312 protein-coding genes, 6 tRNA genes, 3 pseudogenes and 2 riboswitches are annotated in these 362982 nt (G+C 71.8%); of the genes and pseudogenes, 114 read left to right on the forward strand and 207 right to left on the reverse strand.

All coding sequences use genetic code 11. The features are described 5' to 3' along the window. Nucleotides 1-223 precede the first annotated feature (223 nt). From rplS to proS, 7 genes are all read right to left on the reverse strand, one after another. The gene (gene rplS / locus ACZ6I1_RS03510; protein ID WP_073911044.1) at nt 224-574 is read right to left on the reverse strand and encodes a 50S ribosomal protein L19; all 351 of its coding nucleotides are present in this window, start codon (nt 572-574) and stop codon (nt 224-226) included. A 133-nt stretch (nt 575-707) separates the two neighbouring features. Continuing rightward, complete coding sequence (gene trmD, locus ACZ6I1_RS03515) at nt 708-1529, reverse strand: tRNA (guanosine(37)-N1)-methyltransferase TrmD (RefSeq protein WP_469282632.1); 822 nt, start codon at nt 1527-1529, stop codon at nt 708-710. Then, nucleotides 1529-2134 carry a ribosome maturation factor RimM gene (rimM, locus tag ACZ6I1_RS03520; protein ID WP_469282634.1) on the reverse strand — a complete coding sequence of 202 codons (606 nt, stop codon included), beginning with the start codon at nt 2132-2134 and terminating at the stop codon, nt 1529-1531. The genes trmD and rimM overlap by 1 nt, the downstream gene beginning before the upstream one ends. A gap of 78 nt (nt 2135-2212) precedes the next feature. Then, entirely contained in the window at nt 2213-2452 is a 240-nt protein-coding gene (locus tag ACZ6I1_RS03525; protein ID WP_007266827.1) for an RNA-binding protein, read from the reverse strand. Nucleotides 2453-2454: 2 nt separating this feature from the next. After that, complete coding sequence (gene rpsP / locus ACZ6I1_RS03530; RefSeq protein ID WP_351318398.1) at nt 2455-2892, reverse strand: 30S ribosomal protein S16; 438 nt, start codon at nt 2890-2892, stop codon at nt 2455-2457. A gap of 281 nt (nt 2893-3173) precedes the next feature. Next, nucleotides 3174-3770, reverse strand: a complete 597-nt coding sequence (locus ACZ6I1_RS03535) for a hypothetical protein (protein ID WP_469282638.1) — start codon at nt 3768-3770, stop codon at nt 3174-3176. A gap of 200 nt (nt 3771-3970) precedes the next feature. Continuing rightward, nucleotides 3971-5383, reverse strand: a complete 1413-nt coding sequence (gene proS, locus ACZ6I1_RS03540) for a proline--tRNA ligase (protein ID WP_469282640.1) — start codon at nt 5381-5383, stop codon at nt 3971-3973. A 131-nt stretch (nt 5384-5514) separates the two neighbouring features. Between proS and ACZ6I1_RS03545 the strand changes: the two genes are divergently transcribed. Then, nucleotides 5515-6264 (forward strand): methyltransferase type 11, encoded by a 750-nt coding sequence (locus tag ACZ6I1_RS03545; protein ID WP_469282642.1) that lies wholly within the window; start codon nt 5515-5517, stop codon nt 6262-6264. Nucleotides 6265-6279: 15 nt separating this feature from the next. Here ACZ6I1_RS03545 and ftsH read toward each other — a convergent pair whose 3' ends face one another. The 6 genes from ftsH to nsdA all read right to left on the reverse strand — a co-directional run bounded on the left by ftsH (nt 6280) and on the right by nsdA (nt 16095). After that, nucleotides 6280-8220, reverse strand: a complete 1941-nt coding sequence (ftsH, locus tag ACZ6I1_RS03550; RefSeq protein ID WP_469282645.1) for an ATP-dependent zinc metalloprotease FtsH — start codon at nt 8218-8220, stop codon at nt 6280-6282. Nucleotides 8221-8347: 127 nt separating this feature from the next. Then, nucleotides 8348-9922, reverse strand: coding sequence for a signal recognition particle protein (gene ffh, locus ACZ6I1_RS03555; RefSeq protein ID WP_469282647.1), 1575 nt, complete (start codon nt 9920-9922; stop codon nt 8348-8350). A gap of 196 nt (nt 9923-10118) precedes the next feature. Continuing rightward, nucleotides 10119-12548: a [protein-PII] uridylyltransferase gene (locus ACZ6I1_RS03560; RefSeq protein WP_469282649.1), complete on the reverse strand. Its 2430-nt coding sequence runs from the start codon at nt 12546-12548 to the stop codon at nt 10119-10121. Nucleotides 12549-12591: 43 nt separating this feature from the next. Beyond that, nucleotides 12592-12930, reverse strand: coding sequence for a P-II family nitrogen regulator (locus ACZ6I1_RS03565; RefSeq protein ID WP_446593985.1), 339 nt, complete (start codon nt 12928-12930; stop codon nt 12592-12594). Then, nucleotides 12927-14276, reverse strand: a complete 1350-nt coding sequence (locus tag ACZ6I1_RS03570) for an ammonium transporter (protein ID WP_469282652.1) — start codon at nt 14274-14276, stop codon at nt 12927-12929. Before ACZ6I1_RS03570 ends, ACZ6I1_RS03565 begins: the two co-directional genes overlap by 4 nt. Before the next feature lie 292 nt (nt 14277-14568). After that, entirely contained in the window at nt 14569-16095 is a 1527-nt protein-coding gene (gene nsdA / locus ACZ6I1_RS03575) for a transcriptional repressor NsdA (RefSeq protein ID WP_469282654.1), read from the reverse strand. Nucleotides 16096-16460: 365 nt separating this feature from the next. Between nsdA and ACZ6I1_RS03580 the strand changes: the two genes are divergently transcribed. Continuing rightward, the gene (locus tag ACZ6I1_RS03580) at nt 16461-17129 is read left to right on the forward strand and encodes a bifunctional DNA primase/polymerase (RefSeq protein WP_469283210.1); all 669 of its coding nucleotides are present in this window, start codon (nt 16461-16463) and stop codon (nt 17127-17129) included. A 102-nt stretch (nt 17130-17231) separates the two neighbouring features. Here the strand turns inward: ACZ6I1_RS03580 and ftsY are convergent, their stop codons facing one another. Then, nucleotides 17232-18443 (reverse strand): signal recognition particle-docking protein FtsY, encoded by a 1212-nt coding sequence (gene ftsY / locus ACZ6I1_RS03585; RefSeq protein ID WP_469282656.1) that lies wholly within the window; start codon nt 18441-18443, stop codon nt 17232-17234. A 155-nt stretch (nt 18444-18598) separates the two neighbouring features. Here ftsY and ACZ6I1_RS03590 point away from each other — a divergent pair, with 155 nt between their 5' ends. Then, on the forward strand, nt 18599-20038 hold the full coding sequence (locus tag ACZ6I1_RS03590) for a cytosine permease (RefSeq protein WP_469282659.1): 1440 nt from the start codon (nt 18599-18601) through the stop codon (nt 20036-20038). A 63-nt stretch (nt 20039-20101) separates the two neighbouring features. Further along, nucleotides 20102-21088: an LLM class flavin-dependent oxidoreductase gene (locus ACZ6I1_RS03595; RefSeq protein WP_469282661.1), complete on the forward strand. Its 987-nt coding sequence runs from the start codon at nt 20102-20104 to the stop codon at nt 21086-21088. 41 nt (nt 21089-21129) lie between these two features. Here the strand turns inward: ACZ6I1_RS03595 and ACZ6I1_RS03600 are convergent, their stop codons facing one another. The 4 genes from ACZ6I1_RS03600 to ACZ6I1_RS03615 all read right to left on the reverse strand — a co-directional run bounded on the left by ACZ6I1_RS03600 (nt 21130) and on the right by ACZ6I1_RS03615 (nt 27908). Continuing rightward, nucleotides 21130-22560 carry a sugar porter family MFS transporter gene (locus tag ACZ6I1_RS03600; protein WP_469282663.1) on the reverse strand — a complete coding sequence of 477 codons (1431 nt, stop codon included), beginning with the start codon at nt 22558-22560 and terminating at the stop codon, nt 21130-21132. Nucleotides 22561-22790: 230 nt separating this feature from the next. Further along, nucleotides 22791-26840 (reverse strand): AAA family ATPase, encoded by a 4050-nt coding sequence (locus tag ACZ6I1_RS03605; RefSeq protein WP_469282665.1) that lies wholly within the window; start codon nt 26838-26840, stop codon nt 22791-22793. A gap of 218 nt (nt 26841-27058) precedes the next feature. Beyond that, complete coding sequence (locus ACZ6I1_RS03610) at nt 27059-27277, reverse strand: hypothetical protein (RefSeq protein WP_469282668.1); 219 nt, start codon at nt 27275-27277, stop codon at nt 27059-27061. Between the two features lie 349 nt (nt 27278-27626). Next, nucleotides 27627-27908, reverse strand: coding sequence for an acylphosphatase (locus tag ACZ6I1_RS03615; protein WP_469282670.1), 282 nt, complete (start codon nt 27906-27908; stop codon nt 27627-27629). Between the two features lie 137 nt (nt 27909-28045). Between ACZ6I1_RS03615 and ACZ6I1_RS03620 the strand changes: the two genes are divergently transcribed. Further along, on the forward strand, nt 28046-28945 hold the full coding sequence (locus tag ACZ6I1_RS03620) for a CAP domain-containing protein (protein ID WP_469282672.1): 900 nt from the start codon (nt 28046-28048) through the stop codon (nt 28943-28945). Between the two features lie 28 nt (nt 28946-28973). Here ACZ6I1_RS03620 and ACZ6I1_RS03625 read toward each other — a convergent pair whose 3' ends face one another. Further along, entirely contained in the window at nt 28974-29579 is a 606-nt protein-coding gene (locus ACZ6I1_RS03625; protein WP_469282675.1) for a flavodoxin family protein, read from the reverse strand. A gap of 134 nt (nt 29580-29713) precedes the next feature. On the opposite strand from ACZ6I1_RS03625, the gene ACZ6I1_RS03630 reads away from it, so the two are divergent. Beyond that, nucleotides 29714-30121, forward strand: coding sequence for a winged helix-turn-helix transcriptional regulator (locus tag ACZ6I1_RS03630; RefSeq protein WP_469282678.1), 408 nt, complete (start codon nt 29714-29716; stop codon nt 30119-30121). Here the strand turns inward: ACZ6I1_RS03630 and mutM are convergent. The 9 genes from mutM to ACZ6I1_RS03675 all read right to left on the reverse strand — a co-directional run bounded on the left by mutM (nt 30094) and on the right by ACZ6I1_RS03675 (nt 40052). After that, complete coding sequence (mutM, locus tag ACZ6I1_RS03635) at nt 30094-30987, reverse strand: bifunctional DNA-formamidopyrimidine glycosylase/DNA-(apurinic or apyrimidinic site) lyase (RefSeq protein ID WP_469282681.1); 894 nt, start codon at nt 30985-30987, stop codon at nt 30094-30096. The genes ACZ6I1_RS03630 and mutM overlap by 28 nt on opposite strands. A gap of 128 nt (nt 30988-31115) precedes the next feature. Further along, nucleotides 31116-31964 (reverse strand): ribonuclease III, encoded by an 849-nt coding sequence (rnc, locus tag ACZ6I1_RS03640; protein WP_469282682.1) that lies wholly within the window; start codon nt 31962-31964, stop codon nt 31116-31118. A 19-nt stretch (nt 31965-31983) separates the two neighbouring features. Beyond that, the gene (gene rpmF, locus ACZ6I1_RS03645) at nt 31984-32157 is read right to left on the reverse strand and encodes a 50S ribosomal protein L32 (protein ID WP_003965982.1); all 174 of its coding nucleotides are present in this window, start codon (nt 32155-32157) and stop codon (nt 31984-31986) included. Nucleotides 32158-32159: 2 nt separating this feature from the next. Then, the gene (locus ACZ6I1_RS03650) at nt 32160-32870 is read right to left on the reverse strand and encodes a YceD family protein (RefSeq protein WP_469282684.1); all 711 of its coding nucleotides are present in this window, start codon (nt 32868-32870) and stop codon (nt 32160-32162) included. Nucleotides 32871-32939: 69 nt separating this feature from the next. Further along, the gene (locus tag ACZ6I1_RS03655) at nt 32940-34013 is read right to left on the reverse strand and encodes an ATP synthase subunit B family protein (RefSeq protein WP_469282686.1); all 1074 of its coding nucleotides are present in this window, start codon (nt 34011-34013) and stop codon (nt 32940-32942) included. Nucleotides 34014-34116: 103 nt separating this feature from the next. After that, nucleotides 34117-34596, reverse strand: coding sequence for a pantetheine-phosphate adenylyltransferase (gene coaD / locus ACZ6I1_RS03660; RefSeq protein WP_469283212.1), 480 nt, complete (start codon nt 34594-34596; stop codon nt 34117-34119). 14 nt (nt 34597-34610) lie between these two features. After that, nucleotides 34611-35189: a 16S rRNA (guanine(966)-N(2))-methyltransferase RsmD gene (rsmD, locus tag ACZ6I1_RS03665; RefSeq protein WP_469282688.1), complete on the reverse strand. Its 579-nt coding sequence runs from the start codon at nt 35187-35189 to the stop codon at nt 34611-34613. 43 nt (nt 35190-35232) lie between these two features. Beyond that, entirely contained in the window at nt 35233-38373 is a 3141-nt protein-coding gene (locus ACZ6I1_RS03670; protein WP_469282690.1) for a helicase-related protein, read from the reverse strand. A gap of 26 nt (nt 38374-38399) precedes the next feature. Continuing rightward, nucleotides 38400-40052, reverse strand: coding sequence for a DAK2 domain-containing protein (locus tag ACZ6I1_RS03675; protein ID WP_469282692.1), 1653 nt, complete (start codon nt 40050-40052; stop codon nt 38400-38402). 239 nt (nt 40053-40291) lie between these two features. On the opposite strand from ACZ6I1_RS03675, the gene rpmB reads away from it, so the two are divergent. Next, nucleotides 40292-40477, forward strand: a complete 186-nt coding sequence (rpmB, locus tag ACZ6I1_RS03680) for a 50S ribosomal protein L28 (protein WP_007266795.1) — start codon at nt 40292-40294, stop codon at nt 40475-40477. 115 nt (nt 40478-40592) lie between these two features. Here the strand turns inward: rpmB and thiD are convergent, their stop codons facing one another. After that, entirely contained in the window at nt 40593-41393 is an 801-nt protein-coding gene (gene thiD / locus ACZ6I1_RS03685; protein ID WP_469282694.1) for a bifunctional hydroxymethylpyrimidine kinase/phosphomethylpyrimidine kinase, read from the reverse strand. After that, a complete protein-coding gene (locus ACZ6I1_RS03690; RefSeq protein ID WP_469282695.1) occupies nt 41390-42373 on the reverse strand; it encodes a thiamine-phosphate kinase in 984 nt (327 codons plus the stop codon). The genes thiD and ACZ6I1_RS03690 overlap by 4 nt, the downstream gene beginning before the upstream one ends. A 245-nt stretch (nt 42374-42618) precedes the next feature. Between ACZ6I1_RS03690 and ACZ6I1_RS03695 the strand changes: the two genes are divergently transcribed. Together ACZ6I1_RS03695 and ACZ6I1_RS03700 are read left to right on the forward strand one after the other, a co-directional pair. Continuing rightward, the gene (locus ACZ6I1_RS03695) at nt 42619-42852 is read left to right on the forward strand and encodes an Lrp/AsnC family transcriptional regulator (protein ID WP_030028650.1); all 234 of its coding nucleotides are present in this window, start codon (nt 42619-42621) and stop codon (nt 42850-42852) included. A 23-nt stretch (nt 42853-42875) separates the two neighbouring features. After that, entirely contained in the window at nt 42876-43385 is a 510-nt protein-coding gene (locus tag ACZ6I1_RS03700; protein ID WP_469282698.1) for a DUF3515 family protein, read from the forward strand. Between the two features lie 101 nt (nt 43386-43486). Here the strand turns inward: ACZ6I1_RS03700 and ACZ6I1_RS03705 are convergent, their stop codons facing one another. The 3 genes from ACZ6I1_RS03705 to ACZ6I1_RS03715 are packed head-to-tail and all read right to left on the reverse strand — an operon-like array spanning nt 43487 to nt 46443. Then, nucleotides 43487-44644 carry a D-alanine--D-alanine ligase family protein gene (locus ACZ6I1_RS03705; RefSeq protein WP_469282699.1) on the reverse strand — a complete coding sequence of 386 codons (1158 nt, stop codon included), beginning with the start codon at nt 44642-44644 and terminating at the stop codon, nt 43487-43489. Nucleotides 44645-44683: 39 nt separating this feature from the next. Continuing rightward, entirely contained in the window at nt 44684-45694 is a 1011-nt protein-coding gene (locus ACZ6I1_RS03710) for an NAD(P)H-dependent glycerol-3-phosphate dehydrogenase (protein WP_469282701.1), read from the reverse strand. Continuing rightward, a complete protein-coding gene (locus ACZ6I1_RS03715; RefSeq protein WP_469282702.1) occupies nt 45691-46443 on the reverse strand; it encodes a lysophospholipid acyltransferase family protein in 753 nt (250 codons plus the stop codon). Before ACZ6I1_RS03715 ends, ACZ6I1_RS03710 begins: the two co-directional genes overlap by 4 nt. A gap of 240 nt (nt 46444-46683) precedes the next feature. On the opposite strand from ACZ6I1_RS03715, the pseudogene cofC reads away from it, so the two are divergent. Next, nucleotides 46684-47286, forward strand: a pseudogene (cofC, locus tag ACZ6I1_RS03720) (2-phospho-L-lactate guanylyltransferase); the annotation flags it as partial. Nucleotides 47287-47620: 334 nt separating this feature from the next. Here cofC and ACZ6I1_RS03725 read toward each other — a convergent pair. The 4 genes from ACZ6I1_RS03725 to leuC form a co-directional block, all read right to left on the reverse strand. Beyond that, nucleotides 47621-48298 (reverse strand): HU family DNA-binding protein, encoded by a 678-nt coding sequence (locus ACZ6I1_RS03725; protein WP_469282703.1) that lies wholly within the window; start codon nt 48296-48298, stop codon nt 47621-47623. A gap of 145 nt (nt 48299-48443) precedes the next feature. Beyond that, nucleotides 48444-48671: an SCO5555 family protein gene (locus tag ACZ6I1_RS03730; RefSeq protein ID WP_030009267.1), complete on the reverse strand. Its 228-nt coding sequence runs from the start codon at nt 48669-48671 to the stop codon at nt 48444-48446. 137 nt (nt 48672-48808) lie between these two features. Continuing rightward, nucleotides 48809-49402 carry a 3-isopropylmalate dehydratase small subunit gene (gene leuD, locus ACZ6I1_RS03735; protein WP_469282705.1) on the reverse strand — a complete coding sequence of 198 codons (594 nt, stop codon included), beginning with the start codon at nt 49400-49402 and terminating at the stop codon, nt 48809-48811. 5 nt (nt 49403-49407) lie between these two features. Next, nucleotides 49408-50832: a 3-isopropylmalate dehydratase large subunit gene (gene leuC / locus ACZ6I1_RS03740; RefSeq protein ID WP_469282707.1), complete on the reverse strand. Its 1425-nt coding sequence runs from the start codon at nt 50830-50832 to the stop codon at nt 49408-49410. 119 nt (nt 50833-50951) lie between these two features. Between leuC and ndgR the strand changes: the two genes are divergently transcribed. Then, a complete protein-coding gene (gene ndgR / locus ACZ6I1_RS03745) occupies nt 50952-51668 on the forward strand; it encodes an IclR family transcriptional regulator NdgR (RefSeq protein WP_030304142.1) in 717 nt (238 codons plus the stop codon). Between the two features lie 159 nt (nt 51669-51827). Here the strand turns inward: ndgR and ACZ6I1_RS03750 are convergent. The 9 genes from ACZ6I1_RS03750 to ACZ6I1_RS03790 all read right to left on the reverse strand — a co-directional run bounded on the left by ACZ6I1_RS03750 (nt 51828) and on the right by ACZ6I1_RS03790 (nt 55831). Continuing rightward, a tRNA-Glu gene (locus tag ACZ6I1_RS03750) sits at nt 51828-51900 on the reverse strand. 27 nt (nt 51901-51927) lie between these two features. Next, nucleotides 51928-51999, reverse strand: a tRNA-Gln gene (locus ACZ6I1_RS03755). 24 nt (nt 52000-52023) lie between these two features. Beyond that, a tRNA-Glu gene (locus tag ACZ6I1_RS03760) sits at nt 52024-52096 on the reverse strand. Between the two features lie 61 nt (nt 52097-52157). Then, nucleotides 52158-52230 (reverse strand) — tRNA-Glu (locus ACZ6I1_RS03765). 27 nt (nt 52231-52257) lie between these two features. Next, nucleotides 52258-52329: transfer RNA gene (locus tag ACZ6I1_RS03770), tRNA-Gln, on the reverse strand. Nucleotides 52330-52415: 86 nt separating this feature from the next. Beyond that, entirely contained in the window at nt 52416-53144 is a 729-nt protein-coding gene (locus tag ACZ6I1_RS03775; RefSeq protein ID WP_469282709.1) for an HAD family hydrolase, read from the reverse strand. 142 nt (nt 53145-53286) lie between these two features. Beyond that, nucleotides 53287-54762 carry a glutamate--tRNA ligase gene (gene gltX, locus ACZ6I1_RS03780; RefSeq protein WP_469282710.1) on the reverse strand — a complete coding sequence of 492 codons (1476 nt, stop codon included), beginning with the start codon at nt 54760-54762 and terminating at the stop codon, nt 53287-53289. Further along, complete coding sequence (locus ACZ6I1_RS03785; protein WP_469282713.1) at nt 54755-55543, reverse strand: fumarylacetoacetate hydrolase family protein; 789 nt, start codon at nt 55541-55543, stop codon at nt 54755-54757. Before ACZ6I1_RS03785 ends, gltX begins: the two co-directional genes overlap by 8 nt. 96 nt (nt 55544-55639) lie before the next feature. Continuing rightward, nucleotides 55640-55831 carry a hypothetical protein gene (locus tag ACZ6I1_RS03790; RefSeq protein ID WP_469282714.1) on the reverse strand — a complete coding sequence of 64 codons (192 nt, stop codon included), beginning with the start codon at nt 55829-55831 and terminating at the stop codon, nt 55640-55642. 579 nt (nt 55832-56410) lie between these two features. Between ACZ6I1_RS03790 and ACZ6I1_RS03795 the strand changes: the two genes are divergently transcribed. The 8 genes from ACZ6I1_RS03795 to ACZ6I1_RS03830 all read left to right on the forward strand — a co-directional run bounded on the left by ACZ6I1_RS03795 (nt 56411) and on the right by ACZ6I1_RS03830 (nt 66790). Next, nucleotides 56411-60103, forward strand: a complete 3693-nt coding sequence (locus tag ACZ6I1_RS03795) for a sensor histidine kinase (RefSeq protein WP_469282716.1) — start codon at nt 56411-56413, stop codon at nt 60101-60103. 9 nt (nt 60104-60112) lie between these two features. Next, nucleotides 60113-60526 (forward strand): roadblock/LC7 domain-containing protein, encoded by a 414-nt coding sequence (locus ACZ6I1_RS03800; protein WP_008739864.1) that lies wholly within the window; start codon nt 60113-60115, stop codon nt 60524-60526. A 151-nt stretch (nt 60527-60677) separates the two neighbouring features. Further along, nucleotides 60678-61070, forward strand: a complete 393-nt coding sequence (locus ACZ6I1_RS03805) for a DUF742 domain-containing protein (protein WP_007266775.1) — start codon at nt 60678-60680, stop codon at nt 61068-61070. Next, complete coding sequence (locus ACZ6I1_RS03810; protein WP_073776607.1) at nt 61051-61635, forward strand: GTP-binding protein; 585 nt, start codon at nt 61051-61053, stop codon at nt 61633-61635. Before ACZ6I1_RS03805 ends, ACZ6I1_RS03810 begins: the two co-directional genes overlap by 20 nt. Nucleotides 61636-61970: 335 nt before the next feature. Continuing rightward, on the forward strand, nt 61971-65168 hold the full coding sequence (locus ACZ6I1_RS03815; protein ID WP_469282719.1) for a sensor histidine kinase: 3198 nt from the start codon (nt 61971-61973) through the stop codon (nt 65166-65168). A gap of 10 nt (nt 65169-65178) precedes the next feature. Then, nucleotides 65179-65592 (forward strand): roadblock/LC7 domain-containing protein, encoded by a 414-nt coding sequence (locus ACZ6I1_RS03820; protein ID WP_030037347.1) that lies wholly within the window; start codon nt 65179-65181, stop codon nt 65590-65592. A 93-nt stretch (nt 65593-65685) separates the two neighbouring features. Further along, nucleotides 65686-66228, forward strand: a complete 543-nt coding sequence (locus ACZ6I1_RS03825; RefSeq protein WP_469282721.1) for a DUF742 domain-containing protein — start codon at nt 65686-65688, stop codon at nt 66226-66228. After that, a complete protein-coding gene (locus tag ACZ6I1_RS03830) occupies nt 66209-66790 on the forward strand; it encodes a GTP-binding protein (protein ID WP_037792108.1) in 582 nt (193 codons plus the stop codon). Before ACZ6I1_RS03825 ends, ACZ6I1_RS03830 begins: the two co-directional genes overlap by 20 nt. Before the next feature lie 173 nt (nt 66791-66963). Here the strand turns inward: ACZ6I1_RS03830 and ACZ6I1_RS03835 are convergent, their stop codons facing one another. Together ACZ6I1_RS03835 and ACZ6I1_RS03840 are read right to left on the reverse strand one after the other, a co-directional pair. Next, nucleotides 66964-67155, reverse strand: a complete 192-nt coding sequence (locus ACZ6I1_RS03835) for an acyl-CoA carboxylase subunit epsilon (protein ID WP_469282724.1) — start codon at nt 67153-67155, stop codon at nt 66964-66966. Between the two features lie 17 nt (nt 67156-67172). Then, entirely contained in the window at nt 67173-68756 is a 1584-nt protein-coding gene (locus ACZ6I1_RS03840; RefSeq protein ID WP_469282728.1) for an acyl-CoA carboxylase subunit beta, read from the reverse strand. Between the two features lie 261 nt (nt 68757-69017). On the opposite strand from ACZ6I1_RS03840, the gene ACZ6I1_RS03845 reads away from it, so the two are divergent. After that, nucleotides 69018-69626, forward strand: a complete 609-nt coding sequence (locus ACZ6I1_RS03845) for a YceI family protein (protein WP_469282730.1) — start codon at nt 69018-69020, stop codon at nt 69624-69626. A gap of 36 nt (nt 69627-69662) precedes the next feature. Here ACZ6I1_RS03845 and ACZ6I1_RS03850 read toward each other — a convergent pair whose 3' ends face one another. The 6 genes from ACZ6I1_RS03850 to ureA form a co-directional block, all read right to left on the reverse strand. After that, nucleotides 69663-71006 carry a hypothetical protein gene (locus tag ACZ6I1_RS03850; protein WP_469282732.1) on the reverse strand — a complete coding sequence of 448 codons (1344 nt, stop codon included), beginning with the start codon at nt 71004-71006 and terminating at the stop codon, nt 69663-69665. Nucleotides 71007-71080: 74 nt separating this feature from the next. Continuing rightward, complete coding sequence (gene cimA, locus ACZ6I1_RS03855) at nt 71081-72700, reverse strand: citramalate synthase (RefSeq protein ID WP_469282735.1); 1620 nt, start codon at nt 72698-72700, stop codon at nt 71081-71083. Between the two features lie 377 nt (nt 72701-73077). Beyond that, the gene (locus ACZ6I1_RS03860; RefSeq protein WP_469282739.1) at nt 73078-73698 is read right to left on the reverse strand and encodes a TetR/AcrR family transcriptional regulator; all 621 of its coding nucleotides are present in this window, start codon (nt 73696-73698) and stop codon (nt 73078-73080) included. Nucleotides 73699-73735: 37 nt separating this feature from the next. Continuing rightward, a complete protein-coding gene (locus ACZ6I1_RS03865) occupies nt 73736-74770 on the reverse strand; it encodes an agmatine deiminase family protein (protein ID WP_469282741.1) in 1035 nt (344 codons plus the stop codon). 12 nt (nt 74771-74782) lie between these two features. Further along, on the reverse strand, nt 74783-76465 hold the full coding sequence (locus ACZ6I1_RS03870; RefSeq protein ID WP_469283213.1) for an urease subunit alpha: 1683 nt from the start codon (nt 76463-76465) through the stop codon (nt 74783-74785). 47 nt (nt 76466-76512) lie between these two features. Beyond that, nucleotides 76513-77226, reverse strand: a complete 714-nt coding sequence (gene ureA, locus ACZ6I1_RS03875; protein WP_469282743.1) for an urease subunit gamma — start codon at nt 77224-77226, stop codon at nt 76513-76515. A gap of 158 nt (nt 77227-77384) precedes the next feature. Here ureA and ACZ6I1_RS03880 point away from each other — a divergent pair, with 158 nt between their 5' ends. Continuing rightward, nucleotides 77385-78800 carry a cytosine permease gene (locus ACZ6I1_RS03880; RefSeq protein ID WP_469282746.1) on the forward strand — a complete coding sequence of 472 codons (1416 nt, stop codon included), beginning with the start codon at nt 77385-77387 and terminating at the stop codon, nt 78798-78800. A 56-nt stretch (nt 78801-78856) separates the two neighbouring features. Here the strand turns inward: ACZ6I1_RS03880 and ACZ6I1_RS03885 are convergent, their stop codons facing one another. The 5 genes from ACZ6I1_RS03885 to ACZ6I1_RS03905 form a co-directional block, all read right to left on the reverse strand. After that, a complete protein-coding gene (locus ACZ6I1_RS03885; protein ID WP_469282747.1) occupies nt 78857-79171 on the reverse strand; it encodes an antibiotic biosynthesis monooxygenase family protein in 315 nt (104 codons plus the stop codon). Between the two features lie 68 nt (nt 79172-79239). Then, nucleotides 79240-80325, reverse strand: a complete 1086-nt coding sequence (locus ACZ6I1_RS03890; RefSeq protein ID WP_362583993.1) for a branched-chain amino acid aminotransferase — start codon at nt 80323-80325, stop codon at nt 79240-79242. Nucleotides 80326-80551: 226 nt separating this feature from the next. Continuing rightward, entirely contained in the window at nt 80552-81592 is a 1041-nt protein-coding gene (locus ACZ6I1_RS03895; RefSeq protein WP_469282750.1) for a 3-isopropylmalate dehydrogenase, read from the reverse strand. Between the two features lie 115 nt (nt 81593-81707). Continuing rightward, a complete protein-coding gene (locus ACZ6I1_RS03900; protein ID WP_469282752.1) occupies nt 81708-81839 on the reverse strand; it encodes a hypothetical protein in 132 nt (43 codons plus the stop codon). Nucleotides 81840-82098: 259 nt separating this feature from the next. Then, the gene (locus ACZ6I1_RS03905; protein ID WP_469282754.1) at nt 82099-82986 is read right to left on the reverse strand and encodes a LysR family transcriptional regulator; all 888 of its coding nucleotides are present in this window, start codon (nt 82984-82986) and stop codon (nt 82099-82101) included. A gap of 99 nt (nt 82987-83085) precedes the next feature. Between ACZ6I1_RS03905 and ACZ6I1_RS03910 the strand changes: the two genes are divergently transcribed. Both ACZ6I1_RS03910 and ACZ6I1_RS03915 read left to right on the forward strand, forming a co-directional pair. Further along, the gene (locus ACZ6I1_RS03910) at nt 83086-84099 is read left to right on the forward strand and encodes an NADP-dependent oxidoreductase (protein WP_469282757.1); all 1014 of its coding nucleotides are present in this window, start codon (nt 83086-83088) and stop codon (nt 84097-84099) included. 119 nt (nt 84100-84218) lie between these two features. Beyond that, nucleotides 84219-86246, forward strand: a complete 2028-nt coding sequence (locus ACZ6I1_RS03915; RefSeq protein ID WP_469282759.1) for a phosphocholine-specific phospholipase C — start codon at nt 84219-84221, stop codon at nt 86244-86246. Between the two features lie 10 nt (nt 86247-86256). Here ACZ6I1_RS03915 and ACZ6I1_RS03920 read toward each other — a convergent pair whose 3' ends face one another. Beyond that, nucleotides 86257-86793, reverse strand: a complete 537-nt coding sequence (locus ACZ6I1_RS03920; RefSeq protein ID WP_469282762.1) for a GNAT family N-acetyltransferase — start codon at nt 86791-86793, stop codon at nt 86257-86259. Then, nucleotides 86790-87311 (reverse strand): SMI1/KNR4 family protein, encoded by a 522-nt coding sequence (locus tag ACZ6I1_RS03925; protein ID WP_469282763.1) that lies wholly within the window; start codon nt 87309-87311, stop codon nt 86790-86792. The genes ACZ6I1_RS03920 and ACZ6I1_RS03925 overlap by 4 nt, the downstream gene beginning before the upstream one ends. A 109-nt stretch (nt 87312-87420) precedes the next feature. Between ACZ6I1_RS03925 and ACZ6I1_RS03930 the strand changes: the two genes are divergently transcribed. Then, a complete protein-coding gene (locus tag ACZ6I1_RS03930; RefSeq protein WP_469282766.1) occupies nt 87421-88122 on the forward strand; it encodes a nitroreductase family protein in 702 nt (233 codons plus the stop codon). A gap of 85 nt (nt 88123-88207) precedes the next feature. Here ACZ6I1_RS03930 and pruA read toward each other — a convergent pair whose 3' ends face one another. Beyond that, complete coding sequence (gene pruA, locus ACZ6I1_RS03935; RefSeq protein ID WP_469282769.1) at nt 88208-89839, reverse strand: L-glutamate gamma-semialdehyde dehydrogenase; 1632 nt, start codon at nt 89837-89839, stop codon at nt 88208-88210. Between the two features lie 31 nt (nt 89840-89870). Next, a complete protein-coding gene (locus ACZ6I1_RS03940) occupies nt 89871-90797 on the reverse strand; it encodes a proline dehydrogenase family protein (RefSeq protein WP_469282772.1) in 927 nt (308 codons plus the stop codon). A gap of 160 nt (nt 90798-90957) precedes the next feature. On the opposite strand from ACZ6I1_RS03940, the gene ACZ6I1_RS03945 reads away from it, so the two are divergent. Continuing rightward, entirely contained in the window at nt 90958-92166 is a 1209-nt protein-coding gene (locus ACZ6I1_RS03945; protein WP_469282774.1) for a PucR family transcriptional regulator, read from the forward strand. A 90-nt stretch (nt 92167-92256) separates the two neighbouring features. On the opposite strand, the gene ACZ6I1_RS03950 is transcribed toward ACZ6I1_RS03945, so the two are convergent. Further along, nucleotides 92257-92883, reverse strand: a complete 627-nt coding sequence (locus tag ACZ6I1_RS03950) for a TetR/AcrR family transcriptional regulator (RefSeq protein ID WP_469282776.1) — start codon at nt 92881-92883, stop codon at nt 92257-92259. 76 nt (nt 92884-92959) lie between these two features. Between ACZ6I1_RS03950 and ACZ6I1_RS03955 the strand changes: the two genes are divergently transcribed. Next, nucleotides 92960-94516, forward strand: coding sequence for an MFS transporter (locus ACZ6I1_RS03955; protein WP_469282780.1), 1557 nt, complete (start codon nt 92960-92962; stop codon nt 94514-94516). 87 nt (nt 94517-94603) lie between these two features. On the opposite strand, the gene serA is transcribed toward ACZ6I1_RS03955, so the two are convergent. The 6 genes from serA to ACZ6I1_RS03985 form a co-directional block, all read right to left on the reverse strand. Further along, on the reverse strand, nt 94604-96193 hold the full coding sequence (gene serA / locus ACZ6I1_RS03960; RefSeq protein WP_469282783.1) for a phosphoglycerate dehydrogenase: 1590 nt from the start codon (nt 96191-96193) through the stop codon (nt 94604-94606). A gap of 264 nt (nt 96194-96457) precedes the next feature. Then, nucleotides 96458-97459: a ketol-acid reductoisomerase gene (gene ilvC, locus ACZ6I1_RS03965; RefSeq protein ID WP_469282785.1), complete on the reverse strand. Its 1002-nt coding sequence runs from the start codon at nt 97457-97459 to the stop codon at nt 96458-96460. A 156-nt stretch (nt 97460-97615) separates the two neighbouring features. Next, nucleotides 97616-98140, reverse strand: coding sequence for an acetolactate synthase small subunit (gene ilvN, locus ACZ6I1_RS03970; protein ID WP_030010002.1), 525 nt, complete (start codon nt 98138-98140; stop codon nt 97616-97618). Nucleotides 98141-98171: 31 nt separating this feature from the next. Beyond that, entirely contained in the window at nt 98172-100058 is a 1887-nt protein-coding gene (locus tag ACZ6I1_RS03975; RefSeq protein WP_469282787.1) for an acetolactate synthase large subunit, read from the reverse strand. A 204-nt stretch (nt 100059-100262) separates the two neighbouring features. Continuing rightward, nucleotides 100263-103169: a putative bifunctional diguanylate cyclase/phosphodiesterase gene (locus ACZ6I1_RS03980; RefSeq protein ID WP_469282790.1), complete on the reverse strand. Its 2907-nt coding sequence runs from the start codon at nt 103167-103169 to the stop codon at nt 100263-100265. A 282-nt stretch (nt 103170-103451) separates the two neighbouring features. Next, nucleotides 103452-104399 carry a 2-hydroxyacid dehydrogenase gene (locus ACZ6I1_RS03985; protein WP_469282793.1) on the reverse strand — a complete coding sequence of 316 codons (948 nt, stop codon included), beginning with the start codon at nt 104397-104399 and terminating at the stop codon, nt 103452-103454. Nucleotides 104400-104475: 76 nt separating this feature from the next. On the opposite strand from ACZ6I1_RS03985, the gene ACZ6I1_RS03990 reads away from it, so the two are divergent. The 3 genes from ACZ6I1_RS03990 (at nt 104476) to ACZ6I1_RS04000 (ending at nt 107069) form a co-directional block, all read left to right on the forward strand. Continuing rightward, on the forward strand, nt 104476-105483 hold the full coding sequence (locus ACZ6I1_RS03990) for an aldo/keto reductase (protein WP_469282795.1): 1008 nt from the start codon (nt 104476-104478) through the stop codon (nt 105481-105483). Nucleotides 105484-105599: 116 nt separating this feature from the next. Then, nucleotides 105600-106847: a PQQ-dependent sugar dehydrogenase gene (locus tag ACZ6I1_RS03995; RefSeq protein WP_469282797.1), complete on the forward strand. Its 1248-nt coding sequence runs from the start codon at nt 105600-105602 to the stop codon at nt 106845-106847. A gap of 33 nt (nt 106848-106880) precedes the next feature. After that, nucleotides 106881-107069: a DUF6191 domain-containing protein gene (locus ACZ6I1_RS04000; protein WP_469282800.1), complete on the forward strand. Its 189-nt coding sequence runs from the start codon at nt 106881-106883 to the stop codon at nt 107067-107069. Here the strand turns inward: ACZ6I1_RS04000 and ACZ6I1_RS04005 are convergent. The 6 genes from ACZ6I1_RS04005 to ACZ6I1_RS04030 form a co-directional block, all read right to left on the reverse strand. Continuing rightward, entirely contained in the window at nt 107032-110097 is a 3066-nt protein-coding gene (locus tag ACZ6I1_RS04005) for a helix-turn-helix transcriptional regulator (protein ID WP_469283215.1), read from the reverse strand. The two genes, ACZ6I1_RS04000 and ACZ6I1_RS04005, sit on opposite strands and share 38 nt — an antisense overlap. An 80-nt stretch (nt 110098-110177) precedes the next feature. Beyond that, the gene (locus ACZ6I1_RS04010) at nt 110178-110375 is read right to left on the reverse strand and encodes a hypothetical protein (protein ID WP_469282802.1); all 198 of its coding nucleotides are present in this window, start codon (nt 110373-110375) and stop codon (nt 110178-110180) included. A 149-nt stretch (nt 110376-110524) separates the two neighbouring features. After that, nucleotides 110525-111109, reverse strand: coding sequence for a hypothetical protein (locus tag ACZ6I1_RS04015; protein ID WP_469282804.1), 585 nt, complete (start codon nt 111107-111109; stop codon nt 110525-110527). 94 nt (nt 111110-111203) lie between these two features. Then, nucleotides 111204-111755, reverse strand: a complete 552-nt coding sequence (locus ACZ6I1_RS04020) for a GNAT family N-acetyltransferase (RefSeq protein WP_469282806.1) — start codon at nt 111753-111755, stop codon at nt 111204-111206. Nucleotides 111756-111776: 21 nt separating this feature from the next. Next, complete coding sequence (locus ACZ6I1_RS04025) at nt 111777-114017, reverse strand: MMPL family transporter (RefSeq protein WP_469282809.1); 2241 nt, start codon at nt 114015-114017, stop codon at nt 111777-111779. A 208-nt stretch (nt 114018-114225) separates the two neighbouring features. Then, a complete protein-coding gene (locus ACZ6I1_RS04030; RefSeq protein ID WP_469282812.1) occupies nt 114226-114690 on the reverse strand; it encodes a cupin domain-containing protein in 465 nt (154 codons plus the stop codon). Between the two features lie 55 nt (nt 114691-114745). On the opposite strand from ACZ6I1_RS04030, the gene ACZ6I1_RS04035 reads away from it, so the two are divergent. The 6 genes and pseudogenes from ACZ6I1_RS04035 (at nt 114746) to ACZ6I1_RS04060 (ending at nt 119410) form a co-directional block, all read left to right on the forward strand. Continuing rightward, nucleotides 114746-115546, forward strand: a complete 801-nt coding sequence (locus tag ACZ6I1_RS04035) for a GNAT family N-acetyltransferase (RefSeq protein WP_469282814.1) — start codon at nt 114746-114748, stop codon at nt 115544-115546. Nucleotides 115547-115636: 90 nt separating this feature from the next. Beyond that, the gene (locus ACZ6I1_RS04040) at nt 115637-116164 is read left to right on the forward strand and encodes a DinB family protein (protein ID WP_469282817.1); all 528 of its coding nucleotides are present in this window, start codon (nt 115637-115639) and stop codon (nt 116162-116164) included. Nucleotides 116165-116262: 98 nt separating this feature from the next. After that, complete coding sequence (locus ACZ6I1_RS04045) at nt 116263-118374, forward strand: penicillin acylase family protein (RefSeq protein ID WP_469282819.1); 2112 nt, start codon at nt 116263-116265, stop codon at nt 118372-118374. Further along, nucleotides 118371-118973: a GNAT family N-acetyltransferase gene (locus tag ACZ6I1_RS04050; RefSeq protein ID WP_469282821.1), complete on the forward strand. Its 603-nt coding sequence runs from the start codon at nt 118371-118373 to the stop codon at nt 118971-118973. The genes ACZ6I1_RS04045 and ACZ6I1_RS04050 overlap by 4 nt, the downstream gene beginning before the upstream one ends. 58 nt (nt 118974-119031) lie before the next feature. Beyond that, a pseudogene (locus ACZ6I1_RS04055) lies at nt 119032-119139 on the forward strand (hypothetical protein); the annotation flags it as partial. Between the two features lie 58 nt (nt 119140-119197). Next, entirely contained in the window at nt 119198-119410 is a 213-nt protein-coding gene (locus tag ACZ6I1_RS04060) for a hypothetical protein (RefSeq protein WP_469283248.1), read from the forward strand. A 101-nt stretch (nt 119411-119511) separates the two neighbouring features. Here ACZ6I1_RS04060 and gatB read toward each other — a convergent pair whose 3' ends face one another. The 10 genes from gatB to ACZ6I1_RS04110 all read right to left on the reverse strand — a co-directional run bounded on the left by gatB (nt 119512) and on the right by ACZ6I1_RS04110 (nt 134312). Then, nucleotides 119512-121002 (reverse strand): Asp-tRNA(Asn)/Glu-tRNA(Gln) amidotransferase subunit GatB, encoded by a 1491-nt coding sequence (gene gatB, locus ACZ6I1_RS04065; RefSeq protein WP_469283216.1) that lies wholly within the window; start codon nt 121000-121002, stop codon nt 119512-119514. A gap of 38 nt (nt 121003-121040) precedes the next feature. Continuing rightward, a complete protein-coding gene (locus tag ACZ6I1_RS04070) occupies nt 121041-121286 on the reverse strand; it encodes a hypothetical protein (RefSeq protein WP_469282823.1) in 246 nt (81 codons plus the stop codon). Then, nucleotides 121283-122791: an Asp-tRNA(Asn)/Glu-tRNA(Gln) amidotransferase subunit GatA gene (gene gatA / locus ACZ6I1_RS04075; protein ID WP_469282825.1), complete on the reverse strand. Its 1509-nt coding sequence runs from the start codon at nt 122789-122791 to the stop codon at nt 121283-121285. Before gatA ends, ACZ6I1_RS04070 begins: the two co-directional genes overlap by 4 nt. A gap of 5 nt (nt 122792-122796) precedes the next feature. Continuing rightward, complete coding sequence (gene gatC / locus ACZ6I1_RS04080) at nt 122797-123093, reverse strand: Asp-tRNA(Asn)/Glu-tRNA(Gln) amidotransferase subunit GatC (RefSeq protein WP_030010586.1); 297 nt, start codon at nt 123091-123093, stop codon at nt 122797-122799. Nucleotides 123094-123256: 163 nt separating this feature from the next. Beyond that, on the reverse strand, nt 123257-125437 hold the full coding sequence (locus tag ACZ6I1_RS04085; protein ID WP_469282827.1) for a putative bifunctional diguanylate cyclase/phosphodiesterase: 2181 nt from the start codon (nt 125435-125437) through the stop codon (nt 123257-123259). Between the two features lie 433 nt (nt 125438-125870). Beyond that, nucleotides 125871-128072 (reverse strand): NAD-dependent DNA ligase LigA, encoded by a 2202-nt coding sequence (gene ligA / locus ACZ6I1_RS04090; RefSeq protein ID WP_469282829.1) that lies wholly within the window; start codon nt 128070-128072, stop codon nt 125871-125873. Between the two features lie 30 nt (nt 128073-128102). After that, nucleotides 128103-129086, reverse strand: coding sequence for a methionine synthase (locus ACZ6I1_RS04095; RefSeq protein WP_469282831.1), 984 nt, complete (start codon nt 129084-129086; stop codon nt 128103-128105). After that, the gene (locus tag ACZ6I1_RS04100) at nt 129083-129772 is read right to left on the reverse strand and encodes an SDR family oxidoreductase (RefSeq protein ID WP_469282833.1); all 690 of its coding nucleotides are present in this window, start codon (nt 129770-129772) and stop codon (nt 129083-129085) included. Before ACZ6I1_RS04100 ends, ACZ6I1_RS04095 begins: the two co-directional genes overlap by 4 nt. A gap of 90 nt (nt 129773-129862) precedes the next feature. After that, nucleotides 129863-133240, reverse strand: coding sequence for a S8 family peptidase (locus ACZ6I1_RS04105; protein ID WP_469282836.1), 3378 nt, complete (start codon nt 133238-133240; stop codon nt 129863-129865). 88 nt (nt 133241-133328) lie between these two features. Further along, nucleotides 133329-134312 (reverse strand): GlxA family transcriptional regulator, encoded by a 984-nt coding sequence (locus ACZ6I1_RS04110; RefSeq protein ID WP_469282838.1) that lies wholly within the window; start codon nt 134310-134312, stop codon nt 133329-133331. 122 nt (nt 134313-134434) lie between these two features. Between ACZ6I1_RS04110 and ACZ6I1_RS04115 the strand changes: the two genes are divergently transcribed. Then, on the forward strand, nt 134435-135358 hold the full coding sequence (locus tag ACZ6I1_RS04115; protein WP_469282840.1) for an NADP-dependent oxidoreductase: 924 nt from the start codon (nt 134435-134437) through the stop codon (nt 135356-135358). On the opposite strand, the gene mnmA is transcribed toward ACZ6I1_RS04115, so the two are convergent. After that, complete coding sequence (mnmA, locus tag ACZ6I1_RS04120; RefSeq protein WP_469282844.1) at nt 135355-136491, reverse strand: tRNA 2-thiouridine(34) synthase MnmA; 1137 nt, start codon at nt 136489-136491, stop codon at nt 135355-135357. The two genes, ACZ6I1_RS04115 and mnmA, sit on opposite strands and share 4 nt — an antisense overlap. 68 nt (nt 136492-136559) lie before the next feature. Here mnmA and ACZ6I1_RS04125 point away from each other — a divergent pair, with 68 nt between their 5' ends. After that, nucleotides 136560-137222: an N-acetylmuramoyl-L-alanine amidase gene (locus tag ACZ6I1_RS04125; RefSeq protein WP_469282846.1), complete on the forward strand. Its 663-nt coding sequence runs from the start codon at nt 136560-136562 to the stop codon at nt 137220-137222. On the opposite strand, the gene ACZ6I1_RS04130 is transcribed toward ACZ6I1_RS04125, so the two are convergent. From ACZ6I1_RS04130 to ACZ6I1_RS04180, 11 genes are all read right to left on the reverse strand, one after another. After that, on the reverse strand, nt 137215-138378 hold the full coding sequence (locus ACZ6I1_RS04130) for a cysteine desulfurase family protein (protein WP_469282847.1): 1164 nt from the start codon (nt 138376-138378) through the stop codon (nt 137215-137217). The two genes, ACZ6I1_RS04125 and ACZ6I1_RS04130, sit on opposite strands and share 8 nt — an antisense overlap. Before the next feature lie 45 nt (nt 138379-138423). After that, nucleotides 138424-139278, reverse strand: a complete 855-nt coding sequence (locus tag ACZ6I1_RS04135) for a thioesterase family protein (protein WP_469282849.1) — start codon at nt 139276-139278, stop codon at nt 138424-138426. 47 nt (nt 139279-139325) lie between these two features. Continuing rightward, complete coding sequence (locus tag ACZ6I1_RS04140) at nt 139326-139982, reverse strand: trimeric intracellular cation channel family protein (RefSeq protein ID WP_469282853.1); 657 nt, start codon at nt 139980-139982, stop codon at nt 139326-139328. Between the two features lie 148 nt (nt 139983-140130). Continuing rightward, nucleotides 140131-141243 carry an ABC transporter ATP-binding protein gene (locus tag ACZ6I1_RS04145; protein WP_469282855.1) on the reverse strand — a complete coding sequence of 371 codons (1113 nt, stop codon included), beginning with the start codon at nt 141241-141243 and terminating at the stop codon, nt 140131-140133. Continuing rightward, complete coding sequence (locus ACZ6I1_RS04150) at nt 141240-142337, reverse strand: ABC transporter ATP-binding protein (RefSeq protein ID WP_469282857.1); 1098 nt, start codon at nt 142335-142337, stop codon at nt 141240-141242. The genes ACZ6I1_RS04145 and ACZ6I1_RS04150 overlap by 4 nt, the downstream gene beginning before the upstream one ends. After that, nucleotides 142334-143332: an ABC transporter permease gene (locus ACZ6I1_RS04155; protein WP_469282861.1), complete on the reverse strand. Its 999-nt coding sequence runs from the start codon at nt 143330-143332 to the stop codon at nt 142334-142336. The genes ACZ6I1_RS04150 and ACZ6I1_RS04155 overlap by 4 nt, the downstream gene beginning before the upstream one ends. A 152-nt stretch (nt 143333-143484) precedes the next feature. Continuing rightward, nucleotides 143485-145260, reverse strand: coding sequence for an ABC transporter substrate-binding protein (locus ACZ6I1_RS04160; protein ID WP_469282864.1), 1776 nt, complete (start codon nt 145258-145260; stop codon nt 143485-143487). A 74-nt stretch (nt 145261-145334) separates the two neighbouring features. Then, nucleotides 145335-146330, reverse strand: coding sequence for an ABC transporter permease (locus ACZ6I1_RS04165; protein WP_469282866.1), 996 nt, complete (start codon nt 146328-146330; stop codon nt 145335-145337). 451 nt (nt 146331-146781) lie between these two features. Beyond that, entirely contained in the window at nt 146782-147522 is a 741-nt protein-coding gene (locus ACZ6I1_RS04170) for an enhanced serine sensitivity protein SseB C-terminal domain-containing protein (protein WP_469282868.1), read from the reverse strand. Nucleotides 147523-147575: 53 nt separating this feature from the next. Next, a complete protein-coding gene (locus ACZ6I1_RS04175) occupies nt 147576-148310 on the reverse strand; it encodes an enhanced serine sensitivity protein SseB (RefSeq protein WP_469282872.1) in 735 nt (244 codons plus the stop codon). Between the two features lie 264 nt (nt 148311-148574). Beyond that, the gene (locus ACZ6I1_RS04180; protein ID WP_469283219.1) at nt 148575-149207 is read right to left on the reverse strand and encodes an AAA family ATPase; all 633 of its coding nucleotides are present in this window, start codon (nt 149205-149207) and stop codon (nt 148575-148577) included. Nucleotides 149208-149470: 263 nt separating this feature from the next. Then, nucleotides 149471-149574, forward strand: a riboswitch (glycine riboswitch). 161 nt (nt 149575-149735) lie between these two features. Here ACZ6I1_RS04180 and gcvT point away from each other — a divergent pair. The 4 genes from gcvT to ACZ6I1_RS04200 all read left to right on the forward strand — a co-directional run bounded on the left by gcvT (nt 149736) and on the right by ACZ6I1_RS04200 (nt 154251). Beyond that, nucleotides 149736-150851, forward strand: a complete 1116-nt coding sequence (gene gcvT / locus ACZ6I1_RS04185; RefSeq protein WP_469282874.1) for a glycine cleavage system aminomethyltransferase GcvT — start codon at nt 149736-149738, stop codon at nt 150849-150851. 89 nt (nt 150852-150940) lie between these two features. After that, a complete protein-coding gene (gene gcvH / locus ACZ6I1_RS04190) occupies nt 150941-151321 on the forward strand; it encodes a glycine cleavage system protein GcvH (RefSeq protein WP_469282878.1) in 381 nt (126 codons plus the stop codon). Between the two features lie 14 nt (nt 151322-151335). Beyond that, nucleotides 151336-152592: a serine hydroxymethyltransferase gene (gene glyA, locus ACZ6I1_RS04195; protein WP_469282880.1), complete on the forward strand. Its 1257-nt coding sequence runs from the start codon at nt 151336-151338 to the stop codon at nt 152590-152592. Nucleotides 152593-152868: 276 nt separating this feature from the next. Then, the gene (locus ACZ6I1_RS04200; RefSeq protein WP_469282883.1) at nt 152869-154251 is read left to right on the forward strand and encodes an L-serine ammonia-lyase; all 1383 of its coding nucleotides are present in this window, start codon (nt 152869-152871) and stop codon (nt 154249-154251) included. A gap of 25 nt (nt 154252-154276) precedes the next feature. Here the strand turns inward: ACZ6I1_RS04200 and ACZ6I1_RS04205 are convergent, their stop codons facing one another. Next, complete coding sequence (locus tag ACZ6I1_RS04205; RefSeq protein ID WP_469282885.1) at nt 154277-154894, reverse strand: hypothetical protein; 618 nt, start codon at nt 154892-154894, stop codon at nt 154277-154279. 169 nt (nt 154895-155063) lie between these two features. Between ACZ6I1_RS04205 and ACZ6I1_RS04210 the strand changes: the two genes are divergently transcribed. Then, nucleotides 155064-155582 carry an AMIN-like domain-containing (lipo)protein gene (locus ACZ6I1_RS04210; protein ID WP_469283221.1) on the forward strand — a complete coding sequence of 173 codons (519 nt, stop codon included), beginning with the start codon at nt 155064-155066 and terminating at the stop codon, nt 155580-155582. 13 nt (nt 155583-155595) lie between these two features. On the opposite strand, the gene ACZ6I1_RS04215 is transcribed toward ACZ6I1_RS04210, so the two are convergent. Beyond that, nucleotides 155596-156309, reverse strand: a complete 714-nt coding sequence (locus ACZ6I1_RS04215; protein ID WP_469282887.1) for a flavodoxin family protein — start codon at nt 156307-156309, stop codon at nt 155596-155598. A 257-nt stretch (nt 156310-156566) separates the two neighbouring features. Continuing rightward, nucleotides 156567-156760, forward strand: a riboswitch (cobalamin riboswitch). 29 nt (nt 156761-156789) lie between these two features. Between ACZ6I1_RS04215 and ACZ6I1_RS04220 the strand changes: the two genes are divergently transcribed. The 5 genes from ACZ6I1_RS04220 to ACZ6I1_RS04240 are packed head-to-tail and all read left to right on the forward strand — an operon-like array spanning nt 156790 to nt 160101. Continuing rightward, complete coding sequence (locus tag ACZ6I1_RS04220) at nt 156790-157485, forward strand: energy-coupling factor ABC transporter permease (protein WP_469282889.1); 696 nt, start codon at nt 156790-156792, stop codon at nt 157483-157485. Continuing rightward, a complete protein-coding gene (locus ACZ6I1_RS04225) occupies nt 157485-157877 on the forward strand; it encodes an energy-coupling factor ABC transporter substrate-binding protein (protein ID WP_469282891.1) in 393 nt (130 codons plus the stop codon). Before ACZ6I1_RS04220 ends, ACZ6I1_RS04225 begins: the two co-directional genes overlap by 1 nt. A 3-nt stretch (nt 157878-157880) precedes the next feature. Then, nucleotides 157881-158630: a cobalt ECF transporter T component CbiQ gene (cbiQ, locus tag ACZ6I1_RS04230; protein ID WP_469282893.1), complete on the forward strand. Its 750-nt coding sequence runs from the start codon at nt 157881-157883 to the stop codon at nt 158628-158630. Next, nucleotides 158627-159448, forward strand: coding sequence for an ATP-binding cassette domain-containing protein (locus ACZ6I1_RS04235; RefSeq protein WP_469282896.1), 822 nt, complete (start codon nt 158627-158629; stop codon nt 159446-159448). Before cbiQ ends, ACZ6I1_RS04235 begins: the two co-directional genes overlap by 4 nt. 56 nt (nt 159449-159504) lie before the next feature. Then, nucleotides 159505-160101: a PadR family transcriptional regulator gene (locus ACZ6I1_RS04240; RefSeq protein ID WP_469282898.1), complete on the forward strand. Its 597-nt coding sequence runs from the start codon at nt 159505-159507 to the stop codon at nt 160099-160101. Nucleotides 160102-160147: 46 nt separating this feature from the next. Here ACZ6I1_RS04240 and ACZ6I1_RS04245 read toward each other — a convergent pair whose 3' ends face one another. From ACZ6I1_RS04245 to ACZ6I1_RS04275, 7 genes are all read right to left on the reverse strand, one after another. Beyond that, the gene (locus tag ACZ6I1_RS04245; RefSeq protein ID WP_469282900.1) at nt 160148-160360 is read right to left on the reverse strand and encodes an EF-hand domain-containing protein; all 213 of its coding nucleotides are present in this window, start codon (nt 160358-160360) and stop codon (nt 160148-160150) included. Nucleotides 160361-160468: 108 nt separating this feature from the next. Then, nucleotides 160469-161656 carry a YVTN family beta-propeller repeat protein gene (locus tag ACZ6I1_RS04250; protein WP_469282902.1) on the reverse strand — a complete coding sequence of 396 codons (1188 nt, stop codon included), beginning with the start codon at nt 161654-161656 and terminating at the stop codon, nt 160469-160471. Further along, entirely contained in the window at nt 161653-162462 is an 810-nt protein-coding gene (locus ACZ6I1_RS04255; RefSeq protein WP_469282903.1) for a polysaccharide deacetylase family protein, read from the reverse strand. Before ACZ6I1_RS04255 ends, ACZ6I1_RS04250 begins: the two co-directional genes overlap by 4 nt. A gap of 365 nt (nt 162463-162827) precedes the next feature. Further along, entirely contained in the window at nt 162828-163340 is a 513-nt protein-coding gene (locus tag ACZ6I1_RS04260) for an ATP-binding protein (protein ID WP_469282905.1), read from the reverse strand. A 239-nt stretch (nt 163341-163579) separates the two neighbouring features. Next, nucleotides 163580-164347 (reverse strand): enoyl-CoA hydratase/isomerase family protein, encoded by a 768-nt coding sequence (locus ACZ6I1_RS04265; RefSeq protein ID WP_469282907.1) that lies wholly within the window; start codon nt 164345-164347, stop codon nt 163580-163582. Nucleotides 164348-164464: 117 nt separating this feature from the next. Further along, on the reverse strand, nt 164465-165709 hold the full coding sequence (locus ACZ6I1_RS04270) for a L,D-transpeptidase (protein ID WP_469282909.1): 1245 nt from the start codon (nt 165707-165709) through the stop codon (nt 164465-164467). 102 nt (nt 165710-165811) lie between these two features. Then, a complete protein-coding gene (locus ACZ6I1_RS04275; RefSeq protein WP_469283223.1) occupies nt 165812-167032 on the reverse strand; it encodes a L,D-transpeptidase in 1221 nt (406 codons plus the stop codon). Between the two features lie 180 nt (nt 167033-167212). Between ACZ6I1_RS04275 and glgX the strand changes: the two genes are divergently transcribed. The 3 genes from glgX (at nt 167213) to ACZ6I1_RS04290 (ending at nt 171540) form a co-directional block, all read left to right on the forward strand. Further along, nucleotides 167213-169510: a glycogen debranching protein GlgX gene (gene glgX / locus ACZ6I1_RS04280; RefSeq protein WP_469282911.1), complete on the forward strand. Its 2298-nt coding sequence runs from the start codon at nt 167213-167215 to the stop codon at nt 169508-169510. 74 nt (nt 169511-169584) lie between these two features. Further along, complete coding sequence (locus ACZ6I1_RS04285) at nt 169585-170784, forward strand: MFS transporter (RefSeq protein ID WP_469282914.1); 1200 nt, start codon at nt 169585-169587, stop codon at nt 170782-170784. Nucleotides 170785-170817: 33 nt separating this feature from the next. After that, the gene (locus ACZ6I1_RS04290; RefSeq protein ID WP_469282917.1) at nt 170818-171540 is read left to right on the forward strand and encodes a CDP-alcohol phosphatidyltransferase family protein; all 723 of its coding nucleotides are present in this window, start codon (nt 170818-170820) and stop codon (nt 171538-171540) included. Here ACZ6I1_RS04290 and ACZ6I1_RS04295 read toward each other — a convergent pair. Further along, nucleotides 171521-172009, reverse strand: coding sequence for an FAD synthase family protein (locus tag ACZ6I1_RS04295; protein WP_469282919.1), 489 nt, complete (start codon nt 172007-172009; stop codon nt 171521-171523). The two genes, ACZ6I1_RS04290 and ACZ6I1_RS04295, sit on opposite strands and share 20 nt — an antisense overlap. Before the next feature lie 172 nt (nt 172010-172181). Here ACZ6I1_RS04295 and ACZ6I1_RS04300 point away from each other — a divergent pair, with 172 nt between their 5' ends. Genes ACZ6I1_RS04300 through ACZ6I1_RS04310 form a run of 3 tightly spaced genes read left to right on the forward strand, consistent with a single transcriptional unit; the run spans nt 172182 to nt 176346 of the window. Beyond that, complete coding sequence (locus ACZ6I1_RS04300) at nt 172182-173390, forward strand: glycosyltransferase family 4 protein (protein WP_469283225.1); 1209 nt, start codon at nt 172182-172184, stop codon at nt 173388-173390. Further along, nucleotides 173387-175132, forward strand: a complete 1746-nt coding sequence (locus ACZ6I1_RS04305; protein WP_469282923.1) for a tyrosine-protein kinase domain-containing protein — start codon at nt 173387-173389, stop codon at nt 175130-175132. The genes ACZ6I1_RS04300 and ACZ6I1_RS04305 overlap by 4 nt, the downstream gene beginning before the upstream one ends. Then, nucleotides 175129-176346 carry an MATE family efflux transporter gene (locus tag ACZ6I1_RS04310; RefSeq protein ID WP_469282924.1) on the forward strand — a complete coding sequence of 406 codons (1218 nt, stop codon included), beginning with the start codon at nt 175129-175131 and terminating at the stop codon, nt 176344-176346. The genes ACZ6I1_RS04305 and ACZ6I1_RS04310 overlap by 4 nt, the downstream gene beginning before the upstream one ends. Before the next feature lie 260 nt (nt 176347-176606). Here ACZ6I1_RS04310 and ACZ6I1_RS04315 read toward each other — a convergent pair whose 3' ends face one another. Then, the gene (locus ACZ6I1_RS04315) at nt 176607-178118 is read right to left on the reverse strand and encodes a hypothetical protein (RefSeq protein WP_469282927.1); all 1512 of its coding nucleotides are present in this window, start codon (nt 178116-178118) and stop codon (nt 176607-176609) included. A gap of 97 nt (nt 178119-178215) precedes the next feature. On the opposite strand from ACZ6I1_RS04315, the gene ACZ6I1_RS04320 reads away from it, so the two are divergent. Then, a complete protein-coding gene (locus ACZ6I1_RS04320; protein ID WP_469282930.1) occupies nt 178216-178755 on the forward strand; it encodes a WcaF family extracellular polysaccharide biosynthesis acetyltransferase in 540 nt (179 codons plus the stop codon). Further along, the gene (locus ACZ6I1_RS04325; RefSeq protein ID WP_469282932.1) at nt 178752-179873 is read left to right on the forward strand and encodes a glycosyltransferase; all 1122 of its coding nucleotides are present in this window, start codon (nt 178752-178754) and stop codon (nt 179871-179873) included. The genes ACZ6I1_RS04320 and ACZ6I1_RS04325 overlap by 4 nt, the downstream gene beginning before the upstream one ends. An 18-nt stretch (nt 179874-179891) precedes the next feature. On the opposite strand, the gene ACZ6I1_RS04330 is transcribed toward ACZ6I1_RS04325, so the two are convergent. The 4 genes from ACZ6I1_RS04330 to gmd form a co-directional block, all read right to left on the reverse strand. Continuing rightward, nucleotides 179892-180104: a hypothetical protein gene (locus ACZ6I1_RS04330; protein WP_469282935.1), complete on the reverse strand. Its 213-nt coding sequence runs from the start codon at nt 180102-180104 to the stop codon at nt 179892-179894. Between the two features lie 165 nt (nt 180105-180269). Further along, nucleotides 180270-180950 (reverse strand): hypothetical protein, encoded by a 681-nt coding sequence (locus tag ACZ6I1_RS04335; RefSeq protein ID WP_469282937.1) that lies wholly within the window; start codon nt 180948-180950, stop codon nt 180270-180272. Between the two features lie 86 nt (nt 180951-181036). Beyond that, nucleotides 181037-183811 carry a CBM96 family carbohydrate-binding protein gene (locus tag ACZ6I1_RS04340; protein WP_469282939.1) on the reverse strand — a complete coding sequence of 925 codons (2775 nt, stop codon included), beginning with the start codon at nt 183809-183811 and terminating at the stop codon, nt 181037-181039. A gap of 245 nt (nt 183812-184056) precedes the next feature. Continuing rightward, nucleotides 184057-185070: a GDP-mannose 4,6-dehydratase gene (gene gmd / locus ACZ6I1_RS04345; RefSeq protein WP_446591736.1), complete on the reverse strand. Its 1014-nt coding sequence runs from the start codon at nt 185068-185070 to the stop codon at nt 184057-184059. Nucleotides 185071-185281: 211 nt separating this feature from the next. Here gmd and ACZ6I1_RS04350 point away from each other — a divergent pair, with 211 nt between their 5' ends. Beyond that, nucleotides 185282-186235 carry a GDP-L-fucose synthase family protein gene (locus tag ACZ6I1_RS04350; RefSeq protein ID WP_469282943.1) on the forward strand — a complete coding sequence of 318 codons (954 nt, stop codon included), beginning with the start codon at nt 185282-185284 and terminating at the stop codon, nt 186233-186235. Nucleotides 186236-186251: 16 nt separating this feature from the next. Here the strand turns inward: ACZ6I1_RS04350 and ACZ6I1_RS04355 are convergent, their stop codons facing one another. Further along, entirely contained in the window at nt 186252-187727 is a 1476-nt protein-coding gene (locus ACZ6I1_RS04355; RefSeq protein ID WP_469282945.1) for a sugar transferase, read from the reverse strand. A 441-nt stretch (nt 187728-188168) separates the two neighbouring features. Here ACZ6I1_RS04355 and ACZ6I1_RS04360 point away from each other — a divergent pair, with 441 nt between their 5' ends. Then, nucleotides 188169-190376: a M4 family metallopeptidase gene (locus ACZ6I1_RS04360; protein WP_469283227.1), complete on the forward strand. Its 2208-nt coding sequence runs from the start codon at nt 188169-188171 to the stop codon at nt 190374-190376. 136 nt (nt 190377-190512) lie between these two features. Here the strand turns inward: ACZ6I1_RS04360 and ACZ6I1_RS04365 are convergent, their stop codons facing one another. Both ACZ6I1_RS04365 and glgP read right to left on the reverse strand, forming a co-directional pair. Next, nucleotides 190513-191097 carry a hypothetical protein gene (locus tag ACZ6I1_RS04365; protein WP_469282947.1) on the reverse strand — a complete coding sequence of 195 codons (585 nt, stop codon included), beginning with the start codon at nt 191095-191097 and terminating at the stop codon, nt 190513-190515. Between the two features lie 209 nt (nt 191098-191306). Then, on the reverse strand, nt 191307-193943 hold the full coding sequence (gene glgP, locus ACZ6I1_RS04370; protein WP_469282949.1) for an alpha-glucan family phosphorylase: 2637 nt from the start codon (nt 193941-193943) through the stop codon (nt 191307-191309). A gap of 220 nt (nt 193944-194163) precedes the next feature. Here glgP and ACZ6I1_RS04375 point away from each other — a divergent pair, with 220 nt between their 5' ends. From ACZ6I1_RS04375 to ACZ6I1_RS04400, 6 genes are all read left to right on the forward strand, one after another. Beyond that, nucleotides 194164-194655, forward strand: coding sequence for a zinc ribbon domain-containing protein (locus ACZ6I1_RS04375; RefSeq protein ID WP_469282951.1), 492 nt, complete (start codon nt 194164-194166; stop codon nt 194653-194655). Between the two features lie 859 nt (nt 194656-195514). Next, nucleotides 195515-197509: an alpha-1,4-glucan--maltose-1-phosphate maltosyltransferase gene (locus ACZ6I1_RS04380; protein ID WP_469282953.1), complete on the forward strand. Its 1995-nt coding sequence runs from the start codon at nt 195515-195517 to the stop codon at nt 197507-197509. Further along, nucleotides 197506-199224 (forward strand): maltose alpha-D-glucosyltransferase, encoded by a 1719-nt coding sequence (gene treS, locus ACZ6I1_RS04385; protein ID WP_469282955.1) that lies wholly within the window; start codon nt 197506-197508, stop codon nt 199222-199224. Before ACZ6I1_RS04380 ends, treS begins: the two co-directional genes overlap by 4 nt. A gap of 169 nt (nt 199225-199393) precedes the next feature. Beyond that, nucleotides 199394-200854 (forward strand): maltokinase N-terminal cap-like domain-containing protein, encoded by a 1461-nt coding sequence (locus ACZ6I1_RS04390; RefSeq protein WP_469282957.1) that lies wholly within the window; start codon nt 199394-199396, stop codon nt 200852-200854. Continuing rightward, complete coding sequence (gene glgB, locus ACZ6I1_RS04395) at nt 200851-203151, forward strand: 1,4-alpha-glucan branching enzyme (protein WP_469282959.1); 2301 nt, start codon at nt 200851-200853, stop codon at nt 203149-203151. The genes ACZ6I1_RS04390 and glgB overlap by 4 nt, the downstream gene beginning before the upstream one ends. Nucleotides 203152-203531: 380 nt before the next feature. Then, nucleotides 203532-204152, forward strand: coding sequence for an XRE family transcriptional regulator (locus ACZ6I1_RS04400; RefSeq protein WP_469282961.1), 621 nt, complete (start codon nt 203532-203534; stop codon nt 204150-204152). A gap of 137 nt (nt 204153-204289) precedes the next feature. Here the strand turns inward: ACZ6I1_RS04400 and ACZ6I1_RS04405 are convergent, their stop codons facing one another. Then, nucleotides 204290-205315, reverse strand: a complete 1026-nt coding sequence (locus tag ACZ6I1_RS04405; protein ID WP_469282963.1) for an ATP-dependent 6-phosphofructokinase — start codon at nt 205313-205315, stop codon at nt 204290-204292. Nucleotides 205316-205539: 224 nt separating this feature from the next. On the opposite strand from ACZ6I1_RS04405, the gene pta reads away from it, so the two are divergent. The 3 genes from pta (at nt 205540) to pyk (ending at nt 210391) form a co-directional block, all read left to right on the forward strand. Further along, nucleotides 205540-207648 (forward strand): phosphate acetyltransferase, encoded by a 2109-nt coding sequence (gene pta, locus ACZ6I1_RS04410; RefSeq protein ID WP_469282965.1) that lies wholly within the window; start codon nt 205540-205542, stop codon nt 207646-207648. A 35-nt stretch (nt 207649-207683) separates the two neighbouring features. Beyond that, nucleotides 207684-208898, forward strand: coding sequence for an acetate kinase (locus tag ACZ6I1_RS04415; RefSeq protein WP_469282967.1), 1215 nt, complete (start codon nt 207684-207686; stop codon nt 208896-208898). A gap of 62 nt (nt 208899-208960) precedes the next feature. Beyond that, the gene (gene pyk / locus ACZ6I1_RS04420; RefSeq protein WP_469282969.1) at nt 208961-210391 is read left to right on the forward strand and encodes a pyruvate kinase; all 1431 of its coding nucleotides are present in this window, start codon (nt 208961-208963) and stop codon (nt 210389-210391) included. 101 nt (nt 210392-210492) lie between these two features. Here the strand turns inward: pyk and ACZ6I1_RS04425 are convergent, their stop codons facing one another. From ACZ6I1_RS04425 to ACZ6I1_RS04455, 7 genes are all read right to left on the reverse strand, one after another. Next, complete coding sequence (locus ACZ6I1_RS04425) at nt 210493-211149, reverse strand: hypothetical protein (RefSeq protein WP_469282971.1); 657 nt, start codon at nt 211147-211149, stop codon at nt 210493-210495. 11 nt (nt 211150-211160) lie between these two features. Next, nucleotides 211161-212123 carry a polymorphic toxin-type HINT domain-containing protein gene (locus ACZ6I1_RS04430; RefSeq protein ID WP_469283229.1) on the reverse strand — a complete coding sequence of 321 codons (963 nt, stop codon included), beginning with the start codon at nt 212121-212123 and terminating at the stop codon, nt 211161-211163. A gap of 3539 nt (nt 212124-215662) precedes the next feature. Next, nucleotides 215663-216559: an FG-GAP repeat domain-containing protein gene (locus tag ACZ6I1_RS04435; protein ID WP_469282972.1), complete on the reverse strand. Its 897-nt coding sequence runs from the start codon at nt 216557-216559 to the stop codon at nt 215663-215665. Between the two features lie 233 nt (nt 216560-216792). Continuing rightward, nucleotides 216793-218043, reverse strand: coding sequence for a hypothetical protein (locus tag ACZ6I1_RS04440; RefSeq protein WP_469282973.1), 1251 nt, complete (start codon nt 218041-218043; stop codon nt 216793-216795). Beyond that, a complete protein-coding gene (locus ACZ6I1_RS04445; RefSeq protein WP_469282974.1) occupies nt 218033-218584 on the reverse strand; it encodes a DUF6114 domain-containing protein in 552 nt (183 codons plus the stop codon). Before ACZ6I1_RS04445 ends, ACZ6I1_RS04440 begins: the two co-directional genes overlap by 11 nt. A 106-nt stretch (nt 218585-218690) precedes the next feature. Continuing rightward, nucleotides 218691-219338 (reverse strand): DUF6230 family protein, encoded by a 648-nt coding sequence (locus tag ACZ6I1_RS04450; protein WP_469282976.1) that lies wholly within the window; start codon nt 219336-219338, stop codon nt 218691-218693. 575 nt (nt 219339-219913) lie between these two features. Then, nucleotides 219914-220912: a tetratricopeptide repeat protein gene (locus tag ACZ6I1_RS04455; RefSeq protein WP_469282978.1), complete on the reverse strand. Its 999-nt coding sequence runs from the start codon at nt 220910-220912 to the stop codon at nt 219914-219916. 228 nt (nt 220913-221140) lie between these two features. On the opposite strand from ACZ6I1_RS04455, the gene ACZ6I1_RS04460 reads away from it, so the two are divergent. Beyond that, nucleotides 221141-221761 carry a TetR/AcrR family transcriptional regulator gene (locus tag ACZ6I1_RS04460; protein WP_469282980.1) on the forward strand — a complete coding sequence of 207 codons (621 nt, stop codon included), beginning with the start codon at nt 221141-221143 and terminating at the stop codon, nt 221759-221761. Between the two features lie 114 nt (nt 221762-221875). On the opposite strand, the gene ACZ6I1_RS04465 is transcribed toward ACZ6I1_RS04460, so the two are convergent. From ACZ6I1_RS04465 to ACZ6I1_RS04480, 4 genes are all read right to left on the reverse strand, one after another. Further along, the gene (locus tag ACZ6I1_RS04465; protein ID WP_469282982.1) at nt 221876-223576 is read right to left on the reverse strand and encodes an acyl-CoA mutase large subunit family protein; all 1701 of its coding nucleotides are present in this window, start codon (nt 223574-223576) and stop codon (nt 221876-221878) included. Nucleotides 223577-223673: 97 nt separating this feature from the next. Next, nucleotides 223674-224003 carry a DUF3817 domain-containing protein gene (locus ACZ6I1_RS04470; protein WP_469282984.1) on the reverse strand — a complete coding sequence of 110 codons (330 nt, stop codon included), beginning with the start codon at nt 224001-224003 and terminating at the stop codon, nt 223674-223676. Nucleotides 224004-224082: 79 nt separating this feature from the next. Beyond that, nucleotides 224083-224592, reverse strand: coding sequence for a MarR family winged helix-turn-helix transcriptional regulator (locus ACZ6I1_RS04475; RefSeq protein WP_469282986.1), 510 nt, complete (start codon nt 224590-224592; stop codon nt 224083-224085). Between the two features lie 21 nt (nt 224593-224613). After that, nucleotides 224614-225849, reverse strand: a complete 1236-nt coding sequence (locus ACZ6I1_RS04480) for an MFS transporter (protein ID WP_469282989.1) — start codon at nt 225847-225849, stop codon at nt 224614-224616. Nucleotides 225850-225943: 94 nt separating this feature from the next. Between ACZ6I1_RS04480 and ACZ6I1_RS04485 the strand changes: the two genes are divergently transcribed. Then, complete coding sequence (locus ACZ6I1_RS04485) at nt 225944-226957, forward strand: ArsR/SmtB family transcription factor (protein WP_469282991.1); 1014 nt, start codon at nt 225944-225946, stop codon at nt 226955-226957. A gap of 56 nt (nt 226958-227013) precedes the next feature. Here the strand turns inward: ACZ6I1_RS04485 and ACZ6I1_RS04490 are convergent, their stop codons facing one another. The 3 genes from ACZ6I1_RS04490 to ACZ6I1_RS04500 form a co-directional block, all read right to left on the reverse strand. After that, nucleotides 227014-227376 (reverse strand): hypothetical protein, encoded by a 363-nt coding sequence (locus ACZ6I1_RS04490; protein WP_469282993.1) that lies wholly within the window; start codon nt 227374-227376, stop codon nt 227014-227016. Nucleotides 227377-227601: 225 nt separating this feature from the next. Next, nucleotides 227602-227898 carry an MTH1187 family thiamine-binding protein gene (locus ACZ6I1_RS04495; RefSeq protein WP_257554101.1) on the reverse strand — a complete coding sequence of 99 codons (297 nt, stop codon included), beginning with the start codon at nt 227896-227898 and terminating at the stop codon, nt 227602-227604. Further along, nucleotides 227895-228239: a DUF3817 domain-containing protein gene (locus ACZ6I1_RS04500; protein ID WP_469282996.1), complete on the reverse strand. Its 345-nt coding sequence runs from the start codon at nt 228237-228239 to the stop codon at nt 227895-227897. The genes ACZ6I1_RS04495 and ACZ6I1_RS04500 overlap by 4 nt, the downstream gene beginning before the upstream one ends. A 179-nt stretch (nt 228240-228418) precedes the next feature. Here ACZ6I1_RS04500 and ACZ6I1_RS04505 point away from each other — a divergent pair, with 179 nt between their 5' ends. The 5 genes from ACZ6I1_RS04505 (at nt 228419) to ACZ6I1_RS04525 (ending at nt 231742) form a co-directional block, all read left to right on the forward strand. Continuing rightward, a complete protein-coding gene (locus ACZ6I1_RS04505; RefSeq protein WP_469282998.1) occupies nt 228419-229057 on the forward strand; it encodes an AIM24 family protein in 639 nt (212 codons plus the stop codon). After that, a complete protein-coding gene (locus tag ACZ6I1_RS04510; RefSeq protein WP_469283000.1) occupies nt 229057-229707 on the forward strand; it encodes an AIM24 family protein in 651 nt (216 codons plus the stop codon). Before ACZ6I1_RS04505 ends, ACZ6I1_RS04510 begins: the two co-directional genes overlap by 1 nt. After that, on the forward strand, nt 229704-230513 hold the full coding sequence (locus ACZ6I1_RS04515) for an AIM24 family protein (RefSeq protein ID WP_469283002.1): 810 nt from the start codon (nt 229704-229706) through the stop codon (nt 230511-230513). The genes ACZ6I1_RS04510 and ACZ6I1_RS04515 overlap by 4 nt, the downstream gene beginning before the upstream one ends. A 70-nt stretch (nt 230514-230583) precedes the next feature. Then, a complete protein-coding gene (locus ACZ6I1_RS04520) occupies nt 230584-231060 on the forward strand; it encodes a MarR family winged helix-turn-helix transcriptional regulator (RefSeq protein WP_469283231.1) in 477 nt (158 codons plus the stop codon). A 115-nt stretch (nt 231061-231175) separates the two neighbouring features. Beyond that, nucleotides 231176-231742 carry a PepSY domain-containing protein gene (locus ACZ6I1_RS04525; protein WP_469283004.1) on the forward strand — a complete coding sequence of 189 codons (567 nt, stop codon included), beginning with the start codon at nt 231176-231178 and terminating at the stop codon, nt 231740-231742. 81 nt (nt 231743-231823) lie between these two features. On the opposite strand, the gene ACZ6I1_RS04530 is transcribed toward ACZ6I1_RS04525, so the two are convergent. The 3 genes from ACZ6I1_RS04530 to ACZ6I1_RS04540 all read right to left on the reverse strand — a co-directional run bounded on the left by ACZ6I1_RS04530 (nt 231824) and on the right by ACZ6I1_RS04540 (nt 234182). Continuing rightward, a complete protein-coding gene (locus ACZ6I1_RS04530; RefSeq protein WP_099895366.1) occupies nt 231824-231898 on the reverse strand; it encodes a 50S ribosomal protein bL37 in 75 nt (24 codons plus the stop codon). Nucleotides 231899-231964: 66 nt separating this feature from the next. Beyond that, nucleotides 231965-232927 carry a methylmalonyl Co-A mutase-associated GTPase MeaB gene (meaB, locus tag ACZ6I1_RS04535; protein WP_469283006.1) on the reverse strand — a complete coding sequence of 321 codons (963 nt, stop codon included), beginning with the start codon at nt 232925-232927 and terminating at the stop codon, nt 231965-231967. A 52-nt stretch (nt 232928-232979) separates the two neighbouring features. Continuing rightward, nucleotides 232980-234182 carry an acetyl-CoA C-acetyltransferase gene (locus ACZ6I1_RS04540; RefSeq protein WP_469283008.1) on the reverse strand — a complete coding sequence of 401 codons (1203 nt, stop codon included), beginning with the start codon at nt 234180-234182 and terminating at the stop codon, nt 232980-232982. Nucleotides 234183-234319: 137 nt separating this feature from the next. Here ACZ6I1_RS04540 and mce point away from each other — a divergent pair, with 137 nt between their 5' ends. From mce to ACZ6I1_RS04575, 7 genes are all read left to right on the forward strand, one after another. After that, nucleotides 234320-234763 carry a methylmalonyl-CoA epimerase gene (mce, locus tag ACZ6I1_RS04545; RefSeq protein WP_469283010.1) on the forward strand — a complete coding sequence of 148 codons (444 nt, stop codon included), beginning with the start codon at nt 234320-234322 and terminating at the stop codon, nt 234761-234763. A gap of 357 nt (nt 234764-235120) precedes the next feature. Beyond that, on the forward strand, nt 235121-239503 hold the full coding sequence (gene scy / locus ACZ6I1_RS04550; RefSeq protein WP_469283012.1) for a polarized growth protein Scy: 4383 nt from the start codon (nt 235121-235123) through the stop codon (nt 239501-239503). Between the two features lie 194 nt (nt 239504-239697). After that, on the forward strand, nt 239698-240636 hold the full coding sequence (locus ACZ6I1_RS04555; protein WP_033218870.1) for a coiled-coil domain-containing protein: 939 nt from the start codon (nt 239698-239700) through the stop codon (nt 240634-240636). Between the two features lie 100 nt (nt 240637-240736). Then, the gene (locus tag ACZ6I1_RS04560) at nt 240737-241801 is read left to right on the forward strand and encodes an ABC transporter ATP-binding protein (protein ID WP_469283015.1); all 1065 of its coding nucleotides are present in this window, start codon (nt 240737-240739) and stop codon (nt 241799-241801) included. 2 nt (nt 241802-241803) lie between these two features. Next, nucleotides 241804-242583 (forward strand): ABC transporter permease, encoded by a 780-nt coding sequence (locus ACZ6I1_RS04565; RefSeq protein ID WP_469283233.1) that lies wholly within the window; start codon nt 241804-241806, stop codon nt 242581-242583. Nucleotides 242584-242728: 145 nt separating this feature from the next. Then, on the forward strand, nt 242729-243856 hold the full coding sequence (locus tag ACZ6I1_RS04570) for an ABC transporter ATP-binding protein (protein ID WP_469283017.1): 1128 nt from the start codon (nt 242729-242731) through the stop codon (nt 243854-243856). Then, entirely contained in the window at nt 243853-244722 is an 870-nt protein-coding gene (locus ACZ6I1_RS04575; protein ID WP_469283019.1) for an ABC transporter permease, read from the forward strand. Before ACZ6I1_RS04570 ends, ACZ6I1_RS04575 begins: the two co-directional genes overlap by 4 nt. Nucleotides 244723-244735: 13 nt before the next feature. Here ACZ6I1_RS04575 and ACZ6I1_RS04580 read toward each other — a convergent pair whose 3' ends face one another. Next, nucleotides 244736-245062: an ATP/GTP-binding protein gene (locus tag ACZ6I1_RS04580; protein WP_446591671.1), complete on the reverse strand. Its 327-nt coding sequence runs from the start codon at nt 245060-245062 to the stop codon at nt 244736-244738. 228 nt (nt 245063-245290) lie between these two features. Here ACZ6I1_RS04580 and ACZ6I1_RS04585 point away from each other — a divergent pair, with 228 nt between their 5' ends. Then, entirely contained in the window at nt 245291-246322 is a 1032-nt protein-coding gene (locus ACZ6I1_RS04585) for an LLM class flavin-dependent oxidoreductase (protein WP_469283023.1), read from the forward strand. A gap of 61 nt (nt 246323-246383) precedes the next feature. Here ACZ6I1_RS04585 and ACZ6I1_RS04590 read toward each other — a convergent pair whose 3' ends face one another. After that, nucleotides 246384-246776 carry an SCO5389 family protein gene (locus ACZ6I1_RS04590; RefSeq protein WP_069921977.1) on the reverse strand — a complete coding sequence of 131 codons (393 nt, stop codon included), beginning with the start codon at nt 246774-246776 and terminating at the stop codon, nt 246384-246386. A gap of 220 nt (nt 246777-246996) precedes the next feature. Between ACZ6I1_RS04590 and nucS the strand changes: the two genes are divergently transcribed. Beyond that, complete coding sequence (gene nucS, locus ACZ6I1_RS04595) at nt 246997-247668, forward strand: endonuclease NucS (RefSeq protein WP_469283026.1); 672 nt, start codon at nt 246997-246999, stop codon at nt 247666-247668. Between the two features lie 55 nt (nt 247669-247723). Here the strand turns inward: nucS and ACZ6I1_RS04600 are convergent, their stop codons facing one another. The 3 genes from ACZ6I1_RS04600 to ACZ6I1_RS04610 form a co-directional block, all read right to left on the reverse strand. Further along, entirely contained in the window at nt 247724-250387 is a 2664-nt protein-coding gene (locus ACZ6I1_RS04600; RefSeq protein WP_469283028.1) for a P-loop NTPase family protein, read from the reverse strand. A 182-nt stretch (nt 250388-250569) separates the two neighbouring features. Further along, a complete protein-coding gene (locus ACZ6I1_RS04605) occupies nt 250570-250893 on the reverse strand; it encodes an STAS domain-containing protein (RefSeq protein ID WP_215148886.1) in 324 nt (107 codons plus the stop codon). A 193-nt stretch (nt 250894-251086) separates the two neighbouring features. Then, entirely contained in the window at nt 251087-251935 is an 849-nt protein-coding gene (locus ACZ6I1_RS04610) for a 3-hydroxyacyl-CoA dehydrogenase family protein (RefSeq protein ID WP_469283031.1), read from the reverse strand. Nucleotides 251936-252129: 194 nt separating this feature from the next. Here ACZ6I1_RS04610 and ACZ6I1_RS04615 point away from each other — a divergent pair, with 194 nt between their 5' ends. Further along, entirely contained in the window at nt 252130-252702 is a 573-nt protein-coding gene (locus tag ACZ6I1_RS04615) for a cob(I)yrinic acid a,c-diamide adenosyltransferase (RefSeq protein ID WP_469283032.1), read from the forward strand. A 16-nt stretch (nt 252703-252718) separates the two neighbouring features. Here the strand turns inward: ACZ6I1_RS04615 and ACZ6I1_RS04620 are convergent, their stop codons facing one another. Then, on the reverse strand, nt 252719-253264 hold the full coding sequence (locus ACZ6I1_RS04620; RefSeq protein ID WP_469283034.1) for a hypothetical protein: 546 nt from the start codon (nt 253262-253264) through the stop codon (nt 252719-252721). Between the two features lie 165 nt (nt 253265-253429). Here ACZ6I1_RS04620 and ACZ6I1_RS04625 point away from each other — a divergent pair, with 165 nt between their 5' ends. The 3 genes from ACZ6I1_RS04625 (at nt 253430) to ACZ6I1_RS04635 (ending at nt 257420) form a co-directional block, all read left to right on the forward strand. After that, complete coding sequence (locus tag ACZ6I1_RS04625; RefSeq protein ID WP_469283036.1) at nt 253430-254620, forward strand: sensor histidine kinase; 1191 nt, start codon at nt 253430-253432, stop codon at nt 254618-254620. Between the two features lie 96 nt (nt 254621-254716). Beyond that, nucleotides 254717-255370 carry a response regulator gene (locus ACZ6I1_RS04630; protein WP_469283037.1) on the forward strand — a complete coding sequence of 218 codons (654 nt, stop codon included), beginning with the start codon at nt 254717-254719 and terminating at the stop codon, nt 255368-255370. 151 nt (nt 255371-255521) lie between these two features. Then, entirely contained in the window at nt 255522-257420 is a 1899-nt protein-coding gene (locus tag ACZ6I1_RS04635) for a glycosyl hydrolase family 18 protein (RefSeq protein ID WP_469283039.1), read from the forward strand. 139 nt (nt 257421-257559) lie between these two features. On the opposite strand, the gene ACZ6I1_RS04640 is transcribed toward ACZ6I1_RS04635, so the two are convergent. From ACZ6I1_RS04640 to ACZ6I1_RS04760, 25 genes are all read right to left on the reverse strand, one after another. Next, nucleotides 257560-258006 carry a DUF2550 domain-containing protein gene (locus tag ACZ6I1_RS04640; RefSeq protein WP_257554150.1) on the reverse strand — a complete coding sequence of 149 codons (447 nt, stop codon included), beginning with the start codon at nt 258004-258006 and terminating at the stop codon, nt 257560-257562. A gap of 164 nt (nt 258007-258170) precedes the next feature. Further along, on the reverse strand, nt 258171-258542 hold the full coding sequence (locus tag ACZ6I1_RS04645; protein ID WP_030008701.1) for a F0F1 ATP synthase subunit epsilon: 372 nt from the start codon (nt 258540-258542) through the stop codon (nt 258171-258173). A gap of 165 nt (nt 258543-258707) precedes the next feature. After that, on the reverse strand, nt 258708-260150 hold the full coding sequence (gene atpD / locus ACZ6I1_RS04650; protein ID WP_136224964.1) for a F0F1 ATP synthase subunit beta: 1443 nt from the start codon (nt 260148-260150) through the stop codon (nt 258708-258710). After that, nucleotides 260150-261067 carry a F0F1 ATP synthase subunit gamma gene (locus tag ACZ6I1_RS04655; protein WP_469283041.1) on the reverse strand — a complete coding sequence of 306 codons (918 nt, stop codon included), beginning with the start codon at nt 261065-261067 and terminating at the stop codon, nt 260150-260152. The genes atpD and ACZ6I1_RS04655 overlap by 1 nt, the downstream gene beginning before the upstream one ends. A gap of 20 nt (nt 261068-261087) precedes the next feature. Next, a complete protein-coding gene (gene atpA, locus ACZ6I1_RS04660) occupies nt 261088-262683 on the reverse strand; it encodes a F0F1 ATP synthase subunit alpha (protein WP_362584326.1) in 1596 nt (531 codons plus the stop codon). Nucleotides 262684-262812: 129 nt separating this feature from the next. Continuing rightward, complete coding sequence (locus ACZ6I1_RS04665; protein ID WP_469283044.1) at nt 262813-263628, reverse strand: F0F1 ATP synthase subunit delta; 816 nt, start codon at nt 263626-263628, stop codon at nt 262813-262815. Continuing rightward, nucleotides 263625-264167 (reverse strand): F0F1 ATP synthase subunit B, encoded by a 543-nt coding sequence (locus ACZ6I1_RS04670; protein WP_362584332.1) that lies wholly within the window; start codon nt 264165-264167, stop codon nt 263625-263627. Before ACZ6I1_RS04670 ends, ACZ6I1_RS04665 begins: the two co-directional genes overlap by 4 nt. Before the next feature lie 42 nt (nt 264168-264209). Then, a complete protein-coding gene (gene atpE / locus ACZ6I1_RS04675) occupies nt 264210-264434 on the reverse strand; it encodes an ATP synthase F0 subunit C (protein ID WP_030545783.1) in 225 nt (74 codons plus the stop codon). A 77-nt stretch (nt 264435-264511) separates the two neighbouring features. Next, a complete protein-coding gene (gene atpB, locus ACZ6I1_RS04680) occupies nt 264512-265321 on the reverse strand; it encodes a F0F1 ATP synthase subunit A (protein ID WP_446591894.1) in 810 nt (269 codons plus the stop codon). A 241-nt stretch (nt 265322-265562) separates the two neighbouring features. Next, entirely contained in the window at nt 265563-266000 is a 438-nt protein-coding gene (locus tag ACZ6I1_RS04685; RefSeq protein WP_469283047.1) for a hypothetical protein, read from the reverse strand. 274 nt (nt 266001-266274) lie between these two features. After that, the gene (locus ACZ6I1_RS04690) at nt 266275-267621 is read right to left on the reverse strand and encodes an MraY family glycosyltransferase (protein WP_469283235.1); all 1347 of its coding nucleotides are present in this window, start codon (nt 267619-267621) and stop codon (nt 266275-266277) included. Between the two features lie 104 nt (nt 267622-267725). After that, nucleotides 267726-268955, reverse strand: coding sequence for a serine hydroxymethyltransferase (locus tag ACZ6I1_RS04695; protein ID WP_469283049.1), 1230 nt, complete (start codon nt 268953-268955; stop codon nt 267726-267728). Nucleotides 268956-269069: 114 nt separating this feature from the next. Continuing rightward, on the reverse strand, nt 269070-269726 hold the full coding sequence (locus ACZ6I1_RS04700) for an arsenate reductase/protein-tyrosine-phosphatase family protein (protein ID WP_469283051.1): 657 nt from the start codon (nt 269724-269726) through the stop codon (nt 269070-269072). Then, nucleotides 269723-270370 (reverse strand): L-threonylcarbamoyladenylate synthase, encoded by a 648-nt coding sequence (locus ACZ6I1_RS04705; RefSeq protein WP_469283053.1) that lies wholly within the window; start codon nt 270368-270370, stop codon nt 269723-269725. Before ACZ6I1_RS04705 ends, ACZ6I1_RS04700 begins: the two co-directional genes overlap by 4 nt. Before the next feature lie 58 nt (nt 270371-270428). After that, complete coding sequence (gene prmC / locus ACZ6I1_RS04710) at nt 270429-271274, reverse strand: peptide chain release factor N(5)-glutamine methyltransferase (protein WP_446591645.1); 846 nt, start codon at nt 271272-271274, stop codon at nt 270429-270431. A gap of 52 nt (nt 271275-271326) precedes the next feature. Next, nucleotides 271327-272406 carry a peptide chain release factor 1 gene (gene prfA, locus ACZ6I1_RS04715; RefSeq protein WP_469283056.1) on the reverse strand — a complete coding sequence of 360 codons (1080 nt, stop codon included), beginning with the start codon at nt 272404-272406 and terminating at the stop codon, nt 271327-271329. Between the two features lie 126 nt (nt 272407-272532). Further along, nucleotides 272533-272751, reverse strand: coding sequence for a 50S ribosomal protein L31 (gene rpmE, locus ACZ6I1_RS04720; RefSeq protein WP_469283058.1), 219 nt, complete (start codon nt 272749-272751; stop codon nt 272533-272535). Between the two features lie 171 nt (nt 272752-272922). Beyond that, nucleotides 272923-274023, reverse strand: a complete 1101-nt coding sequence (locus ACZ6I1_RS04725) for an LCP family protein (protein WP_469283060.1) — start codon at nt 274021-274023, stop codon at nt 272923-272925. A gap of 285 nt (nt 274024-274308) precedes the next feature. After that, complete coding sequence (rho, locus tag ACZ6I1_RS04730) at nt 274309-276453, reverse strand: transcription termination factor Rho (RefSeq protein WP_469283062.1); 2145 nt, start codon at nt 276451-276453, stop codon at nt 274309-274311. A gap of 425 nt (nt 276454-276878) precedes the next feature. Next, complete coding sequence (thrB, locus tag ACZ6I1_RS04735; RefSeq protein ID WP_469283065.1) at nt 276879-277805, reverse strand: homoserine kinase; 927 nt, start codon at nt 277803-277805, stop codon at nt 276879-276881. A 281-nt stretch (nt 277806-278086) separates the two neighbouring features. Further along, the gene (gene thrC, locus ACZ6I1_RS04740) at nt 278087-279157 is read right to left on the reverse strand and encodes a threonine synthase (protein ID WP_469283067.1); all 1071 of its coding nucleotides are present in this window, start codon (nt 279155-279157) and stop codon (nt 278087-278089) included. A 6-nt stretch (nt 279158-279163) separates the two neighbouring features. Continuing rightward, complete coding sequence (locus tag ACZ6I1_RS04745) at nt 279164-280453, reverse strand: homoserine dehydrogenase (protein WP_469283237.1); 1290 nt, start codon at nt 280451-280453, stop codon at nt 279164-279166. A 160-nt stretch (nt 280454-280613) separates the two neighbouring features. Beyond that, a complete protein-coding gene (lysA, locus tag ACZ6I1_RS04750) occupies nt 280614-282005 on the reverse strand; it encodes a diaminopimelate decarboxylase (RefSeq protein ID WP_469283069.1) in 1392 nt (463 codons plus the stop codon). A gap of 19 nt (nt 282006-282024) precedes the next feature. Next, on the reverse strand, nt 282025-282996 hold the full coding sequence (gene nrtL / locus ACZ6I1_RS04755; protein ID WP_469283071.1) for an ArgS-related anticodon-binding protein NrtL: 972 nt from the start codon (nt 282994-282996) through the stop codon (nt 282025-282027). Nucleotides 282997-283077: 81 nt separating this feature from the next. Further along, on the reverse strand, nt 283078-283551 hold the full coding sequence (locus tag ACZ6I1_RS04760) for a response regulator (RefSeq protein ID WP_469283241.1): 474 nt from the start codon (nt 283549-283551) through the stop codon (nt 283078-283080). A gap of 107 nt (nt 283552-283658) precedes the next feature. Here ACZ6I1_RS04760 and ACZ6I1_RS04765 point away from each other — a divergent pair. From ACZ6I1_RS04765 to ACZ6I1_RS04775, 3 genes are all read left to right on the forward strand, one after another. After that, a tRNA-Arg gene (locus ACZ6I1_RS04765) sits at nt 283659-283730 on the forward strand. 93 nt (nt 283731-283823) lie between these two features. Then, on the forward strand, nt 283824-283976 hold the full coding sequence (locus tag ACZ6I1_RS04770; protein WP_469283073.1) for a hypothetical protein: 153 nt from the start codon (nt 283824-283826) through the stop codon (nt 283974-283976). A gap of 63 nt (nt 283977-284039) precedes the next feature. Further along, nucleotides 284040-284504, forward strand: coding sequence for a 5-methylcytosine restriction system specificity protein McrC (locus ACZ6I1_RS04775; protein WP_469283074.1), 465 nt, complete (start codon nt 284040-284042; stop codon nt 284502-284504). 102 nt (nt 284505-284606) lie between these two features. On the opposite strand, the gene ACZ6I1_RS04780 is transcribed toward ACZ6I1_RS04775, so the two are convergent. From ACZ6I1_RS04780 to ACZ6I1_RS04800, 5 genes are all read right to left on the reverse strand, one after another. Continuing rightward, entirely contained in the window at nt 284607-284846 is a 240-nt protein-coding gene (locus ACZ6I1_RS04780) for a hypothetical protein (RefSeq protein ID WP_469283076.1), read from the reverse strand. A gap of 145 nt (nt 284847-284991) precedes the next feature. Continuing rightward, entirely contained in the window at nt 284992-285558 is a 567-nt protein-coding gene (locus tag ACZ6I1_RS04785) for a hypothetical protein (RefSeq protein WP_469283078.1), read from the reverse strand. Further along, nucleotides 285551-286780, reverse strand: a complete 1230-nt coding sequence (locus ACZ6I1_RS04790; RefSeq protein ID WP_469283082.1) for a hypothetical protein — start codon at nt 286778-286780, stop codon at nt 285551-285553. Before ACZ6I1_RS04790 ends, ACZ6I1_RS04785 begins: the two co-directional genes overlap by 8 nt. A gap of 70 nt (nt 286781-286850) precedes the next feature. Next, complete coding sequence (locus ACZ6I1_RS04795) at nt 286851-287645, reverse strand: ABC transporter ATP-binding protein (RefSeq protein ID WP_469283084.1); 795 nt, start codon at nt 287643-287645, stop codon at nt 286851-286853. A 118-nt stretch (nt 287646-287763) separates the two neighbouring features. After that, a complete protein-coding gene (locus ACZ6I1_RS04800) occupies nt 287764-288201 on the reverse strand; it encodes a hypothetical protein (protein WP_469283086.1) in 438 nt (145 codons plus the stop codon). A 343-nt stretch (nt 288202-288544) separates the two neighbouring features. Here ACZ6I1_RS04800 and ACZ6I1_RS04805 point away from each other — a divergent pair, with 343 nt between their 5' ends. Then, the gene (locus ACZ6I1_RS04805; protein ID WP_469283088.1) at nt 288545-289531 is read left to right on the forward strand and encodes an XdhC family protein; all 987 of its coding nucleotides are present in this window, start codon (nt 288545-288547) and stop codon (nt 289529-289531) included. A 21-nt stretch (nt 289532-289552) separates the two neighbouring features. Here ACZ6I1_RS04805 and ACZ6I1_RS04810 read toward each other — a convergent pair whose 3' ends face one another. Continuing rightward, nucleotides 289553-289879 carry a plasmid stabilization protein gene (locus tag ACZ6I1_RS04810; RefSeq protein WP_469283090.1) on the reverse strand — a complete coding sequence of 109 codons (327 nt, stop codon included), beginning with the start codon at nt 289877-289879 and terminating at the stop codon, nt 289553-289555. Between the two features lie 142 nt (nt 289880-290021). Here ACZ6I1_RS04810 and ACZ6I1_RS04815 point away from each other — a divergent pair, with 142 nt between their 5' ends. Next, on the forward strand, nt 290022-290417 hold the full coding sequence (locus ACZ6I1_RS04815; RefSeq protein WP_469283093.1) for a DUF6479 family protein: 396 nt from the start codon (nt 290022-290024) through the stop codon (nt 290415-290417). A 123-nt stretch (nt 290418-290540) separates the two neighbouring features. Here ACZ6I1_RS04815 and ACZ6I1_RS04820 read toward each other — a convergent pair whose 3' ends face one another. Continuing rightward, entirely contained in the window at nt 290541-291449 is a 909-nt protein-coding gene (locus tag ACZ6I1_RS04820; protein ID WP_469283243.1) for an ATP-dependent DNA ligase, read from the reverse strand. Then, a complete protein-coding gene (gene ligD / locus ACZ6I1_RS04825; RefSeq protein ID WP_469283095.1) occupies nt 291449-292354 on the reverse strand; it encodes a non-homologous end-joining DNA ligase in 906 nt (301 codons plus the stop codon). Before ligD ends, ACZ6I1_RS04820 begins: the two co-directional genes overlap by 1 nt. 31 nt (nt 292355-292385) lie before the next feature. On the opposite strand from ligD, the gene ku reads away from it, so the two are divergent. Beyond that, nucleotides 292386-293534: a non-homologous end joining protein Ku gene (gene ku / locus ACZ6I1_RS04830; RefSeq protein ID WP_469283098.1), complete on the forward strand. Its 1149-nt coding sequence runs from the start codon at nt 292386-292388 to the stop codon at nt 293532-293534. Nucleotides 293535-293764: 230 nt separating this feature from the next. On the opposite strand, the gene ACZ6I1_RS04835 is transcribed toward ku, so the two are convergent. Further along, on the reverse strand, nt 293765-294586 hold the full coding sequence (locus ACZ6I1_RS04835) for a nuclease-related domain-containing protein (RefSeq protein WP_469283100.1): 822 nt from the start codon (nt 294584-294586) through the stop codon (nt 293765-293767). A 195-nt stretch (nt 294587-294781) separates the two neighbouring features. Here ACZ6I1_RS04835 and ACZ6I1_RS04840 point away from each other — a divergent pair, with 195 nt between their 5' ends. From ACZ6I1_RS04840 to ACZ6I1_RS04850, 3 genes are all read left to right on the forward strand, one after another. Then, complete coding sequence (locus ACZ6I1_RS04840; RefSeq protein WP_469283102.1) at nt 294782-295438, forward strand: hypothetical protein; 657 nt, start codon at nt 294782-294784, stop codon at nt 295436-295438. Between the two features lie 238 nt (nt 295439-295676). Further along, nucleotides 295677-296534, forward strand: coding sequence for a hypothetical protein (locus ACZ6I1_RS04845; protein ID WP_469283104.1), 858 nt, complete (start codon nt 295677-295679; stop codon nt 296532-296534). Nucleotides 296535-296566: 32 nt separating this feature from the next. Further along, the gene (locus ACZ6I1_RS04850; protein WP_469283244.1) at nt 296567-297823 is read left to right on the forward strand and encodes a histidine kinase dimerization/phospho-acceptor domain-containing protein; all 1257 of its coding nucleotides are present in this window, start codon (nt 296567-296569) and stop codon (nt 297821-297823) included. 270 nt (nt 297824-298093) lie between these two features. On the opposite strand, the gene ACZ6I1_RS04855 is transcribed toward ACZ6I1_RS04850, so the two are convergent. Genes ACZ6I1_RS04855 through ACZ6I1_RS04865 form a run of 3 tightly spaced genes read right to left on the reverse strand, consistent with a single transcriptional unit; the run spans nt 298094 to nt 300073 of the window. Further along, nucleotides 298094-298363, reverse strand: a complete 270-nt coding sequence (locus ACZ6I1_RS04855) for a hypothetical protein (protein ID WP_469283106.1) — start codon at nt 298361-298363, stop codon at nt 298094-298096. Nucleotides 298364-298373: 10 nt separating this feature from the next. Continuing rightward, nucleotides 298374-299087: a TetR/AcrR family transcriptional regulator gene (locus ACZ6I1_RS04860; protein ID WP_469283108.1), complete on the reverse strand. Its 714-nt coding sequence runs from the start codon at nt 299085-299087 to the stop codon at nt 298374-298376. Between the two features lie 56 nt (nt 299088-299143). After that, the gene (locus tag ACZ6I1_RS04865) at nt 299144-300073 is read right to left on the reverse strand and encodes an AurF N-oxygenase family protein (protein WP_469283111.1); all 930 of its coding nucleotides are present in this window, start codon (nt 300071-300073) and stop codon (nt 299144-299146) included. Nucleotides 300074-300251: 178 nt separating this feature from the next. Here ACZ6I1_RS04865 and ACZ6I1_RS04870 point away from each other — a divergent pair, with 178 nt between their 5' ends. After that, nucleotides 300252-301361: a ferritin-like domain-containing protein gene (locus tag ACZ6I1_RS04870; RefSeq protein WP_469283113.1), complete on the forward strand. Its 1110-nt coding sequence runs from the start codon at nt 300252-300254 to the stop codon at nt 301359-301361. Between the two features lie 22 nt (nt 301362-301383). Here ACZ6I1_RS04870 and nadE read toward each other — a convergent pair whose 3' ends face one another. The 3 genes from nadE to ACZ6I1_RS04885 all read right to left on the reverse strand — a co-directional run bounded on the left by nadE (nt 301384) and on the right by ACZ6I1_RS04885 (nt 305207). After that, nucleotides 301384-302214: an ammonia-dependent NAD(+) synthetase gene (gene nadE, locus ACZ6I1_RS04875; RefSeq protein WP_469283115.1), complete on the reverse strand. Its 831-nt coding sequence runs from the start codon at nt 302212-302214 to the stop codon at nt 301384-301386. A 168-nt stretch (nt 302215-302382) separates the two neighbouring features. Beyond that, nucleotides 302383-303843 carry a penicillin-binding transpeptidase domain-containing protein gene (locus tag ACZ6I1_RS04880; RefSeq protein WP_469283117.1) on the reverse strand — a complete coding sequence of 487 codons (1461 nt, stop codon included), beginning with the start codon at nt 303841-303843 and terminating at the stop codon, nt 302383-302385. Beyond that, nucleotides 303840-305207, reverse strand: a complete 1368-nt coding sequence (locus ACZ6I1_RS04885; protein ID WP_469283119.1) for an FtsW/RodA/SpoVE family cell cycle protein — start codon at nt 305205-305207, stop codon at nt 303840-303842. Before ACZ6I1_RS04885 ends, ACZ6I1_RS04880 begins: the two co-directional genes overlap by 4 nt. A 95-nt stretch (nt 305208-305302) precedes the next feature. Here ACZ6I1_RS04885 and ACZ6I1_RS04890 point away from each other — a divergent pair, with 95 nt between their 5' ends. Together ACZ6I1_RS04890 and ACZ6I1_RS04895 are read left to right on the forward strand one after the other, a co-directional pair. Continuing rightward, nucleotides 305303-305710, forward strand: a complete 408-nt coding sequence (locus ACZ6I1_RS04890) for a DUF6325 family protein (protein WP_469283121.1) — start codon at nt 305303-305305, stop codon at nt 305708-305710. Continuing rightward, on the forward strand, nt 305710-306141 hold the full coding sequence (locus ACZ6I1_RS04895; RefSeq protein ID WP_469283126.1) for a hypothetical protein: 432 nt from the start codon (nt 305710-305712) through the stop codon (nt 306139-306141). Before ACZ6I1_RS04890 ends, ACZ6I1_RS04895 begins: the two co-directional genes overlap by 1 nt. A 14-nt stretch (nt 306142-306155) precedes the next feature. Here the strand turns inward: ACZ6I1_RS04895 and ACZ6I1_RS04900 are convergent, their stop codons facing one another. The 4 genes from ACZ6I1_RS04900 to ACZ6I1_RS04915 all read right to left on the reverse strand — a co-directional run bounded on the left by ACZ6I1_RS04900 (nt 306156) and on the right by ACZ6I1_RS04915 (nt 314391). Beyond that, complete coding sequence (locus ACZ6I1_RS04900) at nt 306156-306488, reverse strand: hypothetical protein (RefSeq protein WP_469283128.1); 333 nt, start codon at nt 306486-306488, stop codon at nt 306156-306158. 110 nt (nt 306489-306598) lie between these two features. Then, complete coding sequence (locus ACZ6I1_RS04905; protein WP_469283130.1) at nt 306599-312775, reverse strand: DNRLRE domain-containing protein; 6177 nt, start codon at nt 312773-312775, stop codon at nt 306599-306601. Between the two features lie 302 nt (nt 312776-313077). After that, nucleotides 313078-313299, reverse strand: a complete 222-nt coding sequence (locus ACZ6I1_RS04910; protein WP_469283133.1) for a hypothetical protein — start codon at nt 313297-313299, stop codon at nt 313078-313080. Nucleotides 313300-313611: 312 nt separating this feature from the next. Further along, the gene (locus ACZ6I1_RS04915) at nt 313612-314391 is read right to left on the reverse strand and encodes a GntR family transcriptional regulator (RefSeq protein ID WP_469283136.1); all 780 of its coding nucleotides are present in this window, start codon (nt 314389-314391) and stop codon (nt 313612-313614) included. An 18-nt stretch (nt 314392-314409) separates the two neighbouring features. Here ACZ6I1_RS04915 and ACZ6I1_RS04920 point away from each other — a divergent pair, with 18 nt between their 5' ends. Both ACZ6I1_RS04920 and ACZ6I1_RS04925 read left to right on the forward strand, forming a co-directional pair. Next, entirely contained in the window at nt 314410-314877 is a 468-nt protein-coding gene (locus ACZ6I1_RS04920) for an NUDIX hydrolase (protein ID WP_469283138.1), read from the forward strand. A gap of 540 nt (nt 314878-315417) precedes the next feature. Further along, nucleotides 315418-316623, forward strand: a pseudogene (locus ACZ6I1_RS04925) (C40 family peptidase); the annotation flags it as partial. Here ACZ6I1_RS04925 and ACZ6I1_RS04930 read toward each other — a convergent pair. From ACZ6I1_RS04930 to ACZ6I1_RS04950, 5 genes are read right to left on the reverse strand one after another with little or no spacing between them, the layout of a single operon-like run. After that, nucleotides 316599-317930 carry a styrene monooxygenase/indole monooxygenase family protein gene (locus ACZ6I1_RS04930; protein WP_469283140.1) on the reverse strand — a complete coding sequence of 444 codons (1332 nt, stop codon included), beginning with the start codon at nt 317928-317930 and terminating at the stop codon, nt 316599-316601. The pseudogene ACZ6I1_RS04925 and the gene ACZ6I1_RS04930 sit on opposite strands and share 25 nt — an antisense overlap. Nucleotides 317931-317963: 33 nt before the next feature. Next, nucleotides 317964-318599, reverse strand: coding sequence for a GTP-binding protein (locus ACZ6I1_RS04935; protein ID WP_469283144.1), 636 nt, complete (start codon nt 318597-318599; stop codon nt 317964-317966). Further along, complete coding sequence (locus ACZ6I1_RS04940) at nt 318580-318963, reverse strand: DUF742 domain-containing protein (RefSeq protein WP_469283146.1); 384 nt, start codon at nt 318961-318963, stop codon at nt 318580-318582. The genes ACZ6I1_RS04935 and ACZ6I1_RS04940 overlap by 20 nt, the downstream gene beginning before the upstream one ends. Beyond that, nucleotides 318960-319442, reverse strand: coding sequence for a roadblock/LC7 domain-containing protein (locus ACZ6I1_RS04945; protein WP_469283148.1), 483 nt, complete (start codon nt 319440-319442; stop codon nt 318960-318962). Before ACZ6I1_RS04945 ends, ACZ6I1_RS04940 begins: the two co-directional genes overlap by 4 nt. Further along, nucleotides 319439-322303, reverse strand: a complete 2865-nt coding sequence (locus tag ACZ6I1_RS04950; protein WP_469283150.1) for a sensor histidine kinase — start codon at nt 322301-322303, stop codon at nt 319439-319441. Before ACZ6I1_RS04950 ends, ACZ6I1_RS04945 begins: the two co-directional genes overlap by 4 nt. 389 nt (nt 322304-322692) lie before the next feature. Here ACZ6I1_RS04950 and ACZ6I1_RS04955 point away from each other — a divergent pair, with 389 nt between their 5' ends. Continuing rightward, nucleotides 322693-323469 (forward strand): protein phosphatase 2C domain-containing protein, encoded by a 777-nt coding sequence (locus tag ACZ6I1_RS04955; protein WP_469283152.1) that lies wholly within the window; start codon nt 322693-322695, stop codon nt 323467-323469. A gap of 131 nt (nt 323470-323600) precedes the next feature. Further along, entirely contained in the window at nt 323601-324047 is a 447-nt protein-coding gene (locus ACZ6I1_RS04960; RefSeq protein ID WP_469283153.1) for a MarR family winged helix-turn-helix transcriptional regulator, read from the forward strand. Nucleotides 324048-324050: 3 nt separating this feature from the next. On the opposite strand, the gene lon is transcribed toward ACZ6I1_RS04960, so the two are convergent. The 3 genes from lon to ACZ6I1_RS04975 all read right to left on the reverse strand — a co-directional run bounded on the left by lon (nt 324051) and on the right by ACZ6I1_RS04975 (nt 328926). After that, nucleotides 324051-326480 carry an endopeptidase La gene (gene lon, locus ACZ6I1_RS04965; RefSeq protein ID WP_469283155.1) on the reverse strand — a complete coding sequence of 810 codons (2430 nt, stop codon included), beginning with the start codon at nt 326478-326480 and terminating at the stop codon, nt 324051-324053. Nucleotides 326481-326606: 126 nt separating this feature from the next. Beyond that, nucleotides 326607-327467, reverse strand: coding sequence for a sulfurtransferase (locus tag ACZ6I1_RS04970; protein WP_469283158.1), 861 nt, complete (start codon nt 327465-327467; stop codon nt 326607-326609). 58 nt (nt 327468-327525) lie between these two features. Beyond that, the gene (locus ACZ6I1_RS04975; RefSeq protein WP_469283159.1) at nt 327526-328926 is read right to left on the reverse strand and encodes a glycosyltransferase family 39 protein; all 1401 of its coding nucleotides are present in this window, start codon (nt 328924-328926) and stop codon (nt 327526-327528) included. 36 nt (nt 328927-328962) lie between these two features. Here ACZ6I1_RS04975 and ACZ6I1_RS04980 point away from each other — a divergent pair, with 36 nt between their 5' ends. Then, nucleotides 328963-329550 carry a hypothetical protein gene (locus tag ACZ6I1_RS04980; RefSeq protein WP_469283162.1) on the forward strand — a complete coding sequence of 196 codons (588 nt, stop codon included), beginning with the start codon at nt 328963-328965 and terminating at the stop codon, nt 329548-329550. Here ACZ6I1_RS04980 and ACZ6I1_RS04985 read toward each other — a convergent pair. Beyond that, entirely contained in the window at nt 329547-330284 is a 738-nt protein-coding gene (locus ACZ6I1_RS04985) for a TetR/AcrR family transcriptional regulator (protein ID WP_469283164.1), read from the reverse strand. The genes ACZ6I1_RS04980 and ACZ6I1_RS04985 overlap by 4 nt on opposite strands. Before the next feature lie 137 nt (nt 330285-330421). Here ACZ6I1_RS04985 and ACZ6I1_RS04990 point away from each other — a divergent pair, with 137 nt between their 5' ends. The 4 genes from ACZ6I1_RS04990 to ACZ6I1_RS05005 all read left to right on the forward strand — a co-directional run bounded on the left by ACZ6I1_RS04990 (nt 330422) and on the right by ACZ6I1_RS05005 (nt 338261). Continuing rightward, a complete protein-coding gene (locus ACZ6I1_RS04990; RefSeq protein ID WP_469283166.1) occupies nt 330422-332191 on the forward strand; it encodes a glycoside hydrolase family 3 protein in 1770 nt (589 codons plus the stop codon). A gap of 127 nt (nt 332192-332318) precedes the next feature. After that, a complete protein-coding gene (locus ACZ6I1_RS04995; RefSeq protein ID WP_446591569.1) occupies nt 332319-333056 on the forward strand; it encodes a response regulator transcription factor in 738 nt (245 codons plus the stop codon). Beyond that, nucleotides 333053-334132, forward strand: coding sequence for a HAMP domain-containing sensor histidine kinase (locus ACZ6I1_RS05000; RefSeq protein ID WP_469283168.1), 1080 nt, complete (start codon nt 333053-333055; stop codon nt 334130-334132). Before ACZ6I1_RS04995 ends, ACZ6I1_RS05000 begins: the two co-directional genes overlap by 4 nt. Nucleotides 334133-334391: 259 nt before the next feature. After that, nucleotides 334392-338261 carry a multifunctional oxoglutarate decarboxylase/oxoglutarate dehydrogenase thiamine pyrophosphate-binding subunit/dihydrolipoyllysine-residue succinyltransferase subunit gene (locus ACZ6I1_RS05005; RefSeq protein ID WP_469283170.1) on the forward strand — a complete coding sequence of 1290 codons (3870 nt, stop codon included), beginning with the start codon at nt 334392-334394 and terminating at the stop codon, nt 338259-338261. 450 nt (nt 338262-338711) lie between these two features. On the opposite strand, the gene fxsT is transcribed toward ACZ6I1_RS05005, so the two are convergent. From fxsT to ACZ6I1_RS05040, 7 genes are all read right to left on the reverse strand, one after another. Continuing rightward, nucleotides 338712-341723 (reverse strand): FxSxx-COOH system tetratricopeptide repeat protein, encoded by a 3012-nt coding sequence (gene fxsT / locus ACZ6I1_RS05010; RefSeq protein ID WP_469283172.1) that lies wholly within the window; start codon nt 341721-341723, stop codon nt 338712-338714. Between the two features lie 73 nt (nt 341724-341796). Beyond that, nucleotides 341797-343053: an aKG-HExxH-type peptide beta-hydroxylase gene (locus ACZ6I1_RS05015; RefSeq protein ID WP_469283175.1), complete on the reverse strand. Its 1257-nt coding sequence runs from the start codon at nt 343051-343053 to the stop codon at nt 341797-341799. Then, nucleotides 343050-344432: an FxsB family cyclophane-forming radical SAM/SPASM peptide maturase gene (locus ACZ6I1_RS05020; protein ID WP_469283177.1), complete on the reverse strand. Its 1383-nt coding sequence runs from the start codon at nt 344430-344432 to the stop codon at nt 343050-343052. Before ACZ6I1_RS05020 ends, ACZ6I1_RS05015 begins: the two co-directional genes overlap by 4 nt. Before the next feature lie 160 nt (nt 344433-344592). Then, nucleotides 344593-344787 (reverse strand): FxSxx-COOH cyclophane-containing RiPP peptide, encoded by a 195-nt coding sequence (fxsA, locus tag ACZ6I1_RS05025; RefSeq protein ID WP_469283179.1) that lies wholly within the window; start codon nt 344785-344787, stop codon nt 344593-344595. Between the two features lie 99 nt (nt 344788-344886). Next, a complete protein-coding gene (locus tag ACZ6I1_RS05030) occupies nt 344887-348243 on the reverse strand; it encodes an SAV_2336 N-terminal domain-related protein (RefSeq protein WP_469283181.1) in 3357 nt (1118 codons plus the stop codon). Between the two features lie 6 nt (nt 348244-348249). Then, nucleotides 348250-349260: an AAA family ATPase gene (locus ACZ6I1_RS05035; RefSeq protein WP_469283183.1), complete on the reverse strand. Its 1011-nt coding sequence runs from the start codon at nt 349258-349260 to the stop codon at nt 348250-348252. Between the two features lie 22 nt (nt 349261-349282). After that, a complete protein-coding gene (locus ACZ6I1_RS05040) occupies nt 349283-351355 on the reverse strand; it encodes a VMAP-C domain-containing protein (protein ID WP_469283184.1) in 2073 nt (690 codons plus the stop codon). A gap of 130 nt (nt 351356-351485) precedes the next feature. Here ACZ6I1_RS05040 and ACZ6I1_RS05045 point away from each other — a divergent pair, with 130 nt between their 5' ends. Beyond that, nucleotides 351486-351674 (forward strand): DUF6104 family protein, encoded by a 189-nt coding sequence (locus ACZ6I1_RS05045; RefSeq protein WP_030709801.1) that lies wholly within the window; start codon nt 351486-351488, stop codon nt 351672-351674. 129 nt (nt 351675-351803) lie between these two features. Here ACZ6I1_RS05045 and sodN read toward each other — a convergent pair whose 3' ends face one another. Next, complete coding sequence (gene sodN, locus ACZ6I1_RS05050) at nt 351804-352199, reverse strand: superoxide dismutase, Ni (protein ID WP_469283187.1); 396 nt, start codon at nt 352197-352199, stop codon at nt 351804-351806. A 172-nt stretch (nt 352200-352371) separates the two neighbouring features. On the opposite strand from sodN, the gene sodX reads away from it, so the two are divergent. Next, nucleotides 352372-352794 (forward strand): nickel-type superoxide dismutase maturation protease, encoded by a 423-nt coding sequence (sodX, locus tag ACZ6I1_RS05055; RefSeq protein ID WP_469283189.1) that lies wholly within the window; start codon nt 352372-352374, stop codon nt 352792-352794. Here the strand turns inward: sodX and ACZ6I1_RS05060 are convergent. Next, entirely contained in the window at nt 352698-353327 is a 630-nt protein-coding gene (locus tag ACZ6I1_RS05060) for a CGNR zinc finger domain-containing protein (protein ID WP_469283191.1), read from the reverse strand. The genes sodX and ACZ6I1_RS05060 overlap by 97 nt on opposite strands. 84 nt (nt 353328-353411) lie before the next feature. On the opposite strand from ACZ6I1_RS05060, the gene ACZ6I1_RS05065 reads away from it, so the two are divergent. After that, entirely contained in the window at nt 353412-354182 is a 771-nt protein-coding gene (locus ACZ6I1_RS05065) for a class I SAM-dependent methyltransferase (RefSeq protein WP_469283194.1), read from the forward strand. 65 nt (nt 354183-354247) lie between these two features. Here ACZ6I1_RS05065 and ACZ6I1_RS05070 read toward each other — a convergent pair whose 3' ends face one another. From ACZ6I1_RS05070 to ACZ6I1_RS05080, 3 genes are read right to left on the reverse strand one after another with little or no spacing between them, the layout of a single operon-like run. Beyond that, nucleotides 354248-355000 (reverse strand): amino acid ABC transporter ATP-binding protein, encoded by a 753-nt coding sequence (locus ACZ6I1_RS05070; RefSeq protein WP_469283245.1) that lies wholly within the window; start codon nt 354998-355000, stop codon nt 354248-354250. 11 nt (nt 355001-355011) lie between these two features. Continuing rightward, nucleotides 355012-355962 carry an amino acid ABC transporter permease gene (locus ACZ6I1_RS05075; protein ID WP_469283196.1) on the reverse strand — a complete coding sequence of 317 codons (951 nt, stop codon included), beginning with the start codon at nt 355960-355962 and terminating at the stop codon, nt 355012-355014. A 29-nt stretch (nt 355963-355991) separates the two neighbouring features. Then, nucleotides 355992-356936 carry an ABC transporter substrate-binding protein gene (locus ACZ6I1_RS05080; protein WP_469283198.1) on the reverse strand — a complete coding sequence of 315 codons (945 nt, stop codon included), beginning with the start codon at nt 356934-356936 and terminating at the stop codon, nt 355992-355994. A 524-nt stretch (nt 356937-357460) separates the two neighbouring features. Between ACZ6I1_RS05080 and ACZ6I1_RS05085 the strand changes: the two genes are divergently transcribed. The 4 genes from ACZ6I1_RS05085 to ACZ6I1_RS05100 all read left to right on the forward strand — a co-directional run bounded on the left by ACZ6I1_RS05085 (nt 357461) and on the right by ACZ6I1_RS05100 (nt 360665). Further along, the gene (locus tag ACZ6I1_RS05085; RefSeq protein ID WP_469283200.1) at nt 357461-358663 is read left to right on the forward strand and encodes an NAD(P)-dependent malic enzyme; all 1203 of its coding nucleotides are present in this window, start codon (nt 357461-357463) and stop codon (nt 358661-358663) included. A gap of 239 nt (nt 358664-358902) precedes the next feature. Then, nucleotides 358903-359865 carry a zinc-binding dehydrogenase gene (locus ACZ6I1_RS05090; RefSeq protein WP_469283202.1) on the forward strand — a complete coding sequence of 321 codons (963 nt, stop codon included), beginning with the start codon at nt 358903-358905 and terminating at the stop codon, nt 359863-359865. A gap of 66 nt (nt 359866-359931) precedes the next feature. Then, nucleotides 359932-360141 carry a hypothetical protein gene (locus tag ACZ6I1_RS05095; protein WP_053676451.1) on the forward strand — a complete coding sequence of 70 codons (210 nt, stop codon included), beginning with the start codon at nt 359932-359934 and terminating at the stop codon, nt 360139-360141. After that, nucleotides 360141-360665, forward strand: coding sequence for a Clp protease N-terminal domain-containing protein (locus ACZ6I1_RS05100; RefSeq protein ID WP_469283204.1), 525 nt, complete (start codon nt 360141-360143; stop codon nt 360663-360665). Before ACZ6I1_RS05095 ends, ACZ6I1_RS05100 begins: the two co-directional genes overlap by 1 nt. 58 nt (nt 360666-360723) lie before the next feature. On the opposite strand, the gene ACZ6I1_RS05105 is transcribed toward ACZ6I1_RS05100, so the two are convergent. Then, nucleotides 360724-361659, reverse strand: coding sequence for a PadR family transcriptional regulator (locus ACZ6I1_RS05105; protein WP_469283206.1), 936 nt, complete (start codon nt 361657-361659; stop codon nt 360724-360726). 1 nt (nt 361660) lies between these two features. Then, nucleotides 361661-362593 (reverse strand): DUF4097 family beta strand repeat-containing protein, encoded by a 933-nt coding sequence (locus ACZ6I1_RS05110; RefSeq protein ID WP_469283207.1) that lies wholly within the window; start codon nt 362591-362593, stop codon nt 361661-361663. Nucleotides 362594-362982: the final 389 nt, after the last annotated feature.

The raw sequence follows: 362982 nt of genomic DNA on the forward strand, positions 1-362982 counted from the left end.
TTTTTTTTTTTTTTTGGGGTTTTTCCCTCCGTTTTTTTTGTTGGGGGGGGGGGGGGGGGGGGAGGGGGGAAAAAAAAAAAAAAAAAAAAAAAAAAAAAAAAAACCCCCCCCCCCCCCCCCCCCCCCCCGGGGGGGGGGGCCCCCCCCCCCCGCTGCGTGTGAGGTGCTTCGGTGTCCATCGGGGGCGAGCCTATCCGGCCACCCCGGGACGCCGGAGGGGACCTCAGTTGTCGCGCTTCTCCTTGATCTTCGCGGCCTTGCCGCGGAGCTCACGGAGGTAGTACAGCTTGGCGCGGCGCACGTCACCGCGGGTGACGAGCTCGATCTTCTCGAAGATCGGGGAGTGGACCGGGAAGGTACGCTCCACGCCGACGCTGAAGGAGACCTTGCGAACGGTGAAGGTCTCGGAGACACCGGCGCCCTGGCGGCGGATGACGACACCCTTGAACTGCTGGATACGGGAGCGGTTGCCCTCGATCACGCGGACGTGCACGTTGATCGTGTCACCCGGGCGGAAGGCCGGGACGTCCGAGCGGAGCGCGGCGGCGTTGACGCCATCGAGCAGGTGAGACATGTTCTTCGTCTGCTTTCTTCGCACGACGCCACAGGTCGCCGGTGCGGGTTTCCGTAGAGAATTCGGGAGCCGTGGGACCCGGCGGACGACGGTCCCCCTGTGGCAGGGGCGTCCGCGAGCACACAGCAGCCGCCTATTCTTCCACGGCCTCGGGCCTGCGCCAAAATCGGCCGTCGGCGGACGGCTGCCAGCCCAGGATGGACAGGATCTCCCGGTCCTTCTTGTCGAAGGCGGAGGCCTCGCAGCGCTCGATCAGGTCAGGGCGGTTGCGGGCGGTCCGACGGAAGGCCTCGTCCCGGCGCCAGCGGGCGATCTTCCCGTGGTGGCCGCTGAGCAGTACGTCCGGGATGCCGCGGCCACGCCACTCGGGGGGCTTGGTGTAGACGGGCCCTTCCAGCAGGTTGGCCATCTCGCCGGGGGCGAAGGAGTCGTCCCGGTGCGATTCCGCGTTGCCGAGCACCCCGGGGAGCAGCCGGGCCACGGCCTCGGTGACCACCAGGACGGCGGCCTCGCCGCCCGCCAGGACGTAATCGCCGATGGAGACCTCGTACACCGGCATGCGCGTGGCGTACTCGTCCATGACGCGGCGGTCGATGCCCTCGTAGCGGGCCGGCGTGAAGATCAGCCAGGGCCGCTCGGAGAGTTCGACGGCCAGTTCCTGGGTGAAGGGGCGGCCGCTGGGGGTGGGTACGACCATGACGGGACCGTGCGCGCCCGCCTCGTAGCCGTCGGCCAGCGCCTCGTCCAGGGCCTCGCCCCACGGCTCGGTCTTCATGACCATGCCGGGGCCGCCGCCGTAGGGGGTGTCGTCGACCGTGTTGTGCCGGTCGTACGTCCAGTCCCGCAGGTCGTGGACATGCACGTCCAGCTGGCCGCGGGCACGCGCCTTGCCGACGAGGGAGACGTTCAGCGGTTCCAGGTACTCGGGGAAGATCGTGACGACGTCGAGACGCATCAGGCGTCGTCCCCGGAGTCCTGGGAGTCCTGGGAGTCCTTGGAGCCCTTGGAGTCCGGGGAGTCCTCGTCGCGGCTCGAGTCGATGACCGCTTCGCGCTCGTCGATCAGCCCCGGCGGCGGGGTGATGACGCAGCGCTGCTCCTCCAGGTCGATCTCGGCGACGATCTCCTCGACGAAGGGGATCATCACCTCGGAGCCGTCCGGCCGCTCGACGATGAAGAGGTCCTGCGAGGGCAGGTGGGAGATTTCGGTGATCCGGCCGATCTCGGTGCCGTCCTCCAGGACGACGTCGAGGTCCATCAGCTGGTGGTCGTAGTACTCGTCGGGCTCCTCCGGCAGCTCCGCCGGATCCACGTCCGCGATCAGCAGGACGTTGCGCAGTGCCTCGGCGCCGGTGCGGTCCTTGACTCCCGCGAAGCGGAGCAGGAGCCGACTGCTGTGCACCCGGCCGGTCTCGATGGTCAGCGGTCCCGCCGACGCCGGTTCGGTCCGGAGCACGGCGCCCGGACTGAGCCGCAGTTCCGGCTCGTCGGTACGCACCTCGACGGTGACCTCACCCTTGATGCCGTGGGCGCGGCCGATCCGCGCGACTACCAGCTCCACTGTTCTCTCCTGTTCAGACGACGACGGGCCGGGGCGGGCACGAATGCCCTCCCCGGCCCGTGCCGGTGATTCAACTGCTCAGCGGACCTGGTCCACGTCGACGAGGTCGACGCGGATCCCCCGGCCGCCGATGGCGCCCACGACCGTACGCAGAGCACGTGCGGTGCGGCCGTTGCGGCCGATCACCTTGCCGAGGTCGTCGGGGTGAACCCGGACCTCGAGCACCTGCCCGCGGCGCAGGTTGCGCGAGGCGACCTGCACGTCGTCGGGGTTGTCCACAATGCCCTTCACGAGGTGCTCAAGAGCCTCCTCGAGCATGCTCAGGCCTCGGTCGACTCGGCGGCGGCCTCGGCCTCGTCCGCCTTCTTGTCGGCCTTCTTCGCCTTCTGCGTGATGGCCTCGCCCTTGGCGTCGCCACCCTCGAGGGCCTTGGCGAACTCGTCGAAGGAGCGACGCTTGTCTTCCTTCGTCGCCGGCTGGAGCAGCGGCGCGGGGGCGGGGAGGCCCTTGTGGGCCTGCCAGTCACCGGTCAGCTTCAGGATGGCGAGCACAGCCTCGGTGGGCTGGGCGCCGACGGACAGCCAGTACTGCGCACGCTCGGCGTTGACCTCGATGCGCGACGGGTTGTAGGTCGGGTGGTAGATACCGATCTCTTCGATCGCGCGACCGTCCCGACGGGTACGGGCGTCGGCGACGACGATGCGGTAGTGCGGCTGGCGAATCTTGCCGAGGCGCTTGAGCTTGATCTTGACTGCCACTGGAGTGGTGTCTCCTGAACTTGACGTGGTGGGGCACATGAGATGCCACGTGGGGTTGCGGTACTCGGGTGCCCGATGGACGCGTCAGCCGGAGGAGAGAGGGGTCCTATGCGACTGTCGAGTACAGCTAGCCATTGTGCCATACGCCTGCGGCGCTGCCGAGCGGGGTGATCCGGCCCGCCCGCGGGCGGGCCCGCCCCTTCGCCCCGGCGGGCGCGGCCGCCTCGTGCCCGCGGGACGCCCGGCCGTCCGGACGTCCCGCCCGGTCCGTCCCGCGCGGCTCAGGAGGCCGCCGCGATGGCCACCTCGGGGATGCGGAAGGGCTTCATGCAGCCCCCGCACACGATCGGCGCCTGGGCGAGCACGGAGGGGACCACCCGCACGTTGCGCCCGCAGTCGCAGACCGCCTTGACGCGCACGCCCCCGCCGGAGGAGCCGTGCCGGGCGGCCGGTCCGCGGAAGCTGCGCTTGGTGTCGGCGGCGGTGGCGGCCGTGTGCGCCTTCAGGGCGCGCTGCAGCCGCTCGATGGTGGGCCGGTAGCGCCGCTTCGCCTCGGGGTTGAGCGCGACCAGCGAGAAGCCGCTGCTCGCGTGCGGCTCCTCGGAGTGGTCCAGGCCCATCTCCTCGGCGATCGCGAGGAATCTGCGGTTGTGGTAGCGGCCGGCGCGCGAGGTGTCGCGGACACCGCGGGCGGCGGCAATGCCGTGGACTGCCTCGTGCAGCAGTCGCTCGAAGGAGAGCTCGGCGCCGCAGGCGGACGAGGACTCTCCGATCAGGGACTCGGGCGCGGCAAGGTCAGGCAGCTCGGGGTGGTACCGCTGAATGTCGGCCCACGCCTGCGCCAGCTCTGCGGCGAGAACAGGTGGTGTCGTGCTCACGTCGTGACAACGAGCCGGGGTGCCCCGGTGTTCCGATTCCGGGCCATTCCAAATTTTTTGCACGTACCAGTCAGTTCTGTCTCATGCGTCCCGACGAGGACGGGTGCGCCGATGTCAGGAGGAGTCGGTACGTAACGAAGACCAACGACGTAGTCGCCCCGGCGTGCGGCATGGGCCGCGCGCCGGGGCGTGGGAGCGGATCAGTACGAGCGCGCGACGATCGCGACGGTCCCGGGGGCGTCGTCCGCCTCCGGAACGGACCCGTCCTCGGCGATCAGGCAGCGCACGGAGACGGCCTGCTCGGCGAGCTTCGCCTCGCCCTCCGGACCGAGGTCCGCCCACGGGATGCGCGCCCAGCCACCGGCGATGGCGGCCTCGGCGGCCTCCTCGAGGGTCGAGACGTCCGAGGTACGGGCCATGCGGCGCTCGCGGGACTCGCGCAGCAGCTGCGCCTGATCCTCGTCCAGCACCTTCGGCAGCAGGTCGGCGAGCGCGTCGATCTGCACCGGGGTCTTTCCGCCCGGGATCCGGCGGGCCAGCATCGCGGTGCCGGCCTCCAGGTCGCGGGGGCCGATCTCGATGCGGACCGGTACGCCCTTGAGCTCCCAGTCCACGGCGCGGCGGCCGAAGGGGGTGTCCACGCGGTCGTCGACCTGCACGCGGATGCCGGCGGCCTTGAGCTGGGCGCCCAGCTCGCGGACCTTCGCCACGGCCTCGTCGCCCTTGATCGCCATGACGACGACCTGGACGTGGGCGAGGCGCGGCGGGACGCGCAGGCCGTTGTCGTCGCCGTGGGACATGATCAGGCCGCCGACCATGCGGGTCGAGACGCCCCACGAGGTCTGCCAGACCAGTTCCTGCTTTCCTTCCTTCGACAGGTACTGCGTGTTGAAGGCCTTGGCGAAGTTGGTGCCGAGCTCGTGGCTCGTGCCCAGCTGCAGGGCCTTGCCGTCGCCCATCATGCCCTCGAGGGTGAGGGTGTTGATGGCGCCGGCGAAGCGCTCCTTGGCGGTCTTGCGGCCGAGCACGACGTCGATGCCGAGCACGTTCGTCATGAAGTCGCCGTAGACGTCCGTGTGGATCCGGGCGGCGTAGTCGCGGGCGTCCTCGTAGGTGGCGTGGGCGGTGTGGCCCTCCTGCCAGAGGAACTCGCTCGTACGGAGGAACACGCGCGGGCGCATCTCCCAGCGGACCACGTTGGCCCACTGGTTGATCAGCAGGGGCAGGTCCCGGTAGCTCTGGACCCACTTGGAGAAGTAGTCGTTGATGATCGTCTCGGAGGTGGGCCGGACGACGACCGGCTCTTCCAGCTCCTTGCCGCCGCCGTGCGTGACGACGGCGAGCTCGGGGGCGAAGCCCTCGACGTGCTCGGCTTCCTTCGTCAGGTACGACTGCGGGATGAACAGCGGGAAGTACGCGTTCTGGGCGCCCGCGTCCTTGATCCGCGCGTCCATCTCCTGCTGCATCCGCTCCCACAGGCCGTAGCCGTACGGTCGGATGACCATGGTGCCGCGGACCGGACCGTTGTCGGCCAGCTCGGCCTTGTTGATCAGATCCTGGTACCAGCGGGGGAAATCCTCCGCCTGCGGGGTGAGAACGGGTGCCTTTGCCATGGCGCGAATGGTACGGCGCCCGGCGCGCCGAGCGTGAATCGGGTGGCTCGTTCCTCTGGACGCGGGGGCCGATGGGGAGTTCTCTGTCAACGGGGGCAAGGGGGCGACACGGAATCAGGAGCGCTCTTTCTATGACACCGACGCCGACCGCGACGCTCGTCGCCCGGGACTGGGCCGAGATCCAGGAACGGATGCTGGTACCGCTGTACGAGGCGGTCTACGACCGGCTGGAGGTCGGGCCGGGAGACCGGCTGCTGGGCCTCGGCTGCGGGGCCGGGCTGCCCCTGCTGCTGGCGGCCGGGCGGGGAGCCTCGGCCACCGGCGTGGAGGAGGATCCGGCGCGGCGGGCGCTGGCCCGTGAGCGGCTCCTGGAGGTGCTGGCGGCTCCGCCGTCCGTACCGGCGGAGCCGGCGCGATCCCCGGCGGACCGCCCGTACGACGCCCTGCTGGCCTTCTCGCCCGACCCGGTGGCGCTGGAGCGGGCCCTGCCCGCGGTCCGGCGCGGCGGGGCGGTGGTGCTGGCCGACTGGGGTCCGGCGGAGAGATGCACCGTGCCCTCCGTCCTGGGCGGCGGACCGGCGCCGCGGGACCTGGACGCGCTCGTGGAGCGGGCCGGACTGCGCCCGGACGGCTCGGGCCGGGTGTTCTGCCCGTTCGGCTACGCGGACGTGGACAGCGCGGTGCGCGGGCTGCTGTCGACGGGGCTGTATCCGGTCGCGGGCACCGGCTCCGCCGGGGCGGCGGACCACGCGCCCTTCGGGATGGCCGATCCCGCGCTGGCGGAGAAGGAGCTGGCCGTCGCCCTTCACCCGTACGAGCGGCCGGACGGGGCCGTTTGGCTGCCGAACATCTTCCGGTATGTGATCGCCCGAAGGGCGTAGCCGGGCCGGCCGGCGTCAGCCGGTGTCGTGGCCCTTGGTGAGGCGGGTGATGCCCGCGGCGGCGTACGCGGCCGCTTCGTCCAGGGTCTCGTTGGCGAGCAGGGCTTCGGCCAGCGCGTCGAGTTTCGGGCGGTGCTCGCGCAGCAGGCGGCAGGCGTCCTCGTAGCACTCGTCGACGATCCGCCGCATCTCGTGGTCCACCGCGTCGAGGGTGGCGGGGGCCGCGGACAGGCCGTACGGGCTGCCCGCGTCGGAGGGGATGGCGGTGAGCTTGCCGACGCGCTCGCTCATGCCCCAGCGGCCGACCATGCCGCGGACGATGTTGGTGACCTGTTCGAGGTCGTTCTCCGCGCCCGTGGTGATGACGTCGTACACGACGTGCTCGGCGGCCATGCCGCCGAGCGCCCCGATGACGCGGCCGCGCAGGTACTCCTCGGTGTAGGCGTAGCGGTCGGCGTCCGGGGTGGAGAGGGTGACGCCGAGAGCGCGGCCGCGGGGCACGATGGTGATCTTGCGGACCGGGTCGGCGCCCGGCTGGAGCATGCCCAGGAGGGCGTGGCCGCTCTCGTGGTACGCCGTGCGGCGGCGCTCCTCCAGCGGCATGACCAGGGACCGCTCCGCCCCCAGCTGGACCTTCTCCAGGGCGTCGGACAAGTCGGACTGGGTGACCTGGTCCTGTCGGCGTTTGACGGCCAGCAGCGCGGCCTCGTTGGCCAGGTTGGCCAGTTCGGCGCCGGTCATTCCGGGGGTGGTACGGGCCACCTGCGCGAGGTCGACGCCGGGGGCGAGCGGGATCTCCCGGGTGTGGATGCGCAGGATGGCCTCGCGGCCGCCCCGGTCGGGCGGGGAGACGACCACCGTCCGGTCGAAGCGGCCGGGCCGGGTCAGGGCGGGGTCCAGGACGTCCGCCCGGTTGGTGGCGGCCAGTACGACCACCCCTTCGGAGCCGGAGAAGCCGTCCATCTCGGTGAGGATCTGGTTGAGGGTCTGTTCGCGTTCGTCGTGGCCGCCCATGGCCCCGCCGCCGCCCCGCACCCGCCCGATGGTGTCGATCTCGTCGATGAAGATGATCGCGGGGGCCACCTTGCGGGCCTCGGTGAAGAGTTCGCGCACCCGGGAGGCGCCGACCCCGACGATCATCTCGATGAACTCGGAGGCGGAGGCGGAGAAGAACGGCACCCCGGCCTCGCCGGCCACCGCCCGGGCGAGCAGCGTCTTTCCGGTGCCGGGCGGGCCGGACAGGAGGACTCCGCCGGGCATCCGGGCGCCGAGCTTCCGGTACGCCTGGGGGTTCTTGAGGAAGTCGACGACGTCGTTGAGCTCGCCCTCGACCTCGTCGATGCCCGCCACGTCCTCGAAGGTGGTGCGCTTGGCGCCCTCCTCCAGCTCCACCGGTTTGGGCGGCGCCTTGCGGCCCAGCCCGCCGATGCCGCCGCCCAGCCCCGTGCTCATCCGGCGGGCGATGACCACCCACAACAGGACCAGGAGCAGCATCGGGGCCAGGGAGATCAGCAGGTTGGCCAGGAAGCTGCGCTGTACGACGACCGGCGAGGCGGTCACGTTCACGTTCTGCTTGGTGAGATCGGCCCACAGGTCGTCGTCGGCGAAGGCGGGCCGCTGGGTGACGAACTTCGTGTAGTCGCCCTTGTCCCCTTCGGGCAGCGGCTGCTTGGCCTTCAGCTCGCCCTGGATCGCGTCGCCCTTGGAGTAGATCTTGGAGACGTTACCGTCGGCGACCTGCTTGCTGAACTCCGTGTACGAGATCGTCGGCTCGTCCCCGTCGTTGAAGAAGGACAGCACCAGGTTGGTGATCAGGTACACGATCAGGGCGGTGAGGATCAGCCCGCGCCAGCCGCCCGGCATCCGCTTCTTCGGCGGCGGCGTGGGCGGCGCGCCCTCGGAGCGCCAGGGCGTATCGGCCCGGTCGCGGGGCGGTACGGGGGTGGGGCTGGGCACGGGCGCCTCCTTCTGCCGTCCTCCCGGCCGACCATAAGCGACAAATCCACCCCCTGCCCCTGCAGAAAACGGAGGGCCCCGACCGTGACATCACGGTCGGGGCCCTCCGCTGCACGACTGCGCGGTACTACTTCATGAACTTCTTGAACTCGTCCGGAAGGTCGAAGTCCTGGCCGGGCTGACCGCCGCCCGCCGGAAGGCCGAAGGGGTTGGCGCCGGCCGCGGGCTCGATCGCCTGCGGACCCTGCTCGCGCCGGGCCGCTGCTGCGGCCTCCTCTTCCTTGCGCTTCATCGGGTTGCCGCTCTTGCGCTTGCCCTTGGCCTGCTTGACCTGCTTCTTCTGCCGGCCGGGGCCGCCGCCCATCCCGGGGATGCCGGGCATTCCCGGCATGCCGCCGCCCTGGGCCATGCGGGACATCATCTTGCGGGCGTCGAAGAACCGCTCCACGAGCGCCTTGACCGCGCTGACCTCGGTGCCGGAACCCTTGGCGATACGGGCCCGGCGCGAGCCGTTGATGATCGTCGGGTCCTGGCGCTCGGCCGGGGTCATCGACTTGATGATCGCGGCGGTGCGGTCCACGTCGCGCTCGTCGATGTTGTTGATCTGGTCCTTGATCTGCCCCATGCCGGGAAGCATGCCGAGCAGCTTGGAGATGGAGCCCATCTTGCGGACCTGCTCCATCTGGGCCAGGAAGTCGTCGAGCGTGAACTCCTTGGGGCCCTTGGCGAGCTTGGCCGCCATCTTCTCGGCCTCGGCCTGCGAGAAGGTCTTCTCGGCCTGCTCGATCAGGGTGAGCATGTCACCCATGTCGAGGATCCGGCCCGCCATGCGGTCCGGGTGGAAGGCGTCGAACTCGTCGAGCTTCTCACCGTTCGAGGCGAACATGATCTGCTTGCCGGTGACGTGCGCGATGGAGAGCGCGGCACCGCCGCGGGCGTCGCCGTCGAGCTTGGAGAGCACGACGCCGTCGAAGCCCACGCCGTCGCGGAAGGCCTCGGCGGTGTTGACCGCGTCCTGGCCGATCATGGCGTCGACGACGAACAGGATCTCGTCGGGCGAGACCGCGTCGCGGATGTCGGCGGCCTGCTGCATCAGCTCGGAGTCGATGCCGAGGCGGCCGGCGGTGTCGACGATGACGATGTCGTACTGCTTGGTGCGCGCGTACTCGACGGAGTCCTTCGCGACCTGGACCGGGTCGCCGACGCCGTTGCCCGGCTGGGGGCCGTAGAAGGCCACGCCCGCGCGGTCGGCCACGACGGAGAGCTGGTTGACGGCGTTGGGGCGCTGGAGGTCGCACGCGACGAGGAGCGGGGTGTGGCCCTGCCCCTTCAGCCACAGGCCGAGCTTTCCGGCCAGGGTGGTCTTACCGGCACCCTGGAGACCCGCGAGCATGATCACAGTGGGGGCGGTCTTGGCGAAGCGCAGGCGCCGGGTCTCGCCGCCGAGGATCGTGACGAGCTCGTCGTTGACGATCTTCAGGACCTGCTGGCCCGGGTTCAGCGCCTTGCTGACCTCTTCGCCGCGGGCGCGTTCCTTGACGTTCGCGATGAAGGAGCGGACGACGGGGAGGGCGACGTCGGCCTCGAGGAGGGCGATACGGATTTCCCGGGCCGCGGAGTCGATGTCAGCCTCGGACAGCCGGCCTTTGCCGCGCAGGCCCTTGAAGGTATTCGCCAAGCGGTCGGAGAGCGTATCGAACACGGTGGTCGCGATTCCTCGGGTCGGGGGCGTTGTGGTCGTCCCCCAGGGTATCCGGCCCGGCCGCCCATCCGGCCCTGCGGGCCGCTTTCCCTGAGGCTCCGCCCCGGCGAACGGTGGGAGCGCGGGTGGGGGACGGCCCCGCGCGGCGGCTGTACCCGCTGCGCCGGGCGCATCTCCCCGGCGCGGGGTCCGCAGGCTACGACAGGGCCCCCTGCACCGTGGCGGCGAGGGCGGCGGCCTCGCCGGGGAGCAGGGGTTTGCCGTCGCCGTCGACCACGTACAGCGTGTCCACCGCGTTGGCGCCCAGCGTCGAGACGTGCGCGCTCCGCACGCGGACCCCCGCCGACTCCAGGGCCCGGCCGATGCGGTGGAGCAGGCCCACCGCGTCGGGTGCCCGCACCTCCAGGACCGTCGCCAGGGAGGAGACGTCCGCGACCACCGTGACCCGGGGCGGCGGCGGGACGACCCCCCGCCTGCGCGGGTACGCCGCTTCGCGGTCCGCCAGCCTCGCCGGCACGTCCAGCGAGCCGTCCAGGGCCCGGACCAGGTCGGAGCGCAGCCGGGTGGCCTCGGGCAGGGCCCCGTACTCGGCCGCCACCCGCCACCGCAGCACCAGGACCTCGCCGAGCCGGTCCGGGAGCTCCATGGAGCGCAGGTCGGCCGCCCGGACGGTCAGCCGGTGCAGGGCGAGCACCCCGGCCACGGCCGGGAGGACCCCCGGCTGGTCGGGGACGGCCACGACCAGCTCCACGCCGACCGCGTCCTCCTCCTGGCGGGCGTGCACGGCGAGCACCGGCTCCCCCGTGCGCAGGGCCTCCACCGCCAGCCGTTCCTGTTCCGTGGTCGGGATCTCCGGTTCCCGCACCTGCTGCGGCGTCCCCCGCAGCACGGCGGCGACCCGCGCGACGAGGTCCGCGACCAGCGATCCCCGCCACGCGCTCCACGCCGCCGGCCCGGTGGCCAGGGCGTCCGCCTCGGTCAGGGCGTGCAGTATCTCCAGCGTCCCCACCGACCCCACGGCCTCGGCGACCGAGCGGACGGTCGCCGGGTCGTCCAGGTCGCGCCGGGTCGCGGTGTCGATCAGCAGCAGGTGGTGGCGTACGAGCGCACCCAGGACGGCGACGTCCTGCGGATCGAAGCCGACCCGGGCGGCGACGTCGCGGGCGATCGTCTCGCCCGCCACCGAGTGGTCCCCCGGCCAGCCCTTGCCGATGTCGTGCAGCAGGGCGGCCATCAGCAGCAGGTCGGGGCGGCCCACCCGGCGGGTGAGGGCAGAGGCGCGCACCGCCGTCTCGATCAGGTGCCGGTCCACGGTCCAGGTGTGGACGGGGTTGCGCTGGGGGCGGCACCGCACCCGCTCCCAGTCGGGCAGCAGGCGCGTGATCAGGCCCTCCGCCTCCAGGGCCTCCCACACGGCCACCGTCGGCTCGCCCGCGCCCAGCAGCGTCAGCAGCTGCTCGCGGGCCTCCGCCGGCCACGGCACCGGCAGCGGCTTGCCCTGGGAGGCGAGCCTGCGCAGGGCGTGCAGCGATACGGGCAGCCCCGCCTGCGCGGCGGCCGCGGCGAGCCGCAGCGCCAGGCCCGGATCGCGGTCGGGGCGCGCGGCCAGGGCCAGTACGGCCTCGCCGTCGGATTCCACGACGCCCTCGGCGAGCGGTGCCCGCGGGGAGGCCGCGGGGCCCCGGGTGCCCAGCAGGCCGCGCAGCCGCGGCCGGGCCGAGCGCGCCCGCAGGACCCGCCCGACCTCGCGCCAGGTCACGTCACCGGCGTAGGAGACGACCCGAGCGGCCTCGTACACCTCGCGGAGCAGCGCGTCCGCGTCGAGCAGTCCGAGCTGCTCGGCGACCCCGTCCTGTTCCTGGAGGGCGAGCCGGTCGGTGGCCCGGCCCGTCACCAGGTGCAGGGCGTCCCGGGCGTCCAGGAGCCTTCGCCGGGCCTCGGCGAGGCCCTCGCGGGGGGCGTCGGCCAGCCAGGACGCCGCCACCGCCCGCAGTGCGGTGACGTCGCGGAGCCCGCCGCGGGCCTCCTTGAGGTCGGGTTCGAGCAGGAAGCGGAGCTCCCCCGCGCGCTCGGCCCGCTCCCGGCACAGGGAGTGCAGCTGCGGGAGGCGTTTGGCGGCGAGGTTCCGCCAGTCGGCCAGGACGGAGGTGCGCAGGCCCGCGAGGAGCCCGGCGTCTCCGGCGACCGGCCGGGCGTCCAGCAGTCCGAGGTGCACCTTGAGGTCCTCGGCGGCCGTCTTGCGGGCCTCGCCGGGTGTCCGTACGGAGTGGTCCAGGGCGAGGCCGAGGTCCCACACGGGGTACCAGAGGCGGTCGGCGAGCGCGCCGAGCTGCCGGGGCTCGGCCTTGCCGTCGTGCAGCAGCAGCAGGTCGAGGTCGCTGCGCGGGGAGAGTTCGCCGCGCCCGTAGCCGCCGACGGCCACCAGGGAGGCGCCGCGCACGCCGGTCTCCCGGACGGCGGTCGTGAACAGGGCGTTCAGCCATTGGTCGGTCAGCCCGGCCAGCGCGGAACGCCGCGAGGGCCCGGACCGCGGCTCCTCCTGGAGGAGTCGCAGCCGGGCCGCGGCGTATCCGCTGGGTCCCGAGCCGGCCGTGTGGTCCGTGCTGGAGTCTTCGACGCTCGTCACCCAGGAGCTCCCCTCGCTTAGGGCCTGTACAGCCGGTCAGGACCTAGAGCGCGTCAGCGCCGCGCTCGCCGGTGCGGACCCGGACCACCGAGTCCACGGGGACGCTCCACACCTTGCCGTCGCCGATCTTCCCGGTGGCGGCGGCGCTCACGATGACCCGGATCACCTCGTCGGCGTCGGCGTCCTCCGTGAGCACCTCGATGCGGATCTTCGGTACGAGGTCCACGGTGTACTCGGCGCCGCGGTAGACCTCGGTGTGGCCGCGCTGGCGGCCGTAGCCGCTGGCCTCGGTGACCGTGAGTCCCTGGACTCCGAAGGTCTGGAGGGCTTCCTTGATCTCGTCCAGCTTGTGCGGCTTGACGATCGCGGTGATCAGCTTCATGCGTCAACCTTCTTGCTCGCGGCGGCGGGGGCGGGTGCGGGTGCGGCGGTGCTCCGGGAGGAGGCTCCGCCGCCCGCTCCGCTGAAGTCGTAGGCGGTCTCGGCGTGCTCGACCTGGTCGATGCCGGAGACCTCGTCGTCCTCGGTGACCCGCATCCCGATCGTCTTGTCGAGCAGGAAGGCGAGCAGCGCGGACGCCACGAGAGAGTAGGCGAGGACGGAGAAGACTCCGATGGCCTGCTTGCCGAGCTGCTCCAGGCCGCCGCCGTAGAAGAGGCCCGCGACGTCGGACTGGACGCCGCCGGTGGCGAAGAGGCCCACGAGCAGGGAGCCGGCGACACCGCCGACGAGGTGGACGCCGACGACGTCGAGCGAGTCGTCGTAGCCGAACTTGTACTTCAGGCCCACCGCCATGGCGCACAGCAGACCGGCGATGGCGCCGACGGCGATCGCGCCGAGCGGGCTGACGGCACCGCCCGCGGGGGTGATGGCGACGAGGCCCGCGACCGCGCCGGAGGCGGCGCCGAGGGTGGTGAAGGAGCCGTGGCGCAGCTTCTCGTAGGCGAGCCAGGCGAGCATGGCGGCGGCCGTGGCGACCTGGGTGTTGACGAACATGACCGCGCCGACGCCGTCGTCGTTGCCGAGCCAGGATCCGGCGTTGAACCCGAACCAGCCGAACCAGAGGAGGCCGGCGCCGAGCATCACGAGGGGGAGGCTGTGCGGGCGCATCGGGTCCTTCTTGAAGCCGACGCGCTTGCCGATGACCAGGATCACGCCGAGGGCGGCGGCGCCGGCGTTGATGTGGACGGCGGTGCCGCCCGCGAAGTCGATGACGCCCATCTCGAAGAGCCAGCCGCCCGCGCCCCAGACCCAGTGGGCGACGGGGAAGTAGACGACGGTGACCCACAGGGCGGTGAACAGGGCCCAGGCGCTGAACTTCACGCGGTCGGCGAGGGCGCCGCTGATCAGTGCCGGGGTGATGACCGCGAACATCAGCTGGAAGACGGCGAAGACGTAGACCGGGATGGTGTAGCCGTCCCACAGCTCGGTGATCCCGATGCCGCTGAGGCCCACGTAGTCGGAGTTCCAGCCGATGAGCGAGCCGGAGTCGGTGCCGAAGGCGAGGCTGAAGCCGTAGAGCACCCACAGGATCGTGACGATCCCGAGGCTGACGAAACTCATCATCAGCATGTTGAGGCTGCTCTTGACGCGGACCATGCCTCCGTAGAAGAAGGCGAGTCCCGGGGTCATCAGCATGACCAGGGCGGAGCAGATGAGCATGAACCCGGTGTTCGCGGCAGACAGCGTGGGGGCGTCTGCCGCGAGGGTCGTGATGGCTGATGCCATCGGCGTCTCCTCGTCGTCGGTACGTTCGCGTGCGGGCGATCGTGAAAACCTGAGCGGCGGCGTTGGGAACTGGCCGGTTATTGGCCCTGAGATTCGCGCAGGCCGGTTTCCGGCGGCGCCGCCAGGTGTTTCGTGCCCGTGACGAAGAGGTCGGGCGTGTTACGCGTCCATGAACGGACTCTTGATCGAATCCGGCCGCGGCAGTACCCGGACGTCCTGGCTGGGGGAGCCTGATCGGGCTTCACGGGGTGACTGCCGCGGCCGGGGCCTCGGGGGGCGGCCGGGAGGGCCGTCAGACGGCCTCCGCGGCTTCGGGGAGCCGGGCGGCGAGGATGTCGGTGAGCCGGACCACGTCGGCGACGTCGCCGTACTCACGCGCGGCGGAGTCGACGGTCTTGCGGAGCCGGGTGTTCACCCGCTCGGACCGAACCTTTTGCGCCACGTCCAGGGCCCGGCCGACGAGGACGGTGGCCTGTTCGGGCTCGCGCTGGAGCAGGTGGACGGTGGCCATGCCGATGAGGTTGAGGGCGTAGGAGCGCTGGTGCTCCTCGTCCTTCTCGAAGAGTTCGACGGCCCGCTCCATCACGGGTTCGGCGAGGGAGGCGTACGTGGGGCTGCGCCCGGCGACGTAGGCCAGGTCCCGGTAGGAGTGGGAGTTCTCGCCGTTGAGTTCGGCCTCGGAGAAGAAGCGGATCCAGTCGGGTTCGGGCTCGCCCCCGAAGCCGACGTCTCCGAAGGTGTCCTCGGCCATCCGCACGGCCCGCTTGCAGCGGCTGGGCTGCCCCATGTTGGCGTAGGCGCGGGCCTCCATCGCATACAGCATGGCCTGGGTGCGCGGGCCGGCGCAGTCGCGGCTTCCGTACTGCGCGAGGTGGATGAGTTCCAGGGCGTCCTCGGGGCGGCCCAGGTGGATCATCTGGCGGCTCATGCCGGAGAGGATGTACGAGCCGAGCGGCTTGTCCCCGGCCTCCTTCGCGGCGTGCAGCGCGAGCACGAAGTACTTCTGCGCGGTGGGGTGCAGGCCGATGTCGTAGCTCATCCAGCCGGCCAGTTCGGCCAGTTCCGCGGCGACCTTGAAGAGCCGCTTCATGACGGGGGCCGGGTGGTTCTCCTGGAGCAGGTCGGTGACCTCGTGGAGCTGGCCCACCACCGCCTTGCGGCGCAGGCCGCCCCCGCACTGGGCGTCCCACTGGCGGAACATGACGGTGGTGGCGTCGAGGAGGTCGAGCTCGGGTTCGGAGAGCCGCGGCGGGCGGCCGCCGCCGAGGGCTCCCGCCGGCCCTGCCCCGCGCTCCGCCGGGGAGACCCCCGCCGCACGGACTCCGGGGTCGGCGGCCGGGGCCGGGACGAGCCAGCGCTGCATGGGCTCGATCAGGGCGGGACCGGCGGAGAGGGCGAGCGAGGTCCCGAGGAAGCCGCGGCGGGCCAGCATCAGGTCGCTGCGGGAGAACTCGCCGAGCAGTTCGACGGTCTGCGGCCCGGCCCAGGGCAGGTCGACCCCGGAGACGGAGGGGGTCTGGTGGGCGGTGCGCAGGCCGAGCTGCTCGATCGCGACGACGGAGCCGAAGCGCTCCGAGAACAGCTCGGAGAGGATCCGCGGGACGGGCTCGCGGGGCTGTTCCCCGTCGAGCCAGCGGCGGACGCGGGAGGTGTCCGTGCTGATGTGGTGGGCGCCCATCTGGCGGGCCCGGCGGTTGACCTGGCGGGCGAGTTCGCCCTTCGACCAGCCGCTGCGGACGAACCACGACGTGAGCTGGACGTTCCGGTCAGCGGACTCCACCGGTTCGCCGCCCGTTCCGCTTGCGCCGTTGCCGCTCACTGGAACGCCCCCATCCGCATCGTCTCTTCCACACGAAACCCTGACGGGAGGGGCAAGCGCCGCCACGGACCTTCACGAGTCCTTCACGTATTGCCTCCGGCATACCCACGGACGGGCCTGCCTTCGGGGTTCGTGCACCGAAAGTAATCCTACGATCACCCGTCCGGCGAGGTCGATTCCAGAAACGCCACCATTCGCCACCCCTTTGAATGAACTCGCCACCGGGCAGGCGCGATTCACTTGACACAACGTGAAAACGGATCGGATGGACTGGAGTGCACCCGGGGCGCACACCGTGCCGAGTGCGCCGGTCCCACCGATGTCGTAACCACCGGAGCGTCCGACCCGTTGGAGGGGGCATGGGCATGGGCTTCACGATCGGCGGCAGCCGTGGCACCAGGGAGTTCCGCTCCGGCGCCCGGCGCCGCGGCCGGACCTCGGAGTGCACGGCGGTGGCGGAGTACACCGGCTTGTGGGGCTGGGAGGTGGTGCCCGGCGCCCGCGCCGCGGCGCCCGGACGCGACTGCTCCTGCGGGGACGCGCGGTGCACCGCCCCCGGGGCGCATCCCCTCGCCTTCGCCCCGACGGTCAAGGCCGGGGCCACCCTGGACGAGGTCACCGAGACCTGGGGCGAGTACCCGGGCGCGGCGGTGCTGCTGCCCGCCGGCCGCTCCTTCGACGTCATCGAGGTCTCCGCGGAGGCGGGGCGGCGGGCGCTGGTCCGCCTGGAGCGGATGGGCCTGCCGCTCGGGCCGGTCATCGTGACCCCGGACGAGCGGGCGCAGTTCTTCGTGGCTCCGGGGGCCGCTGCCGAACTGCCGGAGCTGCTGTACCGGATGGGCTGGGACGACGCCGACCTGGACCTGCGGGCGCTGGGCCACGGCAGCTACGTGACGGCCCCGCCCTCCGACCGGGCCGGGCGCGGCCAGGTCTCCTGGCTGCGGCCGCCCGCGCTCGACTCGGCCGGGGGCCCGCCGCAGGCCCGGCTGCTGCTCGGCACCCTCGCGTACATCTGCCACCGCTTCCGCCGGTAGCCCGTACCCCTCCCCCTCCCCCACGCACGGACGGGTGCCCCCGGGTTCGGCCGGAACCCGGGGGCACCCGTCTGCGGGGATGCGGGATGCGAAGTCGCGGCCTTAGTCGCCGATCAGGGCGTCCACGAACGCCTCCGGCTCGAAGGGCGCCAGGTCGTCCGCGCCCTCGCCGAGGCCGACGAGCTTGACCGGGACGCCGAGCTCGCGCTGGACGGCGACGACGATGCCGCCCTTGGCGGTGCCGTCGAGCTTGGTCAGCACGATGCCGGTGATGTCCACGACCTCGGCGAAGACGCGGGCCTGGGCCAGGCCGTTCTGGCCGGTGGTGGCGTCCAGGACCAGCAGGATCTCGTCGAGCGGGCCGTGCTTCTCCACGACGCGCTTGACCTTGCCGAGCTCGTCCATCAGACCGGTCTTGGTGTGCAGGCGGCCCGCGGTGTCGATGAGCACCACGTCGGCGCCCTCGGCGATGCCCTCCTTGACGGCGTCGTAGGCGATCGACGCCGGGTCGCCGCCCTCGGGGCCGCGCACCGTACGGGCTCCCACGCGCTCGCCCCAGGTCTGGAGCTGGTCGGCGGCGGCGGCGCGGAAGGTGTCGGCCGCGCCGAGCACCACGCTGCGGCCGTCGGCGACGAGCACGCGCGCCAGCTTGCCGGTGGTGGTGGTCTTGCCGGTGCCGTTGACGCCGACGACCATGATCACGCCGGGGGTGTCCTCGCCGCTCTCCGTCTTCACGGCGCGGTCGAAGTCGGTGCCGACCAGGGTCAGCAGCTCCTCCTTGAGCAGGGCGCGCAGGTCCGCCGGGGTGCGGGTGCCGAGCACCTTGACCCGCTCGCGGAGCCGGTCGACCAGCTCCTGGGTCGGGACGACACCGACGTCGGCGACGAGGAGGGTCTCCTCGATCTCCTCCCAGGTGTCCTCGTCGAGGTGCTCCCGGGAGAGCAGCGTGAGCAGCCCCTTCCCGAGGGAGTTCTGCGACCGGGCGAGGCGGGCGCGCAGCCGGACCAGGCGGCCGGCGGTGGGCTCGGGCACCTCGATCTCGGGGACGGGCGGAGCCTCGGGCTCGGCCACCTCCACGCCGGCGGGAGCCTCCGCCTCGGGGAGGGTGACCTCCTCGATGGTGCGGCGGGGCTCTTCGACCGTCGGTGCGGCGTCCTCCCCCACCTGGGGTTCGGCGGGCGGGGCAGTGATGGTCGGCGTGCTCGACGGCGCCGTGGGCGGCAGCTGCTTCTTCTTGCGGCTGCTGACCACGAGCCCGCTGATCGCGCCGACCGCGACCAGGGCGATGACTACGGCAAGGATGAGGATGTCCATAACCCCCCCAGTATCGGCCACGGCCGCCCCGGAACCCGGATCTTGACGGTCCCCTTCAGGCCGTAAGTCGCTATTTGTGGTTTTAACCTCACATCTACGATGATGGGCGACTTCCCCCCACGCCCTCCCTCCCCGCCCTCCCCACGGAGTACTGCATGTCTGCCGAAGAGACCGCGATAGAGACCCGCGGCCTGGAGCCGGTCCCGGACGGCGAGCGCAGCGGCCGGGTCCGCGAGCTCGTCCCCACCTGGGTCGCCGCCAACATCAGCGTGCTGCTGCTGACCATGGGCGCGGGTCTGGTCATCTTCAACAAGCTCAACATCTGGCAGGTGCTGGTCGTCGCGGTCGCCGCGCCGGTCGTCTCGTACGGGATCGTGGGCCTGATCTCGATCGCCGGGAAGCGGGGCGGCGCCCCGGGCATGGCGCTCTCGCGGGCCGTGTTCGGCCAGCGTGGCAACCTCTTCCCCGGCGCCCTGATCTGGGTGGCCCGGTGGGGCTGGGAGACCATCAACGCGGTCAGCGGCGCCTACGCCGTGCTGACCGTGCTCGACCTGCTCTTCGGCGTGAGGAGCAACACCCCGCTGATCGTCGTCACCCTGCTGTTCTTCGTGGGCTGCACCTTCGTGGTGTCGGGGCTGGGCATCAACGCGCTGCGCGTCTGCTCGACGTGGTCGACGTACCTCTTCGGCGCCTTCAGTGTGCTGGTCCTCGGGTACCTGGTCGCCACCACCGACTGGTCGGCCGTCTTCGGCAAGCCGGCCGGTTCCACCGCGATGATGGTCGCGGGCATCGGCACCATCGCGGCCGGCGGGATCAGCTGGGTGCCCTCCGGCCCCGACTTCACCCGCTACCTGCCCCGTACCGCCTCGTCCAAGGGCCTGGTCGGCGCGACGATCGGCGGCGCGGGCGTGGTGGTGCTGCCGATGGTGCTGATGGGCGCGGTCATGGCCGTCGGCACCCCGGACCTGGCCACCGCGCAGGACCCGGTCTCCTTCATCGGCGAGCTGCTGCCGACCTGGATCGCGGTCCCGTACCTGCTCATCGCGCTCGTGGGCATGCTGCTCATCAACTCGATGTCCATGTACTCGGCCGGCTTCACCGCGCAGACCCTCGGCATCAGCGTCCCGCGTGCCTGGGCGGTCAGCGTCAACGCCGTCATCAGCCTGGTGTTCGGCTTCCTGCTGATGGTGGTCGCGACCAGCTTCTTCGGCTCGTTCATCTCCTTCCTGACCCTGCTGGCCGTGGCCTTCTCCGCGTGGATCGGCGTCTTCGGCGTGGACATGCTGCGCCGCACGACCTACGACGGCCCCGCCCTCGTGGACACCACGCGGACCAGCGCCTACTGGTACCGGGGCGGCTACGCCTGGCAGGCGATGACCGCGTGGGCCCTCGCCCTGGTCGTGGGCCTGCTGTTCACGAAGGTGGACTGGTTCAGCGGACCGCTCGCCGCCACCTGGATCGGGGAGAACGGCCTGGGCTGGGCGGCCGGCATCCTGACCTCGGGCGCGCTGTACGCCGTGCTCCCGCGCACGGCGGCGCCGGACGCGCCGGCTCCGGCCGAGGAGCGCGAGCTCGCCGGATCCCTGTCCAACTGACGCTGCGTCAGCTAACGTCCCCCTTCGCCCGCCCACCCGCATCCGGCGAAGGGGGACTTCTCCATGCCCATCACCGTGGCCCGGTTCAATCTCGTCGACCCGAACGGCACCCCCGAGTCCCTCTCCGCCCGCTACCGGGCGGCGCTGGAGATGGCGAGGTACGCGGACGACCGCGGCATCGACACCGTCCAGACCGAGGAGCACCACGGCACCGGCAACAACTGGCTGCCCTCGCCCTTCGCCTTCGCGGGCGCCGTGTTCGGCGCCACCCGCCGGATCGCGGTCACCGTCTCGGCGATCATCGGCCCGCTGTACGACCCGCTCAAGGTGGCCGAGGACATCGCCGTCCTGGACCTGCTGAGCGGCGGGCGCCTGGTCACCGTGGCGGGCATCGGGTACCGGCCTGAGGAGTACGAGCAGCACGGCGTGGAGTGGGGGCGGCGCGGCCGGCTCCAGGACGAGCTGCTGGAGACCCTGCTGAAGGCGTGGACCGGCGAGCCCTTCGCGTTCCGGGGCCGCACCGTACGGGTCACCCCGCGGCCGTTCACCCGGCCGCACCCGATGCTGCTGGTCGGCGGGAGTTCACAGGCGGCGGCCCGGCGCGCGGCCCGGCTGGGGCTGCCGTTCTTCCCGAGCGCCCACCTGCCGGAGCTGGAGGCGTACTACCGGGAGCGGCTCGCGGAGTACGGCACGGAGGGCTTCTGCATGATGCCCGCCGCCGAGACCCCGCTGCTGCACATCGCGGAGGACCCCGACCGGGTCTGGGCCGAGCACGGCGCGTGCTTCCTGCACGAGGCGGGCACGTACGCGTCCTGGCAGTCCAAGGACATCCGCAGCGCCGTACGGTCGGCGGCGCGCTCGGTGGCCGAGCTGCGCGCGGAGGGCGTGTACCGCGTCCTCACCCCGGACGAGGCCGTCGCGTACGCCCGGGGCGCGGGCGAGGCGGGGAACCTGGTGCTGCACCCGCTGTGCGGCGGGATGCCCCTGGACGAGGGCTGGCGCAGCCTGCACCTGCTGTGCGAACAGGTACTGCCCCGGCTCAAGGACTGAGCCGGGGCAGTATCGAGGAGAAGGGGTGTTGGCGGGGGTGGTTACCCCATCTCCTCCAGCGCCTTGCCCTTGGTCTCCGGCACCCACGTGAGGATGAAGGGGATCGAGAGCACGGCGAAGGCCGTGTAGATCACGTACGCGCCGGACAGGTTCCAGTCCGAGAGGCTCGGGAACGAGACGGTGATGATCCAGTTGGCGACCCACTGGGCCGCGGCGGCGACACCGAGGGCCGCGGCCCGGATCCGGTTCGGGAACATCTCGCCGAGCAGCACCCAGACCACCACGCCCCAGGACAGGGCGAAGAAGAGCACGAAGGAGTGCGCGGCGATCAGCGCGACCGTGCCCTGGGTGTCGGGCATGTGGATGGCGTCGCCCGTGCCCTCCTTGTACGAGAACGCCCACGCGGCGAGGCCGAGGGAGACGGCCATGCCCGCCGAGCCGATGAGGGCGAGCGGCTTGCGGCCGATCCGGTCGACGAAGATCATCGCGATCACCGTGCCGACGATGTTGATGATCGACGTGGTGAAGGAGTACAGGAACGAGCTGGTCGGGTCGATGCCGACGGACTGCCACAGCGAGGAGCTGTAGTAGAAGATCACGTTGATGCCGACGAGCTGCTGGAAGACGGAGAGGCCGATGCCGATCCAGACGATGGGCAGCAGGCCGAAGCGGCCGCCGAGCAGGTCCCGGAAGGTGGACTTGTGCTCGGAGCGCATGGCCAGGTCGATCTCGGCGACGCGCGCCTCCAGGTCGACGGCCGAACCCTCGACCTCGCGCAGCACCTGCTTGGCCTGCTCGGTGCGGCCCACGGAGATCAGGAAGCGCGGGGACTCCGGGATCACGAAGGACATCAGCCCGTAGAGGACGGCCGGCACGACCATGACGCCGAGCATCCACTGCCAGGCCTCCAGGCCGGCGAGCTCGCCGCGCTGGTCCCCGTCGGCGAGGTTCAGGATGCCCCAGTTGACGAGCTGGGAGATGGCGATGCCGATGACGATGGCGGCCTGCTGGAAGGAGGCCAGGCGGCCGCGGTAGGCGGCCGGGGACACCTCGGCGATGTAGGCGGGGCCGATGACGGAGGCCATGCCGATGCCGAAGCCGCCGATCACGCGCCACATGGCCAGGTCCCACAGGGCGAAGGGCAGGGCCGAGCCGATGGCGCTCACCGTGAAGAGCGCGGCGGCGATCTGCATGCAGCGGATCCGGCCGATCCGGTCGGCGATGCGGCCCGCGGTGGCGGCGCCGATCGCACAGCCGATCAGCGCGGCGGCGATCACCTGGGCGAGGGCCTCGGAGCCCACCTCGAACCGGTCGCGGATCGCGACGACGGCGCCGTTGATGACCGAGCTGTCGTAGCCGAAGAGGAAGCCGCCCATGGCCGCGGCGGCGGTGATGAAGATGACGTGCCCGAGATGGTCGGGCTGCGCCGCCCGGCCACTGCCTGACGCGGGTGCGTTCGCTGTGCTGGTCAAGGTGCGCTCCTGGGCCCGGCGCCGACGGCGGGCGGTGTGGGGGTGTGCGTCTGTGCACGTGTTCCTCCAGTGGCGCACAGCACAGTGCTCACCACCACCTGAACGTCGGACACGGCACAGAGAGCTTATGACTTCACTTCCTGAAGTCAATACCTCGGCAAAGATGCGTCAAGGTGGCATGGACGTCGGCTCGCGGTCAGTCCAGTGTTCACTTTATGAAGTGAAGCGGGTCAGCGGAGTCGCTGACTGATCACCTTCGAGACGCCGTCGCCCTGCATCGAGACGCCGTAGAGGGCGTCGGCCACCTCCATCGTCCGCTTCTGGTGCGTGATGACGATCAGCTGGGAGCTCTCCTGGAGCTCCTCCATGATGCGGATCAGCCGCTGCAGGTTGGTGTCGTCGAGCGCGGCCTCGACCTCGTCCATCACGTAGAACGGGCTGGGCCGCGCCTTGAAGATGGACACCAGGAGGGCCACGGCGGTCAGCGAGCGCTCGCCGCCCGACAGCAGCGACAGCCGCTTGACCTTCTTGCCCGGCGGGCGGGCCTCGACGTCGACGCCGGTGGTCAGCATGTTGTCGGGGTCGGTGAGGATCAGCCGGCCCTCGCCGCCGGGGAACAGCCGCGAGAAGACCCCCTCGAACTCGCGGGCCGTGTCCCGGTACGCCTCGGTGAAGACCTGCTCGACGCGCTCGTCGACCTCCTTCACCACCTGGAGGAGGTCGGCGCGGGTCTTGCGCAGGTCCTCCAGCTGCTCGCTGAGGAACTGGTGGCGCTCCTCCAGCGCCGCGAACTCCTCCAGCGCGAGCGGGTTGACCTTGCCGAGCTGCTGGTAGGCGCGCTCGGCCGCCTTGAGCCGCTTCTCCTGCTGGGCGCGGACGAAGGCACCGGGACGGTTGCGGGGGTGTTCCGGATCCTCGGGCAGCTCCTCGCCCTCGGCGGGCGGGGACGGCGGAACGAGCTGGTCGGGCCCGTACTCGGCGACGAGGCCGGCCGCCTCCATGCCGAACTCCTCCAGCGCCTTGGCCTCCACCGCTTCGATGCGCAGCCGCTTCTCGGCGCCGAGCACCTCCCCGCGGTGCACCGAGTCGGTGAGCTTGTCGAGTTCGCCCTTCAGGTCCCGGCCGCTGTTCCTGGCCTCGGCCAGTTCCCGCTCGCGCAGGCCCTTGGCGTGCTCGGCTCCGGCGCGCTCCTCGCCGGCCCGGGCCAGCGAGACCTCCACGTGGGCGAGCAGCTGGCGGGCGCCGTCGGCGACCGCCCGGGCGACCTGCGCCTCGTGGCGCAGCCGGGCCCGGCGGCGCTCGGCGCGGGTACGGGCCTCCCGCTCGGCGCGGGCCGCCCGGTCGAGCGAATCCGCCCGTCCGGCCAGCCCCTTGACCCGCTCCTCGTGGGTCCGCAGCTGCAGCCGGGCCTCCATCTCGGTCTGCCGGGCGTTGGCGCCGTCGGCGGCGAGCCGGTCCCGCCGGGAGGTGTCCGGCTCCTCCTCCGCGGGCATCTCCTCGGCCGTCGCCAGCTGCTCGGCGCACTCCTCCACGTCCAGCAGGGCCTGTTCCAGGGCGTCCTGGGCCTTGGCGGCGGCGGTGGCGCTGCGCTCGGCCTCGCCGGCCGCGCCCTTCGCCTGCCCGGCGAGGCGGCCGAGCTGCTGCGCGACCCCGGCCCGGGCCCGCTCCCCGGCCCGGCGGCGCTCGGAGAGCTCCTCGACCAGGGCCGCCGCGTCCTGCCGCCGTGCCCGGGCGGACGCCTGGGCCGCGGTGAGCTCCCGGCACCGGTCGTCCAGGCGGGCCAGCTCCTGCGCCGCCTCGTCGACGGCCGCCTGCACCTCGATCAGGCTGGGCGCCGCGGCGGAGCCGCCGTGGGCGAGGTGCGCGCCGAGGACGTCGCCCTCGACGGTGACCGCCACCGCGTCGGGCCGCTGGGCGACGAGGGCCTCGGCCTCGTCGAGCGTCCCGACGACGAAGTGGTCCCGGAGCACCCAGGCCACGGCCCGCCACGCCGCCGCATCGCCCTGGACCAGCCCGGCAGCGGGAGCGGCGGCTTCGGTGCCGGGGCTCCGCCCCAGACCCCGCGCCTCACACGCCGGCGGGGCTGGATCGTGCCCGGCGGAACCGAACCTGCCGGGCGGGCCATCCTGCCGCGCCGACCGGACGGCATCCGCCACATCCAGACCCGCCGGCGTGTGAGGCGCGGGTCCGGGCAGAGCCCGGTTGGGGGAAGGGGCGGGGTGGGGGGAATCGCCCCCGTCCAAGGCCGGGCCGACAAGCCCGGAGCCCGCTGGCGCGGCCATGCCGGGCCCCCGCACCTGACCCGGCAGCCCGTCGGCCGCCGGACCGGCCGAAGCCGGGGCCCGGCCCGAGACAGCCGGTGCAGCCGGCGCCTGGGCCGGGAGGGCGGGCGTTGTCGAGGCCTGGCCCGGGAGGGCGGGCGTTGCCGGGGCCTGGCCCGGGAGGGCGGGCGCTGTCGAGGCCTGGCCCGGGAGGGCGGGCGTTGCCGGGGCCTGGCCCGGGAGAGGCGGCGGTGTCGGGGCCTGCGCCAGGAGGGGCGGCGGTGTCGGGGCCTGGTTCAGGGAGTCGGGCGGGGCGATCAGGAGCGTGGCCCGGCCGGCATCCGCCTCGCGGAGGTGGCGGATCGCCATGGCCGCGGAGGCCGCGGAGGACACCGCCAGGGCGTCCGCCGCCGAGCCGAGCGCGGCGGCCACGGCGACCTCGTACCCCGGGGTCACCGACAGCCGCTCCGCCGCCGGGCCCAGCAGCCCGGCCAGTTGCTCCCGCGCCGCGAGCAGCGCCCCGGTGCCGTCCTTGCGCCGCAGGCCGAGCGCCAGAGCGTCGCGCCGGGCGGACACCGCGGCGCGCGAGCGCTCCGCCTCCGTCACCGCCTCGCGGGCCGCCGACAGCTCGGCCTCCGCCTCGGTGAGCCCGGCCCGCGCGGCCTCGTACTCCTCCTCCACCGAAGCGTCGTCGAGGCCGCCGACCTCCTGCGCCAGCGCCTCGTACTCCTCCTGCGCGGCCACCGCCCGCGCCTCGGCCTCGTCGCGCGCCGCGACGAGCCGGTCGATCTCGGCCTGCGCGGCCCCGGCCCGCGAGCGGGCGGCGCCGAGCCGGCCCGTCAGCCGGGCCAGGGCCTCGCGCCGGTCGGCGATGGCCCGCGCCGCGTCCCGCAGCCGCCGCTCCTCCTCGGCCAGTTCCCGCTCCAGCTCCGCCCGGTGCGCCGCCGTGTCCTCCAGCGCGTGGGAGGCCGCCTCCAGGGCCGCCGTCAGCTCCGCCTCCTGCTCGCGGATCCGCGCGGCCTCCTTCTCCATGTCCTCGGGGTCGCGCCCGCGCCGCTCCTCCTCCACCGGGGCCGTGGCGCTCTTGACCCGCGCGTCCGCGAGCGAGGCCGTACCCCGGACCCGCTCGGCGAGCTGCGAGAGCTCGTACCAGGTCTGCTGCGCCCGCTGGAGCCGCGGCGCGAGCTCCCGTACGGCCTCCTCCAGCTCCGCCTCGCGCCGCAGCGCCTGCGCGAGACGGGCCTCGGCGGCTTCCTTGCGCTCCTTCAGCGCCGCCTCGTCCGCGATCTCCGCGTCGAGCGCGCGCCGCAGGGTGACCAGGTCGTCGGCGAGCAGCCGCAGCCGCGCGTCGCGCAGGTCCGCCTGGATGACGGCCGCCCGCCGGGCCACCGCCGCCTGCCGGCCGAGGGGTTTGAGCTGGCGCCGCAGCTCGTCGTTGAGGTCCTGCACCCGCGCGAGGTTGGCCTGCATCGCGTCCAGCTTGCGCAGCGCCTTCTCCTTGCGCTTGCGGTGCTTCAGTACGCCGGCCGCCTCCTCGATGAAGGCGCGGCGGCCCATGGGATCGGCGTGCAGGACGGAGTCCAGCTGGCCCTGGCCGACGATGACGTGCATCTCGCGGCCGATGCCCGAGTCGGAGAGGAGCTCCTGGATGTCGAGCAGGCGGCAGGTGTCCCCGTTGATCTGGTACTCGCTGCTGCCGCCGCGGAACATGATCCGGGTGATGGTGACTTCGGCGTAGTCGATGGGCAGCGCGCCGTCGGAGTTGTCGATCGTCAGCGAGACCTCGGCGCGGCCGAGCGGCGGACGTCCGGTGGTCCCGGCGAAGATGACGTCTTCCATCTTCCCGCCGCGCAGGGATTTGGCCCCTTGTTCGCCCATGACCCAGGACAGCGCGTCCACGACGTTGGACTTGCCGGAGCCGTTCGGACCCACGACACAGGTGATGCCGGGTTCGAAGCGCAGAGTGGTCGCGGAAGCAAAGGATTTGAAGCCGCGCAGGGTCAGGGACTTGAGGTGCACGCCGCCGGACTCTACCTTTCGCGTTCGGTTTCACCCATGAAGGTGCAGGGCGCGACCGGCGTCAAAAGGGTTTCGGCCCCCCCACCTGGTCCACGCCGCGGAGGGTTCGGCGCCCGAGGACACCCAAAGAAAGAAGGGACGCCGGAGCGTCCCTTGCAGATCATGCGGGGCCCTTGCAGATCATGCGGGCTGGTGTCGAGCGACGATGTGAGCGCGGATCAGGTGAGCGCAGGCTCCGCCTTGGGTACGTCGATCTCAATGCTGTCGAGCAGCGAATCTCCGTCGTGCTGAGCGGCGGCCGCGTTCAGTGCGTCGTTTTCGGACTGAATCCGTACGAGCTCGGACTCGAGGTCCTGGACGCGCTGCTGAAGCCGTCGCATCTCGGCGAGGAGTCGCGGGTCGGAACCGCCGACGTAACCGAGAAGCGCCTTTGCCATGATGGATGGTCCTCCACACTGAGTGACCGACCGAAGCGGTGTGGGTCGTGAGGGAATCGCACCCGCGGATGTCCGACAGCGACTGTCAGTCACTGCGCTTACTACTGCCAACACTGCCAAACAGCTCAGGTGCGCGGGGCTTCCAGCGTCTCACCAAAAAGTTTGACGGTCAACACGATCACGCCCCGTATCGGCGGGCGGCCCGGGCCCCGCAAGGGGCGTGGAGATCATCCTCGTCTCCGAGCCTTCCACGGATTGAGCGCGACGGCAACGCGTCGACGGAGAATGCGCAGATCCGACCGTGTGCGGACGAACTCAGCGTGTGATCAGTACATGATCAGCCGAACGGTCAGCGCATCGCGAACCCGTCGTAGCCACCGCGCGGTGTGCCCCAGATCTCTGTCACCCCGTCCACCCGGCCGGGCGTGTCGGCCGAGCGGAGCCAGTCGAGCAGCCGGTGGCAATTCTCACGTTGACCTTCTGCCACCACCTGCACTCGCCCGTCGTCGAGATTGAGCGCGAAGCCGACGATCCCGCCGATCGCCAGGGCGTTCTCCCTGGTGAACCAGCGGAAGCCCACTCCCTGCACACGGCCGCGCACCCAGGCGATCAAGCGGACATCTTCATTCATGCGTGAACGCTAACCGGGCAAAGACTTTCGGGGCACATCGCCCCCTGTACGCCATGGCGTACAGTCGCGCACCAATGAACTCACCCGTTTGGGTGAGAAAAGGACGATCTTGATCTGGTAAGGAAGGCACGACGCCGATGGGACGCCACGGACTCCACGCCGCACCGCGCCGCGGCGGCAAGCGCGGCGCCGCCCTGCGCACCGGCCTGCTGGGCGTTTCGGTGGCCGTGGCGCTCGGTACCGCCGCCGTGACCACCGGCATGGTCCCGGTCGGGGACTCCTTCCCCTATGTCGGGACCGCCGATTCGGATTCCGCCGACCGTGCGGCAACCGGCTCGAAGGTCTCGCCGCGCCCCGTCGGCAGCGCCGTGGAGCAGCAGGGCGGCCTCGCGAACCTGTCCGGACGCACCGCCACCGGCTCCCCCTCCGCCAGCGCCCCGGCATCCCCTTCCCCATCCGCCTCGCCGAGCCCGTCCGCATCGGCCTCCGCGTCGCCCTCGCCGACGGCCTCGGCACCGGCCTCGGCACCGGCCTCGGCACCGGCCTCTCCGAGCGCCGCGCCGTCCGCCGCGCCGTCCGCGAAGGCCCCGGCGAAGCCGGCTCCCCTGCCCCCGAAGCCCTCCACCCAGGCGCCGACGACCCGGCCGCCGCTCGACGGCCACTCCGCCGAGGAGGCCGCCGTGGTCACCCTCGTGAACCAGGAGCGCGCCCAGGCCGGGTGCGGCCCGGTCCGGGCGAACCCGCCGCTCGCGACGCTCGCGGGCGCGTTCAGCAAGGACATGGCCACCCGCGGCTTCTTCGGCCACACCGACCCCGACGGCGACAGCCCGTGGGACCGCGCCACCCAGGCCGGGATCGCGGGCCTGGGCGGCGAGAACATAGCCCGCGGCCAGGGCGACGCCCAGGCCGTGATGAAGGCCTGGATGGACAGCCCGGGCCACAAGGCGAACATCCTCAACTGCGAGTTCCGCACCCTGGGCGTCGGCGCCCACTTCGCCGCCGGCGGCCCCTGGTGGACCCAGGACTTCGGCTTCTAGTGCGGTAGCCGCACGAGCCCCGCGGCCGTCAGAGCGCGGCCAGGGCCGCCCGGCCCGCGAGGACGACCCGGGTGTGCTCGGCGACGCGCCGGCCCAGGTGCTCGGCGGTCGCGACGTCGGCCTTGTGCACCGCGTCCGGACCCTCGTCGGAGTTGGTCTGGGCGGCGGCGCCGGCGAAGAAGCCGAGGCGGTTGAGGTCGTTCTCCGAGGCGGTGCTGGAGTTCCAGCCCGGCTTCAGCCCCAGGTTGACCCAGCTCATTCCGTGCTGCGCGGCCAGGACCTGGAAGAACTGCAGGGTGTGCAGCTTGTCGCCGCTCTTGGAGGCCGAGTTCGTGAAACCGGCCGCGACCTTGTCCTGCCACGCGTCGCCGAACCAGCGCTTGGAGGTGGCCTCCGCGAAGACGTGGAAGGCGCCGGACGCGGTGCCCATGTAGGTCGGCGAGCCGAAGACGATCGCGTCGGAGGCGTCGAGCAGCGCCCACTGCGCGTCGTCGATCTCGTCGACCTTGATCAGGTGGACGGTCGCGCCCGCCTCGGCGGCGCCGTTGCGGACGGCGTCCGCGACGACGGCGGTGTGGCCGTAGCCGGAGTGGTAGGCGATCGAGACGACGGGGGTGTGCGGGGTACCGGACAAGGGATCTCTCCTCGGGAATCCCGTCGCCGCACGGGGGCGGCGCGACGGGGAAGACTGCGACGAGGGAAAGAAAACCACTAACTTTTGGAAAGCGCAACCCATCAGTTAGCGCTGCCTGGAGGTACGCTCTTCTCATGGACACAGCAGCCGCCCGGACCGAAGCAGCCGATTCCGAACTCCCGTTCGATGCCTTCGCGCGCGCGTGCCCGTCGCGGGAAACCCTGGAGCACGTGACCGGCCGCTGGGGCAGCCTCACCGTGGGCGCACTGCGCGAGGGCCCGTGCCGCTTCAACGAGCTGCGCCGCCGCGTGGACGGCGTCAGCGAGAAGATGCTCTCGCAGACCCTGCACGCGCTGGAGCGCGACGGCATCGTCAACCGCGAGGCGCAGCCGACCAACCCGCCCCGCGTCGACTACGAGCTGACCCCGCTCGGCGTCGAGGTGGCGGACCGCCTGCTCTCCCTCATCCACTTCCTGGAAGCGAGCATGCCGGAGGTCCTCACGGCCCGGCAGGCCTACGACGGAACGCGCGGAGCCCGCTGACAGCGCGGGCAGAAGTAGCTCGACCTGTTCATCCACGGCCGCCGCCGCATCGGAGTGCCGCAGCGCCGGCAGGGCTCGTCCTCGCGCCCGTAGGCGTCGAGCGACCGGTCGAAGTAGCCGGATTCGCCGTTCACGTTGACGTAGAGGCTGTCGAAGCTGGTGCCGCCGACCGCGAGGGCCGCGTTCATGACGTCCCGGACGTGCCCCAGCAGTTCCGTGCTCCGGGGGCGCGTGAGGGTGGCCGTCGGGCGCTCGTAGTGCAGTCTGGCGCGCCACAGCGCCTCGTCCGCATAGATGTTGCCGACCCCGCTGATCAGCGACTGGTCCAGCAGCGCCCGTTTGACGGTGGTCCGCCGGCCGCGCAGGGCCAGGTGGTAGGCGCCCTCGTCGAACAGCGGGTCCAGGGGGTCGCGCGCGATGTGCGCGATGACGTCCGGCAGCCCGTCGGCGCTGTCGGCGGCGACCTCGTGCAGGGAGAGCCCGCCGAAGGTCCGCTGGTCCACGAAGCGCAGCTCGGTTCGCGCGGCGCCCGCGGCGGAGCCGCCCTCGGAATCGGTGAACCGCACCCGGATCCGCAGGTGCTTCTCGTCGGGGGCGTCCTCGGGCTGCACGAGCAGCTGCCCGCTCATGCCCAGGTGCCCCAGGACGGACAGGTCCCGCCCCGCCAGGGGCAGCCACAGGTACTTCCCGCGCCGCTGCGGCACCCCGATGGTCTGCCCGCGCAGGCGCGCCGCGAAGTCCGCCGCGCCGCCGGTATGGCGCCGTACGGCCCGCGGGTGCAGGACCTCTACGGCCTCGACGGTCCGCCCGGCCACCCAGCGCTCGAGGCCCCGCCGCACGACTTCGACCTCGGGCAGCTCGGGCACGGTGTTCCTCCGGAGGATCGGATCGGGCGCTCTCCACGAGCGTACCGAGCTGCCTGGCAGGGCCGGAAAACGGGTCCGCCCCGCCGCCTGCTGCGCAGGTGACGGGGCGGGGAAGCCCGAAGGAAGAGTCAGGCGTCAGGCGTCGCGTCGGCGGGCTTCGGCGCCCCGCCGTCCGCGGCTCCGGCCGGAGCCGGGACCTCCGCCGGGGCGGCCGCGGCGGCAGCGGCTTCCGCCGCGATCCGCTCGTCCGCCGCGGTACGGATACCGCGCCAGGCGGACTCCGCCGCCTGCTGTTCCGCTTCCTTCTTGCTGCGGCCGGTGCCGGTGCCGTACGAGACACCACCGACGCGGGCAGCAGCAGTGAAGGTCTTCTCGTGGTCCGGTCCGGTCTCGGTGACCAGGTATTCCGGTACGCCAAGACCTTCGGCCGCCGTGAGCTCCTGGAGACTGGTCTTCCAGTCCAGGCCGGCTCCGAGGTTCGAGGACTTCTCGATGAGCGGGTCGAAGAGCCGGTGAACCAGCTCCGAGGCCGCGTCGAGGCCCTGGTCCAGGTAGACCGCGCCGATCACCGCTTCAAGGGTGTCGGCGAGGATGGAGGCCTTGTCCCGGCCGCCCGTGCCCTCTTCGCCCCGGCCGAGCCGGATGAAGGAGCCGAGTTCGAGGCCACGCCCGACCTCCGCCAGTGCACGCGAGTTGACCACCGCGGCCCGAAGCTTGGCCAGCTGGCCTTCGGGGAGGTCCGGGTGGGTCGTGTACAGCGTGTCCGTGACCACCAGGCCGAGCACGGAGTCCCCGAGGAACTCCAGCCGCTCGTTGGTGGGCAGACCGCCGTTCTCGTACGCGTACGAGCGGTGGGTCAGTGCACGCACCAGAAGGGCGGACTCGAGTCGATACCCGAGCCGCCCTTCCAGAAGCGTGTGGGACGAGGCCGCGTTGCTACTGTCTGCCTGCTTCTCAGCGTTGGACAGCTCAGACATTGCGCCTCTCACCAGCCGCTCAGACCTCGAGGACCTGGCGCTTGTTGTAGGTGCCGCAGCTCGGGCACGCAATGTGCTGGAGCTTCGGCTCCTGGCAACGCTCGCACGAAACCAGGGTGGGGACCGCAGCCTTCCACTGCGACCGGCGGTGGCGCGTGTTGCTGCGCGACATCTTCCGCTTCGGAACAGCCACGGCTACTTCTCCTGCTTCTCGGCGGCGCCCTGAACTCCGTCAGAGGCAGTGCCGCTCATGTTGTCCTTCTCGCCGTCCTGATCGGTCACGACGAGTCCTTGCAATGCCGCCCAACGGATGTCGACGGCGTCATGGTGGTGGTCCGGGTCGTCGTTCAGGCTGAGCCCGCAATCGGGGCACAGTCCGAGACAGTCCTCCCGGCACACCGGCTGCATGGGCAGTGCGAGCACCACCACATCACGCAGCACGGGTTCGAGGTCGAACAAGCCGTCCTCGAGGAAGAGCATGTCCTCGTCGTCCTCGGCGTCGTCGGCCGGCTCCGCCTTGGAGCGGCTCCGGTCGTCGGCGTCAGGGTACGAGAACATCTCCTGGAAGTCCGCCTTGAGCTCGCGCTCGACGGACTCCAGACACCTTACGCACTCCCCGGTCGCCGATGCACGGACGGTGCCTGTGACGAGCACCCCTTCCATGACCGACTCCAGGCGGAGGCTGAGCTTCAGCGGGGCGCCCTCCGGCACTCCGATGACCCCGGCGAGACCGAGGTCCGCCGGTGCCGCGATCTCACGGGACAGCCGCTGCATGGCACCAGGACGCCGACCCAGCTCGTGCGTGTCGAACACGAGCGGGTTGCGGTGGTCGAGGCGGGTATTCAGGGCCGTTCCTGCTTTCACAGATCGCTGAAGATCAATTTTCCGCCCGCAGATGGGCAGCATGGATCGCGGTGCATACGCGCGACCGAACAGCCAGGATACCCGGCACCGCGCCCTGCGCCCAATCCTGAGCTAGCGGCCCTGTTCGTACTGGCGCAGCTGATCCAGGTTGATCATGCTCGTGTCGAAGAAACTGGTCTCGTCGAGCGAGGGCTGCTGCTGCGCCTGGGGCTCCTGGTACGCCGCGTAGGGGTCCGGCTGCGCGTCGTAGTGCGCGGCGTAAGCCGCTCCGGCGGAGCCGCCGCTCGCCGCGGAGTAGGGGTCAGGCTGCTGCTGGTAGCCCGCGTACGGGTCCTGATGGCCCTGGTAGGCGTAGCCGTCCTGCTGCTGGTGCCGGGGCTGCTGGTGCTGGTCCTGATAGGCGTACGTGTCGTACACGGGCTCGGGCTGGGCCGGGATCGGCGCGTGCGCCGGCTGGGGCTCGGCCAGGCCCGCGAGGAAATCGGCGTCGCTCGCCGACCGGGACTGCTGCACGCCCGCCGCGTCCTGGGCCGCCACGTGCGCGCCGAGGTCGTCCGTGGGCACCCGGCCCAGGAGCTTCTGCCGGCCGCGCCCGACGGCCTCCAGGGTCTTGGAGAGCACCGCCTCGAAGGTCGCCAGCTTGGTGTCCACGTAGGCGTCCGCCTGCCGGCGCTGCGTCTCGGGATCGTGGCTGCGCTCGGGCGCCTCCGCGTCCGGATATCCGTTCTCGTCCAGACCCGCGCCGCGGCCCAGCAGCTTCTCCCGGCCCCGGTCCACCGACCCGATGGTCTTGGTGAGCACGACCTCGAAGTTGGCGAGCTTGCTGTCGACGTAGTCGTCGGCCTCGGCCCGGATCTCCTCCGCCTCGCGGCGGGCCTCCTCCAGGATCCGGTCCGCCTCGGCCTGGGAGCGCCGCGCGATCTCGGTGTCGGAGATCAGCGATCCGCGCTGGCTGTGGGCGGAGTCGATGATCCGCTCCGCCTCCCGGCGGGCCTCCTCGACCATCTGCTCCCGGCCGCCGATCAGCTCCTGCGCCTGCGCCAGCGAGCCGGGGAGCGCCTGGCGGACCTCTTCGAGCTGGGCGAGCAGCTCGGCCCGGTTGATCACGCAGGAGGCCGACATGGGCATGGACCGGGCGCCGCCGACGGCCGCGACGATCTCGTCGAGCTTCTTCTGCACGTCCATGGGGGCTCGCACTCTCTCGGCCTCGGGCGGTTCCCGAGTCGGACGCCACGACTGTAAGGCCAGCGGGCGGCGCGCCGACACCGACTGACGGCCCGTCAGGTGTTCAGCGGTCGCGCAGGCGCTCCATCAGCGCGGAGTGCACGTGCGCCGGCAGCAGGTGGGCGACGTCGCCGCCCCACGCCGCGACCTCCTTGACCAGGGAGGAGGACAGGAAGCTGTAGGTGGGGATGGTCGGGACGAACAGCGTCTCGACGCCCGACAGGCCCATGTTCATCTGGGCCATCTGGAGCTCGTAGTCGAAGTCGCTGACCGCGCGCAGGCCCTTGACGATGGCGGGGATGTCCCGCTGCTTGCAGAAGTCGACGAGCAGCCCGTGGAAGGACTCGACCTGGATGTTCCCGTAGTCGGCCGTCGCCTCGCGGATCAGCTCGATCCGCTCCTCGACGGTGAACAGGCTCTGCTTCGACTTGTTGATCATCACCGCGACATGCACGACGTCGTACAGCCGGGAGGCGCGTCCGATGATGTCGAGGTGTCCGTTGTGGATGGGATCGAAGGATCCCGGGCAGACGGCGCGGCGCAACTGAACTCCCTCGTTCATGAGTCTTCGCTGGTGAAGGCGGCGCGACCGTACCAAAGAGTGCCCTCGCCGTACTTCCGGGACCGGAGCGGCCGGAAGCCCTCGGGCCACGGGAAGGTACCGCTCCTGGTGCTGCGTTCCACGGTGACGAGCGCATCGTCCGTGAGCCAGCCATTGGACCGGAGTGTGAGCAGGATCTCCCGAAGATCGTCGTGGCCGACGGCGTACGGGGGGTCCAGGAAGACGACGTCGTACGGTTCCCCGCCCGGCCGCGCCGCGATGACCTGCTCGGCCTTGCCCGACCGGAATTCGGCGCCGGGCAGGCCCACCGCCTTGATGTTGTCCCGGATGGACTTGGCGGCCTTGGGGTCGTTCTCGACCAGCAGGGCGTGGTCCGCGCCGCGGGAGAGGGCCTCCAGGCCGACGGCTCCGGATCCGGCGTAGAGGTCGAGCACCCGGGCCGCCACGATGCCGTGCAGCGACTCCCACGTGGAGAACAGGCCTTCGCGCATCCGGTCGGAGGTCGGCCGGGTGCCGGTGCCCGGGGGCACGGCCAGCCGTCGCCCGCCGGCGCTGCCGGCGATCACGCGGGTCATCGATAGGTCCTTCGGTCTTCGGGAACAGCGAGTCCCCCTATTGTCAGCCCTTCTCCAGGTACTGCTCCCGCTCGGTGTCCAGCAAGGCGGCCAGCGCCGTCCGCAGCCCCGGCAGGTGCTCCAGCCCCGGGTCCTGCGCGACCACGCGGGTGGCCTCCTCCCGCGCCTGCGCGATGACCTCCTCGTCCTCGATGACGGCGAGCATCCGCAGCGAGGAGCGCACTCCCGACTGGGCCTGTCCGAGCACATCGCCCTCGCGGCGCTGCTCCAGGTCGATGCGGGACAGCTCGAAGCCGTCGAGGGTGGCGGCGACGGCGGCCAGCCGGGCCCGGGCGGGGCTCGCCTCGTGCATCTCGCTGACCAGCAGGCACAGGCCGGGGGCCGAGCCGCGGCCGACGCGCCCGCGCAGCTGGTGGAGCTGGGAGACGCCGAACCGGTCCGCGTCCATGATCACCATGACGGTGGAGTTCGGCACGTTCACCCCGACCTCGATGACGGTGGTGGCGACCAGCACCTTGACCTCGCCCGCGGCGAAGCGGCGCATCACGTCGTCCTTGTCGGCCGGGTCCATCCGCCCGTGGAGCACCTCGACGCTCAGTCCGGCCAGCGGGCCGCGGGCGAGCTGCTCGGCGACGTCCAGGACGGCGAGCGGCGGCCGCTTCTCGGCCTCGTCCTCCGGGGAGGCCTTGGCGGCCTTCTTCTTCGGCTCCTCCTCGTCGCCGATGCGGGGGCAGACCACGTACGCCTGGTGGCCCTTCTCCACCTCCTCGCGGACCCGCTCCCAGGCCCGCGTGAGGAAGTGCGGCTTGTCCTTGGCGGGCACCACGTGGGTGGCGATCGGCGAGCGCCCGGCGGGCAGCTGGTCGAGGACGGAGGTCTCCAGGTCGCCGAAGACGGTCATGGCGACGGTGCGCGGGATGGGGGTCGCCGTCATCACCAGCAGGTGCGGGGGCTGCTTCCCCTTCGACCGGAGCGCGTCGCGCTGCTCCACGCCGAAGCGGTGCTGTTCGTCGACGACGACCAGGCCGAGGTCGTGGAACTGCACCTTGTCCTCGATGAGCGCGTGCGTGCCGATCACGATCCCGGCCTCGCCGGTGACCAGGTCGAGCAGGGCCTGGCGGCGGGCGGGCATCCCCATGGACCCGGTGAGCAGCACCACTTTGGTGCCCTGGTCGGATCCGCCGAGCATGCCCCCCTCGGCGAGCTCGCCCATCATCTCGGTGATGGACCGGTGGTGCTGCTGGGCGAGGACTTCGGTGGGCGCGAGCATCGCGGCCTGCCCGCCGCAGTCCACGACCGCGAGCATGGCGCGCAGCGCCACCATCGTGTTGTGCGTGACGGTGAAGTTGTCGGTCACATAGGCGTGGCTCGGATGTTCGACGCTGATGCACTGGACCGGCTTGACGCCGACGTACTCCACAGCCCGGATGGCACGCCGGAAGGTGTTGTACTCCGGCCTCGGCCGCATGCGTGCCGCCTTGCGCAACAGCCGGAACGGCTCGAACTCCTCAGGCAAGGCAACAGAAACGTTGAAGGCCGCCTTCTCGGGCAGCACACGAGCGCGTCCGCCGAGGGAACGCACAAGCCAGGCCACGTCCTGCGCCAACCGGAGGGAGGCGGAGCAGAATGACATGCTCATTCCGTCCGCGTGAAGCGTTCCGTCTGTGTCCATGAGCCCCTGAAGGACCGCCAAGCGGTCCTTGACCGGCGCGTTCTTGTAGACGTCCGGGACGAACTTGTCCTGTGAGGTCGCACCCCACAGGCCCAGGTCGCGAACCGCCTGAATGACGGGACAGTCCGGGGCCACCTCAGCCTCGACCGCGGCCAGGATCTCCTCGTCCGCGGTGGACAGCGCCAGGTGGTGCCGGAACGAGCCGTCACCGAGGAGAACGCCCATCAGGTACGGATCAAGTGGCGGGTGGTCACCGTTCCCGAGGTCCACGGGGACGGCTACCGGCAGGTACCACTTGGAAGATCCATTGGCCTTGTGCAGGTCCGCCCGGATCTCCCTCGTGGTCATGACCTCGGGCTCCTGGCCCCGGTGCCACCCACCGCTGGTGCCGACGATCCACAGGTGTTCGTCGTCGCATTCGACCGCGCTCCCGTCCGAGAGCACCACCCGCCACACCTCGCGTTCTCCCTGAGGGAAAACGCCCCCCACGATGGCGATCTCACCCGTCGGCACCACCACCTCGTCCCCCACCTCGATATCGCCCATGGCCCGGAAGCCCGCCGGTGTCAGCACCAGCGAGTCGAGAGGCTGGGCCTTGCCCGATCCGACCTCTCCCTGGAGGAGCCGGTGCATGGGGTGTTCGGTGGCGAGGTCGTCGAAGATCTCCTTGGAGACCGTCTGCTGGCCCTGGGTGAGGGTGAAGGGCAGCTTGGCGTCGAAGGCGTCGAGCAGTCCGCCGGCGGCGGGGCGGCGGGGCACGGCCGGGAGCTGGGAGTCGGCGTGGCGGCGGCGGGCCAGGGCGACCTGCAGGACGAAGGCCTCGTCCCACTTCAGGCGCTGGCGGGCGTCCTCGATGTCGGCCTTGGCGGCGGGCCGGTGGATCTTCAGCAGGGCGTCGGTGAGCGGGATCAGCCCGCGGCCCTCGCGCAGCGCGGGCGGCAGCGGGTCCACAGCCTCCCGGGCGCCGGGCAGTACGGCGTCCACGCACTTGGCGATCTTCCAGGACTCCAGCTTCGCGCAGGCCGGGTAGATCGGGATGAGCTGGTTGGCGAAGGCGGTGGCCGCGTCCCGGTCGGAGGCGTCCGCGCCGAGGGGCTCGTAGGCGGGGTGCGCCAGCTGCAGCTTGTGGTTGAACATCGAGACCTTGCCCGCGAACATCGCGCGGGTGCCGGGCAGCAGGTCCTTGTGCGGCTTGTGGACGCCCGCGCCGAAGAAGACCAGCTGGAGCCGGCCGTTCCCGTCGGTGATGGTCACCTCGAGGCGTTTGCCGCGGCCCCCGTTGAAGGTCAGGATCCGGGCGTCGGCGACCTGCGCGACGACGGTCACGTGCTCGTCGATCTGGTCGGCGAGCTCGGCCAGCGAGGTCAGCTCGCCGCGCTCGGCGTACCGCCGCGGGTAGTGGTGGAGCAGGTCCAGGGCCGTGTGCAGGCCGAGCTGCTCGGCCAGCACCTTGGCGGTGGCGGGGCCGAGCGTCTTCTTGAGGTCTTCGTCGAGCGCGGGCACGTGTTCCATTGCACACCATGCCGCTGACAACCCGGCTATTCCACCCCGATGAGCAGCGGCGCCGAGTACCGCCCGCCGCGGTAGGTGACCGTGTCCACGGCCAGGTGCCCGTGCTGGACGTACGCCTCCAGGTGCTCGGCGAGGGTGTCCGGCACCTCCGGTCCCAGCACGAGGGTGACGAGTTCGCCGCCGGAGCCCAGCATCCGCTCCAGGACGGCCTCGGCGGTCTCGGGCAGGCTCGTGCCGATGACGGCGACGTCTCCGTCGATGAGGCCGAGCACGTCGCCGGCCTGGCAGATGCCGGCCGAGGTGAAGGACTGCCGTTCGGCGACGGCGAGTTCCCCGTACCGGGTGGCGCCGGCCGCCGAGGTCATGGCGACCACGTCCTCGTCGAAGCTGCCCTCCGGGTCGTGCACGGCGAGGGCGGCCAGGCCCTGGACCGCCGACCGGGTAGGGATCACCGCCACCCGCACGCCGTCGGCGCGGGCCCGTTCGGCCGCCGCGGCCGCGGTCGCGCGCAGCTCGGCGCCGCCCGGCAGCAGGACCACCTCGCGGGCGTGCGCCCGGCGGATGGCGTCGACCAGGTCGGCGACGGCCGGGACCTCCCCGGGGGGCACGAGCACGGTGGTGGCGCCGGCCTCCCCGCACAGCCCCGCCAGCCCCTCGCCGGGGACGACGGCGACCACGGCCCGCTGGGCGCGCTCGCCCCGGGCCCGGCGCTGCTCGTCGCCGAAGTGCGTGATGCGTATCCGGTACGGCCGGCCGGCGACGACCCCGGCCTCCACGGCCGCGCCCGGGTCGTCGACGTGGACGTGGACGTTCCACAGCCCCTCGCCGCCGACCACGACCAGGGAGTCGCCGAGCCCGTCGAGCCGTGCGCGCAGCTCCCCGACGGCCTCTTCGGTGGCCTCGAGCAGATAGACCACCTCGTACGCGGGACCGTCGTCCTCCTGCGCGCAGGGCTCGGGGGTCCGCGGTACGGCCACGGCCCGGCCGCGCACCGGCTCGGAGGCCGGTTCCCGGCCGGAGAGCGCCTGCCACAGGGCGCCCAGTACGGCGACCAGCCCGCAGCCCCCGGCGTCGACCACTCCGGCCCGGCCCAGCACGGCCAGCTGCTCCGGGGTCTCGGCCAGGGCGGCGCGGGCCCCGTCGTAGGCGGCGCGGGCCACGTCGGCGGGGGTCGCGGCCGCGCTCCCGGCGGCCTCTGCGGCGCGGGCGGCCGCCGCGGCGACGGTGAGCATGGTTCCCTCGACGGGGTGCGCGACGGCCCCGTACGCCTCCTCGGCGGCCCGGGTGAGCGCCCGGGCCAGCAGCCGGCCGGGCTCCCGCCCGCCGGGCTCCTCGCCCAGTACGTCGGCCACTCCGCGCAGCAGCTGGGCGAGGATGGTCCCGGAGTTCCCCCGGGCCCCGACGAGCGCCCCGTACGCGTAGGCCCGTACGGCCCGGGCCAGGGAGGTGTCCGCCGTGCCCCCGGTCATCTGCCCGAAGGCCTCGGTCAGCGCCAGGTCGGCCGACTCCGCGGTGAGGTAGAGGTTGGTGCCGGTGTCCGCGTCGGCCACCGGATAGACGTTGATCGCGTCGATGTCCTCACGGGCCCGGCCCAGTGCGGCCAGGGCCAGCGAGCTCCAGGTGCGCACCGCTCCGGCGTCGAGCTCGTCGGCGGGCTGCTGCTGCGGCTCGTGCGGCACCGGGCGTTCCTCCTTGTGCGGGCCAGGGTTCACCGCAGGGTAACCAAGGACCGCGCGGGCGTCCGGACCACGGGGCGGGGGCAGCGGCGGCCATGGTAGTTTTCTTGGACGGGCGCAGTCGTTGTATGCTGCTCCGGTTGCCCGGCGAGAGTCGGGCCATTCCCCGGCAAACCACTTCAGACCTCTGAATCCGGTGCGCCGGTTTCACTGTAATTGCATCTGAAGTCTTGGAGTGACCTGTGGCTGCCAACTGCGACGTTTGCGCCAAGGGGCCGAGCTTCGGCAACAACATCTCCCACTCGCACCGCCGCACCTCGCGTCGCTGGAACCCGAACATCCAGCGCGTCCGTGCCGTGGTCAATGGGACGCCGAAGCGCCTCAACGCCTGCACCTCGTGCATCAAGGCCGGCAAGGTCTCGCGCTGACGCCTCCCGTCGTAGCGCAGCCCTTTCCGGTTGCTCTAAAGGCCGGTTCACCTCTGGTGAACCGGCCTTTTGCCTTCTCTGCCTTCTCTGCCGTCTCTGACTGCTCCGGCGGGGGTCAGCGCCACTGCCAGGCGTGATCCACCGGGCCGATGCCGCCACCGAGCGGGAAACCGGCGGCGATGGCGCCCGTGACGTACTCCTTGGCGGCCGTGACCGCCTCCGGGACGGCCAGGCCCTTGGCCAGGCCCGCCGCGATGGCGCTGGCGAGGGTGCAGCCCGTGCCGTGGGTGTGCCGGTTGTCGTGCCGGGGGGCCCGCAGCCACCGCTCCTCGGTCCCGTCGCTGAGCAGGTCCACGGCCCGGTCCCCGTGCGCCGCCAGGTGCCCGCCCTTGATCAGCGCCCACCGCGGCCCGTACCCGAGGATCGCGTCGGCGGCCCGGCGCATGTCGTCCTCGCTCTCCACCAGTACGCCCGTGAGCTGTGCCACCTCGTCCAGGTTGGGCGTGGCCACGGTGGCCCGCGGGAGCAGCTCCGTGCGCACGGCGTCCAGCGCCGAGGCGGCGAGGAGCGCGTCCCCGTGCTTGGAGACCCCCACGGGGTCCACGACGGCCGGCGCGGGGGTGTCGGCCAGCAGGGCGGCCACCGTCTCCACGAGGACGGCGGAGGAGAGCATCCCGGTCTTCACGGCCTGTACGCCGATGTCGTCCACGACGGCCCGGTACTGGGCCGTGACGGCCTCGGCGGGCAGTTCCCAGGCTCCCCGCACCCCGAGGGAGTTCTGCGCGGTCACCGCGGTCACCACGCTCATGCCGTGGACGCCGAGCGCCAGCATGGTCTTGAGGTCGGCCTGGATGCCCGCGCCGCCGCCGGAGTCGGATCCGGCGACGGTCAGGCACAGCGGCGGGGCGGTGCTCACAGTCCGCCGTCCTCGGCGGCCGGGCCGGCCCCGAAGTGGTCCCAGCCGCCGGTGCTGGTCCACGGTGCGCCGTCCACGGTGACCTGGGGCAGCGCGGAGCGGTTCAGCACCTCGCCGATGACCTTCCAGCGGGCCGGGAGCTTCACGTCGGGCGGGAAGGTGGCCACGATGGCGTGGTCCTCTCCCCCGGTGAGGACCCACTGCAGCGGGTCCACGCCGACGGCCTGGCCGATGTCGTGCATCTGGGTCGGGATGTCGACGGCCCCCGAGCGCAGGTCGATCCGTACCTTGCTGGCCTCGGCGATGTGCCCGAGGTCGGCGATCAGGCCGTCGCTGACGTCGGTCATGGCGGTGGCGCCGAGCCCGGCGGCCGCGGGGCCCGCGTGGTACGGCGGCTCGGGGCGCCGGTGCGCCTCGACGAAGGCCCGCGGGGAGCGGAAGCCGCGCGAGAGGACCGCGAACCCGGCGGCGGACCAGCCGAGCCAGCCGGTGACGGCCACGACGTCGCCGGGCTGGGCGCCCGAGCGCAGCACGGGCTCGTGGTTGCGCAGGTCGCCGAGGGCGGTGATGGCCACGGTGATGGTGTCGCCGCGTACGACGTCCCCGCCGACCACGGCCGCGCCCGCGACCTGGCACTCGTCGCGGATGCCGTCCATCAGCTCGGTGGGCCAGGTGACCGGGAGTTCGGCCGGGACGACGAGGCCGAGGAGCAGCGCGGTCGGCACCGCGCCCATCGCGGCGATGTCGGCGAGGTTCTGCGCGGCGGCCTTGCGGCCGACGTCGTAGGCGGTGGACCAGTCGCGCCGGAAGTGCCTGCCCTCCAGCAGGATGTCGGTGCTCGCCACGACCCGCCGATCGGGTGCCGACACCACCGCGGCGTCGTCGCCCGGTCCGAGGCGGACCGCCGGGGTGGTGGTGAGCCGTGAGGTGAGCTCACGAATGAGCCCGAACTCCCCCAGTTCGCCCACAGTGCCCTTCATCGCTGTGCCCCTTCTTGCCCAGTCCGCTTGCGGTCGCGAGCCGTCACAGCTCTGGGTACCGTCAACAGATACGTCAACTTCAGCTCTCCGTGCGCCCCGCTGTGCGTGGCGCCGGGCTCGCGGGTCTCCCCGCGGCGCACGGCGACGCGGTACCGTGGCGTCCCTTCTTCCCCCGGCCCTTTCGATCGTGTGGGGCCCACCCGAAGGTTAGGGGAAATGATCCTCGTGGCCGCCCTGGAGGTTCCGTGGTACAGGCGTACATCCTTATCCAGACCGAGGTGGGCAAGGCGTCGTTCGTCGCCGAGTCCATCGGCCAGATCCCGGGGGTGATCCAGGCCGAGGACGTGACGGGTCCGTACGACGTGATCGTGCGCGCCCAGGCCGACACCGTGGACGAGCTCGGCCGCATGGTCGTGGCCAAGGTCCAGCAGGTGGAGGGGATCACCCGCACCCTGACCTGCCCGGTGGTCCATCTGTAGCCCCCGTCTACTCTTGGCCGGTGATGTCCCTCCACCGCCGGCCCCTCCGTGTCCGTGCCGTGTCCGCCCTGTCCGCCGTGCCCGCCGCGCTGGCCCTCACGGGCCTCGCGGCGTGCTCCCCCGGCTCCTCCGAGGCCCGGGTGGACCCGCCGCCCACGCCGCCGGCCAAGGTCGCGGGGCTCTGTGCAGCGCTGCACGAGGAGCTCCCGGAGACGGTGGCCGGCCTGGCGCGGACCAGGACCGAGCCGCAGTCCGCGCTGACCGCCGCGTGGGGCGGCTCGGCGATCGTACTGCGGTGCGGTATCCCCAAACCCCGCGCGATGGCCGATCCGAAGCAGGAGGGCGTCCACGTGAACGGGGTGGCCTGGCTGCTGGAGAAGCTCGACAACGGGGATTTCCGGTTCACCACCGGACTGCGGGAGGCTTACACGGAGGTGGTGGTCGACAGGGAGCATGCCACGGACGCGGGGATGCTCGTCGGACTGTCCACGGCCGTGGCCGGCACCGTGCCCGAGGGCATCTCGTCGTACTGAGGCCCGGGGCCCGGCCTGGCCCGCCCCTCACACCGACCGCCCGCCGGCCGGCCCCGAAAGGGCTGGCCGGCGGGCGGTCGGCGGTACGGAGCGCGGTGCGGCTAGCGCAGCCCGGTGGAGCGGCGCAGGGCGGCCTGGATCAGCAGGTCGACGAGCTCCTGGTACTCGATGCCCGACTCCTGCCACATCCGCGGGTACATGGAGATCGGCGTGAAGCCCGGCATCGTGTTGATCTCGTTGATGACGAACTCGCCGTCCTCGGTGAGGAAGAAGTCGGCGCGCACCAGCCCCTCGCAGGACGCGGCCTCGAAGGCCTCGATCGCGAGCCGCTGCACCTCGGCGGTCTGCTCCGGGGTGAGCGGGGCGGGCACGATCCCGGAGGCGGAGTCGATGTACTTCGCGTCGAAGTCGTAGAAGTCGTGGCTGGAGACGGGCGGGATCTCGGCGGGCGCGCTCGCGCGCGGGCCGTCCTCGAACTCCAGCACGCCGCACTCGATCTCGCGGCCGCGCAGCAGCGCCTCCACGATGATCTTCGGGTCGTGGCGCTGGGCCTCGCGGACCGCGGCGTCCAGGCCGGAGGCGTCGTCGACCTTGGTGATGCCGATCGAGGAGCCGGCCCGTGCGGGCTTGATGAACAGCGGCCAGCCGTGCTCGGCGGCGAAGTCCAGGATGCGGCCGCGGGCGGCGTCGTGGTCGGCGGCCCACTCGCGGGGGCGGATGGTCAGGTACGGGCCGACGCGCAGCCCGAAGGAGGTGAACACCCGCTTCATGTAGTCCTTGTCCTGGCCGACGGCCGAGGCGAGGACGCCCGAGCCGACGTACGGGACCCCGGACAGCTCCAGGAGGCCCTGGAGGGTGCCGTCCTCGCCGTACGGGCCGTGCAGGACGGGGAAGACGACGTCGACCTCGCCCAGGGCCTTGGGGACGGCGCCGGGCTCCGTGTAGACGACCTCGCGGCTGGCGGGGTCGACCGAGAGGACGACGGCGCCGTCCTCGGAGTCGGCGAGGTCCGCGACGCTCGGGAGCCGGCGGTCGGCGATGGCCATCCGCGACGGCTCGTCGGCGGTCAGGGCCCACCGGCCGTCCGTGGTGATGCCGATCGGCAGCACCTCGTACTTGGAGCGGTCGATGGAGCGCAGCACCGCGCCCGCCGTGACGACCGAGATGGCGTGTTCCGAGCTGCGGCCGCCGAACACGACGGCCACGCGGGGCTTGCGGCCCTGCTGCTCAGGGGTCTGGGGGAGGTTCTCGCTGCTCATATCGCCACGAGGGTACCCGCTCGGACGTCCGGAAAGGAGTCAGCGACGTTCCGGTTTGGCGCTGCGCCCCATCAGTTCCTTGAGCGCGACCAGGGTCGGCTTGCCGTGGTGGACGATGTCGACGACCGTCTCGGTGATCGGCATGTCGACGCCGTGGCGGTGGGCCAGATCGGCCACGGACTGGCAGGACTTGACGCCCTCGGCGGTCTGCTTGGTGACCGCGATGGTCTCCTCCAGGGTCATCCCGCGGCCGAGGTTGGTGCCGAAGGTGTGGTTCCGGGAGAGCGGCGATGAGCAGGTGGCGACGAGGTCTCCGAGGCCGGCGAGTCCGGAGAAGGTGAGCGGGTCGGCGCCCATCGCCAGGCCCAGGCGGGTCGTTTCGGCGAGGCCGCGGGTGATGAGCGAGCCCTTGGTGTTGTCGCCCAGGCCCATGCCGTCCGCGATGCCCACGGCGAGGCCGATGACGTTCTTGACGGCGCCGCCGAGCTCGCAGCCGACGACGTCGGTGTTGGTGTAGGGCCGGAAGTACGGGGTGTGGCAGGCGGCCTGGAGGCGCTGGGCCACCGCCTCGTCCACGCAGGCCACGACGGAGGCGGCGGGCTGGCGGGCGGCGATCTCGCGGGCCAGGTTGGGGCCGGTGACCACGGCGACGCGCTCGGCCGGGACCTTGCCCACCTCTTCGATGACCTCGCTCATCCGCTTGGCGGTGCCGAGTTCGATGCCCTTCATCAGGGAGACGAGCACGGTGTCGGGGGCGAGCAGCGGGGCCCATGCGGCGAGGTTGCCGCGCAGCGTCTGGGAGGGGACCGCCAGGACGGTGAAGTCGGCGCCGCGGGCGGCCTCGGCCGGGTCGGTGGTGGCGCGGAGGTTCCCGGGCAGTTCGATGCCCGGCAGGTAGTCCGGGTTGGTCCGGCCGGTGTTGATGGCGTCGGCGAGCTCGCGGCGGCGGCCCCAGAGGGTCACCTCGCAGCCGGCGTCGGCGAGCACCATGCCGAAGGCCGTGCCCCAGGAGCCGGTTCCGTAGACGGCTGCCTTCACGGGACGTGTCACTTCTTGCCCTCCCCCGCGGCCTTGCGCCGCTGTTCCGCCCTGGCCTTGCGATGGTCGTACGGCTGCTCGGGCGCGCGTTCGCCGCGCACTTCCTCCAGCAGCGCGGTGATGGCCGCCATGATGACCTCGGTGGCCTCCTTGAGCACTTCCGGGGTGGGTTCCCGGTCGTAGAAGGCGGAGAGGTCGACGGGCGGTCCCGCGAGCACCTGGAGGGTCTTGCGCGGGAAGAGCCGGACCTTGTTCTCCCGGGCGTAGGGCGGCATCGCGAGATTCGCGCCCCACTGGGCCACCGGAATGACGGGGGCCTTGGTGATCAGTGCGACCCGGGCGGCGCCGGTCTTGCCGGCCATCGGCCACATGTCGGGATCGCGGGTCAGGGTGCCTTCCGGGTAAAAGGCCACGCATTCTCCGCGCTCGATCGCGTCCACCGCGGCGCGGAATGCGTCCAGGGCGTTGGTGCTCTCCCGGTAGACCGGGATCTGTCCTGATCCGCGCAGGATCGCGCCGACAATCGGCACCTTGAAGAGGGCCGCCTTGGCGAGCAATCGGGGTACCCGGCCGGTGTTGTACTGGAAGTGCGCGTAGGAGAGCGGGTCCAGATACGAGTTGTGATTGACGGCGGTGATAAAGCCGCCCTCGGCCGGAATGTGCTCCATTCCCCGCCAGTCCCGCTTGAAGAGCACTACCAGCGGCGGTTTTGCGATGACCGCCGCCAGGCGGTACCAGAAGCCGATTCTGCGGCGGGACACTCGGACACCTTCCTCTAGGACCGGTGCGCGGCTTGGGCGCCTCGTAGGCGGACAAGTGTCGCCCCAGGCCCGGTCTCTGTCGAGAACACCGTACGCCCCGCCCACGCGGCCGCAGTCCCGGGCTGCCCGGGCGGGGGCGACAATGGGCCGACGCAGGACCGGGCCATGACCTGACCATGGGCCGGCCGGGTACCGCAGAGCACCGGAGGGGAGGGGGCGGTCACGAACGCCGTCTGGAGCCTGGTGCTCCCGTTGAAGCCCCTGGCGACGGCCAAGAGCCGGCTCGCGGCGGCGGTGGGCGCGTCCCGTCCGGGGCTCGCGCTCGCCTTCGCCCAGGACACCGTGGCGGGGGCGCTGGCCTGCGCGGCGGTCGCGGATGTGGTGGTCGTCACGGACGACTCCGTGGCCTCCGGGGAACTGGCCCGGCTGGGGGCGCGGATCGTCGCGGACAGTCCGGGCGCCGGGCTCAACGCGGCGCTGGCCCACGGGGTGAGGGCGGTGCGGGCGGGCCGGCCGGGGGCGGCGGTGGCCGCGATGAACGCCGATCTGCCGGCCCTGCGGCCGCCCGAATTGCTACGCGTGCTCGAAACGGCCTCGGCATTTCCCAGGGCATTTCTGGCGGATGCGGCCGGAATCGGGACGACCTTGCTTTCCGCTGCTCCGGACGTGGAATTGGCACCCGCGTTCGGCGGGCGGTCGCGGGCCCGGCATTCGGCTTCGGGGGCGGTGGAAATCGCCCTGTCGGGTGTGGACAGCGTGCGCCGGGACGTGGACACGGCACAGGACCTGCGGACGGCGCTCGCCCTCGGTGTGGGGCCCCACACGGCCCGATACAGTGCCGGTATGCAGGCGACCGCGTACACGTACGACTCCCAGACCCGCAGCGGCAGTGTGCTGCTGGACGACGGCACCCCGGTGCCCTTCGAGGCCGCGGCCTTCGACGCGGGCGGCCTGCGGCTGCTGCGGCCCGGGCAGCGGGTCCGGATCGAGACGGCCGGCGAGGGCGCGGCCCTGCGGATCACCCTGGTCACGCTGCAGACCTTCTGACGGCCTTCCGACAGCCTTCCGAGGGCCTTCCGGCGGCCTTCCGGCGGCGACGCACCGGACCGACGGCGACGCACCGCGGGCCGGTTTCCCCAGGGAGGGGAAACCGGCCCGGCGTGTGTGACTCGCGCCCCTACTTCTTGCGGGCGGTGGTCTTCTTCGCGGTGGCCTTGCGCGTCGCCGTCTTCTTGGCGGGCGCCTTCGTCGCCGCGGTGGCCTTCTTGGCCGCCGGGGCGGTCTTCTTCGCGGTGGCGGTGGTCTTCTTCGCCGCCGGCGCGGCCTTCTTGGCGGCCGTGGTCTTCTTGGCCGCGGCCGTCGCCTTCTTGGTGGTGGCGGTGCTCTTGACGGCCGTCTTCTTGGCGGTGCCGGTGGTCTTCTTGGCCGTGGTCTTCTTTGCGACCGTGGTCTTCGCCGCCGCCTTCTTGGCGGTGGTGGCCTTCTTCGCGGCGGCCTTCTTGACCGTCGCGGAGGCGCCGCCGGTGAGGCTGCCCTTGGGCGCCTTCTTCACCGAGACCTCGCCGCCCTTGGGCAGCTTCTTGGTGCCGCTGACCAGGTCCTTGAACCCCTGGCCCGCACGGAAGCGGGGCACCGAGGTCTTCTTGACCCGGACGCGCTCTCCGGTCTGCGGGTTGCGGGCGTAACGGGCGGGGCGGTCGACCTTCTCGAACGAGCCGAAGCCCGTGACCGAGACCCGGTCGCCCGCGACGGTAGCGCGGACGATCGCGTCCAGTACCGCGTCGACAGCGTCCGCGGCCTGCTGACGGCCGCCCAGCTTGTCGGCAATCGCTTCTACGAGCTGCGCCTTGTTCAACGTCTTCCCCTTCGGAGACTTCGCCAGAACGAATGTGTTCAAGCTTATTTCGCACGTTAGGCGGATATATACCGCAAATCAAACACGAAACGGGCTAATCACCCTAGTGCCGCAACGCTGGAGGCCGTTACGGAGTTCCTTCGCATCAGTCGCCTTCAGGGAATCGACCCTCGTCAAGGTCCTTCATCAACCTGTCCAGGCGCCTTGCCGCATCGGCGAGATCGTGCTTCGCCGCGGCCGTGACGACCAACAGCTTCCGGGACAGCGCCATCCTTACGCCCTCCGGGACTTGCAGTGAGCGCACCCGTGTGTGTGCTTCTTTCAGCCGGTCCGCGACGAGTTCGTAGAGCTCAAGTTGACTGTCGCGTTCCATGCACAGATTGTGCCATCTGGGGCGAGTTGTCGCCTCACGGGGCCTCAACACACAGCTGTGCCCCCCACCGGACGGTGGGGGGCACAGTGTCCTGCCAGTGATCACCCGAAGGCGAATAAGCGCTGATCAGGCCGGAATCAGGCCTGAATCGTACGCGGCTTGAAGGCCGGGCGGGCGCTTTCGTACGTGGCGATGTCCGCTTCGTTCTGAAGGGTGAGGGAGATGTCGTCCAGACCCTCCAGCAGCCTCCAGCGGGCGTTGTCGTCGAGCTCGAACTCCGCCTCGATGCCCTCCGCTCGCACCTGGCGGTCGACCAGGTCGACGGTGACCTCGGCGGTGGGGTCGGCCTCGGTCAGCTGCCACAGCTTCTCGACGGTCTCCTGGGGCAGAACGACGGTCAGCAGGCCGTTCTTCAGCGAGTTCCCGCGGAAGATGTCGGCGAAGCGGGAGGAGATGACCGTCTTGAAGCCGAAGTTCTGCAGGGCCCATACGGCGTGTTCGCGCGAGGAGCCGGTGCCGAAGTCGGGGCCGGCGACGAGCACGGTCGCCCCGGCGCGCTCCGGGCGGTTGGTGACGAACTCGGGGTCCTTGCGCCAGGCCTCGAAGAGCCCGTCCTCGAACCCGTCGCGGGTGATCTTCTTCAGCCAGTGGGCGGGGATGATCTGGTCGGTGTCGACGTTGCTGCGGCGCAGCGGGACGGCCCGGCCGGTGTGGGTGGTGAAGGCTTCCATGGTTCTCAGACTCCGGCGGTCGCGGGGGCGTCGGACAGGTCGGCGGGAGAGGCCAAGTGGCCCAGTACCGCGGTGGCGGCGGCCACCTGCGGGGAGACCAGGTGGGTGCGTCCGCCCTTGCCCTGCCGGCCCTCGAAGTTGCGGTTGGAGGTGGACGCGGAACGCTCACCGGGAGCCAGTTGGTCGGGGTTCATGCCCAGACACATCGAACAGCCCGCGTGCCGCCATTCGGCGCCGGCCTCCTTGAAGACCTTGTCCAGGCCCTCTTCCACGGCCTGCAGCGCCACCCGGACCGAGCCGGGCACGACCAGCATCCGTACGCCGTCGGCGACTTTGCGGCCCTCGACGATCCCGGCGACGGCGCGCAGGTCCTCGATGCGGCCGTTGGTGCAGGAACCTACGAAGACGGTGTCGACCTTGATCTCGCGCAGCGGCTGTCCGGCGGTCAACCCCATGTATTCCAGGGCCTTTTCGGCGGCCAGGCGCTCCGAAGCGTCCTCGTACGAAGCCGGGTCGGGGACGTTGGCCGACAGCGGCGCGCCCTGGCCCGGGTTGGTGCCCCAGGTGACGAACGGGGACAGCGTGGCGCCGTCGATGACGACCTCGGCGTCGAAGACCGCGTCGTCGTCCGTGCGCAGGGTCTTCCAGTAGGCGACCGCCGCGTCCCAGTCCTCGCCCACGGGGGCGTGGTCGCGGCCCTGCAGGTAGTCGAAGGTGGTCTGGTCGGGGGCGATCATGCCCGCGCGGGCGCCGGCCTCGATCGACATGTTGCAGATGGTCATGCGGGCTTCCATCGACAGCTTCTCGATGGCCTCGCCGCGGTATTCCAGGATGTACCCCTGGCCGCCGCCGGTACCGATCTTGGCGATGATGGCCAGGATCAGGTCCTTGGCGGTGACACCCTCGGCCAGCTCGCCGGTGACCGTGATCGCCATGGTCTTGGGGCGGGCCAGCGGCAGCGTCTGGGTGGCCAGCACGTGCTCGACCTGGCTGGTGCCGATGCCGAAGGCCAGCGCGCCGAAGGCGCCGTGCGTGGAGGTGTGGGAGTCGCCGCAGACCACGGTGGTGCCGGGCTGGGTCAGGCCCAGCTGCGGTCCCACGACGTGGACGACGCCCTGCTCGACGTCGCCCAGCGAGTGCAGCCGGACACCGAACTCGGAGCAGTTCTTGCGCAGCGTCTCCAGCTGGGCCCGGGAGACCGGGTCGGCGATCGGCTTGTCGATGTCGAGGGTGGGGGTGTTGTGGTCCTCGGTCGCGATGGTGAGGTCGAGGCGTCGGACCTTGCGGCCGGCCTGGCGCAGGCCCTCGAAGGCCTGGGGGCTGGTCACCTCGTGCAGCAGGTGAAGATCGATGAAGAGGAGGTCGGGCTCGCCCTCGGCGCGCCGGACGACATGGTCGTCCCAGACCTTCTCCGCGAGTGTCCTACCCATCGCTTTCCCTCCGGCTCACCGTCCCGGACCCAGTGGTTCGTGGACCCGTACATACAGACTCGCTGGTTCTTGGAAAAATTGAACTTGCGTTTCACAGTGTGAGACGTGAATATCGTTTCATGGACAACTCTAGCGGCGTCGGCGTTCTCGACAAGGCAGCTCTGGTACTGAGCGCACTGGAGTCCGGTCCGGCCACCCTCGCCGGGCTGGTCGCGGCGACAGGGCTCGCACGACCCACGGCACATCGCCTTGCCGTGGCACTGGAACACCACCGGATGGTGGCGAGGGACATGCAGGGCCGGTTCATCCTCGGTCCGCGGCTGGCGGAGCTCGCCGCCGCGGCCGGCGAGGACCGCCTGCTGGCCACGGCGGGACCGGTACTGACCCACCTCCGCGACGTGACGGGCGAGAGCGCGCAGCTCTACCGCCGTCAGGGGGACATGCGCATCTGCGTCGCGGCCGCGGAGCGGCTGTCCGGTCTGCGGGACACCGTCCCGGTGGGCTCGACGCTCCCGATGAAGGCGGGCTCGGCCGCGCAGATCCTGATGGCCTGGGAGGAGCCCGAGCGGCTCCACCGCGGCCTGCAGGGCGCGCGCTTCACGGCGACGGCGCTGTCGGGCGTACGCCGCCGCGGCTGGGCGCAGTCGATCGGCGAGCGGGAGCCCGGCGTGGCCTCCGTCTCGGCGCCCGTGCGCGGGCCGTCGAACCGGGTGGTGGCCGCGGTGTCGGTGTCCGGGCCGATCGAGCGCCTGACCCGCCACCCGGGCCGGATGCACGCCCAGGCGGTCATCGACGCGGCCGCCCGCCTCACGGAGGCCCTGCGCCGCTCCGGCTGACCCACCGCTCCCGCTTCACCCACCCCCGGGCCCGGGGGCGCGTACGACGCCGCACACGTCCGAACTCGCGCCTCCGGGCCCGTCCTTGTACCGGAGGACGGCCCGGCGGGAACGACGAAGAGGCCCTCCGCGATGAACGCGGAGGGCCTCTTCAGTGCGTACCCCCGACCGGATTCGAACCGGCGCTACCGCCTTGAGAGGGCGGCGTGCTAGGCCGCTACACAACGGGGGCAAGCCTTGCAGCTGTCGCTGCACTGCGCTGGGCTACCAGGACTCGAACCTAGAACAAAGGAACCAGAAACCTTCGTGTTGCCAATTACACCATAGCCCAAAGTGGTCTATACCAGACCAACAGTACCCCCGACCGGATTCGAACCGGCGCTACCGCCTTGAGAGGGCGGCGTGCTAGGCCGCTACACAACGGGGGCCCTAGCGATCCTGCATCAAGACGTACGGGAGCTACCCAGGACACCTCACGGGAAGGATCTGTACCCCCGACCGGATTCGAACCGGCGCTACCGCCTTGAGAGGGCGGCGTGCTAGGCCGCTACACAACGGGGGCAAAGCACTGCGTTACTGCTGCACTGCGCTGGGGTACCAGGACTCGAACCTAGAATAAGGGAACCAGAAACCCTCGTGTTGCCAATTACACTATACCCCACCAAAAGTCAACCCCCTGCGGGGTCTTTCTTTTGAGTGGCGCCTCCGTCCGGCCTTTCGGCCCGCTCCGGCGGCGCAGAAAGAACATTACCGGATGCCTGACCGTGCTCCAAAACGGGTATCGCCCGCCAGCAGCTCCGGCAGCAGGTCAAGGCCCTCGATGCGGTGTACGCCATCGGGTCCGGCCCCGCGGCGGCCGTCGCGGTCGAGCCAGACGGCGAGCAGGCCGGCGTCGCGCGCGCCCCGCGCGTCGATCTCCGGCTGGTCCCCCACGTACGCCACCTCCCCCGGCGGCAGCCCCAGCGCCTCGCACGCGGCGAGGAAGGCGCCCGCCTCGGGCTTGCTGATGCCGAGCTCCACGGCACAGACGAGCACCTCGAAGCGGTCGCGCAGTCCGAGGTCGCGCAGCTTGGGGTCCTGGTTGGCGGTGGAGGAGTTGGAGAGCACCCCGTGCCGGTACGCGGCGGCCAGCGCGTCGAGTGCGGGCACCACGTCGGGGAAGACCGCCCAGGCGGCCTTGTAGTGCGCGACGTACCGGTCGAACCAGGCGTCGACCTCGCCGTCGGTCATCGCGGGCCGCTCCAGGAACTCCCGCACCCGGTCCCGCCGCTGCCCCTGGAAGGTGCCCTCGCCCGCGGCGAAGCGCGCCCAGTGCCGGTCGGTGATCTCCCGCCACAGGGCGAGCGCCTGCGCGGGCGTCCCGTAGCGCTCCGCGATCCCCGCTTCCTCCAGCTGTCGGGCCAGCCCGGCGGCGTCGGCTCCCGTGTAGTCGAAGAGGGTGTCGTCGATGTCCCAGAGGACCGCGCGGATGGCCATGCCCCCAGTATGCGAAGCCCCTGGTGGCCGTGTCTCGCAGTCGCGAGAACGTGCCGTGTGCCACGGCACGGCACAGCACTCAGGCCCGGACCCCGGTGGCTCACGCCGTCGGGGTCCGGGCCTGGTCTTCGTACGGGTGCCGCTAGCCGGCGAGCTTGGCCAGGGCGGCGTCGATGCGGGCCAGGGAGCGCTCCTTGCCCAGGATCTCCAGGGACTCGAAGAGCGGCAGGCCGACCGTGCGGCCGGTGACGGCCACGCGGACCGGCGCCTGGGCCTTGCCGAGCTTGAGGCCGTGGGCCTCGCCCGCGGTCAGCACGGCCTGCTTGAGGGACTCCGGGTCCGACCAGTCAGCGGCGGAGAGGTTCTCGCGCGCCGTGGTCAGGAGGGCCGCGGGCTCGCCCTTCATGGCCTTGTCCCACGAGGCCTGGTCCTCGACCGGCTCCTTGCGGAACAGGAAGTCGACGTTGGCGGTGATGTCCGACAGGACGGTCACCCGGGTCTGGGCGTACGGCGCGATGCGCTCCCAGGCCTCGGCGTCGAAGTCCTCGGGCTCCCAGTTGGCGTGCGGGGCCCGCAGCCACGGGGCGCAGGCGTCGGCGAAGGCCTTCGGGTCCAGCATGCGGATGTGGTCGGCGTTGATCGCCTCGGCCTTCTTGAGGTCGAAGCGGGCCGGGTTCGCGTTGACTCCGTCGATGTCGAACTTCGACACCATCTCCTCGATCGAGAAGACGTCCTGGTCCTTGGAGAAGGACCAGCCGAGGAGCGAGAGGTAGTTCAGCAGGCCCTCGGGGAGGAAGCCGCGCTCGCGGTACAGGTTGAGCGAGGACTCCGGGTCGCGCTTGGAGAGCTTCTTGTTGCCCTCGCCCATGACGTACGGCAGGTGGCCGAACTGCGGGACGCCGGTGGCGACGCCGATCTCCATGAGCGCCTTGTAGAGCGCGATCTGGCGGGGGGTGGAGGAGAGCAGGTCCTCGCCGCGCAGCACGTGCGTGATCTGCATGAGGGCGTCGTCGACCGGGTTGACCAGCGTGTAGAGCGGCGCGCCGTTGGCCCGCAGGATGCCGAAGTCCGGCACGTTCTCCGGGGTGAAGGTCAGCTCGCCGCGGACCAGGTCGGTGAAGGTGATCGGCTCGTCGGGCATCCGGAAGCGGACGATCGAGGGGCGGTGCTCGCCCTGGTACGCCTCGAGCTGCACCTGCGTCAGCTCGCGGCAGTGGCCGTCGTAGCCGGAGGGCTTGCCGGCCGCGCGGGCGGCGGCGCGGCGGGCGTCCAGCTCCTCGGTCGTGCAGTAGCAGTCGTACGCGTAACCGCCGTCGCGCAGCCGCTGGGCGACGTCCGCGTAGATGTCCATGCGCTCGGACTGGCGGTACGGGGCGTGCGGGCCGCCGATCTCGGGGCCCTCGTCCCAGGTGAAGCCGAGCCAGCGCAGCGAGTCGAGGAGCTGCTCGTAGGACTCCTCGGAGTCCCGGGCCGCGTCGGTGTCCTCGATCCGGAAGACGAACGTGCCGCCGTGGTGGCGGGCGAACGCCCAGTTGAAGAGGGCGGTGCGGACCAGGCCCACGTGGGGGTTGCCGGTCGGGGAGGGACAGAAACGTACGCGGACGTTCGCGTTAGCCACGCTTGATCACCTTGTTGGTGAGAGTGCCGATGCCTTCGATGGTGACGGCGACCTCGTCGCCGACGTTCAGGGGGCCGACTCCGGCCGGGGTCCCCGTGAGGATGACGTCGCCGGGGAGCAGCGTCATGGCCTCGGTGATGTGGACGATCAGGTCTTCGATGGAGCGGACCATGTCGCTGGTGCGGCCGAGCTGGCGCTGTTCGCCGTTGACCGTGCACTGGATGGCGAGGTCGCGGGGGTCCAGGTCGGTCTCGATCCAGGGGCCGAGCGGGCAGGCGCTGTCGAAGCCCTTGGCGCGGGCCCACTGCTTCTCGCGCTGCTGCACGTCGCGCGCGGTGACGTCGTTGGCGCAGGTGTAGCCGAGGATGACGTCCTTGACCCGTTCCCTGGGGACCTCTCGGCACATGCGGCCGATGACCACGGCGAGCTCCGCCTCGTGGTGGAGGTCCTGGGAGAAGGAGGGGTACGTGATGGGGTCGCCCGGGCCGACCACCGAGGTGGAGGGCTTGAAGAAGGTGAGGGGGGCGTCCGGGACCTCGTTGCCGAGCTCCGCCGCGTGCTCCGCGTAGTTGCGGCCGATGGCCACGACCTTGTTCGGGAGCACGGGCGGCAGCAGGCGCACCTTGCTCAGCGGGACCTTCGTGCCGGAGAGCTCGAAGTCCGCGAACGGGATGCCCTTGATGATGTCGAGGACGAGCTCGCCTTCGGCGCCGGGGGCGGCATCGCCCTCGACCGCGCCGAAGGCGACGTTGCCGTCGATCGAGAACCTGGCGATGCGCACGTGTTGCGTCTGCCCCTCTGTATGTCCGCTGGCTGGAGTCTGCGGCTCCAGGCTAACGCGGCCGGCAGGGGCGCTTCGCCCTCATTTGCCTTGGGGCTACTGCGCGGCGGCGGCCACGGGCGCGTCCATCAGGATCGTGCGCCGGGGGTTGGCGGTCTGCGTCGGCAGTTCGACGGCGTGCTCCGCGGTGGCCGGGGCCGCCTGCAGCTCCTCGGCGTCCTTGAGGTGCGCGAGGGTGGTGCGGCGGGGGTTGGCTATGTTCCGGAACATCGGCTGCGTCGTCTTCATCGGGATCTCGGGGTCCTCGGGTCGATCGTGGATGTCGGTTGTGGCACGCGCCGACGGCGGCGCCAACCCTTTAAGGGGTAAGGCTAAACATCCGAATCCCTCACGGAACCGGGAAGTAATGGCCACGGCCGTGTGAGTTTGCTCACCAGCGACCAGGCATTACCGGCATAATGGACAGTCAACTCCATGCCGCGAAACGGACATTGCGCCACTGAATGCGTCATTCCGCTGCTGATCATCTCGACTGGGACACCTTGCCAGTCACCGTGTTTGCGTGGTGTAAGTCCGGTTTCTACCGAAAGCGGGCCCACATCCTGTAGCCCCCCTGTCACAAGCCGTCACCGACTCTCCGGACGGATGCTCGCACCTTGTTGGAGATCCTCCACTGTGCTGGAATTCGCGGGACCGCCGCGGGAATCAGCCGGCGCGCAGGTGGCGCGACACAGCGCCGAGCGCGGTGGCAAGGAGAGGGAGACGCGCCGGTCACCGACGACCACCATGGGGCCGTTAGTGCCCCACGACTCGACACCGTCCCACCGGTCGCCCGGCGGGACGCCTGGTCCAGAGGTTGCGACGCTAGTGCAGGGACGATTCAAGAGGGATGGCAAGGGGTCTCCCCAGGCCCGTCAGGGACGAGGGGAAGCCGCGGCGGACCAGGAGCCCCGCGGCGGGACCGACCGTGGCTCCTCGCCCCAGCACGCCCAGAACCGCGGGCCGGCTGTCGACGGCGCACGCCCCGACGTCTCCGGCTCGGTGAAGGCGAAGACGAAGGGCCGCGGCAAGTCTGGCAAGTCCGCCCAGTCCGCCAAGGACTACGCCGGATCGGTCGAGCAGGACGTGGCGATACCGAAGGGCCCCAGCGGGCCCGGTTCCCGTCTCGCCATGCAGAACTGGCGCATCAGCACGCGACTCGTGTCGCTGCTGACCCTGCCCGTCGTCGCCGCCACCACGCTGGGTGGCGTCCGTATCAACGACTCGCTCAATGACATCGCGCAGCTGGAGCACATGCAGCTGCTGACGACGATGACCCGGCAGGCCACCAACCTGGCCGCCGCGCTCCAGGAGGAGCGGGACAAGTCCGCCGGTCCCCTCTCGGTCGACAAGTCCGGCAAGCCCAACAGCATCGTCGCGGGCGTCCGCGAGCAGACCGACACCGCCGCCAAGTCCTTCACCTCCGCGACCGACAAGGTCGACAACACGGAGGACAAGGACGAGACGCTCAAGTCGATCCGCAACAACATCCTGCAGATCGGCCGCCAGCTCGCCAACATCGAGGAAATCCGCACCAAGGCGTACGCGAACGGCGCCCAGCAGACCGTCACCGAGTACAACAGCCTCATCGTCTCGCTGCTCTCGCTCTCCCAGGACATGGCGCAGGCCACCTCCAACCCGGAGATGATCAAGCGGACGCGCGCCCTGGCGGCCTTCTCCGCCTCCAAGGAGTACGCCTCCGTCCAGCGCGCGATCATCGCCGCCGCCCTGCCCGACGGGACCGGACAGGCGGGCAAGCTGCCGGAGAACGACCGGCTCTACGCCCTGTCCGCCCTCAAGGGCGAGCAGCAGGCGAAGAAGACCTTCGAGCTCGTGTACCAGGGCAAGCCCGAGGAGCTCCTCGCGGCGCTCGGCGACGGCAACCCGGAGATCGGCCGCGCCGACCACTTCGCGCGCCGCGTGCTGTCCACCGACGGGCAGTTCGCCAAGGAGACGCAGTACCGGTCCTGGCTGGACTGGTACGACGCCGACGACGTCAAGCTCTCCGAGATGAAGAAGATCGAGCTGACCCTGCTCCAGGACATGGAGCAGAAGGCCCGCGAGCTCAAGAACGAGTCGCAGCAGGACGCCATCATCAACGGTGCCCTGATCCTCCTCGTGCTCGGTGTCTCCCTCGTCGGCGCCTTCGTCATGGCCCGCTCGATGATCCGCTCGCTGCGCCGCCTCCAGGACACCGCCACCCGCGTCGCCCAGGACCGCCTCCCCGAGCTCGTCAAGCAGCTGTCCGAGTCCGACCCGCAGGACGTGGACACGTCCGTGGAGTCGGTCGGCCTGCACACCCGCGACGAGATCGGCCAGGTGGCCGCGGCCTTCGACGACGTGCACCGCGAGGCCGTCCGCCTCGCCGCCGAGCAGGCCCTCCTGCGGGGCAACGTCAACGCGATGTTCACCAACCTCTCGCGCCGCTCCCAGGGCCTCATCCAGCGTCAGCTCTCGCTCATCTCCGAGCTGGAGTCGCGCGAGGCCGACCCGGACCAGCTGTCCTCCCTCTTCAAGCTCGACCACCTCGCGACCCGCATGCGCCGTAACGGCGAGAACCTCCTCGTCCTCGCGGGCGAGGAGCCGGGCCGCCGGTGGACCCGCCCCGTCCCGCTCGTCGACGTGCTCCGCGCCGCCGCGTCCGAGGTGGAGCAGTACGAGCGCATCGAACTGGCGGCGGTGCCCGGCACCGATGTCGCCGGCCGCGTCGTCAACGACCTCGTGCACCTGCTCGCCGAGCTGCTGGAGAACGCCACCTCGTTCTCCTCCCCGCAGACCAAGGTCAAGGTCACCGGTCACGCGCTGCCCGACGGCCGGGTGCTGGTCGAGATCCACGACACCGGTATCGGCCTCTCCCCCGAGGACCTCGCCGCGATCAACGAGCGGCTCGCGTCGCCGCCGACCGTGGACGTCTCCGTCTCCCGCCGCATGGGCCTGTTCGTGGTCGGCCGCCTGTCCCTGCGACACGGCATCCGCATCCAGCTGCGCCCCTCCGACTCGGGCGGTACGACGGCCCTCGTCATGCTGCCGGTGGACGTCGCCCAGGGCGGCAAGAAGCCCGGCGGCCCCGGTCCCCAGGGCGGCCCCGGTGGCGGTCAGGGCGGCCCCGGCGGGCAGTCCTCCGTGCCCGGTGCGGGCTCCCGTCCCCCGGTGGGCGCGGCGCCGCAGCGCGGCCAGGTCGCCCCGGGCGGTCAGCGTGCCGCCCTGCCCGGCCGTGACGGCGCCCCGGGCCAGCAGCGTCCGCAGGGCGCGCAGAACCAGCAGGGTCCGCAGGGCGGCTGGTCCCCGCTGCAGGGCGGTCCGGGTGCTCCCGGCGGCCGTCCGCAGCAGGGTCAGACCACCAGCGGGCAGGGCCAGGCCGGCTTCGGCTCCGGTGCGCCGCTGGCGGGTCGTGGTCCGCAGGCCCGTCCGGCCGCCGCGCCCGCCGCGCCCACCGCGTCCGGTCAGCCCGGTTTCCCGCAGGGCAACGGCTTCGAGCGTCCGCAGCAGCCGCAGCAGCCCCAGGCCCAGCCTCCGCAGCAGCAGCCGGCCGCCCCCGCGGCGCCGGCCTCGCGCGGCCCCCGGCCGCAGCTGCCGCCGCGCGGTGGCGCCCCCCGGCCCGAGCTCCCCGGCCCGCAGACCGCCAGCTGGGGCGCCGACCAGGCGCGTGGCCACGACGAGCTCTCGGGCCCCGGCTCGACGGCCGAGTTCGCCCGTCCGGACTTCGACGCCCCGATGCCCCAGGCGAACGCCGGCGGCAACAGCACGACCGGGCAGTTCGAGCGTCCGGACGTGCGCGGCCCCGTGAACCCGTCCGGCACCGGACAGTTCGAGCGTCCGGGTGCCTACCCGTCGACCGGGCAGCAGCAGCGCCCGGGCGGCCCCGGGGTCGGCGGCTTCGCCCGTCAGCCCCAGGCCCCGCAGCAGCCTCAGCAGCCTCAGCAGCAGTACCAGCAGCCGCAGGCCCCGCAGCGCCAGGAGGCCCCCGGCCTGCCGCAGGCCCACCGGCCCGAGGCGCTGCCCCCGGCGCAGAGCTCCGCGGAGGCCCGCAGCCCGATCTTCGACACCCTGGAGTCGAACTGGTTCCGCGAGGAGGGGCAGCAGCCCGCCGCGCAGGCACCCTCGGTCCCGCAGCAGCCGCAGCAGTCCGCTCCGGCGGCCCCTGCTCCGCAGCTGCCGCAGCGCGGCCAGGCACCGGCCGAGTCCGCCACCGCGGCCACCGGCGCCACGCCGACGGTCAGCTGGCGGTCCTCGCCGAACGACGAGCTGATGCGGCAGGCCGAGCGCGTGCGCCAGCCGGCCGCCGGCGGCATCACCACCTCGGGGCTGCCCCGCCGGGTCCCGCGGGCGAACCTCGTGGCCGGCACGGCGCAGCAGCAGGCCGACGCGCAGGCCGGTCCTCAGGTCTCGCGGGCGCCGGACGACGTCCGCGGCCGTCTGACCAACCTCAGGCGCGGTATCCAGCAGGGCCGTCAGGCCGGCAACAGTGGTCCGGCAACCGGCAGTTACCACATCGACCCCACTTACCAGCAGGAGCGATAGTTGAGTTCGATGAGCCAGGCGGCACAGAACCTGAACTGGTTGATCACCAACTTCGTGGACAACACCCCCGGGGTGTCCCACACCGTGGTGGTCTCCGCCGACGGACTCCTTCTGGCGATGTCCGAAGGATTCCCCCGCGACCGCGCCGATCAGCTGGCGGCGGTGGCCTCCGGACTGACCTCGCTGACCGCCGGGGCCTCCCGCATCTTCGAGGGCGGCGCCGTCAACCAGACCGTCGTCGAGATGGACCGGGGATTCCTCTTCCTCATGTCCGTCTCGGACGGTTCGTCCCTGGCCGTACTGGCGCACCCGGAGTGCGACATCGGCCTCGTCGGCTACGAGATGGCCCTCCTCGTGGACCGCGCCGGCAGTGTCCTCACCCCGGACCTGCGCGCGGAACTGCAGGGAAGCCTGCTCATCTGACTCCCCCTCCCCCGGCCGGACGGTACTAACGGCCGGGGGACCGGAGCTTGTGCCCCGGAACCCAGTACCACCGCCAGGCCGTCATACCTTCCCCCCACCGGCCGCCCCGTCAGACGGCACGCTGACCACTGCTGTCCAGCCCGGAGGATCAATGACCCCGCCCCCCGCCTATCCCGATGCGTACGGAGATTCGTACTCGGAAGGCGACCAGCCGCTGGTGCGTCCGTACGCGATGACCGGCGGCCGGACCCGGCCCCGCTACCAGCTCGCGATCGAAGCCCTGGTCAGCACCACGGCCGATCCGATGCACCTGTCCGGCCTGCTCCCGGAGCACCAGCGCATCTGCACGCTGTGCCGCGAGGTCAAGTCGGTCGCGGAGGTCTCCGCACTGCTGTCGATGCCGCTCGGTGTCGCCCGGATCCTCGTCGCCGACCTGGCGGAGGCCGGAATGGTGGCCATCCACCAGCCGGGCAATGGAGAGGCCGGCGGCACGCCGGACGTCACGCTGCTCGAAAGGGTGCTCAGTGGACTTCGCAAGCTCTAACGGCGGAGCGGCTCCTCGCTCCACCACCTCCGCGAAGATCGTGGTGGCGGGCGGTTTCGGCGTGGGCAAGACCACGTTCGTCGGAGCCGTTTCCGAGATCAACCCGCTGCGCACCGAAGCCGTCATGACCTCCGCCTCGGCCGGCATCGACGACCTCACGCACACCGGTGACAAGACGACGACGACCGTCGCCATGGACTTCGGCCGCATCACCCTGGACCAGGACCTGATCCTGTACCTCTTCGGTACGCCGGGCCAGGACCGCTTCTGGTTCATGTGGGACGACCTCGTCCGCGGCGCGATCGGGGCGATCGTCCTGGTCGACACGCGCCGCCTCGCCGACTGCTTCCCCGCCGTCGACTACTTCGAGAACAGCGGCCTGCCGTTCGTCGTCGCACTCAACGGCTTCGAGGGGTACCAGCCCTATACCCCGGAGGAAGTCCGCGAGGCGCTGCAGATCGGTCCGGACGCCCCCATCATCACCACCGACGCCCGCCACCGCGCGGACGCCAAGAGCGCGCTCATCACTCTCGTCGAGCACGCCCTCATGGCCCGACTCAAGTAACACGATTCCGGTCTCACGGCTCAAGTGGCACCACGCAAGCAACACGGGTTCTTCACAACGAGGAGAAGGGCGGGCTGTGTCATACGACACGGCCCGCCCTTCTCGTTCATAACGTTTCGACAGACAATTGCCGCCAGTTGGCCACGGGGTGCGTTCGGCTGGTGTCACTACGCGCACAACTGCCCCTATTTTTGCCGCAGGAAGCTCTTTATGTCCGATTTATGCGGGGCGTAAGGTTCTGGGAATGGCCGGTTTCAACTGTTTGGAACACGGCCGTTAACCGTGCTGGAATTCAACGAACTAGCTAGTAGCACCGCCGAGAGGTTGTTGGTCGAGTGAGGCGAAGCAACACGAGCCCCGCGGTTGAACCCGCGCGGGGCAACTTCACCCCGCCGCCGCGAGCGGCCGCGTCGCCCGTCGACGTGCCCGTGGAACCACCGGTGAGCGGTGGGAGCACCAGCAGGTTCTCCCCCCGCAACTGGCGCGTGCCGACCCGTCTGAACGCGATCCTGCTCGTACCGGCCCTCGTCGGCCTGGTCATGGGCGGCTTCCAGGTGAAGGGCTCCGTCGACACCTGGAACGAGGCCAAGGACGCCGAGAAGATAGCCAGGGTCGTCCAGGCCTCCTCGGAATACAGCCAGGCGCTGCTCAACGAGCGCGACCTCACGGCAGAGCCGCTGCTGAGCGGCAACCCGAACAGCGAGATCGTCACCAAGGCGCGCGCCGCGACCGACGCGGCCAAGGGCGCGTTCGACAAGGCCGTCCAGGACATGCCGAAGAACCAGGGCATGGAGCGACGGCTGGACCTCTTCCGCGGGGCGGAGCCCGAGCTCAAGAAGGTCCGCGAGACGGCGTACGCCGTCGGGGCCGAGACCGCGAAGAAGAACCTCCCCAGCGCGGCGGGCCCGATCCCGACCGAAGAGGGCTATGTGCTGGTCCAGCACTACCTCATGCAGTTCGCCAACGAGCTCGGCCTCGGCACCGGCAACGTGACCTCGTACGGCCGCATGGTCTACGCGATCCAGCTGGCCAAGGCGGCGAACTCGCTGCAGCGCTCCGTCGGCACCCACCTGCTGGTCCGTCCGAGCACGAACGAGGACATCCGCAAGAGCCAGCTCGTCGCCTTCTCCTCGTACGCCTACCTCGAAGAAATCGCCATCGGCGAGTACGTCGCGGCGGGCACCGAGGAGGACGTGAACAACCTCAAGCAGGTCATGCAGAGGAAGTCCGACGAGGGAGCCGCCAAGCTCGCCGAGGCCAAGGGCAAGGCCGAGCAGGCGGGCATCCGCTTCGTGCCCCCGCCCGTGGCCGGCCCCAACAAGTCGCCGCTCACCGGTATGACCGAGGCGATAGCCAGCGGCGAGAACAAGACCAAGCTGGCGGCCGGCGGCACCACGCCGATGGCCTGGCAGGCCGCCGCCACCGCGAAGTTCGACGGCTACGACGAGATCGAGAAGGGCCTCCTCGAAAAGGCCGTCAACGACGCCGTCGCGGTCTCCGACGACGCCCGCACCGACGCCATCGTCAACGGCGCCATCGTGGTCGTGGCCCTGCTCGCCGCGTTCATCATGGCCGGCCTCATGGCCCGCCAGATGGGCCGCGCGATGCGCCGCCTGCGCTCGGCCGCCTTCGACATCGCCGAGCAGCGCCTGCCGATGCTCGTCGACCAGCTCTCGCGCACCGACCCGGGCAAGGTGGACACCCGTGTCCAGCCGATCCCGATCGACTCCCAGGACGAGATCGGCGAGGTCGCCCGCGCCTTCGACCAGGTCCACCGGGAAGCGGTCCGGCTCGCCGCCGAGCAGGCGCTCCTGCGAGGGAACGTCAACGCCATCTTCACCAACCTCTCCATGCGCAACCAGTCGCTGATCGAGGGCCAGCTGACCCTCATCACCGACCTGGAGAACAACGAGGCGGACCCGGACCAGCTGGAGAACCTCTTCCGCCTGGACCACCTGGCCACCCGTATGCGCCGCAACGGCGAGAACCTCCTCATCCTCGCGGGTGAGAACCCGGGCCGCCGCTGGGACCAGCCGGTCCCCCTCGTCGACGTGCTGCGCGCCGCCTCCTCCGAGGTGGAGCAGTACGAGCGCATCGAGCTCTCCGGCGTCTCCGACGCCGAGATCCACGGCCAGGCCGTGACCGACCTCGTGCACCTGCTCGCCGAGCTGCTGGAGAACGCCACCACGTTCTCCTCCCCGCAGACCAAGGTCCGCGTCAACGCCACGCGTCTGCCCGACGGCCGCGTGATGGTCGAGATCCACGACAAGGGCATCGGCCTGACCGCCGAGGACTTCGCGGACATCAACCACAAGCTGGCCAACCCGCCGACCGTGGACGCCGCGATCTCGCAGCGCATGGGTCTGTTCGTGGTCGGCCGGCTGGCGGACCGCCACAGCATCCGCGTCCAGCTGCGCCCCTCGGGCGAAGCGGCCGGCACGACTTCGCTGATCATGCTCCCCGACGCCATCACCCACGGTGGCGGTGGCGAGGGCATCCCGGACGACGACTTCACGGTCTCCCAGATGATCCCGCAGCAGCAGGCCCAGCAGGCCGCCCCGCTGCGCACGGCCGCCGAGCTCGGGTTCGACGACTCGCGTTACGACCAGCAGGGCGCGGACGTCCGCGACCTCGACCCGGTCGGACGGTCCCTCGTGCGCGAGGAGCGGCGTGCCGCGCTGGAGGCCCAGGTCGGCTATCCGCAGGGCCAGGAGCAGCAGTACGACCAGCCGTCGCAGGACTATCCGGAACCTCAGCCTGAACACGGCTACCAGCCGTACCCGGGCTACGAGCAGCAGTCCGAGCAGGGCTACGACGGCTCGTACGAGGCACCGCAGGCGCAGCAGGCCCAGCAGGGTTACGAGGACTACCCGCAGCAGGGCTACGACTATCCGGAAGCCGGCTACGAGGACCAGCAGCCGGTCACCCCGGACTACGACGGCGGCTACGACTCCCGGTCGCAGCAGGCCGGGTGGCCCGAGCAGAACACCTATCCGGCTGCCTACCAGCAGGATTACGGGACCGAATCGGAATCCCCCGCCGTCCCCGAACGGGCCCCGGACCGCGTAGGCTTCGACCGTCCGGGCGCCGCTGCCGACGCCGGTCACCAGATGACCGGAGCGGGCCTGCCGCGACGCGGCAGCCAGCAGCAGTGGCAGCCGGCACAGCAGGAAGCGGAGTCCACCGGATCCCTCTTCGAGCAGCGGCCGCAGCGTCAGCAGCAGCCCGCCGCCCCGGAGCAGGAGAAGGAAGGCAGCACCGCCTGGCGCTCGGGCAACGACGAGCGCTGGCAGCAGGCCGCCAAACTCCGTGAGCCGAAGGCGGGCGGGGTCACCCCGTCCGGTCTCCCTCGGCGGGTGCCCAAGGCCAACCTGGTCGAGGGCGCGGCGGAGACGACCCCGCAGGGCGGCCCCCAGGTCTCCCGTGCTCCGGAGGACGTCCGCGGCAGGTTGAGCAACCTGCGGCGCGGTGTCCAGCAGGGACGCAGCGCGGGTTCTGAGCAGTCAAGTAACAGCTATGACCAGGAGCGTTAGTGTGAGCCCGATGAGCCAGGCGGCACAGAACCTGAACTGGTTGATCACCAACTTCGTGGACAACACCCCCGGGGTGTCCCACACCGTGGTGGTCTCCGCCGACGGACTCCTTCTGGCGATGTCCGACGGGTTTCCGCGCGACCGCGCCGATCAGCTGGCGGCCGTGGCCTCCGGACTGACCTCGCTGACCGCCGGAGCCTCCCGCATCTTCGAGGGCGGCGCCGTCAACCAGACCGTGGTCGAGATGGACCGGGGATTCCTCTTCCTCATGTCCGTCTCCGACGGGTCCTCGCTCGCGGTGCTCGCGCACCCCGAGTGCGACATCGGCCTCGTCGGCTACGAGATGGCTCTTCTGGTGGATCGCGCGGGCAGTGTCCTCACCCCGGACCTGCGCGCCGAGCTGCAGGGAAGTCTTCTCAACTAGCAGACAGGCAGTGCGTTTCGCGCCATCGCACCATAGGGTGCGGTGGCGCGGTTCCACAGGGAGTACTGCGTTCTTGGAGTCGGAGGAGGAAACGTGACAACACCCGGAGGTCATCCTTATGGCGGCGCTCAGCAGCCGCAGGGTGGGCAGCACGACCAGAACCGCTTCAACTTTCCCTCTGCTCCCAGCCGGCCCGTGCCGGAGCACAACCCCTACCAGCAGCAGCCGTACGGCCAGCCCCAGATGCCCCAGCAGCAGCCTCCGCGCGCCGCGCGGCAGGCGGCTCCGAAGGCCCACAACCCGCTGGTGCGCCCGTACGCGATGACCGGCGGCCGTACGCGGCCGCGCTACCAGCTCGCCATCGAGGCGCTGGTCAGTACCACGGCCGATCCCGCGCGGCTGCAAGGGCAGTTGCCCGAGCACCAGCGCATCTGCCGTCTGTGCCAGGAGATCAAATCCGTCGCGGAGATCTCGGCACTTCTCTCCATTCCTCTTGGTGTCGCCCGCATCCTCGTCGCCGACCTGGCGGAGGCGGGCCTTGTCGCCATTCACCAGCCCGGCGGCGACGAGTCTGCCGGCGGCCAGCCAGATGTGACACTGCTCGAAAGGGTGCTCAGTGGACTTCGCAAGCTCTAACGGCGGAGCGGCTCGCTCCACCACCTCCGCGAAGATCGTGGTGGCGGGCGGCTTCGGCGTGGGCAAGACCACGTTCGTCGGCGCGGTCTCCGAGATCAACCCGCTGCGCACCGAAGCCGTCATGACCTCCGCCTCGGCCGGCATCGACGACCTCACCCACACCGGTGACAAGACGACGACCACGGTCGCCATGGACTTCGGCCGCATCACCCTGGACCAGGACCTGATCCTGTACCTCTTCGGTACGCCGGGCCAGGATCGCTTCTGGTTCATGTGGGACGACCTCGTCCGGGGCGCCATCGGCGCCGTCGTGCTCGTGGACACGCGCCGCCTCGCCGACTGCTTCCCCGCCGTCGACTACTTCGAGAACAGCGGCCTGCCGTTCGTCATCGCCCTCAACGGCTTCGACGGACACCAGCCGTACACCCCGGAGGAAGTCCGCGAGGCGCTGCAGATCGGCCCGGACGCCCCCATCATCACCACCGACGCCCGCCACCGCGCGGACGCCAAGAGCGCGCTCATCACGCTCGTCGAGCACGCCCTCATGGCCCGCCTGCGGTAGCGTCCCGCCCGCCCGGTACTCCGAAGGCCCCCGTGTCCCTGAACGCGGGGGCCTTCGCCATGGGCCCGTGGGCCCGTGCGTCCGTGCGTCCGTGCGTCCCCTGCGTCCTTGCGCGGGTACGCGGAAGGCCCCGCACCCTCCTGGAGGGTGCGGGGCCTTCTCGGCTTCGGGACTCAGCCCTGCCAGCTGTGCGGGGCGCGGAAGCCCGGGGTGCGCTCCAGGCGGCGCCAGCCGGCCTGGGAGCGGGGGCTGGGGACCGTCTCGGGGGCGGTGGCGGCGCGGGCGAGCAGGATCGCGGTGATCGCGGCCAGCTCCTCGGGCTCGGCGTTGCCCTTTTCGACGCGCAGCAGGGTGTCGGTGCTCATCGGTGGCTTGTCTCCTCTTACTGCGGCGGGTTGCCGTGCTTGCGGGACGGCAGGTCGGCGTGCTTGTTGCGGAGCATCGCGAGGGCGGCCACGAGGGTCTCGCGGGTCTCGGCGGGGTCGATGACGTCGTCGACGAGGCCGCGCTCGGCCGCGTAGTACGGGTGCATCAGCTCGGCCTTGTACTCCTTGACCATGCGGACGCGCATGGCCTCGGGGTCCTCGGCGTCCGCGATCTGCTTGCGGAAGATGACGTTGGCGGCACCTTCGGCGCCCATCACGGCGATCTCGTTGGTGGGCCAGGCGTAGGTGATGTCGGCGCCGATGGACTGGGAGTCCATGACGATGTACGCGCCGCCGTAGGCCTTGCGCAGGATCAGCGAGATCCGCGGGACGGTGGCGTTGCAGTACGCGTACAGGAGCTTCGCGCCGTGGCGGATGATGCCGCCGTGCTCCTGGTCGACGCCCGGCAGGAAGCCGGGGACGTCGAGCAGCGTGATGATCGGGATGTTGAAGGCGTCGCACATCTGGACGAAGCGCGCGGCCTTCTCGGAGGCCTCGATGTCGAGGACGCCGGCGAGGTGGCCGGGCTGGTTGGCGACGATGCCGACGACCTGTCCGTCCATCCGGGCCAGGGCGCAGATGATGTTGCGGGCCCAGCGCTCGTGGATCTCCAGGACGTCGCCCTCGTCGACGAGCTCCTCGATGACCTTGAGCATGTCGTACGGGCGGTTGCCGTCGGCGGGCACCAGGTCGAGGAGGACCTCGGAGCGGCGGTCCGCCGGGTCGCTCGTCTCGTGGACGGGCGGGTTCTCGCGGTTGTTGGAGGGCAGCATCGAGATCAGGTAGCGGACCTCGGAGATGCAGGTCTCCTCGTCGTCGTACGCGAAGTGCGCGACGCCCGAGGTCTCGGCGTGCACGTCGGCGCCGCCGAGGCCGTTCTGGGTGATCTCCTCGCCGGTCACCGCGCGGACCACGTCCGGGCCGGTGATGAACATCTGCGAGGTCTCCCGGACCATGAACACGAAGTCCGTGAGGGCCGGGGAGTAGGCGGCGCCACCGGCGCAGGGGCCCAGCATGACCGAGATCTGCGGGATGACGCCCGAGGCCCTGGTGTTGCGCTGGAAGATGCCGCCGTAGCCCGCGAGGGCCGAGACGCCCTCCTGGATGCGGGCGCCGGCGCCGTCGTTGAGGGAGACCAGGGGCGCTCCGGCCGCGATGGCCATGTCCATGATCTTGTGGATCTTCGTGGCGTGGGCCTCGCCCAGGGCGCCGCCGAAGATGCGGAAGTCGTGGGCGTAGACGAAGACCGTGCGGCCCTCGACCGTGCCCCAGCCGGTGATGACACCGTCGGTGTAGGGCTTCTTGGCCTCCAGGCCGAAGCCGGTCGCGCGGTGGCGGCGCAGCTGCTCGACCTCCTTGAAGGAACCTTCGTCGAGGAGCAGCGCGATGCGCTCGCGGGCGGTCAGCTTGCCCTTGGCGTGCTGGGTCTCGGTCGCGCGGTCACTGGGGCCGCGCCGCGCCTGCTCGCGCAGGGAGTGCAGCTCGGCCACGCGCCCGCGGGCGTCCGTCGGCTCGCTCGGGGTCTGGTCCACAACGGTCATGTACCGACCTTACGAAGATCGCCATGAAAAACCTCCGTTCATTCCGCACAGTCTCGGGAGTCTTCCGCTGTCCGGCCCGCACAGTGCAGCCAGAGGAACCAAGGACTCCACCAGAGGAGACCTTCGTCCTTTGTGGTCCTTCGACAAAAACTGCTGACACCCCGACCAGATGTTGAAATTTGAACGAAATAGGTCTAGCGTCGTTCTCGTTGAAATCGTTGAACATTCAACCGAATCTCTGATATCACCGAGGAGCACGTCATGGGTCTGTTCACCCGCCGCAGCCAGGGCACCACCACCGTCACCGCCGGTCCCGCAGTGGACCCGGCCCTCGCCGCCCTCACCGGCGACTACGCCATCGACCCGGCCCACAGCAGCATCGGCTTCACCGTCCGCCACGCCATGGTCACCAACGTCCGCGGCAGCTTCGACACCTTCGAGGGCAGCCTGCAGCTCGACGGCAGCGACCCGGCCCGGTCCACCGCGTCCATCGACGTGACGATCGGCTCGGTCAACACCGGCATCGCCGACCGCGACGCCCACCTGCTGGGCAGCGACTTCTTCGACGCCGAGCTCTTCCCGCTGATGACCTTCCGCTCCACCGGGGCGGCGCAGCTCGGCGGCGACGCCTACCGCATCACCGGCGATCTGACCATCAAGGACGTCACGCGCCCGCTCTCCATCGACCTGGAGTTCACCGGATCCGCCAAGGACGTCTACGGCAACGAGCGCGTCGGCTTCGAGGGCTCCGCCGAGATCCTGCGCTCCGACTGGGGCCTGACCTGGAACGCCGCGCTGGAGGCCGGCGGTGTGATGGTCAGCGACAAGGTGAAGCTGGTCTTCGACATCTCGGCCATCAAGCAGGCCTGACCTGCGACCGGCGCACCGCGGACGCTCCGGGGGCGGCTACCAGCCGCCCCCGCCGTCGAATCCGCCACCGCCTCCGAAGTCGCCGCCGCCGAAATCGGACGGGTTGAAGTCGGCCCCCGAGACGTCCCCGCCCTCGTAACCGCCGCCCATGCCGCCGCCGAAGTCGGAGGCGTAGGCAGGGCTGGACATCATCGAGCCGAGCATCGTGCCCATCAGCAGGCCGGGCAGCATGCCGCCGCCGAAGTAGCCGCCGGCCCACGGGCCGTAGGCCGGACCCGCGTCGTAGTAGGGGCGCGGCCCGCGCTCCGTGTCGACCGTGCGCACCGCCGGGTCCAGGCCGTCGCGCAGCCGCACGGCGTCCGCCGCGCAGACCGGCACGGTACGCAGCGCCCCGCCGGGCGGGGCCCAGGAGGCGTCCTCGGTGCTGGGACCGTGCCGCGGGTCGAAGAAGCAGGGCGAGCGGCGCTCGGGCAGCGGCTTGCCCTGACGGCGCGCGTCGAGGGTGGCCAGTGCGAAGCGGCCGTCCTCCAGGGCCTGGGTGACCCCCGTGACCTCTTCCGGGTACCGCACGGAGGCCATGATCCCCTTGGCCTTCTCGTACGAGTCGAGGCCCTGCTCGTAGTCCCTGCGCATGGCATCGTCCGCCCCGGGCTCGGCGGGGTGGAAGTCGAGGCGCTCGAGTTCCTCGCCGAAGGCCGTGATGTCCTCGTCGACGACCACGCTCAGGCGCTCGATGGCCTCGCGCCGGGCCTCTTCCTTCTTCTTGCGGTTGCGGCGGACCAGCGCGTACGCGCCGCCGCCGCCGACCGCGGCCACCGCGCCGAGGGTGATCAGGCCGGCGACCGGGGCCCCGCCGTCCTCGCCGACGCTGCCCCAGGAGGCCGGGGCGCCGCCCTTGACCTGGGTCAGGGCCTGGTCCACGAAGTTGTTGAGCTGGGTGCTCGCGTCCACCGGAGTGCCGGTCTTCACGGCCTCGGTGAGGTTGCGCACGGCATGGCCCGGCATGACCGCGCGGTCCGCGCCCGCGTTGAAACCGTCGCCGAGCCGGACCGCGTAGAGCCCGGTGATCCCGGTCTCGGCGCGGACGGCGGCGAGCACCTTGTCCTGCGGGAACTCGGCGGTGGCCGGCAGCACGGCGACGAACACCGGCTTCCCGGCGTCCTTGATCTTCTGCGCGAGCGCGTCGGCCTCCGCCCCGGACAGCTGCGCCTCGGCCCGGGGATCGACGTAGACGGGCCCCTTCTTGAGGGCCTCCGCCACGGCGGCCACCCCCGTCGCGGCCGAAGCCTGCGGCGCGGCCGCGAGCGCGGCCCCGGACAGGGCCAGCAGCAGACCGGCGAACAGCGATCCCACGCGTACGGATATCAGCCTGGTCCTCATATCCACGACGCTACCCGAACCGGTCATTTCCTGTGTGAACAGGACATAAGCCTGTCCATTGACCGGCGGCGGGGCTACTCCGCCGGCTCCACGCCCGCGTGGAGGAGGCCGTACGTGAAGGCGTCCTCCAGGGCCTGCCAGGAGGCCGCGATCACGTTCGGGGCCACGCCGACCGTGGACCACTCGCGGACGCCGTCCGTCGTGGCGACCAGCACGCGGGTCGTGGACTCGGTGCCGTGCGTGCCCTCCAGGATGCGGACCTTGTAATCGACCAGCTCGAACTTGGCCAGCTGGGGGTAGAAGCGCTCGAGGGCCACGCGCAGGGCCCGGTCCAGGGCGTTGACGGGGCCGTTGCCCTCGGCCGTCGCGACGATCCGCTCGCCCTTGGCCCACAGCTTGACCGTGGCCTCGTTGGCGTGGGTGCCGTCCGGGCGGTCCTCGATGATGGCCCGCCAGGATTCGATCCGGAAGTACTTGCGGGCCCGGCCCTCGGCCTCGGCGCGCAGCAGCAGCTCGAAGGAGGCGTCGGCGGCCTCGTACGTGTAGCCCTTGAGCTCGCGCTCCTTGACCCGCTCCACGACCCGGGAGATCAGCGCCCGGTCCCCGCCGAGGTCGACGCCGAGCTCCTTGCCCTTGAGCTCGATCGAGGCGCGGCCGGCCATGTCGGAGACCAGCATCCGCATGGTGTTGCCGACGCGCTCGGGGTCGATGTGCTGGTAGAGGTCCGGGTCGACCTTGATGGCCGAGGCGTGCAGGCCCGCCTTGTGCGCGAAGGCGGAGACGCCCACGTACGGCTGATGCGTGGACGGCGTGAGGTTGACGACCTCGGCGATGGCGTGCGAGATCCGGGTCATCTCGGCGAGGGCGCCCTCGGGGAGGACCGTGCGGCCGTACTTGATCTCCAGGGCGGCCACGACGGGGAAGAGGTTCGCGTTGCCGACGCGTTCGCCGTAGCCGTTGGCCGTGCACTGCACGTGGGTGGCGCCGGCGTCCACGGCGGCGAGCGTGTTGGCGACGGCGCAGCCGGTGTCGTCCTGGGCGTGGATGCCCAGGCGGGCGCCGGTGTCGGCGAGGACGGTCGAGACGGTCGCGGTGATCTGCGCGGGCAGCATGCCGCCGTTGGTGTCGCAGAGGATGACGACATCGGCGCCGGCCTCGTGGGCGGTGCGCACGACGGACTTCGCGTACTCGGGGTTGGCGCGGTAGCCGTCGAAGAAGTGCTCGCAGTCGACGAAGACGCGGCGGCCCTTGGCCACCAGGTAGGAGACCGTGTCCCTGACCATCTCGAGGTTCTCGTCCAAGGTGGTGCGCAGGGCGAGTTCGACGTGGCGGTCGTGGGACTTGGCGACGAGGGTGATCACCGGCGCGCCGGACTCCAGCAGGGCCCGCACCTGCGGGTCCGTGGCAGCCGCGCCGCCCGCCCGCCGGGTCGCGCCGAAGGCGACGAGCTGCGCGTGCTTGAAGTCGATCTCCGCGCGGGCGCGGGCGAAGAACTCGGTGTCGCGGGGGTTGGCGCCGGGCCAGCCGCCCTCGATGAAGCCCACTCCGAAGTCGTCCAGGTGCCGGGCGATCGTGAGCTTGTCGGCGACGGTGAGGTTGATGCCTTCGCGCTGGGCGCCGTCGCGCAGCGTGGTGTCGAAGACGTGGAAGCCGTCGTCGAGGACCGCTGCTGCCGCCTCTGGTGTCGTCGTCATGCTGATCTGACTCCTGTCGGATGAGTGGTTCCGGATGCCCGCCAGAGGGGCAGGCCGCCGTCACTGCCCCCATCATCGCGCGCGGTCGGGCCCCGGCAGGGTGGGCCGGGAAACGAAAAAACCCCTCGCGGGTAGCGAGAGGTCTGCGCGCGGGTCCGAGGCACGGTGGCCGCTTCCCGCGAAGTTCTTCCGCGGTTCAGCGGCCACTGGGGACCGGCGCGCTGCTGGCGATAATCACGAGCTGAGCAGGCACGCTCGCAGTGTGCCACACCGCTCGCCGCGGATGGACAGGGATCTCAGCATGCGGTCATGCGTGCCCGCCCGCCGGTGCGGCGCTGTTGCCGGCGCCCGGGGCTGGACGTGCCGGCGCCGGCCGGCTACCGCTCGGGGGTGAGGGCTTCGGTGAGGAACTCGCGGACGTGGTCCAGGATCTCCTCGCGGTCCACCGTCGGCAGGCCGACCGCCAGCTGGATGCTGAATCCGTCCAGCAGGGCCCGGATGCGGGCCGCCACCCGGTCGGGGTCCACCGGGCGGAACTCGCCGCGCGAGATGCCCTCCGCGAGCAGCGCCACCAGGTCGCGGTGCCAGGCCCCCTCGATGGCGGCCTGGCGGTCGCGTTCCTGGGGGCCGGCGTTCTGGGAGCGGTTCCAGACCTCCAGCCACAGCGTCCAGTGCGGGTCGCGGGCCTGGGTGGGCACGTAGAGGTCGACGTACGCCTGCAGGCGCTCGGCCACCGGGCCGCGCCGGGAGAGCAGCGCCCGCCGCGCGGTGCCCAGTTCCGCCTCGCTCCATTCCAGGGTCTGCAGCAGGAGCTCGTCCTTGCTGCGGAAGTAGTAGAGGAGGTGGCCGCTGCTCATGCCGACCTCGCGGCCCAGGCCGGCCATGGTCAGGCCTTCCAGTCCGCGTTCGGCGATCGTGGCCATGGCGGCGACGAGTACGTCCTCGCGCGGGGGCGCGTTCTTGCGCGTCGCCCGTACCGGTACTCCACCCGCCGCCATGGCCCACTCCTTGTCGATCCGATGCCGGTCCCGGTCGTCAGACCTTCGGCTGCTGCTGGGTGATGCAGTGGATTCCGCCACCCCCGGCGAAAATCGTACGTGCGTCAACGAGGGTCACGGTCCGCTCGGGAAACAGTCCGCGGAAGATCTCGGCGGCCTCCTCGTCGCGCGGGTCGTCGAAGGAACACAGCACGACACCGCCGTTGCACAGGTAGTGGTTGATGTAGGAGTAGTCCACCCACTCCCCGTCCTCCTCCAGCACCGTCGGCGCCGGGATCTCCACCACCCGGAGCTGCCGGCCCTGCGCGTCGGTGGACGCCCGCAGGATGGCGGCGATGGTCTTGCAGCGCTCGTGGTCCGGGTGGGCCGGATCGGGCTGGGTGTGCACCATGACCACGCCGGGGCGGGCGAAGGCGGCGACGATGTCCACGTGGCCCTGGGTGCCGTAGGTGCCGTAGTCGCCGGCCAGTCCGTACGGGAGCCAGATCGCCTTGGTGGTGCCGAGGTGGGCGTGGATCTCGGCCTCGACCTGCTGGCGGGACCAGCCGGGGTTGCGGCCCTCGCCGAGCTGCACGGTGTCGGTGAGGAGCACGGTGCCCTCGCCGTCGACGTGGATGGCGCCGCCCTCGTTGACGAGCGGGGTGCTGTACGTACGGGTGCCGACCAGGTCCGAGACGTGCCGGGCGATCTTCGCGTCGTGCTCCCAGCGGGCCCATTCCTGGGCACCCCAGCCGTTGAAGGTCCAGTCGACGGCCGCCAGCTCGCCGGCGTCGTTGGTGACGAAGGTCGGGCCGATGTCGCGCATCCAGGCGTCGTCGAGCTCGCGCTCCACCAGGTCGACGTCCTCGCCCACGAGGGCGCGGGCGCTCTCGGCGTCGCCGGGCGAGACGACGAGCGTCACGGGCTCGTACGCCCGAACGGCGCGGGCCACGGCGCCCCAGGCCTCGCGGGCCTCGGCGAGCTCCTGCTCGTTGGTGAAGGTGGGGTTGGGGCTGGGCCAGGCCATCCAGGTGCGCTCGTGGGGGGTCCACTCGGCGGGCATCCGGAATCCGTCGGCAGCAGGCTTGCTCATCACAGGGGTCCTTTAGAGGAAGTACAGGCGGTTGAGGGAGACCGATTCGGCGGCTTCCGAGCGCAGCGGTTCCCCGTCGAGGGAGACGAGGCCGCTGTGCGCGTCGACGTCGACCGCGCCCACCCGGGAGTTGAGGAGCAGGTCCTTGGGGCCGATGCCGCGGGTGCCGCGAACGGCGACCCGGCGCCGGCGGGTCGGCATCCCGTCGCTGCCCAGGGCGGCCGCGGCCGCCGAGACGAACGCGACGGAGATATCGGCGGCGGTGGCCCCGTACGAGCCGAACTGCGGGCCGAGGACCAGCGGTTCGCAGGTGTCGGTGGCCGCGTTGGGGTCGCCGGTGACCCCGTACGCCGGGAAGCCGGACTTGAGGACCAGCTGCGGCTTGGCGCCGAAGAACTGCGGGCGCCACAGCACGATGTCGGCGAGCTTGCCGACCTCGATGGAGCCGATCTCGTGGGCCAGGCCGTGGGCGATGGCGGGGTTGATGGTGAGCTTGGCCATGTAGCGCAGCACGCGGGCGTTGTCGTCGCCCTCGCCGTCGCCGGCCAGGGGGCCCAGCTCGCCCTTCATCTTGGCGGCCATGGCGAAGGTGCGGCGGATGGTCTCGCCCGCGCGGCCCATGCCCTGGGCGTCGGAGGAGGTGATGCCGATCGCGCCCAGGTCGTGCAGGACGTCCTCGGCGCCCATGGTCCCGGCGCGGATCCGGTCGCGGGCCATGGCGGCGTCGCCCGGGAGGTCGGGCTTGAGGTCGTGGACGGAGACGATCATCCCGTAGTGCTCGGCGACCGCGTCCCGGCCGAAGGGCAGGGTGGGGTTGGTGGAGGAGCCGATGACGTTGGGGACGCCCGCCATCTTGAGCACGTTGGGGACGTGTCCGCCACCGCAGCCCTCGATGTGGAAGGCGTGGATGGTCCGGCCGTCCAGCACGCGCAGGGTGTCCTCGACGGAGAGGCACTCGTTGAGGCCGTCGCTGTGCAGGGCGACCTGTACGTCGTGCTCCTCGGCCACGCGCAGCGCGGTGTCCAGGGCGCGGGTGTGGGCGCCCATGTCCTCGTGGACCTTGAAGCCGGAGGCGCCGCCCTCGGCGAGCGCCTCGACGAGGGGGGCCGGGTCGGAGGAGGAACCGCGGGCGAGGAAGCCGATGTTGACGGGCCAGGCGTCGAAGGCGTTGAAGGCGTGCTTCAGCGCCCAGGGGGAGTTGACGCCGACGCCCCAGACCGGGCCGAACTCCTGACCGATGATCGTGGTGACCCCCGCGGCGAGCGAGGCTTCCATGATCCGCGGGGAGAGCAGGTGGACGTGGGTGTCGACGGCTCCGGCGGTGGCGATCAGTCCCTCGCCGGAGACGATGGACGTACCCGTGCCGACGACCACGTCGACCCCGTCGAGGGTGTCGGGGTTGCCGGCCCGGCCGATGGCGTGGATGCGGCCCTCGCGGATGCCGATGGACACCTTGCGGATACCGAGGACGGCGTCGATCACCAGGACGTTGCTGATGACGACGTCGCAGGTCTCGCGGACGGCGGCGGCCTTCAGGTGCAGGCCGTCGCGGGCGGTCTTGCCGAAGCCGGCCAGGAACTCGTCGCCGGGCTTCTGGGCGTCGGACTCGACCCGGACGGTGAGCCCGGAGTCGCCGAGCCGCACCCGGTCCCCGGCGCGGGGGCCGAAGACGGAGGCGTACTCGTGCGGGTCGATGTGCCGGCTGCCGGGCGCGCAGTGATCGCTGTGGGGGGTCTTCTTGCTCACGCCTGGTCTCCGTCCGCGTGCTCGGTGGTGCCGGTACCCAGGTAGCCGCAGGCCGCCGCGCGGCGCAGGGCCTCGTCCTTGGCCCCGGGGGCGTCGAGGGGGCCGTCGACCAGGCCCGCGAAGCCGATCGCGATGCGGTCGCCGCCGATCGGGACGAGCCCGACCTCGCCCTCGCCGTGCGGGTCGAACCGTACGGACGAGCCCGCGGGCACGCACAGCCGCATCCCGTAGGCCGCGGCGCGGTCGAAGTCGAGGCGGGGGTTGGCCTCGAAGAAGTGGAAGTGCGAGGTGACGCTCACGGGCACGGCGGCGGTGTTGCGCACGCGCAGGTGCAGCACCGGCTCGGGCTGGGGGACGCCGGGGCCGGGGACGACCGCCCCGGGGGCGTCGTCGCCGAGCGGCGCCGCGCCCTGGATGGGGGACGAGACCACCGCGAGCCGGGATCCGTCGTCGAAGACGGCCTCCACGTGCACCTCGGTGACCACGTCGGCCACGCCCGGCAGGACGTCGTCGGGGCCCAGCACGCCGCGGGCCTCCTCGATGGCCTCCGCGAGCCGCTTGCCGTCGCGCGCCGCCTCGCAGACCGTGTCCGCGATCAGCGCGGTGGCCTCGGGGACATTGAGTTTCAGGCCACGTGCCCGTCGGGCCCTGGCCAGTTCCGCAGCGCTGCGCAGCAGCAGGCGGTCGCGCTCCGTAGGGGTCAGCCGCACGCCGATCCACCACCTCTTGAGTCGATGGGTTAGAGCATCACTCTAACTCTTCATTTCCCATCCACGAAGCATTGACCTGAGACCAGGGCTTAGGTCACATTGAGTGTCGCTCAAAGAAAAGCGGAACCATCCGCCCCGCCCTGCCAAGGGAGTCCTTCATGCCCATCGAACAGCGCGGAGTCGACACCATTCCGGAGGAGGAGCGGACGAGCGGTCCCCGTGACCTGATCTCGATCCTGCTCGGCTCCAACCTCTGCCTCGGCGTGATCGTGTTCGGCTGGCTTCCCCCCTCCTTCGGGCTGGGGCTGTGGCCCTCCGTCACCGCCATCGTGGCCGGAACCCTGGTCGGCATCGCCTTCACCGCGCCGCTGGCGCTGGTCTCCCTGCGGACCGCCACCAACCTCTCCACCTCCAGCGGAGCCCAGTTCGGCGTCCGCGGCCGCCTGGTCGGCTCGGTCGTCGGCCTGCTGCTGTCACTGGGCTACACCGCGCTCACCTTGTGGATCGGCGGCGACGTGATGGTGGGCGTGCTGTCCCGGCTCACCGGGCTCCCCGACACCGGGCTCTCGCGGGCGGTGATGTACGGGGCACTGGCCGCCTGTACCGTCGTCGCGGCCGTATACGGGTACAAGCTGCTGTTGCGCATGAGCAAGATCCTGTCCGTCGGCATGGTCATCCTGCTGGCCGTCGGCCTCTTCGCCTACGCCCCGGACTTCACCACCGCGGCCCCGCCGGACACCGCGTACCTGCTCGGTTCCTTCTGGCCGACCTGGCTGCTCGCCGCCGTCGCGGCCGGGCTCAGCGGCCCCGTCGCCTTCATCACCCTGCTCGGCGACTACACCCGCTACATCTCCCCCCACAAGCACACCCCCCGCAAGGTCCTGTGGGGCACGGGCGCCGGTCTGCTCGTCGGCCTGCTGGTCCCGCAGCTCTTCGGCACGTACACCGCGCTCGCCGCCCGGGCCGGCGCGGACTACGCCGGGCCGCTGGTCGAGGCCGCGCCGTTCTGGTACCTGGCCCCGCTGCTCGTCGCCGCCGCGGCCGGTTCGGTGGGCAACGCCGGGCTGATGCTCTACTCCATGGGCCTGGACCTCGACGCGATCGTCCCGAAGGCCACCCGCACCCTCGCCACCGTGATCGCCGCCGCCGTCGCCACCGCGTTCGTCTTCTTCGGCTCGTTCTCATGGGACGTGCAGTCGGCGATGACCTCCTTCGTGCTGCTGCTGACCGCGATCGGCACCCCGTGGGCCGTCATCACCCTCATCGGCCACGTGCGCTGCAAGGGCCGGTACGACGCCGACGCCCTCCAGGTCTTCAACCGCCGCTCCGTGGGCGGGGTCTACTGGTACCGCGGCGGCTGGAACGTGGCCGCCACCGCCTCCTGGGCCATCGGCGCCGGCGTCGGGCTGCTCGCCGTGACCACCCCGTTCTACGAGGGCCCGCTGCTCGCCCTGACCGGCGGCGTGGACTGCTCCTTCGTCCTCTCCGGCCTGGCCGGCGGGCTGGTCTACGCGGCCCTGACCGCGCGCACCTCCCCGGCGGCCCTTCCGGTCGAGGAGCCGGCGACCGCCTGAACCGCCCGGCCCGTACGTACGAAGGCCCGCGCCCCCGATACGGGGAGCGCGGGCCCCTAGCCGTCCACCGCCCGCGCCAGCGCGAAACCGCCGCCCGACATGTCGTCGCACAGCTCGCGGCAGTCGCCGAAGTGCTCGGCGAACTCGGGCTTCTCCTGCCAGCCCTTCATGGCCTCCGCGTCACGCCAGGAGGCGAAGGACACGTAGTGGCCGGGGCTGCTCAGGTCGCGGATCAGGCGGGCGAAGAGGAACCCTTCGTTGGCCTCCCTGGTCCACGTCAGGAAGACCTCCCACCGGGCCTCGAACTCGTCTTCCCTGCCTTCGGAGACCTGCCAGGCACCGGAGGCCCAGAACGTGCTCGCCTCGGACATCACACACCGCCTCGGTACGGGCCGCCCCGTTCCAGGTGAGGCCCGTACCGATCAGTCGCCCCTGCCGCTCAGCCGAGCGGGTGCATCCAGCCGTGGGTGTCGGCGGCGTGCCCGGTCTGGAGTTCCAGGAGGGCCTTGCGCAGGCGCATGGTGACCGGGCCGGGCTGCCCGTCGCCCTGGGTCCAGTCGGCGCGCTCGGACTTGACCGAGCCGACCGGGGTGATGACGGCGGCGGTGCCGCAGGCGAACACCTCGGTGAGGGTGCCGTTCGCGTTGTCGCGCTGCCAGTCCTCGGTGGTGATCCGGCCCTCCTCGGCGGTGTAGCCGAGGTCGCGGGCGATGGTGAGGAGGGAGTCGCGGGTGATGCCGGGAAGCAGGGACCCGGTGAGCTCGGGCGTGACGATGCGGTCGCCGTACACGAAGTACAGGTTCATCCCGCCCATCTCCTCGATCCAGCGGTGCTCGACGGCGTCGAGCCAGACCACCTGGTCGCAGCCGTGCGAGGCGGCCTGGGCCTGGGCGACCAGCGAAGCCGCGTAGTTGCCGCCGGTCTTGGCCGCGCCGGTGCCGCCCTTGACGGCGCGCACGTACTCCTCGGAGAGCCAGACGGAGACGGGCTTGACGCCACCGGGGAAGTACGCGCCGGCGGGCGAGGCGATGACGATGAACAGGAACTCGTTCGCCGGACGGACGCCCAGGCCGACCTCGGAGGCGAACATGAACGGCCGCAGGTACAAGGAGGCCTCGCCGGAGTCCGGAACCCAGGCGCGGTCCTGCTGGATGAGGGCGTCGCAGGCCTCGATGAACAGCTCCGTCGGCAGCTCCGGCATGGCCATGCGGCGGGCGGAGGACTGGAAGCGCTCGGCGTTGGCCTGCGGGCGGAAGGTGGCGACGGTGCCGTCGGGCTGGCGGTAGGCCTTGAGGCCCTCGAAGATCGTCTGCGCGTAGTGCAGCGTCATGTTCGCCGGGTCGATCGACAGGGGCGCGTAGGGGACCAGCTCGGCGTCGTGCCAGCCGCGGCCCTCGGTCCACTTGATCGTCACCATGTGGTCGGTGAAGTGGCGGCCGAAGCCGGGGCTGGCCAGGATCGCCTCGCGCTCCGCGTCGGACAGCGGGTTCGAGGAGGGCTTGAGCTCGATCGTGGGCGTCGTCATGAGTGCTTGTCCTTCACCGGTTGTGTATGGCGGACCGCGCTCACGGCGTACTAGGACGTCCGAGCTTCCCCGCATTCCGCGGCCTCGCGTTCGATTATCGCGCGGACGGGGGCTTCGGAGAAGCGGGGGTAGCGGCCCAGGGGAGATGGTGGCACCCGGGGCCGCACAGGAAAAGCCGCCGGGTCCCCTATATGACCCGACGGCTCCCTGAAGTGGTGCTGCCGGGTCAGCCGGCTACGCGCGCGGCCAGGGCGTCGCCGATCGCGTCGGTGGAGCGGAAGGTGCCGTCGCGCTCCGCGAGGTCGGCGGAGACCGCGTCCTCGATCCGGACCGCCTGGGCCTCGTATCCCAGATGGCGCAGCAGGAGGGCGACCGAGAGGATCGTCGCGGTCGGGTCGGCCTTGCCGGTGCCGGCGATGTCCGGGGCCGAGCCGTGTACGGGCTCGAACATGGACGGGTAGGCGCCGGTCGGGTTGATGTTCCCGGAGGCGGCCAGGCCGATTCCGCCGGTCACGGCGGCGGCCAGGTCGGTGAGGATGTCACCGAAGAGGTTGTCCGTGACGATGACGTCGAAGCGCTCGGGCTGGGTGACGAAGAAGATCGTCGCGGCGTCGACGTGCAGGTAGTCGGTGGTGACCTCGGGGTACTCCTGGCCGACCTTGTCGAAGATGTTCTTCCACATGTGGCCCGCGTACACGAGGACGTTGTTCTTGTGCACCAGCGTCAGCTTCTTGCGGGGGCGGGCGTTGGCCCGCTCGTACGCGTCGCGGACGACGCGCTCCACGCCGTACGCGGTGTTGATGCTGACCTCGGTGGCCACCTCGGCGGGGGTGCCGGTGCGCAGGCTGCCGCCGTTGCCGGTGTACGGGCCTTCGGTGCCCTCGCGGACCACGACGAAGTCGATCTCCGGACGTCCGGCCAGCGGGGTGGCCGTGTTCGGGAACAGCTTCGACGGGCGCAGGTTGATGAAGTGGTCGAAGGCGAAGCGGAGCTTGAGCAGCAGCCCGCGCTCCAGTACGCCGGACGGGACCGACGGGTCGCCGATGGCGCCCAGCAGGATCGCGTCGTGGTGCTTGAGGGCCTCGAGCTCCGCGTCCGGGAGGGTCTCACCGGTGCGGTGCCAGCGCTGGGCCCCGAGGTCGTACTGCTTGGTCTCCAGCTTCACATCCTGGGGCAGGACCGCGGTAAGGACCTTGAGGCCCTGAGCCACGACTTCCTGGCCGATGCCATCACCGGGGATCACTGCGAGATTGATGCTGGTCGACATGGCGGAACCGTACTCCGTGTATCAGCCCTCAGACACATTACGTCCAGCATATGGACCAATGGGCGCAACGTGTCCGGGGGCCCGTGCGGCCGGACGGGTGTCCGGCCGGCCGTGCTCAGTGGCCGGTCGAGCCGCCGTTGTCACGGCGGTCGAGGGCCCGCTGGAGCGCTGCGGCGGCGTTGCGGCGGTCGGCGTCGGCCGTGGAGGAGCGGCGGACGCGGCGGACTGCGGTGGTGGTGTGGGTCATGTGGATCGACTCCTTGAGATCACGGCGTGGCAGGGCCACGGATGAGGGGTTCCTTCAAGGCGCCGGAAGAGGCGGGGAGCAGTGCGCCGCAGGGGTTGCCTGCCGGGGGCGCGCGCTCTCGACCACCATTCGCCTGATCGGCGAGACGTTCGGCTTCTACAAAGCTAGGGCAGGTCCCGCTGTATGTCTCCGCAATTACTCGGACTTCCTACTATCTGAGACGCCGAACCCTCGGAAAGCTCCCTTCGGAGACTCCGGTTCAGGCCTTCCCAGAGCGGAGTTCCCTGATCAGAGCCCGCACGGTGAGGGTGGCGGCGGATTCCGGTGTGGTGACGTATCCCACCTGCCTCACCGGCCTCCCGGGCCCCAGGTCGGTGATCTGCACCGTCTCTCCGGCCTCGCGCAGCGACAGCTCGGGCAGGATCGCCATGCCGAGCCCGCGGCCGACCATGGTCAGCACCATGCCGTCGTCCTCCGCTTTGACGGTGGCCCGCGGGATCCAGTCCTGCTCCCGCCACCAGGCCCGGGTGTAGGAGCCGCAGTTCTCGTCCCAGTCCAGCAGGGGCAGCGCCTTCGGGTCCGGGTGTCCGACCGGGTGGACCAGCGCGTACGCCTCTTCCGTGAGCACCCCCGCCAGCAGGCCCGGCGGGATCCCGTCCGGCCCGCCCAGGGTGGCGATGCCCAGGTCGGCGCGGCCGGCGGCCACCTCCCCGGCCGTACCCGCGCCGAGTTCGCGCACCACCCGGACCTCGGGGCGGATCCCCGGGTGCCGGGCCGTCAGCCGCTCCAGTGCGGGTGGCAGCAGGTGCAGGGCCGCGCTGCGGAACGCGGCGATCCGGAGCACGCCCGCGAGGGCGCCGCCGTCCGGCCCGGCGCCGCGGCCCGCGCCGCGCACCTCCGCGCCCATGACCTCGTACAACCGCAGGATCCGGCGTGCGTGGCCCACGGCCCGCTCCCCCGCCGGGGTGGGCGAGGCGCCGGTCCGCCCGCGCTCGAAGAGCACCGCACCGATCTTGGCCTCGCTGCCGCGCACGGAGTGCGATACGGCCGACTGGGTGAGTCCGAGCGCGGCGGCCGCGGCGGAGAACCCGCCGGACTCGGCGACCGCGACCAGGACCCGCAGTTCCTGCGGGAGGAGTTCGGACACCGGCCCCCACCTCGTTCCATGAGCGTCATTCATGCATGTGCTGCTTCCATGAGCGCAACCCCCTGCCCGGCCGGGGGATTCCTTCCTAGCGTCAGCGCCATGACCACGAACACCGCTTACGCCGTCCACCAGATCGCCCGCCCCACCGGCTTCCCCACCGCCGCCGCGTTCACGTACGCCGCCTTCCCCGTCCCGGAACCGGGCCCGGGGACCGCCCTGGTGGAGAACCTCCTGCTGTCGGTGGACCCGTACCACCGCGGGCTGATGGACGGCGGCGAGGACGGCTTCGAGCTGAACGCCCCGCTGGAGGGCCGCTCGGTCGGCCGTGTGATCGCCTCCCGCGACCCGGGGCTGGCCGAGGGCGACCTGGTCTTCCACCGCGAGGGCTGGCGCACGCACGCCCTCGTCACCCTCGGAGCGGGCGGAACCCGCAAGCTGCGGGGCCACGAGGGGATCCCGCTGGAGGCCTACCTGTCCCTCCTCGGCGGCACCGGCCTCACCGCGTACGCCGCCCTGACCCGGACCGCGGCGCTGCGCGCGGGCGAGGACCTCTTCGTGTCCGCCGCGGCGGGCGGGGTCGGCACCGCCACCGGGCGCATCGCCCGGCTGCTCGGCGCCCGCCGGATCATCGGCAGCGCGGGATCGGCGGCCAAGGTCCGCCACCTCACGGACGGTCTCGGCTTCGACGCGGCCTTCGACTACCACGACGGCCCGGTCGGGGAGCAGCTCGCACAGGCGGCGCCCGAAGGCATCGACGTCTACGTGGACAACGTCGGCGGCGACCACCTGGAGGGCGCCATCGACGTGCTGCGCGAGCACGGGCGGATCGCCTGGGTCGGCGCCATCTCGACGTACAACGGCGACCGCTCCCCCGCCGCGCCCCGCAACCTCTTCGAGGTCGTCCACAAGTCGCTGCGCATGGAGGGGGTATTGGTTCGCCATCACACCAATCTGCAGGAGGAGTTGGAGGACTTCCTCGTCCCGCATCTGCGCAGTGGCCGGATCGGCACCGATACCACCGTTGTGCAGGGGTTTGACCACACCGTGGAGGCTTTTCTGGGCATGCTCCGCGGGGACAACGTGGGCAAGATGCTCGTCCGCCTCGACAGTTGACTCCAGCCACCCCGATGTTCACTGATTTATTACTGCACGGATGTAGACCTTTGGCGCGGTGGCCGTCACTCTTGCCGTCAATGTGCCGGCGGGGCACTGGAGTTGGAGGCGAGCAGGAAGTGACACCGATCAGCCGCAGAGGGTTCGTGGGAATCGGCGCCGGGCTGATGGCCGGTGCCGCCCTGCCCGCGATCACGTCGGCGTCGGGGGCCGCGGCCGCCGCGACCGGCACGATCACCGACGTGAAGCACGTGGTGATCCTCATGCAGGAGAACCGCAGTTTCGACCACTACTTCGGGAAGCTGAAGGGTGTCCGCGGCTTCGGCGACCGCGCCGCCGGAAACATCCCGGGCGGCTGGGGCACCTTCAACCAGCCCCACTGGGGCGGCCGCCAGTACCCGTGGAAGCTCTCCGCCACCCCGGCGGCCGGCGGCGCGGACGGCGAGACCCTGGCCCAGTGCACCGGCGACCTCCCGCACAGCTGGACCTCGCAGCACGCGGCCTGGAACAAGGGCCGGATGGACAACTGGGTCGCCGGCGTCGGCAAGACCCACACGCTCGGCTACCTGGACCGCGGCTCCATCCCCTTCCACTACGGCCTCGCCGACCACTACACCGTCTGCGACGCCTACTTCTGCTCCGCGCTCAGCGCGACCGGCCCGAACCGCACCTTCCTGTGGAGCGGCAGGATCGACGCCTCCAGCAAGGACGGCGGCGACGAGTCCGGGCTGACCTGGGAGACGTACGCGGAAGCCCTCCAGCGCGCCGGCATGAGCTGGAAGGTCTACCAGAACGCCCAGGACAACTACGGCGACAACGGGCTCGCCTACTTCAAGAAGTTCACCGACGCCCGGCCCGGCGACCCGCTGTGGGACCGCGGCATGGGCTCGGTCCCCAAGGTCACCGGCTCCACCCCGGACGACATCGCGGCCGCCCTCCGCGCCGACGCCGTCGCCGGCACGCTCCCCCAGGTCTCCTGGGTCGTGGCGAACGAGGCCTTCTCCGAGCACCCGTACGCCCCGCCCGGCGACGGCGCGCACTTCGTCGACCTGGTCTACCGGGCGCTCGCGGCGAACCCCGAGGTCTTCGACTCCACCGTCCTCTTCCTCAACTACGACGAGAACGACGGCTTCTTCGACCACGTCCCGCCGCCGGTCGCCCCGCCCGGCACCCCCGGCGAGTACCTGGACGGACTCCCGATCGGCCTGGGCTTCCGCGTCCCCATGATCGTGATGTCCCCGTGGACCCGGGGCGGCTGGGTCAGCTCGGAGGTCTTCGACCACACCTCGGTGCTGCGCTTCATGGAGAAGTGGACGGCCGCCCTCGGAACGCCCGCCGCCTGTCCGAACATCAGCGCCTGGCGCCGCAAGGTGACCGGTGACCTGACCGGCGTCTTCGACTTCGCGCACCCGGTCTACGGGGTCCCGGCGGGCCTGCCGTCCACCGCCAAGGTGATCGGCCAGTCGACCTGCGGCCCGCTCCCCAACCCGGTGCCGCAGGACAACGCCCTGCCGGCGCAGGAGCCCGGAACCCGCCCGGCGCGGGCCCTCCCGTACCAGGTCAACGGCAACATGGACCGGCTCGAGTTCGGGGCGGCCGGCAAGATCCTGGCCTGGTTCTCGATGACCAACCAGGGCGCGGAGGCGAAGCGGGCGGCGCACTTCTCGATCCACCCGCACCAGTACCGGGACACGGCCGCCTGGCAGTACACGGTGGACGCGGGCGCCTCGGCCTCCGACTACTTCAACATCGGCCTCGGGCACGGATCGGGCAAGTACGACCTGTCGATGTACGGCCCGAACCGCTTCCTGCGGCGCTTCATCGGCGACGCCACGAAGCCGGGCAAGGACCTGGAGGTGGCCGCCCGCTTCGCGGTCGAGCCGGGCACGGGCAAGACCGCGGTCTACTTCAAGCTGACCAACGCCTCGGCCGCCGCGGTCACCTTCACGATCCGCTCCAACGCCTACCGCACGGACGGCCCGTGGACGTACACGGTCCCGGCGAACTCCTCGCGCGAGGACTACTTCAACGCGGTGGCGTACAGCAACGGCTGGTACGACTTCACGATCCTGGCCGCCTCCGACGGCACCTGGTCGCGCCGCTTCACGGGCCACATCGAGTCGGGCGCCCCGAGCGTCTCCGGCTAACCCCCGTCCGCTACAGCACGTCCCCCTCGCGCCAGTCGAAGTCGAGCCGCCCGGTGGGGTCCAGCCGGACCCCACCGGGCGGCACCCACACGTAGGTCGACCCCTCCTCCTCGGGGAGCCGCACGGGCCCCTCGGGCGACAGCACCCCGATCCGCCCGCCCCACACCCGCCACCCCCGGGCGCGGTACAGCCCGGCCCCGTCCTCGGACGCCGACAGCGCCCCGAGCACGTACGCCCCCGCGATGATCCGCTCCAGCCCGTCCATGACCCGCCCGCCGAGCCCGCGCCGCCGGTGGCCGGCCCGTACGGCCACCGCCTCGACGTATCCGGCCCGCAGGGCTCGTCCCCCGTGCACGACCCGCCGCTGTACGACGCTCCCGTGCGCGACGAGCAGGCCGCCCTCGCGCAGGAGCACGTGCATCCCGCCGAGCGCGTGCTCGAAGTCCTCTTCGGGGAAATCCCCGTCGAAGGCCTCGTGGAGCAGTTCCCGGATCTCCCCGAGCTCGTGCGCGGCCAGCTCCGAGGTGTGGGCGACCCGCGTGCTCATCGCTGCTCCAGCCAGTCGGTGTACCAGGTGCGGAAGTCCGGGCTCTCGGGCACGCAGCTGCCGAAGTCCTGGTCCACGTGCCAGACCTGCCCGGCCCGCGCTCCGGTGACGACGAGCCGGGAGTACGTTCCGCAGCCGCGGTCGGCGAGGACGAGCGTGCCCAGGGTCAGCCCCTCGCTCTCGTCGTACCTCCGGTTCGCGTCGAAGTACCGGGGCTCCGCGATCGGGCAGGGCGTGGCGAGCCGCCCCGGCCGCCGGTCCTCCTGCCACTCGTCCTCCGCCGCACCGTCCTCCTCGGCGTCCCAGCGCGGGGTGATCAGGGGCATCAGCCCGTGCCCGGGGCCGGCGGGGCCGTCCCCGACCGCCACCACGAACGCCCGGTACTCCTCCGGCAGGCGGATCGCGTGCTCCTCCTCGAAGGCGCGCACCGCCCGCTCACCGAGCGCGGGCGCCAGCTCGTACCGCGCCGGCCTGCTGCGCAAGCGCGCCCGTACCGCATCCGCGTCCCAGTCCGTCATGGCGCGACCGTAGCAAGGACCGCATTGCGGACGCCGGAGGGCGTGCACCGGCCGGAATCGGCCGAGCCCGGTCTGGACCTGCCCGCCGGGCCGTCGGCAGACTCGTGCCATGTCGCCCGATTCCCAGCAATGGACCCCCACCCACGGCCTCCCCTACCGCCCCGCCGCCTACCGGCCCGTGCGGATGCCGAGTCAGGAATCCCTCGCCCGTTCCGCCGAGTTGCGCGCGCGCATGGACGAGCGGCGGACCGTGCGCCACTTCTCCGCCGACCCGGTGCCCGAGCAGGTCGTCCGGGACGCCATCGCGTGCGCCGCGACCGCTCCCTCCGGGGCCCACCAGCAGCCGTGGACCTTCGTCCTCGTCAAGGACCCGGCGGTGCGGCGGCAGATCCGTGCCGCCGCCGAGCAGGAGGAGGCCCTCTCGTACGACGGCCGGCTCGGCGACGAGTGGCTCGCCGCCCTGCGCCCCCTCGGCACGGACGCCGTCAAGACCCACCTGACGGACGCCCCGGCCCTGATCGTGGTCTTCCAGCAGCGCTACTGGCTCGGCCCGGACGGCACGAAGCGCAAGCACTACTACGTGGACGAGTCCGTCGGCATCGCGGTCGGCATGCTGCTGTCCGCGCTCCACCTGTCGGGCCTGGCGGCCCTGGTGCACACGCCGAGCCCGATGCGCTTCCTCTCCCACGTCCTGGACCGCCCGGAGAACGAGAAGGCCTTCGCGGTCATCCCGGTCGGCTACCCGGCGGACGACTGCGAGGTCCCGGACCTGGTCCGCAAGTCCCTCGACCAGGTGATCGTCGAGGTCTGACCGCGGCGGGTCCGCGAACTGGAACCGCCCCCGCTCCGGACTTGGGGGTACCGGAGCGGGGGCGGGGTTCGGCTGGGCGGGGAGGTCAGCCCATGTGGGGGTAGCCGTACTCGGTCGGCGCGACCAGGGTCTCCTTGATGGAGCGGGTCGAGGTCCAGCGCTGCAGGTTGGTCGCCGCGCCCGCCTTGTCGTTGGTGCCCGAGGCGCGGCCGCCGCCGAAGGGCTGCTGGCCGACGACGGCGCCGGTCGACTTGTCGTTGATGTAGAAGTTGCCCGCCGCGAAGCGGAGCTTCTCCATCGCGTCCGCCGCCGCGTACCGGTCCGCCGCGATGACCGAGCCGGTCAGCGCGTACGCCGAGACGGACTCCATCTGGGCCAGCATCGCGTCGAACTCGGCGTCCTCGTAGACGTGCACGGCGAGGATCGGGCCGAAGTACTCGGTCGTGAAGACCTCGTTCTCCGGGTCGGTGCACGCGATGACGGTCGGGCGGACGAAGTAGCCCTCCGAGTCGTCGTACGTGCCGCCCGCGACGATCTCGCAGGTCGGGTCGGCCTTCGCCCGGTCGATGGCGGCCTTGTTCTTCGCGAAGGACCGCTCGTCGATGACGGCGCCGATGAAGTTGGTCAGGTCGCGGACGTCACCCATGGCGATGCCGTCGACCTCGGCCGCGAAGGCCTCCTTGAAGCCGTCGTTCCAGATGGAGGCCGGGATGTAGGCGCGCGAGGACGCCGAGCACTTCTGGCCCTGGAACTCGAAGGAGCCGCGGGTCAGGGCGGTCTTCAGGATCGCGCGGTCCGCGGACGGGTGCGCGACGACGAAGTCCTTGCCGCCGGTCTCGCCGACCAGGCGCGGGTAGGACTTGTACTTCTCGATGTTGTTGCCGACCGTCTTCCACAGGTACTGGAAGGTCTTGGTCGAGCCGGTGAAGTGGATGCCGGCCAGCTCGGGGTGGTTCAGGGCCACCTCGGAGACGGCGATGCCGTCGCCCGTCACCAGGTTGATGACGCCCTTGGGCAGGCCGGCCTCCTCCAGGAGCTCCATCAGGAGGACCGCGGAGTGGGTCTGCGTCGGGGACGGCTTCCACAGGACCACGTTGCCCATCAGGGCGGGGGCGGTCGGGAGGTTGCCGGCGATGGCCGTGAAGTTGAACGGGGTGATCGCGTAGACGAAGCCCTCGAGCGGGCGGTGGTCGCTGCGGTTCCACACGCCGGCGGAGTTGGCGACCGGCTGCTCGGCCAGGATCTGGCGGGCGAAGTGGACGTTGAAGCGCCAGAAGTCGACGAGCTCGCACGGGGTGTCGATCTCGGCCTGCTGGGCGGTCTTCGACTGGCCCAGCATGGTGGAGGCGGCGAGCTTCTCGCGCCACGGGCCGGACAGCAGCTCGGCGGCGCGCAGGATGATCGCGGCGCGGTCGTCGAAGGACATCGAGCGCCAGGCCGGGGCGGCGGCCAGGGCGGCGTCGATGGCTTCCTGCGCGTCGGCCTGGGTGGCGTTGGCGTAGGTGCCGAGCACCGACTTGTGGTCGTGCGGCTGGACCACGTCGAAACGCTCGCCGCCGCCCATCCGCTTGACGCCGTTGATCGTCATGGGGAGGTCGATCGGGTTCTCGGACAGCTGCTTGAGCTGCGTTTCGAGCCGCGCGCGCTCCGGGGTGCCGGGGGCGTACGAGTGGACCGGCTCGTTGACCGGAGCGGGGACCTGGGTCACAGCATCCATGGGGCTGGTAACTCCTTGACCTAGTTCTTGGCTAGTTCTTGGTGATCATCGAGCGGAGGAAGAACAGCAGGTTGGCCGGCTTCTCCGCGAGGCGGCGCATGAAGTAGCCGTACCAGTCCGTCCCGTACGCGGTGTAGACCCGCATCCGGTGGCCCTCGGCGGCGAGCCGCAGGTGCTCTTCGCTGCGGATGCCGTACAGCATCTGGAATTCGTACTCATCCAGTTTGCGCCCGGCCTGCCGGGCGAGCTCCTGGCCGATGGCGATCAGCCGCGGGTCGTGGGACCCGATCATCGGGTAGCCCTCGCCGTTCATCAGGATCTTCATGATCCGGACGTACGCCCTGTCGATCTCGGTCTTGTCCTGGTAGGCGACCTCGGCGGGCTCCTTGTAGGCGCCCTTCACGATCCGGACGCGGCTGCCGGACTCGGCCAGCCGGCGGGCGTCGGCCTCCGTGCGGAAGAGGTAGGCCTGGATGACGCAGCCGGTCTGCGGGAAGTCCCGGCGCAGCTCCTCGTGGATGGCGAACATCGAGTCGAGGGTGGTGTGGTCCTCGGCGTCGAGGGTCACGGTGGTGCCGATGGCGGCGGCGGCCTCGACGACCGGGCGGACGTTGGCGAGCGCGAGCTCGTGGCCGCCCTCCAGCGCCTGTCCGAACATCGACAGCTTCACGGACATCTCGACGGTCTCGCCGAGGCCGAGCTCCGCGAGGCGCCCGATGAGCTCGAGGTAGGCGTCGCGGGCGGCGTGCGACTGCGCCACCTCGGTGATGTCCTCGCCGACGACGTCGAGGGTGACCTCGAGGCCGTCGCGCGTGAGGCGCTCGACGATCGGGATCACCTGGTCGACCGTCTCACCGGGGATGAACCGGTTCACCACGGGCTTGGTCACCGGGGCGGCCGAGACGATACGACGCATTGTGGCGCTGCGCGAAGCGGCGAGGATCACGGGACCCAGCACGGGTGCACCTCCAGCGGGTGGCAGAAGAAAAGCGCAAGTAAAACCACCGTGAAACCTAAGGATCGGTTTGATCCTCTGCCATCGACAGCTGTCACGCATCCGTGTCCCGGATCTCATACATCTGTCTGAAGGGGCTGCTCGGAGGTGGGAGAATGTCCGGGTGAAGGGCGATTACCAGGACCTGGTGGACGAGATCTCGGCGCTGCTGGGCGCACCGGCGACGCTGGAGAACCGGGACTTCCGGCTGATCGCATTCGGCGCGCACGACAGCGACGACGACCAGGCCATGGACCCGGTGCGCACCCGCTCGATCCTGACCCGGCAGTCGACGGCGGCCGTCCGGTCCTGGTTCGAGGGTTTCGGCATCGCCCGCGCCACCGGCCCCGTGCACATCCCCGCGGCCCCCGAGGCCGGGGTGTTCCGGGGGCGGATCTGCCTGCCGGTGCGGTGCCGGGGCATCGTGCAGGGCTACGTGTGGCTCCTCGACCAGGATCCGGGGCCGGGGCCGGCGGAACTGGCCGCGGCGATGGAGGTGGCGCAGCGCATCGGGGTGCTGCTCGACCAGGAGGCGAAGGCGGGGGCAGACCTGTCGCGGGAGTTCCTGGCGGTGCTCACGGCAGGCCGGGGCTGGCAGCAGGAGATGGCGGTGGCCGCGCTGCGGGTCGCCCTGGGCCCGGCCGCGGAGGGACTGCACGCGGCGGTGTGCGTGGCGCCGTGGACCGGGGAGGTGCCGGCCTCGGTGCCGGGCGCCGCAGCGGTGTGCGCGGTCCCGGGCGGGGCCGGGCCGGGCGGACCGGACGGCTCCGGGGGCGCGAGCGGCGGCGGTACGCCGTCCGGCCGCGCCCCGGCCCTGGCGGTGCTGCTGAGGCTGCGCTCGAGCGACGCCGTCGCCGCGGCCGTGACGGCGATGGAACGGCTCCTGCCGCGGGCCGGCGCGGGGGACGCGCGGTCGCGGCCGGTGACGGCCGGAGTGGCCGAACCGGTCCGGGCGCTCGCGGAACTGCCCGCAGCCTGGGAGCAGGCGGTGGCCGCGGCCCGGGCGGCCGCCGCGCAGCCCCGGCTCGGCCCGGTCGCCCGCTGGTCGGCGATCGGCCCGTACCGGCTGCTGGCGGCCGTGGCCGCCGACCCGGTGGACGACCCCGCGACGCGCGCCCTGCTGACCCCGGCCCACCGCGAACTCGCCCGTAGCGCGGAGGTGTTCCTGGACTGCGCGGGCCAGGCGGGCCGGGCGGCGGCGGCCCTGGGCATCCACCGGCAGACGCTGTACTACCGGCTCGCCAAGGTGGAGCAGCTGACCGGCCTCGACCTGGACGAGGGCGAGGACCGGCTGCTGCTCCACATGGCCCTCAAGGCAGCCCGCCTGGCCTGAGCCCCCGAACTCCTCGGCTCCCCAAGGGTTTCGTGGCACGGACGCTCCCGCTCGGTGCGCCGCCGCGGCCATCGGCCGCCCGGGCTGCGCCTATTGCGGGTCCGCGGCCTGCTCCGGCGCAGGCTGCGGCTCCGGCTCCGAGCGCGGGCGTCCCAGCGCCGCCGCCGAGGCCGCCCGCATGCCCTCGGTGAGTTCCTCGGCGCTGGCCGCCGATTTCGGGTCGAACAGCCACTGGATCATCAGGCCGTTCAGCAGCGCCTGGTAGAAGGCGCCCAGCGTCCGCTCCTCCCGTTCGGTGATCTCCTCCTCCGGGGTCCCGGTGAGCATCGCGATCAGACCCCGGCGCCCCTCGGCCTGCGAGGCCGCGAGCAGCGCCCGCAGATCAGGCATCCGGTCGCGGGCCAGTGCGACCTCCAGGCTGGCCGCCCAGACCGGACCGGCCTCGTCCCGCTGGGCGAGGAAGCCGTCCCAGACCGCGCGGAACCGTTCCAGCGAGCCGCCCTCGCCTTCCACACGGTCCTGAAAGACCGCGCCCAGCTGCTGCATCAAGTCGATGAAGGCCTCGGCGAGCAGGGCGTCCTTCGAACCGTAGTGGTAGCCGATGGAGGCCAGGTTCGCGCCCGAGGCCTTCACGACGTCTCGCGCCGTGGTGCGCACGAAACCCTTCTCGACCAGGCACTTCTTGGCGCCTTCGAGCAGATCTTCACGATGTCCCATGCCGTCACCGTAGCAAGACGGCCGTCCCATACAACCGTCATAGACAAACGTTTATGACGTCTGTACATTGCTTCTCATGACGAACCCCGCTGCCACAGCGCGCCTCGCCGGCCGCCGCGAATGGACCGCCTTCACCGTCCTCGTGCTGCCGCTGCTCCTGGTCTCGATGGACGTCTCCGTCCTCTACTTCGCCATCCCCGCCATCACCCGCGAGCTGGACCCCAGCGCCACCCAGCAGCTCTGGATCTTCGACAGCTACGCCTTCGCCCTCTCCGGCCTGCTGATGACGATGGGCTCGCTGGGAGACCGGATCGGCCGGCGCCGGCTGCTCCTGATCGGCGCGAGCGCCTTCGGCCTCGCCTCGGTGGCCGCCGCCTACGCCACCAGCGCGGAGATGCTGATCGCGGCCCGGGTCCTGCTCGGCATCGGCGGGGCGACCCTGATGCCGTCCACGCTGGCGCTCGTGCGCAACCTCTTCCAGGACGCCAGGCAGCGCGGCCAGGCCATCGCGATCTGGTCCGGCGTCATGACCGGCGGCATCGCCCTCGGTTCGGTCCTGAGCGGACTGATGCTGAACCACTTCTGGTGGGGTTCGGTCTTCCTGATCAACGTCCCCGCGATGGTGCTCCTGCTGGTCCTGGTCCCGGTCCTGGTCCCGGAGTTCAAGGACCCGGCCCCCGGCCGCTTCGACCTGCTGAGCGTGCCGCTGTCCATGGCCGCCGTCCTGCCCGTGGTCTACGGCCTGAAGGAGATCGCCGCCGAGGGCTTCGAGCCCCTCTACCTGGGCAGCGTGGCCGTGGGCCTGGCCTTCGGGTACGTCTTCGTCCGCCGCCAGCGCACCCGTGACGACGCGATGGTCAGCCGGGCGCTCTTCCGGGGCCGCGGCTTCGGGGCGGGCGTCGGCCTCAACACCGTCGCCGCCTTCGCGATGATGGGCTCGGCCTACTTCACCACCCAGTACCTCCAGTCGGTGCTGGGCATGGGCACCCTCGAGGCCGCCCTGTGGAGCCTCGCCCCGTCCGTCGTCATCGGCGCCGCCGCCCCGGCCTCCGCGGCCCTGGCCCAGAAGGTGGAGCCGGCCTACGTCATCGCCGGCGGGTTCGTCCTCGCCGCGGCCGGATTCGCCCTGATCGGCCTGGTCGGCCAGGACTCGCTGTGGCTGCTGCTGACGGGCGCCGGCGTGCTCGCCTCCGGTCTGGTCACCGTGATGTCGCTGGTCTCGGCCATGGCGCTGGGCTCCGCCCCCGCCGAGAAGGCCGGCTCGGCCGCCTCCCTGCTGGAGACGGGCCAGGAGTTCGGCGGCGCCCTCGGCATGGCCCTGCTGGGCAGCCTCGCCACCGCCGTCTACCGCAGCGACCTCGCCGGCTCCGAGCCCGCGGTCCGCGAGACCCTGGGCGGCGCGGTGGCCACCGCCCAGCAGCTCGGCGGGGAAGCCGGCGAGCAGGTGCTGGCCCTGGCCCGCGAGGCCTTCGTCCACGGCATGCAGTACGCGGCCTGGGGCGGTACGGCGCTGCTGCTCGCGGCGGCCGTGCTCGCCGCGGCTCTGATGCGCGGGATCGAAGCCCCGGCCCCGGCCGCGGCGGAGCGGGCCCCGGTTCCCGGAGACGGCGTGCAGGAGCCGACGTACCACTGATCGGGGAACCGGTCACGGCGCGGGAGCCGTACGACGCGGAAGGGCCCGGGGGGAACTCCCCCGGGCCCTTCCCTGTCGGTCCTGCGATCAGCCGAGGCTGACCGTGCGCGCCGAGACGGCGCCGATCTCGGCGGCGATGTCCGCGAGGACGTTCGCCGGGACCTCGGCGTCGACGGTGAGGACCGCGAGCGCCTCGCCGTGCTCCTCGGCGCGGGCGACCTGCATGCCCGCGATGTTCAGGCCGGCCTCGCCGAGCAGCTGGCCGACCTTGCCGACCACGCCCGGGCGGTCGGTGTAGCGCAGCACGACCATGAAGTCGGCGAGCGCCAGGTCCACGTCGTACTCGCCGACGCCGACGATCTTCTGCAGGTGCTTCGGGCCGGCGAGCGTGCCGGAGACCGAGACCTCCTGGCCGTCGGAGAGGGTGCCGCGGACGGTCACCACGTTGCGGTGGTCCGGGGACTCCGAGCTGGTGGTCAGGCGCACCTCGACACCGCGCTCCTGCGCGAACAGCGGGGCGTTGACGTAGGAGACCGTCTCGTCGACGACGTCCTCGAAGACACCCTTCAGCGCGGAGAGTTCGAGCACCTTCACGTCGTGCTGGGTGATCTCGCCGCAGACCTCGACGTCGAGGCGGACCGCGACCTCGCCCGCGAGGGCGGTGAAGATGCGGCCGAGCTTCTCGGCGAGCGGCAGGCCCGGACGGACGTCCTCGGCGATGACACCGCCCTGGACGTTGACCGCGTCCGGCACGAGCTCACCGGCGAGCGCGAGGCGCACCGACTTGGCGACCGAGACACCGGCCTTCTCCTGGGCCTCGTCCGTGGACGCGCCGAGGTGCGGGGTGCAGACCACCTGGTCGAGCTCGAACAGCGGGGAGTCCGTGCAGGGCTCCTTCGCGTACACGTCGAGGCCGGCGCCGGCGACGCGGCCCTCCTTGATGGCCGAGTACAGCGCGGCCTCGTCCACGATCCCGCCGCGCGCGGCGTTGACGATGCGGACGGACGGCTTCACCTTGTGCAGCGCCTCGTTCCCGATGAGACCGAGGGTCTCGGGGGTCTTGGGCAGGTGCACGGTGATGAAGTCGGCGACCTCGAGGAGCTCGTCCAGCGTCAGCATCTTGACGCCCATCTGGGCGGCGCGCGCGGGCTGCACGTAGGGGTCGTACGCGACGATCTTCATGCCGAAGGCCGACATGCGCTGCGCGACCAGCACGCCGATGCGGCCGAGGCCGACGACGCCGAGGGTCTTCTCGCTGAGCTCGACACCCGTGTACTTGTTCCGCTTCCACTCGCCGTTCTTGAGGGCGGTGTTGGCCTGCGGGATGTTGCGGGCGGTGGCGACGAGCAGGCCGCAGGCGAGCTCGGCGGCGGTCACGATGTTGGAGGTCGGCGCGTTGACGACCATCACGCCGGCCTTGGTGGCGGCGGAGACGTCGACGTTGTCCAGACCCACGCCGGCGCGGGCGACGACCCGCAGCTTCCTGGCGGCGGCGATGGCCTCGGCGTCGACCTTGGTGGCGGAGCGGACGAGGATCGCGTCGACGTCGGCGATCGCGGGCAGCAGCTCGGCGCGGTCGGCGCCGTTGCAGTGCCGGATCTCGAAGTCCGGGCCGAGCGCCTCCACGGTGGCGGGCGACAGCTCTTCGGCGATGAGTACGACAGGTTTCGAGCTCACGTGGGTCCTCACAGGTCCAGTGCGGACGGCCGTCCCGACGGCCGCAGGCGGTGGAGGGGGTAGCCGCGTGGAAGACGCACGACACTGTGGGCCTGACGCGTTGTGTTGAGCAGTGTAGTGGCGGTGGCGGGCCGGATTTCCGCCTGTACGGAAGGATCACCCGTCCGTGGTTGGCCGCCTTGGACAAGCCGGGGTGTCCCGCGGCCCGTCCGGCCGTGTGCGGCGGGGCCGGGACGCACCGTCCCGGCCCCGCCGTTCACCCGATCAGCCCTCGCTGCTGTCGACCCAGCTCATCAGCTTGCGCAGCTTCTTGCCGGTGGTCTCGAGCAGGTGCGCCTCGTCGGCCTTCTTGTACTCGTTGTACTTCGGCAGACCGGCCTTGTACTCGGCCATCCAGGTGTTGGCGAACTCGCCGCTCTGGATCTCCGCGAGGACCTTCTTCATCTCGGCCTTGGTGGCGTCGGTGATGATCCGCGGGCCGGTGATGTAGTCGCCCCACTCGGCGGTCTCGGAGACCGACCAGCGCATCTTCTCCAGGCCGCCCTCGTACATGAGGTCCACGATGAGCTTCAGCTCGTGCAGGCACTCGAAGTACGCGATCTCCGGCTGGTAGCCGGCCTCGGTCAGGGTCTCGAAACCGGCCTTGACCAGCGCGGAGGCGCCACCACAGAGGACGGCCTGCTCACCGAACAGGTCGGTCTCGGTCTCCTCGGTGAAGGTGGTCTTGATGACGCCGGCGCGGGTGCCGCCGATGCCGGCCGCGTACGAGAGCGCGAGGGCGAAGGCGTTGCCCGAGTGGTCCTGCTCGACGGCCGCGATGCACGGAACGCCGCGGCCCTCCTCGTACTGGCGGCGGACCAGGTGGCCCGGACCCTTCGGCGCGACCAGGGCGACGTCCACGTGGGCCGGGGGCTTGATGAAGCCGTAGCGGACGTTGAAGCCGTGGCCGAAGAAGAGCGCGTCGCCCTCCTTGAGGTGGTCCTTGATGGACTCCTCGTAGATCTCGGCCTGGAGCGGGTCCGGCGTCAGGATCATGATGACGTTCGCCCACTCGGCGGCCTCGGCCACCGGGAGGACCTTCAGGCCCTGCTCCTCGGCCTTGGCCTTGGACTTCGAGCCCTCCTTCAGGCCGACGACGACGTCGACGCCGGAGTCACGGAGCGACAGCGCGTGGGCGTGGCCCTGGCTGCCGTAACCGATGACCGCGACCTTGCGGCCCTGGATGATGGACAGGTCGGCGTCGTTCTCGTAGAACAGCTCGGCCACTGGGATATCTCCTTGGTGCGCTGGTGTTGCTCCCACCGTACGGCGGGGAACGGAATCTGAGTTTCTCGGTCTCGCTATGCGAACGTGAGCGTGTCCGACGTGTCTTGCGCGTCCGTTGTACCGGCCGCTCCGCCCACGCCGGGCACGACGGGCACGTCAGGCGCTGCGGTCGAGCGCGCGCAGGCTGCGGTCCGTGATGGACCGTCCGCCACGCCCTATGGCGATCGTGCCGGACTGCACGAGCTCCTTGATGCCGAAGGGCTCCAGCATCTTGAGCATCGCGCCGAGCTTGTCGGAGCCGCCGGTGGCCTCGATGGTGACGGCCTCCGGGGAGACGTCGACCGTCTTGGCCCGGAACAGCTGGACGATCTCGACGATCTGCGAGCGGGTCTCGTTGTCGGCGCGGACCTTGACCAGGACGAGTTCGCGCTCGATCGCGTTGTGCGACTCCAGCTCCACGATCTTGAGCACGTTGACCAGCTTGTTGAGCTGCTTGGTCACCTGCTCCAGCGGAAGGTCCTCGACGTTCACGACGATGGTGATGCGGGAGATGTCGGGGTGCTCGGTGACACCGACCGCGAGGGAGTCGATGTTGAACCCGCGGCGGGAGAACAGCGCGGCGATCCGGGCGAGGATGCCGGGCGTGTTCTCGACCAGGACGGAGAGCGTGTGCTTGGACATGTGAGGCGTTCTCTCTCTCGGCTCTCTCGGCTCAGTCGTCTTCGTTGTCGCCGAAGTCGGGACGGACGCCCCGGGCTGCCATGACCTCGTCGTTGGAGGTGCCGGCGGCGACCATCGGCCACACCATGGCGTCCTCGTGGACGATGAAGTCGATGACGACCGTACGGTCGTTGATCGCGTTGGCCTCGGCGATGACCTTGTCGAGGTCGGCCGGGTCCTCGCAGCGCAGCGCGACGCAGCCCATGGCCTCGGACAGCTTGACGAAGTCCGGGACGCGGGTGCCCTTGCGGGGGGCGGTCGACTCGCCCATCTGCGAGCCCACCGCGTCGAAGCCGGTCTCATCCGCGTGCAGCACGGTGCTGGAGTAGCGCTGGTTGTAGAAGAGGGTCTGCCACTGGCGGACCATGCCCAGCGCACCGTTGTTGATGATCGCGACCTTGATCGGGATGTTGTTCAGCGCGCAGGTGACCAGTTCCTGATTGGTCATCTGGAAGCAGCCGTCGCCGTCGATCGCCCAGACCGTGCGCTCGGGCACGCCGACCTTGGCGCCCATGGCGGCCGGGACCGCGTAGCCCATGGTTCCGGCGCCGCCGGAGTTCAGCCAGGTGCGGGGCTCCTCGTACTTGACGAAGTGCGAGGCCCACATCTGGTGCTGGCCGACACCGGCCGCGAAGACGGTGCCCTTCGGCGCGAGCGCGCCGATCCGCTCGATGACCTGCTGCGGCGAGAGGCTGCCGTCCTCGGGCAGCTCGTAGCCCAGCGGGTACGTCTCGCGCCAGCGGCTGAGGTCCTTCCACCAGGCGCTGTAGTCACCGGCGTTGCCCTCGGTGTGCTCGGCCTGGACGGCCTGGATCAGGTCGGCGATGACCTCGCGGGCGTCGCCGACGATCGGGACGTCGACCGCGCGGTTCTTGCCGATCTCGGCCGGGTCGATGTCCGCGTGGATGATCTTTGCGAACGGGGCGAAGCTGTCCAGCTTGCCGGTGACGCGGTCGTCGAAGCGGGTGCCGAGCGCGATCAGCAGGTCCGACTTCTGGAGCGCGGTGACGGCGGTGACCGCGCCGTGCATGCCGGGCATGCCGACGTGCAGCGGGTGGCTGTCGGGGAAGGAGCCCAGCGCCATCAGCGTGGTGCTGACCGGGATCCCGGTCAGTTCGGCGAGGACCTTCAGCTCGGCGGTCGCGCCGGACTTCATGACGCCGCCGCCGACGTACAGCACCGGGCGCTTGGCCTGGCAGATGAGCTTGGCGGCCTCGCGGATCTGCTTGGCGTGCGGCTTGGTGACCGGCCGGTAACCGGGGAGGTCCTGGGCGGGCGGCCACGAAAAGGTGGTCCTCGCCTGCAGTGCGTCCTTGGCGATGTCGACCAGGACCGGGCCGGGGCGGCCGGTGGAGGCGATGTGGAAGGCCTCGGCGATCGTCCGCGGGATGTCCTCGGCCTTGGTGACCAGGAAGTTGTGCTTGGTGATCGGCATGGTGATGCCGACGATGTCCGCCTCCTGGAAGGCGTCGGTGCCGATCGCCTTGGAGGAGACCTGGCCGGTGATCGCGACGAGCGGGACGGAGTCCATGTGCGCGTCGGCGATCGGGGTGACCAGGTTCGTGGCACCCGGGCCGGAGGTGGCCATGCAGACGCCGACCTTGCCGGTGGCCTGCGCGTAGCCGGTGGCGGCGTGGCCGGCCCCCTGCTCGTGGCGGACCAGGATGTGACGGACCTTCTTCGAGTCCATCATCGGGTCGTACGCGGGGAGGATGGCGCCGCCCGGAATGCCGAAGACGGTGTCGCACCCCACCTCTTCGAGAGAGCGGATGAGGGACTGCGCACCCGTGACGTGCTCAACTGCGGCGGACTGCTGTCCGCCGGAACGGGGCCGCGGCTGCGGATGGTGGGCCCCGGTGGCCTGCTCGGTCATCGGCATTCTCTTCTCGAAGCTGAGGGTTTTACGAGGATTCGACTCTGTGCCAGTGCAACAAAAAACCCCTCGTGCCGGGAGGCAAGCGAGGGGAGCGCGTCGGGTGCGTTGAGCGGGGACATGCTGGTCCCAGCTTCAGCCGACGCGCTTTCCAAGTACGAGAATTCGGGTGCGCATGGCACTGACCCTCCCTCCGGCGGGAGGGTGATGTCAAGTAGGTGGGACGGGCGTCTCATTATGTGAGCCTCTGCGGATGGCCATCGATCCCCCGGGGGAACCTCCGGCCAAAGCCGGCTGGGCCGTTCCGCCCGGTACTGGGAACGTACCGCGCACCAGCGCGCGCCGCAGCCTGTATTCGTCGAGTGGCCCGGAGAAGGCCATTCCCTGGCCGTGCGTGCACCCCATGGCGCGCAGGGCCGTGACCTGCTCGGGCAGATCCACCCCGTCGGCCACCGACTGCATGCCCAGGTCGTTTGCGATCCGCAACAATCCCGCGGTGATCTTGTGGAGGCGGGCGGATTCCACGACGCCCTCGACCAGGCCCCGGTCCAGCTTCAGCATGTCCACCGGCAGGCGGCGCAGGGCGCTGATGGCGGCATAGCCGCTGCCGAAGCCGTCCAGGGCGATGCCCACACCGAGCCGGTGCAGTGCGGTGAGGCGGCGCTCCAGATCGTCGAAGGGCACTCTGGGGTCGGAAACGGCGAGCTCCAGGACCAGGGCCCCGGAGGGCAGCCCGTGCCGGGTCAGCAGCGCCTCCACGGAGCCGAGGGGCACGGCCCGGTCGAGCAGGCGCTGGGCGGTCATACGGACGGCCACGGGTACGTCGTGCCCGGCCCGGTGGCGGTCGGCGGCCTGCTCCACGGCCTGCTCCAGCAGCCAGCGCCCCAGCTCGGCGCTGCGGGTGCTGGTGCCCGCGGCGAAGCCGGGAGGGGTGTCCTGCCCCGCGGCGGCGCCCTCGCTGTACTCGGCCACCCGGAGGAACTCCGCCGGGGTGAACAAGATCCCCTGGGCCGAGCGCCAGCGGGCCTGCGCGGCCACGGCGGAGACCTCGCCGGTGGCCAGCGAGACCACGGGCTGGTGCAGCAGGGCGAACTCCCCCTCGTGGAGCGCGGTCCGCAGCCGCCCGGCCAGCTCGGCCTTCCGGACGACCTCGGCCTGCATCTGGGGGGCGTACAGCTCGACGCGGTCCTTGCCGCCCGCCTTGGCCCGGTACATCGCGAGATCCGCGTTGCGCATCAGGTCCGAAGGGGTGATGCCCGGGTCGGCGAAGGCCACGCCGATGCTCGCGGCGACCCGGACCTCGCTGCCGGCGATCCGGTAGGGCTGGGAGAGCGTGGTGCGCAGCCGGTCGGCGATCTCGTGCACCTGGTACTCGCGGGCGCTGCGGTCGCGGCTGCCGTCTCCGAGGATCAGCGCGGCGAACTCGTCGCCGCCGAGGCGGGCCGCGGTGTCCCCGGCGCGGACCGAGTCCTGGAGTCTGCGGGCGGCCTCGATGAGCAGCTCGTCGCCGGCCTGGTGGCCGATGGTGTCGTTGACCGCCTTGAAGCCGTCGAGGTCGATGAAGAGCACGGCGGAGCTGTGGTCGCCCGCGCGCCGGCCGGTCAGGGCCTGCCGGACGCGGCGGGTGAACAGGGCCCGGTTGGGCAGGTCCGTCAGCGGGTCGTGTTCGGCGCTGTGCTGGAGCTGTGCCTGGAGGCGGACCCGTTCGGTGACGTCCCGGCTGTTGAGGATGAGTCCGCCCTGGTGGCGGTTGACGGTGGACTCCACGTTGAGCCACTCGCCGCCGCCCGATTTGAAGCGGCATTCGATGCGGGTGGTGGGCTCCTCGGCCGGCGGCGCGGCGAGGAAGCGGCGTACCTCGTGGACCACTCTGCCGAGGTCGTCGGGGTGGATCAGGGTGGCGAGCTCGGTGCCGACCAGCTCCTCCGCCTCGCGGCCGTAGACCCCGGCGGCGGCGGGGCTCACGTACCGCAGGGTCCCAGTGGGCGCGGCGATCATGATGACGTCGCTGGAGCCCTGGACCAGGGAGCGGAAGTGGTTCTCCTTCTGGGCCAGTTCCTGCGTCAGCGCGATGTTGTCGAGGAGCATGATGCCCTGGCGGATGACGAGGGCGAGCACGACGGTGCAGCCGGTGAAGACGACGACCCGGTCGACCTTCCGGCCGTCCACGACGTTGTAGAGGATGCCCAGGGTGCACACGGCGGCCGCGAGGTACGGGGTGAGGGCGGGCAGCGACCCGGTGATGGGGCGGCTGTGCGGCCTCTCGACGCGCCGGGGACCGATGGCTTCCGGCCCGGGATGGTGGCGCCGGGCGCCCCAGGGGGCGTACGCGAGCAGCAGCGAGCCCGCGAACCAGCCGGCGTCGAGCAGCTGGCCGGACTGGTACCCCCCTCTCAGCAGCGGTGAGGTGAACAGGGCGTCGCTGAGCACGGTCAGGGCGAGCGCGGCGATGGCGGTGTTGACGGCGGACCGGTTGGTGTCGGACCGCCGGAAGTGCAGCACCAGGACCATCGAGACCAGCGCGATGTCCAGGAGCGGATAGGCCAGGGAGAGGGCGGCGCGCGGGACGCTGCCGGGGGAGCTGGTCTGCGCGGTCTGTGCCGCGTGGGCCAGCGCCAGGCTCCAGGAGAGGGTCAGCAGGGAGCCGCCGATGAGCCAGGAGTCGAGCCCGAGGCAGACCCACCCGGCGCGGGTGACCGGGCGTTTGGCGAGGACGAGCAAGCCCACGATGGCCGGCGGGGCGAAGCACAGGAAGGCGAAGTCGGCCGGCGAGGGCTCCGGCATGGCTTGGTCGAGGACCACCTCGTACCAGCCCCAGACAGCGTTGCCGGAGGCGCCCATGAGGGAGGAGAAGGCGAAGAGCAGCCAGGCGGGACGCTCGCGGCTGTCGATCGCCCGCGCGTAGGAGTAGCAGGACACCGCGGCGAGTAATCCGGCCGCGCTCAGCCCGAAGTCGCCCATGATCTCGGCGACTTCATCCGATCCCCAGTTGAGGGCGGCGCCGACGGCGTATCCCCCGCAGACCAGCGCGAGGAGCAGCTGCATGGCCAGACCCCTGCCTCCGCCTCCGCCGGAGAGGGACGGGCGGTTCAGGAGCGCGGCCCCCTGGGCGCTCACCGGTCCCCCTCGCCGGCTGGTTCCGGCGCAGCCCAGTCCCTGCAACGTCGCCTCCGGCGGCTCTGCCGCGTCGGGTCCTTCGTCCATTGGCCGTACATCGCCCGTCGCCCCCCAAAGTGTCCGATCACTCCCCAGCGCCAGACGTTCGCGGCGCAGCCCCTTCTTCCGGACGATACACCACTTTCGTCACTCAGGGACATAGTTTATCTACGCTCCGTTACCACGCGGGGAGTTGGGCCCACTGAGCGCATTCGGGTGACTGCGGAGTGTGTGCACGGCGTGTCAGGTGGTGATCAGTACCGTGTGCTCCACGGGCTCTCCGGCGGCGAACCGGGTGAGCTGGCGCGCCAGCATGCGCTTGGCCCGCGGCTCGAAAGCGGTGCTGCTGCCGCCGACATGAGGCGTGATCAGGACGTTCGGAGCATGCCAGAGCGGGTGGCCGGCGGGCAGCGGTTCCGGGTCCGTCACGTCGAGCGCCGCGCGCAGCCGGCCCGACTCCACCTCGGCCAGCAGGGACTTGGTGTCGACGACGGGACCGCGGGCGACGTTGACCAGCAGGGCGCCGTCCTTCATGCGGCCCAGGAACTCGGCCCCGGCCAGCCCGCGGGTGGTGTCGTCCAGCGGGGTCGTGAGGATCACCACGTCGGCGCCCGGCAGGAGTTCGGGCAGATCGGCCAGGGCGTGGACGGGTCCGCGCGGTGCGGTGCGCGCCGAGCGGGCGACGCGGGTGATCCGCTCGCACTCGAAGGGCACGAGCCGGTCCTCGACGGCCGAGCCGATCGACCCGTAACCGATGATCAGTACGGACTTGTCGGCGAGGGCGTCGTAGACGCCGAACCGCCATTCCTCGCGGTCCTGGCCGCGGACCATGCCGGGGATGCCGCGCAGGGAGGCGAGGGTCAGGGCGAGGGCGAGTTCGGCGGTGCTCGCCGTGTGCACGCCGGCCGCGTTGCACAGGCGCACGCCGGCGGGCAGCCGGCCGAGGCCGCCGAGGATGTGGTCCGTGCCGGCGGTGAGGGTCTGGACGACCCGGAGGGCGGGCATGGCGGCCAGCGGACGCACCGTGACGGCCGGGGACTTCATGTACGGGGTGACGTAGAAGACGCAGTCGGCCGGATCGGCCGGGAACTCCTCCTCCCCGTCCCAGTGGCGGTACGTGAAGGAGCCGGGCAGTCCGTCGATCTCGTCGGCGGGGAACGGGAGCCAGACGTCGGGGTTCTTTACAGTCATGATCACGAGGCTATGCCAGGTGTTCGGATCAGGCCGTTGGTTAGGTTGTGTGCCGGACCGGGAGGGGGACGCACGGGTGGAGCGCAGGTCGATCGGGGCGGGGGCGCTGACGGTGGGCGCCGTCGGGCTCGGCTGTATGCCGATGAGCTGGGCGTACGCGCCTTCGCGGCGGCGGGGGCAGGAGTCGCTGGCAGCGGTGCACACGGCGCTGGACCTGGGGTCGAACCTGCTGGACACGGCCGATCTGTACGGGCCGTTCACCAATGAGCTGCTGCTGGGGCGGGTGCTGGCGGAGCGGCGGTCGGAGGCGTTCGTCTCGGCCAAGGTGGGGCTGCGGGCCGGCGACCAGCACGTGGTGGCCGACGGGCGGCCCGGCTATCTGCGGCGGGCCTGCGACGCCACGCTGCGGCGGCTGCGGACCGACGTCATAGACCTCTACCAGCTGCACCGGGTGGATCCGGACGTGCCCGTGGAGGAGACCTGGGGCGCGATGGCGGAGCTGGTGGGCGCGGGCAAGGTGCGGGCGCTCGGGTACTGCGCGCTGGGGGCCGGGGCCGGGCCGGGGGCCGGGCGGCGCGGGGACCGGGCGTACGGGACGACCGTGCGGCACCTGGAGCGGGCGCAGCAGGTGTTCCCGGTGAGCGCCGTGCAGGCGGAGCTGTCGGTGTGGTCGCCGGAGGCGGCGTGGCAGCTCCTGCCGTGGTGTGCGGCGCGCGGCGTGGGCTTCCTGGCGGCGATGCCGCTGGGCAGCGGGTTCCTGACCGGGACGCTCACTCCGGGTGAGGGTTTCGAGTCGGAGGACGTGCGGGCCCGCCATCCCCGGTTCACCGCGCACGCGATGGCGTCGAACCAGGCGCTGGTGGCGGGGCTGCGGCGGGTGGCCGGGCGGCACGGGTCCGGGGTGACGGCCGCGCAGGTGGCGCTGGCATGGGTGCTGGCGCAGGGACCGCAGGTGGTTCCGGTGCCGGGGGCCGACCGGGCGCGGTGGGCGGCGGAGAACGCGCGGGCGGCGGAGGTCCGGCTGACGGCCGGGGATCTGGCCGAGATCGCGGCCCTGCCGGTCGCGGTGGGAGCCTGGGACTGAGCGGGCCCGGACCCACAACCACTCGATCGGGTGTACGAGTGGTGGAACTTCGGGAACCGTCGCGGCTGTTGGGTCTGGTGAAGGGGCAGGATCGGACGACCGGAAGGGAGAGGGCGATGCGATACGGAAGTGCTCGCGGGCGGCAGGCGGGGTACGGGGCCTTGGGCGGGCGTCGCCGGGGCGTGCTGGCGGCGGTGGCGATGGCCGGGTGCGGCGCCCTGCTGGCGGCGGGATGTTCGCCGTCGGGAGGCCCCGCCGCGGGGCCGAGAGCGGAGCCGGGAACTTCTCCACCGGGCACGGCGGCGGGCACGGCGTCAGCCGGCCCGTCGGGTGGTGCGTCCGCCTCGCCGGAGGCGTCCGGCCCGCCGGCGAAGGGCGCGGTGACGGTGATCGGCGAGGTCGCCAAGGGCCTGGAGTCCCCCTGGGGCGTGTCCCCGCTGCCCGGCGGGGACCTGCTGGTGGCCTCGCGGGACAAGGGGACGATCAGCAGGGTCGCGGTGGGCTCGGGCGCGGTGACGCAGATCGGCGAGGTGCCGGGAGTGGCCCCGGGCGGGGAGGGCGGACTGATGGGTCTGGCGCTGTCGCCTTCCTTCGCCTCGGACCGGCTGGTGTACGTGTACTTCACGACGGAGTCCGACAACCGCATCGCCCGGATGCGCTATGACGAGCAGCGGCCCGCCGGGCAGCAGCTGGGTGCGCCGGACACGGTGCTGCGGGGCATTCCCAAGGGTCTGATCCACAACGGCGGCCGGATCGCCTTCGGCCCGGACAAGATGCTCTACGCGGGGACGGGCGAAACCGGTGAGACCGGGCTCGCGCAGGACAAGAAGTCGCTGGGTGGCAAGATCCTGCGGATGACCCCGGACGGGGATCCGGTGCACGGCAATCCGGAGCCGGATTCGGTCGTCTACTCCTACGGGCACCGCAATGTGCAGGGGCTCGCCTGGGACAAGGACAAACGGCTGTGGGCGGCCGAGTTCGGCCAGAAGGCCTGGGACGAGCTGAACCTGATCGAGCCCGGCGTGAACTACGGCTGGCCGGAGGCCGAGGGGAAGGCCGGCAGGCCGGGCCTGCGGGATCCGGTGGCCGTGTGGAAGACCGACGAGGCCTCGCCGAGCGGGATCGCGTGGGCCGAGGGCTCGCTGTGGATGGCCGGGCTCAAGGGGAACCGCCTGTGGCGGATCCCGCTGGCCGGGGCGGAGCCGGTGGCCGAGCCGGAGGCGTTCCTGGAGGGCAGGTACGGGCGGCTGCGCTCGGTGGTGTCCCTGGGCGGGGACCGCTTGCTGCTGGTGACGAGCGAGACGGACGGGCGCGGGTCGCCGGAAGCGGGCGACGACAGGATCCTGACACTGACAGTGCGGTGACCGGCTCGGCCCCATGGGGATCCGAAAGGTGTGGTGGACGCGGTGTTCAACATGATCGAGGAGCTCTTCAGTCCCGGACGCAAGCACACGGACGAGGAGAGGAAACGGCTGGAGCTGTCCCGGGTCGACGTCGATGACGGGGACCCGGGACGGGGGCCGATAGACCTGGACTCCGGTCAGGTGCTCATACGCCTCGCCGGGCGGCCTGCGGCCGGGGGCTGACCGGCCCGGGCGGGGTGAAGAGCCGCAGCCGGTGGGCGAGGGCGGCTGCCTCGCCGCGGCCGGCGACGCCGAGCTTGGCCAGGATGTTCGACACGTGGACGCTCGCCGTCTTCGGGGAGATGAACAGCTCCTCGGCGATCTTGCGATTGGTGCTGCCGGCCGCCACGAGGCGCAGGACGTCCCGCTCGCGGCTGGTCAGGCCGAGTGCCTCCGCCGGGTCGGCCTCCGGTTCGGACACGGCCGGGGCCGTGTCCGCGGCGGTCAGCGGCAGCCGGGCGCGCTGGGCGAGCAGGGCCAGGTCCTCACGCAGCCGGCGTGAGCCGAGCCGGTCGGCGGTGGCGTGGGCGTCGCGGAGCAGGGCGGCCGCGGAGGCCCGGTCGCCGCCGGCGGCCAGCAGGGCCTCGGCGAGCCGGTGGCGGGCCCGGGCCAGCAGGTACGGGCGCTCCAGCGGGCGGACGGCCGCCTCGACGGCGGTCCAGTCGGCGACGGTGTCCCGCTCCTGTGCCCGCAGCAGTTCGACGCGCAGGTACTCGGCGTGCGCGGTCCACACCGGGGCCGGGGTGGGCAGGGTGCGGGCCGCGGTGCGCAGTACGTCCAGGGCGGCGTCGCGGCCGGCGTCGGCGGCGGGCAGGCCCCGGGAGTCCGCCTCGGCCGTGGCGGCCGCGAGCAGCAGCGGCCAGGCGTACCGGTGCTGCCCGAGCGGGAAACCGTACGCGATGGCCGCGGCGACCTCGGAGCGGACGTCGGCGATCCGGCCCTCGCCCGCGGCGATCCCGATCGCGAGGCGGTAGAGCGGTATCCGGTGCTGGGGCTGGGTGTCGTGGGTGCCGAAGTGGGTGTGGGCGGCGGCGAGCTGGTGGGCGGCCTCGGCCAGTTCGCCCCGGCCGAGGGCGAGGTAGGCCAGCCGTGCGGAGGCGGAGCCGCGCGGGGCGGCGCTCTGGCCGACGAGCAGGGTCCGCCGGGCCGCGGCGGTGGCCTCGTCCCAGCGTCCGAGGCTGTAGAGGCTCTCCGCCATGTTGCCGCGCACCCATGCCTCGGTGTCCAGCAGCCGTGATCTGCCGACGAGTTCCGCTCCCTCTTCGGCCAGCTCCACCGCTTCCCGTGAGCGTCCCATGCTTTCCAGCTGAGAGGTGAGGTTGATATGTGCACGTCCCGCGAGCATCGTGAGGCCGAGTTCGGTGGCCCGGTCCTTGACCGCGTGCAGCTCGGCGAGGCCGGTCTCGCCGGTGCCGGCGTCGGTGAGGAGACAGCCGACCGTGATCCGGGCGTTGAGTTCCACTTCCTCCGCGCCGACCATCCGCGCGTAGGCGACGGCGCGTTGGGCGGCGTCGAGGTTGCCGGGGCCCGGGTTGTGGAGCATGCCCCAGCCCGCGGCCCGGACGAGGACCTCGGCGTGCACCTGGGACGGGGGCAGCCCCTGGACGAGCTCCTGCGCCTTGGCGATCTCCTCCCAGCCGTCGCTGCGGCCGAGGCCGGCCACCAGGCGGGAGCGCTCGGTCCAGAACCAGGCGGCCCGCAGCGGGTCGTGGCCGTCCTCCAGCGTCCGCAGGGCCGTCTTGGTGATCTTCAGGGCTCGTTCGCGCTCGCCTCCGTAGCGGGCCGCGACGGTCGCCTCCGCCAGCAGGTCGAGCCGCTGCAGCGGGGTGGTGGCCGGGTCGCAGCCGCACGGCGGGTACACGTCGGTGTCGTCCGCCGGGCGCAGCGCCTCGCGGACCTCCTCCGGGGTGCTGTCCCACAGGTCCATGGCCCGTTCCAGCAGGCGCAGCTGCTCGGAGTAGGCGTGCCGGCGGCGGGCGGCCACCGAGGCGGCGAGCACGGCGGGCAGCGCCTTGGCGGGGTCGTTCGCCTGGTACCAGTAGTTCGCCAGCCGGATGGCCCGCTCCTCGGCGCGGATCAGCGACTCGTCGGCCTCCAGGGCTTCGGCGTAGTGGCGGTTGAGGCGGGAGCGCTCACCGGGCAGCAGGTCGTCGCTGACGGCCTCGCGGACCAGCGAGTGGCGGAAGCGGTAGCCGTCGCCGTCGGTGGTGGCGAGCAGGATGTTGGCGCCCACGGCGGCCCGCAGGGCCTCGATGAGCTCGTCCTCGGTGAGCCCGGCGACGGCGCGCAGGAGCGGGTATTCGACGGTGGAGCCGCCCTCGGCGACGATGCGCACCACGCGCTGGGCCTCGTCCGGGAGGACCTCGACGCGGACGAGGAGCAGGTCACGCAGGGATTCGGTGAGTCCGGCGCGGCAGCCGCTCGCCTTGGAGGCGACGAGTTCCTCGACGAAGAAGGCGTTGCCGTCGGAGCGTTCGAAGACGGAGTCCACGAAGTCCTCGTCGGGCTGCGAGGCGAGGATCCCGGCGAGCTGCCGGCGTACTTCGGCGCGGTTGAAGCGGGGCAGCTCGATGCGCTGGACGGTGCGGAGCCGGTCCAGTTCGGCGAGGAGCGGGCGCAGCGGGTGGCGGCGGTGGACGTCGTCCGCGCGGTAGGTGGCGACCACGACGAGCCGGCCGCTGCCGAGGGTGCGGAAGAGGTAGGAGAGCAGGTGCCGGGTGGAGGTGTCCGCCCAGTGCAGGTCCTCCAGGACGAGGACGACGAGGCGTTCGGCGGCGAGCCGTTCCAGCATCCGGGCCGTCAGTTCGAAGAGCCGGGCGGTGCTCTCCTCGTCGTGCGGGCCGCGGGGGGTGTCGCCGAGTTCGGGGAGGATCCGGGCGAGTTCGCCCTCCTGGCCGGCGGCAGCTGCGGCGAGCTCCTCGGGGAGCTGCCGGTGCAGGGTCCGCAGGGCCGTCGAAAACGGGGCGAAGGGAAGTCCCTCCGCCCCGATCTCCACGCATCCCCCGACGGCGACCACGGCGCCGCGGCGGGCCGCTTCTCCGAGGAACTCCTCGGTGAGGCGGGTCTTGCCGACCCCGGCCTCTCCCCCGATGAGCATGGCCTGGGGTTCCCGGCCGGCGGCGCGGGTGAGTGCGTCGGTGAGCAGGGCCAGTTCGTCGGCTCGGCCGACGAACACCGGGCTGACAGATCTGGTCTCCACGTCGCCGAGCATCGCACAGAGGTCCTGCCCGGCGGCACTCGTTATCGGTGCGCTTCTCATCACGCGTCAGTCCACGCGGGTCGCGGCGCGGGTTACGCGGCGCGGGCGAAGCGGCCGCGGTGTCCTCTCACCGCCGCTTCGGGTTCCTGGCTCCGCGCCGCGGCGCGGCGCGCCTTCTTGGCCTCCCGCACCAGGCGGTACGCGTCGGCCTCGCGGATGAGGTCTGCGGTGCGGGCGGTTGCGATCTCGTACTCGAACATCTCGTACTCCTGGTTGCGTTGCTCGGGCACCTCGTTCGGTGTGATCCGAGCTTCGCGTCCCAGGGGGTACCGGCACATCGGGCGCATGCCGCATCTGCCGGGGGCAGGGGGCCTTAGACCGGGGCCGGCGGTCCCCCGTTCGGGCTCAGGAGGCCTAAGGCAGTGCCTAGGGGGGTGTCCTAGCCGGCTGCGCCAGCTGCCTTCGGGATGGCGAGGAGGAGGTCGAAGTACATGAGGACGAAGAGCAGGATGCCCAGGGCGCCCAGGGCGATGCCCGCCCAGGAGACGGACCGCACCCAGGCGGGGAGGGTGCGCTGCGGGGTGCCGAAGGCGGGCAGGGCCAGCACGAAGACGGCGATGATCAGGGCGAGGGTGGAGAAGATGCCGTTCACCAGGGCGGTGGTGTGCCACGGGCCGACGAACTGGGCGGCGATCTGCGCGTTGGCGTCGGCGGCCTGGGAGAGCTCGAGACGGCCGGTGATGCTCGTGCGCTCGGACACGATGCCCGAGACCCAGCTGCCGCTGAGGGCGACGACGGAGAGACCCGCGGCGACGATCGCGGAGGCGGCTGCTCCGACGTGGCTCGGCTGCTCGTCCTCGGCCTGGTCCTCGTCGAAGGCGTCGTCGTCCAGGTCCCCGTCGGTGAGCACGGCGCCGGCCTCGGTCTCGGCCTCGGCGGGCTGGGGGGTCTCGGCCTTCTTCAGGTCGGCCGGGGTGGTGTCCGCCTCGGAGGCGTTCGGGGCGGGGGTCTTCGTGGTGTCCATGCGGGGCACCGTAGGCGGCCTGTCTGAGAGTCTGATGAGAAATGCGGCGGGCCCCGCCGCAGCGGGGCCCGGGCAGGGATCGGGCGGGCCGGGCTCAGGCGGTCCGGGCGGACCACTCGTGGGCGAGGACGGCCCAGATCTCGGTGCTCTGGCGCACGCCCCGGTGCAGGTGGTTCTCCCGCATCACGCCCTCACGGGTCAGCCCGAGGCGCTCGGCGACCGCGATGCTCTTCTTGTTCCCGGTGGCGACGTGCCACTCCACGCGGTGCATGCCGCGCCCGTTGAACGCCCAGTCGATGAGCACCCGGCAGGCGGCGGTGACCAGCCCGCGTCCGGCGGCGGCGGGCTCCAGCCAGCAGCCGACCTCGCAGTTGCCGGAGGCGGCGTCGAAGGCCGGGTAGAGCACGCCGCCGACGAGCGTGCCGTCGACCCAGATGCCGAAGAAGCGGGTGCCGTCGTGCGCGGCCTTCTCGGCGTTCGAACGGAGCAGTTCGCGCGCCGAGTCCAGGTCGGTGGCCCGGTCGGGGAAACCGACGAACTGGCCGATGAACTCGCGGCCCCGGTCGATGTGGGCGAGGAACTCCTCGGCGTGCCACACCTCCAGCGGGCGCAGCTGGGCGTCTTCGGCCAGGTCTATCGTGAACATGCGCGGAGTCCTTACGGCTGGTCAGCGGGACACGGGTACGGAGTCAGCCGGCTCCGCGCTGTGTTCGCTCGGCCGCTGTGCCGGAAGTTTCGCATGCGGGCCGCGGTCCGGGGGCTCGATGCTGATCCGGGGCAGCCACCGGTCGAGCCAGGCGGGCAGCCACCAGTTGGCGCCGCCGAGCAGGTGCATCAGGGCCGGGACGAGCAGGGTGCGCAGCACGAACGCGTCGAGGGCGACGGCCGCGGCGAGGGCGATGCCGAACATCGCGATGATCCGGTCGCCGCTGAGGACGAAGGCCAGGAAGACGGAGATCATGATGACGGCGGCCGAGTTGATGACCCGGCTCGTTTCGGTGAGGCCCACGCGGACGGCCCGCCGGTTGTCGCCGGTCTCCAGCCACTCCTCGTACATCCGGCTGACGAGGAAGACCTGGTAGTCCATCGACAGTCCGAACAGGACGGACACCATGATCACGGGCAGGAAGGGTTCGATGGGCCCCGCGCTGCCCAGGCCGAGGAGTTCGCTGCCCCAGCCCCATTGGAAGATCGCCACGACCACGCCGAAGGAGGAGGCGACGGCGGCGACGTTCATGACCGCCGCCTTGACCGGGATGCCGATGGACCGGAAGGCCAGCAGCAGGAGCACGCAGCCCAGGGCGATGACCACGGCGACGAAGAGCGGGAGTTTGCCGATGATGACCTCGGCGAAGTCGTCGTAGCCGGCCGTGACCCCGCCGACGTGGACCTCCATGGAGTTGCCGTGTCCGGCGCGCGGGATGACCTCCTCGCGGAGCGTGTCGACGAGGTCGCTCGTGGCCCGGGACTGGGGGGCGGAGTCGGGTACGACGGTGACCACGGCCGTGTCGCCGCTCCGGTTGAGGACCGCCGGGCCGGCGGAGGCGACGCCTGCGGTCGTGCGCAGCGCCTCGGCCAGCTGGTCCACGGCGAGCCGGTCGCCCGCGCCGTCCAGGCGGGCGACGACGGTGAGCGGGCCGTTCGTCCCGGGCCCGAACCCTTCCGCCAGCAGGTCGTAGGCCTGGCGGGTGGTGGAGCCGGCCGGGTTGTTGCCCTGGTCGGAGGTGCCGAGGTGGAGGGAGAGCGTGGGCAGGGCCAGCACCAGCATGACGGCGGTGGCGGCGACGCCGAGCAGCTTGGGGTGGCGCTCCACGAAGGCGGACCAGCGGGCGGCGAAGCCGGTGGTGTGTTCGGGCCGCGGGCCCTCGGCGGCGAGTCTGCGGCGTTCGCGCCGCGACAGGGCGCGCATGCCGATGCAGGAGAGGAGGGCGGGCAGCAGCGTGACCGAGGCGGCGACCGTGAGGATCACCGTCACGGAGGCGGCTATCGCGACGCCGTTGAGGAAGTTGAGGCGCAGCACCAGCATCCCGAGCAGCGCGATGCAGACGGTGGCCCCGGCGAAGACGACGGCCCGGCCGGTGGTGGCGACGGCGTTCTCGGCGGCCTCCTCGACCGGCAGTCCGCGGGCGAGGCCCTTGCGGTGCCGGGTGACGATGAACAGCGCGTAGTCGATGCCGACGCCGAGCCCGACGAGGGTGCCGAGCATCGGGGCGAAGTCGGCGACCGGCATCGCGTGGCCGAGCAGGGTGATGCCGAAATAGGCGGTGCCCACGCTGACCAGGGCGGTCGCGAGGGGCAGCAGGCTCGCGGCGAGCGAGCCGAAGGCCAGGAAGAGGACGAGGGCCGCGACGGCGACGCCGATGACCTCGGCGACGTGGGCGGTGGGGGCTTCGGTCAGGGCGATGGCGCGGCCGCCGAGTTCGACCTGGAGGCCGTCGGTCTCGGTGGCCGGGTTCTTCGCCGCGTGGACGACGGCCTTGGCCTGGGCCTTGGGTACGGAGTCGGCCGGCCGGTCGAAGGTCACCACGGCGTAGGCGGTGCGGCCGTCGGGGCTGATCCGGGCGGCGGCCTCGGGGCCCGGGCCGTAGGGGCCGGCGACCGATCCGACGCCCGGAAGCGCGGCGACGGCGTCGAGTGCGCGGGTCATGCGCTGCTCGACGCCGGGGGTGCGGACGCTCTGCTGCTCGGGGGCCCGCCACACGATGGTGTCGGTGTCTCCGCCTTGGCCGTGGAAGCCTTCGCGGAGCAGGTCGTGCGCCGTGCCGGACTCGGTGCCGGGGACCTCGTAGTCGTTGGAGAACGCCGTGCCGGCGGTTGCCGCGGCCGCCGCGGTCCCCCCGAGGGCGAGCAGCCAGATCAGTACGGCGAGGAGTCGGTGGCGCATGCACCACCGTGCGATCGCTGCCAACGGACGTGCTCCCTGATGGTTCGGTCTTTACCGGGAGACAGCCCGTCGCAAAGAACGCGTGAACTCGTGAAGGCCTGGCCGGAGGTCCGGAGGATCGCCCCGGAGTCCTGGCCATGATGGTCTACACCTCAACGATCTCAGCGATTCGTGATCGTTGGCCCCATTCGTGTGCATCGTCACAGGCGGGCCGGGAGGTGCGGGACCTTGGTCACCGTGAGGTCTGGCCGGAAGGCTCGCGGTGGTGGAGAAAGTCGTCCCGGTCGCGGTCCTGGCCGCGGTCCTGGTCGCGGTCCCGGTCGTCGGGCTCGTCGACCCGGTAGCCCGGGATCGAGGGCCACCGGACGGTGAGGACGACGGCGTCCTCCTCGGCGTACCAGGAGTGGTCGACGCCTCGACCCCAGAGCACGTAGTCGCCCTGCTCGGAGAGGACGACGGTCCGCCCCGGGAACTCCAGCCGGAAGCGGCCGCTGATCAGCACCAGCAGCGCGGTGCGCTTCTCCGCGGTGGCCCAGCGCTCCCGTGCGTCGCCCTTCGGGTGGACGCCCCACTTGATCTCCACGTCCTCGCTGTGACGGGGATCGGAGGGGTCCTTGAAGTGGCCGAGGAGCCAGCCGCGGTCGGCTGCCGCGTCGGGGGTGGCCTTACCGGTGTAGATGGTGGAGTCGTCGTTCACGGGGGTGAGGTTAATGCAGTTGTGCGGCCCGGCCGGACACTGGTCAGCTGGGCCGATGACCACGGATCACGAGGAACTGCTGAAGGTGCGGGCCGCCTACGACGCCCGGATGCGGCGCGACGCCCACCCGGACGCGGCGCACGCTCGCGTGGAGCGCGCGGGCGCGGTCGTCCGCCAGACCGTGCCGGGCCTCGGCTGGAACGGCGTGCTCTGGTCGGACCTCGACGAGGAGACCGCGGACGCGGAGATCGCGGCGCAGGTCGCGCACTTCGCGGGGCTGGGGACCGCGGAGTTCGAGTGGAAGCTCTACGACCACGACCGGCCCGGGGACCTCGGGGCACGGCTCCGGGCGGCGGGTTTCGTACCGGAGCCGCCCGAGACGCTGATGGTGGGCAAGGCGGCGGAGCTCGCCGCGCTGCCGGTGGAGCCGCCGGAGGGCATCACCCTGCGGGTGGTGACCGACGAGGCGGGGGTGGACCTGATGATGGCGGTCCACGCGCGGGCCTTCGGCACCGAGCGACCGCGGATCCGGGAGCAGATGCTGAGCCTGCTGCGGGAGGCGCCGGACACCATCGCGGCCGTCGTGGCGATGGCGGGCGACACCCCGGTCAGCGCGGCCCGGATGGAGATGCGGCCGGGCACCCCGTTCGCCGGGCTCTGGGGCGGCGGTACGGACCCCCGGTGGCGCGGGCGCGGCATCTACCGCCTGCTGGTGGCCCACCGGGCCCGCCGGGCGGCGGAGCTCGGCATCCCGTACCTCCAGGTGGACGCGTCGGCGGACAGCCGCCCGATCCTGGAGCGGCTCGGCTTCGGGGTGCTGGGGGTGACGACGCCCTACGTGTGGACGGCGGACTGATCCGGCGGCTTCCCCCGCCCGGGAGCGCGGTGCAGGATCGCCCTCATGGAGCGAACGGAAAGCACGGAGAACATGGAGAGCACGGGACACATGGAACACAGGAAACGCGCCGAGCCCGTCGAGCGCACGGGACCGCCCCTGACCGGCAACGAGCGCGACACGCTGCGCGCCTACCTCGACTACCACCGGGCCACGCTCGCCTGGAAGTGCGAGGGCCTCACCGACGAGGAACTGCGCCGCCCTTCGATGCCGCCGTCCACCCTCACCCTCCTCGGCCTGGTCCGGCACATGGCCGAGGTCGAGCGCCACTGGTTCCGCCGCACCCTCAACGGCGAGCGGCTGCCCCACCTCTGGTCCGACACGCACGACTTCCAGGCCGCCTACGACTCCACCGGCGCCACCCGCGAGGAGGCGTTCGCGGCCTGGGAGTCCGAGGTCGCGCACGCCCGCCGGATCGAGTCCGCCGCCGAGTCGCTGGACGTGACGGCCTTCGTGCCCAGGTGGAAGGAGGAGGCCTCGCTGCGCCTGATCATGCTCCACCTGATCCACGAGTACGCCCGGCACAACGGCCATGCCGACTTCCTCCGCGAGGCCATTGACGGCGCCACCGGGGCTTGACCTGGGGCCTGCCCGGGGCTTGACCCGGGGCCTGACGAGGTTCGGTCACCCGCCCCCCTATAGTTAGGGCAGCCTAACCTAACGACTGGGGGACGAGTGTGAGCCTTGTGACCGACGCGGACGCCTTTGAGCTCTACCGGGACGGCTGGGGCATCCCCCATCTCCGCGCCGCCGACGCCCTCGGCCTCGCCTACGCCCAGGGCCGCGTCACCGCCCTGGACCGCGCCTGGCAGCTGGAGGTCGAACGGCACCGCGCCCAAGGCTCCAGCGCCTCCTTCCTCGGCGCGGACTGCGTGGCCTGGGACCGGTTCGCGCGCCAGAGCCGCATCGCCGACACGGCCCGCCGCTGCTCCGCAGCCCTGGACGGCGAGGATCCCGAGACCGCCGCCTGGGTCCGCGCGTACGTCGACGGCGTCAACGACGGGCTCGCCGCCGGAGCCGCCCGCGACGAGCGCTTCGCGCGCACCGGACTCACGCCCACCCCCTGGGAACCCTGGGTTCCGATGGCGATCTGGACCGCCACGCACATCCTGTTCGCCGGCTTCGCCACCAAGCTGTGGCGCGAGCGCGTGGCCCGAGCCCTCGGCGACGACGCCGTCACCCTCTTCGCCACGGACGGCCCCGGCACCGCCGGCAGCAACGGCTGGCTGGTACCGGGCGACCGCACCACCAGCGGCGCGGCGATCATCGCGGGCGACCCGCACCGGTTCATCGAGGACCCGGGCGTCTACCAGCAGATACGCCTGTCCTGCCCGGAGTACGACGTCCTCGGCCTGGCCGTCCCCGGCGTCCCCGGGCTCGCCCACTTCGGGCACACCGGCACCGCCGCCTGGGCCATCACCAACGCGATGGCCGACTACCAGGACCTGTACACCGAGCAGTTGCGCGGGTCGGGCTCCGCCGTGGAGGCGCTGGGACCGGACGGCCGGTGGGAGCCGGTGCACCGCCACACCGAGACCATCGCCGTGGCCGGCGGCGACGAGGTCGAGGTGGAGGTCCTGGAGACCGCCCGCGGTCCGGTGATCGTCCGCAGGGACACCGATACCGGGACCACCCCCGACGCCGGGGCGACCCACGACTCCGAGGCGCTCTCCCTGCGCTACCCGCCGCGCGTCCGCGAGGACCTGGGCTTCTCCGCCCTCCCCGCCCTGCTGCGCGCCCGCACCGTCGCCGACATCGACCGCGCCCTCGACGGCTGGGCGGAGCCCGTCAACGTCGTCCACGCCGCCGACTCCTCGGGCGGACTGCTGCACCGCGTCGCCGGCGCCGTCCCGCTGCGCGACGGCGCCAACCGGCTGCGCCCCGTACCCGCGTGGGACCGGCGCCACGCATGGCAGGGCTGGGCCGCGACCCCCGCCGAGCCCGTGCAGGGCTTCGCCGTCATGGCGAACGCCCGCGGCATCGCCGCCCCGCTCGGCGTGGAGTTCGCGCCCCCGCACCGCGCCAACCGCATCCGCGAGCTGCTCAGCGGCTCCGCCGACTGGTCGCCGAAGGCGATGGCCGACGTACACGGGGACACCCACCTGGCCTCCGCGGGGCCGCTGCTCGCGCTGCTGCCCGCGCTCGACGGGCTGTCCCCCGCCGCGGCGGCGCTGCGCGCCCGGCTGCTGGCCTGGGACCGGCACATGGCCGCCGACAGCACCGACGCCACCGTCTTCTCGGCCTTCCGGACGGCGACCGTACGCCGCCTCGCCGCCGATCCCGTCTTCGCGGAGCTGGCGGGGGCCCCCACCGGCCCGGAGGTGTTCCATCCCTGGCTGTACCTGGTCCCCCGGGTCGGCTACGCCCTCGAAGGCCTGCTCACCACCTCCCTCCTCCCCGCCCTCGACCGCGCCGCGCACGTGAAGGCAGCCCTCGAGGAGACGGCCGCGGCCGGCGCCCCTGAGAGGCCGTGGGCGGAGGTCCACCGCCTCGCCCCCTGGTCGGCGCTGCCGGACCCGGAAGCCGAGTGGCCCGGCCTCGGCGGCGACCACGACTGCGTGAACGCCACCTCCTCCGTCCCCGGTTTCACCGACCTCACCGCCCGCGCATCGGCCGCCCGTTACGTCTGGGACCTCGCCCGCCGCGAGGACAGCCTCTGGGCGGTGCCGCTCGGCGCGGACGGCGTCGCCGGCACGCCGCACCACCGCGATCAGCTCCCCCTCTGGGCGCGCTGCGAACTCGTCCCCGTCGTCACCGACTGGGCCCGCCTCACCAAGGAATCCGCATGATCTCCACCAGACAGCCCGTGTACAGCCAGCTCGTGGAGGGCTTCGGCACGGTCACGATCACCCCCGTCGACCCCGCCGCCGACTCGGCGCTGATCCACAGCTGGGTCACCGAGGAGCGGGCGCGCTTCTGGGGCATGGGCGAGGCCAGCCGCGAACTGGTCCAGGAGATCTACGAGGACGTCGACCGCCGCACCACCCACCACGCGTTCATGGTGGCCCGCGACGGGGAGCGGGTCGCGCTCTTCCAGACGTACGACTGCGCCGAGGACCGGGTCGGCGAGTGCTACGAGGTGGAGCCGGGGGACGTCGGCGTACACCTGATGATCGGCCCGAGCCAGGGCGCGACCCAGCGCGGTTTCACCGGCGCCCTGGTGGGCACCTTCATCGCCTACCTGTTCTCCGACCCCGCCACCCGCCGGGCCGTCGCCGAGCCGGACGCGCGCAACGCCAAGGCGATCGCCCTCCTGGAGCGGTCAGGCTTCGTGCTCGGCCCGGAGGTCGAACTCCCGGAGATCGACCTGCCCGAGGTCTACCTCCCCGCGAAGCCGGCCCGCCTCGCCTTCCTCAGCGCCCCGGCGCCGCTGCCGGACAACCGCTGATACGGCCGGCCTCCTCCCGCGCGGACGGCTCCGCATCCGAACGGGTCCGCCCTTCCCCTTGACCCCGTCCGCCCGACGTCTTCGACCGCATCAGCCAGAAGTGGACGAGCAGGCGGAACTGCTGCGCTTCGTCCACCGGCCCGGGGCCCCGTCCGGGCGGCAGGTGATCCACGGAGACCTGTCGCCCGGCAACGTGGTGGTCGACGCACGGCCAGGCCACGCTGGTGGGCTTCGGCCTGAGCAAGCTGACCGCCGACCACCAGACGGCGGAGGTCTGGTTCACCCCCGGCTACGCGGCGCCCGAGGTCTTCGACGGCAAGCGGCCGCCGGGCACGGGCAAGGACCGGGGACCAGAGCAGGCGTCGGGGGCGGACGGGCCGGCGGCCGCCGCGTCCAGCCGGCCCGCGTCCAGGTGGTCATCGCCGCCCCCCAGCTGACGCGCTGAGCCCCGGTACGACGCGAAAAGGGCGGCCCCGCACCGGAATTCCGGTGCGGGGCCGCCGATGTACTGCCTGCGCAGTACTGACCTGCGCAGCTGCTACTCGGACACGCCCAGGCGCTCCAGGATGAGCTCCTTGACGCGCGCCGCGTCGGCCTGGCCGCGGGTGGTCTTCATGACCGCGCCGACCAGGGCGCCGACGGCCGCGATCTTGCCGCCGCGGATCTTGTCGGCGATGGCCGCGTTGCCCGCGATGGCCTCGTCCACGGCCGCGCCGAGCGCGCCCTCGTCCGAGACGACCTTCAGGCCGCGCTTCTCGACGACCTCGTCCGGGGTGCCCTCGCCGGCGAGGACGCCTTCGAGGACCTGGCGGGCCAGCTTGTCGTTCAGCTCGCCCGCGGCGACCAGCGCCGCGACCCGGGCGACCTGCGCCGGGGTGATCGGCAGCTCGTCGACGACGACGCCCTGCTCGTTGGCGTTGCGGGCGAGCTCGCCCATCCACCACTTGCGCGCGGCGGCCGGGTCGGCACCCGCCTCGATCGTGGCGACGATGGAGTCCACCGCGCCCGCGTTGAGGATCGACTGCATGTCGTGCTCGCTGACGCCCCACTCCTCGCGGAGCCGGTTGCGGCGCACGCGCGGCATCTCGGGCAGGCCGGCGCGCAGCTCCTCGACCCACTCACGGGCCGGGGCCACGGGAACCAGGTCGGGCTCCGGGAAGTAGCGGTAGTCCTCGGCGTTGTCCTTGATGCGGCCGGCCGTGGTGGAGCCGTCCTCCTCGTGGAAGTGCCGGGTCTCCTGCACGATCGAGCCGCCGCGGCTCAGCACGGCCGCGTGGCGCTGGATCTCGAAGCGGGCCGCGCGCTCGACGGAGCGCAGCGAGTTGACGTTCTTCGTCTCGCTGCGGGTGCCGAACTCGGACTCGGGGGTCGGGCGCAGCGACAGGTTCACGTCACAGCGCATCTGGCCCTTGTCCATGCGGGCCTCGGAGACGCCGAGCGCCTTGATGACCTCGCGCAGCTCCGCGACGTACGCCTTGGCGACCTCGGGGGCCCGTACGCCGGCGCCCTCGATCGGCTTGGTGACGATCTCGATGAGCGGGATGCCGGCGCGGTTGTAGTCCAGCAGGGAGTGGGACGCGCCGTGGATACGGCCGGTGGCGCCGCCGACGTGCAGCGACTTTCCGGTGTCCTCCTCCATGTGGGCGCGCTCGATCTCCACGCGGAAGATCTCGCCGTCCTCCAGCTGGACGTCCAGGTAGCCGTTGAAGGCGATGGGCTCGTCGTACTGGGAGGTCTGGAAGTTCTTCGGCATGTCCGGATAGAAGTAGTTCTTCCGGGCGAAGCGGCACCACTCGGCGATCTCGCAGTTCAGCGCGAGGCCGATCTTGATGGCGGACTCGACGCCGATCGCGTTGACGACCGGCAGGGAGCCGGGCAGACCGAGGCAGGTGGGGCAGGTCTGCGCGTTGGGCTCGGCGCCCAGCTCGGTGGAACAGCCGCAGAACATCTTGGTCTTGGTGCCGAGCTCGACATGGACCTCAAGGCCCATGACGGGGTCGAACGAGGCGAGAGCGTCCTCGTACGACATCAGTTCGGTGTAGGTGCTCACGGTGAAACTTTTCCCTCTCAGCCCAGCAGGACGTCGTCGTCGCCCAGGCGCTTCAGCTCGCGGTACAGGATCGCGAGGCCGGTGACGATGGCGGCGGCGGACACGACGGCGTCGACCAGCTTCAGCGTGTCGTTCTCGCTGTGGGCCTTCTTGGCCTGCTTGACCACGCCGAGGGCGCCGAAGGCGGTGGTGCCGATCGACAGGTAGGTGCCGGCCTTGGACTTCTTGAAGCCCTTGGCCTTGGACAGTGCACTGGTGCTCACAGCGACGGTGCCTCCTCAAGCAGCGGGTGACCCCAGCGTGCGACGAAGGCGGCCTCGACGGCCGCGCCGACCTTGTACAGCCGGTCGTCCTTCATCGCCGGGGCGATGATCTGGAGCCCGACCGGGAGGCCGTCCTCGGGCGCCAGGCCGCAGGGCAGCGACATGGCGGCGTTGCCTGCCAGGTTGGTCGGGATGGTGCACAGGTCCGCCAGGTACATGGCGAGGGGGTCGTCGGTGCGCTCGCCGATGGGGAAGGCGGTGGTCGGGGTGGTCGGGGAGACGATCACGTCGACCTGCTCGAAGGACTTCTCGAAGTCCTTCGTGATGAGCGTGCGGACCTTCTGGGCGGAGCCGTAGTACGCGTCGTAGTAGCCGGAGCTGAGCGCGTACGTACCGAGGATGATGCGGCGCTTGACCTCGTCGCCGAAGCCCGCCTCGCGGGTGAGGGCGGTGACGTCCTCGGCGGACTTGGTGCCGTCGTCGCCGACGCGCAGGCCGTAGCGCATGGCGTCGAAGCGGGCCAGGTTCGAGGAGCACTCGGACGGCGCGATCAGGTAGTACGCGGCCATCGCGAGGTCGAAGGAGGGGCAGTCCAGCTCGACGATCTCGGCGCCGAGCTCCTTGAGGAGCTCCACCGACTCGTTGAAGCGCTGGACGACGCCGGCCTGGTAGCCCTCACCGGTGAACTGCTTGACCACACCGACGCGCATGCCGGCGACGGAGCCGTTGCGGGCGGCCTCGACGACCGGCGGGACCGGGGCGTCGATGGAGGTGGAGTCGAGCGGGTCGTGGCCGGCGATGACCTCGTGCAGCAGCGCCGCGTCCAGGACCGTACGGGCGCAGGGACCGCCCTGGTCGAGGGAGGAGGAGAAGGCCACCATGCCGTAGCGGGAGACGCCGCCGTAGGTCGGCTTCACGCCGACGGTGCCGGTGACGGCGGCGGGCTGGCGGATGGAGCCGCCGGTGTCCGTGCCGATGGCGAGGGGCGCCTGGTAGGCGGCGAGCGCGGCGGCGGAGCCGCCGCCGGAGCCGCCGGGGATCCGGGTGAGGTCCCACGGGTTGCCGGTCGGGCCGTACGCGCTGTTCTCCGTCGAGGACCCCATGGCGAACTCGTCCATGTTGGTCTTGCCGAGGATCACGACGTCGGCTTCCTTCAGCTTGCGCGTCAGGGTGGCGTCGTAGGGCGGGATCCAGCCTTCGAGGATCTTCGAACCGACGGTGGTCGGCATCCCGACGGTGGTGAAGATGTCCTTGAGGGCGAGCGGTACGCCGGCCAGCGGGCCGAGCTTCTCGCCGGCCGCGCGCTTGGCGTCGACGGCGCGGGCCTGGGCGAGGGCGCCTTCGCGGTCGACGTACAGGAAGGCGTGGACCTTCTCGTCGGTCGCGTCGATGCGGGCCAGGTGGGCCTCGGTGACCTCGACGGCCGTGAGCTCGCCGGAGGCGATCTTCTCGGCGGTCTGGGCTGCCGTGAGCTTGATGATGTGTTCGGTCTTTTCGGCAGTCATGGCTGTTAGTCCTCCCCCAGGATCTGCGGCACCTTGAATCGCTGCTGCTCCTGGGCGGGAGCGCCGGAGAGCGCCTGCTCGGGGGTGAGCGAGGGACGGACCTCGTCCGCGCGCATGACGTTCGTCAGGGGCAGCGGGTGGGAGGTCGGCGGGACGTCTTGGTCGGCGACCTCGGACACGCGGGCGACCGCGCCGATGATGTCGCCGAGCTGTCCGGCGAAGTGATCCAGCTCGTTGCTGGACAGCTCAAGGCGCGCCAGCCGAGCGAGGTGGACGACCTCCTCGCGCGTAATGCCAGGCATGCAGCGATCCTCTGGGGGTGGGTGGATGTGTAGGTTCGGGCTCAATCCTATGGGGCCCACCCCCGGACCCACGAAACGGTTTGCCCTCGCGCCGCCGCGGGGCCGGGCCGGAGCCGCTGCCGGGGGCCTCGGGCGGAGCCCCGGCAGCGGTCCGCGGGGCCGGTCAGACCGCGTCGGCCTCGGCTGCGGCGAGCTCGGCCGAGATGTCGGCCGGCCGGCGCCAGCCGCGTTCGCCCCGGGCGAGGAGCCAGGCGGTGGCCTCCTGCGGGGGCATGGCGGCGGCGACCAGCCACCCCTGCACCGCGTCGCAGCCCAGGTCACGCAGCCGCTCCCAGGTCTCGTCGTCCTCCACGCCCTCGGCGACCACGAGCAGCCCCAGCGAGTGGGCGAGGTCGACGGTGCAGCGGACGATCTCCGCGTCCTGCGCGTCGACGGCGAGCCGGCCCACGAACGAGCGGTCGATCTTCAGCTCGCTGACCGGCAGCCGCCGCAGGTGGACCAGCGAGGAGTAGCCGGTGCCGAAGTCGTCGAGGGACATCTTCACGCCGTGGCCGGTGAGCCCCGCCATGGTGTCCGCCGCCCGCTGCGGGTCCTCGAGCAGCACGTGCTCCGTTATCTCCAGCTGGAGGCCGCTCGCCGGCACCCCGTGCCGGGCCAGCCGGGCGGCCACCGCTCCCGCGAACCCGGGGGTGTGGACGTCGCGCGGCGAGACGTTGACGGCCACCGGCACCTTCAGGCCCTGCGCCCGCCACCGCGCGACTTGCGCGAGGGCCGTCTCCAGGACGTACTCCGTCAGGTGCGGCATGAGCCCGGAGGTCTCGGCGATCGCGATGAACTCGTCCGGGGACACCCGCCCTCGTTCCGGATGAACCCACCGCACCAGGGCCTCGAGCCCGGCGACCTGCCCGTCGAAGCGGACCTTCGGCTGGTAGTGGAGTTCCACTTCACCGGCGTCGAGGGCCCGGCGGAGATCGCCGAGGAGGCCGAGGCGGTCGGGGGTGTTGCTGTCCCGCTTGGATTCGTACACCTCGACGCCGGTGCGGTCGCGCTTGGCCTGGTACATCGCCACGTCGGCGCGGCGCAGCAGCCCCTCGGCGTCCAGGGCGTGGTCGGGGAAGACGGCGAGGCCGGCGCTGGCCTCGAGGACGAGCGTGAGGCCGTCCAGGTCCAGCGGGGAGCTGAGCTCGGCGACGAGGTGGCGGGCGATCCGCTGGGCGCTGGTGGTGGAGTCGGCGACGGGCAGCAGGACGGCGAACTCGTCCCCGCCGAGCCGGGCGGCCTCGGCGTCCTCGGGCAGTGCCTGGCGCAGCCGGTCGGCGATCTGCAGGAGCAGCCGGTCGCCCGCGAGGTGGCCGAGGGTGTCGTTGACCGCGCGGAAGCGGTCCAGGTCGATCAGCACAAGAGCTGCCCGGGTGCCCAAACGTTCAGCCTCGTCCAGCGCGGTCCAGGCCCGCTCCAGCAGCCACTGCCGGTTCGGCAGCCCGGTCAGCGGGTCCCGGAGCTGTTCCTCGGCGCGCGCCCGGGCGATCCACAGGGTGGAGTCCAGGGCGATCAGCGGTACGGCGAACAGCGGCAGCAGGACCGGCTGCGTGACCGCGACGACGCAGATCAGCGGGGCGATCCCGAGCAGGGCGACCGCCACTAAGGCCTGTCGGAGCAGGGCCGTGCGGGCCACGGTGGGCAGGCCGCCGCCGCGCGGGGCCAGGGCGATCCACAGCAGGAACCGGGTGGCGAGCAGGTACGCGACCGCCACGAGGACGATCTCGGGTACGGCGTCGATCTCCCAGGTGGTGGGCCGCCACGGGTTTTCCACGGACGGCGCCTCGCCGAAGGCGGCCATGACGAGGGCTCCCGCGCCGATGCCGAGGATGTCGGCGGAGCCGTGGAGCAGGCCCTGCCGCCAGCGGTGCCGGCGCGCGGCGCCGACCAGGGAGACCACGGCGAGCGAGACCAGTCCGGCGGGCACCCATCCGTAGAGGATGAGCACGCCGAGGGTGAGTGCCGCGCCCGAGCCGGTGCCGCCCCACCAGCGGTCGCGGCCGAGGGCGACGAGGTGGCCGACGATGATGCCGGTGAGCAGGGCGAGCGCCCAGCCCACCGCGCCTCCGGGGAACAGGGCATGACGGCCGCTCAGGGCGGAGGCCACCCCCGCTCCGAGCACGACGACGGCCAGGCCCACGACGGCGGAGGACAGCACGCCGCGGCGCCCCGGTGCGTCCTCACCGGTGCCGAGCGCCCGGGTCTCCGGTGTCCTGGCTCCCAGGACACCCAGCCGGCCCGCCCGCATGGACGGGATGTCCCCGCCGAATTCAGGTGACGGGTCGGCGCTTTCGGTGGGTTTCATGCCCGTCCCTCTCACAGCCGGCGATGCCGATGTCACGCGATGGCCCCGGTGTCATGCCATCACGGCTGGAACCGCATCCGGCAGCCGTGCACGACAGGCGCACCCCTCAACAGTAGGACGCGAGAGGGTCCCAGGGGCAGCGGTCGGCGGTGGTTGCCCGAATGCGACCCAGCCATCCTCATCAGTACGGTATCCGCCGAACGGGTGAGTTTGGACCAGGACCCCCCGGTCACCCGTCCGATGATCCGACAGCTCACCGGCCTGCGACCAGCCTTGTACCAGCCGTTTAGCACCGTCCGGTGCGCCTGGCGTGCGCCCGCCCGTACGGCCGCACGCCGCGCATCGGTTCACCGTCGCCTTTGCCCCGGAGATCTGTCCGGGTGACGGCCCTGCGGCCGTTGCTCCGCCCGCCCGGGTGCTCCGCTTATTCCACTTACTCCGTTCCGCCGCCGCCGTCCACCGGGAGCGCCGCCTCGCGTGCCGCGTCCGGGCCCTGTTCGAGCAGGACTTCGAATCCGGCGTCGTCGAGGATGGGCAGCTTCAACTGCACGGCCTTGTCGTACTTCGAGCCCGGGTTGTCGCCGACCACGACGAAGGAGGTCTTCTTCGACACCGATCCGGTGACCTTGGCGCCGCGGCTCTGCAGGGCCTCCTTCGCGCCGTCCCGGGTGTGGCTCTGCAGCGTGCCGGTGACGACGACGGTCAGCCCCTCGAGGGGGCGCGGCCCCTCCTCATCGGTGGAACCTTCCTCCTCCATCCGGACCCCGGCCTCCCGCCACTTGCGCAGGATCTCCTGGTGCCAGTCGACGGCGAACCATTCCTTGAGGGAGGCCGCGATGATCGCGCCGACCCCGTCGGTGGCCGTCAGCTCCTCCTCCGTGGCTTGTTCGATGCGCTCGATCGACCGGAACTCGCGGGCGAGGGCCTCCGCGGCGACGGGGCCGACGTGACGGATCGACAGGCCGTTGATGATGCGGGCGAGCGGGCGCTCCTTGGCGGCCGCGATGTTCTCCAGCATCGCCAGGGCGTTCTTCTTCGGCTCGCCCTTCTGGTTGGCGAAGACGGTGACGATCTTCTCCTCGCCCGTCTTCGGGTCCCGCTTGGGCAGTCCGCTGTCCGGGTCCAGGACGTACGCCTTGATGGGCAGCAGGTCCTCGATGGTCAGGTCGAAGAGGTCGCCCTCGTCCAGCAGCGGCGGCTCGGCCGGCTCCAGCGGGCCGGTCAGGGCGGCCGCCGCCACCATGCCGAAGTTCTCGATGTCGAGGGACTGCCGGCCGGCCAGGTAGAAGAGCCGCTCGCGCAATTGCGCGGGACAGGTCTGCGCGTTGGGGCACCGTACGTCGATGTCCCCCTCCTTCATCGGCCGCAGCTCCGTCCCGCACGCGGGGCACTCGGCCGGCATCACGAACTCCCGCTCGGTGCCGTCGCGCAGGTCCACCACCGGCCCGAGGATCTCGGGGATGACGTCGCCCGCCTTGCGCAGCACGACGGTGTCCCCGATGAGCACGCCTTTGGCCTTGACGACCTCCTGGTTGTGCAGGGTCGCGAACTCGACCTCGGAGCCCGCCACCGTCACCGGTTCCACCTGCGCGTACGGGGTCACGCGGCCGGTGCGGCCGACGCCGACCTTGATGTCGACGAGCTTGGTGTTGACCTCTTCGGGGGCGTACTTCCAGGCGATCGCCCAGCGCGGGGCGCGCGCCGTGGACCCGAGCCGGCCCTGGAGCGCGGTCTCGTCGAGCTTGACGACCACTCCGTCGATCTCGTGCTCCACGGAGTGCCGGTTCTCGCCGAAGTAGGCGATGAACGCGCGGACCTCCTCGAGCGAGGAGACCACCTTGTTGTGCCGGGCGGTCGGCAGGCCCCACTCGCGCAGCAGCTCGTACGCCTGCGACTGGCGCTCGATCTCGAAGCCCTCGCGGGCGCCGATGCCGTGCACGACCATGTGCAGCGGGCGGCTCGCGGTGACCTTCGGGTCCTTCTGGCGCAGGGAACCGGCCGCCGCGTTGCGCGGATTGGCGAAGGGCTTGCCCTCGGCCGCGACGAGCCGGGCGTTGAGCTCCTCGAACTTCTCCATCGGGAAGTAGACCTCGCCGCGGATCTCGACGAGGGCCGGGATCCGGTCGCCCTTCAGCCGGTCCGGGATCTCGGCGATGGTGCGGACGTTGGGCGTGATGTCCTCACCGGTGCGGCCGTCGCCGCGGGTGGCGGCGCGGGTCAGCCGGCCGTTCTCGTAGGTGAGGTTGACGGCGAGGCCGTCCACCTTCAGCTCGCACAGGTAGTGGTAGTCCGAGGTGTTCACGTCCCGGGCCACCCGCTCGGCCCAGGCGGCCAGTTCCTCCTCCTCGAAGGCGTTGTCGAGGGAGAGCATCCGCTCGCGGTGCTGCACGGAGGCGAAGTCCGTCTCGTACGCCCCGGCCACCTTCTGGGTGGGCGAGTCGGGCGTACGGAGCTCCGGGTACTGCTCCTCCAGGGCCTCGAGCGAGCGCAGCAGCTTGTCGAACTCGGCGTCGCTGACCACCGGCTGGTCGTTCACGTAGTACCGGAAGCGGTGCTCCTCGATCTGCTCGGCCAGCAGCGCGTGCTGCTCACGCACCGCCGCCGGTACTGCCGTGTCCTGCTGTTCGGCTGCCATGCCGTGTCCTCCCGTGGCCCGTCTCGACCGTCACTCAGGGTTGTCGGCGAGCGACCTCGCCGCCCTGACGCAATGCGCCTGCACCGCACGGGCGTAGGCGGGCGAAGCGCCCGCCAGACCGCACGACGGGGTGACCACGACGGACTCGGCCAGAGTCCCCGGGGCCAGCCCCAGCCTGCGCCAAAGCTTCCTGACACCCATGACGCTACCGGCAGGGTCCGACAACGGGCCGTCGGTGCCCGGCACCACTCCGGCGAAGAGTTTCGTCCCGCCTTCGACGGCCTCGCCGATGACGTCGTCCTCGCGCTCGGTGAGCAAAGAGAAATCGAACGACACGCCCGTGGCGCCGGCCCGCCGCAGCAGCCCGAAGGGCACCTCGGGCGCGCAGGAGTGCACGATCACGTCCCCGTCGTGCACGGCGAACAGCTGCCGCAGGGTGCCCTCGACGACCTGCCGGTCGACGGCGCGGTACGTCCGGTACCCGCTCGCGGACCGGACCCGCCCGAGCAGTACGGCGGTCAGCGACGGCTCGTCGAACTGCAGCACCACCTCGGCGCCGGGGACCCGCCTGCGCACGTCGGCCAGGTGCTCGCGCAGTCCCTCGGCCAGCGATCCGGCCAGGTCGCGGCAGGCGCCCGCGTCCTGGAGAATGGCCTCGCCCCCGTGCAGCTCCAGGGCGGCGGCCAGCGTCCACGGCCCGACGGCCTGGACCTTGAGCTTGCCGGTGTACCCCTGGGTGAACTCCTCGAGGGCGTCGAGGTCCTCGCCGAGCCAGGACCGGGAGCGCTTGCTGTCGCGGCCCGGGCGGTCACTGATCCGCCAGCCGCTGGGCTCGACGTGCGCGTACATGTCGACCAGCAGCCCGAGGGAGCGGCCGATCATGTCGGCGCCGGGGCCGCGGGCGGGCAGCTCGGGGAGGTACGGGAACTCCTCGAAGGAGCCCGTCACGGTCTTGGCCGCTTCGCGGGCGTCCCCGCCGGGCAGCGAACCGACTCCGGTGGCGCCCGCGCTCATCGGCCGGGCCTGACGGTCAGGTCGTTGACCTCGGCGTCGCGCGGCAGGTCGAGGGCCATGACGACGGTGGTCGCCACGGACTCGGGGTCGATCCAGGCGGCGGGGTCGTACTCCTTGCCCTCCTGGGAGTGCACCTTGGCCTGCATGGGGCTGGCGGTGCGCCCCGGGTACACGGAGGTCACCCGGATCCCGTTCGCCTTCTCCTCTTCCCGCAGCGAGTCGGCGAGGGCCTTGAGCCCGTGCTTGGAAGCGGCGTAGGCGCTCCAGTCGGCGTGGGCGTGGAGCCCGGCGCCGGAGTTCACGAAGACGACGGTGGTCTTGGAGGCGCGCAGGGTGGGCAGCAGCAGCCGGGTGACCTCGGCGGGCGCGATCAGGTTCACGTTGAGCTGCTGGTGCCAGGTCTTGGGCCGCAGCTCGCCGACGGGTCCGAGGTCCACGATCCCGGCGATGTGCAGGAGGGAGTCGATCCGCTCGGGGATCGCCTGCTTGGAGAAGGCCCACGACAGCCGGTCCGGATCGGCGAGGTCGCCGACGAGCGCCCGTGCGCCGGGGTAGCGCTCGACGAGCTGCTTGGCCCGGGCTGCGTCCCGGGCGAGGAGGACGAGGTCGTCGCCCCGTGCGTGCAGCCGGGCGGCGACGGCGGCGCCGATGCCGGATCCGGCACCGGTGATCAGGTGAGTAGCCATGGTGCCCATGCTCGCACTCCGCCGTACGGTGACGCGGCCCCCGGGGGTCGCCCGGGGGCCGCGCGTTCCGCGTGCCCGTGTGCGGGGCCGTCAGGCCGTGAGGTAGGCCCGGATGATCGTGATCTCGGCCTTGGCGCCCGCGCTGCCGGTGATCGTGCCGCGCAGGGAGACGTGGCCGCCCTTCGCGGGGTTCCGGACGGTCACGGCGCCTGCCGTGACCGGAAGGGCGCGCCAGGTGTAGCCGTCGTCGTAGGAGACCTGCACGGTGAGCGACGTCGCGGGCGCCCCCTGCACGGTGACCGGGACCCGGACCGCACGGCCCGCGGGGGAGGTGCCGGTCGCGGACACGTCCGGGGTGAAGCGGACGGCGGACAGCGGGATCGGGGTCTCGGTGTCCTCGGGTGTGGTCTTCGAGCGGAACCACCAGGTCGCGGTCACCTTGGAGGAGGTGGCGGACACCGTGCCCGTGCGGGTGGCCGAGGTGACCAGCTTGTACGGGGCCTCGGCGGCCGGGAGGCCGAAGGTCCCGGCGTCACGGACCTCGCGGTCCCGGGTGTCGACCGGCACGCCGTTGCGGTAGAGAACCGTCCGGCCCGTGGAGAGGTAGTCCGAGCCCGCGTGCCCGGCGCCGTCCGCGAGCAGCGGCAGCGTCCCCCACAGTGCGTCGCCCTGCCGGTAGAGGCCGAGGGCGGCCGCGCCGTCGACCCGCGGGCCGAAGACCGCGCCGTTGAAGCGCTCCCGGTAGGTCCGGCCGCCCTGGTAGGAGCGCGGGCCGTCCGTGCCGTACCCGGTCTCGGCGATCGGGAAGCCGTTCTCGTCGCGCCCGCCGGACTGCACGGCGTGCAGCGCCCACTGGGCCCCGTCCACCGCCGACAGGTACAGCGTCACCGTGCCCGGCAGGCCCCTGGTGTGGCTCGACGCGCTGGAGCCGCTCGCGCCCGGCAGCAGGCCGGTGGCGGCGACCTCGCCCTCCTTGCCGGGCACCGAGGCCGCCTGCTCCGCCACGATCCTGGCGAGCTCGGCGGGCTTGATCTGCCGCACGTATCCGGTGGCCAGGCGGGTGACCGGACCGCCGAGGACGGCGTGGTACTCGTCCGCGGGGCCGTCCGTCCAGTGCGCGTCCCACTCCTGGAACAGGGTGGTCCCGGACGGCACGTCCGGGCCCTGGCCGCGGGTGCGCAGGCCGGTGTAGGAGTCGAGCCACCAGCCGAAGGCGTGCTCCGAGCCACCATCCGTCCGCACCTCGTAGCTCGGTACGGCGAAGTCCATGGCGGCCGTCCGCGAGGGCACGGTGATGTCCACCGGCTCGGCGGTGCGGGCGTCGAGGGTCAGGGTGGTGTCCCCGGTGATGTCCAGGCGGGGCTGGGCGATCCAGTCGATGCCGCGGGCGAAGTCGTCCGGATCGACGACGATGTTCGTGTTGAGCAGGTATCCGCCCGCCGGGACGCGCACGGTCTGCGGTCCGGAGTCCGGCGTCCACGAGAGCCGCATGCCGGTGCCGGGGCCCGTCAGGCCGCGGACGTCGGAGCGGTAGGCCGTGGCGGCCTTGCCGTCCCGCCCGAGGTGCCGGAGGGTCAGGTCGTACGACTCGGGCTCGCGCTGGACGGCCACGGCGGTGGTGACGCGCTGTCCGGCGGGGCCGGTGGCCGACACGTGCGCCGTGTAGGTGCCGTCCGCCGAGCCGCCGATCCGGGTGTCGACGATGACGCCGACGGAGGCGGCGCCGCCCGCGGGAACCGTCACCCGGGGCGCGTCGAAGGTGACGAAGCCCTCCTGGACGGGCTTGCCGTCGGCGTCGCGGACGGCCGCGGCCAGGTCGAGGGTGACCGGGGCGGTGCCCAGGTTGCGGTAGGTGAGCCGCTTCTGCTGCGGGGTGTCGTCGTCGTGGGGCCACGGCTGGCCGGCGAAGGTCAGCGAGACCGGTTCGGCGACGAGGTCCAGGCGCAGCGCGTTGTCGACGGCGATCCGGCCGGTGCCCTGCTGGAAGGCCCCGGTCCGGTTGGGTTTCGCGGACCCCGCGAGGACGCCCTTCAGCTCGGTGCCGGTCCACTGCGGGTGCTGCTGCTTGAGCAGCGCGGCGGCGCCGGCGGCGTGCGGGGCGGCCATCGAGGTGCCGGATTTGGTGGTGTAGCCCTGCGGGTCCGGCCCGCCGCCGGTGCCGGTGGCGGCGGCCGCGGTGATGTCGACGCCCGGTGCGGTGACGTCCGGCTTGACCGCGCCGTCGCCGAGGCGCGGTCCGGTGCTGGAGAAATCGGCGATGCCGTCGTCGTCGTTGACCGCGCCGACGGTGAGCGCGGCGTCCGCGCTGCCCGGGGAGTTGATGGTGCCGGTGCGCGACTCGCCGCTGTTGCCCGCCGCGATGGCGAACAGCACGCCCCGGTCGGCGCTCAGCTGGTTCACGGCCGCTTCGAGCGGGTCGATGCCGGGGGTGTCGGCGCCGCCGAGGCTGAGGTTGACGACGTGCGCGCCCTGGGCGACGGCCCATTCGATGCCGGCGAGGATGCCGGAGTCCTCGCCGGAGCCGCGGTCGTCGAGGACCTTGCCGCTGAGCACCTTGGCGCCGGGGGCGACGCCCTTGAACGCGCCGCCCGAGCCGGCGCCCGTTCCGGCGGCGATGGAGGCGACGTGGGTGCCGTGCCCGTGCCGGTCCTTCGCGTCGGCGGAGGCGGAGAAGTTCTGTTCGGCGAGGACCTGCCCGGCGAGGTCGGGGTGGGCGGCGTCGACGCCGGTGTCGAGGACGGCGATGGTGACGCCGGTGCCGTCGTAGCCGGCGTTCCAGGCCTGGTCGGCGCCGATCTGCCGGGTGCTCTTGTCGAGGGTGGCGTCGCGCAGGCCGTCCAGCCAGACAGTGGCGATGCCCGGTGCGAGGCCGGGGGCCGTGCCGGGGGCGGCGCCGCGGGCCTGGGCGCCGGTGAGGGCGGTCCAGACGGCCGCCGCCGCGCCGGGGGCCGCGCTGACGGCCTCGGCGCCGAGGAAGGCGTACGTACGGTCCACCCGGAGCCCGCCGCCGGCGCGCAGGGCGGACGGGGCCGCGGGGGCCGCGCCGGCCTCGTAGCGGACGATCAGCTTGAGCCGGTCGCCGCGGGTCTCCCGGTAGGCGGGCCTGCTGAGTTCCGTGATGTCGAACAGGCGGGGGTCGAGGCGGCCGGTGTCGATCAGGCGCCGGGCGTCCGCGGGGACGAGGCTGGTCCGCCCGCCGGCGCGCTCCACCGAGACGGGTATGCGTTCGCGCCCCGGGGCGGCCCGGAAGCCGATGGGGCGGCCCCCGGCGTCGACGGTGACCCGGTCGCCGGTGATGAGGGTGAGGTGGGTCGGGCCCTGCCGGGCCGACGGGTGGCGCTGCCGGTCTCCGGACGGGCCGGGTGTGGGCGCGGCCGCGGCGGGTACGGTCAGGCCCGCCGCGAGCGCGAGGGCGGCGACGGCGGCCGTCGCGGCCGCCCCCGTCCGCCGATTGCGAGGTATCCGCACGTCAATTCCCCCTGGGTGAACGGCGATCTCTCGCTGGGCGGGTCCAGCCCAGCGGATCCCGAAGTATCACCCTAGGGGTGACGAACACTCAACTATGCGTCAGAACAAGATTGTTGGGGCGATTGAAGGTGCGCCGGTAGGCGATCGGGGAGACGCCGAGGGCGGTCCGCATGTGCTGGCGCAGGGAGTTGGCCGAGCCGAAGCCGGCCCGGTGGGCGACCAGGTCGACGGGCAGGTCGCTGGACTCCAGCAAGTGGCGGGCGATCTCGAGGCGTTGGGTGGTGAGCCACTGCACCGGGGTCATGCCGACCTCGTCGCGGAACCGCCGGGTGAAGGTGCGCAGGCTCATCCGGGCGTGGGCGGCGAGCTCGGCGAGGGTCAGCGGTTCGGCGAGGCGTTCCAGGGCCCAGGCGCGGGTGGCCGTGGTCGTGGCGATGGTGGGCTCGGGGACGGGCCGGTCGATGTACTGGGCCTGTCCGCCGTCGCGCCAGGGCGGTACGACGCACAGCCGTGCGGCGCGGTTGGCGACGGAACTGCCGTGGTCCTGGCGGATCATGTAGAGGCAGAGGTCCACGCCTGCGGCCACGCCCGCCGAGGTGAGGATGTCGCCGTCGTCGACGAAGAGGACCTCCTCGTCGAGGCGCACGCGCGGGAAGCCGCGCTGGAACTCGGGGGCGTGCACCCAGTGCGTGGTGGCGGTCCGGCCGTCGAGCAGCCCGGCCGCCGCGAGGACGTACGAGCCGGTGCACAGGGAGACCAGCCGGGTACCGGGCCTGATCGCGGCGAGCGCGTCGGCCACCTCGGGCGGCAGGGGCGCGCCCTGCACGAGCTCGTCCATGGCGTGCGTCGGCGGGACGATCACGGTGTCGGCCTCGGCGAGGGCTTCGGGGCCTGCCGTGCCACTGATGGTGAAGCCCGCGTCGCTGGTCACGGGCCGCCCGCCGGGGGTGCAGACGGTCAGCTCGTAGAGCCGGTTCCCGGCCTCGTCGTAGGCGTTGCCGAAGACGCGGGAGGGAATGCCGAGCTCGAACGGGGCGACCCCTTCGAGGGCGAGGACGGCGATACGGTGCATGGCCAGATCCTGTCACATGGTGGCCGTCCGGCCAACACCACGAGCGCCGCCCGGAGCCGAAGCTGGTGCCACAGCAGCACAGCAGCGCTGCAACCAGCGAAAACGCACCTGAGGAGACACATATGCGCGCCGTCGTCGTCAGCCAGTGGGGCGGACCCGAGGTACTGACCGAGACCGAGCTGGACCGGCCGGAGCCGGGCATGGGCGAGATCCTCGTGCGGGTCCGCGCGGCCGGGGTGAACCCCGTCGACTGGAAGACCCGGGCCTCCGGCGCCCTGATCCCCTGGGGACCGGTCCCGCAGGTCGGCTGGGACGTGTCCGGCACGGTCGAGGCGGTCGGACCGGGCGTGACCCTCTACCGGGCGGGCGACGAGGTGTACGGGATGCCCCGCTTCCCGCAGCAGGCCGGCGCCTACGCCGAGTACGTGACCGGTCCCGCCCGGCACTTCGCCCGCAAGCCCGCCTCGCTGGACCACGTGCAGGCGGCCGCGCTGCCGCTGGCGGCGCTGACGGCCTGGCAGGCGCTGGTGGACACGGCGGGCGTCTCGGCCGGGCAGCGCGTGCTGGTGCACGCGGCGGCCGGCGGGGTCGGGCACCTGGCGGTGCAGATCGCCAAGGCGCGGGGCGCGTACGTGATCGGCACCGCGAGCGCGGGCAAGCACGAGCTGCTGCGCGGCCTCGGCGCCGACGAGGTGATCGACTACCGCACCACGGACTTCGAGGGCGCCGTCACGGACGTGGACGTCGTGATCGACGCCATCGGCGGGGACTACGGGCAGCGCTCGCTGAGCGTGCTCAAGCCGGGCGGCCACCTGGTGACCCTGCCCGGCCCCGACGGCGTCCCGGCCGACACGCGGGGCGTGCGGGCGGCGTGGGTGCTGGTGGAGCCGGACCTCAAGGGTCTTCAGGAGATCGCGGCCCTGGCCGACCAGGGGCTGCTGAAGCCGCTGGTCGACACGGTGCTGCCGCTGGAGCAGGCCGCGAAGGCCCACGAGATCGGCGAGCGGGGCCGGACGACGGGCAAGATCGTCCTGACGGTCGCCTAGGCGGAGGCGGCGGCCGTGGCCCGGGTGGTCGTGGCGATGGTGGCGGAGCCGACCACGCGGGTGCCGTCGTAGAGCACGATCGCCTGGCCGGGGGCCACGCCGCGGACCGGCTCGGTGAAGGAGACGCGCAGCTCGCCGTCCACGACCTCGGCGAAGACCTCGGTCTCGCCGCCGTGGGCGCGCAGCTGGGCGGTGTACGTGCCCGCGGTGGCGGCCTGTGAACCGCACCAGCGGGGGCGGATCGCGGTGAGCGCGGTGACGTCCAGGGCCTCGGCGGGGCCGACGGTGACGGTGTTGTTCACCGGGGAGATGTCGAGGACGTAGCGGGGCTTGCCGTCGGCGGCGGGGTGGCCGATGCGCAGGCCCTTGCGCTGGCCGATGGTGAAGCCGAAGGCGCCGTCGTGGGTGCCGATCTTCTCGCCGGACTCGTCGACGATGTCGCCCTCGGTCTTGCCGAGGCGGTTCGCGAGGAAGCCCTGGGTGTCGCCGTCGGCGATGAAGCAGATGTCGTGGCTGTCGGGCTTCTTGGCCACGGCCAGGCCGCGCTGCTCGGCCTCGGCGCGGATCTCTTCCTTGGTGGTGAGGGTGTCGCCGAGCGGGAAGAGCGCGTGGGCGAGCTGCTTCTCGTCGAGGACGCCGAGGACGTACGACTGGTCCTTGGCCATGTCGGAGGCGCGGTGCAGCTCGCGGGAGCCGTCCGCGTTCTCGACGACGGTGGCGTAGTGGCCGGTGCAGACGGCGTCGAAGCCGAGGGCGAGGGCCTTGTCGAGCAGCGCCGCGAACTTGATCTTCTCGTTGCAGCGCAGGCAGGGGTTCGGGGTGCGCCCGGCCTCGTACTCGGAGATGAAGTCCTCGACGACGTCCTCGCGGAAGCGCTCGGCGAGGTCCCAGACGTAGAAGGGGATGCCGATGACGTCCGCGGCGCGGCGGGCGTCGCGGGAGTCCTCGATGGTGCAGCAGCCGCGGGCGCCGGTCCGGAAGGACTGCGGGTTCGCGGAGAGCGCGAGGTGGACGCCGGTCACGTCGTGCCCGGCTTCGACCGCGCGGGCGGCGGCGACGGCGGAGTCCACGCCGCCGGACATGGCGGCCAGGACGCGGAGGGGGCGGGCGGTGCGCGGCAGGTTCTCAGTCATAGCCCATCCAGAGTACGGGGGAACCGAGCGGGGTCACAGCGCGTTATCGGCTACGGGGGGTGGATCACATGGCCGAGCAGGGGAACAAGGCATCGAAGCCGGGCAGGACCCGCAGGGCGGTGCTCTTCGGCGGGCTCGGGCTCTTCACGGTCGCGGCGATCGCCGGGCGCGAGGAGATCGGGCGGGCGTGGTGGCTGGTGCCGGGGGTGAGCAAGCCGCGCAAGGAGGGCGAGCTGGACCACGTCGGCGCGAGCTGGACGGCGGCGTCGCCGGCGAACTGGCGGATGGCGGACCGGCCCGACGACTACCGGGTGGACCGGATCGTCGTCCATGTCACACAGGGTGGCTTCGCCTCCTCCGTGGACGCCTTCAAGAACCCCTGGCACAAGGCGTCCGCCCACTACATCGTGCGCGGCGACGGCCACATAGAGCAGATGGTGCGCGAGCTGGATGTGGCGTTCCACGCGGGCAACCGCTCGATGAACGAGCGCAGCATCGGCATCGAGCACGTGGGTTACGTGGACCGGCCGAAGGACTTCACGGACGCGATGTACGCGGCCTCGGCCCGCCTGGCGGCCGATGTCTGCCGCAGGTACGGCATACCGGCGGACCGCAAGCACATCGTCGGCCACTCCGAGGTCCCGGGCGCCGACCACACGGACCCGGGCCGCCACTGGGACTGGGACCGCTACATACGCATGGTCGGCGAGGCGCTCCGCGTCCCTAGCTGAGGCCCGCCGTGCGGGCGCGTTCCACGGCCGGGCCGATGGCCGCGGCCAGGGCGGCGACGTCTTCCTTGGTGGAGGTGTGGCCCAGCGAGAAGCGCAGGGTGCCGCGGGCCAGCTGGGGGTCGGTGCCGGCGGCCAGCAGGACGTGGCTGGGCTGTGCCACGCCGGCGGTGCAGGCCGAGCCCGTGGAGCACTCGATGCCCTGGGCGTCGAGCAGCAGCAGGAGGGAGTCGCCCTCGCAGCCGGGGAAGCTGAAGTGGGCGTTGGCCGGGAGCCGGTCCTCGGGGTCTCCGCCGAGGACGGCGTCGGGAACGGCCGCGCGGACGGCGGCGACCAGCTCGTCGCGCAGGCCGCCGATCTCGGCGGCGAAGCGTTCGCGCCGCTCGGCGGCGAGGACGGCGGCCACCGCGAAGGAGGCGATGGCCGGCACGTCGAGGGTGCCGGAGCGGACGTGCCGCTCCTGGCCGCCGCCGTGCAGTACGGGGACGGGGGTCTGGTCGCGGCCCAGCAGCAGGGCCCCGATGCCGTACGGGCCGCCGACCTTGTGACCGCTGATGGTCATGGCGGCGAGGCCGCTGCCGGCGAAGTGGACGTCGAGCTGTCCGAAGGCCTGGACGGCGTCGGAGTGCAGCGGGATGCCGTGTTCCCCGGCGACGGCGGCCAGTTCGCGGATCGGCATGACCGTGCCGATCTCGTTGTTCGCCCACATGACGGTGGCCAGGGCCACGTCGTCGGGGTTGCGCTCGACCGCCTCCCGGAAGGCGTCCGCGTGGACCCGCCCGTAGTGGTCCACGGGCAGGTACTCGACCCGGGCACCCTCGTGTTCGGCGAGCCAGTGCACCGCGTCGAGCACCGCGTGGTGCTCGACGGGGCTGGCCAGGATCCGCGTTCTGCCCGGGTCGGCGTCCCGGCGGGCCCAGTAGAGGCCCTTGACGGCGAGGTTGTCGGCCTCCGTGCCGCCGGCGGTGAAGACCACCTCGCTGGGGCGGGCGCCGATCGCGTCGGCGAGGGCCTCGCGGGCCTCCTCGACGGTTCGGCGCGCCCGGCGGCCGGCGGCGTGCAGGGAGGACGCGTTCCCCGTGGCGGCGAACTGCGCGGTCATCGCAGCGGCGGCCTCCGGCAGCATCGGGGTGGTGGCGGCGTGGTCGAGGTAGGCCATGATCCCTCGATTCTACGAGCCCGCCGGGCCGCCCTCGCCCGCCCGTCAGGTACGCGGGGCGCGGGCCAGCTGCCGGGACTGGGCGACCAGGTGGCCGGCCGAGTCCCAGACCTCCGCGTCCTCCTCGAGGAAGCCGCCGGCCAGGTTGCGGGTGGTGATGGCGATCCGCAGCGGGCCGGGGGCCGGGCGGCGCCGGATGTGGGTGGTGAGCTCCACGGTCGGGGTCCAGCCCATCAGGCCGAGGTCGAAGGCGGTCGGCGGCAGCGCGTCCACCGCCAGGAGCATGGACAGCGGGTCGGCGTCGCGGCCGTCGGCCAGCTCGAACCAGGCCCGCATCTCGCCCTTGCCCGAGGGCGCGCCCAGCGCCCAGCCCGCGGTCGCGGGGTCCAGCCGCAGCCGGAGCCGGTCGACGATCGCGGAGCTCCCGGGGATCGGCGCCGGGCCGGCCTCGGGGCCGATGCAGTCCTCGTAGGAGGGCATGACGGGCGGCAGCGCCGTGGTCCGCACGTCGTCGGACAGGGCGGAGAGGTCGCCGTAGGAGGCGAGGACGCGGATGCGCTCGACCTCGGCGCCGCTCTCGTCGTACTGGAACAGGGAGGCCTGCCCGGTGGACAGGGTGCGGCCGACGCGGACGACCTGCGTGCGGATCACGGCGGGGCCGGGCACGGAGGAGGTCAGGTAGTGCGCGGAGACGGTGAAGGGGTCCGGGTGCGGCAGGGCCGCCGACAGGGCCCGGCCGACCAGGGCCAGCAGGTATCCGCCGTTGACGGCGCTGATGATCGTCCAGCCGGAGGAGAGCTCCGCGTCGTACACACCGGGCTCGTCCGCGCGCGCGGTGATGGTGGTGTCGCGGTCGAACTCACTGTCGCCGATGGTTGCCTGGGCAGCTGCGTGTGACATGAAACCGACGGTACACCCCTTACCTACTAAGCGGTAGCTTTCTTTTGTTACGGCTCTTCGGCCACCGAGGAGCGGCGGTTCCAGGCCAGGGGCGCGCGCCAGTGGTAGCGCATGGCGAGCAGGCGCAGCACGAAGGTGGTGACGATGGCGAGACCGGTGGTCACGGCGTTGAGGACGTCGAAGCCGATGAAGACGGCGACCATCGAGGCGCCCACGACGGCGGGCACGGCGTACATCTCGCGGTCCCGCAGCAGCGAGGGCACCTCGTTGACGAGTACGTCGCGCAGGACGCCGCCTCCGACGGCCGTGGCCAGCCCGAGGGCGGCGGACGCGGTGAGACCGAGGCCGTATTCGTAGGCCTTGGTCGTGCCCGTCACGCAGAACAGCCCGAGGCCGGCCGCGTCGAAGACGTTGATGGCGCGGTTGATCCGCTGGACCTCGGGGTGCAGGAAGAAGACGATCGCGGCGGCGATCAGCGGGGTGAGGAAGAAGCTGAGCTCGCCGAAGGCGGCCGGGGGGACCGCGCCGATGACGAGGTCGCGGAAGAGGCCGCCGCCGAGCGCGGTGACCAGGGCGAGAACGGCGATGCCGAAGACGTCGAAGTTCTTGCGGACGGCGAGCAGGGCGCCGGCGGTGGCGAAGACGAAGATGCCGGCGAGGTCCAGGGCATGCTGAATCCCCGGCGGGAAGAGATCGTGGAGCACCGGGCCATTGTCGCCTGTGGCGGGCCGGTCCCCCGCCGGGCAGCCGGGAGGTGCCCTGAGCCGGGCCACCGGGGAAGCTCGGAGGCGGGCCGGGGGGAGGGGTGCCGGCGGGGCTGGAGGGATCCGGCCCCGCCGGCGGATTCGGCCGCTACTCCGAAACCGTGGCCACCGCGTCCGCCGCGCCCGGCAGGGGCTCGTCGCCCGGTGCCTGGTCGGGGGCGTTCTCCGGGTGGTGGCAGGCCACCTGGTGGCCGGTCTTCAACGCCAGGAGCGGCGGCTCCTGCGTCGTGCAGATCTGCGTCGCCTTCCAGCACCGCGTGTGGAAGCGGCAGCCGCTCGGCGGCGAGATCGGCGACGGCACGTCGCCCTTGAGCAGGATGCGGCCGCTCCGCGCGCCGCGCCGCCGCGGGTCCGGCACCGGCACGGCCGACATCAGCGCCGTGGTGTACGGGTGCATCGGCGCCTCGTACAGCGACTTGTTGTCCGCCAGCTCGACGATCTTGCCGAGGTACATCACCGCGATGCGGTCCGAGACGTGCCGGATCACCGACAGGTCGTGCGCGATGATCACGTACGTGAGGCCGAGCTCCTGCTGGAGGTCGTCCAGCAGGTTGACCACCTGGGCCTGGATGGAGACGTCGAGCGCCGAGACGGGCTCGTCGGCCACGACCAGCTTCGGCTTCAGCGCCAGGGCCCGCGCGATGCCGATGCGCTGGCGCTGGCCGCCCGAGAACTCGTGCGGGTAGCGGTTGTAGTGCTCGGGGTTGAGGCCCACGAGGGACAGCAGCCGCTGGACCTCCGCCTTGAGCCCGCCCTCGGGCTCCACGCCCTGCAGCTTGAAGGGCGCGCTGACGATGGTGCCCACCGTGTGCCGGGGGTTCAGCGAGCCGTACGGGTCCTGGAAGATCATCTGGATGTCGCGGCGCATCGGCCGCATCCCGGCGACGCCGAGGTGCGTGATGTCCTTGCCCTCGAACTCGACGGTGCCGCCGGTCGGCTCGAGCAGCCGGGTGATCAGCCGGCCCATGGTCGACTTGCCGCAGCCGGACTCGCCGACGACGCCGAGGGTCTCACCGCGCCGGACGTCGAAGTCGATGCCGTCGACGGCCTTGACCGCCCCCGCCTGCCGCCGCAGCAGCCCCTTCGTGATGGGGAAGTGCTTGGTCAGGCCGGTGACCTTGAGCAACAGCTCAGGAGCGTCGGGAGAGTCCGTGGCCTGCTCGGGAATGACGGCCGGATCCGTCTTCTGGGTGTCGGTCACAGCTTCGGCGCAATCTCTTCGGTCCAGATCCGGGTCCGCTCCTCCTGCGACATGTGGCAGGCGGACCAGTGGCGGGTGCCGTCTTCCTCGACCAGCTCCGGGCGCACCGTGCGGGTCACGTTGCCCTTGGGTACGTCGGCGTACGGGCAGCGCGGGTTGAAGGCACAGCCGCTCGGGATGTTGATGAGGCTGGGCGGCGAGCCCTTGACCGGGATCAGGCGCTCGGTCTGCTCCCGGTCGATGCGCGGCATCGAGCCGAGCAGACCCCAGGTGTACGGGTGCCGGGGCTCGTAGAAGACCTTCTCCGCGGTGCCCCGCTCGACGCACCGGCCGCCGTACATCACGAGGAGTTCGTCGGCCATCTCGGCGACGACGCCGAGGTCGTGCGTGATCATGATGACCGCCGAGCCGAACTCCTGCTGGAGGTCCCGGATGAGGTCGAGGATCTGCGCCTGGACGGTGACGTCGAGGGCGGTCGTCGGCTCGTCCGCGATGAGCAGCTCGGGGTTGTTGACCAGCGCCATCGCGATCATGGCGCGCTGGCGCATGCCGCCGGAGAACTCGTGCGGGTAGCTGTCGACCCGCTTGTGCGGCTCGGGGATGCCCACGCGGTCCAGCAGCTCGACGGCGCGCGTGCGCGCGGCCTTCTTGTCGACCTTGTTGTGGACCCGGTAGGCCTCGGCGATCTGCTTGCCGATGGTGAAGTACGGGTGCATCGCGGACAGCGGGTCCTGGAAGATCATCGCGATCTCCCGGCCGCGCAGCCTGCGCACCTCGTCCTCGTCGGCGGAGAGCAGTTCCTTGCCGTTCAGCCAGATCTCGCCGGAGATCTGCGCCCGCTGGCGGCCGTACTGGCCGACGCGGTGCAGGCCCATGATGCCGAGCGAGGTGACCGACTTGCCGGAGCCGGACTCGCCGACGATGCCGAGGGTCTTGCCCTTCTCCAGCGAGAAGGAGAGTCCGTCGACCGACTTGACCAGTCCGTCCTCGGTCGGGAAGTGCACCTTGAGGTCGCGTACCTCGAGGAAGGCGGTGGAGGGCCGCGTGCCGTCGACGGGCTCGTTCAGAGCGCCGGTCTTGGTGAGATCGGTCATGACAGCCTCACTCGGGGGTCGATCACCGCGTACATGAGGTCGACGATGAGGTTCGCGGCGACGACGAAGAACGCGGAGATCAGGGTGATGCCCAGGATGACCGGCAGGTCGTGGTCGCTGATGGCGCGGACCGCGTTGTAGCCGAGGCCGTGCAGCGAGAAGGTGGACTCGGTCAGCACCGCGCCGCCCATCAGGGCGCCGAGGTCCAGGCCGAGGACGGTCAGGATCGGCGTCATCGTGGAGCGCATGGCGTGCTTGCCGATGACGACGGGTTCCGTCAGGCCCTTGGCGCGGGCCGTGCGGATGTAGTCCTCGTTGAGGACTTCGAGCATGGTCGCGCGGGTGAGCCGCGCGTACATCGCCGCGTAGAGGAAGGCGAGCGAGACCCACGGCAGGATCATGCCGTTGAACCACTTGCCCGGATCGGCGGCGAACGTCGCCTCGGGACGTCCGAACCAGCCGAGCTGGTCGGAGAAGAAGGCGATGAAGAGCATGCCCGTGAAGTAGATCGGGAGGGAGACGCCGGCGAGGGCGACGCCCATGGCCGAGCGGTCCAGGACCGTGCCGCGCTTGAGGGCGGAGACGACGCCGGTGGCGACACCGCCGATGACCCAGAGCACGACGGCACCGGCCGCGAGCGAGAGGGTGACCGGCAGCCAGTCCAGCAGCAGCGGCCACACCTCCTGCTCGGTCTTGAAGGAGTAGCCGAAGCAGGGCGCGGCGCATTGCGTGACGTCGGAGCCGTTGGCGTACGTACGACCCGCCACCAGCCCGACGACGAACTTGCCGAACTGGACGAGGATCGGGTCGTCGAGACCCATCTTCTGCCGGATGCCCTCGATGGCGGCGGGGTCGGACTGCTTCCCGACGAAGTACAGCGCCGGATCCGTCCCGATCAGCTTCGGGAAGAGGAAGAAGATTCCGAAGGTCACCAGCGAGATGACCAACAGCATGACGATGACGGCGAAGATCCGTCGGATGAGATATGCAAGCACTGCGCTCGGCCTGGCTGCGGCCCGGGGGCGCCCCCTTCTGGAGAGCGCCCCCAAGCCGTAACCGCGGCCATCACCTGCCCTTCGTGCCTAGCGGGTGTGGCACTGGAACACTGGAACTGGACTGCCTGGCTGACTGCCTGACGGACGAACCGTTACTTCATGACGCCCAGCGACGCGTAGTCGTACCGGCCGTTGTAGGCGTCGGAGGTGTAGGCGTTCGTCAGACGGCTCGAACGCCAGGTGATCGTCTTGTCGTAGACGAAGGGCAGGTAGACCGCGGCCTCGGAGACCTTCTGGTTCATCTGCTTGTAGATCTCGCCGGCCTTGTTCGGGTCGGTCTCCGCGATGGCGTCGTCGAACAGCTTGTTGATCGCCGGGTCGTTCAGCTCGGAGAAGTTGTTGTTGCCGCTCTGCAGGATGAAGCGGCCGTCGACCAGCGGCTGGGAGAAGCCCTGCCCGGTCGGGAAGTCGGCGCCCCAGCCCATGATGATGATGCCGTAGCCCTTCTCCTTGACGACCTTCGGCGAACCGATGATGCCGGAGGTCTGGGCGCCGTCGAACTGGTCGACGTCGGCCTCGATGCCGACCTGCTTCAGGGCGTTCTGCAGGGAGACGGCCGTGGCGACCTCGACCGGCTTGTTGTTGCGGACCGCGATGGTGGTCTTGAAGCCTTCCGGCTTGCCGCAGGCCTTGAGGGCCTCCTTGGCCTTCTCGACGTTCGGCTTGCCGTCGTTCTTCAGGACCTCGTACGGGTCGTACTTGCCGTCGGAGCCCTTGATGCCCAGCGGGAGCATGTTCGGGGCGATGTCGCCACCGGCCTGCGGGCCGCCGCGGGCGGTCTGCAGGGACTTCTTGTCGGCCGCGTAGATGACGGCCTTGCGGCACTCGATGTTGTCGAACGGCGCGACGGTCTGCGGGAACACGGCGTACCGGATGAAGCCGGTCTGGCCGTTGTCCAGGTTGTCCTTGTGGTCCTTCAGCGCGGTGGCGCGGGCCGCCTGGCCGATGCCGGTCGCGTTGAGGTCGAGGTCGAACTCGCCGTTCATCAGACGCTTGTCCATGTCGTCCGCGTTCGACATGAACGTGACCGAGATGGAGTCCGGGAGCGCCTTGCGGATGGTGTCCGACTCGGGCTTCCAGTGCTCGTTGCGCGAGAGCTTCATGCTCTTGTTGGGCTCGTACGAGTCGATCTTGTACGGGCCGTTCGAGAAGGGCTTCAGGCCGTACTTGGCCGCCGTGTCCTTCTCCTGCTTGACCGGGCTCGCCGCCGGCATGGCCAGCATCTGCTCGAAGTCACCGTTGGGCGCCGGGAGCTTGAAGATGATGGTCTTCGCGTCCGGGGTCTCGATCGCCTTGAGGCCGAGCTTGTCCGGGGCGGTGTCCTTGTACGGGCCCGGGTACTCGGTCTTCGGGTCGAGGACCTGCATCAGGTAGACGGGGCCGCCGGAGATGACGTCCTGGGCCCAGGTGCGCTCGATGCCGTACTTGATGTCCTGGGCGGTGACGGGGGTGCCGTCCTCCCAGGTCACGTTGTCCTTGAGGGTGTACTTGTACGTCTTGCCGCCGTCGCTGATCTCGGCCTTGGCCGTGGCGAGGTCGGGGACGAGCTCGGTGCTCTGCTCACCCGGGGCCGGCTTGTAGCTGACCAGCTGGCGGGTGTAGTAGCGGGAGAAGTCCCACATGAAGCCGTAGTAGCCGCGCTGCGGGTCCCACGAGTCGGCTTCCTGGGTACCGACGAACTTGAGCTCGCCGCCCTTCTTGTCCGAAGCGTTGGCGATCTTGCCGATGCCGGCGTTGAAGCCTCCGGCGGACGCCGGCTTGTCTTCCTTCTTCTCGTCTCCGCCACAGGCGGTCGCGGTCAGCATGACCGCGAGCACGACGGCTGTGCCAGCGGCAAGCCTGCGCTTCGACGTGCGATGGGTAGTCACGATGCTCGCAACCCTCCGTTGTAGTTACGGTGTACGTACGGCTCGGAGCCGGTTCCTGGTGTGCCCTGCGATGGCTAGCGGGAGCCCTTCGGGTCGAGGGCGTCACGGACGCCGTCGCCGAAGAGGTTGAAGGCCAGCACGGTGATGAAGATCGCTACGCCCGGGAAGATCATGAAGAGCGGATCGTCCTCGTAGGTCCGCACGGCCGTGGAGAGGGTTTCCCCCCAGGACGGCGTGGGCGGCTTGACGCCGACTCCGAGGAAGCTCAGGGCGGCCTCGGTCAGCACGTTGGTGGGGATCATCAGCGTCGAGTAGACGGTGATGGGCGCCACCAGGTTCGGGAGCAGTTCGCGGAAGAGGATGTACATGCGGCCCGCGCCGAGGCTGCGCGCGGCTTCGACGTACTCGCGCTCGCGCAGGGACAGGGTCTGCCCGCGCACGATGCGGCCGATGTAGGGCCAGCCGAAGAAGCCGATGACCAGCACCAGCACGGCGATCCGCAGGCCCGATCCCTCGAAGCCCCAGAGCTTGCTGGGGATGACGGAGATCAGCGCGATGATGAAGAGCAGTTGCGGGAAGGCGAGCAGCAGGTCCATCACGCGGCTGATCGCCGCGTCGATCCAGCCGCCGAAGTAGCCCGCGATGATGCCGAAGAAGGTGCCCAGCGTGACCGCCACGAAGGCGGACAGGAAGGCGACCAGGAGCGAGATCCGGGCTCCGTAGACGATCCGGCTGAAGACGTCGCGGCCGTTGACCGGCTCGACGCCCAGCAGGAAGTCGCTGCTCATGCCGCCCCAATCGCCGGCCGGCAGGCCGAGCAGCGGGTCCAGCAGGTCCTCGTGCAGCTCCTCCGGCGGGTGGCCGAAGGCCTTGACGATCAGCGGCGCGAAGATCGCGACGAGGATCAGCAGGAGGACGATGACACCGCCCGCCAGGGCGACCTTGTCACGCTTGAGGCGCAGCCAGGCGATCCGCCACGGCGAACGCCCCTCGATCGCCTTCTGGGGAACTCCGGGGGCGGCCACGGCTGCGGGCTCGGCCGCGCTGGTGTCGTGCAGTGGTGCCGTCATCGTGGTGGGGACCCCTCTCGGCCGACGGTGGCCGGCCCATGCCCGCCGCTGTGGCGGCTTGTTTCTTTCGGCGTCGCTTGATGGTGCGATGGGCGCGAAATGCGCCTGAAGTGCACGTGAAGGGCTGGTGATTGTCTGATTGACCGGCCTTCGGTGGGGGGAGTCTTCAACGCCCTCTCAATCGGCCGCCAGACCTGCCGGGGATGTGATGCGCAACCGTGATCTGCACCGACACCTTCCGTTATCCGAACCGCGCGCTCTGTTGAGCGGTGAAACACCGCCCGTTCGGCGCGGAACGGACATCCGGCCCAACTGCCGTTTCGGGCATGGATCTTGGGCGCATTCGGTGGATATGCGGAAGGCCGCACCGGTGGGTCCGGTGCGGCCTTCGAGGCGAATGTCTCGCTCTGCGGATGTCTGGAATGCGGGCGGCGGGGGCCCGGCGCTCGGGTCAGTACGCCGGCGCCTGGCCCTCGCGGTCGTAGAACGGGCGGGTCTGCGCGCGCAGCCACATCGCGACGGGGTCGTGCTCGTCCGCCAGCGCCACCGTGCACACGGGGACGCCCTCGGGGACCACGCCGACCGACTGGCGCATCATCTCCCGTACGGACTCCAGCGCGGGCGCGGAGGCGTCGTACAGGTCGAGCCCGACCGCGAGGTACGCGGACCCGAGCGCGGGCTGCACCCAGGCGCGGCGCAGCGACCGGACGGCCGGGGTGCGGTGCGCGTGCTGGGTCAGCAGCCCGTAGAACTGCGGGAGCTCGAGGGAGGGCTCGGACAGCCGCAGCGGCCCGGCCGGCATCCGGTCCAGGCCGGTCGCGATGCGGCGCAGGTCGGCCCACGGGACGCCGAGGCCGCCGCCCTGGGCGTGCGGGTTGAGCCACAGGCCCCAGCGGTCCGGGTAGAGCGCGCGGGCGATGTCCCGGCCGGTGACGACCTCGTAGCCCCGGTTCCAGCCGCTGGCGGCCAGCTCCTGCGGGGAGGTCACGCAGGGCGCGTAGCCGAGGCTCTCGACCTCCATGCCGCCGTACTGGGCGTCGGGGGAACCCGGCTGCCCCTGCCAGAGCAGCATCCACAGCCGGCCCTCGGAGAGGGCATGCAGGAGTGACTCGTAGCTCTCATAGCGCCCGGGAGTCACCTGGCGCAGCATGTGCTCGACCTGCCCGGCCGCGGCCGTGCCTGACGCACTCACCCGGTACCCCTCTTCGTCCGCCCGTCGTCCACGCGTACCCAGCTTAAGCGGCGCTACGGCAGGTAGAAGGGGCGTACGCGCTCACGAATCCAGTCTGTGACCGGGTCCTGCACGGCGTCGAGGAGGATCAACTGCACGGGCCAGGGCGCCGGAACGCGGGCCAGGGCCCGGCCGAGGGCCTCCATCGGCGCGTTTCGCATCTCAGGCTCCCATCCCACCAGGCGGACACCGATGAACAGTTCCGGGTCCCCGCCCTCGACGCTGGCGAGGCAGCGGTGGGCGGCGGCGACCACGCCGGTGGTCCGGAACTCCTCCGCGGCGGCGGTCAGGAAGTCCACGGGGTCCTCCTGCCAGTCGGGCTCGTAGAGCCGGACCCGGCCGCCGGTGGACGGCCCGTCGAGCGGGCTGCGCCCGGTGCGGCACAGTTCCGCGACGGCGGGCGGGGGCAGAGGGACGCCGACGGCGCCCTCGGGGTTGAGCGCGATGCCGAGCTGCGGGGGCAGGCCGCGGGCGAACGCGACGGCGGGGGCCACGGCGAAGTCCATGCCGGGGCCGACGCACTGGCGGAACTGGGCCTCGGAGCTGTAGACCGGGACGTACGCGGCCCCGCCGATGTCCATGGTCGGCAGGTCGAGAGCGGCGGCGTCGGGGGCGCCGCCGGCGGGCAGCGGCACCCAGACCTCGCTGCGCCCGAGCACCTCCAGGATCCGGCCCCCGGCATCCGGCTGCCCGAGCGCCGCCCCGAGCACCTGCTCCAGCTCATTCCCCGGCCAGCCGCCGCCTTGCATGTGCCCCTGCTTCCGTCACCCGCGGGTTGTCGCCCCGCAGGCTACCCGCCCGCCCCCCGGCTGCGCCCAACCCCCCGGGGCTCCGCCCCGCACCCCGCGCCTCAAACGCCGGCGGGGCTGGATTCGGGCCATGCCGTCCGCCCGGCGCGACTCAAGGTGCTCCTCAAACGCCGGAGGGGCTCGATTCGGCTGATGCCGGCACAACCCAGCCCCTCCGGCGTTTGAGGAGCGGGGTCTGGGGCGGAGCCCCAGCACCAGCGGCGGTCAGCCGTGGAAGGCGATCCGCGTCACCTCGGCGGCCGAGCGGCGGTCCAGGAGGGTGACCGAGGCGCAGCCCGGCGGCGGATGGCCCGCCTCCGCGAAGCCGAGGAGGCGTGCCACCGCGGTCCGGTGGCGGGCGAAGGCGTACGCCGTGACCCGCCGGCCCCGCGCCGCCTGACCGGACAGCGCCTCCTCCGGGCTGCTGTCCAGGAGCAGCAGGTGCAGCGCCCGGCCCCGGCGGCGCGCGGCCGCCGCGAGCAGGCCGCGCACCCAGGCCTGGGTGCCGCAGTCGTGGACGATCACCGAGGCTCCGGAGCGCAGGGTCCGCCACAGCCCCCAGTAGTGCGCGGCGCGCACCAGCGGCCGGTACACCCCGTACGGCAGGCCCGCCGGCATCCGCCGCTCCCAGCGCTCTCGCGTGTCCTGGGAGTCGATGGCGGCGCCCTCGCCCGCCGCCCTCTTGATCAGCGTGCTCTTGCCCCCGCCGGGCAGGCCGGACACCACGACGATGTCACCCTGGGCGAAGCCGAGCCGGCGCGCCCCCCGCGCCCCCGGCCCGCGCAGGTCCCGTACCCGGCCGCCGCCGGTACCGGCGCACGCCGTGCCGGCGCCGTCGGCGGCGCCGACGCCGCCCACGCCGCCGACGGCCCCGCGCGGCACCGGGACCGCGTCCACGGTCCCCGCAGCCGCCGCGCTTACGAATCTCCGCACAGTGTTCGCCTCCCCCGAATCGGGTCACCCGGACCCTTGCCCACTGAGTGTAAAGAGACGGTAATCCGGCAGCACCGGTTTCCGTCCGGCCCTGCCGGCCCCCGCACGGACTTTCGGGGCCCCACGCCCGATCACCGCGGTGGCGTGCAATGATGTGCGCCATCTGGACCAACTGCATACCGGCCGCTTGAATCCGCGCGGGAGAGTCCCGGCACGCCGCGAGGCCGTGCACGGGCGCCGAAGGAGCAAGAACCTCCCTTGAATCTCTCAGGCCCCGTACCGCGTGGATGAGGCAGATCTGAAAAGCGAGCCGTCCGACCGACGGCTCCACCCAAGGTGCAAGCCGAGGGTCTCCGGCGACGGGGGCACTCTCGGCGAACCTCTCAGGTTCCGATGACAGATGGGGAGGACCTTCCTCGTCATGTCATGCCCTGGGACTCGGGAGCCACACCCATGAGCACTTCCCCCCGTCTGACCGCCCTCGATGCGCTGCACCGCTCGCTCGGTGCGACCATGACCGACTTCGCGGGCTGGGACATGCCCCTGCGGTACGGCAGCGAGCGCGACGAGCACAACGCCGTGCGCACCAAGGCCGGACTCTTCGACCTCTCCCACATGGGCGAGATCACCCTCACCGGCCCGGAGGCCGTCAAGGTCCTGGACTACGCGCTGGTGGGCAACATCTCCACCGTCGGCGTCGGCCGCGCCCGCTACACGCACATCTGCCAGGAGGACGGCGGGATCCTCGACGACCTGATCGTCTACCGCCTCGGCGAGACCGAGTTCATGGTCGTCGCCAACGCCTCCAACGCCCAGGTCGTGCTGGACGCCCTGACCGAGCGCGCCGCCGGCTTCGACGCCGAGGTCCGCGACGACCGCGACGCGTACGCGCTGATCGCCGTCCAGGGCCCCGAATCCCCCGGCATCCTCGCCTCGCTCACCGACGCCGACCTGGACGGGCTCAAGTACTACGCCGGCCTGCCGGGCACGGTGGCCGGAGTGCCCGCGCTGATCGCCCGTACCGGCTACACCGGCGAGGACGGCTTCGAGCTGTTCATCGCCCCCGAGCACGCCGTGGAGCTGTGGCAGGCGCTGACCAAGGCGGGCGAGGGCGTCGGCCTGGTCCCGGCCGGCCTGTCCTGCCGCGACACCCTCCGCCTGGAGGCGGGCATGCCGCTGTACGGGCACGAGCTGACCACCTCGCTCACCCCGTTCGACGCGGGGCTGGGCCGGGTGGTGAAGTTCGAGAAGGAGGGGGACTTCGTCGGCCGTGCCGCGCTGGAGGCCGCCGCCGAGCGCGCCGCCGGCAACCCGCCGCGCAAGCTGGTCGGCCTGATCGCCGAGGGCCGCCGCGTCCCGCGCGCCGGGTTCGCCGTCGTGGCCGACGGCCAGGTCATCGGCGAGGTCACCTCGGGCGCCCCGTCGCCGACGCTCGGCAAGCCGATCGCGATGGCGTACGTCGACGCGGCCCACGCCGCGCCCGGCACCTCCGGCGTCGGCGTGGACATTCGCGGTACGCATGAGCCGTACGAGGTCGTGGCCCTGCCGTTCTACAAGCGGCAGAAGTAACCCTCCGTACGCCGGCTCCGCAGTACCGGTCGTCTCAGTACCCAAGACCGCAGTCGTATCCACTCCCCCGCATCCAGGAGAATCAGGTCATGAGCAACCCCCAGCAGCTGCGTTACAGCAAGGAGCACGAGTGGCTGTCGGACGCCGAGGACGGCGTCGCGACGGTCGGCATCACGGAGTTCGCGGCCAACGCGCTCGGTGACGTCGTCTACGCCGACCTCCCCTCGGCCGGCGACACGGTGACCGCGGGCGAGACCTGCGGCGAGCTGGAGTCGACCAAGTCGGTCAGCGACCTGTACTCCCCCGTCTCCGGCGAGGTCGTCGAGTCCAACCAGGACGTCGTCGACAACCCGGCGCTCGTGAACACGGACCCGTTCGAGGGCGGCTGGCTGTTCAAGGTGCGCGTCGCGGAGGAGCCGGCCGACCTGCTCTCCGCTGACGAGTACGCCAAGCTCACCGCCGGTAACTGACCCAGGGGATCCTGATGTCCGTACTGAACACCCCTCTCCACGAGCTCGACCCCGACGTCGCCGCCGCCGTCGACGCCGAGCTCGTGCGCCAGCAGTCGACCCTGGAAATGATCGCGTCGGAGAACTTCGCTCCGGTCGCCGTCATGGAGGCCCAGGGCTCGGTCCTGACCAACAAGTACGCCGAGGGCTACCCCGGCCGCCGCTACTACGGCGGCTGCGAGCACGTCGACGTGGTCGAGCAGATCGCGATCGACCGCATCAAGGCGCTGTTCGGCGCCGAGGCCGCGAACGTCCAGCCGCACTCGGGTGCGCAGGCCAACGCCGCCGCGATGTTCGCGCTGCTGAAGCCGGGCGACACGATCATGGGCCTGAACCTGGCCCACGGCGGTCACCTGACCCACGGCATGAAGATCAACTTCTCCGGCAAGCTCTACAACGTGGTCCCGTACCACGTCGACGAGACCGGCCAGGTCGACATGGCCGAGGTCGAGCGCCTCGCCAAGGAGTCCAAGCCGCAGCTGATCGTCGCGGGCTGGTCCGCCTACCCGCGCCAGCTGGACTTCGCCGCCTTCCGCCGCATCGCGGACGAGGTCGGCGCGTACCTGATGGTCGACATGGCGCACTTCGCCGGCCTGGTCGCCGCGGGTCTGCACCCGAACCCGGTGCCGCACGCCCACGTCGTCACCACCACCACGCACAAGACCCTCGGCGGTCCGCGCGGCGGTGTCATCCTGTCGACGCAGGAGCTGGCCAAGAAGATCAACTCCGCGGTCTTCCCCGGCCAGCAGGGCGGCCCGCTGGAGCACGTGATCGCCGCCAAGGCGGTCTCCTTCAAGGTCGCGGCCTCGGAGGAGTTCAAGGAGCGCCAGGTGCGCACCCTGGAGGGCGCGAAGATCATCGCCGAGCGCCTGGTGCAGCCGGACGTCACCGAGGTCGGCGTCTCCGTCCTCTCCGGCGGTACGGACGTCCACCTGGTCCTGGTGGACCTGCGCAACTCCGAGCTGGACGGCCAGCAGGCCGAGGACCGGCTCCACGAGATCGGCATCACGGTCAACCGGAACGCCATCCCGAACGACCCGCGTCCGCCGATGGTCACCTCTGGTCTGCGCATCGGTACGCCGGCGCTCGCCACGCGCGGTTTCGGCGCCGAGGAGTTCACCGAGGTCGCGGAGATCATCGCGGCCGCGCTGAAGCCGGCGTACGACAGCGAGTCGCTCAAGGCCCGCGTCTCCGCGCTCGCCGCGAAGTTCCCGCTGTACCCGTCGCTCTGAGCAACGGCTAGGGGGGCCCGGCCTTGTTTCGCACAGGGCCGGGCCCTTTCTCATGGCCCGAACCCGGTCCTGGAGGCCGACGCGGCCGGGCGGGGCGAGCGGCGGCTGCGGAGTGTGAGCCCGACACCCGCCCGACCCGTCCCCGTCATGCTCACCACGTCCTGCGGCGGACGAGCCGTTCATTTCCCCGCGATAAGCTCGTCTGCCGGACAAAATCCGAACAATCCACCTCTCCTGCCCCCTCCACCCCACGAGCAGACAAGGGAGTCCGCCACCGTGGCCATCTCCGTGTTCGACCTCTTCTCCATCGGCATCGGCCCCTCCTCCTCCCACACGGTCGGTCCGATGCGGGCCGCCCGGATGTTCGTGACGCGGCTGAAGAAGGACGGGGTGCTCGCCCAGACCGCGTCCGTGCGCGCGGAGCTGTTCGGCTCCCTCGGCGCGACCGGCCACGGCCACGGCACCCCCAAGGCGGTGCTGCTGGGCCTGGAGGGCCACTCCCCGCGCACGGTGAACGTGGAGACCGCGGACGACGAGGTGGAGCGCATCCGCAAGAGCGGCCGGCTGCGGCTGCTGGGCGCGGAGATAGGCGATGGCCACGAGATCGCCTTCGACGAGCCGAACCAGCTGATCCTGCACCGCCGCCGCTCGCTGCCGTACCACGCGAACGGCATGACCCTCTTCGCGTACGACGCCTCCGGCACCCCGCTGCTGGAGAAGACGTACTACTCGGTCGGCGGCGGTTTCGTCGTGGATGAGGACGCGGTCGGCGAGGACCGGATCAAGCTCGACGACACGGTGCTGAAGTACCCCTTCCGCTCCGGCGACGAGATGCTGCGCCTGGCGAACGAGACCGGCCTGTCGATCTCCTCCCTGATGCTGGAGAACGAGAAGGCCTGGCGCACCGAGGACGAGATCCGCGAGGGCCTGCTCGAGATCTGGCGCGTCATGCAGTCCTGCGTCGCGCGCGGCATGTCCCGCGAGGGCATCCTCCCGGGCGGGCTGCGGGTCAAGCGCCGGGCCGCCTCCACGGCGCGCCAGCTGCGCACCGAGGGCGACCCGATGATGCACCGCAGCGAGTGGACGACCATCTACGCGATGGCGGTCAACGAGGAGAACGCGGCGGGCGGCCGGGTCGTGACCGCCCCGACCAACGGCGCGGCCGGGGTGCTGCCGGCGGTCCTGCACTACTACACGAACTTCGTGCCCGGCGCGGACGAGGACGGCGTGGTCCGCTTCCTCCTCGCCGCCGGCGCGATCGGCATGCTGTTCAAGGAGAACGCCTCGATCTCCGGCGCCGAGGTCGGCTGCCAGGGCGAGGTCGGCTCGGCCTGCTCGATGGCGGCCGGCGCCCTCGCCGAGGTCCTGGGCGGCACCCCGGAGCAGGTCGAGAACGCGGCCGAGATCGGCATGGAGCACAACCTGGGGCTGACCTGCGACCCGGTCGGCGGCCTGGTCCAGATCCCGTGCATCGAGCGCAACGGCATGGCGGCGGTCAAGGCGGTCACCGCGGCGAAGATGGCCATGCGCGGCGACGGCAGCCACAAGGTCTCCCTCGACAAGGTCATCAAGACCATGAAGGAGACCGGCGCGGACATGAAGGTCAAGTACAAGGAGACCGCCCGCGGCGGCCTCGCGGTCAACGTCATCGAGTGCTGACGCCACACGGCCCCCGACGCCCGGCCTAGGCCCGCAGGGCCTTGAGGCAGCCCTTCGCGAAGTCCGCCACGGACGCGTCGAACGCCTTGAGGCTCTCGGGGGTGGGCAGCGAGCGCGCCTCGGCCGTGACGGTGATGTCGATCATCAGGTTGCTGTCCCGGAGGCGCAGCTCCCGCACCTGGCGCCGGTCGTCCGGCGCGTTGAAGCCGAACTGGTAGGCCTCCCTGCCGACGCCCTTGACCTCGGCGAGGCCGAGGTCGGGGTTGTCCGTGCGGGTGTTCTCGCGGGCCCTGGCGAAGACGTCCTTCGCGAAGTCGACGCTCTGGCCGTAGGCGAGGTCCAGCTCGACCTTGACGTTCCCGTACTTCGCCGGGCCGGTTTCGACGAGCGGCTGGACGCACTGGACGCCCGGGGCGCCCCCGCCGGACCGCTTGACCCGGTCCGCGGCCTCCTCCCGCGCGCCCAGCGGGTCGGCGAGCTCGCCGTAGGGCAGCACGTTGCAGATCTCGTCCGTGGCCTTCCACGGGTAGCCGCCCTTGCCCTCCTGGGAGACCTCGCGGTCCGCGTCGCCGCCGCAGGCGGTGGCTGCCAGGAGCAGGACCAGGGCGACCGCCGCACGGCGGGGAAGACGGGGACGACGCATCCGGTTCTCTCCTGTCGAACGGGGCCGGTACTCCACTCAACCACCCTGCCATCAAAGGAGGTTGCGCACCGGCGGAAAAGCCGAACAGGAAGTGGAACTGCGAGGTCCACGGCGGCGTCCTAGGCTGTGTCACAAGTCCCCGTCTCTCGAGAATCGAGGGGACGTCATGATCCACGCACGTCTCCGGCAGTTCACGGCCCTGGCATCCGGCGCTCTGCTCGTCGCCTGCCTCTCGTTCGCCGCGCCTGCCTCGGCCACCACCGCCGCCGCCGCTGCCACCGCCGGCGCCACCACCCAGACGCAGACCCCGCTCGTCGTCAACGCCCGCTGGGGCGGGCACGCCACGTACGACCGGATCGTCATCGACACGCAGGGGTACGTCCCCACGGTCACCGTCACTCCCGTCCCGCAGCTGTTCCACGACGGGTCCGGCAAGCCCGTACCGCTGGCCGGGAAGTACTTCCTGGAGATCCGCCTCAACCCCGCCGCCGCGCACGACGACGCGGGGCAGAGCGTCTACCAGGGGCCCAGGCTCCAGAAGATCTACCTGGGCAAGCTCAAGGGACTCGCCCTGACCGGCGACTACGAGGGGTACGTGACCTTCGGCGCCGCCTTCGACACCCTGCCGTACTACCGCGCCTACGCCCTGCACTCACCGGAGCGGTTCGTCGTGGACATCGCGCACTGAGCCGGTGCGGCGCCTACCGGTGCTCGGGGTTCGGGAAGTCGAAGCGGCAGCCCGCGTCCCACAGCGAGCGCTGGTTCCCGTGGGCCGGGATGCCGCCCGAACGCTTGAGCAGGGCGGCCAGGTGCATCAGGTTCCACGACATGAAGGCGGTGTTGCGGTTGGTGAAGTCGTTCTCCGGACCGCCCGAGCCCGGGTCGAGGTAGGAGGGGCCCGGCCCGGCCTCGCCGATCCAGCCGGCGTCGGCCTGCGGCGGGATCGCGTACCCGAGGTGCTGGAGGCTGTAGAGGACGTTCATGGCGCAGTGTTTGACGCCGTCCTCGTTGCCGGTGATCAGCGCCCCGCCGACGCGCCCGTAGTAGGCGTACTGGCCGCTCTCGTTCAGGAGGGAGGAGCAGGCGTAGAGCCGCTCGATGACCTGCTTCATCACGGAGCTGTTGTCGCCGAGCCAGATCGGGCCGCAGAGGACGAGGATGTCGGCGTCCATGATCTGGCTGTAGAGGACCGGCCACTGGTCGCTCTCCCAGCCGTGCTCGGTCATGTCCGGCCAGACGCCCGTGGCGATGTCGTGGTCGACGGCGCGGATGAGCGAGGTCCGGGCTCCCGCCGCTGCCATGACCGCGCGGCTCTTGTCGATCAGCCCGTCGGTGTTGCTGGTCTCGGGCGAGCGCTTGAGCGTGCAGTTCACGTAGACGGCGGTCAGGTCTGAGTAGTCGTAGTCGGCAGCCACGGTCCCAGCCTGTGCGGGGCCGGCCGGGGCCGCCACCGGGCCGCGCCCGTACGGGGGCCCGTCCCGGTCGCGCGTACGGAACGGCGCGGCGCGGCGGAAAAGGCCGTATCCGGCCGTCACCGCGACGGCGAACTCCCGTGTCGGCGGGGGCCCTTGGTACGGATGGTGCCGCAGTGGCCGCGCCCCGTGACCGGCATACGGAATCCGGCCACCTCGTGGCCCGTTCGAGGCGGGTTGTTACCGGTCCCCACGTCCGACTAGGGTCAGCGGGCCTTGGTGTTCGGGAAACCGGTGGGAAACCGGTGCGGCCCTCGCCACTGTGATCGGGAAGTCCGGCTCCATCCTGCGGGAAGCCACTGGGCCCGCGCGGGATACCTCGCGGCCCCGGGAAGGCGGAGCCCGGGCATCAGCACCCGTGAGCCAGGAGACCGGCCGGGGCGCGTTGTCCATCCACGAGGTGCTGGAGAGGTCTCCCCACTCATGCATATAGCCGAGGGTTTTCTACCCCCGTTGCACGCGGTCGCCTGGGGCGCCGCGTCCGCTCCCTTCGTCGTCCACGGCGTCCGGGCCCTCACCCGCGAGGTGAAGGCCAATCCCGAGAGCACGCTCCTGCTCGGCGCGTCCGGGGCGTTCACGTTCGTCCTGTCGGCGCTGAAGGTCCCTTCGGTGACCGGCAGTTGCTCCCACCCCACCGGTACCGGGCTCGGGGCCATCCTCTTCAGGCCGCCGATCATGGCGGTGCTCGGCACGATCACCCTGCTCTTCCAGGCGCTGCTGCTGGCGCACGGCGGGCTCACCACCCTCGGCGCCAACGTCTTCTCGATGGCGATCGCCGGGCCCTGGGCGGGCTACGCCGTCTACCGACTGCTGCGCACGTTCGACCTGCCGCTGATGGTGGCGGTGTTCTTCGGAGCGTTCTTCGCCGACCTGGTCACCTACTGCGTGACCTCCGTCCAGCTGGCGCTGGCCTTCCCCGACGCGGCGACCGGGTTCACCGGCGCGCTGGTGAAGTTCGCGGAGATCTTCGCGCTCACCCAGATCCCGCTCGCGGTGAGCGAGGGGCTGCTGACCGTGCTCGTGATGCGCCTGCTGATGCAGTCCAGCAAGTCGGACCTGGTCCGGCTCGGCGTCGCCAAGCTCACCGGATCCGAGAAGCAGCGGGGGGCGACGGTCTGATGACCAGGAACGCGAAGATCAACTCCCTGCTGCTGCTCCTGGTGGCGGCGCTGGCCGTGCTCCCGCTCGCGCTGGGGCTGGGGGACGACAAGGAGGAGCCGTTCGCCGGCGCCGACGGCCAGGCCGAGGCGGCCATCACCGAGCTCAAACCCGACTACGAGCCGTGGTTCACGCCGCTGTACGAGCCCCCCTCCGGGGAGATCGAGTCGGCGCTGTTCTCCCTCCAGGCGGCGCTGGGCGCGGGCGTGCTCGCGTACTACTTCGGCGTCCGCCGAGGCCGGCGCATGGCTGCCGCGGGCATGACGGCGACCGGTACGGACACCGCCACGACCCCGGACGCGGGCCCGGACGCGACCCCGGACACGGGCCCGGCAGCCGGCGCGGAGCGCTAGGCGGTGCTGCCGATCGACGCGGCGGCGCACAGCAGCCGCTGGCGCCACCGCCATCCGCTGGAGAAGGCGCTGCTGGGGATCGGCCTGACGGTCACCGCGGTGTGCCTGCCGCCCTGGCCCGGCGGTCCGCTGGTCGGAGCGGCCACCCTGTGCGTGCTCCTGGGGCCCGCGGGGGTGGCCGGGCGGCAGCTGTGGCGGGCGTTCCGGATCCCGCTCGGCTTCTGCTTCACCGGGGCGCTGCCCCTGCTGGTCGCCGTCGGGGGGCCGGCCGGGTTCGTCTCGCTGGCCCCGGACGGCCCCCGGCAGGCCGCCGAGCTGCTGCTGCGCACCTCGGCGGCCTCGCTCGGCGTGCTGCTGTTCGCCTTCACCACCCCGGTCTCGGACGTGCTGCCGCGGCTGGTGCGGGCGGGGGTCCCGGCCCCGGTGGTGGACGTGGCCCTGGTCATGTACCGGATCGGGTTCCTGCTGCTCGACTCGCTGGCCCGGATCCGCCAGGCCCAGGCGGCCCGCCTGGGCACCACCGGCCGGGCCGCGGCGTGGCGTTCGGTGGCGGGGCTCGCCGCGACCTCGTTCGTACGGGCCTTCGACCGCGCGGCGCGGCTCCAGTCGGGCCTCGCCGGGCGGGGCTACGACGGCGCGCTGCGGGTGCTGGTCCCGGAGTCCTCGCTGTCCTGGCGGTTCCTGACCTGGTCCGGCGTACTGCTGACCGGCCTGGTCGCCGTCACTCTCGTGCTGAAGGAGCTGTACCTGTGAGGCCGTTGGTGGAACTGGTGGGCGCGGGCTACGCGTACGAGGACGGGCCCGCCGTGCTCTCCGGGGTGGACTTCGGGATCCCCGAGGGCCGGGCGCTGGTGCTGCTCGGCCGCAACGGCAGCGGCAAGACCACGCTGATGCGGCTGCTGAGCGGCGGCCTGAAGCCGGGCTCGGGCGCGCTGCACCTCGACGGCAGCGTGGTGACGTACGACCGGGCCGGCCTGACCCGGCTGCGGACGGCGGTCCAGCTCGTCGTGCAGGACCCGGACGACCAGCTGTTCGCGGCCTCGGTGGAACAGGACGTCTCCTTCGGGCCGATGAACCTGGGCCTGGAGGTCGCGGAGGTCCGCGAGCGGGTCGATTCCGCCCTCGCCGCGCTGGACATCACCGCGCTGCGGGACCGGCCGACCCACCTGCTCTCGTACGGGCAGCGCAAGCGCGCGGCGATCGCGGGAGCGGTGGCGATGGCTCCGCGGGTGCTGATCCTGGACGAGCCGACGGCCGGTCTGGACCCGGACGGCCAGGAGCGGCTGCTGGAGGTCCTGGCGGGGCTGCGCGCCTCGGGGACCACGGTGGTGATGGCCACGCACGACGTGGACCTGGCCGTGCGGTGGGCCGACGACGCCGCGGTCCTGACCCCGTCGGGCATCCGCGTGGGCCCGGCCCAGGCGCTCCTCTCGGATCCGGCCCTGCTGGCCGGGGCGGGCCTGCGCCAGGCCTGGTCCCCGGCGGTGACGGCCCTGCTGCGCGCCCACGGCCTGCTCGCCGCCGGCCTCCCCGGCCCGCGCACCCCGGAGGCGCTGGGCGACTGGCGCTGAGCCACGGGCGCCGAGCGGCCTCGGGCCCTGCCCGGGGGCGTCCCTAGGATGGCGTCATGTCGCTCCCCCACGCCATCCTCACCGCCCTGCTCGAGAAGCCCTCGTCCGGGCTGGAGCTGACCCGGCGGTTCGACAAGTCGATCGGGTACTTCTGGTCCGCGACGCACCAGCAGATCTACCGGGAGCTCGGCAGGCTGGAGGAGTCCGGGCTGATCCGGGCGCTGCCGAGCGAGGTGCCCGTGCGGGGGCAGAAGAAGGAGTACGAGGTCCTGGCGGCGGGCAGCGCGGAACTGGCGCGGTGGGTCGGCGAGAGCCAGGACCCCAAGCCGATGCGCGACCCCCTGCTGCTGCGCATCCGCGCGGCGGGCGTCGTGGGGCCGCAGGGGCTGGGCCCCGAGCTGCGGCGCCACCTGGAGCTGCACCGGCGGCAGCTGGCGCAGTACGAGGCGATCGAGGAGAAGGACTTCCCGCCGGAGCGCGACGCCGTGGAAGACCGGCTGCGCCGCCTGGTCCTGCACGGGGGGATCGCCCTGGAGTCCTTCTGGCTGCACTGGCTGGAGGAGGCCCTGCGCGAGGTCGGGGAGATGACGGCCGACGGCTCAGGCCCCGGCCCCGGCCCCGGTTCCGGTTCCGGTCCCGGCGCCGGGGCATGAGTGCGCCCCCGTCCCGGCAGGCGGGACGGGGGCGGCGCGGGACCCACTACTTGCCGAGGGCGGCCCAGAACTCGTCGAAGCTCAGCAGGCCGTCGCCGTTGGCGTCCTTCGCGGCGAGCACCGCGTCCGCGACCGCGCCGGTGACGTAGGCGTCACCCATGGCCTTCATGGCCGCGCTGTACTCGTCCGCCGTGATGAAACCGTCACCGTTCACGTCGAACTTGTCGAACGTCGCCCGTGCGCTCTCGATGTCCGCCACTGGGTCCACCCCTTCTTGCTGCTTGTTGACCGGCTCAGGGTAGCCGCCCCGCCCGCCGGCCCCCGCTCCGGGTCTCGATAGCCGCCGGGCGCGGCCCTGCCGTGCCCGCTACCGGAAGATGCCGGTGTGGCCGAGCGAGTAGCGGCCGGGCTGCGGGTACACGGCGAGGCCGTGCGGGCCGCCGCCGACCGGGATCCGGGCGAGCTGCTTGCCGGTCACGGTGTCGATCGCGTAGACCTCCGAGTTGTAGCGGCCCGAGAGCCACAGCACCTTGCCGTCGGCGGAGACTCCGCCCATGTCCGGGCTGCCGCCGTCGGGCAGCGTCCACTTCTTGGTGAGCTTGCTCTTCGGGAAGTCGAAGACCGAGATGGTGCCTTCGCCGCGGTTGGAGACGTACATCTCCTTCGAGTCGCGGCTCACGTACAGGCCGTGGCAGCCCTTTCCGGTCGGCAGGAGCTTGGGGACCTCGAAGGTGTCGCCGCTGAGCACCCACATGCCGTGCGCCATCATGTCCGCGACGTAGAAGGTCTTTCCGTCCGGGGAGACCTTGACGTCCTGGGGCATGGCGCCCTCGAACGGCAGTTTCTGCTGGCCGATGACCTCCATCTTCTCGGTGTCGACCTTGAGGAGTTCGCCGGAGAACTCGCAGCTGACGATGAAGTAGCGGCCGTCGGCGGAGAAGTCCGCGTGGTTGACGCCGTAGCAGGTCACCGGGACGGTCTTCACGCGCTCCATCGTGTGCGGATCGCGGAAGACCAGCTCCTTGTCCATCGAGGCCATGACGATCGCGTACTTGCCGTTCGGCGTGAAGTACAGGTTGTACGGGTCGTGGACCTCGACGGGCTTTCCGGCCTCGCCGGTGGCCGGGTTGATCGGGGTGAGGGTGTGGCCGCGGTTGTTGTTGACCCACAGCGTCTTCAGGTCCCATGAGGGCACCACGTGCTGGGGCTGGACGCCGACCGGGATGGTGTCGATGACCTGGTACGTGACCGGGTCGATGACGGACACCGTGTTGGAGTTGGTGTTCGGCACGTAGACCCGGGACGGGAAGTCCTTGACCACCGGCGAGAGTTTGTTCGGCCGGTCCGCCGCGTACACGTCCTTCGGATCGAGGAGCGGGGGCATTCCGGGCAGGCCCGGCGGCGCCGCGGGGACGGCCTTCGGGGGTCGGGCCGGGCCCTTGGTGCCGAGCGCCTCGGCGGGTCCCTTGCCGGCCGATCCGCAGCCGGCCAGGGCGGCGAGGACCAGACCGGCCAGCAGCACGGCGGCCTTCCGGGGAAGGCGGGTGGTCTTCATGGCGTCAGCAGCTCCGTGGTGGTCACCGCGCGCAGCTCGCGGCGCGCGAGTTCTTCGAGGAGGGGCGGCATCGCGGCGGCCGTGTCCGCGTAGCCGAAGTGCAGGCTCACCACCGATCCGGGTCGGATCGTCCCGGTGACGGTGCGGGTGACGGCCGCGGCGCCGGGCGAGGTGAAGTCGAGGGAGTCCACGTCGTAGGAGAGGACATGCGGGTAGCCCGCTCGCTGGGCCAGCTTCTGGACGAGCGGGGTGGCGTGCTGGGTCTGGGAGGGCCGGAACCAGGTGCCGATGGAGCCGGTGAGCCGCCGCAGCCGCTGGGCGCAGCCGGTGATCTCGGCGTAGGCCTCCGCCTCGGGCAGGTCGTTGATGGCGAGGTGGCGCTGGGTGTGGTTGCCGAGTTCGTGGCCGCCGTCGAGGATCCGGCGGGCCAGGTCCGGGTGGGCGTCGAGCCAGCTGCCGACCGCCAGTACGGTGACGCGCGCACCCGCCTTCTCGGCCTCGGCCAGCACCGCCCGTGCGGTGGCGGGGTCTCCGTTGCCGTGGAAGGTCAGGGCGACCCGGGGGCGGTCGCGCGGGCCGTGGGCGATTTCGGCGGGCCGGCCGGCGTACCGGCGCGGGACGGCGGGCGCCGCGGCCGCGGCCGCCCCGGACGGCCGGGCCGGTCTGGCGGGGCCGGGGGGCGTGGTGGCGGGTGCGGCGGCGGGGCGGCCCGGTCCGCAGGCGGCGGTGAGGCCGGCCACGGCGGCTCCGGCCGTGGCGAGACCGCCCGCGCGCAGGACCGCGCGGCGGCCTGGAAGTGAGAGCACCTGCCCATTTAAGGGGTGGAAGGACCGTAAGGTAATGATTGACCCAATTCGGGACCTTCGCCGGAGTCGGTCGGCCGGGCCCCTGTTCGCTAGGTGATCAACGATTTACACCGAGCGTTCGATAGTTATTCATCGAATGCGAGGCGAGTGGCCCACCTCACCTAGGATTTAGCTAGAAACTCTCACTATTTGAACACTTATGTCCGACTAGGGACTTTTGGCGTTTGGGGTCGCGTCTGCCATAGTCGGAACCGCGACTTCCCCATTGACCCGAGCGAAGTCACCACGCCGGGGACCACACCCCATCGGTCCTCGGCGCACCCATGAAGCCCCCGCACCGCCCCCACCACGGCGACCAGGGGGCTTCAGGCGTTCTGGCGGTCCGCCACGCGCATCTCGAACCAGGTGATCTTCCCGCGGGGCAGCAGGTCGGCACCCCAGCGGTCGGAGAGCTTGTCGACGAGGAAGAGCCCGCGCCCGGTGGTGTCCAGCTCGTGGACCGGCATCAGACAGGGCAGCCCGCGCGAGGGGTCGCGCACCTCCACCCGGATCCAGCCGCGCCGCCGGAGCATGCGTAAGCCGAAGGAGCGGGCCCCGGTGTGCCGGACCGCGTTGCCGACGAGTTCGGAGACCAGCAGGACGGCGTGCTCGGAGATCTGCGGGGACAGCCCCCAGAGCCGTATCACCACGCACTGCGTGAGCCTGCGCGCGGTGCCGGCCGATTCCGGCATGGACGGCAGGATCACTTCCGCCTCAGCCGGATTCCCGTACAACTCCAGCGCCTTGAGGCCCTGTTCGTCCTCCGCTGCCGCCGTGAGCCGTACGGCCGAAGCGCTGCTGCGCTGCCGCGGCTGTTCCACACCCTCCAGGCCCGCCATGCACCCATCATGGAGGGCCGAACTGCCCCTCCGGGCCGTTCCACGGGAAAAGCCCCTGCGGAATCAAGGATTCCGCAGGGGCGTTCTGTCATATGCGAACGGCAAGGCGAGGTCAGGCGCACGATCCTGACCAGCAGTGACGCACAGCAGGAAAGTGATCACTGTGAGTGGATCACCGATGCGGCTTAAGGCTCCCTTAAGGCCTGGCTAATCCACTCGCAGGGGTCATGCGACGTGGCTCATGCGAACTTCGCCTTGCCCGGGCCCTCTTCGACGAAGCTGCGCATGCCGCGCTCGCGGTCCTCGGTGGCGAACAGCCCGGCGAACCAGTTGCGTTCGATGGTGAGCCCGGTGTCGATGTCGGCCTCCAGGCCCGCGTCCACGCACTCCTTGGCGGCGCGCAGCGCGATCGCCGGGCCCTGGGCCAGCTTCGCGGCCCAGGCGTGCGCCTGCTCGTACACCTCGGCCGCCGGGACCACCCGGTCGACGAGGCCCAGCGTGAGCGCCTCGTCGGCCTTGACCATGCGCCCGGTGAAGATGAGGTCCTTGGCCCGGGAGGGGCCGATGAGCCGGGACAGCCGCTGGGTGCCGCCGGCGCCCGGGATCAGGCCGAGCAGGATCTCGGGCTGGCCGAGCTTCGCGTTGTCGGCGGCGATCCGGTAGTCGGCGCAGAGCGCGAGCTCGCAACCGCCGCCCAGCGCGTAGCCGGTGACGGCCGCGACGACCGGCTTGGGGATGCGGGCGACGGCGGTGAAGGCGTCCTGCAGCGCACGGGACCGGGCGACCATCGCCGCGTGGTCCATCGCCTGCATCTCCTTGATGTCCGCGCCGGCCGCGAACACCTTCTCGCCGCCGTAGATGATCACCGCGCGGACGTCGGCCCGGTCGGTGGCCTCCACCGCGAGCTCGCGCAGCCGGTCCTGGGTGGCGATGTCCAGGGCGTTCATGGGCGGCCGGTCCAGGCGGATGGTGCCGACGCCTTCGGAGACTTCGAGAGAGATGGTCATACGGGGAAGGTTAGCCGCGGGGGGTCCGGGGGGGGTCCCCCGGAAAGGCGCAGCACGCACGGTGGTCCGGTGCTGTGTGTCACAGCACCGGACCACCGGGACGGCCTCATGCGGGGCTTACTTGATCCACTCCGCCCAGTCCATGTTCCAGCCGTTGAGGCCGTTGTCCGGGGCGATCTGCTTGTCCTTGGAGTTCTTCACGATGACCACGTCGCCGATCAGCGACTCGTTGAAGAACCAGGCGGCTGGCTCGCTGCCGTCACCGGCGCCGCGGACGTCCTTCAGGCCGATGCAGCCGTGGCTGACGTTCGCCGAGCCGAACGTGCTGGAGGAGGCCCAGTAGTTGCCGTGCACGAAGGTGCCCGAGTTCGACAGGCGCATCGCGTGCGGCACGTCGGAGATGTCGTACTCCCCGCCGAAGCCCACCGTCGCGCCGTTCATCCGCGTGACCTTGTACTTCTCGCTGATGACCATCTGCCCGTTGTAGGTGGTCGTCGCCGGGGCGCCCGCGGTGATCGGGATGTTCTTGAGCAGCTGGCCGTCGCGGACGACCTCCATGGTCTTCGCGCTCGCGTCGACCGTGGAGACCTGCGAGCGGCCGATCTTGAAGGTGACCGTGCGGGTCTGCTTGCCGTAGACGCCGGGGCGGCCTTCGACTCCGTCGAGGGCGAGCTTCACGGTGACCGTGGTGCCCGGGGCCCAGTACTTCTCGGGGCGGAAGTCGAGGCGGTCGTTGCCGAACCAGTGGCCCTCGACCGGCACGGCCGGCTCGGCCGTCACGGTGATGGCCTTCTCGACGGCCTCGGGGTTGGTGATGCCGCGGGTGAAGTTGATCGACACCGGCATGCCGACGCCGACGGTGGAGCCGTCCTCGGGCGTGTAGTGCCCGATGAAGGTGTTCGTCGGGGTCAGGGTGGTGAAGGTGGTGTCCTTGGCGGACTCCCGGCCGGCCTCGTCCTTGGCGACCGCGTGCACCTTGTACTCGGTGGCGGAGGCCAGGTGGCGGGCCGGCTCCCAGCTCGCGCCGTCGTCGGCGAGCTTGCCCTCGACCGCGTTGCCCTTGGTGTCGGCGACGGTCACCGTGGTGAGCTTGCCGCCCGTGCTCGTTATCTTCAGGACGCCGCTGGTGGCGACCTCCTTGGCGCCGTCGTCCGGCTTGATGCTGACCACGGCCTTGGACGCCTCGGTGCCGGTCTTGGCACCGCCCCCGGCGTTGTCGCTGCCGCTGCCGCCGCCGTTGTTGCCTCCGCCGCCGCCGCTGCACGCGGTGGTCAGCAGCAGGGCGGCCCCCAGCAGAAGGGCCGGCAGGCCGGTGCGGACGCGGCCGCGTATCGGCTGCAGGTTCACTCGTGTTCTCCCCATGTCCCCCGCGCGCGGGCAGTCGCGCGCTTGTCGACAGGTAATCACATGGGGACAACACGAAAAGCCACGGTCTTGTCACCGTTCCGTCCCAAGTGCGGGGCGTCAGGCGATGGCGGAGCCCGCGACCCAGTCGGCCCAGGACATGTTCCAGCCACCCAGGCCGTTGTTCGGGGCCACCGTCTTGTCCTGCGAGTTGACGACCTCCACCACGTCGCCGACCAGGCTCCGGTCGAAGAACCAGCCGGCCGGGGTGTCCGAGCCGCCGCCCTTGTCGTCCCGCAGGCCCACGCAGCCGTGGCTCACGTTGGCGTGGCCGAAGGTGTCGGGGCTGGCCCAGTAGTTGCCGTGCAGGAAGGTCCCGGAGGAGGTCAGCCGCAGGGCGTGCGGGACGTCGGGGATGTCGTACTCCCCGCCGAAGCCGACGGTCTGGCCGTTCATGCGGGTCACGTCGAAGAGCTCCATCACCACCATCTTCCCGTTGTAGGTGGTGGTCTTGGGCGCCCCGGCGGTGATCGGCAGGGTCTGCAGCAGCTGCCCGTCCCGGCGGACCTCCATGGTGTGCGCGGCCGCGTCCACGGTGGAGATCTGGGAGCGGCCGACGGTGAAGGTGATCGTCTTGTCCTGGATGCCGTACGAGCCGGGGGCGCCCTCGATGTCCCGCAGGTTCATCTTCACGGTGACCTCGGTGCCGGCCTTCCAGTACGCCTTGGGCCGGAAGTCGAGCCTCTCCTTGCCGAACCAGTGGCCCACGATCTCCACGGGCGGGTCCGAGGTGACGGTGATGGCCCGCTCCACCTCGGCGCGTCGCGCGATGGCCCGGCTGAAGTTGAAGGAGACGATCATGCCGGTGCCGACGGTGGAGCGGTTCTCCGGCTTGAAGTAGCCGATGAACCGCTCCTCGGGAACGTAGGTGGTGAAGGTGGTGTGGCGGGCCTGGCGGCGGTCGTGTCCGTCGAGCGCGACGACGTCCACGGTGTACTTGGCCGCGAGCGAGAGCCGAGCGGCCTCCGGGTCGGGGCTCCAGCTGAGCCCGTCCTCGGCGATGGTGCCCGGCACCCGCTCCTCCTGCGCGTCCTCCACCTTGGTGACCACGACCCGCTCGAGCCGGCCCTCGGGAACGGTGACGCCGAGCCGTCCGTCGGCGGGCACCCCCTTGGCGTTGTCCTCAGGGGTGATCCGGATGGCCTCGTCGGGCGAGCGGGGTTTGCCGGGCAGCTCGATCTCGACCGGGGAGCGGCCGTCCTGGGTGCATCCGGCCAGGCCGCCGAGCAGGCCCGCCCATGCCGCCACGGCGGCCAAGCCCGCCCCTGCCCGCCTCGTCAGAAGTGTCACGCCCCCTCCAACGACCGGGCCCCTCCGGGGGAAACGTGAGCGGCGCGCACGTTCCGGGCGGAACAGTCCGGGCAGAACAGTGTGAAGGACCAGACGGGGACGGGCCCGGGCCGGGACGCCGGGGCCGCACTCCCCTCCCCCGCAGGTACCCAGGAGCCGTGGAGGCGGGCAGTGTCGAGCGCAGCAGAGCAGGAAGAGGCGGTGGAAGCCGTCGCAGACGCGGCGGACGCCGCGGTCCGGGGCGGGGGCCGTACCGCGCCCGTGCCGAACGGCCAGGTCAGGGGCCAGGGCTCAAGGGCGTCCGGGCGCCCGGGGCCACGCGTGTGGCCCGGGTCCTCGCATCCCCTGGGGGCCCGGTTCCACCCCGGGCCGGACGGGACGGCGGGCACCAACTTCGCCCTGTGGGCGCAGGGCGCGGAGGCGGTGGAGGTGTGCCTGTTCGACGAGTCGGGGGCCGAGACCCGCTGCGCCCTGGCCGAGCTCACGCACGAGATCTGGCACGGCTTCGTGCCCGGCGTACGCCCCGGGCAGCGGTACGGATTTCGGGTGCACGGCCGCTGGGACCCCTGGACCGGGGCCCGGTACAACCCGTCGAAGCTGCTCCTGGATCCGTACGCCCGGGCCGTGGACGGCGAGTTCAGCCTGCCGCCGGAGGTGTACGGGCACGTCCGGGACTGGCCGCAGCAGTACATCGCCGACACCGTGCGCGACGACCGGGACTCGGCGCCGTTCGTGCCCAAGGGGGTCGTGGTCCACGATGACGACGACTGGGCGGACGACGTCCGGCCGAAGACCCCGTGGGCCGATTCGGTGATCTACGAGCTGCACGTGCGCGGCTTCACGATGCGCCATCCCGGGGTCCCCGCGGAACTGCGCGGCACATACGCGGGCCTCGCCCACCCGGCGGCGGTCGAGCACCTGGTGAAGCTGGGCGTGACGGCGGTCGAGCTGCTTCCGGTGCACCAGTTCGCGCACGAGGACCACCTGCTGCGCCGCGGGCTGCGCAACTACTGGGGCTACAACTCGGTCGGCTACTTCGCCCCGCACGCGGGCTACTCCTCGAGCGGTACGGCGGGCCAGCAGGTCGGGGAGTTCAAGCGGATGGTGCGGGCCCTGCACGCCGCGGGGATCGAGGTCATCCTCGACGTGGTCTACAACCACACGGCGGAGGCGGGCGAGCTCGGTCCGACGCTGTCGCTGCGCGGGATCGACAACCGGGGTTACTACCGGCTCCAGTCCGACCAGCGCCGGTACGCCGACTACACGGGCTGCGGGAACACCCTGCACGCCGGGCGCCCGCACGTGCTGCGCCTGATCACGGACTCCCTGCGGTACTGGGTGACGGAGATGGGGGTGGACGGCTTCCGCTTCGACCTGGCGGCGGCGCTGGCCCGCTCGATGCACGACGTGGACATGCTGTCGCCGTTCCTCGCGGTGATCGCCCAGGACCCGGTGCTGCGGCGGGTCAAGCTGATCGCGGAGCCCTGGGACGTGGGCTCGGGCGGCTACCAGGTGGGGGCCTTCCCTCCGTTGTGGACGGAGTGGAACGACCGGTACCGGGATGCCGTCCGGGATTTCTGGCGGGGCGCGCTGCCCGACGTACGGGACCTCGGCTACCGGCTGTCGGGGTCGAGCGACCTCTACGCGTGGGGCGGCCGGCGCCCGTACGCCTCGGTGAACTTCGTGACCGCGCACGACGGGTTCACCTTGCGGGACCTGGTGTCCTACGAGCGCAAGCACAACGAGGCCAACGGGGAGGACGGCCGGGACGGGACGAACGACAACCGGTCGTGGAACTGCGGCACGGAGGGCGATCCGCCCGGGGGCACCGATCCCCGGATCGCGGCGCTGCGCCGCCGGCAGCTGCGCAACCTCCTCACCACGCTGCTGCTGTCGACGGGGGTGCCGATGCTCGTCGCGGGGGACGAATTCGGGCGCACCCAGGGCGGCAACAACAACGCGTACTGCCAGGACAACGAGACGGGCTGGGTGGACTGGTCGCTGCTGGAGGATCCGGCGTGGCGGGAGCTGTTCGCGCTGACCGCGCGGCTGATCTCGCTGCGCCAGGCCCATCCGGTGCTGCGGCGGCGGGCGTTCTTCTCCGGGCGGCCGCAGGCGGTGGACGGGCTGCGGGACCTGGCCTGGTTCACCCCGGCGGGCCTGGAGATGACGGAGCGGGACTGGTACGCGCCGGCGGCGGCGCTGGGGATGTACCTGTCGGGGCGGGACATCCCGGGCCGTGACGAGCGGGGCCGCCAGGTGACGGACGACAGCTTCCTGGCCCTGCTGCACACCGGGGACCGGCCGGTGGCGTGGGTGCTGCCGGGGGCGCCGTGGGCCGAGGCGTACGAGGTGGTCCTGGACACCTCGCGCGAGGCCCAGTCCGAGGCCCCGCTGACCCGCCACCGCGGCGGGGAGAGCCTGACGGTCCCGGCGCGTTCGGTCCTGCTGCTGCGGGTGACCGGTTAGGGGGTCTCTGGTGGATCGGGTCCGGGGGGCGGGCCCGGTCCTCGGCGTTCGCCGACGAAATAGTCTTCCTTGCCATGACCCCGACCATCTGGCGGCTGCTGGCCGGCCGTACGTTCGCCGCCTTCGGCACCGCCCTCATCCCCACCACGCTCACCCTCGCGGTGGTGCACACCGGTTCGGCCGGCGATCTCGGCCTGGTGCTCGCCGCCGAGATGGTGCCGATGCTGCTCCTGCTGCCCGTCGCCGGAGTGGTCGCCGACCGCTTCCCCGCCCGGCGGGTGGTGCTCGCCGCCGACCTGGCGCGGGGCGCGGCCCAGGTGGGTACCGGTCTGCTGCTGCTCTCCGGCCCCGTACGGATACCGGAGCTCGCGCTGCTGTCGGCGGCCACCGGGGCGGCGGTGGCCTTCGGGAACCCTTCCGCCCGCACGCTGGTGGCCGCCGTGGTCGCCGGGCCCGAGCGGCTGCGGGTCAACTCCCGCCTGATGGTGGCCCAGGGGCTCGCGACGGTCGCCGGGCCCGCCGTCGCCGGCACGCTGATGCTGCTGATCGGCGGCGGCTGGGCCTCCCTGCTGACCGGCGCGCTGTTCGCCGTATCCGCGCTCACCCTCGGCGGGCTGCGCACCCCGGCCCGCCGGTCCCCCGGCACCCGGCCCGGGTTCACCGCCGAACTGCGGGCCGGCTGGACGGAGACCCGCCGGCACCCGTGGTTCCTGGCCAACGTCATGGCCCACGGGGTCTGGCATCTGGCGGCCGGGCTGCTGCTGACCCTCGGGCCGCTCATCGCCGTGGAGTCCCTCGGCGGCGAGGGCTCCTGGGTGGTGGTCGCCCAGGCCGGTACGGTCGGCCTGCTCGTCGGCGCCTGGGCCGCCGGCCGGCTCCCGGTGCGGCGGCCCCTGGTCTGGGTGGCGGTGGCCTCCGCCGTGTTCGCCGCGGCCCTGGCCGCGTTCGGGCTGCGGCTGCCCGCGTCGGTGGCCGCGGCGGCGTACTTCCTGGGCATGGGCGGGGTGGGGCTGCTCAGTCCGCTGTGGGAGACCGAGATCCAGCGGCGGGTTCCGGCCGAGGCCCTGGGCCGGGTGGGCGCGTTCGACACCCTGATCTCCTTCGCCGCCCGCCCACTGGGCCTCACGGTGGCCGCCCCGCTCGCCGCCGTCACCGGGACCGCGGCCGTGCTGCTGGCCGCCGCCGCGGTGACGGCCGCCGCCAATCTGTCCGTGCTGCTGCTTCCGGACGTACGCGAACACCCCGAGCCGGAGCCCGCTTCCGCCCTGCGATGATGTGTTCGACATCGTCATTTTGGGGGGCCGCGCATGGGCAGAGTCGGATTCGCGCTGCGGGAGCTGCGCGGAGCGCAGAAGTCGGCGAAGGGCGTTTCGCTCTACTCGCGGTTCGTGAACCGGCCGACCGGGCGGTACCTGGCCGCCGGGTCGTACGCGCTCGGGCTCACCCCGAACCAGGTGACGCTGGTCAGCGCCGCCTTCAGCTTCGCCGCGGCGGCGGCGGTCGCACTGGCCGCGCCCTCCTGGGGGCTGGGGATCGCCGTGTGGGCCGCGCTCGCCGTGGGGTTCGCGTTCGACTCCGCCGACGGCCAGCTGGCCCGGCTGCGCGGGAGCGGCAGCGCCGCGGGCGAGTGGCTCGACCACGTCGTGGACTGCGCCAAGCTCACCGCGCTGCACTCCTGCGTACTGATCGCCTTCTACCGCTTCCCCGAGGCCTACGGGACGGGCGGGGACGGCTGGCTGCTGGTACCGCTGGGCTTCCAGTTCGCCGCGATCGTGACCTTCTTCGGCGGGCTGCTGACTGAGAAGCTCAAGCCGCGGCCGGCTCCGGGCAGCCCCGCCGCCGCGCCGTCGACCGTCCGCGCGGTGGCGTTGCTGCCCGTGGACTACGGGGTGTTCTGCCTGGTGTTCCTGCTGCTCGGCGGCGGAAGGCTGTTCGCCTGGGCGTACGCGGCCTTCGGGGTGGTCGCCGGGCTGTTCCTGCTGGCGTTCCTCGCGAAGTGGTTCCGGGAGCTCAGCGCCGTTCCGCGGTGAACGGCTCCGTCACCTTGGCGGGTTCGGCGAGCGCGTCCAGTGCCCGGCGCAGCTGGGTGCTGGAGGTGTGGACGGTGTAGGGGAAGTAGACGACGTCGACGCCGTGGGCGGCGAAGTCCTTCTCCAGCTTGTCGCCCTTGGGGGTGCCCCGCCAGTCGTCGCCCTTGAAGATGACGTCGAAGCGGACCTGCTTCCAGGTCTCCACCTTGTCCGGGACGGTCTCGACGAAGGCCGCGTCCACGTACTTGACGCTGCGGACGATCTCCAGCCGCTCCACGAGCGGGATCATCGGGCGGCGCCCCTTGGCGAGTTCGGCCATCTCGTCGGAGACGACTCCGGCCACCAGGTAGTCGCACTGACTGCGGGCGTGCCGGAGGATATTGAGATGTCCGATATGGAACAGATCGTACGCACCCGGCGCATAGCCGACCCGGTACGGTCTGCGCGCGGGCGCGCCAAGTTCGGACATTTCCCGCTCCGTCATCTCTTACCCCCCAGCAGCCACACCCCCCGGTGTAGCGGATTAGCAGACAATAGCGTGCACGTTCCGCAGCACGCGGGTGAACGAATAGGGTGACGTGCGCATCATCCAGGGGAGAAGGGGACGCTCAGTGTCCAGATCCGGTCACCGGCGCCTGCTGCTGGTCTCCACCAACTACGCACCCGAGCACGCGGGAATCGGGCCGTACGCCACTCAGATCGCGGAGCACTGGGCGCAGGATCTCGGCCACGAGACCCACGTCCTCGCGGGTATGCCGCACTACCCGGCATGGTCGCTCGAGCCGGAGTACAAGGGGGCGCTCCGGCGCACGGAAGAGCGCGCGGGCGTCATCGTGCACCGGCGTGCGCACACCGTGCCGCAGCGCCAGACCGCCGTGAAGCGGGCCCTGTTCGAAGGATCGATTCTGCTGCACGGCGCCGCGGCTCCGCCCCGGATGCCGAAGCCGGACGCGGTCCTGGCCCAGATGCCCAGCCTGGCCGGCGGGGTGCTGGCCGCCCGGCTCGCGGCACGGTGGAAGGTCCCGTACGTGCCGGTCGTCCAGGACCTGATGGGCGCCGCCGCAGCGCAGAGCGGGATCAGCGGCGGCGACAAGGCGGCCGCCATCGCCGGGCGCGCCGAGGCGTACGCCCTCAAGCGGGCCACCCTCGTCGGCGTCATCCACGAAACCTTCGTGGACCGGGTCGTCGGCATGGGCGTCGACCCGGCGAAGATCCGCCTCGTCCCCAACTGGTCCCACGTGGCCGTGCCCACCAAGCCGCGCGGCGAGACCCGCCGGCACCTCGGCTGGGCCCCGGACCAGACGGTCGTCCTGCACTCCGGGAACATGGGCCTCAAGCAGGGCCTGGAGGTCCTCGTGGCCGCCGCCCGGCTCGACCCCGGCGTCCGTTTCGTCCTGATGGGCGACGGCAGCCAGCGCTCCGCGCTCGCCGAGATGTCGGCCGACGTACCCAATCTGGACATCATCCCCCCTGCCGCCGACGGCGAGTTCCCCGATATCCTCGCCGCGGCGGACGTGCTCGCGGTCACGCAGCACGCCGCCGTGCTGGACATGAGCGTTCCGTCGAAGCTCACCTCCTACTTCCAGGCCGGCCGGCCCGTCGTCGCCTCCGTGGCCGCGGAGGGCGGGACCGCCCAGGAGGTGGAGCGCTCGGGAGCAGGGGTGCTCGTACAGCCGGAGGACCCCGAAGCCCTGCTGAAGGCCGTACGGGTCCTGGCCGAGGACCCGGACGGCGCGGACGCACTGGGAGCGGCCGGGCCCCGCCACGTGGCGGCCCACCTGAGCCGCGAAGCGGGCCTGGCCCGCATCGACGCACTGATGGACGAAGCACTTGGGGGTCCCCGGCCGTGATCGAGACGAACCGCCCGGCTGCCGCACCGGCCGAGGACGAACCCGATCTCCTCCGGGACCAGTTCCGCCAGCTCCTGCGCTACCGCCGGCTCCTCGGCGCGGGCATCGGGGTCGGCCTGCTGGGCGGCGTCTACCTCGGCATCTCCACGGCCGACACCTACGTCGCGACCGCCGACGTGGTGCTGCGCGCCCCCACCGACGACCCGTTCAACCCGAGCCTCGCCCCCGACAAGGCGATCAACATCGGCTCGGAACGCCAGGTCGCGCTCAGTTCCTCCATAGCCAACGAGGCGGCGAAGAAGCTCGGCGTGTCCGCCTCCGGCTTCGCGGCCCTGCGCAGCGGGCTCCAGGTGACCAACCCGCCGCAGACGATGGTGCTCCGCTTCACGTACACGGCGTCCTCCCCCAAGGAGGCCGCCAAGCGCGCCAACGCGATGAGCGAGGCGTACCTGCTCAAGCGGCAGGAAGCCCTCGACGTCACCCGCGACACGATGGTCAAGGGCTACCAGGACCAGCGCGACCCGGTCGCCAAGTCCCTCGACGAGCTCGTCAAGCAGATCAACTCGATGCCCGCGGGACCGGGGCGTGACGCCGCGTACTCCTCCAAGACCGACCTGCAGAGCAAGGTCAACACCCTCAACAGCAACATCGCCAAGCTCCAGGCCCTGGACATGACACCCGGCCGGGTCACCAGTGCGGCGACCCCGCCCGCCGCGCCCGACGGGCCCGGGCTGCCCATGTCGCTCGCGCTCGGCGCGGCCGTGGGCCTCGCGCTCGGCTTGCTGGCCGCCTGGGTCCGGCTCGTGTTCGATCCGGCGCCGCGGTCCGAGGGCGACGTGGCGCGCGCCCTGCGCGCGCCCGTCCTGGGCTACCTGCCCCGCGACCGTACGGGCGGCGGGCCGCTGCTCGCCGCCGGCGAGGCCGATCCGCGGCTCGCCGAGGAGTACCGCTCGGTGGCCTTCCGGCTCGCCTACGACTCCCGCTTCGCCGACCGGCGCCGGCTGCTCGTCGTCGCCCCGCGCGGCAGCAGCGAGACCGCCGCAGCGGTGGCCGTGAACCTCGGCGCCTCCTTCGCGGAGACCGGCAAGGACGTCCTGCTCATCGAGGCCGACCTGCGCACCCCGGTACTGGCCAGCCAGCTGCCGACCGACGCGGGCGGCCGGCCGCGCTGGAGCCAGACGCCGGGCGGACAGGGCGGCGCGAAGCACGGGGACACCGAGTGGCCCGACGGACGCCAGCTGGTCGTCGACGCGGGCGAGTCCGGTGCCTTCGACCTGATCCCGGGCGAGCGGGTGCGCAACGTCGCCCGCGCGCTGACCTCCCCGCGCGCCACCCGGCTGATCTCCGAGGCCGACTCCCCCAACGCCACCGTCGTCGTGCTCGCGCCGCCGGTGCTCTCGTACGCCGACGCCCTCGCGCTCGTCGACCGCGTCGACGGCGTCCTGGTCGTGTGCGACCCGCGCGCCGTCCACCGCTCCGACCTGTCCCGGATCCGCGAACTGATCAGCGGCGCCGGGGGTACGGTGCTCGGCGCGGTGCTGCACGCCCCGCTGCCCGGCGAGAAGCGCGGGAAGGGCGGAAAGGCCGGGAAGGGCGGGGGGACCGCGCCCGCCCCCGCACCGGCTCCTTCGGCGTCCGCGCCGCAGCCGCTGACGCGCGAGTCGGCCGGGCCGGAGCAGCACATCCCGGGCGACGGCACCGACACGGTCGCGCTGCGCACCGTCCGCATGGGCCGGAGATGAGCCGGCGCGGACTCGCCGCCGTCTCCTCTGTCCTGGACCAGGCCGCCTCCAGCGCCACCAACATCCTCGTGGTGGTGCTGGCCGCCCGGCTGTCGTCGGCGGCCGGGTTCGCCGACTTCTCGATGGTGTACGTGGCCTTCACCGTGCTCCTGGGACTGAACATGGCCTACGTCGGCCAGAGCCTCGTCCTGGAGAAGGCTTCCGAGGGGCTGGGTGCGGCGTGCCGGTCGGCCGTGGGCTTCACGGGGGCCGCCTCGGCCGCCGTGGGCGCCGTGCTCGCCGTGGCGGGCCTGCTGCTCGGCGGGGCCGGCGGGCGGGCCTTCCTCGCGCTGGGCCTCGTACTGCCGCTGGTGCTCGTGCAGGACGGGCTGCGGTACTGCTTCTCCGCGCTGCGCGCCCCCGAACTGGCGCTGGCCGCCGACGCGCTGCGGCTGGTGTGCGTGGTCGCGGCGCTGGCGGTACAGCCCTCCGGGGCGCCGGCGGGGCGGCTGGTGCTCGTGTGGGGGCTGTCCGCGCTGCCCGCGCTGGGGCTGGGCCTGTTCCTGCTGCGGCCGTACGTGCGCGGCGCGCGGGCCGACCTGGGCCCGTATCTGCGGCGCGGGCACCTGGGGCAGCGGTTCGTGGTCGAGTTCGCGGTGGGCAACGGCTCCAGCCAGCTCGCCGTACTGGGCCTCGGCGTCTTCGCGACGCCGCTGGCCGTGGGTGCGCTGCGCGGGGCGACGACTCTCTTCGGGCCGCTGAACGTGCTGTTCAACTCGGCGAACTCCTTCGGGCCGCCGGTGCTGTCGCGGGTCGGCGGGCGGCGGGCCGTGGTGCGGGCGACGGCGGCGCTGGGCCTGATGTTGGCCGCGATCGGCGCGGGCTGGGCCGCGGTCCTCGCGGTGCTGCCCGACCGGGTGGGGCGGCAACTGCTGGGCGAGACCTGGGCGCCGGCGGCCGCGCTGCTGCCGGCGACGGGGGCCCAGTACGCGGTCATGGGCCTGGGCACGTGCGCGCTGCTCACCCTGCGCGTCCTGGCCCCCAAGGCCACGCTGTCGGTGCAGGTGGTCTTCTCCGTGCTGTCGGTGGCGCTCCTGCTCGGCGGTTACGCGGCATGGGGCCCGCTCGGCGCCGCGTGGGGCCTGGCGGCGGGCTCGGCCCTCAAGGCCGCGGCCGCGTGGTTGCGCGTGGCCCGCCTCTCGCCTGCGGCGAAGCCCGCCCCGACCCCGGCCTGACCCGACCGCCGAGCGGCCCAACCCCTGGGGCTCCGCCCCAGACCCCGCGCCTCAAACGCCGGCGGGGCTGAGTTGTGCCCCGGCGCGCTGGAGGGTGCAGCGCCGCTGCGGGGGCTCCGCCCCCGAACCCCCGCGCCTCAAACGCCGGCGGGGCTGGATTGTGCCCGGCCCGCACCTTATAGGCGGCATCAGGCAAATCCAGCCTCGCCGGCGTTTGAGGCGCGGGGTGCGGGGCGGAGCCCCGGCAGCGGCGCGCGCCGTCAGCGCAGGGTCGTGCCGCGGTCCTGGCGGTACGTGGCGACCAGCGCCAGGCACAGGGCCGCGATCGCCACGCGCCCAGAGGCCTGGAGCAGCGGTCCGCGCAGCAGGATGAAGGAGTAGCCCGCGACCAGCGGGACCACCACCGAGATCAGGCTCCCCGGCGGAGCCCTCCTGGTGGCGCGCTTGGCGTAGCGCCGGTCGACGCGGGCCGACGCGTAGCCCATGCCCAGCAGCCCCGCCCCCATCCCCAGCGGCCCGAAGTCGAGCCACAGCTCCGCCCAGATGGGCGAGGAGAGGTTGGTGTTGACGGTGCCCATCCACTGGCCGACCATCACGCCCGTGTCCCGCGGCTTCCCCGACCACACCGACCTCGGCACCGCGAAGAGGACCGACCCGGCCAGCTGGCGCCCGTAGTAGTGGCCGGGGCCCGACTCGGAGAAGGTGATGGTGTTCGCGAACATGCCGATCTGGTCGTAGTCCTTGAGCGCCATCGGCTCCAGGAAGGACGTGGTCTCCACCGGCTTGTAGTTCTTCTCGTCGTACCGGAAGCGGTCCGCGAACGGGAAGACGAGGAGGGCGACGACCACGGCCATCGACAGCGCCACCCGGTACATCGCCGCGCTGACCGGGAAGACGGTGAAGAGCAGGGCGAACATCACCGTCAGGAACCAGTAGCGCGGGTTCGAGATCGGGTTGTTGACCACCAGGTTCAGCAGGGCGAGCGCCGCCCAGGTGACGATGATCGAGACCTTGCGGCGGGCGTACTTCGAGGTGATCAGCCAGCGCGTGTACAGCAGCAGCGACAGCAGCGCCGGCACGGTGCCGAAGCCGCGCAGCAGGGCCTGTCCGGCCTGGCCGTCGCCGTTGGAGACGCCCGCCTCCTCGATGCCCGCGATGATCTCCTGGCGGCTGGAGAAGAACACCGCCGGGCCGCCGAGCTTCATCACGAAGGCCGCGCTGCACAGGAAGGAGAGGCCGGTCAGCAGTTGGAGCCGGCGCCGGTGGGTCATGACCGGCCGCGACTGTTTCTGCGAGCCCCCCGCGCGGCCGGCCGGCCGGTGGCGGGCGAGCAGGACGCCCACGTCGAAGGCGGTGCAGCCGAGCAGCACCAGACCGATGGCGGCGGTGAGGTCGGAGCGGGGGCCGACGACGGGGGTCGGGACCTGGCCGAGGACGGCCTGGGCGAGCGGGGCCACGCCCATGGCCATGTAGACGAACAGCCAGAAGGAGCCCTGGAGCAGCTTGCGCCGGCTGGTGAGCACCATGGCGGAGAGCCGGGCGCCCGCGTACATGGTGAGCAGCAGCTGGAGCCAGAACGCGGCGTCGCGCTGGCCCGCGCCCGACTGGACGGCGACGAACAGCGGCAGGAAGACGGAGAAGCCGAGGGCGAGCGGGACGGACAGCGCCCGGGAGAGCAGGGTGCGCGGGGTGGTGACCCGGCCCCACAGGGACTCGTCCTCGACGGGGGACGGCGCGGGAGTGACCGGGGGCTTGCGTACGTCCGTTGCCACTGCCGCCCCCGCCCCATGTGCCTGATCCGGGCGCAGTCTAGTCTGAGCTGGCTGCGCCAGGGGAGGCGCGTTCAGGGTGGACGATCGGGGCTTTGAGTTGCGTGACCTTCCTGCCTTCACGCTGGGCGGATACGACAAGGGGCGCGGGCTGCTGACGCAGGCGCTCTGGTTCGCCGTGATGAACACGCTGTTCATGAGCTGGTTCTGTCCGGCGCGGCTGCGGGTGGCCCTGCTGCGCGCCTTCGGGGCGCAGATCGGCGAGGGCGTGCTGATCCGGCACCGGGTGCGGGTGCTGTGGCCGTGGAAGCTCACCGTCGGGGACCACACCTGGATCGGCGAGGGCGTCTGGCTGCTGAACCTGGAACCGGTGACGATCGGTGCGCACGTGTGCCTCTCGCAGGAGGCCATGCTGTGCACCGGCTCGCACGACCACCGGGCCGCCGACTTCCGCTACCGCAACGCCCCGATCACGGTCGAGGACGGCGCCTGGGTGGCGGTACGGGCGACCGTGCTGGCCGGGGTGACCGTCGGCCGCTGCGCGGTCGCGGGCGCGGGCGCCGTCGTGCACAAGGACCTGCCGGAGCTGACCCTGCAGACCCAGGACGGGCGGCGCCGCCCGGTGGAGGAGCCCAAGTGAGAATCCTGCACGCGGTCACCCTGCACTCGCCCTCGCACGCGTTCGGCGGGCCCGTGCGGGTCGCGCTGAACCTGTCGAAGGGGCTGCGGGCCCGGGGGCACGAGGCCCGGCTGCTGGCGCTGGGCGAGGGCTTCGCCGACCCGTGGCCGACGGACGTCGAAGGGGTTCCGGCGAAGCTGTTCCCGGCGCGGCGGATCCTGCCCCTGGGCTTCAGCGGGATGACCTCGCCGGCGCTGCTGGCCTCGGCCGGGCGGCTGGTCCGGGACGCGGACCTGGTCCACGTCCACCTGGCCCGGGACCTGGTGACCCTGCCGGTGGCCCTGGCCGCGCTGCGGGCCCGCAAGCCGCTGGTGCTCCAGACCCACGGGATGGTGGACCCGAGCGGGAGGCTGCTGGCCAAGGTGCTGGACGCGGTGGCGGTACGCCGGCTGCTGCGCGGCGCGGACGCGGTGCTGTACCTGACCCCGCACGAGCGGGCGGGCCTGGACGCGGTCGTCGGCGGTGCACCGCTGTCGCGTGCGGTCCGGCTGGTCAACGGCACTCCGGCGCAGGAGCAGCGCCCTGCCCCGTCCGGTCCGCCGCGCATCCTGTACTCGGCGCGCCTGCAGGCCCGCAAGCGGCCGGTGGACTTCGTGGACGCGGCCCCGGCGGTCCTCGCTTCGCACCCGGACGCGCACTTCGTCGTCGCGGGCCCGGACGAGGGCGAACTCGCCGCCGTCCGCGCCCGCATCACCGCCCTGGGCCTCGGCGACCGCTTCACGGTTCCCGGGGCCCTGTCGGGCGCGCAGGTGCTGGCGGAGCTGCACCGGGCCCACGTGTACGTCCTGCCGTCGGTGGACGAGCCGTTCCCGATGTCGGTGCTGGAGGCCCTCGCGGTGGGCGTCCCGCCGGTGGTGACCCACTCCAACGGCCTGGCCCGCGACATCGCCGCCGCGGGCGCGGGCCGCGCGGTCGACCCGGGCCCGGCGGGCGTGGCCTCGGCGGTGCTGTCCCTGCTGGACCCCGCGGCCAACGCCGCCGCCTCGACGGCGGCCCGCGAACTGGCGGCGGGATCCTTCTCCATGGACGCGGTCCTGGACACCCTGCTCACGGTGTACGAGGACGCCGTCCGGGGCTGAAGGGCGGCGCCAGCGGCACTAGATGTCGCGGCGCTGCTCCACGACCGGGAGGGCGCCCATGGCGCGGCGGCGCTTGAGGACGCTGCTGTAGACGGCGAGGCCGATGAGGCCCACCGCCATCATGATCAGCCCGGCCACGTCGAGGTTGACGCTCTCCATCTCCCAGTCGGTGGCGAACGTGAGGATGGCTCCCACCACGATCAGGCCGATGCAGCCACCCAGGCCGGTCATAGGACTCGCCTCCCTAAGGGGTCGGTTGTCGTCGTGCCGTCGTCGTGCTGTCGTCGTGCTGTCGTCGTGCTCCGGTCCCGCGGGTACCCGCGCCGGGCACGTGAAAACGCCCCCCGCGGCCGGTGGTTCGGCCGCAGGGGGCGTTCTCGTCGCGTGCGGTGCCCGTTACGCCGGGATCCAGGCGTAGCAGCCCGAGGAGGTGAACTCGGCGGTGCCCGGCGGGATCGTCGCCGTGATCTTGTCGCCCGCGTTGGGCGGGGTCTCGGGGCCCGAGGCGAGGATCGAGCCGTCCTTGCCCTTCGCCTCCCACGTGCAGGTGGAGGCCTGGGTCAACGCCCGGTAGCTGCCGGCCGCGGGCGAGGTGCGGGGGCCTTCGGGGAAGCCCTTCTCCGCCGCCGCGAGGATCGGCTTCTGCTCCGGGCACAGGTGGGTGATCGCGTCCTTGGCGCCCGCGATCTCGCCGGTGATGACGGCGCCGGTCGCCGCGTCCTTGTCGCGCTTCGCGGTGCGCGCCACGCGCTGGCAGGCCTCCTGGCCGGACTGCAGGACGGCCGCGGGGTCCATCTTCTCGGGGACCCGACCGCTCAGGTACTTCTTCTCCTGCGCCGTGAAGGTGCCCGTCTTCGGGGTGAGCTTCGCGTCGGGCAGGACGGGGCCCGTCGGCTTCGCGTCGGCGCCGGTCGCCGGGGGCGCCGGGCTGTCCGCCGGGTCGGGGACCGCCGAGGAGGCCGGGGGCTTCGCCTTCGCCTCCGCGCCGGAGTCGGCCTTGCCCCCGCCGGAACTGCAGGCGGTCAGCGTCAGGGCGGCGGTCAGCAGGACAGCGGCCGCTGCGGAGCGTCGGTACATCGGATGGCTCCCGTACTTACTGGGTGGGACAGGGGTGCGGGGCCCGGCCGGGTGGCACCGGCCGGGCCCCGCTCTGCGCTCGTCGCCTACTTCGCGCCGAAGGTGAGGACCAGCTGCGGGACGCCGTCGGCGGCCGTGGCCTCCGAGGACCAGATCCACAGCGGGTCGGTGCCCGTGCTCGTCAGGCCCAGGCTGTAGCTGCTGCCCAGCGCCGCGGAGAGCGCGGTGGTGTCCAGCGGTACGGAGTGGACCGCCGAGCCGTCCGGCACGCCCGCGATGGTGCCCAGCGGGGTGGTGCCGAGGGCGGGCTTGGTGCTGAAGGTGGTGCCGGCGCCGCTCCAGGTGCCGGTGACCGGGACCACGGACACGGTGTCGGCGGTGCCGGCGCCCGTCTGCGTGTTGGTCTTGAACTGGAGCGAGGCGGCCTTCAGCACCTGCCCGGCCGGGGCGGCCGGGACGGCGAAGCGCAGGTAGGTCTCGTACGCCGAGGTGCCGCGCACCGCGAGCGAGGTGGACGTGCCGTACGCGGTGCCCGGGGCGCCCTGGTTGACGTAGGTGTCCTCGGTCGCGTTGACCTTGGAGACCGTGTCGGTGGGCGCCTTGGCCAGGGTGAAGTGGTTCTTGACCTGGGCCTCGGTGAGCGCCGTCGGGTAGACGGCCGTCTCGTCGAGCTGCCCGGCGAAGAAGTTGCTCGTCGGGCGGCTCGGCCAGCCGGTGAGGTTGTCGCCGCCGACGTGCCAGTAGCCCGCGTAGGTCTGCGTGCCGGTCCTGTTGAGCGTGCCCTTGTTCTGGCCGTCCACGTACAGGGTGATGCCGCCGGGGCCCTGGGTGCCGACCACGTGGTGCCACTTGTTGTCGTTGTACGTGTCGAACAGGCCGGTGGAGACGGTCTGGGCGGAGCCGTTGGAGACCCCGAACACCAGCCGGCCGGTGTTGGTCATGTAGAGGTGCTTGTCGTACGAGCCGCTGCTGCGGTCGGTGTTGCTGCCGAAGCCGATCAGCTTGCCGCCGCGGACGGAGCCCGTCTTGAACCAGGTCTCGATGGTGAACGTGCTGCCGACGGTCTGCCGGTGGTCGCTGTAGACCTTCTGGCTGGTGCCGTTGAAGCCCATCGCGGTGCTGGTGCCGGTGATCGCGCCGGGGGTCTGGCGCAGGGCCGGGGCGTTCAGCTGGACCCCGCCGGTGTTGCCGCCGGCCGAGGAGTCGGCGACGTACGGGATCACGCTGTCGTCGAAGCGCCAGTACAGGCTGGCGCCGTCGGCGCGGACCTGGTTCGGGTACGACTGGACCGCGCTCGGGACCGTCACGGAGACGGCGGCGGACAGGGCGCTGGTGTTGCCGGCCGCGTCGGTGGCGGTCACGCGGTAGCTGTAGGCCTGGCCGGCCTTGACCGTGGTGTCGGTCCAGGAGGCCTGCCGGCGCTGCCACTCCAGGGAGTCCGCGTTCACCGTGGCGGCGGGCGTGGCCGAGCCGTTGCGGTAGATGCGGTAGGTCAGCTTGCTGTCGTCGGCGTCGTAGCTGGTGCGCCAGCGGACCTGCGCCTCGCCGGGCTTGACGCTGTCGACGCTGGCCACCGGGGTGGTGGGGGCGCCGACGTCGCCGGTGGAGGCGAAGCGGGTCAGGGCCTGCTGCGGCTTGCCGTTGATGAGGGTGAACTCACCGCCGACCCACATGTACTTGACGTCGTTCTTCTCCGCGACGGCCATGACGCGCGGGCCGATGCCCTCGCCGAGGCCGTCGTTGGCGGTGGGGTGCCAGCCGAGCTTGCCCGGGCCGCGCACGAAGCCGCCCACGGGCGCGGGGGCGGGACCGGTGTGGTCGGTGGGCTGGGCCAGCAGGAAGTGGCGCTTGCCGTCGGGGAACTCCAGCTCGGTGGAGCAGTCGTGCGCGTGCGAGGAGCTGTAGAGCACCCCGTCGTAGGGCAGCACGTACTGGGTGGCGCCGAGGCAGCGGTCGCGCCACTTCTCGCTGAAGTCGGTGTTCAGGCCGATGCGGCCGTCGAAGACGCCGCCGCCGGAGCCCTCGTTGCCGGTGTAGTAGCCCGTCGCGTCGGCCGAGATGTCCTTGACCACGGAGTTGGACGGGATGTTGCTGTAGGTCTTGGTGACGGCGCCGGTGGTCGCGTTCACGACGGCCAGCGCGTGCGTGGTGGAGCCGTTGACCGAGAAGAAGTCGCCGCCCAGCAGGACGTTCTTGCCGTCGTTGCTCACCTCGACGGCGCGGCCGGGCTCGTCGGCGTTGGCCACGAAGGGCTTGAGCGCGCCGGAGCCGGCGTCGACCGCGGCGAACCGCTCGCGGGTCTGGCCGTCGACGGCGTTGAAGTCGCCGCCGATGTACAGGGTGTCGTCGGTGACGGCGAGGGCGCGCACGGTGGCGGGGACGCCCGGGTGGAACGCTGCCTTGGGGGTGCAGGTCGCGATGTCGATCGCGGCGAGGCTGGAGACCGGGGTCCCGTTGACGGCGCCGAAGTAGCCGCCCGCGTAGAGGGTCTTCTGGTCCTTCGAGACCTCCAGCGCGCGGACCGTCGCGGTGCCGTCGGAGACGGTGAAGGCGAGCTTGCACGAGGTCGGGTTGCCCGTCGCGGCGTCGAGCGCGGCGAAGTTGACGGCTTCCTGCTCGGTGCCGGCGGCGCCGGCGGGCGGGCGGACGGCCGAGAAGGTTCCACCGGCGAAGACGGTGCCGTTGGCCTGGGCCATCGCGAACACGATGCCGTCGGGCTGCCACGTCGGCAGGCTGTCGGCGGTGAAGGCCACGGGCGCCGTGATGGCGGACGCCTGCGGCATCAGCACCAGGCCTATCCCGGTGCCGGCACCGGCCAGTGACAGGACGAGGGCAGCAGTCAGCCCTCTGGATCTACGCATGAGCCCCCCAGGGCATCGCCCGGTTTGATGGCTGGAACTATCCGAACAGCCATATGTACGGGGGCAGACTAGGGCTCACGCGAGGGCCCGGTCACCTTGCTTGACCCATTGCATACCAACTTGGAATCAACAGGGTTCAGCACGGAGGGTGCACTGCGGACATATGGCAGGTTTGCCCCGGCCACACCCACACAGAGCTGTGGGTATGACCGTGACACGGCAAATCGTAGGCGAAATATAAGGCCTCAGCGGTCGATGCGGACCGTCACGCCCGCCAGTTGGTCCTCGACCTGGCGGATGTCGGCGTCGACCATGATCCGGGCCAGTTCGGACACCAGGACCGTCGGCTTCCAGCCGAGCAGGTCATGGGCCTTGGAGGCGTCGCCGATGAGCGCGTCGACCTCGCTGGGGCGCTCGTACTTGGGGTCGTAGCGCACGTGCTCGTTCCAGTCGAGGCCCGCGTGCGTGAAGGAGGCCTCGACGAACTCGCGGACGGTCGCGGCCACCCCGGTGGCGACGACGTAGTCGGTGGGCTCGTCCTGCTGGAGCATCCGCCACATGGCGTCCACGTACTCGGGGGCGTAGCCCCAGTCGCGGACCGCGTCGAGGTTGCCGAGGTAGAGCTTCTCCTGGAGGCCGGCCTTGATGCGGGCGACCGCGCGGGTGATCTTGCGGGTCACGAAGGTCTCGCCGCGGCGCGGGGACTCGTGGTTGAAGAGGATCCCGTTGACGGCGAACATGCCGTACGCCTCGCGGTAGTTCACGGTGGTCCAGTACGCGAACACCTTGGCCGCGCCGTACGGGCTGCGCGGGTGGAACGGGGTGCCCTCGTTCTGCGGCGGCGGGGTGGCGCCGAACATCTCGGAGGACGAGGCCTGGTAGATGCGGGTGTCGACCCCGCTGGCCCGGATGGCCTCCAGCAGACGCAGCGCCCCGAGGCCGGTCACGTCGCCGGTGTAGAGGGGCGCGTCGAAGGAGACGCGGACGTGGGACTGGGCGCCGAGGTTGTAGACCTCGTCGGGCCGTATCTCGCGGAGCAGGTTCACCAGGGCCACACCGTCGGAGAGGTCGGCGTGGTGCAGGACGAAGGACCGGTTGGCCGTCTGCGGGTCCTGGTAGATGTGGTCGATCCGCTCCGTGTTGAAGCTGGAGGACCGCCGCACCAGCCCGTGCACCGTGTAGCCCTTGGAGAGGAGCAGCTCGGCGAGGTACGAGCCGTCCTGTCCGGTGACGCCGGTGATCAGTGCCGTCTTACCCATGTCGGGTCCCCCTGGTGTTCGTCGCTGTTCGTTGTGCCGAGCGGGCCCGCCCCGTCCGAGCGCCGCGCTGGATGCGTACCGTACACGGCACGCTCCCGCCCCCTTCGGGCGGATTCCACCCACCCGGCGGCGGCGTCGCCGGCCGGGGTCCGGGCCCGCGGGGCCTGGACTGCTGCCACCCCCGCGGGAGCGGGCTGGCATCATCGGCGGTATGACAAGTTCGCTGCCGCTCCTGCCCCCGAACGCCCGCGTCTTCGTCGCGGGCCACCGCGGCCTCGTGGGGTCCGCGGTCGCCCGCCGGCTCACCGCCGACGGGCACGAGGTGCTCACCCGGGGCCGCGCCGACCTCGATCTGCGCGATGCCGCCGCGACCGCCGCGTACCTGGCGGACGTCCGCCCGGACGCCGTGGTGCTGGCCGCCGCCAAGGTCGGCGGGATCATGGCCAACAGCACGTATCCGGTGCAGTTCCTCGAGGAGAACCTGCAGATCCAGCTCAGCGTGATCGGCGGCGCGCACGCCGCCGGGGTGGGCCGGCTGCTGTTCCTCGGGTCCTCCTGCATCTACCCGAAGCTGGCGCCGCAGCCCATCCGCGAGGACGCGCTGCTGACGGGCCCGCTGGAGCCGACCAACGAGGCCTACGCCCTCGCGAAGATCGCCGGCATCGTCCAGGTCCAGTCGTACCGCAAGCAGTACGGGGCCTCGTACATCTCGGCCATGCCGACCAATCTCTACGGCCCGGGCGACAACTTCGACCTGGAGTCCTCGCACGTGCTGCCCGCCCTCATCCGGCGCTTCCACGAGGCTGCCGCGGAGGGCCGCGACGAGGTCGCGCTGTGGGGCAGCGGCACGCCGCGCCGCGAGTTCCTGCACGTGGACGACCTCGCCGCCGCGTGTGCGGTGCTGCTGAACAGCTACGACGGCGACGAGCCCGTCAACATCGGCTGCGGGGAGGACCTGACGATCCGGGAGCTGGCCGAGACCGTCGCCGAGGTGACCGGCTTCCGGGGCCGGCTCGCCTGGGACACGTCCAAGCCGGACGGCACCCCGCGCAAGCTGCTGGACGTCGGCCGGCTGGCCTCGCTCGGCTGGAAGCCCGGCATCGGGCTGCGGGACGGCATCGCCGCCACGTACGCGTGGTGGCTGCGCGAGCAGCAGAACGGCTGATCCCACCCGGAGCTCCTCAGTACGCTCCGCGGCCGTCGACGACGGCGCGGAGCGTACGGCCCATCACGTCGACGTCGCTGGTGAAGGACCAGTTGTCGACGTACTGCAGGTCGAGCTGGATCGTTTCGTCCCAGGACAGGTCGGACCGTCCGCTGATCTGCCACAGCCCCGTCATCCCGGGCCGTACGGTGAGCCGGCGCAGTTCGACCTCGTCGTACTGCGCCACCTCCTCCGGCAGCGGCGGGCGCGGGCCGACCAGCGACATGTGTCCGGTGAGGACGTTGATGAGCTGGGGCAGTTCGTCCATGGAGGTGCGGCGCAGCAGCCGGCCCACCCGGGTCACGCGGGGGTCGCGGCGCATCTTGAACATCAGGCCGTCGTTCTCGTTGTGCCCGGCCAGGTCGGCCTTGCGGGCGTCGGCGTCCACCACCATGGTGCGGAACTTCCACATGACGAACGGGACCCCGTCGCGGCCGATGCGCCGCTGCCGGTAGAAGGCGGGGCCGCGCGAGCCGAAACGTATCGCCAGGACGATTCCGAGGAAGAGCGGGGAGAGCAGCAGCAGTCCCGCGGCGGCGCCCACCCGGTCCAGCACCGACTTGAGCAGGGGCTGCACGCCCCGGCTGACCGGCGGTGCGACCCTCAGCACGGCGAGTCCGCCGGCGGACAGGGTCTCCAGCCGCTTGACGGAGACCTCGACGAGGCCCGGGAAGACGGCGAGTTCCAGCCCGGCGTCGTGCAGGGCCCAGGCGATCCGGCGCAGGCGCTCCCCGCCGATCCGCGCACCGGGGGCGACGAGCACCAGGTCGGCGTGGTGGCTGCGGACGGCGCCGAGCACGGCCGCGGAGTCGCCGTTCGGCGCCTGCGGCATCCCCGCCCCGAGGCGGCCGGCGACCGGCACCCCGCTGGAGAGGTCCCCGGCGCCGACCGGGACCACGCCGACGACCACGTACGGGTGGTCGGTGCGCGCGGCCAGGTGCGCGATGACGTCCTCGGCGGCGTCGGGCTCGCCCACGACCAGGACCCGGCTGACGGCCTGGGCCTCGCGGCGGGCCGCCGAGAGGTGGCGGTAGGTCAGCTTGTGGCAGGCTACGGTGATCAGCAGGGCGGGCAGCAGGGCGCCCAGGGCGGAGAGCCGGGGCGTGTCCTCCTCGGTCACCACGCGGACCACGGCGAGCACGCCGATCAGAATCAGCCAGTCGTGGACCACGGGCAGGACTCCCCGGGACTCCCCGAGGGCCCGGGCCGTGTACCTCCGGCGCAGCGCCTGCACCCCGGTCCAGGCGACGGCGGCGGCCAGGGCGCAGACGAGGGGCCGGACCTGCTGCGCTGCGTCGAAGACGAGGCCGACGGGCACGGCGGCGCCGAGCACGTCGGCGCTGACGGCGGCCGGCAGGTACCAGCGGGCCTTGTCACCGAGGCGCCGCGCGGGCAGGGCGGTCCCCCGGGCCGCCCCGGCCACTCTTTGCGCAGGAAAATGGACATGCCTCATGGGCCCCCCTGGCACGTGGTCTATGGCAGTGGCGAGCGTCCATGGCTTCCCCGGGCAACGGACGTGTGTCGCACCGGGAAACAGTACGACAAACACCCGTACGGTAAATGCGGATTGGGGCAACCCAGCCTCTTGTTGCTCAAGTGTTAGCAACCGGTACCAGCTGTTCCGAATACCGGAGCCCTCTTTCGCACGCAAAGGTGAAGGGTTCGGATACCGGATACGTCTCCTCGGAGAACGAACCGTTTCCGGCCAACCTTTTGACGCGCTCCTGACATTGCGGCGAGCAGCTGGCACTCTTCGACCGTTCATCGCACCAGCCCTGTTCTGCCCGGAGGCCCACCCAGCCTTCCGGAACCCCCCTTGCAGAAGGAGTCTGCGTTGAGGTCCACCCCCCAGAGACGAGCCACCGCGGCCGGCGCGCTCGTAGCCGCGGCAGCCATGCTCGCCGTAGGCATACAGACCGGCACCGCCACCGCCGACGCCACCGCGTCACAGGCCCGTACGGCCGCCCAGCCCAACCCGGGTGCGGCCAACCGCGTACTCAGCGCTTCGGAGCGTGCGACGCTCCTCGCCGAGGCGAACTCGACCACTGCGCAGACGGCCAAGGCCCTCGGTCTCGGCAGCGGCGAGAAACTGGTCGTCCGCGACGTCGTCCAGGATGCGGACGGCACCACGCACACCACCTACGAGCGGACCTACGACGGTCTGCCCGTCCTCGGCGGCGACCTGACGGTCCACGCCAAGGACGGCGCCACCAAGAGCGTCACCAAGGCCACCCAGCACGAGATCAAGGTCGCCGACACCACCGCCACGGTGACCCCGGCGGCCGCGGAGAGCCAGGCGGTCTCCGCGGCCAACGCCGAGGGCTCCAAGGAGGCCAAGCCCTCCAAGAGCGCCCGCAAGGTGATCTGGGCGGCCGAGGGCGTTCCGGTCCTCGCGTTCGAGACCGTCGTCGGCGGACTCCAGCACGACGGCACGCCGAACGAGCTGCACGTGGTGACCAACGCCAAGACCGGCGCCAAGATATCCGAGTGGCAGGCCGTCGAGACCGGCACCGGCAACACGATGTACAGCGGCCAGGTCACCCTCGGGACCTCGCAGTCGGGCAGCACCTGGAACCTGACGGACGCCGGCCGGGGCAACCACAAGACGTACAACCTCAACCGCGGCACCTCCGGCACCGGCACGCTGTTCTCCGGCCCGGACGACATCTGGGGCAACGGCCTGCCGGCCAACCTGGAGACGGCCGCCGCCGACGCCCACTACGGCGCGCAGGTGACGTGGGACTACTACAAGAACGTGCACGGCCGCAACGGCCTGCGCAACGACGGGGTCTCCCCGTACACCCGCGTCCACTACGGCAACAACTACGTGAACGCGTTCTGGCAGGACTCCTGCTTCTGCATGACGTACGGCGACGGTGACGGCAACGCCAAGCCGCTCACCTCCACGGACGTGGCCGCGCACGAGATGACCCACGGCCTCACCTCGGTCACCGGCAACATGACCTACAGCGGTGAGCCCGGCGGCCTGAACGAGGCGACCTCCGACATCATGGCGGCGGCCGTCGAGTTCTACGCCAACAACCCGCAGGACGTCGGCGACTACCTGGTCGGCGAGAAGATCGACATCCGCGGCAACGGCACCCCGCTGCGCTACATGGACAAGCCCAGCAAGGACGGCTCGTCCAAGGACAACTGGTACTCGGGCATCGGCTCCATCGACGTCCACTACTCCTCCGGTCCGGCCAACCACTGGTACTACCTGGCCTCCGAGGGCTCGGGCGCCAAGGTCGTCAACGGGGTGAGCTACGACTCCCCGACCGCGGACGGCCTGCCCGTCACCGCGATCGGCCGCGACGCCGCCTCGAAGATCTGGTTCCGGGCGCTGACGGTCGGCTACTTCAAGTCGACGACGAACTACGCCGACGCCCGCGTCCAGACGCTGAGGGCCGCCGCGGACCTCTACGGCCAGGGCTCGGCCATCTACAACAACGTGGCCAACGCGTGGGCCGGCGTCGCCGTCGGACCCCGCATCGTCAACGGTGTGACGGTCACCCCGATCGCCAACCAGAACACCCAGGTCAACACCGCCGTCAGCCTGCAGGTCCAGGCCACCAGCACGAACCCGGGTGCGCTGAGCTACGCGGCGACCGGCCTGCCGGCCGGGCTGTCGATCAACTCCTCCACCGGCCTGATCTCGGGAACGGCCACCACGCAGGGCACGTCCAACGTGACCGTCACCGTGACCGACTCGCAGAGCAAGACCGGGACGGCCTCCTTCACCTGGACGGTCGGCACCAGCCAGCAGAACGTGTTCGAGAACCTGGCCGACTACCAGATCGCGGACAACGCCACGGTCGAGTCGCCCATCACGGTGACCCGTACGGGCAACGCCCCGAGCACCCTCAAGGTGGACGTCAACATCGTCCACACCTACGTCGGTGACCTCAGGGTCGACCTGGTCGCCCCCGACGGCACCGTCTACAACCTGCGCAACCGCTCCGGCGGCAGCGCGGACAACATCGTCCAGTCCTTCACCGTGAACGCCTCCTCCGAGGTCGCCCAGGGTGTGTGGAAGCTGCGGGTCGCGGACCTCGCCAGCCTGGACACCGGTTACATCAACAGCTGGAAGCTCACCTTCTGACCCCCACCGGGCTGAGGAGAGCACCTGCTGACACCGCATGACCACGGGGCCGCCCGGGAGAAGACCTCCCCGGGCGGCCCTGTTCCATGGAGCCGCCCCCCGGACCGGTCGCCGGGACGGGACACGGGACCGGCGGTCAGCCGATCGAGCGGAAGACGTGGGCGAACAGCTCCTCCGCGCCCTCCGCGAATCCCTCCCCGGAACCCGCGCCGGTGCCGGCGGCACCGTCCTCGCGGCCGGTCTCGCCGCGGCCGCCATGGTCCCCGCTGCCGTCGCCGTTGCCTCCGACGTCACCGCGGCCGTCGCCATGGCCGTCGCCCCCGCCGTCGCCCCCGCCGTCGCCCCCGCCCTCGCCCCGGCCGTCGACCGGCTTGAAGAAGACCGCGATGACCTCGACGTTCCGCGCCCGCTCGCCCGGCGCGAGAACCCTCTCCGCCCTTCCCGCGCAGCCGTCGTTGGCGAAGAGGAGGGCCTGCGACCGGGTCTGGTTGACCACGTCGACGGCGGGCTCGTCGCGGGAGGTGTGCGTCAGCAGGTAGCAGGTGTCGTTGTCCGCGGGACGGATCTGCGCGCGGCGCTCGGCTCCGTCGTCGAAGAACCGGTAGTGGAGCGTGCCGAGGTCGCGCCCGCCCGGGTCCTCGTCGGCCAGCGCGTGGCCCGCGGAGGGCAGGACGAGCGCGAGGGCTCCGGCGAACACGGCGGCGGTGGTGCGAAGACGCATGGCGAAAGTCCGTTCCTCGGGTCCGCGGATGCCGGGTCCCCTGGCACCCGCGGGCAGCGTAGGAGCGGGCGGGCGCGCTGCGGCGATCCGGCATGCCCGGCACGTCGGAGGTTCACCCGGGAGGCCCGCCGGGCTGCTCGCGGGATCCCGCGAGGGAGGGGCGGGCGGACGAGGGATCCGCCGCCCGCCCCCGCACCACCGGGCCCGCGTCACCGCAGGAGTACGCCGCCCCCCGCGTCCGTGCCCGCCGGGGCCGCGACCAGCCCGAGTTCGGCCGGGCTCGCCAGCAGCGGGTGCGCCGGCAGGATGCGCACCGTGTAGCCGAAGGGCCCCGTCCGGTCGAGCGCCAGCGGGCCCTCGTACACCCAGCGCCCGTCCAGGTCGGGCCCGGCGGCCGGCTTGAGCGGGAAGGTCCGCCCGTCCCGGATCACGTCCTGCGGGTCCACCCGCCCGGCGACGGCCTGTACCTCCACGTCCTCCGGCAGCAGCGCGTCCAGTGCCACGTGCACGCGCAGCGTGAGGGTGGCCCCCAGCTCGGCGGTGCCGTTGACCGGGGCCGCCGCGAGGGCTTCGACGTGCTCGACGCCGACCCGCGGCCAGGCCGCCCGGACCCGCCCCTTCCACCAGGCGAGGTCCCGTGCCGCGTCGGGGCCCAGCGTGCGGTGGGCGTGCGCGGCGGGCGCGTAGAGCCGCTCCACGTACTCCCGCACCATCCGCCCGGCGAGGACCTTGGGCCCGAGGGAGACCAGCGTGCGCCGGACCATCTCGATCCACCGCACCGGAAGCCCGGTGCGCCCGGTCCGGTCGTAGAACCGGGGCGCGACCCGGCCCTCGATCAGCTCGTAGAGGGCGTTGGCCTCCAGGTCGTCGCGCCGCTCCTCGTCCGTCCCGATCCCGTCGGCGGTGGGGATGGCCCAGCCGAAGTCCGGCTCGAACCACTCGTCCCACCAGCCGTCCAGCACGGACAGGTTGAGGCAGCCGTTCAGCGCGGCCTTCATCCCGCTGGTGCCGCACGCCTCCAGCGGCCGCAGCGGGTTGTTCAGCCAGACGTCGCAGCCCGGGTAGAGCTTCTGCGCCATGGCCATGCCGTAGTCGGGCAGGAAGACGATCCGGTGGCGCACCCGGGGGTCGTCCGCGAAGCGCACCAGCTCCTGCACCAGCCGCTTGCCGCCGTCGTCCGCCGGGTGCGCCTTGCCCGCGACCACGATCTGCACCGGCCGGTCCGGGTCGAGCAGCAGCCTGCGCAGCCGGTCCGGATCGCGCAGCATCAGCGTGAGCCGTTTGTACGAGGGCACGCGCCGGGCGAAGCCGATGGTCAGGACGTCCGGGTCGAGTACGGAGTCCACCCAGCCCAGTTCGGCGTCGGCGGCCCCGCGCTGGCGCCAGGAGGCCCGCAGCCGGTCCCGTACCTCCTGGACCAGCTGCTCGCGCAGCACCCGGCGCAGGTCCCACACGTCCTGGTCGGGGATGTCGGCGACGGCGTCCCAGCGCCGGGAGCCGCCGACGGACAGCGCGTCCTCGGTGCGGCCCGCCCCGATCTGGCGGGCGCCGAGCCGGACGACCTCCGGGGCCACCCAGGTCGGGGCGTGCACCCCGTTGGTGACGGAGGTGATGGGCACGTCGGAGGGGTCGAAGCCGGGCCAGAGCCCGGCGAACATCTCCCGGCTGACGGAGCCGTGCAGGGTGGACACCCCGTTGGCGCGCTGCGCCAGGCGCAGTCCCATCACGGCCATGTTGAACACCCCGGGGTCGCCGCCGGGGTAGCTCTCGGCACCCAGCTCCAGGATCCGGTCGACCGGGACGCCCGCCAGCTCCCCGCCCTCGCCGAAGTGCCGGGCGACCAGGGACCGCTCGAAGCGGTCGATGCCGGCCGGGACGGGGGTGTGCGTGGTGAACACGGTCCCGGCGCGCACGGCCTCGAGCGCGGCGTCGAAGCCGAGGCCCTGCTCCCGTTCCAGTTCCCTTATGCGCTCGAGCCCCAGGAATCCCGCATGGCCCTCGTTGGTGTGGAAGACCTCGGGGTCGGGATGCCCGGTGATCGCGCAGTACGTGCGCACGGCACGGACCCCGCCGATGCCCAGGAGCATCTCCTGGAGGAGGCGGTGGTCACTGCCGCCGCCGTAGAGCCGGTCGGTCACCTCGCGGGCCGCGGCGTCGTTGTCCTCGACGTCGGAGTCCAGGAGCAGCAGCGGGACGCGGCCGACGCGGGCCTGCCAGATGTGCGCGTGCAGGGCGCGTCCGCCGGGGAGGGTCAGGCGGACGCGGGCGGGAGACCCGTCGTCCTGCCGCAGCAGGCCGAGCGGGAGTTCGTTGGGGTCCAGTACCGGATAGTGCTCCTGCTGCCAGCCGTCGCGGGAGAGCGACTGGCGGAAGTAGCCGTGCCGGTAGAGCAGTCCCACGCCGATGAGCGGGACGCCGAGGTCGCTGGCGGCCTTCAGGTGGTCCCCGGCGAGGATGCCGAGGCCGCCGGAGTACTGGGGCAGGGCGGCGGTGATGCCGAATTCGGGGGAGAAGTACGCGATGCCGGCGGGCAGTTCCGCGGTGTTCTCCTGACTCTGGTACCACCTCCCGCCGTTCACGTAGTCATCGAGGTCGGCGGCGGCGACGGCGAGCCGCCGCAGGAACCGGCGGTCGCCGGCGAGTTCCGCGAGCCGGGCGGCGGAAACGGCGCCGAGCAGCCGGACGGGATCGCCGCCGGCGGCCTGCCAGCCCTCGGGGTCGACGGATTGGAAGAGGTCACGGGTCTCGGCATGCCACGACCAGCGCAGATTGCGCGCGAGGTCGGTGAGCGGCAGCAGGGTCTCGGGAAGAACGGGACGCACGGTGAATCGACGGATAGCCTTCATCAAACCTCTCCCAGGAGGCTCTGGCCGTCAGGCCGGGGAGGAACGGGTTCTTGGTGCGGTGCCGCATGGCGGCGGAGCTTTCGGGTCGGCCGTGACCTGTGCTTTCGGCTGTTGTCAGTGGCTGGGGCTACGTTGGCCGGGTGAAGTTGGTAGTGCAGGTGAAGCTGCTGCCGTCGCCCGAAGAGGCGGAGGCGACCATCAACTCGGTGCACAACCGGCCGTGCGTACGGTGAAGAAGGTCGTGGACGCGTATGTGACATTGCGCGCCAACCTGCGGGCCGGGAATCTCGGCCCGGTCGGCTCGAAGCGCCGCCCAAAGGCGGAGTCGAAGGCGATCGCATTCCGTCCGGATGCGGCGCAACCATTCGACGACCGGATCCTGTCGCTCGACGGCATCCGCGACCGGGTACGGCCTTCCCGCGACCAGCGGGCCGCGCTCTCCTCCTGGCCGTTCCATCAGCTCGAAGAACGCATCCGGTACAAGGCCCGGCGGGTCGGCGTACCGGTCATCGCGGTGGACGCCCACGACACCTCGCAGATGTGCCCCAGATGCGGGCACACCGAGCGGGGCAACCGCCCCTCGCCCGACCATTTCCGCTGTCGTCGGTGCGGGCTCGCCGGCCCCGCCGACGTCGTCGCCGGGGTCAACGTGCGCAACCGCGCACGCTCGGCGTGGGTTCTCGTCAACGGACCCGTACCACAAAGGGCTTAACCTCCCCCGACTGGTGGATGCGACCCGTGACCGCCCCGTCGTAGGGGGCAGTCGGGAGCGCGACAAGGCAGAGACGACCGAGCCAACACACTCGATCATCAACGGCCGAGAAGTTGACACGTTCCACCTTCGCAGGGGATTGCGGATCGGAGCGGCCGCACCACGCTGTGCATCCGCGCATCACCCCCGGAAGGCTAGCGCCGCCCCCGCCTCCAGGACCATGGCGCCTGGGTCCGGCCCCCGGGGCCGCGTTCCGCTCCTCGGTCCGGACCACCCCGCCGCCGTCCCACTCCGTGGGATGCCGGGTGTCCGTATCCGATGTCCCCGTGGGTGCCCCGGTGCGGCCGGCCGTGCGGGACCGGCCAAGTTTCGGCGGGTCCGGCCGATACCCGGCGGGCCCGCGTATCCGTACATCCGTACGGAGACATCCGCGATATGACCGTTTCCTCCCTATACATCCCTGTGACGCGAAGGGCTCGGTGAGGGAAGGGTGACGGGTGGGCCTGGTGATGGGTGTCGCTACATCAGGTAGTCCTGCGCGACTTGACGGAGCACGCACGGATGTCGAGCGAGGGCTTGGTCTTGGCCGCGCCACTACGTACGAGTAGTTAACCAAGGGCGCGGATTGGGCGGGGAGAGAGTGGGAAGGGCTCACCGGGTACACGTGGTACTTGCACGGCGCACCCGCCCCCAACCTCTCCCCGCCACCCGAGTGAACGCGGACAGGAGCGGCCATGCCCGCAGCCCAGCCGTCCACCGAGCGGCTAGAAACAGAGCGAACAGAGCGTGCACTACCAGCCGCGATACCGGCTGGCCTGTTGTCACCGAGCCCTGCGAACTGCCCCCAGGTGATCCCATCATGATCGGTCGCATTCCCGTGCTGGACGTCCGCCCCGCCGTCGACTGCGGCGCCAGACCCGCCAAGGCGGTCGTGGACGAAGTATTCGAGATCTCCGCAACCGTGTTCCGCGAGGGACACGACGCGGTCAACGCACACGTCGTGCTCCGCGACCCGAGCGGCCGGCTGCGGCCCCCCGTGCCGATGCGCGAGCTCGCCCCCGGCACCGACCGGTGGGGCGCGCGGATCTCCGCCGAGGTCGAGGGGAGGTGGACGTACACCGTCGAGGCCTGGAGCGACCCGATGGCCACCTGGCGGGCCCATGCCGCGATCAAGATCCCCGCCGGGATCGACACCGGCCTCACCCTCCTGGAGGGCGCCGAGCTCTACGCCCGCGCCGCCGCCAGGATCCCCAAGCGGGACGGCCGCGCCGACGTGCTGGCCGCCGCCGAGGTCATGCGGGACGAGGACCTGGAGGTCTCCGTACGGTACGCGGCCGCCCTCGACCCCGCCGTGGACGCCGCGCTCGCGAAGAAGCCGCTGCGCGAGCTCGTCAGCGCCGCCAAGCCGCTGCCCCTGCTGGTCGAGCGCAAGCGGGCCCTCTTCGGCTCCTGGTACGAGATGTTCCCCCGCTCCGAGGGGGCGGTCGTCGAGCCCGGCGAGGCCCCGGTCAGCGGGACGTTCCGGACGGCCGCCGAGCGGCTGCCCGCGATCGCCGCGATGGGCTTCGACGTGGTGTACCTGCCGCCGATCCACCCCATCGGCTCGACCTATCGCAAGGGACCGAACAACACCCTGTCCGCGGGAAGTTGGGACCCGGGCGTGCCGTGGGCCATCGGCTCCACCGAGGGCGGCCACGACGCCGTCCACCCCGACCTCGGCACCATCGAGGACTTCGACGCCTTCGTCGCGCGCGCCCGCGAGCTGCACCTGGAGATCGCCCTGGACTTCGCCCTCCAGTGCTCCCCGGACCACCCGTGGGTGGAGAAGAACCCGCAGTGGTTCCGCCACCGCGCCGACGGGACGATCGCGTACGCCGAGAACCCGCCGAAGAAGTACCAGGACATCTACCCGATCCACTTCGACGCCGACATGGCCGGCATCGTCGAGGAGACCTGCCGGATCCTGCGGTACTGGATGGGCCACGGCGTCCGCATCTTCCGGGTCGACAACCCGCACACCAAGCCCGTGGTCTTCTGGCAGAAGGTGATCGCGGACATCAACAAGTCCGACCCGGACGTGATCTTCCTGGCCGAGGCCTTCACCCGCCCGGCGATGATGCGCGCCCTGGCCGCCGTCGGCTTCCAGCAGTCCTACACGTACTTCACCTGGCGCAACACCAAGGCCGAGCTCACCGAGTACCTGACCGAGCTCGCGGACACCCGGTCGGCCTCCGTCATGCGGCCGAACTTCTTCGTCAACACCCCGGACATCCTCCACGAGTACCTGCAGAAGGGCGGCCGTCCCGCCTTCGAGGTGCGGGCGGTGCTCGCGGCCACCCTGTCCCCCGCCTGGGGCGTCTACGCCGGGTACGAGCTGTGCGAGAACACGCCGGTGCGGGAGGGCAGCGAGGAGTACCTGGACTCCGAGAAGTACGAGTACCGGCCGCGCGACTGGGCCGCCGCCGACCGCGAGGGCCGCACCATCGCCCCGCTGATCACCTCGCTGAACCGGTTGCGCCGGCGCAACCCGGCCCTCCAGCAGCTGCGCGACATCCACTTCCACTCGACCGACAACGAACAGGTGATCGCCTATTCGAAGCATGCCGGGGCAAATTCCGTACTGGTGGTCGTCAACCTCGATCCGCACCACACCCAGGAGGCGACGGTCTCGTTGGACATGCCGGTACTCGGCCTCGACTGGCACGGGTCCCTCGCGGTGCGCGACGAGCTCACCGGCGAGACCTATCACTGGGGCAGGGCGAACTACGTGCGCCTAGAGCCGGGCCGCACGCCCGCGCACGTACTGACCGCCCTGCGACCGTCCCCGCCCACCGGAGGGTCACCCACCACATGATGATCAACGATCCCGTCCACGACACCTTCGAGGACACCCCCGCCAAGGACCGCGATCCCGACTGGTTCAAGCGGGCCGTCTTCTACGAGGTGCTGGTCCGCTCCTTCCACGACAGCAACGGCGACGGCGTGGGGGACCTCAGGGGGCTCACCGCCAAGCTGGACTACCTCCAGTGGCTCGGCGTCGACTGCCTCTGGCTGCCGCCGTTCTTCGCCTCGCCGCTGCGCGACGGCGGCTACGACGTCTCCGACTACACCTCCGTCCTCCCCGAGTTCGGCGACCTCGCCGACTTCGTCGAGTTCGTGGATGCCGCGCACCAGCGGGGCATGCGGGTGATCATCGATTTCGTCATGAACCACACGAGCGACCAGCACGAGTGGTTCCAGCAGTCCCGCAAGGACCCGGACGGGCCGTACGGCGACTACTACATGTGGGCCGACAACGACAAGCAGTACCAGGACGCCCGCATCATCTTCATCGACACCGAGACCTCGAACTGGACGTACGACCCCGTACGCAAGCAGTACTACTGGCACCGCTTCTTCTCGCACCAGCCGGACCTGAACTTCGAGAACCCGGCCGTCGTCGAGGAGGTCCTGTCCGCCCTGCGCTTCTGGCTGGACCTCGGCATCGACGGCTTCCGGCTGGACGCCGTGCCCTACCTGTTCGCCGAGGAGGGCACCAACTGCGAGAACCTCCCGCGCACCCACCGGCTCCTCAAGCGGGTCCGCGAGGAGATCGACGCGCACTACCCCGACACCGTGCTGCTCGCCGAGGCCAACCAGTGGCCCGAGGACGTCGTCGACTACTTCGGGGACTTCGCGAAGGGCGGGGACGAGTGCCACATGGCGTTCCACTTCCCCGTCATGCCGCGCATCTTCATGGCCGTACGAAGAGAGTCCCGCTACCCGGTCTCCGAGATCCTGGCCAAGACCCCGGCCATCCCGGACCGCTGCCAGTGGGGCATCTTCCTGCGCAACCACGACGAGCTGACCCTCGAGATGGTCACCGACGAAGAGCGCGACTACATGTACGCCGAGTACGCCAAGGACCCGCGGATGCGGGCCAACATCGGCATCCGGCGCCGCCTCGCCCCGCTGCTGGACAACGACCGCAACCAGATGGAGCTGTTCACCGCCCTGCTGCTGTCGCTGCCGGGCTCGCCGGTGCTCTACTACGGCGACGAGATCGGGATGGGCGACAACATCTGGCTGGGCGACCGCGACGGCGTGCGCACGCCCATGCAGTGGACTCCGGACCGCAACGCCGGTTTCTCCTCCTGCGATCCGGGCAGGCTGAACCTGCCGGTCATCATGGACCCGGTCTACGGGTACCAGGTCACCAATGTCGAGGCCGCGATGGCATCGCCCTCCTCACTGCTGCACTGGACCCGCCGGATGATCGAGGTCCGCAAGGCGAACCCCGCCTTCGGCCTCGGCTCGTACACCGAACTGCCCTCGTCCAACCCGGCGGTACTCGCGTTCCTGCGCGAGTTCGGGGACGACCTGGTGCTGTGCGTGCACAACTTCTCGCGCTTCGCGCAGCCCACCGAGCTGGACCTGCGGTCGTTCAACGGGCGGGTCCCGCTGGAGCTCACGGGTGATGTGCGCTTCCCGCCGATCGGCGAGTGGCCGTACCTGCTGACCCTGGCGGGACACGGCTTCTACTGGTTCCGGCTGCGCGCCGAGCAACGCGGCGCGCTGCGCGCCGACTAGGGACACGTCCCGGCAGGCCGGGTACGGGGCGGGCAGCACGCGAATGGGTCAATCGCCCGCCCTGTACGGATCATCCTGACCCGACACTCGCACTTACCGGAGAAGCAACTGCCGCACATCCGGGACACTCTGCGCATTCTGTGACGGCCCGGGGAAAGGACGCGACGCCATGTCGGAGGCTGCATCCGCCCGGAGCCGGCTGACGGCCGACCGGGCCGCCCTGCTGACCGGGACCGGCCCGCTGGAACCGATCCTGCGGACCTGGCTGCCCACGCAGCGCTGGTTCGCGGGCAAGGGCCGCGCCATCGGCGCCCTCAAGACCGTCTCGGCGGCCGAACTGCTGCCGCCGGGGTCCGTCCCCGGACTGCTGCACCTGCTCCTCGACGTCGACGGGGACTGCTACCAACTGCTGCTGGGCATCCGCCCGTCCCTGCCGCCCGCGCTCGCCCACACGCTGATCGGCCATCCCGAGGAGGGCCCGTACGCGGGGCGGGCGGTGTACGAGGGGCTGGGCGACCCCCGGCTCGCGGCGATCCTGCTGGAACGGTTGCGCTCCCCCGGCGCACTCGGGCCGCTGCGCTTCGAGCGGGACCCGGACGCCCCCGTCCCGGCCGGTCTCACCCCGCGGCCGCTGTCCGGCGAGCAGACCAACTCCTCGCTGATCTACGGGGATTCCTACATCCTGAAGGTGTTCCGGCGGGTCGGCCCGGGGATCAATCCGGACCTGGAGCTGCCCCGGGCACTGGCCGCCGCCGGCTGCGCCCGCGTCCCGGCCCCCGTCGCCTGGTACGAGGCGGACGCGCCCGGCAGCGAGCCGCTGACCCTGGGCGTGCTGCAGCCGTACCTGCGCGGCTCCGACGACGGCTGGCAGCTCGCGCTGCGCCGGCTCGGCGCCGGGGACGACTTCACGGCCGAGGCGCACGCGCTGGGCCGGGCCACCGCCGAGGTGCACAGCGCGCTCGCCGCCGCCCTGCCCACCGTCGCGCTCGGCCCGGAGCAGACGGCCCGGCTCGCCGCCGGGATGACGGCCCGGCTGGCCGCCACCGCCCGTGAGGTGGCGGCGCTGCGGCCCTACGAGGCGGGGCTGCGGGGGGCGTTCGACGCACTGGCCGCCTCCCGCGGGGCCGGGGTGCCGGCCCAGCGGATCCACGGCGACCTCCATCTGGGCCAGACCCTGCGGGCCGTCGACGGCTCCTGGTCGCTGATCGACTTCGAGGGTGAGCCGGCCCGGCCGCTGGCCGACCGGCGCCGCCCCGAGCCGGCCGTGCGCGACATCGCCGGAATACTGCGCTCCTTCGACTACGCCGCACGCTCGCACCGGCCGTTCGCGCCCGCCTGGGCGGACGGCTGCCGGGCCGCCTTCTGTGAGGGCTACGCCCGCACCACGGGCCGCGACCCCCGCGAGGATCCGGTCCTGCTGCGCGCGTACGAAACCGACAAGGCGGTGTACGAGGCCCGCTACGAATCCCGGCACCGGCCCGACTGGCTGCACGTCCCGATGGCCGCGATCCGGCGGCTGTCGGAGCCCCAGCGGCCCGCCCACCGGGTGCCGCCGAACCCGCCCGCCCCCGGCACCATCTCCCCGCACCCCCAACCCCGTCAGAAGCCCCCGAGGAGGCCGCTCGCGTGAGCGCCGCACGACAGCCGTCACCGACCGTCCGCGACGAGACCGGCGCCGTCCCGGCGTCCGCCAAGACCGCCACAGGGGCTGGGCGCACGCCCCGGGCCCGGCGCGGCGACCCACCCCACGGGGTGCGGCCGGCGCCCGCGCTCGGCGGGGAGGAACGCGCCCGGCTGCTGGAGGGCCGCCACCACGACCCGCACGGGGTGCTGGGCGCCCACACCCGGCGCGGCGGGGTGGTGTTCCGCGTGCTGCGCCCGTACGCGCAGGCGGTCACCGTCGTCGCCAAGGGGCTGCGGGCCGAGCTCTTCGACGACGGGGACGGGCTCTTCTCCGGGCTGCTGCCGCTGACCGCGGTGCCGGACTACCGGCTGCTGGTCACCTACGACGGCGAGGAGATCGAGACCCACGACCCGTACCGGTTCCTGCCCGGACTCGGGGAGCTGGACCTGCACCTGATCGGCGAGGGCCGGCACGAGCAGCTGTGGAAGGCGCTCGGGGCCGAGCCGATGGAGCACCAGGGCGTGGCCGGCACCCGGTTCACGGTGTGGGCGCCGAACGCGCAGGGGGTCCGCGTCTGCGGGGACTTCTCGTACTGGGACTCGACCGCCTACCCGATGCGCTCGCTCGGCGCCACCGGCGTGTGGGAGCTGTTCCTGCCCGGTGTGGGCGCCGGGGCGCTGTACAAGTTCGACATCACGCGGCCCGACGGCAGCCACACCCTGCGCGCGGACCCGATGGCCCGCTCCGCCGAGGTGCCCCCGGCGACCGCCTCCCGGGTGACCGCTTCCGCGTACGCGTGGGGGGACGCGCAGTGGATGGCGAACCGCGGGGCCCGGCCCGTGCACGAGGCCCCGTTCTCCGTCTACGAGCTGCACCTGGCGTCCTGGCGGCCCGGGCTCTCCTACCGCCAGCTCGCGGAGCAGCTGCCGGGCTACGTGAAGGAGCTCGGTTTCACGCACGTGGAGCTGATGCCGGTGGCCGAGCACCCCTTCGGGGGTTCCTGGGGCTATCAGGTGACGGGCTTCTACGCGCCGACGTCGCGGATGGGCGGCCCGGACGATTTCCGCTTCCTCGTGGACGCGCTGCACCGGGCCGGGATCGGGGTGATCGTCGACTGGGTGCCCGCGCACTTCCCGCGCGACGACTGGGCACTGGCCGAGTTCGACGGACGGCCGCTGTACGAGCACCAGGACCCGCGGCGGGCCGCGCACCCGGACTGGGGGACGCTGGAGTTCGACTACGGCCGCAAGGAGGTCCGCAACTTCCTCGTCGCGAACGCCGTGTACTGGTGCGAGGAGTTCCACATCGACGGGCTGCGCGTGGACGCGGTGGCCTCCATGCTCTACCTCGACTATTCGCGCGGCGAGGGCGAGTGGTCGCCCAACGAGCACGGCGGCCGGGAGAACCTGGACGCGGTCGCGTTCCTCCAGGAGATGAACGCGACCGTGTACCGGCGCTGCCCGGGTGTGGTGACCATCGCGGAGGAGTCCACGGCCTGGACCGGGGTGACCCGGCCGACGGACTGCGGCGGGCTCGGCTTCGGCCTGAAGTGGAACATGGGGTGGATGCACGACACCCTGCGCTACATGTCGAAGGATCCGGTGCACCGCAAGTACCACCACCACGACATGACCTTCGGGATGATCTACGCCTTCAGCGAGAACTACGTGCTGCCCATCTCGCACGACGAGGTGGTGCACGGCAAGGGCGCGCTGGTGTCGAAGATGCCCGGGGGCGACTGGTGGCAGCAGCGGGCCGCGCACCGGGCGTACCTGGGCTTCATGTGGGCCCATCCCGGGAAACAACTGCTGTTCATGGGGCAGGAGTTCGCCCAGGGTGCGGAGTGGTCGGAAGCGCACGGGCCGGACTGGTGGCTGCTGGACGACTCGTACCCGGCGGCCGGTGACCACCGGGGCGTCCGCACCCTGGTGCGCGACCTGAACCGCACGTACACGGCGGTTCCCGCCCTGTGGGAGCGGGACACCGTGCCGGAGGGCTTCGCCTGGGTGGAGGCGGACGCCGCGGAGGACAACGTGTTCGCCTTCCTGCGGTACGCGCGGGACGGCTCACCGCTCCTGTGCGTGTCGAACTTCTCGCCGGTGGTCCGGCACGGGTACCGGATCGGGGTGCCGGAGGAGGTCCCGCTGTGGCGGGAGGTCCTCAACACCGACGAGGAGCAGTACGGCGGCAGCGGGGTGCGCTTCCCGCAGCCGGTGCGGCCCGAGCCGGTCCCCGCTCAGGGCCGCGCGGCGAGCCTGCGCCTGACGCTGCCGCCGCTGGCGACGGTCTGGTTCAGGCCGTAGCGGCGGCGCCGGGCTGCTCCTCCGGTTACCCGGGGGGCAGCCCGCCCGGCGCGTGCCCCGGCCGCCGTCATCCGGACGGGCTCGGCGTCGTGGGAGTGGAGCAGGGCGTCAAGGCAATGTGTGAGAGCTGTGAGGGGTCTTGCGCCGACCGGCTCTGACTGGAACCGTACGGTGTAGTCGATCTTCGAGTGCACCGATTACCGGACGGTCGCCGGAAATACCGGCAAAATGCCGCAACTCCATAGGACGTTCCTACGAGTTATGGGCTTGTTTGATTGGTCTGTAGTCGGCGAGACCCGGCCACTCCTACGGTGTGCCCTGTGCACTCCAGCCCACCTTTCAATGCCCCCGCCGCGCGTCGTCTCCGCGCGGCCCTGGGCATGGCTCCCGGTCATGTCGCCTACGGCCTGCGCGCCCAGTACGGACTGATCGTCGCGCCCGAGACCGTGATGGCCTGGGAGCGCGGCGAGATATCGCCCTCCTCGGCCGAGCTCACGGCGCTCGCCGGCGTCCTGTGGTGCTCTCCCGGGGAGCTGCTCGCCGAGCCGGTGACCCTGCGGGAGCACCGGATCGCCCGGGGGCTGGCGGTGGAGGAACTGGCCCGGCGGATCGGGCTGGAGGCGAACGCCTACCAGAAGATGGAGGACACCGGGCGCTGGAAGGGCAACGAGCGCCAGTCCGCCGCCCTCGCCATGGTGCTGGGGCTGACGCTGGCCCAGTTCGTGACGGCCACCGGCAAGCACGAGGAGCTGGCGGACCTGCTGCGCAGTGCGGTGACCACGCGCTGGCAGGCGTACGTGAAGCCGCTGGGCAAACTGCTGCCGATCCCCAAGGCCCATCTGGAGCGGGTGCTGGAGATGCTGCACGGGGACTACCAGTCGCGGATGATGGCGACGCTCAGCTGGGGCAGCGGCGGCGAGGCCGGGAGCGGGGACGCGGGGCGGGAGTTCCTCGCCGAGATCGTGGACCGGTTCTGGGGTCTCGCCGGTGGTGCGGCGTAGGACACATCCGGGCGGACCGGACCCCTGCCGCAACGGCCCCGGCCCGTCCCGGCGTGGGACGGGACCGGGGCCGTTCGGCGGACGCACACGGGACGGAAGTCCCGGGCCCGGGGGCCGTTACGGACGTCTAGAAGCGTCTAGAAGACGGATTCGGCCTCGTACATGCGGTCCTCGGGGACCCTCTTCAGCTCGGTGACGGCCGAGGCCAGCGGGGCCATCACGATGTCGGTGCCGCGCAGGGCCGTCATGTTGCCGAAGTCGCCGCGGTGCACGGCCTCGACGGCGTGCCAGCCGAAGCGGGTCGCGAGGACGCGGTCGTAGGCGGTGGGGGTGCCGCCGCGCTGGACGTGGCCGAGGATGACCGGGCGGGCCTCCTTGCCCAGGCGCCGCTCCAGCTCGACCGCGAGGCGGTTGCCGATGCCGGCGAAGCGCTCGTGGCCGTACTGGTCGATGGCGCCCTTCTCGTACGGCATGGAGCCCTCGGCCGGGTGCGCGCCCTCGGCGATGCAGACGACGGCGAACTTCTTCCCGCGGGAGAACCGTTCCTCCACCATCTTGACCAGGGCGTCCACCTCGAAGGGGCGCTCGGGCAGGCAGATGCCGTGGGCACCGCCGGCCATGCCGGACTCCAGGGCGATCCAGCCCGCGTGGCGGCCCATGACCTCGACGACCATCACGCGCTGGTGCGACTCGGCGGTGGTCTTCAGGCGGTCGATGGCCTCGGTGGCGACCATGACGGCGGTGTCGAAGCCGAAGGTGCGGTCGGTGGAGGAGATGTCGTTGTCGATGGTCTTCGGCACGCCGACGACCGGCATCCCGGCGTCCGCCAGCATCCGCGCGGCGGTCAGGGTGCCCTCGCCGCCGATCGGGATGAGGGCGTCGATGCCGTAGCGCTTCGCCAGCTCCTGCGCGTTCTCGGCGGCCTCGTGCAGCCGGGCGCGCTCCATGCGGGCGGAGCCGAGGATCGTGCCGCCGCGGGCGAGGATGCCGCTGACGGCATTGATGTCGAGCGGGCGGAAGTGGCCGTCGAGGAGGCCCTTGAAGCCGTCCTCGAAGCCGATGACCTCGTCTCCGTGCCCGACCAGGGCACGGTGTACGACCGACCGGATGACAGCGTTGAGGCCCGGGCAGTCGCCGCCCGCGGTGAGAACTCCGATACGCATCGTGCTGTGTCTCCTGCCGTACAGGTGAAGGGCGTCATGAGGAAGCCTGTCCGATTCTTCCACGGGCCCGGGGTGCCGCGCGTGTCGTGCCCTGCGCCCGGAGAGCCCTTCGACCCCTCCGGCCAGGCCTTTTTCCCGGCGGGCGCCCTATCCACCGGCAGAGGTATTGTCAAGAGGTCAAGCCGCATGTAAAGGGACATTCACAGCATGGACGGAGAGCACGCGTGACGCGCAGCGTGTACGTGACCGGCATCGAGCGGGGGGACGGCCGACAGGTCGTCGAACTGGGGATCATGGAGCTCCTGACCCGGCAGACGGGCCGGGTCGGCGTCTACCGCCCGTTGCTCCACGACGGCCCCGACCGGCTCTTCGACCTGCTCAAGGCCCGCTACCGGATCGACCAGGACGCCGCCGCGGCCTACGGCATGGAGTACCGGGAGGCCTCGGCGATCCTCGCCGAGAAGGGCACCGACGAGCTGGTCTCACGGCTGGTCGACCGCTACCACCGGGTGGCCCGCGAGTACGAGGTCATGCTGGTCCTCGGCACCGACTACGCCGACACCAACCTCCCCGACGAGCTCGCGCTCAACGCCCGCCTCGCCAATGAGCTGGGCGCGGTGGTCGTTCCCGTCGTGGGCGGCGTCAAGCACCAGGCCGACGCCGTGCGCGCCGAGGCCCGCAACGCCTACCGCGCGTACGAGAGCCTGGGCTGCCACGTGGTGGCGATGGTCGTCAACCGGGTGGCCGCCGAGGACCGGGACGCCATAGCCGAGCGGCTGGCCGCCCGCCTCCCGGTGCCCTGCTACGTCCTGCCGGACGACAAGTCGCTCTCCGCCCCGACCGTCGCCCAGATCACCCGGGCGCTCGGCGGCGAGGTGCTCCTCGGCGACGAGGCCGGGCTGGCCCGCGACGCCCTGGACTTCGTGTTCGGCGGCGCCATGCTGCCGAACTTCCTGAACGCCCTGACCCCCGGCTGTCTGGTCGTCACCCCCGGGGACCGCTCGGACCTGGTCATCGGCGCGCTGGCCGCGCACACCTCGGGCACCCCGCCGATCGCCGGCGTGCTGCTCACCCTGAACGAGCGCCCGGGCCCGGACATCCTCACGCTGGCCTCGAAGCTGGCGCCGGGCACGCCCGTGGTGTCGGTGGCCGGCAACAGCTTCCCGACCGCGGCCGAACTCTTCGCGCTGCAGAGCCGGCTGAACTCCGCGACCCCGCGCAAGCTGGAGACCGCGCTCGGCCTCTTCGAGCGGCACGTGAACACCGGCGAGCTGCGCGACCTGCTGTCGGTGGCTCGCTCCGAGCGCGTCACCCCGATGATGTTCGAGCACGAGCTGCTGGAGCGGGCCCGCTCCCAGCGGCGCCGCGTCGTGCTGCCGGAGGGCACCGAGGAGCGCGTGCTGCGCGCCGCGGACGTGGTGCTGCGGCGGGGCGTGTGCGACCTGACCCTGCTGGGCGAGGAGCCGGCCATCCTGAAGAAGGCCGCCGACCTCGGGATCGACATCTCGGGCGCACAGCTCATCGACCCGGCGACCTCTCCCCTGCGGGAACGGTTCGCCGAGTACTACGCCACGGTCCGCGCCCACAAGGGCATGACCGTGGAGCTGGCCAACGACGTGGTCACCGACGTCAATTACTTCGGCACCCTGATGGTCCAGGAGGGCCTGGCCGACGGCATGGTGTCCGGGTCGGTGCACTCCACCGCCGCGACCATCCGCCCGGCCTTCGAGATCATCAAGACCAAGCCGGAGGCCTCCATCGTCTCCTCGGTCTTCTTCATGTGCCTGGCCGACCAGGTCCTCGTGTACGGCGACTGCGCCGTCAACCCCGACCCCGACGCCGAGCAGCTCGCCGACATCGCCGTGCAGTCCGCCGCCACCGCAGCCGCCTTCGGCGTCGAGCCGCGGATCGCGATGCTCTCGTACTCCACCGGCACCTCGGGCAGCGGGGCGGACGTGGACAAGGTCCGCAAGGCCACGGAGATCGTCCGCGAGCAGCGCCCCGACCTGTTGATCGAGGGTCCGATCCAGTACGACGCGGCCGTGGAGCCCTCGGTGGCCGCGACCAAGCTGCCCGGCTCCGAGGTGGCCGGCCGCGCGAGCGTGCTGATCTTCCCCGACCTCAACACCGGCAACAACACGTACAAGGCCGTGCAGCGTTCGGCGGGCGCCGTGGCGGTCGGCCCGGTGCTCCAGGGCCTGCGCAAGCCGGTCAACGACCTCTCGCGCGGCGCGCTGGTCCAGGACATCGTCACCACCGTGGCCATCACGGCGATCCAGGCCCAGTCCCCGGCGCGGGCACGGCCGCAGTCGCAGTCGCAGGCCGCCCGGTAATCCCCCCACCGCACCCCGAAGGAAAGACCCGCATCGTGACCCCATCGCGCGTACTCGTCCTCAACTCCGGCTCCTCGTCGGTCAAGTACCAGCTCCTCGACATGGCGGACCGGTCCCGTCTGGCGGTGGGCCTCGTGGAGCGCATAGGCGAGGAGACCTCCAGGCTGGTCCACGAACCGCTCACCGGTCCCGGCGCCGCGGGCGGGCGGCGGGAGCAGCTCGGCCCGATCGCCGACCACGAGGCGGCGCTCAAGGCCGTGGCCGCGGAGCTCGCCGCCGACGGGCTGGGCCTGGACTCCCCCGAACTGGCCGCCGTGGGCCACCGCGTGGTGCACGGGGGCACGAAGTTCACGCAGCCGACCGTGATCGACGACGCGGTGCTGGCGGAGATCCGCAGCCTGATCCCCCTCGCGCCGCTGCACAATCCGGCGAACGTGACGGGCATCGAGGTGGCGCGGGGGCTGCGCGCGGACATCCCGCAGGTCGCCGTCTTCGACACGGCCTTCCATTCCACGATGCCGGAGTACGCGGCGCTGTACGCGGTCGACGCGGCGACGGCGGACACGTACTCCATCCGGCGGTACGGGTTCCACGGGACCTCCCACGCCTACGTCTCGCGGGCGACGGCCGCGCTGCTGGGCCGGCCGGTGGAGGACGTGAACGTGATCGTGCTGCACCTGGGCAACGGGGCCTCGGCCTCGGCCGTCCGGGGCGGGGTGTGCGTGGAGACCTCCATGGGCCTGACCCCGCTGGAGGGTCTGGTCATGGGCACCCGGTCGGGCGACCTGGATCCGGCGGTCGTCTTCCACCTGGCGCGGGTGGGGGGCCTCTCGGTGGATGAGATCGATTCGCTCCTGAACAAGAAGAGCGGTCTGCTGGGGATGTGCGGCGACAACGACATGCGCGAGGTACTGCGCCGGGCGGGCGAGGGCGACGAGGCGGCGGGCACCGCCTTCGCGGCGTACATCCACCGGCTGAAGAAGTACATCGGCGCCTACTCGGCGGTCCTCGGCCGGGTGGACGCGGTGGCTTTCACGGCCGGCGTGGGCGAGAACGCCCACCAGGTCCGCGAAGCTGCCCTGGACGGTCTGGCCGAGCTGGGCCTGGCGCTGGACCCGGAGGCCAACGCGGTGCGCTCCGCGGAGCCGCGGCTGGTCTCGGCGGACTCTGCGCGGGTGGCCGTGGCCGTGGTCCCGACGGATGAGGAACTGGAGATCGCCACCCAGGCGTACGCGCTGGTTACTCACTAGTCACTTGGACTTTCCACCAGACGGAATATTCCGCTACGAAACAAACGGATAGGATCCGCTCCATGCGCCGTTCCAAAATCGTCTGCACGCTGGGCCCCGCCGTCGACTCGTATGAGCAGCTGAAAGCGCTCATCGAGGCAGGCATGAACGTGGCCCGATTCAACTTCAGCCACGGATCCCAGGCAGAACACCAGGAGCGGTACGACCGCGTCCGGAAGGTCTCCGAGGACACCGGGCGCGCCGTCGGCGTCCTTGCCGACCTCCAGGGCCCGAAGATCCGTCTGGAGACCTTCGCCGAGGGTCCCGTCGAGCTGGTGCGCGGTGACGAGTTCACCATCACCACCGAGGACGTCCCGGGCGACAAGTCCATCTGCGGCACCACCTACAAGGGCCTGCCGGGTGACGTCGCCAAGGGCGACCAGATCCTGATCAACGACGGCAACGTCGAGCTGCGGGTGACCGAGGTCGAGGGCCCGCGGGTCAAGACCATCGTCATCGAGGGCGGTGTCATCTCGGACCACAAGGGCATCAACCTGCCGGGTGCCGCCGTCAACGTCCCCGCCCTGTCGGAGAAGGACGTCGACGACCTCCGCTTCGCCCTGCGGATGGGCTGCGACATGGTCGCCCTGTCCTTCGTCCGCGACGCCAACGACGTCAAGGACGTCCACAAGGTCATGGACGAGGAGGGCCGCCGGGTCCCCGTCATCGCCAAGGTGGAGAAGCCGCAGGCCGTCGAGAACATGGCGGCCGTGGTCGACGCCTTCGACGCGGTCATGGTGGCCCGTGGCGACCTGGCCGTCGAGTACCCGCTCGAGAAGGTCCCGATGGTCCAGAAGCGGCTCATCGAGATGTGCCGCCGCAACGCCAAGCCGGTGATCGTCGCGACCCAGATGATGGAGTCGATGATCACCAACTCCCGCCCGACGCGCGCGGAGGCCTCCGACGTCGCCAACGCGATCCTCGACGGCGCGGACGCGGTCATGCTGTCGGCCGAGTCCTCGGTCGGCGCCTACCCGATCGAGACCGTCAAGACGATGTCGAAGATCGTCACGGCGGCCGAGGAGGAGCTCCTCTCCAAGGGCCTCCAGCCGCTGGTCCCGGGCAAGAAGCCCCGTACCCAGGGCGGCTCCGTCGCCCGCGCGGCCTGCGAGATCGCGGACTTCCTCGACGGCAAGGCGCTCATCGCCTTCACCCAGTCCGGTGACACGGCCCGCCGCCTGTCGCGCTACCGCGCCACGCAGCCGATCCTGGCCTTCACCACGGACGTCAACACCCGCAACCAGCTCACGCTGAGCTGGGGCGTCGATTCGTACGTCGTCCCGCACGTGAACAACACCGACGCGATGGTCGACCTGGTGGACGGCGAGCTGCTCAAGCTGAACCGCTACAACGCCGGCGACACCATGGTCATCACGGCCGGCTCGCCCCCCGGCGTCCCCGGCACCACGAACATGGTCCGCGTGCACCACCTGGGCGGCGGCGCCCGCGACTGACGCCGCCGCACCCGTCGCTTGAACTCTGCCGCACAGAGACCGAGGGCGGCACCCGGATCCCGGAAGGGATCGGGGTGCCGCCCTCGGTGCGTCTGCGGCTCTCAGCCGAGATCAGGACGGACGTTGAAATCGCCGTCCTCGACGAGCGCCCTCTCCAGACCCAACGCCTCCGCGAGCGCGTGGTAACCCGCGACGCGCGGGGGGCCGACCGGAACGAAGTAGGCCTTGAGCACGCGCAGCAGCAGCCGGAAGCCGAGGTCCGGATCGACGTCGGCGACGACCCGCCGCAGCGCCGGAACCACACCGGGCACCGCGGCATAGCCGTGACCGGCCGTGGCCGACTCCAGGTCCTCGGCCACCGGCGCGATCTCGCCCAGCACCGCTTCCGTCAGCCCGCGGGCCGGCGGCGGATCCAGCGGCACGGGTGCGTCCCCGACGTTCCAGGTGAGGCGGTACTCGGCGATCTCCCCGATCCAGGTGAGCCACTGGCGTCCCTCGATCCCGCAGGCCTCCAGGTCGAAGTCCCGGAACGTCCCCGCCTGCCACAGCGCGGACAGCTCCGGGCCGGACAGGTCCGAAGCCAGCAGCCGCTTGGTGTCGTCCAGCAGCTGGTGGGCGAACGCACCGCCCTCGCGTTCCGCGAACCACCCCACGTGGGCGAGGGCGATGGACATCTTGTTCGTCCGGGGATAGTGGAACGTTTTCATCAGGCCGCTGAGCCCGATGTCCGAGCCGAGCCGGCGAGGAACCTGCTTCACCAATGCGTCCTTTACTTCGGGTAGGTCGTGTACACGACGTACCCGTCCTGGTGCTTTCCGTCGACTTTCTTCTTCACCTGTTTGATCTGGATGATCACCGTGTTCCCGACCGGCGTCGACACGAGGGTGGGATTGCCTTGCGCGTCGGGCGGGCCGTACCGCCATTGCCTGCCCAGAGAGCCCTGGCCCCGCAGCTCCCATTGGATCGGGAAGAGGTCGCTGCGCGGATCGAAGCTCGTCTTCTTCTGCTGTGCCTTCAGCCACGCCAGCAGCTTGTCCTTGTTGCCCGGGACCTGGCTCCACTCGTCGAACGCCTGTCGCGTGGAGGAAGCCGCTGTGGCCTCATCGGTCCACTCGGTGACGTTCGGGCCCTTTTCCAGCTTCTCCATGATCTTCGTCCGGCTCAGACCGACATGGTCCGCCAGGGTGTGGGCACCCGAAACGCCCTCGTCACCGACGATGTCCAGGCAGTTGTGGACGAGCACGTCGACCGGCGCCGTGCCCCGGGCCTGGACGTAGAAGGTGTGCAGGCCGTCGACGGTGAGGTCGAACACCTCCACGGGAGTGATGTTCCCCCGGTCGCCCAGCGTTGCGATCGCCTGCTCCCGGCCCTCCGGATCCCGCAGCCGGTCGTTCACTTCCAGGTCCGAGGCGTAGGTCCAGCCGCGGCCCGCGACGAACAGCCGGTGACCGGCCGTGGTGCTCAGACGGCTGCCGTCGGCCAGGGTGATGTCGATCAGCCGGCTGGTGTCGTGCCGGAAGGCGGCGGTCACCTGTTCCGGCCTGGCCGTCCCCGACGCGGTATCGCCTGCCATCACCATGTCACCGACCCGCACCGACCCGATCGGCTTGTGCGAACCGTCCGCCATGAGTACGGGTACCGACGCGGGGAAACTGTTCCGCTTGCACGAGCCGAACAGCCGCTGGGCCAGGTCGGCCTCGCGCTCGAGTGCGGCGATCGTGTCCGGGTCCATCTCGGCCTGCTTGGCCAGCGCCCTGGCCTCGTCCAGATTCGCGCCGGTCCTCATGACGACGCGGTAGGCGTTCATCGCCTGCATCAGGAGTTCCATCCGCTTGGTGGCGGCGCCCATGGCCAGGTCGATGCCCGCCGACATGCACGCTTCCAGCTCACCCTTGGCGCAGTTGAAGAAGTCGTCCGTGAGCATGTGCCAGAGCGTCTTCAGGAACACCTTGTCGAAGATCAGGGCGATCTCCAGGCGGCTGAAGTACACGTCCTTGTAGTACGTCTGCAGGCCCATGTTCTGGACGTGGATCCACGTCACGTACTCGGCCGGGCAGTTCGCCTCGGTCACGTTCTCCGGGGCCGCCGGGTCCGTGCACAGGTAGAAGTCGACCGTCAGGTTGTAGGTGAGCTTGAACTTCACCGTGCAGCCGTCGAAGCCGATGTCCAGGACGCACTTGTTCTGGTCGACCGGCTCCCCCACCGGTTCGATCGTGGAGCGGGTGAACACGCCCTTGAAGCCGGTCACGCCGCCCGAGGCGATGGCATCGCGGCTCTTCTGGTTCTCGGCACGGGTCGCCGCGTCCTGCGCCTCCTTCGCCGCTTCCTGGGCCCGGGTCGCCGCCGCCTCCGCCGTCTTGGCATCGGTCTCGGCCTTGGTCGCGACCGTGTTCGCGGTCGCCGCGTCGGCCTCGGCCGCCGTGGCCGCCTTACGGGCCGAGGCGGCATCGCGCTCCGCGTCCGTGGCCGCGGAATCGGCGGCGGACGCGTAGGTGCCCGCCGTGGTGGCCGCGCTCTGGGCGGCCGCGGCGTCCTGGGTGGCCTGCCGGTGGTACTCGACCGTCCTGGTCTCGGCGGCCTTCGCGGCCTTCGCCGCCGTCGCCGCCTCGGTGGCCGAGGCCTGCGCGGCCTGCGCCGACTTGGCCGCCTTGGCAGCCCAGTCGGCCGCCTGCAGCGCGGCCTCCGCCGCCGCCTTCGCGTTCGTGTCCGCCTGCTCGGCGAGCTTCTTCGCCTCGGCCGCGGCCTTCGCCGCCTGGTCCGCCTTGGCCTGGGCCAGGGCCGCCTGCTGTTCGGCCGCCGTCTTCGCGGCCTGGCCGGTCAGCACGGCCAGGCCCGCGGAGGAATCGGTCTCCTTGTACGGGGAACCCAGCTCGATGGCGTCGTTGGCCGGCTTGACCACCTGCATCGCCGACTCACTGGCGGCCACGGCCGCCCGCGCCGTGGCGAAGGCGAATCCGGCCGTGCGGATGGATTCGGCTCCGGCCGCCACCGCTTCGCTGCGGGCCACCGTGGCATCCGTCTTGGCCTGGTCCGCCTTCTGCCGTGCCGTCTCCGCCTGCGACTTCGCGGTGATCGCGTTCCACTTGGCCGCGTCCGAGGCGTCGATGGCATCGGCTGCCGCCGAGTGCGCCTTCGCCACCGCGGCTTCGGTGACCGCGACGTCCCTCTTGGCCGCGTCCGCTGCCGCCTGGGCGCGCTGGGCCGCCCCCTGGGCACGGGTGGCGGCCGCTCTCGCGTTGGTCGCCGCCTCGGTCGCGGTGTTCGCCTCGGCCCGGGCGGCCGTGGCCGCCGTGGCCGCGTTGTCGGCGGCGGTGCGTGCGGCGGTGGCCGCGGTACGGGACCCTTCGGCCGCGTCCGTGCCCTCGTCCGCGGCGGCCTTGGACTCCTTGGCGTAGGCCTTGGCGTCCAGGGCGTCGCGCTGCTGTTCCGCGTCGACCGCCTTGTTCCGGGCCGTCACGGCCTTCTTCTCGGCGTCGAGCGCGTCCTTCATCTTGTTCTCGGCGGTGGTGCCCGCGGTCTGCGCCGCGGACAGCTGGTTCCCCGCCGCCGTCCGCTGGGTCTGGGCCCTGGCTTCCGCCGCCGCGGCCTTCGCCCGCTCCGCTTCGGCAAGCTCCTTCTGCGACTTGGCGTAGTCCCGCTCCGCCTCGGCCTTCTCCCGCTTGGCCTTCGCGTCCGCCGCCGCGGTCTTGGCCTCCTTCTCGGCGTTCTCCGCCTTGACCTGCGCCGCCTTCGCCTTCGTGGCGTTCTCCGCGGCCTTCACCGCCTGCGCCGCGGCGCCCTCCGCCGCGGACTTCGCCTGCGCGGCGGCCTCTTCTGCGGCCTTGCGGCGGAACTCGGCCTTCGAGGCGTGCGCCTGCGTCATGGCCAGCGAGTTCAGGGTCTTGCTGTCGGCCGCCGAGGCGCGGGTCGCGTTCAGCGCGGTCTCGGTGGCCTTGGCCGCCGCCTGGGCGGCCGCCGCCGACGCCTTGGTGATCTGCGCGGCCTGCTGGCCGTAGAGCAGGCCCCGGCCGCGGGGCGCTCCCGCCTGGTCGGCGATGGCGTACGCGGCGTTCTGCGCGGCCGTCACCTTGGCGGCCTGCGCCTGGGCGTCCTGGGCCGCGCGCGAAGCCACGTAGAGCCGCCCGGTCGCGCGGGCCTGGGCCTGCTCGATCCCCGTGCGGGCCTTGGTGAACTCGCTCGCCGCGGGCCGTCCGCTGCCTTCCGGAACCTTGAGGAAGTGTGCCTCCCAGTCGGTGAGCCGGCTCGCGATCATGGACTGGCCGAGTGCCTCGGCCATGGCCTGCGCGGCGATCTGCAGGTCCTTGGAAGCGGCCTGCTCGGCACCGAGGATGATGTCCCGCTGGGTGTTCTGGCCCGCGATCTCGGCCTGCCACTCCTGGGCGGCGACGGCCACTTCGGCCGTCAGGACCTTGTGCGGGTCAACCGGGTTGCGCGTCGCGCAGGAGGCGAAGCGCGCCTTCAGCTGCTCCACGTCGATCCGGAATTCCATCGAGCCCAGGTCCGGGGCCTTGGTGGGGAAGCCGCCGTTCTGCAGGAAGATCCGGGCGTCGTCGGCGTACATGGGGGTGGACCCCGCCATGTGCCATTCCCATGCCTTGCGGTCCTCGTAGTTCGCCGGGGTCTCCGGGTAGTACCGAGCCTTCGCGATCTTGGTGGCGGCGTCGACGGAGGCCGCGCCGGCCACCGGGTGCGGATCGGTGTAGAAGTCGCTCTCACCCGTCCAGAACTGGTCCGCGATCCAGCCCGCGTAGCCCGTACCCGTGAAGACGGTCGGGTTGTCCGGCGGCCACTGGAATCCCGCGACCGAATAGCCCGGCGGGATGTCGTGCAGGTACAGGCCGGCCTGCCAGGCCTTGTTGCGCTCGTCCATCTCGCCGAACTTGGCGTAGGCGGCGGCATGGTCCTTCTCGTACGCCGCCGACAGCGGCGTGCCGTCCCAGTAGTTGCGCGCCGCGGCGGCGAGCAGTTCGGGCTCGGTCCCGTTCAGTCCCGCGCGGGCGACGGCCTTCATCTCCGTGCCGCCCTTGCGGAGCACGTTGCCGAGCAGGCACTGGGCCTCGCGGACCTTCTGGGCCGCGTCCAGGTCGTAGGGGGCCGGTTCCGCGGCGGCGGCCGAGCGCACGCCGTCGAGGGGCTGCACCCCGCTGCCGGTGAAAGTGACGGCCGCGGCGGTGGCCATGGCCGTGGTGGTCAGGAAGCGCGTCCAGGTGCCGAAGCGACGGCGTCTGGGCGGCTGTGCGTTCTTGCGCATACCCGTATCAGCCGTTCTGCTCAGAAGAGGACATCGAAGGCGGCCCAGCCCGAGGTGCCGATCTGCACCCGCGCGGCGAAGGGGGCGGCGGCATTGCCGGTGCCCTTGAACAGCCACAGCGCGCCGGCGGTGTCGGCCGCGATCAGGTCGGTCTTCCCGTCGCCGTCGGTGTCGCCGGCGGAGGCGAGCGTCTTGTACCCCTGCCAGCCGGTGCCCGCCGTGTACCGGGTGCCGACCACGGCGTCCACCGTGGCCTTGCCGGTACCGGCGTACACGGCGAGCGTTCCGTCGTTCTGGCGGACGAGCAGGTCCGCTTTGCCGTCGCCCGTGTAGTCGCCGCGGCCCAGGATCGTCATGGCGTTCCACCCGGTGCCGACCCTGATGCGTGCCGCGAGGGTGCCGTCGGGCTTGCCCTGGTACAGCCACAGGTCACCGTCCGGCTCCCGGGCGACCAGGTCGGCGTCGGCCGAACCGCCCAGGTTCCCCACGGAGACGATCTGGTCGTAGATGTCCCAGCCGCCGCCGACCACCTTGGTGTCGTTGCCGTGCTCGGCGGTGTAGTAGAGCGTCCCCCTGGCCCGGTGGTAGAGGTCGTTGCCCCTGCCGCCCTCCGAGATGTTCGCCTGGACGAGCGCGGTCGCGTCGCCGAAGCCGCCGCCCATCTCGTGGGCGGACTTCAGGCCGCCCGTACCGTTCGGCTCGTACGCGCGGAGCTTGCCGGTGCCGGCGTGGCGCGCGAACAGCGGGTAGGTCTTCAGCGGGCCCGCGGCCTGGGCTCCGGCAGCCGCCGCGTTCTCGGTCCGTCCGGTCCAGAGCGGCGGCGCTGCTCCGGACACCCCCACCGCGACGGCGGCCAGCACCAGGCCGATCGCGCAGATCACCGCCCGGCGCGCCGAGCGGTTCATGGTGTGCAGCATGAAAGTGCGGTCCTTCACGAAGTCACGAGCGCGGGCGTGCCGTGGGCACGCCGAACATGCTCGTGAGTCCCCCCGTGGACAGCCGCGCTACCGCGTCTGTGACAGCGGCATGCCGACGCTAGTCGAAACGCGAACTCATGTGAAGATCTTGTGAGTTACTCTTCGGTCGGCAAGCTCGGCGGCCCGCCCCCCACGAGGAGGGGCGGGCCGTCGGGAAGACGCGCGACCTGGTGTTACTCCGGCGGGCCGATGTAGTTCTTCAGGCCCGGGACGGTGAGTGTGCCGCCGAACTGGCCGGCCTGGACGACCTTCACGTCCGTGAAGAACGCGAAGGGGACGTTCAGGGGCGGCGGGCTGTTGGGGCTGAACTCGATCGGGATCAGGCCGAAGAGGTTGCCCTTGAGGCTCTCGGTGTACATCGTCACCGTGCCGCCGCGGATCTTGGAGGTGGAGCCCGGGCGGGACTTCAGGTGGGCGACGTTCCCCTCCTTGCCGACCGTCTGGTACAGGTCCTTGATGTCCAGCGAGTCCGCGGTGAACTTCAGGACCTTCTTGGTCTTGCCGCCGGCCGTCTTGACCTCGACGATGCCCGCGTAGTCCAGGCCGTAGAGGGTCAGCAGGGAGCTGTCGAGGTACCAGGGCTCGTCCGGCAGGAGCGGGATGCCCGGCTCCAGTTCGGCGTTGGCGAGGGCCTCGGCGTCGTAGGTCGGGCAGGGGAAGGGTTCCTTCCCGTCCGCGTCCTTCGTCGGCTCCGGCGTGGCCTTGTCCGCGTCGGACCCGCCCGTCTCGTCCTTCGGGTTCTTCGCGGTGTCCTTGACCGCGTCGGGCAGCTCCTCGACCGTGGCTCCGGCCTTCTTCGCCGCCTCGCGGATGGCGTCCGCCGCCGGGTCCGGGGCGGGGGCCTCGGGCTTGGGAGCGGTCGTCGTGGACGGCGCGGGCGTCGGGGTCGCCGTCGGCTGCGGGGCCTTGGTGGGGTTCAGCAGCTTCTTGAGCGCGTCTCCGACACCGAGGGGGTCCAGCGGGTTCGCGGACTGGGTCGGGGTCGGGGTCGGCGTCGGCGTCGGCGAGGCGGCGGCCGGAGCCGCGTTCGCCGGCTTGCTCGCCGTCGGGGACGGGGAGCCGCTCGGCTTCGGCTTGGCGGACGCGGACGAAGACGCGGACGGCGAGGGAGACGCGCTGGGCGACGCACTCGGCGAAGGCGACTTCGAAGGCGTCGGGGACGCCGACTCCTTGGGCTCGTCGGACCGCGTGACGCACGGACCCGGCGCGAAGGGGATGTCCTTGTCGTCGGCAACGGCCAGCTTGGGCGCCATGCCCATGCCGACGAACACGGCGGTCGGCATGGCCGCCAGCGCCATCGTCTTGCCGACGGGTATCTGGAGCTTGTTCAGCAGCGATTTCCTGGGCGCCGCGTGCCGCGGCCCCTTGATCTCGCGGGACTCTGCGCCTGGGGCCACGCCCCGCTGCGTCTCGTCACCCCGCACTGTTCCTCCCGCCATCGGCGTGGGCAGTCGTCTCGCTCGCGAATTCCGTTTCCGTCCCGCGCGGTCCCGGGATGTCCTGCGGGCCCGTCATCGCCGCCGTCTTGCCCAGGTCCACCGGAGCCTCGTCCGCCGGCTGCCCGGGGGCCCAGGCCAGGGCGAGAGCGCCGCCGATCATGGACAGGATGAAGCCCATGAAGAAGCCGCCGAGGTTGGAGACCGGGATCGAGACCAGGGCCAGCAGGATCGCGGCCACACCGGCGAAGACCCGGATGGTCTGCTGGAACCACAGGGCGAGGCCCAGCGTGATCAGCAGGACACCGATGATCAGCGCACCGGCGCCACCCGTGGTGGCCATCGCCAGAGTGACGTTGCCCAGCCGGAGGTCCGCATACGGGAAGTAGGCGATCGGGAAGCCACCGAGGAGCGTGAACAACCCGGCCCAGAAGGGACGGCGACCGCTCCAGGCGTGGAAGTGGTAGTACACGACGGTGAGCCAGGCGTCGTCTTCGCGGCGCACGTAAACCGGGGCCTGGGGGTTCATGGACAACAGCTCCCTGGAAACGGTGGTACGGAGAAATCTGTGGAGCCCGGGCGGGCGGGCGGCGGCGACTGCGGCCCCCCGCCCGCCCGGTCACACATCAGGACGGTCAGTCCCGGACGTCCTTGTCCTGGTAGCACGGCTGGTCGCCGCCGAGCAGGCGCAGCTTCAGGTTGGGCAGCTTGAAGGTGCCCGCCGTGGTCGCCCACGCCTTCTGCTTCACGTCCGTCAGAATCGCCCTGTCCGCGCGCTGCGAGAAGGCGTACTTGTTGCTGACCGTGCCGGGCTGCGGCTTGGTCTTGTGGCTCTCGTCGCCGACCGCGACACCGATGTCCAGGTTGGTGAACTCGGCGTCGGTGTCGAGCTCGGCAACATCCAGGTAGATGTTGGTCGCCTTGGCCGGCGTGCCCTTGTGACCGGTCTTCAGCTGGAGGGTGATGGCGCCCAGCGGCGTGGGCGTCACCAGCGACTGGCACATGTTGGTGATCTCGGCGCTGCTGAACCCGGAGATGGTGACCGGGTGCTTGACCGGTTCACCCTTGAGGTTGTGCCCCTCGGCCATACCGCCGTACTGGATGAGATCCCGACCGTCGAGCTTTTCGGCCGAAACCTTGAAGTCCTGGCCGGAGACGCTGAACGACGCCGCGAGGGCACCCTGCGCCAGACCCACACCGACCGCGGCGGTGGCCGCGATGCTCGGCACCATGACGAGCGCGAAGCGCTTCCATCTGGTCCCGCCACGAACCTGAGAACTCATTTCGTTCCTCCTTCTCGGACGTACATCTCCGGTCCGGGCCGTGCCCGTTCCTGGGATGGGAGAAGTGCTACGTCCTCGGGAAGGAGCGCAAGCGGCCCGGGCCGCGGCTGTGCCGCGTCCGATACACCGGCGATCACCCCCGAGCGACAACCACTGGGCCACGCGTTCGCGCAACCTGGAGGACAGGCCCCGCCGGGTGTGGCAGAGACCCCCCTGTCCCACGTCCGGCGCCACCGGCACCGACCGACTCGGTGGGGACCCTCCGCCGCGGCTCCGGATGAGCGGCGCTGCGGGAAGGACCGAGCGTCGCCGATCGTGGTCCATTCCCGGCCGGGGCACAAGGGGGTTCGTTACTGGCGGGTAACGGCCAGATAACCGGAGGAGGGCCCGCTGTCGCGCGGCAGCAACACAGGGTGTCACCAAGGGCCATGACAGATCGGGGGAAGAGCGAACACACCGGACAGTTCACGGGGTTCGACTTACTGCGAGTAACAGCGGCCGCGATTGCCAAGTTTTGGCAAAGTGCGGCCGCTGTTTACCTACGTGTCAACAAAACACGCCGGGGCTGCGACCGCTCAGAAGAGCACCCGCGCCAGCGCCGTGCGCGCCGCCGAGACCCGCGGGTCGTCCGCGCCGATGACCTCGAACAGCTCCAGCAGGCGCAGCCGTACGGCGTCCCTGTCCTCACCGAACGTGACCCGCACGGTGTCCACCAGGCGCCCGAAGGCATCCTCCACGTGCCCGCCGACCAGATCCAGGTCGGCGGCGGCGATCTGCGCCGCCGGATCGCGCGGGTTCTCGGCCGCCGCGGTGCGCACCGCCTGCGGGTCCATGTTCTGGACGCGGACCAGGAGTTCCGTCTGGGCCAGGCCCAGCTTGGCCTCGGTGTTGCCCGGGTCGTCGGTCAGTACGTTCTTGTACGCCTGCACCGCACCGCCCAGGTCCCCGGCGTCGAGCGCGGCGACCGCCGCTTCCAGCAGGGCGTCGTGCGGGCCGGCCGGAGCCTCGGCGGCGGCCCGGGGCGCGGGGCCCTCGGCGTTCGGGTCCACCTCGATGCCGATGATCCCGAAGCGCTCTTCGGCGACCTGCACCAGCTGGGCGAGGGTCTCGCGGATCTGCTGCTCCGGGGCCACGCCCTGGAACAGCGGCAGCACCTGTCCGGCGACCACGGCGAACACGGCCGGGATGCCCTGGATCTGGAACTGCTGCATCAGCATCTGGTTGGCGTCGACATCGACCTTGGCGAGCACGAGGCGGCCGTTGGCCTCGACGGTCAGGCGCTCCAGGAGCGGGCTGAGCTGCTTGCACGGCTCGCACCACTCGGCCCAGAAGTCCAGGACGACCGGGACCTCGGCGGAGAGCTGGAGTACGTCGCGTTCAAAACCGGCCTCGTCGACGTCGATGACGAGGGCGGAGGGCGGCACCGCGCCGGCGGCCGGGCCTGCCCCGCCGCCCTGCGCCGCCTGCCGTGCGGCTTCGGCGCGGGCCTGCTCGGCCTTGGCCTTGGCCTCACCGGCCGCCTTCACCGCGGCGAGGTCGACGACGCCGCTCATGGACATGTTTCTGGGCTGCATGCGTACATCCTCCCCCGAGTGCGCGCGCCGACGAAAAAGATCGCTGGAATTGACCTGATCCGCGATCGTGGTGCGGGTCGGTGCCAGGTCCCCACCTGGCGCCAGTAGCTCTTCGCGTGGTTGTCGCTCTTACGCTACGAGCCGTAGCGTAACTCCTTTCCGGCGCCGCCGCGCCCGTGATCTGAACCACAGCCGCCCGTCCGGCTACTGACGGGTATGGTCTCGGCCATGCGCAACCCCAGCCCCGGCCGCACCGGCCGCCCCCGCAGCGCCGCCGCGGACGCCGCGATCCTCGCCGCGACCCGGGACGCACTGGTGGAGCTGGGCTGGTCGAAGCTGACGATGAGCGACGTGTCGGTCCGGGCGGGCGTCGCCAAGACCACCCTCTACCGGCGCTGGGCGGGCAAGAACGAGCTGGTCGTGGACGCGGTCGCGGAGCTCTTCGACTCCCTCGAACTGCCCGACCGCGGCTCCCTCGAAGCCGACATCGAGTACGTGGTCCTGCGCTTCGCGGAGCTGCTGCGGCGCCCGGAGGCCCGTACGGCCCTGATGGCGGTGGTGGCCGAGTCCACCCGGGACGAGGCCCTGCGTGACCGGATCCGGTCGGCCATCGTCGACCGGCAGAAACGTCTCGTCGTACTCGGTCGCGAGCGGGCGCAGGCCCGCGGGGAGCTCCCGTACGAGGAGGACGAGGCCCTCGCCGGCCGCACCACCGACCTGATCTTCGACGTGATCGCGGGCACCGTGGTGCACCGCGCGCTGGTGAGCTCCGAGCCGGTGGACGAGCTCTGGGTGGCCACCTTCACCGCGCTGCTGATGCACGGCCTGCGCGGCTCCGCCCCGGTGTGAGGGTATGAGGGCGTGAGGGCGTGAGGGCGTGAGCAACGGCAGAGGCCGGCCGTGGCGCCACCGAAGAGGGCGCCACGACCGGCCTCGCGTCAGACCGCGCGTGCGGTCACGGCACTAGAAGCCCGGCGGCTCCGTGTACGTGCCCCACTCCTCGCGCAGGACGTTGCAGATCTCGCCCAGCGTGGCCTCGGCCCGCACCGCGTCCAGCATGGCCGGAATCATGTTCGACCCGTCCCGGGCGGCGGCCAGCATCGCGTCCAGCGACTCCGACACCTTCGCGTCGTCACGGCCGGACTTGCGGTCGGCGAGCACGCGGACCTGCTCGCGCTCCACTTCGTGGCTGACCCGCAGGATCTCCAGGTCGCCGGTGACCGAGCCGTGGTGGACGTTGACGCCGACGACCCGCTTGTCGCCCTTCTCCAGCGAGCGCTGGTACACGAAGGCCGACTCGGCGATCTCCCCGGTGAACCATCCGTCCTCGATGCCGCGCAGGATGCCCGAGGTGATCGGCCCGATGGGGTGCCAGCCGTCCGGGTGGGCGCGCAGCCCGCGCTCCTTGATCTGGTCGAAGATCTTCTCGGCGTCCGCCTCGATGCGGTCGGTGAGCTGCTCGACGTACCAGGAACCGCCCAGCGGGTCCGCCACGTTGGCGACGCCGGTCTCCTCCATGAGCACCTGCTGGGTGCGCAGGGCGATCTCGGCGGCCTGCTCGCTGGGCAGGGCGAGGGTCTCGTCGAGGGCGTTGGTGTGCAGGGAGTTCGTGCCGCCGAGGACGGCCGCGAGGGCTTCGACGGCGGTGCGCACGACGTTGTTGTACGGCTGCTGGGCGGTGAGGGAGACGCCGGCGGTCTGCGTGTGGAAGCGCAGCCACATCGACTTCTCGCTCTTCGCCCCGTAGACCTCCTTCATCCAGCGGGCCCAGATGCGGCGGGCGGCGCGGAACTTGGCGATCTCCTCGAAGAAGTCGAGGTGCGCGTCGAAGAAGAAGGAGAGGCCGGGCGCGAAGTGGTCCACGTCCATGCCGCGGGAGAGCCCGAGCTCCACGTACCCGAATCCGTCGGCGAGGGTGTAGGCGAGCTCCTGCGCGGCCGTCGCCCCGGCCTCGCGGATGTGGTAGCCGGAGACGGACAGCGGCTTGTAGGCCGGGATGCCCTTGGCGCAGTACTCCATGAGGTCGCCGATGAGGCGCAGGTGCGGCTCGGGCTCGAAGAGCCACTCCTTCTGGGCGATGTACTCCTTGAAGATGTCCGTCTGGAGGGTGCCGTTGAGGAGGGCCGGGTCCACGCCCTGCCGCTCGGCGGCGACCAGGTACATGCAGAAGGCGGGCACGGCGGGGCCCGAGATGGTCATCGAGGTGGTGACGTCGCCGAGCGGGATGTCCTTGAAGAGGACCTCCATGTCGGCGGCGGAGTCTATGGCCACCCCGCAGTGGCCCACCTCGCCCAGCGAGCGGGGGTCGTCGGAGTCCCGTCCCATGAGGGTCGGCATGTCGAAGGCGACGGAGAGCCCGCCGCCGCCGGCCGCCAGGATCATCTTGTAGCGCTCGTTCGTCTGCTCGGCGTTCCCGAACCCGGCGAACTGCCGGATGGTCCAGGTCCGCCCGCGGTAGCCGGTGGCGTGCAGGCCGCGGGTGTACGGGTACTCCCCCGGCCATCCGATGCGCTCGAACCCCTCGTACGCGTCGCCGGGCCGGGGCCCGTAGACCGGATCGACGGCATCGCCGGAGAGCGTGGTGAAGTCTGCCTCGCGCTTGCGGGCCTTGTCGTAACGGGCCTGCCAGCGTCGGCGGCCTTCCTCGATGGCGTCTGCGTCCATACCCATGAATTTACTAGGACGTCCTAGTAAATGTCGATGGGAAACCCCGGGGAGTTGTCCGCGCTCTCCCCGGGGTGTTTCCGCTCGAGACGGAGGTTCAGGCCTGGGCGGTCGCGGTCGAGCCGCTGACCAGCGGCTCGACCTCGGCGCGGACCTTGCGCTCGACGAAGAAGGCGACCAGCGGGATCGTTCCCGACGCCAGGACCCAGAGGAGCTTGCCGAACGGCCACCTCGCCTTGGAGCCGAGGTCGAAGGCGAAGACCAGGTAGATCATGAACAGGACACCGTGGGCCTGCGAGACCGCGAAGGTCAGGTCGGCGCCGGTGCCGAAGCCGTACTTCGCCACCATGCAGGCACAGAGGATCAGGAGCATGACCGCGGTCACGTAGGCCATGACGCGGTAGCGGGTCAGCACGCTTCGTTTCATGGACACGAGCGTAACCGGCCGGGAAATCCCCGCGGACGCGGGGAGCGGTCCCCGGTCCGCCGCCGGCCCGGCGCCGGGCCTACTTCTCCTCGAAGTCCGCGGCCGCGACCCGCAGCGGGCGCAGCAGCGCGAAGATCTCCGCGCACTCCTCGGCGTCGTACACCCCGAGACCGAAGTCCATCGCCATCAGGTCCTTGGTGGCGGCCTCGACGACTTCGCGGCCCTTGTCCGTGATGGAGGCGAGGGTGCCGCGTCCGTCGTTCGGGTTGGGCCGCTTGTCGACGAGGCCGGACCTCACGAGCCGGTCGACGGTGTTGGTCACCGAGGTCGGGTGGACCATCAGCCGCTCGCCGATCTTCGACATCGGCAGCTCGCCGGCCTTGGAGAAGGTGAGCAGCACGAGCGCCTCGTACCGCGCGAAGGTCAGCCCGTACGGCTTGACCACGGCGTCGACCTCGCCGAGCAGGATCTGGTGCGCGCGCATGATCGACGTGATGGCGGCCATCGCGGGCACCGGCCCCCAGCGCCGCTGCCAGAGCTCGTCGGCGCGGGCGATGGGGTCGAAGGGAAGGCTGAGCGGCTTGGACACGTACCAGACCCTACCGGTCGGTCATTTGACGGGGAGCCCCGTCTCACTCCTCGGCCGCTCCTGTTCCGGTGCCGTGGACCGGAGTTCGGCGAGGAGCAGCAGGACGACGGCCGTGCCGGCGATGCCGGCGCCGGTGACGACCTGGTGGACCGGGAAGAACTCGGCTGCGAGTCCGGCCAGGGCCATGCCGGCGCCCTGCAAGGTCATCAGGCCGGTGCTGAGCAGGGTCATCGCACGGCCGCGCAGCTCCTCGGGGACGGCGTCGAGGTACCACTGGTCGAGGCCGAGGGTGTGGGCGTGGGCGAGCCCGGCCAGCAGCAGCGCGGTGAACGCGAGCAGCGGGCCGGGCCGCAGGGCGTAGAGGAGCAGCGGCAGCAGTCCGGCGGCGGCCAGCGGCACGGTGATCCGCGCACGGGTTCGGGAGGTGAGTGCGGAGCCGGCCCACAGCTCCCCGGCGATGGTGCCGACGGGCAGAGCGCACATCAGCACGCCCAGCGCGGCGGTCCCCGCGCCGAGACCGGCGGTGTACGGGGCGAGCAGCGCCTCCGGTACGACGACGAAGACGGGCGGCAGCCAGAACAGCAGGGTCAGCGCCCGGATCCGGCGGTCGCCGAGTACGGCGCGCAGGCCGGCGGCCGGGGAGCGGCGGGCGGCCCCGCGGCCGGGCCGGCTGCGCGTGCCCAGCCGCAGCAGGAGCGCCGAGCCGAGGAATCCGGCGGCGGTCAGGGCGATGGCCCCGCGGGGCGCGAGGACGGTGAGCAGGATCCCGCCGAGGCCGAAGCCGGTGAGCTGGGCGCTCTGGGCCACCATGCGCAGCAGCGAGCGGCCGAGCACGAAGGTGTCGCCGGTGCCGAGGATGTCGGCGAGGGAGGCGCTGCGGGCGCCCTGGAACAGCGGTGCCACGAAGGCCATCGCGCAGCGCAGTACGAGGAGCAGCGCGACGGGGGTGCCCGGCAGGGCCATGGCGGCGGCGCAGGCGGCGCAGACGAGGTCGCACGCGACGAGCACCCGCCGGGCCGGATGGCGGTCGGCGGTCCCGGCGAGCAGGGTGCCGCCGAGGGCGTACGGGAGGAAGCCGAGGGCGAAGGTGAGCGCGCTCATCAGCGGCGAGCCGGTGGCGCGGTAGACGAGGACGGTCAGGGCGATCTCGGCGACGACCACGCCGAGTACGGACATCAGGTGCGCGGCGAAGACGGGCCGGAATTCCCGGATCCGGAAGACGGCCCGGTAGCCGGTGGCCGGGGTGGGGGTCGACATGCCCGGCAGCCTCGCGGAACTACGCTGGCAGCCGTAGTGATTCGGGCCCGGACGAATCCGGGGCCGGGGATGGGGATGGGGAGGCGGGGGCGCCGTGGGGTTCCACTTCCGTTTCGGGCCGGGCGACCTGCTGCGGTGCCGGTTCGCGGTCTCCCCCCGCTGGGAGACGCAGGAGGCGGTGCGCGCGCTGCTCCGCCCGCACCGGCACGCCTACCACCTGCCCTGGCTGCGCCGGGTGCGGGCCGCGGCCGAGGGGCTGGACCTGCGGCCCCTGTGGCTGCTGATGCCCCGTGCGGGACACAATCCGGACTTCCTCAGCCCGCCGCCGCCGGGCCCGTCCGTCACCTTCGAGGCGGAGCTGGCGCGCGTGCGGGCCACCGACCCGGAGGCGGCGCGCGAGGACCTGCGGCTCTCCCTGCTCTGCACGCCGGGCGCGCTGGAGAGCGACCTCGGGCAGCGGATGCTGACGGATCCGGCGCGGGCGGTAAGGGAGTTGGCCGATCTCACCGAGCGCGCCTGGGAGGCCCTGGTCGCCCCGCACTGGCCGAGGCTGCGCGCGCTGCTGGAGGCGGACATCCTGTTCCACTCGCGGCGGCTGGCGGCCGGCGGGCTGGAGGCCCTGTTCGAGGGGCTCCACCCGGACCTGCGGTGGCACGGGGAGACGGACACGCTGACCATCACCCGGACCGGGCACCACGACCGGGCGCTGGGCGGTCAGGGACTGCTGCTGATGCCGAGCGCGTTCGGCTGGCCGGACGTGGTCGGCGGCTACGACCCTCCCTGGCAGCCGACGCTCGTCTACCCGGCACGGGGGATCGGTGCGCTGTGGACGGCCTCGGCGGGCCCGGTCCCGGAGGCACTGGCCCACCTGGTGGGCCGGGGCCGGGCGGAGGTGCTGTGCGCGCTGGACGAACCCGCCTCCACCACGGCGCTGGCCCGCCGGCTCGCTCTCGCCCCGTCCACGGTCTCGGCGCACCTGGGGGTTCTGCGGGCGGCGGGCCTGCTCGTCTCCGGCCGCCACGGCCATCAGGTCCTCTACGAACGCACCCCGTTGGGCATCGCGCTGGCGGGCGGCGGGCCCGAGGTGTCGCAAGGGGGCGGCAACTGACCGTTATGTCACGGTATTCCGCTCCGCCGCCCGATCCTTCGCCGCCAGACGCGGCGTCAGTCGGCGGGGCCGGAAACGAGGGGCACGGTGATGTCCAGGTTCCTGATCTCCACCCGCTCCACCTGTGAGTCGATGCGGAACTCGCCGTGCACCTTGGTCTCCGTCACCACTTGCGGGACGGTGCCCGTCGGCTTGGTCTCCACCAGCTTGAGGACGAGGACCTTGGGGTCCGGGTTGATGCCCGGGTTGTCGCGCTCCAGGCCGAGCTGGAACTCGGGGAGGGGGCAGGACAGCGTCCCGTCGATGGTGACCAGGCGCCCGTCCTCACCGGGTTCGTACCCGTCGTGGCTCACCACTGCCGTGAAGTGTTCTCCGGTGCCGCTGCACTGCGGGGATCCGTGCTGCTCCGTGCTCGCCATGATTCCTCCGAAGGCTGCTTCCTTCTTCGCTGGGGACGGGCTCGAGCGCCGTGCGTGCTTCGGGGTGCTCGCCGTTCCGGCCGCCGCGGGGCGCAAGACGTCGGACACGATCAGTGTGCGCCGGTGGGGCGCGCCCGGCATCTGGATCAACCGGGTGGCCGCTGGTACGAGAACGCCCCCGGCCGGCGGGCCAGGGGCGCTCGGAAGGCGCGGGGGGGCTCGGCCTCAGCCGCCGGCGAGGTGGCGCTCCACCGTCTCGACCTTCGAGGTCATCCCGTCGGAGACGCCGGGCCGGATGTCCGCCTTGAGGATGAACGAGACGCGCGGAGCCCGCTCCTCCACCGCGGCCACCGCGCGCCGGACCACGTCCATGACCTCGTCCCACTCGCCCTCGACGGTGGTGAACATGGCGTCCGTGCGGTTGGGCAGCCCCGACTCGCGGACCACGCGGACCGCGTCGGCGACGTACTCGCCCACCTCTTCGCCGACGCCCAGCGGGGTCACCGAGAACGCGACGATCACGCTTCGGCCGCCTGCCGGGCCCGGGCCGCGATCACGCTGTCGGACTCGTCCCGCTTGAGCAGCCGGTCGCCGTAGAGACCGCCGAAGGGCAGCAGCGCCAGTACGAAGAACAGCGCGACCTTCTTGAAGGGCCACTTCGCCTTGTTCCAGACATCCAGCAGGAAGAGCGCGTAGATGACGAAGAGGACGCCGTGCAGGATGCCGAGCGGCATCATCAGGTAGTCGATGTCCGAGATCCGGCTCAACAGCGAGCCGAAGATCAGCAGGGCCGGGAACGACAGCGCCTCCGGGACGGAGATGAGGCGCAGCCGGTGCAGGGCGGAGGCGGTCTTGATGTCCACGGGGAACCTTCGGGGTGGGAGCCTGGGGCCGTTCCAGTGTCTCAGCCGCTTTGCGGGATCTTGACCCGGGCCCCTTTCCGCCGGGATCGAAGGGCGATCGCGCCCGAAACCGCCCGGGTGTGGCGCATATCGGCCAGGGGGCCCTGTTCGCGTCCGCCCGCTGCCGATAACGTCATCCCGTGGCTCAGTTCCGACTCCAAGGCAGCAAGGTGCTCGCCGTCGACCTGACCGGGGATGCCGTGAAAGCGAAAAACGGCTCCATGGTCGCGTACGACGGCCAGATGGCCTTCAAGAAGATGACCGGCGGCGGCGAAGGCATCCGCGGGATGGTGACCCGCCGGCTGACCGGCGAGCAGATGACCGTGATGGAAGTGCAGGGGCACGGCACCTGCTTCTTCGCCGACCGCGCGAGCGAGATCAATCTGGTCGATCTGCGCGGCGAGAAGCTCTACGTCGAGTCCAGCAACCTGCTGTGCACCGACGGCGGGCTTCGCACCGGCACGACCTTCACCGGTCTGCGCGGGGCGACGACGGGCAACGGCCTGTTCACCACGACCGTCGAGGGCTCGGGCCAGGCGGCGATCATGTCCGACGGCCCGGCGGTGGTGCTGCGCGTCAGCGCCCAGTACCCGCTCTCCGTCGACCCGGGGGCGTACATCGCGCACACCGGCGACCTCCGCCAGTCCTTCCAGTCCGGGGTGAACTTCCGCACCCTGATCGGCGAGGGCTCCGGCGAGTCCTTCCAGATCCGCTTCGAGGGCGAGGGCCTGGTGTACGTGCAGCCCAGCGAGCGCAACACCATCGGGGGCGACGTCTGATGCCGTTCCGCGAGATCAACTCGAAGATGGTCGAGGCGCAGGTGGTGCCGGGCCAGAAGATGTACAGCCAGCGCGGCGCGATGCTCGCGTACCGCGGCGAGGTCTCCTTCACCCCGAGCCTGACCGGTGGTCAGGGCGGGGTGATGGGCATGATCGGGCGCCGGGTGGCCAACGAGCAGACCCCGCTGATGACGGTCGAGGGCAGCGGCACCGTGATGTTCGGCCACGGCGGCCACCACATCCAGGTGATCAACCTGACCGGCGAGACCCTGTACGTCGAGGCCGACCGGCTGCTGGCCTTCGACGGCACGCTCCAGCAGGGCACGATGTTCATGGGCTCGCAGGGCGGTGTCATGGGCATGGTCCGCGGGCAGGTGACCGGCCAGGGCCTGTTCACCACGACCCTCAAGGGCCACGGCTCGGTCGCCGTGATGGCCCATGGCGGGGTCATCGAACTCCCCATCCACCCGAACCGGCCGGTCCACGTGGACCCGCAGGCGTACGTCGCCCACCACGGCGACGTCCGCAACAAGCTCTCCACCGCGCTCGGCTGGCGGGACATGGTGGGGCGCGGCTCGGGTGAGGCGTTCCAGCTGGAGCTGTCCGGCCAGGGCGCGGTGTACGTACAGGCCTCGGAGGAGAAGCTGTGAACTTTGGCCCCGTGACCGCCGGACCGGGCAGTCCCACGGTCTACGACCCGTACACGCTGCCCTCCGACGACAACGTCAACCCGTACACCTTCTGCGTGGAGCTCAAGGGGAGCCAGTGGTTCCTGCAGAAGGGCAAGATGATCTCGTACTACGGGAGCATCGAGTTCAACGGCATCGGCAACGGGCGCTTCGACCGGCTGCTGCGCACCAGCTTCCACTCGCCGCTGCACGCGAGCGACTGGGTGGTGGCCGAGGGGCAGGGCAAGATGCTCCTGGCCGACCGGGCCTTCGACGTGAACTCGTACGACCTGGATAACGGGAACCTGACGATCCGGTCAGGCAACCTGCTCGCGTACCAGCCCTCCCTCGCCCTGAAGCAGTCGATCGTCCCGGGCTTCCTGACGCTCATCGGCACCGGAAAGTTCGTGGCGGCCTCCAACGGGCCGGTGGTGTTCATGGAGCCGCCTCTGCGCGTGGACCCGCAGGCGCTGGTGGGCTGGGCGGACTGCCCCTCACCGTGCCACCACTACGATCACGGCTACATGTCGGGCGTGATGGGCGGCCTGCGCTCACTGACGGGCATCGGCGGCGCTTCCGGCGAGGAGCACCAGTTCGAGTTCGTCGGAGCGGGCACGGTGCTGCTGCAGTCGTCGGAGATGCTGATGGCGGAGCAGGCGGTCGGCACGGTCGGCGCCGGCGCCGCCACGGGCAACGCACAGGGGGTTCCCGGATCGGGCCAGAGCCCGCTGGGCGTGCCGCGGATGCCGGGGCAGCTGGGTGATCTCCAGCGCCGCTTCGGACTGTGACGCCCCACCCCACGCCGCCCCATCTTTGTACGTAATTCAACTTCTTAGGTAGAGTTCATTCATGGAGACCATGGAGACCGAGACGGCCACCAGGTGGCTGACCGACGCCGAGCAGTGCGCCTGGCGCACCCACCTGGACGTCAGCAGACTGCTGATGCACCAGCTGGAAAAGGATCTCCAGCCCTTCGGACTCACCAACAACGACTACGAGATCCTCGTGAACCTCTCGGAGTCGCCGGAGCACCGGATGCGGATGAGTGACCTCGCGACCGCCACCCTCCAGTCCAAGAGCCGGCTGTCCCACCAGATCACGCGCATGGAGGCGGCGGGCCTGGTCCGCCGCGTGAACTGCGAGTCCGACCGCCGTGGCCTGTTCGCGGTGCTCACGGACGAGGGCATGGACACGATGCGCAAGGTCGCCCCGCACCACGTGGCGTCCGTCCGCCGGCACTTCATCGACCTGCTGCCGCCGGAGGCCCTGGCGGCGCTGCGCACGTCGCTGGATCCGGTGGCGGACCACCTGCGCGGCACCCGCGGCAAGGCCTGACCGGCCGGGAGAGCGCCGGACGGCGATCGGCCCGACAATGGCCGGGAACGCTCGCTGCCGGCCACCGCCCGCAAGGCAACCGCAGGCGGTACGGCCGGCCTGAGGAGGTCAGCCGATGAAGCGCAAGCCGATGAAGCGCAACGCGTATGTCGCCGCGGCCGCGTCCGTGGTCCTGATGGCGGGAGGCCCGGTGGCGGCCGCGGCAGCGGCACCCGCCGGCACGGCGAGGACCGCCCCCGCGGCCGTCGTCCCCCAGGGCGAGGTCGCGGCGGAGGCCGCGCTCGCCGCGGCCCTGAAGAACTACCCCGGAGTGGTCGAGTCCCTCGACCGGGAGGCCAACGTCTGGCACGTGGACGTGATCACCAAGGACGGCAAGGGCCGCGCCGAGCTGGAGGTCGACGCCGCGACCGGCGCGGTCACCCGCAAGCAGGTGGACACCGGCGTGGACGGGAACGAGCACCAGGACCTGCTCGCCGCCGAGGTCACGGCCGAGCAGGCCGCCAAGGCCGCCGTCGCCGCCCGTCCGGGGCAGGTCTGGGCGGTCGAGTGGGACTCCGCGGACGACGGCAGGGCCGCGTCCTGGCAGGTCGAGGTGAGGGGCGCCGACGGCACGACGTGGGACGCCTCCGTGGACCCCGCGACCGGCAAGGCCACCACGCGGTCGGGCAACGACAACGGCTGAACCGCACCCGAGCCGTGGTACGTGCTGCACGAAGTGAGCCGCGCCCCCGGTCAGGGGCGCGGCTCGCTTCGTACGGTGCGGTCAGGCGTTGGGACGCTTGCCGTGGTTCGCCTTCTTCTTCTTGCGTGCTCGCTTCTTGTTCCCGCGCTTGGCCATGAGCCACTCCCTGAATCGGGGTAATCCGGGCGCTCGCCAGTCTAGGGGCGCGGCGCCGGTCCCGCATCAGGCTTCGGTCAGGCCGTCCAGCAGGAGGTCGGCCGCCGCGTACGGATCCAGCTCGCCCCCGGCCACCCGGGCCGCCAGCGCCTCCAGACGGGAATTTCCGTGCAGATCGGCCATCCGGGTCCGCAGGGAGGTCACCGCGATGGTCTCCACCTCGTGCGCCGCACGCGCCGTGCGCCGCTCCGCCAGGACCCCGCGCTCGTCCATCCACGCCCGGTGCTTCTCCAGCGCCTCGACCAGTTCGTCGATGCCCTGGGCCCGCGCGGCCACGGTCTTGATGATCGGCGGACGCCAGTCGCCCGGCCCCCGGGTCTCCCCCAGGCCCAGCATGTGGTTCAGCTCCCGGGCCGTGGCGTCCGCGCCGTCCCGGTCGGCCTTGTTCACCACGTACACGTCGCCGATCTCCAGGATCCCCGCCTTCGCGGCCTGGATCCCGTCGCCCATCCCCGGAGCCAGCAGCACCACCGAGGTGTCCGCCTGGGCGGCGATCTCCACCTCGGACTGGCCGACGCCGACCGTCTCGACCAGGATCACCTCGCACCCGGCCGCGTCCAGCACCCGGATCGCCTGCGGGGCGGCCCAGGCGAGACCGCCCAGGTGGCCCCGGGTGGCCATGGAGCGGATGTAGACCCCCGGGTCGGAGGCGTGGTCCGACATGCGCACCCGGTCGCCGAGCAGCGCCCCGCCGGAGAACGGCGAGGACGGGTCGACGGCGAGGACGCCGACCCGCTTCCCGGCCTTGCGGTACGCCGACACGAGCGCCGAGGTCGACGTCGACTTGCCGACACCCGGCGACCCCGTCAGCCCCACCACGTACGCGTTGCCCGTCAGCGGTGCCAGCGCCGCCATCACCTCGCGCAACTGCGGGGACGCCCCCTCCACCAGAGAGATCAGCCGGGCCACCGCTCTCGGCCTGCCCTCACGTGCCTGGGCCACCAGCTGGGGGACGTCCACCGCCGTCATACGTGCTGCGCTCCTCGGTTCTGATACGGGTACGGGCGGGTGCGGTGCCCGGTTACGCCTGGGGCACGCGGACGATCAGGGCGTCGCCCTGGCCGCCGCCGCCGCACAGCGCGGCCGCGCCGACCCCGCCGCCGCGGCGCTTCAGCTCCAGCGCCAGGTGCAGCACCACACGGGCGCCGGACATGCCGATCGGGTGCCCCAGGGCGATGGCGCCGCCGTTGACGTTCACCTTTTCCGGGGTGACCCCGAGGTCCTTCATTGACTGCACGGCAACCGCCGCGAAGGCCTCGTTGATCTCGATGAGGTCCAGGTCGGCGACCTCCAGGCCCTCCTTCTTCAGGGCGTGCAGGATCGCGTTCGAGGGCTGCGACTGCAGCGAGTTGTCGGGGCCGGCCACGTTGCCGTGGGCGCCGATCTCGGCGAGCCACTCCAGGCCCAGCTCCTCGGCCTTGGCCTTGCTCATCACGACCACGGCGGCGGCGCCGTCGCTGATCTGCGAGGAGGTGCCGGCCGTGATCGTGCCGTCCTTCGCGAACGCGGGGCGCAGCTTGCCGAGGGACTCGACGGTGGTCTCCGCGCGGATGCCCTCGTCCTGGGAGAAGACGACCGGCTCGCCCTTGCGCTGCGGGATCTCGACCGGGGTGATCTCGGCCTCGAAGACGCCGTTCTTCTGCGCGGCCGCGGCCCGCTGGTGCGAGGCGGCGGCGAACTCGTCCTGCGGGGCGCGGTCGATGCCGAGGCGGGAGTTGTGCTTCTCGGTGGACTCGCCCATCGCGATGTTCTCGAAGGCGTCGGTGAGGCCGTCGTAGGCCATCGCGTCGAGCATCTCGATGGCGCCGTACTTGTAGCCCTCGCGCGACTTGGGCAGCAGGTGCGGGGCGTTGGTCATCGACTCCTGGCCGCCGGCGACCACGATGTCGAACTCACCGGCGCGGATCAGCTGGTCGGCCAGGGCGATCGCGTCCAGGCCCGAGAGGCACACCTTGTTGATCGTGAGCGCGGGGACGTTCATCGGAATCCCGGCCTTGACCGCGGCCTGGCGCGCTGGAATCTGGCCCGCGCCTGCCTGGAGCACCTGGCCCATGATCACGTACTGCACCTGGTCGCCGGAGATCCCGGCCCGGTCCAGCGCGGACTTGATGGCGAACCCGCCGAGGTCGGCACCCGAGAAGGACTTCAGCGAACCGAGCAGCCGCCCCATGGGCGTGCGGGCCCCGGCGACGATCACTGAGGTGGTGTTGTTCGTTCCGGACATGAGGCACAGCCCCTTGAGGATGAGGAGTGAACGAGGGTTTACCTGAATGTACTGAGCGGTACCGGCGGCGTCACCGGGCTGTCGGTGTGATCGCTGGCACGTTGCGTGACCACCCCTCTCGGCGGTGCACTGGTCCCATGCTGACAAGGATCGACCACATCGGAATCGCCTGCTTCGACCTCGACAAGACCGTCGAGTTCTACCGTGCCACGTACGGCTTCGAGGTCTTCCACTCCGAGGTCAACGAGGAGCAGGGCGTTCGCGAGGCCATGCTCAAGATCAACGAGACGTCCGACGGCGGCGCCTCCTACCTCCAGCTGCTCGAGCCGACCCGGGAGGACTCGGCGGTGGGCAAGTGGCTGGCCAAGAACGGCGAGGGGGTCCACCACATCGCCTTCGGCACCGAGGACGTCGACGGCGACTCGGAAGCCATCCGCGGCAAGGGCGTCCGCGTCCTGTACGACCAGCCCCGCATCGGCTCCATGGGGTCCCGGATCACCTTCCTGCACCCCAAGGACTGCCACGGAGTCCTGACCGAGCTCGTCACCTCCAACCCCGAGCAGTCGACCGACCGGCACTGACGCGACGGGCCCGCGCCACGGCACACCACAGGCTGTGGTGTGCCGCCCGCGTCGTCGTCGCGGCCGCGGCCGATCGGCTTCTCCGGGGCCCGGCGGCGTCGCTTCGACCCGGGCGGGCCGAGACCGCCGGCCCGCGGATTCGCCCCCGGCGTCGCATAAGCGCCGGAGCACACTGATGCCGCCTTTGCCCGGCCGGTAGAGTGGCCATGGCTCGGCCGGGGTTCGGTGCGGAGACGGGGTCGGGGCCTGTGACCCCTGCCCCGGTATCTGACACCATTCCCCCGGGGGCGTCGTTCAGCGGGCGAGCGATGCTCATTGGGAGTGAGCTTGCGACCAGGGGACGGATGGGACCGCGCTGTGCGGGGCTACGAAAGCCAGGAGAGCCATCAGGCCGAGGCCGACCATCTCTCGCGCTTCGAGGCCGAGATGGAGCGGCTGAAGAAGGAGCGCGGGAAGGCCGTCCAGCACGCTGAGGACCTGGGATACCAGGTCGAAGTGCTGCGCGCCAAGCTCCACGAGGTGCGCCGTGCTCTGGCGTCCCGCCCCGCCTACGACGGCGCGGACATGGGGTACCAGGCGGAGCAGTTGCTCCGCAATGCCCAGATCCAGGCCGACCAGATGCGCTCCGACGCCGAGCGCGAGCTGCGCGACGCCCGGGCGCAGACCCAGCGCATCCTCCAGGAGCACGCCGAACACCAGGCGCGCCTCCAGGCCGAGCTGCACGCCGAGGCCGTCAACCGGCGCCAGCGCCTGGACCAGGAGCTCAACGAGCGCCGCCAGACCGTCGAGGCGCACGTCAATGAGAACGTGGCCTGGGCCGAGCAGCTGCGCGCCCGTACGGAGTCCCAGGCGCGCCGGCTCATGGAGGAGTCCCGCGCCGAGGCCGAGCAGTCGCTGAACGCGGCCCGCGCCGAGGCCGCCCGGGTCGCCGAGGAGACCCGGCGCCGGATCGCCGCCGACGCGGAGGCCTCCCGCGCGGAGGCCGAAGCCACCCTGCTGCGCGCCCGCAAGGAGGCCGAGCGGCTGCTGGCCGCCGCCTCCGCGCAGGCCCAGGAGGCCACCCAGCACGCGGAGCGGCTGCGTTCCACCACCTCCGCCGAGGCGGAGCAGACCCGCCAGCAGACCCTCGACCTCGGCCGGGTGGCCGAGCAGCGGATCCAGGAGGCCGACGGAGCGCTGCGCGAGGCCCGCGCGGCGGCCGAGAAGGTGCTCGCGGAGGCCAAGGAGAGCGCCGCACGGCAGCTCGCCTCGGCGGAGTCCGTCAACGAGCAGCGCACCCGTACCGCCAAGGAGCAGGTGGCGCGGCTGGTCGGCGAGGCCACCAAGGAGGCCGAGGCCGTCAGGGCGGAGGCCGAGCAGGCCCTGGCCGACGCCCGCGCGGAGGCCGAGCGGCTGCGCACCGAGGCCGCCGAGCAGGCCCGCACGGCCGCGGCCGAGGACACCGCGGCGCAGCTGGCGAAGGCGGCCCGCACCGCGGAAGACGTACTGAACAAGGCCTCGGAGGACGCCCGGGCCACCACCAAGGCCGCGTCCGAGGAGGCCGAGCGGATCCGCCGCGAGGCCGAGGCGGAGGCCGAGCGGCTGCGCGCCCAGGCGGCGGCCACGGCCGATGAGCTCAAGGGCGCCGCGAAGGACGACACCGAGGAGTACCGGGCCCGTACGGTCGAACTCCAGGAGGAGGCCCGGCGGCTGCGCGGCGAGGCCGAGCAGCTGCGCGCGGAAGCCGTCGCCGAGGGCGAGCGGATCCGCGGCGAGGCCCGCCGCGAGGCGGTCCAGCAGATCGAGGAGGCGGCCAAGACCGCGGAGGAACTCCTCGGCAAGGCCAAGGCGGACGCGGACGAACTGCGCGGCGGCGCCAACGCCGAGAGCGAGCGGGTCCGCGCCGAGGCCGTCGAGCGGGCCACCACCCTGCGCCGGCAGGCCGAGGAGACCCTGGAGCGGACCCGCGCCGAGGCGGAGCGGCTGCGCGCCGACGCCGAGGAGCAGGCGGAGGCCGTACGGGCCGAGGCCGAGGCGGCGGCGCTGGCCCGGCGTGCGGAGACCGAGCAGGCGCTGGCCGCCAAGCGCGCGGAGGCCGACGAGGAGCTCGTACGGCTGCACACGGACGCCGAGGGCCGGCTGGCCACGGCCGAGCAGACCCTGCGCGACGCTCGCGCGGCGGCGGAGAACGTCCGCCGGGAGACGGGCGAGGAGACCGACCGGCTGCGCGCCGAGTCGGCGGAGCGGATCCGTACCCTCCAGACGCAGGCGGAGGCCGAGGCCGACCAGCTGCGCACCGACGCGGCTCAGGACGCCGGGCGGGTGCGCGCGGAGGCCGAGCAGGTCGCGGTGCGGCTGCGCGGCGAGGCCGAGGCCGAGGCGGAGCGGGTGCGCTCCGAGGCGCAGGAGACCGCGGACCGGCTGCGCGCCGAGGCGAAGGCGGCGGCCGAGCGGGTCGCCGAGGAGGCCGCGGAGGCGCTGGCCGCCGCGCAGGAGGAGGCCGCACGGCGTCGCCGGGAGTCCGAGGAGACCCTGGCGTCGGCGCGGACGGACGCCGAGAACGAGCGGGCCCAGGCCCGCGAGCAGAGCGAGGAGTTGCTGGCCGCGGCCCGCAAGCGCTCCGAGGAGGCGCAGGCCGAGGCGGCCCGGCTCACCGAGGAGGCCGAGCGGCGCGCGTCGGAGCTGGTGGCGGCGGCGGAGGCCACCGCCCAGCAGGTACGGGAGTCCGTGGCGGGTCTGCACGAGCAGGCCGAGGAGGAGGTCGCCGGACTGCGCAGCGCGGCCGAGCACGCGGCGCAGCGCACCCGGACCGAGGCCGAGGAGGAGGCCGAGCGGGTCCGCGCCGACGCGTACGAGGAGCGGGAGCGGGCCACCGAGGACGCCAACCGGATCCGCAGCGAGGCGCGTACGGAGACGGACGCGGCGAAGGCGCTGGCCGAGCGGACCGTCGGCGACGCGATCGCCGAGGCGGAGCAGCTGCGCAGCGACACGGCGGAGTACGCCCAGCGGGTGCGCACCGAGGCCACGGACGCGCTGGCGGCGTCGGAGCGGGACGCGTCCCGGACCCGGGCGGACGCCCGGGAGGACGCGAACCGGATCCGCAGCGAGGCGGCGACGGCGGCGGACGCCACCCGCGCGGAGGCGGGCGTCACGCTGGACGAGGCGCGTGCCGAGGCGAACCGGCTGCGGAGCGAGGCCGCCGAGCAGGCGGACCGGCTCATCACCGAGGCCTCGTCGGAGGCGGAGAAGCTCACCGAGGAGACCCGGGCGGCGACCGAGGCGACGCTCGCCGAGGCGAAGGCCAAGGCCGAACGGCTCACCAAGCAGGCGGCGGACACCCTTGCCGCGGCCGAGCGGGACGCCGCGCGCGTTCTGGTCGACGCCCGCACCGAGGGCGACCGGCTGGTCGACGAGACCCGTGCGGCCAACGAGCTCACGGTCGGCGAGGCCGCCGAGGAGGCCGAGCGGCTGCGCGCCGAGGCGGCGCGGACCCTGGACGAAGCCCGCGCGGAGGGCGGCCGGATCATCGGCGAGGCCACCGCGGAGGCGGACCGCGTCACGGTCGCGGCGAACGAGACCCTGGCGAGCGCCGAGCGGGAGTCCGAGCAGACCCTGGACGAGGCCCGCGCCGAGGCCAACCGGCTGCGGACCGAGGCCGCCGAGCAGGCGGACCGGCTCATCACCGAGGCCGCATCGGAGGCGGAGAAGCTCACCGCGCAGACCCGCAAGGACAACGAGCGCACGGTCGGCGAGGCCGCGAACGAGGCGGAGCGGCTGCGCGCGGAGGCGTCGGAGGCGCTGTCCTCGGCCCAGGAGCACGCGACCCGTACCCGGTCGGAGGCCGAGCGGGTCAAGGCGGAGGCCGCCGGCGAGGCGGAGCGCGTGCGCGCGGAGGCCCGCACGGAGTCCGAGAGGCTGCTGGACGAGGCGCGCGAGGAGGCCAACAAGCGCCGCAGCGAGGCCGCCGAGCAGGTCGACCGGCTCATCACGGAGGCATCGGCGGAAGCCGAGAAGCTCACCGCCGAGGCGCAGAAGCAGGCGCTGGCCTCCACCACGGCGGCCGAGGAGCAGGCCGACGCGATGGTGGACGCGGCCCGCAAGGAGGCCGCGCGGATCACCTCGGAGGCGACCATCGAGGGCAACTCCCTGGTGGAGAAGGCCCGTACGGACGCGGACGAGCTGCTGGTCGGGGCGCGTTCGGACGCCTCGGCCATAAGGGAGCGGGCGGAGGAGCTGCGCGGCCGCGTCGAGGCGGAGGTCGAGGAGCTGCACGAGCGGGCCCGCCGGGAGTCGGCCGAGCAGATGAAGTCGGCGGGCGAGCGCGTGGACAAGCTGGTGCGCGCGGCGACCGAGCAGAGCGTCGAGGCCGAGGCGAAGGCCAAGGAGCTGGTGTCGGACGCGAGCAGCGAGGCGAGCAAGGTGCGCATCGCGGCGGTGCGCAAGGCGGAGGCGCTCCTGAAGGAGGCCGAGCAGAAGAAGGCCGAGCTGGCACGCCAGGCGGAGAAGGCCCTCGCCGAGGCGAAGGCGGAGGCGGAGCGGCTCGTCGAGGAGGGCCGCCGGGAGCTGGAGGTCCTGGTGCGCCGGCGCGAGGACATTCAGGCGGAGATCTCCCGTGTCCAGGACGTTCTTGAGGCGTTGGAATCATTCGAGGCGCCTTCGGGTGGCGGAAAGCCCGGGGTCGGCGGCCAGGGCGCGGGGGGCGTGAAGGCCGGCGCGGCAGCGGGGTCCACTCGTTCGGGTGGCAAGACGTCAGACGGCTAGTCGGTGCACAGGACGTGTGCTCCTGATGGAGGTTCAGGCGAACGAGTGACAAGCAATCCGTCGCCTTGCCACTCAAAAGGGGTGTCATTGTCCAGATCAAACGTGGATTGACTCGATGACACGCCGCTCGGGCGCCTAGGATTCCCCTTAACACCTCACGTAGCACCTCATCGGTCTCATTCGACAGGAACCCCATGAGCGACACTTCCTCCCCCTTCGGCTTCGAGCTCGTGCGGCGTGGTTACGACCGTGGTCAGGTGGACGACCGCATTACCAAGCTGGTCTCCGACCGCGACAGCGCCCTTGGACGTATCAACTCTCTGGAAAAGCGGATCGAGGAGTTGCACCTCGAGACGCAGAACGCCCAGGCCCAGGTGACCGACGCGGAGCCGTCGTACGCCGGTCTCGGCGCCCGGGTCGAGAAGATCCTGCGCCTCGCGGAGGAGGAGGCGAAGGACCTGCGCGAGGAGGCCCGTCGCGCGGCCGAGCAGCACCGTGAGCTGGCCGAGTCGGCTGCCCAGCAGGTGCGCAACGACGCCGAGTCGTTCGCCGCCGATCGCAAGTCGAAGGCGGAGGACGAGGGCGTCCGCATCGTCGAGAAGGCCAAGGGCGACGCCTCCACCCTGCGCGCCGAGGCCCAGAAGGACGCGGCGTCCAAGCGCGAGGAGGCCGACGCGCTCTTCGAGGAGACCCGCGCCAAGGCCGCCCAGGCCGCCGCGGACTTCGAGACCAACCTGGCCAAGCGCCGCGAGCAGTCCGAGCGCGACCTGGCCTCGCGTCAGGCGAAGGCGGAGAAGCGTCTCGCCGAGATCGAGCACCGCGCGGAGCAGCTGCGCCTGGAGGCCGAGAAGCTGCGTACGGACGCGGAGCGCCGGGCCCGCCAGACGGTGGAGACCGCCCAGCGCCAGGCCGAGGACATCGTGGCCGACGCCAACGCCAAGGCGGACCGTATCCGCAGCGAGTCCGAGCGCGAGCTGGCGGCGCTCACCAACCGCCGCGACTCGATCAACGCGCAGCTGACCAACGTCCGCGAGATGCTGGCGACGCTGACCGGTGCGGCGGTCGCGGCCGCCAACCCGATCGTCGACGACGAGCCGGTCACCCGCGGCGTTCCGGCGCAGCAGAGCCGCTAGCGGAGCCCGTCGGACCGCTCGACCTCCTGGGGCCGATCGAGGGCCGTACGTCACCTGTTTGAGGTGGCGTGCGGCCCTTCGGCGCTCTAGCGTGGCCCGCATGATCGAGCTTGAGGGCCTTACGAAACGATTCGGCGCGAAGACCGCCGTGGACCACCTCAGCTTCCAGGTCAGACCGGGGGTGGTGACCGGCTTCCTCGGCCCCAACGGGGCGGGCAAGTCCACGACCATGCGCATGATGCTCGACCTCGACAATCCGACCAGCGGTACGGTCCGGATCGACGGGAAGCACTACCGGGACCTGCCGGAGCCGTTGAAGCACATCGGGGCGCTGCTTGACGCCAAGTCCATGCACGGTGGACGCAGCGCCTACAACAACCTGCTCTGCCTCGCCGAGTCGAACCGGATCCCGAAGCGCCGGGTCGGGGAGGTCCTGGACCTGGTCGGGCTGACGCCGGTGGCGAAGAAGAAGTCCAAAGGATTTTCCCTGGGCATGGGGCAGCGGCTGGGAATCGCCGCTGCGCTGCTGGGTGATCCGGAAATCCTGATGTTCGACGAACCCGTCAATGGTCTGGACCCGGAGGGAATTCTCTGGATCAGGAATTTGATGAAGGCGCTGGCGGCGGAGGGCCGGACGATCTTCGTCTCCTCCCACTTGATGAGTGAAATGGCGCTGACGGCAGACCATTTGGTGGTCATCGGGCAGGGAAAGCTGCTGGCAGACCTGTCCATGGCCGATTTCATCCACCGGAACTCGCGCAGCTACGTCCGGCTGCGCTCGCCGCAGCAGGAGCGCCTCAAGGACGTCCTGCACGAGGCGGGGATCGACGCCGTCAGCGTCCCGGCCACCGGCGCGCTGGAGATCGACGGCGTGGGCCCGGAGCGGCTCGGTGAACTGGCCGCCCAGCACCAGATCGTGCTGCACGAACTCAGCCCGCAACGGGCTTCACTGGAGGAAGCGTTCATGCGCATGACGGCGGACTCCGTCGAGTACCACGCCCACGCGCCGGGCCCGCAGGGCGCCACGGGCGTTCCCGTCGGCCCCGGCATCCCGGGCACGGGCATCCCGGCGGGCATGGCCCCCGACAACCCGGCCCGGCCGGCCGACGTGCCCGCCTGGGGCGCCGGTGCCGGCTTCGAGGCGCAGCGCAAGGGTGGCGAGTGACCATGTCCTCCTTCCCCGCCGTCCTCAAGTCCGAGTGGACCAAGATCCGTACGGTGGCCTCCACCCTCTGGACCCTGGCCGCAGCCCTCATCGTCACCGTCGGCATCAGCGCCGCCCTGTGCGCGCTCGTGAACAGCACCTTCCAGGACATGCCGGCCGAGGAGAGGGCCACCTTCGACCCGACCCTGACCAGCTTCGCCGGGATGACCCTCGGCCAGCTCGCCATGATCGTCTTCGGTGTCCTGGTCGTCGGCACCGAGTACAGCTCCGGCATGATCCGCACCTCGCTGGCCGCCGTGCCCCGGCGCGGCAGCTTCCTCCTGGGCAAGCTGCTCGTCGCGACCGGTCTCGCGCTGGTCGTCGGGCTGGTCACGAGCTTCCTGTCGTTCTTCCTCGGACAGGCCATCCTGGGTGACCGCAGCATCGCCATCGACGCGCCGAACGTCCTGCGCGCGGTGATCGGCGCCGGCCTTTACATGGCGATGATCGCCCTGTTCTCCATGGGTGTGGCCGCCATGCTGCGCAGCTCGATGCTGGCGCTCGGCATCCTGATGCCGTTCTTCTTCCTGGTCTCGAACATCCTGGGCGTCGTCGAGGCGACCCGGAAGGTCGCCCAGTACTTCCCGGACCAGGCCGGATCGAAGATCATGCAGGTGATCCCCGGGGCGATGGGCAGCGAGCCGCCGCCGTACGGACCGTGGGGCGGCTTCGGGATCATGGCCCTCTGGACGCTGGCCGCGGTGCTCGGCGGCTACCTCGTCCTCCGCAAGAGGGACGCCTGACCTCCCACCCGCGTACTACGGGGAATCCCCGGGTCGGTCTCAGGGGAGGCTCAGGGATCGGCCCGGGACGGAACCACAGGAACCTCGTTATCCTCTTAACCCTTACGCGGGCGAAATCCGTCCCGGCCTGGTAAGGGGCAGCACAATGATCGAGGCAGTCGGCCTGACCAAGCGCTTCGGCGCCAAGACCGCGGTCGACCAGCTGTCGTTCCAGGTCAAGCCGGGCCACGTGACCGGTTTCCTGGGGCCGAACGGCTCCGGGAAATCCACCACCATGCGCATGATCGTCGGCCTCGACCGGCCCACGGCCGGTCATGTCACGATCAACGGCCGCCCCTTCCGTGAGCTGCCGAACGCCCAGCGGCACGTCGGGGCCCTGCTCGACGCCAAGGCCATGCACGGCGGCCGCCGGGCCCGTACCCACCTGCTGTCCATCGCCCAGCTCTCCGGGATCCCTACGAGGCGGGTGGACGAGGTGCTGGCCGTGGTCGGCCTCCAGGACGTCGCCCGGCAGCGCACGAAGGGCTTCTCGCTCGGCATGGGCCAGCGGCTCGGCATCGCCACCGCCCTGCTCGGGGACCCGCAGGTGCTGCTGTTCGACGAGCCGGTCAACGGGCTGGACCCGGAGGGCATCCTCTGGGTCCGCAACCTCATGCGCCGGCTCGCCGCCGAAGGCCGCACCGTCCTCGTCTCCTCCCACCTGATGAGCGAGATGGCGCTGACCGCCGACCACCTGATCGTGATCGGCCGGGGACGGCTGCTGGCCGATATGGGCACCCAGGAGTTCATCACGCACAACTCGGCCGGATTCGCTCGGGTGCGCACGGCCGACACCGAGCCCCGTGGCCGGGACGCGCTGGGTGCGGCGCTCACCCAGGCGGGCGGGAGGGTCCTGCAGGAGCCCGACGGAGCACTGCGCGTGACCGGCCTGGAGCTCCCCCGCATCTCGGACCTCGCCCACGAGGCGGGCGTACGGCTCTGGGAGCTGTCACCGCACCGGGCCTCGCTGGAGGAGGCGTACATGCGGATGACCCAGTCCTCCCTGGAGTACACCTCCACCGAGGACCCGCGGGCCGAGCTGTGGGAGCCCGAGCCGCTGACCCTCCCGGCCTGGGAGGACGAGCCGGCCGCCCCCGAGATCCCGCAGACGGGCTTCTACGCGCCCCCGCCGCCCGGAGCGGGCGGCCGGCCCTTCCTGATGCCGAGCGACCCGGGCGAGCTCGCGCGGACCGCGCAGAACACCACCGCAGACAGCCAAGAGGACTCCCGATGACCGGCCCCACGCCCACCGGCGCCATGCCCCACGGCACGACGACGACCGCGGAGGGGCAACCGCAGGACTACAGCTCGCCGATGCCGGCCCTGCGGCCGCACCTGGGGCACGCCCTGGCCTCGGAGTGGACCAAGCTGGTCTCGGTGCGCTCGACCCTGTGGACGCTGGGGTCGCTCGTCCTGACCGTCGTGGGCATCGGACTGCTCTTCGTCGCGCAGACCACGGCCCCGGACTACGCGGCGATCTCCTTCACCACGCCCGCCCTGTTCGGCCTGCTGGTGGGGCAGATCGCGGTGATGGTCCTCGGCGTCCTGACGATCACCTCGGAACACGCCAGCGGGCTGGTGCGGACCACCTTCACCGCCGCCCCGGAGCGGCACCGGGTGCTGACCGCGAAGTACCTCGTCTTCAGTGTCACGGCCTTCCTCACCATCGCCATGTCGGTGTTCCTGGTCGGGCTGGCCGCGGCCCTGGTGCACGACGGCTCCGCCGCCGGGGTACACGCGCTCGGCGAGTGGTTCCGCGCGCTGGTGGGCTGCTTCTACGTGACCCTGCTCGGGGTGCTCGCCCTCGCCGTCGGGGCGCTGGTACGGCATTCCGCCGGGGCGATCGCCGTGATGCTGGGCGTCGTCACGCTGCCGCCGGTGATAGGCGGGATGCTCAGCATCTGGAAGGCGTCCGCGCCCATCGGGCAGGCGATCATCGAGCACAACGCGCCCGTGGCGCTGATGCAGTTGTTCGGGATGAAGGAGGCATCGAGCGGCGGGCCGATGCCCAGCAGCCTTTCGCACATGGTGATCATCCTGCTGGTCACCGGCGCGGCGGTGGCCGCCTCCTACGCGACGGTCGCCCGCCGGGACGTCTAGTACCGCACCGGTTTCAGTACTTGGGCGCGTTACGGGACCGCTGCACCTTCGAGGTGCGGCGGTCCTTCGCGTTCCAGCAGGCCTTGTGCCAGTGGCGCCGGTCGTCCACGCCGCCGTACTCGGGCCAGGCCACCAGGTGCGGGGTGCCGGAGGGGATCTCCTGGTCGCAGCCCGGGCAGCGGTAGCGCTTGCCCGCGGCGCTGGCGCCCGCGACGTGCCGGACCTTCCACTCCTCGCCCTGGTACTCCTCGGTGCGCTCCAGCCCGTAGCGGTCGAAACCGGTGCTGGGGCGTTCGTCCGGAGTCTCGCCGCCCCTGGGGCGGTTGTGGCGCGGTGACACGTATACCTCACGGAAGGGCGGACGGCAGTGACTTTCTCCCAGACTACGCGCAGCGAGGCCGGGTACCCGCAGGGTGGCTGGAGAAGGGCGGTCCCCCGAAGGTGACTGGCCCGACAATCCCAATAACTTTCCTGTCAGCCCGTGCCTTTGGCACGTGTCAGACGTTGTTGCCATAGGAAGAACCGGTCCACCTGGGGAGGCCGCGTCAGCCGCGAGGAGGGTAAGGCGATGCGCGTAGGAGCGTTTGTACTGGCGGCCCAGTTCCCGGGTCAGGGACAGGGAGAGGCGCTGCACCGGGCGGTGCGGACCGCCGAAGTGGCCGAACGGGCCGGGCTCGACTCGGTCTGGCTCGCCGAACACCACTTCGTACCGTACGGGGTCTGCCCCTCGGCGGTGACCCTGGCGGCCCTGCTGCTGGGCCGGACCCGGCGGCTGCGGGTGGGCACGGCGGTCAGCGTGCTGCCCAACACGCATCCCGTGGCCCTCGGCGAGCAGGCGGCGCTGCTGCACCTGACCTCGGGCGGGCGGTTCACCCTCGGGGTGGGCCGGGGCGGGCCGTGGGTCGACCTCGAGGTGTTCGGGGGCGGCCTGGACGCGTACGAGAACGGCTTCCCCGAGTCCCTGGACCTGCTGCGGCGCTGGCTGACGGAGGCGCGGGTGGGAACCGCCGGCGAGCGGTACGGCTTCCGCGAGGTGCCCGTCGTACCGCGCCCCTCGGAGGCCCTGGACGGGGACGGGGCGGGCCCGGAGGTCATCGTGGCCTGCACCTCTCCCTCGTCGGTACGGATGGCCGCGCGGCGGGGGCTGCCCATGCTGCTCGGCATGCACTGCGGGGACGAGGACAAGGCCGGCATGGTCGCGCTGTGGCGGTCCACGGCGCTGGCGGCGGGCCACTCCCGGGAGCTCGTCGCCGGGGCGGGCCACGTCTCCGCCGGGGTCTGCCAGCTGGCGGACCGTACGGCGGACGCGCGCGAGACGCTGCTGAAGGCGCTGCCGGGCTGGCTCAAACAGGGTCTGGACGCGCATGTGACCGTGGACGGCCGGGTGCGCGCGATGCGGGACCCGGTCGCGTACACGGAACTCCTGTGCGACCTGCACCCGGTGGGCACACCGGAACGCGCGCTGGACCGGCTGGCGGCCACCTCCGAGCGGACCGGCATCACGCGCTTCGCCCTCCTGACGGAGGGCTCCGGCGATCTCGCCGCGACGGAGGAGAACGTACAGCGCCTCGGCGCCGAAGTCCTGCCCCGTCTCGGCTGAGACCCACCGGCCGGCGCTGCCGGGTGCCGTCCGGCCCGAGGGACCGGACAGCACTGCACTCTCAGCAGTCCCGCAGCTCGGGGGACTGGTTGAGCAGCTGGCCACGGATCGAAGTGAACTTGGCCAGCCGGTCGTCCACCGAGGAGTCCAGCGGGAACACCGCTACCCGGTGACAGTTCTGGAACGCCAGGCGCACTCCGAAGTGCCGCTGCAGAGCACCGCGTATCGCGTCGCTCGCGAGCGCGCGCAGCAGCTGCCCGCGCGCCTGCTCGTCGGGCGGCGGCGTCTGGTTGTCGGCGAACTGTCCGCCGTCCACCTTCAGCTGGGCCACCAGCGAGCTGATCATCTCCCATGCGTAAGGCAGGGAGGTCCGGACGCAGTCGACGAAGGCGGCTTCGTCGACCTCGCCTCGCTCGGCCTGTTCGAGTAGGGCCGGTGAGACGTCGAGCGACATGGGTTCTCCTCTCGTGACCCCGGCCGATTGGGTTGCCGGAGTCTTACGGGCAGGGAGGGAGGCCGCGACGCAGCGTGCACGCTCCGCAACCTCCCGCTCACCACGGTAGGCGCCCCATGGGTGACGCACCAGGAGAATGCGCATACAACGCGCCATCGGCGAAGGGGGCTTTCAGGGGCGAATCGCGTGGAGAGCCGTCCGTCGAGTAGCGTTGCCGACCATGCGTCTCGTCATTGCCCGCTGCTCCGTCGACTACGCGGGCCGGCTCACCGCCCATCTGCCCTCGGCACCCCGTCTGATCCTCGTGAAGGCCGACGGCAGTGTCTCGATCCATGCGGACGACCGGGCGTACAAACCGCTCAACTGGATGTCGCCCCCGTGCACCCTCAAAGAGGGGAGCGGTGACGACGCCGGTGTGTGGACCGTCGTCAACAAGGCGGGTGAGAAGCTCATCATCACCATGGAGGAAGTCCTCCACGACTCCTCCCACGAGCTCGGCACCGACCCCGGGCTCATCAAGGACGGCGTGGAAGCGCACCTCCAGGAACTCCTCGCCGACCGCATCGACACGCTGGGCGAGGGCTACACGCTGATCCGGCGCGAGTACATGACGGCGATCGGGCCGGTCGACATCCTGTGCCGGGACGGCTCCGGCGCGACGGTGGCCGTGGAGATCAAGCGGCGCGGCGAGATCGACGGCGTCGAGCAGCTGACGCGCTACCTGGAACTGCTGAACCGCGACCCGCACCTGGCCCCGGTCCGCGGAATCTTCGCGGCCCAGGAGATCAAGCCGCAGGCCAAGGTCCTGGCGGCGGACCGCGGGATGGACTGCGTGGTCCTGGACTACAACGCGCTGCGCGGTATCGAGGACGACAAGCTGCGGCTGTTCTGACCCACGGCCCCGCGCGTCACCACGGCTCCGTCCCGAGGGACGGAGCCGTTCGCGTTCAGGGACCCGTGGCGGTGGCCGTCGCCGTGCCGGTACCCGTGCCCGCGGTGGCCGTCGGCGACGGCTGGACGGTCTCCGTCGGCGTCGGCGAGGGAGACGGCTGCGCGGAGGTCGGCGGCGGCGAGACCGGCGAGGAGGCCGGAGGCTGCGGCGGCGTGGACTGCGGGCGGCGCGAGGGCGTACGGGACGGGGTGCGGCCCGGGGTCGAGCCGGCGGTCTCCTGCGCCCCGGTGGACTGCGACGCCGGCGGGGCCGCCGGGTCGGAGGGCGCCGGTGCAGGATCGTTCCCGCTGGACTGCGGCACCACCGCCGGCGCCGTACGCGTCGGGGTCGACGACACCGCCGGACTCTGCGTCGCGGGCGGGGCCGAGGTGTCCGAGGAGCTCAGCGCGAGGCTCACGACCGTGCCCAGCGCGACCACGCCGAGCGCGCCCGCGCCGGCCAGCAGCACGCGGCGCCGACGGGCGGCAGCGCCGCCGCGGCCCGGTTCGGGGGCGGGGGGACGGGGGGCGGCGGCGGGCTCCGGCTTCGGCGCCATCGGGAAGGCGTCCTCGAAGACCTCCGAGAGGGTCGTGGGCGCCTCCGGGCGCCGGATGACGGGCACCACCGGGGCCACCCGCGTGACGGCCTCGGAGGAGACGGCGGGGACGGCGGAGGCGCCGGGGACGGCGGGGGCGCCGGGGGCTGCGGTGGCCCTGGGGGCACCCGAGCCGGGCACTGCACCCGAGCCGGGTCGGGCAGCCGGGCCGCGCCCCGCCGCCCCACCGGGCACGGCAGCCACACCGGGCACGGCAGCCGAACCGGGCACACCGGCCGAGCCGGAACCGGCAGCCGCGGCGGATCCGGCAGCCACGGCCGACGCCGGGCCCGAGGGCAGCGCCGCGGGTACGACGGGCGGGGCGACGGTCGGGGCGATGGCCGGGTTGTTGGCCGGGGCGTTGGCCGGGGTGTTGGCCGGCGGCTCCAGCCGCAGCGGCGGCGACACCACCACCTCGGCGGCCGCCTCCCGGTCCACGACCAGCGCCAGCGCCCTGCGGCCCGCCACGGTGCCCCGCTTGTCGGCCAGCGCCCCGCGCAGCCCGATCGAGGTCTCCAGTTCGGCCCGCGCCCGGTCCAGGCGTCCCTCGCACAGGGCGAGCACGCCGAGTTCGTGGTGGAAGTACGCCTGCTCGGCGACCTCCCCCGCCTTGCGCGCGGCCTCCGCGCCCGCGCGCAGCACCCGCTCCCACGCCTCCCAGTGCAGCGAGGCCGCGAACGCCGGGGCCGCCGTCCGGGCCAGCAGCACGGCCGCCACCACGTCCGCACCGGACAGGGCGCACAGCACCGCGTCCGCCTCGGCCGCGACCCGCTCCGGGGTCACCGAGGAGTGCCCGGTCCACCAGGCGTAGTGCCGGGCGGCCGTACGGGCCTCCTCGGAGGCGGTGTCGCCGTACCCGACCTCCTCCAGCTGCCGGGCGACGCCGGCGGCCAGCCGGTAGCGCGTGCCGACCGGCGTCAGCAGCCCGCAGTCCAGGAGTTCCGCCACCGCGGAGTCGGCGTGGGTGTCCCCCACCAGCGCCGGCAGGTGCGCGGGGTGCGGCAGCTCCCCGCCCAGCGCGCACGCGATCCGCAGCGCGGCGCGCGCCGACTCGCTGACCCGCGAGGCCAGCAGCTCCGCGGGGGCCGCGCCCTCGGCGAGGGTGGGCAGCGGCACCTCCACGGCGTCCCGGGGGCGCTCGTCGAAGACGCCGGGCTCCTCCAGGTCGTCGTCCTCGTCGGTGTGGTTGAGCTCGTCCCGCTGCCGCAGCAGCGCGGCGGCCTGTACGAAGCGCAGCGGGAGCCCTTCGGAGGCGAACCGCAGGTCGGACGCCCAGGCGGTCTCCAGGTCCGTCAGCGGCCGGCCGAGCCGCGTCTCCAGCAGCTCCATGCAGTCGGCCTTGCCCAGTCCGCCGAGGAAGACCTCCTCGAGGTGCGAGTCGTCGGAGGGGGACCGGACCTCGGGGGTCGCGGCCAGCAGGTACGCGCACTCGGGGGTGGCGTGCAGCAGTTCGTCGAGGGCGGGCCCGCCCATCTCCAGGTCGTCGAGGAGGACGATGGCGCCGATGTCCCGTACGCGGGCGAGGAGTTCGATCCGGTCGGGCCGCTGGCCCGGGGCGTCGTACACCGTCGCGTACAGCGCGTGGAGCAACTCGGAGGGCTGCTGGTGCCCGTAGCCGGAGAGCCGTACGACACCGTCGGGGGCGAGGCCCGCGCACCGGTCGGCGACGGCGTCGAGCAGCGAGGTACGGCCGGATCCCGAAGGTCCGGTCAGGCGTACGGACCGGCCGCGGCCCAGTAGCCGTACGAGGCGCTCCCGCTCCTCCTCGCGCTCCAGCAGCGGCCTCGGGGTGGCGGGAGCACCGGGCAGGACGGGCGGCCGGGCGGCGGCGTCCCGGGCGGCGCGGGCGGTCGCGTCGCGTTTGGCGGGGCGGCCGGGGCGGGTGCCGGGGCGGAGCGGCTCGATCTCGCTGCCGTCGACCGGGTTGACGGTGAGCGTGAACTCACCGGCGGTGAGGGTGACCACCCGGGCGGGCGCCACGGGCGCGGGCCCGGGCGCGGCGGGGACGGGCAGCGCGGCTGCGGGCAGCTCGGCCGCGCCCCCGGACTGCTCCTCCGGAGTGGCCTGCCGCTGTATGTGGTCCATGACCATGTCCCCCGATCGCGCCGTGCGCCTCGCCGTCGTACCGCCCGGCCTTCGCTCACGCCGCTGTCGCTACTGGTCCGGTTACCGCCCGAACCCTAGACCGTGGCCGGTCGTGCGCGGAACCGCGGGGTCCTCATCACCACCGGACCGTTACGTTTCCGCAGGAAAACGGAGCGCTACATTCACACCCGGGGCAGGGACTCCGCTTCCAGCCCGCCCTCGATCGCGAGGATCCGGTGCAGCCGGGTGGCCACGAGCAGCCGCTGCATCTGCGGCGGCACTCCGCGCAGCACCAGGCGCCGTCCGGTCCGGCCGGCCCTGCGGTGCGCGCCCATGATCACGCCGAGGCCGGTCGCGTCCCAGGAGTCGAGCCCGGTGAGGTCGAGCACGAGGTCGCCGTGGCCGTCGTCGAGGGCGGTGTGGAGGACCGTACGGGCGTCCGCCGCGCTGCGCACGTCGAGGCGACCCCCGACGACGAGTTCGGCGTGGTCGCCCCTGATGTGCATGTGTACTCCCGGCGGTCCTGCGTACGTATGGTCCGACTGGTCCGTGGTCGGCAACTCTCACTGCAACTGACTGCCGCACGGGCAGGGAAGTTGCCGACCGTGAGCGAACCGATACCTAAATCACCCGGAAGGGTGATGGCTTTCGAACAGTGGTGCTCGGCGGCAGGGCCTGGCGGCCCTACGGCTGACGGCCTCAGTGCTTGTAGAAGCCCTGCCCGCTCTTGCGGCCGATGTCCCCGGCGTCCACCATCCGGCGCATCAGCTCCGGCGGCGCGAACTTCTCGTCCTGGGACTCGGTGTAGATGTTGCTGGTGGCGTGCAGCAGGATGTCGACGCCCGTGAGGTCGGCGGTGGCCAGCGGGCCCATGGCGTGCCCGAAGCCCAGCTTGCACGCGATGTCGATGTCCTCGGCGGAGGCCACGCCGGATTCGTACAGCTTGGCGGCCTCGACGACCAGCGCGGAGATCAGGCGGGTCGTCACGAAGCCGGCGACGTCGCGGTTGACGACGATGCAGGTCTTGCCGACGGACTCGGCGAACGCGCGGGTGGCGGCGAGGGTTTCGTCGCTCGTCTTGTAGCCGCGGACGAGCTCGCAGAGCTGCATCATCGGGACGGGCGAGAAGAAGTGCGCGCCGACGACCCGCTCCGGGCGCTCCGTCACGGCCGCGATCTTGGTGATCGGGATGGCGGAGGTGTTGGAGGCGAGGATGGCGTCCTCGCGGACGATCTTGTCGAGGGCACGGAAGATCTCGTGCTTGATCTCGATCTTCTCGAAGGCGGCCTCGACCACGATGTCGACGTCGGCGGCGGCGTCGAGGTCGGTCGTGGTCGTGATGCGCGCGAGCGCCGCCTCGGCGTCCTCGGCCGACAGCTTGCCCTTGGAGACGAACTTGTCGTACGAGGCCTTGATCCCGTCCGTGCCGCGGGTCAGCGCGGCGTCGGTCACATCGCGCAGGACGACGTCCCAGCCCGCCTGAGCGGAGACCTGAGCGATCCCGGACCCCATCAAGCCGGCACCGATGACGGCAAGCTTCCCAGCCACTGCACACCCCTTGTTCTGAACAGGCCCGGTCTCATGAAGGCCCGGTCTCGTAGCCACTCCGGCGGAGACTAGCGCCCGGCCGGTGCGGTGTGACCGTGAAGTAACACGCGTCACGTCTCAGATGACGGACATCACACCGGTACGGCCCAGCAGTGCGGCGGATGCCCGCAGTTGGCCCGGACTACCCTGGCGGCATGGTGAACCTCACGCGCATCTACACCCGTACCGGCGACAAGGGCACGACCGCGCTCGGCGACATGAGCCGCACGGCCAAGACCGACCTGCGGATCTCCGCGTACGCCGACGCGAACGAGGCCAACGCGGCGATCGGGGCGGCCATCGCGCTGGGCGACCTGCCGGCCGAGGTGGTGAAGGTCCTGGTCCGGGTGCAGAACGACCTGTTCGACGTGGGCGCGGACCTGTGCACGCCGGTGGTCGAGGACCCGCAGTACCCGCCGCTGCGCGTGGAGCAGTTCTACATCGACAAGCTCGAGGCGGACTGCGACGTCTTCAACGAGCAGCTGGAGAAGCTGCGCAGCTTCATCCTCCCCGGCGGCACCCCCGGCGCCGCCCTGCTGCACCAGGCCTGCACGGTGGTGCGGCGCGCCGAGCGCTCCACGTGGGCGGCCCTGGAGGTGCACGGCGAGGTGATGAACCCGCTGACCGCCACCTACCTCAACCGCCTGTCCGACCTCCTGTTCATCCTGGCCCGGACGGCCAACAAGGAGCTCGGGGACGTGCTGTGGGTGCCGGGCGGCGAGCGCTGAGCCGTCGGCGCGCCGGCTACGAGACCTGGCCCGCGGGGGCCTTCTTCGGCCACACCGTGTAGGCGACGGCGATCAGGGCGTGGATGCCGGCCGCCCGCAGGGCCCCGTACTGCCACGCCTTCAGCGAGCTGACGTCGCCCGCGTCGCCCACGTACCAGATCGCGGCCTGGAGGAGGCCGAGGGCGACGGCGGCCGCGATGACGGTCCGGATCCACAGCCGCCACTCGTGGGCGGCCCTCGCCCTGCCGTATCCGGCGCCGGCCGGCTTGGGTCCGCCGGCCAGCCGGTGCGCGGCGTGGCCGTCGAGCCACTTGATCGTGTAGTGGCCGTAGGCGACCGTGTAGCCGATGTAGAGGGCGGCCAGACCGTGCTTCCAGTCCGGCGCGGCGCCGTTCTTGAGGTCGAGGGTGGTGACCACCAGCAGGACCAGCTCCATCAGCGGCTCGCACAGCAGGACCGCCGCGCCCAGCCGGGGCTTCTTCGCCAGGTAGCGGAGGGCGAGGCCGGCGGCCAGCAGGACCCAGAAGCCGACCTCACAGGCAATGATCAGCGCGACGATCACAGGACTCTCCGTTCCGCTCGGGACTGACGCTTCCCTCACAGCCTCCCGTCCGATCCGGCCCGTTTCCTCGTCGCCGGTGAGGAAAGGCGGCTGCATCCTTCGATGTACCGGCAACTCGGCCTCTCCGCCGAGGTCGGCGCCCCGCACACCCTGTTGGATGGGACCGTGACCACGAAGAGCCTGCGCCCCCACCGCCATGACGTCCTGCTCGCGGTCATCGGCCTGCTCGCGGGCCTGGTGCTGTGGTCGCTCGGGGTCTACAGCAGCGCCGGCCGGCACCTCCTGCCCGCCTGGGTCGCGCTGGTCCCCCTCGTGGTCCTCAGCGGGATGGAGCTGTTGCGGCGCTCCAGGCCGTCGGTGGCCCTGGCCGTCGGCACCGTCGGCGTGGTGGCCAACGAGTTCACGGTGGGCAGTCTCGCCACCGTCCTGATCTTCACCGACCTGATGTACGCGGCCGTCGTCTACGGAAGTCCCGCGACGGCCCGGCGGCTCCCGGTCAGCACCGGCCTGGTCACGGTGGCCGTCACCATCGGATTCCTGGCCTGGTTGCGCACCCCGGAGGCCCTGCTGATCGGCGTGGTCACCGGCCTGGTCAGCTTCGCCCCGGCGCTGACCGGCGCCACCCTGCGCAACCACCGCGAGGCCGCCATGGCCGCCCGGCTGCTCGCCGAGCGGACGGCGCTGCTGGCCGAGATGGACCGCAGCCAGGCGGTCGCCGCCGAACGCGCCCGGATGGCGCGCGAGCTGCACGACATGGTGGCCAACCACCTCTCGGCCATCGCCATCCACTCCACCGCCGCGCTCTCCATCGACCGGGCCGACACCAGCCGTGACGCGCTGGGGGTGATCCGGGAGAACAGCGTCCAGGGCCTGGCCGAGATGCGCCGCCTGATCGGGCTGCTACGGGACGCGGGGGCGGAGCAGGAGGCGGTCGCCGTACCGACGCTGGACAGCTTGGACGCGCTGCTCGGACAGGCCCGTACCAACGGGTCGGGCAGCGGGCTGGAATTCGTCCTGCACGACGACCGGCCGCCGGGGGATCCGGTGCCGGCCCCGGTGGAGCTGGCCGCGTACCGGATCGTGCAGGAATCGCTGACGAACGCGCTCAAGCATGCCGTCGCGGGCACGGTGACGGTCCGCGTGGCGCGGGCCGACGGACAGCTGACGGTGGCGGTGGACTCCCCGTACGGGGAGCGCCCGGGCCCGCGGGCCCCGGGCTCCGGCGCCGGGCTGATCGGCATGCGGGAGCGGGCGGAACTGCTGGGCGGGGCGTTCTCGGCGGGCCGGACCGGCGAACTGTGGCAGGTGCGGGCGACCCTGCCCGCGACGCCCTGGCCGGTCGATCAGGCCGGATGAGCGGGCGGGGTCCGGTACGTGCGTGCGTGCGTGCCGGGGCGCGCGAGCCCGGCCGGACCGACCGGCCGGGGCATACGGGAAGGCGGTGGAGGCGGCATGACCATCAGGGTGGTGGTGGCGGAGGACCAGAGCGCGGTACGGGCCGGGCTGGTGCTCATCCTCGGCAGTGCGGGCGGCATCGAGGTGGTGGGCGAGGCGGCCGACGGGGAGGAGGCGGTGCGCCTGGCCCGGGAGCTGCGGCCGGACCTCGTCCTCATGGACGTGCAGATGCCGAGGCTGGACGGGGTGTCGGCGACCCGCCAGGTGGTCGCGGAGGGGCTGGCCGACGTCCTGGTGCTGACCACCTTCGACCTCGACGAGTACGTCTTCGGGGCGCTGCGGGCGGGGGCGGCGGGCTTCCTGCTGAAGAACGCGGAGGCCGCGGAGCTGATCGGGGCGGTGCGGACCGTGGCGCGCGGGGAGGGCCTGATCTCCCCGGCGGTGACGCGTCGCCTGATCGCGGAATTCGCGGCTCCGCGTCCGGTGCGCAGCACGGTTCCGCCGGAGCGGGCCGCTGCCCTGGAGTCCCTGACGCGGCGGGAGCGGGAGGTGCTGAGCGCGCTCGGCGGGGGTCTGTCGAACGCGGAGATCGCCGTGCGCCTGGAGATGGCCGAGGCGACGGTCAAGACGCACGTCAGCCGCCTCCTGGGCAAGCTCGAACTCCGCAGCCGCGTCCAAGCAGCCGTGATGGCACAGGAGTTGGGGCTGTAGCGGGGCCCGTCGCCGGCCCGGCGTACCGCACGGGATGCAACCGGTCTGGACCTCTTGACGGTTGGTCCAGACCTTTCTACTCTCACCGCAAACAACTGTGGTGAGCGTGCCATGACAAAGCGTGCTCACGGGCGGCGCAGGTCCCACCCCCATGTCGACGTCGGCCCCACGACCGCGACGGACCTACGGAGGATCACCCTTGAGCACAGCATCCCCACCCCGCACCAGGCGGACCCGGTTCTTCACGCGGGTCGCGGCCGTCGTGGCCGCCCTCGCCCTGCCCATCACCGGGCTCGTCGTGCTGGCAGGCCCCGCCCAGGCCGCCACGTCCGCGACCGCCACGTACACCAAGGTCTCCGACTGGGGCACCGGCTTCGAGGGCAAGTGGACGGTGAAGAACACCGGCACCACCACGATCACCTCGTGGACCGTCGAGTGGGACTTCCCGGCCGGCACCTCGGTCACCTCCGCCTGGGACGCCACCGTCACCGGCTCCGGCACCCACTGGACCGGCAAGAACGTCGGCTGGAACGGCACCCTCGCGCCCGGCGGCACCGCCAGCTTCGGATTCAACGGCACCGGCGGCGGCTCCCCCAGCGGCTGCAAGATCAACGGCGCTTCCTGTGACGGCACCCAGCCGGGCGACACTCCCCCCACCGCGCCCGGCACCCCCACCGCGGGCAACGTCACCGAGACCTCCCTGACCCTGAGCTGGTCGGCTGCCACCGACGACAAGGGGGTCAAGAACTACGACGTCTACCGGGGCGGGGCCAAGATCGCGACCGTCACGGGCACCAGCTACGCCGACTCCGGCCTGACCAAGGGCACCACGTACCAGTACACCGTCACCGCCCGCGACACCATCGACCAGACCGGCCCGTCCTCCGGCTCGGCCTCGGTGACCACGGCCGGCGGGGTCGTCCCGCCGGATCCGGGCGGCAAGGTCAAGCTCGGCTACTTCACCGAGTGGGGCGTCTACGGCCGCAACTACCACGTGAAGAACCTGGTGACCTCGGGTTCGGCGAGCAAGATCACCCACATCAACTACGCCTTCGGCAACGTCCAGAACGGCCAGTGCACCATCGGTGACGCCTACGCCGACTACGACAAGGCCTACACCGCCGACCAGAGCGTCGACGGCGTGGCCGACACCTGGGACCAGCCGCTGCGCGGCAACTTCAACCAGCTGCGCAAGCTGAAGAAGGCCTACCCCCACATCAAGGTGCTGTGGTCCTTCGGCGGCTGGACCTGGTCCGGCGGATTCCCGCAGGCCGCGGCCAACCCGGCTGCCTTCGCCAACTCCTGCTACAACCTGGTCGAGGACCCGCGCTGGGCCGACGTGTTCGACGGCATCGACCTGGACTGGGAGTACCCGAACGCCTGCGGTCTGTCGTGCGACACCAGCGGCCCGGCCGCGTTCAAGAACCTGATGCAGGCCACCCGGGCCAAGTTCGGCGCGAACAACCTGGTCACCGCGGCCATCACCGCCGACGCCTCCAACGGCGGCAAGATCGACGCGGCGGACTACGCCGGGGCCGCCCAGTACGTCGACTTCTACAACGTCATGACGTACGACTTCTTCGGCGCCTGGGCGGCGCAGGGCCCGACGGCCCCGCACTCCCCGCTCACCTCTTACAGCGGCATCCCGCAGGCCGGCTTCAACTCGGCCGACGCCATCGCCAAGCTCAAGGCCAAGGGGGTGGCCGGCTCGAAGCTCAACCTCGGGATCGGCTTCTACGGCCGCGGCTGGACCGGCGTCACCCAGGCCGCGCCCGGCGGCACGGCCACCGGACCGGCCCAGGGCACCTACGAGCAGGGCATCGAGGACTACAAGGTGCTCAAGAACAGCTGCCCGGCCACCGGCACCATCGCCGGCACGGCCTACGCCAAGTGCGGCAGCAACTGGTGGAGCTACGACACCCCGGCCACCATCGCCGGGAAGATGAGCTGGGCCAAGCAGCAGGGGCTCAAGGGAGCCTTCTTCTGGGAGTTCAGCGGCGACACCACGAACGGTGAGCTGGCGAACGCGATCCACACCGGGCTGCAGTAGCAGACAGACCGAAGCCGGGGAGACGGGTCCGCCCCCATCTCCCCGGCTTCTTCACGTCCGAAAGACGCCAGGCCGGTCAGGCCGGTCAGGCCGGTCAGGCCGGTCAGGCCGGTCAGGCCGGTCAGGCCGGTCAGGCCGGTCAGGCCACGTTGACCCGCTGCCCTGGAGGCGCCGCCTCCAGCCACGCCAGGAAACCGGTCAGCGCGTCCTCGCTCATCGCCAGCTCCAGGCGGGTCCCCCGGTGGACACAACCGAGCACGACGGCATCGGAGAGCAGCGCCAGCTCCTCCTCGCCCTCGGGGGCGCGGCGGGCGACGACCTCGATGGAGGAGCGCTCCAGCAGGCGGCGCGGGCGCGGGGAGTACGAGAACACCCGGAACCACTCGATCCGGTCGCCGCTGTAGCGGGCGACCCCGTACACCCAGCCCTTGCCGGAGGTGTCGGCCTCCTCGGGCACCCCCCAGCGCATGCTGCAGTCGAAGGTGCCGCCGGAGCGCTGGATGAGTCTGCGGCGCAGTCCGAAGACAAACAGCCCGATCACCACCAGGGCTACGACCAGGCCGCTCACAAGCAGAGCGAGGAGCATCTTCACCGACCTCCTCGCTCATCGAATACCGCATGCCAAAAAAACGACCTGCATCGCCTCAGCCGCGACCCGGTCTGGAAAATTCCAGAATGGACCGCGGCTGAGGTTTGCCGGGTCCCGGAGGTCGCCCTCCGGAACTCAGCGGTTCAAACTCCGACGGGTGTTCAGCCCGTTACGGCGCGCAGCCGGACATCCGCGCGACGCTCGGCGGCCGCGTCGGCCTCCGCCTTCGCGCGCTCCAGTGCCCGCTCCGCACGCTGGACGTCGATCTCGTCCGCGAGCTCGGCGATCTCGGCCAGCAGGGACAGCTTGTTGTCCGCGAACGAGATGAATCCGCCGTGCACCGCTGCGACGACGGTGTTGCCGTCACTGGTACGGATGGTCACAGGGCCCGATTCCAGCACACCGAGAAGCGGCTGGTGACCGGGCATGACGCCGATGTCGCCGGACGTGGTGCGGGCGACAACAAGGGTGGCCTCGCCGGACCAGACATTGCGGTCCGCCGCGACCAGCTCGACGTGCAGCTCAGCAGCCAAGGTGGCTCCTCGGGTCACCACCCGGCGGGTCAGCCGGGTGTTGGGTCAAATTCTAATGGGCGTGGGGAGAGGGACGGGCCATACCCGCCCCTCTCCGTCCAGGCACGTGCCGGCGTGGCCGGGGAGCCTGCGAACCGGATGCGGCTCCTCGCGGAGCGCGCCGGATCAGGAGACGCCCAGCTCCTTGGCGTTGGCCTTCAGGTCCTCGATGCCACCGCACATGAAGAACGCCTGCTCGGGGAAGTGGTCGTAGTCACCGTCGCAGATCGCGTTGAACGCGGTGATCGACTCGTCGAGCGGAACGTCCGAACCGTCCACGCCGGTGAACTGCTTCGCCACGTGGGTGTTCTGCGACAGGAAGCGCTCGACGCGACGGGCACGGTGGACAACGAGCTTGTCCTCCTCGCCCAGCTCGTCGATACCGAGGATCGCGATGATGTCCTGGAGGTCCTTGTACTTCTGCAGGATCCCCTTGACACGCATGGCGGCCGCGTAGTGGTCCGCCGCGATGTACCGCGGGTCGAGGATGCGGGACGTCGAGTCCAGCGGGTCCACGGCCGGGTAGATGCCCTTCTCGGAGATCGGACGGGAGAGAACCGTCGTCGCGTCGAGGTGGGCGAAGGTGGTCGCCGGCGCCGGGTCGGTCAGGTCGTCCGCGGGGACGTAGATCGCCTGCATCGAGGTGATCGAGTGACCACGGGTCGAGGTGATGCGCTCCTGGAGGAGACCCATCTCGTCGGCCAGGTTCGGCTGGTAACCCACCGCGGAGGGCATACGGCCGAGCAGGGTCGACACCTCGGAACCCGCCTGGGTGTACCGGAAGATGTTGTCGATGAAGAACAGCACGTCCTGCTTCTGAACATCGCGGAAGTACTCCGCCATGGTCAGACCGGCGAGCGCGACGCGCAGACGGGTGCCCGGGGGCTCGTCCATCTGGCCGAAGACAAGGGCGGTCTTGTCGATGACGCCCGAGTCGCCCATCTCCTCGATGAGGTCGTTGCCCTCACGGGTACGCTCACCGACGCCCGCGAAGACCGACACACCGTCGTGGTTGTTGGCGACGCGGTAGATCATTTCCTGGATCAGAACGGTCTTGCCGACACCGGCACCACCGAACAGACCGATCTTTCCACCCTTGACGTACGGGGTGAGAAGGTCGATGACCTTGACGCCGGTCTCGAACATCTCCGTCTTGGACTCGAGCTCGTCGAAGCTCGGGGCCTTGCGGTGGATGGGCCAGCGCTCGGTGACCTCGGCGTTCGCCTCGGGGTAGTTGAGCACCTCACCCAGGGTGTTGAAGACCTTGCCCTTGGTGAAGTCACCGACGGGGACGGTGATGCCTTCGCCCGTGTCGGTCACCGGGGCCTGGCGGACCAGGCCGTCGGTCGGCTGCATCGAGATGGTACGGACGAGGCCGTCACCCAGGTGCTGCGCGACCTCGAGGGTCAGGGTCTTGAGCTTGCCGTCCTCGGCCGGGTCGGCGACCTGGACCTTGAGGGCGTTGTAGATCTCGGGCATCGCGTCGACGGGGAACTCCACGTCGACGACCGGGCCGATGACCCGGGCGACGCGGCCCGTGGCGGCGGCCGTCTCAACAGTGGTCGTCATTACTTGTCACTCCCCGCGGTCGCGTCGGCCATGGCGCTCGCGCCACCGACGATCTCGCTGATTTCCTGGGTGATTTCGGCCTGGCGGGCCGCGTTGGCAAGCCGGGAGAGGCTCTTGATGAGGTCTCCGGCGTTGTCGGTCGCCGACTTCATCGCGCGGCGGCGGGCGGCGTGCTCGGAAGCGGCCGACTGCAGCAGTGCGTTGTAGATGCGGCTCTCGACGTAGCGCGGCAGCAGGGCGTCGAGGACGTCCTCCGCCGACGGCTCGAAGTCGAACAGCGGAAGGATCTCGCCCTTCGTACCGCTCTCCTCCGCAGCCTGGTCGAGGCTGAGCGGCAGCATCCGGCCGTCCACCGCGTTCTGCGTCATCATCGACACGAATTCCGTGTAGACGATGTGCAGCTCGTCGACGCCGCCCTCGGCCGTTTCCTTCTGGATGGCCTCGATCAGCGGCGCGGCGACGCGCTTGGCATCGGCGTAAGCCGGGCTGTCGGTGAAGCCCGTCCACGACTCCGCGATCTTGCGCTCGCGGAAGCCGTAGTAGGCGACACCCTTGCGGCCGACGATGTAGGCATCGACGTCCTTGCCCTCAGCGCGCAGCCGCTCGGTGAGCCGCTCCGCCTGCTTGATGGCGTTCGAGGAGTAGCCGCCGGCCAGACCGCGGTCGCTCGTGATGAGCAGGACCGCGGCGCGGGTCGGCGTCTCGACCTCGGTGGTCAGGGCGTGCTTGGTGTTCGAACCGGTCGCCACCGCGGTCACCGCACGGGTGAGCTCGGTCGCGTACGGCATCGATGCCGCCACCTTGCGCTGCGCCTTGACGATGCGCGAGGCGGCGATCATCTCCATCGCCTTGGTGATCTTCTTGGTCGCCGTGACGGCACGGATGCGACGCTTGTAGACCCGGAGCTGCGCTCCCATGAGTCAGGTCCCTTCCGTCGTCACTTGGAGACGTTGACGGCCGGCGCGTCCTCGCCCAGGAGCTTGCCGTCCGAGGTCTCGAACTGGCGCTTGAAGGCGGCGATGGCGTCGGCGATCGACGTCAGGGTGTCGTCCGACATCTTGCCGCCCTCGGCGATGGAGGTGAGGAGGTCCTTGCGCTCGCGGCGCAGGTGCTCCAGCAGCTCCGACTCGAAGCGACGGATGTCGTTGACCGGGACGTCGTCCATCTTGCCGGTGGTGCCGGCCCAGACGGAGACGACCTGCTCCTCGACGGGCATCGGCTGGTACTGGCCCTGCTTCAGCAGCTCGACCATGCGCTTGCCGCGCTCCAGCGAGGCCTTCGACGCGGCGTCCAGGTCGGAACCGAAGGCGGCGAACGCCTCCAGCTCGCGGTACTGGGCGAGGTCCACGCGCAGACGGCCGGAAACCTGCTTCATGGCCTTGTGCTGGGCGGAGCCACCGACGCGGGAGACCGAGATACCGACGTTCAGCGCCGGGCGCTGGCCCGCGTTGAACAGGTCGGACTCCAGGAAGCACTGGCCGTCGGTGATGGAGATGACGTTGGTCGGGATGAACGCCGACACGTCGTTCGCCTTGGTCTCGACGATCGGCAGACCGGTCATCGAACCGGCGCCCATCTCGTCGGAGAGCTTCGCGCAGCGCTCGAGCAGACGCGAGTGCAGGTAGAAGACGTCACCCGGGTAGGCCTCGCGGCCCGGCGGGCGGCGCAGCAGCAGCGACACGGCGCGGTAGGCGTCGGCCTGCTTCGACAGGTCGTCGAAGATGATCAGGACGTGCTTGCCGGCGTACATCCAGTGCTGGCCGATGGCGGAACCGGTGTACGGCGCCAGGTACTTGAAGCCGGCCGGGTCGGACGCCGGGGCGGCGACGATCGTCGTGTACTCGAGCGCGCCGGCCTCTTCCAGGGCGCCGCGAACGGACGCGATGGTCGAGCCCTTCTGGCCGATGGCGACGTAGATGCAGCGGACCTGCTTGTTCACGTCGCCCGAGCGCCAGTTGTCGCGCTGGTTGATGATCGTGTCGACGGCCAGAGCGGTCTTGCCGGTCTGACGGTCACCAATGATCAGCTGACGCTGGCCACGGCCGATCGGCACCATGGCGTCGACGGCCTTGTAGCCGGTCTGCATGGGCTCGTGCACCGACTTACGGACCATGACGCCCGGGGCCTGCAGCTCGAGGGCGCGGCGGCCCTCGGTCGCGATCTCGCCGAGGCCGTCGATCGGGTTGCCGAGCGGGTCGACAACGCGGCCGAGGTAGCCCTCGCCGACACCGACGGAGAGGACCTCACCGGTGCGCTGCACCGGCTGACCCTCCTCGATGCCGTTGAACTCGCCGAGGACGATCGCACCGATCTCGCGCTCCTCGAGGTTGAGGGCGAGACCGAGGGTGCCGTCCTCGAACTTCAGCAGCTCGTTCGCCATGGCGGAGGGCAGGCCCTCCACCTTCGCGATGCCGTCGCCGGCAACGCTGACCGTTCCGACCTCCTCGCGCGAGGCCGCGTCCGGCTGGTACGACTGGACAAAGTTCTCCAGTGCGTCCCGGATCTCCTCCGGCCGGATCGTGAGCTCCGCCATCTGGGTTCCCTGCTCTCCTTGTTGGGCCTGAAGCTTCTTAGGGGTCTGGGGGCGACCCCCAGGAATCTTCTGCAAGTTCTGCACGGCCCAACCGGGCCGCTAGGAATGCGTTGTTCTATTGGTGGCTGGTCAGCCGGCCATGCGGCGGGACGCCTCGGAGAGGCGGTCCGCGATGGTGCCGTCGATGACCTCGTCGCCGACTCGCACCGAGATCCCGCCGAGGACCTCGGGGTCCACGTCGAGGTTCAGGTGCATCTGGCGGCCGTACAGCTTGGCCAGCACTGCGCCGAGACGCGCCTTCTGCTCGTCGCTGAGCGGAACCGCGCTGGTCACGGTGGCGACCATGCGGTTGCGGCGCTCGGCGGCGAGCGTGGAAAGGGACTCGAGTCCCGCTTCCAGGCTACGTCCACGCGGCAGCGTGACAAGACGGATCACCAGGCGCTCGGTGACGGCGTTCACCTTGCCGCCGAGCAGGCTGCGCAGCAGCTCGCTCTTGGCGGCGGTGGTGGCCGCACGGTCGGTGAGCGCGGCACGCAGCTCGGTGTTCGAGGAGACGATCCGGCCGAAGCGGAAGATCTCGTCCTCGACGTTGTCGAGCGCGTCGCCCTGCTGGGCCGCCGTGAGGTCGGCGGTGGCCGCCAGCTCCTCCAGCGAGTCCACCAGGTCGCGGGACTGCGACCAACGGGACCGGACCATGCCGGACACCAGGTCGAGGGTTTCCCCGCCCACCTGGCCGCCCAGCAGCCGACCGGCCAGCTCGGCCTTGGCCTCGCCGGACTGCGCCGGGTCGGTGAGGACCCGACGCAGCGAGACCTCACGGTCGAGCAGCGCGGTGACGGCAGCCAGCTCACCGGCGAGCTTCGCCGCGTCGACGGACGTGTTGTCCGTCAGCGCGTCGAGACGCTCGCGCGCGGAGGCCAGTGCCTCGCGGCTCGCTCCGTTCATCGGGCGGCCTCGGCCTTCTCCTCGAGCTCGCTGAGGAAGCGGTCGATCGTGCGGCTCTGCCGGGCGTGGTCCTCGAGGGACTCGCCGACGAGCTTTCCGGCCAGGTCGGTGGCGAGCTTGCCCACGTCCTGACGCAGCGCCTGAGAGGCGGCCTTGCGGTCGGCCGCGATCTGGGCGTGGCCGGCAGCGATGATCTCCTCACGCTGCCGCTGGCCCTCTGCGCGCAGTTCTTCCTTGAGCGCAGTGCCCTGCTCCAGCGCTTCCTGGCGCAGGCGCGCGGCCTCGTGCCGGGCTTCGGCGAGCTGGGCCTTGTACTGCTCCAGGACGCTCTGAGCCTCGGTCTGAGCGGCTTCTGCCTTTTCGATACCGCCTTCGATCGCCGCGTGGCGCTCTTCCAGAACCTTGTTGATGTTCGGGAGGAGCTTCTTCGCGAGGAAACCGAAGACGATGACGAAGGCGATCAGACCGATGACGAGCTCGGGGATCGGCGGGACGAGGGGGTTACCCGGCTCCTCGGCCGCGAGAACCAGGAGGTTCACATCAGTGCCTTTCGTCGATTCGGACTAGTCGTTGAGTTCGTCTTAGTAGACGAACGGCATGACCAGACCGATGAGGGCGAGCGCCTCACAGAAGGCGAAGCCGAGGATCTGGTTGGCGCGGATCAGACCGGCAGCCTCAGGCTGACGGGCGAGGGCCTGCGTGCCGTTACCGAAGATGATGCCGACGCCGACGCCCGGGCCGATCGCCGCGAGACCGTAACCGACGGAGCTGAGGGAACCTTCGACGGCAGCAAGGGTCTGGGACATGCCAGTTCTTCCTTCTCTTTCATGGACCGGTGGGGGTTGGCCACCGGACGATTCGGGGGTTTGCGGAGCGAACTCGCTCAGTGGTGCTCGGCGAGCGCGCCCTGCAGGAAGCTGCAGGCCAGGAGCACGAAGACGTAAGCCTGGACAGCCTGGATGAAGAGCTCGAACGCGGTCATCACGATGACCATGACGAACGAGACACCGGCGTAGGCGATGCCGATCCCGTTCAGCAGGTACCAGCTGGCGATGGTGAACAGCAGCAGCAGGGTGTGACCGGCGAACATGTTCGCGAACAGTCGGACCGCGTGGGTGAACGGGCGGACGATGACGTTCGAGAAGAACTCGATCACCATGACCATCGGCAGGATCGGGCCGAGGGACTTGTCGTAACCCGTCAGGTTCTTGAAGCCGCCGACGAAGCCGTGGCGCTTGAAGGTCACCGACATCCACATGATGTAGATGATCGCGGCGAGGCCGGCCGGGTACGCGATGACCGCGGTCACCGGGAACTGGGCGAGCGGCACGATCGACCACAGGTTCATGATCCAGACGAAGAAGAACGTCGCGACCATGAAGGGGACGTACTTCTCGCCTTCCTTCTTACCGAGCGTCTCGTAGACGATGCCGCGGCGTACGAAGTCGTAACCGGCCTCGGCGACCATCTGAAGCTTGCCCGGGACGACCTTCGGCTTCCGGAACGCGGCCCAGAAGAAGCCGACGATGATGACCGAGCCCAGCAGGGCGAGCAGCATCGTCTTGTTGAAGTACAGGTTGCTGTCCGCGTCGCCGAAGATCGGCTCGAACAGGAACGAGTACAGGGTCGGGCCCGGGAAGCCGCAGCTGGGAGTGTCTTCGAAATGACAGTTGATATCGAAGGCGAGCGTCATGTCAGCAGCACTCACCGCAGGGCTCCTTCAGCGTGGCGCATAGGTACGGCAACCTCGTTGTGTCGGCGCGGCGAGCAGCCGCGGTTCGGCACTGGACTGGTGTAACGGATGGTGGGGCGGCGATCAGGCATCGAGCCTCGCGATGGAACAGGCGTCAGCTCAGATGCCCGCGCCCGCAGTGCCGCAGTTGGCACCGGACGATAGCAGGATCTCGAACGCCCACTTATCCCGGCCCTACCCTTCACGACTTCGGCCCCGGATTTTCGGGCTTGTCGCCCTTCATCGAGTCAGGCTCGACGTAGAGGATCTTGGCCTTCATGTGAGCACGGGTCTGCGCGCCGATCCACACGAGGGTGGTGGCGACGAGCGTGATCGCGAAGGCCTTGGGGTGGAACAGAGTGGTGTTCTTGAACGCGGCGAGAAAGACGAAGAGCAGCAGAATCTGGGCCGCGTAGAGCATGAGCCCCATGGCCTGGAAGAGATGCGGGAGTGATTTCGCCGTGCGCTGCAGAACGACGAATCCGATGCCCATGAACAAAATCACGACCAGCGTCGCGACGACGGCACCGACCGCCCCCTTGCCGCCGACGACCAGCGCGCTGATCACGGCGGCGAGAGCGCCGGCGACAGCGGTGGGTACAGCGGCTTGCAGGAGAGATCGGACGTCATCAGACCGCATGGCGGGTTGCTCCGCGTGGTGGTGGGGGCACGGGACTCGTACGGGACGAGCGTAAGCCCGGTCCGAGTGTGATCCTCGGGCCAAGGGACCGTCGCACTACGGTCCTTCGGCTCTGTCGCCGGGTTTAGTGAACGGTATCACAAACTATTTGATGAGAGCTTTACCTGCGAAGTGTGCTGACTGTCACACATGAGAGGGACCCTGCGCGTGTGTGCACGACAGACAGGCCTCTTGTCTGGTATTGGGAGCCCATATCCGATATGCGCCACACCGGTCAGCGAGTCGATTCAGCCTTACGCCGGTCGGGGAAGCGCGAACGGGGGCCGATGGCGGTCGCCCCGTTGACGCCGGACACCCCCGCCGCGATCGGCCTGGCGGGCTCCGGCTCGGTGCCCGTGGCGTCCCTGGCGGCGGCCTCGGCCGCCGCCTCCGCCGCCCGCGCGGCGTGCCGGTAGCGCGGCGGCACCAGACCCTCCGCCCAGCGCGGGGCGCGCGGGGTGAAGCGCGGCAGGAGCAGCAGGATCAGGCCCACCGCGCTGAGCGCGGCGATGCCCAGCACGATCCACATCGAGGCGGAGTTCACCGAGTACGCCACCGTGCCGAAGGCGATCAGTCCCGACCAGAAGTACATGATCAGCACCGCGCGGCTGTGCGAATGTCCGAGCTCGAGGAGCCGGTGGTGCAGGTGCCCGCGGTCGGCGGCGAAGGGCGACTGGCCCTTCCAGGTGCGCCGGACGATGGCCAGGACCAGGTCCGCCATCGGGATCGCGATGATCGTCAGCGGCAGGATCAGCGGGATGAACACCGGGATCATCGCGTGCGTCGCGTTGCGCTCACCGCCCGCGAACAGGGCCAGCGCGTCCGGGTCCACCTGGCCGCTGATCGAGATCGCGGAGGCGGCGAGCACCAGGCCGATGAGCATCGAGCCGGAGTCGCCCATGAAGATCCGGGCGGGATGCATGTTGTGCGGCAGGAAGCCCAGGCACATGCCCATCAGGATCGCGGCGAAGAGGGTCGCGGGGGCGGCCTGCTCGATGCCGTAGCCGAACCAGAGCCGGTAGGCGTACAGGAAGAACGCGGTGGCGGCGATGCACACCATGCCGGCGGCGAGGCCGTCCAGGCCGTCCACGAAGTTCACCGCGTTGATGGTGATCACGACCAGGGCCACGGTGAGCAGGTTCCCCTGCCACTGGGTGAGGGAGACCGTGCCAATGCCCGGAACCGGGATCCACAGGATGGTCAGGCCCTGCATCACCATCACGCCGGCGGAGATCATCTGCGCGCCGAGCTTGATCAGCGCGTCGATCTCGAACTTGTCGTCGAGGACGCCGACCAGCCAGATCAGGGCGGCGCCGGAGAGCAGGGCGCGCGGTTCGTTCGAGAGCTCGAAGACGCCGTTGAGGTTGTGCAGGTGGTCGGCGACCAGCAGGCCCGCGCACAGGCCGCCGAACATGGCGATACCGCCGAGCCGCGGCGTGGGCTCGCGGTGCACGTCGCGGGCGCGGATCTCCGGCATGGCCCCGGCCGCGATCGCGAACTTCCGCACGGGCCCGGTCAGCAGGTAGGTCACCGCGACCGTGACACAAAGTGTCAGCAGATATTCACGCACGGGCTGCCCCAGATGTATCGCCGGCCATCTCAGCCCCACACATTAGCTGTGATGCACCCCCCACCGAGGACGCGAGGGGACCGTATCCCGGTTCCACTACACCCCCCTTGTCCCGTTTACTCCCCGTAAGGGGGAAATCCCATCGTCAGCTCTCCGACCTCCGTACGGGTCCGCGCCGCGTCCCCGTGCAGGGCGGCCGCGAACAGCGCCGCGATCCGGGGCATCTCCGCCTCCCCCATCCCCTGGGTGGTGACGGCGGCGGTGCCCAGCCGCACCCCGCGCTGGTCCCCGTACGGGAGGGCGCAGGTGTCGAGCACGATCCCGGCGGCGGCCAGCCGGCCGCGCGCGGTCGGCCCGTCGACGCCCAGCGGGGCCGGGTCGGCGGTGATCAGGTGGGTGTCGGTCCCGCCGGTGGTCACGGTGAAGCCGTGGTCCTCCAAGGCCTCGGCCAGCGCCCGCGCGTTGGCGACGACCCGGTGCGCGTACGTGGCGAAGGCGGGGGCCGCGGCCTCCCCGAAGGCCACGGCCTTGGCGGCGATGGTGTGCATCTGGGCGCCGCCCTGGGTGAAGGGGAACACCGCCCGGTCGATCCGCTCGGCGAACTCGGCGCCGCACAGCAGCATGCCGCCGCGCGGACCGCGCAGCACCTTGTGCGTGGTCGCGCAGACGATGTCGGCGTACGGGACCGGGCTCGGCGCGGCCCCGCCGGCCACCAGCCCGATGGGGTGGGCGGCGTCGGCGATCAGATAGGCGCCGACCTCGTCGGCGATCTCCCGGAAGGCCGAGTACTCGGGGTGGCGGGGGTAGGAGATGGATCCGCAGACGATCGCCTTCGGCCGGTGCGAGTGGGCGAGCTGCTGCACCTGCTCGTAGTCGATGAGCCCGGTCTCCGCGTCCACCCCGTAGCCGACGAAGTCGAACCACCGGCCGGAGAAGTTCGCGGGCGAGCCGTGCGTGAGGTGGCCGCCGTACGGCAGGCCCATCGCCAGCACCGTCTCCCCGGGCCGCAGCAGCGCGGCGTACGCGGCCAGGACCGCGGAGGAACCGGAGTGCGGCTGCACATTGGCGTGCTCGGCGCCGAACAGGGCCGTGGCCCGTTCCACGGCGATCTGCTCGGCCATGTCGACGTATTCGCAGCCGCCGTGGTACCGGGCTCCCGGGTACCCCTCGGCGTACTTGTTGGACAGCGCGGAGCCGAGTGCGGCGAGCACGGCGGGCGAGGTGAAGTTCTCGGCGGCGATCAGCTGCAGCGTGCTCGCCTGCCGCTGCCGCTCGCCCGCGAGGATGTCGGCCATCTGGGGATCCTGCTGGCGCAGGGCATCCGTGGCCTGGGTGGTGACGCTCATGGCGCGACTCCAGGGGGTGCCGGGTTACCTGCCACTGTAGGCCGGAGCCCCGTATCGCGCCCGGCGACGGGCCGCCTGCGGGCGGCTGCGCGCGGCGGCCCCGGCACGGCGGGGTCAGCGGGAGGCCGTCACGCCCGTCAGGGCCGTCACCACCGGGTCCAGCGCCTGGTTGATCTCGTCGCCGATCGAGCGGAAGAAGGTGATCGGCGCCCCGTACGGGTCGTACACCTCGTCCGCGTCCGGCGACGGCGCCAGCAGCCAGCCGCGCAGCGCCGCCGCGGCCCGTACCAGGGCGCGCGCCCGCTCGGCCATGCCGTCGTCCAGGGGCGGCAGGGTGGCCGGGTCTATGGCCCGGACCAGCCGGGTGAACTCCTTCAGCGTGAAGGTGCGCAGCCCCGCCGAATGCCCCATCGAGATGACCTGCGCCCGGTGGTCGCGGGTGGCGGTCAGCACCAGGTCGGCCCGGATGACGTGTTCGTCGAGCAGTTCCCGTCCGGTGAAACCGGAGGCATCTGCTCCGAAGTCCGCCAGTACGGCTGCCGCGTTCGCCTCCATCGGGGCGCCCTCGTGGCCCCAGGTGCCGGCGCTCTCCACGATGAGGTCCGCGGTGACCAGGCCCCCGAGGCGGTGCGCGAGGGCGTGCCGCGTCAGCCGCTCGGTGATGGGCGAGCGGCACACGTTGCCGGTGCTGACGTGGAGTATGCGGAAGGTGTCTCCCCCGGCCACCGCCGGGAGGTGCCCGCTTGCTATGCCACGCCCCTCAGGGCTCACGGGGCTACCTCGAGGTCGGGTACGACCTCCCGCAGCTGCTCCGCGGTGAGCGCCCCTTCGCGCAGCAGGACGGGAACCTTCCCCGTCACGTCGACGATCGACGACGGCTGGATGCCGGGCGTCGGACCGCCGTCCAGGTACACGGACACGGAGTCGCCGAGCATCTCGCGCGCGGCGTCGCAGTCCTCGGGTGCCGGGTGTCCGGTCAGGTTGGCCGAGGACACGGCCATCGGGCCGACCTCGGTCAGCAGCTCGATCGCGACGGGGTGCAGGGGCATCCGTACGGCCACGGTGCCGCCGGTGTCGCCGAGGTCCCAGGCCAGGGAGGGCTGGTGCTTGGCGACGAGCGTCAGCGCGCCCGGCCAGAAGGCGTCGACGAGCTCCCAGGCCTGCTCGGAGAAGTCGGTGACCAGGCCGTGCAGGGTGTTCGGGGAGCCGATGAGCACCGGAGTGGGCATGCCGCGGCCCCGCCCCTTGGCGGCGAGCAGGTCGTGGACCGCTTCCGGGCTGAAGGCGTCCGCGCCGATCCCGTACAGGGTGTCGGTGGGCAGCACGACGAGCTCGCCGCGGCGCACGGCGGATGCGGCTTCGCGCAGGCCCGTCTTGCGGTCCGTCGCGTCGTTGCAGTCGTATCGCCGGGCCATCAGCGGGACTCCTCGTGCAGCAGGGGGGTGACGGTGTCACTGGGTGAACTGGAGCGGATCACGGCAGTGCCTTGCGGGCGGTCGCGAACCGCGGGCGGTTGTTGAGGTCCGGGTGGTCGGCGGCGTCGGCCCAGCCCCGCTCCTCCGCGAAGATCCACGGGACCTGGCCGCCCTGGGTGTCGGCGTGCTCGATGACGACGATGCCGCCGGGCCGCAGCAGCCGGTGGGCCGTGCGCTCGAGGCCGCGGATGGTGTCGAGGCCGTCCTCGCCGGAGAACAGGGCCATCTCCGGATCGTGGTCGCGGGCCTCGGGAGCCACGTACTCCCACTCGGTGAGCGGGATGTACGGCGGATTGGAGATGACCAGGTCGACCTGTCCGTCGAGCTCCGGCAGGGCGCTCAGCGCGTCCCCCTGGTGGACGGTGACCCGCGAACCCTCGGCGTTCTTGCGGGTCCAGCGCAGGGCTTCCTCGGACAGCTCGACCGCGTGCACGCGCGAGCGCGGCACCTCCTGCGCCATGGCCAGCGCGATCGCGCCGGAGCCGGTGCACAGGTCCACGATCAGCGGCTCGACCACGTCCATCGCCCGGACGGCGTGTATGGCCCAGTCCACGACCGACTCGGTCTCGGGCCGCGGGACGAAGACCCCGGGCCCGACCTGGAGCTCCAGGTACCGGAAGAAGGCGCGGCCGGTGATGTGCTGGAGCGGCTCGCGCGCCTCGCGGCGGGCGACGGCCTCCCAGTAGCGGGCGTCGAAGTCCGCGTCCTTGACGTGGTGCAGTTCCCCCCGCTTGACGCCGTGCACGAAGGCCGCGAGCTCCTCCGCGTCGAAGCGCGGTGAGGGCACGCCGGCGGCGGCCAGCCGCTGGGTGGCCTGGGCCACCTCGGCAAGCAGCAAGTTCACGCTGGTCCTCCGGGCTGCTGTCGTACGGGGGGTGGTACGGGTCGTTGCGGCTCTACTGCGCGGCGGCGAGCTTGGCCGCGGAGTCGGCGTCGACGCAGGCCTGGATGACCGAGTCGAGGTCGCCGTCGAGCACCTGGTCCAAGTTGTACGCCTTGAAGCCGGTGCGGTGGTCCGAGATCCGGTTTTCCGGGTAGTTGTACGTGCGGATCTTCTCGGAGCGGTCCACGGAGCGCACCTGGCTGCGGCGCACGTCGGAGGCCTCCTGCTCGGCGGCTTCCTGGGCCGCGGCGAGGAGCCGCGAGCGCAGGATGCGCATGGCCTGCTCCTTGTTCTGGAGCTGGCTCTTCTCGTTCTGGCAGGAGGCGACGACGCCCGTCGGCAGGTGCGTGATGCGCACCGCCGAGTCGGTGGTGTTGACGGACTGGCCGCCGGGGCCCGACGAGCGGTACACGTCGATGCGGAGGTCGTTCATGTTGATCTCGACCTCGACCTCCTCGGCCTCCGGGGTGACGAGCACGCCGGCGGCGGAGGTGTGGATGCGGCCCTGGGACTCGGTGGCCGGAACCCGCTGGACGCGGTGCACGCCGCCCTCGTACTTCAGGCGGGCCCACACGCCCTGGCCGGGCTCGGTGGCGCCGTTGCCGCCCTTGGTGCGGACGGAGACCTGCACGTCCTTGTAGCCGCCGAGCTCGGACTCGGTCGCGTCGATGATCTCGGTCTTCCAGCCCACGCGCTCGGCGTAGCGCAGGTACATGCGCAGCAGGTCGCCGGCGAACAGGGCGGACTCGTCGCCGCCCGCGCCGGCCTTGACCTCCAGGAGCACGTCCTTGTCGTCGCTGGGGTCGCGCGGGACCAGCAGCAGGCGGAGCTTCTCGGTGAGCTCCTCGCGCTGCGCCGTCAGCTCCTTGACCTCGGCCGCGAAGTCGGGGTCGTCGGCGGCGAATTCCTTGGCCGTCTCGATGTCCTCGGCCGCCTGCTTCCACGCACGGAAGGTCGCGATGATCGGGGTCAGCTCCGCGTAGCGCTTGTTCAGCTTGCGCGCGTTGGCCTGATCGGAGTGGACCGAAGGGTCGGCGAGCTTCTTCTCAAGGTCGGCGTGCTCGCCGACCAGTTCCTCGACCGCCTCGAACATCGGGGTACTCCTGGGGTAAAAGTGCGAAGGACTGCAGGGGGTGACGGGGCTGGACGACGACAAAGGCGCCGGTCCGGCCGCCCCCGAGTGGACAGGGGGCGGCCGGTGACCGGCGCCTGGGTCGCGCTACTTCTTGGCCGCACCCTTGCCGAAGCGAGCCTCGAAGCGCGCCACACGGCCACCGGTGTCGAGGATCTTCTGCTTGCCCGTGTAGAACGGGTGGCACTCGGAGCAGACCTCGGCACGGATGGTGCCCTCGACGAGGGTGCTACGGGTGGTGAACGACGCGCCACAGGTGCAGCTGACCTGGGTCTCGACGTACTGGGGGTGGATCTCGCTCTTCAAGGTGTCTCCTAGATTCGGGAGGGCGCCGGGTCGCAGGAGCCGAATTGCGCACTGCGTGAACCGGGGCCGACAGACCAGTCTGCCAGGACCGGGCTGCCTGTCAAAATTCTGAGGACGCCTCCCTCAACGGCAGGGGTCGGGCATCTATTCCGCCCCCGTCCGCCCGGTCGCTCACTGGACGATCGAACCGGCCGTGCCCTTGTCCCCGCTCGAGTTCGCGGTGGCCTCGGCCGGGATCGGACGGTCGGCCAGCAGGGCGTCCCAGACCAGCTGGGACTCCTTCTTCAGGGGCGCGACGCGGTTGGGGTCGATCGCGTCCGTGGTGACCGGCAGGGTGATCATGTGCATGTCCTGGGCGTTGATGCCCTGGAGGCTCTGGGCGAAGCCCATGAGCGATTTCACATCGCCGAGCGGCTTGTCGGTGGTGATCGACTTGGTGCCGGTGTCGGCGAGGTCGAGCAGCCGCTTGGGGTTGTCGAACAGGCCGATGCTCTTGACCTGCTTGATCAGCGCCTTGATGAAGGCCTGCTGGAGCTGTATTCGGCCGAGGTCTCCGCCGTCGCCGACGGCGTGGCGGGTACGGACCAGGCCGAGGGCCTGCTCGCCGTTCAGCTTGTTCGGGCCCGCCGGGAGGTCCAGGTGGCTGTAGTCGTCCTTGATCGGCTTCGCGGTGGTGACCTCGACCCCGCCGAGGGTGTCGATGATCTTCTTGAAGCCCGTGAAGTCGACCTCGATGTAGTGGTCCATGCGGATCCCCGACATCTTCTCGACGGTCTTGACCGCGCAGGCCGCCCCGCCGACGGTGTACGCCTCGTTGAACTGCCTGCGCGTCCCGCCGGGGTCGGTCTTGCCCTTGCCGGTGGTGCACGAGGGGCGGACGGTCATGGTGTCGCGGGGTATCGACACGATGCTGGCCTTGGTGTGGCCCTCGTTCAGGTGGACGATCATCGCGGTGTCGGAGCGGGCCGAGCCGCCGTCGTCCGGGCCGTAGCCGGAGTTCGCGCCGCCGCGGGAGTCGGAACCGAGGACCAGGATGTCCATCGAGCCGTTGTCGATGTTCTGCGGGCGGTCGGTGCCGAGCGCCTGGTCGATGTCGACGGTCTTCAGGTTGCCGTTCAGCTTGAAGTAGAAGTAGCCGAGGCCCGCCCCGCCGAGCAGGACCACGCCCGCTGCGCTCCACGCGGCGATGACGAGGGCCTTGCGGCGCTGCGGTGGCTTGCGCCGGCGCCGGCCCGCGGCGCGATGGCTGGCGCCGTTGCTGTCCTGGCTCATGCTCTCCTCAGTCCTGAACGCGGTCCCCTGTCCTTGACACAGACGGCCGAACGTCCTCCAGGGTTCCACGGCCGCCGGCGGTCCCGAGCCGGACCGGCGGGGACCGCGTTCCGCGACGCACGGTGCGCGGCCCCCGCCGCCACCTGCGGTTTCCCCACCGGACGCAGGCGGGCGGCCCGAGGTTCAGCCCCGCCCCCCCCGTGTGGTGAAGGTCGCACCGCACACAGACGGCCGCCCCCCGGCGCGGACGCGACGGGGGGCGGCTGTGACGCAGCGTGGCGGGACTCAGTCGTCGTTCTTGCCCGACGGAGTGGTCTTCGCGATCTGCATCAGGAACTCGGCGTTCGACTTCGTCTGCTTCATCTTGTCGAGCAGCAGCTCGATCGCCTGCTGAGAGTCGAGCGCGTGCAGCACCCGGCGCAGCTTCCAGACGATGGCGAGCTCCTCCGCGTTGAGGAGGATCTCCTCCTTGCGGGTGCCCGACGGGTCGACGTCGACGGCCGGGAAGATGCGCTTGTCGGCGAGCTTCCGGTCGAGCTTGAGCTCCATGTTGCCGGTGCCCTTGAACTCCTCGAAGATCACCTCGTCCATGCGCGAGCCGGTGTCGACCAGCGCGGTGGCCAGGATGGTCAGCGAGCCGCCGTCCTCGATGTTGCGCGCGGCACCGAAGAAGCGCTTCGGCGGGTACAGCGCGGTCGAGTCGACACCACCGGACAGGATGCGGCCGGAGGCGGGCGCCGCGAGGTTGTACGCGCGGCCCAGACGGGTGATGGAGTCCAGCAGGACGACCACGTCGTGACCCAGCTCGACGAGGCGCTTGGCGCGCTCGATGGCCAGCTCGGCGACGGTGGTGTGGTCCTCGGCCGGGCGGTCGAAGGTCGAGGAGATGACCTCGCCCTTGACCGACCGCTGCATGTCGGTGACCTCTTCCGGACGCTCGTCGACCAGGACGACCATCAGGTGGCACTCGGGGTTGTTGGTGGTGATCGCGTTGGCGATCGCCTGCATGATCATGGTCTTGCCGGTCTTCGGCGGGGCCACGATCAGGCCTCGCTGACCCTTTCCGATCGGCGACACGAGGTCGATGATGCGGGTCGTCAGCACGCCCGGGTCGGTCTCCAGACGGAGCCGGTCCTGCGGGTACAGGGGCGTCAGCTTCTGGAACTCCGGTCGGCCGCGGCCGGATTCGGGCGCCATGCCGTTCACCGAGTCCAGTCGCACGAGGGCGTTGAACTTCTCGCGGCGCTCGCCGTCCTTGGGCTGGCGCACGGCACCGGTGGTGTGGTCGCCCTTGCGCAGACCCGCCTTGCGGACCTGTGCGAGGGAGACGTACACGTCGTTGGGGCCGGGCAGGTAGCCCGAGGTCCGGATGAACGCGTAGTTGTCGAGGATGTCGAGGATGCCCGCGACGGGGATCAGCACGTCGTCGTCGGCGACCTGCGGCTCGTTCGGGGCGAACTCGTCGCGGCCGCGACGGCCACGGCGGTCGCGGTAACGGCCGCGACGGCCGCGACGGCCGCCCTCGTCGTCGAAGTCGTCCTGCGGACCGCTGTCCGGGGGACCCTGCCGGTCCTGACGGCCCTGCTGGCCCTGGCCGCGGCCGCCCTGCTGCTGGCGGTCGCCGCGCTCGGCGCGGTCCTGACGGCCGCCGCCCTGGCCGCCCTGCGCGCCCTGGCCCTGGCCGCCCTGGCCCTGCTCGTCGGCCTTGGCACCGCGGTCGCGGCGGTCGCGCTGACGGTCGCCGCGCTCGGCGCCGCGGTCACGGCGGTCGCGACGGCCGCGGCCCTCGCCCTCCTGCGCCGGGGCGGAGACGGCCGTGGCGGCCTCGGCCCGTACGTCCGTCTGCGGCGCGACGGCGGTCACCGTCGCGGCCTCGGCCTTGACGGTCTCGGTCTTCTGCTCGACCTGCACGGCGGCGGGGGCCGAGGCCTCCGGGCTGCCGGACGGGGCGGTGGCCCGACGCCGGCGGCGCTCGCCGACCGGGGCGTCGTCTCCCCCACGCTCGGCTTCGCTCGCGCGGGAGGGGCCCCCAGCCGGCTGGCCCGGAATGTCGATCTGGGCCTGCACGGCAGGCTTCTCGGCGGGCGCCGCGGCGGCGTCCTCGACCGTCGGCGCGGCAGCGGCCGCGCGGGCCTTGCTGGTGGCGCGGCGCTTCGGCTTGGCCTCGGCGGTGTCCGCGGCGGAGGCGGCGGCCTTGGGCGCTGCGGCGCCGCCCGCCTGCGTCTCCTTGATGACCTCGATCAGCTGGCTCTTGCGCATCCGCGCGGTGCCCCTGATGCCGAGGCCCGACGCGACCTGCTGCAGCTCGGCCAGGACCATGCCGTCAAGGCCGGTGCCGGTGCGGCGACGCTTGGGGGCCGCGCCCGCGGCGGGGGCACTGGTGTCGACAGAGGTGTCGGCAGCGCCCATCAGATCGGTGGTGTCGCTCACGAAGGGTCCTTCCCTGGAGCGGACGTCGGCCTGTCTGGCTCGGCGACCGGTTGTGCTGTCCGACAACAGTCCGTGACCTGATGGGGTTGGACTGTGCCGGGGCGGTGGTCCGCCGGTAGAGATACGGCGGAGAGAAAACGTGCATGGGTGGTTCCGGCGAGAAGCCCCCGAGCTGGAAGCGTGGGAATGTCACGCCGATTCCGGAGCGTGCTCGAAACTGCTGGAAGTGATCAAAGCAGTCGGGGAGGCTCCCGGAAGAAAGGTGGTCCCGGATGGGGACACTGAGCACCGAGCCATGGCGGCTTCGGTTGCGCACTTGAGATTAACACTACCGGATCCAACAGACATTCCCCCTCTCAATCACCGGCAATCGCGCCTTCCGCGCGGGCGGCCTGCCCTGGCCGCCCGCCCCTGACCGGCCTGGCTCAGCCGCCCTGGGTTCCCAGCGGAAGAACGCTCGCGCCCGCGGCGTCGAGGGCGAGCCGGTTCGCCGCCCACCCTTCGCCCGCGAGCTGCGCGACCTTGTCGGCCGCGTCGTTGTCGACCAGCGCCAGGACCGTGGGGCCCGCGCCGGAGATGACCGCGGGGATGCCGTCCGCCCGCAGTCGGTTCACGAGTGCGACGCTCTCGGGCATCGCCGGGGACCGGTACTCCTGGTGGAGCCGGTCTTCGGTGGCCGGCAGGAGCAGCTCGGGGCGCCTGGTCAGGGCCTCCACGAGCAGTCCGGCACGACCGGCGTTCACGGCCGCGTCCACGTGCGGGACGCTGCGCGGCAGCAGGCCGCGCGCGGTCTCGGTCAGGACCGGCTTGGAGGGGACGAAGACCACCGGAACGATGGAACCGGCGGGCTCCATCCGGATCGCCTTGGCGCTGCCGCCGTCCATCCAGGCCAGGGTGAAGCCGCCGAGGAGACAGGCGGCGACGTTGTCGGGGTGGCCCTCGATCTCGGTGGCGAGTTCCAGGAGCGCCGCGTCGTCGAGCCTGGTCTCGCCGCCTATGGTCACGGCGCGGGCGGCGACGATGCCCGCGCAGATGGCGGCCGAGGAGGAGCCGAGGCCCCGGCCGTGCGGGATCCGGTTGGCGCAGACGACCTCGAGGCCGCGCGGCTGTCCGCCCAGCAGGTCGAAGGCGGTGCGCATGGAGCGTACGAGCAGGTGGCTCTCGTCCCGCGGGAGCGTGTCGGCGCCCTCACCCGCGATGTCGATGTTCAGGCCGGAGTCGGCCACCCGGACGACCACGTCGTCGTAGAGCCCCAGGGCCAGGCCGAGGGCATCGAAACCCGGGCCGAGATTGGCACTGCTGGCGGGGACGCGCACCCGTACGGCGGCGGCGCGGAACGCTGGACCGGCCATCGTCCGATGACACTCCTTGTGACTGTGCGAGATCTTCGCTCTTCGCTGGCTCGCTGCGAATGTACTGGAGAACGTACGACACCCGAAGGCCCACTGGGCAGCACCACGGTCATATGCGCGGTGGCGGATGTAAGTACAGCGTATCGAAGGAAGGTTCTCTCGCGACATAGGGCGCACAGCAGGCGCACGATGCGTGTCGCGGCTTCGGCCGCACTTTTGGTGCCGTACGGGGTGAGTTGCCGGTTCCGGAGGCCCTGGGGCCGCCGGAACCGGCTCACATGTCAGACCAGGCCGAGGCGGACGGCCGCGGCTTCGGCGTCCACCGGAACGGTGACCGGCTGCGGAGCGCCGGCGATCGCCCAGTCGGGGTCCTTCAGGCCGTTGCCGGTGACGGTGCACACGATCTTCTGGCCCGGGTCCACCAGGCCCAGCTCGGCGGCCTTGAGCAGGCCGGCCACCGAGGCGGCCGAGGCGGGCTCGACGAAGACGCCCTCCTGGGAGGCCAACAGCCGGTAGGCTGCCAGGATCTGACGATCCGTCACCTCGTCGATGAAACCGCCCGACTCCTCGCGCGCGGCGAGCGCGTACTCCCAGGAGGCCGGGTTGCCGATCCGGATCGCGGTGGCGATGGTGTGCGGCTCCTTGACGACCTCACCGCGCACGATGGGCGCGGAACCGGAGGCCTGGAAACCCCACACGCGGGGCGTACGGGAGGCCAGGCCGTCGGCCTTGTACTCCTTGAACCCCTTCCAGTACGCGGTGATGTTGCCCGCGTTGCCGACGGGCAGCACGTGGATGTCGGGGGCGTCGCCGAGCGCGTCGACGATCTCGAACGCGGCAGTCTTCTGACCCTCGATACGTACCGGGTTGACCGAATTGACCAGTGCCACCGGGTAGTTGTCGGACAGCGCGCGGGCGAGATCCAGACAGTCGTCGAAATTGCCGTCCACCTGGAGGATCTTGGCTCCGTGCACGAGGGCCTGACCCATCTTGCCGAGCGCGATCTTGCCGCGGGGCACGAGGACGGCGGAGACCATGCCGGCGCGCACCGCGTACGCGGCGGCGGAGGCCGAGGTGTTGCCGGTCGAGGCGCAGATGACGGCCTTGGCGCCGTCCTCCTTGGCCTTGGTGATGGCCATGGTCATGCCGCGGTCCTTGAAGGACCCGGTGGGGTTCGCTCCCTCGACCTTGAGGTGCACCTCGCAGCCGGTGCGCTCGGAGAGCACCTGCGCGGGAACGAGCGGCGTACCGCCCTCACGGAGTGTGACCACGGGAGTCGTGTCCGTCACCGGCAGGCGGTCCCGGTACTCCTCGATGATGCCGCGCCACTGGTGGGTGCGATTGCTGCTCATGGGTCCTTACTCCCCTTCAACACGCATGATGCTGGCGACACCGCGGACGGTGTCCAGCTTCCGCAGCGCCTCGACGGTCCCGGAGAGGGCGGCGTCGGGTGCGCGGTGAGTGACGACGACGAGGGAGGCCTCGCCGTCCTTGCCCTGCTGCCGCACGGTGTCGATGGAGACTCCGTGCTCGGCGAAGGTCGTCGCCACCTGGGCGAGCACGCCCGGCTTGTCGGCCACATCGAGACTGATGTGGTACCGGGTGACGACCTCGCCCATGGGGCTGACCGGCAGCTGGGTGTACGCCGACTCGCCGGGCCCCGTTGCCTCGGCGAGCTTGTTGCGGCAGACGGCGACGAGGTCGCCGAGGACCGCGGACGCGGTCGGCGAACCGCCCGCGCCGGGCCCGTAGAACATGAGCCGCCCGGCGGCCTCCGCCTCGACGAAGACCGCGTTGTACGCCTCGCGGACGGAGGCGAGCGGGTGCGTGAGCGGGATCATGGCGGGGTGCACGCGGGCGGTGACGGACTCGCCGTCGGCGGCGCGCTCGAGGATCGCCAGGAGCTTGATGGTGCAGCCCATCCGCTTCGCGGAGGCGAAGTCGGCGGCGCTGACCTCGGTCATGCCCTCGCGGTAGACGTCGTCGAGGCGGACCCGGGTGTGGAAGGCGATGCCGGCCAGGATCGCGGCCTTGGCGGCGGCGTCGTAGCCCTCGACGTCGGCGGTGGGGTCGGCCTCGGCGTACCCGAGGGCCGTGGCCTCGTCGAGCGCCTCCTGGTAGCCGGCGCCGGTGGAGTCCATCTTGTCGAGGATGAAGTTCGTCGTGCCGTTGACGATGCCCATGACACGGTTGATCTTGTCGCCCGCGAGGGACTCGCGCATCGGGCGGACCAGCGGGATGGCGCCGGCGACGGCGGCCTCGTAGTACAGGTCCAGGCCGTGGGTCTCGGCCGCGGCGTGCAGGGCGGCGCCGTCCTGGGCGAGCAGCGCCTTGTTCGCGGAGACGACGGAGATGCCGTTCTCGAACGCGGTGGTGATCAGCGTCCGGGCCGGCTCGATCCCGCCGATGACCTCGATCGCGACGTCGATGTCCCCGCGTTTGAGGAGGGCGGTCGCATCGGTGGTGATGAGCGCCGGGTCGATGCCCTCGCGCACCTTGGAGGGACGGCGCACGGCGACGCCCGCGAGCTCGACGGGCGCGCCGATCCTGGCCGTCAGATCGTCGGCGTGCGTCGTCATGATGCGGGCAACTTCCGAGCCGACCACTCCACAGCCCAGCAGCGCCACCTTCAGCGGACGCGTACGCATCATTCGACCTACGCCTTTCGATCTTCCATCAGTACCCCGCACGCGGCTTGCACGCGGGGTGAGAACCAGTCTCACTCAATGGACATCAGTTTCCACCCTCGGTCCATTGAGTGAGACACCTATTTTGGGGGTCTGGGGCCTTCTCCCCGGAATAAGCAAATCATCCCAGGTCGAGACGCAGGAGATCTTCCTCCGTCTCGCGCCGGACGATCACCCGGGCCTGTCCGTCGCGCACGGCGACGACGGGCGGGCGCAGTGCGTGGTTGTAGTTGCTGGCCATGGAGCGGCAGTACGCGCCGGTGGCGGGGACGGCGAGCAGGTCACCGGGGGCCAGGTCGGCGGGCAGGAACGCGTCCTTCACGACGATGTCGCCGCTCTCGCAGTGCTTGCCGACGACCCGGACGAGCATGGGTTCGGCGTCGGAGGTGCGGGAGACGAGGGTGACGGAGTACTCGGCGTCGTAGAGGGCGGTCCGGATGTTGTCGGACATCCCGCCGTCGACACTGACGTACGTCCGCAGACCCTCGAGCGGCTTGATGGTGCCGACCTCGTAGAGGGTGAAGGCGGTGGGGCCGACGATGGCCCGGCCGGGCTCGACGGAGATCCGGGGCGCGCGCAGTCCGGCGCTCTCGCATTCCCGCGCGACGATCTCGGTGAGCGCCTTGGCGATCTCGTGGGGTTCGCGCGGATCGTCGTCGGAGGTGTAGGCGATCCCGAGCCCGCCGCCGAGGTCGATCTCGGGGAGCTCGACGCCGTGCTCGTCGCGTACGGCGGCCAGCAGCTGCACGACCCGCTTCGCGGACACCTCGAAGCCGGCCATGTCGAAGATCTGCGAGCCGATGTGGGAGTGGACGCCGAGCAGCTCGAGCGAGTCGTGCCCGAGGGCCCGGCGTACGGCCTCGGCGGCGGAGCCGTCGGCCACGGCGATGCCGAACTTCTGGTCCTCGTGCGCGGTCGCGATGAACTCGTGCGTGTGCGCTTCCACCCCGACCGTGACGCGGATCTGGACGGGCTGGCGTACGCCCAGCTCACGGGCGATGTGCGCGACGCGGGCGATCTCCTGGTAGGAGTCGAGGACGATCCGCCCGACGCCGGCCTCGACGGCCCGCCGGATCTCCCCCTCGGACTTGTTGTTGCCGTGGAAGGCGATCCGGGAGGGGGGCATCTCGGCGGCGAGCGCGGTGGTCAGCTCCCCGCCGGAGCACACGTCGAGATTCAGCCCTTCTTCCTTGAGCCACTTCACGACGGCCTTGGAGAGGAACGCCTTCCCGGCGTAGAAGACGTCGGCGTCCTTGCCGAACGCGTGCGCCCAGGCCCGGCAGCGCGCCCGGAAGTCCTCCTCGTCGAGGAAGTAGGCGGGGGTCCCGAACTCCTCGGCGAGCCGGGTCACTTCGATGCCGCCGACGGCGACGACCCCGTCGTTGTTGCGGGTGACGGTCCGGGCCCAGACCTTCTCGTCGAGGGCATTGAGGTCGGCCGGCGGCGGGGAGTAGTGCCCCTCGGGCAGGACATCGGCGTGACGGGGCCCGGCGGGGTGCGCGGAACGGCTCATCGGTATCTCTCTTCGCAGGTCACAGGCGTTCGGGTGCGTCAATGCCGAGGAGGGCCAGGCCGCCGGCCAGCACCGTCCCGGCGGCTTCGGCAAGGGCCAGCCGGGCACGGTGGGCGGCCGAGGGTTTCTCGTCCCCGCGGGGCAGTACGCGGTACTGGAAGTCGAGCAGCGCGTCCGCCAGCTCGACGAGGTGCCGGGTGAGCCGCTCGGGCGCGCGGTGGTGCGCGGCGGCTTCGAGGACGAGCCGGTACTCGGCGAGGGCGCGCAGCAGGTCGGGGGCGTCGGACACGTCCCCGGGCTCGGCGCCGAACCCGAGGCGGGCGGCGTTGCTCCGGAGCGCACAGGCCCGTGCCCGGGCGTACCGCACCCGGAAGAACTCGCTCTCCTCGCCCTGCACGAGCAGCCGGTCGGAGAACTCGGGCGTCTCGCGGGCCGGCACGGCGAGCATGGCCCAGCGGGCGGCGTCGGCCCCGAACCGCGCCACGACGTCACCGTCGCGCTTGGCGACGGGTGCGACGGGTGCGACGGGGGTGGCGGCTGTGGCGGGGACCGGGGCGGGGGCGAGGGGTGCGAGCCGGAGGACGACCTCACGGACGACGCACTCCCGCAGGCCGGGCTCCGCGGGGGGCGCGGCAGCGACGGGCGGGGAGGGCATGGGGAGGAGGGCCCGCCCGACGTCCCGCATCACCAGCGGCGCGTACAAGGGAGCCAAGCCGAAACAGAGGAACCCCGCCCCGGTGACGTCGACGCGCTCGATCCCCGGCTCCGCGCGGAGCCGGCGGGCCAGCACGTCCGCCACGTCACGAGGCGGGCACCCGGCGCTCTTGGCGATCTGAAAGGCAACGGGGGTGGCGTAGTCCCCCACGCCACCGGGCCGGGTCCGCTCCACGACGACCCGCCGGGGCACGGCCACATCGGCTCCCAGCTCCCCGTCCTCGACGGCGCAGCGCACGGCGCGCACGACGGTGTCGGGAAGATCGGCGGGGTTCACGAGACCCAGCCTAGGCGAGAGGGCAGCCCACCCCGCCAAGGGTTTCGCCATGTGAAATGAGCTGTGCTGCGCGCTGGACGCTCAGCCCCTCCCCCTCCCGGCGGGGGCTCCCTTCCTCCCGTCGCGCCGGTCCTTCCCCTCGACCAGCCGCCGGACGACCCGTACCAGCTCGGCGGGCTCGAAGGGCTTGGCGACGAAGGCATCCACCCCGGCCTCGATCCCCGTCTCCACCTCGTGCTGCGTACAGGCGCTGACGATCGCGACGGGCACCGCACTGGTCCGCGGATCGGCCCGCAACTGCGCGGCGGTCCCGAACCCGTCCAGCCGCGGCATGACCACGTCGAGGGTGATCACATCGGGACACACGCGATGCACGACGTCCAGGCATTCGGCACCATCGTTCGCGGTCACGACCTCGAAGCCCTCCAGCTCGAGATTGACCTTGATCAGCTGCCGGATGACCTTGTTGTCGTCGACAACAAGCACCCGGCCCGAGACGCCTGGCACAACTCGAGAGTAGGTCGGCCCGACCCCCCGCGTCCGGGTTTTCGCCACTTCCACCCCGTCCGGGCGACCCACCTCCCTCTCCCCCCGAAAACGGGTTCCTGATCACCCCACGGAAGCTGGTAGTGTTCAACCCGTCGCCGCACAGCGAACGACACGCCCCCGTAGCTCAGGGGATAGAGCAACGGCCTCCGGAGCCGTGTGCGCAGGTTCGAATCCTGCCGGGGGCACTTCGCAGGAAGTGCCGAGGACCCTCCAAACAGTGTTCGTACTGTTGGAGGGTCTTCTTGCGTTCCGCACCATGAACACCGCGCAGCGGAGGCGTGCACAACACCTCGAAGCTCTGGGTCTACGACTTCCGTACCGCCAAGCACTTCACGCTCAAGCAGCACCCGCTGACCCGCGCCGCTCTGGAGGAGTTCGTCGAGGCGTACCTGCCGGGCAAGGCTCGCAATCCGCGATCGCGGAAGCACTAGGCGGCGAGGTCTCGGCCGACACGGACGAGATCCAGCCAGGCGAAGGTCTGACCCACAACTGAGTTGACCCGCCCCCCGTCCCGCCGGAAATGGTGTCGATCAATCAGTGAGACGGGGGCATCCCATGGCAGTTCCGCAGTCTTCGAGGACTTCGTCTGCACGTCGCTCTCCCGGGCCCTGCTCCCCTACGGGGGCCGCTCGGTCGCCCAGGCACGCCACCACCTGGACGAGGGCGGCAACGGGATCCTGATGAAGCCGGACCTCGTCTGGTACGACGATGCGAGGCGGCCCCTCGGTGTCGTGGACGCCAAGCACAAGGCGGAGAAACGAGAGGGCTTCCCCGGCTCGGACCTCTACCAGATGCTGGCCTACTGCACGGCGCTCGGCCTGCCTCAGGGCATCTCGTCTACGCCAAGGGCAACGAACCGCCACAGCAGCACACGGTTCGCGGATCGGGCGCGATCCTCACCCAATACGCGCTCGACCTGGACATGCCACCGGACTCCGTGCTGCGGTCCATGTCCGTAATCGCTGCGGCTGTCGCCGGGAGGCGAAGCCGCCCTCCCGGGATGTCCGATGGCACCGCCGGCCGGACCGGCACCGCGATCCGGACCGCCCAGTGAATCGGTGTCACCCGTCGCTTCCACGGCCCAACAGCAGGCCGGCCAGGGTCCGGGCGCTCGCCGGGACGCCTCGGACCGGTTCGCCGTACATGGCGTGGGCCTGGTCCAGGGTGGGGAGCAGGCTGGGCGCGCGGTCGGTGGGGGCGCGGTCGAGGAGCGTGGTGCCGGTCTCGGCTTCTTGGGTGGGGGCGTAGCCCGCGGCTCGCAGGGGTTTCCGTCGGCGGCGCCGGCACGGCGGGAAAGGCATCCGCGCGCCGGCGCAGCCGCAGGGGCTCACAGCCATCCACAAGCGCCGCCGAGGAGTCGCCCCGCAGCCCCGAAGACCCCGTCATCGGAGAGAACGCCGAGGACGGGGTCTTCGTGTATGCGCAGCCGGCTGCCGTGCTGCGCGGTCACGGGCGGGGGCCGCGTACGAGGTACGTCGTGAGGGCCGTTGCCGTGAGGGCGGTGGTGATGGTCCAGGTGTAGGGGACCGTGCCGGGCAGGAGGAGGAGGGACCAGGGTTCCACCTGGGCCTGGGGTTTGGTGCCGATCAGCCACATGATCATGGGGATGGCCACCGGGGGTGCCCAGGCTGCCGCCGGGGGGAGGAGACAGGCGCCGGAGAAGGCCAGGCCGGTCAGGAGCAGGGTGTTGCGGAAGGCCACGGCCGGGTCGTTGGTGGCGCCCGCGAGGGCGAGGGCCGCTGCGAGGGTGAGTACCACCGCTGTGGTCGTGGCCCGGAGACGGGTGGCCTTCGGGGTGATGCGTTCCTGGACCTCGGCCGCCGTGGCGAGGACGGACGGCAGGAAGGCCGCGTAGAGGGCGGGGACCATCGGCCAGAGGGCGCCCTGTACGCCGTCGCGGGCCGGTACGTCGTACAGCCGCAGCGGGGTCGCGACCCAGAGCAGCGCGCAGAACAGGGCCGCGAGCGCCTGGCGGCCCAGGCGCCAGCGGCGTACGTAGAGCAGGCTAGCCATCGCAGGCGGCCAGGCCCTGGAAGGCGGCGCGGGCTGCCGAGGTCCGCTCGGACGGGGTGCCGGAGGTGAGCTTGGGGTCCAGGAGCGGGTCTTCGTACGGGGGAACTCCCACGGCTTCGGAGAGCCAGTACCGGGCGTTGACGTGGTGGCGTTCCATGCTGCTGCCGGGCTCGATGGCGCAGTCGGAGCCGTAGTAGGTGCCCAGGAACATGTCGAGGAGGAGTTCTCGGTCACCCTCGACGGTGTCCGGGGAGAGCTGACCGGTGTTCTTGGTGCTGCGCAGGGCGTCCTGGCGGAAGGAGGCCGGGGCGGGGAGGTTCAGTTGCGCCATGGCCTGGACCAGGGGGGTGAGGCGTGCGCGGAGGCGGGGCTCGTACGAGGTGTAGCCGCGGCCGAGGCAGATCTCGGGGCGGGTGCCCTGGCAGCGGACATCGCCGGGGCGGGGTTCGAGGTACAGGGGGTCGGCCGAGGCGAGGTGGCCGGCCGAGAGTGCGCACAGCACGGCGGTGGCGGCTGCGGCGAGGAGGTGGCGCGGGCGCAGCCGGTGGAGGGCGGCGCTCCAGGCCCCGGCGAGCAGCACGAGGAGGGTGGCGGCCGCGTAGAACGCGACCTGGGACGTCTGGGTGCCGGCCTTGGGGCGCAACCCGACGAGCGAGCTGGTGGCTCCGCCGACCATCACGAACTCCGAGAGGTCGCCCGCGTAGAGGAGCAGGAAGGCGAGGAACACGGCGATCGCGACCAAAGGAGCGGCGAGCTTGCCGCCGCCTCCGCCGAGCCAGCCGGCCGCGAGGCCGACGGCGCAGGCGAGGCCGAGGAGTGCGAGCGCGGGCACGGGGGTGAGGAGTTCGGGCAGGCCCAGGGTGGGCGGGGTGCCGGCCCAGGCCACCAGGCCGAGGACGAGGGCGAGCCCGGAGACGAAGGCCGCCGAGGACCAGGCGAGGAGCGCGGCCCAGGCTGCCGCCAGCATCGCCAGGGGGCGGTGGTGGGCGTACAGGAAGGCGTCGGCGCGGGAGAGGCGGTGGCCTTCCCAGGCCGCCACGCCTGCCAGGAGCGGGCCGAGCAGCATCACGGTGAAGTTGTACTGGTACACCGCCCACATGGGCTCGTGCCGCCAGGCCATCGGACGCAGCAGGGTGTTGAGGACCACGAGCAGGAGGAGGAACGGGAAGGCGGTACGGCCGAGAGACCGGCGCAGGTGGAGGAGGAGGGCACTGGTGGTCATCGGGTACCGCCGTCGGCGTCGTCGTCGGGCACGGTCTGTTCCACGGGGCGACTCCCCGCGACGTCGCTGGTCAACAGCCACCGCCCGCAGCGCTCTGGGTGGAGCCTCCGCCGCTGCTCAGGTCGTGGAGGGCCTGCTCCACCGAGCGGGCCGCCGCGGACGCAGCTCCGTCACCGGGTCCCTCTCCGGCTCCGGCTCCGGCTCCGCCTCCTGCTCCGGCCCGTGCCATGAGTTCCGTGGGGGTGCCGTCGAAGACGATGCGGCCTTCGCGCAGCGAGACGACCCGGCCGGCCAGCAGCTCGATGTCCTCGGTGTGGTGTGTGCTGAGTACGACGCAGCGGGTACGGCCCATGCGGGCCAGGTACGTGCGCAACTCGATGCGGTGTTCCACGTCGATGCCGGTCGTCGGCTCGTCGAGGAGGAGGACGGCGGGCTCGTGGACGACGGCCTGGGCGATGTGGGCCCGCTGGCGGTTGCCTCCGGAGAGGCTGCGGAGGCGGGCGTCGGCGACGTCGGTGAGGTTCAGGTCCTCGACCACGCGCTGGATGGCCTCCGCGCGTCGGCTGCGGGCCACGCCGCGCAGCCACGCCGCATAGGTCACTGCTTCGCGGACGGTGAAGTGGCCGGGGAAGTCGGGTGATTGGGGGAGATAGCCGATGCCTTCGCGGTAGCGGCGGAGGGTGGTTCGGCGGTCCGGTCCCAGGTCTCCGAGCGAGACCGACCCGGCCGCGGGCCGGAGGAGGAGTGCGCATGCCCTGAGCAGGGTCGTCTTCCCCGATCCGTTGGAGCCGGTGAGCGCGGTGACGCCGGGGTGGAAGGAGAGGGCCGGGATGTCGAGGGCGGTCTTGCTCCCGTAGCGGACCACGAGGTCGCGAACGTCGAGCCGGAGGGCGCCGTCACCCGTGCCGGGGGCAGGATCGGCTTCGTCCGGTGCCCCGTCCCCGCGCCGAGGGGGGGTTGATCATCGCGGTCTCCTCGGAGTCTCAGTAGTCGAACGAGGGCAGGGCCTGGGCCGAGCACGTATCGGGCACCGGCCAGCCGAGCTGCACGCACGCCCGGGTACCTCCTCGGACGGATTTCGCCGTGGCCTCAAGGGGGTGCTTCAGGTAGTGGGTGACGTAGTACGTGTGGTTGTGCTCGGGCGTGTTCAGCGGGAACACCTCGGCACCGTTCTCGAAGTACCAGTGCCCCGCGGTGTAGACCGTGTTGCCGTCCGCGGCGAGGTCCTTCGACATCACCTTGTTCTTGGCGTTGATGTCGTGATCGTTGCGGAAGTCGCCGTATGCCGTCGCGCGGGTCTTCTTGTCGTAGGACACGGTGACGCTCCCCCAGCCCACGGCTGACGCGGAACCCGCCACGACAGTGACGAGGAGGACCCCGCCAGTGGCCAGGACGGCCGTTCGAGGGGTCGTGTGGTGCATGAACACACCTTTCAGGGCAGGGGGTTACGGGATGCCAGAGCATGCCACGCGGTATGTGGCCGTTTAGCCCGAATGGGGCGCCTGAGCCCCGATCGGCCCCCGAACGGGTTACGCATCCGTCAACACGAGGGCGGCATCGGACCGGCACGGGCGCACGGAAGCGCGCATGGGCGCGAGTGGGGCGTGGAGATTCCGGTGGTCTGTACGAGGGGGGTGGGGGTGGGTCTGTGGGTTTGGGGGGTGGGGGTGGGTGGGGAGCGTGCGTAGGGTGGGTGTGAGGCCGCATAGTGCCGTTGACCTGGTGCTTTGCGGGAAGCAGCGGGTAGAGGATGGGGCGGCACCGATGCGTGAGTTGGTGGAGACGGCGCGGCAGTGGGTGGCCGAGGGGCGGGCCGGGTATCTGGCGCGGCCCGTGACCGAGCAGGGGTTCGGGCCGCGGGATCCGGCCGGGGCCGTGCTCGTCGATGCATCGCGGGGAGAGTGTGTCGGCGCGCTGTACCGGGGGGTCTTTGACGCTGAGCTCGTGGCGGAGGCCGGGGCCATGGGGGCTCGGGACACCGCGCGGGTGTGCGAGGTGTCCGTGCGCGGGGCCGAAGCCGTGGAGGCGAAGTTGACCTGCGGCGGGCAGGCCGAGGTGCTGCTCCAGCCGCTCGGCGCGATCCCGGCCGAGTGGTGGGAACTGCTCGCGGAAGGGGTCGGGGTGGCGTTGGTGACCCGGCTGAACGACGGGGCCGATCAGGCCGTCAGCGAGGTCGTGCGGGCCACCGATGTTCCGCACGACGATGCCGGGCGGCGGGCCGGGGAGCTGCTGGCCACGCGGCGGGCCGGGCGGGACGCGTTGTACGGGGTCTCCGGGCTGGTGCTGGTGGAGGCGTACCCGTCGGCTCCGTACGTGGTGATCGGCGGAGGCGGGGAGCTCGCCGGGATCATCGAGCGGCAGGCGCTGCTGTTGGGCTGGGAGGCCGTGCTCATCGACGGTACGGAGGAGGCCGCGAAGGCGATCCGGGCGCGGCGGGACGCCGCGTGCGTGGTCATGCTCAGCCACGACGAGGAGTTCGACGTGCCGACGCTCCGCCTGGCGCTGGAGCTCGGGGTTCCGTACGTCGGTGCGCTGGGCTCGCGCCGGACCACCGCGCGGCGGCGGGAAGGGCTGGTCTCGGCCGGGGTGAGCGAGGCCCAACTGGCCCGGGTGCACGGGCCGATCGGCCTGGATCTCGGCGCGCGGACCCCGGCGGAGACCGCGCTGGCGATCTGTGCCGAGATCCTGGGGGTGCTGGGGGGACGCGAGCTCGACACCCTGCGCGATACGGACGGACCCATCAACTCCTGAGGCCGGGCTCTCGTCGTCTCGTCACTTCTCGCCGAGGGCTCGTTTGAGCTGCTCCTTGTTCATGTCCGAGCGGCCGTGGACATTGCGGCGCCGGGCCTCCGCGTACAGCTGGTCGTACGTGGGGCCCTGCGCGCCGGAGTGGGAGTGGAGTCCGCCGCGGCGGGACGAGGACATGTCCTGCAAGGATTCCTTGCTGGCGGTCTTGGATTCGCCGGCCCGGGCACGCTCCTTGTTGACGGTCCGGGCGGCGATCTCCTTGGCCTTTTCCTCCGGCTCGCCGCGCTGCTCCAGGCCTTCTTTGATGTGCTCGTACTGGCGTTCGCGCTTGGGGGAAGATCCGCGGGGCATGGCGGGCCTCCTTCTCGGTTCGGCTCGGTGAGCGGCTCGCTGAGCGGCTCGATCCGGCTGCTTCTGGCGCGTACCCCGGATGGCGCAAGGTATCCGGGGCAGAACAGCGCATATCGCTTCGAAGTGCGGGAAAATGGATCCCATGGACACGATCCTCAGCGTGGACTCGACCTTGACCGACATCGCCTGGTTCCTCGTCGTCGGGATTATCGTCGCGGGCTTCCTGCTCGCCGGCTTCAAGCTGGGTCAGCGGGTCCGGGCCAAGGAGCCGCCGCCGCCCGACCCCGAGAGCCAGCCGCACCTGCCGAACGGCGGAGCCGTTCACGAGGTCCGCGAGGAGCGGGACCATGTGGAGATCCCCGAGGGCGGCCTGCGGCCGCACGAGATGCAGGGCTACGGAAACTTCGGTTCCACGACCTCCAGCCATCCGGACGAGGTGAGGAAGCAGCGCGAGTCCGGGCACCAGCACGTGGAGGGGCCTGGCCCGCATCCACAGCCCGGGGCTCCACCGGACGCGGGGCGCGGCGCGCACAGCTGACATCCCGCCGCGCGACACGCCGGCATCCCGCGCATTCCCTCCCTGTGGCCCGCGCCTCCCGCGCGGGCCACAGGGCTGTCCCGCACCGTCACACGCCGTCCCCCGTCCCGCCCCGTCAGACCGTCAGAGGTCGGTCCGCAGCCTCAGCACCTCCGGCGGCGGGTGCCGGGCAGAGGTGTGCCGGACCTCCGCCGTCAGGGGCGGGTCGAGCGGCCGGAAGGACACCTCGCCGAGCCCGATCGCGATCGCGGTGGCGGTCGCCGGGGCCGTTGCCGGGGCCGCAGGCCCCGCCGGCTCCGCCCGCCCCGCCAGTGCCTCCGCCACCTCCGCGCGCAGGGCCGCGGTGAGCGGGCTCGACACCAACGGCGTCTCGTCCCCGACCGGCAGGACGAGCACCAGGGCGAGCGGGCGGCGCGGGGTGCCGGTGTAGCCGATCACCGCCGCGTCGCGCACGTCCGTGTGCCGCAGCTTCTGCCAGCCGCGCCGCCCCGCCGGGTAGGTCTGGTCCAGCCGTTTGACGACCAGGCCCTCGATGCCGCTGGCGGGCAGGGCCTCGTACCAGGTGGCCGCCAGTTCCGGATCGGTGGTCATCGGCACCGGCTGCAGAGGCGGCCCGAGCGGCAGCAGGAGGTCCACCAGGAGGGCCCGGCGGCGCTCGTACGCCTGCCCGCGCACGTCCTGACCGGCCAGTTCCAGCACGTCGAAGGCGGCGTACGAGGCCGGCAGCGTCTGCGCCAGTACGGCGGCCCGCGCGGCCGTGGCCGCCGCCCGGCGCTGCACCAGCGCGAACTCCGTCCGGCCCTGGTGCCAGACCACCACCTCCCCGTCGAGGACGGTGCCGGCGGGCAACTGCCGTGCGGCCGTCTCGAGATCGGGGAAGGCGCTGGTCACGATCCGGCCGGAGCGCGCCTGGAGCACGACGTCGGTGTCCGAGCGCACGATGACGAGGCGGTGCCCGTCGAACTTCGGCTCGTACGCCAGGCCCGCGCCGCGCGGGAGGGTCCGTACGGCGGTGGCCAGCGCGACGCGGATCACGGCCGGGTTCCTCGCGTCCCTGGCAGCCGGCCGGCCTGGTCGAGGTCGATCAGGGGGCCGAAGAGGTCGCCGTCGCGTTCCAGCCGCGGCGGGATGTCGTCGGCGAGGAAGACCAGGTCGGAAGGGCGCCGGCAGGCTTCGACCTCCTCCCAGGACACCGGCGCGGAGACGGTCGGACGGGCCCGCGCGCGCAGGGTGTAGGGCGCGGCGGTGGTCTTGGCGGCGGCGTTCTGGCTGTGGTCGACGAACACCTTGCCGGGGCGCAGCGCCTTGGCCATGCGGTGGACGACCAGGCCGGGGAGTTCGCGCTCGGCCTCCTGGGCGAGGAGCTTCGCGTACGCCGACACCTGCGCGGAGGGGGTCGGCTCGAGGGGCACGGCCAGGTGCATGCCCTTGGAGCCGGAGGTCTTGGCGTACGCGCGCAGGCCGTCGGCGGCGAGCCGGTCGCGCAGCCAGAGGGCGACGGCGCAGCACTCGACGACGGAGGCGGGCGCGCCGGGGTCGAGGTCGAGGACCATCCGGTTCGCGACGGCGGGGCTGCCGGCGGTCCACTGGTGGGTGTGGAACTCGACGACGAGGTTGGCGGACCACATGAGGGTGGCCATGTCGGCGACGACCACCTGTTCGGCGGTGAGGTCCTCGGAGCGGGGCACGGGGGTGGTTTTCACCCAGTCGGGCGTACCGGGCGGCGGATTCTTGGTGAAGAAGAGCTGGCCCTCCGGGCCGTCGGGGTAGCGCAGGAAGGACACCGGGCGGTCGTGGATGTGGGCGAGGAGGGAGCCCGCGATGGTGGCGTAGTAGTGCAGCACCTCGCCCTTGGTGAAGCCGGTCTCGGGATAGAGCACCTTGTCGAGATTGCTGAGCGCGATGCGACGGCCCTCCACCACTGTGATCGGCGTCATACGATGAGATTGCCACGAATCAGGAGGAACCGTGCGATCCATTTGGAACGGGGCGATCTCCTTCGGCTTGGTCAGCATTCCGATCAAGCTCGTGAACGCCACCGAGAGCCACTCGATCTCCTTCCGCCAGATCCACCTCGATGACGGCGGGCGGATCCGCTACCGCAAGGTGTGCGAGCTGGACGGCGAGGAGGTGCCGGGCTCCGAGATCGGCAAGGGGTACGAGGAGGCGGACGGGTCGATCATCCCGATCACGGACGAGGATCTGGCGCAGCTGCCCATCCCGACCGCCAGGACGATCGAGATCATGTCGTTCGTACCGGCGGATGAGATCGATCCGCTGCAAATGGACGCGGCGTACTACCTCGCGGCGAACGGGGCGACGGCGGCGAAGCCCTACACCCTGTTGCGGGAGGCGCTGAAGCGGAGCCGGAAGGTCGCGATCGCCAAGTACGCGCTGCGGGGCCGGGAACGGCTGGGCATGCTCCGGGTCGTGGACGACGTGATCGCGATGCACGGGCTGTTGTGGCCGGACGAGATCCGGGTGCCGGAGGGGGTGGCTCCGGAGGCGGACGTGAAGGTACGGGACGCCGAACTCGACCTGGCGGACGCGCTGATGGCGACGCTGGGTGAGGTGGAGCTGTCCTCGCTCCACGACGACTACAAGGAGGCCGTGGAAGAGATGATCGCGGCCAAGGCGGGCGGGGCGTTCGAACCGAGCGAGGCCGTCGTGGAGCCGGCCGGGGGCCAGGTGATCGACCTGATGGCGGCGCTGGAGAAGAGCGTGAAGGCGGCCAAGGCTTCGCGGGGTGAGGCGGCTTCCGCGGGTGAGGGTACGGCCGGGGCGGAGGCCGGGGCCGGGGCCGAGGAGGCCGACGTGACGCCGATCCGGGGGCGGCGGAAGTCGACCGCGGCTGCGTCTGCGTCTGCGCCGAAGGCGGTGGGCGGGAAGAAGTCGACGGCGGCGTCGGCGAAGAAGACGGCCTCGGGTGCGGCGAAGAAGACCGCGGGTACCGCCAAGTCGACGGCCAAATCGACGGCCAGGACCACCTCCAAGGCGACCGCCAAGACGACGGCCAAGTCGACGTCGAAATCGGCGAAATCGACCTCGGCAGCCGCCAAGAAGACGGCCGGCTCCGCGAAGAAGGCGACGCCGGCCCGGAAGCGGACCTCGGCCTGAGCGGAGCGCCGGCCGCGACGGACTGCGGCGCCCCGCCACTGACTGCTCCCGCCTGTACCGCTTGCCCGGACTGCCCAGCTTGCCCTGCCTGCCCGGACTGCCCGGACCGCCCCGCCGGTCTCTGCCCGGCTCCCCGCCCTTCCCCGGAACCTGGGCTCCGCCCCGGACGCCCTGTCTCAGACGTCCCGGCGGGTGGGGGCGGGCCTTTCGCCAGGTCCGGACGCCGCGCCTTACGCGACCGCGGGTTTGGCGGTGGGGGGTAGCCAGGTTCTTGTGTCGCGGGCCAGGGTGAAGAGGGTTTCGATGTCCGGGGGTTTGAGGGCCGTCGGGGCGGAGGTGAGGTCCGCGGTGGCCGTCGGGGGCTGGAGGATGCGGACGTCGCGGAGGGTCGGGGCCACCTCGACGCGGGAGGCGTCGACCACGGCCAGGGCCGGGGTGACCTGGGCCGCCAGGGCTCGGGTGGCGCGGGCCGCCGCGCTGCGGGTCCAGCGGGGGTCGGGGCGGGGTTCCGTGCGGCCGACCGTGAGCAGGAGGTCGCCGGCCACCGCGCGCTGGCGGCGGCCCGGGACCGTGCGGACGCAGAAGATGCCGGCCGGGCCGATCAGGAGGTGGTCGATGCGGCCCAGTCCCGGGACCGGGACGCAGTGCAGGATCCGCCAGCCGTCCGCCTCCAGGGCGTCGAAGGCGTCCCCCATGCGCTGCTGGGCCAGCAAGTCCTGGCGCAGCCGGTGGCGTGCCCGGCTGCCCGCCGGGCCGTGTTCGAGTTCGCCCAGCAGGGTTTCGCCGGGGCGGTTCGGGGCCAGGTCCGCGTCCGGCGGGAGGGCGAGGCCGGCCAGCACGGCCGCCGAGGGGACGGGCGGCGGTCCGATCGAGACCGTTCCCGCCAGGTAGGGCCGCAGCACGGTGAGGACCGCCTCGCGGTGGGCGTCGTCGAGGATGCTGATCCGGTTCGCCCGCCGGTCGTACCAGGCCACCGCGCGCCCGTCGGGCAGATTGACGTACAACCGGCCCCGGCCGGCCCGGCCGCCCGGCAATACTCTGAGTCCCTTCATGGGCCCTCACCCCCGCCGTCCATGGGAGCAGCCGGGGCGCCGCACGGCAATCCCCCCGCCGTGTAACGACTCTGACGTGACCCTGCGACGCCGCTGTTACAAGAACGGGGCTCTGCCGCAATGGCCGGCGCCTAGGTTTGTCCCACTAGGACCGACCAGGGCCGAGTTGGGCCGACCAGCACCGAAGGGTTTCCCGTGAGCACCGTCAGCCGCCGCACTCTCGTTCGCGCCGCCGCCGTGACCGCATGCGCCGGAAGTCTGCTGGCACTGCCCACCGCCGCCGCCCTCGCCGAGGGGGTGCCCGCGGCCTCGTCCGCGCACTCCGCGGGACCGCAGGCGACGCTGGTCAAGAGCCTCACCCTGGCGGACGGCACCTCCACCGCGAAGGTGTACCGCGTCGCCGGGGGCGCGTACCGGGCCGACATCCTGACCGCCGGGGGCCACAAGGCCACCACCCTGACGAGTCGTGAGGGCATCACCGGTTTCGGCGGCGCCGGGGACCTGCACGCGGCGCTGGAGTCCGACGGGCGGCTGACGTCGTGGGTGGGCGGCGACGTTCCCGCGGAGGGTCGGGCCCGTGCCGTCGCGGGCGACGGGTACAAGACCGGCACCCGCACCGGGCAGGTCGTCCCCGCGTCGGCGCCCAAGGAGGCGGCCGGAGCGGCGGGCGCAGCGGCGGCCGGCGAGAGCCGGACCGCCGCCACCGGCCCGGCCGAGTCGCTGCGCCTGAACACGCTGGCCGACGGGCCGGGCGAGGGCGTGTTCCTGCTCGCCGCGGGCGGCGGCATCGCGGCGGTCGGCGCCGCCGGACTCGGTTTCGCGATGCTGCGGCGCGGTCGGACCGAGAGCTGACCGAGAGCTGACCGGGAGCTGACCGGGAGCTGACCGGGAACCGACCGGCGCCGGACGACCGAGGACCGGGCGGGAACCGACCGGGCCGGATCGAGGCCGGATCGAGGTCGGATCGGGGCCGGTCCAAGAGCGGTCCGGCCGAAAGCGGTAAGCGAAACGGGCAAACCTCCGCATAAGGTTGACCAGTTCCGAGGACCCGAAGGTCATACCGCTGCGGACATGGAGGACTCTGGGGTCTGTGAAAACGTTTCCCTTCCGCTCGGCCGCCGCCTCCGTCCCGCAGGCGCTCGCACTGACCGGTCTGCTCGCCGTGCTGCTGCCCCTGGTGGCAGGCTGCAACGACGCCGGCGGTCTGGTCTCCGCGGGTTCGACGCCGACCGCGAGCGGGCCCGTGCACCTGTGGCCCGACCGCCAGGGTGCCGTCGTACCTCCGGCCGATCCCGGGGGCGCCCCGCCCGAGTACGTCAAGGGAATCCCGCCCGTCCAGGACCAGGACGTGCGCGAGGTGGACCCGGTGGCCCTCGTCCAGGCGGAACTGCGGGCGCATCCGAAGGCCGGCGCGGGCCCGGACGGGATGCCCGCCGAGACCGCCGCCGCGATCAGGGACTGCGGCAAGGAGGGGGTGGAGCCGGAGAAGTGCCCGGTGCTGACGCCGTACTACCGGGACCTCACCGGCAACGCCAAGGACGAACTGATCATCGGCATCGAGTACCCCGACAAGATGATGTCGGTACGGGTGTACACCACCGACGAGGCCGGACGCCTCAACCGCATCATGGCGACGACCCAGACCGTCATCAACGTGGACCTGGCCGGGCGGGACCTGATCCTGCGGGCGCCCAGCGGGAACAACGGCTACGAGCTGATCACCGCCTGGTCCTGGGACGAGAAGCAGAGGACGATGCTGCCGACGCGCGAGCAGATCGTACGGGTGCCGGGCGGTCCGCAGGGGCCGGCGAGTCCCGGCAGCGGCCACGGCGGCCACGGCGCGGGCCCGGGTACGGGTCCCCGCAGCGGACCGGGCGCCGGTACGGGCCCCGGCACCGGCCCGCGGTCGAAGGCGTCGGCCTCGCCCGACAGACCGGGCACGCCGTGAGATCCCGCCTGAGACCCCGCCTGAGATCCCGGCTGAGATCCCGGCTGCCCGCCTGGACCGCCACGCTGACCTGGAAGTCCGCGTGTTTCATCGTGGTGATGTGCTGCGCGCTGGCGGCCGCCCTCGGTGCGCTGGTCCATGTGGAGGTGACCCGGCAGACCGTGGCCACGGCGCGCGAGAAGGCGCTCGGCAGGCTGCACGACGCCTCGCGCGCGTACGAGGCCGGGGAGGCCCTGCCGCCCGATTCGGCGCTGGATCCCGTGGGACTGCCGCCGTCGCTCCGGGCGCTGGCCCTCAGCGGGAAGCGCGGGACGGTGGTGGGCGACTACCGGGGCCGCCCGACGATGTGGGCGGCGGCTCCGGCGGACGGGCGGGCGCTGGCCACGGCCATCGACTACGAGCAGAGCGCGCGCACGATCAGCGGTCTGGACAACGCGATCATGGGCTCATCGGTGCTCGCGATCGGCGGAACGCTGCTGGTCGGCGCCTTCGCGGTGACCCGGGTGACGCGACGGCTGCACCAGACGGCGATGGTGGCGCGCCGGATCACGCAGGGGGACCTCGACGCGCGGGTGGGCGACCCGCGGACGAAGGACCCCTCGCGGCACCAGGACGAGGTGGCGACGGTGGCCGGGGCGCTGGACACGATGGCGGGGAGCCTTCAGGCGAAGCTGGAGAGCGAGCGGCGGTTCACGGCGGACGTGGCCCATGAGCTGCGCACGCCGCTGACCGGGTTGCAGGCCGCGTCGGAGCTGTTGCCGGAGGGGCGGCCGACGGAGCTGGTGCGGGAGCGGGTACGGACGATGCGGCAGCTGACGGAGGACCTGCTGGAGATCTCGCGGCTGGACTCGGGCAGCGAGGTGGTGGAGACGGACCTGCACCAGCTGGGGCGGCTGGCGGGGCGGGTGGTACGGGCGTCCGGGACGCAGACGGAGGTCGTCGTCGTCCGCGACGCGCACGTGGAGACGGACCGGCGGCGGCTGGAGCGGGTACTGGGCAATCTGGTGGCCAACGCCCACAGGCACGGGCGGGCGCCGGTGGTACTGACGGTGGACGGGCCGGTGGTGACGGTACGGGACCACGGCGACGGCTTCCCCGACTACCTGCTGGCGCACGGACCGCAGCGGTTCCGCAGCGGGGGCGGGGGCGGGGGCAAGGGACATGGGCTGGGCCTGACGATCGCGGTCGGGCAGGCGGAGGCGATCGGGGCGCGGCTGGAGTTCCGGGCGGCGGAGGGGGGCGGGGCGTTGGCGGTGCTTTCCCTTCCGGGGGCCGGGCCCTCCGTGTAGCGGGGCTTCGTGGCGGCCGGGCCCTGGCCGGGGGCCGGGTCTCCGTGTACCAGGGCTTCGGGGGGCCGGGGGCGGGGCCGGGGTGGGGTGTCGTCCGGGACTCATGATTTATGGCGCCCCGGCCGGGGCTGCGTTGGTGCGGCTTGGGCGTGCGCCAACACATCACGTTTTACGTCCCGGACGACACCCCACCCCGGCCCCGCCCCCGGCAGGCCCGTTCCGGGCCCCGCCGGGGCCTGGCGGAGCCCCCGGTTCGGGACCGCTGGTAAGTCAGGCGCGTGGCGGCTTTGTCCAGGGCCAGCGGGGTGTGGGTTTGGTGCCTGAGGGGCGGTGTTGGTACTTCCAGCCCTTCTGGAGGCCGAGGCGTTTGGAGTAGCCCGCCGGGACGCGTTCGTAGAGGAGCACCGTCGGCGGGCCCCCGTCCGGCGACGGGACGGGGATCTCGTACCACTTCGGGGGGTGGCCGGTCGGGCCGAGGAGGATCGGGAGGACCCGGCCGTCCATCGGGCCGCCCTCGAAGGGGGTCGGTTCGCTTCTCACCCCACCAGTGTCACAGGAGGTGGGCGGCCTCGGAGACCACCGGGATCACGCGGCGGGCCAGCACGCCGACCGGGCCGTCCGCCGATTCCAGGGCGAGGGCGGCGCGCGCGGCGGCCGCCGTTTCCGGGTCCGTGGCGGCGGTGGCCGTGAGCAGCGCGATGAACTGGTCCACCAGCCAGTCGCGCAGCGAGGCGACCTCGGGCTGCTTGCCCTCGTCGATCCAGATGAGGGAGGCGGCCTCGACCGCCGTGATCCACGTACGGACCATCATGCGCAGGCGGGGTCCGGGGGCCGGGACCCCGAGGTGGAAGAGGATCTGTTCGGCGGCGGCACGGCGGATGCCGTCGACCGTTGCCGTGGTACGGGAGGTCTCCACGACGCTGCCGCCCTGCAGGAGGGCCGCGAAGCCGGTGTCGTGCTCGTCGACGAAGGCCAGGTAGCGGTCGAGGGCCCGGCCGAGGCGCTGGGTCAGCGGGCCCTGCTGCGGTTCGGCGAAGCACAGTTCGAGGAGGTCGGCGGCCGAGCGCAGGGCGGCCTCGTAGAGCTGCTGCTTGCCGCCCGGGAAGTAGCGGTAGACGAGCGGGCGCGAGACCCCGGCGGCCTCGGCGACGTCGTCGAGCGAGACCTCCTCCGGCGCCCGGTGCGCGAACAGCGACAGGGCGGCGTCGAGGAGTTGGGCTCGCCGCTCCTCGACGCTGAGCCTGCGGTAGGCGCGTACGGTCATGCCCCGCAGACTAGACGACACCCCGGGGCCGCCTCTGCCGGATCTTGTTCCTGGGACTACGCGAGGAGGCCCGAGCTCTTCCACAGCCTGCGGCCGGCCCCGCGCAGGACGCCGATGTCGTCGAGGAAGTCGGTGAGCCGCTTCGCGCCGGTCTGCATGACCTCGCGGCGGTGGCCGCTCGCCTTGACCTGGGCGACGGCTTCGCGGCGGTCGAGGCCGATGTTCTCGTAGACGGCCGGGTTCACGAAGGCCAGGGAGAAGACGCGGGCGGCCTCGCCGCAGCTGATGCGGGTGAGCTCCTGCTCCCAGCGCGGGGCCGTCACCATCTGGCGGCGCAGTTCCTCGCGGGCGTACCGGACGTGCCGGGCCTCCTCGATGACGTGGATCCGGGTGACCCCGCGGACCAGCGGCTGGACGCGCTCGTCGGGGAAGGTCAGGCGCTGCATCCAGTCGAGGATCTCCTCGCCGAGGAGGGTGCAGGCGAAGGAGCCGGGGGTGGTGGAGATCGTTTTGAGGACGCGGGCAAGGTTGTGGTTGACGCGGGAGACCGGGTAGGCGGGGGCGCCGGCCTTCTGGATCATGCGGGCGAACATCATCGAGTGGCGGCACTCGTCGGCGATCTCGGTGAGCGCGTAGCGCACGTGGTTGCTGGTCAGGGACTTGTCGTAGATGTGCCGGACCAGGAGCTGCATGAGGATGATCTCGAACCAGATGCCGAGCGAGCCGAGCGCGGCCGCCTCGTGGCGGGAGAGGTCGATGCGCTGCTCCTCCCCCATCTTCTTCCAGATCGGGGTGTCGTAGAGGGAGAGCAGCTCCGGCGGCCAGTAGTACTTGCCCTCGATCACCGGGGCGTCCCAGTCGAGTTCCTTGTCGGGGTCGAAGGAGTGCTTGGCGGAGGATTCGAGCAGTCGTTCGGCGATCTGCTCGCGGTCCTTGAGGAGGCCGAGGGCGTCCCTCAGCGCGGCTCGATCGGTCACGGTCGTCATGGCTTCGGACACCTCGTCGTCGAGTTACCGGCGGTCACGGATCAGGTCACTGGTTATGAGACTGCTTGTCAGCAAGGTCGTCAATCCCTCGCGCACGACTTGTTGACCCCGCGTCTACCAACGTGTGACGCTGCCAACTGACCAGTCCTGTACGGCAGTAGGTGACAAGGGGGCGTCAGTGTCGACGCACGAGCTCTACACCAAAGACCCGGGCGAGGGCGTCTGGCAGATCCCCTCCGCCGGCTCGGCCCGTTTCAACTGGGAGTACGACGAGGGCCGCGAACGCCTCCTCGCCCTCTACCAGAAGGGCAAGGACAAGCAGTGGGACGGCGCCAAGCGCATCGACTGGGACATCGAGGTGGATCCGTACGATCCGCTCGGCACCCCGGACGAGGTGCTGACCCTGTACGGGACGCGGCACTGGGCCAAGCTCACCGAGCGCGACAAGGGCGAGCTGCGCCGGCACTACGCCTCCTGGCAGTTCAGCCAGTTCCTGCACGGCGAACAGGGCGCGATGGTGTGCGCGGCACGCATCGTGGAGTCGGTGCCGGACCTGGACGCGAAGTTCTACTCCGCCACCCAGACCATGGACGAGGCCCGGCACGCCGAGATCTTCGGGCGGTTCCTGCACGAGAAGGCCGGGATGCTGTACCCGATCAACAACAGCCTTCAGGAGCTGCTGGGCGACACCCTGCGCGACTCCCGCTGGGACATGCCGTACCTGGGCATGCAGGTGCTCATCGAAGGGCTGGCGCTGGCCGCCTTCGGCATGATCCGCGACACGACCGACAAGCCGCTGCCGAAACAGATCCTCGCGTACGTGATGCAGGACGAGGCCCGGCACGTGGCGTTCGGGCGGATGGCGCTGCGCGACTACTACAAGCAGTTGACGGACGCCGAGCTGCGCGAGCGCGAGGAGTTCGTGATCGAGGGCTGCTACCTGATGCGGGACCGGCTGCGCGGGGTGGAGGTGCTGGAGAACTTCGGCATTCCGAAGAAGGAGGCCGAGCAGTTCAGCGAGCAGTCGGAGTTCCTGGCCCTGTTCCGCAGGCTGCTGTTCAGCCGGATCGTGCCGTGCGTGAAGGACATCGGGCTGTGGGGCGAGCGGCTGCAGAAGGCGTACCTGGAGATGGGCGTCTTCGAGATGGGCGACTCGAACCTGGACCTGCTGATGAGCCAGGACGAGGAGATCGCCGAGGCCCTCGACCGCGAGCGGTTCGCGGCCGAGGAGTCCGAGCGGGTGGCGGAGGTGCGGGCGGCGATCTCCGACGGAGCCGGCGCCCCCTAGAGCCCTGTCGTGCCGCGGGCCGCTACGGCGCGATCGGCAATTGGCGCTTGTGCTCGGTGAGCCGGTAGCGGCGGGTGATGATCTCGAAGGCACGCCCGTCCACCGGCTTGCCCTCCAGGAAGTCGTCGATGTCGTCGTACGTGACGCCGAGCGCGTCCTCGTCGGCCTTGCCCGGGTCGAGGGTCTCCAGGTCGGCCGTCGGGGTCTTCCACACCAGCTCTGCGGGGGCGCCCAGGGCGTCCGCGACGGCGCGCACCCGGCGCTTGGTCAGGCCGGTCAGCGGGACGAGGTCGGCGGCGCCGTCGCCGAACTTGGTGAAGAAGCCGGAGACCGCCTCGGCGGCGTGGTCGGTGCCGACGACGAGGCCGTCGTGCGCGCCGGCGACCGCGTACTGCGCGATCATGCGCTGGCGGGCCTTGATGTTGCCCTGGACGAAGTCCTGGTGGTGCGCGTCGCGGAAGGCCACTCCGGCGGCGAGCGCCGCCTCGAGGGCGGCGTCGCTGGCCGGCTTCACGTCGACGGTCAGGACCTGGTCGGCGCGGATGAAGGACAGGGCGAGCTGGGCGTCCTTCTCGTCGGCCTGGACCCCGTAGGGCAGGCGCATGGCGTAGAAGACGGCCTCGTGCCCGGCCGCGCGGGCCCGCTCGACGGCGAGCTGGCACAGCCGCCCGGCGGTGGTGGAGTCGACGCCGCCGCTGATGCCGAGCACCAGGGAGCGCAGGCCGGTCGAGGTGAGCCGCTCGGTGAGGAAGGCCACCCGGCGCTCGATCTCGCGCTCCGCGTCGAAGGTCTCGCTCACCAGGAGTTCCCGGGCGATCTCTCGCTGCAGTTCGGTGGACGCGGGCTCGCTCACGGCTTCTCCTCGGGTTCGTGCGTGGGGGTGCCCCGAAACCCTAGTCGACGCGTGCGGAGCCGGACCGGGGGCCGCGAAGCCGGGCGGGGAAACCAGCCGGGGAAGCAGCCGGGGAACGCGCCGCGAAGCCCGCCGCGAAGCCAGCCGGGGAACGCGCCGGGCCGTATCTCACCGCGCCGCGAGCGCCGCCTCCATCACCGCCCGCGCGATCGGGGCGGCGGCCAGGTTCCCGCTGATGTCGCCGCGGTTCGCCGCCGCGTCCTCGACCACCACGGCGACCGCGACCGCGGGCAGCGGCGCGCCCTCGGCCCTGGCCCAGGAGATGAACCACGCGTACGGGGTCCCCGCGTTGCCGACGCCGTGCTGGGCGGTGCCGGTCTTGCCGCCGACGACCGCACCCGGGACCGCCGCGTTCTTGCCCGTCCCGTCCTCCACCACCTTCACCATCAGCTCCTGCATCCGCAGGGCGGTGGCCGGGTTCATGGCGCGGCCCAGGCTGCGCTGGTGGCCGCGGCGCACCGGGGATCCGTCGTCCTGCGTGGTCCCGTCGACCAGGTAGGGGGACTTCAGCTCGCCGCCGTTGGCGACCGCGGCCGCCACCATCGCCATCTGCAGGGGCGTGGCGCGGGTGTTGAACTGTCCGATCGCGGACAGGGCCAGCTGGTCCTGGCTCATGTCGGTGTCGAAGTTCGACCGCGACACCCACGAGGGGACCCGCAGGCCGTCGCGGTTGAAGCCGAACCGCTCCGCCGCCTCCACCATGCCGCGCAGCCCGACCCGCACGCCGATCTTCGCCATGACCGTGTTGCAGGACCACTGCACCGCCTCCGCCATCGAGGCGTCCTGGCAGCCCGTGGCCGCGTTCGGCAGGAGGGTGCGGGTGCCGGGCAGCGGGTAGGGGTCGGGGGTCTCGGTGGGCGCGTCCACATCGGTGACCACGCCCGCGTCGAGGGCCGCCGCCGCCGTCACGATCTTGAAGGTGGAACCGGGCGGGTAGGTCTCGCGCAGCGCCCGGTTGAGCATCGGCCGGGCGGGGTCCGCGTTCAGCCGCGCCCACTCCGCCTTGACCCGGGCTCCCGTACCGGAGAGCGCGGCGGGGTCGTAGGAGGGGCTGCTGACCAGCGCGAGGATCTTCCCGGTGGCCGGCTCCACGGCCGCCACCGCGCCCCGTTTGCCCGCGAGCCCCTGGTACGCGGCCTGCTGCATGCCGGCCCGGATGGTGGTGGCCGCGTTCCCGCCGGCCGGGCGGCCGCGCGTCAGGTCGTACCAGAGGGGGAAGGCCGAGAGGCCCGGGTCCGTGCCCGCGAGGAGCCCGTCCTCGGCGCGCTCCACGAAGCTGGTCCCGTAGGTCTGGGAGGAGAAGCCGGTGACGGGCGCGTACAGCGGGCCGTGCGTGTAGGTCCGCTCGTAGCGCAGCAGTTGGCCGCTGTCGCGGGAGCCGGTGACGGGGCGCCCGTCGACGAGGATGTCCCCGCGCGGCTGCGCGTAGCGCTCGATGGCGGGGCGCTTGTTGGCCGGGTTCGCGCCGTAGGCGGCGGACTCCCAGACCTGCACGCGGGCGATGTTGACGAGCAGGGCGACGAGCAGCAGGGCGCAGAAGTACGCGCACCAGCGGATGTAGCGGATCACCCGGGGGGCTCCTGTGGTGCGGGCCTGCGGGCGCTGTCGCTGAGCCGGACCAGCAGGGCGACGATGATCCAGTTGGTGACGACGGAGGAGCCGCCCTGGGCCAGGAAGGGCATGGCCATGCCCGTCAGCGGGATCAGCCCGGTGACGCCGCCCGCGATGACGAACACCTGGAGCGCGACGATCGAGGCGAGGCCGGTGGCGAGCAGGCGGCCGAAGGGGTCGCGCAGGGCGAGCCCGGCGCGGAAGCCGCGGGCGACCAGGAGCCCGTAGAGGAGCAGGATCGCGGCGAGGCCGACGAGGCCGAGCTCCTCGCCGGCGGTGGCGAGGATGAAGTCGGACTTGGCGGCGAAGCCGATGAGGAAGGAGTGGCCGTGGCCGAGCCCGGCGCCGAGCAGGCCGCCGGCGCCGAAGGCGAAGAGGGACTGGGCGAGCTGGCCGGGCCCTTCGCCGCGCTCGATGGAGGCGAAAGGATTCAGCCAGTCGTCCACGCGGCTGTTGACGTGCGGTTCGAAGGTCCCGACGGCGTAGGCGCCCAGCCCGGCCAGGACGAGGCCGATCGCGATCCAGCCGATCCGTCCGGTGGCCGTGAACAGCATGATCACGAACAGTCCGAAGAACAGCAGCGAGGTGCCGAGGTCCCGCTCCAGGACCAGGACACCGACGCTCAGCGCCCAGATCGTGAGGATCGGGCCGAGGACCCGCCCGGGCAGGAGGCGCAGCTTCCAGAAGAGCCGGCGGCCGGTGAGGGCGAGGGCGGTGCGGTTCGCGGCGAGGTAGGCGGCGAAGAACACGGCGAGCAGGATCTTGGCGAACTCGCCCGGCTGGAAGGAGAGTCCGGCGAACCGGATCCAGATGTGGGCGCCGTTGACCGCCGGGAAGAAGACGGGGACGAGCATCAGCGCGAGGGCGGCGGTGACGGAGAGGTACGCGTACCGCTGGAGGACCCGGTGATCGCGCAGGGCCACGACGGCGAGGACGAAGAGCGCCACCCCGAGGGCGGACCAGCGCAGCTGGTCCCCCGCGGCGAGGTGGCCGGGGGTGGTGGCGTCCAGGCGCTGGATGAGGACGAGGCCGAGTCCGTTGAGCAGGACGGCGATCGGGAGCACGAGGGGGTCGGCGTACGGGGCCCGGAACCGGACGGCGAGGTGCGCGAGCAGGGCGGCGACGGCGAGGCCGGCGGCGTAGTGGGCGGCGGGGCCCGGGATGCGGCCGGTGGTGGCGAGGCCGACGTGGAGGTGGCCGAGTACGGAGATCAGGACGGCGCCGGCGAGGAGCGTCAGCTCGACACCGCGCCGCTTGGGGGCGCCGGCGTCGGGAGGCGGGGGCGGGGCGGGCTCCGCCACCTGTGCCGTCAGAGCGGTCATGGGGGAAACGTAGCAAGGGAAGGGATGCTATGTCCGCTTATGTCATAGTGTGCCGAAGAGTCGTCATAAACGGTCGGAACCAGGAGCCGAGCCCTATGGGACCTGTGGAGTTCATCGTCCTCGCCTTCCCGGAGGAGCAGCTGCGGGTGCCGGCCGTCGAGGCGGTGATGGGGCTGCGGAAGACCGGGGTGGTCCGGCTGATCGACGGGCTCGTCGCGACGCGGACGGCGGCGGGCGAGGTCCTCGCGGCGGAGTTCGACGAGTTCGTGGAGCTGCAGGGCCTGCTGACGGGCCGGGACGTGGCGCGGCTGATCGGGCCGGAGGACGTACAGGAGGCGGCGCAGCTGCTGGAGCGCGGGAGCTGCGCGCTGTTGCTGCTGGTCGAGCACGTGTGGGCGGAGGACGCGGCGATCGCGGTACGGGCGGCGGGCGGGCGGATCGTGGGCTCGGTCCGCATCCCGGCGGAGCGGGTCCCGGCGGACACCCGGACGGGGGTGGCCTGATGTTCATCCGGCCGGTGGGGGTCACGGTTCGCGCGGTGGACCGCCCGGCGGGCCGTCCGCTGCTGCGGGGGCTGCTGGCGCGGGCGGCGGGCGCGGCGGCGCAGGGCACGGCGGAACCGACTCCCCGGGGGCTGCTGGGCCGGGCGGTGCGGGCGGCGCAGGACGCGGGGCACCCGGGCCGGGTGGAGTGGCATCCGGAACCCGAACCGGAACCGGAGCCCGAACCGGACCTCGAACCGGAGCCGGAGCCGGAGGGGGAGCCGGGACCGTGGCCTCCGGACCCCGACGGCCCCGGGGAGCCCCCGCCGGCCCCCGCCGCTCCCCCGACGGGCCTGGTGGCGGAGCTCACCCAACTGGCGGACCTGGCCCGCGAAGGCCTGCTCACGCCGGAGGAGTTCACCGCGGCCAAGGCCCTTCTGCTGCGGGGCTGACGGCGCAGGGCGGCTCAGCGGCCGGTCCGCCGGGAGGCGGCCGCCTTGCGGACCAGGACGAGGACCGCCCACACCAGCAGGACGTTCACCACGGCGCCGCCGACGAGCGGGACCAGGAGGCCGAAGGGGTTCGCCTCCCCCGGGTCCCCCGCCCCGGCCGGCGCGGCCGCGGGAAAGAGCACGAAGACGGTGACGAGGAGCGAGCCGGGCAGGGTCGCGAAGTACAGCGGGACCGTGGCGTCCGGCGGCGCGTCCGCGAGGGCGGCCGCCGTCACACCCGCCGCGACCAGTGCGACGTACAGCGCGGCCACGAAAGGCAGCAGCCGGGCGGATCGCCTTGGCCTCATGTGCGGCACGTCCCCTGGGAGGTGTGGAAATGACGGAGAGCCCGGGCCCCCTTCCTGACGGAAGGCCGGCCCGGGCTCCATTATGCCACCACGGGATTGAACGCGTTCAATCAGAACTTGTTGCGCACCACGCTCCTGAGGTTCTTGCCCAGCTTGTCCCAGTAGCCCTTGGCGCGGTTCTCGCTGCAGGTCCGGCCGCAGATCGCCGCCGCTCCGCCCAGCTTGCCGCGGACCTCGAGCTTCATCCGGCCCTTCGACTTGTACAGGTCGAAGCCGATCCAGCCGCCCGGCCAGTCCGGGTGCCCGAAGCGGGCGCCCAGCTGCAGGTAGCTCTTGCCGATGCTGTTCACGTTCATCGGGAAGTACATCGAGATGCCGTGGACCACCGGCCAGAGCGTGAAGTCCTGGCCCTCGTGCGTGATCTTGTTCGGGCGGCCGGGGATCGGGAAGATCGCCTTGAAGTGGTTCTTCCAGTACTTGAACACCGACTTGTCGGACGCGCCGGTCTTGCCGAGGTCGTAGTACCGGTAGTAGCTCGCCTGCCCGCTGACGTCACTGCAGCCGACGGGGTCGCCGCTGCAGTAGCCGTAGGCGTTGGAGCCGCCCGCGTACTTCGGGTCGGACTGCAGGAAGCGGCCCGTGGACGGCTCGTAGACGCGGGCGCCGGTGAGCGCCAGGCCGCTGAGGGTCTCGCTGGAGACCTGCGCGGAGCCCTTCCAGCCGTAGCGGGCCGCGCCGGTGTCGTCGAGCGGCACGCCGTACTCGTCGTAGCGCTGGACGACCGAGGCCGCCGGGTTGCCCAGGTCCAGCCGCACCGCGACGTCACCGCGCAGGTTCGCGAACTGCAGGACGACACCGCCCGCCTGGCCCGTGGTGGCACCCAGCGCGCCGGTGATGTCGTTGACGAAGCGGGTGATGCTGCCGTCGGCTTCCGAGAGCCAGTCGGGGCTGGTCGACTCGTCGCCGTAGTGCTGCGTGGACGTGGCCGTCGTCGTCCAGACACCGTCGGTGCCCTGGGTCTGGGAGGTGGCGACGGCGGCGCGGCCGGCGGCGTCCAGGTCCCAGATCCGGCGCTGCGTGCCCACCGTCTCGGAGCGCAGCTTGTCACCGGCGAAGTACTCCAGCTGCACGCCGCCGTTGGCCGTGGTGCGGCCGAAGGCGTCGTACGTGCGGCCCGTCAGCCGGTCCGCGCTGTCGTAGGTGTAGGCCTGCGTCGCGGTGACCGCGTCCGCGGTCCCCGGGTCGCAGTCGTCGGCCGTCGAGGACTTGGAGGTGCGGTTGCCGTTCGCGTCGAACGCGTAGCCGCGCACGACGCAGCCGGCCGTGCCCGAGTCGGTGACCTGGGTCAGGCGCCCGGTCGAGTCGTAGCGCAGTCCGCTGGAGACCGTGGCTCCGTCGGTCTGGGTGTGACCCGCCTGCCGCCCGGTGATGTGGTACTCGGCGACGTCGGCCAGCGCGATCACGCCGGCGGAGTCGGTGTACTGGCGGGAGACGACCCGGCCCGTGGTGTCGGCACCCAGCTTGAGCTGGTAGCCGCCGGGCAGGTTCTGCGAGACGAGCCGGCCCTCGACGTCGTAGCCGGCGGTGAAGGTGCCCGCGACCGAGTCGGTCATGGTGCCCAGGTCACCTGTGGCGGTGTAGCCGTAGGTGGTGGAGGCGGAGGTGGAGTCCGAGGTCTTCACCGGCCGGTCCATGGCGTCGTACTCGGTGCGGGTCGTGTTGCCGGACCCGTCCGTGTACGAGATCAGACGGCCGAGGGCGTCGTGGGCGTAGCTCACGGTCTGCCCGTTGGACGTCTGGGACTTGGTCTTGCCGGTCTCCGCGTCGTAGGCGAAGACGGTGTCCGACATCGCGGTGCCCGGTCCGCCGCTCGCGGAGGCCTTGGCGCGGCGTCCGGCGTCGTCGTAGGTGATGGTGCTGGTGACGGTGGCGCCGTTGGCGGTCTTGGCCGTGACGGCGACGCCGCCCCAGCGGTTGTACTGGTAGGTGGTGGTGGCCAGCTCGGCGGGGTTGGAGCCGCCGCCGGTGACCGTCGCGGCGGGAGCCGTCTTGCAGAGCAGACCGGCCCACTCCGGGCGGGCGGCGCACTCGCCGCTGCCCGTCGCCGTGTAGTACGTGTACGTGAGCGTGCCCGCGTCACTGCCGTTGGAGGCGGCGACGCTGGTGGTGGCCAGCCGGCCGTCCGCCCGGTAGGTCGCGCGGGTGTTGGCCAGCTGCTTGCCCTGGTCGTCCTTGGTGGTGACCTCCTCGCCGGTGGCCCAGTTGTACGTCGTGACCGTGGTGCGGGTGTCCGCGTCCTGGGCGTACCCGTCGATCGACGCACCGGTCACGCTGGAGGTGACCTGGCCGGACACCTCGGCGCCGGCGGGGCGGCCCTCGTCGTACTTGTTCGCGGTGTGCAGGCGCACCGGGACCTGGGAGCCCGCGGGCAGTGCCGGATTGGCACCGGAGGCGGCCACGTCACCGATGAGCACGGCCTGGTGGACCGGGCCGTAGCTGTCGAGGAGGCGCTGGCCGTCCGCGGAGTAGACGCTGGTCTCGGACAGGCGCTCGGCGCGCTCGGCCGTGGACAGCGCCGTCAGACCGAGCGCGGAGAGAGTGGCCGCGGCGTCCGGGGCGGTGCCCAGGGCGAGTGCGCGGTTGGCGGCGCTCAGCGAGGAGACCGGGTTGGCGTAGGCGTCGTACTCGGTGGTGGTCAGACCGCCGCCGGGGGTGGAGGTGTTGGTTTCCCGCCCGTTGGCGTCGATGTAGGTCAGGCTCGCCCGGGCGTAGGCGGTGGCCGTGAGGTCGCCGCCCGTCGAGGAGGCCGGGACGGAATCGGCCGGGAAGACCGCGGTCGCGTCGGCGGGGACCTCGTTCTGCGCCCAGGTGGCGACGGTGGCGGCGTCCATGGCGAACGGAGCCTTGGTGCCGCTGACCGGCACGTCGTAGACGACGGTGCTGACGGCCTCGCCCGAGACGGTGGTCGCCGAGCCCTGCGCGAGGGTCGGGCGGGTCACCTTCAGGAGCATGCCCTCACCGGCGGTGAGGGAGGAGCCGGCCTTGCCGTAGTGGAAGTTCCACGGCAGCTCTTCGCCGGGCTTCATCCAGAAGACCCGGTTGCCCGCGTCGTAGGAGTACTGGACCTGCGTGGCTTGCGAGTAGTGGGGGTTCCACTGCTGGCGCAGGCGCCCGTCCTTGTCGTACCGGTAGACCGACAGGACCTCGTCGCGTGCGGTGGCCGCGCCGGGGTCGGTGGCCCAGAGCTTGATCTCCTTGACCTGTCCGGCGAAGTCGCCGAAGTCGGCCGCGGTCGACCAGCCGGTGGCGGTGGTGGCCGTCGCGTAGACGAACTCCACGACCCGGCAGCCCTTGGTGGACGGGGTGGCCTGGCAGGTGGCCGCCGTGACGCCCTCGGTGGGCGAGATCAGGTACTTCGGACGGGCGACGGTCTCGGTGCCCATGACCACGGTCTCCGAGACCTGCGTGACCGTGGAGTCGTCCACGGCCGCCGCGGAGGTGGCCAGGGTCCAGGTGGTGGATCCGGCGGCCGCCTTGGTGAAGACGTTGACGCTCGCGTCGCCGGTGTCGCGCAGGGTGAAGGAGCCCGAGGTGAGGGATCCGGTCAGGGTGAGCGTGCCGGCTCCGGCCTCGGCGGCCCAGCCGCCGCCGGAGGTGGCGGTGAACGCGGTGGAGGAACCATCCGCGTCGAGGATCTCCACGGAGGTCGCGGAGGTCTTGCGCAGCTGGGTGTAGCCGCTGCCCGAGGTCTGGGCGACGACCGAGGAGACCCAGCCGGGACCGTAGATCCGGGCCTGGCCCTCGGAGTCGGACGGGTTCGCCCGGGAGGAGGCGGTGCGTGCCACGGACACCTCGAACGCGGAGACGTCCTTGGCGCTCAGGCGGTAGTCACCGGTGAGCAGGTTGAGGGATCCGGGGCCGACCGAGGTGGTCGGCGCCTCGCCGGCGTTGCGGTCGACGGTGACCGTCGCCTCCGGGGAGGCGTCCGAGAGCGTGCCGTCGGTGAAGACCGCGCGGACGTCGACGGGGCCGTCGTTGGTCAGCGTGTCGGTGACGTTCCAGTACAGCGACGCGGGCTTGCCGCCGGTGACGGCGACGGGCCAGGCGGTGATGGCGGTGCCGTCGGAGCTGCGCCGGACGTTGGGCGCCGGCACGTCCTTCCAGGTGTCCGCCTCGCCGTGGCGGTACTGGTACCGCACGCCCGTGTAGGTGGTCCTGCCCTCGGCGAGCAGGGGGACGCGGCGCGCGGGCCGGTCGCCCTCGGAGGGAGCGGTCAGCGCCGCGCCCTTGCCGGCCGAGAAGACGTACGTGACGTCGGCCGAGGCGTTGCCGGCCGCGTCACGGGTGTGGGCGGTGACGGTGTGCGGACCCGCCTTGAAGGTGAGGGTCCGGGCGACGGCCGCACCGGTCGTCGCGACGGTCACCCAGGCGCCGGAGTCCAGTCGGTACTGGATGTCCTTCACGTCGCTGGTGGGCGGGGTGAAGGTGAAGGAGCCGGAGAAGTCGCCGTTGGCGTCGGCCGTACCGGACCACTGGCCGGCCGGGAAGGCCGCCGAGGAGACCGCGGTGGTGGCGGGCTTGGTGGTGTCGACGGTGAAGGTCTGCCAGGCGGACCAGGTGCCGTTCCAGGTGGTGCCGTCGTAGACGGCCGCGCGCCACTTGTAGCTGCCCGGCGCGAGGGCCGTCGCGGGGGTCCACGGCGCGGCCACGCCGGAGGCGGTGAACGCCGACTTGCCGGTCTGCAGGGCGGCGGTGCCCGTCGAGGTCCAGATCTCGTAGCTGAGCTGGACGGTGTTGCCGTCGGCGTCGGTGGCCTTGCCGGTCAGCGTCGGCGTGGTGTCGCCGGTCGCGGTGCCGGACAGCGGCGAGACGGGGACGGCCGCACCGGGCTTGGTGTTGTAGTTGACCGTCAGCGAGGGCTCGTAGGCGGCGTTGTGCGCGCCGTCGGTCTGGTTCGCCGAGTGGTAGCGGCGCCATGTGAGGGCGTCGCCCTCGTTCACGGCCGCGATGCGGACGCCGTGGTTCGGCTGGCCGTCGGCCCAGGCCTGGACGATCGCGTCGACGTCCCAGGAGACGTGGCCGGCCGGGCATGTGGAGTTGTAGCCCTTGGCGGCGGTCGAGGTCACGGCGCCGGCGGTCGTCGTCGCGGGCTGGTTGGCCCAGGTGATCGCGGACGGGTCCCAGGCGGCGGTGATGCGGCTCACCTGGTTGCCGGAGTTGGCCGTCGAACAGGTCGAGGAGTAGTACGAGTACAGGCGCAGGTCCGTGTCGAGGATCTGCTTGCCCTTGTACTTGTCGACGTTGAACTGGAGGAACGAGCGGGCCTTCTCGGCGCCGTTGTACGTACCGGCCTTCAGCTCGGTGGAGCCGCGCTGGGAGGTCAGGTAGTCGTCGTACTGGATCCAGGTGTCGGTGACCGGGCCCATCAGGGAGTCGGTCGGGTCGATCGTCACCGGGTAGGTGAGCTTGGGGTCGCGCAGGAACTCGAGGCTCGGCTTGAGGACCAGGACCTGGCCCTTGCCGCCCTTGGCCTCTTCGACCTCCACCTCGACCGGGGCTATGTGCTCGGCGTCGCCGGAGGCGCGGTCGTAGGAGGAGTCCCACATGACCGGAGCGGGCGCGGTCGCCTTGGCCTTGTCGGCCGCGTCGTTCCAGCGCAGTCGCTTGTCGGCGGTCTCGGAGAGCTTCAGACCGGTCGCCTCGACCGGAATCCGGTATTCCACAGCCGTCTTGGGCGCCTCATGGAGGACGACGGAGTGGGAGAAACCTTCCTTCAGGGCGGTGACGACGAGGTCGCCGCCGCCCGCGACGGCGTTCTTGTACGTCGCCGTCGAGCCCTTGAGCTGCGGTGCGGGCAGCTTGTCCTGCCAGCCGATGCCCAGGGACTGGCCGTCCCGGCCGACCTTGACGAGGGCTTCGCCCGAACCGCCGTCCGAGAGCGCCACGTCGGCCGCCGCCGACTTCGGGCGCACGACGTCACCGGCGTCCACGAGGCTGGTGTCGATGGGCTGCCAGCGGCCCTGCGCGTCCTTGACGCGGATGGGGCCGGTGTACGTCTGCACCGAGGTGCTGCCGTTCGGCTCCGCGAAGGAGGTGGTCGAGTCGGTGCGCTCGTCCAGGATCTCGATGGGGCGCTTCTGCAGCCGCGCCAGCAGGTGTGCGGTGGCGGCGTCCTGGGCTTCGGCCGGTCCGAGCGCCGGCTTGGCGGCCGGCTTCGGAGCGGGCGGGGCGGCGACGGCCGCCTGCGCGACGAGCACGGTGTTCGCGGCCAGCACCAGCGCCGCCATACCGGCGACCGTCCTGATGCGCCGGGAGGAACGACCCCCCGCGGAGCGGGAACGACCCGTTTCCGCCGGGGATATGTGAGGTCTGTTCAACGAAGTACTTTCTCAAGGGAAGGTAAAACGGAGCCGATACTCGCAGCTCAAAATCCCCCCGGCAAGGGCCAAAATCTCACCCCGCCCTACCGCCTTGCTGGCAGCGCGAGTTACCCCTCCACACCCTCGCCACCACCGGCGTGGGGGCAGGCGACACGACAAACCGCGACTCCGACTCGCGGGGCAGCTGCTCTGCCGACCTGCGCCCGGCGTCACCACCGTCGTTCGGCAGACTCAACATTGCCGACAGCCGTGGTGAACTCGCGGCCGGACGCCACTCGGACATACGCAAGCTCCACCCAATGCTCGTACGCGGCAGAGTCCGAGACGTTCTCGTTGATCACAGCCATCAGCTCACCCTCGACGCCGGACGCGATATCGCGCACTCGTCGACGCAGAAGTCGGTGCGGCACGTATGCGTATCGCTCACTCACCGGATGCTCCGCCAAAGCTGTCGAGGAAGCGCTCCCAACCTGCCAGCGCCCGATCGAGCAGGTCCGGACTGGGCCCAACCGCCAGAGACACCCTCACGACGAGATGCCCCTCAGCGTCGCCGCCGAGTACGCAGCGGCGGTCAGGGACGTCCATGCAGACAGGAACCACACGCATGTGCTCACTCCTCTACAAGGGTCGAACTCCATCACTCATGCATAGGAGTGACATGAAGAAGAGTGCCTGACTCCTATGCATGAGTCAACCCGCCGCGAATCCGAACTCGTGGCGGGCTGAGGTTGATTGAGGAATCGTCAGTCTGTAGCGGGCATCCGATATTCGAGTACGAACTGATCGGCGGCCATGAGGGTGTCACACACCTCCACCACCCGCCCCTCGACCGTGACGGCGTTCCTCACCAAATGGATCACGGGCGCGCCCGGGCTCAGCGCGAGCTCCGACGCCTCGGCTTTTGCGGCAGGCCGCGCCTGCAACGTCTCGACGAACTCGGCGAAGACGTGACCGTGCTCCTCCAAGCGGGCATAGATGCCACCGCCCCCAGGATTTTCGGCGAAGAGTTCCGGGATGTCGCGGACCACGTCCCACGGCAGGTACGACGTCGCAGACTCCACGGGAACGCCGTTACGGAAGTACAGGCGTCGGCGAGCAAGCACCTGGGCTCCCCCATCCACACCCAGCCTCTCGGCAATTTCATCCGGCGCCGCAATCGGCCCGATGTAAATGACGCTCACCTTCGCGACGGCGCCGGACTGCTCCGACTCAGCCAGATAGGCAGCCTTGCCGTCCTGCCGCAGCGACCGGCGAAAACGGTCCGACGACCGATGGCGCACCGGGGGACGGGCCTTCACGTAAGAACCCTTGCCATGCCTCGTGTCCACGAGGCCACTCGCTCGGATCTCCAGCATGGCCTTGCGAACGGTCCCGCCCGAGACGCCGTAGCGCTCGGTCATGTCGGACTCGCTCGGAACTTGATCTCCCGGCTTCAGGGAGCCGGCGCGGATCTGCTGGACGATGTCCTCGGCAATCTGCAAGTACCGCGGTACGGCCTTGCCCCCTCCTACAGTTACTCCCATAGTCCTTCGCTTCCTCCTATGCTCATGTACATGAGTAACAGTGCCCAGTCGGACAGGTCAACGCCGCGCCACTCCGTATCCGTAGCCGGGGCGGTCGTGCGGGATGACGGCCGGCTGCTGGCGATCCGCCGGGCGGACAACGGGGCGTGGGAACTTCCGGGCGGCGTCCTGGAGCTGGCCGAGACCCCGGAAGAAGGACTGCGACGCGAGGTCCTGGAGGAGACCGGCCTCCACGTCGAGGTGGGTCAGCTCACCGGCGTATACAAGAACGTCGTGGCGGGCGTGGTGGCCCTGGTGTTCCGATGCAAGCCCTCCGGCGGTACCGAACGCATCACCGCCGAGACCACGGCCATCCAGTGGCTCACGCCCGCCGAGGTGTCCGAGCGGATGTCCGAGGCATACGCGATCCGCCTACTTGACGCCCTCGACGCGCAGACCCCTCACGTGCGAACCCATGACGGACGACGCATCCTCAAAGCCCGCTGAGACTCATCAAGACCGCCATCGCGCCTGTCGGATCCCGATGCGCATCTGCCCACCGTCTCAGTCCGGCTCGGCCCCAGACGGCCGCCGGACGCCAAAACGGAAGGAGCACGTAGCGATCTGACGCGTAGGCAGCGCCTCGGCTTCGCTCTCCGGTCGGGCCGGGCGGGGGTGTGCCAGCCCAGGGCCAGGCCCTGCATCGCTGATGTCCCCGATTGGTCATCGTGAACCAGTGGACCGTTCTTTTGGGGGCTTCCCGACAGTCCTTGGCTTTCCGGGGCGGGGCGGCCTGTCAAGGGTGGAGCGCAGCGACATCGCGAAGCGACGCGACGAAGGAGCGCCCTTGACAGGCCGGCCCGACCCGGAGAGACAGTGGGACTGACGGGAAACCCCCAAACCCTCCCTGATGAGCCCCGAGGGCATCAGGCTCCCCGAAGCCGCCGACCGGGTGACCGTCCCGCGACCAGCCGACCCCGTTGGGCGATTTGTCATACCGGACGTGGAAGCATCGGGCACCTCGGAGGTGATCCCGTGTCCCATCGGCTGTCCCCACGGCTGCTTCGTGCCGCCTGCGTCGCCGCGGTGCTCGTCGCCGCCGGCCCCGTCCCCCTCGCCGACGCCGACCCCGGCACCCAAGGCGCACCCCATACCCCCGCCACCCCCACCGCCCCCCTCACGCCCGCCACCCCCCGCACACCCCTCACATCCCCCACATCCACCGAATCCGTAGGGTCGCTGCTCACCCGCCTGCAAGGCCTCTACCAAAAGGCCGAGGAGGCCTCCGAGGCCTTCAACGCCACCGAAGTGGCCCTCAAGACCCGCCAGGACGAGGAGCGTCGGCTCGCCGCCGAGCTCGGCAGGGCCCGTACCGCCCTGGGGTCCGAGAAGGCGCTGCTCGGGCGGTTGGCCCGCGAGCAGTACCAGGACGCCCGCGGCATCTCCCCGTACGCCCGGATGCTCCTCGCCGGCAACCCCCAGGCCGCGTTGGACCAGCGGCGCCTCGCCGCCCGCGAGGGCGCCCGGCAGGCCGCCGTACTGAAGCGGCTCACGCGCGGCGAGCGGGAGGCCGCCGCCCTCGCCACCCGGGCCCGCCGCTCCCTGGACTCCCAACGGACGCTGGCCGAACGGCAGAAGCAGCACAAGGACGAGGTCGCCACGCAGCTCAAGGAGGTCGAGCGGACGCTCGCCGCCCTGACCCCCGAGCAGCTCGCGCAGCTCAACGCCCGCGAGGCCGCGAACACCGCCGGCGCGCAGCGTGAGCTGGTGGACTCCGGCCGGCTCCCCACCCGCACCGGCACGCCCACCGCCGCCGGTGGCGCGGCCCTCCGGTACGCGGCGGCCCAGATCGGCAAACCGTACGTGTGGGGCGCCGAGGGCCCGGCCTCCTTCGACTGCTCCGGCCTGACCTCGCAGGCCTGGGCGCACGCCGGCCGCACCATCCCGCGGACCAGCCAGGAGCAGTGGGCCACCCTGCCGAAGGTGCCCTTGGACCAGCTGCGGCCCGGGGACCTGGTGGTGTACTTCCCCAAGGCCACCCACGTGGGCCTGTACATCGGCGACGGCAAGGTGATCCAGGCCCCGCGCCCGGGTGCGAAGGTCAAGGTCTCGCCGATCGCCGCGAACCCGCTCCTCGGCGCGGTGCGCCCGGACCCCGGCAGCACCCCGCTCGCGGAGTTCACCCCTCCGCCGCTCCCCGAGGCCGCGGAAGAGGGGGACGACACCGGCTACTCCTCGGAAACGGCTCCCGAACCCGAAGCCGATGAAGCCGAACCCGAACCCGAGCCCGACTCCGACTCCGACTCCGAAACCGAACCCGCGACCGACCCCGCGACCGACTCCAAGTAGTCCGCCGCGTCCTCGGGGTCGTAGAAGTACGCGTCGAAGTCGGCCGGGTGGTCGAAGCCGTTGGCGAATCGATCCGCCACCGGCTGGAGCTGCCCGGCCGCGCCGATCAGGTTCAGTACGTGCTCCGGCGGGACGCCCAGCATCGCGTTCGTCCACTGGGTCACCGGCTTGCCCGTCGTGAACCAGAACTTGTCGAAGGTGGCCTTCATCCACGCCTCGTCGAACGGCTTGTCCCCGTGCATCAGGATCGACGACAGGTACGAGGCCGCGCACTTGGCCGCGGAGTTCGAGCCCTGCCCGGTGATCGGGTCGTTCGCGACGACCACGTCCGCGACCCCCAGCACCAGCCCGCCGCCCGGCAGCCGCCCGATCGGATTGCGGACCACCGGCGCGTACCGCCCGGCCAGCGTCCCGCCCGCGTCCGTCAGCTCCACCTTCGTGGCCCGCGCGTGCTCCCACGGCGTGAACTTCTCCATCAGCTCCAGCGTGAGCGCCAGGTGCTCCGCCGGGTCCTTCACGCCGTGGAACACGTCCAGCGGCCCGCCCGGAACGCCCTCCCAGAACAGGATGTCCGCCCGGCCCGACGTCGTCAGGGTCGGCATCACGAACAGCTCGCCGACACCCGGCACCAGGTTGCAGCGCACCGCCTCGGTCTCCGGGTGCTCCGGGCGCGGGCCGAGTCCGTGCACGTACGAGACGGCCAGCGCGCGCTGCGGGGCGTCGTACGGGGAGCGTGCCGCGTCCCGCCCGAACATGGACACCAGCTCGCCCTTGCCGGCGGCCACCAGCACCAGGTCGTACGTACGGGAGAAGAAGTCGAGGTCGGCGACCGAGGCGCCGTGGATGACCAGCTGCCCGCCCCGCTGCGCGAAGGTGTCGAGCCAGCCGGCCATCTTCACGCGCTGGTCCACGGACTGCGCGTACCCCTTGAGGCGGCCGAGCCAGTCGATGGCGCGGCCGTTGTCGGGGGCGGCCACCGAGACGCCGAGGCCCTCGATCTTCGGGGCCTGCTGCTCCCAGAAGTTGATCCGGAGGTCACGCTCGTGACGCAGCGCCGTGTCGAACATGCACTGCGTGGACATCACCCGCCCGGTGCGGATCTCGTCCGCCGTCCGGTTGGACATGAGGGTGACGTCGTACCCCTTCGACTGGAGTCCGAGGGCGAGCTGCAGACCGGACTGGCCGGCTCCTACGACAAGTATCTTGCGCATCTGTCACGTTCTCTATTCGGGATCGGGCCGGCTCTATGCGGGAGTGGTGTCCAGGGCGTGCCCGACGAGGGTCAGCAGCGACTCGACGACCGTCGCGCGACTCCGCGCGTCCATGATCACGACGGGGACGTCCGGCGGGATGGTCAGCGCCTCCCGCACGTCCTCCGGCTCGTACGACTCCGAACCCTCGAAGTGGTTGACGGCGACGGCGTACGGCAGGCCGCAGCTCTCGAAGTAGTCGAGGGCGGGGAAGCAGTCCCGCAGCCGGCGCGTGTCAGCCAGGACGATGCCGCCGACGGCGCCGCGCACCAGGTCGTCCCACATGAACCAGAACCGCTCCTGGCCCGGGGTCCCGTACACGTACAGGACCAGGTCGTCGTCGAGGGTGACGCGGCCGAAGTCCATCGCGACGGTGGTGGTGTTCTTGTCCGGGGTACCGGTCAGATCGTCGGTCGGGGCGCTGGCCTGGGTCATGACCGCCTCGGTGCGCAGCGGCGCGATCTCGGAGACCGACGAGACGAAGGTCGTCTTGCCGACGCCGAAGCCGCCCGCGACCAGCACCTTGACGGCGACGGGTGCGCGGGAGCGGTCGTACTGCCAGGGCTGGACGGGCTCGTCGTCCGCGGCCGGCGACACCGGCTGGTGCTGGTCAGAGACGGCGAAGACCACTGAGCACCCTTTCCAGCAGCGCGCGCTCGGGACGGCCGGTGCCGTGACCCGTGCCGTAGACGCGGATCCGTCCCTGGTCGGCGAGGTCGCTGACGAGGACGCGGACCACGCCGAGCGGCAGCTTCAGCAGCGCGGCGATCTCGGCGATCGTGCGCATGCGGCGGCAGACCTCGACGATGGCGGGCATCTCCGGCATGCGGTCGGGCGCCTTGGCCGGACCGGCGTCCAGGGTGGCGACGAAGGTCTCCACCAGCAGGACCTGCGTGAAGCGGGTCCGGCCGCCCGTGAGGGAGTACGGGCGGACGCGGGCGGGGCGGCGGTCGGCGCCGCGTATCGGCAGCCGGTCGGTGGCCGGACTCCTCACGGGGTTTTCTCCATCGACTGGCGCAGTTCACTGCGGACTTCGGGGGTCAGGACGTGGCCGGCGCGGCCGACGAACAGGGCCATGTGGTAGGCGACGACGCCCATGTCGCAGTCGGGGGCGGCGTGCACGCCCAGCAGGGAACCGTCGCTGATCGCCATGACGAAGACGGAGCCGTGCTCCATGGCCACCATGGTCTGTTTGACCGGGCCGCCGTCCATGAGGGCGGCCGCGCCGGTGGTGAGGCTGCCGAGGCCGGAGACGATGGTGGCCAGGTCGGCGGAGGCGCCCCGCGGGCCCTTGGGGCGGGGCTCCTGGGGGGATTCCGCGGCTGCACCCGGGTCCGAGGACAGGAGCAGGAGCCCGTCCGAGGAGACGACGGCGACGGAATTGACGCCGGGTACCTCCTCGACCAGGTCGGTCAGCAGCCACTGCAGGTTGCGGGCCTGGGTGCTCAGTCCGTACGTACTGGGCGCGGTCATGTGCGTGCCTCCTGTGCGGTGTCCCCCCGGTCGGTCTGCCCGTGATGCCGGTCCTGCCGGTCCTGCCGGTCCTGCCGGTCCTGCCGGTCCTGCTGGAGCTCGGCGGCGGCCACGCGCCGCCCGTCCTGGGCGCCCTGGTAGAACCCGCCGAGGCGGCGCCGCAGTTCGTCGGCGTCGACCTTGCGCGGCGGCTCGGGCCGTACGTCTTCCGCGCGGGCGGTGGCGACGAACTTGGGGTTCCGCTTGGGCAGGCCCTTGTCGGTGACGGCCTCGGCCGGGGTGTCTGCCGGGGTGTCGGCCACGGTGTCGGCCGGATCGGCGGGGTGGCTGCCCTGCCGGGGCAGCCAGTTGTCCTCGGGAGTGGCGTGCCGGTGCGGATCCGGCTCGGGCGCGGTTTCCCGTACGTCGGCACCGGGCGCGGCAGCGGGCGCGTCGGCCGGCACCTCCGACCCGGGGTCCGCCGCCGCGAAGCCCGCCCCCTCCGCGTCGGGGACGACCCGCGCGAGCAACTGCTCCTCGGGACCGGGCTCACCCGGGACCTCCGCCGCGGGGGCCGCCACCGGCGCATCCGCCGGCCCCGCCACCGGACCGTCGGCCAGGGCGTCGCCCAGCCCATCGGCCGGTCCGTCGGCCACTGCCTCGCCCAGCCCATCGGCCGGAGCCGTCTCCGGCACGGCCGCCACGGGAGCCTCAGCCTCCACCGCAGCCTCGCCCCCCGGGACCTCCGGCGCCACCGGCGCGCCCCCGCGCAGCCGGCTCGGCAGGGTGTTCTCGTTCGCCTCCGCGATCACGCCCGGCAGGCGCAGCGCGGGCGCGCCCGGCGTGGACAGGCTGTGGACGGGCGAGGCCGGCGGGGCGGCGGGGAGCAGCGCGGCCGGGACGACCACGAGCGCCTCGGTGCCGCCGTGCCGCGGGGCGCGCAGCTCCGCGGTGACCCCGTGCCGCGCCGCGAGGCGCCCGGCCACGTACAGGCCGAGGCCCAGGCCGTGTTCCGCCTCGGGCTCCTCGTCGTAGGCCTCGGGCGTGGACAGCCGGGAGTTGAGGGCTTCGAGCCGGTCCTCGGTGACGCCGATGCCCTCGTCGATGACGGAGAGCACCACGTCGCCGGAGTCCAGCAGCCATCCGGACACCTTGACCTTGGCGTCCGGCGGCGAGAACGTCGTGGCGTTCTCCAGCAGCTCGGCCAGCACGTGCGAAATGTCGTCGGCCGCGTGCCCCGCGACCTGGGTGCAGGAGGGCAGTGCCGCCAGTTCGACGCGCTCGTAGCGCTCGATCTCGCTCACCGCCGCCCGCATGACGTCGACCAGCGGCACCGGCAGGCCCTGGCCGTGGCCGTGCTCCTGGCCGGCGAGGACCAGCAGGTTCTCGTTGTGGCGGCGCATCACGGTCGCCAGGTGGTCCAGCTTGAACAGGGTCGCGAGCCGGTCCGGGTCCTGCTCCTTGGACTCCAGCTCCTCGATGACGGCGAGCTGGCGCTCCACCAGGCCGAGAGTCCGCAGCGACAGCGAGACGGAGGTCGTCGACATGATGCGGCGGTGCTCTTCCAGCCCGGCCCGCAGCTTCGTCAGCTCCTCCTCCAGCACGTCGCGCCCGGCGGCCAGCGCCTCGCTGCGGCCGAGGATCCGCCGGCGGTCGGCGTCGAGCCCGGCGATCCGGGTGTGCAGGGAGACGGTCTGGTCCCGGACGGCGTTCAGGTGGCGGACAACCTCGGCGAACTCGTCGTTGCGTCCCGTGAACCGGACCGGCTCCACGGAGCCCTCCGGCGTCGCCAGCCGCGCCGCGCCGCGGCGCAGCACGGACAGCGGCCGGGTCAGCGAGCGGGCCACGGCGGTGGAGACGCCCACGGTGACCAGGAACAGCACGCCCAGCAGGGCGATCACCATCTCCAGCCGGGTCACGTCGTCGTCGCGCAGGGTGGCGAGCGCGGAGGCGCGCTGGCCGGCGAGGGTGGATTCGACGGACCGCATGCGGTCGATGCGGGCGGTGAGCGCGGAGCCCACGGCCGCGCCGTCGGTCTTGCGGTCGGCGGAGGTGAGCGTGGGCCGGTCGGTGAGCCGCTTGAGGTAGTCGTCGGCGGCCTTGACCTCGGGTCCGGTGACGGTGGCGGCGAGGGTCTGGCGCACGTCGGGCCGTGCGGCCCGCGCGAAGTCGTCGAGGGCCGCCTGTTCCCGTACCCGGGAGCGCTGGGCGGCGGTGGTGAGTTCGTCCACCACGGCCGAGTTCGGAAGCTGCTCGCCGCGGGGGACGGCCAGCGCGGCGAGCAGCAGTCCGCGGGTGGCCGAGGCCTGTTCGACGGCCTGGCCGAGGGGGGCCATCGGGCGGGTGGTGGCGAGGGCTGCCGTGGCGCGCGGCGGCGTCAGCTCGGCGAGCCGGTCGCCGGGGGCGAGGAGTTCCGCGAGGACTCCGGCGTAGGCCTGGTGGGCGGCGAGGGCGCTGCCCTTGCCGTCGACGGCTTCGGTGCGGACGGCCTGGACGCGGGCGAGGGCGCGGGCGGTGGCCTCGTCGGCCTCGGCCTGGATCTCGGCGATCTGCCGGTCGGTGCGGGCGGCGCGTTCCTGGACGGGCCCCTTGGCCGCGCCGGGGCGTCCCTTGGCGGCGTACTCGACGACGGCGTCGCGTTCGTCGCCGAGGAGGTGGGCGAGGGTGAGGGTGTGCCGGGTCCGTTCCGCGAGGGTGACCAGGCGCTGGGAGTCGTTGAGTTCCCTCGTCGCGGAGACGACGGCGGGGGCGCCGGCCGCGAGGACGGTGAGGCCGGCGACGGCCACGCCTACGACCAGCCTGCGGCGCACGCGGACGCGGCGTCCTGCGGGGGCCGGGCCGTCGGTGGCGGTGCCGTTCTTCCGAGACCGCTTCTTCTGCACCGGTGCTCGCAATCCTGTACGTGTGCTCTGGCTCGTCTACTCGTGTGGCCGAGGTAACGGCCGGTCAACAAGTAAACGCCTCCTGCCCCCTCGTACCGCCTCAGACCTTTGCAGTGTGATGGGAAGAGAGCCGCACATCGCCCACCTGGCCACTCGAAGGAGTGAACATCACGGATGAGTTGGCGACCAACTCGGACATCCGGCGTCAGAGGCCGTCCGTGGACAGGCGGTTGAAAGATCGATGCGGGCTTTGGCAGTATGCCCGCCCACATTCCGGGTCGCCCTGCCGCGCCCGGTCCGACGGCGCCCTGCGCGGAGCCGTCCGAGCCCCGCGCCCATTGGTACGGACCTCCCGCGCTCCGTGCTGCCGCGCCCGGCAGAATGCCCGCATGCGCATCGACCTCGCCTCCGCTCCCGGCAGCCCGGAACGCCCCAATGAAGACTGGGTGTCGGCCGCGATCCCCGCTTCGGGCGGCGGTGTACTGGTCGCCCTGGACGGGGTCACCCCGCCGCGCGGCGAGGACGGCTGCGTGCACGGGGTGCCGTGGTTCTCGGCCCGGCTCGGCGGCCGATTGACCGAACTGTCCGGATCGCGGCGGGACATGCCGCTGGACCGGATCCTCGCGGAGGCCGTCCGCGCGACGGCCGAGGCACACCGGGACACCTGTGACCTTTCTCACGTCCGCACCCCGCAGGCGACGGTGGTCCTCGTCCGCTGGGACGAGGCGTACGTGGAGCACCTGGTCCTCTCCGACTCGGTGCTGCTCCTCCAGGAGGCCGGGGGCGAGGTGACGGCGGTGCGCGACGACCGGCTGGACCGGGTGCCCCGGGAGGTGCTGCGGTCGGTGGAGGCCACGGACGCGCTGCGGAACGCCGAGGGCGGCTTCTTCACGGCGGCCGCGGATCCGGCGGTGGCGGCCCGGGCCGTGACGGGGCGCACCCCGCGCGGCCAGGTCCGGGCGGTGGCCGCGCTCACGGACGGGGCGAGCCGGTGGACGGACACGTTCCGGGAGGGCGACTGGGCCGAGTGCCTGGCGGTGCTGCGGAAGGAGGGCGCGGAGGGCCTGATCGGCCGGGTGCGCGCCCTCGAGTCCGACCCGGCGCGCCCCCCGGCCGGCCGGCACAAGCGGCACGACGACGCCTCGGCGGTCTACGCGGAGCTCTAGCGCCGTGGCCGGGAACGCGTGCCCGAGGCGGCCCTGGGCCGTGGCCGGGACCCCGCGACGGCGGGGTCCCGGGCCTCCGGCGGGCCCGCTGCGAAATACTGGCGGCTCATCCACCACCGAAGGAGCCGGACGTGTACGGGAGCGAAGACCAGGAGTTCCTTGCCCTGGAGCGGGAGCTGTCCGTCTTCCTCCGGCGGGCCCGCGCCTCCTCCGGCGAGATGGCGCGCGCCCTGCACCCCGAGCTGGAGCCCGCCGCGTACGGGCTCCTGGTCCGCCTGGAGGGGGCCGGCCGGCAGCGGGCCACCGAGCTGGCGGCGTACTTCGGCGTCGGCAAGGCCACCATGAGCCGCCAGCTCCGCGCCCTGGAGGTGCTGGGCCTGATCGCCCGCGAGCCGGACCCCGCCGACGGCCGGGCCTTCCTGGTCGGCCTCACCGAGGAGGGCCGCGAGCGGTTCCTGCGCGTACGGAACGCCCGGCGCGAGCAGTACATGCGCAAACTCGCCGACTGGGACCGCGGTGAGGTGGCGGAGCTGGCCCGGCTGCTCAACCAGCTGAACGCGGGCGAGGACGCCCCGTAGGGCTCAGGCCGCGGCGGTGACCGGGACCTCCTCCCGAGGCTGCCCCTGGGACGGCGCCTGCGCCTGGGACAGGGCGAGCTCCAGCACCTGGCGCACGTCCGTCACCGGGTGCACCTCCAGCCCCTCCAGAACCTCGTCCGGGACGTCGTCCAGGTCGGCCTCGTTGCGCTTGGGGATGATGACGGTGGTCAGGCCCGCACGGTGGGCGGCCAGCAGCTTCTGCTTGACCCCGCCGATCGGCAGGACGCGCCCGGTCAGCGATACCTCACCGGTCATGGCCACGTCCGTGCGCACCTGGCGTCCGGAGAGCAGCGAGGCGAGGGCCGTGGTCATGGTGATGCCCGCGCTCGGGCCGTCCTTGGGCACCGCGCCCGCCGGGAAGTGGATGTGCACGCCCCGGTCCTTCAGGTCGGCGACCGGCAGCTCCAGTTCGGCGCCGTGCGAGCGCAGGAAGCTGAGCGCGATCTGCGCCGACTCCTTCATGACGTCGCCGAGCTGGCCGGTGAGGGTCAGGCCGGCCGCGCCCGTCTCCGGATCGGCCAGCGAGGCCTCCACGAAGAGGACGTCGCCGCCCGCGCCGGTCACCGCGAGGCCTGTGGCCACGCCGGGGACGGCGGTGCGCCGCTCCGCCGGGTCCTGGGCGGACTCCGGTACGTGGTGGGGTCGTCCGATGAGCCCGCGCAGATCGTCGGCGCCGATGCTGAAGGGCAGTTCGCGCTCGCCCAGTTCGTGCTGCGAGGCCACCTTCCGCAGGAGCCGGGCCAGCGACCGCTCCAGGGTGCGCACGCCCGCCTCGCGGGTGTACTCGCCGGCGAGCTTGCGCAGTGCCGCCTCCTCCAGGACCACCTCGTCGGCGCCCAGGCCGGCGCGCTCCAGCTGGCGCGGCAGCAGGTGGTCGCGGGCGATGACGACCTTCTCGTCCTCGGTGTACCCGTCGAGGCGCACCAGCTCCATGCGGTCGGCGAGGGCCTCCGGGATGGCTTCGAGGACGTTGGCCGTCGCCAGGAACACCACGTCGCTGAGGTCGAGCTCCACCTCGAGGTAGTGGTCACGGAAGGTGTGGTTCTGCGCCGGGTCCAGGACTTCCAGCAGGGCTGCGGCCGGGTCGCCGCGGAAGTCGGAGCCGACCTTGTCGATCTCGTCGAGGAGCACGACCGGGTTCATCGACCCGGCCTCCTTGATGGCGCGGACGATCCGGCCCGGAAGGGCGCCGACGTAGGTCCGGCGGTGGCCGCGCACCTCGGCCTCGTCGCGTACGCCGCCGAGCGCGACCCGGACGAACTTGCGGCCCATGGCGTGGGCCACGGACTCGCCGAGCGAGGTCTTGCCCACGCCGGGCGGCCCGACGAGCGCGAGGACGGCCCCGCCGCGGCGGCCGCCGATGACGCCGAGGCCGCGCTCGGTGCGCCGCTTCCTGACGGCGAGGTACTCGGTGATGCGGTCCTTGACGTCGCCGAGCCCGGCGTGTTCGGCGTCGAGGACGGCCCGTGCGCCCCGGATGTCGTACTGGTCCTCGGTGCGCTCGTTCCAGGGGAGTTCGAGCACGGTGTCCAGCCAGGTGCGGATCCAGGAGCCCTCGGGGCTCTGGTCGCTGGCCCGCTCCAGCTTGTCGACCTCCTTGAGGGCGGCCTCGCGGACCTTCTCGGGCAGGTCGGCGGCCTCGACGCGGGCACGGTAGTCGTCGGACTCCTCGCCCTCCTTCTCGCCGCCCAGCTCGCGCAGCTCCTTGCGGACGGCTTCCAGCTGGCGGCGCAGCAGGAACTCGCGCTGCTGCTTGTCGACGCCGTCCTGGACGTCCTTGGCGATGGATTCGGCGACGTCCTGTTCGGCGAGGTGGTCGCTGAGCGCCTTGACCGCCAGCCTGAGGCGGGCGACGGGATCGGCGGTCTCGAGCAGTTCGACCTTCTGCTCGACGGTCAGGAACGGCGAGTACCCGGAATTGTCGGCGAGGGCCGACACCCCTTCGATCTGCTGGACCCGGTCGACGACCTGCCAGGCCCCGCGCTTCTTGAGCCAGCTGGTGGCGAGCGCCTTGTACTCCTTGACGAGCTCGGTGACCGCGCCGGGCAGCGGGTCCGGCACGTGCTCGTCGACGGTCTCGCCCTCGACCCACAGCGCCGCGCCGGGGCCGGTGGTCCCGGCACCGATGCGGACGCGGCCGCGGCCGCGGATGAGCGCCCCGGGGTCCCCGTCGGAGAGCCGGCCCACCTGCTCGACCGTCCCGAGCACTCCGGTCCCGGCGTACTTGCCGTCGATGCGGGGCACGAGCAGCACCCGGGGCTTTCCTCCGCTGCCCGCCGCCGCCTGGGCCGCCTCCACGGCCCCGCGCGCCTCGGCGTCGGACAGGTCCAGCGGAACCACCATTCCGGGCAGCACGACCTCGTCGTCGAGCGGCAGCACGGGCAGAGTGAGCGTTACGGGCGTCGAAGCCATGATCAACCCTCCGGCAGTGAAGTTGAGCTATGCCGACTCAATGCATCTGCGCCGCCCAATGTTCCCCAACTGCCGTTCGCCCGGGGCGAACGGTCCGGGGGCGAACGGCCCGGAGCGTCGTGCCGGTCAGGCCGGGCCCGTGGCCACCGGGCGCTCGTCCGAGGGCAGGCCCCACTCGCTCCAGGAGCCGTCGTACACGGCCGTCTGCCGGTAGCCGGCGAGGTCGGCGCCGAGCGCGAGGACACAGGCGGTGACGCCGGAGCCGCAGCTGAAGCAGAGCCGTTCCCGGACGCCCGCCAGCGCCCGGAAGGCCTCGCGCAGTTCCCCGGCGGGGCGCATCCGGCCGTCGGACTGCTGGAGTTCGGCGAAGGGCAGGTTGAGCGCGCCCGGCATGTGTCCGCCGCGCAGGCCGGGGCGGGGTTCCGGGGCGGTGCCGGCGAAGCGCTCGCGGGTGCGGGCGTCGAGGACGGCGGCGGCCGGATCGGCCAGGGCCGCGGCGACGGCCGCGGCGTCGACCAGCAGCCCGGGGCGCGGGCGGGCGGTGAAGGAGCCGCGCGGGCCGTCGTAGGCGGGGCCGGTGGCCTCCACGGGCAGGCCGGCGGCGCTCCACGCGGGCAGTCCCCCGTCGAGGACGGCGACCCGGTCGAAGCCCATGGCGCGCAGCATCCACCAGGCGCGGGCGCTGGAGTAGATGCCGGCGCCGTCGTACACGACCACGGTGTCGGTGTCGTCCACGCCGAGGTCCCGTATCGCCTCGCCGAACCGTGCGGCCGACGGCATGGTGTGCGGGGCGGGGGCGTCGTGGTCGGACAGGTCGCCGTCGAGGTCGAAGGGGCGGGCTCCGGGGATGCGCCGGCCGGCGCCGCGGTGGGAGCCGACGGAGGCGTCGAAGACGACGAGGCCGCTCGACCCGGGCGCGCCGAGCCGGTCGGCCAGCCAGTCGGTCCCGACCAGCGGTTCGGACGGTTCGAGGGAGTGGGCGGTCATCAGCGGCTCCTGGAGGTCGGATGTCGGATGTCGGTGGGGCACTCACGGCGCTCGGCGCTCATCCTGCCGGGCAGCCGCCGGGGCGGGCGTAGAGCGCGACGCGGGCGCCGCGTATGGCCGTGATCGAGCACAGGTCGAACCGGGCGGCCAGGGTCTGCCGTTTCACCGCCTCCCGCGGGTACGGGTCCAGCGGCTGCCCGGCCGGGTCCAGCAGGGCGATGACCCGGGGGGACCCGGTGAGCGCCGCGCTGATCTCCGCGGGGGGCCGCTCGGTGCCCTGGAGGGTGTGCGAGGCCGCCGGGGAGCGGTCCAGGGCCACGTCGCGCAGCCCGTCGTAGACGTCCGGCGAGGACAGCAGCCATTCGCGCCGCCGCGACGGCATGAAGAGCACGGCGTCCCCGGGCCGGGCCAGCTCCCGGACGGCGGCGGCCACCGCGAGCACGTCGTCCTTGCGGCTCTCGGGCGTACGCAGCCACACCGACCAGCAGCCGAAGGGCACGAGCAGGGCCGCGACCAGCAGCCACGGCCACCAGCCGCGCGCCGCGGACAGCGCGGCTCCCGTCAGCAGGGCGAGTCCGGCCAGCGAGTAGAGCACGTACCGGTCGACGTACCAGGGGTGGACCAGCGAGAGCGTCATCAGCAGCCCGGGCGGCAGCAGGGCGAGGGGCAGGGCGACGCGGACGAGGCCGTTCGCGTCCCGCGCGGCGGCGCCCCGCGCGAGCAGCAGTACGGCGGCCGTGAGCACCCCGTACGCCACCCAGTCCTGCCAGGAGGGCCGCCCGAGCCAGCCGAGCTGCTGCTCGGCCTGCCGGGCGCTGATCAGGGCGAGGGGCAGCAGCAGGGCCACGACGGCCCCGGCGGCGAGGCGCCAGCCGCGCGAACGCCAGGCGGTGAAGGCGTGCGCGAGCAGGGCCAGGGCCGCGAACTCGTGCAGCCAGCAGCCGAGCAGCAGCACCACCGCGTACGCCCCCCACCGCTCGCGCAGCATCAGGTACGTCGCCCACACCACCGCCGCGGCGACGAGGGCGTACGAGCGGCCCTCCTGCGCGTACGTCTGCACGGGCGGGAGTACGGCGTACGCGAGCCCGGAGAGCAGCGCGGCCCGCTCCCCCGCGAGCCGGCGGGCGATGGCGGCCACCCCGGCGGCCGCGAGAGCGGTGGCGGCGACGGAGGGCAGGCGCAGGGCCCACAGGCCGCCGTCCCAGGCCAGGAACACCCCGTGCATGAGCAGGTAGTACAGGCCGTGCACGGCGTCGACCTGGCCGAGCAGCTCCCAGAGCCCGCCGAGTGGCCGGTGGGCCACCTGCCAGGTGACGGATTCGTCGCGCCACATGCTGCCGCCGCGCTCCAGACCCCACAGGCCGAGGAGGACGGCGAGCAGGGGCGGGAGCACGCGCCAGGGGGCGATGCGGCGGATGGCTGCCTCCGGGTGCTGTCGTAACGGGTGCGGGGACTCCATACTCGGGGTTCGGTCGGAGTACCTGCGGAGGTGGGTGTGCGAGCGTTCCGGGTGGTGGCGGTGACGGCGGGGGCGGCGGCGGTACTGGGCGCGGTCCTCGTCGGATGCGGACAGTCCGGTTCCGATGGCGCGGACGGCCGGCCGCCGGCGACCGGAACACCGGCCCCGTCGGAAACGGCGGCGGCCACTGGGGCCACTGGGGCCACGACGAGCCCCACGCCCGCGCCCGCGTCCACGCCCGCTCCGACGACGGCGGCTCCGACTCCCGCCCATTCCCCTGCCGCGACCGAGACCCTGGTCCGGGTCAGCCGCAGCGGCGGCTACGCCGGCCGGGTCCACACCCTCATCGTCAAGGGCGACGGCTCGTGGACCCGCCTGGACCGCAAGGCGAAGCCCGAGGGCAGCGGAAAGCTGTCGGAAGCCCGGCTCGCCGGCTTGCGCACGGCCCTGCGCGAGGCGGACTTCGCGCATCTGCCGAGGATCGCGACGGGCAGCACCAAGGTCTACGACGGGTTCGTCTACGCCTTCGTGCACGGCGGATACGAGGTGGCGGCCGAGCAGGAGGCCCTGGCCCCGGCCCTGCGGAAGGTGCTGGACGCGCTGCCCCCGTTCGAGGCCGGCTAAGGCCCGGCGGGCACCGACGCAACACCCGCAGCCCCGGCAGGCCCCGCAGGCCCCAGCCCCGGCAGGCCCGTCCCCGCGACCGTGATCCCCCGCAGCTGACGGTCCAGGAACGCGTGCAGCCGGCCCGGCATGTCCACGCTCGCGGGGTTCAGCACCCACTGGATCTGCAGGCCGTCCATCACCGCGAGCATCTCGCGGCCGACGGCCTCGCAATCAGTGCCGGGACGCAGCTCGCCGCGCGCGATGCCGGCCTCCAGCATGTCGACGGTGTGGCCGAGCACGCGGGCGTAGCGCTCCCGGAAGTAGGCGTGGGCGGGGTGTCCCGGGTTGCCGGACTCGCCGACCAGGGTGTGGAACATTCGGACGAGGCCGGGCCGCCGCGCGTTGTCGGCGGCGAGGGCGACGACGGTGGTGAAGTGCGCGGCGACCGAGTCGGCCGGCTCGCTGAACAGCCGCTCGATGTCGTGTCGCTCGCTCTGCGCCAGCACGGACAGCAAGAGGTCCTCCTTGCTGCGGAAGTGGTGCAGCAGCCCGCCCTGGGTGATCCCGCAGCCGGCCGCGATCCGGGCCAGGGAGGAGGCGTGGAAGCCCCACTGCGCGAAGTGCTCCACCGCCGTGTCGAGGATCTTCTGCCGGCGGGCGTCCCCCACCGCGTAGGTCCCCCGGGCCGTGGCCTTCTGGGCCTTCGGGGCTTTCGGAGCCTTGGAGGCCGTCCGCCCCTTGTCCTGTGCCATGCCGACCACCCTAAGCGGTGGTTGTTTTCGGCCATCCGCGAGGAGTGACCCAGGTCACTTTCGAAAACCTAGTGGGTGCATGGTTTTCATGCTTGGGTGGGGCGCCCGGCAGACCGCGCGGCCCCAGGAGCCTTCCGATGAACGCGACCCCCGCCTACCAAGACGCCTCGCTCCCCGTGGACCGGCGCGTCGAGGACCTGCTGTCCCGGATGACGCTGGAGGAGAAGGCCGGCCAGCTCTTCCACTCCATGCTGATGATGAACGCGGACGGCACCCCGGTCACCGAGACCGACGGCTCGATGCTCCCGTTCACCACGCCCGAGCTGATCGGCGACCGGCTCCTCACCCACTTCAACCTGCTCGGCACGTACGGCGCCCGCGAGATGGCCCAGTGGCAGAACACCGTCCAGGAGATGGCCGCCGCCACCCGCCTCGGCATCCCGGTCACCCTCTCGACCGACCCGCGCCACGCCTTCACCGACAACATCGGCGCCTCCTTCGGCTCCGGCGCCTTCTCCGCCTGGCCCGAGGCCCTGGGGCTGGCCGCCATCGGCGATCCGGAGCTGGTCTTCCGGTTCGCCGACACCGTGCGCCGCGAGTACCTGGCCGTCGGCTTCCGCGTCGCCCTGCACCCGCAGATCGACCTGGCCAGCGAACCGCGCTGGGCCCGCCAGTCCGGCACCTTCGGCTCCGACGCCGCACTGACCGCCGCGCTCGTGCGGGCGTACGTACGCGGCCTGCAGGGCCCGGAGCTCGGCCCCTCCTCGGTGTCCGCCATGGTCAAGCACTTCCCGGGAGGCGGCCCGCAGAAGGACGGCGAGGACCCGCACTTCGCGCACGGCAAGGAGCAGGTCTATCCGGGCGGGATGCGCGAGCACCACCTGGAGCCCTTCAAGGCGGCGATCGCCGCCGGATGCGCGCAGATGATGCCGTACTACGGCCAACCGATGGGCACCGACTGGGAAGAGGTCGGCTTCGGCTTCAACAAGGGCGTGGTCACCGGCCTGCTGCGCGAGGAGCTCGGCTTCGAGGGGATCGTCTGCACCGACTGGGGGCTGCTCACCGACGCGGAGATCTTCGGACAGACGCACCCGGCGCGCGCCTGGGGCCTGGAGCACCTCGGCGTGGCCGAGCGCGCGGCGCGCGTCCTGGACGCCGGCTGCGACCAGTTCGGCGGCGAGCAGTGCCCCGAGGTGGTCGTGGAGCTGGTCCGCCGCGGCCGGGTCGCGGAGTCCCGCATCGACGCGTCGGTACGGCGGCTGCTGCGCGAGAAGTTCCGGCTCGGGCTGTTCGAGAACCCGTACGTGGACCCGGACGCGGCGGCCGCGACGGTGGGCCGGGCCGATTTCGCCGCCCTGGGCGCCGCGGCGCAGCGTCGGTCGCTCACGGTACTGACAAATACGGAGCAGATTATTCCGCTCTCCGCGAAGTCGGAGCCCCGGCCGAAGCTCTACGTGCGCACCGTGGACGAGGCCGTCGCCGCCGAGTACGGCGAGGTCGTGGCCGACCCGGCCGCCGCCGACCTGGCCGTACTGCGCCTGCGGACCCCGTACGAGCCCCGGGAGAACACCTTCGAGTCCTTCTTCCACTCCGGCTCGCTGGCCTTCCCCGAACCCGAGCTCGCCGCGGTCCTGGCCCTGCTCGACCAGGTGCCGACCCTGGTCTGCATCAACCTGGAACGGGCGGCCGTCATCCCGGAGATCGCGGCGCGCGCGGCCGCGCTGATCGCCGACTACGGCGCCTCCGACGCCGCCCTGCTGGACGTCGCCTTCGGCCTCGCCACCCCGGAAGGCCGCCTTCCGTTCGAGCTGCCGCGCTCGATGGAGGCCGTCGAAGCCTCGCGCCCGGACGTCCCGAACGACACCGGGGACCCGGTGTTCGCGCACGGCCACGGGCTGTCCCTGTAGGCCGGTACATCCCTCCCCCAACCCGGACCATCAGCACAAATGCCCTGTCCGAACCCCGCATAGCCGCAGGCCGGTGCCTCCTCTACGCTGCACCCCACCACGCAGATCTTCAGGGGCGGACCGGGACATGGAACAGACGCACACCCACAACGGCGCCTCGGCGACCCCCGGCGCACAGCGGCGCGTACTCGTCGTCGAGGACGACCACACCATCGCCGAGGCCATCGCAGCCCGCCTGCGGGCCGAGGGCTTCCAGGTCCAGACGGCCGCGGACGGCCCCGCCGCCGTCGCCGCGGCCGAGAGCTGGCTGCCCGAGCTGCTGGTCCTGGACGTGATGCTGCCGGGCTTCGACGGACTGGAGGTCTGCCGCCGGGTCCAGGCCCAGCGGCCGGTCCCGGTGCTGATGCTCACCGCCCGCGACGACGAGACCGACCTGCTGGTCGGCCTCGGGGTCGGCGCGGACGACTACATGACCAAGCCGTTCTCCATCCGCGAGCTGGCAGCGCGGGTCCACGTACTGCTGCGGCGTGTGGAACGGGCCACACTGGCCGCGCACACCCCGCGCGGGGCCACCCTGCGCCTGGGCGACCTGGAGATCGACCACGCGCAGCGCCGGGTCCGCGTGCAGACGGAGGACGTGCACCTGACGCCGACCGAGTTCGACCTGCTGGTGTGCCTGGCCGGGACCCCCCGGGCGGTGCTGTCCCGGGAGCAGCTGCTGGCCGAGGTGTGGGACTGGGCCGACGCCTCCGGGACCCGTACGGTCGACAGCCACATCAAGGCCCTGCGGCGCAAGATCGGCGCGGAGCGGATCCGTACCGTCCACGGCGTCGGGTACGCCCTGGAGACCCCGGCACAGGCATGAGCGGCCGGCACCCCGGACCGGGGCTGCGGCCCTTCTCGCCCTTCTCGATCAAGACCAAGCTGGGCACCCTCGTGGTGGTCTCGGTCTTCATCACGACGGGCCTGCTGCTGGTGGCCCTGCGCACGGACACCGAGCTGCGGTTCATCACGGTCTTCTCGGTGATCGCCTCGATGCTGATCACCCAGTTCGTGGCCCACAGCCTGACGGCGCCGCTGGACGACATGACGCGGGTGGCCCGGGCGATATCCCAGGGCGACTACACGCGCCGGGTGCGCGGGGCGGGGCGCCGCGACGAACTGGGCGACCTGGCCTCGACGATCAACGTGATGGCGGACGACCTGGAGGCGGTGGACCGCCACCGCAAGGAGCTCGTCGCCAACGTCTCCCACGAGCTGCGCACGCCCATCTCCGCACTGCGGGCGGTCCTGGAGAACGTGGTGGACGGGGTCTCGGCCGCCGACCCGGAGACCATGCGCACGATGCTCAAGCAGACCGAGCGCCTCGGCCGCCTCGTGGAGACCCTGCTGGACCTGTCCCGGGTGGACAACGGGGTGGTCCCGCTGAAGGCCCGCCGCTTCGAGGTGTGGCCGTACCTGTCGGGCGTGCTGAAGGAATCGGGGCTGGCGGCCGCCGGCCGGCCGGGCCTGCTCTCCGGTTCGGGCGGGCACACCCGCAACGACGTGCACCTGCACCTGGACGTCTTCCCGCCCGAGCTGACGGCGTACGCGGACGCCGAGCGGCTGCACCAGGTCGTCGCCAACCTGATCGACAACGCGGTCAAGCACAGCCCCCCGCACGGCCGGGTCACCGTCCGCGCCCGGGCCGGCGACGCGCCAGGCTCCCTGGCCATCGAGGTACGGGACGAAGGCCCCGGCATCCCCGAGGCGGAGCGCCACCGCGTTTTCGAGCGGTTCAACCGGGGCAGCGCCCGGGCCGGCGACGGCGGCACCGGGCTGGGCCTGGCGATCGCCCGCTGGGCCGTGGAACTGCACGGAGGGCACATCGGCGTGGCCGAATCGTCACGGGGCTGCCGCATCCTTGTCACGCTTCCGGGCAGCTCGCAGGCGCCACGTTGACGTAGGGTTCGAGTGGGAAGGACATGATCTCGGCCACACGTACCCGGGGTCCGTCAGGGGTGCGAAGCCAAGGGGGCCGCAACCTCGGTGCCCCCTACCCGAACCACGCTTGTTTCCCGCCATTCCAGGCAGTGAAACCCGCCGTTCGATGTGACCTGCACGACGGATGTCCCGCCCGGTCTGCATCTCGCGGCCGAGGAGGCGTAGCCTTTATTCCCGCTGTCCATACCTTGTGAAGCGGAAGAGGGCGGTTGCCGCCGTGTCGCCACAGTCCCCCAGTAACTCGAGCACCACGACCGAAGCAGCAGAGGGCGGGAAGACCCCTGCCTCAGGCTTCGGTGCCAATGAGTGGCTCGTCGACGAGATCTATCAGCAGTACCTCCAGGACCCGAACTCGGTCGACCGGGCCTGGTGGGACTTCTTCGCCGACTACAAGCCGGGGGGCACTGCCGCTCCGGTCAAGGCCGAAGAGCCGAAGAAGACCCCGACGACGGATGGCGCCTCCGCACAGGCCGCCACCCCCGTCGCCGCAGCTCCGCAGGCCGTCGACGCCGCCGCCACGGGGGCGGCGCGCGCCGCTGCCCCTGCCGCCCCGAGCCCCGCGCCCACGCCCGTGTCAGCTCCTGCCCCTGCTCCTGCCACCCCCTCTGGTGCCCCTGCTGTGACTGTCACCTCCCAGGCCCCGGCCGCCGCACCGGCCGCGCCCGCCACTCCCGCTCCCGTAGCCAAGCAGGCCGCGCCCGCCACCGAGGCCCCCGCGGGCCCGGAACTGGTGACGCTCCGCGGCCCGGCTGCCGCCGTGGCCAAGAACATGAACGCCTCCCTCGACGTCCCGACGGCCACGTCCGTCCGCGCCGTCCCGGTGAAGCTGCTGTTCGACAACCGCATCGTCATCAACAACCACCTCAAGCGCGCTCGAGGCGGGAAGATCTCCTTCACCCACCTCATCGGCTACGCGATGGTGCAGGCGATCAAGGCCATGCCGGCCATGAACTACTCCTTCGCGGAGAAGGACGGCAAGCCGACCCTGGTCAAGCCGGAGCACGTGAACTTCGGCCTCGCGATCGACCTGGTGAAGCCCAACGGCGACCGCCAGCTCGTCGTCGCCGGCATCAAGAAGGCCGAGACCCTCAACTTCTTCGAGTTCTGGCAGGCCTACGAGGACATCGTCCGCCGCGCCCGTGTCGGCAAGCTGACGATGGACGACTTCACCGGCGTCACCGTCTCGCTGACCAACCCCGGCGGCCTGGGCACCGTGCACTCCGTGCCCCGCCTGATGCCCGGACAGTCGGTCATCATGGGCGTCGGCTCCATGGACTACCCCGCCGAGTTCCAGGGCACCTCGCAGGACACCCTGAACAAGCTGGGCATCTCCAAGGTCATGACCCTGACCTCGACCTACGACCACCGGGTCATCCAGGGCGCCGCCTCCGGCGAGTTCCTGCGCATCGTCGCGAACCTGCTGCTCGGCGAGAGCGGCTTCTACGACGACGTCTTCGAGGCCCTGCGCATCCCGTACGAGCCGGTCCGCTGGAACCGCGACATCGACGCCTCGCACGACGACGACGTCACGAAGGCCGCACGCGTCTTCGAGCTGATCCACTCCTACCGGGTCCGCGGCCACGTCATGGCCGACACCGACCCGCTGGAGTACAAGCAGCGCAAGCACCCCGACCTCGACATCACCGAGCACGGCCTCACCCTGTGGGACCTGGAGCGCGAGTTCGCGGTCGGCGGCTTCTCCGGCAAGTCGATGATGAAGCTGCGCGACATCCTCGGCGTGCTGCGCGACTCGTACTGCCGCACCACCGGCGTCGAGTTCATGCACATCCAGGACCCGAAGCAGCGCCGCTGGATCCAGGACCGCATCGAGCGCCCGCACTCCAAGCCGGAGCGCGAGGAGCAGCTGCGCATCCTGCGCCGCCTGAACGCGGCGGAGGCCTTCGAGACCTTCCTGCAGACCAAGTACGTCGGCCAGAAGCGCTTCTCGCTGGAGGGCGGCGAGTCCGTCATCCCGCTGCTCGACGCCGTCATCGACTCGGCCGCCGAGGCCCGCCTCGAAGAGGTCGTCATCGGCATGGCCCACCGCGGCCGCCTGAACGTGCTCGCGAACATCGTCGGCAAGTCGTACGCGCAGATCTTCCGCGAGTTCGAGGGCAACCTCGACCCGAAGTCCATGCACGGCTCCGGCGACGTCAAGTACCACCTGGGCGCCGAGGGCACCTTCACGGGCCTGGACGGGGAGCAGATCAAGGTCTCGCTCGTCGCGAACCCCTCCCACCTGGAGGCGGTCGACCCGGTCCTGGAGGGCGTCGCCCGCGCCAAGCAGGACATCATCAACAAGGGCGGAACGGACTTCACCGTCCTGCCCGTCGCCCTGCACGGTGACGCGGCCTTCGCGGGCCAGGGCGTGGTCGCCGAGACGCTGAACATGTCGCAGCTGCGCGGCTACCGCACCGGCGGCACCGTCCACGTCGTGATCAACAACCAGGTCGGCTTCACCGCCGCCCCGGAGTCCTCGCGTTCCTCGATGTACGCGACCGACGTGGCCCGCATGATCGAGGCGCCGATCTTCCACGTGAACGGCGACGACCCGGAGGCCGTGGTCCGCGTGGCCCGTCTGGCGTTCGAGTTCCGCCAGGCGTTCAACAAGGACGTGGTCATCGACCTCATCTGCTACCGCCGCCGCGGCCACAACGAGTCCGACAACCCGGCCTTCACGCAGCCGCTGATGTACGACCTGATCGACAAGAAGCGCTCGGTGCGCAAGCTGTACACCGAGTCCCTCATCGGTCGCGGCGACATCACGCTGGAAGAGGCCGAGCAGGCGCTCCAGGACTTCCAGGGGCAGCTGGAGAAGGTCTTCGCGGAGGTCCGCGAGGCCGCCACGCAGGCCGGTGCCCCGGTGCCGCCGGCGCAGGTCGCGCAGCAGTTCCCGGTCGCCGTGAACACCGCGGTCTCGCAGGAGGTCGTCAAGCGGATCGCCGAGTCCCAGGTCAACATCCCCGAGCACGTCACCGTGCACCCGCGTCTGCTGCCGCAGCTGCAGCGCCGCGCGGCGATGATCGACGAGGGCACCATCGACTGGGGCATGGGCGAGACCCTGGCCTTCGGCTCCCTGCTGATGGAGGGCACCCCGGTCCGGCTGTCCGGCCAGGACTCGCGCCGCGGCACCTTCGGCCAGCGCCACGCGGTCCTCATCGACCGGGAGACCGGCGAGGACTACACGCCGCTGCAGTACCTGTCGGACGACCAGGCCCGCTACAACGTCTACGACTCGCTGCTCTCCGAGTACGCGGCGATGGGCTTCGAGTACGGCTACTCGCTGGCCCGTCCCGACGCGCTGGTCCTCTGGGAGGCCCAGTTCGGTGACTTCGTCAACGGCGCGCAGACCGTCGTCGACGAGTTCATCTCCTCCGCGGAGCAGAAGTGGGGCCAGACGAGCGGCGTCACCCTCCTCCTCCCGCACGGCTACGAGGGCCAGGGCCCGGACCACTCGTCCGCGCGTCCCGAGCGCTTCCTCCAGATGTGCGCGCAGGACAACATGACGGTGGCCATGCCCACCCTGCCCTCGAACTACTTCCACCTGCTGCGCTGGCAGGTCCACAACCCGCACCACAAGCCGCTCATCGTCTTCACCCCGAAGTCGATGCTGCGTCTGAAGGCGGCGGCGTCGAAGGCGGAGGAGTTCACCAGCGGTTCCTTCCGCCCGGTGATCGGCGATTCGACGGTGGACCCGAACGCGGTCCGCAAGGTCGTCTTCTGCGCCGGCAAGGTCTACTACGACCTGGAGGCGGAGCGCGAGAAGCGCGGCATCACGGACACGGCGATCATCCGCATCGAGCGGCTGTACCCGCTGGCCGGTGCGGAACTCCAGGCGGAGATCGCCAAGTTCCCGAACGCGGCGAAGTACATCTGGGCGCAGGAGGAGCCGGCGAACCAGGGCGCATGGCCCTTCATCGCCCTCAACCTGATCGACCACCTCGACCTGGCGGTCGGCGCGGAGGTCCCGGCGGGCGAGCGCCTGCGGCGCATCTCCCGCCCGCACGGCTCGTCCCCGGCGGTCGGCTCGGCCAAGCGCCACCAGGCGGAGCAGCAGCTCCTCCTGAACGAGGTCTTCGAGGCGTAACCGCTGCGCTCAACTCAGCAGTCCCGCAAGGCCCGGCTCCCCCTGGGGGGGGCCGGGCCTTCCGGCTTGCGTACGGGGCTTCGCGGGGGCGGCGCATTCGCCCCCATCGGCGGTGGGGCAGGGGCTAAGGGCTTGCTGGTCGGGGTCGGGCGTGGGGCGGGGTTCCGCGGGGGCGGCCCGGGCGGTGCGGCGGTGGCTGCGGTGGTCGGGAGTCGACTGGCCTGCATCAGAGAGGGTTTGGGGGTTTCCCGCCAGTCCCATAGTCCTTCCGCGCCGGGCCGCCCTGTCAAGGGCGCTCCTACGTCGCGTCGCTACGCGATGGCCTTCGGCCACCCTTGACAGGGCGGCCCGCCCCGGAGAGACAGTGGGACTGACGGGAAACCCCCAAACCCTCCCTGATCGGGATGGTGGGGATCAGGCTCCCCGAAGCCACCCCACCCCGCCCCACCCCTAAGGCTGCGGTTCGAAGTCCCAGTAAGGCCGGGTCTGTTGTTTCGCGGCGATCGTGTGGACGTGCTGGGCGCCCAACGTGCGGGTGAGGCCCTTGATGCCCGCGTCCTCGTACTTGCCCGCCTCCGCGTCCTCCCGTACCGACCGGAGATCGGCCGCCAGCGCGATCTGGGCGCTCAGCGTCATCGGGTGGTCCGGGCCCAGTACCTGCTCGGCGGCGCGCAGCGTCTCCCGGCTCAGGGTCAGGGCGTCCTCCAGGTGCCCGGTGATGTTGCGGTGCCCGGTGGCGTTCAGGGCGCAGCCCAGCGTCCACGGATGGCGGTCGCCGAGGGCGCCGCGCATGCCGACCAGGGCCTGTTCCGCCAGCGAGAGCGCCTCCACGCGCTCGCCCTGGGCGCGCAGCACCAGCCCGAGGTTGCCGACCGTGCCGATGCTGTACGGGTGGGCGAGGCCCAGCTGCGACTGGTAGCCGCGGACGACGTCCTCCGAGATCCGGCGGGCCTCGCCGATGTCCCCGTACTCCCGCAGGTAGGTGGCGTAGTCGGAGGCCACCATCAGCGTCCACGGGTAGTCGACGCCGAAGACGCGGGTGGCCCGCTCCCACACGGTCCGCAGCCGCAGCCCCGCGCCGGGGATGTCTCCCGAACGGCGCAGGCACAGACCGAGGTTGTGCTCGGCGCGCAGGGTCTGCGGGTGGCCCAGCCCCAGCACCTGGGTGTTGAGTTTGACGCCCTGCTCCTGCCGGGTCTGTGCCTCCCGGTACCGGCCCATCAGCCGCAGTCCCATGGCGCACGCGATGCCGGAGGAGAGGGTGGAGATGTGCTGGGGCCGCAGGACCCGCTCGCGGCGGCGCAGGGTGTCCAGGTCGAGGTCGTAGGCGTTCTGGTAGCGGCCCAGCAGCCGGTAGGTGGCGGCGAGGTTGTTCTGCGCGCCGAGGGTGGTGGAGTCGTCCTCGCCGAGCAGTTCGCGGTACGTGGCCAGGCAGTGCTCGAAGATCTCGCGGGCGGGCTCGAACTTGGCGATGCAGAGCAGGACTCCCCCGTACGCGCTGCGGGCGCGCAGGGTCTCCAGGTCGCGTTCGCCGCGTTCCCCGGTGAGCCGGTCGGCGACGGCCTTGGTGAGGGTTTCGGCCCGCCGGAACAGGCCGAGGTTGCGCAGGGCTCCGCCGTACTGGTAGCTGAGCTCGCGGACCTTGGGGTGGTCATCGCCGAGCATGGCCCGCCAGGCCTGGTCGGTCTCCTCGGACAGCCGCAGGCAGGTGCGGTACTCCCCGGCGAGGATCAGGTAGCGCAGGCACTGCAGCAGGAAGTTCTGGATGCGCGGGTTGCTGCTGGTCAGCACCCCGGAGGTGGTCAGGTGCGGGATGAGTTCGGCGTAGCGGGGCCACAGCCGGGAGTCGGAGGGGCGGCCCGGGTCGGCGGCGGCGAGGACCTGGCGGACGGCGCGGGCGAGCGGTTCGGCCTCGTCGTCGGAGAGGTTCTCGCGGACGATGCCGTGGACCATGCGGTGCAGCTGTACGGTCTCCAGCCCGCCGCCGCCCTCCTCCTCGGGCTGGTCGGAGTACTCCAGGCGGACGACGGAGAACTGGACGAGCTTGTTGAGGGCGGCGTTCCACCGGATCTGGTCGTTGATCAGCCCGGCGAGCTGTTCGGGCACGTCGTCGACGGGGAACTCGCGCAGCAGCCGCAGCGGCACGGGGCCGGGGGCGAAGAACACGAACAGCCGCAGCAGGGCGAGGGCGTCGGGGAAGTTCTCGCGGACGTTGTTGAGGAGTATCGCCAGGGCCGTGGGGAAGGGCAGCGGGTAGTCGTCGGAGACGGTGACGGCCTCGCGGGAGTCCAGCCGGCGCTGGAGCAGCGCCAGGTAGTCGCCGACGGTCAGCGGGGAGTCGGCGAGCCAGCCGGCGGTCTGGTCGAGGGCGAGCGGGTAGTCCTCGAGGGCCTCGGCGAGCTGGTCGGCCTCGAGGGCGGTGAGCCGCAGCGCGCGCCGGCGGATGAAGGTGATCGACTCGGGCCGGGCGTAGAGCGGGACTTCGACGAGGCTGGTGTGCCGGGAGGCCCATTCCCGGTTGCGGGAGGTGATGATGACGTCGCCCGCGCCGGAGGGCAGCAGGTCGGTGAGGTCGTCGGGGTTGTCGCAGCCGTCGAAGACGACCAGCCAGCGGCTGTACGGGGAACCGCGCCGCAGCGCTTCCAGGACGGCCCGGATCTGCTCGCCGTAGCTGCCCGCGCCGCGCGGCAGGCCGAGGGCGGGGGCGAGGTCGGCGAGGCGTTCGCGCAGGGTGGGCCGGTCCTCGGCGGGCACCCACCAGACGACGTCGTACTCGGAGGCGAAGCGGTAGGCGTACTCGGTGGCGACCTGGGTCTTGCCGACTCCGGAGAGCCCGAGCAGGGTGACGGTGGAGGCGCCGGCCGGGGCGTCGGTGAGCGCCGCGCGCAGGGTGCCGATGACGTCGTTGCGGCCGGTGAAGCGGGGGTTGCGGCGCGGGACCCGGCCCCAGATCTCGGGCGGGTCGTTGGGGAAGCGGGGTCCGCGGCGGCCGGTCTCGGTGCCGATGCGGTCGGTGGGCAGCTCCAGGCGGCGCAGCACGCGGTACTCCGCCTCGTACGCGTCCAGGCCCCACAGGTCGGTCTTCTCCAGTGCGGCGACGGCGCTGGGCAGCGGGGCGTCGGTGAGGCAGACCGCGGCGAACCGGTCGGGGTGGCGGTCGGTGACCGTGCGCAGGGCGGTGTTCCACGCAGCCTCCTGCATGTCGGCATGGCTGCCGGCGGAGAAGTAGCGTTCGCTGAGGACGAGGAGGACCCGGCTGCCGGAGCGGGCGAGGTCGTCGAGGGCCTCGGTCAGGCCGGGGCTGTTCTGCGGGTCCCAGCGCTGGAGGGCGACGCGGTGGCCGTGTTCCTCCAGGCGATGGGCGATCCACACGGCCCAGGGCCGGTTGAACCCGGCGAAGCTGATGACGAAGCGCTGCGGTCCAGCGGTGGTGCCCTGTTCCTGCCGACTACCGGTGGTCATGCGGCCGTCTCCCTGAAATCCGGGCAGTGGACGGGCTTGAAAGGTACCGCAGCACGGGCCTTGGCGAAGCCCCTCAAGCCCGTACGAACGGGGCGAGTTCGGGATGGGCCTCGCACCAGGTGCGGCGCTCGCGGTCGACGGCCCGGCGGGCGGTGGCGTGCTGGTCCCCGGGGGGCGGGAGCTCGTCCATGGCGCGCTCGGCGGCTGCCATGGCTTCGGTGAACTCCCGCCCTGCGGAGGTGAGTTGTTCGTGGGTGCGCAGGACGGGCAGGACGGCGGCGACCTGGGCGCGGATGCGGGCGTGCTGGGCCCAGGCACCGCGGGCCCCGTAGAGGGCGGCGCGCTGCCAGTACCCGGCCAGGGCCAGATGGGCGTAGGCGCCGTGCAGGAGTCCTTCCAGCGGGCGCGGGTCGGAGCGCCAGGGGGCCCAGTACCGGGGGGTGCGGTCGGCGGTGTGCAGGGTCAGGACGTCGGCGAGGGCCGTGAGCTTGCCGTGCTGGACCTCGTGGACGAGGGTGGCGGCCAGGGCGGGCGGGGCCTGTGCGCGGGCCAGTACGGAGCCGGCGGCCGCGGGCAGGGTGGCGCCGCTGGAGCGGGAGCCGCCGGCGAGCGGCACGACCGAGCGCAGCAGGTGGACGGTCTCCTCGGCGCGGGCGGTGTCGTAGCGCTGGAGCAGGGTGAGGGCGCCGGTCCACTGGGTGTCCCAGCGTTTGTGGCCCTTGGGGGTGAGCCGGCGGGCGGGGCGGACGGGGGCCGGCCGGGCGGGGCCGGGCGCACGGTAGGGGTCGAGGTCGTCGAGGGCGGTACGGCCTCCGGGCAGGGTGTGCAGGGGCAGGGTGGCCGGGTCCTCGGGGTCCCAGGACCGTTCGGTCAGGGCGAGGGGGCCGGTGCGGTCGGGGCGCAGCAGTCCGAGGGTGGGCAGGAGCAGGCGGCCCTGTACGGGCCTCAGGGTGTGGGTGAAGGCGAGTCCGGCGCGCAGGGCGGCGGCCACGGCGAGGGCACCGAGGTGGGCGAGGTCCGGCGGGGGTCCGTACGGGGCGTGCAGGCGGCGCAGGGTCTCTTCGGCCCAGACTCCGGTGGCGGGGTAGTGCAGGACATCGCGGACGGCGTCGGGGGCGTGGCGTTCGGCTGCTTCCAGCAGGGCCCAGTGGTCGGCGGTCTCCCCGGCCCGGGCGCCGGGGGCGGCGTCGAGGACGGCGCGCAGCAGGACCAGGCGCTTGGAGCGGCGTACGTCGCGCACCAGGCGGGTGCCGTCGGTGCAGGGTTCGGTGGAGGCGAGGGCCCGCAGGGTGCGGGAGGAGACGGTGAAGGAGGTGAGGGCGGCCGTCATGAGGCGACCGCCGGGGGGCGGGCGGCGCGCGCGACGGATGCGGCGATGTGCCGGATCAGGACTTGGAGGTCGGCGCAGTACACGGACGGCTGGCGGAAGCCCTCGCCGGCCCGGTAGCGGTGCGGGTAGTGCCCGCCGCCGCACACCTCGACGAGTTCGCAGGCCTGGCAGCCGGCGGCGAGGGCGTCCCGGCCGAGCTGGCGGGCGGCGAACCCGGGGTGGTCGAGGAGCTGGTCGAAGCTGTGGGTGTGCAGGGTCATGCCGGTCGTGGCGGCGCCCTCGTAGGCGGACTTCAGTGAATCGGCCTGTTCGATGGAGCCGTCGGTTTCGATGACGGCGGTGGCGGCGGGTGCGAGCCCGAGGGTCTCGGTGGCGGCGGGCAGACCGAGCAGCAGGGCGATGATCTCCTCGAAGATCCGGATCCGGGTGCGCCGCAGGCCGTCGTGCCACCAGCGTTCGAAGACGGCGAGGAGCCAGTCGGCGTACGGGGCCCCGCGCGGGTGGTGGCCGGGTGGCGGGGAGCTCCAGTTGGCGAGCGGCAGCAGCAGCCCGATGCCGGGCGGGGCGAAGGCGAGCAGGGACTCGTACGTCTCGACGGGGTCGTGGGCGAGGTCGATGACGCAGAGCACCCCGGCGTAGCTGTCGGGGTGGCGGGCCAGGAGCCGCAGGCCGCGGGCGGCGGCGCCGAAGCCGGGGCGTCCGGTGTGGTCCACGCGCTGGGCGTTGTGGGCGGGGAGCCCTCCGTCGAGGCTGACGCCGACGCGTATTCCGGCGGCGGCCAGCGCGGCGAGGCGGCCTGGGGTGAGGAGGGTGCCGTTGGTCTGGACGGTGGCGGTGACGCGGGTGCGCGGGGCTGCGGCGGCCACGGCGGCGCGTACGGCGTCGACGGGTTCGGCCAGCCGGGCGGGTGCGGTGAGCAGCGGTTCGCCTCCGTGCAGGACCAGGTCGATGCGGGGCAGGTCGTGGGCGGCGGCGTGCTGGGCGATCCGCTCGGCGGCGCGGGCTGCGGTGGCGGGGGACATGGCGGCGGGCTGGGTGCGCCAGCCCTGGTCGGCCATCTCGTAGACGTAGCAGTAGGTGCAGGCGAGGTTGCAGCGGCTGCGCGTCTTGAGGACGAACTGCCGTATGGGGCGGGGCCGGTGTCCGGCGGCGCGCAGGGCGGGCACGTCGAGCCGGGTGTAGGGCCAGGGCGCGTGGGTCCGGTGCGCGTGGGCCGGGTGCGCGTCGGCCGGTTGCGCATGGGCCGGGTGCGCGTCGGCCGGGTGCGCGTCGGTCGGTTGCGCGTCGGTGGGGTGCGCGTCGGTCGGTTGCGCGTCGGTGGGGTGCGCGTGGGTCGGTTGCGCGGGCGGTCCGGCCGCGCTCGTCTGGGTGTGCCTCATCGCTGTACCTCCCGCCCCCGCCCCCGGACGCCGCGGGGAGGCGCCCCCTGCGGACGGTCCATCCCTGCCCTTCGGACGGCCTCCGCTAACGGCGGAAAGTGGTCAACCAGTCGGTGCTCGAGGCGGTTCGGGCGTTCGGGCGGCTCGGCTGCCCGCCCGGTCAGTCGACGCCGGAATCGAAGGCGTTGAGGATCTCCGCCGGGTGCGTGACCCGCTCGACCATTCCCTCGATCACCTGGGCCAGCACGGGATGGTCGATCCCGCGCAGCGCGGCCAGATCCAGCCCGGAGAGGTCCGGCAGCCGTGCGGGGCACGCGTGGACCACCACGGCCACGTCCTGATCCTTCGTCACCATGGGTTGCCCGTCCCCCTGTTGCGTCGGATGTTCGATGGTCCACTGCCTTTTCCCCTCCCCCGGTACCCGGAAACGGGCGGGCCGGGGGCGCAGAGCAGCTCAGAGGGCCGCCTCCAGGGCTCTGATCCGCGCGGCGAGCGCCGCGGACCGCCCCTGCGGCCGCCCCTCCGGCCGCCCCTCCGGCCGCCCCTGGGAAGCCCCGTCCGGCCTGCCCGCGGCCGGGCCCTCCGCGTCCGGGCCGAGCCGGGACCACAGTTCCAGCGCCGAGCGGTAGGCGTCCAGGGCGGCCCGGGGCCGGGCCAGGCGCTCCAGCACCTCCCCGCGCAGTTCCTGTACGCGGGCCGCCAGCTGCACGGCGAGGTCCTGGCGCTCCTCGCGGTCGGCCTCGAGGGCGGCCCGCCAGGACCGCCGGTAGGAGTCCGCCGCCCGGTCGAGGCGGTCCGCCGCCCCGGTGTGGCCGTGGATCTCCAGCTGCACGTCCGCGTGGTCCCGCCAGGCCCGGGCCCGCTCCAGCGGGCTGCGGCTCTGCCGGACGGCGAGTTCCAGCAGGTACTCCGCCTCCCGCAGGTCCACCGCGTCCCCTTCGTAGGTGTGCCTCAGCCGCAGCCCGGTGGCCAGCCGCACCAGCCGGTGGGCCGCCCCCGGGTCGGACTGCGGTACCGCCGCCCGGCTTTCGCGCAGCACGCGTACGGCGGTCCCGGTGAACCGCCGGCCGTCGGCGGCCCGGGCCCGCTCCAGCAGGACGTCGCCCCACTCGGGCAGCAGCTCCCCGAAGGCCTCCGCGTCCCGGGGGATCAGCCGCCGGGCCCGGCCGTACGCCTGGGCCGCGTCCTCGAGCGCCTCCGGGTCGGCGTCGCGCTCGTACCGGGCCCGGTGCACCCGTGCCAGGCAGACCAGGGCCGCCACCCGCAGGTCGGGATCGCCGCCCGCCTCCTCGAAGGCCTCGGACAGCTCCGCGGCGGCCTCCTCGAGCCGTCCGGGCAGGTAGCGCAGCGCCCCGGCCAGTTCGACCCGGGTCCGGGCGCGCGTCTCCCGGCCGGTGGCGCCGTCCGCGGTCAGGCCCCTCACGGTCAGGCGGGCGGCGGCCTGTTCGGCCAGGGCCGTGCGCTCGGCCGGGTCGGGGGTGTGGCGCAGCAGGGCCAGCAGGACGCGGCCGAGGGCCCGTTGCAGCTCGGGGTGCGCGGTCCCGTCGCCGTCGGGGCCGTCGGCGCCGGAGAGGGGTTCCAGGGCGGCCCGTGCCTCGCGCAGGGCTCCCGGGTCCTCGCGCAGCGCGCTGAGCCGGATCAGGGTCTCGGCCCTGCGCACCGCGCAGTCCCGCCGCAGTCCGGGGTCGGCGGAGGCGGCGGCCGCCGCCGCGAACTCCCGGTCGGCGGCGGCCAGCAGGTCCGCGCGGGGGCGGGCGGCCAGCGCCCGCTCGTACAGCACCCGGCCCAGCACGGCCCGGGCCGGTGCCGTGCGCAGGCCGGTGACGGTGCGCTCCGCCTCGGCGAGGAGTTCGGGGTCCCGCTCCGCGGTCCACAGCCGCAGCAGGGCGCCGGCCAGTTCGGTCTCGGCCTCCTCGGGCGGGTCGCCGGGCCCGGCATGGGCCGCGACCGCCCGGCGCAGCACCGCGACGGCCTCGTAGAGCGCCCGTGTGTCCCCGTCGGCGTCCCCGGTCCGGTCCCGGTCCGCGTCGGCGAGGCGTTCCCGTGCGGCGCGCACCGCCGCGGCTCTCGCGGGCGGCGCCGGGGGCATGGCGGGCTCGCGCGGCGGCGGGTCGTCCTCCGGCATGCCGGGCAGGAAGCGCCGTACGACCTTGGCCGAGACCCGGGCGAAGGCGTGCGGGAGCCGCCCGGCGGGGATCCGCTCGGCCTCCCCCGGCGCGCCTCCCGGCCGCGGCCCCGACCCCGGCCCGGGCTCCGGCCCCGGCTCCGGCCATGGCCCGGCCACCGGCCCCTGCCCCGGCCCGCCGGCGGCCGCCGCCGGCGGTGCTCCGGTCAGCTGCGATACCGCGAGCGCGGGGAAGTTGCGCACGCCGCGCCCGAAGTGGGCCAGCACGTACTCCGAGCAGTGTTTGAGCACGAGCGCGGCCTCGTCCCGCCCCAGGGGCCCGAGCAGCACGTCCTGCACGCCGGGCGCGAACTCGTACCACTGCCCGGGGGTGTCCGCGCTGCGCCGCAGCAGGCCGCTCAGCAGGACCTCCGCCAGGTCCGAGGGTTCGGAGTCGGGCAGCATCGTGCGCTGCACCAGCCGCATGACGGGCAGGGTCAGCGGGGCCGCCGACAGGTACACCGCCAGCTGTACGGCCCGGGGCGCGGCCGAGGACCGGAACCGTGTCACCAGCTCGCGCGGCGGCCGTACGGCGCGCGGCGGCGGGACGGGCGCGGCCGGATGGGCGGCGAGCACCCGGCCCACTTCGGCCGGTACCGGGCCGGTGCCGAGCCCGGCGACGAGCCGGGCCCACGCGCCCAGCGCGATGGCGCTGGGCGGCAGCACGGGCACGGTCAGTCCTCCCGTGGGCCGCCCGGGCAGCGGCGGCCGGTCCGACCGGAATTTCAGCTTCCCTGCGCTGCCCTCGATCCGGGAGAGCGTGCCGCGCTCGGTCGGCAGCCAGCTGCGGCCCCACAGCCGCTGGGGCAGCGGCTGGACGACCACGCACGGGGTGCACTCGGCCCAGCGGTGCAGCAGCCGCTGCGCCGCGCCCTCGCGCCACAGCGGTCCGGCGCAGTCGGAGACCATCATGGTCAGGGCCCGTCCGGTGGGGTCGCGCAGCTGGTCCCCCGAGCGCAGCCCGGCGCCGGGCACGGGACTGCGGCCGATCGCCGCCGTACCGTCGGGGAGCCGGTGCAGGTAGTGCACCTGGACGTCCCGGAAGGCGCCCAACCGCTCGCACACGGAGCGCAGTTCCTCGAACATGTCCTGCCAGACCGCCATCGACGGCGACGCGTCCATCACCAGCCGTACGGTGGCCTCGCGCCGGCTCTCCGGCCTGAGCACCGGGATGACCAGGCCGAGGGCGCGGGCGCTGGCCTCGGCGGTGGCCGGTTCGTCGAGCACCGTCCGGGTGGGCGGGGCGGGCGGCCGGTGCCGCTGGAGGGCGCGCAGGGCCCGCTGGATCTCGAGGATGCGGGGCAGTGCGGCGGCGCCCGGCACCCGTACGGGCACTCCGCGCTCCCCGGGCGGCTCCCCGGCGAGGTTCGGTTCCGCCTCGCCCGCGCGGCGCGGTCCGGGTGCGTAGAGCCTGACCGGATCCTCAGTCTCCGGTTCCAGCGGCTCGGGATCCTCGGACCGGCTGACCGGATCCTCAGCTTCCAGCTCCGGCACGGGCGCCGCCGTGCCCGGCGCGGCCGGCCCCGGCCGGCCCATCCGCGCGGCCAGCCACAGCGCGTCGGCGAGCTCCTCGGCGGACGGATCGAGCCCGGCGCCGCGCAGCAGCACGGCCAGTTCGCGGATGCCGGGCGGTCCGGCGGACGGCACGGCCCGTCACCTCGGGCGGTCGAGGCGCTGGATGAGCAGGTCCGCGAGGTCCTCCCGGGTGGGCGGGGCGGCGTAGTGGGTCAGGTAGACGGCGTTGAGCAGCTGGTCGGCGGCGACCAGCTCGGACTGCGAGCGGCTGAGGAACTCCCGGATCAGGTCGGCCCCCAACCGCGCGGCTTCCTCGCCGAGGTGGGCCCGCACCATCGTGGCGAGCCGCTTCTCGCCGGGCTGCCCGAGCTTGAGCTGGATGCAGCGCCGCAGCAGCGCGGCCGGAAAGTCCCGCTCCCCGTTGCTGGTCAGAATGATGAAGGGGAAGGCCCGGCAGCGGACCCGGCCGCCCAGGACGGTCACCTTGGACCCGTCGTCGGTGAGCACCTGCACCTCGGGCTCGGTGTCGGCCACCCGCTCCAGCTCGGGGAGGGCGAACTCCCCTTCCTCCAGGACGTTCAGCAGGTCGTTGGGCAGGTCGATGTCGCTCTTGTCGAGCTCGTCGACGAGCAGCACCCGCGGTCGCGCGGTGGGCAGCAGGGCGGTGCCCAGCGGGCCGAGCCGGATGTACTTGCCGATGCCCGGCGCACCCCCCGGCGAGCCGCCGCTCGCCGCGATCTGCACGTCCTGGAGCCGGGCCAGGGCGTCGTAGCGGTACAGCCCGTCCTGGAGCACCGTCCTGGACACCACCGGCCAGCGCAGCACCCGCCCCAGCTTCAGCTCGTGGGCGACGGCGTGCGCGAGGGTGGACTTGCCCGTTCCGGGGAAGCCCGTCACCAGCAGCGGCCGCCGCAGGTACAGCGCGGCGTTGATGGCCTCCAGCTCCTCCGGTTCGGGCCGGTGCAGCTCGGCGGCCTGCCGGTGGGCCCCGAGCCGCCGGGCCACGTTCCCGTCCGCCAGCGCCGCCGGGCCGCCCGCCTCCCCCACGGGCCCGCCGTCGAAGTCCCGCCACGGCGGCGGGTCGGGCAGGGCCTCGATCCCGTCGTGGGGCTCGCCCACCCCGCGGTAGATGAGCCATTCGTCGTTCATGGCTGCTGCTCCCTCCTGCCGGTCACAGGTCCCCCTGGAGCGGCTCGTCCTCGGGCAGGGCCCGTGCGGGGTCGTTCCAGACGAGCGCCGCCCCCGCAGCCCAGTACGCGTCCGGGTCGGCCCCGTACGCCCGCCCGCGCAGCGCCTGCAACCGCAGCGGCAGCACCTCCGCCCGTACGGCGTCGGCCAGTTCCTCCCGCAGCCCGCGGTGGAAGGGGGCGCACGAGACCCCCGGGTCCGGCGGGGGCCGCCGGCACACCACCACCCCGTACCCGGCGTCCCGCACGGCATGCAGGGAGCCCAGTGTGGGCTCCTGCGCCGCCGCCCGGCAGTGCACCGGCACGGTGTTGTCGGGGAGTCCGGACAGCCAGGCCGCGGACGGGCTGCGCGGCCTGCCCCGTACGCAGTCGGCCCGTTCGTCCAGGAGCGGTCCCGCCTGTGCCCGCGCCCACCGGGCGGCCGCCGCGGGCGCGAGGTCCCCGGCCGGGTAGCGGAACACCACCGGCCGCTGCACCCCCACCGGCACCCTGCCCACCAGCACCCAGGCGTCCACCGGCAGCCCGAACAGCTCCGGGGCGACGGCCACTTCGAGCGGGGCCGCCGCCTCGTGGGTGTCGCAGCGCCGGAAGGCCTCGGCGAGCGGGGCCCGTAACGCCTCCGGCAGGCCCGCCTCGCCGGCCCGTACGCCGGAGTCCACCGGTGTCACCCGTCCGGGATGCTCCGGGCCCGCCAGTACCGAGACCCGCCAGTCGTAGACGGCCTCCCAGCCGTGCGCCCACACCTCCAGCAGCACCGACGCCCCGGACGGCAGACCGCCGGACGGCCGCACCGGACCGCGCACCGCCTGCCCGGCCGAGGCCCGCCGGCGCCGCTCCCGCTCGGCCAGGCCCCGCTCGTGGCGCTCGCCGAGCTCCCGGCGCAGCGGGCGCCACAGCCGCTCGGCGGTGGCCCGCACCCAGTCCCACAGCTCCTCGTCCGCGCCCGGCGTCGGCGGCTCGCGGTGGTCGGCCACGCTCACGTCCGTCGCGTACCGGAGCATGGCAGCGGCCTCCCCCGCCCCGCCCGGCGGATCGTGCAGCAGGCCCAGGCCGTCGCGCCAGCTGAGCGGGGCGAGCGGATGCGGCTCCGGCTCCTCCCCGCGCGCCGCCTCCACCAGGGCCCGTACGACCTCGGAGGAGCCGGGCGGCGGGAGTTCGGCGAGCAGACCGCACAGCGTGGTGCGTTCGCCGGGGGTGAGCCGGCCGCGCCCGCCGTACGGGTCGCCCTCGCCGGGCGGGAGTTCGCCGTGCACGTCGGTCCAGGTCCGGCGGCTGTTGAGGTCGCTCAGGTGCTGGTCGTAGTGGTGCAGGTCGTGGGCCTGCATGACCCGCCGGTAGAGCCCGGTCTGGCCGCGCAGGGGCATCGGCAGGGTGCGCAGCTGCACGACGGAGACGGCGAGGCCGCCGCCCCCGCCGTGCCGCCGGGCCTTGACCACGCCGACGACCTCGCCCCGGACCAGGTCGACCACGGGGCCCCCGGACATGCCGGGCTCGATCTGGTCGTCGTCGCCGAGCCGGATGGCCGCGCCGTGGCCGGCGGTTCCGCGCAGCCGGGTGGTGCGGCCGGTGATCTCGGGGGTGCCGAGGTCCTCGGTGCAGCCGAAGTACGCGACCTCCTCGAAGCGTGGCCGGGAGCGGTCGGTCAGCCAGACGCAGGCGTGCGAGATGGGGGCCAGGACCCGGATCAGGGCCAGGTCGGGCAGGTCCCACAGGGCCCGCCGCCCGGGGCGCCGCTCCTCCAGCCGCTCGGGCAGGACGCACTCCACGCGCCCGGCGACCGTGCCGGTGGAGCCGTTGCCGGTGGCGTCGACCCCCGAGGAGAAGGTGATGCCGACCTCGCGCCCCGTCAGACGCACCGCAGCACCCCCTTCACCGACCACGTGCGCGCACGTCAGGACCCAGCCGGGGGCGATGAAGAACCCGCTCCCCCAGGTGGGTCCGGTCCCAGCGGTTCCATACCCGTCCGGCGGGGCGTGGACGCGTACGGTCGCCGCCTGGACGAGGGGCTCCAGAAGCTCGAAGGCGCGCGCGGAGCCGGCCGTGCGCCCTTCCGTCATGCGCGCCCCCCAGCTCGTGAGGCGTCCAGGCTAGCGCCGGGGCGTGCGCGGGCGGGAGGTCTTGCCGCGCCGCGGATTATCCTGGCGGGAAACACCCCCTGCACATCCTCATCACGGCACGGAGCCCGACTTGTACTTCACCGATCGCGGCATCGAGGAGCTGGAGAAGCGGCGCGGCGAGGAGGAGGTCACCTTCGAGTGGCTCGCCGAGCAGCTGCGCACCTTCGTCGACCTCAACCCGGACTTCGAGGTCCCGGTGGAACGCCTGGCCACCTGGCTGGCCCGCCTGGACGACGAGGACGACGACGCCGACGAGTGAGCGGACCTGTGGGAACGGCGCTCCTGTGGGAGCGCACGAGAACGGCCCGGCTGCCGGTGGGCAGTCGGGCCGTTCTCGTTCTCGCGTCGCCCGCCGAGACGGCGCCGGCGCGGGGGACCGGGCGCCGGATCAGGCGGCCTTGGTCTCCCAGAAGATGCGGTCGATCTCGGCGATGAGGTCGAGGGCCTTCTGGCCGGTCGCCGGGTCGTTCGACGCCTTGGCGGCCGAGAGGGCCTTCAGGGCGTCGTTGACCAGGGTGTGCAGCTGCGGGTACTTCTCGAAGTGCGGCGGCTTGAAGTAGTCGCTCCACAGCACCGAGACGTGGTGCTTGGCCAGCTCGGCGCGCTGCTCCTTGATGGTGATGGCGCGCGCGCGGAAGTCGGCGTCGTCGTTGGCCTGGTACTTCTCCTGCACGGCCTTGACGGACTCGGCCTCGATGCGGGCCTGGGCAGGGTCGTACACGCCGCACGGCAGATCGCAGTGGGCGGAGACCTTCGCCTTGGGGGCGAAGAGGCGGGAAAGCATGGAGTGTGTCCTCCTCGTGATCGTCTTCTCAAGGGGGAGATTACTCGCTCGGAATCGCGTTTTCGCGGTCGCCCCCGTGGGCTTAGGACAAAAGTCCAGGCGCGCGTGCGGCCCGGTGAGCGAATGTACGGAGCCGTACGGCAGCATGCGGGGGGTGACGAGGAGGTCGGGCATGACGCAGGACGGGCGCCCGCGCAAGCGGTTCGAGGTGCTGGAGGTGGCGGGGCCGTCGATGGTGCCCACGCTGCTCCACGGGGACCGGCTGGTGGTCCGCTACGGGGCGGCCGTCCGTCCGGGTGACGTGGTGGTGCTGCGCCATCCGTTCCAGCAGGACCTGCTGGTGGTCAAGCGGGCGGTGGAGCGGCGGCCGGGCGGCAGCTGGTGGGTGCTCGGCGACAACCCGTACAACGAGACCGGCGACAGCACCGTCTTCGGGCCGGTGCCCGAGGAGCTGGTGCTGGCGACGGCGGTCCTGCGGTTCCGGCCGCGCGAGGACGGTCAGCGGTCGCTGAGGGCGCGGCTGTCGTGGGCGGCGTCGGCGCTGCGCCCGCTCTGGCCGGACGCCTCGGCCTCCAGCCGCTTGCGGGCGCGGTAGGCCGCCACGTTCGCCCGGGTGGCGCAGCGGTCGGAGCAGTAGCGCCGGGAGCGGTTGGTGGAGGTGTCGAGGTAGGCGTTGCGGCAGGGCGCCGCCTGGCACAGGCCGAGCCGGTCGGGGCCGTGCTCGGTGAGGTGGAAGGCCAGGCCGAAGGAGGCCATGGCGGCGTAGCCCGCGGAGGCGTTCGAGGGGTGCTCGGCGAGGTGGATGTGCCAGTCGGGGGCGCCGTCTTCGCCGAGGGTCTGGTGGCCGGACACCTGGGGGCTGACGGGGAACTCCATGAGCAGCGAGTTGAGCAGGTCGACGGCGAGCACGTGGTCGCCGCCGTCGGCCGCCTCGAAGACGGCGCGCAGCCGGCCGCGGACGTTGCGGAAGCGGGTGACGTCGGTTTCGGTGACCCGGCGGGCCATCTGCACGCTGGGGCCGAACAGGGCGCGGACGGCGTCGACCGAGGTCAGCGAGTCCTTGTTGCGGGCCGGCTCCTCGGTGTTGACCAGGCGCACGGCGAAGTCCGAGTAATGGGCCAGTTCCACTTGTAGTCCTTACGGCTGCGGATTAGTGTCTCGGTAACGGCTGAGACGTATTCGAGGGTATTACGTTCGGAGGGGTTGGCGAGGATGGATACGACGGGGACGACCGATACCGGTGCCTACTGGCAGGCATGGCAGGACAGCTGGGACCGCCAGCAGGAGTGGTACATGCCCGACCGCGAGGAGCGGTTCCGGGTGATGCTGGACATGGTCGAGGCCCTGGTCGGCCCCGCCCCCCGGGTGCTGGATCTCGCGTGCGGTACGGGAAGTATTACGGACCGCGTGCTCAAGCGGTTCCCGGAGGCCACCAGCACGGGCGTGGACCTCGACCCGGCGCTTCTGGCCATCGCCCGGGGCCATTTCGCGGACGACGAGCGGGCCGTCTTCGTGACCGCCGACCTCAAGGACCCCGACTGGCGCGCGGCGCTCCCCCACGACGGGTACGACGCGGTCCTGACGGCGACGGCCCTGCACTGGCTGCACGGCAAGGACCTCGCCGAGCTGTACGGGCAGCTCGCTTCCCTGGTCCGCCCGGGCGGGGTGTTCATGAACGCCGACCGCATGCCCGACCCGGCCACCCCGCGCATCGACGCCGCCGAGCGCGCCCACCGGCACGCCGGGATGGACCGCGCCAAGGCCTCCGGGGTGCCGGACTGGCGCGAGTGGTGGGCCCTGGCCGCCGCGGACCCCGTCCTGTCCGACGCCGTGCGGCAGCGCTTCGAGATCTACGGGGAGCACGCCGACGGCGACACCCCCTCCGCGGCCTGGCACGCCCGCACCCTGCTCGACGCGGGGTTCGCCGAGGCCCGTACGGTCTGGCGCTCGCCTTCGGACGCACTGGTCCTGGCCCTCAGGTAGGGGCTCGGGAACGGCGGAGGGGCGGTACGGGAATCCCGTACCGCCCCTCCTTCGCGTACCCGGTGTCAGAGCACCTTGGAAAGGAACGCCTTCGTCCGGTCGTGCTGGGGGTTGCCCAGGACGTCGCGCGGGTGGCCCGACTCGACGACCACGCCGCCGTCCATGAAGACGAGGTTGTCGCCGACCTCGCGGGCGAAGCCCATCTCGTGCGTGACCACGATCATGGTCATGCCCGATTCGGCCAGGTCCCGCATGACGTCCAGGACGTCGCCCACCAGCTCCGGGTCGAGCGCCGAGGTGGGCTCGTCGAAGAGCATCAGCTTCGGCTCCATGGCGAGCGCGCGGGCGATCGCCACGCGCTGCTGCTGGCCGCCGGAGAGCTGGGTGGGGTAGTTCCCGCCCTTGTCGCCGAGGCCCACGCGGTCCAGGAGGCGTACGGCGCGCTCGCGGGCCACCGCCTTGGACTCGCCCTTGACCATGACCGGGGCTTCCATGACGTTCTCTATGGCCGTCATGTGCGGGAAGAGGTTGAAGCGCTGGAAGACCATGCCGATGTCCCGGCGCTGGGCCGCGACCTCGCTGTCCTTCAGCTCGTAGAGCTTGTCGCCCTTCTGCTTGTACCCGACCAGCTGGCCGTCGACCGAGAGCCGGCCGGCGTTGATGCGCTCCAGGTGGTTGATGCACCGCAGGAAGGTCGACTTGCCGGAGCCGGACGGGCCGACCAGGCAGAAGACCTCGCGGGGGGCGACCTCGAGGTCGATCCCGCGGAGGATGTGGGCGGCGCCGTACGACTTGTGGACGCCTTCTGCCTTGACCATCGGCTGGGCGGTCACTTCGCCACCTCCGTACGGCGGAACATGTTCAGGTTGGCCTTCAGCCGCTGCAGCGGCGTGGGCGGCAGGCTGCGCAGCGAACCGCGGGCGTAGCGGCGCTCCAGGTAGTACTGGCCGACGCTGAACACGCTGGTCAGAGCCAGGTACCAGATGGACGCGACGAAGTACATCTCGATGACCGCGCCGGCCGTGCTGCCGATGTTGGAGCTGGCCCGCAGGAGTTCGGTGTACTGCACCGCCGAGACCAGGGACGAGGTCTTCAGCATGTTGATGAACTCATTGCCGGTCGGCGGGATGATCACGCGCATCGCCTGCGGGAGCACCACGCGGCGCATGGTCTGCGTCCGGGTCATGCCGAGCGCGTGCGAGGCCTCGCTCTGGCCCTCGTCGACGGACTGGATGCCCGCACGGACGATCTCCGCCATGTAGGCGCCCTCGTTCAGGCCGAGGCCCAGCAGGGCGACCATGAACGGCGTCATGACGTCGACGGTCTCGTTCTTGTAGATCGGACCCAGGTCGATGTACTGGAAGATCAGCGGGAGGCTGAACCACACCAGCAGCTGCACATAGACCGGGGTGCCGCGGAAGAACCAGATGTACAGCCAGGACACGAAGCTGGTGACCGGGTTGTTCGAGAGCCGCATCACCGCGAAGAGGATGCCGAGCACCAGGCCCAGCGCCATCGCCGAGACGCTGATGAGCACGGTGTTGCCGAGGCCGCTGATGACCGAGGGGTCGAACAGCTTGTCGCCGACCGTGCCCCAGATGACCTTGCCCTGGGAGAAGGCGTAGACCAGCCAGGCCAGCACCAGGGCCACGACCACGGCGCTGAGCCAGCGGCCGTAGTGCCGCACGGGGATTGCCTTGATCGCCTCGTAGGGGTTGCCCGAGGCGCCGGGTCCGGCCGGCGGGGTTGCGGCCGGACCCTTGTCGATCTTGTCAGTCACAATGACTGCCCTTCAGTGGAGCGCTCGGATCACTTGCCTGCGTTGATCGTGGCGGACGGCACGGCGCTGTCCTTCACGTTCCACTTCTCCAGGACCTTGGCGTAGGAGCCGTCCTTGATGATGGCGTCGAGGGCTTCCTTGAGGGCGTCGCGGAGCTGGGTGTTCTCCTTGGCGACCGCGATGCCGAAGAGGCCGACGTCGGCCTGCTGGCCGGCGACCTCGAAGTCGTTGCCGCCGCCCGAGGTCTTCGCGGTGTACGCGGTGACCGGGAAGTCGTTCAGGTCGGCCACGGCGCCGCCGGCCTTGACGCGGGTCTGCGCCTCGGCGTCGGTGTCGAAGGCCTCGATGGTGAGCTTGTTGTCGCCGCACTTCTCGGCCTGGGCCTTGAAGGTGTCCTCGTACGTGGTGCCGCGCTGCACGGCGACCGTCTTGCCGCAGAGGTCGTCGAGGGACTTGATGTTCTGCGGGTTGCCCTTCTTGACCAGCAGCGAGACGCCGGAGGAGAAGTAGTCGACGAAGTCGACGCCCTTGCCGATCTTCGCGCCCTTGTCGTCCAGGCCTTCCTGGCGCTTCTTGTTGTCGGTGATCGACGACATGGCGATGTCCTGGCGGCCGGTCTCCAGCGAGGTGATCAGGCCGTCGAAGGTGCCGGAGGTGAACTGGAACTTCACACCGAGCTGCTTCTCCATCGCCTGGGCGATGTCGGGGTCGACGCCGACGATCTTGCCGCCCTCGGTGAACTCCATCGGGGCGTAGGCCGCGTCCGTGCCGACCTTGATGACGCCGGCGTCCTGGATCTTCTTCGGGAGCTTGGAGAACAGCGGAGCGTCGCTCGTCTTCTCCTTGGTGGCGGAGCCACCGTCGGTCTGGTCGCCACAGCCGGTGAGGATCAGGGCGCCGGCGACCGCGATCGCGCCGACCGCGGCGATCCGGGACCGGGCGGCGGTCGAACGACGGGTGATGCTTGCGGTCATGAGCTGGTTCCTCCGGCTGGTGGAAAAGCACCGAAAAGGGGTCGGGCACGCACCATCGAGTGTCGCGACCTTGTGTGATTACGGCATCTTGCCATTCGGACTGGCGCATTCAGGCTGCCCGCGAGGTCAAAATCAGATAACGGACACCCCCGGCCACCCAACAGGACTGCGGGCAAGGCCTCCCTGAGCCGCACAAACCGCCGCGACCAGGCCGTTTGGCCTCACTATTTGCTGTGCGTCTCGCCCATTGGACACAAGGGTTTGGACTTTTAGCCAAAACCATGACAAGCAGCCTATGGTCGGGGCGGAATCGACTCGTCTGGGTGAGCCTTCATCCGGTAGAACAGATCCTTACACCCCTCATCCGGGGCTCAGGGCGCGCGTGCGGCGCGCCCGCGCGTACGAACCTCCCCTTCGCGGAGGCGGTCCAACCGCCGATGCGGAGTACGAACGCGGTGCCCGCCCACCCCTTAACCAGGAGTGGCCACCCTCAACGATTCAAAGGACTTAAGGGGTCACACAAAGTGGCAGCGGAGATCGTCAACCCTCACACTGACAGCGCGACGGACAACAACCCGGACGCGGTGTTCGCGCTGCACCGGGGCGGCAAGATGGCCATCCAGGCCACGGTGCCGGTCAACAACAAGGACGACCTGTCCCTCGCGTACACCCCCGGCGTGGCGAAGGTGTGCAGCGCCATCGCCGAGCAGCCGGACCTGGTGAACGAGTACACCTGGAAGTCCAACGTGGTCGCCGTCGTCACCGACGGCACGGCCGTGCTGGGGCTCGGTGACATCGGCCCCGAGGCCTCCCTCCCCGTGATGGAGGGCAAGGCCATCCTCTTCAAGCAGTTCGGCGGCGTGGACGCGGTCCCGATCGCGCTCGCCACCAAGGACACGGACGAGATCGTCGAGACGGTCATCCGTCTGGCGCCGTCCTTCGGCGGGGTGAACCTGGAGGACATCTCCGCCCCCCGCTGCTTCGAGATCGAGCGCCGCCTCCAGGAGGCGCTGGACATCCCGATCTTCCACGACGACCAGCACGGCACCGCCATCGTGTCGCTGGCCGCCCTGCGCAACGCCGCCAAGCTCACCGGGCGCACGCTCGGCGACCTGCGCGCCGTGATCTCGGGTGCGGGTGCCGCGGGCATCGCCATCGCCAAGATCCTGGTGGACGCGGGCATCGGCGACGTCTGCGTGACCGACCGCAAGGGCGTCGTTTCGGCGGACCGCACCGACCTGACGGACGTCAAGGCGGAGATCGCGGCCCTCACGAACAAGACGGGCCAGACCGGCTCGCTGGAGAAGGCCCTCGCGGGCGCGGACGTCTTCATCGGCGTCTCCGGCGGCACGGTGCCCGAGGAGGCGGTGGCCTCGATGGCGAAGGACGCGTTCGTCTTCGCCATGGCCAACCCGAACCCGGAGGTCCACCCCGACGTCGCGCACAAGTACGCGGCGGTCGTGGCCACGGGCCGCTCGGACTTCCCGAACCAGATCAACAACGTGCTGGCCTTCCCGGGCATTTTCGCGGGCGCCCTCAAGGTGCGCGCCACCCGGATCACCGAGGGCATGAAGATCGCCGCCGCCGACGCCATCGCCGGCGTCGTGGGTGACGAGCTGGCCGCGGACTACGTGATCCCGTCACCGTTCGACCCGCGCGTCGCCGAGGCCGTCTCCGCGGCCGTCGCCGCCGCGGCGAAGGCCGACGGCGTGGCCCGCCTGGTCTGACCGCTGCACCGAGCTGTACGGGCGGGGGGGGGGGGGGGGGGGGGGGGGGGGGGGGGAGGGAGGGGGGGGGGGGGGGGGGGGGGGGGGGGCCGCCGGGCGGCGCCCCCCCCCCCCCCCCCCCGCCCGCTTTCGTACGGGGTCCCGACGGCCCGGCCCCCGCGGCCCGGTGCGACGAAGACCTCACCACCGGCGGCCCGGAAGTCTGGAACCCCGGCCCTACCGAGCGGTAGCGTCGCCGCATGTTCGCTGCCTATGCCGCCCGAATCGACCGTGACCACCCACTGAACGGCCTGGAGCTGGGCGAGCGCCCGGCGCCCGAGGCCCGGCCCGGGTGGGTCACCGTGAACGTCAAGGCCGCCTCCCTCAACCACCACGACCTGTGGTCGCTGCGCGGGGTCGGCCTCGGCCAGGACAAACTCCCTATGATCCTCGGCTGTGACGCCGCCGGGACCGACCAGGACGGCAACGAGGTCGTCCTGCACTCCGTGATCGGCCAGAGCGGTCACGGGGTCGGCCCCGACGAGCCCCGCTCGATCCTGACCGAGCGCTACCAGGGGACCTTCGCCGAGCAGGTCACCGTGCCCGCCTGGAACGTGCTGCGCAAGCCCGCCGGGCTCTCCTTCGAGGAGGCCGCCTGCCTGCCGACGGCCTGGCTGACGGCGTACCGGATGCTGTTCACCAACGCCGGGGTCCGCCCCGGGGACTCCGTCCTCGTCCAGGGCGCCGGCGGCGGGGTCGCCACCGCGGCCGTCGTCCTCGGCAAAGCGGCGGGCCTGCGCGTCTTCGCCACCAGCCGGGACGAGGCCAAGCGCAAGCGCGCCGTGGAACTGGGCGCCCTGGAAGCGTACGAGCCCGGCGCGCGGCTGCCGCAGCGGGTGGACGCCGTGATCGAGACGGTGGGCGCCGCCACCTGGTCGCACTCGGTGAAGTCCCTGCGCCCGGGCGGCACCCTGGTCATCTCCGGCGCCACCAGCGGCGACCGCCCCGCGCACGCCGAGCTGACCCGGATCTTCTTCCTGGAGCTGAAGGTGGTCGGCTCGACGATGGGCTCGAAGGACGAGCTGGAGGACCTGCTGTCGTTCTGCGCGACCACCGGGGTGCGGCCGGTCATCGACGAGGTGCTGCCGCTCGACCGGGCGCGCGAGGGATTCGAGAAGCTCGCTTCGGGCGACCTGTTCGGGAAGGTCGTCCTCACGCCCTGATGCGCCATCAGGCCGTTGTGTCAATCAGGGTTGACACCCCTCCCCTGTCAACCTACATTGACACTCATGACGGAAGCTACCGATCTCGCCGAACGGGCCGGTGACCGCGACCCGCGCGTGGGCCTGCGTGCCGTGGCGGCCCTCCGCAGGCTGCTGGAGCAGCTGGAGGCCGTACAGGTACGCAGTGCCCGCGCGCAGGGATGGTCCTGGCAGGAGATCGCGGCCGAGCTGGGCGTCACCCGGCAGGCCGTGCACAAGAAGCACGGGAGGCTCTGATGTTCGAACGTTTCACGACCGAGGCCCGCGACACCGTGACGGGAGCGGCGGCCGAGGCCCGGCAGGCCGGATCCGCCCGGGTGACCGAGGAACACCTGCTGTTGTCCCTGCTGGCGCTGGGAGCCCTGGACCCGCTGGGCGTGGACCGGTCGGCGGTGGCCGCCGACCTCGCCGCGGCCCGCCGCCGCGGCGGCATGTCCCGGGCGGACGAGGAGGCCCTGGCCGGGCTCGGCATCGACCTCGCGGAGATCGTCTCCCGCATCGAGGAGACCCACGGCGAGGGCGCCCTCGCGCATCCGGCACCGCGCCGGCGGATCCTGGGCGCGTCCCGGCACGTTCCGTTCGCCACGGGCGCGAAGAAGACCCTGGAGCAGTCGCTCCGCATCGCCCTGGGCCGCAAGGAGCACCGCATCGGCACGCTGCACCTGCTGCTGGCCCTGCTCTCCCGCCCCGGGACGGTCGCCGAGGTCCTGACGGACCACGGCGTGACCTACCCGGCGGCCGAGGCCCGGCTGGCGGCCTGACCGCCGAAGGCCCCGGGGTTCCGGGGCCTTCGGGGCCTTCGGGGCTCCGCAGCCGGGACTACTCGCCGCCCCGCAGGGTCGCCGTCAGGCGGGCCGCGGCGGCCGCGAGACCGGCGCGGACCTCGGCCAGCCCGGCCGGGGACACCCCGTGGTCGCGGGCCGCGTCGCGGACCTCGTCCCGGAAGCGGTCCAGCAGCCGGTCCAGGTCCCGGGCCGGATCGCCGGTGGGGGTCAGGTCCGCCGCCCAGCCGGAGTCCGCCCCCGTGGGCGCCGCGGAGCCGGCCGGCGCGGTCGGAGCCGTCGGGGCGGTCGGCGTGGTCGGTGTGGTCGGCCCGCCCGGTGTCGCGCCGCCGCCGAGCCAGGCTCCGGCCAGACTCCCCAGGACCCCGCCCGACTTGGCGAACTGCTCCTGGAGCTGCCCTGCGATGCGCTGGACCTCCTCGCGGGCCCGCTCCTGGGCCTCCTTGGCCTGACGGCGGGCCTGCTGGGCCTCCTCGCGGGCCCGGCGGCTCTCGTCCTTGGCCCGCCGCGCCTGCTCCTTCCACTCCTGCCGCGCCTTGCGCAGCTCTTCCTTGGCCGCCTTCCAGGACTCGTCCTCGACCCGGGTCGCCGACGCCGAGGCCGCGGCCCGCATCTCGCGCCGCAGGTCACCGGCCGCGCCCCGGACGTCGTCGCGGATCTCGGCGGCCAGTTCGGTGACCGAGTCCCGGATCTCCAGCTCCAGGTCGGCGAGTTCGCCGCCGCGGTCGGCCAGTTCGGCCCGGCCCGCGTCGGTGATCGAGTACACCTTGCGCCCGCCTTCGGTGGCGTGCGTGACCAGGCCCTCGGCCTCCAGCTTGGCCAGCCGCGGGTACACCGTGCCCGCGGAGGGTGCGTACAGGCCCTGGAAACGCTCCTCCAGCAGGCGGATCACCTCGTACCCGTGCCGCGGAGCCTCGTCCAGCAGCTTGAGGAGGTAGAGGCGGAGGCGGCCGTGGGCGAAGACGGGCGGCATGTCAGAGCACCTTCTTGTCGAGCGCGAGGGGCGCGGCGGGGCGGTCGGCGTCGGCCTGCGGGCGGCGCAGCAGGGCGATCGCTCCGGAGACCGTGGTGGCGCGCAGGGTGCCGGTGCCGGAGCCGAGGGTTCCGGTGATCCGCTTGGCACCCAGCTGGCCGGAGACCCGCAGGTCCTCGAAGGCGTTGGAGACGCCGCCGGTGGCGGTGTTGGCCTCCACGCGGGCGTCGGCGGGATGCGGCAGCCGGATGGCGACCTGGCCGGAGACGGAGTTCACCGCGATGTCCACCGGGCGCGGAGCGGTCGGGTCGAGGTCCAGGTCGATGAGCATGTCGCCGCTGACCGAGTCGCCCCGTACGCTCACGCCCGCGCCGTCGACCACCGTCAGGCCGCCGGACACCGAATGGAAGCCGAGGTCGCCGGTCACGGACTGGGCCTCGACGCTGCCGGAGACGGTGTGTGCCTTCACCCGGCCCGAGAGCCCGGCCAGCGTGGCGCCGCCGGAGACCGCGTTGACGTCGGTGCCGCCGGAGATTCCGGAGACGAAGGAGGTGGCGTCGACCACGGCCACCTCCACGCGGGTGGCGGCGGGGACGGTGAGGGTGACCGCGGCGCTGCGCTCCCAGGCCTTGCGGCCGGTGGCGGAGGTGGACCAGGCCTTCCAGGGCTTGGCCTCCCACCACTGCTTGAAGCCCTGGGCGCCGTTCCAGGGCAGGTCCTCGTAGGAGACGGTGAGGGTGCCGCCCTCCTGCACCACGTACAGGGGCGGTCCGTCGACCTCGGTCACCTCCAGGCGGGCGGGGCCCTCCTCGGCGGCGACCACGTTCACCGTGCCGCTCACAAGGCGGACGCGGAGCTCGGCCACCGGCTCCTCGAAGGTGAGCTTCTGCGCTTCGGCGATGTGCCACGTCGACTGCGGAGCCTGCTCGGCCATGGGGCTGATCCTCCTCGTGCGTTCACGGACGGGACTCGACGCACGCAACATATCGCGTCTTCTGAGAACACGATATATCGCGGTCGGGGGAAGTCAAGCGCGGTGCGGAACTCCGCTCGGGCCTGCGCGGCACGGGGCAGGGCGGTGCCCTGAGCGGTGTGGGTGGACATGGAGGAGCCGCGCCCGGACGCACGGCGGAGCGCGGCTCCCGGCCACAGCACTGGGCAGGGCCGGCGGACAGGACCGACGGGCAGGGCCGGCAGGCGGGCAGGGCCGGACAGCGGCCCGGCACCCCTAGACGAGTAAGTCCGAAGTCTTCGTCAGTGGTCGTAGGCGATGAGTGATCGTGTGATGGCTGTGCCGTTGGCCCGGTTGTGCCAGATCGCTGC

The sequence above is a fragment of the Streptomyces sp. NPDC046303 genome (assembly GCF_055588085.1).

Coding starts and splice junctions, on each gene's coding strand:
- ACZ6I1_RS04510 (WP_469283000.1), top strand. CDS start 229,057: ATGCCGTTCCGCGAGATCAACTCGAAGATGGTCGAGGCGCAGGTGGTG.
- ACZ6I1_RS03705 (WP_469282699.1), bottom strand. CDS start 44,644: ATGAGCAGCGAGAACCTCCCCCAGACCCCTGAGCAGCAGGGCCGCAAG.
- ACZ6I1_RS03880 (WP_469282746.1), top strand. CDS start 77,385: ATGCCCATCGAACAGCGCGGAGTCGACACCATTCCGGAGGAGGAGCGG.
- ACZ6I1_RS04095 (WP_469282831.1), bottom strand. CDS start 129,086: ATGAGCGCGGGCGCCACCGGAGTCGGTTCGCTGCCCGGCGGGGACGCC.
- ndgR (WP_030304142.1), top strand. CDS start 50,952: ATGGACAACTCTAGCGGCGTCGGCGTTCTCGACAAGGCAGCTCTGGTA.
- ACZ6I1_RS03890 (WP_362583993.1), bottom strand. CDS start 80,325: ATGACGACGCCCACGATCGAGCTCAAGCCCTCCTCGAACCCGCTGTCC.
- ACZ6I1_RS04465 (WP_469282982.1), bottom strand. CDS start 223,576: ATGGACGCAGACGCCATCGAGGAAGGCCGCCGACGCTGGCAGGCCCGT.
- ACZ6I1_RS03845 (WP_469282730.1), top strand. CDS start 69,018: ATGGGTCTGTTCACCCGCCGCAGCCAGGGCACCACCACCGTCACCGCC.
- ACZ6I1_RS04970 (WP_469283158.1), bottom strand. CDS start 327,467: ATGACCGCCCACTCCCTCGAACCGTCCGAACCGCTGGTCGGGACCGAC.
- gcvH (WP_469282878.1), top strand. CDS start 150,941: ATGAGCAACCCCCAGCAGCTGCGTTACAGCAAGGAGCACGAGTGGCTG.
- ACZ6I1_RS04220 (WP_469282889.1), top strand. CDS start 156,790: ATGCATATAGCCGAGGGTTTTCTACCCCCGTTGCACGCGGTCGCCTGG.
- ACZ6I1_RS03955 (WP_469282780.1), top strand. CDS start 92,960: ATGACGAACCCCGCTGCCACAGCGCGCCTCGCCGGCCGCCGCGAATGG.
- ACZ6I1_RS04380 (WP_469282953.1), top strand. CDS start 195,515: ATGATCGGTCGCATTCCCGTGCTGGACGTCCGCCCCGCCGTCGACTGC.
- ACZ6I1_RS04655 (WP_469283041.1), bottom strand. CDS start 261,067: ATGGGAGCGCAGCTCCGGGTCTACAAGCGTCGCATCCGTGCCGTCACG.
- ACZ6I1_RS04835 (WP_469283100.1), bottom strand. CDS start 294,586: ATGAAGGGACTCAGAGTATTGCCGGGCGGCCGGGCCGGCCGGGGCCGG.
- meaB (WP_469283006.1), bottom strand. CDS start 232,927: ATGACGGCGGTGGACGTCCCCCAGCTGGTGGCCCAGGCACGTGAGGGC.
- ACZ6I1_RS03985 (WP_469282793.1), bottom strand. CDS start 104,399: ATGACTGTAAAGAACCCCGACGTCTGGCTCCCGTTCCCCGCCGACGAG.
- atpE (WP_030545783.1), bottom strand. CDS start 264,434: ATGTCCCAGACCCTTGCTGCCGTCGAAGGTTCCCTCAGCTCCGTCGGT.
- ACZ6I1_RS04175 (WP_469282872.1), bottom strand. CDS start 148,310: ATGCAAGGCGGCGGCTGGCCGGGGAATGAGCTGGAGCAGGTGCTCGGG.
- ACZ6I1_RS05015 (WP_469283175.1), bottom strand. CDS start 343,053: ATGACGGCCGCCCTCACCTCCTTCACCGTCTCCTCCCGCACCCTGCGG.
- ilvN (WP_030010002.1), bottom strand. CDS start 98,140: ATGTCCAAGCACACGCTCTCCGTCCTGGTCGAGAACACGCCCGGCATC.
- ACZ6I1_RS04270 (WP_469282909.1), bottom strand. CDS start 165,709: ATGGGGAGAACACGAGTGAACCTGCAGCCGATACGCGGCCGCGTCCGC.
- atpA (WP_362584326.1), bottom strand. CDS start 262,683: ATGGCGGAGCTCACGATCCGGCCGGAGGAGATCCGGGACGCACTGGAG.
- ACZ6I1_RS03850 (WP_469282732.1), bottom strand. CDS start 71,006: ATGAGGACCAGGCTGATATCCGTACGCGTGGGATCGCTGTTCGCCGGT.
- sodX (WP_469283189.1), top strand. CDS start 352,372: ATGACGCAGGACGGGCGCCCGCGCAAGCGGTTCGAGGTGCTGGAGGTG.
- ACZ6I1_RS04895 (WP_469283126.1), top strand. CDS start 305,710: ATGTTCATCCGGCCGGTGGGGGTCACGGTTCGCGCGGTGGACCGCCCG.
- ACZ6I1_RS03820 (WP_030037347.1), top strand. CDS start 65,179: ATGAGCCAGGCGGCACAGAACCTGAACTGGTTGATCACCAACTTCGTG.
- ACZ6I1_RS04930 (WP_469283140.1), bottom strand. CDS start 317,930: ATGCGCAAGATACTTGTCGTAGGAGCCGGCCAGTCCGGTCTGCAGCTC.
- ACZ6I1_RS04800 (WP_469283086.1), bottom strand. CDS start 288,201: ATGCACCACACGACCCCTCGAACGGCCGTCCTGGCCACTGGCGGGGTC.
- ACZ6I1_RS04615 (WP_469283032.1), top strand. CDS start 252,130: ATGGTGAACCTCACGCGCATCTACACCCGTACCGGCGACAAGGGCACG.
- mnmA (WP_469282844.1), bottom strand. CDS start 136,491: ATGACTGAGAACCTGCCGCGCACCGCCCGCCCCCTCCGCGTCCTGGCC.
- ACZ6I1_RS04915 (WP_469283136.1), bottom strand. CDS start 314,391: ATGGGAGTAACTGTAGGAGGGGGCAAGGCCGTACCGCGGTACTTGCAG.
- ACZ6I1_RS03805 (WP_007266775.1), top strand. CDS start 60,678: ATGACCCCGCCCCCCGCCTATCCCGATGCGTACGGAGATTCGTACTCG.
- rsmD (WP_469282688.1), bottom strand. CDS start 35,189: ATGACCCGCGTGATCGCCGGCAGCGCCGGCGGGCGACGGCTGGCCGTG.
- ACZ6I1_RS04205 (WP_469282885.1), bottom strand. CDS start 154,894: ATGCGTCGTCCCCGTCTTCCCCGCCGTGCGGCGGTCGCCCTGGTCCTG.
- ACZ6I1_RS03670 (WP_469282690.1), bottom strand. CDS start 38,373: ATGGAACACGTGCCCGCGCTCGACGAAGACCTCAAGAAGACGCTCGGC.
- ACZ6I1_RS04685 (WP_469283047.1), bottom strand. CDS start 266,000: ATGCGGTCTGATGACGTCCGATCTCTCCTGCAAGCCGCTGTACCCACC.
- ACZ6I1_RS03910 (WP_469282757.1), top strand. CDS start 83,086: ATGACCACGAACACCGCTTACGCCGTCCACCAGATCGCCCGCCCCACC.
- ACZ6I1_RS04920 (WP_469283138.1), top strand. CDS start 314,410: ATGCTCATGTACATGAGTAACAGTGCCCAGTCGGACAGGTCAACGCCG.
- treS (WP_469282955.1), top strand. CDS start 197,506: ATGATGATCAACGATCCCGTCCACGACACCTTCGAGGACACCCCCGCC.
- ACZ6I1_RS04790 (WP_469283082.1), bottom strand. CDS start 286,780: ATGACCACCAGTGCCCTCCTCCTCCACCTGCGCCGGTCTCTCGGCCGT.
- atpD (WP_136224964.1), bottom strand. CDS start 260,150: ATGACGACCACTGTTGAGACGGCCGCCGCCACGGGCCGCGTCGCCCGG.
- thrC (WP_469283067.1), bottom strand. CDS start 279,157: ATGAGCAGCAATCGCACCCACCAGTGGCGCGGCATCATCGAGGAGTAC.
- ACZ6I1_RS04260 (WP_469282905.1), bottom strand. CDS start 163,340: ATGGCGGGCCTGGAGGGTGTGGAACAGCCGCGGCAGCGCAGCAGCGCT.
- ACZ6I1_RS04635 (WP_469283039.1), top strand. CDS start 255,522: ATGTCGACGTCGGCCCCACGACCGCGACGGACCTACGGAGGATCACCC.
- ACZ6I1_RS05065 (WP_469283194.1), top strand. CDS start 353,412: ATGGATACGACGGGGACGACCGATACCGGTGCCTACTGGCAGGCATGG.
- ACZ6I1_RS04365 (WP_469282947.1), bottom strand. CDS start 191,097: ATGCGTCTTCGCACCACCGCCGCCGTGTTCGCCGGAGCCCTCGCGCTC.
- ACZ6I1_RS03700 (WP_469282698.1), top strand. CDS start 42,876: ATGTCCCTCCACCGCCGGCCCCTCCGTGTCCGTGCCGTGTCCGCCCTG.
- ACZ6I1_RS03925 (WP_469282763.1), bottom strand. CDS start 87,311: ATGACGGACTGGGACGCGGATGCGGTACGGGCGCGCTTGCGCAGCAGG.
- ACZ6I1_RS04125 (WP_469282846.1), top strand. CDS start 136,560: ATGGCCGAGCAGGGGAACAAGGCATCGAAGCCGGGCAGGACCCGCAGG.
- ACZ6I1_RS03620 (WP_469282672.1), top strand. CDS start 28,046: ATGGGACGCCACGGACTCCACGCCGCACCGCGCCGCGGCGGCAAGCGC.
- ACZ6I1_RS03650 (WP_469282684.1), bottom strand. CDS start 32,870: ATGCTGCCCATCTGCGGGCGGAAAATTGATCTTCAGCGATCTGTGAAA.
- ACZ6I1_RS05000 (WP_469283168.1), top strand. CDS start 333,053: ATGAGCGGCCGGCACCCCGGACCGGGGCTGCGGCCCTTCTCGCCCTTC.
- ACZ6I1_RS04355 (WP_469282945.1), bottom strand. CDS start 187,727: ATGAGGCATGTCCATTTTCCTGCGCAAAGAGTGGCCGGGGCGGCCCGG.
- ACZ6I1_RS04285 (WP_469282914.1), top strand. CDS start 169,585: ATGACCCCGACCATCTGGCGGCTGCTGGCCGGCCGTACGTTCGCCGCC.
- ACZ6I1_RS03950 (WP_469282776.1), bottom strand. CDS start 92,883: ATGGGACATCGTGAAGATCTGCTCGAAGGCGCCAAGAAGTGCCTGGTC.
- ACZ6I1_RS04815 (WP_469283093.1), top strand. CDS start 290,022: ATGGACACGATCCTCAGCGTGGACTCGACCTTGACCGACATCGCCTGG.
- ACZ6I1_RS04805 (WP_469283088.1), top strand. CDS start 288,545: ATGCGTGAGTTGGTGGAGACGGCGCGGCAGTGGGTGGCCGAGGGGCGG.
- ACZ6I1_RS04405 (WP_469282963.1), bottom strand. CDS start 205,315: ATGCGTATCGGAGTTCTCACCGCGGGCGGCGACTGCCCGGGCCTCAAC.
- ACZ6I1_RS04560 (WP_469283015.1), top strand. CDS start 240,737: ATGATCGAGCTTGAGGGCCTTACGAAACGATTCGGCGCGAAGACCGCC.
- ACZ6I1_RS05095 (WP_053676451.1), top strand. CDS start 359,932: ATGACGGAAGCTACCGATCTCGCCGAACGGGCCGGTGACCGCGACCCG.
- ACZ6I1_RS04015 (WP_469282804.1), bottom strand. CDS start 111,109: ATGGACACCACGAAGACCCCCGCCCCGAACGCCTCCGAGGCGGACACC.
- ACZ6I1_RS04590 (WP_069921977.1), bottom strand. CDS start 246,776: ATGTCGCTCGACGTCTCACCGGCCCTACTCGAACAGGCCGAGCGAGGC.
- ACZ6I1_RS04265 (WP_469282907.1), bottom strand. CDS start 164,347: ATGACCATCTCTCTCGAAGTCTCCGAAGGCGTCGGCACCATCCGCCTG.
- ACZ6I1_RS04390 (WP_469282957.1), top strand. CDS start 199,394: ATGTCGGAGGCTGCATCCGCCCGGAGCCGGCTGACGGCCGACCGGGCC.
- ACZ6I1_RS03610 (WP_469282668.1), bottom strand. CDS start 27,277: ATGGCAAAGGCGCTTCTCGGTTACGTCGGCGGTTCCGACCCGCGACTC.
- ACZ6I1_RS04705 (WP_469283053.1), bottom strand. CDS start 270,370: ATGGCCCGGCGATACGACTGCAACGACGCGACGGACCGCAAGACGGGC.
- ACZ6I1_RS03615 (WP_469282670.1), bottom strand. CDS start 27,908: ATGAATGAAGATGTCCGCTTGATCGCCTGGGTGCGCGGCCGTGTGCAG.
- proS (WP_469282640.1), bottom strand. CDS start 5,383: ATGGCAAAGGCACCCGTTCTCACCCCGCAGGCGGAGGATTTCCCCCGC.
- ACZ6I1_RS04165 (WP_469282866.1), bottom strand. CDS start 146,330: ATGACGGCACCACTGCACGACACCAGCGCGGCCGAGCCCGCAGCCGTG.
- ACZ6I1_RS03885 (WP_469282747.1), bottom strand. CDS start 79,171: ATGTCCGAGGCGAGCACGTTCTGGGCCTCCGGTGCCTGGCAGGTCTCC.
- ACZ6I1_RS04150 (WP_469282857.1), bottom strand. CDS start 142,337: ATGACCGATCTCACCAAGACCGGCGCTCTGAACGAGCCCGTCGACGGC.
- ACZ6I1_RS03630 (WP_469282678.1), top strand. CDS start 29,714: ATGGACACAGCAGCCGCCCGGACCGAAGCAGCCGATTCCGAACTCCCG.
- ACZ6I1_RS04570 (WP_469283017.1), top strand. CDS start 242,729: ATGATCGAGGCAGTCGGCCTGACCAAGCGCTTCGGCGCCAAGACCGCG.
- ACZ6I1_RS03655 (WP_469282686.1), bottom strand. CDS start 34,013: ATGGACGTGCAGAAGAAGCTCGACGAGATCGTCGCGGCCGTCGGCGGC.
- ACZ6I1_RS04135 (WP_469282849.1), bottom strand. CDS start 139,278: ATGTCACACGCAGCTGCCCAGGCAACCATCGGCGACAGTGAGTTCGAC.
- ACZ6I1_RS05090 (WP_469283202.1), top strand. CDS start 358,903: ATGTTCGCTGCCTATGCCGCCCGAATCGACCGTGACCACCCACTGAAC.
- ACZ6I1_RS04400 (WP_469282961.1), top strand. CDS start 203,532: ATGGCTCCCGGTCATGTCGCCTACGGCCTGCGCGCCCAGTACGGACTG.
- ACZ6I1_RS04295 (WP_469282919.1), bottom strand. CDS start 172,009: ATGTCCGAACTTGGCGCGCCCGCGCGCAGACCGTACCGGGTCGGCTAT.
- glyA (WP_469282880.1), top strand. CDS start 151,336: ATGTCCGTACTGAACACCCCTCTCCACGAGCTCGACCCCGACGTCGCC.
- ACZ6I1_RS04040 (WP_469282817.1), top strand. CDS start 115,637: ATGGAACACAGGAAACGCGCCGAGCCCGTCGAGCGCACGGGACCGCCC.
- rnc (WP_469282682.1), bottom strand. CDS start 31,964: ATGTCTGAGCTGTCCAACGCTGAGAAGCAGGCAGACAGTAGCAACGCG.
- ACZ6I1_RS03570 (WP_469282652.1), bottom strand. CDS start 14,276: ATGGCATCAGCCATCACGACCCTCGCGGCAGACGCCCCCACGCTGTCT.
- ACZ6I1_RS04640 (WP_257554150.1), bottom strand. CDS start 258,006: ATGCTCCTCGCTCTGCTTGTGAGCGGCCTGGTCGTAGCCCTGGTGGTG.
- ACZ6I1_RS04885 (WP_469283119.1), bottom strand. CDS start 305,207: ATGACCGCTCTGACGGCACAGGTGGCGGAGCCCGCCCCGCCCCCGCCT.
- ACZ6I1_RS03995 (WP_469282797.1), top strand. CDS start 105,600: ATGCGATACGGAAGTGCTCGCGGGCGGCAGGCGGGGTACGGGGCCTTG.
- thrB (WP_469283065.1), bottom strand. CDS start 277,805: ATGGCCGGTCCAGCGTTCCGCGCCGCCGCCGTACGGGTGCGCGTCCCC.
- ftsY (WP_469282656.1), bottom strand. CDS start 18,443: ATGGACATCCTCATCCTTGCCGTAGTCATCGCCCTGGTCGCGGTCGGC.
- ACZ6I1_RS03690 (WP_469282695.1), bottom strand. CDS start 42,373: ATGAAGGGCACTGTGGGCGAACTGGGGGAGTTCGGGCTCATTCGTGAG.
- ACZ6I1_RS03930 (WP_469282766.1), top strand. CDS start 87,421: ATGTCGCCCGATTCCCAGCAATGGACCCCCACCCACGGCCTCCCCTAC.
- ACZ6I1_RS04890 (WP_469283121.1), top strand. CDS start 305,303: ATGGGACCTGTGGAGTTCATCGTCCTCGCCTTCCCGGAGGAGCAGCTG.
- cimA (WP_469282735.1), bottom strand. CDS start 72,700: ATGACGACGACACCAGAGGCGGCAGCAGCGGTCCTCGACGACGGCTTC.
- ligD (WP_469283095.1), bottom strand. CDS start 292,354: ATGACGCCGATCACAGTGGTGGAGGGCCGTCGCATCGCGCTCAGCAAT.
- mce (WP_469283010.1), top strand. CDS start 234,320: ATGCTGACAAGGATCGACCACATCGGAATCGCCTGCTTCGACCTCGAC.
- ACZ6I1_RS04810 (WP_469283090.1), bottom strand. CDS start 289,879: ATGCCCCGCGGATCTTCCCCCAAGCGCGAACGCCAGTACGAGCACATC.
- ACZ6I1_RS05100 (WP_469283204.1), top strand. CDS start 360,141: ATGTTCGAACGTTTCACGACCGAGGCCCGCGACACCGTGACGGGAGCG.
- gatB (WP_469283216.1), bottom strand. CDS start 121,002: ATGTCGTACGAGGACGCTCTCGCCTCGTTCGACCCCGTCATGGGCCTT.
- ACZ6I1_RS04455 (WP_469282978.1), bottom strand. CDS start 220,912: ATGCAGCCCAGAAACATGTCCATGAGCGGCGTCGTCGACCTCGCCGCG.
- ACZ6I1_RS04225 (WP_469282891.1), top strand. CDS start 157,485: ATGACCAGGAACGCGAAGATCAACTCCCTGCTGCTGCTCCTGGTGGCG.
- ACZ6I1_RS05110 (WP_469283207.1), bottom strand. CDS start 362,593: ATGGCCGAGCAGGCTCCGCAGTCGACGTGGCACATCGCCGAAGCGCAG.
- gatA (WP_469282825.1), bottom strand. CDS start 122,791: ATGACTGCCGAAAAGACCGAACACATCATCAAGCTCACGGCAGCCCAG.
- ACZ6I1_RS04035 (WP_469282814.1), top strand. CDS start 114,746: ATGACCACGGATCACGAGGAACTGCTGAAGGTGCGGGCCGCCTACGAC.
- pyk (WP_469282969.1), top strand. CDS start 208,961: ATGCGCCGTTCCAAAATCGTCTGCACGCTGGGCCCCGCCGTCGACTCG.
- nucS (WP_469283026.1), top strand. CDS start 246,997: ATGCGTCTCGTCATTGCCCGCTGCTCCGTCGACTACGCGGGCCGGCTC.
- ACZ6I1_RS03590 (WP_469282659.1), top strand. CDS start 18,599: ATGTCTGCCGAAGAGACCGCGATAGAGACCCGCGGCCTGGAGCCGGTC.
- ACZ6I1_RS04360 (WP_469283227.1), top strand. CDS start 188,169: ATGCTCGCCGTAGGCATACAGACCGGCACCGCCACCGCCGACGCCACC.
- fxsT (WP_469283172.1), bottom strand. CDS start 341,723: ATGACCACCGGTAGTCGGCAGGAACAGGGCACCACCGCTGGACCGCAG.
- ACZ6I1_RS04460 (WP_469282980.1), top strand. CDS start 221,141: ATGCGCAACCCCAGCCCCGGCCGCACCGGCCGCCCCCGCAGCGCCGCC.
- ACZ6I1_RS03775 (WP_469282709.1), bottom strand. CDS start 53,144: ATGGCCATCCGCGCGGTCCTCTGGGACATCGACGACACCCTCTTCGAC.
- ACZ6I1_RS04340 (WP_469282939.1), bottom strand. CDS start 183,811: ATGCGTAGATCCAGAGGGCTGACTGCTGCCCTCGTCCTGTCACTGGCC.
- leuD (WP_469282705.1), bottom strand. CDS start 49,402: ATGGAAGCCTTCACCACCCACACCGGCCGGGCCGTCCCGCTGCGCCGC.
- ACZ6I1_RS03975 (WP_469282787.1), bottom strand. CDS start 100,058: ATGCCGATGACCGAGCAGGCCACCGGGGCCCACCATCCGCAGCCGCGG.
- ACZ6I1_RS04565 (WP_469283233.1), top strand. CDS start 241,804: ATGTCCTCCTTCCCCGCCGTCCTCAAGTCCGAGTGGACCAAGATCCGT.
- ACZ6I1_RS05105 (WP_469283206.1), bottom strand. CDS start 361,659: ATGCCGCCCGTCTTCGCCCACGGCCGCCTCCGCCTCTACCTCCTCAAG.
- ACZ6I1_RS04990 (WP_469283166.1), top strand. CDS start 330,422: ATGAACGCGACCCCCGCCTACCAAGACGCCTCGCTCCCCGTGGACCGG.
- ACZ6I1_RS05070 (WP_469283245.1), bottom strand. CDS start 355,000: ATGGTCAAGGCAGAAGGCGTCCACAAGTCGTACGGCGCCGCCCACATC.
- ACZ6I1_RS04100 (WP_469282833.1), bottom strand. CDS start 129,772: ATGGCTACTCACCTGATCACCGGTGCCGGATCCGGCATCGGCGCCGCC.
- prfA (WP_469283056.1), bottom strand. CDS start 272,406: ATGTTCGAGGCGGTCGAGGAACTGGTCGGCGAGCACGCCGACCTTGAG.
- ACZ6I1_RS05080 (WP_469283198.1), bottom strand. CDS start 356,936: ATGACCGCAAGCATCACCCGTCGTTCGACCGCCGCCCGGTCCCGGATC.
- ACZ6I1_RS03525 (WP_007266827.1), bottom strand. CDS start 2,452: ATGCTCGAGGAGGCTCTTGAGCACCTCGTGAAGGGCATTGTGGACAAC.
- ACZ6I1_RS03895 (WP_469282750.1), bottom strand. CDS start 81,592: ATGTCGACCAGCATCAATCTCGCAGTGATCCCCGGTGATGGCATCGGC.
- ACZ6I1_RS04785 (WP_469283078.1), bottom strand. CDS start 285,558: ATGGCTAGCCTGCTCTACGTACGCCGCTGGCGCCTGGGCCGCCAGGCG.
- ACZ6I1_RS04240 (WP_469282898.1), top strand. CDS start 159,505: ATGTCGCTCCCCCACGCCATCCTCACCGCCCTGCTCGAGAAGCCCTCG.
- ACZ6I1_RS04020 (WP_469282806.1), bottom strand. CDS start 111,755: ATGTTCACGATAGACCTGGCCGAAGACGCCCAGCTGCGCCCGCTGGAG.
- ACZ6I1_RS04435 (WP_469282972.1), bottom strand. CDS start 216,559: ATGCTGCACACCATGAACCGCTCGGCGCGCCGGGCGGTGATCTGCGCG.
- ACZ6I1_RS04310 (WP_469282924.1), top strand. CDS start 175,129: ATGAGCCGGCGCGGACTCGCCGCCGTCTCCTCTGTCCTGGACCAGGCC.
- ACZ6I1_RS03865 (WP_469282741.1), bottom strand. CDS start 74,770: ATGAGCAAGCCTGCTGCCGACGGATTCCGGATGCCCGCCGAGTGGACC.
- sodN (WP_469283187.1), bottom strand. CDS start 352,199: ATGCTTTCCCGCCTCTTCGCCCCCAAGGCGAAGGTCTCCGCCCACTGC.
- ACZ6I1_RS03730 (WP_030009267.1), bottom strand. CDS start 48,671: ATGGAACGCGACAGTCAACTTGAGCTCTACGAACTCGTCGCGGACCGG.
- pruA (WP_469282769.1), bottom strand. CDS start 89,839: ATGGATGCTGTGACCCAGGTCCCCGCTCCGGTCAACGAGCCGGTCCAC.
- ACZ6I1_RS04470 (WP_469282984.1), bottom strand. CDS start 224,003: ATGAAACGAAGCGTGCTGACCCGCTACCGCGTCATGGCCTACGTGACC.
- ACZ6I1_RS03920 (WP_469282762.1), bottom strand. CDS start 86,793: ATGAGCACGCGGGTCGCCCACACCTCGGAGCTGGCCGCGCACGAGCTC.
- ACZ6I1_RS03790 (WP_469282714.1), bottom strand. CDS start 55,831: ATGAAGACGACGCAGCCGATGTTCCGGAACATAGCCAACCCCCGCCGC.
- ligA (WP_469282829.1), bottom strand. CDS start 128,072: ATGGCAGCCGAACAGCAGGACACGGCAGTACCGGCGGCGGTGCGTGAG.
- ACZ6I1_RS04520 (WP_469283231.1), top strand. CDS start 230,584: ATGGAGACCGAGACGGCCACCAGGTGGCTGACCGACGCCGAGCAGTGC.
- ACZ6I1_RS03900 (WP_469282752.1), bottom strand. CDS start 81,839: ATGACCCACACCACCACCGCAGTCCGCCGCGTCCGCCGCTCCTCCACG.
- ACZ6I1_RS04665 (WP_469283044.1), bottom strand. CDS start 263,628: ATGAACGGAGCGAGCCGCGAGGCACTGGCCTCCGCGCGCGAGCGTCTC.
- glgP (WP_469282949.1), bottom strand. CDS start 193,943: ATGAAGGCTATCCGTCGATTCACCGTGCGTCCCGTTCTTCCCGAGACC.
- ACZ6I1_RS04955 (WP_469283152.1), top strand. CDS start 322,693: ATGCGCATCGACCTCGCCTCCGCTCCCGGCAGCCCGGAACGCCCCAAT.
- ACZ6I1_RS03840 (WP_469282728.1), bottom strand. CDS start 68,756: ATGACCGTTGTGGACCAGACCCCGAGCGAGCCGACGGACGCCCGCGGG.
- ACZ6I1_RS04430 (WP_469283229.1), bottom strand. CDS start 212,123: ATGGACCCGGACACGATCGCCGCACTCGAGCGCGAGGCCGACCTGGCC.
- lysA (WP_469283069.1), bottom strand. CDS start 282,005: ATGAGCCGTTCCGCGCACCCCGCCGGGCCCCGTCACGCCGATGTCCTG.
- ACZ6I1_RS03860 (WP_469282739.1), bottom strand. CDS start 73,698: ATGGCGGCGGGTGGAGTACCGGTACGGGCGACGCGCAAGAACGCGCCC.
- ACZ6I1_RS04050 (WP_469282821.1), top strand. CDS start 118,371: ATGATCTCCACCAGACAGCCCGTGTACAGCCAGCTCGTGGAGGGCTTC.
- ACZ6I1_RS04250 (WP_469282902.1), bottom strand. CDS start 161,656: ATGAAGACCACCCGCCTTCCCCGGAAGGCCGCCGTGCTGCTGGCCGGT.
- ACZ6I1_RS04725 (WP_469283060.1), bottom strand. CDS start 274,023: ATGAGCCAGGACAGCAACGGCGCCAGCCATCGCGCCGCGGGCCGGCGC.
- ACZ6I1_RS05040 (WP_469283184.1), bottom strand. CDS start 351,355: ATGACGGAAGGGCGCACGGCCGGCTCCGCGCGCGCCTTCGAGCTTCTG.
- ACZ6I1_RS04490 (WP_469282993.1), bottom strand. CDS start 227,376: ATGGCGAGCACGGAGCAGCACGGATCCCCGCAGTGCAGCGGCACCGGA.
- ACZ6I1_RS04555 (WP_033218870.1), top strand. CDS start 239,698: ATGAGCGACACTTCCTCCCCCTTCGGCTTCGAGCTCGTGCGGCGTGGT.
- ACZ6I1_RS03580 (WP_469283210.1), top strand. CDS start 16,461: ATGGGCTTCACGATCGGCGGCAGCCGTGGCACCAGGGAGTTCCGCTCC.
- rplS (WP_073911044.1), bottom strand. CDS start 574: ATGTCTCACCTGCTCGATGGCGTCAACGCCGCCGCGCTCCGCTCGGAC.
- ACZ6I1_RS04110 (WP_469282838.1), bottom strand. CDS start 134,312: ATGCACCGTATCGCCGTCCTCGCCCTCGAAGGGGTCGCCCCGTTCGAG.
- ACZ6I1_RS04575 (WP_469283019.1), top strand. CDS start 243,853: ATGACCGGCCCCACGCCCACCGGCGCCATGCCCCACGGCACGACGACG.
- ACZ6I1_RS05020 (WP_469283177.1), bottom strand. CDS start 344,432: ATGAGGCACACCCAGACGAGCGCGGCCGGACCGCCCGCGCAACCGACC.
- ACZ6I1_RS04860 (WP_469283108.1), bottom strand. CDS start 299,087: ATGACCGTACGCGCCTACCGCAGGCTCAGCGTCGAGGAGCGGCGAGCC.
- ACZ6I1_RS03545 (WP_469282642.1), top strand. CDS start 5,515: ATGACACCGACGCCGACCGCGACGCTCGTCGCCCGGGACTGGGCCGAG.
- ACZ6I1_RS04085 (WP_469282827.1), bottom strand. CDS start 125,437: ATGAAACCCACCGAAAGCGCCGACCCGTCACCTGAATTCGGCGGGGAC.
- ACZ6I1_RS03595 (WP_469282661.1), top strand. CDS start 20,102: ATGCCCATCACCGTGGCCCGGTTCAATCTCGTCGACCCGAACGGCACC.
- leuC (WP_469282707.1), bottom strand. CDS start 50,832: ATGGGTAGGACACTCGCGGAGAAGGTCTGGGACGACCATGTCGTCCGG.
- atpB (WP_446591894.1), bottom strand. CDS start 265,321: ATGACGCTCGCCTTCGATATCAACTGTCATTTCGAAGACACTCCCAGC.
- ACZ6I1_RS04745 (WP_469283237.1), bottom strand. CDS start 280,453: ATGCGTACGCGTCCGCTGAAGGTGGCGCTGCTGGGCTGTGGAGTGGTC.
- ACZ6I1_RS04525 (WP_469283004.1), top strand. CDS start 231,176: ATGAAGCGCAAGCCGATGAAGCGCAACGCGTATGTCGCCGCGGCCGCG.
- ACZ6I1_RS04905 (WP_469283130.1), bottom strand. CDS start 312,775: ATGGCGGCGCTGGTGCTGGCCGCGAACACCGTGCTCGTCGCGCAGGCG.
- ACZ6I1_RS04115 (WP_469282840.1), top strand. CDS start 134,435: ATGCGCGCCGTCGTCGTCAGCCAGTGGGGCGGACCCGAGGTACTGACC.
- gatC (WP_030010586.1), bottom strand. CDS start 123,093: ATGCCTGGCATTACGCGCGAGGAGGTCGTCCACCTCGCTCGGCTGGCG.
- gmd (WP_446591736.1), bottom strand. CDS start 185,070: ATGGGTAAGACGGCACTGATCACCGGCGTCACCGGACAGGACGGCTCG.
- ACZ6I1_RS04540 (WP_469283008.1), bottom strand. CDS start 234,182: ATGTCCGGAACGAACAACACCACCTCAGTGATCGTCGCCGGGGCCCGC.
- ACZ6I1_RS03835 (WP_469282724.1), bottom strand. CDS start 67,155: ATGAGCACCGACACCCTGCTGCGCGTCGAAAAGGGCAACGCCGAGCCC.
- gcvT (WP_469282874.1), top strand. CDS start 149,736: ATGAGCACTTCCCCCCGTCTGACCGCCCTCGATGCGCTGCACCGCTCG.
- ACZ6I1_RS03565 (WP_446593985.1), bottom strand. CDS start 12,930: ATGAAGCTGATCACCGCGATCGTCAAGCCGCACAAGCTGGACGAGATC.
- lon (WP_469283155.1), bottom strand. CDS start 326,480: ATGGCTTCGACGCCCGTAACGCTCACTCTGCCCGTGCTGCCGCTCGAC.
- trmD (WP_469282632.1), bottom strand. CDS start 1,529: ATGCGTCTCGACGTCGTCACGATCTTCCCCGAGTACCTGGAACCGCTG.
- ACZ6I1_RS04605 (WP_215148886.1), bottom strand. CDS start 250,893: ATGCACATCAGGGGCGACCACGCCGAACTCGTCGTCGGGGGTCGCCTC.
- ACZ6I1_RS04975 (WP_469283159.1), bottom strand. CDS start 328,926: ATGGAGTCCCCGCACCCGTTACGACAGCACCCGGAGGCAGCCATCCGC.
- ACZ6I1_RS04865 (WP_469283111.1), bottom strand. CDS start 300,073: ATGACGACCGTGACCGATCGAGCCGCGCTGAGGGACGCCCTCGGCCTC.
- ACZ6I1_RS04480 (WP_469282989.1), bottom strand. CDS start 225,849: ATGTCGACCCCCACCCCGGCCACCGGCTACCGGGCCGTCTTCCGGATC.
- ACZ6I1_RS04985 (WP_469283164.1), bottom strand. CDS start 330,284: ATGGCACAGGACAAGGGGCGGACGGCCTCCAAGGCTCCGAAAGCCCCG.
- ACZ6I1_RS04350 (WP_469282943.1), top strand. CDS start 185,282: ATGACAAGTTCGCTGCCGCTCCTGCCCCCGAACGCCCGCGTCTTCGTC.
- ACZ6I1_RS04445 (WP_469282974.1), bottom strand. CDS start 218,584: ATGAACCCCCAGGCCCCGGTTTACGTGCGCCGCGAAGACGACGCCTGG.
- ACZ6I1_RS04945 (WP_469283148.1), bottom strand. CDS start 319,442: ATGACCGCGCCCAGTACGTACGGACTGAGCACCCAGGCCCGCAACCTG.
- ACZ6I1_RS04585 (WP_469283023.1), top strand. CDS start 245,291: ATGCGCGTAGGAGCGTTTGTACTGGCGGCCCAGTTCCCGGGTCAGGGA.
- ACZ6I1_RS04900 (WP_469283128.1), bottom strand. CDS start 306,488: ATGAGGCCAAGGCGATCCGCCCGGCTGCTGCCTTTCGTGGCCGCGCTG.
- ACZ6I1_RS04780 (WP_469283076.1), bottom strand. CDS start 284,846: ATGCCTTTCCCGCCGTGCCGGCGCCGCCGACGGAAACCCCTGCGAGCC.
- ACZ6I1_RS04130 (WP_469282847.1), bottom strand. CDS start 138,378: ATGGCCTACCTCGACCACGCCGCCACCACCCCGATGCTGCCGGAGGCC.
- ACZ6I1_RS04290 (WP_469282917.1), top strand. CDS start 170,818: ATGGGCAGAGTCGGATTCGCGCTGCGGGAGCTGCGCGGAGCGCAGAAG.
- ACZ6I1_RS03800 (WP_008739864.1), top strand. CDS start 60,113: ATGAGCCAGGCGGCACAGAACCTGAACTGGTTGATCACCAACTTCGTG.
- ACZ6I1_RS04005 (WP_469283215.1), bottom strand. CDS start 110,097: ATGCTCGGCGACGTGGAGACCAGATCTGTCAGCCCGGTGTTCGTCGGC.
- ACZ6I1_RS04995 (WP_446591569.1), top strand. CDS start 332,319: ATGGAACAGACGCACACCCACAACGGCGCCTCGGCGACCCCCGGCGCA.
- ACZ6I1_RS04630 (WP_469283037.1), top strand. CDS start 254,717: ATGACCATCAGGGTGGTGGTGGCGGAGGACCAGAGCGCGGTACGGGCC.
- fxsA (WP_469283179.1), bottom strand. CDS start 344,787: ATGGTGACGAAGGATCAGGACGTGGCCGTGGTGGTCCACGCGTGCCCC.
- ACZ6I1_RS04330 (WP_469282935.1), bottom strand. CDS start 180,104: ATGACCGGCCTGGGTGGCTGCATCGGCCTGATCGTGGTGGGAGCCATC.
- ACZ6I1_RS04695 (WP_469283049.1), bottom strand. CDS start 268,955: ATGAGCGTCACCACCCAGGCCACGGATGCCCTGCGCCAGCAGGATCCC.
- ACZ6I1_RS04600 (WP_469283028.1), bottom strand. CDS start 250,387: ATGGACCACATACAGCGGCAGGCCACTCCGGAGGAGCAGTCCGGGGGC.
- ACZ6I1_RS04335 (WP_469282937.1), bottom strand. CDS start 180,950: ATGTACCGACGCTCCGCAGCGGCCGCTGTCCTGCTGACCGCCGCCCTG.
- ACZ6I1_RS05035 (WP_469283183.1), bottom strand. CDS start 349,260: ATGAACGACGAATGGCTCATCTACCGCGGGGTGGGCGAGCCCCACGAC.
- ACZ6I1_RS04450 (WP_469282976.1), bottom strand. CDS start 219,338: ATGAGTTCTCAGGTTCGTGGCGGGACCAGATGGAAGCGCTTCGCGCTC.